Raw genomic sequence first — 326,162 nt, 5'->3', positions numbered from 1 at the left:
AACAACCCAGACCGCCAGCTAAGGTCCCCAAGTGATGATTAAGTGGGAAACGATGTGGGAAGTCACAGACAGCCAGGAGGTTGGCTTAGAAGCAGCCACCCTTTAAAGAAAGCGTAATAGCTCACTGGTCGAGTCGGCCTGCGCGGAAGATGTAACGGGGCTCAAATCATCCACCGAAGCTGCGGATGTGCACTTATGTGCACGTGGTAGGGGAGCGTTCTGTAGGCTGATGAAGGTTCACCGAGAGGTGGGCTGGAGGTATCAGAAGTGCGAATGCTGACATGAGTAACGATAAAGAAGGTGAAAACCCTTCTCGCCGGAAGTCTAAGGTTTCCTGCACGACGTTAATCGGAGCAGGGTGAGTCGGCCCCTAAGGCGAGGCTGAAAAGCGTAGTCGATGGGAATAAGGTTAATAGTCCTTAACTTTTGATAAGTGGTGATGTGGGGACGAAGAAAGCTAGGTGAGCCGGGTGATGGTTATCCCGGTCTGTGCTTGTAGGCGGTGTGTTTAGGCAAATCCGGACACATACTAACGCTAAGGGGCAACAGGGTTCTGACCTTTCGAGGTGCAGAGAAGTCATTGACGCTACGCTTCCAGGAAAAGCTGCTAGCCATAACTTATTAAAAACCGTACCGCAAACCGACACAGGTAGACAAGTAGAGCATACTAAGGCGCATGAGAGAACTCGGGTGAAGGAACTAGGCAAAATGGTACCGTAACTTCGGGAGAAGGTACGCCCTGGGTGGTGAGTCATTTTACATGGCAAAGCGACTCGGGGCCGCAGAGACCAGGTGGCTGCGACTGTTTATTAAAAAACACAGCACTCTGCAAATTCGTAAGAAGACGTATAGGGTGTGACGCCTGCCCGGTGCCGGAAGGTTAATTGATGGGGTTATCCGTAAGGAGAAGCTCTTGATCGAAGCCCCGGTAAACGGCGGCCGTAACTATAACGGTCCTAAGGTAGCGAAATTCCTTGTCGGGTAAGTTCCGACCTGCACGAATGGCGTAACGATGGCCACACTGTCTCCACCCGAGACTCAGTGAAATTGAAATCGCTGTGAAGATGCAGTGTACCCGCGGCTAGACGGAAAGACCCCGTGAACCTTTACTATAGTTTTGCACTGGACTTTGATGATAACTGTGTAGGATAGGTGGGAGGCTAAGAAGTGACGACGCTAGTTGTCATGGAGCCGACCTTGAAATACCACCCTGTTATCCTTGAGGTTCTAACTTAAGCCAGTCATCCTGGCTGAGGACCGTGCATGATGGGTAGTTTGACTGGGGCGGTCTCCTCCCAAAGCGTAACGGAGGAGCACAAAGGTACCCTCGGTACGGTCGGACATCGTACCAAGAGTGTAAAGGCAAAAGGGTGCTTGACTGCGAGACCGACGGGTCGAGCAGGTACGAAAGTAGGTCTTAGTGATCCGGTGGTTCTGTATGGAAGGGCCATCGCTCAACGGATAAAAGGTACTCCGGGGATAACAGGCTGATATACCGCCCAAGAGTTCATATCGACGGCGGTGTTTGGCACCTCGATGTCGGCTCATCACATCCTGGGGCTGAAGCAGGTCCCAAGGGTATGGCTGTTCGCCATTTAAAGTGGTACGCGAGCTGGGTTTAGAACGTCGTGAGACAGTTCGGTCCCTATCTGCCGTGGGCGTAGGAAAATTGAGAGGAGCTGCTCCTAGTACGAGAGGACCGGAGTGGACGAACCTCTGGTGTACCGGTTGTCACGCCAGTGGCATTGCCGGGTAGCTAAGTTCGGACGGGATAACCGCTGAAAGCATCTAAGCGGGAAGCCTCCCTCAAGATGAGTTTTCCCATGAAGCCCGTTGAAGACGACGACGTTGATAGGCAAGGTGTGGAAGTACGGTAACGTATGAAGCTAACTTGTACTAATTGGCTGATTGTCTTGACCATATAACCTCAAGCGCTGTGACGTGTGGAAGGTTATAAGGCACCTAAACGCGTGTGTGACGTTAATCTTTACCGGCTTTTTTTAAAGCCAACCGGTTTTCCTGGCGACTATAGCAATTTGGAACCACCTGATTCCATCCCGAACTCAGCAGTGAAACAGATTCGCGCCGATGATAGTGTGGGGTTTCCCCATGTGAAAGTAGGTCATCGCCAGGGTTTTATTCTTAAAGCGGCTTTAAGCCGCTTTTTTTTATCCTATTGATTTATTTTCACTTTTTCTAAGTATAATTTTTCTGACATTCTTAAATGTAAATCATTATTATTTACATTTAAAATCTAATTCTCCTATAAATGAAGATTTTATTGGTTTATAATTTCCAAAAATTTATTTTAGAGTCCTTATTTAATCTGTATTAAATAAATGTGAGATTCAATTTACTATTCGTTATTAATTTAGAATAAGCGAAACGTTTATAACTTATTAAGTAACTAAACAAATTAAAGTATGAGAAGTATTGATTACTTGTAGATAATTTAGCAGAACTTACTGTAATATGAATCAACCAGTTTATGGGATAATGACTTGCAATGTTAGTTCGACGTATTCAGGAATTTATTCAGGTTGTATCTTTAAACGGGGCTAACTTTAACCGCGAAGATCTAGCATTTATAGATTTTTTAAAAGAAAAATTTTCTTCACTAGATCCTGCAAAAGAGCTCTCTAATGAGGAAGTAGACCTAATTGAGTCTGCTTTAGCCCACCGTTGGGATAATACTATTGATGCTTCTTATGATTATACTAGTTTCTCATCAGCTCAATATAAAGAATGGATTTCGCTGGCCAAATCATTAGGTAAAAGATTAAATAAGCCATTCTTAGCTATATTAATTCCTGGTCTACAGCCCTATTCTCCTGACTTAGATTTAAATTCGGTCGAAAATTTAAATGACCTATATCTAGGCCATGATGATAAAACAGTTTATTCTGTTCCTGATCTGATGGAAAAACTCGAACATTCTGTAAAAACGTTTAGTACTTCTGGGAAGCTAAATAGCTATAAGACAATTACTATTAAAGAGTTACACCGTATTCGCAATAAAGAGCCGTATGAGGAGAATCAAAAATCAGAGTCAGATTTTTGGTATTATTTTATTAATGAATTAGTTCCTCTATGGCGTACAGATCAACTAAAGATAGAATTAACTTCTGCGCTTTGTGAGGTAATTCATACTTATTTTGATTGTGATGAGAATAAAGATTTTAATAAATTTAAAGAGTCATTTAAAAACTTTTGTAATTATTTAAATACATTTTCGGCCGAAGATATAAATGCTTTTTATAGTATTACGCTTGAATACGAGCAACAAAAAATCTATTTAGTAGAAATTTTAGTTGATTGTTTAGCCATGCCCGAAACAGAAGATCTAACTAAAAAATTAAATATAGTCTTAGACAGTATTTATACTTTGTCCTCTTCTTCTCTTTTAAAACATAGGTTGTTAGATTGCCCTCAAGCAAAACATTACTTTGAGTTTTATAATTTACAAGAATTATTAAATGCTTTGTCCCTAACAACTCTACCTTCCTTTAATTCAAAAGCAGCTTTATTTAAACACAAATTTATTAGTCAAAATAATTTTAACTCAAGCCAGTTAGATGAATTAACTGATTTGTTATCAATGCACTGGCGAAAAGTTATTGATAATTCTGATAATTTATTAATTCAAGATGATAAAAGTACCTTAACTATTTGGCATTGTTTAGTAAGACAATTTGCACCACTTTGGAAAAAAAATGGCGAGCTACCACGCCATGTACTGCCAGAATTATTAAATGTAATTGATGCTTATTATCAAAGTTTGGAAGTAGATAATAATAAATATCAATTAAAAAGAGCAGTTATTGATTTAATTAATACTCTTAAGCTAAGTAAAGTTGAAGATTCCAATTATCTTTATAGTACGTTATTTAAAGTAAGAGGTAAGCAATTTTACCTATTAGAATTATTAATTGAAATATTGCAACATGCCGAGAATTTAGCGCCAAAGCTAAAGGCTGTTGCTCAATGGATATATGAACTTGATCATTCTTTGATTGCAAGTCACAATCAGCTTGCTTCTGTCTATCGCAATCTTCAAGCAGGTCCCTATTATAATCTAAATAAATTAGAAAATTTACTCAATGCATTATCTCTTGAATCTGCATCAACCAAATTGAAAGAGAAACTTGCTAAAATTAAGCAATACATAAGACGTATTGATCAACTTAATGCCTATTTAGTGCAAGAAATAGTAGAGCTTTTTACCTTAAGATGGCAAGAAATTATCGATACACCTCTTGACTATACTCGTTTAATAGATGGAGCAAATGAATCATGGATATCACTTGCTCAATACCTAGAGGGAGCTCAATTACTTAATTTTTTAAGCCCTCCAAACTATTATAAATTATTAATTCCGACTCTAACGCATGAAACCGATTTTATATCGGGAGAAAAACTTACTGTTTATCCATTAACGCATTATATCCTTGCAGAACAGGGCGATGAACTAATATTTTTACCCAACTGCGTTAGCAATTTTACTTATCGCAAAACATTTTATAATTGTAATCACTTCAAGCCATTCACCGCTGTAGAAAAAGAACGTATTAAACATTCGCTACCTCATTTTGTACGTTGTTTTAATGAGGCTGAAGAGGAAAATCATGACATACCAGTTAGCCGTAAAACTGTATTAGAAGTAAAAAAATTGGTAGAAGGCACCTTATATCCTGAAGGATTATATTTAGGTAATGATATTACCGCATCGCAATTAGATTATGCAGAAAATAGTTATAAAGAATTTTTAAAGTACTTAAATAATTTACCCGAAGAAGAAAAGTTAAATTTATTAAGTCAGACAATCCTATTTGAAGGTAGAAAAATAACTTTTTTAGAAGTTCTAGAGCAAGTGTTAGATAAAGGTGAATGCTTAGTTGTTTATGCACAATACCTTTTAAAGTTTGTCCTTGATTACGATCCTTTTGTTCGTTTTCCGGTTGAGTGGGAACATAAGGTTAGAATAGACACTATGAGACCACAATCAGAACAAAAAGTGTTTAGTGATTATGATCATATTAGCGATGAAGAGGCAATAAAGAGGATTCTAATTCTAGGCGTGTCTTTAATGACTCACACCTTTAAATATCTGCCTTTAACTGGCGTTTCTTTCTCGCTTTGGGACTGTTCAAATACTATTACCAAAACGGGTAATGATATAATGAATTTAATTAAAAAGCCTATATTTAGTGGCGATTTTACTCAGGCTCGTTTTATTTATGCCTCTCTTATGGAATCTGTTATTAAACCGGCTTTTATTAGTGATGGTTACCGTGTGACATTTTTACGCTACCCAGATACTATTGCTTGGCTAAGTACTATTATTGATGGATCGCTCTTTAGACAGTCTTCGATTACTTGTTTTGAACCAGATACATTATTAAGCGTCCTTTGGTCTTATAAGGATAAAAGCAGCAAAATTATGCCACAAATTGAGAATTTCTTAGAGGAAATAATCTCTACTTTGCTGCAAACTCAAAATGATTATCTTAAATGGATCCGAATTAATATAAAGTTTTCAGAATTTGTAAAAGAAATTCCTAAAGAGGAAAGTGAAGAACTTTTGAGTCAATTAAGGGCAAAAATTGAACCAGTGCCGTCAGATACTCTAGTGAAAATCATAAGGGATTTTTTAGTTCATCGAATCGCATGGCAAATAGCTCGTGCTCCTAAAGGTTTTGGCCTCTTTAAAGAATCTGCAATAAACACAACGATGTACCAAGAAGCTGCTAAACGCTTTCATCAAGAGTTAGAAGCCTTTAATTCACAGAACCAAGCATGGTATGAGTTGCCAAGTATGTTAGCAAAAATTGCAAGAACTATTTTGATTAATTTTGAGATTAGCTCATTACCAAAATATTTTAGTAAATTTGAAACTAATATTTCTACTTTAGAGTATACTGAGTCTCCAGAAGAGATTTATTCTAATAGTCCTGTATTGTCAGCTGTGTCTTAATTTTAAGTAAGTTTTCATAACGGTTTGTTGAAGCATTTCCTTTTTTAACCGCTTCAATTAAAGCACAACCAGGATTATCACGGTGATTACAATTACGAAATTTACATTTTGTTGCTAATTCTCTAAATTCACGAAACCCATAAATAGCATCAGTAGGGGTCAGATTACTTAAGCTAAAATCACGTATGCCAGGGGAATCGATTAGGGCTCCACCGCTAGGTAAGTGATAAAATCGCGAGTTACTCGTTGTATGACAGCCAAGCTCAGATAACTCTGAAATTGCTGCAACAGTAATTTTTTCATTTGGTAATAAGGTAGCTATTAAAGATGATTTACCTACACCAGATTGACCAACAAAAACACTGATATGCTCACAGAGAGCTTGCTTAAGTAAAAGGTAACTATGGTCATCTTCTTTAGAGGTAAATAAGAGCTTATAACCTAAGGGCTGATAAGAATTGATTAATTCTTGTTGTAAAGATAAACAGGGCAAATCTGTTTTATTTAATACAATCTGAACTTTCAATTGCAAGATTTCTGCCATCACTAGATAGCTATCGAGTAAGAGCCAGCTAATAATTGGCTTTGGAGCAACGACAATAAAAATTTGTGAAATATTTGCAGCAATAGGTTTGTGTTCTTCCCGTTTATCTGTACGGGTTAGTACAGATTTACGTGGATAACGACTTAAAACGACTCCTTGATTTATACCCGTGGGCTGCCAAACGACTTGATCGCCTGCAACCAAAGAATCAATATTAGGCCGAATAGAACAATGAATCCGGTTACCATTTTGAGCTTCAATCTCAGCATGGCGGCTAAAGCGTGAAATAACAAGTCCATCTATACAATCCGTAGAATCACTACTTAATTGTTGGAAATTAGCTTGTATCTTTTTAACGCGGGCAGATTGCTGTTTACTAAGTCGTCTTTTACTCATGATTAAAAAATAGTCTATAATTGCAAACATTTTAATTATTTAAACTTTTGTACAGTATGAGGCCAAAATGCTATAAAGTACAAGTTAGATAGCTATTTTAATTAAATTAAGCCAATTGGCTATAAAGGTTTTGTAATGAAAATTTATTTAGTAGGTGGCGCAGTTCGTGATCAACTGCTTAATTACCCAGTAAAAGAGCGTGACTGGGTTGTTGTAGGCGCTACCCCTTCTTTAATGCAAACACAAGGTTTTCAACAAGTAGGTCGGGATTTTCCAGTATTTTTACATCCTACCACACGTGAAGAATATGCTTTAGCACGTAAAGAGCGCAAAACCTCTCCCGGTTATTATGGCTTTGCTTGTGATTTTACCGAGGATGTAACTTTAGAAGACGATTTAAGTCGTAGAGATTTAACAATAAATGCCATAGCAATGGATGATAAAGGCAATATTATTGACCCATTTAATGGCGTTAAGGATATTAAAGCTAGAAAACTTCGGCATGTCTCTGATGCTTTTATTGAAGATCCTGTGCGAGTTTTACGAGTTGCTCGTTTCGCAGCTCGCTATCATCATTTAGGATTTAAGTTAGCTGAAGAAACGCGCTTACTAATGTATAAAATGGTGAAGAAAGGTGAACTAAATTATTTAGTTCCTGAACGAGTATGGCAAGAATGGCAACGTAGTCTCGTAGAAAAAGATCCCCATTTATTTATTAAAACATTACGTCAATGCGGTGCTCTAGCTGTTATACTACCGGAGTTAGAGAATTTATTTGGAATTCCAAATCCACCTCAATATCATCCTGAAATTGATAGTGGAGTGCATACTTTAATGGTTTTGCAAGCGGCTGCCGCAGCCTCAAGTGATCCTATCGTGCGCTTTGCGGCACTGCTGCATGATTTAGGTAAAGCAATAAGTCCAATGGTTAAGTGGCCAAGTCATCACGGTCATGAGGAAAAAGGTATAACAATAATCGAATCGTTATGCCAACGTCTACGTATTCCAAATGATTATCGAAAATTGGCAGTTATGGGCTCTCAATTTCATTTACTTATTCATCGTTTAGCAGAGCTTAAAGCGCAGACTATTATTAAAGTTTTGGAGCAAGCTGATGCCTTTCGTAGGCCACATTTATTTAAACAACTGCTTATTGTATGTAAGGCAGACTTACAAGGCCGTGGTAAAATAGTAGATTATCCTCAAGAAGAAAGGTGGCTGTATTTATTAGCTGAATGTTTGAAAATATCGGCACAATCTATAATGGCTGAAGGTTATCAAGGGGTAGCTATTAAAGAGGAGTTGCACAAGCGTCGGGTTGCTTGCGCTAAGTTAATTAAAAATTCCTGGATATAAAGCATGAAAAGTAATAATAATTTAATTTGGCTAGACTTAGAAATGACAGGACTTGATCCTGAACAAGATAAGATTATTGAAATAGCAACGGTTGTGACAGATTTACATTTAAATATTTTAGCAGAAGGGCCTGTTTTTGCTATTTGCCAATCTGAAAAAATAATGACTAGTATGGATGAATGGAATACAAGGCAGCATAATCAATCGGGCTTGGTAAAAAGGGTGCTGGAATCAAGTATTACTGAGGCACAAGCAGAACAACAAACTATTGAATTTTTAAAACAATATATTGATAAAGGTAAATCGCCAATGTGTGGCAATAGTATTTGTCAGGATAGGCGATTTTTATATAAATATATGCCACAACTGGCTGCTTTTTTTCATTATCGTAATTTAGATGTTAGTACGTTAAAAGAATTGGTTAAACGCTGGCAACCTAAATTAATGGATGGTGCTACTAAAGAATCTAAGCATCTCGCTTTGGATGATATTAAAGATTCAATCGCCGAATTAGCTTATTATCGTCAACATTTTATTAATTTACCGAGTGATAATCATGGTCAACCGTGAACAATTAACCCTTCCTAATGATGCCAATAAATTATTGTTGCACTCTTGTTGTGCGCCATGTTCAGGCGAAGTAATGGAAGCTTTACTCTTTTCTAAAATTAATTTTGCAATTTTTTTCTATAATCCTAATATTCACCCTGTGCAAGAATATGAGATTAGAAAAGAAGAGAATATTGCCTTTGCTAAAAAGCATAATATTCCTTTTATCGATGCAGATTATGACAAAGATAACTGGTTTGCACGGATAAAGGGCCTAGAATGGGAGCCTGAACGTGGTAAGCGCTGTAGTGCTTGTTTTGATATGCGCTTTGAACGTACAGCTCTTTATGCTTATGAGCATGGGTTTCCCGTTATTAGTAGCTCATTAGGTATTTCACGTTGGAAAGATATGAATCAAATTAATGATTCAGGAGTAAGAGCTGCAAGTCGTTATCCTGGGATGGTCTATTGGACTTATAATTGGCGAAAAAATGATGGTGCGGCTCGTATGTATGAAATTGCTAAGCGAGAGAATTTTTATAAACAGGAGTATTGCGGTTGTGTTTACTCCTTACGTGATACCAACACTTGGCGCAAAAAAAATAACCGAGAACGAGTAAAAATTGGGATCAATTATTATACCAATGAGCAAGATAAATAATAAAAGGAGTGTACACAAAAGTACAGGACTGAGTCGGAAGAACTTGTAACGAAGTATAAGGCTTGTGGGCGACGCTATAATACAGTTATAGCAAGGTTTAGAGCAAATTAAACACTAGGAGTACCTATGGGTAGAGAGCATGATCATCAGCATAAACACCAAGGGCAACATGGTCACCATCATGGTACTCCTGCATTTAATAAAGCATTTATTATTGCAATTAGTGCTAATGGGGCTTTTGTTATTTTTCAAATTATTTTTTCTTTTCTTGCCAATTCTACCAGTTTACTTGCTGATGCTGTTCATAATCTTGGGGATGTATTAGGGTTAATATTTGCTTGGATCGCTAATGGTTTATTAAAGAAAAGGCCTACGCAAAATACAACTTATGGAATGAAAAAAACTTCTATTTTAGCAGCTCTAGCCAATGGGATTATGTTGGTATTTACGTGTGGTATCATTGCAACAGAGGCTGTGTATAAATTATTTACACCTTCTGAAGTCCATGCCACTTCAGTGATGATTGTTGCAGCTATAGGTATTTTAATTAACGGTTCAACAGCAATATTATTTCTACGTGGTTCTGAAGATTTAAATATTCGCGCGGCCTTTTTACATCTACTTTACGATGCTTTTATCTCGGTAGGGGTTGTTATTTCAGCAGCTATTTTGTATTTAACAAATTGGATGTGGATTGATCCCGTAGTGGGCTTAATTATTGCCTTAATGATTATTAAGGGAACTTGGTCATTATTTAGCGATAGCTTCCGCTTAATTATTGACGGTGTCCCTCGGGGTATCTCTTGGCTTTCTGTACTGGAAGTATTAAAGAGTGAAGAGGGGGTTGAGCAAGTACATGATTTGCATATATGGGCATTAAGTACGCAGGAAAATGCGCTCTCTGCTCATCTTTATATGCCAAATAAACCTTTAACCGATGTTGCTCGTCAGCGCTTAATTCAAGTGCTTAAAGATAAACATAATATTCATCATACAACAATTCAAGTAGAGCAAAATTTAACTTTTTGTGATGATGCCTGCACAGCAAATAAATTACAGCAATAGATAGCGTAATTTAATAGTATGCTAATACTATATAAAATAACCTTCTTTTACCGATTGTTGTAGAGAGCTATTATCTTTTACAAAACTGAAGGTAATTTAAATATATCATGGTTGATATGAATAATTTCGTTAGTATTTTTTTGCGCTAAATTTAAACCATCGCGGTATGCTTGACACGCTTTTTGCTGCTCTCCCAACCGTTCATATAGCCTACCAATTTCAATATAGGCATCGGGACTTGGTGTTAAAGATAAGCTTTTCTCTGTATAAGTCTTAGCTTTTCCCCATAAATGGCTAGCTGAGCTAAGGCGGCTTAAGCATAAATATAAAGCAGCTGAATTAGGATGTTTCTTCAATAAAGATTCTGCGAATTTTAGCTGTTCTTCGTTTATATAGAATTGACCATATAAAGCTACTAATTTTTCATCATATTGTTTACGTAAACAGCGTTTTAGAACGAATTCCGCTAAATCATATTGTTCTGTTTCTAATAAATATTCGCAATAACTGCTCATCAGGTCAGGATCATTTTTTAACGATTTTGGTAACTGGCTCACGAAGTTTTCTAAGGCGTCAGTTTGAGAGAATTTGATTAAATCAGACATTGCTTGTAAATAGGCATATTTTCGTAAGTGCTCAAACGCTTCTGCCGTAACTATTTGATTACGTTTTAACTCCGGTAAAAGATTAATTAACTGTGGCCAATCGCGTACCTCTTTATAGAGATACATTAATAGTTTTAATACATAAGGGTGATGAGGTGTTAGACTTTGTAAGTGTCTTAAAGTAGCTAGCGCTTGTTCCCATTGTTGATTTGCTAATTGTAGTTGTGCTTGGGTTAATTCAACAGCAACTTTAGCTTCAGGCATTGATTGTTGTGCTTCACGTAAATATTTATCTCTCAGCTGATAATCACCTAATTCTTGTGCAGCCCGAGCCGCAGTCAAATAATTTAATAAAGGCGCATCTGTATCGGGAAGTGCTTTAATTAAATGATTTTTTGCAGACTGCCAATAACCTTCACTAAATTCAATTAATCCTTGCCGAGTTTTAGCTTGTGCTTTTTGCGCGCGGCGTTTGGTTCTCCAGTAATGATAGCGCTCAGGAAAATGGGCAAGTCGATTTAATAAAAGTAAGATAAAGTGAAATACAATAAAGCTAAGAACTAAACTTATAATAGCAATACTTAGCGTCGTTTCAATAGTCCAATGGTTAAGTGCAATTAGTAAATAACCAGGATCATGACTGAGCTGCAGGCCTAGCCAAATAGCTAATAGAAAGATAATAAAAACTGATAAAATACGAAAAATCATGACTGATCTCCTGTGGACGATGCAGCAGGGATTTGCGGTTTAATCCTGGAGTCAATATATTGATTAAGTAATGATAAAGGTTGGTCAACTACAGGTTTTGCATAATTAAGCTTTTGTTGTTGTAGTTCTTGTAAATCTTTAAGCATAGCCTGAGTATTTGTTGCCTGCATGTTAAAAGTATTTTTTATTGCTGTTATAGCTTGCGTTAACGCTTGTTGGTAAACTTGCGTATTTTTTTGTAATACAGCCCACTGTGCTTCTTGCAAATTCATGCGAATCGTTTCACGTAATAGTGCTTGATGTAGCGGTGAGTAAATGGGTTGAACCTCACCTTCATGGTGGCGAATAATAACCAGTTTTTTTAAATAGCTTAAACTAGTATTTAATTGCTCATGCCAGTTAGGGTTACTTGTTTTAGGTGAAGGAGTATCTGCTAAATTACTACTTAAACTTTGTTGTAGTGGTAATTGCGTTACCATAGTTTGCGCTGCATCCAATCGGCTTAATAGACCTGCGACATCAACAGAGGGTAGCGCTTTTAATTTCGCAATTTCTGTGGCAATAGCTTGTCTGACTGGAAACAATTGTTGTTCTGGTACTTCTTGTAAAATTTGATCAGCTTGTTGTAATAAAGCGGTAGTGATGCGCTGGTCTTCTCCCCAATGAGCATTTAACTGAACTAACTCTAAGTAATAGCGTGCTTTTAATAGTAGCCAATCCTGATTTTGAAAAAAACGCTGTTTTAGTGCGGTTTGTAAATTTTTATCTAACTGCTCAAAGTGATTAGTTAGATTAGCTTGCGCGCTTTTTAAATCATTAGTGCGCATATTAATTGCTGCAGTAGATTTATGTACTTGTTTTTGCAGTAAACTGATTTGTTGATTTAGCGCATATTGCTGCTGTTGCTGAATTTTTTTTAACTCTTGACTTTGATAAAAGGCAAATGCTGTTAACAATAAAGAAATCAAAACTAAAATTAATAAACCAACATGCCAACCGTTAATATTATTAAGTGCAAAGTTTTTTTTAGGCGATAAAACCTCATTTACGTCCGGCTGTGTAGATTCAACTACAGGCTCTTTTATTGATTTAGACGATTCATTTAATTGTTGTTCCTCATTATCATTCATGAGTAAATCCTTTGTTAAATTGATCGAGTGCTTCTAATATGGTTTCAGGACTACAAAGTATAATGTTTTGTATACCTAATAAAGTTGCAGCTTGAGCTAAACGTTTACTAATCACTAAACAAGGTAAACTGCGAAGCCAAGAATGGGCAGGCTCTCCAAACATTGCAAAGATGTTTTGCATAGCCTCCTGACTTGTAAACAGTATAATATCCACTGCTTTATTATACCACCATGCCTGTAATTGTTCTTGATTAATAGCAGGCTTATTGCGCCGGTAAACAGCTAATTCAATTAACCTAGCTCCTCTTGCTTTTAAGGTCTGAGGTATAAGTAGCCGACCGCCTTGACCTTTAAACAGTAAAATAATGTCTTGATTAACTTGTTTTAGTGAAGGTATAGCTAGGAGATGCTCACTATCAGCGGTAAGAGGAATATGTTGAACAGTAATGCCATATTGCTCTAACTGCCAAGCGGTGCCTTTTCCTACAGCAATAACTTCAATGTTTCCAGGCCATAAAATCTTTTGTTGAGTAAACAATTTAAAAGCGTAATTAACAGCATTACGACTGGTAAAGATAGCCTGCTTAACTTGATTTAAATCAGGCAGTAAACTAAGCCATCCCATTTCGGTAGGCATAATAGTTAAAGCAGGGCAATCCAATGCTATCCCACCAGCCTGCTGGATAGCAATACTTAAAGCACGACCTTGTTCTGCAGGTCGCGTGTTTAGAACACGTAAACTCTTTAGTGAAAACTTTGTTAATTTATCCTTCATGACATGGCAAGTAGTTCACGAGCTCCTTTTGATAATAATTTATCGACAACTTGTTTTGCTAAAGATGGTGCTTCATCTTTTGTACCTTCTTGCGCTTCATAAATAGTGGTTTTACCATCTAATGTTAAAACCTTAGCTTGTAATAATAAGCTTTCTTCATTTTTTTCTTGACAAAAAACAGCAAGGGGAACGTGGCAATTACCACCTAACAACGCATTAACTTGACGTTCAGTATTAACACAAATTGCTGTTAAGGGGTCATTTAATTCATTTAAAATTACTTTTAATTCTTCATCATCTGATCGTGCTTCAATACCTAATGCGCCTTGACCACATGCTGGTAGCATCCAAGATTCGGCTAATGGCTCGGTAATGATATGTTGCATATCCATACGAATTAAACCAGCGGCTGCCAAAATAGCACCATCATATTCGCCATTATGTAATTTACTTAAACGTGTGTTGACATTTCCTCGTAAAACTTTAACTGTTAAATCGGGCCGAAAAGCTAGCAATTGTGATTGGCGTCTTAGGCTTGCTGTACCAATAATACTTCCTGCTGGAAGTTCGGCTAATTTACATCCTGTACGACTAATAAATACATCATACGGATTTTCACGTTTGCAAATTGCCATTAATTCTAAACCGTCTGGTAGTTCAGCGGGTACATCTTTCATAGAATGAACAGCTAAATCAGCGCGTTTATCTAATAAGGCTTCTTCAAGCTCTTTAACAAATAAACCTTTTCCTCCTATAGCTTGTAATTTACCTTTACTAAATTTATCCCCTGAGGTCACCATGGGTAATAATTCAACAGAAATATCAGGTCTTTTAGCCTTAATTAAGTCTGCAATGAAATTAGCTTGCCAAAGAGCAAGCGGGCTTTGCCGTGTTGCGATATGTAATATCTTTTTAGTCATTGTCATTAAAGAATCAGAGGTTACAAAAAAATATCATTTTAATAGGCTAGGACGGAACAATAAAGAAATTATTTAAAAAAAACGAGTAAAAGGCTTATTTAATAACCTTAATAAAATAATTTTTTAACTAATTTATGAAAATTAGCGAATTATGGTTGAAATATTAGCTATATGTGGTATTTTTATAAACAAGTTGTAAAAATGATTTATTATTTTTATAAGGCTTTGCTAATAGTTAATTAAATAGCAGTACTTGGCGGCGTTATATGTCTTTAAATTAACTCCACTAGGTTGCAATTAACTTAATGCTTTACTAAATAAAAGCAGAGGATGCGTGTTTTAGTATAATTAGAACGCTTTGCTCAGGAGGAGCTATGCAACATTCCTTAATACCAGCTTGCTATTTTCCCACTACTGCTTTATTTGTCGATGATAGCCGGGACTTTCTACTTAATTTCGTACTACAGCTTGATGAGTGGCTAGCTTATCGAGTTTTTGACGCTCCTTTTGATGCCCTAAATTATATTCAAAAAAAATATATTGAGCTTGCAACCCTTAAGAATCGATATATAGAAGGTTATACTAAATTAAATAACGATATAAATAAGAAAGGGATTCATACTGTCATTCATTCAGAAATTTATAATCCACAACGCTTTAATGAAATTTCAGTTATAGTGGTTGATTATGATATGTCTGACATGAATGGCTTAGAATTTTGTGAAACAATCAAAGAGACAGCCATTAAAAAATTGTTATTAATTGGTAAAAAAGATGAGCAATTGGCAGTAGAAGCTTTTCATGCTGGATTAATTGATGGCTATATTTATAAAAGCGATCCCAATATAGCTGATTTAATTACTAAGCGGATTAACGATTTACAATGGCAATATTTTCAAGCGATGTCAAAGACTATATACCAAGATTCGCCATTACAGATACCAGCTTGCTTACAAGATAATGAATTTGTAACTTTCTTTAAAGAGCTATGCCAGGATAAAGGCATCGTAGAGTTTTATTTAGTTGATAGTACAGGCAGTTTTTTACTGCTAGATCACGATGCTCAAATTAGTTTTTTAGTGGTGAAAAGTGAAGCGGATCGTATGTTTTACTTAAACATTGCTCGTGACTACGGAGCCAGTGATGAATTAATCCAATTATTAAGCAGCGGTGAAAAAATTCCTTATATTACGTTACCTAAAGATAAACAAAATCAAGAATGGTTAACTAGTCTATTACCAGCAAATCAGCTTATAGCAGATAAAACTTATTGGTATTCTTACAGTAAAGAATCATTGCTAAACATTTGCAAAGAAAAATTATTCTCTTTCTACCATCATCTTGAAGAAATTGATGCTGAAGAGTTACTGCTTTTATAATTATAAAAGCAGTGCTCTAAGTCATTTAATCCTATTAAATACTGTCATAAATAGCATAGTGCTGCTTAGTCATGTAAGCCCAATAGCGATCACCGTAGGACCAATGCCAATATTCGGTAGGGTAATTAATAAAGCCCGCTTCATGTAAAACGCTGCTCATTAAATTTCGATTTGCTTGCGCTTTTTTACTGATTAGCGGACAACTCGTAGCAGAATATAAAGCATCTGTATCCTCTACCCAATCTTTTGGGTGAATCCCCATGTCAATTGGGCTGCCTTGTTCATCAACTAAATAAACGTCAATAGCCGCGCCTGTAGTATGAGGAGGAATATTTAAGCTGCCATCAAGATTAATTACAGGTGAGACAAGTTTCATCGTTTCATTAAAAATTTGTTCATGCGACCACGAAAGATGTTGTTTGGTAATTTTCTTATAGCGTTCTTCAAATAATAGTTTTTGTAATGCTAAGCTGCGATAACCTTCATACAGACAAAAACGTAAGCCTTGGGGTAATAAGGATTGCGCTTTTAATAAGCGTCGATAAACTTCTTTCCTCATTTTAGTGTAATCAGTGTTATTTGGTATTTCTGGTGAAGGACCAATCACAATATTTGCATTATCTTTTATATCAATAAGCTCTTCATGATTTTCTTTTACAGGTATTGCTAATATTTCAGGTGCTGCAATTAAAACAATTGGTTTTTTATCGCTCATCATTCTAACTTCACTAATTAAGCGTAAGAATAAATAATTATACCTTAATTTAATTTTCAATGAGCAATGAATTATAAATTCCAAAGAAGAATCCACCTAGAAAATGCGATGGATGATGTTTTGACTGGAAATTAGCGGTAGTTGTAGTTATTATTTTATAATTGATTATTAAGGATCCATATGCGCATCGCTCTGCTACTTTTAATTCTAGTAATGAAATGGTGCTTTGCTGATAATGTTAATGATTTCGATCGTCAGCAAATTATAGAGCGTATTAAGCCTATTGGTCAGGTTAAAATAGAAGAGTCACCAGCTGATATGCAAAAAGCAAAGCAATCTTCTACCCAGACCCAAGTTGCTACAAAAAAAGAGGAGCCTGGACAAGCAACTTATGAAAAATATTGTATAACGTGTCACCAAAATGGTCTGGCGGGGGCTCCAAAATTTCGCCAAGCTGATTGGAAGCCACGTATGGAAAAAAAGATAGATGGTTTAACTGCTTCAGCAATTAAGGGCCTTAATGCTATGCCACCAAAGGGAACTTGTGTAGAATGTAGCGAAGAGGATATTAAAAATGCTATTTTATATATGTTACCTCGATCATGACTATTTATAATTATCGCTACTGGCAGAGTTTACTCCTTTTAATTAGTTTAGGCGTATTGCTTGCTTCAATTTATTTCCAATACATAGAAGGTATGCAGCCTTGTCCTCTATGTTTAATGCAAAGATTATGCGTTCTTTTGGAATTATTTTTCTGCTTTATAGCTATTTTTACTAGCCGGTTATTTATACAACGCTTTATTACAAGCTTGCAAATTATTATTGCCTTAGCTGGTTTATATTTTGCTGGTCGTCAACTTTGGTTACAATCATTGCCTCATGATCAAATGCCTGCTTGTTTACCAGGCTTAGATGTATTGATGCGTTATTTTCCTTGGCGCGATATTTTACATGCTTTATTTTGGGGAGCTGCTGATTGTGCTGAAATAAATTGGCAACTGCTCGGTTTATCGATGCCAGCCTGGGCTGCTTTATATTTTATTTGTATACTTAGCACAGCAGTATTTCTTTATATAAATGCAAAGCGAAATAAACAAACCTAGCACGTTAATTTTTACTGTAGCATTCAGTCTTTAGTGGTTTAAATCAATGACAAGCTTTACCTGCAAAGTAATTCATAAACATCGATACACACATGCTCGTATTACAACAATAACTACAGCTCATGGTGACTTTATGACACCCACTTTTATGCCTGTAGGAACGCGGGCTGGTGTCAATAATATGACTGTAAGCGAATTAAAAGCTGCTGGCAGCCAGATTATTTTAGGTGGTAACACCTATCATATGCTTTGTGCGCCTGGCATGGATATTATTAAACAAGCCGGTGGTATGCATCCTTTTATGGGCTGGCATGGCCCTATGTTAACTGATAGTGGTGGATTTCAAGTTTTTAGCTTATCTAAAAATAAAGAGATTTGCTCTATTGATGAAGAAGGCGCTCATTTTAAATTACCTTCTACAGACCGTATTATCCATATGACGCCAGAAATGTCGTTGGCTACCCAAAAGATTATTGGCGCCGATATCATTATGGCCTTTGATCAATGCACGCCTGATGATTGCTCGCGTGAGGAAGTACAACATATTATGGCGCGTACGCATCGCTGGCTAAAGCAGTCAATCAATTATCACGCTGAGTATCCAAATTCTATTTATGGTTTTTCCCAAGCTTTATTTGGCATAATACAGGGTGGAATCCATGCTGATTTACGGCGAGAAAGTGCTCAGTATGTAGCTTCTATGAATACTGATGGTATTGCTATAGGTGGTGAGACAGTTGGTTTTGATATGAATAAAACCGTCGAAGTAATCCGCTGGGTGAGAGAGTTCCTTCCGGAAAATAAGCCACGTTATACTATGGGCGTAGGTATGTCGCCACAAGATTTACTAGATGTTGTTGCAGAAGGGATTGATATGTTTGATTGTGTTGCCCCAACTCGCAATGCGCGTCATGGAGCTTTGTATTGTGGTGAAATTATTAAAGAAAAAAATTGGTTGCGTTTCGCTAGCGAATTTAGTAACCATCGTTTACAAATTAAAAAGGCCATCTATGCTGATGATCTATCGCCTGTTATGACAACCTGCACTTGTTATACATGTAAAAATTATTCTAAAGCAGCCCTTCACCATTTATTTAAACAAAAAACAAATCTTTTTACTGCATTGGCAAGTATTCATAATATTCACGTAATGCATGACGTTTGTGCTAAGATGCGCGATTTAATTGCGACTAACGTTTAGGAGTTTTTAATGATCATTATTTCTACTTCAAAAGGTGATATTCAGCTACAGCTTCATGATGATACAGCACCTAGTACTGTGCAAAATTTTCTTAGCTATGTTCGTTCAGGTTTTTACAATGATACAATTTTCCATCGTGTCATCCCAGGCTTTATGATTCAGGGCGGTGGATTAACCGAAGATATGTCTGCAAAAGCCACGCAAACGCCTATTAAAAATGAAGCTAAAAATGCTAAACCAAACAAACGCGGCACTATTTCTATGGCAAGAACTTCTGATCCGCACTCAGCTACAGCACAGTTTTTTATTAACCTAGTTGATAATAGTTTTCTAAACTTTCAAAACGAACTTGCTCAAGGCTATGGTTACTGTGTATTTGGTGAAGTAGTACAAGGGATGGATGTTGTTGATGAAATTGCTAAAGTACAGACTGGTAATCGCTTAGGTCACGCTGACGTACCTTCCGAAGTCATTACCATTAATGAAATTAAAGAAGTTTAATTAAATTAAGGCGACATAACTAGAGTTATGTCGCAACGCAATTTTCATAATAGGTAATTTAAAATAAAGACTTTAATTTTTGATCAATTAAAAACATTTCTTCTGTTGTTTTAATACTAAATTCTATTGCAGCGTTGATAGTTTTGGTAATAATCTCTTCTGCCTCAGAAAAAGCGGTAACATCACCTACAACAGCTAAAATACAACCAGTTAAAATAGCATGTGAATCTAACTTATTTAATTTGGCATTCATTAAAGAGCTTAATATAAATAGTTGAGCACATTCCATTTCAGAGGCTAATACACCTGCTAGGCGCAAGCTATGCATATACTGATCGTTATCTTGTAACATTGACAAGCTAAACTCGCGCGCATATAAAGAGCTTTTTGAATGAACAATACCAAAATGAATAGGATGTGTGTCTATTACAGAGCTACTAGCTTGTCTAGCTGCAATGAGGTATTCAAAGGAGGCAACAGCTGGATATTCGGGATAGATATAGTCCCAAGACGCTTTATCATCTCTAACCGCGCCAGTTGCAACAACTAAATGACCTACTTTAATTTTATCGGGCTGTAGTGAGCCTGCAGTTCCAACACGAAGTAGTCTACGTGCGCCTAAACTAATTAATTCATTAATAATAATATCTGCACTAGGACCGCCCATTCCGGTTGATATCGCACCCACTTCAATTGTTCCGTATGAGCTTAATAATTTTCCTAAATATAAATTATGCTGCCTTGGGTGCGCCCGTATAACTGGTTCAGCAAAGCGTTCGCTAAATTGTTTTGCTCTTTCTTCTGAACCAGTTAAAAAAATATAACGCCCTAAGCCATTATTACCAGCTAAATCTGTAGGTGATGCATTAATATGCATTGGCTTAATTAAGCTCATAGTAAAATCCTTTTTTAAAATTTAATAAATTAAACTTCTATTAAATTAATAATTACTTTCCAAAAACATGATACTTATTACAAATTGTTTAGCTTTTTGAGTATAGGTAGTACTCTAATTAAAATTTAAATAATATTAAGCAGTTACTGTTTAATTCAATAAATCCAGTCTAGGATAGTTAAAGTATAAAAACTAGTAGTTTAATGAGGGTTTAAAAATTAAGGAAAAGATATGAAAAGGATTTTTACGTTAGGTTTTATTAGTTTGACTCTTATTTTCTCAACTTATCAAACAACTCTAGCTAGCGCTGTTACAAAATTAGAACCTAATATACAACAATTACTTAATAACTATTTAGTAACAACTGGCAAAAAAGAGCAGGTCACCGGGGTTGCTGTTTCGGTATTTATGCCTAGTGAGACTGGTAGTTTAAAAGGAAGCATTAATAGTTATTTTTCAGGAACTATTGGTCGGCCACCTTACACTGCTTCCATAACTAAAAATAATCTTTTTGAAATTGGAAGTATAACTAAATCGTTTACTTCCGCAATTATTTTACAACTTGAAGCAGAAGGCAAATTATCAGTTAATGATAATTTAGGAAAATGGTTGCCCCAATATCCAAATTGGAAAAGTGTTACTATTAAACAATTATTAAATATGACTAGTGGGATTCCCAATTATTCAACTAATGAAGCATTTTATAAAGCTGCAGCTAGCGCAAATTTTAAGAAACAATGGTCAAATGAAGAGTTATTAAAATGGGCTTATCCTGATAAACCACTTGCTGCGGGAAAACATTTTAACTACTCAAATTCAAATTATATTTTAGCAAGTTTAATTATTGAAAAGGTTACTAACATGCCATTTGCAGAAGTATTAAAGGAACGTATTTTAATACCTTTTCAATTAAAAAATACTTTTTATGCAGCTGGTAAAAACGCTGATGCAATTTATCAGCAGCTGATGCCACGCATGGTCCATGGTTATTTTTATGACAAAGATAAGAAAGAAATAATGGATGCAACTGGTAATAATTTAACCTGGGCTGGCGCGGCAGGGGCTATCATTTCGGACACAATAGATGTCGTTCGTTGGGTACAAATATTGTATCATGGTGAACTTTTTAATAATAATCAGCGAAAGCTCGCTTTAACTGAATTAATGGAAGTGATCTCTACCCAGTCTGGGCAAGCGATCCCAACCGTCAGTCAAGAAGAACCTAATGGTTTTGGTTTAGGTGCTGTCTATATTTTTGATAAAGAAACTAAGAATCGCTACTGGAGTTATAAGGGAAGTACACTAGGCTATAGAGTTATGTATCTTTTTAGTCCTTGCAATAATATAACTGTAGCTGTTGCTTTAAATAATAAAGCAGGTGAGGGTGAGGTAAACTCGCCTATGGGTGATGCAATTAAACCACTTAGTCTTGCTATTTATAAAGCTATTATCAATGCTTACCCTAGTTACTCTTGTAAAAACTAGATAACAGACTTTACTAGGGGATTAATTTTAAAAATTTTAAGTATGTTACTTGTGAAATTTTGAGAATAGTTGGGTCGATTGACCCAACATAAAATTTATTTTGTACTGCAATGAAGGTTAACTAATTGATCACTTTGGTTAGTTAAATAAGCTTGAGCATGTGCATCAGCTTCAATTTCTATTTTTTCATTAGGAGAAACAACTATTTTTAATGTTTCACCTTCAGTTAAAATAAAGCCATTAACAATAACTTTCTTTTGTAAGGCTTCAATATAAATTGCGCTTTTCGCATTTTTTTCTGTTCTAACTTTACAAGTTGCAGTAACTGTCCAAGGAAGATAGTTAGAAAGTGTTTGTACTTGGCCAGGTGGCAAATCATATTCTTTTGATATACCTTTTGATAATTCAAAATTAGTTGCAAAAGAGCTTGTACTAAGTAAAGCGCTTGTACAAAGCAAAAGGGCTTGTATTTTTTTTACCATTTTAATACCTCTACTTTGAAAAAATGTCTAATTATTAGTCACAACGAATGTTCATTAAGTGATCAGAGTCGTTTGTAATAGCTAATTTGGCACGAGTGTCTAATTCAAATTCCATTTTATCACCAACATTAACTAATACGGTCATTACATTACCTTCTGGTAAAATAACGCCATTAACTACAGCACGATTTTTTGTTGCTTCGATTATAAGAGGATTCTGATCGTATTTTTCTGCTCTAACTGAACATTGAAAAGCACGCGTTTTAAACCAGCTCCCATTCAGGGTTACTGCTTGATGCGGTGGCAAATCGTAACCCTTTAAAGTATTTAAAGTAAGTTCTTGATTTTGAGCGAAAGAACTACCTGTAAAAAGAACGGTAGCTGAGCATAATAAAGCAGCACTTATTTTTTTTATTTTCATTTTTATTCCTTATTTTCTGCTGGTTTATGTGAGACAAATACAGTAGTTTCCTAAGAGAAGGAACGGATAAAAACTGCGTTTTACTTATCCTTAAAAAACGCCTCAAATTTAAAGCACTGTGCTTCTATTGTCAAACAAATTAAGTCAAATTTTATTTTATTGGGTCTGTTTTTTAACATGCTTTACTACTTAAATAGTAAATGTTACGGCAGCAAAAAACATAAAAATTTTAAATTCAATAACTTAGCTTCTAAGCATTTTTTTCTCTTTAAAAACAAAAATATTTAAATACTTAAAAACTGTCAAAATTTATTTTATAAAAATGTCACACAAAAAAATGATTTTTTATAATTAGAAAATTCTTATTAATAGCCAGGCTTTTAACAAAACTATTTTTTTGTTTGACTCAAGTTAAATATAATTAACGTCTAAAAGGTGTTGACATAAAATGCAATTATGTTAACTTAGTAAGTGAGGCAAATAAATTAAATAAATTTGTCAAATTAATTTTGACAATAATAAGTGGTTGTTTTATTTAATTAGAATTGAGTCAGAAATTTTCTGACCTTTATGAAAAAATAAATATTTTATAATAAGAATAGAGGTGTAATTATGAATAAAATTAAATCTATATGTCTTCCTGCTCTTTTAGCTGCTGGTTTATCAGCTAATGCTTTTGCACTTCCTTGTGATGGTTTTGAAATTAAAGTAAAAAATAATCTTCCTGATAATTTATTAGTAACTCAAATTCGTCTAAATGGTGCTGAAGTTCAACCAGGCGGCATTCAGCAAATAGAAGGTAAATCTGAGCAAGCCTTTACAATCAATAAAAGTGCAGAAAAAGGTATTATGTCTGGCGAGTTTGTTTTTCATACAGTGAGTTTACCAAGCAAAGTTGTTAAAGTTAAATTTGACCTTGCTAATGAAGCACTTATTTGTAATCACACTGATAAAACACCAGCTAATGATTACCCTGTAGATAAAACACGTTTACCTAACCAAGTATTATATACGATTGGTAAATAATACAGCTAAATGAAAAGCAGCCTTTAGGCTGCTTTTTAACACAAATTAAAAATTAAATAGTAATGTTTAAGAATTTCCAAGGGGAAAATCGGGTGTTGAATTAAGCGATTCTTCGTTCTTTGTAATTCTTTGGAAAAAAGTTCCTTGTATATCTTGAAAGCTTAACGGTGGAGATTCAAAAACTGGAGCATCGAGGTTATTCCCCATCCCAATAACACTAGCTTTTGCTAGTTCGTTTAATAATTCGGAACAATTGGCGCAAAATATATTTAATTTTTCTTTAATAATAACACTCATGGTACTTAGGTAGCTTTCTAGATTATTAGGATCTTCAACTCTACGTTTGTTTTCTCTTAAATGACGAATCATTGTGAAAGATAAGGCACAATACTCTCTAATTAATTCTGATAATTTTGCTGAAGTAAGTGAGGTGGGGTAATTAAGGCGCTGATCAGCTTGTATCATATTTAGAATAGGCTCAATTTCTCCATAACATCTTTCCATTTCTCGCTTAAGATTATCAAAGTGAGCTTCTAGGCGGGCAAATTTCATTGCAGCTACCTCCAAATACCAATCCTGTATATATTTTAACCAAGTAATGCTTAAGGAAATATTAAATAAATTATTAGGAGTAGGAAGATAATAGTATCTTGAAATTGTAGGGCACTGTATAATAAAACAATTATGTTGATATTCTTACATGTAAAAATATATCGTTTAAAACGTTATAGATTTATTAAAAGTTTAATTATACTTTACATGCTCAAATAAAGTTCCTGACACATCCTCTACACTTTCTTTGAAAGGTTCATAGTTATCGGCTTGATTAAAGCTATAGATTTGACGATTTTCTAGTTTATAAGAAAAATCATTTTGGAGCATCTCTATTCGTTCATTTACTGCAGCTATAACCTCTTGCGATTTATTGTCCAAATTATATTGACTAAATTCTACAAAATCTTGTTTTATTTGAGCGATAGTGTCAGTAAAGTAATCTTTAGCTAAATTATGATCTTCAATAGCTAAAATATTTTTGTTTAAATCATTAAGGATTTTTAAAGCCCAGCTGGAGTAATGTTTGAGAGCTATACTTATGGCTGAGATATTATTTTGGTTAAAAAAATTTAATCCACCATTTTTCAATTGCTTAGTAATAAATTCATAGGAAGGTACAACATGAGTATCCCAATCTTTATTATAAGCAGCTTGTCTTTCAGAAAACTTCATATATTCCTCTACTAAATAAAACACAGCAAATATTGTATAAATTTTAAACTATTTTTATTAAGGGAATATTAATTTGTTTAAGGAATGTGTATTTAATTTGCGCAGAGGCAAAATAAAAAATATCCTTTTCACTTCCTGCGACTTGTTTGCCCATCCTGCACGCCAGTTAAATTACTGGATCCCGGGGACATGCCACGAAACGTTAGTTTGAGGCAAGACAGTTTTTAAACTATTTTCCATTTTTTCTTATACAAAGTTATTTAAAATCAATTTAGTTTTTAGATGTTGTAATTCTAGCTAAGCGGTATTGACTAAACTCTTTTTGACGAAAGAGTGTTAATTAATTTAGGTTATCAGTTAAAATGATTTGCTTTGTAAAATTAGCCTATATATAATAAGCGCCTCGTCCTTGAGGGCGAAATATAGGCACGTAGCTCAGTGGTAGAGCACCACCTTGACATGGTGGTGGTCGGTGGTTCGATCCCACTCGTGCCTACCATCTCAGCCCTTTTGCAGGGTATCTTTTAGCAATTTTGGGTAAGTTACTTTAATTGCTCTACTATCCTGGTTATGCTGCTGGGAAATGACTATTTTTTAACTAAATACATAACTTATAATCTTAATTTAACTGGCAGTTGGTTAGAGGGAGTACAAGATGCCAAATATTAAATTACCTGATGGTCAGGTAAAGCATTATGACTATCCCATTACTGTAAAAGATGTAGCTTCGGATATAAGCTCAAGCTTAGCTAAGGCAGCATTGGCAGGACGTATTGATGGCAAATTAGTTGATACCAGTTTTCAAATTAATAGTGATTGTGAACTGACCATTATAACGGATAAACAAGATGAAGGCTTAGAGGTAATAAGGCATTCTGCAGCCCATTTGTTAGCTCAAGCGGTAAAACAATTATTTCCGAGCGCCCAAGTCACAATTGGGCCTGTCATTGAAGATGGCTTTTATTATGATTTCGCCTTTGAACGTCCCTTTACGCCTGAAGATTTGCAACGTATTGAAGCGAAAATGTATGAGCTTGCAAAAGAAGATTTACCTGTGTCCAGAAGAGAATTACCACGAGATGAGGCAATTGATTATTTTCGAAGTCTAGGGGAAGAATATAAAGCAAAAATTATTGCTGATATCCCAGCTGATGAGGTTTTATCTCTATATAAACAAGGTGATTTTGAAGATTTATGTCGTGGCCCTCATATTCCTTCTACTGGTTTTTTAAAAGCGTTTAAATTAACAAAGGTTGCTGGTGCTTATTGGCGAGGCGATGCTCGCAATGAAATGTTACAACGAATTTATGGTACAGCTTGGCCCAATAAGAAAGCGCTAGAAACTTATTTGCATCGACTTGAGGAAGCAGAGAAACGTGACCATCGCAAGCTCGGTAAAGCATTAGAGTTGTTTCATTTTCAAGATATTGCACCTGGCATGGTCTTTTGGCACCCTAAAGGGTGGGCCATCTATCAAATACTTGAACAATATATGCGGCACCGATTACGGGATTTTGGTTATCAAGAAATTAAAACCCCCCAACTAGTCGATAGATCGCTGTGGGAAAAATCAGGTCATTGGCAAAATTTCCGCGATGAAATGTTTGTCACTGAAACTGAAAACAGACATTATGCGGTTAAGCCTATGAATTGTCCTTGTCATGTTCAAGTTTATAATCAAGGGCTTAAAAGTTATCGTGACTTACCACTTCGTTTCTCAGAATTTGGTAACTGCCACCGCTGTGAACCTTCAGGCTCTTTACATGGTCTCATGCGAGTGCGGAATATGGTGCAAGATGATGCGCATATTTTTTGCACAGAAGATCAAATTCAGTCTGAAGTAGCGATGATGCTTGAGTTAGTAGAATCAGTTTATGCTGATTTTGGTTTTTCTGAAATTAAGTATCGTCTAGCACTGCGGCCTGAAAAAAGAGTAGGTGAGGATAGCGTTTGGGATAAAGCGGAGCACGCTTTAAAACAAGCAATGCAAGATAGAAATATAAGTTGGATAGATGCGCCAGGTGAAGGTGCATTTTATGGGCCTAAAATCGAATGCTCTTTATCAGATTGCCTAGGTCGTATTTGGCAATGCGGCACTATTCAAGTCGACTTTTCTATGCCGGAGCGGCTAGGTGCTTCCTATATTGCAGAGGATGGAAGCAAGCAAATTCCTGTCATGTTACATCGGGCAATTTTAGGTTCATTTGAGCGTTTTATGGGCATTTTAATAGAGCACTATGCTGGCCGATTCCCCTTGTGGCTTGCTCCTGTACAAGCTATAGTACTTACAATTAGCGAAAAACAGCATGAATTTGCCCAGAAGGTAACAAAAATTTTACAAAAACAGGGTATTCGGGCTAATTTTGACTTGAGAAATGAGAAAATAGGTTTTAAAATTCGCGAACATACTTTGCAAAAAATTCCTTATTTATTAATTATTGGTGATAAAGAGGTTGAAAATAACTTAGTTGCTGTGCGATCTAGAGAAGGCCAGGATCTGGGCACAATGACTTTGGAAAAATTAATTGACGTTTTGCAAAAGGAAATAAGTACTAAAGGCCAGCGTACGCCAGCATTAGCTACTAATAATGTTGTCGTTTAGCAAAGTTGCCTTAAAATTATATTTTAACGTTATAATTAAATTTTGTATAACGTTATTATTTAACTAACTGGAGGATTTAACTATTAGTGTATCGAACAAGCAGCGTGAAAGTGATCGCGCACGTGTTAATGAGCAAATCAATGTACCAGAAGTTCGCTTAATTGATGAAGAAGGCAATCAGATGGGCATTGTATCAACGCGCGAAGCATTGCGCGCAGCAGAAGAAGGTGGTTTAGATTTAGTAGAAATTTCGCCTTCTGCGCGACCTCCAGTATGTAAGATAATGGATTATGGTAAATTTCTCTTTGAATTGAGTAAAAAGCAAGCTGAAGCAAAGAAAAAGCAGAAGCAAATTCAAGTCAAAGAGATAAAATTCCGTCCAACGACGGAAGTAGGGGATTATCAGGTCAAGCTACGCAACCTGATACGTTTCCTAAAGAACGGTGATAAAGTTAAAGTAACACTACGTTTTCGTGGTCGAGAAATGGCTCATCAAGATATTGGTATGAAACTTATGGAGCGCTTGCAGATAGATACAGCTGAATATGCTGTTATTGAACAACAAGCAAAACGTGAAGGGCGCCAATTGTTGATGGTTTTATCACCCAAGAAAAAAGGTTGAATTTAAGAGTCAGTAAAGTAGAGGTTTTATATTTGCGTTAGTTGAGAAAATGATTCAATGTAGTGTATTTAACGAATAGAGCGTAATATTTTTTATTAAATATTGAAAGCGAGAGCTTTATATCAAATCGATAAGTAAATCGGCGAATCACCTTAAAAATAGATCCTTTACCTGATTAATTAAATTTTTCCACATTATTTATTGTAAAATAAATGCGGAGTATAAATTATGCCTAAATTAAAGTCGCATCGTGGCGCCCAAAAGCGCTTTCGTAAGACAGCAAGTGGCGCTGTTAAGCGGCGTCGTGCTTATCGGAATCATATCCTTACTAAAAAGACGAGCAAGCAAAAACGCCAGCTACGTGTAGAAGCAGGTACATTAAAACAATGTGATGCGCGTTTAGCTGAACGCATGTTGCACGGTAGTTAAGGGGGATTAGATATGCCAAGAGTAAAAAGAGGTGTGACAGCTAAAGCACGTCATAAGAAAATTTTAGATCAAGCTAAAGGTTATTATGGTGCTCGCAGCCGTACTTATCGCGTGGCAAAGCAGGCGGTAATTAAGGCTGGCCAGTATGCTTATCGTGATCGACGTCAAAGAAAACGTCAGTTTCGTGCTTTGTGGATTACTCGTATTAATGCGCAAGCAAGAGAATGCGGTTTATCTTATAGCCGTTTAATTGATGGGTTGAAAAAAGCTGCTATTGAACTTGATCGTAAAGTACTCGCTGATATGGCTGTATATGATAAAGTTGCTTTTGCAGCCATTGCTGAGCAAGCAAAAGCAGCACTACAATAAATTAAACTTAAGTTATTATACTTAAGATAGGTAACCGTTCACAGGTATGCTTAAATCTTGTGTAAGGTTAGATTTGAGCGTAGCTTGAACTAAACCATGCTGAAAAAGTAAAGTGTAGCTTTCTACATAAATGTTTTTAAGCATAATTTTTGTTCAAGAACCTATTAAATACAGCTTTTTAATAGGGTGTGGACGCTTATGAATTTATTGTGTTGGTATCGTGATAAATAACGAGGAGGCTTTTGCCTCCTTTTTTATATGTAGGTAATGTCATGCAACATATCAGCGACTTACAGCAACAAGCTATTGAAGCTATCAATCAAGCCCAAGATATTAATACGTTAGAGACTATACGGGTAGATTATTTAGGGAAGAAGGGTAAGCTAACTGAAATTTTAAAATCACTTGCTAACTTAAGTGTCGAAGAAAGACCACGAGTAGGCCAGTTAATAAATCAAGCTAAACAACAGGTCAATAGTTATCTTGAAAATAAAATAGCGCAACTAAAAGAATTACAATTAAAAGAGAAACTATCTGCCGAACGTATAGATGTAACTTTAGCAGGGCGCCAAAACAAATATGGTGCTTCTCATCCTATTACTCAGGTAAAACAGCGCATTAATGAGTATTTTAGTCGTTTAGGTTTTGATATTGTCAGCGGTCCTGAGATTGAAACAGATTATTATAATTTTGAAGCATTAAATATTCCTGGTCATCATCCAGCTCGTGCTATGCACGATACTTTTTATTTCGGTGATGGTCACTTATTGAGAACTCATACTTCTCCTGTGCAAATTCGCACAATGGAGCAACGACAACCACCATTTCGGTTGATTGCGCCAGGGCGCGTTTATCGTTGTGATTCAGATTTAACACATACGCCGATGTTTCACCAAGTAGAAGGTTTATTAATTGATAAGCAAACAACTTTGACGCATTTACGAGGCTTATTACAGGATTTCTTTGCTTTTTTCTTTGAAAAAGAACTAGCTTTACGCTTTAGACCTTCTTATTTCCCCTTTACCGAACCTTCTGCTGAAGTGGATATTGCATGTACGCAATGTTTTGGTAAGGGTTGTCGTTCTTGTAAATTTACGGGTTGGTTAGAAGTATTAGGTTGTGGCATGGTTCACCCTAATGTCTTAAAGGCAGTTAATATTTCTCCCGATCAATATCAAGGTTGGGCCTTTGGTATGGGTATCGATAGGTTAGCAATGTTATATTTCGGTATTGATGATTTAAGGATGATGTTTGAAAATGAATTAGCTTTTCTGAAACAATTTTAAATAACTATAAGAACCTGTTTTTAGTGCCGCTAGGGAGAGACAAAAGGCTTGATTGCCGAGGACCGTAGCAGAGCATAGATAAGAGTATGTGAGCAACGGACTATAGAAAGCCATCTCTTTTAGCCGTCTTAGTAGACTTTGAAGACAAGTTCTAAGTATTAATACAACTAGAAATAACTAGGTAAGTTGTTAGTAGGCGGATAAATCGATGAAAGTAAGTGAAAGTTGGTTACGAGAGTGGGTCAATCCCAAATTACAAATAGAGCAACTAGCTGCTTTATTAACCATGGCAGGGTTGGAAGTCGACGCAATTAATCCAGTTGCTGGTAATTTTAACAAGGTGATTGTTGCACAAGTTATTCAAACAAAACCTCATCCACAAGCCGATAGACTGACCGTCTGCGAAGTTGATATAGGTGCAAAGCAGCCTTTACAAATAGTTTGTGGCGCTACTAATGTTCGTACAGGACTTAAAGTTGCTTTAGCTCAAGTAGGTGCTATATTACCTAATGATTTGGTAATTAAAGAAACCAAAATTCGTGGTGAACTTTCGCAAGGAATGCTGTGCTCAGCAACTGAATTAGGTTTATTGGCTACTTCAGAAGGTATTATTGAACTCGCTAGTGATGCACCTATAGGTACCGATTTACGTGAGTATTTGGTATTAAATGATAGTGTTTTAGATATTGATCTAACGCCTAATCGAGCTGACTGTTTAAGTATTCTTGGTATTGCCAGAGAAGTTGCCGCGCTAACTCAATCAACGTTAACTGCAAATCTTACAGCCAACAAAGTCAAACCTGAAATTGATGAAGTCAAAGCAATTCATTTAGCTGCAGAAGATGCTTGTCCTCAATATTATGGGCGAGTTATCCGTGGTATTAACCTCCAAGCGGTAACACCATTATGGATGCAAGAACGCTTAAGACGTTCGGGCCTGCGCATTATTCATCCTATAGTTGATATTACCAATTATGTCATGTTAGAGCTTGGGCAACCTATGCATGCTTTTGATTTTAATTATTTAGAGGGTGATATAGTTGTTCGCTACAGTAATGAGAATGAGTCTATTGAATTATTAGATGGTCAACAAATATCACTGCCTAAAGGCGTACTATTAATTGCTGATAATAAGAGACCTCTTGCAATTGCTGGTGTAATGGGCGGAGCTCAAAGTGCAGTTAATGATACAACTACTGACATTTTCTTAGAAAGTGCATTTTTCAGTCCACCGGTTATTGCAAAAGTAGCACGTCGTTTTGGTATATTTACGGATTCTGCACAGCGTTATGAGCGTGGTGTTGATCCAAATCTCCAGCTTGTGGCTATGGAAAGGGCTAGTGCTTTAATTTTAGAGATTGTTGGCGGTCATGCAGGACCAATTATAGTCAATAATAAGCAGGAATTTCTGCCTACTAATTTACCCATCAAATTTAATCCAGCAAAAGTTAAACAGCTAAGTGGCTTAGAAATTCCTATGCTTGAAATTCAGCAAATATTAACGCATTTAGGGATGGCTGTCGTAGATGAAGAAGAGGCATGGTATGTTACGGCGCCCTCGTATCGATTTGATATACATCTTGATGTTGACCTTGTTGAAGAAGTCATAAGGCTTTATGGTTATGATCGTATATCTGGAAATAAGATGGTGGTGCCTGTTACAGCAGGTATAATCAATCCCATAGAGGTTCTATTAACAAAGTTTAGCCAGTTTTTTACAGCAAGAAATTACTACGAAACAATAAGTTATAGTTTCGTTGATCCAGAGTTACAAAAAATCATTTGTCCTGATATAGAGGCTTTAACCTTACTTAATCCTATTTCTTCTGAGCTTTCTGAGATGCGTCTTAGTATGTGGCCTGGCTTAATTGCTTCTATGATTCATAATATTCATCGCCAACAAACTACGATTAAATTTTATGAAAGTGGCGTTATTTTTAATTTAAATGCTGGTAAAATTCAGGAAGAAAATTGTCTGGCAGGCCTATTAACCGGTGATTTTGCATCTGTAAGTTGGCTTGAGGAGAAGCGGAAACTAGATTTTTATGACGCTAAAGGTGATTTAGAAGCATTGTTTCAATTACTAAAATTAGATGATGTTTCCTTTAAGCAAAGTGAGCACCCAGCCTTACATCCGGGAAAAACAGCTGAGATTATGTGGCAAAACCAATCTATTGGTTGGTGTGGTGTTCTGCATCCACGTTTGGCAGACGCACTGGATCTAAGTGATGAAGTTATTCTTTTTGAATTAAAACTTCAATCTTTTGTTACGAGCAAAGAAATACGTTATCGTAAAATTTCTAAATATCCGCAAATTCGTCGTGATTTATCATTTTTAATTAATAAAGATATTGCGGTAGATGAAATTAAAAAAGTTGTTATGCAAACAGTTGACCCAACTCTGCTAAAGTCCTTTGATATATTTGATGTTTATACAGGTAAACATATTCCTGCAGACAAAAAGAGCTTAGCTGTTGCTATTACGCTACAAAATAATAATCGAACATTGATTGATCAAGAGATCAATGAAATAATTAGTGCTATAATCAAGACACTAACTGAAGAATTTGCAATTACATTGAGGGACTAACCGTGAATGCTCTAAGTAAAGCGATGATTGCTGAGAAGTTGTTTTCGGAGTTAAACTTAAGTAAACAAGATGCAAAAGAAATGGTGGAGCAATTTTTTGAGACAATAAGATATGCGCTTGAAAATGGCCAACATGTAAAATTATCTGGTTTTGGTAATTTTAATCTTAGAGATAAACCACAGCGGCCGGGACGTAATCCTAAAACAGGTCAAGAAATTCCGGTAGTAGCTCGCCGGGTAGTTACCTTTAAGCCTGGCCTTAAGCTTAAAACAAGAATAGAAGAACGAGGAAAGCAATAATTTTGAGTCATTATCTTAAACATATATTTGTTTGCACCAATCAAAAGGCTGCCGGTAAAAATTGTTGTGCCAATACAGGAGGTGAGGAGTTTTTTGAATACCTTCGAGGGCGGCTATTAGAATTGGAATTATTTGGGCCTGGAAAAATTCGTGTTAGCAAATCTGGCTGTCTAGGCCGATGTAGTTTAGGCCCTTGTATTGTAGTTTACCCAGAAGGTGTATGGTATCGTTATTCTTCTACAGAAGATATTGATAGTATTATTAATACTCATCTAATTGATAATAAAATCGTTTCGCAATTATTGATTGATGGTTAAATTTACTCCTTCTGCTATAAAAAATTTTAGCTCTATAAATTTAGGTTATTATTTAGCGTTATGTGCAGATAATAATTATTCTAGAGCTAATAAAACCTAAAAAATTTAAAACCAATCAAAAATAGACTTCTTTCTAAATTTGCTGCCGAGCTAAGTAGTAAGTTGAGTTAGCATAAAGCTGTTAAATACACTAGGATTTAAGCGCTGCTCGAACTTAAGATTTGGCTATGGTAGGAAGGTTTGGAAAGAAGTTTATTATTTAATTGAGAAGCTTAGACTAGCTAAATAATCAAATTAAACCATTTTTATTGAAAAAAGGGATATTTTCATAGACTTTGTCTTAAAATCTATACAGTTTTACTGTATTCCACTTGTAGAATATTGCAGTTTTAGTATAAAATCGCCCCTTCATATTTAGAAGATTACCAATTCTCATGAAGCGGTATGGAGTTATTTGATGAAAACATTTAGCGCCAAAGCTCACGAAGTGAAGCGTGACTGGTATATAATTGACGCGACTAATAAAGTTTTAGGTCGTGTCGCCACTGAAATTGCACGTCGCTTACGCGGTAAACATAAAGCAGAATATACTCCTCATGTTGATACAGGGGATTATGTTGTAGTGATTAATGCTGATAAAGTTGCTGTGACCGGAAAGAAATTTAAAGATAAAATTTATTATCGTCATTCTGGTTATCCTGGCGGTATTAAAGGTGTTTCTTTTGATAAAATGCAGGGGAGCCACCCAGAGCGTGTAATAGAGTTAGCAGTAAAAGGTATGCTACCTAAAAATGTCTTAGGTAGACAAATGTATCGGAAACTGAAAGTTTATGCTGGTAGTGAACATCCACATACCGCGCAGCAACCTAAAGAACTTGAGATTGAGGAATAAGTATTATGGCTGAAAAACAGCAATACTATGGTACTGGCCGCCGAAAAAGCTCAACAGCGAGAGTTTTCTTACGCCCTGGAAAAGGTGATATCATAGTCAATAATCGACCTTTAGAAGATTATTTTGGTCGTGAAACATCTTGTATGATTGTTCGCCAGCCTCTAGAAACAGTTGATGTAGTAGATAAATTTGATATCTATGCAACTGTTATTGGTGGTGGTATCTCTGGGCAGGCAGGTGCTGTGCGTTTAGGCATAGCTAGAGCACTTGTAGCTTACGATGAGTATGACTTACCTGAAGATGCAGAAGCTCACGAAGATTCTTATCGTAGGAAATTACGTACTCGCGGCTTATTAACTCGTGATTCACGTCGAGTTGAGCGTAAGAAAGTTGGTTTACATAAAGCTCGCCGTGCAACTCAGTACTCAAAACGTTAATATTTAATTTATATTTGTTAATCATTGTAAATTAAATTTTTATACCTTTAAAAAATCTGCCTTTCATTTAAATTAATTTAAATGAAGGTGGATTTTGCCTTATTTAAGAGAAATTATTACTTAAGTTAAAACTAACAAGTAAACCTATTCTCTTCCACCTTACTAAATTCTCTGATATAACTTTACATATAAAAAGCATCCTTCACGAGAGCTTAGTAAATAATCATCATCAAAAAAGTATTTTAAATGCTCGCGTTAATTAGAGCAGGTCATTTATTAGTTTTGTATGGAGAAAATGGAAATAATTTGCTCCAATTATTAACTTGAGCAAAGCAAGTAGTTGATGCTATTTAACAAGCTTCAATTAATACTGGAGCGCATTAGTTCGATTCGCAACTGAGAATATTAATGGATAGCCTGCCAGAAAATAGCTAAAGGATAATAGATAGTGACAGATGATATTGAGCATACTCCTAATCTGTCTCCTTCTCAGGAGGAGATTGATGAACAACGACGTAAATTTTTGCTAACAGCTACTGGTGTCTTAGGGGGCATAGGCGCTGCTTGTGCTTTAACTCCTTTTGTAGCATCTTGGTTGCCAAGCGCTAAAGCACAAGCAGCAGGTGCGCCTGTTGAAGTTGACTTAAGTAAGCTTGAACCTGGTCAGCAAGCTACAGTTGAATGGCGAGGCCGGCCGGTATGGATAATACGTCGTACGAAAGCGATGCTTGAACAATTGGCGGGTAGTGAGAATCAGCTTCGGGATCCTGAATCTTTGGTAGAACAACAGCCAAATTATGCTAAAAATAGGTATCGTTCTATTAAGCCTGAATATTTAGTTTTGGTAGGTATCTGTACTCATTTAGGCTGCTCGCCTAAATATACACCGCAGGTAAATGAACTTGGCCCTCACTGGCGAGGTGGATTTTATTGCCCCTGTCATGGCTCTACTTTTGATCTTGCCGGTAGGGTATTTAAAGGCGTTCCTGCACCTATTAACTTAGAAGTCCCGCCATATCGTTTTGTTAATGATCATGTCATTATAATCGGTGAAGATGAAAAACAAGGATAAGTAAGCTATGCGTGGTTTGATAAATTGGGTCGATGAGCGCTTCCCACTGCTTAGTACTTGGAAGAATCATATCAGTGAATATCCAGCGCCCAAAAACTTAAATTTCTTCTATTTTTTCGGCTCCCTTGCAACTATTGTACTGATAAACCAGATTATTACCGGTTTATGGTTAACTATGTTTTATACCCCTACCGCTAAAGAAGCTTTTTCTTCTGTTGAATATATTATGCGAGATGTTAACTTTGGTTGGTTATTACGTTATATGCATTCGACTGGGGCATCTGCTTTTTTTATTGTCATATATATACATATGTTTAGAGGCATTTTATATGGCTCTTATCAAAAACCTCGAGAATTGATCTGGCTATTAGGTATGGCATTATTTTTTTTATTACTAGCAGAGGCTTTTTTTGGTTATTTGCTACCTTGGGGGCAGATGTCTTACTGGGGGGCACAGGTAATTACTTCATTATTTGGTGCAATTCCTTATATAGGTGATAGCTTAGTTGTTTGGCTACGTGGCGATTATACGGTAGCTAATGCTACATTGCAGCGCTTCTTTGCTCTACATGTCATTGGTATACCTATTTTGCTTTTAGTACTCGTGTTTCTCCATATAGTGGCACTTCATAAAGTCGGTTCAAACAATCCGGACGGAATTGAAATTAAGAAGACAGTAGATAAAAACGGTAAGCCATTAGATAGTGTGCCATTTCATCCCTATTATACTGTGAAAGATTCAGTTGGCTTGCTTGTTTTTTTAATTTTATTTTTTGCTGTTATTTGCTTTGTACCTGAGATGCATGGTTATTTTTTAGAGTATGCCAATTTTACTCCAGCTGATCCTATGGTTACCCCAACCCATATTGCTCCGGTTTGGTATATGACGCCATTTTATACAATATTACGCGCTATTCCTGATAAATTGACAGGCGTTATTGCTATGGGTGCTGCTATTTTAATCCTTGCTTTTTTGCCGTGGTTAGATAGAAGTACCGTTCGTTCTATGCGTTATAAAGGTTATTACTCCCGTATTGCATTAATTTTATTTGTTATTAGTTTTATTGCTTTAGGGTACTTAGGGACAGTCTCTGTAACTACTACAAGACAATATTTAGCCCGCTTATTTACTTTTATTTATTTTGCTTATTTTTTCTTAATGCCTTTTTATACGCGACTAGAGCGATGTAAAACCGTGCCTTTAAGGATTAAGTGATGAAATTTATGAAACAAGTTATTGTCTTAGTCATTGGTTTAATTATTACGATTAATTCTTATGCGCTTGAGGATGAGGATGTAGCTCTGTTACCTGTAGAAATAGATTTACAAGATCAGGCTAGTTTACAGCGCGGAGCTAAGTTTTTTATGAATTATTGCTCAGGTTGCCACTCATTAAAATATATGCGCTATAACCAAATGGCTACTGATTTAGGTTTAACAACCTTTGATGGTGAAGTAGATAAGGACTTATTATTTAATAATTTAGTTTTCACTCAGGCTAAACTTCATGATCCTATAAAAATAGCAATGCCAGCTGCAGATGCTAAACAATGGTTTGGTAAAGTTCCCCCAGACCTTTCTCTCAGTGCACGCGTACATGGGGCATCTTGGCTTTATACATTCTTAAAAAGTTTCTATGCTGACCCCAAGCGTCCTTTTGGTAGCAATAACTTATTAATTCCTGGTGTAGCAATGCCTAATATCTTAGCGCCTTTGGCAGGGAAAATCATTGCAGTTAGAGAAAACAATCAAAAAGAAGGAGCTATTAATCATCTTTTAAAAATTGAAGATGGTGAGATGACTACGCAAGAGTTTGATAATGCTATTGATGATTTAGTAAATTTTTTAGTGTATGTCGGTGAGCCAGTACAATTAACGCGTTATCGTGTAGGTATTTTTATTATTGCTTTTTTAAGCGTTTTCTTAATTGTGGTTTATCTACTTAAACGAAGTTACTGGCAAAAGTTATGACTTTAAAGATACGTTTTGCATTAGACCTCTTGCCTAACCTATTTATTTTGCGGCATTGTAAGCTTCAATAAAGTGCTCATTTACTTTATATACACTTTGTTTAGAGAAACGCTTATATTTTGCCTTAAAGAAAATTAGCAGGTTATACAAATGCTCTATTTAAGATAAATTATTAAAGTAAAATTAGTTTCTAAGTGCAAAAAAAGTAAAAAATTCATTCTTAATAAACATCATAATAAAATTTGTGTTAAAATATCGCCTTTTGCAAGCTTTAAGCAAACTTAACGATTGACGAGGAGTCCGTAATGGCTATTGTAGCAAAGCGCACTATTATGTCTCTTTATTCAGATAATGATGACGTTTATAGTCATCAAGTTCGAATAGTCTTAGCCGAGAAAGGGGTAAATGTAGAAATCCTTCCTGCCAGGCATGGCGAGGCCAATACGCATCTATTAAGCGTTAATCCCTATGGTACTGTACCTACCTTAATTGATCGCGAGTTGGTGCTGTACGAAGCTAGAATAATTATGGAATATCTAGATGAGCGTTTTCCTCATCCACCTTTATTACCAGTTTATCCTGTTGCCCGTGCTGAAGCACGTAAGATGATGCACCGCATTGAACAAGATTGGTATAATTTAATGCAGCAAATTAAGCAAAACGAAGAGCCTGAGGTGGCCCGGGAGCATTTACTTGAGAGCTTAGTAAGCCTTGAGCCTGTTTTTGCTGATAAACCTTATTTTCTTAGTGAGGAATTTTCTTTATTAGACTGCGCCCTTGCTCCTTTATTGTGGAGACTGCCACAATTAGGTATTATGATTCCTGAACAAACTAAAGGCCTGCATGCTTATATGCAGCGATTATTTAAGCGTGATTCGTTTCAAGCTAGTTTAACGGAAACTGAGCGACAATTACGGGCAGCGTAACATGACAATGACCTCAAATAGACCTTATCTAATTCGAGCAATATATGATTGGATTGTCGATAATAATCTAACTCCTCATATTCTTGTGAATGCTGAATATCCAGGCGTACAAGTACCACAAGAATATGTAAATGGTGGTAAAATTGTTTTAAATATGTCACCGCAAGCATGTCGAGGATTACATCTAGAGAATGATCGGGTTGTTTTTACCGCTCGTTTCGCTGGCGTTACTCATCAAATTTTCATTATTCCTAGCGCTATTTTAGCAATTTATGCTAAGGAGAATGGCCGTGGTATGGAATTTGGTGAGGAATATAATGAGCCAACCGCACCACAAACGGCTGCTTCTGATAATAAAAGTCGTAGTCGGCCATCCTTAAAATTAGTTAAAAAAGATGAAACTTAGCAAAAAAATTTGCTAGTAAAAGCTTAAAACAGCCTGCATTAAATAACTATGCAGGCATCAAGGTGATAGTATTAAGTTAACTATTTAATTAGTTATCACCCTAAAGCCTTCATGCAATGGATCCATAAAACTGCGGAGTCATAATGACATCTGATACTGCGCTGTTTCATACTAAGTTAATTCGAGATTGTGAGCGAGCTGCAACAGTAGAATATCAAATTACTGAAATGGAGCTTATGAATTTGGCAGGGATGGCAGCTTTTAAAGCATTAAAGCGGCTATTTCCTACAGTAGGAAAAATTATTGTCTATTGTGGTAGTGGCAATAATGCTGGCGATGGCTATGTTATTGCCCGCCTTGCTTATCAAGCTGGTTATTCTGTAATAATTAATCAATATAAATCTATCGATCAACTACCTTCTACCGCACAAAAAGCGGCCCTTGAGGCTATAAATAGTGGCATTCCTTGCCATTATATGGATGATATGGTTGATAATGATGCTGATTTAATCATAGATGCGTTACTCGGCATAGGCTTAAAAGGTTCTGTAAAAGAGCCAATTTTAAGCGCAATTAATCAGATTAATGAAAGTGGCTTGCCTGTTTTATCAATTGATATTCCATCAGGTTTAGATGCTGATACAGGTATTATTATGGGAGCTTGTGTTCGAGCAACTGCAACTATTACCTTTATTGGTTATAAGTTAGGCTTAATGACTTTAGATGGCCCTGATTATTGCGGTACAGTTATTTTAAATAATTTAAAGTTAGAAAACTGTTTAAATCATATTTCGCCTACCGGTTATATTTTAGAAAAATCACAATTTTCATCGCTATTACCTAAAAGACCTAAAAATTGTCATAAAGCAGATTTCGGCCATATATTAATTATTGGTGGGGGCTATGGTATGCCGGGATCTGTTTGTTTAGCTGCCCATGCTGCTTTACGGATTGGAGCAGGATTAGTTACGCTAGCAACTCACCCAAATTATGCTAATCAAGCTATAGCTAATTTACCAGAAGTAATGGTTTATGGCATAGAGCAAACAAAAGATATCTTACCTTTGCTCAACAAAGCGACTATGTGTGTAATTGGTCCGGGATTAGGAACTGATTTATGGGCGCAAGATCTATTTAATCAAGTGATCACCTCTCAACTACCTATGCTTATTGATGCCTCAGGTCTGCGTTTACTTGCCCAAGCACCACAGTATGATGATAATTGGATTTTAACTCCTCATCCAGGTGAAGCAGCAGGCCTATTACAATGGTCAACAGAAGAAGTGCAAGCAGATCGTTATGAAGCAGTTAATCATTTACAAGCTAAATTTGGCGGTAATGTAGTTTTAAAAGGGGTTGGTTCTTTAATTCGTACAGATGAGCCAGAAACTTATTTATGTCGTGCCGGTAATCCAGGCATGGCTACTGCTGGTATGGGTGATGTATTAAGCGGGGTTATTGCAGGATTATGTGCCCAAGGGCTAGCGCTAGCTGATGCAACTAAATTAGGTGTTTGGTTGCATGCGAGTGCTGCTGATAAAGCGGTGCAAGATAAAGGAGAGCGAGGTTTAATAGCCAGTGATTTAATGCCTTACTTACGCACTTTAGTTAATACATTAACTGTATGAATAAAGAAATTATCAATTTAGCTAATCAAGAAAAAGCTGAAGAGCAGGCAAGACGCCTAGCGCATTGCCTTACAGCGCCACTAACTTGTACATTCAGTGGAGATATAGGAGCGGGTAAAACTACCTTTATTCGAGCAATGTTGCGTGAACTAGGTATTCAGTCGGCCATTAAAAGCCCAACTTTTTCTCTTGTTGAAAGTTATGAGTGCAAGGGCTTGCAAATTCACCATTTTGATCTGTATCGTATAGTAGAGGAAGCTGAACTCGATTATATCGGTTTTAATGAGTACTTTGGAGAAAATACAGTTTGTTGCATAGAATGGCCAGAAAGAGCGCCTTATAAGCTAGCAGCAGCTGATCTTCGTTTTACCTTAGAAATTGTAAATGATAGTGGTACTCGGCAACTGATTATTGAAGCAAACAGTCAGCTTGGAAAACAAGTTTTATCTTGCCTTATAGGTAGACCATGAAAATACGAATACTGGTGTTTTCTTTATGCATGTGTTTTAGCTTAAATCTGATTGCTGCTAAATTAAAGGCTATCGAAATAAAGCAAGAATCGGGTAGAGCCTCCTTATTATTTAATTTAGATAAAGCGATTAACCATAAAATATTTACCTTAACAAATCCCGATCGTATAGTGGTTGACTTAGAAAATACAGAGCTTGCTTTTGATTTACGTAAGCTTAAATTAAATAGTAATTTAATTACGCGTATTCGCAGCGGCTACCAAAATAAACATACACTGCGCCTAGTCTTTGAAGTAGCTGATAAAGTCATGTTAGATGCCAAACCTTGGAGCGTTTTATCAAAGATGCGAAATGTATTTTCATTAAATATTTCTGCAAATCATGTACAGATTGTAGCGAAACCAGGAAAATCCTTAGCCTCCCTTTCTCCTTTGCCTATTAAACAAGTGAAAAAGCCACTTAGAGACGTTATTGTCGTTCTTGATCCAGGTCATGGGGGTAAAGACCCTGGAGCTATAGGGCCAAAACATACCGCTGAGAAGAATGTAACTTTAGCGATTGCCACTAAGTTAAAGCAAACTATTGATAAGCAGCCTGGTATGCATGCCGTGTTAACAAGAACTGGGGATTATTATGTAGGTTTGCGCGAGCGTTTAGCGATTGCCAGAAAACACAATGGCGATGTTTTTGTTTCCATTCATGCGGATGCATTTATTAATCGCGACTCCAGTGGCGCGTCTGTTTTTGCTTTATCACAACGAGGCGCGACCAGTGAAGCAGCTCGCTGGCTTGCGGAGAAAGAAAATTATTCTGAGTTAGGCGGGGTTAATTTAGCTGATTTAGATGATCAAAGCGGCCTGGTACGCACTGTTCTTATCGATTTATCTCAGACTGCAACCATTGGAGCAAGCTTACATATGGGTGAAAAGGTCTTACGTAATTTAAATACATTAACAAAACTGCATAATAATAAAGTTGAGCAGGCACGATTTATGGTTTTAAAGTCGCCTGATATTCCTTCCATTTTAATTGAAACGGGTTTCATTACTAATCCGCGTGAGGAAGGTAATTTAACCAGTGCGCGCTATCAAGCAAGGTTAACGCAATCAATATTTCAAGGTCTTAGAGGATATTTCTGGGAATATCCTCCGCATGGAACTCATATTGAAGCGTTAGTAAATAGCAAAAGACGGTTTACACTTAATGACAATAAATTAACAAAAAGTATTGCTAATCAGCATGCCGCAACAGTAGCATTAAGTTCTAAGTAATTTAAGTCAGGATTAGTTTACATTTTTATTTCTACTTTGCATCAAATTGGTTTTATTGGCGAATATATGAGGCAAGCACAACAATTTTACTAATAGAATAGAGATGTGGATAGGTCCTAATAATAAGGTGTAGTTTTATCTGTTATGCGAATCCGTCAATTATCTGCTGAAGTTGCTAATCAAATTGCTGCAGGAGAAGTTATTGAAAGACCTGCTTCTGTAGTTAAAGAATTATTAGAAAATGCCTTAGATGCTAAGGCTGATATAATTCATATCGATATAGGCTTTGGTGGCTTAAATCAAATTAAGATAAGTGATAATGGTGTAGGTATTATTGCTGAGGACTTGCCTTTAGCTGTTGCTGCCCATGCAACAAGCAAAATAGTGAAGCTTGAAGATTTAGCAGCTATAGAAAGTTTAGGTTTTCGAGGTGAGGCGCTTGCAAGTATTGCATCAGTTTCTAAGCTTACTATTAGTTCTAAACCGGCTATGCAAGAACATGGCATGATATTAGAGTATCAAAATCAAGAAGCTAAGCTGCGCTTATTTCCACGTGCTAAAGGCACGACAGTAGATATTTGTGACTTATTCTATAATGCTCCTGTACGAAAAAAATTTCTTAAAACCGAGCAGACTGAATTTCAGGCAATAGATACTTTAGTAAGACGTTTTGCTTTAAGTGCGCCACAAGTTGCGCTTAAACTCAATCATAATGGTAAACCAACTTTATCTTTACCAGCAGCTACCGAGGATGCCTCAAAACAGGCACGAATTAGTCGATTATTAGGTAAGCAATTTATTGAGCATTCACATTATATCGATGTAGAGCATAATGGTTTGAAATTTTGTGGCTGGGTAAGTGATAGTCATTATCAACGTAGTCAAAATGATAAAATGTGGTTTTATATTAATGGTCGTATGGTAAAAGATAAATTAATAACTCATGCTATTAAGCAGGTTTATGAAGCCATTTTACATCCAGGACGTCATCCAGCTTGCGTTTTATATCTAGTAATAGATCCGCAAGAAATAGATGTTAATGTGCATCCTACTAAACATGAGGTACGTTTTCAACAGCCTCGGTTAATACATGATTTTATTACGAGCCAGCTCCGTCAAACTTTAAATTTATCACAAGCAGTTTCTATTTTTACTAAAGATTGGCCTACTGATTTAAAGGGTAAGGCACCTTTACAATTAAAGGAGCCCGTAGATGAATTCAATTGGCATATAATACAATTAAGTCAAACCCAAGAGCATCTTAAATGGCTGCAACTTAATAAGCGATTTATCTTAATTTACTTATTACAAAGGCCTTATCTAGTTGACTTAGCGAAATTGCATGAATATTGGTTACAACATAAGCTGCATACTAGTATTTTGCCCTTAGCTTCTCGAGCCTTGCTTGTGCCTATTTATATTGATATTCCTGAGCTAGCCTTTACAGATTTGCGCTTAGCAAGCGATTTATTAATTAAAGTAGGAATAAATATTGAGCTTATCAGTAATAAAAAAATAATTATTCGCTCTTTACCTAAACTAATACCAGATTTAAATATTAAACTCTTTTTAACTCTCTTTTTTGCTCTACCTACTTTCAATTTAGATAGGCTTTTTACGTTGCTAAGTGAAAGCTCTAAACGAGAGAATATAGCTATAACTGAAGAGCAATATATAAGCTATATTTCATACTTAGAACAAAATCAATGTATGTTAGAAAAACATCGGGTTATTCGCTATTTATCAGAGGCAATTTGTCAGAGTTTATTAGATGTCAAATAATATTTTTTGTATATTAGGTCCTACTGCTGCTGGTAAAACAGCACTTGCCCTTGAATTAGTTAAGCAATTTCCTTTTGAAATTATCAGTGTTGACTCAGCGATGATTTATCGCGACATGAATATTGGTACGGCAAAGCCAACGCCAGAAGAGTTAGTTTTAAGTCCTCATCATCTCATTGATATCTTAGATCCCCCACAGTCTTTTTCTGCGGCTGAATTTTGTAAAGAAACTCATTATTGGTGTGAACAGATTTTTAACGCAGGAAAAATTCCTTTGTTAGTTGGTGGAACCATGATGTATTTTAATGCCTTGCAACAGGGTTTATCGGAATTACCAGAAGCAAATATGGCTGTTCGCAGTGAGTTAATTAATCAGGCAATAAATTTAGGTTGGGACAAATTACATAATCAGTTAGCAACTATTGACCCAATCTCAGCAGCCAAGATTCATCAGCATGATACCCAGCGTATTCAACGTGCACTTGAAGTTTTTTATTTAACGGGTAAGCCTTTATCTTCTTTTCTAACAGAAAAGGAGCGGTCGCCTTATTCTTTTACAAATTTGATTTTATTTCCAACTGAACGAGCTTGGCTTCATCAACGTATTGCTAAACGCTTTGATATCATGTTGGACTTAGGATTTCTAGAAGAAGTAGAGTTTTTATTAGCTAAATGGGAGCTTTCTATTGATTGTCCTGCTTTACGTTGTGTTGGTTATCGGCAGGCTTACGATTATTTTTTAGGTAATGTCGATTTCAAGCAGTTTCGTGAAAAAGGGATTGCGGCAACAAGGCAATTAGCCAAGCGGCAATTAACCTGGTTGCGTCATTGGCCAGCCGGTCATGTTTTTGCCTGTGATAAATCTGAGAGTACTCTTAAAATAATGGCATTGATTTCTAAAATATTAGATAATCGCCAAACTTAATAAATAGTTTATATTAGTAGTTATAAACAGTCTCATTAATCATTGAAATTTATAGGCCAGGAGAATCTTATGTCTCATAAACAGCCGCCAAGTGCAAAGCGAGAATATATAGTCCATCCAAAAGACTTGCCATTAAGTTGCCCAACAGAGGAGATGGAAATATGGAATGCACACCCTAAAGTTTATCTGCCTATAGAAAAGACAGGTGAGTTCATTTGTCCTTATTGTAGTGCTCGCTACATATTGCAGAATGATTAAATCAATTTGTATTGTGCGTTTGTCAGCATTAGGCGACGTGTTAATGACCGTTCCACTTATTCGCACGTTACAAACGCATTTACCACAAGCAAAAATTACCTGGGTTATTTCTCGCCCTGCTTATGATTTAGTTGAAGGTATGCCGGGGATTGAATTTATTGTTATTCCCAAGCCTAACTCCTTAAAAGACTATTGGTATTTTAAAAAGAAGCTAAAAGGGCGTCATTTTGATGTGCTATTAGCTGCTCAGTCTAGTTTTCGGGCTAATCTATTATATGCTTTTATTAAAGCTAAGCGAAAAATAGGCTATGATACGCTTCGCGCTAAAGATGGTCATAAATGGTTTATTCACGAAACAATTACGCCAGGAGATGACCATACCTTAGAAGCTTTTTTAAAATTTGCACAAGTATTAGGTATAGATAAGAAAGAAGTTTATTGGGACTTGCCAATTACCCATCAAGATTATCAATGGGCAAAACCATATTTTACCACAGACAAACAGGTATTATTGGTTAACCCTGCAGCAAGTAAACCAGAACGTAGTTGGCCGGTTGATCGTTATATTGACGTTATTCGTTATGCGCAAGATAAATGGCAAATGCAGGTAATATTGACTGGTGGCCCAGGCCCTTATGATCGATTTTTAGCAGATACAATTCAAAAACAGGTTAAGTGTATTGATTTAGTAGGTAAAACAAAGCCTAAGCAATTACTAGCTTTAATCAGTCAGGCAACGGCTTTATTATGTCCAGATACAGGCCCCTCCCATATGGCTGCCGCGGTAAGTACGCCAGTGGTAGCTTTACATGCTGTAACTAGTTCACGTGTTTCAGGTCCCTATATTTATCAACATTTAGCTGTTGACTGCTATCCACAAGCCGTAGAAAAAATTCTTAAGAAAACCGCTAATGAAAATAAATGGGGCACCCATGCGCATGGTGATGAAACAATGAGCTTAATAGATGTAGATGCTGTATTAAAAAAATTAGAGATTGCTATAAGTATTAAGCAGAATCAATTGAAGCAGACAGCGCGTCCTAGTTCCCTCTGAGCTTTTAATAGCAGATTTTTGTGATTGAAATTAGTCGTCAATAGCAGTTTCAAAAAGGTCGTATTGTAGAATTTAATAGTTTTGTAAATTAACTAAGGTTAGTGAGCGTTTAACAATGCTATTAAACGCTCATTAACTATTTTATTTATTTAAGTTAGTTGGTGCAGTGTTATTTGTAGAGTTTGTAGCAGGGTATGACGCTATAGTGGCACCATCAGGTCGAACTTGCAGTGAAGATTCGAGTAAAAGCATTGAATTGGTTAATAATAATCGTTCTTGTTGTTGTCGCATTAAATAAAGCTGATAATTCATTTCAGCTAGTAAAATAGCGATTTCTTTTTGTACAGAAGCGTTAGAAGCATGATTAATTTGCATTAACCATTGTTGTTGGCCTGGATTATTACTAGAACTTTGAGCTTGTGGATTATAAAGGCGCCAACTCGCCATAATATATTCATTTAAAGCCTGGCTCGTTTGACTACCTTGGTTACCGCCAATACTTTGTGGGAGCCGTTTAGACATAATATAGTAAAGATTACTAATTCCAACCGATGTTTGCGCAGCATAACTTCTTAGTTGAGCTAAATAAGTTGTTAATTGGGCCTGCGCTTGCTGTTGTTGAGCAATAGGTGTTTGTTTACTAAAATTTAAAGCTTGACTGATTAAATTATTATAAGTGCTCCAGTCTGGTAAAGAAACAGGAAGAACGGCCCCTGTTGCATAACGAATGAAGTTTTCTGCTTGCTGTGCCTGCGTACTGGCAGTTAAGCCAGCAGATTGTCCTTGTTTATTATTAAAATTGGAACTAGAAGAGGTAGCACTATTATTACTAGTTGTTGTATAAAGTAGTGGTGAAATTAGCGTATTAGTATTTAATTGTGGAATTAAAGGCTCATTAAAGTCAGCTGTGAACACTTTCTGTGTGCCTGGTATAGTACCAATAACATTCTTAATAACATTTTCACGATATAAATAAGGGCAATTTTCGGAAATAAGATTACTGCCACTTTCTTGGCAAAAGGTATAATTTGGTGTTGCCAATATATTTAAAATAGCCTGGCTGACCGGATCGGATTGATAAGTTTGTTGATCAATAAGAGGTGATACGGAAACACCTTGGCTAGAAGTGCTAGAATAGGGTGGATTTGTAAAAGTTTGTCCTGCTAGGGTATTTATTATTGAATAGGCAGATAAATTACTATTATTAGCAATAGTGGTAGGTACAATAGGATTAGATGTTTGTGTATTGTTATTACCGCCACCAGTACCGCCAATCAATGAGCCTAGAAATGTATTATATAAATTAAGCTGAGCAGAGTATGCCGTATTTTGGTCAACAAGCGTATTACTAAAGGTACTTGAGCCTGAAGTGTTGTTACCACCACCAGCAGCATTATTGTTACCACCAGTATTATTGTTTCCGCCACTTGTATTATTAGGAGAACAAGGGCCACCTGTTGTACAATATTGTGTTAAATCATAACCAAAATACTCTCCTAAATTTTGTAAATATTTAGCAATATTACTAACATCATTGTTGGTGTTATTATTCGGATTATTACCGTTATTGCCACCCGAGCTGGCTTGTGTAGTTGCAGCTGAAAGAGTTAGTATCATCCCTAATACTAAATAGTTTTGTTTTAATTTCATTATTCTTCCCCTTCGAGAGCTCTAGCTACTAACCTTAACCGATATTCAGAAAATACGCGAGCAAGTAAACGTAATCGCTCAAAAGTAATATTGCGCTTTAGAAAAAAACCAGCAGGATCGTGACTACCTGTAGTCGTTTCTTCAGCATGGATAAGGACGCGAGATGCACTACCGGGGTGAACAGTGTCAATCGCTTGTAATAATCTTAAGCCACGCCCTGATTTGATATTGCCTACTAACCTTATAAAGGTATCTTCTTGATTTAAATTACCCATATCAACTTTTTCAATATCATCAAGCTCTTGGCCTAGTCTTTTTATTGCTTCTTCAAGCGCAGGATTATTGTCAAGCGTCCAATCTTCAACGCTTTCCATAAAAGTAATAACTCGATAAATCATCGGGTCAACATACTCAAACCAATATTGAGCGGAGGCTTCATGACTAAGATCAGGCATTTTTTACTCTTTTTTTACGGAGTTAGATACATATAAAGTGCACGCACTCTTACTAATATAGTATTATAGTAAGAGTAGGAAAATGTCTATTATTTTAGAATGTAAAATTTATGCAAAAAAAATCAGGTTCGCGAGTAGGAACACTATTAAAAACAGTTTTTAATGTCCGAGCTTGGACTGATTTTGATCGCCTTAGTGTATTTACGCAATACTTATCTAATGGATTTAAATTTTTATTTATTCCTCAAAAGAATGAGACCTCTGCTAATGAAGCTTCAGCCAGTTTTCGAGAGGCTATGTCTGCAATGAATTTAACAGAGGCAGATATAGCTGCACGTCAAAGAGGTTTATATAGACTAAGCTTAATAATGTGCTTAGCAGCATTTGGTTTTTTTTGTTATGCCATTTATCACTTTATTTATGGTGGTTTTTATGGAGGGTTAATCAGCTTGGCGCTAACGTTTGTAGCTCTTGCTTTAGCATTTCGCTATCATTTTTGGTACTTCCAAATTAGGGAACGGAAATTAGGGTGCTCTTTTAGAGAATGGTACAGGAGAGGTCTTTTAGGTGAGAAAAAATGAAAAGGCTGTTTTTTAGTTTTTTATTTATATTATTTCCTGCCCTAGTGTTAGCTAGCTCTAATCCTTCGTTTAATAATCCCACAGGTATAACTTTTGCTCCTCCTCCAGGAGATGTTTCAGTCGTTTTTCTAGGTGACTTATTTGGGATCGTTGATGGTGTAATCCATGGCAGTGGTAGCCAAATTTTAGGTAGCATATTTGCTGTATTTAATACAGCAGTATTAGCTTTAGGTGGCATGATTATTATGTACACTTTGCTAGTATCTACCATCAATACGGCCAATGAAGGTAAAATGCTGGGGCAAAAGTGGTCATCAGTTTGGGTGCCTACTCGAACAACTTTAGGGTTAGCTTTATTAATACCTAAAGCTTCGGGATATTGTTTGATGCAAATTTTTGTAATGTGGATTGTAGTACAGGGAGTCGGTGCTGCTGATAAAATTTGGTCTGCTGCTTTAAGTTATATTAGTCGAGGTGGTGTTATTGTACAACCACAAGTTAATCCTATGCAGCAAGCGCCAACATTAGGTCCGTCAAGTAGTACAATATTGCCTACAGGTGCTGCCAAAATTTTAACTGGTCAAGTATGTATGTATGGCCTACAAACTGCTTTAGAAGGTTTAAGAACAAAGTATCTTAATGAAAAGCAGCATGATTCTGGCCCGTGTTTTGTGGTAAAAAATGATTTTGAATCACCTATGGGTATTTTTTGTAATAATCCTGTTCCAGACTTTATTAGCACAGTAAGTCCTCTTTCATTCCAAAAAGCTGGTGCTATAAATCAAACCGTTTTTAACCTTCCGATGCCTTATTTTCCTATAGGTTCAAATTATGCGTCTTTAAATGGAATTTGCGGAACTATTTCATGGAATGCTTTTGATGTTAATGCTTTGTATGCTAATAATGACCCTAAGTATGTTAATGGGGTTGCTACTGGTACTCTTAATGTTTCTCTTACACCGAGTGAAGTGCAAACCATAACTATGTCCCGCGCTGTAGCCATTCAGCAGCTTTATTCGGATTTAGCGCTTATAGCTCAGCTTATGGTAAATAATGATCCGCAGTTAAATGTGTCTAACACGACGAGTAACAATAATACACCACCACCTACTCCGGCTTGGGCTACACAACAGTTCGGTGTACCTTATTCGTCAGGTAATAACTTGTGTACCAGTTCTGCCGATAATTGCATAAGTTGGGGCCCTGTTTCTACCACCTCTAATTCAAGCTCACCTCTTTTCACAGGAAGCGAGTTCCAAAACGCGCTTGCAGATTATATAGGTATCATGACGCCAAGTCTTAATATTTTGAATAGTACCGTTCAGTCAAATATTCAAAAGGCTCAGGGCCAATTTATAAATCAAGCAAATGCCCAAGGTTGGATGATGGCAGGCAGCTATTTTATTAATTTAGCTCAATTAAATTCAAAAGATCTTAACACTTCTGCTATCGATACCGATTCAGGTCTAGATAAGAGTAGCCTTTTTGATACATCTAATTTTTTAAAGATTATTCCTACCGATAATAGTGATTGTCGGTCAAGCCCAAATCCTAACTTATGTACTTGGTTAAATGGTGATCCAAAACCTACAAAGCCTCTGATAAATATAGTAAATTTAATTAATAATAATAATTCAGTAGCCTTCCCAACTTTTAGCCAACCTATTACACCAATCAGTGATAATAATGCTAGTACGACCTATGGCTATATAACTAATTCTGCGATGTTAAATCTAGGCCAACCAGGTTTGACACCACCTACATTCAAAATGAATATTCTTCATGGCATGAACCCAACAAATCTAGGTTTACCCGCTATTAACTTTCCTTGCGGCAGGATGAAGTATGTTGACGTTTGCATGGAGCAAATATTAGGCGATGTTATCTATAATATTTTAATTAAAGGCTTATTTAATTTCTTCTTAAATATGCTTGCAGCTATTATTAATACGGTAGTCCTTGCTTTCTTATACTTGCCCCTACAGGGAATGACTCAAATTTTTCAAGCAGGTGTTGCATGGTTGCAGCAGCCCTCTATGAATCCTGTATTAGCATTAGCCAATATGGGTATCAATTTTATTAACTTTGCTAATGAATTATGGATTTATTTACTTGAACTTGCAGTAATAAGCTCAATTATTCCTTGGTTTGGAATTTTTATCATGCCTATGCTTGCGCTCGCTATGCCCTTATTAGTAGCATGGCTAGGAACTATGCTAGCGATTGGCTTTGTAACGGCTTATTATATACCTTTTTTACCCTATATGATTTTTACTTTTGGCTCAATTGGTTGGCTGATGGCAGTTATTGAGGCTATGGTTGCAGCACCCATCGTAGCTCTGGGCGTGACGCATCCTGAAGGCGAGGGGCCTTTTGGTAAAGGGGAACAGGCAATCATGATTTTAATGAATGTCTTTCTAAGACCTGCCATGATGATTATAGGCTACATTACCGCTATTGCACTTTCTTATGTAGCAGTCTGGGTTATTAATGCAGGTTTTGCAAATGTATTAGCTTATTTGCAAGATCCAAATAGTAACAATACGTTTAGTCTTAATTTTTCTATGAGTGGTCAGAGTCCACCAATTAAACCTGATTCAAATTTAGGGTATTCCGGTTGGGCTGGTATTTACGCTTATTTCTTCTCAATATTGATCTATACCAGTATGTATCTTACGGTAGTACAAAAATCATTTACCTTAATCGTCGTTTTACCTGATAAAGTTTTACGTTGGATTGGCGGTCAAGCTGAATCAGCAGGGCAAGAAACAGCGCAATGGGCTGAAGATAGCAAAGGTAAAGTCGAGCAGGGCGGTGGTAAAACGATGAATGCTCAACAACAAATTGATAAGAAGTTAAGTGGTACCGCTATGCAAGGAGTTAGTAAAGTACAAGATAAACTTAGTGGTCCGGGTCCAGGGGTATCTGGCCAAGGTGGTATACAAGGTGGCCCACCGAGTACGCCCAGCGGGGATGATAGTTAGTCATTATTAATTCGTGTTTAAGCAAAGAATAGATTTGCTCTTAGCGCTGATATTCCTTAGTCCCTGCAATAATTAATTTATAAACTCGTTCGGAAATTAGCCCTTGCTCTAATTTTTGTCTGGCGTCTTCAGTCATTAACTGACCATGCTGCCGAACCAATCTTCTTGTTGCTGACGTTACGTCATTAGGATCACCTGTTAATAGAATATCACGTACTTCCTCGTTAAAAACTAAGTATTCTCGCAGAGCAACTCGTTTGCCATCAACAGTAGGCACTAACTTTTGCCAAATACAAAGCCTAATAGTTTCTAAAATATCAATTGTTCGACCTACGCGTTCTTCGCCAGCAAAGGAGGTGACCAAACGTCGCATAGTCTCGGCAACACCTGAGGTATGTAGCGTGGTATAGACAGGATGCCCTGTTAACGCTGCTTCTAGAGCTGCACTAATAGTTTCAGCATCTCGACATTCACCAACCATAATTAATCTAGGTTTACGACGCAAGGCATTACGTACGCCCTCAGCAAAACTAGGTAAGTGTCGAGGAATTTCAGATTGACTGACAATAGCAGAAATGGTTTCAATTTCATCGTAAACAAATTCAATCGGTGACTCATAGGTTAAAACCTTACGATTAGAATCTTCACTTTCAATTAAATTACGAATAATTGAAGCAAGTAAGGTTGATTTCCCGGAACCTGTAGCACCTGTAATAAAGACAATACCTTCTTGCGGTGCAATGGCTTCAATAATATTATCTGGTAAGCCCATAGTTTCTAAACGAGGCGGCGTTGTTGGAATAGTTCGCAAGGTAATTTGAATAGCATCATGCCCTTCAACTAGACAAGAGGTACCATTAACGCGATAGCGATAGCGAACACCACGATTAGGGCGAAATTCGTAATGCGTATCAATGTCTTTTCCAGATAGTAGCTGCGTTGTTGCATTTGGACCATAAATAGCGTTAATCAAGTCACCTAATTCTGTATTTGATAAAGTACGATTAGTTATTCGTATTAAGCGGCCATATACCTCAGCATACACAGGTGAGCCTGTTTGAATTGTAATATCAGAAGCACTTAACATTTCAGCATGCTGTAACATTTTATCCATAAACATAGGCGTAAAACGTGAGGGTTCATCAGGCATCAAATTGACATTACTCATAATATTTCCAGAGCTTTTTAAGCATATTAATTAGTTATTTATTATTTAAACACTAGATTTCTTTCGAAACAGTCATTAATGTCTAATCTTAAGCGAAAAGTTGTTTTAAAGTGTGCATATACTTCATGCACATCGTACTTTATAAGCACTTTTTCGTTTGACCTTGATTCATTAATCACAGTTTCGAAAGAAGTCTATGACTAGTTAAGTTCTGTAAAATAACGCCTTGCTTAATTTTGCTTAAATTTTATTATTAAGTAATAACACTTTAGAAAAAATACAAGGATGATATTAACTGTTACGTTTAATTTCTAAACGTTAATGGTAATTAATAATTATAGTGTTAATTTTTGATTTTATTAAATTTAAATAAGGCTGTTTGTTAAATTTAGCAACATTCTCATAAATTATAGAAAACTTTAATGGGAAATGTTGCTATAGAAGTTTGTAATTAATATTTTTTTTCATTAATTGGTGCAATAACTGGCTGCCATGCTTTGCTGGTAATATCGATTTTGGCATTTTTGGCTAGTTTTTCCATATTTTTAAATTGTTCTAAAGCATTTTCATCTTTAGCTACTGCAGCTCGCCATTCATTGCTATTAACATTTAGGCCAGGAAGAGCCGTAATTCGTAATACTCGATCATCAATATGTATTTCAGATGCATCACCCGTAACGCCTAATTCGGTACTAGCGACGAATGGCGCTGAAACCATATTCATTGCCAATAATTTTCTATATAAAATCATACCAGTATAATCTTCTTTTATCCGGGCAATGCCTTCTTCTAAGATAATATTGGCTTGCTCTATACCATTTCTCCAACCACGTGCTACGCAAGTTTTCCAAACTTTCCGCTCCGCTTTTGTTTTAGGTAACATGTTTAAATTAGGTGGTTCTGGTTGTTTATAATCCATCCATAAATATTCTCGCCAATTAGGCGGTGTTGTTACAAAGCGAGCTTGTTTGGCAATTTTATAGGTTCTATCTGATATGCGGATAGTTTGAGTATCAGCTAAATTCAAAGTATTACGTCCTTCAAGTAGAACTGGTGGTAAAATATTATGATCAAGTATTAAGGAGTTGAAATCAAAAACTGCATCTAGTGTTCTTGCTTCTCTAGCTAGCCGCTTATTAATAGTATTAGCTCGGCAAGCTAACCCTGCTTGGGCCCCTAAACTTAGGGCAATTTCACTTAGTGCCATAGCACGCATGCCATTACCCATGGCGCGACGATTTTTGTTACTTTTGCTTTTTACATTACCAAGTGCTTCTAAACCAGATAACGATCCCATATCAGCCACATGAACTGAGCGATTACAAGCGACTAAAAAAACTAAAGTAATAATTAATAAGCTACGAATAAATTTTTGCATAACGCAATTCAACAACCTGACTATTTGGATAAACATGTAAATAAGCTTTTTGCCCAGCTTGGTAATCAATATTACGTAAAATTTCAGCTAGACTCTGATCTTTAACATTAACACTGACTAAAATAGGTACGGCAGGCTCTTTCCCTAAAACACGTATTCGATAATGTGCCGCAAGGGCTAAACGTGCAATTAACTCTTCAATAGGGCCTGACCAATCTACAGATGCTTTGGCTTGTAAATTATAAGTGCTAGGAATGGTTAAAGTATTATCTTTTTTGGTTGGCAGAATCACCTTTTCCACTCTAGCCATTTCAAGCATAGAATCACTAATTGATGAAGCTGCTTCAGCTAGCTTAATCGTTGCATCATCACTAGGTTCATTAATAGGCGGCTTCATCAGTGCAACTCCACCACGACATCCACTAAGTAAAGAAAGGCAGCCAAGTAGAAGTACAATAGACATCTTTCGCAACTGCCATTGGCGGCCAATCTCAAAGAAAAAAAGCGTTTTAAGATGCTCATGTACTGCGATTACATTGCACTTTTTCTGCACTTTTTTCATTTGACTTTGACTCGTCACTAATAGTTTCGAAAGAAGTCTAATAAGTGTCTTATTCATCTTATGCTTTAAGGTCAATAGATAGTAGATGATTGAAACAGGACCAGAGCCCTCTTGTCAAGCTTACTTTAGTAACTTAGAGACGTTTTTCATAAAGTGCATAATATACCTGTCCTGCTTTGCTAGATTTCCGTTGTGACCAATACATTTGATCAAGTTTTATTTCTTGATCTGATTCAATATAAATTAGGCCGCCAGGCAGTAAGCATTGTCCTTTAATTATAATTTGCAAGCATTCAAAAAGATAATTACTGGCAAAGGGTGGATCTAAAAAAATGACATCTACTGGCTCTTGTAGATTTTGCAAATAAATGAGTGCATCGGCATGAATGACTGTTAAAGTAGTGGTATTAAAGGCTTTTGCTATATGTTGTAAATTTTTAAATGCACTTGGCGTTGCTTCAACCAAAGTCACTTCTGCAGCCCCACGTGACAAGGCTTCAAATCCAAGCGCGCCACTGCCAGCAAAGGCATCAATACAGCGCGCGTTTTGTATATCATTCATTAACCAATTAAATAGTGTTTCTCTTACTCGATCAGGAGTTGGTCTAAGTCCGTCAACTACAGGAAAGTCAAGTTTTTTACGGCGGTATTTTCCACCTATAATTCTTATGCTTTGTTTCATGTAATAGATTACCTCCTTATCACTGAGGCTACAGTGGGCGCACCTTGATCTAAAAGCAAATCTCAAGATGCTTATATAGAATGCCACGCCCTGTTTAAAGCCTAAATCTGGCTCAATTTAAATTTAAGCCTGATTGTTGGCTAAGTTTAACTTAGCTCACCTACGATTATTATCTCAAGTCTGTCCTACCGAAACTAATAACATTTTATTTGGTTTAATTGTTTCAGCAAAAGCTTGTTTAATTTCACTGCTAGTAACTGCGTTTATATGAGCTATGTAGGTGTCTAAATAATTATCAGGTAATTTATAAAAGGCTACTCGCAGTAGCATATCTGCAATATTTCCATTACTTGCTAAAGATAACGGAAAGCTACCGGTTATATATTGTTTAGCAGCGGCTAATTCCTCTTCAGTGGGGCCTGTAGATAAGAAATTAGTTAACGTCTCTTTAGTTATTTTTAAAGCAGTAGCAGCTTGATTATTAACAGTAGATAAGTTAATTACAAACGGCCCTAAACCGGACATAGGTAAAAATTGGCTGACTACACCGTAAGTAAGCCCGCGCTTCTCTCTAACTTCATTTGATAAGCGAGAGACTAACACGCCACCACCTAAAATATAATTGCCTACCATTAAAGGGAAATAGTTAGGATCATTGTGATTTATACCGACTTGGCCTAATCTGAGGATGGTTTGTGAGGAGGGATAGTTAATAGCAATCTTTTCTTCATTGCTCAGAGGAGATGCTTTAGGAATTAGGGGTGCAGAGGAGCCTTGTGGAAGGCCAGATGTTAATTGATCAGCCAATTTGTGTGCGGTTTCTCTATCAATTGCGCCCACTAAAACAATAGTAGCATTTTGATTGGTAAAATAACGCTTATAAAAATCACGTACTTGATTTAAGGTAAGTGCTTTAACAGTTTGTTCAGTCCCTAAAACAGGATGGGCATAAGGGTGGCTGCCATAAAGTTTACTATAAAAGGTATTGTTTGCAACATCGTTAGGTGATTCTTGTCGTTGTGTGATTGCAATTAGCTGTTGGTTCTTTTTACGATTAAAAGCTTCTTGCTTAAAAGTTGGCTTGCTAATAATGGCCGTTAGCGCCTCAATAGCAGGCATTAAGGCATCTTTTTTAGTTAACGTTTTAAATTGTAAAACAACCATATCTCGCGTTGCATCTGCATTATATTGAGCGCCTGTATCAGCAATTTTTTCAGCAAGTTGCGTGACATCGTAATTACCAGCCCCTTGATCTAACAATTCAGTTGTTAAGGTACTTAAGCCAAAATATGGGCCGTCATAAGCGGAGCCTGCAGCAAAAGCAATATTTATATTAAGCATAGGTACTTCCATTGCTTGATAAAAAATAACTTCTGCACCTTTAGCTGTTTTCCAACGCTCAAATTCAAAGGATTGAGCATTTAAGACAGTGGAGTGAAAAAAAAGTAATAGCAAAAATAAACTAAATTTTGTTTTCATTTTGAACCTTAGGCTGCGATATAGGAAATAATTGTGCTTCTGTTTGAGAGTTATCGTTAAAATAGCGCTTCGCTACTTCTTGTATTTGTTCAGGAGTAATGGCATTAATCTCATCCGTAAATTTTTCTGCAATTTGCCAGCCTAACCCTACAGTTTCTAATAGACCAAGCTCCATTGCTTGTCCAAATATTGAATCTTTTTCAAATGTTTTTTGCGCGATTATTTGCGTTTTAATTCGCTTTAACTCAGCTTCACTGATGCGCTCCGTTTGTAATTTTTTAATTTCTTTCACCATAGCTGCTTTAAGCTCTGGTAAAGTGTGTGATTGTGACGGCATTCCAAAAACAATAAATTGAGTTGGGTAGCGTGTATAAAGATTGTAATACGCACTAGCGCTGCTGGCTATATGATTGCCGCGTACAAGATTTTTAGCAAAACGAGCATTTTCACCTGCGTCTAATATTCCATCGATAACTTCAAGCGCATACGCTTCCCATGGTGCTTTGGCTGTCTTTAGGCTTGGAACATTATAACCAAACATTAGCATAGGTAATTGTGCGGGTGTGTGGATTTCAACTGATTTGGGCCCAAAAGTAGGTGGCTCAGTTTGAGCTTTACGCACAAAGGTAGGTTTTTTAGGCAGCTGACCAAAATATACTTTAGCAAGATCATAAATCTTTTTAGCATCAATATCACCTACGACAACTAAAGTAGCATTATTAGGAGCATAAAAACTCTGATACCATGCTTTTACATCGCCTATTTTAAGATTTTTTAAATCATCCATCCAGCCGATAATAGGGTGATGATAGGGATCTGAAAGATGGGCTGTTGCTAAAAAGCGCTCTAAGGCTAGTGCTTGTGGGTTATCGTCAGTACGTTGCCGTCTTTCTTCTTGGATAACTTTCATTTCTTTTGCAAATTCTTCTTTATTTAACAAAAGATTTTGCATTCTATCTGCTTCAAGTTCAAAGCTAATTGGTAACTGTGAGGCTGCGAGTTTTTCAAAATACGCAGTATAATCATAGTTGGTAAAAGCATTTTCTTGCCCACCAACGGCGGCAATAGTTTTAGAAAATACGCCTAAGGGATATTTAGTTGTACCCTTAAACATAATATGCTCTAGAGCATGTGATACACCGCTAATACCGCCAGGCTCATCGGCTGAACCGACATTATACCATATCATTGATACGGCTACAGGCGACCGATGATCTTCTTTAACGATGATTTTTAGGCCGTTATCTAAAGTAAATTTCTGGACATCAGCCTTAGCTGACCAAGAAAATAATAAAAAAGCAACCATTAATACTATACGCATAGATTAACTCTTCGGTAAAAAAGGTGATAGAATTCCATATTTCCTTTAATTTGTATACCTATGATTAAATGGTTTAAAAGAAATCAGGATGCATCCTCTAAAACGGCAGAGCCACTTAAAGAGCCAGTAGAACCTTTAATAGAGCCTGAACTAGTTAACGAAGAGCTAAATACTCAAACTGAACCACAGCTGTCTACTGAGGTCGAGACTACAGTTAAACCTAGCTTTTATGCACGCTTTAAGCAGGGGTTAAGTAAGACGAGATTACAGCTAGGTGAGGGCATGGGTCGTTTATTACTTGGTAAAAAAGTAATTGATGACTCTATTTTTGAAGATTTAGAAACATTATTGTTACGTGCTGATTTAGGAATCAATACCACCCAAACCATATTAGATCAATTAAGCACGGGCATGCTAAGAAAACAATTGGTTGACGGCGATGCAGTATTTAAAGCGCTTAAGGATAGATTAGAAACCATACTTGTTAATAATACAGCGCCATTAACCTTACAAACTACTGATAGTTCACCCTTTGTCATTTTAATGGTTGGTGTAAATGGTGCTGGTAAAACAACGACAATCGGTAAATTAGCTAAGCAATATCAGCAGCAAGGTAAAAAAGTGATGTTGGCTGCTGGCGATACATTTAGGGCAGCTGCAGTGCAGCAATTGCAGGTTTGGGGTGAACGAAATCAAATACCTGTTATTGCTCAACACTCGGGCGCAGATAGTGCTTCAGTTGTTTATGATGCCTTGCAAGCGGCTAAAGCGCGTGGTATTGATATTTTAATTGCAGATACAGCAGGTCGTCTACATACCCAAAATAATTTAATGGAAGAATTGAAAAAGGTTAAGCGTGTAATGCAAAAAATCAACCCTAATGCGCCTCACGAAACTATGTTAGTTTTAGATGCGAGTATTGGGCAAAATGCGTTGAATCAGGCACGTGAGTTTCATCAGGCTATTGGCTTAACTGGTATTACCATGACAAAATTAGATGGTACGGCGAAAGGTGGTATTTTATTTGCTATCGCTAATGAGTTAGCTATTCCTTTTCGCTATATAGGTATAGGCGAAGGTATTGACGATCTGCGGCCTTTTGAAGCTACCCAATTTGTTAAGGCAATTTTTAATGATGATTAAATTTGATCAAGTTACTAAGCGTTATCCGGGTGGTTATGAGGCATTAAGTCAAATTAATTTTTCTTTAGAAAAAGGTGAGATGGCTTTTATTACAGGTCACTCAGGCGCTGGAAAAAGTACTTTGTTAAAATTAATTGCCAAACTTGATTCACCTTCTTCAGGTCAATTAATTGTAAATGGTGTTCATCTTAATCAGCTTAAAAAACATGAAATTGCGCTATATCGCAGCAGCTTAGGTATTACATTTCAATCACCCCATTTACTTTATACTCGCTCAGTGTTTGATAATGTGGCTCTACCATTGCAAATTCAAGGAATGTCTCCTGCTATGCTAACTAAGCGAGTACATGCTGCTTTAGATATGGTAGGACTATTAAATAAAGAAAAAATGTTAGCTATTTACTTGTCGGCTGGTGAGCAACAGCGTATTGGTATTGCGCGTGCGGTTGTTCATAAGCCTGCTTTATTAATTGCTGATGAACCTACTGGAAACCTTGATCCTAGTTTATCTAGCGAAATTATGAAAATTTTTGCTCAATTTAACCAGGTAGGCGTTAGTATTTTAGTTGCTACTCATGATCTAGCGTTAATAGCTGGCTTAAAGCATCGGATTGTTATGTTAAAACAAGGGCGAATATGTTAAAAAGAATACAATCGCTATTTTCTTATCATATGCAGGCAGCTGCTTTAAGCTTTAATTCGTTGTGCCGTACCCCTTTAACAACTATGTTAACAGCTATTGTTATTGCCATCACTTTAACGCTGCCGGCGATATTTTGGGTAATAACGGATAATTTAAAACAATTAACAAGTGAGTGGCAGGGAAGTGGTCATATTTCTCTCTATCTTAAATCCGCTTTATCTAGTCAAGATGAAAATACTTTTTTAGGGCAAGTGCGTGCTCTAGAGGGAGTTGGCCAAGCAACTTTAAAAACAAAAGCACAGGGTTTCGCTGAGCTTGAAAAGCAAGAAGGATTGCGCGAAATTTTGCGTTCTTTACCTGAAAATCCACTTCCTGCGGTTATTGAAGTAATTCCTGCTACGTCTGTCAATGATCCATTAAAAATCAAGCAGCTTTTTGAACGCTTAAAAGGGTTGCCGCAAGTCGATCAAGCAAAACTTGATATGGAATGGTTAATTAGATTGCATGCTATTTTGCGATTTGTTAGTAGTGTCGCACATGCTATAATAATATTATTAGCCTTGGCAGTAGTTTTAATTATTGGTAATACTTTACGCTTAGCGCTACATAAACGTCAGGAAGAAGTTCAAATTTTAAAACTTATTGGTGCTACAGATACCTTTATCCTTAGACCCTTTCTTTATACGGGTATTTGGTATGGTATGTTAGGTGCCATTTTCGCTATCTTTTTTGTAAATATTTTTATGTTAAGTGTAGCAGTTGCGGTTCGAGAACTGTCATCTGCTTATTATATGCAATACCCATTATTAGGGTTATCAGTAAGGCAAGCATATCTTATTGTGCTAGCGGCTGTTATTTTAGGTTGGTTAGGAGCTAGAATAGCGGTTAAGAAACAACTCTCTTCCATTGAGCCCTATCCTTAGTTTATAATTAGTAGCCATTTTATAGACTCTATAGAAGTCACGGCTTAAAATGTTATACTTTAACTAGCCGGTTAATGTAGCATAAGCGAGCTTATAATTATTTTTACAAAGCCAAGCGAAGGTAGTGTATTTATCATTATAGCCTGTTATGAGGTAAATAACTGGAGGAAGTTATGAATAAGCAGCTGCAGTTGGCATCATTAACTTTACCTATAGGCAGTTTAGATGCTTATATTCATCGTGTTAATCAAATTCCAATGCTTTCTGCTGAAGAAGAATATTCTTATGCTGAGCGTTTTCAGACTGAAGGGGATCTCGAGAGTGCCCGTAATTTAGTCCTAGCTCACCTGCGTTATGTTGTGCGGGTAGCTCGCGGCTATCTTGGTTACGGCTTACCACTTAGTGATTTAATTCAGGAAGGAAATGTTGGCCTTATGAAAGCGGTTAAGCGTTTTGATCCAAAATTAGGCGTTCGCTTAGTTTCGTTTGCTGTTCATTGGATTAAAGCTGAGATTCATGAGTATGTGCTTCGTAATTGGCGTATTGTTAAAATCGCCACTACAAAAGCCCAACGGAAGCTATTTTTTAACCTAAGACAAATGAAAACACGTTTAGGCTGGTTTAATAGTGAAGAAGTAGATGCTGTGGCTAATGATTTAGGTGTAAGTCGTGACGAAGTTATGCTAATGGAACAGCGTTTAAATGCAATGGATACTTCTTATGATACACCCATGTCAGAAGATGAGGACGAAGCTTATAAAATGCCTGCGCACTTTCTACATGATAGTGGTAGTGATCCGGCTTATTTAATTGAAGTTGAGCGAAGTGGAGAGCAAGGAAAAGATAATTTATTTGCAGCCCTTGAGCGTCTTGATGAGCGTAGCCAAGATATTTTACAAAGACGATGGTTAGCTGAGAACAAATCTACTTTACATGATTTAGCTGCAAAATATGGTGTGTCAGCCGAAAGAGTTCGGCAACTTGAAAAAAATGCAATGAAGAAGCTTAAACAATATATAGAGGAAACAGCTTAATCTTTTTAAGAGTTCCTCCTATCAAACAACTGTATTTGGCGCAGTTTTATGATTAAGTGTGCATTCAAAATGCTATCTAAAATGCTACACTGCGCTTTACAGTATAATTAGTTATTAAACTGAATCACAAATAAAACTTTCACTAGCATTTAAAGCGCCTATCTTATCCATTACAATCTTTAATATTAAGCGCTTTAAGGCTACAAAAGTTAAGTAATTAATTATTTTTTAACAATGATCATCCGCGGCTAATTGCCGCGGTTAACCGTTCAATTAAGCGATTAATTGTAGTAATTGTGTTTTTTTCTCTTTATCAAGAAATGCAGCTTCAATTGCCATATGTGTAAAGTTGTGCATTTTTTCTGGTGTAAATTGATATAACTGTTGAACCTTTTCATATTCATTAGCTAAATTGGTACCAAAAAAAGGTGGATCATCGGAATTTAAGCTCACCGTGATACCTGATTCCATTAAAGGAAGTAAGGGGTGACTTTTTAAATCTTTAAAAAGTTTTAACTCAATATTGCTTGTTGGGCAGATTTCTAAAGCAATATTTTTATCTTTAAGTCTTGCAATAGTCTCTGGGGAATGAATAGCCATAACACCATGCCCAATACGTTGAATGGGTAAGTAATCCATTGCTTCAATCATACCGCTTGCAGAGGCAAATTCGCCAGCATGGACCGTACAAGCTAAGCCGCCATCAGCAGCAATGTTATAAGCTTTTTGAAACAATTTGGGTGGAAAATTAAATTCATCTCCGCCTAAGCCAAATCCTACAATACAAGGTACCGTTTCTTTTAAAGCCTGCTTAGCTACCTTCTCAACGGACTCTGCCCCAAAATGACGAACGCCTGTAATAATAATACGGCCAATAATATTAAATTTTTCTTCAGCATCATTAATTGCTTGCTGAATAGCTTGTAAATGTTCACTGGAAGGGATGCCACTTGCTTGTTCAGCATGATCAGGTGAATACATCATTTCAACATAGATACCGCCTGTTTTGGCAGTAGACTTTAAATAATCAAAGGTAATATCATAATAATCTTTGGGATGTTTAATGAGGGCAGCGATAGCATCGTAAGCCTTTAAAAAGTCTAAAAAATCATTATATATGTAGCGTTCTCCGCGCTTATCAATACGTTCTTTAGGTAAAGGCATGTGATTGCGTGCTGCTAATTCTTGTGCTAAATAAGGTGGAATTGTTCCTTCTAGATGGACGTGGAGCTCAGCTTTTTTAATAGACATGAAAACCTCATAAGAATTTTAACGGTAAAATGGTAAGTTACAGCAAAAAACGATAAAATTATAAATAGACTTCTTATTTAGGATAACCTATGAGTTCAGATATCGATAAAGCCTATGTAAGCCCTTATGATAAATTCTTTTATCAATTTGATGAAGAGCATCAGAAATCATTTTCTCAGCAAGTAGAAATTAAAAAGCATAAGCGTATTGCAAAATTAAGAGATGATGCCAATGTTGATTTATCTGAAGATGAAATTTGGCGAGGTTTTTAATTTATAAGCTGTCACCTAAAGGTGACAAGGTAAAGTTCTATCATTTTGTGCGGAGAGAAATCTATTTTAGATATCTCCTATGCAATTTATATCTAACGCAAAGCAACAACATAAGCTGGTTTAGCCAATTAAAGCATGCAGTAGCTTATAAGATAGAATAGTCAATAGTGATGCCATGGGTAAAGTTAAAATCCAAGACATAAAAATATTGCGGATAACAATTAAATTAAGTGCGCCAATACCGCGAGCTAATCCTACACCTAAAACAGCGCCAACTAGCGTTTGAGTAGCCGATACCGGAATACCTAAGCTAGTTGCAACTACAACAGTGGTTGCAGCAGCTAAGGTAGCTGCAAAGGCGCGACTTGGGGTAAGCGCTGTAATTGAGCTTCCTACTGTTTCAATCACTTTACGGCCATACATTAATAAGCCTGACACAACACCTAAACAACCTAAAAAAATGATCCATGCTGGATAATTATCTAAACCTATAGATTGATAAGGTGTGGTCACTAAACTATAAATAATAGTTAAAGGACCAACCGCTAAGGCTACATCATTAGAGCCATGTGCAAAAACCATAGCGCAGGCAGTAAGTGCCATAAGTACAGCAAAGTATTTTTCAACTTGAATAAAACGCTCACGCCGTCTAATTTTTGCTACTTCAGGAATACGTTTAATAATAATCATACCTATGATAGTTAATGTAATACTTGTTGCTAAAGTAACAGCTAAATCTTGTTTGAAATTAAGGTGTATACTAAAGTGGTTTAAGCCTTTAAAGACTGTAATAAATGATAAAATAGAGCCAACTAAAAAAAGGTAAATAGGAATATACATTTTAGCTTTTTCTAGCGGATCAGGTTTAATAAAAATAACTTGTTGAATACTGGTAAATAAAGCATAGGCTGTAATACCTGCTATGAAAGGCGAGGTTACCCAGCTAATAGCAATCCGATAAACTTGCTCCCAATGAATAGCATTACTGCCTAAGACAGCTGCTCCAAACCCGACCATAGAGCCAACTAAGGCATTGGTAATAGATACCGGTACGCCTAAGTAGCTTGCTAAGTTCATCCAGATAGTACAAGCTAATAAAACGCCAAGCATCCCTTCAATAAGTACTAAAGGCTGGTCTAATAGTTGGCTGGTATTAATAATGCCATCGCGCATGGTTTCTGTAACACCACTGCCGCCAAAGAAAGCACCAGCAAACTCGAAAATAATGGCAATGATCATAGCCTGACGAACAGTCACTGCTTTTGAGCCCATAGTGGTACTCATTACATTAGCTAAATCATTTGCACCTACGCCCCAGGTCATGAGAAAACAAAGTGCTATAGCAATTAAAAGTAAAATTAATGAAGAATCCATGGAATTAACTACCGGGCAATAAGAATTTGAAGACGCGCTCCTACCGTTTGAGCATGATCTGCAAGATCACCAATCCATTGGACCAATTTATAAAGAAAAATAACCTCAATGACTGACATTTCACTTTCAAGTTCAAAGATTGAATGTCTAATATCCCATAATTTTTTATCACTATCATGTTCAATTTCATCTAGCATCATGATCATTTCTTCAACAATATTAACCTCGCTACCTCGAAAACCACTTTCTAGTAATTCATCAAGCTCATTAATTGCTTTACAAGCTTGCTTAGAAGCATCTAAGCACTTGTTAAGAAAAGTCATAAAGGCGGTAGAAATTGCTGCAGGAATTTGCATTTGGCGACTAATAATTAAGCCGGCAATGTCTTCTGCTTTATTAGCAATGCGATCTTGCGCGCTTAATAATTCAAGAAGATCAGTTCGAGACACAGGAAGAAAAAGGCCTGTAGGTAGGTGTAATCGTAAATCTCTTTTAATACCGTCAGCTTCTTTCTCAAGGTCAATAATCTTTTGTTTGATGATATCAGCAGTTTGCCAATCATTATTAAGCACGGCTGTAAAAAAAGGATAAAGCTGTTTAGCACACTGATGCACTTTACGCATATGTTGTTCAATTGGCCTAATAGGTGAAGGCCCAAACATATTAAAGATGCTTCCCATAGTGGTTTAACCTAAGTCGCGTTTGGATGATTATAGCTAGTCAAGGTGGGTAATGCTACTGTTTTAAGAAGGTTTATGTTATCAAGCTACTTAAATAAGATTTCGCTGAAAAAAGTGCTATTAACCGCTAAACTCAGCTAAAAAAGTATTTCAAAATGATTATATATAGTATGTACTCTGTGTTTTTTCACTCCTTTTTGCAATTGACTTTATCTTGATACTAGCAATTTCTAAAGAAGTCTATTATTAACCGCTTGACAATCCTAGTTTAGAACCAAACAATATGGCCTGTTATCTACTAATTTAGGCTAATTATTTTTAAAATTTTTGTAGCCTGCTAGTAGTTTGCCAGGCTTTGCTTAGCATACTTCTTAGGTATTGGTTTAAAGATAAACTGTTAAATTTCATAATGAAAGGTTAAAACATGCAAATTGTAAATGTTAGAGCACGTGAAATTTTAGACTCTCGTGGTAATCCTACTGTTGAAGCAGACGTATTATTAGCAAGTGGATTAATAGGAAGAGCAAGTGTACCGTCTGGCGCATCAACAGGAACAAGAGAAGCATGTGAATTGCGAGATGGCAACCCTGATCGATATGACGGTAAAGGGGTCTCTAAAGCGGTTAACCATATTAATACTGAAATTAACCAAGCTTTAAAAGGGTATATAGTTAAACACCAAGAAGAAATCGATGCTAAATTGTGTGAGTTAGATGGTACTGAAAATAAATCTCGCTTAGGGGCTAATGCTATTTTAGCTGTTTCTTTAGCTGTAGCGCGCGCTTATTCTTGCGTAACTCAACAGCCACTTTACCAAGCCTTGCATCAGGGCGAAACAATGAGAATGCCTGTACCTATGATGAATGTATTAAATGGTGGAGCGCATGCAGATAATAATGTAGATATTCAAGAATTCATGTTAATCCCAGCTAGTGCTCATGATTTTTCTACGGCTTTGCGAATGGGTACGGAAATATTTCATGTTTTAAAATCTGTTTTAAAACAATATAGCTTAAATACTGCGGTAGGTGATGAGGGCGGTTTTGCACCTAATTTAAAGTCAAATCGACAGGCTTTAGATATATTAGCACGTGCTGTAGAGCAGGCAGGTTTTAAACTGGGTGAAGACATTTTATTTGCTCTAGATGTTGCTGCTTCTGAATTATATCGCGATAATTATTACTATCTTTCTTCAGATAATAAAAGATTAGATAGTACTGGCATGGTGGCTTATTATCAAGATTTAATTTCTAGCTACCCTATTGTTAGTATTGAAGACGGCCTAAGTGAGAGTGATTGGGATGGCTGGCGTCTACTAACTACTGAATTAGGTAAAAGAGTACAATTAGTTGGCGATGATTTGTTCGTAACTAACGCAAAAATTTTACAAGAAGGTATAAATCAGCAAGTTGCTAATGCTATTTTAATTAAACCAAATCAAATTGGCACGCTAACTGAAACAAGGCAAACTATTCAATTGGCCCAAAAAAATAATTATCGATGTGTAATTTCACATCGCTCTGGAGAAACAGAAGATACCTTTATTGCCGATCTTGCTGTTGCGACAGGTTGCGGTCAAATTAAAACAGGCTCATTATGTAGGACAGATAGAGTTGCGAAATATAATCAACTTTTAAGAATCCAAGAGCTAGTTTCTACGCTTACTTATCCGGGAAAAGCTATATTTTCCTAAATTAAGATTAACCTTATAATCGTTGGAACGATTATAAGGATTTATAATCAATTACAATTGCATTTAAGGTGACTCATCATGCGCCCAATCGTAATTATTTTAATTTTAGCTTTTTTAGGCTTACAGTATAAGTTATGGTTAGGCGATGGTAGTATTTTGCACTGGTATAATTTAGAAAATCAGATTACTCAGCAAAAAAAGGAGAATGAACGCTTAATTGCTCGTAATCATGCCCTAGAAGCAGATATTTTAGAATTAAAAAGTGGTGATCAAGCTTTAGAAGAGCAAGCGCGTTATGAGTTGGGTATGGTAAAAAATGATGAAATTTTTTACCAATTTGTAGAGTAATTTTAAGTAATCAAAGTACTTTACTTAATAACTTTATATCGGGCAAAAATGAAAACTATCCTTTTCACCTCCGCTTTACCGCGACTTGTTATCTACGTCCTGCGACTCGCTATCACGTCCTGCGACTCGTTCGCAGGATCCAGTGCGCCAGTTTTAAATCACTGGATCCTGTGGACAAGCCACAGGACGTAGGCTGAGTGAGAGTCTTTGCATAAAATACAAAGTGAAAAACATTTTTTAATCACGACCTACATCCTGTGCCTTGCTACCTACATCCTCCGACTTGCTACTTACATCTTGCGACTCGCTATCTAACATCCTGCGACTCCCTACCTACGTCCTGCGACTCGTTCGCAGGATCCAGTGTGCCAGTTAAATCACTGGATCCTGTGGACAAGCCACAGGACGTGGGCTGAGAGTCTTTGCATAAAATACAAAGTGAAAAACATTTTTAACCACGACCTACATCCTGTGCCTTGTTACCTACATTCCCGACTTGCTACCTACATTTTCTGACTTGCTATCTATATCTTGCGACTCGCTCTGTGCCTTGTTACCTATATCCTCCGACTTGCTACCTACGTCCTGCGACTCGTTCGCAGGATCCAGTGCGCTAGTTAAATCACTGGATCCTGTGAACAAGCCACAGGACGTAGGTTAGGTGGGAATCTTTGTATAAAATAAAAGCCAAAAACATTTTTTAAGCACGGCCTACATCCTGTGACCTGCTACATTCTGCTACCTACGTCCTGCGACTTGTTCGCAGGATCCAGTGTGCCAGTCAAATCGCTGGCTTCCATATGTAGAAAGAAAGAGAGTTTTTCAACTATTTTTGTTTTTACCCAGCACAAAAATTTAATAAATATTAGTGTAATTTTTAAGCTAAGTTTCATTAAATCTTTCTATAATATTTATAGGCAAAAGTTTAATAGATACAACTTAATAGACTTTCTTAATGCCTATTTCATAGACCTTACAATTTCTGAAAATAAAATTTTTTAGTTAAAATAAGTTACATAGTTAACAAAAATTGCACATAAATTGAACTATAATGAGATCATATTTACTCTAATAAAATCGCTTCATGATTAAGTCCATGATTGTTAAAAATAATTTGCTGCTTAAAATTTTTAGAGATAAATATGCCTCTTTAGCAAAAAATAATGTTGATTTAGATTATTTTAAAAATACTAAAGTACGGATATTTTTTCTAGATTCAGCTGAAAATATGATAGCAGGATATTGTATTTGCTCAGGTCCTAATTATCGAACATTTCTTCCTTTATCTCCCATTAAATTAAAAGAAATTAATGAACTTTATAATTTTAATGCTAAGCCGCCCCATGAAATCACCTGCTTATGGATTGAAAAAAAATCTCGTCAAGGTACGTGGATAATTTATTTTTTTTTAGTTTTATGTTTCGACATCCTCACTTTACGTTCAGGCCCTATGATTTTTGGTACACATGGGAAAAATATTAATAATTACTTCTGTCTTGCATTTCCCACAGTAATTTTCTTTGATCGATTATACGTAGCTACAAAGGGAGAAGAATGTAATTTTTGGCTTAGAAAGGGATCTAAATTACAGTTTTTAAAAGCTTTTATTACGCTTTCAACTATTAGATTATTTTTTGGTAGTAAATCATTGGCTCGTTTTAGATTATGGCTTGATAAGAAAGATAAAGCTAAAACAGATAAGGCTAAAGCAGACAGTCTAAGGAGCTAATTAGCAGTGGAGATGAGTTGTATGAAGGCAAAACATTTGTTTCTAGAACAATTAGCACTTTATGGTGGTCAACCTGTTAGTTCTAAACCGTGGCCTACTTATGATAAAGGTAATGTTATTATTGACGATGATGATCTTGATGGCATAGCAGAAGTTATTAAAAGTAAACGGTTATTTCGTTATGATAATCGTGAACTACATGAAACTATGGTAGGTCAATTCGAAAGTGAGCTAAAAGATTTTTTTAAGTCTGAATATGTTTTAGCAGTCAGCTCAGGTACAGCTGCGCTATCCTTGCCACTAATGGCTTTAGGGTTGCCTGCTAATGCTTTGGTTGGGTGCCCAGCTTATTCCTTTACAGCAACCCCAAGCGCTATAATTCAAGCGGGCTTAAAGCCAATACTTATTGAGGTTGATAGAAATCTTAATATGGATTTAGCTCACCTTAAAGAAAAAATTGCAGTCCTTGATGCTTTAGTTGTCGTTCATATGCGTGGATTTCCAGCCCCACTTCCTCAAATTATGGAAATTGCCGCCCAATATAATGTTCCTATTATTGAAGACGCGGTACCCTGCCTTGGGCATAAATTAAAAGATAAATTTTTAGGTACCTATGGAATAGCTGGCGCCTTTAGTACTCAATCGGATAAATCATTAAATACGGGTGAAGGTGGTTTTATTGTAACTAATGATAAAAATTTATATCTTAAGTGTATTATCTTATCAGGAGCTTACGAACGATTATACGAGAAACACTTTCCTAATCAAGATTGCTCAATTAATTGTTTATCCATGCCAGTATTTAATTTCCGTTTAGATGAAATTCGAGGCGCTATTGGTTTATCACAATTAAAAAAACTAAAAACCCGTTTAAATGTATTAGCACAAAATTATTCTTACATGATAGAAGGCGTTACTGACTTAGTTTATCTTAGGCCTAGGAAGACTTGGAGCGCAGAAATATTTCCTATGGGCGATAATTTACTGTTAGAGTTAGATGGAACTGTTGAGGATTGCTGCTGGTTCGCCGAAGCCTTAGCTGCTGAAGGAATAGATACCAAAGCGTTAGGAGATCCTAACAAAATTAATGTTCGTAGGTTTTGGGACTGGGCTTATTTATTTGAAAATAAATCGAAACCTGAGATTATGGAGCTTTATGCTAAAAGTTCTAAGCATATCAGTTCTTATCTAGATATTCCTTTATCTCCAACGTTAGAAAAAAACGATCTTGAGAATTGTTTAACTGCAATTAGAAAGGTACATTCTTATTATGCACGGCGAAAAAATTTTAAATAATCAAGTTGCCTTAGTTACAGGCGGTAATGGTGGCCTTGGTTTAGCAATGGCTTTAGCTTTACAACAAGCTGGTGCGACAGTCATTGTCTGGGGGCGAGATCAAGAAAAACTTAGTCAGGTAAAAGACTATGAACTACTTCCTATGGCTATAGATTTAAATTCAGAAAGCAATATTAAAAAAGGTTTTAAAGCGATAGCAAATCAGTTTGGCCGTCTTGACATATTAATTAATAATGCTGGAGTTTATGAAGATCAGCATCTTCTAAACCTTACACGTGAACAGTGGGATAATCATATTAGTAATAATCTCACCTCAATCTTTCTATGTTCACAGAATGCAGTGCAACTGATGAGGATTCATCAATACGGAAAAATTATTAATGTAGGCTCGATGTATTCCCTTTTTGGACATCCTAACTCAATAGGGTATGCAACAACTAAAACAGCAATCTTGGGCCTAACGCGCTCGCTTGCGGCTGAACTAGGTATTTGGAATATTCAGGTCAACGCTATTTTACCAGGTTGGTTTGCAACAGCCATTAATGGCGATCTTCCTGAAACTAGTAGAGGAGAAGATATTAGAAGAAAAACACCACTGGGCAGATGGGGTGAGCCCAAGGATATAGGGCCTTTGGCAGTATTTCTGTCTTCAAGTGGATCTAATTTTATAACCGGAGCAATTATGACGATTGATGGCGGTTATTCTATTTCCGATCGCTTCTGCCATTAACTTATGCAGTGCATAAAGGGTATTCTTAATTTAAGTAATAATTAGTAAGGAAATGATAAGTGCTTAGTATAGCTTGTTTTAGTGCTGCGCCAAAAATTCTACGGATTTGAAAGAGCTTAATAGGGATGTCCATGCCCGGTAAAAGCTTGCTTGATTACACAGCTATTAATTCAAAAGGCATACTAGGTGGCGTTGTTTCCCATAAACTAATTACATAACCACCGCCACCAGATCCAGTAGGCTTAGTAGCTAGTGCACCTTGTGTTAATAGCAAGTGCATATGCTGAGATAAATTTTCACTTACAAGGCCCCAAGATTTAAAGCAATGGGCGCTTTCATTAATAGCCTCTTTCAGTAAGGAAAGAGAGTTGGTTGAGCGTGATTCTAAAGACGCTTTAGCCTTATTAACCGCCTGCTGCATAGCGATATCAATAGCTCTAGCCTCATCCTCATTTGCTTCCCAAAGGATATTAACTTGATTAATGCAGTGTGAGGTAATACCTACTTGGCCACAGGAAGATAGATACCATTTTGGCTGCCAAGTTTGTGTAATAAAAGAGGCTTGGCTTTGTTGAAAATAAAGTCCAGTAGTTGCTGCAACACCTATGATATCTAAACCGCTACTTTGTCCATGAAATAAATTTTCAAGATCTTGAGCAAATAAAGAAATGGAATGTGTAGGGATTAGGTTTTGCGCGGCAAACCATCTTGCCATGGCAACACAAAGGGCTGCTGAAGCTCCCATACCAACACCAATAGGAATATTGGATTCAATATGAAAATGGCCAGTCAATTGATTGAGTGAATGACCTAAAAGATGTTGTCCATGCTCTAATACACTCCAGAATAATAAATGCATATCATTACCACTTTCACCTGAAAAATCAGCACTTAATTCCGTATCCGCAGGACGATAGCTTAAAGTAAGTTTTCTACTTTTAATAGGAAAAACCAACGCGCCATGGCCGCGTAAAACAGCATGCTCACCGGCAAGTATCCACTTGCCATGAGTTGTCGTTACAAAATCACAAAACATCATAATTACCAACTAAATAATCACGTTTAAATTGCAGCGCCATATCAGTTTGCTCAGGTCGATACAGCAAATGAATATTTGGTCCAGCATCCATAGTGACAATAGGTCCATCGCCTTGTCGTTCCCATAAATCTTGTAAATTTTTTAACACAATTTTTGTATTATCAGTTATATAAGTAAAAGGTTTATCGCAGGTTATAAATAATTGATGCATATCTTGAAATTCTCGCCAACACACGTTAAAAGCTTTCTCCCAGGCTTGAGCTTTAAAAGCTACTAGTAGCTCGTCTAAATTTTGTGTGGCGCGGTTAGCACGTTCGGAGTAAAGTGGGCTTGTCTTAATAAGTTGGTGTGCTTGGCTTGAAAGAACTTGTTTTTCCTCATGGCTAATAATAATTACTTGATGATAAAGTTTACTATAAGGTAATTCAATAGAGCTTACTTGTTTGTCATCCCAAAGCGCCCAGGGTGCAAAAAAAGAGCGGCAAGATGAACCTGATCCTAAACGACTTAGTTGGGCTTGCTCTTGTATGGGAGGTAGAGGTAGCTCTAGGCATTCACATAGGGCGCGAATAGCACAAATTGTTAAGGCAGCAAAACTAGATGCAGAGCTTGCTAGGCCACTACCTTGCGGGAAATTATTAGAAGAACGTACGGTAAAAGAGCCTGAATAGCCAAAATGTTGTTTTAAAAAGTTTAGATGTTTTAAAAAGCGCTCTTGAGCAGCTTGTGAAAGTGAGAAGGGTAACCCGCCAGGAATATATAAAGGCTCCCAAAAATCTTTTCGCCCTGGCTGTGTTTCTAAACTAACACTAGTTAGTAGATTATTAAGAGTATAAGATAGAGATGGATTAGCTGGTATATTAAGGGCATCATCTTTTTTACCCATATATTTAATTAGCGCAATATTAGCTGGTGCTTGAGCAAACCACTGCATATCTTTTCCCCATGTTTAGTAATCTTTTACATCCTATGCACCGAAAGGTTATATTTGGCACATTTTTGAGCTAAAATCATGCTGCAAATATTCATATAAAAGGCTATATTGTGCACTTCATGCATAGCTTTAGTCCAGACTATATTTAAATCTAACCTTTCACCACGTTGCAAATATCCTATCTGCTTTATTAATGATGTTAACTTAAGAAAATTTTCATGTAGGCTAGACTTTAGCCTATAACCACTAGGTTAAGGCTCTTCCTTCTTTATTACTTAAAGAAGCTGCAGGCGGATGAAGGTAGATAATAAAGGCAAATCTTATTTAAATTACCCTCATACAGCGCTTTGCGCCACCTTTCTCCTAATGGAGAAGGGAGATTCTTAACTGGCGGCTATATAGGCCTAGCCTGTCCTTCATTAAGGCTTAAGTTGACGCTATTATTACCTGCTTTATTACAGTTAGACTAATGTCCTGGAGCATCATTCCAAAGGATTTTATGTAATTGTAATTGAAAGCGCACAGGTAGCCTATCCCTAATTATCCAATCAGCGAGCATAGTTGCGTCTAATTCTTGCCAACTTGGCGAAAAAAGAATTTGTGCTTTTTGTGCAAGTTGATATTCCTTTAGCATATTGCAAGCCCAGTCATAATCTGCTTGGCTACATAAAACAAATTTAATTTGATCAGTTTTTTTTAAATGGATTAAATTAGTTAATAGATTCTTACTGCACTCTCCTGAATCTGGAGTTTTTAAATCCATAACAATAATAACGCGTTCATCAACCTGACTTATATCGCGTGCGCCACTAGTTTCTAGGGAAACATAAAATCCTTTATCGCACAAAGCCTTAAGTAAAGGATAACAATCTGGTTGAGCAAGTGGCTCGCCACCTGTAACACAAACATGAGTACACTGAAATGAAGCTACTTTAGTTAAAATATCCTCAAGCTCAAGTAACTGACCGCCACTAAACGCGTAAGCTGTATCGCAATATTGACAGCGTAAAGGGCAGCCTGTTAAACGAACAAACACAGTGGGTAAGCCAACTGTGTTTGATTCGCCTTGAAGAGAATGAAAGATTTCTGTAATACGTAATTTGGTACTTCTTAAATTCATAAAGCGCTAATAGATTTTAATTTTGCAGAAGCTAGCTCAGCAGTGGGAGTATCAGGATAGTTTTTCACAACTTCTAATAAACGTTGACGTGCTTCTATTTCTTGTCCAGACGCTGCTAGAGCATAACCAATTTTTAGTAGGCAGGCGGCAGTTTTACTGGAGGTTGGAAATTGATTTAAAACAATTTCAAAATGCTTAATAGCACTTGCATAATTTTTCTTAACCATGTAAAGCTCGCCAAGCCAATAATGCGCATTAGCTGTATAGCCACCTTGTGGGTATCTTGCTACAAAACTTTGCATAGCAGATAATGCTTCATCAAATTGTTTGTTCTTTACTAAGTCATAGGCAGCAAGATAACTTATTTGTTCATCTGCCGGATTTTTTGATGTTGACGGAAGTACTCTGTTAGAAGAGTATTTTGTGTTAACTCGCCCTTCGTTGAGAGTAGGATTTTTACTGCCTACATTCTTTACTTGTTCTATTTCAGCCTTAGGTTCGTTAATAGACAATTCAGTGGTAGGTTTGAGGTTATTTAAAGCTTGAGTAACTGCTGAATTAGCTGGGTTAGTTGATTTTAGCCGCGTATTAATATCTTTATAAAAACTTAACTGCTGGTCTTGTAAAGATTTAAGATTATGTGCTTGAACCTCTAATTGACCCCGCAACTCTTGTAATTCTTGTTGTAAATTTTTTAATTTATCAAGTAAGTCAACGTTACTAGTGCTACTACTTGTATCATTATCCTGGGCTAGCGCAATTTCTTCAGCATCATTATAGTTTAACTGAGCCTTAGCAACAGGCTGCTCAATAGCAGCCTGTCCATCATCAAGAATTGCAAAATTCTCACTATCATCTACTACAGGTACCTCGGCTGATACCCAAAGAGGTATAAGAAAAGTTAAAATAATTAAAAAGCCCTTAGGCACATTTATCATCGGGTTGCCTCATAAATAAATTCTACACGACGGTTTTGTGCGTGGGATGCTGCGTCGTGACCAAAATTTGCAGGCCGTTCTTTTCCATAACTTACAATACGGAGTTGCTGACGATTTACGCCTGCCATACGCATTAATTCCGCAACAGTATTTGCTCGTCGCTCGCCTAATGCAACATTATATTCACGGCTACCTCGTTCATCCGTGTGTCCTGCTAATAGTACGTGTGCACGTGGATGAGATTTTAAATATTCAGATTGGGCATTTAAAGAAGCCATATATTTTGGATTGAAAGTACTATCATCATAAGAGAAAAGATAAAGTTGATTATGAGGGGCTTGCGTTGTATAGGACTCACCTGGCGCTTGACCTGGAAAACGAGTAAATTGTCCTAAACCATGAGAAGCCATATCCCCGTCATCATATGCCATCCCAGCACCATTAGGATTTTTTGAGCAGGATGCCAGCAGGACGATGCTTGCGGCCACTAGCCCCAATTTTGAAAACGATTTAGCTTTCATCCTTTTTCTCCTTTATCAAATTTATTGTAAATATTAAATGTAAAATCTGAATAATAATTCTTGCTGACTTACCGCAGAAACTTCTAAATAAGTTTGCTATTCTTAAGCCTGCATTGATGTGCCAAATGGCGGCTCATTGTACAATTGTTTTAACAATTTCGCCATGCCTTGTCATGATCTATTTCTATCATTTTTTGTATGTTTTACAACAAAATCAGTCAATTGTGCTGTAAAAAGCTTAGTCGCTTGATTTGCTGCAACAACACCGCCGTAAGGAGTATCAGATAGACAGCTCACATGCTCATTAATTATTTCTGATGCAACAATCCGATTATCGGGCAAATGAGTTAATACTACTTTAACTGTTAAGTCAAGGCGACTCGGCTTGACTAGAAAATTTTGTTGTAATTCAATAAGCTGCGTATCTAGACGGTAATCGGTATTTTCAGTAACTGGTGCTGATGTAACTACATAAAAATAACCACTGCGCTGAAGACTTTGTAGAATTAAAGGCAGTAGCATGTCCGCTGGTGTACCAATCCAAGCGTTATGGGCATAAGTGCTAAGCTCAAAAGGCTTACTTACATAACGCATATCTTGCGTATCATAGCCAGATACAGCTTCTGGTTGAGCTACTAAGATAGATAAATTTGTATAGTGATTAGCTAATTTTTTTTCGCTGAAGGTAGCTAGTTTATATTCGTCAGTTATTGTTGGTTTAACAGGTGAGCAGCCAGCTAGGAAAAAACAGCAGGCACTCAAAATTAAAACTATTATTCTTTCCACATTTACTCTCCGGGGCCCGGTTTTGGCCCAGTTGTACCTCGAATAATAACGGCTGGATTTTGTTTTAGTTGGTTACTGACCTTTTCAAGGTTTGCAGCAATAGCATTCAGACGACGTAGCAATGCAAGCGCAGGCGGTATCGTTTGCTGTGAAATTTTATCAATAGCCGTTTTTCCAGACTTCATAGTGCTACTTACACTCTCACTTGCCTGACTAACTTCGTCAGTTAATTTATTCATGCTTTGTTTTAAATCTTTGATGACACTTGGTAGTTGCTTACTTGCTTCAGCCATATTTTTTAAAAAGATATCTGAGTTTTTTAAACTACTAGAAATATGTTGATTTTGCTTTGCAAGTGTCTCGGTAAATGACTCAATATTAGCTAATGATTTTTTTAGATTTGCCGCATTTTCAGTATCTAAAATTTCTTTTATACGGACACTAACACTATTGATATTTTCAGATACATCTTTAATCACGCTATCTAATTGCTTAAATAATGAAGGTTTAGTTGGAATAATAGGATAGGGCTCTTGTGGTAATTTTTCTAAAGGTGTTAAATCAGAAGAATTTGCTGCTAAACCAACATAGGTTGTTCCAGTAATGCCTTGAGAAATTAAGGTTGCTGTAGTGCTTGTGGTAATGGGTGTCCCTTCAACAATATTTAATAATAATTTAACTTCTTGTGGGTCTAGTTTGCTTAGTTCGATTTTAGAAACATTACCTACTTGGACACCATTATATTTAACAGGCGAATCTAAGCTTAAACCATTTACAGCTTCATGAATATAGACCGCATAAATGTTATATCTTTTTTTATCGAGGCCAACTGAAAGCCAGACAGCTGCAATAGCTAATGCACTTGCTAAGATAATAACAGCTAAGCCCACCATGGTGTAATTGGTTTTTGCTTCCAAAAGTTACTCCAATACTAAATTTATAGACTTAAAGTCATTTATCTTTATACAGAACAAACATCAAAAATCAGGTGAAAGGCTCTTTTTAACAGGCCTATGTCTCGTGTTTGTTCACGGGATCCTACAAGAAATCGCAGGACATAGGCTTAAGGTTAAAGGATGTTTACATATTTTGTTCTATACAAAGGTCATTTTATATTAATAAACTAAAATTTAATTTGTTTAAAGATTATTAAAATAATCAGCTATCAATGGATGTTGATTTTCTCTTAATTCCTCAATAGGTGCAACAGATAGCACTTGTCCATCACCGACGAAGGCTACTCTATCAGTTATACGCTTTAATGATTCCAAATCATGACTAATCATAACGACAGTTAAATTTAATACATTACGTAGAAATAAAATCAAATCATCGAATAATCGAGCGCTATGGGGGTCTAACCCCGTAGTAGGCTCATCAAGAAATAAAAGTTCAGGATCCATTGCAATGGCGCGCGCTGCCGCAGCACGTCTTTGCATACCGCCACTTAATTCAGCTGGGAATTTACCGGCTGCTTCTTTAGGCAATCCTACTAAAGCGATTTTAAGCATAGCTAATTCTTCCATAAAATTTACATCTAAAGAAGTAAATTCTTTCATAGGAAACATTACGTTTTCTAAAACAGTTATGGCTGAGAAAAGAGCACTATGTTGAAATAACATTCCCCAACGTTGACGAATTTTAAAGGCTTCATAAGCTGAAAGCGTCGCGAGGTCTTGACCAAATATTTTTAAGGAGCCTGCTGTAGGCTTAAGTAGCATAAGTAAACTTCTTAAAATAGTTGTTTTACCACTACCACTTCCACCAATAATAGCTAAGATTTCCCCTTGTTGTACCGTTAGATTGACATCTGAGTGTACCCATTGGCCACCTAAATAATTTTTAAGACCCTCTATTTCAATAACTGGTTGATTCATTAAACATCCACCCAGCTGTAAAGGACAGAGTATATAGCGTCTGCAACAATAATTAAGAACAAAGCTTGGACAACACTTTTTGTTGTTTGTGTACCAATACTATCAGCATTAGCTTGTACTAAAAACCCCTGATAGCATCCTACCAATGCTGTAATTAAAGCAAATGCTGGTGCTTTATATAAACCTAATAAAAGTTGTTTTACGCCAACCGATTCTTTAAGACGCATTAAAAAATCATAATAGCCAATATTAAGCATCCATTTAGACATAAACATAGAGCCTAGAATACTAAAAAAATCAGACCAAAAAATTAATAAAGGAAATACGATAAGTAAAGCCATGACTTTAGGCATTACCAGTAGCTCCGTAGGTGATAAACCCATAGTTAAAACAGCATCTATTTCTTCATTAATTTTCATACTACCAATTTGAGCGGTAAATGCAGAGCTTGTGCGTCCTGCTACAATAATGGCTGTAATTAAGGGAGCAAATTCGCGGAAAATAGCCATACCTGATAAATAAGCGATAAAAATATTGGCACCATAAGTTTGTAACTGTAAACCCATTTGGTAAGCTAAAACAACGCCAATTAAAAAAGATAAAAGTGCAACAATAGGTAAAGCTTGAATACCACTAGAATCAATATTAGAGACAATACTTGCTAGTCTAAATCGGCGCCATTGCTTTAATGCTTCACCTAATTTGAGCGTGAGATCACCAACAAGTGCAATAAATCCTGTAGCTTGATGTACCTTTTGTATGGCCTCATAACCAGTACGATAAAGAAAATTATGACGTTGGTAAGAGGGAATTTTATAATCTAGTGTGTCTTTTTTATCACTTATTAATTTTAGTAACGCTTCCTGTTGCTCAGAAAAATCAGTTAAAGTTACTGTTTTATTTTTATCTTCTACTTTTTTAATAAACTCATGAAGTGCTAAAGCGCCAGCACTATCAAAAGCTGTAAGGTCGGCGCCACTAATAACAATATTATCGGACTTAAGACTTACCTCTGATGTACTACTACCTAGTTCGTGCAAAGAATTAATTGTCCATGCTCCTTGACATTGATAGCAGTTCTTTTCATCATCAAAGACAAGCTTAGCAGCTGGTTTTACCTTATTCATAATTAAGTTGGCTATGTAAAATAGCCTAGGATAATACGAAATACCTTTTTGCAGCAAAAATATTAATAAAAAGTAGCTAAAAGATTTCTTTCGAAACTGTCAAGCATAAGTTAAGGTCAATAAAAAATGTGAGTATAAAAGTGTAAAAAGCCTTTTAAACCGCTTCATTGACGTCTTTTATTAGCAGATGGTAGTTTCGAAAGAAATCTAATGAGTTAAACGGTGCTTTACTGGAGGTGGCTTTATCATGCAGGAATTTTCCCGTTTTAACCAAATATCTATGTTTTTATGGAATATTGACCCTGGCTACTTTTCTTTAAAGCATGCAGCACGAACAGTTTTTGCAATTTTAATTACTCTACTACTTCTTAATCAGGAAAGTTTTTTAACTAAAGTAATTGGTGGCTTAGTGTGTGGGTTTGCTATGCAGGGAATCGCTGCAAAAACATACTTAGAACGTATTATACAGGTAATTTTATTTAATCTAGTTTATTTTAGTTTGTTTCTTTTAGGTCTATACATACGTGATTTTTATAATTTAAAAAGCCTTACATTAGTTATTTTAGCTTTTAGTGTAAATTATATCCGCCGGTTTGATTTACAAACTAGTTTAGCACCAATGATGATGTGGATGCTTTGTTTTTCAGCCACTATTCTTCCTGTGGATACAAGTAATGCAATAGAGCTTCATTTGCATGGTCTTATTATTGGGTTGCTGGTTTCGGCACTAACGTTATTATTCATTTTTCCCGAAAATCACTCGCAATTATTTATTTATAATTCCAATCGTTTCTTTCATCTATTAGCTTTAGGTATGTTGGATATCGAGCGTTATCTCCTATCTAGAAGTTCTATTCGACCTGTAGAAGAAAAAACATTTAATCAGCTTAAAGATCATTTAAATCAACTTTTAGATATTAATCAGGCGCTTGAACAATATTTATCGGGAAATGAACAAGAAAATAAAGTTAATAATATTTTAATGCATCAATATGCTTTAACGCATGCCTATATGTTAATGATTGAGGCCTATCGTATCCTGAAAATCCATGGTTATCATTTACCTAATACTGTACGCTCAACGTTAGGTTCAATTAATAAAGAGTTCAGTCAATTACTAGACTCTTTAACTATGAGTAAGAACTATTCTATTTCTGGAAATATAAAGCCAGTTTCACTGCAAATTTTAAATGAGTCGTTAAGAGAACAATACTTAACAGAGCCAACGACTATTATGGCTATTTTAAACCTTCAATTAAGCTTTAATCTATTTAATCAACATATTACTCATTTAGGGTGAGCTGGCAATGGAAATTAGGAATACAACTAAGCGAGGATATCAGGCAGCTATTGCTGTTGCGATCGCTGAATTACTTACTTACTGCTTGCAGTTAGAAAGAGGTTATTGGGTAGCAATGACCGCGATGGCTTTAACCGTACAGACTTGGGGCGATAGTTTAAGGCGCTCTTTAGAACGAGTTAGTATGACTATTTTAGGAGGGGGGGTTGGTACAGCATTGTACTGGATAATTCCACCAGACCATACGCTTATTTTATTAATCCTATTAGTGTTTGTTTTCTTTGCTGTTTATTTATTTTCTATCTACCATTTAATAGGTATCTTTGCTTTAACTGGTGTTGTTGTTTTTTTATTCGCCATACTTGGGGAGTGGGACTTAAATCTACTTCGCGATAGAATTTTAGATACGGCCATAGGTGCTGGTATTGCTATTTTAGTAAGTCGATTTTGCTTACCTGTAAAAACAAATATACCAAAAATATTTATTAAGAATATTGAACAAATTCAGATGATTTTAAATTTAACTTTTGAAGAGGAAAAGCATCATCCTATTATAGAAAGTCAACGTTTGTATGCTGATTTTCAGGCATTGCGTAATAATTCACTAACTATTAGTTATGAATTTTTATTTCATCGCATGAATAGAAAAGATTTTTATTTACTTATGACAGAATCTGCTTTTTGTATTAAATATGTCGTAGGGTTAATTGAAGCTTATCGCTGGATTGAACCTTATTTAACACAGGAAGAGCGCAATCACATCAAGTTTTCTCTTGAGGTAACCCAAGCTAATTTAACAACATTAAAGAAGCGCTTAAAGAATGAGGATTATGGTTCTATGTTGCCACCAAATAATTTAATGGAGCAATTTAATAAAGCAATTCGTGATGACCCTAAACGTTTTGCTACTTTAGATCATAAAGCCTTAGGATTCTTTAATTTAATCTATTTTTTTACTCGATTAAACACTCGATTAAATGATATTTATTACTTATTAAGTAAGATAAGATAAACTTAAAGGTATTTCTTAAGTTAACTCAATTATCTAACTTTTTTTAAAAGACAAATAATTATGCTAAAATCTAAACCATTTTTAGAGTTATTAGTACGCTATGCAAGATAATTTCAGTCAATTTGAAAAACGTAAAGAAGATCATATTGAATTAGCATTATTATCCTCTAATCAGGCTTCAGAATTTAATATCTTTGATCAAGTCTCTCTGCAGCATGAAGCACTACCTGATCTTAATTTTAATGATTTATCTATTACAAGCCAGCGATTTGGTCAAGTTGTCAGTAAACCTTTTTTAGTAAGTTCTATGACGGCTGGGCATCGTAGAGCTAAAGCTATTAATCAAACTTTACTTGCAGCCTGTGCTCAAAGCGGCTGGGCAATGGGCGTTGGTTCGCAGCGTCGAGAGTTATTTGATAATGACGCTGCTAATGAATGGCATTCCTTGCGGATTGATTTTCCAGAGGTAGATTTATTTAGTAATTTAGGTATCGCGCAGCTTCTAGAGACCTCTTTAACACAAATAATGAAATTAACTGATGTTTTGCAAGCAAAAGGATTAATTATTCATTGCAATCCATTACAAGAAGTAATTCAACCTGAAGGGACTCCCTTTTTTAAGGGCTGTTGGCAAAAATTAGAGAGGTTAGTTAAGGATTTACCTTTGCCTGTTATTGTCAAAGAAACAGGCTGTGGTTTTTCAATACCTACCTTAAAACGATTAAATGATATTGGTGTGGCCGCGGTTGATGTAAGTGGATTAGGAGGAACTCATTGGGGCCGAATTGAAGGCTGTCGCTCTAGTGGAATGCTACAGGAAAAAGTCGCTACAACCTTTAAAAATTGGGGCATAACCACAGTCAATAGTGTACTAAATGCTACGGCAGTTAGTCCATGCTTTGAAATTTGGGGCTCTGGTGGTGTTCGACATGGCTTAGACGCTGCTAAATTATTTGCATTAGGTGCAACCACCATTGGTTTTGCAAAGCCTATGCTAGAAGCGGCTTTAATTAATACAGACGAAGTTTTTAACCTAATGACTACAATAGAATATGAATTGCAAGTTGCTATGTTTTGTACAGGTAGTTGCGTGATTGCTGATTTAAAGGGGAAGGCATGCCTATAAGCAAACAAGCGGGAAAATTATTCCAGGGTTTTTCGCGTTTAACGCGTGAAGAAAGATTCCAACGACTTATACAGCTAGGCGTTTTAACGGTCGAAGACTTAAATTACTTAAATTGTGGTGGTGTACAAGATACAGTACTTGCCGATAAACTCATTGAAAATGTCATTGGCTATTTTCAACTCCCATTAGGCGTTGCTACTAATTTTTGTATTGATGGTGAAGATTACGTTATTCCGCTTGCTGTTGAAGAAACTTCAATTATTGCCGCGCTCTCTAAAACTGCAAAATGGATTAGACAACAAGGTCAGATTGTTACATGGGTAGAGGGTGAAAATATCTTAGGTCAAATTCAGCTTGCTAAAGTCAAAGATTTTACACGCTTTGCTGCAATGTTCGCTGAAAACAAACAATTTCTAATTGAAAAAGCTAATGAAGATGTCGCTAGCAGTATGGTAAAGCGCGGCGGTGGTGTAACTGATCTTAAGCTTCGCCATTTGATACGTGAGGATGGCGGCGATATGGCTATTATTCATTTAATGATGAATAGCTGTGATGCTATGGGCGCTAATATTATTAATCAAGTTTTAGAATATCTCAAAACACCTATTGAAAATATCACGGGTGAACAAGTCACCATGTGTATTTTATCTAATTTAAATGATCAAAAGCTTACCACGGCGCAAGTTATTATTAATGACGTTGAACCTGAATTAGGTCTGCGTTTACAGGAAGCTTCTTATTTTGCGGAAAAAGATCCTTATCGCGCCACAACTCATAATAAAGGGGTAATGAATGGTATTGATCCTGTCTTAATTGCAACAGGGAATGACTGGCGCGCGGTTGAAGCTGGCGTACATGCGTATGCCGCACGTCATGGCCATTATCAAGCAATTACTCGTTGGCGTTTTAATCAAGGCCAGCTTATCGGTCAGCTAACTGCACCCATCATCGTTGGGACAGTAGGCGGGGTAACGGCGCTACATCCTACAGCTAAATTATGTTTAAAAATGATGGGTATTCAATCAGCTAATCACTTATCAAGAATTATTGCTGCCGTAGGTCTTGTACAGAATTTAGGAGCGTTAAAAGCGTTATGCACTGACGGTATTATTAAAGGCCACATGAAGTTGCATATTGATAATTTATTACTTGTTGCAGGTGCCACTGATCAAGAGATACCTGTTTTAAAAGAGCGGTTACAGCATTTACTATTAGTCAATAAACGAATTAGCTTAGCTAACGCAAATGAACTATTATCTTCTTTACGTCAGGCAAAAGTCGCACAATGAAGTGGCAGATTCCAGCAAAAACCTTTTTAGTTGGTGAGTATGCAGCACTTGTAGAAGGGCCAGCTATTCTTTTAACTACTGAGCCTAATTTTGAATTTTCGCTTAGAAAAAGTAATTCCCTAATTCATCCTAACTCACCAGCAGGAAGGCTTTGGGAACAGTATGGCCGAGCATTAACTGAGATAAGTTGGACTGATCCTTACCAGGGATTAGGTGGCTTAGGCGCTTCAAGTGCGCAATTTATCGGAAGTTATTTAGCTGCTCGTTATTTAAATGAAGAAACTTTAAGCCTTGATGATTTATTAGAAACTTATTATAAGTACGCTTGGAGTGGACAAGGAGTTAGGCCTAGCGGTTATGATGTGTTGGCTCAAGTGCATCATGGTTGTGTCTATATAGATAAGTTAACTCGAGAAGTGCATTGCTATGATTGGATTTTTCAAGATATCTCTTTTATTTTGTTGCATACTGGTAACAAATTAGCTACCCATAGTCATCTACAAGCGGTAGCACTTCCTGATGACCTTAGTATTCTCATAACTATTATAGAACAAGCGAAAGCAGCATTTAGCGACGGTAATAGTAATCAATTAATTATGGCTATTGATGCTTATCAAGAAGCACTTACCCATTTAAATTTTGTTGCACCAACGACTTTAGATTTTATTAAGGGTTTTAAGACAAATCCTGATGTGTTAACCATAAAAGGTTGTGGTGCGTTAGGTATGGATGTTTTACTTCTAATTGTTCCACACGCTAGATTAAATGCTGTAGTTAATTTATTAGTAAAAGAAAAGTGGTCAGTACTTGCCACCAGTGAAAACCTTTATCGTGGTAAAAGTTTATTAGCTAGGAATCAGCTTACGACAACAGCTACTTGTCCATGAATGCAAATTATCCATAATTTACGTTCTTAAATAACTATTTAACATTAGAAATAGGAAATAATTCAGCAAACTACTTGAATTTTTAGCTTAATCCGGTATCATCACATCCTTCTTTGGGCCGTTAGCTCAGGTGGTAGAGCAGAAGGCTTTTAACCTTTGTGTCATAGGTTCGAATCCTATACGGCCCACCATTTTTATGGTTATAAACTCAAAGAAATTAAGATTACCCTTTTTGGGCCGTTAGCTCAGGTGGTAGAGCAGAAGGCTTTTAACCTTTGTGTCATAGGTTCGAATCCTATACGGCCCACCATTTTGATACTAAATTTATCCTATCATTGCGCTCGTAGCTCAGCTGGATAGAGTACTTGGCTTCGAACCAAGGTGTCGGGGGTTCGAGTCCCTCCGAGCGCGCCATTTTTATGTTTTAAATCAATAAGTTATAATTAAACTTGAAAGCTAGAGCACTTGGTTTTTACTTAAATTGTGGCATAAATGTGTCATAAATAGTTTTATCAATAATTTATTAGTTTAAATTTAAGACAGAATATCTTGATTTTTTAGATGGAGTACTTGGTTTTATTTAAGAGATTTGTAGCTAGTATCCTAGATTTTTTTAATGTGTGGACAATCTTATTTTACAAAAGTTCTCATCAAGTCGAGTTTTACTATAAAATTAGATAAGCGTGGTGAGGGCTTAGAAAAGTAATTGAGGGGAAAGGTAAACCTGGGATACAGGCTGCGCCTTCCTCCCAGGCTACACCGGTTTTTTTAGGCGGTTAGGAAAGTTAATCGTTCTAATAAGATTTATCAATTAGTAAATTAACAACTAATCGAATGAGAATATCCTTCTGACTTGGATTACTTTCTGCGACTAATAGAGCAAGTGCTACTAACCCATTTTCATTGAATTTAATCGGCAAATTTTGTGATTTAAGATATAGCAAAAACATAAAGCTGCCAATTCGTTTATTTCCATCAGTAAATGGGTGATCTTTTATGATAAAATATAACAAATGAGCTGCTTTTTCTTCTGGTGTGCTATATAAAGATTCGCCATCAAAGGTTTGTTCGATGTTATTTAATATACTATCTAGTCCGCCATCACGTTCTTTACCAAACAATTCTGTTGCTTCATTACGTGTACCTAACTCCTGCTTTAAAGACTCAATTGCTGATAAAGCTGCTTGATAAGTTAACTTGGATGTCGTTTGTTTGCCTTTTGTTGGTAACTTAAGTTTCCCTTCATCATAAGCTAAAAGTAAATCCCAAGCTTTGGTATAGGCTAAAATTATTTGAATGGCTTCCTGGCCCAGGTCATTAACCAATTCATGGTTGATTAGTGTTTTCTGCAATAATTCAACTGATTGTTGTAACTCGTGAATGCCTTGCTGATTTAAACGTTTCTTATTGTTTGTATAACCGCGAATTAAATGTTCTTTCAATATGTTGCTAGCCCACTTTCTAAATTGAACGCCTTCTTTAGAATTTACCCGGTAGCCAACAGAAATAATGGCATCAAGATTATAGTAATCAACTTGGTATGTTTTACCATCTGAGGCAGTTGTTGCAAATTTTGCAACAACTGAAGTTTTATCTAATTCATTTATTTTAAATATATTACTCAAGTGTCGTGAGATAACTGATTTATCACGTCCAAATAGTTGTACCATTTGATTCAAAGTAAGCCACACAGTTTCGTTAGCCAGGTTAACATCTAATTCAATATGTCCATCTTTAGCTGTATATATTACGACATCCGACACATGCACCTCTTTAGTGTTGATTATTATTGTGCTTAAAATAGGATTCTATCGATAACTTGCCAGAATAGAAAACATAAAAGAGTATATGTGCAAAATTAAACATCTTACCTGCTATAGAGTCTTGTACTGACTGTATGTCCTTGGGCTCGAAGCAGTATCTATCCTTACTATATTGGCATTCTCTTTGCCAATTTTTTCACGAAGTTTTAAAAAAGGTGCTTCTATAAAAGTATAGAGTAACCAACCCGCGACAATGTTAGCAAAAGTTATAATTAGTATCAGGGCGAGACTAGACGCGTCAACTCCAGTATTTGAAAATGCACGGTAGATGAGCACACTGATGGGTTTATGAATCAAATAGATAGCATAAGACCAAGCAGCTAGAGTGGCAGCGCCAGGTATTCTAATTTTATATAAATAAGAGTTTTGGCTAAGCGCTGCAAGGGTTAGCGCAGCAAAGCTAATCCCCAGTAAGGGGTAACCAAGGGCTGTTACAAATAGACTATATTGGAATTTAAGAAACAAGTAAAAAACTGTTCCGCTGCCAATGATCCCAAATAGTAAAATTAAATTACCTTTTTCTGTGATTTTTGCCCATACATCTTTATGAAAATTTCTTTTTTCATTTAAGTCATTCTCAATGAAAAATAAAAGATCTAATTGGCTACGAATTTCTGGTGGATATTTTAAGATACGCTTTTTATTTATTTTTGTTGTCCCATAAAACGCATTATTTATTATAAGTTCTTTTAAAAATTCTGGGGAATGCCATCCTGGATGCTCAAGAGCCTCTTCAACAGTAGCATTAATGTATTCTTCATTTGTATGGGATTGAGTAATTTTTTCTTTTAAATCTTTATCTTTAGCTTTATAAGTATCAGGATATAAAATTTTCTTCACCTGAAAGTTAATATTCTTAAAAAGAATATCCGTTTTACTATCCTGTATTTCTTTTCTAAGCTCATTTTCTTTAAAAAGTATTGCATGCTTTTTCAGAAATTCTTTTACAATCCATAGCTCCTCATTAGAGGAGTCTTTGTTAAGTCTAGCATTTAGATTATCAATCATTAATTTTTTATTTTACTAAATTTTTCGTCCATTGTTTATCCAACGAGCAAATTTTCTTAAGTATAGACAGAATTTTTTGGATAAATTTATTCTATATAGCAATCTTAAAATAATTATTAAGGAGGCTTTTCATTTGGTAATAATCTTTTTCAAGTTTGCTGGATCAGTTAAACTTGAACACACAAGAAACTTGATAAGCCAAAGATGAGTTCTAAAAAGCTATTAACAGATGAGCAGCATTTTTTTTCTGAGATTAGTGAGTTATTGCAAGCTGGGCGTGAGGTAGCTTACTGTTCAGTAAATTCCATCATGGTTAAAACCTATTGGCAAATTGGTAAGCGTATTGTTGAGCAAGAACAAAAGGGTAAAATACGTGCAAATTATGGTGAATTTCTGATTGTAAATTTATCTCGATACTTAACAGATTCTTTTGGAAAAGGCTTTACAGAGGCGAATATACGAAATATTAGGCAGTTCTACTTACGTTTTTCTAATTTTGACCAATTTGCTACGCAGTGCGTAGCGAATCTAAGTTGGACTCATATACGGCTGATTATGCGCTTAGATGATGAAAAAGAAAGATATTACTATCTGCAAGAAGCAAATTCCCAAAATTGGAGTACGCGCTTATTAGAACGTAACATCAAAAGTGGTTATTACCGGTGTTTATTATCTACGCAAGAGCAAGAAAATCCAAGCGCTCAAGATAATAAACAGCATCTTGATTTTATCAAAGATCCCTATGTTTTAGAATTTTTAAATCTTCCTCAAGATTTAAAAGGCCAAGAAAGTTTTTTAGCGTCAAACATTATAGAGCATCTACAAAAATTTCTTTTAGAGCTAGGGAAAGGTTTTTCATTTGTTGCTCGTCAAATGCGAGTGAGTACAGAGACATCTCATTTTTATGTTGATCTGGTCTTTATAATTACCTTTTAAAATGTTTTATTGTTATTGATCTGAAAACTGAAAAACTAACGCATCAGGACATTGGTCAGATGGATATGTATGTGCGTATGTTTGATGATTTAAAACGCGGTGAAGATGATAACCCTACCATTGGTATTATTCTTTGTGCCGATAAAGATGAAACCATGGTTAAATATTCAGTACTTAAAGAGAGTAAACAAATTTTTGCTTCCAAATATAAAACTGTATTACCAACAGAAAAAGAGTTAATCAGCTTTATAGAGCAGGAAAGCTATAAGAATTTATTGTAGCAGATTTGTAACAAAGTGTAGTATATCTGTAGTTGTTTCATGCAGTTCTAAGCAATAATTACCAGAGTTGTTACATCGCAATTTACTGATTTTATTAATATTTGTTATTGTTAACATTGGCTTCGAACCAAGGTGTCGGGGGTTCGAGTCCCTTCGAGTGCGCCATTTTTATCTTTTAAAATTAATGGCTTAATATCAAATCATTCTAAAGTACTTGGCCACCCAGTCTGAGGGATCTTCATCTTTTGCTTCTTTATAGGAAGATCCAACAGGCCGAGTGGCCTAACCTACGCTTGCTATCCATTCTTTATTAGGGGATCTCATTTTTGAATTTATTAACAAATAATGAACAATTTGATTATTTATTAATAAATCCTTAATTTTTATTTGTTAAAATTCCTCTATATTTGATTTTTTATAGATAGTATTCATTTATAGGTAACAGTATGCCAGTAATTAACCTTCCTCCCTTTGATTTTAAATTAAGCCCAGATGAAAATGAAGCCGTACCTAGATGGAAGCGTATCGCACAGAAAACAGGTGGAGCTAATAAGGCAGGTAAATATGGTGGCTTATATACGTTAGCTCCTGCTCCTGAACAAGAAGGTGAGAAGCCTAGCAAATTTTACGTAAAGCAAGATCCTGAAGAGGATAAAAACATTTGTGAAGTATTTGCTAGTCAATTTATGCGTTTTATTGCTGAAGAAATTGGCGAATCTCCTGATTTAATTGCTGATGTCAACTACATTCAAACCCCTGATGATGGAGTTTATATTGCCTCTTATGTATTTGAAGGATATCGCGATTTGTTTAAGGATGCTTATTTAGCTTATCAAACTCCACCTTATGAGGAATTACGTCAAGGTAATACATGGAAGAATGTACCAGATAGTCGCCCTAAATATCTAAATAAAGATCCTAATATTAATAACATAGTAAGAGCAGGGCGATACCAGGGCTTAATTCCTGGACTTGCATTACGTGCCATTGTAGATGATCCAGATGTTCATTATGAAAATATCGGAGCTATAGAAATAAATCCTTCCGTTACAGATGACCTGATTCCTATTTATGAAAATGATACTTTTTCTGGTAAGTGCTATAAAAAAGTTGATGCACCAATTGAAGGCAGCGAAGAAATTGACGGTAAGCATTATATTACTGAAGATAAATCTCAAGAATGGCTTGAGGAGAATGCTGAACATATCAAAGAATTCTATATTAAAAAGGATAATAAATCTTACTTTATTCCAAGTAGTAAGAATACCAGAGCTGTTGGTATTGATTTTGGCGGAGCCTTAGGAGACTTTAGACCGCGAACATTAGACGGAAAAATCCATTATGCTGATAATTTTTTAACTTTAGTGCGCTACCGTCCATCAAGAAACGGTCCGCCAGCCTACCATACAGAGCTCCCCGAGGGCATTAAAGATGGCGATGAGTTCTTCAAAACATTGGCACGTTACGCTATGGTTGACAGGGGTAAAATTAAAGTAAAAATTGACGAGCAGGTCGATAATGCAATTAAATATTATAAGGATAGGCCAGAAGTATTGTCAAGATTTGCTCGAAGAGTTGGCGCAACAGTCCCGCCAAGCTCAAGTGCAAATCCGGATCACATAGCAGAATATCTTAAGAGTCATTTATATGGCTGCTTTATTGCACGTCAAGAGCATGCTAAGAAACTTTTTTTAGATTATTTGTGCAATCTAAACAGTACATCCCGAAACACCTTACTTCGAAGCTATGGGCCAGACAACAATATACCTAAAGATATAGCAATAAAAAATTTAATTAGTGAGTTAAAATCAAAAAATACGGACCTATTTGCTACGCTTGAAGGTATCGAGGCGCTTGATAGTAAAGTTGAGACCAAATATAAACAACACTTTACTGATTTGAAAGATATATTGTATGAACGCATTTTGGATGCTCAATCTAATGACACGATTGCAAAGGAAACACATGAAATCAGAAATATTCTACTTCATACAAAAGATTTCATTAAGGCTCACCAAGACGCCATGGTCATAGTTAAAAATCCAAATAATGACGATAATACTAAATTACGTGCTGCAGAAACATTTGTAGACGCTGCTAAAAAATATGAACGAGCCTGCATTACTCTATCAGGAAAGCAAAAATTTGCTATAGCTGCCTGTTGTGTAGTAGGAACCTTAATTGGTATCTGCTTAGGTGCTTTAGCTGGTTTAGCAATTGGTGCTGTTGCAGGAGGCACTGCAGGTTCAGTTGCACCTGTTATTGGCAATATAATTGGTGCAATTGGTGCAGGTTCTGTTGGTGGAGTTATTGGTGCTATAAAAGGAGCTGGACTTGGCGCAATGATTGGTACTGCTGTAGGTGGCTTTTTATTCGGAAGTAGCTTTGGCTATGGTGCTGCCAAAGTTACACGCTTTGGTATGTTTAATAAAACTGACAAGGAAATAAGTAACTTAACAAAGTCATTAAATGATCAATTAAAAGAAGCGCAAAAACCGCAAAACGATCCAGTAAATGAGATCCTACAATTTTAAAGATATATATTATTTAGATGGGTTAGGGAAGATGAAAGGTGAGAGTAAATGTTGGCCAATAGCCTCAATCTACTTACTTGAGCTTGCAATAAAAAAATTGAGAGGATCTCTGTGAATCACACAATTAATTGAACTTAAAAATTACTATTGTGATATTTTGAACAATTATCTTCTCTCAAAATTTATAAATTGAAAAGAGTAAGTATGTCGAAAAAATTAAAATTCATCGACATATTATGGTATATGTTGACAATATAATAATTTTTAAACATGAGCTAGCCTTGATGAAGCAACATAGCGCAATCAAGTAAATTATTTAATTCAAAACCGAATATAACCAGCCAAGATAATATTTATTTAAAAGTACTAGGTATATTTTAGCTGATTAAAACCTTGATTACGCAACGCTTCATCAAGCCTACGCTTGCTACGTTTGTCATTTCACTTAGGTAGAAGAACTATAAAAGTGATAAAATAAAGTTAAAATTAAACTTAGTATATTGAATGCCGCGTTGCTATTTCAAATGGAATACTTGCTAAATTTTTATTTTTGGCCTCTATCATAATATCAAAATTCCTCCTAAATGTTCCTGCCCAGGCATTGCATGCTTCATTCCACATCATGTCACTATGCTGTCTGAGCTGACTTTTATTGTATCCTTTAGACAGTAGGTCATTTAAATCAGGAAGAACATCGATTGCATGAGAAGTTAATACATGCTCTGGCGACACCGAATAATGGATGACTGGTCGAACACCGCGCCAACTATCTATAACGCGAAGTATCCGATCATCATTGATCTGGATATATTCACCTGTTTTTATCCAGTGGTGATGAATATCTAAAACTAGTGCTAAATCTTTTTCAAGCTCTAAGCTTGCGTCAAGACCCCATGACATTTCATCATTTTCAATGGTAATAGAATTTCTTGCTTCTGGTGATAACCGACCCAAAATTAATTTAATGCCTTCCGGGCCTCGCTTACCAGAAATATGTACATTGCATTTAAAATCCTGAAATGTTTTACCGTATCCCATCCACCTGATTATATTGGCATGGTATTCAAATTCAGCAATGCTGCGCTCAACGACATCGGGTGTAGTACTAGCAAGGACCACAAATTGCCCTGGATGCATACTTAGGCGGACATCTAATTGGCGAGCCAAGTCACCGGCAATACGAAATTTTTCCTCCAGAAAAGTTAAGACATCTACTTGTTGCCAAAAGTATTTAAATTTCGGATGAGTAAATCCAGGTAATTGATCACTACCAATTCGAACCATTCGTTGCTCTGGAACTAAATTCCCCACGTAATTAATAAGATTGTAAAGAGAGCGTGTATTATGAGTGATAATTTCCCATAATTTTTTTTCCACTTCATCTTTGCTTCTCGACTCAAGCCATTTAATAGTAGTCGTTTTTTCCGAAAAATTTTGTTGTATTTTTTTTAAAGTTTTGGCGCTTTGATTTTGATTAAATTCCATGTATTTGCATGCAAATCCTACTCGCTTAAAAACCATTATTCGACACCTTGTGGAATACATTTAATTATGTTTTTCTTGTTCAACATTCTTATCTTTAAAAAACATGAGTAATAAGCCAAGATAAGAGGATACATAACCATGAGAGCACTGTGTACTATATTAAGCTTTTAATTCTATTGAGGGTAGTTTTTTTCGCTAGACACAGCACTTAGGATAATTTACAAAAGATATATATTTTAAGCATTATTGAAATCGACATAACCACCGTGCGATCCATTAATGAGACTGGCCATATCCAAGTTTGCATTAGAGTAAATGTTAGGTCGAGTGGCCCAACCTTAACTTGCGAGGTTTGAGTCTCTCTGAGATAGAGCTTAAGAAAATTTATTGACCAGATTTCGAGAAAGTAGTGGTCTTATCTTATGTTCAAGACGCTTAAATAAGTGGTGATAAATGGTAGGAAAAGACTTCAAATTCTTTAAAGCGATGAAAACCGAAAGCAGTATAGTCATTAACTTATTAAATAGCATAAAAGAAGTTTCATTTAGATTTACAATGTAGCGGGTTTGTAACAAACTAAATATATCTATAGTTGTTTCATGCAGTTACCAGTTACAGGCAGAAGTTCGCAGAATCGTTACATCGCAATCTTATGATTTTATTAATATTTTATTTTCAACATATTGGCTTCGAACCAAGGTATCAGGATTCGAACTCTTTTGGACGAGTTATTTAAACTTTAAAATCAATAAGTTATAATTAAATGATTACTTTAGAGCTTTTGGGTTTATTTAGTATAAAATTGTAGCATCTGTCATGAATTAAAATTTAAGACTGTTGCTGAGTTGGCTATACTTCGGTACAAATGATGTTAAATTGCTAACTAAATTTTGCACGTGTAGATTGTAAATGGCAAAATTTAAGAAATTTTTTATCGATTTTATTGAAGTAAGCTAGCATGCGTTAGTAAAATTTTATTTTATGGAAATAAAAAATGGATTATAAGTTTTTACTAGCGATTGTATTCGCCAGTTTATTATCAGTAGCCTATGCAATTGATAAACAAAAAGTTCCTTCTCCATTCCCTTTGAGTACTGTTGAACAAACAATAAAACTTGTCGAACCTTTCTCGGATATTCCCTCTAAATTATTAAATACATTTGATCTTTAATAAATATTATTTTCAAAACTTAACTTGGATGGTGCCCCCACAAACATTGCTTATGTATCTTTTACAGAATTAAATTTGATGCATCATAGTTTTCTAAAAAATAAGAATTTTTAAATTAAACAGCAGGCTTCAAACTAAGGTGTCGAGATTTAGTCTTGACGAGCATGTCATTTTTTAAAATCAAATTAAGGTAATTTATATTATTTATTTTTGTTAGATTGATAAAGTAAAGGCGCCTCAAGTATTTTTAAAATTTGATATTTCAATTTTATTAATTCTATCTTTTCAAGTACTTAAAATTGAGTTATCTTCGTGACTCTTAAATTAGTCGGCTTATTAAGATGAAAGGATTCCACCAATTACTTGCTATTATTTGCATACAAAGTGTTCATTGCTTTAGTTTTGCTGGAGGGATGGGTGAAGTACAACCTGTTGAGGCACCGGTCTTTATTCCAATGTTAAAAACGGGGTTTGAGTTCACTATTAGCGCATTAGTTTTACAACCAGAGGCTGGTAATTTAGGGTGGTCAGCTACTACGACCGTTCTTCCGATTCCTACACCACAGTGGCAAATCAACGCAATTAATCCTGATTTCAATACTGGTTTTCATCTAGGTGGTGGCTATATTTTTAATCCTGGTAATGATGTTCAACTTAATTGGTACTCTTTAAATACTACAGATAAAGATAGAGTTAATGTTAATCCGATAACGCAGTGGGTTTCCCCTTTTTCACAAACTGGTACGCCACCTGAGGCTGGCGCTATTACTGGCATCGCCGATTTAAAACGTGCAAGAGCAAAATTAAATTTTGGCTATAATGCCGTTAATTTGGATATTGGTAAATTTATTAATTTTGGAACTGATTTACGTACACGTGTTTTCACTGGTCTAAGTGGAGTTTGGATAAAAGAAAAATTAATCTCTCATTTCTATGGTGAGCCAAAAATAACTTTCTCATTAAACAATACATCAACATTTAGTGGAGCAGGTGCGCGTCTAGGTTTATTAAATAATTATCATTTTTATCACAATTTTAACTTGGTTGGACAAATTGCGGGCTCTTTTTTAATGGGAAAGGTTAAACCTGCTGAGTATAAGTTTCAAGGTAGTTCAATTTATTTGAAATTAATAAATATACAACTAAATAAAGAAAAAGTAGGTAGTGATAGTGTAACCCAAATAGTACCTGCAATTGATGGTAAAGTTGGCATAAGCTATACACACCATATGATGTTAGATCGAGAGCTAAATATTGAATTAGGATATATGGGAACAATTTATTTTAATCCATTGACATCCTATGAAACCAATACAAATGTGATTGCTTTGGATTCCGGATCGTTATCTACATCAAGTGTAAAACATGTTCAGAGCAACTTTGCAATAGGTGGATTTTATTTAAGTCTTAATTTCCATTGTTAAAAAATATAAATGTTAAGTACTCAGAAACAATAAAAAAATTTTGCTGCTAAAAGGAAACTGTATTAGCAACAGAAAATGAATGGGCCAGCTTTATGGATTTTGGCAGATTTGTAACAAAGCGTAGGAGTTTGCTTATTTGTTTCATGCGGTTCTAGGCAGCAATTAATAGAATTACTACATTACAAGCTACTAATTTTATTAACATTTATTATAAATTAAAATTGGCTTTGAACTAAGAAGTGGGGGGGGTTAAGTCTCTCTTAGCGCGCTATCTTAGAGTAGAGCTTAGAATATAGCTTTAAGTAGATAAATACTGCCTAAAATAGGTGTGAATATTGTAATAATTGATATGCTTGATCGGTTCTTTAGGATCATTGGTTGTTACAATATTTACCTTAGTTCCTAGATTTACTAAGGTTTGTGCCATGCGCAATGTACGGCTATTATTACTTAGATCGTATTTACCAATAAAAGTTACGGTTTTTGGATAACCAATAAACCTTAAAAACTTATCCTCTTGTGCTTCCCAAGTAAGTGAGCTTGCTGCATTTTCAAGGTTATTTCGATATATTGCTAACTTACTGGCAAATTGTTTAATTATATTGGGAACTTGAGCAGGTTGTTCCTCTAGAGAAAAGACTTCTCCAATTTTGTATTGCTCAATATAAAATTTATGTGTAGGCACGTCATAAGAAAGTATAGGCAGTCTGGCATTAATACAATCAAAAATGGTATTAGATAATGCAAGATAATTAGGAGGATTCTCCGGATTAAGACAAATAAAGCTAAAATCAGCGCCACTATACAGCTCGGTTATGGAACTATGTTCACATTCACCTAAAAAGGTGATCCTATCTCTTATCCCAGTCTTTTCAACATAGCTGTTTAATTCCTGAAGATAATTAGATGGAATAAAACCAACAAAAACCATCTTAAAGTGCAAAGGCAATTGAGCTAACCAATCTAATATTATAATTTCAAATTGAGAGGTTGAGTCAATACTATTGGGGTAAAGAATTAATATATCTGAGTCAGTGGCACTACATAGCTTACGAATAGATGCTTGGTTGTTTACTCTTAGTTTATGGTAATAGGGATAATTGGCTATAGAGATAATATCTTTAAAAGAGTATTCTTCTTGTATAAGATTTTGTAATGGTTCATCGGTAGTTATGATTTTATCGACTTTTTTAAGCATAGCCTTTGCAGTGAAATGATTATAAATATCAAGAAAATTCATATTTGAGTCGAGGCTATCACTTTGCTTGTATAGACTAGGTATCTCTACTTGATCAAGGTATGTAAGCCCGGTAGCAAACTTTTGTTTTAACGTATAAGCTGCCCATACAGCCTCTACAAGATAAGCAACATATGCATCAGCTTTAAGCACATCCCCTATATGATCGACAATATTAGTAAGCATACAGTTTTCATAAGGTATAGATGTCGCTGCTACTTGATTTAAATAAGGTATTATAAAAGCATCATTCATTATAATTCCTTAACTGTTGTGGGAAATAAAAGTGATATTTGGATGCGACATAATATTATTTATTAGATTAGTTGAAGAGACACTCTTATCTTCTGGGCTTAATACTTTAATTTTTAAATTATTTTCTAATAAATAAGTTAAAAAGGGCGGTAATTCTACTACCTTTCGCCAATCCACTTGGCTAATAAGACTAATAGTTTTAATTTTAGAGAAAATTGTTTTAAATATAGAGTCATACATTTGTATATCAAAGTATTTGCGTAAATCTCGTATGGCTATACGGGATTGATCTAATTGATTAATCATGGTTAAGGTTGCATTTTTCATGCTTTCTAAACAAGTCCAGTCATAAATAATAACAGCTAATTTATTTTCTAATAAGAAAGACAAGCTTTCGTTTTCCGTCGCAATAAAGGGTAAACCTGCTGCTATTAGATCAGCATAGCGATTATGTAGACTAAGCCGATTACTTTCTACAGAAGCTGCTTGATGAACAATACCTAAATGGCACCCCTTAAGAATTTGAAGCATCTCGGACTTTTCATAATGGCCACAAAATTTTACTCTGTCTTTTAACCCCATTATATCTCGATAATATTCTGATTCTGATTGAAGCTCTTTACTTGCAAATCTACCTATGTGAAGCAAAATATAATTTTTAGGCAAGCTCAACATATATTTAAGAATACTTATAAAATCCGAAGTAGGGTATATAGTACAAGGGTAAGCTAAAATAATTTGCTTAGTTGGATCTAAAAATAACTTGTCGCGAATGATATTATCGTCAAGATTATCGATAACATTAATATCAACATCAATATAGCGATTGATATTGTATGCTTGAACTCCAGTACGGCTTAAAATATCAGCATAACCTTGGCCAGTACAAATACACAGATCAATAACAGATAACATCTCTTGGTGTATAGTATCTAGATAATTTATAAATTGTCGGTCAACCTTATTATATAACTTTGATGAAAAGTAACGTTGTAAATCGGATAAAGGGTGCTCATTTACATACCAAATTATTTTTCCTCCAAAGCGCGCTTTCAAGGTCGCTATGGCTAATAAATCTAGCTTGCCTATAAAGATATAAGAATCAGATTGCAGGTTATCAATATAACGACTAGTAAATTGCGCAAAATTAAACATGCTATCAAAAAATTTGGTAACTCTTAGGCTTGGCGTTACAGATGTAGCAAAAGGCTTTAAATCTGCTTTAGCCTTCGCTGTATAATGTCTTATTTTCTTTTTAAAGACTTCGTTATGCTTAAGTAGTATGTTTCTACCTTTTATAAGTTTGCTTATTTGATTACGATAATATTCAATTTGAGAAAGTAGCGCTTCTATGCGTTTTAAATGTTTTTCATTTAATTCTTTTTTCTGTTGTTGAGTATTTTCTTGTAATTTTTTAATTTTAGAAAATTGCGTTTTTTTCTGCTCAACTAGGGTTTGATTGCGCTCTGTAAGTTTGCTTATTTGATTACGATAATATTCAATTTTTGAAAGTAAAATCTCTATGCGTTTTAAATGTTTTTTATTTAGTTCTTTTTCATGTTGTTGAGTATTTTCTTGTTGCTTTGAAATTTGAACAGATTGATCAACTGCTTTTACTTTTCTATTAAAATAATTCTTTATAAAGTTAATTTTTTTTTTAGGCATTTACAATCCTAGTAATTCATCCTTAGGGAACAGAAAGCTACTTTAAATTATGTTAAATGATAAATTTATCTACCAATCTCTAAATTTACTTGCTGGTTTAGGCAATATCAATGTTATGACCATACTATTCTTTCAATATAAAATATGCTTACTCACTTTTTGTATCCTACAGCCTCTTTTTTTAAAATAGTTAGATAAAAATCTGCAATATACCTGCTTTATTTATAGATTATAAGGGGGAGGGCTTTGTCAAGCTGCAGTGGGCCCAATTATTTTAGAAAAAATCAACAGATTATCAGGCTTAATCTGAAACAACTCATAGTCACTTAGTACGTATATTAAAATTTTTTAAAAAAATAAAGTTAATTTTTATCAAATTGATTGTTGTTTTTATTTGATTTTATTTTTTCAAATCGCATGAATTTATAGGTTACAACTGAGATAAGCCAACTAACCATAAAAATACCCAAAATAATATATCCTAAAATGTCGAAATGATTATTTATGCCTTTAATTAGACTCCACATATAACCATTTGCCTCAATTTTATTAGCAATTATTCCTAATACTTCAACAGCTCCTAGACAAAAAGCAACTAAAACGGAAACAAAAGTAATGGTTAAATTATAATAGAGTTTTCTAATAGGTTTCATGAAAGCCCATCCATATGCGCCTACCATAAGGACACTATCGGTCGTATCAATGAGGGTCATTCCTGCCGTAAACAATGCAGGAAAAATTAATACTGACCAGAAAGATAGACCATGAACAATTTCTGAAGCTGCGATCCCAAGTAAGATTATTTCAGTTGCGGTATCAAACCCAAGTCCAAATAAAAATCCCACAGGATACATTTGCCAACTACTAGTAATAACTTGAAAAAAGCGGCGGAACTTTCTAGCAAGAAATCCTTGCGAATTTAGTAGTTTATCAATATCTTCAACAGCATAAGTATTGCTTCGCCGTGCTTGCCGAAAGACTTTGAAAGTAGAAATAAGAATAAGCGTATTAATGAATGCAATCAATATTAAAAAAAGAGCTGAAATTGAAGTACAAACGAGACTGCCAAACTCATGCCAGCGAGTTAAGTTACTATGCGTTAGTACGGAAGTAGTCAAAGCAACCAACACCGTAGCAATCATTACGACGGAAGAATGACCTAGGGAGAAAAATAAGCCAGCTGATATTGGCCGCTTTCCTTCTTGCATTAATTTACGGGTAACATTATCTATTGCAGCAATGTGATCGGCATCTACGGCATGGCGTAAACCAAAAGTATAGGCTAATACTGCGGTGCTAAATAAAACTGGATTATCATGAAAGGAATAAAAAGCCCACAACCATACAACTAAATGATAAAAAATTAGCAATCCGTAAATACCGATTAATTTTTTGCGTAGATTACTGCCATAATCACTAAAAATATTGTCCAAGAATTTTTGCATCAATGCACCATTCAAGAGAGATAGTTATTGTCACTCTTACTAGTAGCTAACTTAGGCCAACTACTAGTAAAAGGTATTTTCAGAGTTACCAGTTTTCTAAATCTTTTCCATGTGGCGTACCTAAATACGGAAACTCGCCAAGCAAGTCCGTATGGGGTTTAAGGCCGGTAGGAGGGCACTCATTTTTAGTGAGAAAGGCCAGCCGAAAATTAATAACATCATCAGTAAAAACTCGCCCGTTTGGATACTTCGCTGGCTTGGATGGATCATAACATAGCATATCAGGAAGAATGCGATGTTCTTCAATCGCTGTAATGGCTTCTTCTCGGGTATAATTGCCAGTATGCCCCATTAAGTGAACGAATTGATCCGTCCAGCGTTTGCGATCATTAACTGGCTCACTAGCATTATATTCTAGTTTAGTGTCATCAGTATTAAAAAAACTGCTAACACTTGGATGGCCTGCCCGATCAGCATGAACCAACTTGCCATCTTGCCGTACACTACATCGGCCCCAAATGTAAATCTCAGGATTGGCATGAAGTTCTTCGGTTGGTAATTCCATGACCATAGAAAAGATATTGGCTTCTGTATTAGAATCTTTCCCAGTCCACGGCGATTTACCGCCCAAATGAGGTGCTGTGAAATTTCTTCCGCCAGAAGTATCAAACAAAGCCTTAATACCATCATAATCAAAGAAAAAAGCATCACTTCGAGCGCCAGCAAAAAAGGTATAGTTATTATCGGCCTTAACAATGTTAGGTTTTGTCCCGAAAGACACCTTTGCTGCAGAAATAATCTTTTTGCCAACAACTTCGGCTGATTGCGCTTCCTGACCTTGTGCTAAAAAGACATCAAAAGTTTGCTCACCGTTATTTGGTTTAGAAAAAACAAAAGTTAGCGCAATGTCTGTCAAATAGTCCCCATTATTGTCGATATTAAGTCTATAAATAGCATCAGGATGGAGTGCATCTGCATTTGGATTGGCATTTAAGATAATAACAGTTCTTGATGGGTCGGTTGGTGATTGAAAGGCATAAAGATCACAAAGATCAAGTCGTTGGTCACCAAGTGGTGGACCTAGGCTAAGGCCTGTAAAATGGTTAGACATATTCCCTCCTTAGAGCAAATAGTAGCAGGCTCATATGTGGTTTGTTTTAGTAAAATTCTACTCCTTAATACTTTCTACTAATTTATAAGTGCTACAGCCTACTTATATTTCACCAGTTCTAAATATAATAAAAAAGATTATATAGTAAGCATTTTTTATTTTTTTAAATATCAAATTAATTTTAGTTATCGCAAGAATAATTCGCAAATTTTATAATTAGAGGCTAAATAAACTTTTTGCAGGAACTATTTTGCTTTTTTTAAGAATCAAAATAGCTAAGTTTTTGAGATAATTTTTTAGGCATATTAATTTGTTTTTATTCAAAAGCTTAGCTTATATTAGAGCGATTAAAGTGCTTTTTATTGAATAGTAGGTCCAAAATCTCAAAAAATTACAATGAAGTTGTTACTCTAATACTTGGATAATATCTACTACAACCTCGTAGGTTGAGCCACCCGGCCTAACAAACTCTTGTCAATACAACCCAATTCTATAAATTTAAAACTCAACGGAATGGAAAGAGTTCAGCAATGCGATACAAACGAACCTACGAATGCGGCCTGCTATATTTAAGTGGGTTTTTCATTATTTCACCTTAATCTATTGTATTGACAGAAAAACACTTGTTGATTAATAATTGCGCACTATCTTGATAACAAAATTAAGTTTAAAAAAATAGTTTTTATTTGCCTTTGCTCAATAACATTAGGAAGTATTACTCGTGAAACATATTCAGTTGCCAGCATTAAGTAATAGATTTGCTCACCTTTGGAATACCAAATGGATAGTATCAGAAACTTACTTAGATAAAAATAATATCGATTCCCAATTATGTTTTTTAGAATGTGATTCCGAACTAACTGCAAAAAGTATTGCAGAACATACGCCTTTAGGACGAAGCTTGCCTGGAAGAGAGGACGTCATGCCTTTATATGTATCAGGCAAGTATGTGTTTGCTTCAAGAGGTTTATTAGAAAATTTTTTTGCTGGTAATTATGTTTCTACTCCTGATAAGGAGGAAATATCATATTATATTTCTCCTAATAATAAAGTCATAAAGCTTATACTTAAAAATAAACCTATAGCAATAGAAGATGAAGAAGAAAATTATTTAGATTCTTTTTGGGGAGCGAAAAAAGCTAAGGTAAAAACAGAAAATCCAATAATTTCAGGTTATTTTTATAATAATCTGTTTTTAACTGATTACAGTCAAATTTTGTGGCTAGAAAGTCCTACTTATCAAGGCAAGAAAATGCTCTCTGCCTATGGACTTACTGACTCACAAGAAGTTGGCAAGCTTAAAAAAATAATTTTACAAGATGCAGCTAAAAAAGCTATTACTGTTGAGCCTAATGCTTTAGGTAGCAAACAAAATATTTTAGTTGTCCCGGTAACACTGATGAATAAAATTTATGGCAAAATCGAGTTGGTTAATTTATGTAATAGCTATAGTAAATATGGTTTTGAGGATAAGAGTGCGGACACAAGAGCATCATATATTCAACATATTTTTTTAAAGTGGGATCAGTCTAAGTCAACTGAGCAAATTCTGAATTTACCTAATCGAGCCCATATAACTTCAAAAAATTATTCTCCGGCCTTTTTTAATTCTGAATCATTAAATGACTTCCTAGATGAAAAGACATCTGAGACCTTATCTAGCCAGTTTCCACAATGATATTGTTTAATATTTAAGCTAATTTACTTGCCTATTATAGTTGCATAGATACTATCTTTAAAGACCAATAGCCTTTAATCAACATTTCGCTTGATTTTAAGATGGTATCTATAATTGCCAAAAATATTTCTTTTAAAAACTAAATTTAGATCATATTAATAATTACTTGATATCCATCTGAAATATAGGTTCATCGTCATTATTATCATTATTAGAGGTATTTTTTAGATAATTATTACTAGTCATCTCTTGAGTTCTATTGGTAGTCCTTAAAGCCATTTCTAATTCGCTTTTCTTATCATCCTCCGTAGCGTCTAATAAAGTATTTAAATTTATTTTTAATCGGTTAGCGGACTCTGTAAGAAGAATTATTTCTGTTTTAAGAATTATTTTACAGTTTTTATAATGCTTTAAATCGGTGCTTATGCTCCCATTTTCTGGAGTAAGCACGGTATCTTTAAAGTGCAATGCTTGGGTTCGTTTTCTTGTTTGAACATTTATATCGTGAGTTAAGTTTTGAATTTTCTTTTCCTGCTCATCATATTTTCTACAGATTCTTTTACTTTCTTCTATAGTAGAATTTGGGATGATTAATTTAAAAAGAGATTTAAAAAAACCAGGGTTTTCATCAGCTAAAAACTTATCAAAGGTGCTGGGAGCTTGGTTTTTACTTTGCCTGATTTTTTCAAGCTCCTGCTCATTAGTTGTTATAACTTGCTTTAAGCGCTTGTCTTGGCTGTTAATATCTTGCATAATTTTTTCATTTGTAGATAAAGTAGACTCAAGAGAGGCAATTTTTTTCTCAGTCTTTTGTAATTCAGCTTGCGCTACTTCTTTTTCTTTAAGTAGGTCTTGGTATAATTGAGCCAACTCTGCTAAAGGCATCTCCCAAATATACTTATTCGCCCTACGCTCTAACTCATCTTCACGTTCTTCCGGCTCCATTTCGTCAAACGCTTTTATTTCCTTCCTATTGATAAGATGGCTTGTTTTCTTATCTACAATTATTGTTGCTATAGCTGCTAGAGCAGCTCTTTTTGCCTTGACCTCTTTAGTCTCAATATCTAATAAACTTCTATATGGATTAGGAAAGCAGTTTTCCACATCCCAATGCTGAACTTTATGTTTATAGTCTGACATATATAATTATTTCACGCTTAAATATTTGCCATTATGTATAATATTAGAACATAAAATAATTACCAAATTATTAAGATAGGTTAAAAAGTATTAAAATAGTATGATAAAAAAATAAAGGAAAGGAAATAAGTAGCCTTTTAATTAACATTTTGCTTAATTTTAAAGACGATATCCACGCATACGAAGTACGATAATAGAAATTAATACTTTACCAACTCTCTTAAAACTGTAGTAGCATAGGCGCCCGCAGGTAAAGTAAAGGTTAATTCAGCGTCATTATCTAATAAAGTATATTCAAGCTGTTTGGGATAAAGAATATTGGCGCGCCAAGCTTCTTCTAATCCATACTGTAGTAGGCCTAACAACCAAGGCTGCCAAGCTTTATAGGCTTCATCGATAACGGGTAAAGTTTCTTTGATAACATTATCTTTTCGTTTCCCAGGTAGCGGGCTTGCTGGTGAGATATCTCTTTCTTGCACTCGACTTATTATAGTTTCATCGACGTCTGTAATAGTAAAAATACTGTTAGAGCCACTTAATTGCATGACATCGCCGCTTAGCGGTGTATTCCAAGTATTTTGCAGAACACGTTTAGAAAGAATTAGATTATAAAGCCAGGCACGAGCAGCTGAAAAATACATGCTTTTCAAAAATTTATCTTTAACTTTGCGCTTTTCTACTAGCATTGCTTGTGCTTTTAACAGGTTTTGTGCTTCGCGACCAAAACGTTGTTCACCGAAATAATTAGGAACGCCAGTTAATTTAATTTGTTCGAGACGATGGATAAAATCTTCTTTATTAGTGAGATTTCTTAATTTAATTTTAAAATAATTGCCTGCTAAAACGCCGGGTTTTAGTTTTTTATGATGTCTTGTAGTAGTTAAAACTTGCCATCCAGGCGCTTTTAGGGAATCAACTTCAGGAATTATCTCACCAGGGGCATGGATACTTAACCATTGTGTAGTTAATGCTTGCCTGTCTTTTAAACCGGCGTAACTAATTAATTTTATCGGTTTATTAATTAATCGAGCTAACGATTTAACTACTTCTTCAGTAGTAAGCCCACATTTTTCAATTTTAAGTAAAATATGCTCACCTTCGCCGCTAAATGTATGATTGAAAAATTCAGTGACTTGAAAATCTTCTGGCTTAAGCTTAAAAATAGCGGTAGATTTAGGTTGACCATAAGCGTAAGCCCAGTTTAAATCGTACATAAAAATCTTTTGTTTAAAGTAAAATCAAAGTATATCGTTATTGATTTAATTCATACAGTAAATAGATAAGTTAGTTTGAGTTATCTTTTACTATTTTATTAAAAAAAGATGATAAATTAGGTTGTTGTAATATGGTTCAGGTATTGCAAGGATAAATACAAAGCTTTAAATAAGCTAATATTTATTAAGCATAATAAAGGAGGAGTTCATGGTAGACTATGACGCTATAGAAAGATTAAAAGAGTGGTTAAAGGCTTCCTGCTCAGCTGAACCGCCAGATAGTAGAACATTTGAATTTAAAAAAGGAAAAATAGAGTTTGACCCAATTAGAGCGGTTTTCATTGTAACAGGTACTGAGGAAGTTTATTTTCAGGAAGAAGTCATGCAAGCTTTAAATAATGAAGAAAGCTTAACAAATTTAGCTTGTAGAATGCTACAAATCTAAAAGTTAGATGAAATTCAGGAAATGAAACTTATAATAATTTATAAAGATTAACTAAAGCTATTTATAGGTTTAAATACTGTGGATTTATCAGAACATACCCAATTATGGTTGCAGGTTCCAGGGTTTGCTGCCATGAAGAATTTACAAAGGGAATATATAATTTGTAATAATAATTTAGCTGAAGTAATGCAGCTAAAATCACCTCATCACATACAAGGACTCACCGATTTTAAGCTACTTGACTATTCAGAAGAAAATTACGCTTTTCATTACCAGAATGATGTTCGCGCGTTAAAGGGAGAAACTATAAATTGCCTACATTATTCTTCTTGGCCTTATAATGGTACTTATTATTATTTTATTAAAAAGCCACTTATAAATTCGGAACAAGCAATCATTGGGCTTTTGTATCAATGTATACCGTTGACGCAATCTAATTTTATAAAAAAAATTATTGCTGAGGATGAAAAAACGTATACGAAAGGCAAGAAACTGCGAGCTTATTATATAGGTACTGTAACTAATCCTTTTGGGCTTACACCGAGAGAATTAGAATGTTTATTTTTCACGCTAAGAGCATTGACTGCCAAACAAATTGCAATGCAACTTAGTTTATCAAAACGCAGTGTCGAATTTTATTTAGAAAATATTAAAAATAAAATGGGATGCTCATCAAAATCAGAATTGATCTGTCTTGGAATAAGTCATGGTTACCTAAACTATATTCCGCCATCTTTGCTGCATCAACAAAATTTTCAAATAATTTAAATAAAGCACTACCGTATTTATACGGTAATGAGCCTGCTTTCTTCCTGTTACTCTCTAGCTCTTAAGTTAAATTTCAAGCTATAGGGAACAGGCTAAGGAACATGCAGTGAGAGCTTTTTTAATAATCTTAAGTTTTCTTGTTGGACGGTTCGCCTTCACAGCGTCAGTTGATAATCCATTTACAATAATTAGTAAAACTAAAAAAACAGTCCTATCTCGAGAAGCATTAGTTACTATGGGCACAAAGCATATTAAGATGAATTATAGCCGAGCTTATCCTAGGCAATTAATGAATTATCAAGTAATTCGTATGTGTGATTTATTAAAGCGTTATGCCATAAATCCTGAGAGTATTCTTGAATTTATTGCTGAGGATGATTTTTCAGTATTAATTCCCGCTCATTATTTATTAAATTGCAACAAAAATGCTTCGGTTGCTTATCTAGCTATTGAGCCTGAAAGTAAATGGCCAATTCTATTTAATCATACTAATACTACCGCAGGTCCCTATGCTCTTATCTGGACCCATCCTAAGCGTTCTTATATTTCTGATGAATACTGGGCATGGAGTACTACTAAAATTATTGAACATGCTACATTAAATGAAACACAAGTTATAGCTGCACCAAAGAATCTACCCACACTTAAGAAAAAACAAATTTTGAATGGCTATCAAGTTTATGTGAGCCACTGCTCCTCTTGCCATACCATAAATAATATAGGAAAAGGGCATATAGGTCCTAATTTAACCTCACCTAAAAATGTATTTGCTTATTATCCTGATGTAAGAAAGCTCAAACAATTTATACGTAATCCTGCTTCAGTAAGACAAATTCCTAATGGCCGTATGAGTGGCTCCAGTTATGCTGGCTTAAATGATAATGACTTAGATGACTTAATCAGTTATTTTAAATTTATTAACTAGAGCGATTAGGGTTATATCAGAATATTGTTAAAGCTAGAATGCGCCTAGCTACTGAACTTTAGTAGATAGGGAGTTAATTCACGCGCAGCGCCTTAAGGTCGATACTGTGTTTGATTCTGAGTATCGGCCAGTTTATGCTAAATCATTTAGTGATTTATTTTATAAGCATTCTTTAAAATTGCTTTGCATGAAGATTTAAAGCATGTCTTCATTTTTATAAGTTAAGTGTTTTGCTTTAAAAGTCATTAAAACTTATTTAGCATATAAACAATGTTCATCTCTAAAGCCTTTATCAAAAAATTAAAAAATAACTTTAATATTGATTTTACCTGTGAATAGATACAAGGAAAAACGGCATGTCTGCTGCAGTCTTTATTCTTCTGATTGTACTCATTGCAATTGCATTGCGCAGAATAATAAGTGTTGTTATTCCTATATGGGCGATTATGGCTGCAGGTGCTATTGCCACTATGTTGTTGCAGCAAATTACTCCATTAAACGCACTTAAGTCTATTGAACCGGAAGTGATGTTTTATTTGCTTGGTATTTTTTTTATTTCACAGGCTGCAGAAGAAAGTGGTTATTTGGAACACTTAACTGATCAGATTTTTTATTATTCCAATACTGGAAAACAAGCGTTATTGATAATTGTTTTTATACTTGGGCTGGGTGCAGCATTGATAATGAATGATACGATAGCCATTATTGGTACGCCTATTATATTACAACTCTGTAAATTACATAAAAATTTAATTAAGCCATTACTCTTTGCTTTAGCCTTTTCAATAACGATTGGAAGTGCTTTGAGCCCAATAGGCAATCCACAGAATTTATTGATCGCGATAAAAGGAGAAATGATTTCCCCCTTTATTGTTTTTATTAAATACCTGACCATTCCAACGTTATTAAATCTGGCTGTAACGTACCTATTTATTTATTTGATTTACCGAGACCAATTAAATACAACCATTGAAAAACCTCTCCCAACACCAATCACCGATTTTCATACTGTTAGGCTAGTTAAAATAAGTTTGACAATGATGTTTATGCTAGTGAGTATCAAAATTGTAATGGACTTTCTTCACTCAAAATTACAAATAAATTTTAGCTATATTGCTCTTCTATCGGCTATACCTATTTTATTAAGTAATCAACGATGGATTTTTATAAAAAAATTGGATTGGGGGACATTAGTTTTTTTCGCGAGTACTTTCATTCTCATGCAAAGTGTATGGGATAGTGGTTTTTTCCAAACGAACATAAATCATTTTCACATTTCAGTGACTCATATTGCGGTTATTTTGCTAATTAGCGTTATTCTTAGCCAGTTTATTTCAAATGTGCCATTGGTTGCGTTGTACTTGCCTCTAATAATGCAGCATTCACCTTCTAATTTAAGCTTATTATCTCTAGCAGTGGGTAGCACCATTGCTGGTAATGTATCTATTTTAGGTGCTGCTTCTAATATCATTATTATTCAAAATAGTGAAAAGCGTGGAATTGAGGGATTTGGATTTTTTGATTTTATAAAAATAGGAATCCCGCTTACATTAATCAATCTTGTAATTTATGCCTATTTTCTTCAAGGAGACTGAAAAGGGAGAGAAGACCAAGTAAAAGCAAAAAAGAGCTTACAAGTAGCAAAAAGCTACTTACTTAACTTAATGGTATAGAGTTGCGCAAGGAAACTATTAGGACTTAACTGCACAACAATTTAGCTAAGTAAAATAATTAAACCGGATGGTTATCCATTACCACGCAATTTCTTCCTTGATTTTTTGCTTTATATAACTGGATATCTGCTAAATTTATCAATTTTTCTACGGTAATGGGCGGGCTCGCTGGTGTCCAATAGCCGATACCACAGCTACAAGTTATCTTTCTTTTTATACCACTATGGCTAGAAGTTTCTTCTAACTCAGTACGTATTCGATGAGCAATGCGGGGTACATCTTGCAGCTCTACTTGCGAGCTAATTAATATGAACTCTTCGCCTCCATAGCGAAAAAAAGTATCATTAGGCCTTAAAAGTGATTGAGTTAATTTAGAAAAAGAAATTAATACTTCATCACCGGCATTATGACCCAATTCATCATTTATTTTTTTAAAAAAATCAATATCAAAAAGATAGCAAATTATATTATAATTTTGCCGTTTTGCGGTACTTAATTCTGCTTCTAAATATTTAAATAAAAATCGTCTATTATAACAGCCAGTTAGCATATCAACAAAACTGCTTGTTTCAAATTTTGCAGCCATACTCAATAAAGTATTTTTTAAATGAACTTTAGCCGAAACATCTTTAATAATCACTAGCGCCATATCTTGTTGTTTATAATTTATAGGTAGGATTTCAATATCTTGTGGCATTTGATCTAAATTACTAAATGAGCTTTTATTTATTGAAACTGGAAAAAGAAATTTGTTAAGTAATGAGGAAATAATTTGTGGGTGACCATATTTTAAGACTTGTTCTAATGCCCACTCAAAACGGGTACTTAAAGGAAATATCATATCCAAAGACTTACCGATGGCATTGTCAGGTGAAATGTTGGTGATATTTTCTAGCCATTTATTCCAAGCATAAATAGTATTATCTTTTTTAACAAGAATGATGCCTAATGACAAGCTATTAAAAATAAGTTCAAATAATGTCTCATCCTTAATCATTAAGAAGTCCCTGAATTGCTGTTAATATCGTATGAGTAGCATGTTGGGTTAGTATTAAAAACAAGTTCCCAAATAATTTATCATTGCCTGTATTTAATATAGTAGATATAACTAAAACTTCTTGTGGTGGGTCGGAAAAGGAAGCGCATAATTTTTTCATTAAATTAACTACATTATTTTCATCATAAAAAGGTAGAGACAAACCTATTTTTTTAGCAAGTAAATCTACAATGGCAGTTATGCAGGAGCTAATAATAATATTACCAATCTCTAATAAAGCTTCTTGTTCGCAAGCTCTAGCTTCTTCTTGCGTAAGTTGTGGAATTTGCCCCAGTACTGACATAGTTAAAAGGTTCGTTTGCTCTCTCTTAAACGCTAAAGCAGCATAGCCTTGTAAGTCATTGGAAAGCATTTGATACACAAAAGAGAGCGTATCATGCTTATAGACTTCAGGAATATCTATTTGATCGGGCTTAATTACAGAGATGTTTGGGATTGAAATTTTAATAGGCGAATCTAATAAAATAGATAATTGTTTCGCTGCTTTACTAACACCGATATTACCTATTTCTTTAAGAGCGTCTTCTTGGTTTGACGTTAAAATCATTGCAGTCTCGCTAAGCAGGTGCAAATAATTTCTGAAGAAATAGGTTTTTCAAGAACCTCTAAAAAGCCTACTTTTTTAGCTTCATCAATAACCGATTGCTGAGTATTAGCAGTCAGTAGTATAAAATTAGCTTTTATACCCTGTTTTTTCATTATCTGGGCCACCTCAGTGCCAGTGAGGTCTGGCATATTATAGTCAAGAACTATTAACTCTGGTTGATTTTTTTTTGCCTTTTCTAAAGCTTCTTCAATGTGTTTCGCTTCAATGACCTCATATTCTGGTTGATCTCTTAGACAATTTTTAAATAAAGCGCGTGAGGTGGCACTATCGTCCATAATTAAAATTTTTTTCATCGAGCCCCTCCTTTACATGTTTTCAGCAAAAACGTTGCTATTTGTTCTAGGTCAAGAATTTCATCTACAGCCTGCATTTTTATTGCCGTGCTTGGCATCCCAAAAATAACTGATGTCGCTTCAGATTGAGCAAAAGTATAACATCCTGCTTTTTTCATTTGCAGCAAGCCCTCTGCACCATCATGGCCCATTCCCGTCAGTAATCCGCCAATGGCTGAATCTGGATAACTTTTCGCAATAGAGCTAAATAACATATTAGCTGAAGGTTTAAAATGATCAATGGCTGTACCATCCATTAAGATAGCAATAGGTTTTAAACTGTTGCCGACAGTAAGGTGGGTATTATCGGGAGCAAAATAAACATGGCCAGGTTCTAGAAACTGATTATGTTTAGCAATTTCTATTTTTAAGGGGGTATTATGCTGCAGCCAATTTATTAGCCCATCTAAAAAACCTTTGGTAATATGCTGAGTAATTACGATAGGAATATTAAAGTTTGCTGGTAGATGCTTTAAAATACAATTTAGCGCACTAGGGCCTCCAGTTGAGCACCCTAACGCTAAAATCTTAAAGGATTGTCTTAGTTTTGGTGGGGATACTATTTTTTTTAAAGATGTATTAGGTCTTCTGGTGACAACGGGTACTTCTGCCAAGGTAAGTATAGAGTTAATAATAAATTGTTTGGCCTCTTTAAAATTTTTATCTAAGATACTCTGCGGCTTTTCAATAATAGATAAGGCTCCCGCTTGCAGGGCATTAAAGCTATTCTCAGCTATATGGTTGTTAGAGTGTGAACTAATAATAATGATAGGAGTTGGGCACTCTTCCATAATAATGCGTGTTGCCTCTATTCCATCCATATTAGGCATGTTGATATCCATTGTTATTAAATCAGGTTTAAGCTGTTTGGTTAATCTGACCGCCTCAACCCCGTCTATTGCTTGGCCAATTACCTTAATATTCGTTGATTCTTCTAAAATTGATGTAAGTAATTGAGTAGATACTTTCGAGTCATCAGCGATAAGCACCCTAATTGGTTTTATCATAATAGTGACTCCATTATTTCAATTAGAGAATGAGTATCAAATTCACTTTTTGCTACGAATGCATTTGCTCCAGCTGCTAACCCTTGCTCTTTGTATTCTCTGGAGTTTAATAAAGAGATAATAATGACAGGAGTATGCGCTAATTTATTATCGCCTTTAATTAATTTGGTCAACTCAAAACCATTAATTTTAGGCATAATAATATCAGTAATAATGCAGTCAAAAGGCTCTTTTTGTAAAAGTTGCCAAGCTTGCTCACCATCAGTTGCAGTCAAGACCTCAAACCCTGCTGCTGCTAATGAATTAGCACATAGGCTTCTAGTTGTTAAGGAGTCATCTACTACAAGCACTTTTTTCTGAATTTTAGCTGGTGTAGGTTGTATTGCGCTGAATTTTGTTGCGGGTATTTTTTGTTCTAGCGCCATCTCAACTATTTTATTAGGTTCTAGCACTAAAACTAAATGATTATCACCAGTGAGTGTTACCCCTATATATTGTGTTAACTGATTAAAGGGCGGTGGAAGAGGTTTAATGACACAGTCATGTTCATTAACAATAGCATCAAGCCATAAGATAAGATCAATGCCTGGATAATCAATGTATAAGCCAAAACAATCTTGCTTAGTGTTTAAGGCTTGTTCTTGGTTATTTAAAATATAATATAAACTAATTAATGGAATAGGCTTATTATCTATAACATAACTCAACTGATTATTTACCAATTTTATTTCATCTGTTTTTATTTCATAAAGTGCCTTTAAGGAAATTGTAGGTAGCATAAAGATTTGTTCTTTGAGCCTAAAAAATACACCGCGCATGGTAGCTAAGGTAAGTGGAAGAATGAAGGTAAAGCAACTGCCTTGATTGACAGCGGTAGCTATCTTAATGGTGCCTCTAATTTTTTCTATATTTGCTTTAACAATATCAAGGCCAACGCCACGGCCAGAAATCTCAGTTACTTTTTTATTCAAAGAAAAGCCAGAAACAAAAAGAAAATCTAAAATTTGTTCTTCACTTAAATTTTCAATTTCTTCTTCATTGCAAAGCCCACGCTCTAATGCACTTTTTTTTATTTGGAAGAGGTCAATTCCTCTTCCATCATCACTAATTTTAATAAGAATTTTCCCAGAACATTGAGTAACTTCGATACGGATTGTTGCAGGGATTGGTTTATTTTTCTGCTCACGTTCTTGGTTGCTTTCAATTCCATGATCAATTGCATTTCTTATAACATGTTGTAAGGGATCACTAATGGTATCTAAAATGACTTTATCTAACTCAATATCGCCACCGTAAATTACTAATTCAACTTCTTTACCTAGCTTAATGGAAAGATCGCGTACTGTTCTGAATAATGGTGTTAGCAATATAGAGATAGGTATCATTCTCATTGCTTTTATTTCTTCTTGTAAACTTTGAATGGCGCGTGAAAAATCGCCTAAAAATTGGATGCCGTTTGATGAAATATTGTTTATTTTTTTTATAAACGGGAGGGCGTTTAATTCGGGTAAGTGATTAATTTCTTTAAGACAAAATTCCAGCTCTCTAAACCATTCTGTTAGTTTTAAGCGATAGATAATAAATTCATTCGCTTTTGCGTTTGCTCGCTCAATGCGAGTTAATGGAAGTTTTATAAATTCATTAATATTAGTTTGGGCTACTTCTCTTATTGTTTTTTCGCCTCGCAACGGAGCTAAAAAATTTTCTACATCTATAGTCTGCCCATCATCAAATAATTTTAATGCCAATAGTAAGTTATCAGCAACTTCAAGACAGGCGTTAATTTCTTCACGGTTAGGAAAATAATTTTTTTCTCGCCACTCTTGAAATAAATTTTCTAAGCCATGAGCTATAGAAGAAATAGCTGGAATGGAGGCTGAAGCTGCTGCGCCTTTGATATTATGGGAGTAACGGAATAACTCTTTTAATTTAGCAGCCAGCGTTGCTGAGTCAGTTGTTTTTTCAAGAGAAAGTAGGGCGGTAATAAGAGATTGATGGGTCTCTTGCAGTTCAGCCCTAAAGGTTTCTAGGAGCATTTGCTGAAGTTTTTGGTCAATAGACATCCCTTCAATCCTCTTTTTGTAGCTCCGTTAATTCATATTGACTTGCTGTATCTCTTAATGAATCTGCGACCTGTCTTAAGCCTGTAGTCGCTTTTCTCGTTTGTTCAGTTGCAGAAATAAATAAGTTTGTTACCTTATTAATTTCTTTAATACTTAAATCCACTTGGTCAATAGCAACTGACTCTTCGCGAACGGCTGAGACAATTTGCATAGAGGCAAGGGATGTTTCTTCAATTACATTACCTAAAGAATTAATAATTCCTTCAGTTAGCTCAACTTGTCTTGAGTTTTCTTCAACACTCTTATTCCCATCTTCTGTTACCATAACGGCACGTTCAGCTGTTTGACGTATATCTTGAAGAATTTTTTGAACGCGTTGAGTTGATTGTTGAGAACGCTCAGCTAAATCCTTTACCTCTCCTGCAACAACAGCAAATCCTTTTCCTGATTCTCCAGCTTTAGCTGCTTCAATGGAAGCATTTAAAGCTAACATTTTTGATTGCTTAGCAATATCGGCTACAGCTTCAGTAATCTCACTTATTTGTTGTGTTTTATCATTTAAACTTAAAATTGTGGTTGAAATTTGCTGCATTTTATTGCGTAAATTAGTGATAAATGTAGCCATCGTTGCAACAGCTTCTCGGCCCTTTTCACTTTCTTTGGTGGTTAAATCTGCTGATTCACCTAGTTCCTTAGCTTTTTTTTGGGTTTGGTTAGTGGTTGCTTTTATTTCTTCAATGGTTGTACTTATTTGGGTTACTGCTGCTGCTTGTTCTGAAGCACTTGTAACCTGTTCGGAAACCGTGGATTCAAGCTGTTTCACGCCAATTGCAATTTCATTGCTTTCTTTGCTAATTCTTAAACCAATATCTTTTAATTTTTTAGATAATGCCTCTAAATGGGTCGTTTGCTCTTTTCTTTGTGTAATATCAGCAGCAACTTTAATGACCTTAATAGGCTTTCCTTTATTATCCTTAATAGGATTGTAAGATGCTAGAAGCCATACTACGTTGTTATCCTTAGTTAGGCGTTTAAATTCAGCTTGGATATGCTCACCGCGTTTCAATGTTGCCCAAAAATCTTTATATTCATTTGACTGACTATCTGCTTTTTCTAAAAATATACTGTGATGTTTGCCCTTAATTTCATCTAGTGTATACCCTAATATATTCAAAAAGTTTTCATTAGCAGTGATAATAGTGCCATCCATTGCCAGCTCAATAATTGCTTGTGATTTAGAGATAGCGTCGAGTGTGTTATACAAATCTTGTAGATGTTCCCTACTTGCTTTTTCATATTGTAGTGAGGAAATAATACTAAATCCTGCTGTAAAAATGGCAAAGCATAAAAGCAGTATATTAACTACTTGTAGGGTAGAATAGTTATATGTAAGGTCAGAGAGCATTAAAATCAATATGATTATTAAAATAGCAAGCAGCGCTACATTCTTTTTGATAAATTTAAATACATCAAGATTTAGGTTCCTTCCTAACATAATTAATCCTATTTATTTGTTATTATAACAATTTAGGCGTCAATATATTAAATATAGCGTCTAGATCGATTAACGCTATATCTATTTGATATATTCCTTGAACATAAGAATTTTTATTCACTTTTTCATTAACCAAAGGAAAGAGCTCTTCATTCTCTTTTAGTGAAAGTTGGCCTACAATTTTATTGACTGATAAAGCCAAACGCTGCATATCTTTTCTACATAAAATAAAAAAAGAAACAGTTTCTTGATCTTGCATCTTAAAAAGACGATGGCAACTTATTACCGGCCATACTTCATTATTATAATAGATTACACCTGAAAAAATAGGGTCAGCACCGGGTACGGCAGTAGTTTGCTGATAAGGTATGACGTATTCAATTTGGGTGTAGGAAAGAGCATATTTTTGTAACTCATCCACTTTAAATACCAAAATAAAATTATTTTTTTGGCTGATATAATCTAACTTTTCTTCTGCAACAACTGCTTTTCGGCGTGCTAAAATAGCTTTGGCGTCTGGTGAATTTAATTGATCATTATTCATCTTTTAATCGCTCATAGTAAGAGATACTTTTAGTAACGGCATTAATAAAATGGTCTCGTTTAGCTAAAGTATATAAAATTGAATTTTCATTTAGTTTAGTTGCAAAATGGAGAGATTTTTTTAACCAATGTACTCCTTGACGAGATTGTCCTATTTGTAAGTATATTAAACCTAAATAATAAGCAGCTTCTGGAAAAGTATTTTTTAAGTATAAAGCACGTTGCATAGAGATTTTTGCAGCTTGTGGTTGTTGATAGTCAATTTCAATTAAGCCTTTTAAAAAATAACTAATTGGGTCTAGAGGATCTAATTTAGTCGATTCAATTAAGGCTGTAAGGGCTGCGGCTAAATTATTTTTTTCTAATAAACACTCTCCTTTATAGCGAAGAATCAAGCCATTTTTAGGCCACTTAGTTAAGTATAAATTAATTTTTTCTAGTGCTTGATTGTAATTTTTATTCTCTAGATGGCTTTTAATAAGCGCAAGCATAGTTTGTGAAGTTGATTCTGAGGTTAGCTTTTTTGGTTTAGTGGTAGTTAGCTGAGATACTTGAGCTCTCTTTTCTATAGGTTTTTTCTTAAGAAAAAAGACATTATCTGCTACACAAGTAATAAATTTTTCTTGTTGATAAGGATTAGAATCTAAAAGTCCTAAAAATAATAAACCATCTTCATTTAGGCTTTGATAAAAGGTGTCAAGTGCAGAGTCAATGACTTCTTTAGTTAGATACATTAAAACATTGCGACAAAATATTAAGTCATAATTATTAAAAGCCAGGTAAGGTTTAGCGAGATTAAAATAAGAAAAATCGACCATCTGTCGAATAAGGTGAACTAAGCCATATAAGTTACCCTGTTTAAAAAAATATTTTTCTTTAAATTCTTCTTTTAAAGTATGGATACTTCTTTTAGTAAAAAGTGCTTCTTTTGCTTGAGTAAGCGTTATCTCATTGATATCAGTCCCAATGAGATTAAGTTTCCAGTGCGGTAAATCTGGTAGAAGACTAGCTAATAAAATTGCAATAGAATAAATCTCTTCGCCTCTGGCGCAACCGGCGCTCCAAATATTAATTTCAAAACTTCCAGTAAGTCTTTTCTCGGCTATAAGTTTGGGTAGATAGATTTTTTCTAGATAGTTATAAACTGCTTGGTCGCGAAAGAAATAGCTTTCTGGCACAGTTAAGATACTCAAAATTGGCTTAATAAGTGCTAAATCTCCTGCGTATAAACCTTGAAAAAGACTATTTTCCGTAAGATTTTTTGCAATCAAAAAGTCTTCCAACTTATTTTTAATCTGCTCATAAGTATGGTTATAGATAAGTAGGCCATATTGTTGGTTTGCCCATTTTTCAAGTTTTAACATGAGTGTGTTCATTAGCGTCAAATGTTAATTGATGAAAATTTAATAATTTCTCTAAATTAAGCAACCAGCAGGCTATATGATTATCTTCTACGACTCCATCTACATACGAGTAAATATAAGACGAATGAGGATTTTGCAAATCTTTACTAGTTAAGGTAGATACTTCTAATACTTCTGAAACTAATAGCCCAATTAATTTAGTTGCTAGTAAGCAAATAATGATAGGTGTATCTAAATCATAACTTGGTTTAGGCATATTAAGGAGTGTCGCTAGATGGTAAATTGGAATAAATGTTGTATGAAAATTAAGTAATCCAGCTATAGCAGCATCTTGATTTGGTAGCGCCTCTAATTCAGCAATTGGTAAAACAATTTGAATTTGATTTAGATCTAGTAATATATGCTCTTCATTTAATCTAAATTTTAAATAATGGACATAGGCCTCTTCCATAGTAATTTACTATCCTTTAAATGATGAAATTATATATATTGACTATAGCAGCTATTAGTATGCTTAATTTGGCTTTAACAGCTAAAGTCATGATTTTGGTTAATTATTGACAAGCTTAAGCTACTGATTTTATTAATATAATAGTTTTTAAATTAGATTTATGTTAGCGCAAGCTAAAGAAGGAAAAGCAGAAAAATACAGTAAAAAATAAATCTCTATACTAGATAAAACTAAAAACAGCTGAAAAACTTTGTTTCTGCGGTCCACGTCCCGTGGTTTGTCCACGAGATCCAGGCATTTCACTGCCACGCTGGATCCCGCGAACGAGTCGCGGGACGTAGGTAGGTGGTGAAAAGGATAGTTTAATTTTTATCCGATACAAAGCCTATTGAATGCTATACTGGACAAAAACTAAAAACAGTTGAAAATTTTGTTTCTGCGGCCTATGCCCCGTGTCTTGTCTACGGGATCCGGGCATTTCACTGCCACGCTGGATCCCGCTAACGAGTCGCGGGACGTAGGCAGGTGGTGAAAAGGATAGTTTAATTTTTATCCGATACAAAGCCTATTAAACGCTATAATGGGCAAAAATTAAAAACAGTTGAAAAACTTTGGTTCTGAAGCCTACGTCCCGTGGCTTGTCCACGGGATCCAGGCATTTCACTGGCGATTTAATAAATTAAACGCCCATAAGCTCAAAAGTAATGCTTGTATAATTATCTTTAAAGTGACTACTGCGGTTCAAATAGGAATACATAGGAACAATACGCAACCACTTGTAAGTAAGATTAAAGCCTGCGCCAACTCGATACCCTGTTCTACCAATAAGTAGTTGTGGTAGTGGCGAGCTAAAAACGGCGTTAGCATCAACTAAAGGTCTACTAAAATTACGACTAGCTAATTGAATAAGGCCTGCACTTAAAAAAGGTGAGAAGTATTCATTTACTGCATAATATAAGCGTGCATTTTCTAAAAAAGTACCTATTCGTGATGTTAATGCGGGTACAGCAAGGTTTTGAATACTATTTTGATTGGGATAAATTATCGTATAAGGGCGTTGATGGAAATTACTATAAAAATAAGTTACATCACCTTGTAGGTAAAAATTCCCATAGCCATAACCAAAAAAAGTACGTCCGCCAACAAGGCTATTTTGACCGCCATATTGGGAAGAGCCTTGGATAGGGTAGAAGCTATTATTGTAAATGGTATTTGCTAACTTAAATTTACTTTGACCATAACTTGCAAAAACATCAACAAAAACGGGAATAGGCGAAAATACTTGTCTCATGACATGAAAATAAAGGCCATTATTTTCTATATCAAGCGAACTATTACTTAAATTAATATTTAAACGGGACCAAATATTATCGTCAGTTTTAATATTATAAACATTAAAACCAGCAAAATAGTTGCCAAAATTAAAATTATCACCACCTAGAGCAAGGTAATCGGTGTGGCCAGAATACTTGTTAAAAAGAAATCCCTTATGTGAGGAAAACTTAAAATCTTCGTAAGCGGCATTAACCACAGCTTGTGGCTGTAAGTATTGTGGGACAAGTTGCTCAAGAGGCTTTGGTCCCACTACAAATTTAGTCGCTCCAGTATTATTTTCTGCATAGCTAAGAGCAGAGAAAAGTAGAGTAGATAAAAAAATAAAACGCTTCATAACATTCCTTTTTCAACTAATTCCAGCAATTAATTACGTTAGCAAAATTTATTTGTTTTCGTAATCTCACAGATTTCCACAACCACTAATAGCGATAGTTGCCGTACTTGGTGGTGGCGGCGGAGGTGGAGGTGGTGGCGGTGGAGGTGGCGGCACCAACTGAATATTATTAACTGCTATAACTTCTGCAGCAGTAGTGGTGTTAACATCATTTTGAGTAGTTGTAGTTTGTGGCAAATCATTATTTGCTTGGGTTTTAGGATCTACAGCGGTCTTTCCCGTTGTGGGAGCTCCTTGGAAACGAGGATCAAATTCTTTCCCGCATCCTACTGAACTTATAATTAAAATGAAGCCGATAATTTTAATAAACCAACGACAAAACATTAAACAATTCCCTGTTATAATAAAGCGTTTTAATATATAGCAATATAAAATTTAACACAATTGCTTTGTGAGCTCCTCAACAGCTGCATTATTTAACAAGACTACGAGGAAAACTCAAAATCTTCGTAAGCGGCATTAACCACAGCCTGAGGCTGTAAGTATAGTGGGACAAGTTGCTCAAGGGGCTTTGGCTCTACTACAAATTTAGTAGCTCCAATATTATTTTCTGCATAGACAAGAGCAGAGAAAAGCAGAGTAGATAAAAAAATAAAACGCTTCATAACATTCCTTTTTCAACTAATTCCAGCCATTAACTACGTTAACAAAATTTATTTGTTCCCGTAATCTCACAAATTTCCACAACCACTAATAGCGATAGTTGCCGTAGTTGGTGGCGGCGGAGGAAGTGGTGGCACTAGCTGAACATTATTCACTGCTATAACCGCTGCAGTAGTAGTGGTGTTAACATCATTTTGAGTGCTAGTAACTTGGGGCAATCCTATATCCGCGGCACTGCTGAAGTATTGCCACAATTTGAAATCTGGGTCGGCATCATAGTTGATGTATCTCCACTCATTCGTTTTTGGATTATAATAAAGACACCCCATCATGCTTAAGAATGAAATTAAACATATTATTTTGATAATCCAACGATAATACATTAAACGTTCCATGTTTATAAAAAGGTTTGTAATATAGCAGAGTAGATAAAAAAATAAAACGCTTCATAACATTCCTTTTTCAACTAATTCCAGCAATTAATTACGTTAGCAAAATTTATTTGTTTTCGTAATCTCACAGATTTCCACAACCACTAATAGCGATAGTTGCCGTACTTGGTGGTGGCGGTGGAGGTGGCGGCACTAACTGAATATTATTAACTGCTATAACTGCTGCAGCAGTAGTAGTGTTAACATCATTTTGAGTGTTGTAACTTGAGGTAGGCAGGGTGTATGGCGTATAATCACGGATTAACCAGGCGGCAATTATGTCAGGGTTATCATTTGGGTCCAGTTTGACAAATTTCAACTCACCGGTGATTGGGTCACGAGCACAACCTATCACGCTTAATAATGAAATTAAACACATTATTTTAATAATCCAACGACGATAAAGCATTAACGTTCCATGTTTATAGAGAGGTTTGTAATATAAAAGAATATTTAATTTAAGACAATTGTTTACTAATCCTTTTACAATATTGACTAACCTGTTATTTCTCAGTAATGTTGGCGGCCGCAGTATGATATTTTTAGTTTAAGGATAAATTATGAGTAAGGCTTATTTGATACTTAAAGCTTTTTTTCTTGTATTAATTGCAGTGCAAGCAAATGCTAGTTTGCCAACAGCTCAGCTAGCTACCATTCAACTTGTTAAAAAACCAACTAATGCTCCTCATTTTCAAGCCTGTGTGCCGGCTGTAAGTTGCCATATCATTTTGGATACAGCTCTTGAAACTCAAGGCTTTGTAGATGTTGTAAATACCTCTACGGTTACAGCTACCAATGTTAGAGCCAATATACCTTTCAGTGATGTAACTAATAACTCTGTCTGTACAACTATTTTACCAGGTGCCACTTGCCGGCTAGTGTTTGGCCCAGCTATTATGGACCATCCAACTACCTGTATTCCTATTGTTGGCGATAATACTAATACTATCTATTTTGAATTAGAAGTGCTCACATCTGCGCTACGTAAACTTATTTAGGCGTATTGATAGACTTTATCCCTATAGCTGTTTTGACTACAAATCGAACTAAGTTACTTCAATGTTAGTAGCCGGCTTAACTAAGGTTAAGCCGGTGTTAATGGCACAAAAGAATAGCATTATAAAAAACGTTAGCCCGATAAATTTAATCTTAGTTAAATCTTACCTAAAGGGCGCTAGTGAGTTTGTTGATTCAAGATTCACCTGTTGCTTTTTCTCATCAATAACAGCATTGATAATTTTTAATTCCCTAACGTTTCTACCTACTTCTGCATTTAAACTAATAAGACTTTGATTTAAATTTTCTTTAAGTTTATTAAGTTTTGCAATTTCCGCTGCTAATATGGATGTACTGTCATAAATAGGTAAAATACTTTGCATTATTAGATGACGTTCTGCCCCATTATGAGGTAAATTCTCTAACACACTTTGCCGGTATTCATTGTTCCTTTTAGATTCTAACTGAGCGTCTTTTATTTTACCTTCCAACAAAATAATTTCCTGATTAATTGAATCGAAATGCTGTTGAATTTCAAGTTGTCTGTCACTTATTTTCTCAAAGCGCTCACCATATTGATGATTAAGCTCAGTTAAATCAGTTAAAGTTTGCCTTCGGCAATGTTGCCTAAATTGGTCTGCATTTTGATAAGGGAAAAATGGCATAAGATTTCCTATTTGCTGCAATAAATGTACATTATGATACTATTTGCGCATTTAAAAGCAATAAACTATTTCTCTAAACAAGTTACGCTTTTGCACATTGCATCTCAATATAACTTTCTATATAGTTCCCACCTATTTTTAAGCCAAGTTAATGCTTAAGTAAAAAGGGATATTTATGAGCAAAATCAATTTAGACATTAAGGATTATATTCACAAACTTTCCCAGCAAGGCTTAACAGTTAAATTTTGCCATGGTTTTAAGCCATTAAAGCAAAGGGGACAGACTTGTAAGCTTGTGGGCGGCGCTGCGGTTCAACATTATTTAGTCCATGTTGGTAGACATTCTAGTGTTAGTTTGCCACTTTATAAAAATCGTCTTTATAGTGAGTCCTTGCGCCAGCGCGCTAAGCAAGTAATAAATTCGCAAGCAGGAGAGGTATATGGCCCAGAACAAGTAGCGAAAGTCTTTAATTATAATGATTTTAAAACTACATCTTATTATATTTCTGAACAACAACATTATAAAAATTTAATTCTAGCAGCACTTAACCAAGAACAGCCTGTGCTTGTTTATTTTGATGTTAATCCGCGGAAGAAAAAAGCGACTCTTGGTGAGCCTTCTAAAGTTAATGGCGAATTTGAACATTGTGCAGTAATCACAGGCTATTATCAGCAAAATGACCAGCTACGATTAATTGCCGCACAGTGGGGGGAGCTTTTTGATATTTCTTTTGCTGCCTTATTTGCTTCAACATCACAATTAAAATCAGTTAAAGAGCCAGAACACTATCAAAAATACTATCCAATTCCTGGGTTTTTTAAACAAAAAACCTGGCTTGAAAAAGAGCAAATGAATTTAGCTATTAAACATATGGCTACTGGAAAGCCTTGGCTTGAAAAAATTTTGGTTTGGCTTAATCATTTTTGGCCTAAAAATAAAGAGGAGCGAGTAAGTAGTCCTCCTAAGGGTAATCAAGCTTGCCTAGCAAACGTATTAACTATTATTCAAGGCAATTTGAAGGAAGTTAATTTAAGTGATTTTTCTGACTTTGAAATTCATAGCTCTAATTCTAGCCAATTAGAAGAAATAAATGATAATTCTTTAACAATATCGTAACGGTTAATTTAAGTACAACATAATAGATCAGACAAGGGCGCTAACTTAAGAACAGCCCTGTCATACTCGCGCAGGCGGGATTTTAGTTTTTATGTAGGCTCAGTGCCACTATGAAGATGGATTTCCGCCTACGCGGAAATGACAGAGTTTTTAAGCTGGGTTGTTATAATTTATGTGCATACTTAATCGCATCAGCGGCATCAACTTAAGAAAAACCTCGTCATTCCCGCGTAGGCGGGAATCTATTTCTAGGTAGGCACAGTGCCCTTATGGGGATGGATTTCCGCCTGCGCGGAAATGACAAGGTTTTTTAAGTTAGCGCTATTTAGAACAGCGCTGTTATTCCCGCTTAGGCGAGAATCTAATTTTAGGTAGGCACGGTGCCCGTATGGGGATGGATTTCCGCCTGCACGGAAATGACAAAGTTTTTTAAGTTAGCGCTATTAGAACAGCGCTGTCATTCCCGCGTAGGCGGGAATCTAATTTTATGTAGGCACGGTGCCCGTATGGGGATGGATTTCCGCCTGCACGGAAATGACAAGGTTTTTAAGTTAGCGCTATTTAGAACAGCGCTGTCATTCCCGCGTAGGCGGGAATCTATTTCTAGGTAGGCACAGTGCAAATATTACAATAGATTTTCGCTTACGCAGAAATGATAGGGTTATTAACTTAATACTCTTAGGTGATCTATTACAGAGTAGCTGTAGGTTAAGCTTTGATTTGCCAAGGTCTCTTTATAATTTTAATTAAAAACAAATTATTTATTGTTTGAAAATTTAGAAAATAAATTTTATATACTTAGCTATTACTATTTATTTAAAATAAACGTTTTAAAAGAGGTTATAAATATCATTTTACTTCAGTCATTTTCAACGCTAACATGATTAATTCACAGGTAATAGCAGGTAAGGCGTTAACTTAATGAGCTTGCCCTTTCCGCGCAGGCGAAAATCTAACTTAACATTTGCACTGTACCTATCTAGAAATGGATTCCTGCCTATATAGGAATGACAGGGCTATTATCTTTACATCAATAAATATTATAGGTAATCAAGGGATAGATTCATGCAAGGTGCCTTAAGGATAGGTGTTTACTTTCTGTTTTGGCTGCTTTTATCCTGTCAAATTTCTTTATCACCTTATCAACAAGTTCAGCACCTTAAATCAACGCCAAATATAGAAGGTGAAATTACTACGCAAAGAAAAAATAAAGTAATAGTATCAGGTAAATGGCCTAATAAATACTGGTGGCTAGCTTACAATTCCTCAGAGCTCAATAGTCTAATGTTAGAGGCGCTCTGTAATAATCCTTCTATTCATGAGATAAAAAGTAAGCTCAAAGTCGCTCAACAGGAGGCCGTAGTTACGCGCTCAAAATTATTTCCGCTTGTTTTTTTTGATTTTAAAGAAAATCTACAGTATGTAAGTAAAAACGGTTTATTGCGCGCCCTTAATCACCACTTTCCACGCCATAGTGATTTAATAGATTTATCACTTTCTTTTCATTATGATTTTGATTTTTGGGGACAAAATCATAATTTATTGGCTGCTGCCATTGGCCAGGCAAAGGTTAAGCGTGCAGAAGTTGCCGAAGTACAGCTAGTAATAACTACAGCACTTGCCCAAGCTTATTTCGCTTATAAAGTAAATTTAGTTAAGCAAGCGCTTTATCGACAGTTAGTGGGTGTACGCCAGAACATAGTATCCTTGCAAAATAAACTTCTGCATCATGCTCTAGCTGGTGACCTACCAACCTATACTATTACGGAAAATTTATTTGAAGCAAAACAATTATTGGCTGAAATTGACCATGAAGTTGCTGCTAACCGCTACCTTATTAATGTATTAGTGGGCAGAAATCCAGAAACAAAATTAGCAAGCACGGTTAAACTTCCAAGTTTACCAAAACAACTCATTATTCCTAAAAAACTTTCTCTTGATTTAATAGCTAGACGCCCTGATTTAATGGCCCAGATTTGGCGGGCTAAAGCCTTAGCCTATAAGACTGGTGCGGCAATGGCTGATTACTATCCGGATGTTAATCTTGTTGGTTTAATTGGGTTAGAAAGTAGCGGTTGGGAGAAACTTCTTCGTGCTTCTAGTATTACAGCAGCACTTAGACCAGCTATTCATTTACCTATTTTTACCGCAGGCGCAATAAGGGCTAATATTGGAGCGAATAAAGCTGCATTTGATGCCGCTATTTTTGCTTATAACAATTTATTATTACGAAGTACTCAGGAAATTCTTGATATTTTACAATTTGCTAAATCTATCTATCAACAACAAGAAGAGCAAAATAAGATACTGCGTCTAGCAGAAGAGCGTTTTAGAATAGTTAAAAAACGAGAAATAAATGGCTTAGATAATGGCATGGAAGTTTATAGGCAGCAAGAAGAAATTATTCAAAAAAAATTAGTTAAATTAACCCTTCTTTATAATCAATATTTAGCCTCAGTTAAATTAACGAAGGCGCTTGGCGGAGGTTATTGTCAAGCTAATATTCCATTGGTGCGACAATCATGATGAATAAGCAGCAGTCTTTTAAGCACCCAAACTATAAAATGCTTATTCTAATGATTTTAATTTTATTAATCATAATCTTTTTCTTTTGGTTATTCATTTGGGCTGGTGATGAATATACCAATGATGCTTATGTCCAAGGAAATCAAATTTATATTAAACCGCTACGAAGTGGTTTCGTGACACATATCTACACTGATGATACTTATTTAGTTAAAAAAGGGCAGTTAATTGTTCAACTCAATCAAACTGATTCCTTAATCGCTTTAGAAAGAGCAAAAGCCAATCTAGCTTATGCTGTGCGGGAAGTATGCCAAGCTTTTCATGAAGTATTTCGTGTGCAAGCAGAAATTAATATTCGTAAAGCCGAGCTTTTAAAAGCACAGCAGAATTTTAAGCATCGAGCTGGAGTAGTACAAGATAAAGGCGTTTCTCTAGAAGAGTATCAAAATGCTGCAGATGATTTAAAGGCAAGTGTCGCGGCTTTAAAAAGTACTGAAAATAATTATCAAAAGGTTGTTGCTTTCATTCAAAGTAGCTCAATTATTCAGCATCCTTTAGTTCAGAAAGCAGCACAAGATGTACGAGATACGTGGGTACAATGGTATCGTTCTAATATTTATGCCCCGGCAGAAGGACTAGTAGCACAAAGAACAATACAAGTAGGGATGGCAGTCAACCCAACAGATGTTTTAATGGCTATTATTCCTCTTAATGAACTCTGGGTAAATGCTAATTTTAAAGAAACGCAATTAAGACATATGCGCATTGGACAGCCTGTAACTATTACCTCTGACTTATATGGGCGTAACATTATTTTTCATGGTCAAATTGTAGGTTTACCAGGTGGTGCTGGTAATGCTTTTTCCCTTTTGCCACCAGAAAATTTATCTGGAAATTGGCTAAAAATCGTGCAAAGAGTGCCCGTTCGCATTGCATTAGATGTAAATGAACTAAAGAAATACCCGCTTCGCATAGGATTATCATTGGAGGTTAGGGTAGATTTAACGAAACAAGGCCACCTTCTTCCGCGTTCCTACGCTGGCCCACGTTATAAAACTGATATTTTTACTAAAGAGGAAATAGGCAATGAAGCATTAATTAAAAAAATTATTTTTGCTAATTTAGACCCTAATTTAAAGCAATATGCTTATCAAGCGCTTGATCTCAAAGTGCTAAAAGAAGAGGTTTAGATGGCTTTATTTATTCTTATTTTCACGTTAGCACTAGTTATTTTTAATTTAACCTTACCAATTATGGCAGGTATTTATATTGTTAGTGATTTAGGCGGAAGTACTTTTCTTAGCTCTTATGGGGTTAGTTTCTTTTGTATCGGTAATGCATTAACTACTCCGTTAGGTAAACTAGATGTTGTAAAATTAAGCCCTTTTAAACTGTATCTTTTATGCTTAAGCTTAATGCTTGTTTTTTCCTGGCTATGCGCCACAACAACTACTTATTTTAATTTTAATTTATTTCGCTTTTTACAAGGTATAGCTTCTGGTCCGTTATATTTATTAATTACCATTGGCCTTCTGCCAAAAATGTTTACCCCGCAAGCGCAAGCCAAATTATTGCCCTATCTTTTTATCTGCTTTTCATTTACCCCGGTACTTGGCGCTAGTTGGGGAGCATGGATTTCATACGCTTATCATTGGCGGGGGTTGTTTTTTACTAATATACCTATTTGTTTAATCCTTATAATACTTGTTGCAATTAATTTTAAAAATTTTAATCAAGTACCACGCCAAACCTATTTAGATAAGTATAATTTTCTTCTCTACAGTATAAGTCTTATTTGTATTGGTAGTGCGTTAATAATGGGTCAAGAATTAGATTGGTTTCGGTCAAATGTAATTAATAGTCTATTTCTTATAGGCGGTGTAAGTAGCGTAATTTTTATTTTTCATAGTTTAAGTATTGCGCACCCACTGATTCATTTACGGCTTTTCAAACATTTCTTTTTTACGTTTGCCATGATAAATATTGGCCTTCTCTTCGGCATTTATTATGGTATGGTAATCTTGTTCGGCCTATGGTTAAAATTGTATGTTAATTATACTCCTAATTGGATTGCCTTAATTACACTCACTATGGCTTTTGGTGCTTGGATACCTCTTTTACTTCACTATAAGCAGGTTGACCCGCGCCTACCTTTAGCTATTGCCTTACTTTTTTTTATTATTTCAAGTTATTATACAACCGCATTTAATAGTGATATTAATTTTAATCGTATTGCTTTGTCACGTATTTTAGCAGGCATAGGATTAGCTTTATTTTTACCTCCTTTATTTCGGCTCACAGTACAAATTTTTGCTGCAGAAAAAGCACAAGAAGCGGTTAATTGTTTTCATATAATACGTTTATGTAGTAGTGGATTAGGTGCTGCATTATTTGTAACTCTCTGGCAACACCGCCAGGTATTTTATTACGAACGTTTAGGAAATAAGGTGACTATTTTATCGCAACAGGTAACTAATTATTTAATGCAAGCCGCTCAATTTAATCTTCATGGTAAAGTTGCTCTAGCGCAATTAAATAGTTCCTTGCTTAGACGAGCAACGGCTTTAGCACTAGATGATTGCTTTTATTTAATGATGTGGCTTAGTATGGGGTTACTGTTACTTTTAATAGCTACCTATTATCCATTACAGTTTAAACCTACTTTAACTTATCAGAAGAATAACTTACCTATTTAAAGCAAGGGATTAGTATGCAAAAAGCGTCAGAAGACAGAGTATCTATTAGCCTATCAGAAATTTTATTAATCAGTTAATGTTGCCTTTACTACTACTTCTTGTCTCTGCAATTGCTATTTATTTTTCCTGTGAATATTTTGTTAACGGGATTGAATGGTTTGGTAGACGATTTAATGTCACTAAGAATGCTACAGGCACTATTTTAGCAGCCTTTGGTACAGCTCTGCCAGAAAGTATCGTTACTTTTGTGGCAGTCGTTTTAGGTAGTAATTCAACCACAAAAGAAATTGGTATCGGTACAGCAATTGGTGGCCCGTTAGTTTTAGCGACCATTGCTTATAGCGTTGTTGGATTAACCTTTGTATTAGTCAAAAAATATCATAATAAACTTTTAAACTCAGTTGGTGAGCGCCGCTTAAGCCATGATCAGCTTTGGTTTATGATTATTTTTATCGTTAAAATCGTTTTAGGAATGCTTGTTTTTAGTTGGAAACCATGGTTAGGATTAGCTTTTTTTATTGCTTATGGACTCTATGTTCGCCAAGAAATGACAGGTGAAGATGACCCTGAACACCTAGATTTTTTAGAAGCATTAAAAATAAAGCCTAATGAAACTAATCCCGCAACTTATTGGATAATTTTGCAAACGGTTTTAGCCTTAGTCGTTGTTTTTATTAGTTCACAAATTTTCGTTTATCAATTAGAAACAATTGGCCCCTGGTTAGGTTTATCTTCGCAGCTTGTTGCTTTACTGTTAAGCCCGATAGCTACTGAACTGCCTGAAATTATGAATGCATTTATTTGGGTGCGCCAAGGCAAACACCTATTAGCTTTAGCCAATATAAGTGGGGCTATGATGATTCAAGCTACCATTCCTAGTGGACTTGGATTATTGTTTACACCCTGGTTATTAAATGGCGAATCACTTTGGGGCGCATTCCTTACACTGTTAGCTATTTTAATAATCTACTTAATGCTTAAAAGAGGTGGTTTAACAGCTTCTAGGCTGGCATCAATTGGTTTATTTTATATTCTATTTTTAATAGGTTTGTTTTTTATAACGCCATTTGCTTCATAATTTTTTAAATTTTAGAAAAGTATATTTTGCCACAGCCTAAGCTATAGCAGGGCATAAAAAGCAATCTTGAATATGATCATTAACCATGCCAATAGCCTGCATATAAGCATAAATAATAGTAGAGCCTACAAAGCTCATACCTCGTTTTTTTAAATTTTTAGATAAAGCATCTGATTCTGCCGTAAATGCTGGAACATCCTGCATAGTTTTAGGGCGGTTAATCTTAGGTTCGCCACCAACAAACTGCCATACATAGGTATCAAAGCTTTGAAATTCTTTTTGAATGTTTATAAATACCGATGCATTCTTACGCACGGAGAATACTTTTAGCCGATTCCGAATAATATTTCCTGTTGCTAAAATCGCAGCAAGCTCAGCATCAGTCATTTGTGCTACTTGAACTGGATCAAAATTTTTAAAGGTTTGGCGATAAGCTTCACGTCGCTTAAGAATGGTATACCAGTTTAAGCCGGCTTGTGCTCCTTCTAATACTAGCATTTCAAAGTGCTTGTAGTCGTTATGTACCGGGATACCCCACTCCTCATCATGATAGAGCTGGTAGTCAGGTTTATTTTCGAGCGGCCATGGGCAACGTTTGATCATAATTACCTTAAATAAATAGCTAAGTTTATGATTTTAAACAGAAGTAGACTAAATTTATAGAGAAATAATTTTTATAGGTGCTGGATGGCTAAGATAATCAATAATAAACGTTAATAACGAGCTACAATCCTTAGTTTTTGCTTGCCAAAAAGTATAAAGTGCCTGGTTATCAAGCTTCTCACTAGGCAATACGTAAGAAAAAAATGAAAATAAGATAGGGTTAGTCGTGCTATATTTAGTAGCTAACGATAACTGCGCTGTTACTAAGTCAGGTGGTGCACTTACAAATACATTTTGTTTACTGTCTTCTATGAAAAGCTCAATAATAACTGCAAATTGGCGCTGACTCGCTTGTAATGTTTTAGCAACAATTGCCAAATAATCTTTAAGTTCAGTTAAAGTTAATTTCTTTGTACCAATACTATCTTGGAGTAAAAATTTATCTACGGCCGTATCATGAAAAAGAAAATGATAAAAACTTTCTATCTGCGTTTGGTTTACCTGGCCTGAAGCAAAGATAGAAATAGCAATGGGCCAGTTTGGTTTTTGTTGTTTAAGTAGGCGGATTAAATTATCTAGATAGGCTTTTAAAAGGTTACGTCGATTAGCAGTTTGCCAATTTAAATCATCAAGTTCATCCGTGATATACCAGCTTGTTACGGTGTCTCCTGTACTATCAACACTTGCAATAAAATCAACTAGCGAAGGTAGGGAGGTTTGTTGCATTTGATAGTGTTTATCTAGGTAATTTTTAAGTTCTTGATCCGTGCTGTTAAGCGCTTGCCAAAACGTTTGATCATAATTTAGTCCTATGGCAAGGGTTAAATGCTCTTGTTTAGCAGCGCGAATAATTTTCGCTAAAACATCATTACTCTGGTAGTTATTTAGTGGATAAAAAGCTAAATCATTATATGTACTCCATTGAATAATAATATGGTTTATACCTAGCTTGTGTGCGCGTTTAAACAATGACTGCCAGTCCGCTATAGAGAGCTTTTGCTGATCTTGATAGAGTTGGAGAAAACTACTGTCAGCTCGCTTGATAAGACAAGCCGATTGAAACGTGTCTTCAATTTCTAACCAAACTGCTTTGTATATTAGAAAAAATAATAGGAAAATTTTCAAGGCGTCCTCTGCATACTATTTGCTACCTTAATCCGTAAAGAGTCTTTTAATTTCTAAGTATAACAAATTCCTTATTGCTTTAACTCACTATCAACATGTTCTTTTTTTTTACAAATATCTAAAAATGTAGTCTATTCTAATGGAGGAGGGCGTATTTAATTAAGTTAAATTTAAAACTCTTTAATGTTCCACTGCTCTCTTGCACCTAATTGCCTAGCATCTATTAGCACGCTAGGGCTAGGAAACGAACTACAGGACGCTATCAATATGAAGTAAGAAGCTAGATATAGCGTTGTTGCTTTTACTTTATTTTGCGCAAAGTAAATAATTAGTTAGCAAATTTATTTAATAGAAGGAACTATAAAATGGACAGTGCTCGTATACATCATATTAACTGTGGTTGTATGTGCCCACTAGGGGGTAAGGTATTTGACGGCAATAGTTCGGGGTTATACGCACATCTAACTTGTCATTGCTTATTAATTGAAACTAATCAAGGGCTTATATTGATTGACACCGGTTTTGGTGAAAGAGATATAGCAAATCCTAAACAACGAATAAGTCCATTTTTTATTTATTTAAATCGTATTCAATTTAATGTTAATGATACAGCGATTAACCAAATTAAAAAGCTAGGCTTTTCTCCTACTGATGTAGAGCACATTATTTTAACGCATCTTGATTTTGATCACGCAGGTGGTATTGAAGATTTTCCCAACGCGACCATACATGTTATGCAAGCTGAAAAAGAGGCAACTCAACATAAAAAACGATTTATTGATAGAAAGCGTTACCAAAATCAACAATGGGATGAAGTTAAAAAGTGGCAATTTTATCCCGAAGGAGGCGAGCAGTGGTTTGAATTTAGTGGCGTTCACTCTTTATTAAATTTACCTGATTTATTATATATTCCTTTAGCAGGACACACGCTAGGACATGCTGGTATTGCCATAAATACTGATAAAGGTTGGTTACTTCATGCAGGAGATGCTTATTTTTATCATCAAGAAATAAAAAATCAACAACGTATTTGTCCGCTAGGAGTTCGCTTTTATCAGTGGATGATGGAAGCCGATAGAGAATTAAGATTTAAGAATCAGGATAAATTACGAGCGCTTTATTTAAATAATAAAGCGCAGATAGAAATTTTTTGTAGTCATGATGCTAGCGAATTAAAGTTTTATCAATAAAATAGACCTCTCGGATAACCTGTTTATTGCACACGATTGCTGTGTTGCAAGGGTTTCTCCGGTGCTCATTTACGCCATGTAAATTCTGCTTCTCAAAACCTTTGCGCTTTGCACTCACACAAAATAAACAGAGTATGCAAGAGGTCTAATATCATTAATGGAAATTAAATAGTTAATTATAGTTTAACAGCCTAGGTTATTTGTCATACTAAGCTGTATACTGACCAATAAAGTTAATTTACAAGCAAAGGCTTAGCTAATAGATTAACCTGAATTTCATATTTACCGTTTATCTTTAATACAAGATTCAAATAAACCAAGCATTGCTTCATTGAATTTTGGAATATCATCAGGCTTTCGGCTAGTAACCAATTCTTTATCGACTACCACTGTTTCATTTACCCATTGAGCACCAGCATTCTTTAGATCCGCTTCTAATGAAGGCCAAGAAGTTAATTTATGTTTAGGCGCAACATCAGCATTAATTAGCAACCATGGACCATGACATATAGCTGCAATTGGCTTTTTTTGACCAGCTATTTCTTTAACAAAAGAAACAGCCTTATCTAAAGTACGTAAGTGATCTGGATTTTGAACACCGCCAGGTAAAAGTAGGGCATCAAAATCGTCTGCTTTAGCATCATCTAGACTAAGATCGACATCAAAATAATCACCTTTCTCGTCATGATTCCAGCCTTGAACTTTTTCTTTTTCTGGTGAAACTAAGACGGTTTGCGCACCTGCTTTTTCTAAAGCTTGCCGTGGTTTCTCTAATTCAATTTGCTCAAATCCATTAGCTACAAGAATAGCAACCTTCATATTATGTAATTGGTTCATATCAATCCTTCCCTAGTTTTAGTTTTAATTTAGTATAGTAAAAATTAAAACTAAAACTAGTTATGATAGATTGTTATTGTCTGTATCTAATATAATCTCTAGTATGGTAATAGGGCGTTGCAGTAGTCTCTAACCTCTGTTTTCTATTAGGAGGAGTTAGATTTTACCGCCAAATCTTCTCAGCCATAAGTTTTTTACTTTTAGGGTTATAGACCCCATTTTTAAAATGGCTAATGCTTTGTTTATCCTTTAAGGTGCCTTCCCCAAATATAATGAATTCGTGAATAGCTTTGCTTTTATTATCGAAAAATTTAATTAAAACCTTATCGGCTGAAAGTTGCATAAACTGATTGATATTAATATTTACCTTTCCTTTTAAGAGAGTTCCTTGATTATCAGGCAAATTAACAATGGAGTCTGCTTTGTAATTTATAGTTAACTTAGCTGAGTTTGTTGCCTTCTTTACATTAGGGGCAGCAAAAATAGGGCCTAAGGCAACACTAAATAGAGTAATACCTAAAAAATAATTTTTAAACTTATTAAATCTTAACATAAACAACTCTTATAATAATTTCTTTCAGATAGTAAAGATTAAAATTCTTTATGACAATAGATTTTGCTTAATAAATAGTTTTTTTGAATTAAAAGCGGGCATGGCGGGAAAGTTGTTAACTACACGATTGATGTTAAATTAGAGCTCTATTAAAAGGAGATTAAGGATGTCTAAGTTTAAGCGTTATCATTTTAAACTATTAACATGGCCACAAAAACTGCAAGCAATTAGAGATATACCAGCTGATTTAACTGTAATTGATTTAGATTTAGATGATTTTGGCGCAATTTCTGGTACTGATTTGGCAGAACTATTTGCAGTCATTCCAGCTACAGTTACGAGGCTTGATTTACAGTTAAATAATACTATTAAACATTCAGGCGATGAGTTAGCGCAAGCTTTTGTAGCTCTTCCAAAAACTGTAAATGACTTAGGATTATTTTTTAAAAGCTTTTGTGAAAGTATGGGCTGCGATTTATCCCAGGCTCTGCCAGCCATTCCTCCTACTGTTCTTTCACTTAATTTAAGTCAGAATAGCCTTGGCAGTGGCGATTTTTTGGAGCTATTACAAGCTCTTAAAGTGCTACCCGCCCACTTAAACTCATTAAATTTAAGTAATAATAATTTTTATTTAAAAACAACTACTGAGTTAAGCGCGCTTATAGAAGTTATTCCAAGTACAATAAAGTCAATTGATTTAACTTCTAATCAACTATTTAATTTTAAATCGTTACAACAACGTGATGAATTATTAAATGCTTTATTACCTTATGAACAAAATGGTCGCCTTGATTTAGCTCATAATGGCGAAGCATCTTTTTTAAGGGCTTTATTGCCTATATGCTCTATACATCTTCAATATAAACTACCTCTAGATATTACTTATGCTATTTTGGCGCAATTATTGCCCTCACAAAATAACTTAACCAATCAACAGTTAGTTGATAAGCAAATAGGCAAAATTTTTCCTGACCAAACTATAGCAAAATTAGTAAGTCTTCATCAGTTAAATTTACAGAAAGGTCTAATTATTAACGCTGCTAAACAAGGCATTGAAAATTATTTGCTTTGGGCACAGGATAAAACAAATATTAAAAAAGCCCGTGGTTATGAGAGTTTTTTTATGAGTTTCGGTCATGGGCAATTTGGTTACGAGACGGCAAAAAAATTACGCCAAGATTTAGATGATTGTGTAACGCTTGATAACACAGTTACCACTATCAATAATTTTTTAGACCAACCAAGTACGCGATTTTATACTAATTCATTAGCTTGTTTTCTTTTAGATGAATTAAGTCAATTGTCCAATTCGCCTTGGGAAGATATAAAGCGTTACCCACAATACACACCTCTTAAAAGGATAACTAGTACTAAAGAGCTAAGCTTTAATCTCTAGATTACTTAATAGACCTCTTTCCAAACTAGCATTAATGGCCAATTTTAGCCGAAAAAAGTCTTCAAAATGCTCATGTACTTCATGTACACTGCGCTTTTTCAGCTTTTTTTCAACTGACCTTGTCTCATTACTGCCAGTTTGGAAAGGGGTCTAATCTAAAAAATTAGGTTATTTATTAGTAAGGATAATAAGATGGATAACTTTCATGCAGTGCTCGTTTTCATTCAACATAGTATTTCGGTATGTGGCGTTATGGTTATTTTAATAGGAGTTTTAATAGCATTGAGCCGTTATATTTATTATGCTGTGACCTCTTTGATAAGGCCAACTACATTTGATATTAACCACATTCGCTTAAGCTTAGGACGCGTGCTTACATTAGGCTTAGAATTTATTGTTGCTGCTGACTTAATTAGCACAACAACAGCACCTGATTACTATACAATAGGCATTGTAGCAATTATCGTTCTAATTCGAACCGTTTTAAGTTATACCTTAAATCGTGAAATAAATTCTATTAGTGCAATGGAAGAAAAACCCATTAGACCTGTCTAACCTATTTATTTTACGCGATTGCTGTGTTGCAAAGGTTTCTCCGGTGCTCATTTACTCTATGTAAACTCCGCTCCTCAAAACCCTTGCGCCTTGCACTCAGGCAAAATAAATAGATTATGTAAAGGGTCTAGAGTTAGCAAAATTAATTGCTATGTGTTGGCTGGGTAGGATTGGCCTTTATCTTCGAGTTAGGCTTCTAAATCAAACAAAAGTAACTCAGCCTCTTCTAGGCAGGTAATAGTTATTGAATCTTCTTTGAAGATTGCAGCTCCATCTCCTAAATTTAACAATTCATTATTTAAGGTAATTTTACCCTTTATAAGTTGCAGCCATCCTATTCTATTAGAGCTAAAATTATGCTTGATAGTATGGTTGGCGTTAAGATAAGCAGCAAAGAAGTTAATATTTTGATTAATTTTAATAGCGTGTTTAGTTTCCTCTGGAGAGCCAATCAAAAGAAGTTTATTTGCTTCTTTGTTAATCACTTTTTGGCTATAATCAGGCGGTAATTGTTGTTTAGCGGGAATAATCCAAATTTGCAGGAAATGTAGCGGTTCTGTTGTGGATGGATTATATTCGCTATGTTCTATACCCGTACCGGCTGACATTTTCTGAATCTCGCCAGGTTTTATGACAGAGCCATTACCCATACTGTCTTTATGCTCTAAAGCACCTGATACAACATAGGAAATAATTTCCATGTTATGATGTGGATGCTTACCAAAACCGTAGCCTGGTGCCACTGTATCTTCATTAATAACACGCAAATGGCCAAATCCCATAAATTGTGGGTCATAATAATTAGCAAAAGAAAAAGTATGATAGCTATTGAGCCAACTAAATTGACTACGCCCTCTATCTTGGCTTTTACGTATTGTAATCATAGTTTTTTTTAACAAAGGGAATAGCTATTATTTTAGCAGAGGTCCAGATAAAAGTTATATTTTTTACCTTCAATTCCAATGGAGAGGACATTATTAATTGCATCAGCTGAATGATTCTATCATTTTCGTCGTAGGTGGATATTTTAAAGTATCATTAGCAAAAATAATGATTTTTTCAAATTGATTACTATATTTCGCAAATTGAAAAATGACCATAAAAGTTGATGAAACAGGCTCACCTGATACCTTAACCCCCGTTGAACCAATTTCTACAGCATAAAGATCGTTGTTTTCACTTACAAAAAACATTAATTCTTTCATTTCTAATTGATTAAATTTCTGTACAAAAGCAGGCAGAAAATCCATTGCTTTTACTTGACCTTGATGTCGCGATATCACTATACCGTCTGGTACAAATAATGAAATTGCACTATCTGCGTCTAAGTGGCTAAGGCTTTTTAAATAGCTTTGGATAATTTGATGTCGGTCGTTATTATGAAATGCAGTAGCATGCCCTGTTAAATTAAAAGTTATTATCGAAATGATAACTATAACTAGTTTATACATAAGTATTTAACCTTCCTTGTTAACTTTAAAATTACAGCCAATTTTAAATAAATTAATAATGCCATTATAAAATGAAAAAGAGTATAGAGATCTAATATTTCAAAACCTTATCGCCATCTAGGCGTATAAAAAGCTCAGTTAGAAGCGGCATTTATTTTTTAATTATTTACAAATAATAACCTAGTCTCTACACTAATTTAATAATATCTAAATTATAAAAAGTGGTTATGGCTACTTTAACAACAATAAAAAATACTATGGAGCTAGTAACGGCTGTGACCATTCTAGCAAAATTAGATACTTTAGGAGCTAAATCTTACGCACCACAATTTGCACTTTATAGTAGTAAAGTGGCTGCTGGTTTTCCCTCACCGGCTGATGACTATTTAGAATCAACATTAGATTTAAATGAATATTTAATTAAACATCCTGCTGCAACATTTATGGTTAGGGCACAAGGTGATTCAATGCAAGGAGCAGGGATTTATAATGGCGATTTACTTATTGTTGATAGAAGTATTGAAGCAGCAGATGGCAAGATTGTAATTGCTGCCTTAAATGGTGAGCTTACGGTTAAGCGTTTGTCTTGCCGTAATAGCCGAGTACGTTTAGTTCCTGCCAATCCCAATTATTCTCCTATTGATATCACGGAAGAAGTAGATTTAGTCATTTGGGGAGTTGTGACCCATATTATTCATCAAGCGTTATAATCATGTTTGCTTTGATTGATTGTAATAATTTCTATGCCTCTTGCGAGCGACTTTTCCGTCCTGATTTACGTAATAAACCAGTTATTATTTTATCTAATAATGACGGTTGTGTGATTGCGCGTTCAAATGAAGCTAAAGCATTGGGCATCAAAATGGGGGAGCCTTATTTCAAGGTAAAAGATTTATGTAGAGTCAATCAAGTTACTTTATTCTCATCAAATTTTACTTTATATGGTGATTTATCGGCACGCGTAATGCGTATCATTGAAGAAGCTTGGGATAGGGTTGAAATCTATTCGATTGATGAAGCTTTCCTCGATTTAACAGCAATGCCTAAAAATAAACTTAATGATTTTTGCGCCACTTTACAAAAACAAATTTTAAAATACACGGGCATTCCAACTTCAATTGGTATAGGGCAGACTAAAACATTAGCTAAATTAGCTAATGCTGTTGCAAAAAAATTAATGATTCCAGTTTTTAACATTACGGATGAAGCGGCCTATTGGCTAACCCAAGTTCCAATAACCGATGTATGGGGTATCGGTAAACAGTGGCAAAGAAAGTTAAAAAGTCTAGGTATTTTAACAGCAAGTAACTTAGCAAATTACGGTTTACCAAACCTTAAACCTTTATTTAATGTTGTTCTCCAGCGTACAGCTATGGAGCTTAACGGTATTAGCTGTTTACCTCTAGAGGCAATAGCCCCTAATAAAAGTATTATTGCTTCACGCTCATTTGGTCAGCCTCAAACAAATGTTATGCAGATTGCAAACGCAATCAGTCATCATTGTGCAACAGCCTGGATGAAACTGCGTAAACAAGAACTGACTACTCAGTATTTAACAATTTTTCTGAAAACTAATCGCTTTGATGAAAGTTTAAAAGTTTATTCTAAGTCAGTTGGTTTTCAGTTATTGAGTCCTACAGATGATTTACGTACGCTAACAGCAGCTGCTAAACATGCTCTAAAAAAGATTTATAAACCAAATATCCCTTATACAAAAGTAGGGTTACAGTTAACGGATTTGTCACCTAAAAACTCGCTTCAGCTAAATTTTTTTCATCCTTTAAAAGAAGAAAATATAACCAAGACAGAAAAATTGATGGCTATTATAGAAAATATTAATGAAAAGTATGGTGATAGAACAATTCGCTTGGCGGCAGAAGGTTTTCAGAAAAATTGGACTATGAAATCTGGAATGAAAAGCCCATGTTATACAACATGTTGGTCAGAATTAGCTACAGTAAAAGCATAGCTAACGTTATGTGACAAACTAGTTTACTTAGTAAATCTTCTTAATTTCAATTAATTGCTTGCCTCTAAAATATAATAAAAGTAATGGGCATTGGTTGTCACAAAATAATTGACATATTTTTTTGATATGTTATTTTTAATTTAGGCACAAACAAAATGACAGTAGTTGTCATTTATATGTTGTAAATTAAAATTTTTAAGGTGGAGATTCTTATGTCTAATATTAATAAAGAAGTACAAGATAGTATGCAAAAAGGTTTAAATGAAATAAAGCAATCTGGTTGCGATTGGTTAGCTTATGTTCAAAAGCACCCTCTACAAACTATGCTGTTTGGTTTAATAGGTTATTTTGCCCTTAAAGGCGCTATTAAGGATTAATTATAAAGCTTACCCTACAGAGTTGGCGGGGTTTAATAAATTTTTGAATCATAATCATTTATTAAGCTCTGCTACTCTTTACTACCTAAGAATTATAATAATAAAAAGGAGAGTAACATGACGACTAGTGTTGGGATGCAGGCGGAATTTCATGACGCTCTTTATGCACTTTGTGAGTTGGATTTTGATGCAGTTGAGGCTTATAAGACCGCTATTGATCGCCTTGAAAGTGTAATATATCAGCAACATTTAAGTGAATTTATGGCGGATCATAAAAGGCATATTGAAAATATAACTAGTATATTAAGAGAGCATCAAAAAGAAAGTCCAACTAGTCCAGATATAAAACAATATCTAACTAAAGGTAAAATAATTTTAGCTAATATATTTTGTGATAAAGCTATTCTTAAAGCCATGCTAACTAATGAAATAGATACTACTAAAGCTTATGAAACGGTTAGCAATCATGCTAATAAATGGCCAGAAGCAACCGCACTTATTATGCAGGGTTTAAAAGATGAGAAACGGCATAAAGAATGGCTAGAAGCTGTTATTGAGGAACAATAAATAACCACTGTTAGGTCAAGTAGACCTAACAATTACTGTTACCAAACTAGTTTATTTTCTGCTGTCTACCTTCTGTCAATTTTATTTTTTAAATTTTTTGTTACAAAGTTAACTGTTTGATCAAATTTAATACTATCTTAAGATAATTATATTAATATTATCTTAATTAGGTATAAAATTAGCTACACATTATGCCAGCAACACCTACAAAAGCTTTTATCAATTACGCCTTGTTGCGATCACATATTTTATTAATCTGTTGTTATCATGAACAAAGTACTTCTAAATTAATTTATCTTAAAAATGTAAAAGATTTTGAGAAGGATAAAGAAATTGTCAAAAAGTCATTAAAATTACGTACAGTAGATATTGCAGATAGCTCAGACAAAAGCTTAATTGAAAAAAATATCTTAACTGCTTTAGGAGAAATTAAAAGTGAGGTGGACCCTTCGGGGAAAATAGTGAAGAAAGTGGTTTTTCATGCGGATGTAAATATTTGTTTTTCAAATAAGTATAAAGTAGCTGATTTTTTAATGGATAATAAATTACCTAATTTGTTTGATTCTAATGTTATAATAGAACGGTTTTTGGAAACTACTCTATATGACGTTGCAGAGAAGGCTGATAAAGTTTATAAAAAACTAGCTAATCCTTATCCTAATTACCCTGTTACGATTAGAACTAAGGCCTTTGGCGCCGATAGACAGTTCCCTCCCCCAACACTAAAGCAAACTAATCAAGAACCTAATTTTAATACAGTCACTCTAGTTGATATGCAAGTGACACCAGAAATGGTTAATGCTACTGCTGAAGTCAAGCCAAATCCGCACATAAAGAAATCAGTTTCAGACGACTCAAGTTTTTCATGTCATAAAACAAGTGAGAGCTTAGAAAATTCTACCTTGACTGTTAAAAAATCTACAAGTTCTGGGACGTTACCTTTGCACAGCGATTGGATTAAATATGAAGATTTTAAACCAGGTAAACAAGATATTTCTGGTATAGTTACTGGACCATATAGTGAGAGCAGTTTTAGTCAGCAGGAATTTACAGATGTCATAGCATTTGATACCTATTCTGAGATAAATGATGGAGAATTTCCTGAGCTTATCACTATGAATTTTGTGGGTATGATTGACGAGATAAATGAGCTTTCTACCATACTTCCTGAAATTGAAGAAAAACTAAAGCGTTGTGAATTGGATTCTGAGAATAAACACACAAAAACCATTAATAATTTTGATAAAAGTGTTAAAAGATAATTGGTTATTGCAAGTTAATTAGGAAATGCATAAATGATATTTTTTAATAATCGTATGAAGCCTATAGATAATGTTAAGCTATCTTTAGAGCGCTTTAAAAAAGATATTGATAATCGCCGTGAAAAATTAGCTTCAGTGTATAATTATTTAAACGAATTAAAAGAAAAACAACAGTTACTACTTAGTAAAAAACAGAAAAAAAATGATGAAAGTATCAATAAAGAATTAGAAATTATAAATAATGACATTATATACTTAAATAATAAATTAGCAAAAAATAAACCAGAAGAAAAAATTAATGAATTAAAGCTTAAATATGAAGATTTAAAAGCGCGATTTGAAAATATAAAAAAGAATTTATAAGCTAAGGTATTTTGCTACTCTCGCTTCTTTAAATTTAAAAAGTGCTAATTGCTGCTCATCTTAATTAAAATCACATAAATTATTACCAATCTTTCTTATATTTTAATTACTTATAACCAGGATTTTTTAACAATTTATTTATAAAATTTTTATATATTATTTAATAAAAATATTTATATTTAATACTTTGTTAATTTGCATATATTAAAATATACCATTAAAGAGAGCAAAGAGAAAAATATGCGAAATCCGGTATTTTTTAACTATGGCCGCAATGATGCAGGTGTCTTAATAGTTAGCTGTTATCATGCAAAAGATATATCTTCTGTCAATTATAAATCTAAAGCTGTTAAGTATAGAAGAATAACTCCAGATGCTCCATTTTCAGAAAGTCAAAAAAAAGAGATTACAGTAGCTCAAAGCGTAGAGCTAGAAATAGCTAGAGAAAATTTAAAAACAACAATTATGCGTGAATTAGAAAATATATTAGAGCAATCTGGCGGCGCCCAGAATGTTGCTAAATTAATTTTTTTAGCTGATGTAAATCTATGTATTGATAATGATATTGCTGAATTTTTAGTTGATAATACACTGCCTAATACTTTTGCTGGAAAAGGTATTGTAGTAGAGCGAATCTTAGAATCAGGTACGCCTGAGGTAGTACAAAAAGGCATAAATTTATATGATAGCCTTCCTAGCGAAAGCAAAGATAAATTTCTTTTAACTATAAAAGTAAAGGGAAAAGCAGCAGACCCCATTAGTAGTGTTAATACTGTTTTAGAACAAAAAATTCTAGCTAAAAGGGATGCTTTCCTAAACCCTCCCCATCCTGATCCAGGTGATGAAGATATCAGCGCAGAGAGTAATTTCAACGATAACACTACGGATGGTGATAGTAGTAATCAAGATACAAACGATATGGCTTCTGTCAGTGAGCCAACAAAGTCTCAAGGCCAACTAATTGATAGCATTTCTGATGTATCTGATGAAACAATGAATAATATCAGCAGTCAACTTAATAGACTTGAAGTAGCGACGCAACCCATATCAGCAAATAATAAGCCTAAAGCAATGACTTAATGAAGCCACTCTTTAGGATAAAATTTTTATGTCATTTATAAGTTGCTAATTGTCGTTAGCGGTCTTCGCTTTTTAAATGAAAGGTGTTTATCGTTCTATCACGGCTGAACTTTAGGTGATAAAGCGTCTAAGTTTTTTTCGGTTAATGCTTGAATTGATAAAATAACATGATCCCAGGAATTAGTATCTGTTGTATCAAGTGAGGCAAGAAGTTGATAAAAATTTTCTGTTTCAGGCGCTCTGTGGCGTATTTTATGATGGAAAAACCGCGCTAAATTAGAATCGGATTTTTTCCATTTAGCAAATATTATAAGCTGTGTGACTACTTCATTTGGTGATGATTCTTTATCTGCGGCAGCCTGATTAAGCATGTTTTTTATAAAATCTAATCCAGCTATATGCCCGCCGCTTGACGAGTTACAGAAGGATTTAATGGTTTGTAAAAGCGTTTCTGATTTTAAATCACCTGGAAACAATCGTTTAATAATAGCTTTTTTTTCTTCTCCTAATAAACCTGCTAGGGCATGCTTTTTAATAAGCATTAAAGAGACTTTGGCAGTTTCTATTTGATCAGGAGCTGTTTTTTTAAGTGATTTAGATTGTTCACGCTTAGCTAATATTTTTACTAATTCTTCAAAAGCTTTGTCTCCCATAAGAGTTAAAGTTTCTAGCTTACATTCAGCAAGCTTAGTAGATGATAAATTATTATATGAATCTTCTATGCACTCAAACACCCCCGATTTAAAGTGATTAAAGGCGTTGCCTTCATATCCTAATCGCTTTAAATAAACGCTAGGTGACTCTAAATTAATTTGTTGTTTTAAAGCACCAGTTTCATTATTAATTGTTTTACGAGTGGCTAGCATAAAAGGAATTGCAGGAGATAGCTCGTTCCAATTACCACGCAGATTGGCAGTATCTATTCCAGCAACTAAGATATATAATGTGGGTTCAATATTAGCACTTCGACTACGTTCTATTTCTGCACGCTGTAAATATTCTAACATTTCCCAAGATTCAATATATCCCCTTTGCGGTAAGCTATTAGGCGTTTTATGGTGATAGAGTTCATAAGCGTTTATATCTATTTGGAAAGGCAGCGCTTCCTCCTCCCCATTTGCTCTTTTTTGTAAAAGCTGCATATCCTCTATAGTTGCTTTAGCTAGTTCTAAACGCTCTTTAGCATTAAAAAGTGAACGATGATAGGTTTTACCGTTTAGCTCTACTTTAGGATATATTCGTTGCTTAATATAAGCATCATTGACCAGTGAAATCATTGGCCTTTGGACATCAAAACCAAAGTCATTTGTTAAAATTGCTTTAGCTTGAGATAAAATATTTATTTGTGCGGCTGTTAAAGGATTGGCAGTAGTAAATAAGATGGGTATTACTTTTGGCATAATATCTTTATCCATTAAACAAATCGCGTTAAAGCTTTAAATTTAAACAATAAGCAATATTAAAGCAATAATAATGATTTAAAAAGGGGTAATTTGGTCGCATATGAACCAAATCATATGAGTTAAATGATTTAAATTAAAATAGCTTATTCATTCTTAATTTTTATAGCATACTCTGCTCTCTTAATTACAAGCAATGCGTTACTAACTAATTAGTAACGCATAATAGGCTCAATTTTTAATTAGGCCCCATTGCTGAAGGAGAAAGGGCTGGAGCTAGAGATTTAGCTTCATTTTTAGGACCTTCAATAAAGAAACGTGTACCTTTAGAGTAATTAGAAAGATCTTTATCCTGCGCCTGGGTTTTTGGTTGCGCAGAGCTCCTAGAGCCAAACATTGTACTGTAACTATTTAAATTCTCATCATTAGCTGCAGATGGCTTATTGTTATGAGTGGGCTTATTCGTCTCTTTAGAAAATTTATTACCTATTATTCGTGCGGTATCGAGTAAGTATAATGGTGCATTTAATATGATAAGGGTAGCGACCTTAAGGCCTGCTAAAGCAACTATTCCCCCTAAGACGAAAATAGCATTTAAATTCTTTGCTACTTCAATAGCAGCAGTAGCTGCTAACACTATAGGTGCTAATAGAGCTACAATAGGACGTGCGATGAAAATTGAAAACAGTTTATTAATTACGCCTGCAGGCAAAGGCCCAAAGACTTTATTTTTAAATACGGTAGCAATCGTAGTGAGTTTATTAAAACCTGTAAGATGTTGTTTATAACTTGCTTTCTCAATATTAATTCGTTGCTCTTCTTCGATAGCTTTTGGTGATTTACCTAACTTTTTAGCTAATTCATTAATATAATAGCGTTTGTAATCTTCAACCGACATCTGTTTAATTTCTTGTAATTGTTTTTTATAAACTTCGGCTTGTGCTGGCTCTTTGGCATGATTTATCGATTTTTCCAAATTTTTAATAAATTCATCTTTAAGTTTTGTATAATAATTTTCTTCAGCAATTTTAAATCTAATAGGCTCACGTACCAAATGCGCTGTTAAATTTTTAAGGTCTCCGCCTAGAACAATGTCTCTTAATACTTCTTGAATTTTATCTAACGTAGAAATGGCATTAGCAACTATAACAGCCATAGCCAATAAACCAATAACAGCAACTGCTAAAGTAATATTGATAAGCCAGGAAGCTATAAAAACTAAAGCCTTAATTGGTTGATAGTAACGTCTGTAAAGCTTTAAATGATAACTAGCTTGATCTAGTAATTTAACAATAAGATTTAGCGTGTTATCAACAGGATCGTCTGCAATTTCATTAACAATATTTTTCTTATTGTAATGTGTATTTAAAATCTTAAAAGGCTCATCAACAATTTTTTTAGCATTTAAAAGTGAGTAAAGTTCTTTTTCATTGGTTTCAATTTTATCTGGGTGTAGGCTAATGGATAGCCTTTTGTAGAACTGTTTCTTTTCATCACCTTGAAGCTGATTAAGAGCAGAGACAATAATAGTTTCTATTTCTTTAATTATCTGTACTGAGTTGGTATTTTGATTATTTTTTAAATAATTTATTATATTTTGCACCGTCTCTTTAGCAATTTGATCAGCTAAACTCATAAGCAAAACCTCATGGTGTCATAAAAAATGCCACATTGTTTCACAATTATGGTATGAGATCAATTGTTGACAATAGAAAGAAAGCTAAGGTAGCGTTTAAGCTGTCATGTTTTAAAAAATTACCCTAAGCTTTAAATCAACTTAGGGCAATGTTTTATGAGTTATGAAGTTTTTGAAAGTAAATCTATAAGGTAGCTTCTTCTAAGTCTAAGCCAACAGGGTCATGTTCAGCGGTGTTTAATAAAATTTGTGATAGAGTCAGTACCATTATGCTTAATGGTAAAATAAAAATTAAATCAAGAGGAAAACTTAAGACCCCAATACCACCAAATGAACCTAAATAAGAAATAGTAAGTAAGGCAATCATATAAAAGACAAACCAAAATAGGCGTAAATCACAATGAAAGATGCTTTTACGATGATAAGCGAGACAAATCACTAAGCCGATAATTAGCGCTAAATCAAGTTTCCATAAGATAGAAAAGCCACACCAATATAACATTAAATTACAAAAATAAAAGGCCATATGGCAACAGATTAAAGCACATTTTAAACGAAATGGTCGTTGAGTAGTTGGTTGTAACTTACGCATCGCTAATAGACAAATAGGGCCGATGCTATAAGAAAGAATGCTAGCTGAGGATAAAAATGCAACTAATTTTTGCCAGCCAGGAAAGGGCAAAAACGATAATATACCTACTAAAAGATTGGCATACAAAGTGACATAGGGAATCTTATGACGATTAACTTTTAAGAAAATTTTAGGTAAATGATTATTAAGTGCCATACCATATAAAATACGTGAAGTGGCTGCAGTATAGACAAGCGTGGTACCAAATGGTGAAAAAGCGGCATCAAAGAGTAATAAACTGGCTACCACTGTAAGGCCAAGGATTAACGTTAAGCCTACCAAAGGTCCACTATCACCAGGGTAATTTAAATGCTCCCAGCCATGAGTTAAATATTTCGCTGGCACCGCAGCAAGAAAGCTAAGCTGTAACATAAAATAGAGTAAAAATCCGATAAGAACTGCACCTAAAATAGCAATAGGAATATTGCGTTGAGGATTTTTAACCTCACCTGCTAAAACCAGTCCATTTTGAAATCCAGTAAAAGCAAAGGCTACGCCACCGGCTGAAAGGGCGGTAAAGATAGAAACCCAATCTGAGGCGCTTGACAAATGAATAGAGATATTATTTAAATTAGGCGCATAATACAAAAAAGAAACAATAGCGATGCTAGGTAAGACAAACTTAATAATGCTTGCATACTTATTACATTCAGCCAGCATTTTTATTCCATAAGAATTTAAAAATACCACAAACAGCATAATCACCATAGCTGCTATATAGCCATAACCAGATAATTTAAGTGTTGCTGCATCATTAACAGTTAAGATAGGAAAAAAATGACTGCCATATTGTAATATCGCTTGTATCTCGATAGGTGTCATAACAACATAAGAAAGCCATGAAGTCCAAGCAAAAAGAAAGCCTACCTCTCGGCCATGCGTATAGGTTGGATAATTGGACATACCGCCTGAGATAGGAAACATACTTCCTAATTCGCAAAGTGGAAGGGCGATAAAAAACATACAAAAGGTAGCTATAATCCAACTAACCAAGGAATTGCTGCCAGCCATTTGCGCACTAATATAAGGGCTAAATAACCAACCTGAACCAATCATACCTCCTGCAGCTGCAATTAAAACATTAGTTGTAGAAATATCGCGTTTCAGCATGATTTCATCCTTTCTAAATTAAAGTGGCTGCCAGTTTATAAAGCTTACTTTAATTCTACAGCTAGCTAATTGGATTAAACGGCTTTTATCTAGGTATAAACATTATATCCAAGTTTTTTGGAGATCCTATAGACTAGGTAGCGTAATCAATAATTAAGCTTCGTACTGATAAAAAATGAAAAAGCTCTTTTAAATTTTCTGCCGACGTCCCGCGACTTGTTCGCGGGATCCAGGACATCAGTTAAAGCACTGGATCTTTAAACAAGCCACAGGACATTAATCTTAAGAAAAATTAACTTACAATAGGCCTTCATTTTTCTCAGTACAAAGATAATTAAGAAAATTATAATTATAAACTTACTCTTATTCTTGAAAGGAGGGAAGAGTTGTTAGTAATTTTTATAGTTTTAATGAGTAAAAATACATTTTAACTTATTAACTTTAAGCTAAATAACCTAAATTATATCCACTTGTCTCTGATATCTATCAGGTAATAAATGAAGTACTAGAAAGCTAACTATTTCAAATGTTAACCACCTTAAGTGGACGGCCTCAAATTTATAAAAAATAAGTAATTCCTCGCTTAATAAAAAACTAGCCCAAAGACCCATACTAAGCATAAAAGCCAAGTGGATAGTGAACCAGGTTTGATAGCCTAATAAAAAACGAAAGAAACTAAGACTAAATAAGAGCGCTGATGTAAATTCAATAACAAGAATAGCTATAAATATTATATTTAGTAAACTTTTAGAGATAGAGTAAACAGCTAAGGCTGCTTGCACTTCTGTGTAATTATTGGAGCGAAATGTTATGTCATTAATAAAGTGATTAGCAACGAGAAAATCACCTAAATTCGACAATGCAGCTAAGAAAAACCAGCAGGCTAAAAAAAATAGTAAGCTTAATTTAATATAATGAAGATTAGAAATATAACTATTTAGTTTCAATGTTTATCTCTTTATAAATAGAAATTGTAGTTATTTGTATGTATTTAAGTAACTACTGAAGCGTAATTCATTATTTTAGTTTTAAAACGCTGAAATAATAATAGAACACTTAAGCTTGAGCCAATAATCATTCCGTACCAAAGTCCCTGTCCAGACAGCTTAAAATAAGTAGCTAAAAAATAACCTAAAGGTAATGAGATAACCCAAAAACTGATTACAGAGATAAGTAAAGTAAAATGGGTATCTCTCAAGCTTCGCAAGGCGCCAAATAAAGCAATTCTTACAGCTTCCATTAGTTGAAATACTGCACATAAACTTAAGAATTGGGTTGCATAGTGTATAATAGTAAAATTTTTAGCTGCATAGAGATTAAAGTCGAGCCCAATAAGTAAAGTAGGGACAAACCAATACACTAAGCCAATAAAAAACATGAAAATGAAAGAAACGAAAATACCAGCATAAGCAGCGTATTCAGCTGCTTTTCTTTTGCCAGCTCCTAATAAATGTCCCATCCTTACTGTAATAGCTTGCGCTATTGAAAAAATAATACTTATTAAGGCACCTAAATATTGTAAGGCAACCTGATTGGCAGCTAATATCTGACTGCTAAACAAACCCATAATTAAAGTTAATACAAAGAAAAAGCCTACTTCAACGCAATACATAAAACCCATCGGCGCACCAATACGAATTAGCTCCAATAAATAAACCGGCTTTGAAAAGGTAAATATTTTTTGAAAGTAGGGCTTATTTTCTTGATTAATTAAAAGATAGCTAACTAAAATTACCAACGTTAACCAATTACTAAGCGCAATACTCCAACCAGCACCAGCAATACCTAAGGCAGGCAGACCAAATTTGCCAAAAATTAATGCAAAGCTTAAAAATATTGTTGAGGTTACCGATACTAAACTGAGTTTAAAAACAAGCTTAGTTTGTCCTAAACCTGTAATAGTTTCTAGTAATGCGGTGACAATAAAATTTGGTAAGATACCAAAAGTTAGACCATGTAAATATGATTTTGCCAAGAAAACAATATTAGGTTTTTGCCCAAGCCACAAAAAGATAGTAGCCATATTCCAAAATAAAAGAACACTAGGTAGAACTAAGATAAGTGCTAGCCAAAGTCCATCACGAATAACTTTAGTAATACCAGGATAATCTTTAGCACCAAATTTGTGGGATACGAGTACATTAATAGAACTTAAAAGACCAAAAACAATAACCGCAAAAGTACCCGATAACCAGCTTACTAATGCACCAGCAGCTAAAATATCCGAACCTAAATGTGCTAAAAATAGTGTTTCAAAAAAAAAGATACCAGATTGTACTAAGCCGGTAGCAGCCAGTGGCAATCCTAGTTTAAGGAGAGGATATAAATTACCCTGAAAAAAATTCATAAACCATGCTCTTTAGTAAGTTGCTGCATAAAATAAATTATTAGCTCATAAATATCGGCTTGTTGATTAGGGCGCTTAGCTGAACTTCTACTTAAACAATCTAAGAGAGATAATAAATTGAGCAGGTAAATCGTTGTTTGCCAATGTGGGGGTAAAGTATAGCTTAAAGTTAAACCCTTTAAAAAAGCATCTTGAAAATGAGAAGGAAGATGATGCGCATAACGCAACATATTGGCTACATCAAAAAGTGGCGAGCCAGAAAAAGCAAATTCCCAATCTAAAACGCCTGAAATCTGCCAGCGGCCTTCTTGATAATTTACTAAAATATTTGCTGGATCAAAATCGCCATGTACAAGTTGCTTTTCGTCTAAAGAAGGAAAAAAGGATTCTAGTTGTTGAAAGTAATAAGTTAATCTAGCTGTGTTGCTCTGCCCTAAGAGAGTAATAATATAATCCTTATTTAAACAATTTAAGGCGTATTCTAAATAGGTAGTGGTTAGGGGCAGCGGTTGTAGTTTATTATCAAAAAAGCCCCCTTGCCTAAAAGTATAAGTATGAATTTGGTTGGCTAAAACACCTGTATCAAACATTAATTGTTTAATATCAAAGGCTTGATCGCTCAATAATAAGTCACGTAAGGTAATACCTGAAAGATATTGATTAAAAGCAAATTGATAATTTTGATAGTGGCCAATAAAATAAACTTCGGGGATAGGTATAGTTTTTTTATCTTTAAGCAAAAGGCTTAACTGTTGTTCTCGGTAAGCTGCTTTAAAATCACGTAAATATAGGCGCAGAATATAGGGATTTTCATCAATATCCACATAAATTTTATAATTTAAATTGGCACAGCCGCCAACAATACACTCACATGAATACATTGTTTTAGTTGGTAAAAATTGTTTAAGCATTGCCTCGATAGTTTCATAAGGAAGCTTTAATGCAAGATCAGTTTTTTCCCAGTTTTGTTTGAAAGTCACTTATTATTTACTCTTTATCTATTACTTTGACCTAACTGCTGAGAGTAATTTAATTTATTTATTTTAACATAGTAGATAAATTAAATGCAGCCTAAATACATCTCTTTAGATAAGCGATAAAGTACATGATGTCTTAATGGGCTAGCTAGGCTAATATTCGGATGTTCAAAGTCATCATTTGCATTGTGGTGGAGACCTATTCGTTCCATCACTCGGCGCGAAGGCCAGTTATCGGCCGCTGTAAACGAAACAAGTTCCTTTAAGTTCAACTGAGTAAAAGCATATTGTAATACAGCTTTTGCTCCTTCCGTTGCGTAGCCTTTGTGCCATTGTGTAGAAGCCAGACGCCAGCCAATCTCAATAGCAGGCGTAAAATGTGCTACAAAGGAAGGCGTAAGTAAGCCAATAAAACCAATCATGTCAGTAGTTTCTTTAAGCTCAACAGCATAGAGAGAAAACCCATAAGTATTAAAATGCTCTATACAGCGTTTAATTAATTGTTTTGTACTATGGCAATTACCTAAGCTTGGCAAGTATCGGCAAACTTTAGGATCCTGATTAATACAAGTTAAGGGAGCTAAATCGGTATCTTTCCAAGTACGAAGTAATAGCCTTTGCGTTTCTAAAACAATCATGTTATCTCACAGTGCAAAATTAAGGATTAGAAAGCTAGTAATCACTATTGAGCTTTATAAAAAATATATTAATTAATCATAAATTTAGTGATTAAAATACTTAAAATATAAGAGCTTAAATTAGAGCATTATGAGCTTTAGCAATATCGACAGTATACTCCTGGTACTAGCTACTATATAAAAATTATTAATAATTTAATTCACTATAAACTCATTTTTTAAGTTTACTACTTATAACTGGATATTATTTCTTAAAACATTATCTTCTAATGAAATTAATTCATTTAGGCAAACAAAAAATCTTGCTAATTTGCTTAACTTTGTTTTATCGTTACTGTTAAGTTAATTTCAGTGGAATAAATCTTCATTTATTAGCAATTCTTTATAGTTAATTTTATTAAAAGGGCATTATCTTTAATTGTTTATATCGTTGGAATCAGTTATATGATTCAGGAATGTCTTTATGCGACTTAATAAATTAGTATTACATTGTTATAATCTCCAAAAAGAAAAAGGTGTGCGCAACCCACTAGATGATTTTATTCGTGATGTTAATCCAATAATTCTTTCAACATGTATGCGCCATATTTATGTATTTGATCCCTCACAAATCGAAGCGTCTTCATTAGAAGATCTATTGTCTTTTTTAGATAAACCACGTTTACACCAAGCTAAAATACAATATGATTGCTTAGAAGGAATAGAAGGCTATTCTTTCTTATTAATGTGGGCAATTGGTGCATTAAATAAAAATAAATTTTTAGAAGATCACCGTGTATTAGAGGCACTTCGAAAAACTTGCCGAGATTATGAAGGAAAGCATTCAGGAAAGAAAAAAGAATCTTATCAAATAAATAAAAAATTTTTAAATGCTCTTTTATTAGATGCTAATCGATTACACAAGGTTTTGCTTACTGATTTTACTATTAAAGATAAATCAATTCAGGAGAAACTAGCAATTAGTGAGCAATTTAAAGCTGCTTGTGATCAATGTGCTGAAATGAGAGATAAGAACTTTTTAGATAATCTACCTTTATTTGATTATCGGCATTTTTTCTCCAAAAGATTTGATTTACTTCTGGCTATTAAGCAGGCTTTAGAAGGAGCTAAAGAGAACTTAAATCATAAATTAATGCAAAAAAATGCAAAAAAAGATAAACAATCGTTAAGGTTTTTTTCTAAAGATTTAGACAACCCACATAGTCAGCAAGAACAAATAGAGCTTAAAATTTCTAATTTAGAAAAATTACTTTTAAATCTAGATTCACTTATTCAAGAGTCAGCAGAGTATGATAATGAATCTATAACTCCTGAAGTATCTAATGCTGATGAATCCAAGCATTCTTTACTGAGATGCGCAGTATAATTTAAAATATAATTTTTTCTAAGAGTTATAATACTTGCTTTATCATACTAAATGAAGCTGTTTTAGTGTGAATAGTCTTCATTTTATTGAGATTTACTTTGTAAGCTATTTTTAGCTATAAAGTAAATCTTTCTAATACCTAATAGATTTATTAAATTACTGTAATTTAACTCTTTATTCTTTATAAAAAATTATTAATCTTAAAATTTTTACAATTAATTAATACTTTTAATAAAAAAATTTTCAATTATAAAGCTAAAAACATCTGTTTTAAAATTCATTAAAATGCTATAATTTTAAACAATACTAACATTGTTTAGGCTTTTATTATGCAGAATAAACAGGACTTTGACATTATTGTTATCGGTGCAGGGATAGCAGGTCTACTTACCGTAAGAAAGCTAGCTAAATTAAAAATCAATGGTGAACCCGCAAGAATTGCTTTAATTGAAGCAGGCTCGGATGTGTTACCTATAATTAGCACAAGTCAAAATGGATGTAATAAATTACATACGGGTATGCATTATCTTAATGCAGAGAATAGTGACACTGCGAAGCACTGTCTAATAAATGCTATTGAATTTGCCAAGGAGTATAAAGACTTCATTGCTGGAGGAGAAAATTCGGAAAATCCATGTCGTGGTCGGCATTATATTCTTGATAAATCAATAGTGTCACCTCAAGAGGCAGAAAAAATAGCTGAAGAATTAAGACAGCTCTATCGGGAAAAAATAGGTGATTCTAGCAATAAAGTTTTTGGTGAACCTGAAAATTTTATCAAAAAACTTGAAGAAGAAGAGTATGATTTCTTTTCAAAAACTATACCTGTTTATGATTCATCAGGTAAAGAAACTACTGCATCGATTGCTATAGGCTATCAAACAGCCGAAGCACAACTTGATATTAATAAATTACAAGAGTACCTACGAACAGAAATTACTAAGACTCCTAATATTAAATTTATACCTAATACGTTTGTAACTAACATAGATTTAACACCAGATAGATTTGGCTATTATGTAGTAGCTAATCAAAAAAATACTCAAGTCGAATTAAGCAGTAGATGTGTTATTAATTGTGCTTGGCAAAATGCTCAATGGTTGGATAGAGGCATAGATCCTTATTCTGCAAACAATACTAAAACCGATACACCAGGCGTTAATCGCGTTAAAGTAAGCGTTGATGTAAAATTGCCGCCTAAGTATGAAAATATTAATACTTCTCTCTTTTCTGTGGGTCCTTATTTTTCAATTACTAATCTAGAAAATGGAATGGCACGTCTTACCAGTGAGCGAATTACAAATATAGCTCATTATCCAACTGGAACGAAAATGCCACTCGAGTTACAGGAGCAGATTGAACAATTACAACATGTGCCTTTGACTGAGAAAGGCAAAGAAATTGCCGAACAAATTATTAATGATGTGGCCAATTGCTTTGCAAGTGATGAGGATAAAGAAACCTTTCGGCAGGTAGAGATAGCAAAAGTTTGCGTTGGTATTGTTAACACTCCTACGAAAGGTCAACAATATAGTTATGAAAGTCTTTTTTCAGCAAATGGCAGTCATCATTCGCGCGAGTCAGATGGCGTTATTCATAGATTAACAGGTTATGTAACTAATTTAGGTATGAAGTTGACCTATGCACATTGCAATTCTGAAAAAGTAGAAAAACTTTTAACTGAGGATTTAGAAATAATAGAGCTATATGAAGAGGTTGTTAATATCATTAAAAAGAAGCTTAGTGAATCAAGTGAAACTGCTTATACAACTTATCAAGAAAGAATTGATAATTTATTATATGTTGAGTATCGTCAACAACTTGAAAAGATAATTCGCTTTAAGTTATCTGCTACCCCACTAAACAGTGCTTCTATCAAAGATGCTACTCTAGCTCCAAGTCCTGCTAAAATTTCAGAAGAAGCTGAAGGTATGATTGAGGATTTGATTCAGAAAATTTGTGATGAGCTTCCAAGAGATGGAGTTGAGCTTGAACTTGAGCTTAAGCTTCAAAGGAGCAAGTTAGCAGGTGGCCTTCGATTATTAAGTGAAGCTGAAGAAGAGGAAGAAGAGGAAAAAGAGGACCATTACTTAGATGGTCTTAAAAAACAAAAAACGGTTACAGGCTCGTTTAGCGGAGTACCTTTAAGAGGAACGATGTTTGCACGTTCAGCTCTATCAGGTAGTGAGGAAGAGGAGAGTAGTAAAATCAATCAAAGTACCCCTACCAAACCTCCCGTAATGGGACCTACCGTAATAGGCAGAAATCACGCTCATTCTACTAAATCAAATCATCTTTTTGGTCATTCTAAAGATGAGCCTTTAAATGTAAAAGACAAAAATGCAAAGGGAGCAAGTCAGGATTCGAATAATACATACCCATAAGGATAAGTGACAGCTGAATGGATAAATATATATTACTAAATCTTATTAACCATCTGCCTCATGCCATTTTTTGGAAAGATTGTAATTTAGTTTTTAAAGGTTGTAATAAGATTTTTGCTGAAAAATTAGGTTTTTCTGATCCAAAAGATATTATTGGCAAGACAGACTTTGATTTATTACCCATTGAAGCTGCAACTAAATATCGTCGCGATGATAAAATCGTTATAGAATCTGGCAAGGCAAAATTAGACTATGAGGAAACGTTTATTCGTCCAAATGGAGCTAAACGAACAGTTTTAGTCAGTAAAGTTCCTTTTTATAACGATAAACAGGAGATTGTCGGTATCTTAGGTATTTATACCGATATTACTCAACGTAAAAAACAAGAAGAACAACTTAGGAAAGCGAAAAAAAATTCTGAAGCGGCTAATCGAGCTAAAGATGAATTTATTCGTAATATGAGTCATGACATTCGTACCCCTTTAAGTGGAATCATTGGCATGTCATGCTTGATAGAAAAAGAAGCGCACACTCCAGAAGAGAAAGAAAATGCTCATATGGTTAATATGAGTTCAGAGCAATTATTATTATTATTAAATAGTGTACTTGATATTGTTGCGACCGGCAGTGCAAGTGAAACTAATGTTAAAGTTTCGACCTTTAATCTTTATGAATTTATTCAATATTTAGGCGATTTGGAATTGCCTGCAATTAGAGTTAAAAATCTTAATTTACAAATTAATATTGATAATAATGTACCTAAATTCATTCAGACCGATCAAACAAAATTGCATCGTATTTTACTAAATTTGATTGGCAACGCTGTAAAATTCACAAATAAAGGCATAATTGAAATTAAAGTTCGCTTGAAGAAACAATGCGGCAATAAAATTAATTTAGAATTTATAATTCGTGATACAGGTATTGGTATTAAACCTGAAGATAAGCAGAAAATTTTTAACCGATTTTATCGTGCTAATCCTTCACCACAAGGCATCTATTCAGGATATGGAGTAGGTTTACACATTGTTAAGAAGTACACGAGGCTTCTTAAAGGACATATTGAAGTAGAAAGTAATGTAGGCACTGGGACTAGCTTTAGTATTACTATCCCAGCTTATATAGCCACTGTTAAATCTAATTTAATTGAAGATAATTCTGTGCTTGAAGAAGTTGGAGTAGATTTAGTAAATTACCAGGAAAACAAGAAACCTTATATCCTTATTGTAGAGGATAATGCAATTGCTTTAAAAACTGCAGAGACTATTTTAAATCAGGCTTACTGCCAATTTCAATCAGCCTGTAATGGTGCTAATGCGATAGAGCTTTTTAGAAACCAAAAATTTGATTTAATCTTGCTGGATATAGGTTTACCAGATATTTATGGTAATGAGTTAACAAAAATTTTTAGACGTATTGAACACGAAGAAAATAGAGAACCAACTCCTATCGTAGGTTTAACAGCCTATTCACCAGCGAATACGGAATCGGTGTTAATTAAAGCTGGTATGAATAAAGTAATTACCAAACCCTTTAGATTAGTAGCATTAAACGAATTATTAGCTATATTTGTTAACAATAAGTTAATAGCTAACGAAAATGATTCTACAGCTGATACTTTAGCTAAAGTCAATCAATATGCGCTAATAGATATAGAACAAGGCATGAATACAATTGGTTCAATGACAGGTTTAGTAGAGTTATTACAAATGCTGCTCGATGAAACGCCTTCCCATCTCAATGAGTTAGAGCAAGCTTGGCTTGAAAAAAATTTTTTACAGATGAATAAAATTATTCATAAAATGAAAGGTAGTGCGTTATGCTGTGGTGCTATCCAGATGCAAGTCGCCTGCCAAATATTAGAAGAAAAACTAAGCAAGTTAACTCTAACTGGAATTAATAACTTATATAGCCAATTTATTTTAATTGCTAAACGTACTCTTGTTGAAGTTAAAGCATGGCTAGCTAAAAATAATTCTTCATTGCAATCCTCTAATTAATAACTATTACTATAGTTTATATTTAAAAAATCATTGAAGCAGAAAAGGCTGGATACCGCGAACAAGTCGCGGTACGTAGGCGTAAAAGTCATAAGGGAAGTAAGTTGTGGTACATAGAAGAATAAGGGCAGTACGTTAGAAGGGTAGCTAAGGTTTTTATTTTATGTATTAATCAAGCTGAGATGAAGTAAATTACATTCTAGAACATAAAAGCGCTAGTCGAATATGAGTTGATAAAATTAATAAAGGGCTGTTTTCGACAAGCAGCCAAAAATTTAGAGATTCAATTTTCAATTGAGATTAAAGAAGTAAGTTCGTATTATTTTAAAAGTTAAGTTAAATTCACGATATAATAAAAATTGTTTATCAAATTGCTTCATATCTTAAAACCTTAAGGTGAGAAAATAGTAAGAGTATACCCATGACTAAACGTATTATAGTTGGTATTTCTGGGGCTTCAGGAATTATATATGGCATTCGCCTTTTAGAAATATTAGCTAAAACAGACTATGAAACACATTTAATCATTTCTAAAGCTGCTCAACAGGCCAGAGGCTATGAAGTGACTTTGTCTAGTCAAAAACTTATTAATCTAGCTGATAAATATTATCCTATTGATGATATTGCCGCAGCCGTTGCCAGTGGTTCATTTAAAACACTAGGTATGATTATTGCCCCATGTTCTATGAAAACACTAGCAAGTATTGCCTGCGGTGTTACTTCTAATTTATTAACTCGCGCAGCAGATGTAGTATTAAAAGAACGCCGCAAATTAGTATTAATGGTGCGCGAGTCACCCTTGCATTTAGGACACTTAGAGAATATGCAAAAAGTGACTCAACTAGGTGCTATTGTGGCACCACCTATTCCTGCTTTTTACAATCAACCCCAAACGCTTGATGATATTGTTAATCACAGTTTAGGGCGGGTACTCGATTTATTTGATATCGATGTAGGTATCGTTAAGCGTTGGAAAGAATAATGTAAATCCAACCTTTCGCCTAGATTCAAGATATTTGCTTAATCTATTAATAATGTCACTTAAAAGAATGTTTATGTAGATTGAATTTTACCCCATAGCCATTAAGCTAATTTCCCTTCTCCCCACCGGGGAGAAGGTGGTGCAAAGCGCCGGATGAGGGGTAATCTAATCAAGACTTTTTCTTTTTATCTATCCGCGCCCTAAGGGCGTACGGAAGAAAAGGAATCTTAATCTAATGGCTAGAGCCGAGCTCCAGGCTACATACTCAATAGATTGTTAGAAACTGTATTAGTGGGTAAAGATATTGTTTGATTTGGGGCAAAAAACCTCGGTGTAAAGAGAAGTTGGCGGCAATAGCGCTGATAACCAGGTGATTCACTAACCTCTTTTTGTAAAGAGTCTAGCTTTGGAAGTTTGATATTAGCGGTACTTTCAACTAGTTCAATAAACTTTAAGTCACTTTTATCAGTAAATAAAAAACCTAAATCTGTCCAGATTTTCTTAGCTAGCTGCTCTTTAATAGCTGGCCAAATAGGTTTGATGTTTTCATTAAGCGAACCAAATAAGCGCATTAATTTTAAATAGTCAGTAGGCGTTTTAGGATTAGCTTGTAATTTTAAATACTGCATTGCAATGTTTTGGGTAAGGTTGATTATCTTTTCATCTATGTTTTGTGTAAATACTTTTTCGAATGGCAAAAACTTTTGATAATGCGGTTCATAGATAAATATTTTTCCTGTTGGAATCTCATAATACCAACCAGAGATAGTAATTTCATGACGATTAACTTTTTCTTTAACTGATTGATAGGTTTTTAAATGTTCTATCTGCGTTAAAATATTAAATTCAATAGCTGCTTTTAATTTTACATCCGGCTCAACGTTTGTAGATGTAATAAGTTTTTCTTCTAGCTGATTAAGCACAGGCTCAGCATAGGTAAGCCACCTAGCTACTGCAGGTAGCTTGTGCTTAAGGTTTTCATCTAAAAGACCGTTCATTGCACCACATCCTGAATGGCCACAAACAACAATGTCTCTAACACGAAGTACATCAACAGCATATTCAATAGCCGCTGCTTCGCTACATGGCATAGGGTAAGGCGGAATAATATTACCCACGTTACGAATAACAAACAAATTACCCGGATTTGTTTGGGTAATAAGGCTTGGAACAATACGAGAATCAGAGCAGGTAATAAAAAGTGTATCAGGATTTTGCCCTTTACCTAGCTCACTAAATATATCCTCTAACTCTTTAAAAGTTTTACCCTGAAATCGCTGAATACCATGCATGAGCTCTAATCTCATAATCTCTCCTTTATTAGTCGCTTTGGCCTAAGATGTGTCTACTTTCAAGTAATAGGTAAATTGTTATGGACTATGTCTTATTGCTGCATGGTAAATTTATTTTTCAAATCTGTAAAGAAAACCAATTATTCTTAACTTAAGTTAACATCTTTAGTAATACCAATATTGCTTAAAAAATGACTATCGTGCGATACCAATATTAATGTTCCCTGATAAATTGACAGCATTTCTTCAATTGATTCAATACTTTGAATATCTAAATGATTAGTAGGTTCATCTAAAATAAGAAGTTCAGGTTGTTTGGCTGCGGATAAAGAAATAGCAAGCCCTGCTCGCATGTATTCTCCGCCACTTAACTCACTTGCTTTCTTCTCGGCAAATCGATTACGAAAATTAAAGGCTGCTAAACGCGTATAAGCTTCTTCGATAGAGAAAAAGGCATTCTTTAAACATAAATTTTCGACTAGCGTTAAAGAGGAATTAAGATAACTAAGGGTTTGATCTAGGTAACAAGCATGAGAAAACCCGCGATAAATAGAGCCTTGATGTGGTTTTAGATTACCTAAAATAAGTTGAATTAGGGTTGATTTTCCTGAGCCATTTTTCCCTTGTATTGCTAAACGCTCTTGCCCTAGCAACGTTAAATTAAAGTTATTAAATAGGGGCTGATTTTTATTAAAACTAAAAGATAATTGCTCAATATTTAGAATAATCTTGCTAGTAGGTATTTTAGCTGTAGAAAAATTTGCAGAAATTTTTTCTTTTATTTCTATGTTTAATTTAATGTCTTGAATTTTTTCTTTTGCCTTTTGTATCTGGTTAAAAGCTTTTATTTTATCTTTTGACTGTGTTTTTTCACTGCGACCTTGTTTCGAGTTGGCAGCTAATTTATCAATTTTTTTTGCTTTTCTAAGTGCGCGTCCTTTTTTTTGACGCCGTTCATGTTTCTCTAGTGTTTGCTGAATACTGTTTTGTGTATTTTTAAGCGTAATTTTTGCTGCTGTTAGCTGGTGATTAAGTGCTTCTTGTTTAACTAATTTTTGTTCGCGATAAAAAGTATAATTACCGCCAAAATGATTAATGCCAAGAGAAGTTAATTCTATAATTTCATCCACTTGCTTAAGTAATTGTCGGTCATGGCTTGCAATTAAAATCCCTCGGTTAGTTTGCTCTAACCAGTTATAAAAGTATTCTTTAGTTTGCCAGTCAAGATTATTAGTTGGTTCATCAAATAAGAGAAAATCAGCTTGACTAAGCATGGCTTTCGCCAGCCAGCATTTAGTTTTTTGACCACCACTTAAAGAAGTTAACGGCGTTGTCAAAGTAATAGAATTTAAATCTAAATCCGTAAGAATTAAATGCACTTTTTCTTTTATATCCCAATCATTACCAATTAAATCATAATCAGTTTCATAAACGCTTCCTTGGGCAATACGTTCCAAAGCATTTAACTTGTCACTAATTCCTAATAAATCGGCTACTATTTCTTTGCCTAAATAATCTGTATTAATCTGCGGGAAATAGTCAACGGAACCAAAAATTTCTATAAAACCTTGCTCAGGCTTAAGTTGATGAGCAAGTAATTTTAATAGCGTTGTTTTACCAACACCATTATCACCAACAATACCATAGCGCGTTTGCGTAAATGTCAGAAAAGCATCATCAATAGGGGATTTAGCAGTTGTAAATGAATACGATAAATGATGAGCAATAATAGCAGGAACACGATACATAAATAATCTCCACAAGTTCGTTAAAAACCAAGTTGGAAAATTATTTACGCATTGGAGGAGTACCTAAAATAAAATAGATAATATATCGTATAATAAAAATACAAAAAATACAAGGCTCGCTAATGTTAAGGATCATTTAAGTATAATCTTATATAATTAGCACTAATTTAATTCTATTGAAAAATACCAATTACTTTTTAAAGTAACCAAATGACTTATATCTTATATTAAATTACTTAAATTAAACCATTATTAACAGGAGGTTATCTTAGCGGTTAGGAGAGTAGGAAAGTGCCTATAATTCTGCAAAAAATTAATGAAACGTCTATTCAGCGTAATCATCGCGCTTGGTTTGATTATTATTTACCACAGCTCCCAGCTAACCTCGGTGATTTTAAAGATAAGTTTACCACTTTTTTGCAAACCTTAAATGATGAGCAGTTTAGTATTTTAAATTATCCTGAATTCTGGTCCGGAGAACGTCTTTTTCAAACAAAAATTCAAATTAGTTTAGCTAACAATGTTCCTGCAGCTTTTCAAGAAATTAATAAATGGATAGACGCCCAAAAAAAGCGTTATTCTAATGAGCCAGATAAATTAGCGGCTTTAGAAAATTTAATCAAAAATTATAGGAAATATTTTACTATTTTAAAAAGAAAGGTTTTAATTGCATCGATAAAAGATTTAGTTGCTAGTTTAAATTTTCCTGCAGATATTGGTGATGAAAGCTTAAATAGTGAGGAATTAGCGTTTCAAAAATCAATTAATCAATTATTAAGCGATAGTAGCCTTTTAAGCATGCAAACCCGCTATGATTGCTTGCAGTCACATCTTAAGCTTACTATTGTTTGTCAACAAACACGTGATCGGTTAATTAAGCAAGCGGAAAGCGATTTAAGTTGGTTCTGGAACTATTTTAATAAAGTTAGAAATATACTCACGCAAATTGTTTGGCCTACCAAAATTTTAATACAGCAAGATAAATCTGCGGCTGGATTTAGCAATTTAGCGTGTGAAGACGAAGAGAAAGCAGGCGATTTATTGCCAGAAAGTTTAAAGTTAGTTAAAAAAGAGAAGGAAGAAAATTTAGCTAAAAGAAGAGAGTTTCTTATTAAAGAAGCTGAAAAAATTAAAATAATTGAGGTTTTAGCTAAGCGGCTTGTAGATGATTATTATCGGGACGCAAAAAAAGTAACTTTTTCAGACGCTGTACAAAAAGATGTTGCAACTATAGCATCAACATTTAGCATTATAATAGGGTTAACCGCTGCTGTTTTAGGTATCGCAGCTTTCTTTTTTCCTCCTTTAGCTATTCCTGCATTGATTTTAGGCTCAATTGGCTTTATATCTTACCTTGCTACAATTTTATCTACAATTAAAATAGCTGAAGAAGGTCTTATTTATAAGCGTCCACCTAAATTATCAGAATTACTTTGGCTTGCGCTTGATATTGTTCTTTTTCCATTAAATTTTGTTTCTGGCCAACTTTTTTCGTTAATAGGAAAAGGATTTAATTGGAGCAGCTCAATTATCAAAATACTAACTGATGTATGGGATAATGTCTTAAGTAATATCCTTCCAGATATTTTCTCTGCGAAAGAAACATTTAAAGATACAGCAACTATTGGTACAAGATATACAAAAACAGGTGAGTTAAGAAATACCAAAGCGACCTCTTTTAGTTTACTACGTAGTATGCTTGTGACAACTAATGAGCAGGGAAATGACAATATAGAATTATTTGAAAAAGTTGCTAATACTAAAAAATATCTTGCAGGACAGCTAGGTTATCGACCTATTGAAACAATAGAAGAAAGAGAAAATACTGAAAGACGCTTAAAAGATTTAGCAACATCCCAGATAGAAAGTTATTTAAATTTAAATAAAATAGCTGCAATTAAGCAAAGGATAGACAGTTATATTACTTTTCGAACAATATTAAGTGCAAAAATAGAAGGTAATCAACTAATAGACATTAGTCAATACACAAAAGAAATAACCCAAACCAATTATTATTTATATAGTATTTCAAAGTTATGTGAAGACTATCTTATTAAAAATTTCGATAGGCAGTTTTTAAGTAAAAGTAATAAACCTAAACAAATAGAAATTGATCGCATACTAGAAATTCACCAACTTACACGTAAACTAATTCAATTAAATTACCAAGATTTAAAAAGCTTTCAAACTGAATTAGCTTTACCTAAAACACTGCAACGCCATCAACGAGGCTTTGTTTATACAAGCCTTGAGCCTGTTGCAGGTGATGAGGCAGGTCAGAAAAATAAGACTTTACCTATCTTCTTAAGTCATCATGCTGATATTTTATTTTGGGCACAAGGTTTTAGAGGACTTAGAACTTCTGCTGAAGCAAAAGCAATTATAGAGACATTCGAAGAGTATAAATTATTATCGCCTGACGCAAAAACCCGCTTTGCAAAACTTAAAAATCTAGAAAAGAAGTGTCAAACTTACTTAAGCAACTATGGTAGTGAAGAAAGTAAACAAAAAAAAGGCCGTTACCAATACGTGCAGAAACTATATGATTTAGTAATAGAAGAAATAAAGATTTTAGAAAGGCCTAATTTAAATCATCCAATTTTAGTCGGTTACAAAGCAAGGTAATTTAGCTAACTACTTTATAAGTCTTCAGAAAATATAATAGATTAAGTGGTTATCTTAAATCTTGGTGAAATTTTTTATTTGGATATAATTTGGCGGGGACTAATACTTAAAAAGCAGAATATAGTCTCCTACATGCACATATTGAAAGGTGGTTTTGGTTCGAAATAGGCCAAATGCAGCTCTGCAGAGGAGAGGTAATCTATTATCAGTTAGGAGCTAATCATGGCAAATACAATTAGAGCATTTTTTGCTATTAGTTTATCGCCCGAAGTAAGCCAGACTATAGCATTAATAATAGAGCAACTTAAACAACAGATCCCACCACGGAAAGTGCGTTGGGTTAATGCTAAGCATTTGCACATAACACTGCGTTTTATACAAGCTGTTAAACTCGCGGATTTGCCTATAATTTGTGAACAGGTGGCTCTACATTTAAAAACTATCAAAGCATTCAAACTTGAATTAAATGAGATTGAATTATTTCCTAAGCCTAAATGTCCACGACTTATCACTGTAAAAGTTGGGCCAGAAGAGCCTCTTGCTTTTATCTCCTATCAACTTGCCCAAATCCTTGATGCTCTCAATTATCCTACTGAAAAAAGAGCTTTCCGCGGTCATATTACGCTTGGACGTTTGCAAAACTATTTGCCTTCGACTGATATTTTTCAAGAAATACAGCAACCTGTTTTTCCACAGCAAGTCGCTCAGTGTATTAATTTACTGCAAAGTAAATTAGAAAAAAATCAGCGAGAATATTTATTAATCAAACAATTTTGCTTACAAAGTTAATTTAATATAGTTATTAACTAGTCAAAAACAAAAGGTAAATAAATTTATCTCAGTTTAAAACTGTAGTAATCTTGCTTCAATTAAAGAACCCAATACTTTATCATTTTCTAAGTCTAATTTAATTAATTTTGCATCGCCGTCAGGTTGCTCTTGTTTAATAAAATAAGTATTTTTTTCAATAAAAAGTCGATTTAAAATAACCTTATTATATTTAGAAGAGTAAATCATAATATATTCTCGGTCTTTTAGTGCTTTGTCATTATCAAATATTAAAATTGAATTTTCGGGGAATAAAGGTTCAATGGCGTCATTGTTCATAATTAAAGCAAATGAATGATCCCCTATTTTTTGAGTTAGTACAACCTCACCTAATTGGCCTACTTCTTGATAGTTGTGAGGCCACTCTTTAAGCATATCCCAACTTATAATAGGAATAGTATAAATTTTAAAGCTCTGTTTTATTTCCTCAGGAATACATTCATATAAGGGTACTTGGCCTGTGAGTTGCGCTACAGAAATCTTAAAGTAACTAGCTAAGCTCTCTAATACCTGTTTTCGTGGACGCTTAGTTGTCCCATTTAACAAGTGATGTAAAGTGGGTTGCGGAATATTAGTTTGCCTTGCTAGCTCACTTAACGACAGTTGATTATGTATTTGCAATAGCTTGCGCAAATTTTCATTAATAGATGGGTTATTCATAAATCTCCAAAAAAATGAATATTTTATTCATAAATTATTGACTATTCAGTCAAAATACGCTTTAATGCCGGCATGTAAACAATTATAAAAGAAAAAAATAATAAAATGAATAAATTATAATAACATGTTAAAGCTACGAAATTAAAGAAGAATATTTGTGAGCTGGAAAATAGTTGGAAATGTTCTTCTTTAATTTGATGGAACACATAACAACCAACCTCGTATTAGGAGAAAATATGAAAAATAGCAGTGAGCGTGCTTTAGCTTATCAATTAGCTAAAGAAATAAATTATGAAGATTTAGAAAAGGTAACTGGCGGCAATGGCTATCAAATGACCACAAAAGCGACCCTCCAACCTTCAGGTAGTACAGGCCAATGGGATACAGTAGTCGATATTAGTATAGATTTTTAGCGTAAAATATAACTTTAATTTTTAGATAGACTTAATACTTCTGCTCTAACATTAGACTTCTTCGAAAACTGTTAGTGTCGAGACGAGATCAAGCGAAAAAGGCGCTGAAAAAGCGCAGCTTACATGGAGTAAATGAGCATTTTGAAGCGCTTTTTTCATTTGAGATTGGCTAGCAATAGCAGTTTTCGAAGAAGTCTAATGAAAGCTTATTAACAAGTTTAATTGCTTACCAGTTTTTAAACTTTAGATTTCAATTGGGCAGAAGTAAGTTTATGAAGTTAATAAAAAGAAGTGGATTTTTTACAATGAAGTATTTGATATTAACTGAACCTGACGATATGCATGCGGCCTTGGTTAAAATAGCCTTAGAAGAAGTAGGCCATCAAGTAAGATTATTATTTACCGCTGATCAACCAACTAAACAAAAAAACTCTATTTTAATTGATAAAAACCTTTGCCAATGGAGAAACTCTTATAACCAACAAACTTATAGTGATCATACCTATGATGTGGTTTGGTCGCGCAGAGTACGAAAACCTTTTTTACCAGAGCATAGTATTCATCCAGATGATTTATCTTTCATTAGAAGAGAAAATACCTTGTTTCATGAGTGCTTAACGCAACATATTGCACCTAATGCTTGGTGGGTGAATCCTAAGGAATCCTCGGTGCGAGCAAATTGGAAATTATTACAATTAAAATTAGCAACTAAAAGTGGATTTACTATCCCTAAAAGTTTATTTTCTAACGATCCGAAAACAATACGTAATTTCATAGCAAAATATGAAGAAGAGGGGGTTATCTATAAACCCTTATGTTCTAATTTTTGGTTTGAAGAAAATCAGCTTAAGATAGCTTATACAGCTAAAATAAACCAAACAAATCTTCCTTCAGATAATGCCTTACAGTTTACCCCAGGAATTTTTCAAAAAGAAATTAAGAAAAAATATGAGCTACGTATAACTTGTTTCGGCAATTATATTGTTGCCGCAAAATTAGACTCACAAAAGCATCCTGAAGGTAAAGTAGATTGGCGTGCTATTACGCCTAATGAAATGGATGTAGAGCCCTATCGTTTACCAGCTATTATTGAGAAGAATTTACGACAATTTATGCAGGAAATGAAGATTGTGTTCGGCACTTTCGATTTTATTGTTACACCTGATGATGAGTATATTTTTCTTGAAGTAAATGAACAGGGCCAGTTTTTATGGATAGAAGAATATAATGCAAATTTCAAAATGCTTGATATTTTTGTTAATTTTCTTATAGAGCGAACTATAAATTTTCAATGGAATGAAAAGCGCGTTAGGCATTCGATTGATAAATATCGTGAAGAAATGCAAGGTTTAATTAATAAAAATCTAGCAAATCATGTGGATTTAAATAAAGTTAAAATTATTAATAAGGAACAGGTATGTTAAAAAAAGCTGTATTTACTTCAATTTTACTTTTTTCAGGGCAGATAAGTGCTGAAACTTATATAGATCTATATGGTGATAGTGCACAAAATGCTGAGCGTATATTGAAAAAATACTCTTATGAAATAAAACAATTAGTCGAGGATGTTGATAAAGTCGTATCGATGGCTAATGAGCAAAAACAAGAAAAAGAATTTATAAAGGTCACTGCAAAGAAAAAATCATTAGTAGAGAAAATTAAAAAAAATGAACACTATTCGTTTGTTGATTTTCAAACTATCTACTACCCAACTACAAAAAATTATTATTTAACAGTTGAGGTAGTACGTAATGATGAAAAACAAAGGCTACATTATGTATCGCCTAAGATTAACATCCAGACCAATAAAACTACTAAAAAGGACTTAATTGCTAAACGTATTAAATTTGATGAATTAGAAATGCGTTTAATGTATGAACATAAAGTAGATCCAAATAATTCAGTCTGTCCAGTTTATCATTGTGTCACAAATTTTAACCATCCTAATTTAAAACCCTATTTAGCGGTATTTAATAAGGGTGCTATGCTGCAAAAAGATTTAATCAAAAAAACATTAAAAGAAGATCCAAGTCCAGAAAGACGTGCCTCAGCTGCTTTCTTAGTTGGCCATTTTAAAGATCCTAGAGAAATAATATCAACGTTATCAGCCAGCATTAATGATAGAAGTGAGGTAGTACGTAATAATGTCATGCGTGTAATTGGATCAACTATGTTAAAAGCAAATATCTCTGACATTGAGCTTAACCCCGTACTTTCATTAATAGATTCTCCCTATACTACTGATCGAAATAAAGCATTAGTAATTTTATCAGAAGCCGTTAAATCAGATAAAAATAAAAAAATTATCTTAAAAAGCGGTGGGGAAAAATTAATTAATCTTTTACGTTTAAAGCAACCTAATAATCATGATATGGCTTATTTAACTTTAAAGCGAATTAGTGGCAAAAATTATAGTGATAAAGATATTGATTCTTGGCAAGCCTGGTTAAAAACACAAAACGTATAAAATATAGTATTGATAACTAATAATTTTTTCTAATTCAGGATGAATATAGAAGTCCAACCCCGCTTATTTAATGAAAAGGATAACATTAAATAAGTTATTTATAGGAAATAAAAATGGAAAAAAGTGCAATGTTCAATCGTGTTTTAGCATTTAATTTGGCAACTGAAATTAGCCATGAAGAGTTACAAAATGTAACCGGTGGTGCTACAAAATATACACAGCAACTTACACATTATTTTACTAATAAACATGGATCTTATGATGTTGAGACAGATATGGATTTTGATTAAAGCATAACTGACTTTTGGGTTTTTAGAGTATTTTTATATAGTATTAACCACATTACCTTACATAAGGTATTTACTTATCTCTATTAGGTGGATTTTTCTATAGTTTACTCAGTAGACTTCTTCAGAAACTGTTAGTCCCGAAACAAAAGCAAGCGAAAAAGGCGCTGAAAAGCGCAGGTTACACAGAGTAAATGAGCATTAATTGAAACGCTTTTTTCGTTTGAGATTAGCCGGTAAGGGCAATTTCCGAAGAGGTCTATTAAAACCCAAAGCTGGCCATAAATAAGTTAAGGAAATGTAGTGAATATTTTAATCTCAACTGAACCAGATGACGCACACGCTGCTATAGTAAAATTAGCTTTAGAGAGCAAATCTCATCAATGTTTACTATGGTTTACTGCTGACCTACCTACAAAGCAAACTAATAGTATTTATCTTTCTATTAAAAAACAATGGTGGTTTTTAGAGAATGAATCTGAGCGTCCCATTACCAATAGCAACGATATTGATATAATATGGTGGCGGAGAGCCAGGCAACCCTTTGTTAAGGATAAGCTTGTTAAAGCCGATTATGATTTTGTTAAAAAAGAAAATACCCTTTTTCATAATAGTGTGCCTTTGATACTGGCTAAAGATGCTTTTTGGATTAATCCTTATGAAGCAATCAGCCAGGCTAATTCTAAGTTACTACAGTTAAAACTCGCATTACAGTGTGGCTTTAAAATTCCGCCAAGTTTAGTATCTAATTCACCAACCAAAATTAAAGAATTTATTAGTTCTTATAAAAATAAAAAAGTCATTTATAAGCCTTTCTCAGCGCATTATTGGTATGAAGAAGATAAATTAAAGTTATTTTATACAAAAACGGTTGGCGTTGAACAATTGCCTCCCGATAAAGTATTGCAATTAACACCAGGTATTTTTCAACAATATATTAAAAAAAAGTATGAGCTGCGCATTACCTGTTTTGGGACACATATTATAGCAGCAAAAATTTATTCTCAAGAACATCCTAAAGGGTTAACTGATTGGCGTTACATTCCTCCTAATGAACTGAAAGTTGAACCTTATTGTCTACCTTATTTACTAGAAAAAAAGATTCGTAACTATATGGACGCTTTAGGTATTGTTTTTGGTTGTTTTGATTTTATTGTGACGCCAGATGAAGAATATTATTTTCTAGAAGTCAATCAACAAGGTCAATTTCTTTGGATTGAAGATAGATGCCCAAGCATAAATCTATTAGATAGATTCGTGAAATTTATTCTAAACAAAAATAGTAATTTTAGATACAACGAACGAGATATTATTTCTTTAGCAGATTATGAAAAAAGGGCAAGTATAATCATACAAGAAAACATAAAAAATCATATTATGCTTAACAATTTAAAAGCAGCTGATGTTGCCTAATCTTACTTTGAAAAACTCTGTAATTATAACAGTTAATTTACAGAGTTATTTTTAATTTATATGAAAAAAGAATTATTTAGATCAGAAGTATTCAAGCAAAAAAGACTAAGTCATTTGGGCAGTATATCAATTAATACGCCATTGTCCTTTAGATTTATTACTTACAGTTGTTTATTTATTTTAATCATAATAATTTTATTCATTACGACTGCTGAATTCTCACAAAAATTTGTTGTTATGGGTTACCTAAACGAATCACAAGGTGTTATTAGTTTATACCCAAGTAAAAATGGAGTAATTATTCATAGCTATAAAAATCAAGGAGACCGTGTTAAAAAAGGTGAAGCTATTTTTTTAGTTCACTCTTTAACAGAAAGCCAACTTATTGATAGAAATGATGTCTTAAAAAAATTAATTACTCGAAAAAAGTCAATAAATTATGAAATTGAAATTAAAGATAATCAATTACAGGAGTTAAAAAAATTATTATTAAAAAAATACATTACCTTAGATTTTTTTAATAATAAACAACAGGAGATAATAGAACTTAAACGCAGTCTTAACTTAGTAGAAACGGAAATTATTAAGTATAAGCAAGATGAATCTTACCTCGTGTATTCCCCAATAGATGGTTTCATCGCTAGTAGCATTTTTAAAGAAGGACAATTTGTTAATTTGACTAAACCCCTAGTAAAGATTTTACCGAATAAATCTAAGCTAATTGCTAATTTATTTATTCCAGTAGCTCAAGCTGGTTTTATAAATAAAGGTAACAAAATTATTATTCGTTATGATGCTTACCCTTACAAGCGATTTGGTAACTATCAAGCAATAATTGACACTATTGATGAAACTATTTTAACGGATGCTGAGGATGAAAAATCTATTCAAATAGGATATCCCTACTATAAAGTCAATGCAAAATTATCAAGCCAGTATGCAAAGATATATGGGAAGAAAAAAAAATTACACCAGGGAATGACTATAACTGCGATTATTACAGGGCCTAAGCAAAAATTATGGCAATGGATTTTAGATCCCATTTTTAGCATGTATGGAGAGCTTACGTTATGAAGGATAGATTAGACTTTAGCTTAAAAAAGAACCATAAATTACCTATGATATTGCAAAATGAAATGGCTGAATGTGGCTATGCTTGTATAGTGATGCTTAGTAATTATTGGGGCCATCAAATTAGTCTAACTAGCCTAAGAGCTATGAGTAAGCCTTCTTTAATAGGTATTTCAATGCTTGATATGAATAAGCAGCTACAGCGCTTAGGCTTTAAAACACGAGCTTTACGTGTTGACCTAAAAGATTTGAAATTTATTCGTTGCCCTGCAATTTTACATTGGAATATGAATCACTTCGTAGTTTTAAAAAAAGTGAAAAAAAATTATATTATCATTCACGATCCAGCCCTTGGCATTAGGCGTTGTACTATCACAGAAATATCAAATTCCTTCACTGGAATTGTTTTAGAAGCAGAAAAAGAGCCTGGTTTTCAAAAAATTATTAATGATAATAAACTAACTCTTCTTCATTTTTTAAAAATGACTACTGGAATTAATAAATTTATTATTTTTTTAATTCTTTTATCATTAACTATTGAAATATTGGCATTAATAAATCCTCTTCTAACACAGTATATTATGGACGATGTTATTGATACCAATAATCTAAATAATTTATATATTATTGCGGCTGCCTTTTTAATTCTTATACTTTTGCAAAGCGCAATTGAATATAGCCGAAATTATTTAGTAACTTATCTAACTACTAACTTAACAGAGCAGTTTTCTGCAAATTTAATTAAGCATCTTTTAAAATTACCATTAGAATTTTTTTTTCATCGTTATAAAGGCGATATCCAAGCAAAATTTCAAACAGTTGATCAGATACAACGAAAAATTAGTACAGAATTTATTAATACCATTCTTGATGGCTTAATGATTATTATTAATTTAGCGGTAATGATAATTTATAGTATTAAACTAACCTTAATCATTAGTATAAGTCTTTTAATTTACTTAATAATACGTTATGTATCTTATCAAAATTTAAAGCGTCAAACGGAAAATTCTGTTGTTCAACATGCAAAAACGGCTTCTATCTTTCTAGAAACATTACAGGCTATTATGCCACTTAAAACGTTCGGTAGAGAAGAAGTCCGTTTTAATCGCTGGTATAATAGCTATATTCAAGCCCTGAATGCTGACATTACTATTTCTAGATTAAATACATTTTATAATGTGATTAATCAACTTTTGTTTCAAGTTGATCATATTGTCATTTTATGTGTTGGCGTTATGCTCATTTTATCTAATCAATTTTCAACAGGTATGTTAATAGCCTTTTTGTCTTATCGGCTTTTACTTATTAATAAAGCCTCTTCTTTTATCCGCTATGTTTTTGACTATAAACTTATTGCTATACAATTAGCCCGCTTAAGTGATCTCATCTTCCAGGAGCCGGAAGTAATTACTGAAGGACTTGGCCGCATTGAGTATATGGCTGGTGAGCTAGAAATTAAAAATATCCATTTTCGTTATTGTCCAAATGACTCCTTTATTTTTAAAAATCTTAATCTAAAGATTAATGCCGGTGAAAAAGTAGCAATCATTGGTTCTTCAGGTTGTGGCAAATCTACTTTATTAAAAATAATGATGGGGCTATTAAATTCAGAAAAGGGTGAAATCTATATTGATAATATACCGCTTATTAACTTTGGTTTAAAAAACTATCGTGAGTTAACAGCTTCTGTTATGCAAGAGGATTGTTTATTAACTGGCTCAATATTAGAAAATATTGCTTTTTTTGCTGAAGAAATTGATCTTGACTATGTTTACCATGTTGCCAAGCTTGCTTGTATTCACGAGACTATTTTAGCACTACCTATGCGCTATGAAACGCAAGTCGGTGAAATGGGTTCTATTTTATCAGGTGGGCAAAAGCAGCGTATTTTATTAGCACGAGCACTGTATAAAAAACCAAAAATATTATTTTTAGATGAAGCGACAAGTCATTTAGATGTTAAAAATGAAATAATGATTAATCAAGCTTTAAAAGAACTGGCAATAACGCAAATCATTATTGCTCACCGTCAAGAAACTATTGCTATGGCAGACAGAGTAATTAATTTGAGAGATTTAATTACCGCGTGTTGATAATTTAGAGCGTGACAATAGACCTTAAATATCTTTAGGCCATATTCTATAAATTAAAATATATAATTATTTGACACAATTTATTTTCCGACAACTTAGCATGTTTCCTCACGTTCCGCGACTTTTTCTAAGGATTTATTACTTGTAGGCGAGACTTTACTGGATCCCGTGGACAAGCCACGGGACGTAGGTCTTGAAAAATAATGTTGTTAAATCCTCTGCCTACGTACCGCGACTTGTTCGCGGTATCCAGGGGATGTTGTCGTTAAATCAAACCTATCATACAAGTCTTCTTTTATTCAAATAAAATACAATTTGCAAGTAAATGAGCCATAATTAAATAATAAATTAGCTTAATTAATCAGCATGAAAATTAAAGTAGAAATCTTTGATGAGGTCAAGAAAAGATTAGTTGAAGCCGAGATTCAAGAAATAGCGAAGCCTAATAATTTTTTTATTGTAAAGTTAAAAGTGGATGGACAAACCAATCCTAGTGGCCAATTACTTTTTGCTCTATTTAAAGACCATTTGTATATAGCGAATCTTACTAACTTCAATAGAAATTATAGTGGAGTAGGGACCGTATTAACTAGATATGCCTTTACGCAAAGTCTTAATTTTAATAAACAAGGTAGAATTACTCTAGAGGCTGTAAATAATTCAAGTCTTTTTTGGGAAAAAATGGGGTTTGAATTTAGAGATAATAGTAAAAGTAACATGTATTTATCTGAAAATACTATTAAAAATAAATTAGTAACCAATTTTGCTATTGAAGCAGCTTTAACTGATCGTACTAGTGAGTTAAAAGTACCTAATGTTAGCGCAGGACTTGTGGAGTTACCTAGGCAATTAAAACAAGATTCTTCATCCTCTCCTAGCGGGGTGCCAATTACGTCTTTATACCAGCCCCAAACTTTTTTTGGAAGTGAAAGCCGATATGAAAAAAATCTAGTTAGTCCCGAAGTAAAATTAGATGAAATAAAAAAAGCTTCTGAAGAAGAAGCTGATAAACCTTGCATGTCTCCAGAGCAATTAGGTGCAGGAGTAGAAGAAGTGGCTGCAAACAATGATAACATAAGTAACTGCGAAGAAAATGCAGGTGGTTCTAACGAAGGTGAAGAAGCTGACAAAAAATTAGCTGAAGCACAAAAAGAAGCTGAATCAGCTGGTTTTACTTGGAGAAGTTTTTAGTATAGCGTGGCCTGCAAAGCCGATAGCCCAATTCACACATGCCTGGATTTTATTTATATCAAATTCAAAGTTAGATGGATGTTATAGTGAGCATAGATTGGGCCATTGCATCGGCACAATATTTACTCACCATTTATACTTTAAACCAACAACAGCTTTTATACTTGGCATTCACAAGATTTAATCTAATCAAACTCTATAAGAAAACTGATTCCATGTTGCTTAAAGCCTAGTGATTGATAAAAATAATGAGCCGATTGACGCTTTAAATTTGCTGATAAAGCTAGTTTATAGCATTGCTTTTCTTTACAAATTTCAATGGCATGTTGCAACATTTGCTTACCAATACTTTTACCCTGCAAACTAGGCTTAACCACCACATCTTCGATAATACCGGATGGCGCTCCCAGATGGCCTAAATTGTCCATAATTAAAAGAGCAAATGAACCTACAATAAACTCATTTTTATCCACTGCAGCATAAATTTTGTAATCTGGATAAGCGTTAATCCTTTCAAATAGATGCTCTGCTTTAGTTAAAGGTAGAATTTTTCCATCATCAATCTCAGGTTGAGCATATAGCTCTAATATTGCCGATAAATCATTTTTTTGGGCAGTACGAATAATAACCTCTACCATTTTACTAATCCTGATTATTTAATGAGGTAGGAAGAACATTTCTTTAACAGCTTGATTCCATTGTTCTGGTTGTTCAAAGCTAGATAGGTGACCTGCATTTGCTAAAATGACTAGCTTACTATTTTTAGCTAATTGATGCATGGCTTCACTTTGTTGTGGTGAAATAACTTTGTCTTCTTCACTGGTAATAATTAAAATAGGTAGAGTGCTATGCGCTAATAAATCTTCAGTTGAGGCGCGAAGTGACATGCCTCTTAGGGCGGAAGCAAGGGCTGTAGGCTTTTGCGATTGTAAAATATCGAGAAGTTGTGCCCGCATGTCATTAGAAGCGTTAGGGGAAAGAGCGTTCTCTATAAAGCCGTTAATGAGTTTCTCTGTACCATGTTCTAATACCTCTTGGGCTATTTTCTCTCGATTTATTTTAGCTTCATCACTATCGGCAATAGCTTGTGTATTAGATAAAACTAGGCCTTCTACTGCTTGTGGATAGAGCTTTAAAAAAGCAAGCGCAATATAGCCACCCATTGATTCACCACCAATAATCGCTTTTTTAATTTGTAAATGATCAAGCAACGTTTTAACTTCGGCTGCGTAATCAGCCATACTAATAGCATTGCCATCGGCAGGAGATGACTGCCCAAAACCCCATAAATCCAAACTGATCACACGAAATGACTGTTTTAATTCTGTTTGTGGTTTCCACAGTTGTTTGTCTGTTGGGAAAGCATGAATTAAGATTAGTGGCGTGCCTTGGCCTTCATCGGTATAAGCAATAAACTTTTTATTATCAAGAGGGAGGATAGATGCTGATGTAGCAATGTTTAAAAAAGCAATAAATAGAAAGCTTAATAAGCTCTTTTGTCTCCTCATTTTCATCCTTAAAAATCTTCTTGAAAAAAGTATCTTAGCAAGCTAAATCAATTAACGAAAGTTAATAAAATTATTAAATAAGCTATCTTGCGTTTAAGCCATTATAGCGCCACCTACTAAATTTTAGACAAGGTGCAAAGTAGTGAGACGACGAGCGTCTAAATAGTCATATGACTATTCCTTGCGAGCTAGCTTTTTACCAGATAAAGCTTAGTAAGTGGTGCTATAAATTATTTTAATGCAATTTGTAATGCTGCTTTTGCTTTCAACGCAAACTATGCAAGCCCTTATTAAAATTACGCTAGTTCATTTTTTTTAAAAAATTAACAGGTAGGCTTTTTACTAGGCTCTGCAGACTGCGCCTCATTAAGCTTATCATTCACATAATCAAAAAATGTCTGTCCAACAGTCATTCCTACTGCAACTCTAGCTGTGCCCCAACCTACTTTAATACGATCTTGAAAAAAGCGTGCTTTATTTAAAGGTGTTTCATACGTTTTAGCTTCACGCCATAAAGACCGTAATACTGCAAATGTTGTTGGTGGTTTTTGATTAGGTGGTGTTGCATACTGAATATTACGGGCGAAATTAAGAGGCCCAGAAATAACGGTTGCAGCACCTGCAGATGCCATATTACATAGAAATTTTAATGATGAATTATCTTTTGAATTTGTGGTGCTATTTTCTTTTGCAAAACTATCATAGAGCATTTTACGCATCACTTCATAGGTTCCACCAAAAGCAATATCACGAGCCATTGTAGCGCCTGTGCCTTTAACAAAGGGTTTAAAGCCACCTGCTTTTGCCATTTCACGAGCACTTGAAAAAAATGATCGATTTTCCTGGCCCCAAGTATGAAATTTAACAGCAGAAATACTATTGGTTAGACAAGCGCTAATACTGCCAGCCACAGCTCCAACAGCAAACTGGGCAACAGGTTCGCTTACTTCTAATTGGTTTCGTAAATAAGGATATATACTTTGGTTTAATTGACTTTGTGCAATATAATATATACCTCCCAAAAAAGCGCGCTGTAGTAGCGCTTGAGAAAAGCCCTGATAGGGTGCCGTAAAGTTTTCTTTGGATAAAAAAGGTCTAATTTCTTTTATAGCTAAATATAATGCTCTATCCCACGGATTAAAGACTCCAGCCAACAGAGAGCCTGTTGCGAGGCCACTGACAAAACTAACATTAAAAGATTTTTGAGTTTCCTGTTTTACAGGTGGATGATTCTCTAAAGCGACTGACTCGGAAGGCTTTGCTGTATTTGTAGATGAAGTATTTTCTGTGTGTTGCTTCATTTTATATTAAACAAAAATTACAAACGTGCAATATTTAATCATATTTAATAAAAAATTGCAAATGTGTGGTTTTATGAACAAAAATAGTCATATTTTTGTCAATTGCAGTGAGTGTTAACAAGGCTTTTTAAAAGAAAAAAAGAGACAAGTAACTTTACAGGAGAAGCAACAATTAAGAAGCCAAATAATTCACTAGATTTTGACTTAATAATACTTTATTGCCCATTAGAGTCTAAATTCCAAACAATAATTATCGCCCATATAAAGGTTTGCTAAATAACCAAGTAATAGAGGATTATTAATAGGGCCATGGCCGATATTACTTATTTGCAGTACAGGCAAGGTACATTGGGCAGCAAACTCCTGAATTACCTCTTTAACAAGAAATTGGCCATTAGGTTCACCCTTATCAATCATATCGCCAAATAAAATGGCTTTTGCATGTCTGAATAATCCTGCTTGCTCTAATTGGGCTAATACTCTATCGATACGATAAGCACGCTCATTAAATTCTTCTATAAATAAGATTTTATTAGCTATAGCAGGTTGCCAAAATGTACCAAGACTGGCTTGAATTAAATGTAAGTTCCCACCAATAATAGGTGCTGTTATGATTTGCTTATCTTGAGCTAAATTATTTAAGGGTATAAGTTTCTCATAGCGAAGTAGGGTTGTGTTACCGAAAAGAATATCTTTTAATAATTTAACTGAGTTTTCAGAAACGCGATTTAAAGAAACTTGATAGGCCGAGGGACCACTTAAAGTAGGCCAACCCCATTGTCCCTGAAAAAAAATATGAAGCGCGGTAATATCACTAAAGCCAATTAAAAGTTTAAGCGTAGTTGGCTTAATTTGCTTAAGCATAGGTAGCAGTTTAGTAGCACCAAAGCCACCAAGTAAACACCAAATAACTTGAGAGTGAGGGTTTAGTAAGGCATTTTTTAAATGAAAAAAACGTTTTTCGTCGGAATTAGCATAAAGTAAATTCTCGCCAAGCAAATCAGGAGGCACATGAGCATAAAGGCCCCAAGAAAGAAGTAGCACTTTAACTTTCTCTATGACGCTGGGATGACACCTTGATGAGGGTGCCACAATATCAACCGTATCGCCCGGCGTTAAATGACCTATTTCAAACAAGGACATTAAAATTTATTACCTAAATTAGATTTTTAATTTATAGATTAATAGACTTTTTTCGAAACTGCCATTATTGCTGAAAATAATCAAATCTATTCATTGCCTAGATTGGACCTTCCTAACTATTTAGCGTTAATTTTAAGAACAAATGAAAATTGTCTATTTGTAACAAAATTAGTCAATTAATTAAATTTTTTGCCAGAAAAAATGGCGATTAATAGGAGTTCTTATTATAATTTAAAAGAGTTGCTTATTTTAACGTAGTTTCTTATCAAGCTAAATATAGGATTCACTGCATTACTGGGGTGTGAATGGTTACCATATCTGGGTATGCATTACAAGAAAGAATGCGAACTAAACATAGTATCGATACCTACTATGCCTTAAGACACAAAGATAGCTGCAGAGTTTTGTTAAAAACTCCTAATAACCATGGTTCGCCATCTGAAAATTTAGCTATTTTACAGCATGAATATAATTTGCTACAAAAAATTAAAGCTTCAACTATTATTAAACCTTATGATTTTATTCCAAATATTTCCGAACCTATATTAATTTTAGAAGGAGTTGAAGGGCAAACTTTAAGTTTGTTTCTTCGCAGTCATCAGTTAACTATAGGCGATTTTCTTAATTTAGCACTACAGCTAGTAGGTTCTATTGAAGAGTTACATCAATTAAACATTATTCATAAAGAGATACGCTCTGCAAATATCATTATAGAACCTAATAAATTAACGCTAAAATTAATTGATCTTAGTGCCTCTACCAAATTGTCTGAAACATTCGATTATCTCAATTTAGGTGGATTTGACGAAGGCCTAGCTTATATTTCACCTGAGCAAACAGGAAGAATTAATCGCCCCGTAGATTATCGAACCGATTTTTATTCTTTAGGCGTGACGCTCTATGAAATGTTAACAAATCAATTACCTTTTCTAACTAATGATCCTTTAGAGCTAGTCCATTGTCATATTGCTAAAAAGCCAATAGATGTTCTTGAAATTAGACCTGAAGCGCCAAAGGTACTAGCTTCTATTATTGCCAAATTATTACAAAAAATGCCGGAAGAGCGATATGCAAGTATCATTGGCTTAAAAAATGACCTACAAGAATGTAAAAGACAATGGTTGGCTAAGGGTAGTATTAGTAATTTTACCTTAGGATTGAAAGATAAGAGAGATCGTTTAAGTATTTCCCGTAATTTATATGGCAGGGAAGAACAAGTGCAGCAGCTGTTAGAAGCATTTGAGCGCATAAGCCAAGGTAGAAAAGAATTAGTATTGATTGCAGGTTATTCAGGGGTAGGTAAAACATCTTTAGTTAAAGAAGTACACAAGCCCATTATGCAACATAGGGGTTATTATACTCAAGGTAAATTTGACCAAATACAACAAAGTGTGCCTTATAGTGCCATTGTAGGTGCTTTTCGCAATCTAGTTAAACAAGTATTATTAGAAAATGAAATTAGAATTCAAGAATTGAAAGCACACCTTATTCAAGCCTTGGGCGGCGTTGGGCAAGTAGTCATAGATGTCATTCCTGAAGTTGAATTGATTATAGGTAAGCAACCACCAGTTCATAAACTTAGCCCAAGTGATGCACAAGCTCGTTTTAATTTAGTATTTCAAAACTTTGTGCGCGTCTTTGCGCAAGCCAGCCATCCATTAGTGATATTTTTAGATGATTTACAATGGGCTGACAATTCTTCCCTTAATTTTATTGAAAATTTATTACAAGATAGCGAAACTAATTATTTGCTCATCATTGGTGCTTATCGTGATAATGAAGTATATGCTAATCATCCTTTACAGCTTACAATTCATGACTTAAAAAAGACAAAAATACCCTTTAGCACGCTTACACTACAACCTTTACAATTAAGTAACGTTAAACAGCTCTTAACAGATACCTTATTTGGTAATAGAAGAGAAACACAATGGCTTGCCAGTTGTATATATGATAAAACTCATGGTAATCCTTTCTTCATAAATGAATTTATTAGAATTATCTATCAGAAAAAAATATTAGTTTTTTCTTATGATAAAGGAGGTTGGGAGTGGGACTTAGAAAAAATTAAACAGCAAAGTGCTACAGAAAATGTTGTTGATTTACTTACAACAAAAATTCATCTACTTTCAGAACCAACTCAAGAAAACCTAAAATTAGCTTCCTGCCTCGGTCATCAATTTAATTTCAAAACGTTGCTTACCGTAACTGGCCAAACTACGCAGAAAACAGCAGAGCAACTATGTGACGCTATTAAAGCGAATTTAATCTATCCTCTTGATGAACCTTACAAAACGGTGGGTTTAATTGGCCTTGAGGGAATTATTACTGAGCATAATATTAGTTCTCTACGTTATCGCTTTGCTCATGACAGAATTCAACAAGCCAGTTACGAACTTATTAATAAAAAAGACAGGCCCATTATCCATCTTAAAATAGCACGTTTACTTTTAAAGGAAAATACGCTTGAGCCGCATAGTGAAAATCTATTTGATGTAATGAACCACTTTAATCAAAGCTTAACTTTAATTAATGATTACCAAGAAAAATTATTATTAGCTAAATATAATCTATGGGCTGGGCAAAAAGCAAAGCAAGCAGCAGCGTACTACACTGCAGATGAATATTTATCTGCTGGGATTTCATTATTAAATAAAGATTGTTGGGTTGAAAATTACGACTTAACTTTTCAACTTTATAAAGAATTTGCTGCCTGCAAGTATTTAATTAGTGATTTTACAGTAGCTGACCAGTCTTTCTCGGAAATACTCAATCATATTACCGATAAATTACACATTTTAGAAATTTATCGCTTAAGAATTGAAATGTTTTCAACTCTTGGAAAGCATAACGAATCTTTAGATCTAGGCATTAATATTTTACGAAAATTTGGGATAAAAATATCTAAAAATCCCAATAAATTACAAATCTTAAACGCTATTTTTAATATTAAAATGCAATTAAGAAAAACAAACATTGAAGATATTGAACTACAACCTATGGTAGAGCCTATGCAGAAAGCAATTGCTGATCTTATAACGCAATTGTTTAATAGTTCTTTTATTGTTAACCAGCAGCTATTCGTAGTCCTTATTTGCAAGAGTATTAGTCTAAGTTTACGCTATGGTTATACTGAAAGTAGTTCTATGGCTATGCCTGTCTATGCATTTGTTATTATGCATTCACTTAATCTTTATGATGAGGCCATCTCTTTTGTCAAACTTTACAATAATTTAAAATTAAAATACGGAGCCTCAAATTTTGAAGGTAAAAATCAATTTGTACTCGGTTCTTTTATAGAGCCTTATCAGATGCCACTTGGCCTTTGTAATCAAACAATTACTAAGGCATTTAAACTATGTTGTGAAGTAGGCGATCTTGTATATAGTAATTACTGCAATTTATTATTAGTTTTACATGCTTTCTCAGCTGGAAAAGATATAAATGAGCTTAAGAAAAGTTTGCTTTCTTTTTCATCTTTCATAGCCAGAGTTAACATATCTGACTTTGTTACCATGGGCCAATTTTTGGAGTATTCCGTAAAGTGTTTAGAGAAGCTTGGATTTGCTGAGTTTGAACGTTTTGATTATTTTGAAGAGACTATCATTAAGGGAAAAAATATTACTGAATTAAGTTTTTTCTATAGCAATTTAACTCGATTACATTTTTTACTAGGAAATTATGAAGCGGCAGTTAAAGCAGGTTTGCAACATGAGCGTTTAGCAGATTATGACAAAGGTTTAATTAGCAATATAGACGGTAAGTTTTTTCTGGCATTGTCTTTATTTTACCATTATCCCCATGCTTCTAAACAAGAGAAGCGAACCTATCTAAAACAATTGCAAGGGCTTAATAAATTTATAAACAAATATGCGAAATGGTGTCCTAATAACTTTAAAGCTTACGCTTTACTTATTGACGCTGAAATGGCACGTTTGCGCAATCAAACTACTATTAAATTTTATGAAAAAGCTATTGAGGCTGCACTTTCCAGTGGGCTTATGCTGGTGGCAGCTATAGCCAGTGAGGGCGCAAGTCGTTATTGTCTAGATAATAAAATGGACAGGTTCGCGAAGCTTTATCTGCAAAATGCTCACCGGTATTTTAAAGATTGGGGAATTATTACTAAGACGCAATTATTAGAAGACACTTTCGCTAGTTCGAAATTCTTAACTCATAACAATACCTTACAAAAAGCAGTAGCACCTCAAACGAATGCGCCAAATCTAGATATGCTGGCTATGTTGAAATTTACTCAACTCATATCCAGTGAAATTCGCCTAGATAAGTTATTACAAAAATTTATGGTGATAGTTTTAGAAAATTCAGGTGCCCAACGTAGTATTATTCTAGTAAAAGTGAATGACGCCTGGGTAGTTGAGGCAGAAGGAGACTTTGAACAACAAACTATCTATTTAAATAGTTTATCTTTAGAAGAAGCCAAACCTAAATATCCAGTCTCTATTTTAAATTGCGTCCAAAGAACACAAAAACCGCTTATCTTAAATGACGCTACTCAATCTGAGCTAAGCTTTCATGATTCTTATATAAAACAGGAGCGCCCACGTTCCATCTTAATGATGCCTCTTTTTTATAAAGGGCAATTATGTCGAATACTTTATTTGGAAAACAAAAGTAGCACTCATACTTTTACACCTAGTCATCTAGATAGTTTAAATTTACTATCATCACAAGCGATGACCTCCCTTGAAAATGCAAAACTTTATTATCAAGCAACCCATGATCCTCTAACAGGATTAGCTAATCGCAATATGCTTTATGAAATATTTCAACAAACGGTAAAACAAATAACACGGTCGCAAGACAAATTAGCGCTATTATTTCTAGATTTAGATTATTTTAAAGCTATAAACGATACTTTAGGCCATGATAATGGTGATAAATTATTAATGTATGTTGCGCAAATATTCCTTAAGACGCTGCGTGAGGGAGATATGGCAGCTCGTATAGGGGGTGATGAATTTGCTATTATGCTTGCTAATATTACCTCTCAAGAGCAAATCACGTTTATTGTTGAGCGCATTTTTAAAGAATTAGTAAAGCCTATTCAAATAGAAGAACATTTAGTCCAAATTACTTTTAGTATGGGTATAAGTATTTTTCCTGATCATGGCAATGATATCGAAAAACTACTTAAGCTTGCTGATACAGCTTTATATCAGGCAAAAGGAAAAGGTCGAAATCAATTTCATTATTATTCAACTCAATTACATGAAGAATATCAAAAGAATTATGGTCTAGATAAAGATTTACAGCGTGCTTATGATAATCAAGAATTTTTCTTAATGTATCAGCCTTTTTATGATATCAATTCTGGAGAAATTATTGGACTTGAAACCTTACTGCGTTGGAATCATCCTGAAAAAGGAATTTTAGATGCAGGGGATTTTATTCAAACATTAGAAAAAAGCCCACTTATGGTTTTAGTTAGTGAGTGGATTATTAAAACCGCTTGTAGGCAGATAAAATTATGGCAAACAGCAAACTTACTTCCGGGTCCCGTAGCTATTAATATTTCTCCAGTGCAGTTTTTACGTCAATCACTTAGTGAACTTATTTATAAGGTCTTGCTTGAAACGCAACTAGATTCTTCTTGCCTTGAATTAGAAATTACCGAAACAGTATTCATTGAGTATAGCGATAAATTATTTAAAGAGCTTAAAGCATTACAGGAATTAGGTGTTAAGTTGGTTATGGACGATTTTGGTACGGGGTATTCAGGTTTATCTTATTTAAAAAATTTACCTGTTAATAAAATAAAGATCGATAAAGTTTTTGTGCAGAATTGTGCTACCGATCATCTAGATCAAACTATAATTAGTGGAATCACGATGATGGCTCATAAGCTTAATCTCCAGGTAATAGCCGAAGGAGTAGAAAATGAAACCCAACTTAAAATGCTGCAATTAAATGGAGTAGACGGTATTCAAGGCTACTATTATTCACGGCCATTCACCACGGAGGGCTGTGAAACCTATTTAAACAAAAAAGCTACCCAGCTTAAATAGCTCATATTTATAGCTGTAGAGCTTACCTAGATTAGAACCCTTACTGATCGATTAAAGTTATTTGAGAAGTATAAGAAGCATAATTAAAAAATAATTCTTTTACAGTAGGCTTTACTATCTTTTGATTAAGATTATAAATTTTTACCTTAACTTTATCTTGACATAAGATAGAGTGGCGTTTAATAAACAAGTTTCCACCGGTTTCTTCTTGCGTAATATTATAATTATTTGCTTGTAAAGCTTCGCGTAATTTTTTTAAAAAAGCTTTGCTTTCGGGCTTATTGTTGCCACCAACTAAAATTGTCTCACTATCTGCTTTTTGCTCGTTAAGTAGGTTATCTAAGCATTTAATAAATTTAGCAATTGTTATTTCTGTATCTAGATGAGTTAATGTGCCAAAATTTTTATTATTAGTTATTACAGTGATACATCCCATAGCAGGATATGCATCGCTTAGCTCTATTGATGCGTTATTCTTAAAGTTTGCATATTGGATAGGACCATGCGCTGATTGCCAAGTAAAATTAGCTATTTCTGGCGGTTTAAAAAACATAAAAATTTAATTAAATACGTAAGATGGTCTGATTTTAAGCTAAATGAGGATGTTTTTTCAATTATTATAATAGTAAGTGCTAACCTTTAATAACTCATCAAATTATATTAAAAAAGTATTACAACCTTGTCTAAAGCCATTTAAACTATCTTCATTTAATGGATTAAATGTGAATGGATATGCATGATAGAAAAATTAATTTCGATTTAACAGGTGTGCCGCAAACATTATTACTTCCCTTACTTGCTCGAGCTAAATTTAGCCAATTACCTAACCCGCCTTTATATGATAAGCAAGCCATTAAATTAATTGAAGAAATTAATTATGATTTCAAAAGCTTATTTAGAAATATTGGTCACTCAACAGCCATCTGGATGATAGCTCGTGCTTATCAATTTGATGAAGCTATTAAAGTTTACTTACATAAATACCCAAAAGCTACGATTGTAAATTTAGGAGCAGGCTTAGATACTACCTTTTATCGAGTTGATAATAAGCAATTAACCTGGATTGATATTGATTTACCTTCAGTAATGGCAATACGCCAGGAATTATTGCCTCTGCCAAATCAAAGAGTTCTTTACCTTGCGAAATCAATACTTGATTTAGATTGGATCGATACAGTCAAGCAAACAAATAAAAATATTTTTTTCATAGCTGGTGGCTTGTTTATGTATTTTCAAGAAATCGAAGTACAAGCTGTGCTTACGGCTATGGCTGATGAATTTCCACAAAATGAATTGATTTTCGATACAATTCCCAAGGCAGGCCTAGCTTATGTAAATGAAATTTTAGCGCAAGCCAACATGCAAGGTGCTAAATTACAGTGGGGATTGGATTATGGTTATGAACTGGAGCGGTGGTCAAGTAATATCAAACTTGTTGCGCAAACCACTTATTTTCAACCAATAAAATTTAAATATTATTTTCCATTTTTTATACGTTTAAGAATGTTATTTTTTGATTTATTTAAACGTGGCGGGATTATTCATCTTAAATTTTTAGAGTAATTTTATACTAGTCAGCTTGCAAAACAAGTATTAATGAACAATCTCAAACACAAAAGTACGTGATTACCTAATAGTGTTAATTTAAAAACAGCGCTGTCATTTCCATAGGCGGGAATCTATTGCTATTAGGTATTGTGCCAGTATGAAGATAGATTTCCGCCTACGCGGAAATGACAAGGTTCTTCGAAAATGACAAGATTCTTCGGAAATGATAGGGTTCTTTGGAAATGACAGAGTTTTTAAAGCGTCCCCTATTAAGGCATTTTTCTATGTTGTCATTCCCGCGCAGGCGGGAATCTATGGCTATTAGGCACTGTGCCAGTATGAAGATAGATTTCCGCCTACGCGGAAATGACAGGATTTTTCGAAGATAATAGGATTCTTCAGAAATGATAGGGTTCTTTGGAAATGATAGAGTTTTTAAAGCGTACCCATATTAAGGCATTTTTCCATGTTGTCATTCCCGCGCAGGCGGGAATCTATTGCTATTTAGGCACTGTGCCAGTATGAAGATAGATTTCCACCTACGCGGAAATGACAGGATGCTTCGAAAATGACAAGATTCTTCGAAGATGATAGGGTTCTTTGGAAATGATAGAGTTCTTTCTTAAAGCGTACCCATATTAAGGCAGTTTTTCATGCTGTCATTCCCGCGCAGGCGGGAATCTATGGCTATTTAGGCACCATGCAAGTATGAAGATAGATTTCCACTTACGCGGAAATGACAAGGTTCTCAAGTTAACAGTATTAAGAGATCATCTCGCCCGTATCGAAAGACTATATTTGTTGTAACGTACGAAAATCCTGCAAAATGCTTATGTATACTAAGCTTTTTCAGTATTCTTTTCGTTTGATTTTGCCTCAACACTAGCTATTTTAAAAAATTCTGACGACAAATCTAGCGAATTCTCTGGGAAAAGGAGTTTAACTTGGTTGCTTAAGTATTTTACTATAGGCTCTAAGCGTTGCTTGTCGTAAGGCGTTGCTTCAGCTGCTTGCCATACGGAATGAGGCCATAATTTATCATGGCTAAAACGAGCCACAAGGTGAATATGTAATTGAGAAACGATATTTCCTAAAGTGCCGATGTTAAGTTTATTGGGTTTGAAATAATTTTGCATGACATTTGAAAGTAAACTAATTTCATCGATTAACAGATACCTTGCTGTACTTGGTAATTGCTCAAGCTCTTGGACATTCTCTATTCTTGGCACCAGTATTAGCCAGGGATAATCAGCATTATTTTTTAATAAAATTGTTGATACAGGCCCATTTCCTAATGAAAAGCAGGTCGAGCTAATGCGTTCATCAAGAAGAAAAGACATTTTTAATCCTAAAATATTTATTATTTGAGCTAGAATTCTACCGCATTTATATTGTTATCTCTAAATTTTAGACACAAGTAAGTGCAGCTATAACGTTATAAATTTATTAAAACAGTTTAAATTATTTACTTAGAGAAGTAAAAATTAATTCGCATAATCAGAAACTGTCTATACTAATCTTAAAGAAAGTACTTTATGTAAAAAATTCTAGTGAATTGAGGTAAGGGTAATTATTTAAATTGTTAATTTGGTTCTACTAAAAGTAAGTAACATGATTAATAAGGTAAAAGTATTAGTTATTGAAAGTAAAAGAGGGGATTCCACACTAACACAATATTTATTGTCAAGTATCGAAAACTTTGACTTTCAAGTTATTACTTATAATAAATTTAATAATATAATAGATAAAATCGACAAATTTACAGTAATTTTAGTCAATTTAACACCTAATACTCCACGTAAATTAGCTAATTTTAAGCAAATAAAAGCCGCTATTTGTGACATTCCTATTCTTCTGATTAGTGACGCTATTGACCATGATTTGGCCTTAAAACTTATTAAAGAAGGCGTACAAGATTTATTGTTTAAATCAGAACTAACTAGTCATTTGCTATCTCGAGCTATTTATTATGCAATTGAACGCGAAAAAGTGAAACAATCAGCGTCTAGATTAAATGCTATTGTTGAGCAGGCATCTGATGCTATTTTAAGTGTTAGTGTCCAAGGGATTATACTTAGTTGGAATAAAGCAGCGGAGAAGATTTATTTCTATCGAGCACAGGAAATGATTGGTCAATCAATTACAGTGCTATTTCCAAAAGACAGGCAAGAAGAAGGAGAAAAGTTAATTCAGCAAATTGCAGTGGATGCTGATATTAATCAATATGAAACCGTCTTAAAGGGTAAACATAATCGGTTATTAGATGTAGCTCTCACGATTTCCCCTTTGAATGTTAAAGCTAATAAAGTATTAAGTGCATCTATTATTATTCGTGATATTACCAAAACCAAACTATATGAACAGCAATTAGCTATTCAATATAAAATAACCTTAGCGTTAGCTAAAGCATCTAATTTACACGGTTCCTCTCATAGTCTTTTAAAAACTATTTGTGAAATATTTGATTGGCAACTAGGTGAATTATGGGTACTTGATCAGTGTAAAGCCCGATTATATAGCCTTTCTTTTTGGTCTTCCAAAGAATATTACCAGGAATTAGAAAAAGTAAATCATAACCAACATTACAATAAAGGAGAAGGCTTGCCGGGCCTAATTTGGCAATTAAAAAAACCGTATTGGATCCTTGATTTAAAAACCAATTCTCTTGCCAAAGATTTAGCTCCATTTGTTAAAAAAGGACTACAAAGTTTTTTTGGCTTCCCTATAACTTATAATCAAGAAGTAATAGGGGCTGTTATCTTTTTTAGTAAATTTTTAAAAGTGCCTAACGTTAATTTGACTGCCATTTTTAGCAAAATTGGCGATCATATAGGTGTTTTTATTAAGCGTAAACGTGCGCAAAATGAGCTACTATATTTAGCTAGACATGATGTATTAACCGGTTTAGGAAATCGTGTTTCTTTAGAAAATAATTTAAATCAGGCTATTTTAAATGCTCAGACCGAGCAAACTATATTGAGTTTATTTTATTTAGATTTAGATAATTTCAAAAGAATAAATGATACATTGGGTCATGACTACGGTGATCTTTTGTTAAAAGAGGTAGCGGCTCGTATTCGTAATAATGTCCGTAATCTAGATTTTATTGCTCGCGTTGGTGGTGATGAGTTTATTATTATTTTACCTAATATTAATAATAAAAAAGATCTTACAGTCATTGCGCAAAATCTTTTAACTGTCCTAGCAAAACCTTTTTCTCTAAATAATAAAAAAACTTATATAACGGTAAGCATTGGTATCGCGATTTATCCTAAAAATAGTAACAATGCTAAAAAACTTATAAAAAATGCTGATACAGCTATGTATTATGCCAAAATACATGGTCGTAATCGTTATCAATTTTATGTATCTACCATTTCTGCTTTTAAGCAACAAAAATTAACTTTAGAAAGTAATCTACATCGGGCTATAGAAAAACAAGAGTTTATTCTCTATTATCAACCTCAAGTAGCGGTAAAGACTGGAAAATTAAGCGGTTTAGAAGCTTTAATCCGTTGGCATCATAATCATAATAAAATTGTTTATCCTAAAGAATTTCTTTCATTAGCTGAAGAAAGCAGTCTTATGATTCCCATAGGTGAATGGGTTTTACATACAGCCTGTTATCAGATTAAAAGCTGGCAAGAAGATGGACTGTATAAAGCACTTAACGTTGCTGTAAATGTATCTATGCAACAACTTAATTTTCATTTTATTGAGCGTTTAAAAGCTATCCTTACATCAACTAAACTTAATCCTGCGTATTTAGAAATAGAAATTACAGAAAATACTTTAATGTCTGTGTATGAGGATAATTTAAGTATTTTAAAAAAATTAAAAGAGTTAGGCGTTAAATTGTCTATTGATGATTTTGGCACAGGTTCTTTATCTTTATCATCTTTAAAAGATTTAATGGTAGATATTATTAAAATTGATCAGATATTTATTAATCAATTAACCTCAGATAAAAATTGTCAAGCAATTGTAAAAGCCATTATTGCTATGTCTAAATCATTAAATGTTAAAGCTATAGCTAAAGGGGTGGAAACCAAAGAGCAATTAAACTTATTAAAGAAGTTTGGTTGTAATTATTATCAAGGCTACTTATTTAGTAAGCCTGTTTCAGTTGAAAAAATTTATACTATGTTGCAGGAAGATTGCTAATTTTTATACAAGTAGGCGAATGAAAATAACTATCTATGTGTTTCATGGCAAGTATATAGGGCCTAAGGCTTTTGTGTTAAGTACCTTACATGGTAATGAATTAAACGGCATAGAAATTATAAATCGTCTTCATAATCATCAAGCTTTAAAAACATTACAAGGAACACTTTGGCGTTACTATTATTGATAGCCCCGTAAAGGAAAAATCATTACGAGGGTTAACCATGTCTCTTGATATTCCTTTATTGGTATTTGAAGCGGGAGAGGCGCTAAGAATTGAGGATGCATGTATTAAAATTGGCTTGCAGGGCGTGTTAAATGTTCTATCATACCTTAATATGATTGATGATAAATGGGCTAAAAAACATAAAAAACCGATTTGTTATCGCGAATTAATCTGGATTAGAGCCCCGGCTGGGGGCTTATTACTAAGCCATAAAGAAGTTAGCCATCATATTAAAAAAAATCAAATACTTGCTGAAATACTAGATCCCTTTGACTTAGAATTAGCTCAGCAAGTACGAGCCCCTTGTACCGGAACTATTATTGGTAAATCGACCTCACCACTGGTTAATGAAGGTGATCCCCTATTTCATTTCGCACCAGAAAATAAAAAACACTAGCTTTAAAAAACAGCGAGCGGCATTGATGTTAATGGGTTTGCTTTTTCTACTTCATCCTGTTCTCTACAGCCAATTGTTTTTAATGTTTTTGATAAAAAGGCTTCTTTATTAAACCGACTAGTTGTGGCATGTGCTCTATTAAAAAATAAAAAGTTATTATGGGTTATTGGGTTATTTTCTCGCTTAGGGTGATTAATAAAATGAGCATGCACATTGTTTATAGAGGTAAATAAATTAGTTAATAAAGTAGTAACCTCTTTATATTTGGAAAAGCGAACTTCACAAGAAGTTATCTTTTTTAAAGCTTCTTTTAAGTAATTATCAACTTTGTCACTAAATGCATGGCAATTACTGGCTTGTAACTTTATTAATTTAGCTTTAACTTTTTCATGTAACTTATTTAACTGATTTGCCTCGCTAACTTGGCCACTTGCGCTTAATGTTTGACTATATAAAATTAATTTATCAAGATCCCTAGTAAGACTTGCAAGTTGATTTTTCGCTAGTTGAACTTTTGTCTCTACTGCAAGCTGCTCTTTCGTTGGCAAAATAGCATATTGGTTGTAAATGGGTTTAAATGAACTAATGGCAGTGTCAATGGTAATACGCTCTTGGCTTTCTGCTTTCAGCATGTTAGTTAATAAAGTAGTAATAATCTGTTTGCTCTGTGCATCCAGTCCGTCAATATCTGCAAATATGCCGTCTAGCTTTATATTTTTTGCTTTATAATATAAATCACAAGGCTTGGCAAATATTCCTGTGTCTGCATGCCATATTAAGGTAAGTACCTGTCCCATGGAAAAAATATCTAACGCTGGTGTTTGTTTACCATGCTCATATATTTCTGGTGCGGCATAGCCAGGTGTCCCTACTGCTTTATTATCTGGATTATTAATTGACGTACTTAATCCATAATCAAAAATAGTTATTTTGATTGGATAAGTTAAATCAACAAAAATATTTTCAAGCTTAATATCGCGATGAAGAATATTTTTATCGGTAACTTGTGTTTTTAAAGCATTTAAAAGAGCATAAGTAAGTTCAACACGTTCATTTAGAGTTAACACGCGCTTTTGATGTATATCATCAAAAATGAGATTATAGAGTTCACTGCCTTTTAATTTTTCCATAACAGTGTAACTTATATTGTCATTAAAGACAGGTTCTTTGATAGCTAAGTGATTAGCTTGCTGCGATAATCGATATTCTGTAATGGCTGTAAGAAGTGGACGTTTATAATTATGATGTTGTATTTTAACAACGCGACTTTTTCCATTATAGCCATACTGCTTAAAATGAAGTTTATCTTTTTTAATAGCCAAAGTGGCTTGAATATCAAAAACGCTACCCATACTCCCTTCACCAACTAGGTGCGGGCTAATAAATTCATACCGCACATCACGCCCATTTTTAGTTTTGTGACGCACGACATTATAATTAAACAAAATAGAAGTCTTATCATTAAGTGTATAAAGTTTTCCCTTCTCCCAGACATTCGTTTTTGTTTGACTTTTAAAGAAGTTTATTAAATTTTTTGTTTCTAGAGCTGTTAAATTTTTCATAGTACTCCTTACTAATTTTTCTTCTTTAAATGATTTTTTATCATCTCCTAAAACATACCAATAAATAGCTAAAAAAGTGAAGAAAAATTTTAAGGCTTAGTTAAAATATTGCTTGTGTGAGATAAAATTAATCAACTAAGCCTGGGGAGATGAGTTAACCTTTGGGGGGATAAGAATCATGGCCGTGGCTGTCTTTTATTTCAATCTTACCTTCTTTATTGTGAATAAATAGTTCGGTGTTTTGGTTGCGGCTAATTTCTCTTGCGGCCTTAACCGCTTCATTCTTCGTAGTAAAACGGCGGAAAGCGCGTTTTGAACCTGCGCGTTTAACAAGCCAACCACCATCTTCACTAGGTACAACATGATGTGAGCCATTATATTTTACCATAGTTTATCCTTGTAATGATGTTTCTTACCGCTAAGTTTAGTACATAAAAGAAGTCACATTACTTGTTGATTTTCAAATTCTATTTCATACTGGCTACTTTGCTGTTTACCAATTATAAGTCAGCGTAAATGATAACTAAGGAGTGGAAATGGTAAAGTATAAAAAAACTTTAATGGCGTTGACGTTGCTGTCAATTGGACAGGCAGGCAGTGCAGGGAACCAGGAAGATGTCATTAGAATTATTGTGAAATATAAACAGGGTGCAATGCAGACTGCCACAAAAGAAATGGCTAGTAAATTTTTTAATTTACCGATTAATTCAATGCAGCCAATTGCAGGCGGTGCTTATACGCTTACGATAAAACAAGATGCTATTACAACTTTTAAAACTGATAAAGCTGAAGCTATTGATAATTTTATTCAGTCAATTAGAAAAAACCCAGCTGTATTGTATGCGGTTAAAGACCGAATTGGCTACTTTAAGCCACTAGCTACCGTCACCACAGAAACCCAAGCTAGTTTGTCTCATGAACTACAATGGGATGAATTTAAAGCGCCAGGCGGTATTATGTTAGAGTCTGCTGCAGGTTTACGCGATGGCGCTTGGTCGCAGACTACAGGTAGCGCTACACCACCTATAGTAGTTGCTGTTTTAGATACAGGGATTGCGCTTAATCCTCATTTAAGCAACAGTTTAATTAAAGATAAAAAAGGTAAAGTTTGGGGTTGGAATTTTGCTGGCAATAATCAAAATTTAGCTGATGAAACAAAATCCTATCATGGAACTCATGTAGCAGGAACAATTGCTGCATCAGGTAATGTTATTCAAGGTGTTGGTGAGCATTTAAAGATATTACCCGTAAAAATTCCTAATGAGTCAGGTATGTTTTATGAAAGTCAGGTGATTAATGCAATTTATTGGGCAGTTGGTGGTGATGTACCTGGTGCACCAGTTAATCCTTATCCTGCTAAAGTGTTAAATATGAGTTTTGGCGTAGATGAACGTCCGGGTAAGGAGATTGATCATTGTGATGAGGCTTTGCAAGAGGCATTAACTTTTGCCAGAAGCAAGGGCGCGGTACTTACTGTGGCTGCTGGAAATGATAATCAGTGGGAGCATTATAATGCACCAGCAGTATGTAATAGTGCTATTAAAGTGGCTTCAGTTGGTCCTGAAGGTTTAAGAGCCTACTATTCTAACTATGGACCAGGGATAAGCTTTGCAGCACCTGGTGGCGATGTTCGTTATGGCAAAACGAGTGGTGGAATATTATCAACTGTAAATCCTGGTGGCGGCTACCAAGGGTCTGGATTTGACTTTTATCAAGGAACAAGTATGGCAGCACCACATGCAGCTGGGGTAGCTGGTTTACTTTATGCAGTAAATAATAATATTTCGCCAGAGCAGGTAGAAACAATTTTATATACAACGACTCATAATTTTGGTCAATCCAGTGATGCTAATAAATCGTGTATAGGCGCAAAGCCTTGTGGCCATGGTATTTTAGATGCCTTTAACGCTGTTAAAGCTGCGCAAGCTCATTATGATATTATGTTTACAGCTCCTTCTAATGGCAAAAACATTTCATTGAAAGCCTGTCAAGGTGGATATCAATTTGCTAGCATAACGTTAGAAAATGACTTAACTCGCTGGCAGCTCACTAAATCTGCTTGCCAAGTTAAAGAAATTTATCAACAAGTAAGCTTAGAAAAGAAAAATGATGTAATTATTGCGCACTATGGTACAGCTGAACTTACTTTAGATACTTCTAAGTTTAAACAATGCGATATTATTGGCGCTACCGGAATAGGTTGTTATCTGTAAACTAGTAGGCTTCTTAAGAGATGGTCACAAAATAAGGCCATCTCAGCGTTGGGCCTTTCTAAACCTCCCCGTAAATGACTTGTAGGTTGGGCTACTCAGCCCAACAACCACATATCATTCAACTGAGATTTTATAAATTTAAAATCTAACAGAAAGGGGCGCGTGAAAATTTTCCCTGGTTTAAGGTATGAAAGGTTGAGCTAGGTGACTCCTACACTCGCTAGAAAAAGTCTTTTGAATCCACATACTTGAACATACTAATAAGAAATAGGCCTTAATAAAAATTTAAGAATAATTAAGGGCTTGCAACAGTAATGGGCGTACTTTCGGAATTAACCACCTCTTTTCCTTTAGGTGATTCAGTAGATATAACATTAGTATAAGCAGTTCTTCTTCCAGAAATTTTACGATTCTGTACGTCATCGACTGGTATTTTCTCTAAAATACTTTCCCATTCCTCTCGAATAGTATTTTCTGTAAAATCAGCGTTCTCCCATACACCTAACCCTACCGCTAAAAATTCAAATACAGCACTAGTATCATCTTGTTCTTTTCCTGGTTGTAAGCCAGCAGCATTATAGAAAGCGTGGATCAATTCATGCGCAAGGCCAATAGCAGGCGGGCGTTCATTATTTCTAGAATAGTCGTCAAAAGCATTCCAACGTATTGTAGTGCCTGATCCTAAACCAGGTGTGGTGTAAGGATAAAGCACTGTAATAGTGGCACAAAGTATCTGAGCAATTGTAACTGAATCAAAGTTCTTAACCAAATTATCATAGCCCCCTGCTAGCCATGCACTAATATCATCAGATGATAATGGTTTGCTAAAATAAGATTTATTTTCAGGCGTGCCTTTAAGCGTTATATGGGGCATATCACTTATACACTTAGCTAACCATTCACACTGTTTAAGTTTGTTATCTGTGCCTGATGCTTTTGCAAGGGCTTGTTGAGTTACTTTTCCTAATCGGCCCATTGATACCTCATCTGCAACATAATCCATCGCTGAGCTACTATGGGGTATTGCACGATTTCCCTGATTCCAAGGAGTAGGATAGATTTCAATCTTATAATTTTCGCTATAACTAACTAAATGATTAAGTAATTTGTTACCTGATTTAGTTAAGGCAATATAATTTAAGTTATTAATTGTTTTTATACTAAAATCTAAGGGAAAGTCACCTTGATGATTTGATTTTTTTCTTGGATCATTGCATAAGATAGCAATTCCTGGCGGCTTATTAGAAACTTTGTCTATTCCCTGCCAGTATATATAACGAGGCGTTGGCGAATAATAGATAATGTTTTCTTGAAGAATATCTCTAATTTCAGCAAATACCTTTGCTGCTTCAGGATCATTTATTTTCTTGCTTAACCTAGTTTGCAGCTCCTTAAAGATCTTATCGCGTATTATATCCTCTTTTTCTTCAGGCGAATATTTATTTGCCTCAAATTTAAGTAATAAAACTCGAATTTTATCGATACTTTTAGCCGAATTATTGCTAAAGAAAAGGAATTGTTTACCTTTTTGGCTCTTATTAATCTTATCAAGTAACAAGATAGCATCACTAATTGGTCTAGTTTTCACGTCTTTTAACCTAAATGTCATATATCTTTTATTATAACTCCTCAATCATTAAGTTAAGCTGAGCTTGCTATATTTTAAAAATTTAGTACTTTGTACCCGACAAAAAATAAAAACTATCCTTTTCACCTCCTGTTTACCATTTTAGAAAGCAGCTTAATTTTCCAAAATAGAAATAAATTTTTTCCAAATTACTATCTTACATAAAATAATCATTTAGTATAAAATTAATACAAATTAACTATTGAGGTTACTATTATGTGTCCTGCTCTACTAGATGAACAATCAAATGAACCAATTGAACTCTCAAAGGAGAGTTTATTAAACATTCCAGATCTTTTGGTACCACTATTGGTTACTGAAAATACAAATATATTTTTTGACCCAGAATTAGCCTCTGTACCTGATACTCAAAGTACAAATGTAGTTCTTGACCCAGAATTAACTTCTGTAATTAATATTGAAAATATTAATACAGTTCTTGATCCTGAAATAGCTTCAATGAAGGATAACGATATAAAAGCGTTTCTATCGTCTAGCAAAGAAAAAAAGTTAATAACTTTAAGTAAGACTCTTTACCTCAATGGGAAGGAAGTTGATAATTATTACTTCAAAGGCTATTTCATTATAAGAAATTTAAATGATCATTATGTAGCATTGGAAGGTCGTAATTTAAATTTCCATACTAATTTACGCGCTAAGTTTAAGGGATTAGTCCGAGAAGGAAAAATTATACAAAAAAGAACATTTACGCTTGATACTGATAAAAATAATGACACTCCATTCTACCTTTTAACTTTACCTAAAGATTATAAAAATATTGAGACTTATATTGCTTCGATAATACTTAATCTAGGCGATACAAGGGAATTAAAAAAACAAAAGAAAGATAAAGAGAGAGAGGAATTAATTGCTATAAATAGCCGTATTTCAAATACCCAAGTCTCACTGCATGAGCATCTTTCAACTAATCCTTTAGGGATGTGGAACCAACCTCAAAAAAAGCGCAAATATAATGATGATAATGCGGAAATAAACGAGCAACCCATGCCATAAGTAAAAGATGCCTTGCTTCATAAACATAAACTTTCTGAGTTAGTATAAGCTGCAACTTAATAAAATTTCGTTTGTTTACGCTATAAAAAATAATAAGGTGTTCAGCCAAATATCCGTCTAACTAAAGACGAATTATATACTAAAATTTTTAGTGACATTAGACCTCTTGCATAACCTATTTATTTTGGGTGAGTGCAAGGTACCAGGGTTTTGAAGAGCGGAGTTTACATGGCGTAAATGAGCACCGGAGAAACCCTTGCAACACAGCTATCGTGTATAAACAGTTCATTAAAGAAGTTAAACAAAATAGGGCTAATTACTTAAGCAGACTGCTTGGTTATCTCTTTTTTAATTACTTTAGCAGCGGTGATTGAATATTTTTTTGTTGCCATGGTTCGCCTAGAAAGTTTTAAGTAGGCATAAGGAACAACATACAGTGAAAATAAGGTTCCAATTAACATACCGCCTAGAATAACAATACCTAATTGTCTTCTGCTTTCAGCACCAGCACCAGTAGCTAAAGCTAAAGGAAGAGCACCTAAGAGCATAGCCAGTGTAGTCATTAAGATTGGACGCAGGCGAACACGCGCACTACTTAAAAGTGCTGTGATTTTATCTACACCTTGAGCTACTTGTTGATTGGCAAATTCAGTAATCATAATGCCATGCTTAGTCACTAACCCAACTAAAGTTATCATGCCAATGTGACTATAAATAGATAAGCTTTGCCCTGTTATGTAAAGCGCAAAGAGCGCGCCGACTAAGCATAGAGGAACACTAAATAAAACAATTAGTGGGTCGGTAAAACTCTCAAATTGAGCCGCTAAAACAAGATAAATAAATAGTAAAGCTAATAAAAAAGCATATAAACTATCATGAGCTGACTCTAAGTAATCTTTTATCTGGCCTGTAAACCGATATTGAATATCATTAGGTAAATTATTTTCTAATATTCTTTGTGTTTTTTTGATAAGCGTCGGTAAATGAATAGTTGGATTTAGTTCAGCACTAATGGTTGCAGCGCGAAAACGATTTAAATGAGGAAGATTATCAGGACCAATAGCATTTTTAATTTTTACAAGGCTAGATAGAGGAATCATTTGTCCTCTCTCACTTTGAACATATAATTTATTAATAATGGAGATATCTTTTAAAGAAGATTGTTTTAATTGTAAAATAACTGGATAAGTCTGCGCATCAAAATTAAAATTAATTGGATTATTACCACCTAGCATTGTTGATAATAACTCAGCGATATCTGCAAGGCTTACATCTAAATCAGCAGCAAGATGGCGATTAATTTCAATATTAATCTGCTCACTATCTAATGCTAAATTATTCTTAATTTGTCTTAACTCAGGTAAATCCGCTAATAATTTAATAATTTCATTACTTACTTCATTTAAACGCAGATAGGTAGTATTACTAAGTAAAGTAATATTAAATTGATTATTACTACCATTACGTCGCCCAAAAGGGCTTGGACTAATAGGGAAGACATTAACACCGACAATATTTTGCATTTTTTCATTAAGTTCTTCAGCGATGTTTTTTTGTAAGCGTGTGCGTTTATCCCAATGTGTTAACTGCAATAAGGTAAAGGCAGAAGCAGGTTTGATAGAGGAGAGATAAATTTTTTTCTCAGGAATGGTTTCATAAATAGCTTCTAGTTCACGGGTATAATGATCAGTATAAGCTGTACTAGCATTCGTGGGTGAGGTAAGTGGACTTATAATATAGGATTGATCCTCCGGAGGTGCTAATTGGGCAGGTAAATAATGATAACAAAATAGACCCAATAAAATGCTTAAAAAAATGCCAATAATTAAATAATAGGGTTTGGAAATGACGTTTTTTAAGCTAGAAATATAAAGTTGCGTGAGTATTACAAATCGTCTATCTAGCCATCGACTATAACGATTTTCCTGAGGCTGCATTAATTGTGAGCACATCATAGGTGACAAAGTTAAAGCAATGACGCCTGATAAGATAACGCATACTGCTAAAGTTGCACCAAATTGAAAAAATAGTTTTCCCGTAAAGCCATTAACAAAACCAATAGGAGCATAGACTGCAGCTAAAGTAATGGTCATCGCAATAATAGCAAAAATAATTTCTCTGCTTCCGTTAATCGCGGCAGCAAGAGGCGTGAGACCTAATTTTAAATGACGATGGCAATTTTCCAAAACAACGATAGCATCATCCACTACAAGCCCAATGGCTAAAACCATAGCTAATAAGGTTAAGGTATTTATTTCAAAACCAAGCCAAGACATTGGCCAAAAAGCACTAATTAAGCAAATTGGAATAGTAATAATAGGAATGAAAGCAGCCTTTAAATTACCTAAAAATAAAATAACGACTAAGCCTACAAAGAGGGCTGCTTCAAAAAACGTATGATAAACTTTGTTAATTGATTCTTGAATGAATTGAGTTGCATCAAAAACAATATTTGCTTTTAAGGTAGGTGGAAAAGTAGGCTGTAATTGTTTTAATGATTTTTTTAAGGCCTTAGCAACTTCTAATGGATTGGCGGTTGATTGCGCTAAAATAGCTAAACCAACCGCAGGTTTACCATTAATACGTAATAAATTGTCATTATTCTGACTATCTACTGTAATTTTTGCTACATCTAGCAGGCGAATAAATTGATGCTCTCGTTCAGCAATGATTAATTCGCCAAAGCTTTGCGCATTTTTTAATTTAGCGTGCGTAACAACCGTATAATAGCGATTTTTACTTTTAATCTGACCGCTGGGAATATCAATATTTTGCTGTATTAATGCCTTTTTTATTTGAGCAACAGTAATTTTTCGAGCGGCCATTTCCACTGGATCTAGCGCAATTTTAACTGCATAATTACGGCCACCTTGAAAAAGGACTTCACCTACACCCTGCGTTTCTTGTAAGGTAGGCTTTATATAACGTTCTAAATAGTCAGTAGTTTCCAGTGCATTTTTCTCTTCATCATGAAAACCAATAATCATTAAAGGGCTTGCATCAGAATCATTTTTGGTAACGGTAGGTGCGAAACTAGCTGATGGTAGTTTATTTTGCAATGCTGACAATTTATTACGTATATCATTAATTGCTTCATTAACATCAACACCTAATTGAAAGTCAATGTTTATTCGACTTTTACCTAAAAAGCTTAAAGAACGTATGCTATCTACTCCAGGAATACTTGCTAGCGTATTTTCAATAGGTATAGTAATTTCTTTTTCAATTAAATCAGGACTTGCACCTTCAAAATTAGTTGTAATGGTTATAGTTGGTTTATCAATATTAGGAAGATGACGTATTGGCAATTTATTAAAATAAATTAAACCAATTATGATTAATAATACTGATAAAACAATAGTAAAAACGGGGCGTTTTATGCAAAATTCAGATAAATTCACGCCTGTTTTCCTTCATTTTTAGCAAAAACACTAACACCTTCTTTTAATTTATGCTGACCACGAATAATAACGATATCAGTAGGTTTTAGCCCACGACGGACTTCAATCATTGGCCCGTAATGAGCGCCTACTTTTATTTGTTTTGTGAGAGCTCTACCCTCATCCACAATAAAAACTTTTTGGCCATTTATAGTTGGAATAATGCTTTCTTCCGGTATTAAGAAATGTTTTTTAACATCGCCTAACTGATGATGAACTCGAACAAAAAGGCCTGAAAATAATAAATTTTGTTTATTATCAATTAAGGCTTCTATAGCAATAGTGCGTGTTCCTTTATCTATATTAGGGGCGATATAATTAACTAAACCTTGATAAATTTCATGTGGAAAGGCATCAGAAATTATCTGTACTTTTTGGTCTTTTTTAACCCGTGAAACTAAATGTTCAGGCAAATTATATTCAACTTTAAGTTGCTGATTAGCAATTAAGCTAACTAAGGGCTGACCTACTTTAACATATTGACCAATACTAACTTTTCGCGCACCTAATGTCCCTGTAAAAGGTGCTCGTAGGCTTAATTTTGATAATTGCGCTTCTTTTACTTTAACAATATTTTGTTTTTCTTTAAGCTCAGCTAAGGCTTTATCTAGAGCTTGCTCGGGGGCTAATTTGCGCTTTGCAAGTTCTTGATTTCGTTGATACATTGATTCACTAAGAAGAAGATTAGCTTTAGCACTTGCAAGTTCGCTTTTTAAAATAGTGTCATCAAGTTGAATTAATAAAGTTCCTTTTGGCACTAAACTTCCAGGTTTAAAATAAATAGATGCAATTTGTCCTGCTAACTCTGAACTAATTTCGATACTATCTAAGCTACTTAAACTACCAATAGTTTCAAACTGATCGGCAAAAAAAGCTTCCTTTATTGTTGCTGTTTCAACTAGTATGGGTTGAGTTTTATTAGTTAATTTAGAAGGGTTATGAGGTAAAACTAAACGATATAAAATCGTTGCTAAAATACTTAAGAAGAGTAGTAAGCTAATAATTCGAGCTTTCAATCAGCGCCTCCTTCAGGGAAGCGGTGGATTATAAGCTACTTTATATAAATATTCAAAATATAGACCTGACCAAAGTTACTAAGAAATAACCAATGTATTTCTGTTACTTAAAAGTAAAATAATAATAATTTACTAACCTTAGAGAATAAATTTTTATAATCAATTATGATCCACCAAAGTTAAAGCTATCAGTATCATCTTTGACGTCACTATCATTTTTGATGTCACTATCATTTTTGACGTCACTACTAATAGTAGGATTAGAAGAAACGTCACTATTTAAAGGGGTGTGCGCAAAAAAGGCATTTGGATTTATTACAGAGCTTGATGCAGACTGACTTGCCGCTGCTCGTTCCTCTGGCCCCTCATATTGTGGTTCTAATAATTTATCGAACTCTGGGCTAAACACAATTAATGATTTAGGAATATAGCTAATTAATTTTACATTAGGTTGTCTGAATTTATTGCTTTCTTGGCCTTTTAAATTAAACCTTATACCTGTTAATTGATAGCCAAGCATATCTCGCATGTTACCCATCACAAGGTTAGAAGAACATTCGCCAGAGAAAATATAGTTTTTATCTACTTCAATATTATATTTTTTTAAAACATCCGAACGAATACGTGGTCTATTAATAATCATTGCCAGACCAAAATGACCGCTGTCTGTCCCAACGAAGCCACGCATAACAATAACTTGTACCGGTTCAGGGTTATTTCCTAATTTACTAAGTTTTTGATAGCCTCCAAACACCGCAAAAGCATGGCTAAAGCCATCCTCACTAGGGATAGTATCCGGCGCTAGTTGCAGAAAATCATCGCCTGGGTCGGGTTTTTTACCAACTCCCTTGCTCATATTTATACCAGTAATGATACCATTTACATTTAATACAATTAAGCTATAACCGTTTACACCATCTACGAAATTATAAAAAAGTGGGTCTTTGTATAAAATAAGTGGTATTTCATTCTTATCAACTTTAGTAATAGTGCTCTCAGTTTCATGAGGTTGTTCTTCCTTTCCTTTACCTTCATTGGAAGAAAGGTCTCCTTTAGCTGGTTTTTCCTTGCCCTTAGGTAATGCAAATTCGCTTTTACTTCTTTTTTGACTATCTAATAGTGATATTTCTTCAATCTGATTGACACCTTCATTTTCACCTTCATCTGCATTTTCTTGCTCTTTTAGATGTGTTTTTCTTTTCTGCGAAGGTGTAATACGTGGTTCATTGAGTTCTGACTCTTCAATAGACTTTGTTGGCCGCTCAAGTTTCTCTTGCATGGTAAAAACTACTCAATAGTTATATCTAATAGATAATTAAATATTAACACTTAAATATTAATAAATTATTAACACTATTTTTAAATAATATATTTAAAATTTTTTCTAATATTTCTTTATTTTATTCTAATAAAATCAATAACTGTTTTGAGTTTATTCTATTTTAAAATTATTTATTTTTTAAAAATTGCTCCCGCTTAAAATTTTGTGAAAGCCCTATTTATTAATTTAATTAGGTTAAGTAATTGTCTAACTTAAAACTTGCATAAAAAATATTATTAATTTTTATTTAATATTTACTTAATTTTTATTGATTATAATCGCCTTTCTAAAAGTTGTGACAGATAGATGAGTAAGACTTATGAAGCAATATATTTGGTATCATCCTTTCTATGTAGCCGAAACTTCATCATTGATGGTGAATGGTCAAATGGAAAATGCCAGGAAACATGGCTATATCGTATTAGAAACTAATCAATTAGGTAAAGTTAAAAGTAATGATCATTTAACTATAGTTGGCCATTCAACGCCGCCAAAAGCACTGGCTAATAAAAATAGTAAGAAAAGCTCTGCCTTAGAAGATGCCGGTTATTTTATTCAAGGAGAAACAGCTGAAGAATGTATAAACAGGTTATTTCAAAATGGGCTTAAAAAAGCGCCCCGTGTATTATCATTAGAATGTTGTAAGGCGGCTATCATACCTAATGGCATTGCTGAGCAATTATCAAAACATCCCTTTTTAGTAAATGTAATTATTGAAGCAAATACGAGTGCGGTAGGTAGAAATACAGGTAATATCCTCTGGACTTACACCCCTGATAGTTTTGGTCGTGTTGTAATGAAAGAAGCCAATAACCCTTGGGTTTTTCTACTTGCGGGTAAGCAAGTGTTTCAAGCTCTTCATGGAACCTATAAATTAAATGAGGTAATAGAAGAAATTTCAAAGCCTAAGGAAGATATTGCTTACTCGCGGATATTGTCTCCTAGACTGGGTATATTTAAACTTGCAAACCAAGCTAATGAGAAGGTTTCAGATGTACCCAAAATGCGCCCAGTACAGCCTTTCGATAATCGGGGATAATTCATTATATTGCTAATTAACTTAAAAAGAAATAATAGTGATAAATACCACATTAAATTGTGGTATTTATTCTAATTTTCTACAATGTTATCTTCTGCCAGCCACATGCTTAATACTTCGATAATTTTGCGTGCTTGCTCTTCGCTAGAAATATTAAATTTAGATTTCATCCAATACTGGTTATTACGCTTTTGATAGCGTCTAATAGAATATTTTACCGCGCCATAGGCTTGTTTAGCTTTTTCCCATTCTTGATAGCGATATAAAATAGTGGTCCACGCGCCTTTCGATAAAATATATTTATCTAATTCACGAACAGTTTCAACACCATCTTCTGAAAAGGAAATAGTTAAATCATCTATTGTTTCGCTCACTTAATATCCTTAATTAGAATTATTCGATGGATTGTAGTTTGCCATCAACAATTGTCAAGCTCATTGGCTTTTGATACTGATCAGCTTGATAAATCCAGATTTCAGGTTTCGTAGCACTGGGTACAATTTGATTAATGTAGGTGTGGTTTACTAAGGAAGGTGTTCCGCAAGCATTATAAACTAGGCTTAAGGGATCACCTACTTCAATACTTCGTCCGCCACAAATACTAAACGCATTAGTATTAGAGCCATTAAGGGTAACAGAGTCTACTTTATTATTAATAATATTAACCTGCAATTGAGCACCGCCACCACTGTTGCCACCGAAGGGTGTTGCGCCACCATAATTGGTATTACCAATAGGTAGTGCCCAAACACCATAAAAAGCAGTTCTTGCGCCTTGATGATTGTAGATAAGCTGTTGTTCTGGGACTTTTTGCGTAAAAGGTTGATTAGATTGTTGTTTGCTTAAGGGCTGGCCACAGGCTGCAATCACTTGATCTTGAGTCATTCCTATATTAATAAAACCATGGTTTTGTGGACAATATACCGACTGTTGGCTAAACGCTAAAAGCGGAAAAAAAAGCGCTGTAACAACCCCATAACGTAGATACATAGTATAGCCCTCCACATTTTTGTAATAGATCAATGCTATTTACCTAATCTATTAATACCGTCAACTTAAGAAGCCTGTCATTTCCGCGCAGGCGAAAATCTATCCTAACACTGACACAGTGCTTACTTAGAAATAGATTCCCGCCTACGCGGGAATGACAGAGATACTTTTAAGAAGTTGACAACACTACCTGATCTATTATCCCTTGTATCAATTATAGTGCGTTTACTACTTTTTAGTTGAGAGTTACAAGTGAATTGGTACAGATGCACTAATAAAAAGTGTAATTACTTTAATAAAAACCATCATAATAAAAGGTGCAAAATCAAAACCTGAAATGTTAGGAATAATGCGGTGTCCTATTTTGATTAATGGATCAGTGATTAAATTAATAATCATGGCAGCTGGATGCATTTGCCATTGAGGGTTAATCCAGCTCATAATGACTCTGAGTAAAAGCGCATAAAATAATAAATCGCCTAGCTGAATAATTAAATCAGCAGCAACTAGCAGTAGTAAATAAGTAACCGGTAATACCATGCGGTAAGCAATTAAGCCTAATAAGAGAAATTTTACTATTTCAAGTACGACAATATAAATAAAACTAATACTATCAAATCGTTGTGGATAGCGTTTACCACGAAAAACTCTCGATTCTATAGGAAGAATAAATTGATCAGTTAAGCGATAAATAGCTTGACCCATAGGATGTAGTGGGCTAACTCCATAGTAACGTAAGAAAATTCGCAACCAAAAAATAAAAATAATTAAATTGAAAAATACACTAATTAAAAAATAACTTACTGCAATTAATCCAGCCATAACGTTCTCTCTTATTCATGTTTAGGACTTAAACTACCTAATTTTATTAGATTTCTTTCAAATTGCTGCAAAATACTCCTGTATTTTATAGACACAGCGTTTTTTTAATTGACCGTAACTCAGCAATAATAGTTTTGAAAGAAGTTTTTATTAAAAATTTTCAAGCTAATATTGCAAATTTAAATTAAAGTTCGTTGTCTTTTTCGATTTCTTCAGCTCTATTATAAGCGGCTTTTAGAGCTTGAAAAATGACTTCTGAAAAATCATTTTGCTCAAACACTGCAAGTGCTGCAGCAGTAGTGCCGCCTTTAGAAGTGACTTGCTGGCGCAAATTTGGTAGGGATAGCGTACTATTTTCTACTAAACTTAATGCTCCTTTTATAGTCTGGTTAGCAAATGATTGGGCTACTGTTTTGGATAAACCAAGTTTTTCACCAGCATTAATTAAAGCTTCTAAAAAAAGAAACACATAAGCAGGGCCACTACCAGATAATGCTGTAATAGCATTGATATCTTTTTCATGATGCAGCCAAGTAGTTAGACTTAACGGTTTAAATAACTTTTCAACCTGTTTTTGCTGCTCGCTACTTACGTAATTATTGGCAATAAAAGCGGTTGCCCCTTTACCGATTGCAATAGGTGTATTGGGCATACAACGCACAATAGCTTGTTTAGATCGACAAAATGAAGCTAGCTTACTTAAACTTATACCAGCAGCAAGCGAGATAAGTAGGCAATTTACGGGTAAAAGAGAGCCAATTTCACTTAATACCGCTTTAATTTGGAACGGTTTAACAGCAAGAATAACCATATCCGCTATAGCGATAAAAGCTGTATTATCATAATGAGTGGTAATACCGTTAACATTAGTTTCTACTGGTAAAGAAGGCGAGCTAACAAAAAACTCTAAATTTTTGTCTTGGTTTAAGCCGGCAAACAATGCTTTTCCTAAACTACCATAACCGATAATACAAATTTTCATCTTCTATCCATTGCGTTGACCAAAAATAGCTCTACCAATGCGAACACAGGTACTACCTGCCCGAATGGCTGCTGTTAAATCATCACTCATACCCATAGACAACGTATCCATAGTTAAGTTTAATTGCTGGTTTGTTTGTTTAAGTAGAATAGTTAGCCGCTCTAAGCTCTTAAATTGTTCTTCTTCAGTTAAGCGGGGCTTAGGAATTGCCATAAGCCCTCGTAAACGTAATTGTGGTAATTGTTTAATGTAATTTATTAATGCGGGTAATTCATGCGGTAACAAGCCTGCTTTAGTTTCTTCATGGTCTAAGTTAACTTGAATACATATATTTAAAGGTGGTAGGTGATTTAAGCGATGCAAAGATAGAAGGTAGGCTATTTTTTTGCGATCAACACTATGTACCCAATTAAAATGGTGAGCAATTTCTTTAGCCTTGTTACTTTGTAAAGCTCCAATAAAGTGCCAGGTAATCGACAGGTCTTGCAATTGCAATAGTTTAGCATGCGCTTCTTGCCAATAGTTTTCAGCAAAATCATAAAGGCCTGCCATATAAGCTTCTCTAATAGCCAAAGCGGGCTGACCCTTACTAACGCCAAGTATTGCAACACTATTTAAAGGCTTATGCATAGTTTGCAATGTTGTTTGAACTAATTGTTTAATACAATGTATGTTATCTGCGATAATAGCCATTAGTTTACTTCGATAATTATAGCGTCTCTACTAAGCTTTATATGGTAAAACAAGCTCACTTAGGCTTTCGTTATGTATAAACACGCCTGTGCCTTTTTTCACTCATACCTTCTAAAATTTAGCGAAGAATATTATAGCAGATTACTTTTAAGCTAAAAAAGCGCAGTGTACATGAAGTACATTGTCATTTTGAAGACTTTTTTCCGGATATAATTATTGATTATTTCAAAAGAAGATGAATAATCCTATACTAACTTATAAACTTGCCAATTTGAAATGGATTTTCTATGAATATTACTGAATTGTTGGCTTTTTCAGTGAAAAACAAATCATCAGATCTACATTTATCGGCAGGCCTTCCTCCCTTAATTCGTGTCGATGGTGACTTACGACGGATTAATATTCCACCCTTAGAGCATAGAGAAGTTATTGACGTCGTATATGATATTATGAATGATAAACAGCGTAAGGATTTTGAACAGCACTTAGAAACAGACTTTTCATTTGAGATACCGAATCTTGCTCGCTTTCGTGTCAATATATTTAATCAAGTTCGCGGTGCTGGTGCTGTGTTTAGAACTATTCCCAGCCATATATTGGGTATTGAGGAGTTAGGTTTACCTCCTATTTTCCAAACGATTGCTTCTTACCCCCATGGGTTAGTATTAATTACAGGCCCCACAGGCTCCGGAAAAAGTACAACCCTTGCGGCGTTAATTGATTATATTAATTCCACTCGCTATGAACATATCTTAACTATTGAAGATCCAGTCGAGTTTTTACATGAAAGTAAAAAATGTTTGCTTAATCAAAGAGAAGTACATCGAGATACGGAAAGTTTTAACGCAGCACTTCGCTCGGCCCTACGCGAAGATCCAGATGTAATTTTAGTTGGCGAATTACGTGATTTAGAAACCATTCGTCTTGCCCTAACTGCCGCAGAAACAGGCCACTTAGTATTTGGTACCTTACATACAAATTCTGCTACTAAAACAATTAATCGTATTATTGATGTCTTTCCAGGCGACGAGAAAGCCATGGTGCGTACTATGCTTTCTGAGTCCCTACAAGCTGTCGTTTCACAAGTTTTACTTAAAAAATATGGTGGTGGGCGAGTTGCTGCATTAGAAATTATGATTTGTAATGCTGCCATTCGCAATTTAATTCGCGAAGATAAGGTTGCGCAAATGTATTCAACCATTCAAACAGGTCAATCACAAGGCATGCAGACGCTTGACCAACATTTAACACAATTAGTGCAGAATAAAATCATTGCCAAGAGTGCCGCGCAAGAGATAGCTGTTAATAAGGCAGTGTTTGATTAAAAGAAATAAATATTGAAATAAATAGTATTAATTAGGCGATAGAGGCGTTAATTGAGAATTTACCTGTGCATCTAACGCTTTTATAAAATCGCTAACGGTTCGTACTTCTTTATCAACAATCGTGTCTGCATATCCTGCTTTTATAAATTTTCTCAGTTCTGTACCTAGCGTACCATTACGTAGAGTAGGTAGGTGCTCTAAAAGATCAACTTTTTCATTCCTTAAAGCTGACTGCAAAGCCTTAACAGCCTTCTCTTTTTGATCGTAACTTTTTTGAAAAAAGACCAACTGAAAACAGCCAAAATGACCATGTTGATATTGCCTAACCTTATTATTCCTCTGATCCTTTGCCCTATTGTCAAGATAAGTTGTTAACTTTTCGGAAAGAGAGTTAACCGGCTTATCCAATTGAGCAAATATTTTGCGATTAAATTGTTCAATTTTAGTTGGGGTAAATTCGATTTCTTTTACCTGGTTTAAATTATCACGATGAGCTTCTATAATCTGTTCTAATTGTCCTAATTTTCTATATATAGCGCGCTTGTTGGATGAAGCGTATTTCATTTGCTCATTCTGAATTTGCCACAAAAAATTTTTTAATATATTAATTTGCTCTATATCAGGTTGGTTTTTTTTAGGATCTAAACTGTCTAGTACTTGTTTATATTCTGCTATCTTTACTCCATCTGCCTCTAATTCTTTAACTATTTTAGTTATAGCCTCCTCAAAAGCCTCGAATAAATTGCTTTTTATCTTCTCCAATGGCGTAAGCTGATCTAACTTTGTCAATGCCTGGTTTGTTTGATTAGGAGTTGTTTTTAAGCTCAACTCAAGTGCTTGTATAGGATTACTATGGACGTTATTTATTGCAAAATAATCACTGTGTATTTGTGAAAGTGTGTCGATTAAATCATTTTTTGCCGTTTTTTCCTTTTCCGTTTTTATAACCGAGTCTTTCGTTTTTCCTATACCTACCTCTTCTTCCGTTTTTATAACCGAGTCTTTCGTTTTTCCTATACCTACCTCTTCAGGTCGTATAAAGAAAATTTTATTTATTAAATCCCATAAGCTAATTTCAAGATTAGTTAAGTCAGGATTTTCTGCGTTTACCCACTTATTTAAACGCTCATAAAAGGTTTTTACTTCTGTTTTAATACTTTCAGGTAATTGTATCCAGTTAACGTCCCTTTGATATACTCTTTCACTATCTTTTAGCTTTTTTGGGTCTAGCGTTTTTGTTTTTAGGTCCATTGTTTCTTTTACTTTAGCCTTATTTCTTACTTCAATATTAAAGTTAAGTTGTTCTGCTAATTTTTTGATAGCTGGATGGCATAAAACAAATTCAACATAAGGATTAACACTTTTAATAATGTCTTTTTGTATTTCAGCACCGTGATCTAATTTCTGAGCTGCGCTTAGAGCTTGCTTATATCGCTCATAATCACGCCGACAATAGGGTCGAGGACTATAGTAGGGTGCTGAAATCAAGTTAAGAGTCATTTAATTTAAAAGATATAAAGAAATGTATTTATATATAATACACTTTTCTTAAGTTTTGGTCAACATTAAAACAATTGGTTAAAATTTTTTATACTATGGTGCTGAATTTTACTGTAGAATACTTATCATTTATTAGATACTTGAAGTATAACACTAGGATTTACTTGTTTATGCAGCTCATTAATAAACTCTGTAACTGTGTGAACGTCTTTGCCAACTATGACATTTGCTTGGCCATTTTTAATAAACGCTCTAAGCGCCTTACCTAAGTTGTCCTCACGCAATGTCTCTAAGTGACTTAATAAATCAACTGGTATTCCATTTAAAGCCTCAGTTAGCGCATTGAAAGCTTGCTCTTTTTGCTGATAACTCTTTTGGAAAAAAGGTAGGTAGCTATTTTTATATTCGTTAATCTTATTTTCTGTGACATTTTTTTTTCGACTAGGCAGATAAGTATCTACTATCTTTTTAAGAGACTGTGCTGCTTGATAGGCATCTAGATTACTAAATAAAATTAGATGCTGTTTAGACACAAGCTCCGTAGTGGCTTCTTTTAGACGTTTGAGCTCAATAGCAAAATGTTCTCTTTCAACGACTGGCTCTAAGTAATTGTCGTTAAGCAGTAGGTTAAATAGGGCAGGAGGAATGGCTACTTGGTTATTATTATCTTTAAGCCAATTTAGGGTGTTTTCTAAGAAGAGTTGCCTCCTATAATCGTTATTAGGAAGCGCTTTTTGCTCCAAAACCATTGTCGTAAGGTGATTTGCAAACCACTCTAAAGTGATAGGGGACCTATGTGAATCATCAATTAGTTCAAGACAGAACTCAAATAAGGGATTGCTGCCATCAATCTGTGGGAAGGTAGTTATAATTTCTCTTATCCATTGACGATATATCCCTGACATAAATAAATTCCAGCTTCTACTTATAATGGTAGGTTGGGCCTAGGCCCAACAATAATTTTTAAGCTATGATGCTTTTTGTATCGCAATAAGCTCTTGAATACCCGCCTCAGCTAAATCTAATAAACTATTTAATTGGGCGCGGCTAAAGCTTTTATCTTCGGCAGTACCTTGAACTTCAATAAATTCACCAGCTTCATTCATAACAATATTCATATCAGTTTCAGCCAGTACATCTTCAGCATAATCTAAATCTAAAACAGCTTGTCCCCGATAAATGCCCACTGAAATAGCAGCAATATAGTTAAAACTAGGTAATTTGCGGAGTTTCTCTCGACTTGCCATCCAATTAAGTGCGTCTTTCATGGCCACACAAGCACCAGTAATTGCGGCTGTACGAGTCCCGCCATCTGCTTGAATAACATCACAATCAATCATAATAGTATTTTCACCAATTGTTTTTAAGTCAATACAAGCTCGTAATGAACGACCAATTAAACGTTGAATTTCTAAGGTTCTCCCGCCTTGTTTACCCTTGCTCGCCTCACGATCACAGCGGCTATGCGTTGCACGTGGTAACATACCATATTCAGCAGTAATCCAACCTTGATTTTTCCCTTTTAAAAAACGAGGTACACCTTCAATAACTGAGGCATTACATAAAACGCGTGTCTGTCCAAATTCTACTAAGACTGATCCTTCCGCATGATTAGTATATTGACGAGTTAACTTGATTGGACGGAGTTGATTTGGTTCACGATTGCTGGGACGCATAGTTATTCCTCACTTAAACAAGAGGAGGAAGTATAACGTCTAAATTTCAAACATGCATCATGTATAACGTGTCTAGTCTCGCTTTAAATTACCGTTACAAGTTTATTACAATACTTGCTTTTCTTTGTTTTATAATTTAACTGCAGACGTGTAAAAATTAGGCTTTGACTTGCATTTGCATAAATTTCAGTTATAGTCACCCAACTTTTGCACAATATACTATCACTTATGACGTACAGTATGACTGCCTTTGCTAGGGCACAATCCCAGTTTGATGAGATAGGATTTTGTTGGGAAATAAAATCTGTCAACCATCGTTACCTTGATGTTTCTTTTCGCCTTCCTGAAGCTTGGCGTTTTTTAGAAACTGAATTAAGGACAATCATTCGTGATTATGTAAGTCGCGGTAAATTGGAATGTCAGTTAAAAATTATTAAGCAAAATCTTACTGAGCCTGGGTTAATGGTTAATGAAAACTTATTAGATAAATTAGTTAATATTACACAATCATTAGCTGCATCAAAACTTCTACCTAATGACCTTACCCTTTCAACCTTACTAGCTTGGCCTGGGATTATTCAGACTGCAGAGCTTGATGTTGAGCCATTTAAACAATCAGTAACACAATTATTTTGTGATAGCTTAACAATATTACAGCAACAAAGGGCTACTGAAGGCACAGCTCTTAAGCAACATATACAAGATCGCCTACAAAGGCTACAAGAAGAACTTAATAAAGCTACAATAGTTATTAAAGAAAATATACCGCAAACCCGAGATAAACTTTTAACAAGACTTAAGTCATTGCAATTAGAAGTTGACAATTCGCGTATTGAACAGGAACTCGCTATTATTTTAACTAAACTAGATGTTAGTGAAGAGCTAGATAGGCTTAAACTGCATTGCCAAGAGGTAAATAAAGTTTTAAATAAAGATGATGCAGCAGGTCGACGGCTAGATTTTTTAATGCAGGAATTAAATCGGGAAGCCAATACCTTAAGTGCAAAATCAGACAATATTGATTTAACTAAAAGTGCGGTAGAAATGAAGGTATTGATTGAACAAATGCGTGAACAAATTCAAAATATCGAGTAAAACATGGTTGATTCCTTTACCGGCAATGTATTTATTGTGGCAGCGCCCTCTGGTGGTGGTAAGACAACTTTGGTTAAAAATCTAATTACCCATCTGCCTAATATTGAGGTATCTATTTCCCATACTACGCGTAAATCCAGGCCAAGCGAGCGGGAAGGGGTTGATTACTTTTTTGTCTCTGAGAGCCAGTTTCTTGATATGATCAATAAAAATGCTTTTATTGAACATGCTTGTGTCTTTAATCATTATTATGGAACTTCAGTTGTCGAGATTATGACGAGGCTTAAGCAAGGCATTGATGTAGTACTTGATATTGATTGGCAAGGCGCCCAACAAATTAAGAAAATTTTTCCAGCAGCAATTGGTATATTTATTATACCCCCGTCTCTGGAGGTTTTAGAGCAGCGTCTACAGGCCAGACGTCAGGATGAAAGTGATGTTATTTGTTCAAGGATGCAACAAGCTAAAGAAGAAATGAGCCATTATAAAGAATTTGATTATCTTATTGTTAACGATGATTTTGAACAAGCTGCATTACAGTTACAAGCAATTGTCCTAGCGAATCGAGCAAGTTTTGCCAGACAAGCAGAAAAAATTAAAACATTGCTATCAATGTTCACATTAGAGCAGTAAAATAGTTATAGAGTATAACTTCAGCAGCTGCAGCCTGGGTGTAGGCCTGCGGGCCGAAACCCGGGTTTCACGTCGTTTCACCCAGGCTACTTGTTGGATTCCGCGGATAAACCGCGTAACGTAGGGTATGTAGATGAAATGTGTTCCGTAATTTGCAGCTCTAGGACTTATGACTTGCTACTTTAGGTCTTGCAGCTTAGCCATTTAAGATCTGCAATTTGGCTACTTTAGATCTTATGGCTTAGCTATTTTAGGTCTTAGTGCTTGGCTATTTTAGGTTTTGATGCTTGGTCACCTTGTCACCTTAGAGCTTGTGACTTAGCTACTACTCTACGTCTCGCGACTTGTTCGCGGGATCCAGTAATTTAGTAGCTCGTTGGGCTCGAACTATGAGTTACTAAAGATAGGAGTTAAAGATTTTTATACCTAGACTTTAAAAATAACTCGGATTTGGCTTAAAATTCGTAGTTTTTATTGTAGAATATAATGTCTAACTGTAATTAATTTAGTAAGTATTCTAAAGTAGTTTGGAAAAAATTTTCCAAGCTACTGTTAATTAGGCGTTTTCTTTTAAAATAGCCTATAAAAAATAATGGAGGCATAATTTATGGCACGTGTAACTGTAGAAGATTGTTTAGAACATGTTAATAATCGTTTTGAATTAGTGATGGTCGCTACCAAACGCGCTCGTGAAATTGCAGTGCGCGGTGAGCAGCCACTAGTTGAATGGGAAAACGATAAGCCTACGGTAGTTGCTTTGCGTGAAATTGCCGAAGGATTAATTAAAGCAGATATTTTAGATAAAGATTAATTAAAGCAAAATAACCTTAAAGCGATTACCAGAATTTATATATAGAAAATCAATGCCTTTTACATTCTCTAGTTTAGCTACAGCATTCAATAGCGTTAGTAGCTTTGCTGGAGCTTGCGGCTAAGCTGCGAAAATGAAGATATTATACTTATTAAATAAGGCATACTATTTAAAATGAAACTAAAGTGATTGAAGTGTTACCTGTATGCGCAATTTTAAACTTTTATTCATTAGTTTTATAACATTAAGAGAAATTAAGTACGGCTAGAATAAATTCTGTAAAGATTAGACTTCTTTCTAAACTCTCTGCCGGGAGCTAAGTGGCAAGGTTTTACCAGTGCGCAGAACTGAATACTTATCTAATTCATGAGGATTTAAGCACTGCAACAACTTGACAATGGGCCACTGCAGTAGGGTCTCTAAAGAAGTTCTATTGCCGAAATCTATATTAATAATGGCTTACATATGCATGCCTTCGCCACAATTAAAGCTATTAATTTAAATAGCTGGCACAAAGAGGTTTAATATGAGTTGGTTATGGGTATTTATCTGAAAAAAGGAACTCCTAAATGCTTAATGAGCAAGGCAGAGGGTGTATTGCATGAGCCATTTTGATGATCTACACAAAGAGCTTACAAGTTATCTTGAACAGTCTCAAGTTGAAAAATGCTATCAAGCATATTTAGTTGCTGAAAATGCTCATCACGGACAAATGCGTCGATCAGGTGAAGATTATATCACTCATCCGGTTGCAGCGGCCCTCATTTTAGCTAAAATGCGCCTTGACTATCAAACCATTATGGCGACTCTACTGCATGATGTGGTTGAAGATACCTCTATTAGTAAAGAAGATTTAACCCAACAGTTTGGTGAAGATGTTACCGCTTTGGTTGATGGAGTAACTAAACTAACTAAAATTAAATTCGAATCACGCGCAGAAGCACAAGCTGAGAACTTTCGCAAAATGGTTTTAGCCATGGTGAAAGATATTCGTGTCATTATTGTAAAATTAGCTGACCGTTTCCATAATATGCATACTCTAGGTGCTATGCCTGCTGCTAAAAGACGTCGAATTTCTATTGAAACATTAGAAATTTATGCACCAATTGCAAATCGACTCGGTATGCATGCTATTTATACCGGCCTTGAGGATCTAGGCTTTAAAGCGCTTTATCCTATGCGCTATAGGGCAATTCGAGCCGCTGTTGAAAAATCACGCGGTAATCGCCGTGAATTAACGCAAAAAATTGAACATGATTTAGAAAATGCCTTACAACAGCTCAATATTCCTTATGAGCATGTGTTTGGTCGCCAAAAGCATTTATATAGTATCTATCGGAAAATGAAACAAAAGAAAGCATCTTTTACCGAAATCACAGATGTCTTTGCTTTTCGTGTCATTACCGAAGATATAGATTCTTGTTATCGCGTTTTAGGTGCGCTGCATCGTACTTATAAACCAGTTCCACAACGGTTTAAAGATTATATAGGTATTCCTAAGGCTAACGGCTATCAATCACTGCATACAACTTTATTTGGGCCTTATGGTGTCCCCTTAGAGGTACAAATTCGTACACGTGAAATGGATAAAGTAGCTGATAATGGGGTAGCTGCTCATTGGATTTATAAATCGTCTGGCTTAGAAGTGAACGAGGCACAGTTGCGTGCTCGTGAATGGGTACAAGGATTACTTGAAATGCAGCGTAGCACCGGTAGTTCTTTAGAATTTATTGAAAACGTAAAAATTGATTTATTTCCTGATGAAGTTTATGTTTTTACCCCTAAAGGGCATATTATGGAGCTGCCAAAGGGAGCAACACCCGTCGACTTTGCTTATACTGTACATTCTGATGTCGGAAATAGCTGTGTAGCGGCGAAAGTTAACCGCCGCCTTGTACCACTTAGTATTCCATTAACTAATGGTCAGACTGTAGAAATTATAACAGCTCCGGGCGCTCGTCCAAATCCAGCTTGGCTTAATTTCGTGGTTACCGGTAAAGCGCGCAGTAACATCCGCCATTTCTTAAAAAGTCAGCAACATGCCGAATCTATTAGTTTAGGTAAGCGCCTATTAGAGCAAGCCTTAACAAGCCTTGCTAGCGATTATGCTAAAGTGCCACCAGAAACCTTACAGGCGCTATTACATGATTTAAATTATAAGTCAGCTGATGAGTTGCTTTATGCCATTGGCGTAGGTAACCAAATGCCTATGGTTATCGCTAAGCGGTTAGTAGTTAGCCAAGAAAACCCAGAAAACTTGGATAAAAGTAGTCGAAGTGGACCATTAGTGATTAAAGGCACAGAAGGTATGGTGGTTAATTTCGCCGATTGTTGTCAACCTATTCCAGGTGATAAAATTGTTGGTCGCTTCCAGCAGGGACGTGGTATTTTAGTTCATGCCAGTGATTGTGCCCAAATAAAGCATGTTCGCAGCCCCGATCAATTCATTGCTCTTCGCTGGGATGAACAAGTAGAAGGCGAATTTTGGGTAGATATTACTGTTGATGTGGCTAACCAACGTGGTGTACTAGCAGCACTAGCGACAGCGATTTCTGAAGCTGAATCAAATATCGGCAATATTAATGTTGATCCACGTGATGGGCGACATAATGCGGTAACCTTTTCTATTAGTGTTCGTAATAGGAATCATTTAGCGCGGGTTATGCGTCGCTTACGTGCTAACAAAGTAGTTTTACGTCTTTATAGAAAAAGGCAGGGAGAATAATATTATGCAACCTATTCATGCATCATCAGCACCTGCTGCTATTGGCACCTATAGTCAAGCAGTTCAATGTGGCAATGTGGTTTACTTATCCGGTCAGATTCCCCTTAACCCGGAAACCATGGAATTATGCAGTGATGATATTCAAGCACAGATTAAACAAGTCTTTGATAATTTATCTGCTGTTTGTCAGGCAGCTGGAGGTAGTTTAGCTGATTTAGTCAAACTAACCGTTTACTTGACTGATTTAAGCCATTTTGCATTAATTAATGAAGCCATGATGCAATATTTCAGTAAACCATTTCCTGCTCGGGCTGCCATCGGTGTTGCCGCTCTGCCTAAGGGTTCCCAAGTTGAAGTCGATGGCATTATGGTTTTAGAGCACCGAAAATAGGATTTAATCCAGTTATCATTCCCGTAGAGCTAGAATTTATCTTTATGTGGGCATAGTCAATAGTGTTATCATTCCAGCACAAGCGGGAAGCTATTTCGATGTAGGTACAGTTAATAGTGTTGTCATTGCGCGTAGGCGGGAATCTATTTCTATGTAGGTACAGTGAACAACATTGTCATTCCCGCGTAGGCGGGAATCTATTTTCATGTAAGTACAGTGCCAGTACCAAGATGGATTTCCGCCTGCGCGGAAATGACAGAGGTTTTTAAATTGACACAATCAACAACGCTGTTATTCCCACACAGATGGAAATTTATTTTCATGTAGATACAGTTAATAGCGTTGTCATTCCCACGCTTTAGGGCATTTATTTTTATGTAGGTACAGTGAACAACATTGTCATTCCTACGAAGGTGAGAATTTCTTTCTATGTAGGTACAGTGAACAACATTGTCATTCCTGCGAAGGTGGGAATTTATTTCTATGTAGTACAGTGAACATTGTCATTCCCGCGTAGGCGGGAATCTATTTTCATGTAAGTACAGTGCCAGTATCGAGATGGATTTCCGCCTGCGCGGAAATGACAGGCTCCTTAAACAGTGCCAGTAGTAGGGTAGATTTCCGCCTACGCGGGAATAACAGAATTTTTAGTTGACACTATCAATGCTGTTATTCCTACACAGCTGGGAATTTATTTTCATGTAAGTACAGTGAACAACATTGTCCTTCCTACGAAGGTAAGAATTTCTTTCTATGTAGGTACAGTGAACAACATTGTCATTCCCGCGTAGGCGGGAATCTATTTTCATGTAAGTACAGTGCCAGTATCGAGATGGATTTCCGCCTGCGCGGAAATGACAGGCTCCTTAAACAGTGCCAGTAGTAGGGTAGATTCCCGCCTGTGCGGAAATGACAGAATTCTTAAATTGATACTATTAAACGATCCAGTACATAAGGATAATACCTATGGATAATAATCAGTATGCCTATAGCGGGCGTATTATGTTTATTATAATGTGGCTATTTTTATTTTTTTTATTATTTACCTTTTTTTATTATTCTTCTTCCTCTAAAAATAGTGACTATCAAATTCGGGGTGGTACGTTAACTATTAACCGCAATAGTAATGGCCATTACCAGGTAGCGGGTACTATTAATGACTTTAAAGTCGATTTTATTATTGATACAGGCGCAACGTTAGTTGCTATACCAAAATCAATTGCCGATCGCTTAAAGCTAACTGGTCATTACCCTATATTATTACAGACTGCAAATGGTAATGTATCTGGCTTATTAACCCGCATTGAGAAAATCACCTTTGCTAATTTTAAGCTCTATAACGTTAAAGCTGTCATTATGCCCAGCAATGATGATAGTTTGGTCTTGTTAGGAATGAATGTATTATCGCAATTTAATATAGCTCAGCAAGATAATCAGCTGACAATTAAAAAATGACATAGTAAAATTAATATAGGTCGGCCAAGATCTAATGGTGCTGCTTTAAGACTCTAGCCTACGTCCCGGGCTTGTCCACGGGATCCAGAGCTCTAATCCTCGGCCGAGATTCCTGCATCCCTCGAACAAGCCCAGCGACGTAGAGTAAATCAAAAAGACTTAAAGCAGTGCCATTAGACCTCGACCCAAGAAAATAAAAATTAATAGTTTTGTATTCAACACTTTCCTGAAGCCAATATTAATAAATAAGCATTAAGAAGCAATAATACAATAGACTTCTTTCGAAGCTTTCTCAGTGCTTTTTTCATTTGATTTTATCTCGTTACTAACAGTTTTGAAAGAAGTCTATTAAAACAATCAATCAAGGCAGGTTATGTACGCGCCTTAATTATGCTATTTTACCCAGCATATTAAATAGGTTTAAAAATTAAAAACAAACAGGCTTTAGTATTATGAGTCTTATCACTTTAAATCAAGTTACCTTAAAGGTAGCTGGTAATACATTATTAGATGCAGTGAATTGGCAAATTCAGCCTAAAGAGCGTATTGCCTTAGTTGGTCGCAATGGTGCTGGTAAATCATCGCTACTTAAATTACTTCAAGGCGATTTAGTGCCTGACGCCGGTCAGATTCATCGTTTAAGTGGCATGCGGGTGGCTGGCTTAACTCAAGAAGTACCGCATACCGATGACGAAACTGTTTATCATTTTCTGGTGAAAAGTCTAGGCGCTATTGGTGAAGTACTTAATGATTTTAGATATTTATCTGCTAGTAATGAGGCAGCTAAATTAGCTGCATGCCAAGTAGAAATGGACCGCTTACAAGCCTGGGATATTTTACCGCGGGTCGATATGATGGCCACCCGTTTAGGTGTAAATCCTAATGCTTGCATGCGTGAGTTATCAGGCGGTATGAAACGCCGAGCGCTACTTGCTGCAGCTTTAATTGCAGCTCCTGATTTGTTGCTTCTAGATGAACCTACTAACCACTTAGATATTAATTCTATTGAATGGTTAGAATCTTATTTAAAAACCTACACTGGCAGTCTTTTAGTCGTTACCCACGATAGAGAATTCTTAAACCAAGTGGCTAATCAAATTGTGGAAATTGATAGAGGTAAGCTCTATACCCACCATTGTGATTATGAAACCTATTTAAACCGGCGTGAAGCCATGCGTGTTACCGAAGAACGACACAATGAATTATTTGATAAACGCTTGGAAGAGGAAGAAGCTTGGATTAGAACCGGCATTAAAGCTAGGCGTACGCGTAATGAAGGTCGGGTACGCGCGTTAAAAGCGATGCGTGAAGAGTATAAAGCTCGCCGTGAGCAACTAGGTAAAGTCAAAGGATTAAACTTAGAAGTATCTCGCTCAGGTAATGTCGTTATTGAAGCAGAAAATGTCAATTATGCTATTGATAATAAAGAATTGGTACGCAATTTTTCTCTTTTACTCACACGAGGCGATAAATTAGGAATTCTTGGTCCTAATGGCTGTGGTAAAACGACCCTTGTTCGTCTATTACTGGGTGAACTAACCCCACAAACTGGTAAAATTCGGCGTGGTGTAAACTTAGAAGTGGCCTATTTTGATCAATTACGGCAACAATTAGATGAAAATCTAACAGTGATGGCCAATGTTAGTGATGGCTCAGATTATGTCACCATCAATGGCAAACAAAAGCATGTGGCAACTTACCTGCGTGAATTTTTATTTCCATCAGAACGTTTTAATCAGGCGGTGCATACTCTCTCAGGCGGTGAGCGCAATCGATTGCTTTTGGCTAAACTTTTTGCAAAGCCCGTTAATCTTTTAGTTTTAGATGAACCAACCAATGATTTAGATATTGAAACCCTAGAATTATTAGAGCAAATGCTGATTGACTATACAGGCACACTCATCCTAATTAGCCATGATCGCGAGTTTATTAATCAAGTAGTGACTAGCGTGTTAGTCTATGAAGGGGAGTGCCAATTTAATGAATATGTGGGCAGTTATGAAGATTACCGTATTCAGCAAAAAAAACAGCAACGCATACAACCTCAAGCTCCTAAAGTACCACTAAAAGATACAGCGCCTAAAATAAAAAAGCTAAGTTTTAATGAACAACGCGAGTTAACTCAATTACCACAGAAAATTGAACAGTTAGAAGAAAAGATTGCAACCTTACAAACACAAATGGCCTCACCAGATTTTTATCAAAAAGACTCCGAAGCCATAACGGAATACAGTCAGCAATTAAAAGAAGATGAAACCTTATTAAAAGCTTTATACGAGCGTTGGGAAGAATTAGAAGGGAAAGAATAGTTTTATGTTAGCCATAGTCGGTATTATTGTTTTAGCGGCAATTTTTGTCTTCTTTTCAGCTGAGTTCGGCCGCATGATTAAAAAGATCATGGCTATCCGCGGGGTAGCGCTCTTTTTACCGTTAACGTTGGTATCATGGATTGTGGCAAGCTATGAACCCTGGATTTTATGGACTTTATTATACGTAAAAATTGGTTTTCATATGGCGGTTTTTGGAATTGTAAGCATCATTCCTTTTCCCATTGGCAGAGAAAGCCTAGCTACTTTTATTTTAATCTATAGCTTAACCTTAATTCCGTTGGCAATAATTTATTGGCGCAAAAAAAAGTATCCCGTTTATTATAAATCCAATCAATGGATTATCACTGCAGCTATCTGGCTTTTCTTATTAATTACTCTGACCGTGGGATTTTATTAAAATTCTTACTTAAAATTGCCTACAAATTAATCATTTTAAGCTATAGTTAAAAGAGCAAATTAATAATGATTTGATGAGTTTATAGTAAACAAATTAAACAATTATTAAAGATAATTAAGTGCTTTATTCTCAAAAATACAGCAAAAATTAATAAAAGCAGGATGCCTGAGCCAATTGCTCAATACAAAAAAACCAACGTCCTGCGACTTGTTCGCAGGGTCCAGTCCGGATGTGCTTTGCTTCCATAGGCAAACCATTGTAAATGGGAAAGAGATAGAATTTTGTTTCAGACAAAGGATTTATTTGAGTTTTTTGTCTAATACAAAACTTTTAAATTAAACGTAAGACGCCTTATGTTAAGAAAAGCTTAAGAAATAAGGTTTAAAATATATAGAATATAGTTTGTGGAGTATGGTCTATGCCTGAAATAAATGCAGCTCTTTTAAATAAACTTCGACATGAAGACTTTTTGAAGGATTTAACTGATAAAGCCGCACCTTTAGATGCTATTCTAGCTAAAGGTCATCCACTAGATCAGACAAAATTGGCACAGGCTATTGATGAGCACAAAGCATTCTGGGAGAGAATATTAGGTGTCACTGCTCCTCTAACAGTTAATAACACTGACCTTGCTACAATAATTAAATTAGTGGGAGAAAAGCGGGCCATAATTGCTTTACGAATGGATGCTCATCAGTCTAGCCATGAAGTTCTCCTTAAGGAAATAATTGAGGTAAATACTCCAGACAATGTAAGGCAAAAAATTTCTCAGGGAGGTAATGCGAGTCTTGTGTTTGGTGCGTATTTAATTAGTCTAGTAGGTAGAAATACAGCTGACCAAACATATGTTAACAATACTGCAGCAGATGAAATTCAACTTGAAGCTCAATATCAACTGCTTAGTCTTAAAATTAACCAAGCATTGCAACCGCTTTCAAATCCAAGTTTAGACGCTACCACAAGAGCCGATCTAGTTGGAAAATTACATACATTATTAACTCATATAAATACTCCTAATAATGGACAATTTCAAGCCGCTATTCGTGCTTTAGTTCCTAGTACTACCTCTTTGTCGGATGCAGTTTTAAATAAAATGGTGGTAAATAACGGAGTCGGAGCACGGATTAAAAGTGATGTGGCTTTAAAAGCTTTTAATGCTAATATAAAGCAAATTTATGAAACTAATTTTTCAAGGAATGCTAATACTACCTATGCTACCTTACAAAAGGCTGACAATGCCTTTATTAATGATCTCCCCCTAGAGTATCAAAGCATAGCTATAAACAAATTTAAAGAAGCTAGAGCAGCCCTTGGTAATCAATATTTAATAAATCATTATATACCTTCTATACCTCAAAATGATTTATTACTAAAAATTGCTAATGCAAAAACTAAAGATGACCTTAAACCTTTGCTAAAAGGTACATCTCACAGTGATTACTTAGATGATTTGCTGAATTCAGCAAAAAATATTAAAGAGTATCGGGAACTAGCCGCAGCAGAGTTATTAATTCGCAATATTAATAATATAACCGATGAAGCAGCTTTAAAATCCTTAGCTGATATGAGAAAAGGGGACGCTTTACCAAATATTTTAGAAAATCATACTAATTTAGGATTTACCGGGCCAGCAAACATTGCCGCCCGTGAAGCGCTTGGTAATGTAACTATGGCTACACTTGGAGCCGTTGTCGCGGCTGCACATGTACGTTTATCCATAGTAGCAACTAAAAATAGTCCTACTGAGCTTACTAGGTTAAAATCTATATTAACTGATAATAATAATTTCAATCAGCCAAATCACCTTGTTACTTTCCCTTTTACAAGTTCATCCATTAATACTAATGCAGCTAGCGATATTTTAACTCAGCACTTTTCTAAAGCCGAGAATAGAACGCGAGCCAAAGAACAAGCGCTTATTAAGTTTCTGCAATTAAAATTGGCTGATCCTGCAATAGGAATAAATAGAATAAAGCAAATTACTGATGAAAATAGCAGCGAAAATATTAAAAAAGAGATGCTGGGCCTATTAAGTTTAACTGAGGACTCAACAGCCCTAGATGATGTTTTTACTGCAGATGATCTAGGAAATCCTAAAGGAATTAGTAGACAATTATTAGCACAGGCTTATGTTGCCCATATAACTAAAGCAGCTGAGAATGAATTAGATTTTAGTGATGAAGATAATGAAACTGACTATGATACGTTAATTTCACATATTAATTTAGCTGCAGAAAACGAAGACTATGGAAATACAGCATATGCTTTGGAAACTCTCTCTGACATAGAAAAAAAAGATTTAAGTACTAAACTTACGGAAATTTTAGTAAGAAAGCGCCCGGCAAATAAATTAAATGAATTAGTAGAACTTAGTAATGCGACCTCCTTAGCTGATTTTAAACGAATTTTAAATACCAAATTTGGTATTACATCTCAGGATTGGGTTAATGATAAAACTATGGAGTCAGTACAAAAAGCTGCTATTGAAGGTGCAATTACCCACCAAATAGAAACATTAACTGGTGTTAAAGAGACAGCATATCCTGCATTAAAAAATGTTATTAAAGACTTATCACTAAAACAACAACGAGAAATGCTAAATGTTCATTTCCTAAGCCAATTAGTAGATAGTAGAGATGCTAAAGATATTAGTGAGAGACTTCATTGTAAAGCAGATCAAGCACAAGCAATCTTGCAGGATTTCAAGCGTATCGATTCAATAAAGCGTATTTATAATGCCGAGATTGTTAAGCGATTACTAGAGATTGATCCTCCTATCGAGGAATTGGATAGTGCTAAAGTTGATATACTAAATAATGAAATTAAAAAGTCACGCGGTGGTCTGAGTTTTGCGGACGACAGTTATGACATAGAGGATAATAGTGATATTTCAAGAATTATCGCAATTCTTAATACAGCAGTTGATGATGAGAAAATTCGCCAGGCACTTCAGGGTGGTCAAGAAGAGGTAGAGGCTCAAAGTGGATATAACCGTAATTTGTTACCTAGAGTACGAAACGCTTTTGATCCAGCAACTGCAACTAAATTAGCTATAGCTGAACGTGAAACGGTTAATTTTTTATTACCTTTAACGAAAGATTCGGAATTGTCTGCACATCAAATATCGAAAATTGTTAATGCTTTTAAAGATCCTGGTGTAAATACTAAGCAGGAGTTTATTACTGCCATTACAACTGGTACAAATGCTATTAGCGGAACTATACTTACTGAACTTAAACGAGAATTAACACCTAAACGTTATGCGGAATTAAAAAATCAGTTCATTCAAGCTAATTTTTTAGACAAGATACAAGCTGGGCCTTTACCTCTTGTTAATCCAAAATTAAAAGACATAAAAACCTTAAATAAAAAAATTAGCAGTGGCACATCAGGTTTGATTGGTGGTATAGAAAAAGATTTAGAAGGCATGGTTAATGGCTTTCCAGGCATGCATTGGTTAAACCCTATTTTTCAAGCAGCAGCAGCGCAAGACGCTCATAATATCTCAAAAAAAATGCAATTAATAGCGAATGGATGTGACATCTTAGTAACCCAATTAGAATATCAGAAAAAAATTATTGCAAAAGAACTAGCCCAATTGCCTAGTCAAGCAGATATAAATAAACAATACCCGGCTCCAACAGATGCCCAAAAGGCTCGTATAAAAGAAATTAATGAACGCCGAAAAGAATTAGAAGATTTAAAAGCAGAAACTGATAGGTTACTTGAAAAATATAAAAAAGTGCAAAAAGTAATTTATGGTGATCCCGATGGCGATAACATTTATATGAAAAAAGGTGCTTTAAAAGTTATACAAGAAGCAAAAGAAGCTAAGAGTAGCGTAAAATTAAATGGTCAGGGTTATAATTATTCTGTACAAAATTACCCTATGTCTGAATTGAAGAATCAATTACAGTCACGTGGTGCTGCTGCACCTACTACAGGCAATACCGGCAGATCCCAATTAACGGGGCCTGGAAGTAAAAGCTATGATCCAATATTAGATATTCCTAAGGACCATTTTCGTAAATATGAAGTAATAGCTGAGGATGGAAGTACAAGCTCTTTTGTTAAAGTACCTGGTAAGCAGGATTTAGTAACATCAACAAACAATGGTAAAGTTTCTACTAACCCTAGTGCAGATTTTTTATGTGAGGATTTTCCAGGTGGTGAAATTCCACCGTTGGATCCAGCAGAAACTCCGGAAATACAAAAAAAACGTATCGCTTATAGTTTCATAGTCGCATCTGAATACCTTAGAGATTTTAATGGTCCACCTGAAGAGGGAGCTATAAAACTCGGTGGTACTGGTAAACTTGGTGCTGCAATGACACCTTATCTTTGGACAGCACTAATGATTTTAGGTGAAAAAAATCCACACATGAAATTTGATCATAAAGCGATAGCTGTTGATTGTTCATCTTTTGATCCAAAGACACAATTTAGAGGTGGAAAACCACTATTGGGTATTTCTGGTGATTCAGTTTATAAGAAAGTATTTAATAAACATCAAGCAACTTGTAATCAATTTGTAAACCAACATGTTAATTTTGATAAGGATAAGTTTGAAAAGCCTAAACATAATAAGGAAAAATTTGGACAACATGTGAAGGAAGTAGCTGCAGGATTTGAAGATAAAAGTAATAGCTCAGCTGTTACCCGCTTGTTTAGAAAAATAGTAAAATCTGAATATACTGAGGATGTAGTCAAAGAAGTTGAAACTGCCAATAAAACTATTGATCAAAGCGAGCAACAGATGAAATTAAAATAGCCTTACCTAATTAATTAAGGACAACATGAACAACAATAACAAACCAATAGGAGTTTTTGATTCAGGCATGGGTGGTTTAACGGTACTTAAGTCTTTAAAGCGTAAACTGCCCAACGAATCTTTTATTTATCTAGGTGATACAGCCCGCCTTCCTTATGGAACCAAAAGCCCCGATACCGTACAACAATATGCCCTGCAAATGGCTCGTATTTTAATTGAGCGAGAAATTAAAGCCTTAGTCATTGCTTGTAATACAGCCACGACTGCGGCTTTAACTCATTTACAAGCCTTATTACCAGAAACACCAGTGATTGGAGTAGTAAAGCCAGGTGCAAGTGCCGTGGTCACAGCTACCAAAAATCAAGCAGTAGCGGTATTTGCCACCGAAACGACTATTGCTTCCAATGCTTATCAACGCTTAATTAGTGAACAATTGCCTAATGCCGCAATTAGTGTGCGTGCTTGTAGTGTGTTAGTTGCGTTGGCTGAAGAGGGTATGATTGCTAATGGGGTTGCCCGCGAAGCATTACATCATTATCTTTCTGAATTCCAAAATGAAGATACCTTGCTCTTAGGTTGTACCCATTTTCCGGTATTTAAACCATTATTAACCACTATGTTACCGGAGACGGTGAGTATTGTTGATTCTGCAGATGCAACCGCGTCTGCGGTCTATGAAGCACTAGCTCAAGAACAATTATTTAGAATACCTGACGACAAAACGCCTACCATTCAATATCTAGTCACAGACTCAGTTAGCCGCTTTCAACGGGTAGGTGAAATCTTTTTGGGCGAAACGTTGGCTGCTGAGCAAATTGAATTAGTTGATGTTTATACCTACGCCAGTGTGTAGGTTAAAAGATTTCCCTTCTCCCTATAAGGGGAGAAGGTGGCGCAAAGCGCCGGATGAGGGGTGATCAAAATAAAGGGGTAGGTTAGGCTAAGCTAGCGCAGCCTAACAATTTCAGTGGTAAAGTACCTTGCATCCTAATTTGTTGGGCTGCACTTTGTTTAGCCCAACCTACGATTCAGTCTCGGTTAGAATTTTCTTATTACGTGCTGATTGATGACGTGCTCGCATTTCTACATCGATGTAGCGATCGGTGGTTGCACTGGTACTGTGGCCAGCATCATCGCGAACATGCTCACGGGGTCTGAATTTAACATCTTCAGAGATTCCGGTATGCCTTAACCAGTGTACGGTGGCTGCGTTAAGATTATCCGCTTCTTCAATATGACCTTTCTGCCTTAGCGTATCTGCAGCTAAATCAAAACAGCGTTGAATAAGTCGCCTAATGGGCGCGGTATCACTCATAGGGCCTGAGCCACGCAATTTAGGCAAAAGGAGCGAAGTATCACCTGGTGAGGGCAGCGGTGTTAGGCCTAAAAATAAACGCCAGCGGGTAAGGTTGGCAAGCATATCATCACTTACCGCAACTTGCCGCTCTTTGTTCCCTTTACCTACAGTTGTAAACCACCAAGCTCCACTACTATCTTTAGCAAAATTATTCATGGTTGGTGTCCAGCGTTCATGCGCCACTAACTCAGAAATTCGCAGATACATACCAAAAAGCATACTCAAGATAAAACGGGTACGCTCATGTAAGGCTGGATCATGTTCAGCTAAGGTTTCCGATGCTTTTAAAACAGCTTCCCATTGCAGCATACTTAAGCGGCGAACTGGTGGGCTTTGTTGGCGTTTACGAATAAATTTACTTTTTTGCCGAATTAAAGCCACCGGATTGGTTAAGAGATATTCTTCCGCAATTAGAAAATTAAAGTAAGTACTTAATATAGCAAAAATTTCCTGAGTCGCTCCTTGGGATAAATTAAACTGATCTAGCGTGGGTTCATTACCTTGTTTACGTGAGGATTTACTGATAGTTACGACAAAGGGCCGCCACTTTTCATTAGGAATTCGCAAGCCCTCTTTTTCAATATAACGAGGTACTTTTTTTAAGCTAATCCACTGTTCGGGTGGATTTTGGCAAAAGCGAATAAATTGTTCTATATCATCACGTCTTAGCTCACTTAAAGTCGTTTTTTTAATAAGCCAACACCATTGTAAGAGTCGCTCTACTTCACGCCGATAACTATTAAAGGTACCAAGACTACCAGAGTAGCTTTTAAGGAAATCTAGCGTACGTAGAAAGTCATCTTGAAATTTTTTATCAGGCAAAATAGCATTTTGCTGATTTTTATGCAGATGATTTAAGTTATCAAATAAGGGTAAGAGCTGGAATTTCATTGAATTTATTATTATTTATTATGTGCTTTAATTTGAGCACCAATGGGTGTTTTGGTCAAGCAGAGGTGATAATTAAGTTTGTTAAACCAGGCTCTGCAATTTGATAAAGCAAATGAAATTCTATAATAATTGCGCTTTATCATTAACAGGCAAGCCTTGTATTACTTAAAGCAAAGTTTCTCCTGTAATTATTGGTCAAAGCTTTTAACAAATTTGCGTTAATTTTCACCATTTTCTGGATACCGCGAACAAGTCGCGGTACGTAGGCGTTAAGGTATGTATAAGCAAAATAAGCGAATAACAACAATGTTTTATGTTTAGATTATTCTTTCTGCGATTATATTACTGCAACTCCATCACATCGATTACCTCTCTTTATCTACGTACCGCAACTCGTTCGCGGTATCCAGACGATAGTGAAATTGGAAAGATAGTACAGATAAATTATTGCAACGCTATCTTCCCTTATAACTTTGGCGCTTAGGTACCTTAACGCCTACGTACCGCGACTGGTTCGCGGTATCCAGACGGTAATGAAATTGGAAAGATAGTACAGATAAATTATTGCAACGCTATCTTCCCTTATAACTTTGACGCTTAGGTACCTTAACGCCTACGTACCGCGACTGGTTCGCGGTATCCAGACGGTAGTGAAATTGGAAAGATAGTGCAGGAAATTATTGCAACGCTATCTTCCCTTATAATTTTGACGCTTAGGTACCTTAACGCCTACGTACCGCGACTGGTTCGCGGTATCCAGACGATAGTGAAATTGGAAAGATAGTGCAGGAAATTATTGCAACGCTATCTTCCCTTATAATTTTGACGCTTAGGTACCTTAACGCCTACGTACCGCGACTGGTTCGCGGTATCCAGACGATAGTGAAATTGGAAAGATAGTGCAGATAAATTATTGCAGTTCTAAAGCAATTATATGCTTATATATTACTTCTTATGTAATCAAGCTTAAGTAAATGATAATATTAATTTGAGTCCAACACTCGATAACAAGGAAGAAAATGCCCTCATTTTATGTCTATATTATGGCAAGTAAACGCAATGGCACTCTGTATATTGGCTCAACGTCTGATTTAATTAAAAGAGTTTGGGAACATAAAAACAAAGTGATCTTAAGCTTTACTGCCCAATACAATGTTTTTCTATTAGTTTACTATGAAGAACATACAACTTATCTAGAAGCTGGCCGTCGTGAGAAGTGTTTAAAAAACTGGCCCCGGAAATGGAAATTGAATTTGATTGAAGCGTTAAATCCTAAATGGTGTGATCTCTATGAGGATATTTGCCGCTAATTAAATATGATATCTGGATACCGCGAACGAGTCGCGGTACGTAGGCGGTGTAAAGGTCATAAGGGAAAGATAGCGTTGTAATAATTTATCTGCACTATCTTTCCAATTTTACTATCGTCTGGATACCGCGAACGAGTCGCGGTACGTAGGCGGTGTAAAGGTCATAAGGGAAAGATAGAGCTGTAATAATTTATCTGCACTATCTTTCCAATTTTACTATCGTCTGGATACCGTGAACCAGTCGCGGTACGTAGGGGCTTTTGGTCGCTCATCTATTGTCATTAAAAGCCTGCAGGACATAGGGATAAAGAAGATAATTATTTTGTTTTCGCTATCAATTGGATGTTGCAAATAAGTCGCAGCAAGTATGAGGCGAGGTTTCTCTAAGAATAGTTAATTTATTTCTAATTAGGAGTTGTTGCACATAGACGTAAACAAACCTACTAACTAACCTTAATACAAAATAAGGCTGTAGTAAGTCAAAGCAAAAAGAGCCATTATTAATATAAATGTATAAAATACCTTTATAATAAATTATTTAGAAAAATTAATTTGCATAAGTTATTGACCTCTAGGAGCGCACCGAGTATTATTTGCGCTCTGTCCTAGGACGGGTCTTCGGGGTATAGCGCAGTCTGGTAGCGCGCCTGGTTTGGGACCAGGATGTCGGGGGTTCGAATCCCTCTACCCCGACCAATAGACTTCTTGCATAACTAGCAGATTTTGCTTTAATGCAAGGCGTAAGTGTTGCGATGAGCTGAGTTAAGAGTAAATGAGCATCCACATAAACACTTATAACATGGTAATCAAGCACAATATGTGGTTATGCAAGAAGTCTGATATTTGCGCCCGTAGCTCATTTGGATAGAGCATCGGCCTTCTAAGCCGAGGGTAGCAGGTTCGAGTCCTGCCGGGCGTGCCAGCCTTTGTGCAGTATTCTAAATATAATTATTTTGAATTTTTAAGTTATAATTATGGTGAGCGTAGCTCAGTTGGTAGAGCCCCGGGTTGTGATCCCGGTTGTCGTGGGTTCGAGTCCCATCGTTCACCCCATGTTGCAAATTATCAATTTTCTGTGCTTTGCATTCTGCATAAGACTTTACAAAGCCACTATACTGTTTGATAATTCCACCCTGCTTGCGAAAGTGGCGGAACTGGTAGACGCGCTGGATTTAGGTTCCAGTGGGGTAACCCGTGAGAGTTCGAGTCTCTCCTTTCGCACCATTCATGACATGACACAATTTCCAAGAGGTGACTAGATGCAAGTTTCTGTTGAGACCTTGAAAGGTTTGGAACGTAAGGTAACAGTTTCGGTACCTACCGAGAAAGTTGAAGAAGAAGTTAACCTTCGCCTTCGCTCATTAGCCCGCAAAGTTAAAATAGCTGGTTTTCGGCCTGGTAAAGTCCCCATGAATGTTGTGCAAAGTCGCTATTCAGATAGCGTGCGTGAAGAAGTTGCGCGCGACATGGTTCAATCAACACTATATGAAGCGCTTAAAGAGAAAGAATTAACGCCAGCTGCCGCACCTGCTGTTGAGCCTGAACAGCTAGAGTCAGGGAAAGATTTCCGTTACAGTGCTACGTTTGAAGTATTTCCTGTTATTGAAATTAAAGAATTAGATCAACCTAAAATTGAATTAGTTCAAGCTGAAGTTAAGGAAGCAGATATAGATGCAATGCTTGAAAAACTTCGCGAACAAAACAAAGAGTGGCAAGAAGTATCAAGGGAAGCCACGCAAGGTGATAAAGTTATTATTGACTTTGAAGGTTTCCTGGATGATAAACCATTTGAAGGTGGTAAGGCAGAGTATTACGAGTTAGTTCTAGGCTCTAATTCAATGATTCCTGGTTTTGAAGAAAAAATTGTTGGACACAAACCTAATAAACCTTTTGAAATCAAAATTACCTTCCCAGAAAGCTATGGTCACAAGGACTTAGCTGGCAAAGAAACAGTATTTAAAATCACTATTAGAAGTGTTATGGAAGGCAAATTACCTGAATTAAATGATGAATTTGCTGAAAAGTTTAATATTAAAGAAGGTGGCTTAGAAGCGTTAAAGAAAGATATTAAAGAAAATATGTCTCGTGAGCTTGAGCGTCGTGTCAGTGCTATGAATCGTGAACGTATTTTTGATAAGCTCTTAGAAATTAATTCATTTGATCTACCAAATTCTTTAATTGATCAAGAAATAGAGCATTTAAAACATGATATGTATCATCGTGTCTTTGGCAATGAACATTCAGATGATGAAAAAATTCCAGATTTCCCAAGAAATCTTTTCGACAAACAAGCTACTCGTCGCGTTCACTTAGGTTTATTGTTATCAGAATATATCAAAAAACATCAATTAGCAGCTACTAAAGAACGAGTTGATGCAATGATTGAGAAATTAGCCAAAGCTTATGAAAAGCCTGAAGAATTGCGTAACTGGTACTATAGTAAGAAGGAAAATTTAGCTGAAATTGAAGCCTTAGTTACGGAAGAAATGGTTGCCGAAAAAATTAGCGAGCATGCAACCATTGTTAACAAAGAGCAAAGCTATGATGAAATCATGAACCCTAAAGCTAATCAGGATGAAGAAAATCAACCAGAAGCTGTTAAAGAAGAACAAGAAGGTGAATAAAAATGGATAATTTCAATACACCAATTAAAAATGCCAGTGGCCTTGTGCCTATGGTTATTGAACAAACTTCTCGGGGCGAGCGGTCTTATGATATTTATTCTCGCCTGCTAAAAGAGCGAATTATCTTCTTACTGGGTGAAGTAGAAGATCATATGGCAAATTTAGTTGTTGCTCAGTTACTGTTTTTAGAATCAGAAAATCCTGAAAAAGATATATTTTTATATATTAATTCACCAGGTGGAGTGGTCACAGCCGGGCTTGCTATTTACGATACAATGCAATTTATAAAACCGGATGTAAGTACTTTATGTATTGGTCAAGCAGCAAGTGCTGCTGCTTTATTACTGTGTGCTGGTGCTGATGGCAAGCGTTTTTGTCTACCAAATTCACGGGTTATGATTCACCAACCGTTAGGTGGATATCGTGGTCAAGCTACTGATATTGAAATTCATGCTCGGGAAACATTAGCAATACGAGAACGCTTAAACAGTATTATGGCTAAACACTGTAAGAAGACACCAGATCAAATTATGCGCGATACGGAACGTGATAATTTTATGAATGCTTCGCAAGCGCAAGAATATGGTCTAATAGATAAAGTTCTGCATGATCGAGAAAGTTTAGCCTAAGTGGTCAATTCTTGCTATAATGCATAAGTGCCAGAAATAAATTAGACTTTACTAAACCTTAGCATTTACTAATTTTAAAACGTAAGACTTAGGTTTAAAAGCAGTTTATAATAGTTTCTGGCGTAATTGTAATCGTTCAGTAGTGATGTCAACTTAAGCCTAAAAGTAGAGGTTGGGCCTTTTGCCTAACATTTACATGGCTATTGTTGGGCTAAAAGCCTAAGCTATATAATATTCTCTTAAGTTGATGCCATTATTTGAATGCTTGCTCTTTTAACTTACTGATTAATCAAATTAGTGTTATGCTAAATCTATAACTATATTTCAACGTTAACATTAAATAAAATCAAAATAATAAATGAAAAGAAATACAAAAAAACACTATTTATTAAATTATTACAGTCAGTTTACTATACTAATGGATGTACAAAAGTAGGCTATAAAACGAAGATAAACAGTCTGCTTACAGAAAGATATACTTAAATAATGAGAGATAAAATTTATTTTTTACATTGCTTATGTTGGCAGTAAGAAAGGGGTTAATAGATGAGTAAAACAGGCAGAGGCGATGGTGACAAAGTTTTGTATTGTTCGTTCTGTGGTAAGAGCCAGCATGAAGTAAAAAAACTTATAGCTGGTCCTTCAGTATTTGTTTGTGACGAATGTGTTGAACTTTGTAATGATATCATTCGCGAAGAAAATCAAGAAACAACTGAAAATACTCAAACTCGTTTACCTACACCTCGAGAAATAGCAAGTTTTCTTGATGAGTATGTGATTGGCCAACCGCACGCTAAAAAAGTATTATCTGTTGCAGTATATAACCACTACAAGCGCTTACAGCATAAAACAGAAGATGGTATTGAGTTAGGAAAGAGTAATATATTATTGATAGGTCCAACCGGTAGTGGTAAAACTTTATTAGCACAAACCTTGGCACGCTTACTTAATGTACCCTTTACGATGGCTGATGCAACGACTTTAACGGAAGCAGGTTACGTAGGGGAAGACGTAGAAAATATTATTCAAAAATTATTGCAAAAATGTGATTATGATGTAGATAGAGCTCAACAAGGTATTGTTTATATTGATGAAATAGATAAGATTTCACGTAAATCAGATAATCCATCAATTACCAGAGATGTTTCAGGTGAGGGAGTACAGCAAGCCTTATTAAAATTAATAGAAGGTACTATTGCATCCGTTCCACCACAAGGCGGTAGAAAACATCCGCAGCAAGAATTTTTACAAGTAGATACATCTAATATTCTATTTATCTGTGGTGGTGCTTTCGCAGGGCTTGAGAAAGTTATTCGCGAGCGTAGTGATAAGTCAGGTATTGGCTTTGCTGCTCAACTTAAAAATCAAAAAGACACGAAAGAAAATGAAAAAGTGTTAGAGATGTTAGAGTCAGATGATTTAGTTAAATATGGCCTAATTCCAGAGTTTGTTGGCCGATTACCGGTTATTACTACTTTAAAAGAGCTTGATGAAGCAGCTTTAATTGATATTCTGACCAGACCAAAGAATGCATTAACTAAACAATTCCATGCACTCTTTAAGATGGAAAATGTTGAGTTAGAGTTCCGTGAAGAAGCTTTACGTCAAATTGCGCAAAAAGCTCTAGCACGAAAAATAGGTGCGCGAGGATTGCGTGCCATACTTGAAAATATTCTTTTAGACACCATGTATGATCTACCCTCTTTAGAAGGTATTAGAAAAGTAGTTATAGATGAAAATGTAATTACCAATTCTGGAAAGCCTTTATTAATTTTTGATGGTGATGAAGCAAAGCAATCTGCTGCTGGTGGTGAGTAGCCTTGTATAGTTTGGAGTGACAGGTGTGTTACTCCAAACTATTTACCATACAGGCTTTCCCCATTAATCCAATTAAGCTGTAATATAAATAAATGTTGGTATTCTAGATAAGCAATTGGTATTTCAATATCATGGTTTTGGGGGTATGTATAAATAGATTATCCCAAATTAAGAATGCCTTATGGGATCATCGTATGTGATTAAGGACTCATTATGTCTAGCAAAAATGAATTAATGACAAATGAAGGTGGCATTGAATCACCTTTACCCGTTTTACCTTTAAGAGATGTTGTTGTTTATCCGCATATGGTTATCCCTCTTTTCGTTGGCCGCGAAAAGTCTATTAAGGCTTTAGAAGCTTCCATGGTGGAAAATAAACAAATTTTCTTAGTGGCTCAACGTAAATCATCTAATGACGACCCGTCTGCTGATGATGTGTATGAAGTTGGAACCGTTTCAAGTGTATTACAGTTACTAAAGCTACCTGATGGAACTGTTAAAGTATTAGTTGAAGGTGAAAGGCGAGCGCGCGTAACCCAATATATACAAGATAAAGGTTATCTTGAAGCTATGCTTGAACCAATTGAAGACGTTGATACTGCCCTGACCCGACAAGAAATTGAAATATTAATGCGCTCTTTAATGTCGCAATTCGAGCAGTATATCAAATTAAACAAAAAAATACCGCCCGAAGTATTAAGTTCATTAACAAGCATTGAAGAGCCTGGACGTTTAGCAGATAACATTGCGGCACACTTAAGTCTTAAAGTTGAAGACAAACAAGAAGTTTTAGAAATAGAAGACGTTGGCTCAAGGCTTGAGCGTTTAATGGCTGCCTTAGAAGGTGAAATTGATTTATTGCATGTTGAAAAGCGTGTACGTGGCCGAGTTAAGCGCCAAATGGAAAAAAGCCAGCGCGAGTATTATCTCAATGAGCAAATGAAAGCTATTCAAAAGGAATTAGGCGAGCTTGGCGGTGAAGAAGGCAATGAAGTTGAGCAGATGGAAAGTGCCATTAATAAAGCTGGTATGCCTAAGGAAGCCAAAGAAAAAGCTTTATCAGAGTTGCAAAAACTTAAAATGATGTCGCCTATGTCAGCGGAAGCAACGGTTATTCGTAATTATTTAGATTGGATGCTAGCTGTTCCCTGGCGGAAAAAGAATAAAATTCAATTTGATTTAGAGAAAGCAGATAAATTGCTTGATAAAGAGCACTATGGCCTTGAAAAGGTTAAAGAGCGTATTACTGAATATTTAGCTGTTCAGCAGCGTGTTAAGCGTATTAAAGGCCCTATATTATGTTTAGTGGGCCCTCCTGGGGTAGGTAAAACCTCACTAGGTCAATCTATTGCTAATGCCACAGGCCGGACCTTTATTCGCATTGCCTTAGGAGGCGTACGTGACGAAGCTGAAATACGTGGCCATCGCCGTACCTATATTGGCTCTATGCCGGGCAAAATTATTCAAAAATTGTGTAAAGCTGGGGTAAAAAATCCTTTAATTATGCTTGATGAAGTAGACAAAATGGCAATGGATTTCAGAGGCGATCCTGCTTCTGCTTTACTTGAAGTGCTAGACCCTGAACAAAACCATACGTTTAGCGATCACTATCTGGAAGTAGATTATGATTTAAGTGATGTTATGTTTATTGCTACAGCAAATTCACTGGAAATTCCAGCACCACTATTAGATAGAATGGAAGTTATTCGTCTGGCTGGGTATACCGAGGATGAAAAAGTCAATATTGCTCTAACCTATTTGATACCAAAACAAATTGTCTTAAATGGGTTAAAAGATGATGAAATCAATATCAGTGAGAAAGCAATTCACGAAATTATTCGTCACTATACTCGAGAGGCAGGCGTACGAAATCTAGAACGAGATATTGCAAGTATTTGTCGTAAAGTGGTTAAAGAAATTCTAACGAGCAAACGTACTAAAAAAGTACTGGTTACGCGTAATAATATTGAGAAGTATCTTGGAGTAAAAAAATACCGCTATGGTCTTGCTGAGCAATATGATCAAGTTGGTCAAGTAACAGGTTTAGCATGGACAAGCGTTGGTGGCGAGTTATTAATCATTGAAGCTGCCATGATGTCTGGTAAGGGTAAAGTCACGCATACTGGTCAATTAGGCGAGGTCATGCAAGAGTCTATTCAAGCGGCTATGACAGTGGTTAGAAATCGCTCTAAATCTTTACATATACCCGAAGAGTTTTATGATAAGAAGGATTTTCATATCCATGTTCCAGAAGGTGCTACGCCGAAAGATGGGCCTAGTGCAGGTATTGGTATGTGTACGGCTTTAGTCTCTGTTCTTACCCAAATTCCGGTGCGTGCTGATGTAGCAATGACAGGCGAAATTACATTACGAGGTCAAGTATTGCCGATAGGCGGGTTGAAGGAAAAATTACTAGCTGCGCATCGTGGTGGGATTAAGCATGTTATTATTCCTGAAGAGAATAAAAAAGACGTAGATGAAATTCCAGATAATGTTTTACGCAAGCTAAAAATTCATCCGGTAAAAACGATTGATGAAGTCTTAAAAATCGCTTTAAGAGAGGATCCTTTTCAAAGAGAAGATAATTTGGATGAAAATAGACCAACAGAAGTAAAATCTCTTGAAAAAAGTGAAAATAATGATTTACAGGCTCATTAATACCGGGTATATTTCACTGCGTTGCCGCTGATATGACTAGCGTATTAGCGGAGGTTCCAAGGATGTGACTGCTTGACTGAAGGTAATGATTTTGATTAAATCAACCTTCTGGAAAAGGATGAATAACTGGATAGGGGAAACGATGAATAAGAGTGAATTAGTAGATGCAATTGCAAGCGGAACAGGCTTAACAAAAGCTGATACAGGTCGAGTTCTTGAAATGTTTATGGTAACTGTTACGGATGCTCTAAAGAGCGGTGATCAAGTTGTCTTACCAGGATTTGGCTCTTTCTCAACTGGTAATCGTTCCGAAAGAGAAGGTAGAAACCCACAGACGGGTGAAAAAATTAAGATTAAAGCATCTCGAGTAGCCAGGTTTAAAGCTGGTAAATCTCTCAAAGAAGCTGTACAGGAAGCGTGATTTTATCGGGTGCTTAGCTCAGCTGGGAGAGCATCGCCCTTACAAGGCGAGGGTCGTAGGTTCGATCCCTACAGCACCCACCAAGATTGGAGTGGTAGTTCAGTTGGTCAGAATACCGGCCTGTCACGCCGGGGGTCGCGGGTTCGAGCCCCGTCCACTCCGCCAAATTAACGCGCCTTAGGGCGCGTTTTTTTTAGCTGCAGCGCTTACTTTTATTAACTTAATAATTTACTATTGTTGTTGAGCGTTAACGGTGTATATTAGCTCAGTAATAGGTAGAAAAGGAATTCATCAAGATAAGTGATTATCTAATGAATTATTTTAATAATTAGGAGTTTATTTATATTCTGCTAGCTTAAGTCAAACTGACTCACATATACGAAATATGTAAATAGCAGCACCAAAAGCTTAAGATTAATTTTGGTCATTATAGTAGAAATATAAATAGTCCCTAAAGGTGGGCATAAAAGCAGACACCCAATTTTTGTATCAATTATGGAACTTTAGAATATGTTGCAGAAGCTAAACGAACGCATACAAGGTGTTATAGCTTGGGTAGTTATTATTCTGATAGCGGTAACCTTCACTCTTTTTGGAATTGATTACTATATGCAGTCGCGCCATGTTTCGGATGCGGAAGTTACAGTAAACAATCAACCTATCAGTAAACAAGCTTTTGAAATAAATTATCGACGAGCACGTCAACAGCGGGATCCTGCTCAAATAACAGCAGCAAGCGAAGCGGCTTTAAAAAAGAAAGTTCTAGACGATATGGTTGTTAATGAGGTAAGTGTGCAAGCAGCCAATGCAAATGGCTTTGCGGTGAATCTTGCACAAGCTAACGCAGCAATTGTTAGTATTCCTCAATTTCAACAAGACGGACATTTTTCAGCAGAACGATATCAGCTAGCTTTAAGCGGTGCTATGTTTACGCCTGAATCTTTTCAAACGGAAGTTAGACAAGGCATGCTATTAAATCAACAACGTTTTGCATTTATTGGCAGTTCTTTCGCTACTCCTACAGAAATTAAGCGATTTATTAAGCTATATATGCAAACCAGAGATTATGACTATTTAAAGATTTCAGCGGGCTCATTTGTTAATAAAAAAGAGATTACCGAAGAGCAAATTAAAAGTTATTATCAAAGTCATCCTCAGCAATTTATAGCGCCTGAAAAGGTTACTATTGACTTTGTTCGCTTATCAATGCAAAAACTGCGTGAAGCTACTCCCGTAAGTGATGCAGATATTCAACGCTACTACGATGATAATCGAAACAACTTCTTAAGCCCGGCTCAATGGAAAGTTGCGCATATTCTCTTTGCTTTTCCAAAAGACGCAGATGATGAAGCACAAGCAGAAGTTAAGCAAAAAGCGGAAGAAGCTTATCAAGCTTTACAAAATAATCCTGCTCAGTTTGCACAATGGGTTAAAACTATGTCTGCTGATAAGTTGTCGGCGCTTAACAATGGCGAATTACCCTGGATTATTGCCGGAAAAACTGAATTTGATAAAGCATTATCTAATTTAAAGCAACCAGGGCAATTATCAGAGCCTTTTAAAACAGCGCATGGTTATGAAATTTTTAAGCTTGTTGCTTTTATGCCAGCTAAACTCAAGCCATTAAGTGAAGTTAAAAATGACATTGCTGAACAACTTAAAACGGAGATGGCGCAGTCGAAATATGCTCAGCTCGTCGAACAACTCACTGATTTGAGCTATCAAACGCCAGATTCTTTAACACCCGTTGCTGAAGAACTTAAGTTAACAATTGAAAAATCAGAACCATTCTCACGAAATGGTGGAAAAACTGATCTTACTAAAAATAAGCATATTATTAATGCTGCATTTAGCCACGATGTTTTAGCTCTAGGTAATAATAGTGAGCCTATCCAACTAGATAATGACAATGTGGTTGTGTTACGAGTAGCAGATCATATTCCAGCAGAAAAACAGCCACTTACTGCAGTTAGAGAGACTATTATCGATAAGCTTGCACTACAAAAGGCAGAAGATAAGGCAAAAGAATTAGGCTCTAGCATATTGGCTGAAAAGAAAAACAATAATCCCAATTCCGAATCTCTTCTAGAGGCTAATAAATTAGTATGGCATGAGGTTGCGCAAGCAACACGTGATACTGATAAAGCTGATGCTGTGATTAACGATTTAGCTTTCAGCTTACCGAAGCCTAATAGTCTAGAAGGCCGCCGTTTAATGAATGGTGATTATGTAATTGTAAGGCTGAAAAAAATTAATGATGGTCAAGATAGCTCACTTGATAAAGAAAATCGAGCAAGTATAGCGCAACAGATTGAAGCGAGTTATGGTTTAATGGATTACGATTTATACATAAATAGCTTAGTCAAGAGTGCTAAGATTGCCAGAAATCATTAAGTACAGTGCTTATTATTGCCATTAATTATAGTTTTATTGTAAGTCGGGCCTTGGCCCGACAATGATATTAACTCTTTCATTCGCAAAATTTACTTTTTAAACTAATTATCGATTTTCATTAACTCTATATATACCTATCTTTATATTCCTAATTTTGTTAACTCATATAGATAAAAAGCGATTAAGGCTAAAATACTGAAAGCTAATCAGTCTTAATAAAGATATACTTTATCAAGCCTATTTATTTAGCCTGCCTAAAAAAGACACCAGCCCTACTGTAGCGAAAGCATCATCAGATTTTTTGTCGATTGATGATTATTGTACTTTTTAATAGCGGATTGAAACTTAAGTTGACGCAAGCAAAAGGCACTGGTATAAAGGTCGTTCAAAACTTGTTGCTACTGACCGAAATATAGCAAAGGAGTAAAGAATGACAAATAGATTTACCGATAATCAATTAGCAGAAATTTATTTAAGTATGTATAATGACTATACAAATAACTTGAATAACGGACTTACTCTTTCGGAAACCCATCAGTTTATTTATTCTAAATTATTTCATTCTTTTAATGAGCCTAAGAGTTCTTTATATAATTTACCTACAGAAGAAAGACAGCGTGTATGGGGTGTTTATTATGCATTTCTTAATAGTACGCCTAGTTTTAGACATCAATATCAAACTGAGAGACAACAGCAGCAATTCTGGAATACGTTTAATACGCAAAAACCACAAGTAATAATTATTAATAACCGTGATCGTCATTATTGTGCCCATAATACAGTTTTTGATTGGTTATTACTTAACTCACTTATTAATTATAATCGTCCTTATGTAAATTATAATCGTCCTAGTAATTATCATCGTCATGATGATAATAATAAAAATGGTAACTTTTTACTCTTTTTACTTTTGTTAGTGTTAACCACACTTGCTGTAGCTGCTACGTTAATAGCGCTTTATTATATTTTAAGAGAATTTGTAAATAGTGCAGAGCGATTAATTTTTAATGAAGGACAACTACAGGCTGCAATTACTATGGCATCCATTGCAGGCGGTGCTGCAGCTGGAGCACTCTTTGGAACATTTATTGCCTCTATGCCAATTATCATGTTCGGTATAGCAGCGGGGGTAAGTAACCCTATCGGCCTGGCTATTACGGGAATTGTTTGTATAACTATTCTAAGTGCAGCGGCTGCTTGTGGCTTGACTAATTGGATCCAAAACAAAGTTATCCAACATAACAATAAAGATGCGCTTGATCCTAAGGATCCATACCGTTATACGCTAACTGCCAGTGAAGAGGCTAACTTAGTTAAAAAAGGTTATGATATTTATGCTGTTAAAATAGCAATCGTAGCGTTGCGTGAGAAGATTGGTGCAAAAGAAGTTCCATCACTTCTAAATCGGTTGTTTACGACTAGTGGACAAGAAAAACAAAAATATCTTGATTCAATTCGTTCAATTAAAAAAGGTGAATTAGATTTTGTAGAAGTAGACAAGATGAAATTTGATTTTCGACTACCTAACCCTTATAGCTTAAATAGCAACTATAGCAATATACATCGGCATAATGATGCTAATTATCCAACTCAGCAAACAAATTCTTTCTTTACTCAACCGCAAACTAATTATCCGCCTACTTATAAGTCAGAATACAATAACTCTCCCGAGCCATCTGCGCCTCCACTAGATGATATTACTCCAACAAGTGGCGGTTTATATCCCACACTTCAGGAGTATCAATTTTAAGAACGATAACAGAGCCTTTTTTTGTAGGCTCTGCGTTTATAGAATCTAAATAGTACGTAACTTTTTCGCGGGGTCCATCTAGTGAAAATATGAGACAAATTAGCTGGAGCCTGCGAATTAATCGCGGGACATCAGTGGCATTATTGGTTGAAAGAGACCTTATATTTAGAATAAGGTCTTATCTTGAATAAAACGCTATAGGCAAAATCTCTTGTTGGCCACCTACGTTCCGCGGTTTATCCGGCGTCGTTGCATAACTCAAGCTTCGCTAGCCTCAAGGCGGAGGCTGGTTAAGCAAGTAGCCCGGATGAAACGACGTGAAACCCGGGTTTCGGCCCGCAGGCCTTCACCCAGGCTACATCTGCTAATCGCAGGACGTCAGCAATATTATTTAGTTGAAAGAAACGCTCTATTTGAAATAAAGCGTTATTTTGAAATAAGACGCTATAGGCAAATCTCTCTGACGCCTACGTTCCGCGGTTTATCCGCGGAATCCAGTAACGAATGGGAATTTACTATCTAATCTTATTCTAAATTAGACATAGCTACGGCATGATAACCGGCATCGACATGAATCACTTCTGCTGTAATGCCTGATGCCAAATCAGAACATAGGAAAGCAGCCGTATTGCCGACTTCATCAGCAGTTACATTACGCTTAAGCGGTGTTGTTTCTGCATAAGCACTTTGCATTTTGCGAAAATCTTTAATACCCGCTGCAGCTAAAGTTTTAATAGGGCCTGCAGAGATAGCATTGACTCGTAAACCATGCGCGCCTAAGCTTGCTGCAAGGTACCGTACGGAAGCCTCAAGGCTGGCTTTAGCAATACCCATAACATTGTAGTTAGGTACCGCTTTTTCTGCGCCATAGTAGCTTAAAGTTAAAATAGAGCCATTGGAATCTTGCATTAAAGGAAAGGCCGCTTTAGCCAATCCAATTAAACTATATGCACTAATATCATGTGCAATATGGAATCCCTCACGATTTACGCACTCAATAAAATCACCACTAATTTGATCAGCAGGTGCAAAGGCAACTGAATGAATTAAGATATCAAGTTGGGGCCAATGATTTTTTAGCTCATCCATTAATGCTGTAATTTCTTGGTCATGGACTACATCGCAAGGAAAAGTGAGATTAGAATTAAATTCTGCTGCCATATTTTCGACTCGGGTACGCAACTTTTCATTTTGATAAGTAAAGGCAAGTTCAGCACCTTGGGCATGAAAGGCTTTAGCAATTCCATAAGCAATAGAACGATTGCTTGCTAAGCCAACGATCAATGCTCTTTTTCCACTTAAAAAACTCATAAATAAAGTCCCCTTAGCATTATTAGAAATCTATTAAGGTTTGACAGGCGCTCATATAATGGTGTCTAAGCCCGTAGCATTGTAGGTTGGGCCTTGGCCCAACATTCACGTGGCCATTGTTGGGCCAAGGCCCAACCTACATGAAAATTATCTTAAGTTAACACCATTATCTGAATGATTAAAATTTTAATCAGCCTGATGGGCAGCGAGTAACTCGCGCATTTTTGCTTGAATCATATCAATAGCAATACGATTTTCGCCACCTCGCGGAACAATGATATCAGCATAACGGCTTGAAGGCTCAATAAATTGCAAATACATAGGTCGAACAGTTGTCTCATACTGATGAACAACGGATTCAAAGGAGCGATGTCGTTCTACAACATCACGTTTTAATCGACGAGTTAAACAAATATCTAGCGGAGTAGACATAAAAATACGTATATCCATAGTTTCTCGTAGATCTTTATCGGTAAATAATAAGATTCCTTCTAAAACAATAATGGCATGACGACCTATACGACGTGTTTCCGCTAAACGAATATGCTTTGAATGGGAATAAATAGGTATTTCTACTGTTTCACCTTTCTGTAAGCGCTTAAGATGGGCACATAGCAAGGCATGATCAAAAGCATTAGGATGGTCGTAGTTAATCTTTTCTCGCTCTGTTAAAGGTAAGTGGCTATTATCTTTATAATAAGCGTCTTCTGAGATAACTACTACTTGATCTGAACCGAGCTCATTTACAATTGTATTGGCTAAAAGACTTTTGCCAGAAGCTGAAGGGCCAGAAATGCCAATAATAATAGGTAATTTACTCATATTAAATGGACTCAAAACTTTGGTCTGATGGTAAACTTTTATAATTAAAAATTCAATCTAAACCCGTCATTTTAAATAAAAAATGTACGCTGTGTAAGTAAAATAAAATAAATTTATTAAACTACTTATGAAAGAAAAATAAAGTTATAGCGATAACAGAAATGTTAGGTCTTTTAACGATTACGCTTTAATAAAACGTATAGTGCTCCCGCTCCCCCCTCCCTAGGTAAGGCGCTATGGAAGGCGAGTACTGATGAAATTTGTTTTAACCAGTGATTAACTAAATTTTTAAGAATAGGTGGTTCACCACGATGACTGCCTTTACCATGAATAATTAATAAGCAGCGATGATCTTGAGCAAGTTCTTGCAAAATAAAATCTACTAAGATTTGTGCTGCTGTTTCAGCCTTATAACCATGTAAATCTAATTTAGCTTGCCAAGGTATTTTTCCTTGCCTAAGTTCTTGTAAACGTTTAATAGGGATATCGGGGCGGCAAAAAGAGAGAATCGATTGTGTTTGTACTTCTTCAGTATAATAATTAGATAAGTAAATGGAATCTTGGGTTAAACTAGCTTTAAGTGGCGATTTTTGTCCTACAGATTTAGAACTAGGTGGCGATTTTCGCTGAGTAATTTTTGGCTCAGGCTCAATTGTATTGCTCTTTTTTAGAGGCCTTGTTGTTTTAACAGCCGCCCGAAATAAGGCTTTATCTTCATCAGACACATCGTTAGGCATGAGCAAACTTATAAATAGTAAATTAATTAAATTATATCTTATTTAGAGTGTAATTTCTGGCTAACTATTGTCTAAACGCCTTTAAAACCAAGGCTTTATTAAATTAACTTTATTTCTATTTAAGTTTATTTTACAAAGACTTTTTGAATAATTAAGTTCTATCGTAAAAAGTCTGTGATAAAATTTATAAATAACTTACAATTTGCCGTAAATATGCTCATTAGAAGGAATAGAGATAAAAATGCTTGCAACTTTAGATGATGTTATGCAGCTAGATACCATTGCTGATTTTTTAAGATTTGGCCTTACTCAGGCAAATAGCCATGAACTTTATTATGGACATGGAACAGATAACGCTTGGGATGATATTCGAGCATTAATTTTAGGCAGCTTATCATTACCTTTTAAAATTGATCCCTTTTTATTACAAACACGTTTAACCAATAGTGAGAAACAATTTCTAGCTAAACAGTTAGAAAAAAGAATTAAGGCGCGTATTCCTGTAGCTTATCTTACCAAACAAGCTTATTTTTGTGAGCTACCTTTTTATGTCGATGAGCGAGTATTAATTCCACGTTCGCCGCTGGCTGAGTTGATTGAGCGCCAATTTTCTCCATGGGTTAATCCTGAGCGGGTTGAACAGATTTTAGATTTATGTACTGGAAGTGGCTGTATTGCCATTGCTTGTAGTTATGCCTTCCCAGACGCTATAGTTGATGCTGTGGATATTTCAGGCGATGCTTTAGACGTTGCGGCTATTAATCGCCAACGTCATCAGCTAGAAAATGTTGTTAACTTAATAAAGTCAGATTGTTGGCAAAATGTAGAGCACAAAAATTATGATATTATCGTTTCTAACCCGCCTTATGTAGGTGATACAGAAATGCTTTCACTGCCAAAAGAATATTTACATGAACCTGATATAGCTTTACGTACTAGTCAGAATGGTCTAACTATTGTGCAGCAAATATTGACACAAGCTCACCACTACTTAGCTAAAGATGGTATTTTAATTGTTGAAGTTGGCAATAGTGAAGAAGAGCTTGTTAATACTTATCCAGATTTATCCTTTACGTGGCTTGAGTTTGAACATGGTGGTCAGGGCGTGTTTTTATTAACTGCCCAGCAATTAAAAGATTATTTTGCATCTTAAGGTAAGTTATGAGCGGAAATACATTCGGTAAGCTATTTACGGTAACCACATTTGGTGAAAGTCATGGTAAGGCACTGGGTTGTATTGTAGATGGTTGCCCGCCAGGCCTTGCACTAACGGAAGAAAAAATTCAACCCTTTCTTGATAAACGAAAGCCCGGGCAGTCTAAATATACAACCCAACGACGTGAGGAAGATAGCGTTGAAATATTGTCTGGTATTTTTGAAGGCTTAACAACTGGAACACCCATTGCTCTTATTATCCATAATACCGATCAACGTTCAAAAGATTATAATGAAATTAAGGACTTATTTCGTCCTGGTCATGCAGACTTTACCTATCATCATAAATATAAACACCGTGATTATCGCGGCGGTGGTCGCTCTTCAGCGAGAGAAACAGTTGCCCGTGTTGCGGCAGGTGCCATTGCTAGACTCTATTTACAAGAAACGTTGGGCGTAACTATCACAGGCTATTTAAAGCAAATGGGCACGCTTTGTTTAGATTTTGAGGATGTAAAGGAAATTAATAATAACCCCTTTTTCTGCCCTAATAAGCGGCAAATACAAGCATTGGCAGATTATATAGACCAATTACGCCGGCAAGGGGATTCAGTTGGTGCACGCGTTAATATTTATGCGGCAGGGGTTCCGGTTGGCTTAGGTGATCCCGTTTTTGATAAGCTTGATGCAACACTTGCACAGGCTATGATGTCAATTAATGCGGTAAAAGGAGTAGAGATTGGTAGTGGATTTGCCGCAGTAACTCAACTAGGTAGTGAGCACCGCGATGAAATAGATAAACAAGGATTTTTAAGCAACCATGCGGGTGGTATTTTAGGAGGCATTTCTACCGGACAGCCGCTAGAAGTTAGTATTGCGTTAAAACCAACTTCAAGTATCGTAAAGCCTGGTAAAACTATTAATCGTTATAATGAAGAGGTAACAGTCATTACTAAAGGTCGTCATGACCCTTGTGTTGGTATTCGTGCTGTGCCCATTGCTGAAGCTATGATGGCTTTAGTTTTAATGGATCATTATTTACAGCATAAAGCCCAAAATATGGAAGTAAAAAATATTTAGCTCTGCACTTAAATTATAAGGAAATAAAAGTTTTTAGTTAGAAGTTGAAAATTTAAATTCAGCTTCAAATGAATTAGCTAAATCATCAAATTCATTTGATGGCGTTTCAATAATTGTCTGCTCTGCTGCTGAAAGCCTTTCAGTAATTTTGCAATTAAATAAGCTTTGGCTCGCTAAAGGTGATTTGGATTGATTAATACCAACTTTTTGTGACTTGCTAGAGTAGCTAGGAGGCATTTCAACATGTTCAAAACGGGCAGCGTCATTTTCATCTGTTGATTCTATTGAATTGACTGAGCTAACAGAATGGATAGGGATGGCTTTTTCACTATTTAGTATATTATCTAAATCCTCTAAATTAATGAGAGTAAAATTGTCAATTATTTGTGTGTCAGTAGATTCGCTAGGTTGAAGGGTAGATGAGTCAAAAAAGGTAAAATCATTTGCATTTATTGATTCTATTGAGCTTGCTGCGCTAATAGCATGGCTAACATCTTCGCTATCTAGCTCGTGTAAAGAAGCAACATTATCATTTTCAATTCCTTGAGATTCCGAAGAGTAATTAGGCAAAAGCTCTGTTGAGTTGTCAAAAAAGTTATCGTTATCTATGGGTAGATCAACTAAAGAATTATCAGGACTAACTAAGTCTATAGGTGTTGTAGCCAATGCCTCATTAGGTTTAGATTTCTTTAATTTTACGTTTTGACTTACAACCTCCTCACTTTCACCTATTGGCACTTTAGGCTTTTGCCTTTCCTTTATCATAGCGTCTAACTTGCCATGGGCTGTATACCAACTATAAGAAACAGCATTTGGTGCATTACTAGGTTCACCTGTCTTAGGATCTACAGGCCTACGGTTCCAATAAACGCTATAAGTAATAGCATTTGGTTCATTACTAGGTTTACCTGTCTTAGGATCTACAAGCCTGCGGCGATAATAAGTAGAACGAGGAATAGCATCTTGATCATTAGAAGACTCTCCTGTATGAGAATTTACCCTCGTTTGCTTTGATTTTTTAGATTTTTGCTTAGAAGAACTTTTAGTGCTATTAGCTATTTTTGTTTTTTGATAAATTTGACTTTCATGATTACTGGGCTCTGAGTAGCTCATTGGAAAATGGGGATTTCTAGATGAGATTGGCGGATAAGCAAAACTAGAATGATAAGTTTCTCTTGCTAAACCTAAATGCGCTTGATTATAGGCTTCTAGATTATTGTTATTGACTACACTAGTTTGGTAAGTAGATGGTAGATATACAGCATTTAATGATACTTTTCCATTGCTGAAATTACTATAAATAGTAGAGGGCGGTAAGTTGTAATTAGCTGATAAAAATTGGCTTTCTTGTAAAGGTTGGTTAAAAAAATTGTCTGCATCCTGACTTCCTGTGTTTTGTTGCAGAGATTCACCTAAAAAACTATCTGCAATACTGACAGGATCTTTGTTAACTAAACTAACCTTTTTGGGCTGAGCTTGACGCTGAAAAAATTGATTTGTATAGCTTTCCTTCTTTTTTTTGCTGTTTAGATTATTGTTATTGGAAGATGGATAATTATTACCTGCCATAAATTATACCTAGTAATTTTTGGTTAAATTTAGTACATTATAACTAAAAAATATTAACTAAATATGAAATTAAAGGGAGTACAGCTAATATTTTCTTTGTACTGGATAAAAATCAAAAACAGTTGAAAACTCTCTTTCTCCAATTAAAATTTCTTATTCTAGCAGTAGCAATAACAATAATTTTATGCATCAGTACTGTAAGAGCGACCATTTTTTCTTTCCAGAAGCAACTAATTGATTGTAGAAAGATTTTAACTGAGGATTTAATTTCGTGCTGTGTCCATTGCTGAAGCTATGATGGCTTTGGTTTTAATGGAAATAAAAGTTTTTAGTTAGAAGTTGAAAATTTAAATTCAGCTTCAAATGAATTAGCTAAATCATCAAATTCATTTGATGGCGTTTCAATACTATTCTTCTCTTCTGAAAGTTGTTTGGTACTTTTGCAATTAAATAAACTTTGGTTCGCTAAAGCTGACTCGGATTGATTATTACCTACTTTCTGTGGCCCGCTAGAGTAGCTAGGAGGAGGCATTTCAACATGTTTAAAAAGGGTAAAATCATTTTCATTTACTGATTCTATTGAGCTTGCTGCGCTAATAGAATGGCTCACATCTTCGCTATTTAGCTCATATAAAGAAGCAACATTATCATTTTCAATTCCTTGAGACTCCGTAGAGTAATTAGGCAAAAGCTCTGTTGAAGAGTTGTCAAAAAAGGTATCGTTATCTATGGGTAGGTCAACTAAAGAATTATCAGGATTAATTGAGTCTATAGTTGTTATAGTCGATGTATCATTAACTTTAAGTTTTTTTAAGTTTACGTTTTGACTTGCTACTTCCTCACTTTCCCCTATTTGATCAGAAGCAGCAGAGGAAGAAGTAGCATCTAACTTTTTAAGCTGCTGATTTTTCATTTGTATTTTAGCTTCTAATTCCTTATGTGTTATATATCGCCTATAAGGAACAGCATTTGATGCATTACTAAGATTACCTGTATTAGGATCTACCAGCCTGTATTGGTAATAAGTAGAGCGAGGAACAGCATTTGATGCATTACTAAGATTACCTGTATTAGGATCTACCAGCCTGCTGTTGTAATAAGTAGAATAAGTAACAGCATCTGGTGCATTGCTAGGATTACCTGTATTAGGATCTACCATTTTTGGCTTTGATCTTTTAGATTTTTGCTTAGGAGATTTTATAGGGCTGTTAGACACTTCTGCCCTTTGATAAACCTGACTTTCACGATTATTAAGCTGAGAGTAGCTCCTTGGAAAATGGAGATTTCCAGTGAAGATTTGTGGATAAGTAGAACTAGAACTAGAAGGATAAATCCCACTGGATAAGTTTATATACGGTTGACGGTAAGGTTGTAGATTATTGTTATTTACTATACTAGCTTGGTAGTCAGATTGTAAATATACAGGTGCATTTGATGATCTTATTACATGGCTAAAATTTTTAGAAATAGTCGAGGGCGGTAAATTATAATTAACTGTTAAAAACTGGCCCTCTTGTAGAGGTAGATCAAAAAAATTGTCTGTGCTTTGACTTTCTGTATCTTCTTGCAGAGGTTGAGTGCCTAAAAAACTATCTACAATACTGACTGAGTCTTTGCCAACTAAACTAGCTTTTTTGGGCTTAGGTGCAAAAAAACTATCTATATAGCTTTCTTTCTCTCCTTTACGGCTTAAATTATTTTTGTTTGCAGATGGATAATTATTACCTGGCATAAATTATACCTATTGGTTTTTGACTAAATTTAGTACATTATAATTAAAAAATATTAAGTAAATATGAAATTACGTTGGGTGCTTTTAATATTTTCTTTGTACTAGACAAAAATCAAAAACAGTTGAAAAACGCTCTTTCTCCCTGTCTACGTTCCGTAGCCTGCCAACAGGCTCCAGTAATTAAACAAGTGCACTGGATCCAGCGAACAAGTCGCGGGAAGTAGGCGGGAAATAAATGTACAAAGTAATAGTTGATGGTTAAAACCTAATTAAGGGCTATAGAGGTCTGTAATAGCATTTTTAAATCTTATAACTAAGAGTATAAGAAGCAAAATTAGCATTATTATTTTAAATTAGTGCTTTTTGTAATAAAAAATTTTGCTAGCTTTCAAAGACAGTACTACTATAGCCATTAAATACTTAAATAAAAATTGATAATAGAGGCTAATATATGACTAAATTACTAAATGTTGCTGTAGTTGGTGCAACAGGCGCTGTTGGTGAAACAATATTAACTGTTTTAGCAGAGCGAAATTTTCCAGTTGGTAATCTTTATCCTCTAGCTAGTGAGCGTTCCTTAGATAAGACAGTTACTTTCAAAGATACGGAATATGATGTTCTAAATCTCGCCACCTTTGATTTTAATCAAGCGGATGTTGCTTTATTTTCAGCAGGAGCTTCTGTATCAAAAATATATGCACCGATTGCGGTTGATGCTGGCTGTATTGTCATAGATAATACATCTTGCTTTCGTTATGATGACGATATTCCTTTAGTTGTACCTGAAGTTAATGCACACCGTATTGCAGATTATCAGCAAAGAGGAATTATTGCTAATCCAAATTGTTCAACTATTCAGATGGTTGTTGCCTTAAAACCTATTTATGATGCAGTAGGAATAACACGAATTAACGTGGCAACTTATCAATCTGTCTCTGGAACTGGAAAAAAAGCCATTTCTGAGCTAGTATCACAAGTGGGCGAATTGCTTAATGGTCGCCCAGTTAAAGCGTCAGTATATCCACAACAAATTGCTTTTAATGCGCTTCCCCATATCGATGAATTCTTAGAAAACGGTTATAGCAAAGAAGAAATGAAGATGGTATGGGAGACAAAAAAAATCCTAGAAGACGATACAATTAGAATAAACCCAACTACAGTGAGAATACCTGTATTATATGGACATTCTGAAGCGGTGCATCTGGAGCTAAAAGAACCGTTAAGTGCTAATGATGCTCGTAATATATTGCGTAATGCGCCAGGGATACAAGTAGTCGATAATCTAGCAAAGCTAGAGTATCCAACAGTAATTACGCATGGAATTGGCCATGATGATGTTTTTGTCGGCAGAATTAGAGAGGATATTTCTCATCCCTGTGGTCTAGATATGTGGATAGTAGCTGATAATATCCGTAAAGGCGCAGCAACAAATGCTGTACAAATTGCAGAAATTCTGCAACTTGAGTATTTATAAAGTATAATGTGAGTATGAACGAAATAGATGAAAAAATTAATTCCTCGTTAAGGCTGAAGCCTAAGAGAAAATTGATTAATTTAAAGAAAAGCAATAAGATTAAAAATGAATCAGAAGTTAATCAAGCTGGGATATTAGGTAAGCTTTCTAAAGGGTTATCTTTAGGAAAAGCTAAGATTTCTGCGCTTGTTAGAGAGGCATCTATGGCTGAACGTAAACTAAACCTCAGTAGGCAGAAATCTCCAGAAAGGTTAGCTGAAGGAGAGCAGGTTGAATTATCAGGCCGTTTTGCAAATAAGCTACCAACTGTCAGTAATATTACTCCAGCTAGTGGTCCCTTAGCAGGCTCACGTGATGTCGTAATTAACGGCGCAGGTTTTAGTACCGAAAAAGATACGATAGTAGTATTTAACGGTAATGCAATTACGCCTAAAGCAGTAACACCAACACGCATTATTTTTGATGTGCCTTCCTATTCACGAGCGGGATTAGTACAGGTTTCAGTGATTACCTCCCGAGGTAGGACTGGTAATATACTTGGTGGATTTACTTATTCTGCGATACCTATACGTAAAAGGGGATCATCCATTCTTAGTGATGATACTCAAACAATGGATAGAAAAAGACGTTTGCTTGAACAGGAAGGTCATCGATATTGGGCCAAAGTTCATGCGAGAGAGCACCGAGCTGACGAGGATAAGCCAGCTCCTGAAGGCGAATTACAAAACTCAATTAGACAACACCCCTGGTTAGATGCTCAGCGTTTTGATGGTATCGATCCTAATTTAAATCCAGAGCCACCATTAAATACTGCTGCTCGTCGGGAATTTGATAATGAGCGGCGCGAGCAGGAAATGGAAAAACAACTTCGTTTAGGCAATATGCCGAAGTTCTCTACAGCACCCAAACCTGAATTTAAGTAGAGGCTAGCTTTAAATGACTATTGCTAATGATATCATCTCATGTCGCATGCCTGATTTTGACCTTTATATACGTGAAGGTGAAACGCTTGACGATATCGATGAATATGGTTTTACGCCATTAATAGAATGTGCAATTACTCGACAATTGCCTATTGCTAAAGAACTACTAGAGCGGAAGGTCGAAGTTAACAAGCCCGATGTGACAGGTAGGACGCCATTACACTGGGCTGTTGATAATAATGATGTGGAACTTGTCAAACTTTTACTAGAGCATGGCGCAAATCCAAATGCCTATACCAGTTCTGGTATGGCAATATTGGTTTATCCTGTTTTAAGGGGGCAAGATGCGATGAAGCATTTGCTCTATCAGCATGGTGCTAAGCTTGATTTTGCTCTTGACTTTATTAATGCTAAGTTAATAGGGCATCGATATGAATTACAGGGTGATATTGATATTGTTACGGCTAATAATGAATTTATTGAATTAGATTTTGAAGGTTTTATTTTAGAGTTTACGGTAGCAATGATTAAAGACTCATTACGCCGCTTTGTTAGTAGTTATTCAACCAGGCATCTGCGCGAACATTTTCCCTATTTGCAATATACGATGGATGGGTTTGAAATTGCAGGAGAATTACTTAAATTACAACATCAATTCAATATTAATCAGCAAGGTACTCATTTAGAACAATTAATTAGCTCTCCTTTACTTATTTTACCCGCAGCAAGCCGAGGTCATGCACTGTGCTTTGTGAAATATGACCAGTGGTGGGCCAAAATTGACCGAGGCGAAAATAGTTTAAAAGAGGGCAGTGTTAATATCTATAAAATTGGTCGGCCGGAAGCATTTAATATTAATTTTTTAAGAGAATTCTTATATAAAAAGCAACCACGTAATTATTTTCATCAAACTATTAATCGCCAGTTAGGTTTAACTCAGGTAGCACAAATACCCATTAGCTCACAAATTAGTGGTAATTGTTCTTGGGCAAATGTGCAGGCTGTAATTCCTGTATCTTACGCGCTACAAGCTTTAGTTCATGCTAATGAATTTGCGGTTGAAAAGGCACTAATGGTATATGAAAACTGGGTTGAGTGGGATAAGGATAGGGCGCTTGACGAGGCGATACAGCGTTTTTATCAGGCAAATAGATTACGTCAGGCAAGTATTGCAGCTATGCTTGGCGCCGTCCTCTTCCAAGCATGTAATTATGATAACACTCATCATATAGAAAGAGCGGAGAAAATCTTAACTATTTTAATGTTACCTGACTATTATTATGTTTTAAAAAGCTATTTAGAAATTTACTGTATCCAACGTTTAACTCGGCGTGGTAATAATCTTTTAAAAATCTTAGATGATTGCGGGGTAAATCCTAATATTGGCGTAACGCCTATAGCCACAGGCTTAAAGGATTAATTTATTTATCGTACGAATTTTAGCATTGATATTAAGATTTCCTGGATACCGCGAACAAGTTGCGGTAGGTAGGTGTTAAAATTTTCTTTACATACGCCTTAAAATAAGATTCACCATCATCGCTATTGCTTTTATCCGAGCTGCAGCGCATTTCATCCTATCTTTGCGATTACTTTTGCCTGATACGCAGAGTATTCTATCTTATCCTTGCTATTGCTTTTACCTGATCCATAACGTATGCCATCTTTGCTGTTGGTTTTATCAGATAGGCAACGTACTCCAGCCTACGTGCCGCGACTTGTTCGCGGCATCCAGTTAAAGTCTTGCAGATTAAAAGATATTTAAATTGAGCGAAGTGGGTGTTTAGGAAATAAAATAACAAGCCTTGCTTCTAACTAATATGTAATTAGCCATACATTTTATCAACATATGGCTAATTTAAATTTAGTTTTCCGATTCTTTATTCACCATTGATTCTTTTTTTTTAACTAAATCTGGTTTAAGAGGGATGACACGGCTATTAGTATTTTGTTGGTTAGAGCCTCTCCTGCGCTGATTGTTACCGGTATGGCGATGTTGGTGGCTGGAATGACTACTATTACTATTATTAGTAGGGCGTCGACGTTTTGAATTTTGATTTCTTCTGTCTTGTCCCTTATTCTGGTTAGTTTTTGCAGAATGGCGATGATTGACTCTATGTTCTGCAGTTGGTGTTTCTGCTGCTTCTTCACTCTGGCCAAAAAGACTGCTCCATAAACGTTTAATAAAACCTGTAGTTGGCGCTTTGTGAGTTGTAGTAGGAGCAAGGTTTTTTACCGCAGGCTCATCTGGTTTGATAGAATCAGCGCTTGAACGTACTATATCTAATTCAGGTTGCTGGATTAAGGTATAACTTGGTTTTTTATTTTTACCAACATTATCTTCTTTTAACCGCGTAATACTATACTGTGGGCGGTGCATATAGGGATTGGCAATAATTAGTACGCAAGCTTTATGTCTTTTTTCAATATTTAAAATAAAGTCGCGCTTTTCATTCATAATGAAAGTTGCCATCTCTACAGGTAATTGAACATGCACTTCTGCCGTTTTATCTTTTAAGGCTTCTTCTTCAATTAAACGAATAATAGACAGGCTATGCGATTGAATATTTCTTACCGTACCTCGGCCTTCACATCTTGGGCAAACTTCTTGTGCTGCTTCTCCTAAAGATAGACGCAGGCGTTGACGAGACATTTCTAAGAGACCAAAGCGTGAAATACGTCCTATTTGAATACGGGCACGATCAGCTTTTAATGCTTCTTTAAGTCGGTTCTCAACATCACGCTGATTCTTGCCAGACCCCATGTCGATAAAATCAATAACAATTAAGCCACCTAAGTCTCGTAAGCGTAATTGACGAGCAATTTCATCAGCTGCTTCAAGATTGGTATTTAAAGCAGTTGCTTCAATATCAGCGCCCCCTGTGGCTTTCGCTGAATTAATATCAATTGATACCAAAGCTTCAGTACGATCAATAACTAAAGAACCACCAGAGGGTAAAAGAACTTCACGTTGATAAGCTGTTTCAATTTGACTTTCTATTTGAAAATAATTAAATAAAGGTACAGCGTTGTTATATAACTTTACATTAGCTAGAAAATCAGGCTTAACTTGCTCAATATATTGCTTAGCTTTAACGTAAGAAATTTGATCATCAATAATAATTTCAGAAATAGATTTACGTAAATTATCTCGAATCGAACGAATAATTACGTCTCCTTCTTGATGAATAAGGCAGGGAGCCATTTGATTATGGTATGCATGCCGAATAGCTTGCCACTGATTACATAACATATCTAAATCAGCTTGCAATTCATCTTGACCTTTTCCAACGCCCGCTGTACGGATAATTAATCCCATTCCATCTGGCAATTGTAAAGCATTTAGAGTTTCACGTAATTCATCGCGCTCGTCCCCTTCGATCCGACGTGATATTCCACCTGAGTTTGGATTATTAGGCATTAAAACCAGATAACATCCAGCCAGTGTAATAAAAGTAGTTAAGGCAGCTCCCTTATTACCCCTTTCTTCTTTATCTACTTGGACTAATAACTCTTGACCTTCGCGAATTAGGCTAGTGATAGGAGGTTTCTCATCGCCGAAATCTTGTGGATTTTTAGTTAAATATTCAGGTGCTATCTCTTTAAGAGGTAAAAAGCCTTGTCTTTTTGCACCATATTCAACAAATACCGCATCAAGGCTGGGCTCACGCCTAGTAACAACTGCTTTATAAATATTTCCTTTCTTTTTAACTTCTGAAGGACAGTCAATGTCTAAGTCATATAGGTGATTTTCTTTCACTAATGCAACTCTAATTTCCTCCGATTGAGTTGCATTTATTAACATTTTTTCCATTACAAACCCCAATAAGGGCACAACTCTTAAGTAAGACAGTAGAAGGCTACTTATTACTGTATGCTAAACCTATTAATCTCTGATGTACACATTACTTAAGATTTGGCTAATATGATTAATAGTTTCTGCTATTTATATGAAATTAATCATTTTTATCTATCGCCTTTAAACCTTAAAAATGCTCTAGCAGTGTTTAACTAGATTGGTTTTGCTATTTTAAGCGTAACCAATAAGTCTTAATGGTAAGGCTAGATAAATAGTTATTATAGTCTGTTATTCTACATCCTGCTTTTATTCTTACTTACAGCAGCTTAATTATTAATACTTTACTTTGCAGTAAGTCATTAATTTAAATCAAATTTACTAGAGTAGGAAAGCATTAGTGCAGATGTCAGTACAAAGCTATTCATTTTTTCACTTAACTTAGGAAGCCTTAACCATTCAACATATTCTAAGTATACAAATAAGTAATCTTTACGCAGTCCAATAGTATTATAAAAGTACAGACCATACGCATGTCACCACAGCTAGTATGGTGCATAATTTTATACTCTATTAAGCTTTGATGGCATCATTTATGCTCAAGGTAAAGATGTCTATTATCTTAACACTTTACAAAGCTTAATTCGTAAGTAACTTGTCTAACATGCGCAGGTATCTGAGAACCATGATAATCTTTAAATGGGCTCTAAATACTGGCTGCTTCCTTATATCATTTACCCGAGAGAAGCGCGTTTTTTATATTAGTTATACCAATTAATATTGGTAGCTAAACATTTTTAATTAATAGACCTCTTGCATAACCGCCTATTTTGCTTGCTTACTGCATTATGTATATTTTGCGGTTATTTAAACTCCGCTATTTAAAAATACTGATGTCTTACGCTCACGCAAAATATGCTAGTTATGCAAGAGGCCTATTTATGCGTTATAATTCGGTCACAAGAACTTATTCTTGCACCCCTTTATGGTATCAAAAAAAAAAGCAACAGCAAATAGGTTTATTTAGAATGAGCGATGTAAAGTATTACACGATTAGTATTAGTGATGAAGGCCAGCGATTAGATAATTACTTGGTAAAGACTTTAAAAGGTGTTCCTAGAAGCCATATTTATCGTATTATTCGTGGTGGCGAGGTTCGCGTTAATAAAAAAAGGGCCAATCCTTCAATCAAATTAACACAGGGTGATTCTATTCGTGTTCCGCCTGTTCGAGTTAGTCAGCAAGGTTCTATTTTTGTTAGTAGTAAACTTGAGCAGCAATTAAAAGATGCTGTTATTTTTGAAGATAATGGGTTGTTAGTTATTAATAAGCCAGCAGGTCTTGCTGTTCATGGCGGAAGTGGTTTAAATCTTGGCGTAATTGAAGCTTTAAGGAAAATGCGTAGTGATTTGACTTATCTTGAATTAGTGCATCGCCTAGACAGAGATACCTCAGGTTGCTTGTTAATTGCTAAGAAAAGAAGTGTTTTACGCGCAATTCAGGCAGCTTTGGCTAACCACGAAGTAACTAAAACTTACTGGGCTTTGCTTAATAATCCTTGGCAAGGTAACAAAATACAAGTGGTTAATAAAAGTTTGCAAAAAAATAATTTAAAGTCAGGTGAGCGCTTAGTGGTTATAGACGAGATGGGCAAACCTTCACAGACGTCATTTAAGTTGCTTGAAAACTTTCTAGAAGCCTGCTGGGCTGAGGTAACGCCTAAAACCGGACGTACCCATCAAATTAGAGTACATAGCGCTTTTTTAGGGCATCCAATTATTGGTGATGATAAGTATGGTAAATCTTCTACAAAAGCAAGTATGATTGAGAGTAAACTAAGGCTTTATTTGCATGCTAGAGCAATTCAATTTACTCTAAATGGCAAAATACATCGCTTTGAAGCAGATTTAGATGATCGTTTTACGCTAACTATAGAACAATTGCGTATTCGGAGTTTAACAAGTTATGAGTAAACAATACCGCTTAGTGGTATTTGACTGGGAAGGCACTTTAAGTGATACCTTGGGTCAAGTAATTAATTGTGTTGTAAGTGAAGCTAAGCGCTTAAATTATGGTGAAGTAGATGAGAAATTAGCTCGTCAGTATGCTGAATTGGGATTAGGAAATGTAATAAGGAAATTATTTCCACAATTAAATTCAATGGAACAAGAATATTTATTAAAAGCTGTACAACATTCCTTGATTAACCGCCCTTCTGAAATTTATCTAACACCAGGTGCTAGAGAATTTGTAGAGTCGTTATACCAAAATGATATTTATTTGGGAATAGCAAGTAATAAAGGTCAAAATAGCCTAAATCGTGCATTACAGAATTCAGGCTTAGCTTCATTTTTTAAAGTCGTTCGTTGTGCAGGACAACTACCGCCTAAGCCTTGTCCGCAGATGCTTGAAGAAATTTTGTTTGAATTTAATGTAGACGTTAATGAAGCATTAATGATTGGTGATTCTACTTGCGATATAGAAATGGCAAAAGCAATAAACATGGACGCAATTGGTATAAATTTTTATCATCAGCAGCATTCTAATTTATTGTTGGCAAAGGGAGCAGTTGCTGTATTTAGTAGCTATAGTCAATTAGCTAGTTATCTTAATATAAAGCTCATCAACGATTGATAAAGAAGTATTGTGAAGAGTAAAGGATTATTAGATTTAGTTAGGGTAGTATTAAAGCTTAAAATTTATATAAGCCTAAAGGTTTTATAATTAAAGTTAATTAACATTCTAGCTTAGTAATAACCCGTTTAACTTGTTTGCAAATAAATGCTTAAGATCCAAAGATCGTAAAAAGGAGATGTGTGCCGTGAATCCTCTGACCAGTTTACCTAATGTTTTAACTTTAATACGTATTATTTTAATTCCTATTTTTATTTTGGTTTTTTATCTACCTTTTGAATGGTCGCATGGCTTAGCTGCTTTTATCTTTGCGTTAGCTAGCTTTACAGATTGGCTAGATGGCTATTTTGCTCGTAAATTAAAAATGATTTCTCCATTTGGCGCTTTTCTTGACCCTGTTGCAGATAAATTATTGATTGCTTGCACTCTTTTACTTTTAGTGGGTGCTAAGGATATAAACTATATTACTTTACCTGCCATCATCATTGTAGGCCGCGAAATTGTTATTTCAGCATTACGTGAATGGATGGCTGAAGTAGGTAGACGAGCTAGTGTAACAGTCAGCTATATCGGTAAAATAAAAACTACCGTACAGATGGTTGCTTTAGTCTTACTAGTTGCCTTTGATCCAGCATCTTCTTGGTGGGGGGTAGTTGGGTTTATTTCGCTTTATGTAGCTGCAATTTTAACAATTTGGTCAATGGTAATTTACCTAATGATTGCCTGGCCTGAATTAACAAAAAAAAATGAAGTTACTTATTGACAGTGTTGAGGATTTCGGTAGAATGCAACCCGTAGTGACGCGGGAATAGCTCAGTTGGTAGAGCACAACCTTGCCAAGGTTGGGGTCGCGAGTTCGAGTCTCGTTTCCCGCTCCAAATTAAGCGACAACTACAGTCGCTTTTTTTTCGGCCTTGATATTTGGCTGTGTGGCAGAGTGGTTATGCAGCGGCCTGCAAAGCCGTGTACGCCGGTTCGATTCCGGCCTCAGCCTTCAAATTAGCCCAGGTGGCGAAACAGGTAGACGCAAGGGACTTAAAATCCCTCGGAGGTTAAACTCCGTGCCGGTTCGACTCCGGCCCTGGGCACCATAGTAAACACTTAATATTCCTGATTAAAGTTATCATAAAGTCAGTTTTTTACTATTTTTAATAAATATTGTAAAAAATTTAAGATTAAATTTTTATTTATTAAACAAGTTAATCTAAAATAGAACAATAAGCGTGTTAAGTTTTCAACCTTATTTTATAACTTTTTTGTAAAAATTGAATAATTTTTGAACATTTACCTGTTTTTTACTGCATTACAGCCTAATCTTTAAGTAATAGAGGTAAATTTTTCAATTTCAGCTAAGTAAAAAAAATTATGATAAAGATAATATGTAATAAAATGCTTAAAAGAGGAATGTTAAGATGGCCTACCGCATAGCAAGCGATAACTTTAAAGATGTTTCTCAACTGCTAAAAACAGTTGAGCAAGTGCCACTTACGGAGACCGAATTAGATTTAAGCTATATTTTTTCTGATGAGAATTTAACTACGGATGAGATTGTACAAATCCTTAAAGCGATTCCAAAACATATTACGTCATTAAATCTAAGTCATAATGAATTAGGTCGTTATGCCTCCAAACCGGAAGAGTTAGATATTATTCTTAAAGCAATTCCTATGCATGTAAAAACAATTGAGCTTAGCCATAATTTTGTAAACCTTAGAGCACGCGAGCAGATAATTGATTTGTTGAGTATTATGTCTCATCTTACAAAAGATAATCGCTTGAAATTAGAAGGTGCAGACCCCTCTACCGTTGCTTTGTTTAATACAATATTACCTAAAGAAGTTTCTACACAAGAGCAAGCACAGGCTATTATTAAAGCGGCTGAAGCAGCTATTCAAAATTTTTATGACAAACATCGTTCATGGTTTTCAGTTCTGCAGCCAAGTCCTGCGGTTAGAAGAGCCAGTTTACTGGAAAAAGAGTTACACGCAAGCTTAGTAGATTATAAAGAACCACAAGTTATTATTAATGAATGTCTAAATGATCCTTCTAATAGATTTGAACCCGATAGTTTAGAAAGTTTGCTTTTAGATGAGTTAGTAAAAATTCCTAACTCGCCTTGGAAAGATACCTCTTGTTATACAAAATATGTGCCTAATCAAACTCAACCTTTAAATACTACTGAACAGCTTAAGCTTAATGCAAGATAATAGTTAAAGAGTAATTTAAGAGTACACTATAATTGAATCTTTAAATCCATAGATAAGCTACGAACGTAGGTCATTCAAAAAGAGTTTTTTAAAAGTTCTTAATCTTTTTCTTGAAGGCTATTCATCCCGCGCTGAGCGAGTCATAAGATTATTTACAGCTTGTAAGGGAGTTAATTCATTATTGAGTAGTGCTTCTACATGCATACAGATTGGCATTTCAACAGCTAATCGTCGTGCTAAATTACACACTTGAGTAGCATTATGTTTTCCTTCAACGACTTGATTGATTGCTTTTTCTGCTTCCTGCGAGTTTATCCCTTCGCCAAGTTTAAGGCCAAAACGACGATTTCTTGATTGATTATCTGTACAAGTTAAAACTAAATCGCCTACGCCTGCTAAGCCAAGAAAGGTCTCTTCACGTGCACCTAAATACCTACCTAAACGACTCATTTCAGCAAGCCCACGAGTAATGAGGGCGGCTTTAGCATTAGAACCAAATCCTAAACCATCACTAATTCCACAAGCGATAGCTAAAACATTTTTGACCGCGCCACAAAGCTGGACGCCAATTATATCTGTACTAAGATAAACACGTAAATTTTGTTGGTGAAGTAAACGTTGTAACTGTTTTTGAAAAACTAAATTATTACCAGCTAAAGTTAAGGCAGTAGGGAGAAAGTGAGCGACTTCTTTTGCAAAAGAGGGTCCTGAAATAATAGCAATAGGATAACTATCACCGAAGCGCTTAGCTATTAAATCACTTAATAAGTAATTACTGACAGGATCTAAACCTTTAGTGAGCCATGCAAGGCCATTAGCTGGCGGCTTATTGAAGCGGTCTAAAAGATCAGCAAAAGCATGCGAGGGTACGGCAATGATAATTACAGAGGCGGTTTCCATACATGCTTCTAAGTTAGAAGTGGGTAGAACTAAATCGGGCAGAGAAACACCTGGGAGGTAGCGTTTATTTTGCCTAAGGTGCTGCATTTCTATGATATGCTCGGGGTTGTGCCCCCACAGCATAATACGATTACCATAATGAGCTAGATGAATTGCTACTGCAGTTCCCCAAGAGCCTGCTCCTAGAATGGCAATCGTATTTTCTTTCATAGTTTAAATTTATTATAATTTTTTAGTGAGCTGTTTCTGCCTCTTTGCGTTTTTGCTCAAGCTGTTGAGCATAAAGCGCATCAAAGTTGATGGGTGCTAAGACTAACTGCGGGAAACTACCGCGAATTACTTCAGAAGTAATAGCTTCACGCGCATAAGGAAAAAGTATATTAGGGCAAAAGCTACCTAATAGGTGATCAAGTTGTGCGCCAGCTGCACCTTGAATAGTAAAAATCCCTGCTTGTTTAACTTCTGCTAAAAAAGCAACAGCATTTTGATTTTTCACTGTGGCGGTAAGGGTTAACACAACTTCATAAACATCTTTCTCTAAAACGCTATTTGCTGTATTTATATCAAGAGTGAGTTCCGGCTCCCATTTTTGTTGGAATACGCCAGGTGTGCCTGGTGCTTCAAATGAAGAATCTTTAATGTAAATACGTTGAATCATAAACTGTGCTTCTGGATTTTGTTCAGCTGGTTTAGCTTGGTCATTCATAATAATTTTCCTAGTCTTTTAAAAGTTGATCTAATCGGCCTTGGCTCTCAAGAGCATGTAAATCATCACAGCCACCTATCGCTTGATCGTTGATAAAGATTTGCGGTACAGTTCTTCTGCCACTTTTAGCCATCATCTCTTCTCGTTTTCCTGGCTCCTCATCAACACGAATTTCTTTATAAGAAACATTTTTACTATCAAGTAGTTGTTTAGCACGCCTACAATAAGGACAGTATTCCGTTGTATATATAATTACATTTGCCATTTTATTTTCCTTTTACTAAGGGTAAATCTGCACTTTGCCAGGCATTAATACCACCAGAGAGTACTATAGGTTGGGTAAAACCTTGCTGGCGTAATTTTGCAGCTAACGTTTTAGCTTCTACACCGCGGGTACAAACTAAAATGATTGGTTTTGTTTTATACTTATCCATTTGTTTATTATTAAAACTTTCTGCTGTGGCACGGATGGCATTAATAATGTGCCCATTACGGTAATTTTCTTCATCACGTAAGTCAATAACGACAGCATTGCTATCATTTATAAGTTTTACTGCGCTTTGAGGATCAATTTCTTCGCCTTGTTTCCGTCGCTCTGCTACTTCATTAATAAAAATAGCAATAAGCACCACTATTAAAAGAGCCCAAAGTAACCAATGATTAATAATGAAATGACCTAATTGCCCCATAGTAAACTCAATTCAGTAAAGATAGTGGCAAATTATGCTTAGAATAGTAGTGCAACGCAAGCTTCAAATGTCATAGATTCTATTTTAAGTTGTATAATGGGTACAGATTAAAGATAGGATTACTAAGTTATAGATGGTGTTAGAAGCAATAGTAACTCAATCTTTATTAAAAGATAATTAAGAAGAATAATGATTAAAAATTAAAAGTTACTTAGATTGATATTAATTAACTTTAGTATTGTGCGAAGTGTCAGCTTGATTAGTATTAAAATCTGTTAACGGATATAAGACTCTAAAATTTAAGCTAAGCTGTTTAGCAATTTAGTAGTTACTAGTACGCGCCATCTCTTGTAAGCGTTTTATTCGTTCAGCGGTAACGGGATGTGTTGAAAATAACTCTGCAATCCGTTGGCTACTTAAAGGATTTACAATAAACATATGCGCAGCGTTAGGATGTTGTTCAGCTTCGCTAAATTGGCCTTGCTGATTGGCAATTTCAAGTTTAGCTAGCGCGCTAGCTAGCCAGAGTGGATGGCCACATAGTTTGGCACCTGCCGCATCTGCTTCATACTCACGTGAGCGAGAAACAGCCATTTGGATTAAACCGGCAGCCATTGGCGCAAGTATCATCATAGCTAAACTTGCAATCGGATTTGGGCGGTCTTCATTTGAACGATTAAACATCGACGTCCACATAAACATATTAGCAATACTACTAATAGCACCCGCAATAGTTGCTGCAATCACGTTAATTAATGTATCGTGATTAAGTACGTGTGACATTTCATGAGCAAGAACTCCAGTAATTTCTTCATTTGTCATTCGGCTTAATAAACCTGAAGTAACCGCAATACTAGCATGTTCTGGGTTGCGCCCAGTTGCAAATGCATTGGGTGTAGAATTATCAATATAAAACACTTTAGGCATAGGTGTGTTGGCTTTTTTTGCAAGCTCAGCCACTATGCTATAAACTGGATGGCTCTCAGTTAAAGGCTGGGCATTAAACATACGTAATACCAGCTTATCTGAATACCAATAAGCACCGAAATTCATGATGAAAGCAAAAACAAGCGCGATTATGAGGCCACTTTTGCCGCCTAATAGGAGGCCTATAATTAATAACAAGGCTGTTAAGCTTGCAAGTAAAACAAATGTTCTAACATTATTCATATTTATATTTCAATTAATAATTTTTTATTAAGTATAGGCTTATTACATAAATTTCAAGCATTTGTTTCATAAAAGTTCGTAATTTCTGGTAAAGGTTTACCCACAGCGCCAGATGGAAATTTTATTTTTAAAATAGCTGCCAGTGTAGGGGCAATATCCGTAGTAGAAGCTGGCCTTGAAGTTTGTCGCGCTTTAAATCCTGGGCTAGTAAACACTAAGGGCACATAACTATCATATTGCCAAGGAGTACCATGATTAACACGCACAACATGAGGTAAAGACTGATAGGGAGGTGGAACTATATAGATATCCCCAGCACGATATGATGCCATTTTGTCGACTTTTGCACTTAACCAATTTTTTTCTATATTTGACATTGGCAAAGGGTAGGCTTGAAAAATACCAGGCTTATGTCTAAGCATTTCAGCAAGCGCTGTGCTTACTCTACGCAATGAAAGTTGATGGTCAGTAATTATTTGCTGGTCAAGATAGAGATAAGGTGGAGTAAGAGCTTGTAATGTTGCTGCTGGTAAATTAAATTGTTTTGCGAGCAGACTCACAATAGCGTTACGTATATCGTTTTTATTTAAGGGTGGTACTTGCTGGAAATGATGAGCTGTAAGGTAGGCTGGTGAATCAGTAACACCATGATCTGCAGTTAAAATAATAAGTGTATTGCGAAGTCCCACTTGCCTATCAATCGCTTTTAATAGCTTAGCTAACGTATTATCTAGACGTAAAAGATTATCTTCTGATTCTAAACTGTTTGGACCAAATTGATGCCCTATTGCATCTGTTGCTGAAAAGCTAATGCCCAAATAATCTGTTTGATTAACTGATTGGCCTAAGTTTTCGTAGCTAAGCAGTTGCATAGCAAAATTAGCAGTTAATTCGTCAGCATAAGGTGTCATAGATAAATACTTATAATAAAACTTATCATTAGCAGAACCTAAATAGTGAGGAAAGGTTTGCCCAAAACCGGTAAAGCGATTTTTAAAGAGAGGGGCAGTAGCAAACCTGTAATTTTTAAGCTCTCTACTTAATGTCCACGGCTGATTGTTATCGGTATAAGTATGGTTCCAATTTTCTACCCACTTAGGATAACTAGCGTAATAATAATTACTGGTAACAAAACCACCATTTTTTTTATCAAACCAAAATGCTTTACCTGCATGCCCGGCAAGCATTATTGCTGCGCGATCTTTTAAAGAGATACCAAAAGCCTGGCCTTTTTTTGCAAGAACTATTTCATCGCTAATAGTTGAGGTTTGTAAATTTTTTGGAGAGCGGCCAGCTAAATTAATTTTTGTTCTGCTAGTAGGAAGTATTTCGGTGGTTAAATCTTCTACGCAGTAAGTGCCCTTTTGCATTTGCCTATCAAACCAGCCATTAGCAATAATACCGTGTAACGATGGATAGCTTCCGGTAGCAATTGTCGCATGGCCGACACAAGTGACTGTATTAGCATGAGGATGATGCGTATTGCTAAAATCTATTCCGTTTCGCAAAAGATAATTAAAACCATCTGGGCCAAATTTATTTTGATATTGATGAATTAAATCGCCTCTAAATTGATCAATTACTATCTGAACAATTAATTTTGGTGGTGGTATCTGAGCAAAAACTGCATTACTACAATAGATTAAAACAATAAAAAACAGTTTTTTCATTACCTACCTCTAATTTAAGCAAAAGTAATTTAGTAGGGCTCTTGCAGATTTTATTTTAGGGCGAGTTATGCAAGCGCTCTCGTGGTTGACATGCTAAGGGAGATTACTAATTAGGTAAATAGTTAAAGTTAGAAAAAAGTCATTAAAATATTCTATTGGATTAAAGTTGGCGCAATTTTTTATCTTTAAGTGAAAATATTTAAATTAAATCATTAGCTTACAATTTGATAAAATAGTATAAGCAAAATGCATGACGAAAGCATTTAATTAGTTTAAACTGGTTGGGTGAGATGACTCACAAGATTTTTTACGGAGTTTAAGGAGAACGGAAATGAGTTTCCATGTAAAGCCTCTCAAGGATATAAAAAGAATATTTTTAAATGAAACTATCCATTTATTACAATACCATAATCTTATTTCTAAAGATTACAATAAAAAATTAGAGAAGCCAGATGAGGAGTTGTTAGCAGCGGTAAGAAAATTAAGTAGCCCGCGGAGTAGCCAAGTAGAATTTTTATGGAAAGTACTTGAGGTACTTGATAGCTCTCCTAAGATAGGTTTTTCTGATGGTGAAGTAGTTTTAGATAATCACAAAAGAGCTCGATGTTTTACAGGGGTAGCTTTTGCTGTTTTAGATCAAATTTATAAAACTTATCCTGTTCGTGATCCAAGAGCCAGTACTTTGTATAGTGGTTTAGAGCGAGCAGTTGGGCTTACGCCAGAAAGTGAAACCGATGAAGTTAATGAATTAGATTTAGCTAGTAAGCTAACTCTACTAAGCTTTGCGAATAAATTTCTATCGACGCATATTTATTTAGATCCTAGTTTAAATTATGTTCGTGAAACTACTCCCTTTTCTGACATAAAGAAATTAGATTTACATGAAGTATTTAATAATATAAATGCGCTTCACTATGCAACTTTCCTAGAAGTACATGCTAATGCTCAAAAAAATACTTTAGCGAAAATTGAGCAAAGAGCTCAGCAGGCTAAGGAAAAAGAAAAAGCTACTAAAGTTGATCAGCACTCTAAAGGTTATTTTGGGAGAATGTTTAGTGCAACAGCACCAACTACACCTAACGCTGACAATTCAAAGCATGATGAAAAAAATGCTACAAAGCATGATGAAAAAAGTACTACACCGTCATCTATGATACCTAATTAAGCTTAAACACTACCTGCGGGTAGTGTTTGATTACTATCTTGGTAAAAACTCATTACTTTACCCAATTAAGGCTTTTAAAAGATTAAATATAACGCTACTTGATTATTTATTTTTACTATTTAATAGGGTAGTTATGCTTTATCCATTCAATAATACCACCGTTTACTGAATAAACATGTTTATAACCCATCTCTAATAGTTTTTGTGCAGCATATAAAGAACGTACGCCACCTTTACAGTAAAGATAAATAGATTGCTCTAAGTCAGGTACTGTAGTTGCGATATCATTAATAAGCTTATCTTTAGGAAGATGAATGGCGTTTGGAATATGTACTTCTTCCCACTCACTAGGTTCTCTAACATCAATAAGGCACAAATTAGCATTTTCATCCAATAATCGTTTTAAATCATCGACTTCAATTGTTGCAATATTAGTATTTAACATTATAAAAATTCTCTTAAAGTTGGTCTGGTAAGGGTAGAGTGATGGATAAACCAATAAATAGCGGCTGTAATAACGCCACCGATTAAGGTTGCAAAAGCCCAACTTGGTGCTGAAACTAAGGCAAGCCTTTGCCCTGTTTTATTTAAACTACCAGCATCACGTGCTACAGCGCCAGCAAATAAAACATGCAGTAGGGCATTAATGAGTAATAAAAGATAATTAAAATTAGTAATTTGATTACTAAATTGCTGTGCTAATTCATTTAACATGCCTGCATTACCTCAATTGATTATAGCAAAACTCAGTTTGCAAGAGCGTTTTCTATTAAATAGTGTTTTTGCTTTGCTTGCCGCCATGATAACAGAAAAATAGCGGTAATTATGCAGCAAATAGCGATGCCTTGTAGTTGAGTTGGGACCTCATGGAAGATAATAAATCCCCAAAATAATCCTGTTAAAGCAACTACACCGCCCGTTAAACTATAAAAGACCGGACCGGCGAGCTTTATTAATTTAAAGAATAAAATGTAGCCTAAGGTCGATAATAAAATTTCAAGTAAAATAGCTTGTTTGGGTAAAGTTAATGGTGGCATAAGCGAATAAAAAGCATGTTGTTGATAAATGACAGGAAGAAGCATCAAAGATGAGCTTATTAACATTCCACAGGCAGCACTTAAGGCATCTACTGTCTGTGGCTGATAAATACTTACATAAATCGAACACAAAGCAAAAGCGAGAGGACTTATTAAAGCAATTAAAGACCAATAGGAAGTAAGCCCTGTGCTTGTCGGAGCTAAAATAAGCAAAATACCAAGTACGCCAAGTGTTACTGCTATAATACGTCCTAAATCAAATTGTTCTTTTTTGAAAATTAAAGCTAGAGGGTAAACAAGTAAAGGTACAATATTAACTAAAACTGCAAGTAAACCTGCTGGAAGATGTTTAGCTATAAAATACATATTGGTATTAGGGATGCTAATACCTAATAAGCCACAAATAAAATAGTAAGGCCAAAAGGAAGAATGAAGCAGTGCTCTTTTATTTTTCCAAAGGCACAATAAACTCAATAAAAAAGCAGGGCCTATAGATTGCCAGAAAGCATAACCCAGTGGTGAAACAAGGTTTAACATCGCATAGCGAGCTAAGCTATAACCTGACCCCCAAATAAAACCTAATAAAATTAAGAGCAATAGGGCCTTTTTAGTTGGTAATGCATTTACTTGCTTATTCAATTTTTACATCCTCCCGACGTCCTGCGACTTGTTCGCGAGCTCCAGTGGTCTGATTACAGCGCTGGATCCTTTAGACAAGCGAGGGAACGTTAATCTGGCGAAAATAGCTTTTAATCAATTTTCGATTTTTGTTCTGTGCAAAGAATAGTTTTAAATTTTATTTAATTATTAATCTAATATGAAGTCTATATAAAATTATCTTACAATAAATAAGCAAACCCTTTTCTAATACATTTTTCATAGCTATCCTATAGCTCTTTATAAGGCTGTTGTTAATCAACTGTTCTATCTCAATGACAAGTGGGAGAATTATGCTTTCTGAAACTATGCCAGTTCCACATTTAACTACAGTAAATTTTGGCCCGCTTTATCATGTAGAAGAAGTTATTTTAAGCCAAGTAGCTACTATTGAATCATGGTTTAGGCAGAAGTGGTTAGAAACACCGCCACCACTTACTTCATCTGTAGATTTACGGCAGGCGGGTTTTAAACTAGCGCCAGTAGATACTAATTTATTTCCTGCAGGCTTTAATAATCTTAATTCAGATTTTCTACCGCTGTGTATTCAGGCTATGCAATCAGTTTTATTTGATTATTTGCCTAATTGTAAGCGGATATTGTTGTTACCTGAAAGCCATACTCGCAACCGATTTTACCTGCAAAGTTTAAATGTATTAAAAGATATTTTAGCTAAAGCAGGTTTTATAGTGCGGATTGGTAGTCTTGATTCTGAAGTAACCAGCCCGCAAAGAATGCCTATCGACGAGAAGGAGTCATTATTAATTGAACCTTTAATCCGAGAGGGCAATAAAATAAAGTTAGCTGATTTTGAGCCTTGCATTATTGTGCTTAATAATGATTTATCCACCGGCATCCCGCCAATTTTGCAAGGTATACAGCAACGAATTCGTCCTACAGCACAATTAGGATGGTTTAGTCGCCTAAAATCAACCCATTTTTGTCTCTTTGACCAAGTCGCTACTGAATTTGCTAACCTGGTGGACTTAGATCCTTGGCTAATTAATCCTTATTTTAAAGCAGTTGATAATATTGATTTTATGGCTCAAGAAGGACTTAATGAATTAGCTAATGAAGCAAACAGTTTATTATTGAATATTAAAAATAAATATGAACATTATGGTATTAAAGAGCGCCCTTTTTTAGCAATTAAAGCGGACAATGGAACCTATGGTATGAGTGTCATGATGATTTATGATGCTGAAGAGCTACAGCAATTAAATCGTAAGCAACGAACTCGTATGGCAGCTAGTAAAGGTAGTCAAAAAGTTAGTAGAGTAATTATTCAGGAAGGAGTGTACTCTTTTGAGACGATGGCAGATGGCGCGGTAGCTGAGCCTGTTGTTTATATGATAGGTCCTTATGTAGTAGGAGGCTTTTATCGTGTTCATCAAGGCCGAGGTGTTGCTGAAAATTTAAATGCTCCTGGAATGCATTTTGAACCATTAGCATTTAAACAACCTTGCAATATGCCTCGCTATGATCGTGAGCCGGTCGATTCTTGTCCTAATCGGTTTTATTCCTATGGTGTAATTGCGCGTTTAGCAGCGCTGGCGGCGGCAAGAGAAATTGCTGCTATTGGGGGGGAGTAATGAAGTTAGCAGTATTGATGGATCCGCTGCACTTATTAAAGCCTTACAAAGATACAACCATAGCAATGTTAAAGCGTGCACAGCAACTAGGCTGGTCCTGCTTTTATTTTACACCCATAGATATTACTTGCCGGGCAGGGCAAGCTTTTGCAGAGGTAAGTAATATTTCTATCGTTGATGAAAATCAAACACGTTGGGCTGAAACTACGGCATTAGGTGAGCGTCCTTTAAGTGATTTTGATATTATCTTAATGCGTAAAGACCCACCATTTGACTTAGAGTATATTTATAATACGTATGCATTAGAGTTAGCTGAACGTGCAGGCGTTTTAGTTGCTAATAAACCACAAAGTTTACGTGATGCTAATGAAAAATTTTTTACGCTTAATTTTTCTACTTGTTGTCCTCGCACCTTAGTAACAAAAGATATCAAGCAGTTACGTGCTTTTTGGCAAGAGCATCAAAATGTTATTTATAAGCCATTGGCAGGAATGGGTGGGCAAGCTATTTTTCATGTAGATGAGCGAGGTGAGAATTTATCTGTTATTTTGGAGGTTTTAACCAATCAGCAGTCTGTTAGTATTATGGCCCAGCAATATATTCCTGAGATAAAAAGTTCAGGCGATAAAAGGATTATCCTTATTAATGGCACACCTGTTTCTCATGCCCTAGCACGTATTCCAACACCAGGAGAGCTACGTGGTAACCTTGCCGCTGGTGGTAGTGGAAAAGTTGTTCCGATTACAGAAAGAGATCGCTTTATATGTCAACAGATTGCCCCAACTTTACAAAAAATGGGGCTTTATTTTGTTGGTATTGATGTCATTGGTGATTATTTAACCGAAATAAATGTGACTAGCCCTACTTGCGCTAAAGAAATCATGGCTGAAACAAATATAGATATTACGGGTGATTATTTAAAATTCTTAGCTAGTTTAAGGTAGATATTCACCTAATGGTGCCCATTTAAGAATCCTATCATTTCCGCGTAGGCGGAAATCCATCTTAATATTGGTACTGTGCCTAGCTAGGAGTAGATTCCCGCCTACGCGGGAATGACAGCTAATTTTTCGCAGTGAAAATACCCAATGTGAGCGTAAGTGGGGCATCTAGTTGATACGTAAAAGATCACCATAACATCAACTAAGAATCCTGTCATTTCCGCGCAGGTGGAAATCTATCCTAATATTGGCACGATGCCTACCTAGAACTAGATTCTATCTACGCGGGAATGACAAAACAAAAATCTATCTTAAATATTTGTACTCTTCAGAATCCTGTCATTTCCGCGTAGGCGGAAATCCATCCTAATATTGGCACGATGCCTATCTAGAACTAGAGTCTATCTATGCAGGAATGACAAAATAAAAATCTATCTTAAATATTTGTACTCTTTAGAATCCTGTCATTTCCGCGCAGGCGGAAATCCATCTTAATATTGGCACTGTGCCTAGCCAGAAGTAGATTCCCGCCTACGCGGGAATGACAGCTAATTTTTCGCAGTGAAAATACCCAATGTGAGCGTAAGTGGGGCATCTAGTTGATACGTAAAAAGATCACCATAACATCAACTAAGAATCCTGTCATTTCCGCGCAGGCGGAAATCCATCTTAATACTGGCACTGTGTCTAGCTAGAACTAGATTCTATCTACGCAGGAATGACAAAATAAAAATCTATCTTAAATATTTGTACTCTTCAGAATCCTGTCATTTCCGCGCAGGCGGAAATCTATTTTGATATGGGCACTATACTTACTTAGGAATAGATTCCCGCCTGCGCGGGAATGACAGTTTTGCTCTTAATTTGACACCATCTGTTCTCAAAATGAACCTTTCACCAAAATTTAAGCATATTCTGGGAGAGTTCTTAAGCTAGCGTTAAATATATTTATATTTAATAAACATTTTCAAATAAATTCTAGTTGCCGCCAGGCTTCAAACAAAATAATAGCTACTGCATTAGATAAATTTAAGCTGCGACTATTTTTATGCATAGGGATACGAATGGCTGTATAACGTTCTAATATGGGGCTGGGTAAACCTCTTGTTTCTGGACCAAACAGTAATAAATCTTCATCCTGATAATTAATGGTGTGATAATTTTGTTTTGCTTTTGTTGAACATGCAAAAATTCGTCTATTTTTATTTTGTTCTATAAAAGCTTCTTCATTATCATGATAAATGACATTTGCCCACTCATGATAATCGAGACCGGCACGGCGCATACGTTTATCATCTAAAGCAAAGCCTAAAGGATGAATTAAATGTAGTTGGGCACCGCTATTTGCGCATAGGCGAATAATATTTCCTGTATTAGGAGGAATCTCAGGTTGATATAAAGCGATATGTAACATGGGATAAATCTTATAAATATAATTATGACCAAGAGAATAGATTTCTTTCAAAGCTGACATTGATAGTTAATTTCAAACGAAAATAGCCTTTCAATGGCAATTCTGAAAGAAGCTTAATAGTATTTTAACGTAAATTAATTAAGAAAAAATAGCGTTATTATCTTTTAACCTATTAATAGCGATTTATTAAGCTCTATAGTCGAGTGCGATATTAAAATTACTAGTCTAAATTTATTTAGCTTGGTATTTTTTTAGAACTATCTATTTCTTTATTATTAAGCTTACTACTCGCTTGTTCATTTTCATGATTTATAGTTTTATCAATAATAACATTTTTAGCTGATTTAGCTGCTGCTTGATTTGCTAAATGGCTAGATGTTTTATCAAGTTCCTGATTTTCTGTAGCACTTGAAGTTTCTACATCGTCTTCGTCAACGTAATCAGCGCCTGCTTCTTCATTATTATCTTCATCATCGCCATCAACATACAATTCGTCGGTATCAGAATCGTTATTAGGCTGCTCACCGGTAATGAGGTAATTACGATTTTGTAAGTAAGCGTCTCTTAAAAAAGTATATTTATCCAGTGCCTCATCTAATACTTTTTCCTTATCAAGATATTGTGAGCGCAAATCAATATAACGTAGGCCTAACAAGCCATATAATACAGCCTCATTATCATAGCTAATATAAGGATAAGGTGTTAAAAGAAAGTATTCGCCTAACATACCTGCGCCATCTCGTATAGTACTTGGGCCTAAGAGAGGGATCACAAAATAAGCTGATTTTTTATATCCCCATTTAGCGAAAGTAAGTCCTAAGTCATTAGTATGTGCAGGGAGTCCAAACCGATTTGCTACATCAAATAGACCGCCAACCCCTAAAGTTGAATTAATGAAAAAACGCCAGGTGTCTTTAAGTGCATAGCTAAAGTCAGCTTGTAATAAATCATTAGCGACAGTAGGAATTAGATTAATATTATTATAAGCATTATTTACACTAGCTCTAACCGGCGCAGGGACAACAGCTTTATAAAATTTTGCTGGTGGTTTTAACATCGTAGCATCAAAAGCCATATTGAAATTGTGAACTTTACGGTTAAATGGTTCGTAAGGATCATCAGGGTTAGGACCTTTATGAATGCAGCTACACAGAAGCAGAGCGCTTAGCATAGTCCATTTTGCCTTATTATTCTTATTGAAGCGCATGATGTTTTTCTTTAATAAAAGAATTACTCTGATGTTACACCACTTTAATAGACTTGCAAACTGATCTGCTTAAACAATAGGTGCTTGTCAAAACCGCTGCAAAATATGTACATACGTTATGTATTGCGCTGTTGCTGATTTTGAGTTAGCGCTCACAATTTTCGCAGAAGTCTAATATGAAAGTAGCCATAATTAATTAAATGGCATCATAAAAGTAACAGGGCCATCATTACATAAATGAACTTGCATATTGGCGCCGAATTCACCAAAAGCTACCGGACTATAAGCTTCTTTTGCTAAAGTAATTAATTGTGTAAATAATTCTTTGCCTTGGGCTGGAGGAGCCGCTTTAGAAAAACTGGGGCGTAAACCTGAATTCGTTTCTGCCAATAAGGTAAATTGTGGTACTAGCAATAATCCGCCTTCTACCTCTGAAAGATTTAAATTCATCTTTCCTTGTTTATCATCAAAAATGCGATAATTTAAACATTTTTTAAGCATGACTTTTAAGGTATTTACTGAATCAGTAGGTGCAAAGCCACATAAAATTAATAAACCATGATCTATTTTAGCAATAGTTGTTTGATTGACTTCAACAAAAGCATATTGAACACGTTGAATAACAGTTAACATACATTATTACTTATAAGCAATGTGCTTGGTAACATTAATTAGTGCATCTACAATACCAGGTTCTTGGTAGGAATGACCTGCTTCTCTAACAATAATTAGTTCTGATAAAGATAGTGCTTGATGTAGGTCCCAAGCATTAATTAAAGGGCATACCATATCATATCGTCCATGAATAAGATAAGTAGAAATATGCTTGATTTTATCAATATTTTTTAAAACCTGATTTTCTTCAATAAAAAGATAATGATTTAAATAATGCGTTTGTAGGGTGGCAAGTGCTAAGGCAAAATGAGGCTCGGTGTATTCTTCAATAACACTTTGGTGAGCTTGCAAGCAATTGCACCGAGCGTACCAAAGTGCCCAATTTTTAGCAGCCGCCATACGAGCGACTTCATTGTTACCTTGTAAGCAGCGTATATAATATTGAATAACTTGCTCAGGTTTAGTGTGCGTAGTAAATTCAATAAACTCTTGCCAATAATCTGGATAAATATTATTAGCTCCATTTCTATAAAACCAATTAATTTCTTGTTTTCTTCCTAAAAAAGCTCTTTGTAATACTAAATCTCGCACCTCAGAGGGATATTTTTGTGCATATAAGAGGGCAAGTAAAGCGCCCCAGCCAATACCAAATAAAATAATTTGGTTTAATTCTAAATAGTTACGTATTGTTTCGATATCGGCAATTAACTGACTGGTAGTGTTATTTTCAATATTGGCATGCGGTGTTGAGCGGCCACAACCTCGTTGATCAAAAATAATTATGCGATAAAACTCGGGATCAAGAAAACGTCTTAGTGTTGTATCACCACCAGCACCTGGACCCGGATGTAGCACTAATACAGGTATCCCTTGCGGATTTCCCGTTTCTTCAATATAGAGAACATGGGGTTTATCTACCGGTAATTCGTAGTGCTTATAAGGCTTAATCGCAGGGTAGAGATTTTGCATAATTCTCTCGTTTTAATGTTAATTAAATAATCTCTGCAAGATAAAAGTTAAAGCTATTTAAAATCATAGCTTTAGAGAAGAGTTTTTTAACTTATATTCATTTTCTCTACGCTCTATAACTTTTTCTCGCGGCTTTTATCCTTAGCTCCTTGTAAATTATTCCCCTACGACTTGTCTTAAGACTTGTTCGTAGAATCTAGTTTTGTCTGTGCAAAGCAATTAACTATTACTTAATAAATTGCATTAATATTCGTGGCCTATTTTTATAACTATACTCTAATATTAGATAGTTAGTATTTAGAAGCTTTTATTTCTTATTGTCTTGGCGGTATTTCAAATTTTAATTATAACTAAACAAACCAAATGTCAGTTTTAATAATTATGTACCCTATATTTACTAGGTATTGAGTTTGTTTTTAACAATTTGAATATAAAGCTATAGATATTATTTTTTAAATAATTGCTGCAAAGCTTTGTCTTTAGCAAATAAATTAAAGATAATGCGCAATTTAGTATTAATAATGAGTAGCACATGACAGCATTACTTGATGGATTAAATGAGCAACAGCGCCAGGCAGTAATAGCACCTTTAGGTAATATTTTAGTTTTAGCTGGAGCCGGTAGTGGTAAAACTCGTGTATTAATTAGTCGTATTGCTTGGCTAATTGAACATCATCTAATGTCTCCGCATGCTATTTTAGCAGTAACTTTCACCAATAAGGCCGCAGGCGAAATGAAGGCTCGTCTTAGCCAATTATTAAATACGCCTTTAATGGGTTTATGGGTAGGTACATTTCATAGTCTTTGTCATCGCCTTTTACGAAGACACTATGAAACGGCTAATTTACCTGCGCATTTTCATATTCTAGATAGTGAAGACCAAATCAGAATAATTAAACGAGTTATTGCGGCTTTAAAACTTGACCCTGAACAATGGCCATTTAAGCAAGCTCAAGCCTTTATCAATAGTAAGAAGGATGAAGGGTTGCGTCCAGGGCAAATTCAGCCTTTATCTTATGGCCCAACCCGCACCCTAATTCATATCTATAAACATTATGAAGAAGCTTGCGCACAGGCCGGGGTGATTGATTTTGCTGAATTATTATTACGTACTCATGAATTATTACGTAACAATCCAGATATCTTAGCACATTACCAAAATCGTTTTCAGGCTATTTTAGTGGATGAATTTCAAGACACTAATGCTATTCAGTACGCTTGGATTCGCCTACTTGCTGGGGACCATGCTTCAGTGATGGCAGTAGGTGATGATGATCAATCTATCTACAGCTGGCGTGGCGCACGAGTTGAGAATATTCAACAATTTTCACGAGATTTTAACCATACCCAAGTCATACGCTTAGAACAAAATTACCGCTCTACTTCTACGATACTCAATGCAGCTAATGCTTTGATTGAAAATAATAATGCTCGTATGGGTAAAGAATTATGGACTCAAGGCAAAGCAGGCGAAAAAATTGTGGTTTATAGTGCTTTTAACGAGTTAGATGAAGCCCGCTTTGTTAGTGAACGTGTTAATATTGCTATGCAAAATGGGCAAAATGCTAATGAAATTGCTGTATTGTACCGCTCTAATGCTCAATCCCGTGTTATAGAAGAAGCTTTACTACGGGCAGGCATTGCTTATCGCATTCACGGCGGTGTGCGCTTTTTTGAGCGAGCCGAAATTAAAGATACTCTTGCCTACTTAAGATTAATCATTAATACCCAGGATGACGCGGCTTTTGAACGAGTGGTTAATTTTCCGGCACGCGGAATTGGTGAAAAGACACTAGATGAGATACGAGAGGCGGCTAAAGCTCAACAATTATCTTTATGGCAAGCGGCCAATAAAATGTTGCAAGAAAAAATGCTACCTTCACGTGCAGCACTTGCTTTAATGAAGTTTCTAACTTTAATAGTTACTTTACGCGATAAAATAAAAAGCCAAGAGTTAGATGAACAAATTAGTATCGTTATTAAAGACAGTGGTTTATATGATCACTTTGCTAAAGTGAGAGGCGATAAAGCGGAGTCGCGACTAGATAACTTACAAGAGTTAATTAACGCGGCTAAACAGTTTCGTTATGAACAAGATAACGCTGAACCTGTCCCACTTTTAACGGCTTTTTTATCGCATGCTTCCTTAGAAGCGGGTGAAATGCAGGCTCAAGCTCATGAGCGTTATGTCCATTTAATGACCTTGCATGCTGCCAAGGGACTGGAGTTTCCTTTAGTATTTTTAGTTGGTTTAGAAGAAGGGTTATTTCCAAGTAGGCAATCGGTTGAAGAGCCCGGCCGCTTAGAAGAAGAGCGCCGTTTATGTTACGTTGGTATGACTCGCGCTATGAAAAAGTTAGTTATAACCTATGCAGAAATTCGACGCCAATATGGCCGAGAAGAATATCATAAGCCATCAAGATTCTTAAGAGAGATACCGGTTGAGCTGTTAGAAGAAATTCGTGTAGGCGGACGTTTTCAAGCTCCGGTCATTAAAGCCACTGCAGCCCTTAATGCGATGACTGCAAAAGAAGCTGGGGTAAAAATAGGCCAAAGTGTTTCACATGCTAAATTTGGTCAAGGTAAAATTTTATCAGTTGAAGGTAGTGGTGCTCATACTCGAGTGCAAGTAAAGTTTAAACTTCATGGTGTTAAATGGTTAGTATTAGCTTATGCTAATTTAACTTTTTTAGAGGGCTGTTCTTAGCAGATATAAAATAGGGTATGCAAGAGGTCTAATCTAATTTGCTATTGAAATTGGCATAGTATTCATAATTTGATCTATTAAAACAAAAAGGATTGCTTCAAAGATTCTTTTCATTAAACTTAGCCTTGAATTTAAATGATGCTGATGCTACGTTTCGCATAGCAAATAAAACTAAGGGGAAAAAGTTGTGAAATTAAAAACATTTGTAACAGCAAGTGCGCTGATGGCAACAATGGTTTCACCAACATTGATGGCTGCTAGTAATAGTAGTGATACTAATTCTACTACGATGAATAGCAGTTTCACGGACGCGCAAAAGAAAGATATTCAAAAAATTGTTCATGATTATTTAGTGAGCAATCCAGACGTGCTTATTGAAGTTTCACAAGCGCTACAACAAAAGCAGCAACAAAATATGCAGCAAGAAGCCCAACAAGCTATTTCGCAAAATACGCAACAATTATTCAATGATCCATTAACTGTAGTAGGTAACCCTAAAGGGGACGTTACTTTAGTTGAGTTTTTTGATTATCAATGTATTCATTGCAAAAAAATGTCACCGGTCATTGATGAGTTAATTAAAAAGAATAGCAATTTAAGAGTGATTTACAAAGAATTCCCAATTTTTGGTAAAAGCTCAGATAATGCTTCGCGTGCAGCACTAGCCGCTGCCATGCAGGGTAAGTATTTACAAATGCATGAAGCATTATTTAAGCAAGATCAGCGCTTAAACGATCAACTCATTGATAGTGCTGCTAAGTCAATCGGTTTAGATATGAACAAATTTAAAACTGACATGAATAGCAAAACTGTTACTGACGCGCTTGATGCTAATCGTCAGCTTGCTGATAAATTACGTTTAATGGGTACACCTGCTTTTGTTATTGGTTCAACCCCAAGCGGTCAATTTAAGCAAGGTACACAGCCTACCTTTATTCCTGGCGCTGCAAGTCCTGAAACCTTACAGGATTTAATTAGCAAAGCAGGTTCTAATAACTCTTAATAATATTTAAATCATCTCTAGTGCAGGTCGCTATACATTTAAACGCGACCTGCATTTTCTTACTTATTTGTCTAAGTTAAGCAGAAAGCTAACGTATAGTTAAAAATACTTCAAAAACCTTTCTTTTCGTGTACACTTCATTGCTAAATGGTAATAGTTGTTTAATGCCAGTTTGGAAAGAGGTCTATTAGAATTTTTAGATAGCTTGGACCGTAGCCGACATTCAGATAGCTATTGTTGGGCCACGGCCCAACCTATATTAAGACTTAAATTAATACCATTATGTGAACGCTTACAAGCTAAGTTAATGATTTCATTTGCGAGGTATTAAAAGTAAATGACGCAAATTAAGACTTTTCAAGATATTATTTTAACACTACAAAATTACTGGGCTAAACACGGGTGTGTTATTTTACAGCCGCTAGATATGGAAGTAGGCGCAGGTACATTTCATCCAGCCACTTTTTTACGGGCTATTGGCCCTGAGCCATGGGCCTGTGCTTATGTTCAACCCTCCAGAAGACCTACTGATGGTCGTTATGGTGAAAACCCTAACCGTGTACAGCACTATTATCAATTTCAAGTGATTTTAAAGCCCTCTCCACTAGATATTCAAGAAAAGTACTTAGATTCTTTGCGTGCATTAGGGGTTAATCCTTTAGCAGATGATATTCGCTTTGTGGAAGATAATTGGGAATCACCAACTTTAGGTGCTTGGGGACTTGGCTGGGAGGTTTGGCAAAATGGTATGGAAGTATCGCAATTCACTTATTTCCAGCAAATAGGCGGTCTACCTTGTAAACCTGTAACTGGTGAATTAACTTATGGTTTAGAGCGGTTAGCCATGTTTATTCTAGGCGTTGATAATTTGTTTGAATTACCTTGGAGTATAACCAAGCAAGGTGTCATTACCTACGGTGATGTTTTTCATCAAAATGAAGTTGAAATGTCAGCTTATAATTTTGAGCACGCTAATATAGATATTCTCTTACAACATTTCGATTATTATGAGCAAGAAGCAGAAAAATTAATTAAATTAAATTTACCCCTTCCTGCTTATGAAATGGTGATTAAAGCTTCGCATGCTTTTAACCTATTAGATGCAAGGCGTGCTATTTCAGTAACTGAAAGACAACGTTATATTCTGCGTGTCAGACAACTTTCAAGAGCTGTAGCTCAAGCTTATTTAGATGCGCGTGAAGCGTTAAATTTTCCTATGTTAAAGGTGTGTAATGGTCAATGATTTTTTATTTGAACTAGGTTGTGAAGAACTTCCTTCAGGCGCTGTCTTACCATTAAGTGAAGCACTAGTTGAAAATATAACAGCAGCGCTAGCTAAATTAGAACTTAAATTTAATACCATTACCGCCTATGCAACACCGCGCCGTTTAGCTGTTTTAATTAATGATTTAATAGATGAACAACCGACTCAAAAATTAACTAAGCGAGGCCCTGCCAAGAAGGCAGCCTATAATGATAAAAATGAGCCTACACCTGCACTTTTAGGCTTTGCCAAGTCATGTGGTGTTAGTGTTGAAGCTTTAACACTTAGCCATACGGATAAAGGTGAATGGATTGTTTACGAAAATGAAATGGCTGGCGCAAAAGCAAGTACATTGCTACCGACAGTTATTAAAGAAGCATTAGCTAAGCTTCCCATTGCAAAACCTATGCGCTGGGGTAATAACGATGATGAGTTTGTACGTCCTGTGCATTGGGCCGTGATGCTTTTGGGGCAAGATAGTTTAACTTGCCAAATTTTAGGCGTGCAAACAGGGCGATATACTTATGGCCATCGTTTTCATGCACCGCAAGCCATTATAATTGATAATCCTCGTGATTATGAGGCGCTTCTGCAAGAGGCCTATGTTATTGCTAATTTTGCTAAGCGTCGCGAAAGTATCTTAAAACAAATTGAAGAAAAAGCTAAAGCATATAATGCAGAAGCAGTAGTGACTAATGACTTATTAGATGAAGTAACCTCTATTGTTGAGTGGCCAGAAGCTTTAGTTGCTCATTTTGATAAAACCTTTTTATCAGTACCTGCCGAAACCTTAATTGCTGCTATGCAGACCCATCAAAAGTGTTTTGCACTTAAAGATCAAAAGGGTCAATTGTTACCTATTTTTTTAACAATTTCTAATATTCACAGTACTAATCCTAACCAAGTCATTGCAGGTAATGAAAAGGTTATGCGTGCGCGCTTAAGCGATGCAGCATTCTTTTTTGCGCAAGACAAGAAACTACCATTGAGCCACCATCTAGCAGCAACTGCTAAAGTTATTTTTCAAGCTAAACTAGGTAGTTTATTGGATAAGTCAACCCGGATCCAAACACTGATAAGTGATTTAGCTGATACGTTGCACTTAAATAAGCAAAATGCGTTGCGTGCAGCTGAGCTATCCAAATGTGATTTACTGACCGGGATGGTTGGCGAATTTCCAGAACTACAAGGCTTAATGGGATATTATTATGCTTTAAATGATGGTGAGAATGATGAAGTTGCACAAGCACTCTATGAGCAATATCTACCACGCTTCGCTAATGACGCCTTGCCTAAATCTGTATTGGGGCTTGCTTTATCTTTAGTTGATCGCCTAGATACTCTAGTTGGTATTTTTGCTATTGGCCAAAGGCCAACAGGCGTCAAAGATCCTTTTAAACTACGCCGTCATGCGTTAGCCATTGTTCGTCTATTAACTACCAGCCCTTATTCGCTTAATTTAACAACATTATTAAGTAATACATTAGCAATTTACAGTAGCCAATTTGATAATAGTGAAAATTTACTTACAGAGATAAAAGCATTTATTCTTGAACGTCAGCAATCTTATTATCTAGCTAAAGGTATTACCTCTGATTTTGTCCAAGCTGTTCGTGCTCGTCAAACTGATTATTTAGATGATTTTGATAAACGGATTGAAGCGTTAAGAGTGTTTGCAAGCCTACCAGAAGCAATAAGCTTATCAGCAGCTTGTAAACGCGTTAATAATCTACTACAGCAGGAAGAAACCTCTACTTATCAACATTGCGCAATTGACGAAAATTTATTGCAAGAGGCGGCTGAAAAGACACTCTTTTCTAAACTTAAAGAGATTAAAGAAGAAATTGACTGTTTATATCAAGAACGAGACTACATTGCTATTTTAACTTTATTAGCTTCTTTAAAGACTAGTGTGGATGAATTTTTTGAAAATGTAATGGTAATGGTAGATAATATAAATATTAAAAAGAATCGTTTAATTTTATTATCACATTTACAAAATACGTTACAGGGAGTTGCTGATATATCGCAGTTATTTGCTTAGAAATACTTAATAAAAGTAGGTTAAGATGTCAAAATCCACTAAAATTGTTCTATTAGATCGTGATGGCATCATAAACTATGATTCATTACATTATATTAAATCCGCCGATGAATTTATCCCTATTTTAGAAAATATTGCTGCCGTAGCTCGTTTGACTATGGCAGGTTTCCGTATCGGTATTGCGACTAATCAATCTGGCATTGCTCGTGGACTTTATACCGAAGAAGATTTAGCTTCAATTCATGCCAAGATGCGTAATGTTATCGAATCAGCTGGTGGCAGAATCGACGCTATTGAATATTGCCCCCACCTACCTGATGCAGGTTGTCTGTGTCGCAAACCAATGCCAGGTATGTTATATGCGCTTGCAGAAAAATTAGGTTGTTCTGATTTAACTGATATCCCTTTTGTAGGTGATAGAGTTTCTGATATTCAGGCAGCGCAAGCTGTAGGTGCCAAACCTGTTATTATTTTATCATCTATGACTGATAGAGTTGGTTTACTAAATTATTTGGATGTACCAATCTTTAATACTCTTACAGAATGGGTGGATTCCTTAATGGCTGAGACATGTGTAGTGAGCTAGCGGTAGGCTATGAGGGAGAGATACAAAAAGAAGAGGCGAGCTTATTAGCCAAGCAGCTTAATTTACCCCTTAATAATAAAGCGTTAAAAAGATTAGTTTTAACGTCTGATAAACTAGTATTGCATATTCAACCCTTTCTACCTATATATAGTAACTTTACGCGAGAATTTTGGCAAAAAAGGCGCCAAGAAGGTAAAACTCAAGGATTAGTTCGTGCTTGTAAACCTAAAACCGGAATGCGTATTGTCGATGCTACTGCTGGATGGGGAAAGGATGCTGCAATTTTAGCAAGCTTTGGTGCTGAGGTAGTGATGGTAGAGCGAAATCCTATTATGGCTACTTTAATTAACGATGCTTTAAGCCGACGAGAAGGAGAAGAACATCCTCTTTTATTGCATTTAATCAATCAAGATGCGATTAGTTATTTAACTAATTTAACTAAAGCGCAATATCCTGATGTCATTTATCTAGATCCAATGCATCCGGCACGGCAAAAGGCTGCTTTAGTTAAAAAAGAATTACAGGTTCTACAGCAATTAATAGCACCAGATATAGATGCTTTAGAATTATTGAATATTGCAAGAAAACGATGTTTACAGAAAGTTGTAGTTAAATGGCCTGCACAAGCTTCGCCGCTTCTTAATCCTTCATCTAGCATTGTAGGAAAAACTGTGCGTTTTGATAGCTACCTTCCCTAACCGTATAAAGAACTATTAGAAGATACTACCTAATTATTGGTATATATGGCATTTTTTTATACTCTACTGCTAATATTTTGAAAAGAAAGCTTTTTATAAGACTTCTTTCTTAAAAATAATCTACAATTAATTATTATTGTTTTTTAAAAGATCAAGTTGATTATTGTTTTTTCTAAAAACAGGAGGGAAAATTATTTTTTTTTCTTCAGCAGGAGGGAGAGCATGCCTTATGATTTTATTAGAAAAATTAGCAGTACTTCGCAGCGTAGATATTTTTAAGAATTTAAATGATGAGCTATTGATTGAGGTGGCTGGACGTATGTCAGAAGAATATGTCAGAGCAGGAACTTTAATCGTTAAGAAGGGCGAGCTGGGTGATGTACTTTATATCATTATTTCTGGTAAAGTCGCTATTAAAGATGGTAGTAAGGTGCTGGCTACCTTAGGTGATCAAGAAATATTTGGTGAACTATCAGTTCTATCGCCCGAACCACGTACAGAATCTGTGGTTGCTGTAGAAAATTGCTTTCTTTTAAAGTTAAAGCGTTATCATTTATTTGAATACATGGATATTAATCTAACCATCAGTATTATTGAGGCGCTATGTCAACGTATACGCTGCATGGCCAAGCAAATTGACAAATTATCGAAAAAAAATAATCAAATTGCATAATTGTTAATTAATTTTTAATGATAAAATGTTATAATTACTAGTAATTGGCATTAAGGTAGAAGTTTAAGATTATGGCTAATAACATAGATAATATAAACAAAAAAGCAAACAGATGGCAGGCACTAAATAGCTTACCTATCAGTGGATTACCTTTTATTGGTAAAACTAAAAAAAGACTTGAGATTTTTAACGCGGAAAATGCAGCGGCTTATGCGGCTCATTATAGAGGTAGTTTTGGTATCGATGCAGCCAGTTTCGGTAAAGACGGTAAATTAAACAGTACTGGAGTATTAAAAACATACCAAGATGAACGTATAGTCGATATTTCCGGTTTCAGTACTAAGTTTAAAGACAAAGATGGTAAACCAATTAGCTTAGTTAATGCGCCTGACGGTAAATCAATCAGCGAAAAACTAGCTGATAATTCCCCTGAAACGATCCAGATTCGCTCCCAAATAAGCAGCGCTTTAAAATTAAATGCTAACACTAAAAAAGCCATTGAAACATTCGAAAAGGAAATGGCTGTTCTTAATGAGTCAGTTCGTAAAGATCCGCCACTGTTTCGACCTAAAGAAATTGCTAGTTATATTCAAGAGTTACGTACTAGCACTAGAAAAGCGCTAGAAGATCAACAGAAAGAAGAAATCACTAATCTTGAGAATTTGCTGAATCATGATGCGGGATTTTTAAATAATTTAACCGCTAAAATGGGTATTGATAGTAATAACAGTGTCCAAGTTGATAAACTTAAAAAGGATATGATTGATGGCTTAAAAAAATCACATCAAGAAGAACTTGGAGAATCTGATGATCCGAAGAAATTTGGAAAGTTTGAGAAAGCGTTAGACGCTCAAGTTAAAGATTTGCATGAGTTAGAACGTAAAGAAAACGACCGAATTGCTTATTTTGCAGCTATGTACAATAACAAGCAATCTGCAAAGATGAAAAAAGCTATTGATGACTGGTATGAAGCCAATAAAGGGCCTAATGCGCCTAATGGTGCTAGTTTATCTATTAATTTTGATAAAAATTTGGCGAAGTTTAAGGGATTAAAACCTAGTAATTTAGATCTCATAGAAACGATTACTGGTCGAAAAATAACCTATACAAAAGAAAAAAATAAAGATGGTAAGGAGGAAGGTGTATTTACTATGCAGCTTCCACGATTCGATCCTACCTATTATTACTCTCGTAGCCAACAAATAGAGTATGATTTAGTCAGCATGGCTCAAGCTATTCGCGCAGATGGGAATGATAAAATCACCTTAAATATTGACTATCGTGATGAGAAATATGCTTTGGAACTTGCTAGAAAAGCTTATGAAGCTGCTTTAAAGGCCGGTTTCGCACCTGAAGATATCGCTATTACAGTTAATAATAAACATTTCTTTGTTCCACAAGGAAGTGTTCAGGCGTTTAAAGAAAAATATAAAGGTGAGGGGCAAGTTGTAAATACAGTAGCTGACGGGCTTTTTGGCTCAAAATATAAAGTACGTCGCACTGTTGCTGAAAATGAGGCAGAAAGAGATAAAAAGGAACGTGAAGGAGCAATGAAGAAATATGGTTTAAGTTCAACTGAGGTTTCAGCAGCACGGCAGCAAGAAATAAAAAATACTATAAAACAAATGACTCAACCGAACACAACTTCATCTGGAAATACATCCACTTTAAAAACTACTTAACTTATTTCTTATCTTCTATAAGTTTTTTTGACACTTTATTTAATATTTATTAAATAAAGTGTGCCTGATCTATTATTTACTTGCTTAAACTTTAGATAGCATGGAAATAAGGACTATAAATTCTCCTAAATTTCTGGTATTTTTGGGTATTGGGTCCAATTAGCATGGAATCAAGTAAACCCAGCAAAGGAGAGTGCGATGAACAATCGGCGTTTTAATGATTTTGAGACCGGGGTTGATGAATTATTAGAAGTTCAAGAGGGTGCAGAAGTCAATTTAAGTAAAAAACTAGAGCGCCGACGTCGTATAGAGGATTTATTTGAGGAGAGGCGGTTGAGAGAAGAGTTAAGTGAATTTGATTTATTATAAAAAGTAAATGTTTCTAATACTCATAATTATTACCCACCTTTCGCGCATTTTGAACTAATAAATAATAATAATTCAAAATGCGCTGTTATAAAATATATTAAACAACATTTCAGTTTTACCTCCATCCCATTCATCTGTTCTACATAATGCAAATCACCGGAAAACTACAATAGAGCCACAAAACTACCTGGATCCCGCGAACAAGTCGCGGGACGTAGTAGGGTAGGTAAGTTGCGGGATATAGGGTTGGCAAGTTGCGGGACGTAGGGTTGGCAAGTCGCAGAATGTAAGGTTGAGATAAAGAGGTAAGTAGAAATAAATACAGATTTTATCCACCGCCTACGTTCTGCCATTTATCCGCAGAATCCAGTAAGAGGGGTTAAAAACTTAGTCCTACAGGTTGCAGGACTTAAGTTAATAAAAAATGTAAATCAATACCTTAAAAATAATTACCAAGCAGCAATAGCGGCATCGCCAAATAGAGTTTTTGCCTTATCTCGAACTTCAGGTGAGTTAAACGCTTTCACAAATTCTTCTAGCTGCGGCTTTTTCTTACTATCACTACGAATAACAATTAAATTGGCATACGGTGAATCTTTATTTTCCGTAAATAATGCGTCACGTGAAGGACTTAATCCTGCAGGAATAGCGAAGGTTGTATTAATAACTGCTGCATCTACATCTGATAAAACACGCGGAAGTTGTGCTGCATCTAATTCTTTAAATTGTAATTGCTTAGGATTCGTTGCAATATCATTTAATGATGCTGTTTGATCTTGTTTTAACGTAATTAGTTTAGCTTTTTGTAATAATAAAAGAGCTCGTGCTTCATTGCTTGGATCATTAGGAATAGCTATAACGGCTTTAGCTGGTAAATTACTTAATGATTTATATTTTTTAGAGTAAATGCCAGTCGGGTAAATAAACGTTTTACCAATTACTTCAAATTGATAACCATGCGCTTTTGAAGCAGCTTGCAGATAGGGAAGGTGTTGATAAATATTGGCGTCTAAACTGCCATCTTGTAAGGCTTCGTTAGGCAGATTATAGTCATTAAATTCAACTATTTTGACATTTAAGCCGTATTTTTTTAACGCAACATCGCGTGCAACGTCAACTAAATCAGTTTCAGGGCCGGCAATAGTACCAATAATTAAAGTATTTGGAGATGGCTTATTACAAGCAACCAGAGTAACTACAAATAATAATAATACAACAATACGCACGAATTTCTCCTTTTAATAATTGGTTGATGTAACTAAATTAGGTATGTAGGTAATGTTTAGCAAGGCGATCCCCACCTACTTGAATCAACTGCACAATAACTACTAATATAAGTACCGTAACAATCATAACAAAAAGATTAAAGCGTTGATAACCGTATCGAATAGCGAGATCTCCTAAACCACCACCTCCTACTGTACCTGCCATGGCTGAGTAATTCACTAAAGTGATAGCTGTGACTGTAATCGATTGAATAAGTGCCGGTAGAGCTTCCGGCAAAAGAATAAGACGAATCATTTGCCAGCTGGTTGCACCCATAGCAAATCCTGTTTCAATTAAGCCTGTAGGTAAATTGCGATAAACGTTATCAACTAAACGGGCAAAGAAAGGCGTTGCGCCTAAAGTTAAAGGGACTATAGCTGCATTAATTCCAATAGAAGTCCCAACAAGTAGCCGAGTCACAGGAATTAGTGCTACTAATAAAATAATAAAGGGGATAGAGCGGCTAAAGTTTATTACGCCTGAAATAAAGCGATTTAGCATAGGATGCGGCTTTACCTCTGCACTACTAAAGAGTAACGTCCCAAGTGGTAAACCTAAAATAACAGCAAATAGGGTGCTTAATACAACCATATAAAGAGTTTGCCCACTGGCAAGCATTAAATCATAAAATAACGTCAGCGACATATCCTAAAATCTCCACAGTTAAATTAGCTTCTCTACAACGCGTGATAAAAGCATTTAACAAAGAATAATTGGCATTTAACTCAACAATCAAAACACCACAAGTAACAGTATCAATACGGTCAATATTAGCTAGTAAGATATTAATATCAATATTAAGATTGCGACTTGTTTGGCTAATAAAAGGTAGCGTTGCGGCCTCGCCTTGAAAAAATAAACGCAATACTGGCTTATCAGTTGGTTCTGTAAGAAGATGGCTGACTAGCGAGGGTGGTAATTCAGGGCTTAGTTGTGCATAGAGCATCTTACGCGCTAGGCTATCTGGATCATTAAAGACATCATTTAAAGCAACGAGCTCAATAATTTCGCCATTCTCCATGACTGCTAGTCTATGGCAAATGCGTTTTACTACATCCATTTCATGAGTAATTAAAACAATAGTAATACCGTATAGTTGGTTGATTTTTTTTAATAATTGTAAGATAGATTCAGTCGTTTTTGGGTCAAGCGCTGAGGTTGCTTCGTCACATAATAAAATAGTAGGTGACGTACTAAGTGCGCGAGCTATAGCTACACGTTGCTTTTGACCCCCACTAAGTTCCGCAGGATAGGCCTCTTTTTTTTCTTGTAACTCAACTAAAGGTAGTAGTTCTTCTACTTTCGTAGCGATTGCGTTTTCATCATAACCTTGAATTCGCATGGGTAGGGCAATGTTTTCATAAACTGTTTTTGAGTTTAATAAGTTAAATTGCTGGAAAATCATGGCTATTTTATGGCGGGCAAGGCGTAATTCTTTGCGATTTAAATTTGAAATAGTTTGATTATTAATAACTATTTCACCTAAATCAGGCCGCTCTAATAGATTAATTGTACGTAATAAAGTTGATTTACCAGCGCCGCTTTTACCAATAACCCCAAAAATCTCGCCTTCTTGAATAAATAAATTAATATCTTTTAATGCACTAATTTGTGCAAATGATTTATTTAAACCAATCAATTCAATCATTTCATTTATACCTAACCAGTGTAGGTTGGGCCTTGGCCCAACAATAGCCATATGCAGGTTGAGCTAAGGCCTAACATGCATTGAGACTTAAATTAACGCCATTAAATAAATAGTAGTGCGGGAGCTAAGGAGGAAACCTGCTTTAGCCGTATTTACAAGAACATTAATCTTGAGCGCCCGCAAGCTAAGTAGTCAAATCAGCGCAATTTAATATAATACAATAAATATGCCCTAAAAAAAACCAAATAAAATAGTTAGCTAACTTTAAATTTATTAAGTATAAATTTTGTGAATGATACCTAACTTACTTGAGCTTAAGCCAGACTTTTATTCATCTTTAATCTCATACAAGATGTCGCAGCTAAATCATAAAATATAGCGTGAAGATTTTGAGTAAAGACGTGGACTTAAGTTATTATTGCAATTGACAAATTCAATTTACTTTGGCAGTCTCCCTTTTTTTATAAGGAGATGTAGATATGAAAAAATTAGTAGTAGCTGCCTTAAGTTTAGCCTTATATACTACAGCCCAAGCAGCTGAATTAAAAACTTTTGACCAAATCAGCCAAGCGGTAAGTACAGGTAAGCAATTAACTTTTGTACTTAAGGTCAAGGAATGTGAGTCAAGTTTACCTAAGCAAGATCTTATTACTTCTATTAAGCCAAGTGCTTTTATGATTGTTAATAATCAACGGGTCACTGCAGCTTATCAACACTTTTCTTTAAATCAACCAGGAGCTGTTGGTGAGCCTACGCTTACGAATGGTAAATATGATATTAACGCTGATGGAAAAGTAGTTATTAAGTTAACCTTAATGAAGGCGAGCGATTATAGCCGCATTCAAGACTATAACTTACAGTGTGAATTAGGAAGTGGTTTAACTGTATTTGAATAAAGTAATTAGGCAAAAGTAGCCAGGGCCAAACAAAGTTAAACCTGGATTTCGGCCCTATGGCTTACACTTTAGAGGTATTTTTACGTTGGGCCAAGGCCCAACCTACTTGACACCATTACGTAAATGCTTACTGTAGCTCTGGTCTATCTTTAAAATAATCAAGCGCCTCTGGATTTGCTAGAGATTGAATATTATTAATCGCTTGACCATGAACCACTTGGCGCACTGCCACTTCTACAATTTTCCCACTGATAGTTCTAGGAATATCTAAAACTTGTAAAATTTTAGCTGGAACATGACGTGGAGAGGCATGTTGCCTTATCGTTTGTCTAATTACATCTTCTAGGGCTTTATCTAGCGTTAATCCTTCCCGCAGCTTAACAAATAAAATAACACGAATATCATCCTGCCAGTTTTGCCCAATGACAATACTGTCAATAACTTGGGGGATTTTCTCAACTTGACGATAAATTTCGGCTGTACCTATTCTTACCCCTCCTGGATTTAAAATAGCATCGGAACGTCCATAAATAATCAAACCATTGTGCTTGGTAATTTCGGCAAAGTCACCATGGGCCCAAACATTATCATAACGCTCAAAATAAGCATGGTGATAAGCTTTTTTGTCTACATCATTCCAGAAGTAGATTGGCATAGATGGAAAAGGTTGAGTACAAACTAACTCTCCACGTTCCTCACAAATAGGATGACCCTGTTCATCGAAAACATTCACAGCCATTCCTAAACCAAGACATTGTAGCTCGCCTTTATAAATAGGCAAAATAGGATTGCCAAGCGCAAAGCACGAAACAATATCTGTTCCGCCAGAGATAGAGCTTAATTGCACATCAGATTTAACATCTTGATAAATAAAATCATAGTTTTTTGGCAGCAACGGTGAACCAGTAGAGAGTATAGTACGTAGTGATTTTAATTGATAGCGAGTATTAGGTTTGGCTAAGGCTTTATCTACTGCTGAAATAAATTTAGCGCTTGTACCAAAGACTGTAATTTTTTCGTCTTCAATTAATTGAAAGAGGCGATAGGCATCTGGATAAGTTGGTGCGCCATCATAAAGCGTAAGCGTTGCGCCTAAGGCTAAGGTAGATACCATCCAATTCCACATCATCCAGCCACATGTAGTATAGTAAAATAAATTATCGTTTTGCCTAACGTCTGTATGTAAGCCTAATTCTTTAATATGTTGTAAAAGTGTACCGCCCGCACCATGGACAATACACTTTGGTTTTCCAGTTGTACCCGATGAATAGAGAATATACACTGGGTGGGCAAAGGGTAAATCCTGAAAATCACAAGTGGTTGCTGGTTGAATAAAACTTTCCCACCAACAAGCTTTAGGAATAGTAATTTCTGTATTATTTAGAATAGGGCAAATAACAATTTTTTGTATTGAAGGTATCGCTTGGCCAATTTCCTTAATTTTATCAATTTCTAAATGTTTTTTACCTAAATAGTAGTGTCCGTTACAGGCAAAAAGTATTTTAGGCTCAATCTGACTGAAGCGATCAATAGCCGCTTGAGCACCAAAATCAGGCGAGCATGAAGACCAAATAGCACCTAGTGAAGTGGTGGCAAGCATAGCGATAATAGTTTCAGCCACATTAGGCATCATAGCTGCCACTCGATCACCTACCTCAACACCGGCATCTTTTAAGCCTTGTGCGCACATTGCTACTTGTTGATAAAGTTCTTGGTAAGTTAATACATTACGCTCACCATTTTCTTTAATACTTATAAGTGCAAGATGATCATCTCGCCTTTGTAATAATTTAGCTGCAAAATTAAAAGTCGCCCCTTCAAACCAAGTAGCATCAAGCAAATGCTCTTTATGAGTTAAAATTTCCTTAGGTTTATTTGTAAAGTCAATGGCAAAAAAATCACATAAATATTTCCAAAAACGATCACTATGCGTAATAGACCATTGATGTAGCGCTTGATAATCAGCAAAAGTTGTATGTTCAATTTGGGCAACAAATTGCATAAATTGCCACATTTGGGACGCTTCAGGATGTTTAGGCCGCCAAACTATACTCATAATAAATTCCTGTTACATAGCGCTATCTACAAGCTTTATACAGCGTACAAGCTCGCGCAGTTTAAGTCAGGTAGTTCTTAGTAGACTCTTTCTGCATTTACTTGCGCCTAGTTAAACACTTATCAGATAACGCTAAAGTTTTAAATTTAATTAATTACCTTTTCTTACTTAAAGGTTGTTGTTGGGTAATACAATGTATCCCACCACCACCAGCAAACACATCTAAAGCTTCAATTTGTTTAATGGCATGATTTGGAAAGCAGTTTTGCATAATTTGGCGTGCTGCTAAATCATATTTTTCATAACCAAAAGCTGGCATTACTATCCCTTGATTTGCCAGATAGAAATTAATATAAGATAGCGTTAATCGTTCATTGTTAATATAAGTAGCTGGTGGTTGTTCAACAGTAATCACTTCTAAATATCTTCCAGCAGCATCTACAGTTGTTTTTAAAATTTCATAATTTTCCTGTAGTCGTTCATAATTTTCATCATGCTTATCTGTAATGAGGCACAGCACTTTTCCGGGAGCTATAAAGCAAGCTATCTCATCAATATGACCGTCTGTTTCATCCCCAATTAATCCCTTATTAAGCCAAATAACTTTTTGGGTTCCTAAATAATCATGCAGATAATTTTCAATTTGTTCTTGGGATAAATTTGGATTGCGATTGGGGTTAAGTAAACATTCCTTAGTAGTAAGCACCGTGCCTTCGCCGTCAACATGAAAAGAACCGCCTTCCATAACTAGTGGTGCTTTGAAATACTTAGCTTCAACCGCTGTAATAATGGCGCTAGCAATTTTATCGTCAAGAGAACAATCAGCGTAATTGTTCCCCCACGCATTATGAATCCAATCGACACCTGCTAAATCTCTTGTGTCATTGAGAAGAAAAGTGGGTCCAGTATCTCGCGTCCAGGAATCATTTAAATCTAAGGTGCGAATTTGAACATTATTACCGCATAGTTGCTCTGCATTTGCTTTATCGTTTGGATTAACTAGCATAATGACCGGTTCAAACTCAGCAATTGCGTTTGCCACACGACTATAAGCTAGGCGTGCTTTATCAAGATTAATATTAGTCCAAGTTTCTATATGACAAGGCCATGCCATCCAACAGGCAGTATGAGGATACCATTCTGGCGGCATTTTAAAGCCTAGCTGTTTAGGTGTAAGCATCGTTATCCTTAAAAGCATTTCAAAATAAAGTCTAGAACTTACCTTTAAGTCTATTGCGGTAGCCAAAAGGGTTAATTTTTGTAGACTGCTATGAGCCTCAAAACTCGTTCCCCTGGTAACTCTAAAGACAAATTCTAAATAATAAATAAAAAGTTATTATTAACTTAATTGCCTAATTTTATTACCATTTAAATAAGTAAATTGTGAAAATATACTGCGTAGCTCATCTAGGTAAATTTGAATAGTCTCATGCGGTAACTCTGAGCTAATAAGTTGCTTCTCATAAGAGAGTATTAGCTTTTTAGTATCATAATGAGCGTAATTTAAAACATTAGTAACGGTATCACCACTTACTAAGTCGTTAATTTCAAATTCGCCATTATCTTTTAAATTAACATCAAGGGAATTAGTATCGCCAAATAAATTATGTAAATTGCCTAAAATTTCTTGATAAGCACCTACTAAAAAAAAGGCAATTGCATAAGGGTTATCAGGGTTAAAAGGCGGTAGCATAAGTGTTGATTCTACTTTAGCTTGCCCAGGATAATGTTTAATAGTTCCGTCAGAATCACAAGTTAAATCTTGTAAAATACTAGGTATTTTTTCTACAGTATTTAATTGAGAAATAGGTGTGACCGGAAAAATTTGATCAATTGCCCAAGCGTCAGGTAAAGATTGAAAAAAAGAAAGATTGCAGAAAATCTTAGCAGCTAAGCGTTCATTAATCATGCTCATTAATTCTTGATCTGCAGGCGTTTTATTATTTAGCTTGCGTTGTATTTCACAGCAAATTGCTGTAAAGAGTTGTTCAACTTTTGCTTTTTCTTCTAATGAAATGACGCCATGTTTAAACATAGAATGAGCTTCTTCTAAGGAATGAATAGCGTAGTGATAAATTTCACGAGGTAGGTGATCGGATATAGATTGATAAGTATCCCAAATATCACGAATAACATGAGATTCGTCTGCAGAAATTATTGGCAGTCTATCGGTTTTTTGAACATCTTCAGCATCAGTGATATTGGTAATTAACACTGCATGGTGTGCAGTTAATGATCGACCTGATTCAGAAATTAAATTTGGTTCCGGGATGTCAGCTTTTTCACAAACATGACGGATTGCTAAAATAATATTAGTAGCATATTCATTTAAACTGTAATTCATTGAACAATCTGTGCTTGTTCGCGTACCTTCATAATCAACACCTAAGCCACCGCCGACATCAATCGTTTCAATTGGCGCCTGCAGGCGACGTAATTCAACATAGTAGCGCGCCACTTCTTGCATACAAAAGCGAATATCGTGAATACTGGCTACCTGTGAACCTAAATGACAATGCATTAATTTTAAACAGTCCAGCGCATTATTTTCTTTAAGACGGTCTACTAAATCTAAAACTTGTTCTGCATTTAAACCAAATTTTGATTTAGCACCGCCTGTATTTTCCCATTTTCCAGCGCTTTTAGTAGCTAAGCGAACTCGTACACCTAGGTTAGGCCTAATATTTAACCGAGCTGATTCTTTAAGAATAGTTTCTAGCTCAGATCTTTTCTCAATAACGATAAATACTTTATGACCCATTTGTTGTGCTATAAGTGCAGTGCGGATATAAGAACTGTCTTTATAGCCATTACAAACGATGGTAGAAGTAGTTCGGCCCAACATACCAATTACTGCCATAAGCTCAGGCTTGCTACCTGCCTCAAGTCCAATTGAATGAGCAGGCGCTTTTAATAATTCACGCACAACACATTGCTCTTGATTTACTTTAATAGGATAAACTAATTGATAGCTCCCCTGATAATTATTATCTGCAATGACTTGCGTAAACGCATCATAAATTTTTAAGACACGATGGTGAAGAATATCACTAAAGCGAATAAGCAGTGGTAGCTGTAAGCCAGCACGGTTGGCTGCTTTTACAATAGTCTGTAACTCTATGCCTTGTGCAATAGGGTTTTTATGAATTTCAATATTACCTTGTTGATTAATTGAAAAATAACCTTCTCCCCAATGCGCAATGTTATAAGCATTAAATTCAGTTGAAGTCATTAGTATTCCTACTTAATTTTAATTAATTCTTGATAAGTTTGTGGTTGGCGTTGGCTTGCAAAAGGAAATAATCTACCCCAAAGTGCGCGTATGCTAAAATCAAGCTCAGCAACTAAGACAGCTGGTTCATGACGTGGTGCTTGAATTAAAACTTCGCCTAGTGGACTACTAATAAAGCTGCTACCGTAAAATTTCAAACCATCTTCCTCACCTATGCGATTGACAGCAACTATAAAACAATTTGCCATGATCCCTTGTGCTAGCATAACTTGTTGCCACATAGGCTGACTATCAAAATTTGGTGCCGTTGGTTCTGAACCAATCGCAGTTGGATAAACTAAAATTTCCGTATTTTTTAAACTATAGATTCGAGATAATTCCGGAAACCATTGATCATAACAAGTTGGTAGACCAAATGTATGTCCTGCAAGTTCATGAACAGGATAGTTAGAATCACCAGGTTTAAAATAATGGTCTTCGTGATATTTTTCGCCAGAAGGAATATGCTGTTTGCGAGTAATAGCTGCAATTTTACCCTGCTTATCAAACGCTACAGCTGTATTAAAGCCATCCTTTTCAAATAAAGAAGCGGTAATGATGACATTAGCTTTGTTTGCCATTTTACCTAAGAATTGAGCAGTAGGGCCTGTGTAAATATCTTCCATAAATGGAGCGTAATCTACATCTGGCCGGGTACAAAAATAGGGCGAGAGGGTTAACTCTTGTAAACACACAATTTGTGCGCCTTGTTTAGCTGCAGTCATAATACCTGCTGCTAATTTTTCTTGATGAAGTTGCGGGTCAGGATACCAGCGCTCCTGTACTAATCCGATAACTAATTTATTGCTCATAAGTGTTTACTTCTCGTTAAACTAATTAAAAATTATTTTTAAGAAATTTTATTAGACTTCTAGTGTTGATTTGCTAGAAGTGCATTAGCTACTTTAGATTGATTTTTGCGATTTAATGCTTTACAAATCATGTCGCCAGCAGCAACTACTTTAAAAATATCAACCCCTGTATTAATCCCTAAGCCATGCATCAAATAAAGTACATCTTCAGTAGCTACATTACCCGTAGCACCGCGAGCATAAGGACACCCTCCTAAACCCGCAACTGAACTGTCGAAATGATAAACCCCACAGTCTAGCGAGGCAACAATATTGGCAATAGCCTGCCCGTATGTATCATGAAAATGCATTCCTAATTGCTCTGCTGGTAGAAATTCAAATAAGGTTTTTATAGCTGCCTTTGTCTGCTTAGGGGTGCCTACGCCAATCGTGTCACCAAGACAAATTTCGCTCGCACCAAGTTTAAGTAACTGCGAAGCTACATCCGCAACTTGTGCTGGCTTAATTTCACCTTCATAAGGACAGCCTAGAGCGCAGGAAATATAAGCTCGAACAGGAATATTATTTGTTTTAGCTAATTCAAATACCGGCTTAAAACGAGCAATACTTTGTGCTATTGTACAATTAATATTACGTTGATTAAAAGTTTCACTAGCAGCAGTAAATACAGCTATTTCTTTTACCCCTAAACTTAGTGCTTTAAGCATACCACGCTCATTTGGTACAAGTGCGGAAAAATGAATATCAGCTGGTTGGTTAATGGATTTAAAAACAATCTCACTATCAACAAATTGCGGAATAGCTTTTGCTGAAACAAAGCTGGTGACTTCAATATTTTTTAAACCAGTCTGACTTAATTGATTAATTAGAGCAATTTTAGTTTCCGTTGTAACAAACAATAATTCATTTTGTAATCCATCGCGTGGACCTACTTCAACGATTGTAACGTGCCCCGGGTGGTTCATAGTAGTTTCCTAAATGCTGTCTGTAATAGTCAGTAGTTCTGCTCCCTCACTGACTTGCGAGCCTACTTCATAAAATAGCTCAGCGACAATACCATTTTTGGGTGCATGAATGGTGTGTTCCATTTTCATTGCCTCAAGGACAATTAACTGTTCGCCTTTCTTAATTATATCGCCTGGTTTCTTTAAAATAGCAACTACAGTTGCTGGCATAGGCGCTGTTAAGTGACTAGCTTCATGATTTTGATTATTAGCTTGTTTCCAACTAAAGCGTTCAAACTGGATAGGGCCTTCTTTTAAATAAATAATCAATTGGTCAGCATGATTCTCAATCCAAGCAGATTGCTTTTGTTTATTATATTCAATAGATAAGCGGTCGTTAACTAGGTTAAATTGTAAGTTTATTGTTTCTGCATTATCCAATTGTAATAAAAATTGCTTTTTATTAATGGGTTTTATAAGCACTTCAATGGGCTGCTCTTCCTGTAGATAATGCCAATACCAATGACTAGCTAAATGCATTTGCCAAGCGAAAGTTTGCTCAACTAAGTCATCTTGTTGCTTAACTAAGGCGGCATAGTCATAACAAACAGCCATTAACAGTCCTAAATGAGTATCAGGTTTAACAATATTAATTGTTTGTTCAGTTAAAAAATGAGTGTTAATCTCAGCGGCAATGAATTTTGAATGTTTACAAATAGCCTGTAGAAAAGGAATATTTGACTTAACACCACCAATGGCAAAATGGTCTAGGGCATATTGAGTACGAGCTAATGCTTGGCTACGGTTCTCGCCCCATACAATTAATTTAGCAATCATTGGGTCATAGAATTGGCTAATAGTTGATTGACTATTAACACCACTATCAATACGTATGCCGCTACCCTTAGGTTCTTTTAAGAAATGTAATTTTCCTATTGAGGGAATAAAGTTTTGCAAGGGATCTTCTGCATAAATGCGACACTCAATAGCATGACCTAAAACTTTAATTTCTTCTTGCTTACAAGGAAGCGGTTCATTAGCAGCTATTTTTAATTGCCAGGCTACTAAATCAAGACCTGTAATCATTTCAGTAACTGGATGCTCAACTTGTAAGCGGGTATTCATTTCCATAAAATAAAAACTCTCGTCTTCATCGACTAAAAACTCAATGGTACCCGCGCCTCGGTATTGAATAGTTTGCGCAACTTGGCAGGCTGCTTTAGCTAACTTTTGGCGTAATTCAGGGCTTAAGTTAATAGCAGGTGCCTCTTCAATAATTTTTTGATGTCGCCGTTGAATGGAGCAATCTCTTTCAAACAGATGCACTACTTCGCCAAAATTATCGGCCATAATTTGAATTTCAATATGGCGAGGATTGACAATAAGTTTTTCTATAATAATGGTATCATCGGCAAAACTTGCCTGAGATTCGCGTCTTGCTCCAGCTAGTGCATGGGAGAATTCAGTTTCTTTATAGACAGCCCGCATACCTTTTCCACCACCACCATTGGCGGCTTTAAGCAGAACTGGGAAGCCAATTTTTCTTGCTTCACCTAATAAAACCTCATCATTTTGGTCGTTACCATGATAACCTGGTGTGAGAGGAACATCAGATTTTTCTAACAACTGTTTAGCAAGTTGTTTTGATCCCATTGCCTCAATCGCTTCAACAGATGGGCCAATAAAAACAATATTAGCTGCAGCACAAGCTCTAGCAAAGGCAGAGTTTTCCGATAAAAAACCATAACCAGGATGAATTGCTTCCGCATTACTAGCTAGGCAGGCGGCAATGATAGCATCGATATTTAAATAGCTTGTTTTAGCAGGCGCCTCACCAATCCAATAAGCTTCATCAGCTTCAGTCACATGAGGACTATTTCTGTCAATAGTTGAATAAACAGCAACGGTTTCAATACCCATTTCTTTCGCTGTTCTAATAATCCGGCAAGCAATCTCGCCACGGTTAGCTATTAGAATTTTTTTAAACATGAAAATCCTAAATATTTTGTACAGCACGTTTAATTAAGACTATTAGCCGCTTACAATTTTGTAATTTGCTTAAATTTAAGAAAACGCGCCATAAGCTAGGTTAATTAAATAAATCCCTCTATTAGGCTTGTTTACATCACTACTAATGAAATGTAAATAGCCTTTAATCAATGCTTAATTCCACTGAGGTTGCTCTTTTTTAAGAAAAGCTTTTAAGCCTTTTTGCCCTTCAGTTGATACTCTTTTTTTAGCAATCAATACAGCTGTTTCATGCACTAACTCATCCGTTACAGGTTTATTACAAACTTTATGAATTAAAGCCTTACAATCTGTGACGGCTTGTGGTGCAAGTTCAGCAATTTGCCTTGCATAGGTTAAAGCAAAATTAGCAAGGGCTCCGTCTTTTACGCAAAATTGAATGAGGTTTAATTGCTTAGCTTGCTCAGCGTCAAAGGGCTGAGCGCTCATAAATAGCCATTTTGCTGCACGCTCTCCAATCGCTTTAACTACATAAGGACTAATAACAGCAGGAATTAAGCCTAATTTCACCTCAGAAAAGCAAAATTTCGCCTCCGTTGAGGCAATCGCAATGTCACAAGCAGCAACTAGGCCCGCGCCACCACCATAAGCGCCACCTTGAACTGCCGCAATAGTGGGCTTGGGGCATTGGTATAATGTTTTCATGACCTTCGCTAAGATAAGCGCGTCGACTAAATTTTCCTCTTCATTAAATTGTGCCATACGCTGCATCCAACTTAAATCAGCACCTGCTGAAAAGTGAGGGCCATTTGCTTTTAAAAGAATTACTCTTACTTCCGCATTATCAATAGCTTCACTTAATTTTTCTTGTAATTGTTTTAATAATTTATCATCAAACGCATTATGTTTATTAACACGATTTAAAGTGAGAATAAAAACTTTGTCTTGTAATTGGGTTAATAATTCAGTCATTTTATTTCCTTACATTCGAAATACACCAAAACGAGTTGCTTTAATTGGCGCATTTAAAGCAGCTGATAGGCTTAAACCTAAGATGCTTCGCGTATCCTCTGGTGCAATCACGCCATCGTCCCATAGCCTTGCACTTGCATGATAGGGATTCCCTTGTTTTTCATACTGATTACGTAAGTTTTCTTTAAAAGCTTCTTCATCTTTCTCAGACCACGCTGTGCCAGCTTTTATATATTTATCTCGGTTAACTTGCGCTAAAACATTAGCTGCCTGTTCTCCACCCATAACAGAAATACGAGCGTTAGGCCAAGACCATAAGAAGCGCGGGTCGTAAGCACGGCCACACATCGCATAGTTACCTGCACCATAACTGCCGCCAATGATGACTGTAAATTTGGGTACATTGGCATTAGCGACAGCAGTTACCATTTTAGCTCCATGTTTAGCGATACCGGCTGCCTCATATTTGCTACCAACCATAAATCCGGTAATATTTTGGAGAAATAACAGGGGAATTTGTCGCTGTACGCATAATTCAATAAAGTGCGCTCCCTTTAATGCGCTCTCTCCAAAAAGAATACCATTATTAGCAATAATACCAATTGGATAACCAAATAGATGCGCAAAGCCACAAACAAGCGTACTACCAAATAATGCTTTAAATTCATCAAATTCAGAGCCATCAACAAGGCGGGCGATGACTTCATGTATATCGAAAGGTTTGCGGGGATCAACAGGAATAATCCCATTTAATTCTTTAACATCATAAAGGGGCTCTCGACTGGCAATACGATTTAAATTATTTGGTTTTCGACGATTTAAATGCTTAATAGCCGTGCGAGCTAAATGAAGGGCATGTGCTTCATTTTCCGCATAGTGATCAGCAACACCCGATTGACGGCAATGAACATCAGCACCTCCTAATTCTTCCGCGCTGATAACCTCTCCTGTAGCCGCTTTTACAAGTGGAGGGCCTCCTAAGAAAATGGTTGCTTGATTGCGAACCATGATTGATTCATCAGCCATAGCAGGTACATAAGCGCCTCCCGCAGTGCAAGAACCCATAACAACAGCAATTTGGGGAATATTATTAGCAGACAAATTAGCTTGATTAAAAAAAATACGGCCAAAATGATCTTTATCTGGAAAAACTTCATCTTGCATAGGTAGGTAAGCGCCACCAGAATCAACTAAATAAATACAAGGCAGATGATTAGCTCTAGCAATTTCTTGCGCACGTAAATGCTTTTTTACTGTTAGTGGATAATAGGTACCACCTTTTACAGTAGCATCATTAATGACTATCATACATTCGGTGTCCATAACACGCCCAATGCCGGTAATTAAACCAGCGGCAGGAACCGTATCTTCATAAACTTGATAAGCTGCCAGTTGTGATAATTCAAGAAATGGACTGCCTGGATCAAGTAAACGTTGCAAACGTTCTCTTGGTAAAAGTTTGCCATGTTTTAAATGGCGTTGTCTGGCTTTCTCACCACCACCTTGAGCGATTTCTTCTATGGTTGTCTTTAAGGTTGTGACTAAACCATCCATGGCAGCAGTATTTTGTTTAAATTCATTGCTAGCAGGATTTAGTTGACTGGTAAGCTTTGGCATAAGTATCCTCAATGAATAAAAATATTACTAAGCATAATCACTAACCAAAATAGCCAGGTTAGCTCAAGAAAGTAACGCATTTCTTTTTTTGATATTAAACGATAAACCAAGGCAAGAGCGCCGGCAATGACAACTGGAATAGCTACTAAAATAATAACTTTACAAATTACCATAGTCAGCGGCGTAGGCTTAAATAGTAGAAATAGTTTGGCATACAAATAGGTATAAAGAATGTCAGTATAGACAATTAAGGTATGAACATAACGATTAAGAAGAATAGCTAAGATACTTAATACTAAATAAATTAAACTCTGTTTAAGCATTTCAATCTCAAGTTATTATTATTGCTAATTATTTATAAACTAAAGTAGGTCGGGCCTTAGCCTAATGGTACTTCCTTAAGGCTTTTTGACTCAATCTACGTTCCTCGGCTCGTCCGAGGGATCCAGGCATCTCAATCGAAGACTAGAACTCTGGATCCCGTGGACAAGCCACGGGACGTAGGCTAGAACTTTAAGGCAGCGCCATTAAACTTTGCTCAACCTACTTTTAAACCTGTCACTTAATCTGCAATTAATCAATAAGCTCTATCGCCATTGCAGTTGCTTCGCCGCCACCAATACACAATGCAGCTACACCACGCTTTTTATGTTTTTGTTTTAACGCATGGATTAAGGTTACCAGTATACGTGCACCTGAAGCACCAATAGGATGACCTAATGCACATGCACCACCATGAATATTCACTACATCTGAATTTAATTCTAAGTCTTGCATGGCTGCCATAGCAACTACAGCAAACGCTTCATTGATTTCATATAAATCAACGTCATTTTGTTTCCAGCCAGCTTTATTCATTACTTTGCGAATCGCTTCAACTGGTGCTGTAGTAAACCATTGTGGTGCTTGGGCATGACTACTGTGGGCGACGATACGAGCGAGTGGCTTTATACCAAGCTCCTGTGCTTTAGCACTAGACATTACAATTAAACTTGCAGCACCGTCTGAAATGGAGCTTGAGTTGGCTGCAGTTACTGTTCCATCGGCTTGAAACGCAGGTTTAAGTTGCGCAATTTTAGCAAGTTTACTTGAATCAGGGCTTTCATCTACTGCAATAGTAGTATCGCCTTTTTTACTCTTAATGGTAACAGGTACAATTTCTTCAGCAAAACTGCCATCCTCATTAGCCTGTATTGCGCGAGTCATAGAACGAATAGCAAATTCATCTTGTTGACTGCGACTAAATTGATAATGTTTTGCCGTTTCTTCAGCAAAATAACCCATCAATCTTCCTTTATCATAAGCATCTTCTAAACCATCAAGAAACATATGATCTTTGATTTCGCCATGTCCTAAGCGATAGCCTGCTCGTGCTTTGCTTAATAGGTAAGGCGCATTAGTCATACTTTCCATACCGCCTGCAAGTATAGTGTTTGCTGAGCCACTTTTAATTAAATCATGGGCTAACATTACAGCTTTCATTCCTGAGCCACACATTTTATTAATGGTAGTTGCACCAATCGCTTCAGGAATACCAGCTTTAATGGCCGCTTGTCTTGCTGGTGCTTGACCTATCCCAGCTTGTAGTACACAGCCTGTAATTACCTCATCAATTTCCTCGGGAGTAAGTTTTGCATATTCAAGTGCTGCGCGATGAGCTATAGCACCTAAGTCAGGAGCCGATAAACTGGATAATGCCCCTAACATATTACCCATTGGAGTTCGTTTTGCCGCAACAATAACTACATCGTTTTGTTCCATTGTAGCCTTCCTTATACAGTTTCTTTAAAAAGTTCACGCCCAATTAGCATGCGCCTAATTTCTGAAGTGCCTGCCCCAATTTCATAAAGCTTAGCATCGCGTAATAAACGACCAGTAGGATATTCATTAATATAACCGTTGCCGCCTAATATTTGAATGGCTTGTAAAGCCATTTGTGTAGCTCTTTCAGCGGTATATAAAATAACACTGGCTGCATCTTTTCGACTTACCAACCCTGCATCACAAGCACGCGCAACACTATATAAATAAGCTCTTGAAGCATTTAATTCTGTATACATATCAGCTAATTTCCCTTGAATAAATTGAAACTCACCGATTGGTTGATTAAATTGCTTACGCTCATGAATATAGGGAAGGACAGTATCTAAACAAGCTTGCATGATACCTATAGGTCCTGCAGCAAGTATAGTTCGTTCATAATCAAGCCCACTCATTAATACACGTACACCTTGATTGATTTCTCCTAAGATATTCTCAGCAGGAACTTCACAATCCTCAAAGACCAGCTCACAGGTATTTGACCCACGCATACCCAATTTATCTAGTTTTTGTGCCGTGCTAAATCCTTTAAAACCTTTCTCAATGATAAAGGCCGTAATTCCTTTGCTTGCTGCCTCTTTACTGGTTTTTGCATAAACGACTAAAACATCGGCATCAGGCCCATTAGTGATCCACATTTTGGTGCCATTGAGAATAAATTTTTTATCGTAAGCTTTTGCAGACAATTGCATGCTGACAACATCAGAACCTGAGTTAGATTCACTCATGGCTAAGGCGCCTATATATTCTCCACTTATAAGTTTAGGCAAATAACGCTGTTTTTGCAGAGAAGTTCCATTAAGATAGAGTTGATTTACGCATAAATTAGAATGGGCGCCATAACTTAAACCTACTGAAGCTGAAGCGCGCGAAATCTCTTCCATAGCAATAACATGAGCTAGATAGCCCATATTAGCACCGCCATATTCTTCACTGACGGTGACACCTAATAGACCCATCTCGCCAAGTTTCCGCCACAAATGGTTTGGAAAAGCATTATCGGTATCAATTTTAGCCGCTAACGGGGCTATTTCTTGGCTGGCAAATTGATAAACACTTTCCCTTAACAGATCTAGAGTTTCACCTAATTGATAATTTAAACCGATGTACATGGTATCTTCCTGTTACTTTAGACTTTAAGTTGCCTAGCCTTAAGCTTATACCATTTTAAAATGACTATACATTAAAATAATAAAACTTTAATTTACACTTATACTTAGAAAAAGATTGAATTTTAAATACCACTTTCTTTAAACAAGCTTTGTTCTTTTATCAGGCTATTATTAATTTATAGAGGTATTTAAGTGGTTTTTGGTTAAAATTATCCTTGCAAAGGATAAAAATAAAGAACCTTTTGAAAGGCTCTTTCACTAGCCAACGTCCCCTGACTTGTCCACGGGATCCAGTGTTGTAACGGAATTCCTAGATCCCGCGAACAAGTCGCGGGACGTTGGCATAAGGCTAAAATAAAGATACTTTTCATTTTTTGTCCTGTGTAAAGTAAAATTTGCTATAACTAAAATTAATTAACAATTAAGTGATTGAGCGATGATGGAGAATAATTCATGAGTAATTTGGTTTTATGGGGCCATCATGTAGATGAATACACAGAAATGTTTAATTTATCTAACAAGGATTTAGCTGGCAGACTACTTGAATATGGAAGTGGTCCTAGTGCATTTAATACTGAATTAACTAATGATAAAAAAAATTGCACTAGTTATGATCCTTTATTTGCCTTAGATAAAACCACTTTAATGGCAAAAACAAAATTAGTTTTTGCCGATATGATAGAAAAACTGACGCTTGATCAAGATAAGTTTAATTTCAGTGCTTATGGCGGGTTAGAGAAATTAATTCAGAAAAGACAGTTAGGTATGGAGCTTTTTTTTGCTGATTACTTAAAAGGTAAAAAAGAAAAACGTTATTGCTCGTTGGCAAAGATTGAACTGCCTTTTAACGATTTTTCTTTTGATCTTGCTCTAAGTTCCCACTATTTATTTGCCAATCTTGAAGAACAAGATATAGAATTTCATATCAAAGCAATTAAAGAATTAGCTCGAGTTGCTAAAGAAGTACGTATTTTTCCCTTAATTAATCGTTTTAATCAGCCATCACCTTTTTTAGGACCTGTCATGTTGCAGTTACAACAGGAGAATTATGGCATAGAAGTTAAAAGTGCTGACTATAATTTGCAACCTAAAGGTAACGCTATGTTACGTGTTTGGGCCCAGCAGTGTGCTCTAGATTAGCTATTAACGTGCTTACGTGATTATTTAACGCGGTCAACTTAAGAGTTTTGTCATTTTTGTATAGCAGAAATCTATCTTAATAGTCGTATTGAGCCTACATAAAATAGATTCCCACCTACATAGGAATAATGACCGCATTGATCTTCCAACAGTGTCGACTTAAAATTCGGTCATTTCTGCGCAGGCGGAAATCCATCTTCATACTTACATAAGATTTACGTAAAAATACATTTTTGCCTAGGCGGAGAGGACTGCGCTCTTGCCGTCATAACCTGAGAGATTACAAAGGCTAGGAGCATTTATAAGGCCCTACAAAGCTTTAATTGAATTGAATGAAGAATAATGCTTGATTTTTTAATAAATTAAGCTAATTTGTGCATATTTTTACAACGAGCCGTTTTATGTATCCACTTATTCGTCCATTTCTTTTTAAGTTTGAAGCAGAAACAGCGCATGAATTAACTTTAAAAGGCCTTCATTATATCCCTGCCTGTCTATTTGAAAAGGTCCAAAGCACCAACCCGATTTCAGCCATGGGTTTAACGTTTGAACATCCAATAGGACTTGCAGCTGGTTTAGATAAGAATGGAGCACATCTTGATGCATTAAGTAAATTAGGTTTTTCATTTATTGAAGTAGGAACGGTTACTCCTAAACCACAAGTTGGAAACCCTAAACCACGTTTGTTTAGATTGCCAAGCAAAGAAGCAATTATTAATAGAATGGGTTTTAATAATGATGGCGTAGATGCATTAATTAAAAATGTTCAGCAAAGCCAATACAAGGGCATATTAGGAATAAATATTGGTAAAAATAAAGATACTTCTCTTAATGAAGCGGCTCGCGATTACCTAATTTGTCTTGAAAAGGTTTATCGCTATGCTTCTTACATCACAATTAATATTTCCTCACCCAATACACCAGACCTGCGCCAATTACAGCAAAATGAATATTTAGCGAATTTATTAAAGCAATTAACTGAGAAACAAAAAGAACTTAGTGATACTTATCAGCGCGCTGTTCCTCTAGTAGTTAAAATTTCTCCTGATGAAGATGATGAAGTATTAAAGCAAATTGCTGATACCATTTTACAAAATAATATTGCCGGCATTATTGCCACTAATACGACTTGCACCCGACCTGGTGTTGAACACGTTGCGCTAAGTCAAGAGCAAGGTGGCTTAAGTGGTAAACCTTTATTAAATCGCTCTACTGCTTGCCTAAAATTAATAAAAGAAGTGGTTGGTTCGGCGGTAACTTTAATTGGAGTTGGCGGTATTTCTGATCCAAAGTCAGCGCAGCAAAAATTAACTGCTGGCGCTGATTTACTCCAAGTCTACACCGGCCTAATTTACCAAGGCCCAAAATTAATACCAACTTTAATTAAAGGCATATTGTAGGTCGGGCCTTGGACCGACAATCAATACCTGAATAAAACCTTAATTAAACTCGCCTAACATTATTTAACTATCAACCTTATGGAAAGTTGAGTCCAAGCTAATACAACATCGGTGTGCTCATGTGGCTAGTGCTACCCATTTTTTACAATTAATCTTGCTGATAGAACAAGTGGCTATTTAATTAAAGAAATTAACGCACTAATATAAGCTATCTACCTTACTAAAAAGAGATTCCCTTTTAAGTTTACTGCTTATGTCATTCTGCCTGACCGTCTATATCTTTTAATGGCTTTACCTACAGAAGACCGTAATAATTATTTTATGCTTTAAACATGATTAAAGCTTTATTTTCAAAACAACTTCTACAGGAAGAATTTATTATTTCAGCAACCCAAAAAAGACGTGAAGGAGGCATTTGGCAAAAACATTTCTGAGAATATTTGATTCGCAATAACTTTGATTTAGAGCAGTATGTTAAAAAAGCCTCTGCTTGGCCATATTCTAGTATTCATCGTTATATTCAAACAGGGGTTGTTCCTGAAAATTGGGTATGATGTGAATCTATGCAAGGTTTAACTACCTTTGGAGAGTGAAGGCGCGAGAATTGTCGGGCCAAGGCCCGACCTACACTCGCTAACTTATATGATCTAATCAATCAATTATTGATTGTTAAACAGAAGGGGGTTTATAAGATACTATATTATCGTCTCTATAATCAGCAAGTTTTTTTGACGTGATATCAATTGGAAGTGATGAGGATAGTGCTCTTCTTTCTTTTGGCTCTTTTTCTGAAGATTTAGGTTGAACTCCAAGTCCCTCAACTAGAAAATTTACAGAATCATTTTCAATTTCATCAACACCTAATGGTTTCTTTGGTTCATTACTTCCTGCCTCTTTACGAGAATGTTCTTGATATTTATTATAAAGATGCTTAATTCCAGCAGCTATTAAAGGAACAAGAGCACCGACTAGCGCACCGGCGGCTGCACCAACTGCAGTACCTACAATAGGTATTGGGATTAAAAAAGTTCCTAAAAATGCACCACCAACAGCGCCTGCGCTTGCGAAACCTAGGGTTGTAAATGCTAAGCCATTGTTCGGGTTGCCAGTTGCAAAGTTAAATATACCAGCTCCAGCAGAACCTGCGGTGGCTACGCCACCTCCTACAACCAGCCCACCTAAAATAGCACCAACAGTAGTACCAACACCGGGAATAGGAATTATAACCGTACCTAATAAGGCGCCTATCGCTGCACCTAGACCAACCGAAGCTGTAAAACCAAAGCCAAAACCTATTTTTCCGCCTAGGGACATGTTTTGTAGAGCAGCATTGTCTTTTTTAAGTTTGTCATTTTCTTCTCTAAGTTGGTTTATTTCTCTTTCATCATCTTTGCTCTGCAAATTTAATATTAAATGACGCCAGGTAGTTTGTATTAATTCGCTTTCCAGCCACCATCGGTCATTCTTTTGATTTCCCTTTATTTTAAATAAGTTTATAGGTTCTTTAGGGAGATTATCTGAAAGTGGGAGCAAATGGTTAAACAGAGGTTTAAAAAGAAAAGTTTCTAAATATTCAGTAACAATAACTCCCCCCCAAAAGGCTCCAAATGCATCTAAATTTGCATCATCTATAGTCGATTTACTTATTTTACCTGAGATTAAAGGGCTCCAAGTTTTTTTACACTGTGCTAACCTTTTGTTTTGCTCATCCTTATCTGGTATGTTTCTAATGTCCTCTATCTCACGCATAACTTGGCCTACCAAGCGCTCTGTATAATCGGTGGACAGATGAAAATGAATCATGTCCAGTAGAAAACGATCCCGATCACATAGAAGTTGATCGCGTGGATCATCTTGTTGCGCGCTATTATTACTTGCAGGGTTACCATAAAAATTACTGAAACGAGCACTATCCAGATCATGGGGATCCTTCTCGTTACCCTCTTTACCACGATATTTACCATTTTCATCAAAGCTTTCTTGACAAAATTTAATAACATTTATATTTACAAGTTCAGATGAACCTTGATTACGACTTCTATAACACTCGTTTAATCTTTTAATATTAGTAAAACAATCTAAAAATGATTGTAAATAGTCAATTTGTAAGTGACGTACCTCTTTTTGAGGTAAGCCTATTTCTGAAACTTCATAATTTTTTTTCATAAATATAACTTTATCACATAGTTTATTAGATAAATTATATTACAAATTTGTTAACAATTTATTAAGTAGTTAATTTTTTATTCATAAAATTATCTTTTTATGCTTCTAATAAATAAATTTTGTCTAACTGGACTATTACCCGTTATCATATGAATGAAAAATTCTTATGAAATATTATATTTTTAAAATGCAATTACTTTAGTAGAAACGAATCTTTTGTATTAGACAAAGTTTGTAAAATAATCTTTGGTTGAAGGGTTAAGCAAAGATATGCCAAGTATTTTTAATAAAAAACAAATACTTTCATTAAATTTGCTATTATTACTAATTCAGTATTTTTATCTTAAATTATTTTACTTGAAGTAGCTTAAGTGATTTTTTAAGTGATCCTTATAAATCATTAGATTAAATTAATTGGGCCAAAACTAGCCTCACCTTTAGGAGTTAAATAAGGTGGAAGGAGGATATTGGTTAGGGCTGCTGCGATATTTCTAATTTTGCTTAAGAAAAAAAGTACTATTTCAAATACAAAGCCTATTATTCATGTACTCTTCCAGCGGGAATTCTAATAGTGTAGTTTAATGAGAGTTAGGGAATGGAACTATTCCCACTTTTAGTAGGAATAGTTACCATTGAGAAGGGATGATTATTTTCTTAACAAAGCCCCAGTTTGACAAGTAGCATTAATAGGTGAATTAAAGGGATCATAGCTACCATAATTGGGGCCAAAAAATGCCATATAACCGGGATTGGTTTTGGTTACCCAAGCGGGTTTTGTGCCGATTAAAAGTCTATCTTTATCAAGCACTTTAATGTTATTGAAGACACCTTTATCGACAATAATCTTAGTTAAGTCAATACCTGTTGCGCTAAAGTTTAATAAAATAGGCGTGGTATCAGCATAAATATCATAACCTAACCAGTAGCTACCCGAACCTTGTTTCCGTTGAGAAACACAAGCTTGAACAGGGTCAGTTGTTTTATCAACTTGGATATAGCCATTAGTTACTGTACTGCTAATGGGCACATAAATCATATTATCAGTAGCAGATTTAATAGGCTCAATGGTTTTATTATCTGAGCTTAAAATACCAATTTTAGCTGAAAATTGATTACCTGGGTTAACAGCCTGCGCTAGAGTATAGGCCCAGTTTTCAGGTTTAGCTGTATCGGCAGTTAATACTAATGGCGTACTTGGAAAGAGATAATCTTTTCCGGTATTGTCAATTAAGCGTAACTGAATTTTATCCCCTGCTTTAAGGGTTGAATCTAGTGTTGCTCGTCCAACCATTTTCCAGGTCGCACTAATAGTAGGTACATGAGTAAATTGAGTGCTGACTCGATTAGAAGTTTGGCCTTGTTGCACAGTTAAATTAACTGTAACACGTTGTTGGGCATTAATATTAGCAATTAACAAGCGTGCTTTAGCACTTTGACTATTTTGCAGTTGATAGGGAGTTAAGTTATCCGCATCAATTGACCAATTATAAGTTAAATTAGTTCCTACGGAGCGGCTACCATCTAGTTGTAGTTCAGTAGGCCCTGTAACTTGAGTGGGAAGCGGGGTTATGACCGCTTTAATATTTGCAGGTGGATTATCAGTTGAATAGACGACGTCTATACAGGAATGAAAACGTTCGTAAGTATAGCTATTACGCCCCCATTCACCATAAATTACCGCGCGGCTAGTACGGGCAGGAACGGTACAAATTGTAGTAAATCTATTAGTCGCTTTATCAGGAATAACATTAGGATTGGCATTAGGGGTTTGATCATTATACTTAAGATGGCAGAAAGGCGTAGTTTCAAAGTCATTCCATGTGAGTTCTTTGGTTGGGTCAAATTTAAAATCTGGTTTAGTAATCCAATAAACGAACTCTTCAGTATCACCAAAGTGATTACCCCAAGATATATTCCAAACAAATTTTTGCTGCCCGCCAGCGATAAGTGTGGTTGGCCAGTTATTAGCTCTATCCCAGGGTGTTTTACCGCCACTCCACATCTCTGAGGCAAAGCCACAAACATATTTTGGTAATTGGTCGATAGGTTTAGAAGAGCGGCCAATCGTATGGGTTAAAACTGCCATAAAATTGTAGACACTATTATCTAAACTGCCATCTTCTTTAGTCATAATAGGCCGACATTCTTCATGGGTCATTTTATCTTTAAAAATTTCATCAGGCTTACTCTCAACACCGCAAAATTGCTCGCGTGAGGGAGGGCTTTCAATTACACCATGAGCGAAGGTTGGTAGAGATAATAGCGATAAGGTTAAATAAGTAAAAAAGGTTAAGGTAATTCGTTTAAAGGTATGCATCGTTTTAAGTCCCTATAAAAAACCTGACTTTTCTTTATAAACGAAATTTTCCTTTACTTCAAATATGCTCTTATTTAAATCAAAGTTAGCTGTTTTCTGGAGCAACGTTTTATTACTTATCCTAATGAGGCACTAAAAAGTAGCTTTAATAATGTACTTTCCCTTTGCTTTAGTTTCTTTTTAGTCTATTTTAAATAACCGCCATGATTTATCGGGATTATATTTTCTCTCCATCTTGTATTTTATTTAACTCAATTCATAAGGAAAATGATTATGAGATATCGTTTAAGGGGTTTAGGCCCACTAATTTTATTAACTCAAAGTGCGCTTGCTGCAACCAATCCAGCGATACCGGTGCCAACCATTGTAGCGCAGCCTACTACCTGTATTAATTCACAATTTGTAGTGACAGGAGACCAATATTGGAAGTCTGTAGTTTTAAAATTAACTAACAATTGTGCCACTGCTGTTGATTTTGAAAATACCACGGTTACTTTTAAAAGTAGCGCGCCTTTAAATACAACTTTTTGGGGCGATTTTGCGCCATTGCCGTACCCTGATAGCCCGCTAAATATTACCTCGCAACCTCAAGCAGATGGGACTTACTTAGCGACCCTTAATATGCATTTTACCGCTTATCAAGGAACAACGACAAAATTGCCTGTAGGGAAATCAATCCAAATTAAATACGGCGTTAATGCGGATGCTCATGTAGATGGTACTGTTAATGTTTATGTAGGTGGGACTCCAGTTGAGACAGGTAGTCTTCAATTGAAAAACGCCTCTGCTAAGCCAACTAATGTTGCTCAAACTTATGCTTTAGTTCATTTAACAATGAATGGCCAAAACATTAGTGATGTTCAATTGCCATGGAATACCACAGTAACGCTGCCTAACTTAGCGCCTGGTGCTTATACTATATCACCGCAAGCGGTTACCGATAGTGCTGGTAATACTTATCAAGGTAATGCTGTACCAAGTTCGGTGACAATTAATGCTAATCAACAAGCCTTATCGACTATTACTTATAGCCAAGCACAGCAAACGGGCAAAATTGCTATTAAAGTGCAAGCGCTACCTACACAGATTTCCAATTACACTGGAAAGCCTACTGTTTTATTAAGAGACAATCAATCAGGAGGCTCGCTAGCTCAACCCTTAAGCTGGAATGCCACAACTACAGTTAGTCAATTAAAAGCAGGTAGTGTCTATTCGTTCTCGACAGATACTATTAATTTCAACGGCTATATCTGTACACCAAGTTTTAGCCCGACAAGTGCAACAGCGGGTACCACAGCACCTACCACTACTTTATCTTATAAGTGTGTTCAAGTCGCACAAGATTCCGTCACCTTAAACGTTACCAATGCTCCACCGGCTGTGACTTCATTGAAAGTTACGTTGACACCCAATAATAATACTACGCCTATCACAACTACGATTACTATGCCTATGGGTAATGGTTCAGCAACAGTAATGCTAACTGATGGCGTGATTTATACTTTGTCAGCGGCACCCATAAGTGGCTATTCTGTTAAATTTTCGCCACAACCTTTAACTGCCACTCCGAATGCGACTGTTGCTATTACCATAACACAACAAGGTACCGGTACGCCTTTAGCGATTAATGGCCAGCTAACGGTATGCGGCACTAAGTTATGTAATGAACATGGTGATGCAATTCAATTAAGAGGTATGAGCTCGCATGGACTACAATGGTTTAGCCAGTGTATGACTCCGGCTGCTTTTGATGTCTTAGCAAATGGGTTTAAATCAAGCGTTATTCGTCTTGCTATGTATGTGCAAGAGGGAGGATATGAGACTAATCCTGCCCAATTTACCCAATTAGTTAGCCAGTTAATTGATCAAGCTTATAACCGCGGTATGTATGTGATTGTAGATTGGCACATATTAAATCCTGGTGATCCTAATTATAATTTAGATCGTGCTAAAAAATTCTTTACAGATATTGCTACAGCGCATAAAAATAAAAACAATATTCTGTATGAAATAGCTAATGAACCTAACGGTGTTAGTTGGGCTGCGATTAAAAATTATGCTGATCAAATTATTCCAGTAATTAGAGCAATTGATTCTAAAGCACCTATCATTGTTGGTACGCGTGGTTGGAGTTCTTTAGGCGTATCGGAAGGCAGTAGCTATCAGGAAATTGTTAATAATCCTGTTAATTTCCCTAATATCATGTATACCTTCCATTTTTATGCGGCCTCACATAGGGATAACTATTTAAATGCTCTAGATAGTGCTTCTAATGTCTTACCCATTTTCGTAACTGAATTTGGCACCCAGACTTATAGTGGTGACGGTGCAAATGATTTTGCTATGTCTGATAGATACCTACAGCTTATGGCAACTAAAAAAATAAGCTGGACAAATTGGAACCATTCAGATGATTTCCGTTCCGGAGCAATTTGGGTACCAGGTACCTGCTCTAGTAATGTCTGGACCGATGATCGCTTAAAAGAAGCTGGTGTTTATATCAAGAATAAAATTCAAAATCCTTAAGTAATCTCTAGCACAATGGGTTTTCTCATTGTGCTATTTTGTTTTAATTCCAATCATCTTAATTGCAGTTTTTACCTAAAAAAACGTCTGTTTAATGCCCCCAACTTAATTTACAGCCTAGTTCTTTCCAATAAGTCTTACATTATATTTGTTACATAATTAATCAATTAGATATTTTTTAATAATTCCTTAATAAATTTTGTATAAAATATATACAATTCAACCTATATTCAGATATTATTATGCCTCATGTAGTAATTATTGGTGCAGGTCCTAGTGGATTATATCTAGCAAGTAAACTCAGACGAAAAGGTATAAAAGATATAGTGATTTATGATCCTCGAGCTGGTGATTATGTAAGACCAGGCTTTCTTAATCCTGGAATCTTTCGGCAAGCAGAGGAGGGTATAAAGACAAAACTTCCTTTTAATAAAAAAACAAGTCATATCCGAGATATTGAAAAAACTTTGCATAAACATACTCTCACTCAAAATGTCACTATTGAGAAAAAAGAATTTGTCCGTTTTTCTGAAGATAAAAAAGGTATTTTTGTTGCTTCCAAAGATGAGCAAGGTAATTTGACAGAAGAATTTGTTGCCTGTGATTATGTGTTTGACTGTACAGGAGGTAAACGTGCTGTTGTGGATGCAATTAATAAAAGAAATATAGCAAAAGGAAAAGCTAAGCCATTTGAAGTTTCTGCTGTTTCTAAGGATGTAGTTATACAAAAACATCTTATAGCTTATATGAAAATAGATAATAGTATTGCTACTCAGGCAGATAATATTACAAAGCCTAAAATGTTAGGTAAAACACCTTTAGAATTTGTCAGGGCAATCGAGGATTTAAGAAAATTTGGTTGGACAGAGTTTACTTTTCCAGATTGTCATAGCACTTTTTTTAAAGACAACAAAAACTGCCTATATATAGAGTGTCCAAATAATTTGCTACCAATTGAAAAAAAAGCGTGGTTAGATACAGTTCTTAAGGTAGTGACTGGTAAAACAGGGATTCAATATGAAATGATGACGCCAAAGAATGGCCGTTCGAAACCTAATTTTAGTATTTTTTCTCTTAATCCTCAGCAATTAAATTCCTTTACTTATTATCAAGCTGATATACCCCATACAATTGCTTTAGGTGACGCTCAAATTGATCCTAATTTTGTATTAGGTCATGGAGTTAAAGGTTCATTTGAACGCATTGATACGCTAGTTAGTGGTATGGTTTTGATTAACGGGAAAATTACTTATTATGATAATGAAGAATATAATAGCAGCGTTAGAAGCGCTATAAAGGACCATCAACAGGCTATTATTGATTATTATAAAACCCATAAGTTAAATTTTCGCAAAGGAGTTTATGAAGCGAAAAGTATTTATGAACAAGCTATTTCAGCGACTCAAGATAGTCAAGAAAAATTAGTCTTAAAAGAACGGCTTGAAGAAATAAATGCTCGCATTGCTTATTATGATGCCTTAAAAATCTTAGAAGAAAAAATTGTAAATGGTAAATTTCAAGCAAAAGATGACAATTTACCTTCTGCAGCTAAACTTGTAGCTGCAAAAAATGCAATAATACAATCTCTAAGTAAATTAACTCAATTTGAACAAGAAGAAGCAGTAGAAGAATTAAAAAGTTTAATTTTAGCTTTTAAAGAATTAGGTAACCGTTTCTTTAAACAAGCTAATTTCCCCTTGGCAATCAAGTATTATAAGGAAGCTTTAAGTCTATATTCTATACAGGCTATAGAATCTGCTTCGGAAAAACTAACTTTATATTCAAATCTTATCCTTAGTTATCGAAAAATAGGGCAATTAGAGGCTGCTTTTGAAAAATCAGAAGAAGCGCTTAGTTTACTAGAATATGCAAATGATACTATTAAGGAAAAAATACTATTTCATTTTATTAAATTAACGTACGAAAGTTTATTAGACCCAACAAATGACTCTTCAGATAAGCTAGCTCTATTAGATACTGCGCTCAAGACGCATCATGTTTTTATTGAGGACCATCTTGCTAGTCAACTTAAAACAGAATTAAAGTTATTAAATAGGGTTTTACATAACTATACAAATGATTTAGCAAGCGGTGCAGAAGTAGTGGAAGCAGCTCTTGGTGTTAGCTTTTAATCATTGGGTACTAGTTTATAAATCCTTTAGTTAAGTCTAATTAACGGAGTAGTTAATTAGGCTTAACTACTTACTCCAATTAGTTATCATAGTTTATTCATCTTTTTTTTAGTAGAAGAAATATTTAGCTTTAGCAAAATAAGTTTGACAATAAGTTAAATTTAAAGAATATTACTGCCGGTATATTGTAAATTTATACCCTCAATATGTATGGAAAGAATATTTGTTAATAAAATGGAGTAGGATTTAATGATTAGTATCAAAAAAATAGCTATTACCGTAGCAATTTTAGGAAATAGTGCTTTATTTGCAGGAACTATGGGGCCAGTTTGTGTGCCAGGCAGTGTAACGGTACCTTGCCCTGCTATAGGTTGGGATATTGGAATACAAGCACTTTATTTACAGCCTTTATACAGTAATACCAACTTAAGTGTAATTAATGTTAATAGAAATGATGGTTTACCAGACTACGACGATCGGGATAATGATTTTGAGTGGGGATTTAGATTAGAAGGGTCTTATCATTTCGGGCCAGGTAATGATATTAATGTAAACTGGATACGTTGGCACGATGATTCATTGCCTACAAGGCAAGTAGTTCTTGCGCCAGCAACTATAGTTAATCTTGGAAGTGTAATTTCTAGCAGTACGGATCTTGATGCTGTTAACTTTGAATTTGGACAGCATGTTGATTTTGGTGAGTTTAAAGATATTCGTTTCCACGCTGGGGCGCAATATCTTCATCTCGATACTCAATTCCGCGGTGATCAAATTATTGGTACAACTCCTACAGAATTTGCGACCTTAAATAGATTTGCAACTGGCCATTTCAAATTTAATGGCGGCGGCCCTCGTCTTGGCGTTGATATGATTTACAATTGGGGGATGGGCTTTGCTATCTATGGTAAAGGTGCTATAGCTGCGATCGTTGGTGAAGATAAATACAGCAATAATTCACTTTTTAACGGTAATCCACTTGTTTTAAGCCGCCCAATCCACTCTTCTTTTGTATCCTTAGTTCCTGAGCTAGATGCAAAACTAGGTGTTGCTTATACGTTTGGTACACCACAAGGTAACTTTACAGTAGATGCAGGTTACATGGTTGTAAATTATTTTCATGCCTTACATTTCAGTGATTTAGATTTTACTGCAGCGCATGAGTCTAGAATACAAAGCGATTTTGGTCTACATGGTGCTTTCGTTGGTCTCAAATGGGTTAGCCTTGTTTAGAGTTAGATAATATTAACAGTTAGTAGGACCTCCACTTCCTATTAACTGTTAAATTATTAATCGATGTTATTTGTGCTATTCGCTTATTGTCTGACTTTGCTAAATTTTAAATTAATTAGTTTTTCATAGAAGTACGTATACTACCAGCAGTGTTCTTATCTGCGATAGTTTCATCTGGATTATATAGATAGTAACTATGAATTGCTAAAGATTGATAATTCTTATTAAGAAACTCAGAAACATAAGTTTTAATGGTATCCTTATTACAATTTACTTCTAAGACTTGAAAAGCAGGTTCCTCTTGACATTTGTTTGAACCACTATAAAACGAGCTAGTTGTGTTATTCTTTTTTAAGTTAGTTACTAATTCATTGCCTGCCTTAATGGCAGCAGGTAAGTTATTAAAAAATAATTTTTTTGGCTCTTCTAGAAATTTTTTTAGCGCAAGTCTAATTTGAAAATTTATAATTCCATCAAAAATATTAGAAGCATCCATCTTATAAAGGATATTGTCACTATCTACTGCTACAAGTAAAATAAACATAGATGCTTGAGAAGATTTGCCAGCAACTTGTGATTTATTATATTTTTTAAACATGAGTACTCCAAATAAATTAGTTCTATTTAAAGTTTAGTATAGAGAATATTTTGCAATCTCTTATTTGTGGATACGTAGTGTTTTAGGTAATGCCGTATAATTATCTTTATGTTTAATAGAAGAGTTTACTGTGGACCTTTGAATAAACTTGGCACTCAACAGCATTTGCAGCTACAATTTCTCTTTTTGTATACCTAGTTAGGCATGACTCAATCAATCTCTAGCAAAACTCGATTTCTCTACTGGCGGCTTCTACGTTATGTTAAACCTTATTGGCCTGTGTTGCTTTTAGGAATTTTGGCTAATATTGTTTACTCATTAATAGATGCTTCATTCACCTATATGATGCGTCCTTTTTTAGACAAAAGTTTTATTAATATTGATATGAGCTTTGTGCGCAAAATCCCTTTGATTGTTTTAATTGGGATTACAGTCCGCGGCTTGGTGAGCTCAGTGGGTAGCTATTGCATGACATGGGTGGCACGTTCGGTCGTTAAGGTATTAAGGCAACATGTTTTTGCCCATATTATTAAATTGCCATCTAGTTATTATGATCAAGCAACTTCAGGACAGTTATTATCTAAAATTCTTTATGACGTTGAGCAAGTTGCTCAGGTTAGTGCTGATGCTTTAACAGATGTAGTTCAAAATTTCTGTTTAGTTATTGGGCTTTTAACTGTGATGATGGTTATTAGTTGGCAATTATCCCTAATGTTTTTAATTACCATTCCCTTTGTAGGTATTATGGTTAATTTTACTAATAAGCGCGTAAGACGTATTAGTCATAAAGTACAAAAGACTATGGGTCAGGTTACAGAAATTGCGGCTGAAGCCATTGAAGGTTATCGTGTTGTACGAGTTTTTGGTGGTGAAAATTACGAAATACAAAAATTTAATCAAGCAACAGAATCTTCTCGTATCAATGATATGAAAGTAGCTGTAAGTAAAGCGATTAATGTTTTTGGCGTGCAATTTATTATTGCCTCCGGTATTACGCTTATTATTTTTGCCGCCATTGAGTTGACTGCTGTAATTACAATTACTGCAGGTTCTTTTCTCGCAATTATTGCTGCAATGCTGCAATTAATTAAACCAATTAAAACCCTAACTACTATAAATGCTACTATTCAGAAAGGTTTGGCAGGAGCTGAAAGTGTATTTACTTTGCTTGATAAGCCTATTGAACAAAGCCGCGGTATGCATCTTACCGAGCGTGCAGTAGGAAATATTGAATTTAAGAATGTTACTTATGCTTATCGAGAAGGGTTTCCAGTTTTACATGATGTAAGTTTTTTTATGGAGCCTGGCCAAACAGTTGCATTAGTAGGACATTCTGGTAGCGGTAAAACGACGCTTGCCAGTCTACTACCTCGTTTTTATGAATTAGATTGTGGCCAAATTCTTCTCGATGGCATCTCCATTAAAGACATTGCTTTAACCAGTTTAAGGCAGCAAATTGCCTTAGTTAGTCAACATGTTACTTTATTTAATGATACTATGGCTAGCAACATTGCTTACGGGCGTTTTAATGTCAGTAGAGAGGAGATTATCGCTGCTGCTAAGCTTGCACATGCTGATGAATTTATTTCACGTTTGCCGGAAGGTTATGATACCAAAATCGGTGAAAATGGTATTTTGCTTTCTGGTGGACAGCGGCAGCGCTTGGCCATTGCCAGAGCGATTTTAAAAGATGCGCCAATTTTAATACTCGATGAAGCTACTTCAGCCTTAGATAGTGAATCTGAATATTATATTCAATCGGCCTTACAGAAAGTTATGCAAAATAGAACGACACTGGTAATTGCTCATCGTTTATCAACAATCAAAAATGCCCACAATATTATCGTGATGAACCAAGGAAAAATAGTTGAGCAAGGTAATCATCAGCAATTAATTACCAAAGGTAGCCATTATGCCCAGCTTTACCGTACGCAAAGTCTATTGATTGAAACTAAAAAGGAATTACTAGTTAATGCAACCTAGTTTTTTAGAAAAATTATGGTATGGCCAGCATCCATTGCGCTGGTTACTTTGGCCTTTTTCTTACGTTTTTCAAAAAATCTCATTTTGTCGTCGTGTTTATTTACAGCACTTTAAACAACAACAATTCTCTGTACCCGTTATTGTTGTTGGTAATTTAACAGTCGGGGGTGTTGGCAAAACACCTTTAGTAATCACTCTAGCTAAGGCATTACAAAGCAGAGGTTTAAGTGTGGGTATTGTCAGTCGAGGTTATCGTGCAACTATCAAACAATTTCCCTATGCGGTAAACATTCATGATAAAGCAAATTTAGTAGGTGATGAGCCACTGCTATTGGCAAAAAAAACAGGCTGCCCCGTTGTAATCGCACCTAAGCGCACAGAAGCCGTAGAGTATTTAATAGCCCATTATCACAGTCAGGTGATTATTAGCGATGATGGATTACAACATTATGCTATGGGACGAGATATCGAAATTATTGTTATTGATGGGCTACGTGGTCTTGGTAATAAATTATGCTTACCAGCAGGGCCGCTAAGAGAATATCCTAAGCGCTTAGACAAAGTTGATTTTTTAATAGTTAATAGTGGCGAGTGGCCACAGGCTTATAAAATGACTACAGAGCCTGAAAAGTTAATCAATTTAGTGACAGGTCAGGAAATTAATATACAAGAACTAAAAGGTCCGCTTGCCGCTGTTGCGGCAATTGGTAACCCACAGCGTTTTTATATGACGCTTGCTGGTATGGGTCTAAATTTTACTTGTTACACTTTCCCTGATCACCATGTTTTTTCTAAAAAAGACTTAAATTTTGTAGAAAATAATGTGATTATGACAGAAAAAGATGCGGTTAAGTGTCAAGCTTTTGCAACTAAAAACTGGTACTTTTTACCAATAGAAGCTAAATTAAGTGACAGTTTTTGGAATGCTTTATGGTCACATGACCAGATTAAAAGGTTGTTGGCAACATGAAACAGAAAACAGCATGCATTAGATTTTTTTCCAAACTGGCGGTGAGAAGACAGAGTCAGTTAAATAAGATGCTGAAAGAGCAAAGTGTTCATGAGGGGTTTAGGGTACATGATTTAACTGAAATTAGCTGTCGATGGCGATTTGCAAAGAAATCTATTTTATTTCTTTTGTCGGTATTAATGCTTAATTATTCTTTAGCCAGTGCTAAACTTGGTGAATCTGCTGATGCAGAGCCTACTATCATTCAAGCCATTCCCTCTTTACATGCGCTGCAAGCTGATTGGACTTTTTCTGGCACAGCTACTAATGAAAGTGGTGAACAATATCTTTATTTTTTTGAAATTCAACGTAACTATAATCATTTTCATGGTTTAGCAACGGTTATTGATGCGCAATCAAAACTTGTCTTAGTTTATGAGGAAAGTAATACACTAATAGATAAGCCTGAGCTTACACACTGGCAAGTCGGAAATCTTTTTTTACGTTTTAATCCTATTAGTAATAGCTGGGTTTTTGGTGTTAAAGATAAAAAGAAAAAAGGGTTTAATTTTAAAGTGGATATGCTAGGTTCAACCCAAACGGTATCTAAGAAGCAGGAGTTAAGAACAGGTATAGATTTTTTTATTAATCAAACTGGTCGTTTAAATGGTCATATTCAACCTAACGATAATAAAGAACAATTTGTAACCGCTAAAAAAGCTTGGTTTAAGCAAATTTGGGTAAATAAGCCACAACCGATGAGGCATTTAGTAAAATCTATTTTATGTAATTTTAATGATGGTAGTGGTTTATATTCTGTAAGCCTGCAGGAGACTGATACTATCCGAGGTTCTATTTCAGGTTGGCGAAATGATCAAGGAATGCCTGTGGCTATGTCTCAGTTTATTACTACACAAGATAAAGATAACTTTTGGCATATTCTTATCTCTTCACCTAAGCTAAATTTAGTCTTTGAAAATTTACTTACGAAAATTAATGAGAGCCAGCAATTGATCATGGGTATGACCGGTAGTGTTATGCCTGGTTTTTGTAGTATTCATTATAATGATATTAATGAACATATTATTGAGCAAGTAGCTGATGTGAAAGAAAAAGGGAATAGATGAATTTACGCGATCTACACTATTTTGTAGTTTTAGCAAAAGTAAAGCATTTTGGTGAAGCAGCTAAATTATGTTATGTTAGCCAGCCAACGCTTAGCATGCAAATTAAAAAGTTGGAAGAAGAATTAAATTTAATTCTCTTTGAACGAAATAATAAACAAGTGATGTTAACAGAGCAGGGAAGCATGCTAGTTAAACATGCACAAGCTATTTTAAACCAAGTTGCTGAAATGAAAGAATTAGCCCTAACAAGCGCTGATCCTTTTTCTGGTGAGATACGTTTAGGTGTTATACCAACTTTAGCCCCCTATCTATTACCTCTGGTGATGCCTGCCATTCAACAGCAATTTCCAAAGTTACGTATTTGGTTAATTGAAGAGAAAACAGATGTATTAACTACTATGTTAAGTCAAGGGCAATTAGATGCCGCTTTAATGGCAACTCCTGTGTCTAGCGAGTTAGTCCAACATAATTTATTCGATGAACCTTTCTATTTTATTTGTTCAACTCAATCAAAAATGCAACATTATAAAAGTGTTCATCTTGAACAACTAAAAGGACAGCCGGTCATGTTATTAGCGGAAGGACATTGTCTGCGTGAGCAAGCAATGGCGATTTGTCAATCAGCAGAAATAGAAACCAAAGTTGATTTTACAGCGACAAGCTTAGAGACATTACGACTAATGGTACAAGCAGGCGCAGGTGTAACGTTAATACCAGGTTTGGCCACACAAAATACTCTTAATCATTCTTTAATAGTTATTCCTTTTGCCAAACCTGTTCCCAGACGCACTGTTGCCTTATATTGGCGTCCTACCTCTATTAAAATTATTTGCTTACAGCAATTAGCAGTATTAATAAGTAAAAAGGCTCAAATCCATCTAGAGGAAATAGAAACTAAATTTAGTAGGTAAATTAAAATTTATCATGAGTGAACTAGCTAGTGTTGAGCACCTTAAAATTGCTTTCCAAACTGAGAAAGGTTTTCTTGTCACAGTTGATAATATTTCTCTTATTTTAAAACCTGGTGAGACCTTGGCTCTGTTAGGTGAGTCCGGCTGTGGCAAGTCATTAACTGCCTTGGCTATGATGC

General features: G+C 35.3%; 274 protein-coding genes, 13 tRNA genes, 2 rRNA genes and 3 pseudogenes (2 of these 292 only partly in view). 164 read left to right on the top strand and 128 right to left on the bottom strand.

Going from position 1 to position 326,162, the window contains the following annotated elements:
• The 3 genes from ACNVED_RS12540 to ACNVED_RS12530 all read left to right on the top strand — a co-directional run.
• A 23S ribosomal RNA gene (locus ACNVED_RS12540) occupies positions 1 to 1,921 on the top strand (it extends 980 nt beyond the left edge of the window).
• Between the two features lie 97 nt (positions 1,922 to 2,018).
• Positions 2,019 to 2,134 (top strand): 5S ribosomal RNA (rrf, locus tag ACNVED_RS12535).
• A 372-nt stretch (positions 2,135 to 2,506) separates the two neighbouring features.
• Positions 2,507 to 5,974, top strand: a complete 3,468-nt coding sequence (locus ACNVED_RS12530) for a hypothetical protein (protein WP_419419343.1) — start codon at positions 2,507 to 2,509, stop codon at positions 5,972 to 5,974.
• On the opposite strand, the gene rsgA is transcribed toward ACNVED_RS12530, so the two are convergent.
• Entirely contained in the window at positions 5,943 to 6,914 is a 972-nt protein-coding gene (rsgA, locus tag ACNVED_RS12525; RefSeq protein ID WP_419421192.1) for a ribosome small subunit-dependent GTPase A, read from the bottom strand. The two genes, ACNVED_RS12530 and rsgA, sit on opposite strands and share 32 nt — an antisense overlap.
• 135 nt (positions 6,915 to 7,049) lie before the next feature.
• Between rsgA and ACNVED_RS12520 the strand changes: the two genes are divergently transcribed.
• The 4 genes from ACNVED_RS12520 to ACNVED_RS12505 all read left to right on the top strand — a co-directional run bounded on the left by ACNVED_RS12520 (position 7,050) and on the right by ACNVED_RS12505 (position 10,545).
• The gene (locus tag ACNVED_RS12520; protein WP_419419342.1) at positions 7,050 to 8,270 is read left to right on the top strand and encodes a multifunctional CCA addition/repair protein; all 1,221 of its coding nucleotides are present in this window, start codon (positions 7,050 to 7,052) and stop codon (positions 8,268 to 8,270) included.
• Positions 8,271 to 8,273: 3 nt separating this feature from the next.
• Positions 8,274 to 8,840 carry an oligoribonuclease gene (gene orn, locus ACNVED_RS12515; RefSeq protein ID WP_419419341.1) on the top strand — a complete coding sequence of 189 codons (567 nt, stop codon included), beginning with the start codon at positions 8,274 to 8,276 and terminating at the stop codon, positions 8,838 to 8,840.
• A complete protein-coding gene (locus ACNVED_RS12510) occupies positions 8,827 to 9,480 on the top strand; it encodes an epoxyqueuosine reductase QueH (protein ID WP_419419340.1) in 654 nt (217 codons plus the stop codon). The genes orn and ACNVED_RS12510 overlap by 14 nt, the downstream gene beginning before the upstream one ends.
• Before the next feature lie 126 nt (positions 9,481 to 9,606).
• Complete coding sequence (locus ACNVED_RS12505; protein WP_419419339.1) at positions 9,607 to 10,545, top strand: cation diffusion facilitator family transporter; 939 nt, start codon at positions 9,607 to 9,609, stop codon at positions 10,543 to 10,545.
• 77 nt (positions 10,546 to 10,622) lie between these two features.
• Here ACNVED_RS12505 and ACNVED_RS12500 read toward each other — a convergent pair whose 3' ends face one another.
• From ACNVED_RS12500 to hemC, 4 genes are read right to left on the bottom strand one after another with little or no spacing between them, the layout of a single operon-like run.
• Positions 10,623 to 11,855, bottom strand: coding sequence for a heme biosynthesis HemY N-terminal domain-containing protein (locus ACNVED_RS12500; RefSeq protein WP_419421191.1), 1,233 nt, complete (start codon positions 11,853 to 11,855; stop codon positions 10,623 to 10,625).
• Positions 11,855 to 12,988 carry a uroporphyrinogen-III C-methyltransferase gene (locus ACNVED_RS12495; RefSeq protein WP_419419338.1) on the bottom strand — a complete coding sequence of 378 codons (1,134 nt, stop codon included), beginning with the start codon at positions 12,986 to 12,988 and terminating at the stop codon, positions 11,855 to 11,857. The genes ACNVED_RS12500 and ACNVED_RS12495 overlap by 1 nt, the downstream gene beginning before the upstream one ends.
• Positions 12,981 to 13,763 (bottom strand): uroporphyrinogen-III synthase, encoded by a 783-nt coding sequence (locus ACNVED_RS12490; protein WP_419419337.1) that lies wholly within the window; start codon positions 13,761 to 13,763, stop codon positions 12,981 to 12,983. The genes ACNVED_RS12495 and ACNVED_RS12490 overlap by 8 nt, the downstream gene beginning before the upstream one ends.
• Positions 13,760 to 14,683: a hydroxymethylbilane synthase gene (hemC, locus tag ACNVED_RS12485; protein ID WP_419419336.1), complete on the bottom strand. Its 924-nt coding sequence runs from the start codon at positions 14,681 to 14,683 to the stop codon at positions 13,760 to 13,762. Before hemC ends, ACNVED_RS12490 begins: the two co-directional genes overlap by 4 nt.
• Before the next feature lie 374 nt (positions 14,684 to 15,057).
• Here hemC and ACNVED_RS12480 point away from each other — a divergent pair, with 374 nt between their 5' ends.
• Entirely contained in the window at positions 15,058 to 16,062 is a 1,005-nt protein-coding gene (locus ACNVED_RS12480; protein ID WP_419419335.1) for a response regulator, read from the top strand.
• A 34-nt stretch (positions 16,063 to 16,096) separates the two neighbouring features.
• On the opposite strand, the gene ACNVED_RS12475 is transcribed toward ACNVED_RS12480, so the two are convergent.
• On the bottom strand, positions 16,097 to 16,780 hold the full coding sequence (locus tag ACNVED_RS12475; protein ID WP_419419334.1) for a M15 family metallopeptidase: 684 nt from the start codon (positions 16,778 to 16,780) through the stop codon (positions 16,097 to 16,099).
• 177 nt (positions 16,781 to 16,957) lie between these two features.
• On the opposite strand from ACNVED_RS12475, the gene ACNVED_RS12470 reads away from it, so the two are divergent.
• The 4 genes from ACNVED_RS12470 to ACNVED_RS12455 are packed head-to-tail and all read left to right on the top strand — an operon-like array spanning position 16,958 to position 19,585.
• Entirely contained in the window at positions 16,958 to 17,383 is a 426-nt protein-coding gene (locus tag ACNVED_RS12470) for a c-type cytochrome (RefSeq protein WP_419419333.1), read from the top strand.
• On the top strand, positions 17,380 to 17,883 hold the full coding sequence (locus tag ACNVED_RS12465) for a disulfide bond formation protein B (RefSeq protein ID WP_419419332.1): 504 nt from the start codon (positions 17,380 to 17,382) through the stop codon (positions 17,881 to 17,883). The genes ACNVED_RS12470 and ACNVED_RS12465 overlap by 4 nt, the downstream gene beginning before the upstream one ends.
• Positions 17,884 to 17,929: 46 nt before the next feature.
• Positions 17,930 to 19,084 (top strand): tRNA guanosine(34) transglycosylase Tgt, encoded by a 1,155-nt coding sequence (gene tgt, locus ACNVED_RS12460; RefSeq protein WP_419419331.1) that lies wholly within the window; start codon positions 17,930 to 17,932, stop codon positions 19,082 to 19,084.
• 9 nt (positions 19,085 to 19,093) lie between these two features.
• Positions 19,094 to 19,585 carry a peptidylprolyl isomerase gene (locus ACNVED_RS12455; protein ID WP_419419330.1) on the top strand — a complete coding sequence of 164 codons (492 nt, stop codon included), beginning with the start codon at positions 19,094 to 19,096 and terminating at the stop codon, positions 19,583 to 19,585.
• Positions 19,586 to 19,643: 58 nt separating this feature from the next.
• On the opposite strand, the gene ACNVED_RS12450 is transcribed toward ACNVED_RS12455, so the two are convergent.
• Positions 19,644 to 20,480 (bottom strand): nucleoside phosphorylase, encoded by an 837-nt coding sequence (locus ACNVED_RS12450; protein WP_419419329.1) that lies wholly within the window; start codon positions 20,478 to 20,480, stop codon positions 19,644 to 19,646.
• Between the two features lie 231 nt (positions 20,481 to 20,711).
• Between ACNVED_RS12450 and ACNVED_RS12445 the strand changes: the two genes are divergently transcribed.
• Positions 20,712 to 21,965 carry a serine hydrolase domain-containing protein gene (locus tag ACNVED_RS12445; RefSeq protein ID WP_419419328.1) on the top strand — a complete coding sequence of 418 codons (1,254 nt, stop codon included), beginning with the start codon at positions 20,712 to 20,714 and terminating at the stop codon, positions 21,963 to 21,965.
• 95 nt (positions 21,966 to 22,060) lie between these two features.
• Here ACNVED_RS12445 and ACNVED_RS12440 read toward each other — a convergent pair whose 3' ends face one another.
• Together ACNVED_RS12440 and ACNVED_RS12435 are read right to left on the bottom strand one after the other, a co-directional pair.
• Positions 22,061 to 22,447, bottom strand: a complete 387-nt coding sequence (locus tag ACNVED_RS12440; RefSeq protein WP_419419327.1) for a hypothetical protein — start codon at positions 22,445 to 22,447, stop codon at positions 22,061 to 22,063.
• Between the two features lie 34 nt (positions 22,448 to 22,481).
• Positions 22,482 to 22,868, bottom strand: coding sequence for a hypothetical protein (locus ACNVED_RS12435; protein WP_419419326.1), 387 nt, complete (start codon positions 22,866 to 22,868; stop codon positions 22,482 to 22,484).
• Between the two features lie 612 nt (positions 22,869 to 23,480).
• Here ACNVED_RS12435 and ACNVED_RS12430 point away from each other — a divergent pair.
• The gene (locus ACNVED_RS12430; RefSeq protein WP_419419325.1) at positions 23,481 to 23,894 is read left to right on the top strand and encodes a hypothetical protein; all 414 of its coding nucleotides are present in this window, start codon (positions 23,481 to 23,483) and stop codon (positions 23,892 to 23,894) included.
• A 66-nt stretch (positions 23,895 to 23,960) separates the two neighbouring features.
• Here the strand turns inward: ACNVED_RS12430 and ACNVED_RS12425 are convergent, their stop codons facing one another.
• Entirely contained in the window at positions 23,961 to 24,446 is a 486-nt protein-coding gene (locus tag ACNVED_RS12425; protein ID WP_419419324.1) for a hypothetical protein, read from the bottom strand.
• Positions 24,447 to 24,638: 192 nt separating this feature from the next.
• On the bottom strand, positions 24,639 to 25,121 hold the full coding sequence (locus tag ACNVED_RS12420; protein WP_419419323.1) for a hypothetical protein: 483 nt from the start codon (positions 25,119 to 25,121) through the stop codon (positions 24,639 to 24,641).
• Between the two features lie 424 nt (positions 25,122 to 25,545).
• Here ACNVED_RS12420 and ACNVED_RS12415 point away from each other — a divergent pair.
• The 23 genes from ACNVED_RS12415 to ACNVED_RS12305 all read left to right on the top strand — a co-directional run bounded on the left by ACNVED_RS12415 (position 25,546) and on the right by ACNVED_RS12305 (position 46,727).
• Positions 25,546 to 25,620: transfer RNA gene (locus tag ACNVED_RS12415), tRNA-Val, on the top strand.
• 156 nt (positions 25,621 to 25,776) lie between these two features.
• A complete protein-coding gene (thrS, locus tag ACNVED_RS12410) occupies positions 25,777 to 27,723 on the top strand; it encodes a threonine--tRNA ligase (protein WP_419419322.1) in 1,947 nt (648 codons plus the stop codon).
• Between the two features lie 82 nt (positions 27,724 to 27,805).
• Positions 27,806 to 28,345, top strand: a complete 540-nt coding sequence (gene infC / locus ACNVED_RS12405) for a translation initiation factor IF-3 (RefSeq protein ID WP_419421190.1) — start codon at positions 27,806 to 27,808, stop codon at positions 28,343 to 28,345.
• Between the two features lie 228 nt (positions 28,346 to 28,573).
• Positions 28,574 to 28,774, top strand: a complete 201-nt coding sequence (rpmI, locus tag ACNVED_RS12400; RefSeq protein WP_419419321.1) for a 50S ribosomal protein L35 — start codon at positions 28,574 to 28,576, stop codon at positions 28,772 to 28,774.
• A 12-nt stretch (positions 28,775 to 28,786) separates the two neighbouring features.
• On the top strand, positions 28,787 to 29,143 hold the full coding sequence (gene rplT, locus ACNVED_RS12395) for a 50S ribosomal protein L20 (protein WP_419419320.1): 357 nt from the start codon (positions 28,787 to 28,789) through the stop codon (positions 29,141 to 29,143).
• A 272-nt stretch (positions 29,144 to 29,415) separates the two neighbouring features.
• Complete coding sequence (pheS, locus tag ACNVED_RS12390; RefSeq protein ID WP_419421189.1) at positions 29,416 to 30,429, top strand: phenylalanine--tRNA ligase subunit alpha; 1,014 nt, start codon at positions 29,416 to 29,418, stop codon at positions 30,427 to 30,429.
• A gap of 208 nt (positions 30,430 to 30,637) precedes the next feature.
• On the top strand, positions 30,638 to 33,019 hold the full coding sequence (gene pheT, locus ACNVED_RS12385) for a phenylalanine--tRNA ligase subunit beta (protein WP_419419319.1): 2,382 nt from the start codon (positions 30,638 to 30,640) through the stop codon (positions 33,017 to 33,019).
• Positions 33,020 to 33,021: 2 nt separating this feature from the next.
• Entirely contained in the window at positions 33,022 to 33,318 is a 297-nt protein-coding gene (locus ACNVED_RS12380; protein WP_419419318.1) for an integration host factor subunit alpha, read from the top strand.
• Positions 33,318 to 33,635 (top strand): (2Fe-2S) ferredoxin domain-containing protein, encoded by a 318-nt coding sequence (locus ACNVED_RS12375; RefSeq protein WP_419421188.1) that lies wholly within the window; start codon positions 33,318 to 33,320, stop codon positions 33,633 to 33,635. The genes ACNVED_RS12380 and ACNVED_RS12375 overlap by 1 nt, the downstream gene beginning before the upstream one ends.
• Before the next feature lie 457 nt (positions 33,636 to 34,092).
• Positions 34,093 to 34,527 (top strand): 50S ribosomal protein L13, encoded by a 435-nt coding sequence (gene rplM, locus ACNVED_RS12370; protein ID WP_419419317.1) that lies wholly within the window; start codon positions 34,093 to 34,095, stop codon positions 34,525 to 34,527.
• A 5-nt stretch (positions 34,528 to 34,532) separates the two neighbouring features.
• Positions 34,533 to 34,964, top strand: a complete 432-nt coding sequence (rpsI, locus tag ACNVED_RS12365; protein WP_419419316.1) for a 30S ribosomal protein S9 — start codon at positions 34,533 to 34,535, stop codon at positions 34,962 to 34,964.
• 448 nt (positions 34,965 to 35,412) lie between these two features.
• The gene (petA, locus tag ACNVED_RS12360; protein ID WP_419419315.1) at positions 35,413 to 36,036 is read left to right on the top strand and encodes a ubiquinol-cytochrome c reductase iron-sulfur subunit; all 624 of its coding nucleotides are present in this window, start codon (positions 35,413 to 35,415) and stop codon (positions 36,034 to 36,036) included.
• 7 nt (positions 36,037 to 36,043) lie between these two features.
• Complete coding sequence (locus ACNVED_RS12355; protein ID WP_419419314.1) at positions 36,044 to 37,252, top strand: cytochrome b; 1,209 nt, start codon at positions 36,044 to 36,046, stop codon at positions 37,250 to 37,252.
• A gap of 8 nt (positions 37,253 to 37,260) precedes the next feature.
• Entirely contained in the window at positions 37,261 to 38,007 is a 747-nt protein-coding gene (locus ACNVED_RS12350) for a cytochrome c1 (RefSeq protein ID WP_419421187.1), read from the top strand.
• A gap of 305 nt (positions 38,008 to 38,312) precedes the next feature.
• Complete coding sequence (gene sspA / locus ACNVED_RS12345) at positions 38,313 to 38,933, top strand: stringent starvation protein SspA (RefSeq protein ID WP_419419313.1); 621 nt, start codon at positions 38,313 to 38,315, stop codon at positions 38,931 to 38,933.
• Between the two features lies 1 nt (position 38,934).
• Positions 38,935 to 39,339 (top strand): ClpXP protease specificity-enhancing factor, encoded by a 405-nt coding sequence (locus ACNVED_RS12340; protein ID WP_419419312.1) that lies wholly within the window; start codon positions 38,935 to 38,937, stop codon positions 39,337 to 39,339.
• A 143-nt stretch (positions 39,340 to 39,482) separates the two neighbouring features.
• On the top strand, positions 39,483 to 40,967 hold the full coding sequence (locus tag ACNVED_RS12335; protein ID WP_419419311.1) for an NAD(P)H-hydrate dehydratase: 1,485 nt from the start codon (positions 39,483 to 39,485) through the stop codon (positions 40,965 to 40,967).
• The gene (gene tsaE / locus ACNVED_RS12330) at positions 40,964 to 41,437 is read left to right on the top strand and encodes a tRNA (adenosine(37)-N6)-threonylcarbamoyltransferase complex ATPase subunit type 1 TsaE (protein ID WP_419419310.1); all 474 of its coding nucleotides are present in this window, start codon (positions 40,964 to 40,966) and stop codon (positions 41,435 to 41,437) included. Before ACNVED_RS12335 ends, tsaE begins: the two co-directional genes overlap by 4 nt.
• Positions 41,434 to 42,708 (top strand): N-acetylmuramoyl-L-alanine amidase, encoded by a 1,275-nt coding sequence (locus tag ACNVED_RS12325; RefSeq protein ID WP_419419309.1) that lies wholly within the window; start codon positions 41,434 to 41,436, stop codon positions 42,706 to 42,708. The genes tsaE and ACNVED_RS12325 overlap by 4 nt, the downstream gene beginning before the upstream one ends.
• Before the next feature lie 144 nt (positions 42,709 to 42,852).
• Positions 42,853 to 44,490 carry a DNA mismatch repair endonuclease MutL gene (gene mutL, locus ACNVED_RS12320; protein WP_419419308.1) on the top strand — a complete coding sequence of 546 codons (1,638 nt, stop codon included), beginning with the start codon at positions 42,853 to 42,855 and terminating at the stop codon, positions 44,488 to 44,490.
• Complete coding sequence (miaA, locus tag ACNVED_RS12315; RefSeq protein ID WP_419419307.1) at positions 44,480 to 45,415, top strand: tRNA (adenosine(37)-N6)-dimethylallyltransferase MiaA; 936 nt, start codon at positions 44,480 to 44,482, stop codon at positions 45,413 to 45,415. Before mutL ends, miaA begins: the two co-directional genes overlap by 11 nt.
• Positions 45,416 to 45,484: 69 nt before the next feature.
• Entirely contained in the window at positions 45,485 to 45,673 is a 189-nt protein-coding gene (locus ACNVED_RS12310) for a zinc-finger domain-containing protein (protein WP_419419306.1), read from the top strand.
• A 43-nt stretch (positions 45,674 to 45,716) separates the two neighbouring features.
• Positions 45,717 to 46,727, top strand: a complete 1,011-nt coding sequence (locus ACNVED_RS12305) for a glycosyltransferase family 9 protein (protein ID WP_419419305.1) — start codon at positions 45,717 to 45,719, stop codon at positions 46,725 to 46,727.
• 141 nt (positions 46,728 to 46,868) lie between these two features.
• Here ACNVED_RS12305 and icmX read toward each other — a convergent pair whose 3' ends face one another.
• Both icmX and icmW read right to left on the bottom strand, forming a co-directional pair.
• A complete protein-coding gene (gene icmX / locus ACNVED_RS12300; RefSeq protein WP_419419304.1) occupies positions 46,869 to 48,377 on the bottom strand; it encodes a type IVB secretion system protein IcmX in 1,509 nt (502 codons plus the stop codon).
• Complete coding sequence (icmW, locus tag ACNVED_RS12295) at positions 48,377 to 48,832, bottom strand: type IVB secretion system protein IcmW (protein WP_419419303.1); 456 nt, start codon at positions 48,830 to 48,832, stop codon at positions 48,377 to 48,379. The genes icmX and icmW overlap by 1 nt, the downstream gene beginning before the upstream one ends.
• A 110-nt stretch (positions 48,833 to 48,942) precedes the next feature.
• Between icmW and icmV the strand changes: the two genes are divergently transcribed.
• Together icmV and dotA are read left to right on the top strand one after the other, a co-directional pair.
• Entirely contained in the window at positions 48,943 to 49,413 is a 471-nt protein-coding gene (icmV, locus tag ACNVED_RS12290; RefSeq protein WP_419419302.1) for a type IVB secretion system protein IcmV, read from the top strand.
• On the top strand, positions 49,410 to 52,397 hold the full coding sequence (gene dotA, locus ACNVED_RS12285; RefSeq protein ID WP_419419301.1) for a type IVB secretion system protein DotA: 2,988 nt from the start codon (positions 49,410 to 49,412) through the stop codon (positions 52,395 to 52,397). The genes icmV and dotA overlap by 4 nt, the downstream gene beginning before the upstream one ends.
• A gap of 40 nt (positions 52,398 to 52,437) precedes the next feature.
• Here dotA and dotB read toward each other — a convergent pair whose 3' ends face one another.
• From dotB to ACNVED_RS12255, 6 genes are all read right to left on the bottom strand, one after another.
• Complete coding sequence (gene dotB, locus ACNVED_RS12280; protein ID WP_419421186.1) at positions 52,438 to 53,547, bottom strand: Dot/Icm type IV secretion system ATPase DotB; 1,110 nt, start codon at positions 53,545 to 53,547, stop codon at positions 52,438 to 52,440.
• Between the two features lie 469 nt (positions 53,548 to 54,016).
• A complete protein-coding gene (locus ACNVED_RS12275; RefSeq protein ID WP_419419300.1) occupies positions 54,017 to 54,943 on the bottom strand; it encodes a type IV secretion system DotC family protein in 927 nt (308 codons plus the stop codon).
• Positions 54,924 to 55,505: a type IVB secretion system lipoprotein DotD gene (dotD, locus tag ACNVED_RS12270; protein ID WP_419419299.1), complete on the bottom strand. Its 582-nt coding sequence runs from the start codon at positions 55,503 to 55,505 to the stop codon at positions 54,924 to 54,926. The genes ACNVED_RS12275 and dotD overlap by 20 nt, the downstream gene beginning before the upstream one ends.
• 133 nt (positions 55,506 to 55,638) lie before the next feature.
• Complete coding sequence (gene rsmD / locus ACNVED_RS12265) at positions 55,639 to 56,187, bottom strand: 16S rRNA (guanine(966)-N(2))-methyltransferase RsmD (RefSeq protein WP_419419298.1); 549 nt, start codon at positions 56,185 to 56,187, stop codon at positions 55,639 to 55,641.
• Between the two features lie 174 nt (positions 56,188 to 56,361).
• Positions 56,362 to 57,666, bottom strand: a complete 1,305-nt coding sequence (locus ACNVED_RS12260; protein ID WP_419419297.1) for a M16 family metallopeptidase — start codon at positions 57,664 to 57,666, stop codon at positions 56,362 to 56,364.
• Positions 57,650 to 58,987, bottom strand: a complete 1,338-nt coding sequence (locus tag ACNVED_RS12255) for a M16 family metallopeptidase (protein WP_419419296.1) — start codon at positions 58,985 to 58,987, stop codon at positions 57,650 to 57,652. The genes ACNVED_RS12260 and ACNVED_RS12255 overlap by 17 nt, the downstream gene beginning before the upstream one ends.
• A 60-nt stretch (positions 58,988 to 59,047) precedes the next feature.
• On the opposite strand from ACNVED_RS12255, the gene ftsY reads away from it, so the two are divergent.
• From ftsY to rpoH, 4 genes are all read left to right on the top strand, one after another.
• Positions 59,048 to 60,130, top strand: coding sequence for a signal recognition particle-docking protein FtsY (ftsY, locus tag ACNVED_RS12250; RefSeq protein ID WP_419419295.1), 1,083 nt, complete (start codon positions 59,048 to 59,050; stop codon positions 60,128 to 60,130).
• Positions 60,123 to 60,773, top strand: coding sequence for a cell division ATP-binding protein FtsE (ftsE, locus tag ACNVED_RS12245; RefSeq protein WP_419421185.1), 651 nt, complete (start codon positions 60,123 to 60,125; stop codon positions 60,771 to 60,773). Before ftsY ends, ftsE begins: the two co-directional genes overlap by 8 nt.
• Positions 60,767 to 61,696, top strand: a complete 930-nt coding sequence (gene ftsX, locus ACNVED_RS12240; RefSeq protein ID WP_419419294.1) for a permease-like cell division protein FtsX — start codon at positions 60,767 to 60,769, stop codon at positions 61,694 to 61,696. Before ftsE ends, ftsX begins: the two co-directional genes overlap by 7 nt.
• A gap of 173 nt (positions 61,697 to 61,869) precedes the next feature.
• Complete coding sequence (gene rpoH / locus ACNVED_RS12235) at positions 61,870 to 62,730, top strand: RNA polymerase sigma factor RpoH (protein WP_419419293.1); 861 nt, start codon at positions 61,870 to 61,872, stop codon at positions 62,728 to 62,730.
• A 273-nt stretch (positions 62,731 to 63,003) separates the two neighbouring features.
• Here the strand turns inward: rpoH and ACNVED_RS12230 are convergent, their stop codons facing one another.
• Positions 63,004 to 63,981 carry an adenosine deaminase gene (locus tag ACNVED_RS12230; protein ID WP_419419292.1) on the bottom strand — a complete coding sequence of 326 codons (978 nt, stop codon included), beginning with the start codon at positions 63,979 to 63,981 and terminating at the stop codon, positions 63,004 to 63,006.
• Between the two features lie 89 nt (positions 63,982 to 64,070).
• On the opposite strand from ACNVED_RS12230, the gene ACNVED_RS12225 reads away from it, so the two are divergent.
• Complete coding sequence (locus ACNVED_RS12225) at positions 64,071 to 64,253, top strand: CBU_0585 family protein (protein WP_419419291.1); 183 nt, start codon at positions 64,071 to 64,073, stop codon at positions 64,251 to 64,253.
• A 120-nt stretch (positions 64,254 to 64,373) separates the two neighbouring features.
• On the opposite strand, the gene ACNVED_RS12220 is transcribed toward ACNVED_RS12225, so the two are convergent.
• Together ACNVED_RS12220 and ACNVED_RS12215 are read right to left on the bottom strand one after the other, a co-directional pair.
• Positions 64,374 to 65,627 (bottom strand): inorganic phosphate transporter, encoded by a 1,254-nt coding sequence (locus tag ACNVED_RS12220; protein WP_419419290.1) that lies wholly within the window; start codon positions 65,625 to 65,627, stop codon positions 64,374 to 64,376.
• 8 nt (positions 65,628 to 65,635) lie between these two features.
• Positions 65,636 to 66,307 carry a TIGR00153 family protein gene (locus tag ACNVED_RS12215; RefSeq protein ID WP_419419289.1) on the bottom strand — a complete coding sequence of 224 codons (672 nt, stop codon included), beginning with the start codon at positions 66,305 to 66,307 and terminating at the stop codon, positions 65,636 to 65,638.
• A 424-nt stretch (positions 66,308 to 66,731) separates the two neighbouring features.
• Between ACNVED_RS12215 and eno the strand changes: the two genes are divergently transcribed.
• The 5 genes from eno (at position 66,732) to ACNVED_RS12190 (ending at position 72,103) form a co-directional block, all read left to right on the top strand.
• On the top strand, positions 66,732 to 68,000 hold the full coding sequence (gene eno, locus ACNVED_RS12210) for a phosphopyruvate hydratase (protein ID WP_419419288.1): 1,269 nt from the start codon (positions 66,732 to 66,734) through the stop codon (positions 67,998 to 68,000).
• Between the two features lie 78 nt (positions 68,001 to 68,078).
• Positions 68,079 to 68,348, top strand: coding sequence for a cell division protein FtsB (gene ftsB / locus ACNVED_RS12205; RefSeq protein WP_419419287.1), 270 nt, complete (start codon positions 68,079 to 68,081; stop codon positions 68,346 to 68,348).
• A gap of 1,096 nt (positions 68,349 to 69,444) precedes the next feature.
• On the top strand, positions 69,445 to 70,077 hold the full coding sequence (locus tag ACNVED_RS12200) for a hypothetical protein (RefSeq protein WP_419419286.1): 633 nt from the start codon (positions 69,445 to 69,447) through the stop codon (positions 70,075 to 70,077).
• 21 nt (positions 70,078 to 70,098) lie between these two features.
• Complete coding sequence (locus ACNVED_RS12195) at positions 70,099 to 71,373, top strand: DegT/DnrJ/EryC1/StrS family aminotransferase (RefSeq protein ID WP_419419285.1); 1,275 nt, start codon at positions 70,099 to 70,101, stop codon at positions 71,371 to 71,373.
• Entirely contained in the window at positions 71,348 to 72,103 is a 756-nt protein-coding gene (locus ACNVED_RS12190) for an SDR family NAD(P)-dependent oxidoreductase (RefSeq protein WP_419419284.1), read from the top strand. Before ACNVED_RS12195 ends, ACNVED_RS12190 begins: the two co-directional genes overlap by 26 nt.
• A 154-nt stretch (positions 72,104 to 72,257) precedes the next feature.
• Here ACNVED_RS12190 and ACNVED_RS12185 read toward each other — a convergent pair whose 3' ends face one another.
• The 9 genes from ACNVED_RS12185 to ACNVED_RS12145 form a co-directional block, all read right to left on the bottom strand.
• A complete protein-coding gene (locus ACNVED_RS12185; protein ID WP_419421184.1) occupies positions 72,258 to 73,139 on the bottom strand; it encodes a mevalonate kinase in 882 nt (293 codons plus the stop codon).
• The gene (locus tag ACNVED_RS12180) at positions 73,129 to 74,076 is read right to left on the bottom strand and encodes a diphosphomevalonate/mevalonate 3,5-bisphosphate decarboxylase family protein (RefSeq protein WP_419419283.1); all 948 of its coding nucleotides are present in this window, start codon (positions 74,074 to 74,076) and stop codon (positions 73,129 to 73,131) included. The genes ACNVED_RS12185 and ACNVED_RS12180 overlap by 11 nt, the downstream gene beginning before the upstream one ends.
• 466 nt (positions 74,077 to 74,542) lie before the next feature.
• Positions 74,543 to 75,196, bottom strand: coding sequence for a 7-carboxy-7-deazaguanine synthase QueE (queE, locus tag ACNVED_RS12175; protein ID WP_419419282.1), 654 nt, complete (start codon positions 75,194 to 75,196; stop codon positions 74,543 to 74,545).
• Entirely contained in the window at positions 75,193 to 76,134 is a 942-nt protein-coding gene (gene ybgF, locus ACNVED_RS12170; RefSeq protein ID WP_419419281.1) for a tol-pal system protein YbgF, read from the bottom strand. Before ybgF ends, queE begins: the two co-directional genes overlap by 4 nt.
• Positions 76,131 to 76,655, bottom strand: a complete 525-nt coding sequence (gene pal / locus ACNVED_RS12165; RefSeq protein ID WP_419419280.1) for a peptidoglycan-associated lipoprotein Pal — start codon at positions 76,653 to 76,655, stop codon at positions 76,131 to 76,133. Before pal ends, ybgF begins: the two co-directional genes overlap by 4 nt.
• Positions 76,656 to 76,826: 171 nt before the next feature.
• Positions 76,827 to 77,441 (bottom strand): ABC-type transport auxiliary lipoprotein family protein, encoded by a 615-nt coding sequence (locus ACNVED_RS12160; RefSeq protein WP_419419279.1) that lies wholly within the window; start codon positions 77,439 to 77,441, stop codon positions 76,827 to 76,829.
• 2 nt (positions 77,442 to 77,443) lie between these two features.
• Positions 77,444 to 78,358 carry an MlaD family protein gene (locus ACNVED_RS12155; protein WP_419419278.1) on the bottom strand — a complete coding sequence of 305 codons (915 nt, stop codon included), beginning with the start codon at positions 78,356 to 78,358 and terminating at the stop codon, positions 77,444 to 77,446.
• 222 nt (positions 78,359 to 78,580) lie between these two features.
• The gene (locus tag ACNVED_RS12150; protein WP_419419277.1) at positions 78,581 to 79,318 is read right to left on the bottom strand and encodes an ABC transporter ATP-binding protein; all 738 of its coding nucleotides are present in this window, start codon (positions 79,316 to 79,318) and stop codon (positions 78,581 to 78,583) included.
• Positions 79,318 to 80,445, bottom strand: coding sequence for an MlaE family ABC transporter permease (locus tag ACNVED_RS12145; protein ID WP_419419276.1), 1,128 nt, complete (start codon positions 80,443 to 80,445; stop codon positions 79,318 to 79,320). The genes ACNVED_RS12150 and ACNVED_RS12145 overlap by 1 nt, the downstream gene beginning before the upstream one ends.
• A 247-nt stretch (positions 80,446 to 80,692) precedes the next feature.
• Here ACNVED_RS12145 and ACNVED_RS12140 point away from each other — a divergent pair, with 247 nt between their 5' ends.
• The 8 genes from ACNVED_RS12140 to ACNVED_RS12105 all read left to right on the top strand — a co-directional run bounded on the left by ACNVED_RS12140 (position 80,693) and on the right by ACNVED_RS12105 (position 86,473).
• Positions 80,693 to 81,745 carry a hypothetical protein gene (locus ACNVED_RS12140; RefSeq protein ID WP_419419275.1) on the top strand — a complete coding sequence of 351 codons (1,053 nt, stop codon included), beginning with the start codon at positions 80,693 to 80,695 and terminating at the stop codon, positions 81,743 to 81,745.
• A 7-nt stretch (positions 81,746 to 81,752) separates the two neighbouring features.
• Positions 81,753 to 82,757, top strand: a complete 1,005-nt coding sequence (locus ACNVED_RS12135; protein WP_419419274.1) for an FUSC family protein — start codon at positions 81,753 to 81,755, stop codon at positions 82,755 to 82,757.
• Between the two features lie 100 nt (positions 82,758 to 82,857).
• Complete coding sequence (fni, locus tag ACNVED_RS12130; protein ID WP_419419273.1) at positions 82,858 to 83,883, top strand: type 2 isopentenyl-diphosphate Delta-isomerase; 1,026 nt, start codon at positions 82,858 to 82,860, stop codon at positions 83,881 to 83,883.
• Positions 83,874 to 85,172 carry a hydroxymethylglutaryl-CoA reductase, degradative gene (locus ACNVED_RS12125; protein WP_419419272.1) on the top strand — a complete coding sequence of 433 codons (1,299 nt, stop codon included), beginning with the start codon at positions 83,874 to 83,876 and terminating at the stop codon, positions 85,170 to 85,172. Before fni ends, ACNVED_RS12125 begins: the two co-directional genes overlap by 10 nt.
• Complete coding sequence (locus tag ACNVED_RS12120) at positions 85,169 to 86,059, top strand: hypothetical protein (RefSeq protein ID WP_419419271.1); 891 nt, start codon at positions 85,169 to 85,171, stop codon at positions 86,057 to 86,059. The genes ACNVED_RS12125 and ACNVED_RS12120 overlap by 4 nt, the downstream gene beginning before the upstream one ends.
• A gap of 115 nt (positions 86,060 to 86,174) precedes the next feature.
• Positions 86,175 to 86,250, top strand: a tRNA-Lys gene (locus tag ACNVED_RS12115).
• A 43-nt stretch (positions 86,251 to 86,293) separates the two neighbouring features.
• Positions 86,294 to 86,369 (top strand) — tRNA-Lys (locus ACNVED_RS12110).
• A 27-nt stretch (positions 86,370 to 86,396) separates the two neighbouring features.
• A tRNA-Arg gene (locus ACNVED_RS12105) sits at positions 86,397 to 86,473 on the top strand.
• Positions 86,474 to 86,853: 380 nt separating this feature from the next.
• Here ACNVED_RS12105 and rhuM read toward each other — a convergent pair.
• On the bottom strand, positions 86,854 to 87,822 hold the full coding sequence (gene rhuM / locus ACNVED_RS12100; RefSeq protein WP_419419270.1) for a RhuM family protein: 969 nt from the start codon (positions 87,820 to 87,822) through the stop codon (positions 86,854 to 86,856).
• A 111-nt stretch (positions 87,823 to 87,933) separates the two neighbouring features.
• Positions 87,934 to 88,890, bottom strand: a complete 957-nt coding sequence (locus tag ACNVED_RS12095; protein ID WP_419419269.1) for a hypothetical protein — start codon at positions 88,888 to 88,890, stop codon at positions 87,934 to 87,936.
• A gap of 204 nt (positions 88,891 to 89,094) precedes the next feature.
• Between ACNVED_RS12095 and ACNVED_RS12090 the strand changes: the two are divergent.
• Both ACNVED_RS12090 and ACNVED_RS12085 read left to right on the top strand, forming a co-directional pair.
• Positions 89,095 to 90,107 (top strand): annotated as a pseudogene (locus tag ACNVED_RS12090) (PDDEXK nuclease domain-containing protein).
• Positions 90,108 to 90,553: 446 nt separating this feature from the next.
• A complete protein-coding gene (locus ACNVED_RS12085) occupies positions 90,554 to 92,641 on the top strand; it encodes a hypothetical protein (protein WP_419419268.1) in 2,088 nt (695 codons plus the stop codon).
• Between the two features lie 492 nt (positions 92,642 to 93,133).
• Here ACNVED_RS12085 and ACNVED_RS12080 read toward each other — a convergent pair whose 3' ends face one another.
• Positions 93,134 to 94,162, bottom strand: a complete 1,029-nt coding sequence (locus ACNVED_RS12080; protein ID WP_419419267.1) for a hypothetical protein — start codon at positions 94,160 to 94,162, stop codon at positions 93,134 to 93,136.
• 958 nt (positions 94,163 to 95,120) lie between these two features.
• Here ACNVED_RS12080 and ACNVED_RS12075 point away from each other — a divergent pair.
• Positions 95,121 to 95,297 (top strand): hypothetical protein, encoded by a 177-nt coding sequence (locus ACNVED_RS12075; protein ID WP_419419266.1) that lies wholly within the window; start codon positions 95,121 to 95,123, stop codon positions 95,295 to 95,297.
• 341 nt (positions 95,298 to 95,638) lie between these two features.
• A complete protein-coding gene (locus ACNVED_RS12070) occupies positions 95,639 to 96,721 on the top strand; it encodes an Lpg1974 family pore-forming outer membrane protein (RefSeq protein WP_419419265.1) in 1,083 nt (360 codons plus the stop codon).
• A gap of 298 nt (positions 96,722 to 97,019) precedes the next feature.
• On the opposite strand, the gene ACNVED_RS12065 is transcribed toward ACNVED_RS12070, so the two are convergent.
• The 4 genes from ACNVED_RS12065 to ACNVED_RS12050 form a co-directional block, all read right to left on the bottom strand.
• Positions 97,020 to 98,213 carry a hypothetical protein gene (locus ACNVED_RS12065; protein WP_419419264.1) on the bottom strand — a complete coding sequence of 398 codons (1,194 nt, stop codon included), beginning with the start codon at positions 98,211 to 98,213 and terminating at the stop codon, positions 97,020 to 97,022.
• 9 nt (positions 98,214 to 98,222) lie between these two features.
• Positions 98,223 to 99,878, bottom strand: a complete 1,656-nt coding sequence (locus ACNVED_RS12060) for a hypothetical protein (RefSeq protein ID WP_419419263.1) — start codon at positions 99,876 to 99,878, stop codon at positions 98,223 to 98,225.
• Between the two features lie 362 nt (positions 99,879 to 100,240).
• Positions 100,241 to 101,323 (bottom strand): HoxN/HupN/NixA family nickel/cobalt transporter, encoded by a 1,083-nt coding sequence (locus tag ACNVED_RS12055; RefSeq protein ID WP_419419262.1) that lies wholly within the window; start codon positions 101,321 to 101,323, stop codon positions 100,241 to 100,243.
• Positions 101,324 to 101,408: 85 nt separating this feature from the next.
• Positions 101,409 to 102,434: a DUF4331 family protein gene (locus tag ACNVED_RS12050; RefSeq protein ID WP_419419261.1), complete on the bottom strand. Its 1,026-nt coding sequence runs from the start codon at positions 102,432 to 102,434 to the stop codon at positions 101,409 to 101,411.
• A gap of 721 nt (positions 102,435 to 103,155) precedes the next feature.
• Between ACNVED_RS12050 and ACNVED_RS12045 the strand changes: the two genes are divergently transcribed.
• Positions 103,156 to 104,112 carry a hypothetical protein gene (locus tag ACNVED_RS12045; RefSeq protein ID WP_419419260.1) on the top strand — a complete coding sequence of 319 codons (957 nt, stop codon included), beginning with the start codon at positions 103,156 to 103,158 and terminating at the stop codon, positions 104,110 to 104,112.
• Positions 104,113 to 104,274: 162 nt separating this feature from the next.
• Here the strand turns inward: ACNVED_RS12045 and ACNVED_RS12040 are convergent, their stop codons facing one another.
• Complete coding sequence (locus ACNVED_RS12040) at positions 104,275 to 105,252, bottom strand: hypothetical protein (protein WP_419419259.1); 978 nt, start codon at positions 105,250 to 105,252, stop codon at positions 104,275 to 104,277.
• Between the two features lie 200 nt (positions 105,253 to 105,452).
• The gene (gene truD, locus ACNVED_RS12035) at positions 105,453 to 106,466 is read right to left on the bottom strand and encodes a tRNA pseudouridine(13) synthase TruD (RefSeq protein ID WP_419419258.1); all 1,014 of its coding nucleotides are present in this window, start codon (positions 106,464 to 106,466) and stop codon (positions 105,453 to 105,455) included.
• Between the two features lie 208 nt (positions 106,467 to 106,674).
• Between truD and ACNVED_RS12030 the strand changes: the two genes are divergently transcribed.
• From ACNVED_RS12030 to ACNVED_RS12015, 4 genes are all read left to right on the top strand, one after another.
• Complete coding sequence (locus ACNVED_RS12030) at positions 106,675 to 106,911, top strand: hypothetical protein (RefSeq protein ID WP_419419257.1); 237 nt, start codon at positions 106,675 to 106,677, stop codon at positions 106,909 to 106,911.
• A 78-nt stretch (positions 106,912 to 106,989) separates the two neighbouring features.
• A complete protein-coding gene (locus ACNVED_RS12025; protein ID WP_419419256.1) occupies positions 106,990 to 107,679 on the top strand; it encodes a helix-turn-helix transcriptional regulator in 690 nt (229 codons plus the stop codon).
• A 106-nt stretch (positions 107,680 to 107,785) separates the two neighbouring features.
• A complete protein-coding gene (locus ACNVED_RS12020; RefSeq protein ID WP_419419255.1) occupies positions 107,786 to 108,604 on the top strand; it encodes a c-type cytochrome in 819 nt (272 codons plus the stop codon).
• 356 nt (positions 108,605 to 108,960) lie between these two features.
• Positions 108,961 to 110,199: an SLC13 family permease gene (locus tag ACNVED_RS12015; protein WP_419419254.1), complete on the top strand. Its 1,239-nt coding sequence runs from the start codon at positions 108,961 to 108,963 to the stop codon at positions 110,197 to 110,199.
• A gap of 136 nt (positions 110,200 to 110,335) precedes the next feature.
• Here ACNVED_RS12015 and ACNVED_RS12010 read toward each other — a convergent pair whose 3' ends face one another.
• The 14 genes from ACNVED_RS12010 to ACNVED_RS11945 form a co-directional block, all read right to left on the bottom strand.
• Positions 110,336 to 111,274, bottom strand: coding sequence for a diguanylate cyclase domain-containing protein (locus ACNVED_RS12010; protein WP_419419253.1), 939 nt, complete (start codon positions 111,272 to 111,274; stop codon positions 110,336 to 110,338).
• Entirely contained in the window at positions 111,267 to 111,881 is a 615-nt protein-coding gene (locus ACNVED_RS12005) for a chemotaxis protein CheC (RefSeq protein ID WP_419419252.1), read from the bottom strand. The genes ACNVED_RS12010 and ACNVED_RS12005 overlap by 8 nt, the downstream gene beginning before the upstream one ends.
• On the bottom strand, positions 111,878 to 112,234 hold the full coding sequence (locus ACNVED_RS12000; RefSeq protein ID WP_419419251.1) for a response regulator: 357 nt from the start codon (positions 112,232 to 112,234) through the stop codon (positions 111,878 to 111,880). Before ACNVED_RS12000 ends, ACNVED_RS12005 begins: the two co-directional genes overlap by 4 nt.
• Entirely contained in the window at positions 112,231 to 113,280 is a 1,050-nt protein-coding gene (gene cheB / locus ACNVED_RS11995) for a chemotaxis-specific protein-glutamate methyltransferase CheB (protein WP_419419250.1), read from the bottom strand. The genes ACNVED_RS12000 and cheB overlap by 4 nt, the downstream gene beginning before the upstream one ends.
• On the bottom strand, positions 113,277 to 115,343 hold the full coding sequence (locus tag ACNVED_RS11990; protein WP_419419249.1) for a hybrid sensor histidine kinase/response regulator: 2,067 nt from the start codon (positions 115,341 to 115,343) through the stop codon (positions 113,277 to 113,279). The genes cheB and ACNVED_RS11990 overlap by 4 nt, the downstream gene beginning before the upstream one ends.
• Positions 115,344 to 115,347: 4 nt before the next feature.
• Positions 115,348 to 116,838 (bottom strand): methyl-accepting chemotaxis protein, encoded by a 1,491-nt coding sequence (locus ACNVED_RS11985; protein ID WP_419419248.1) that lies wholly within the window; start codon positions 116,836 to 116,838, stop codon positions 115,348 to 115,350.
• 22 nt (positions 116,839 to 116,860) lie between these two features.
• On the bottom strand, positions 116,861 to 117,382 hold the full coding sequence (locus ACNVED_RS11980; RefSeq protein WP_419419247.1) for a chemotaxis protein CheW: 522 nt from the start codon (positions 117,380 to 117,382) through the stop codon (positions 116,861 to 116,863).
• Positions 117,375 to 118,745 carry a CheR family methyltransferase gene (locus tag ACNVED_RS11975; RefSeq protein ID WP_419419246.1) on the bottom strand — a complete coding sequence of 457 codons (1,371 nt, stop codon included), beginning with the start codon at positions 118,743 to 118,745 and terminating at the stop codon, positions 117,375 to 117,377. Before ACNVED_RS11975 ends, ACNVED_RS11980 begins: the two co-directional genes overlap by 8 nt.
• Positions 118,732 to 119,196: a chemotaxis protein CheW gene (locus ACNVED_RS11970; protein ID WP_419419245.1), complete on the bottom strand. Its 465-nt coding sequence runs from the start codon at positions 119,194 to 119,196 to the stop codon at positions 118,732 to 118,734. The genes ACNVED_RS11975 and ACNVED_RS11970 overlap by 14 nt, the downstream gene beginning before the upstream one ends.
• Before the next feature lie 679 nt (positions 119,197 to 119,875).
• Positions 119,876 to 120,865, bottom strand: coding sequence for a hypothetical protein (locus ACNVED_RS11965; protein WP_419419244.1), 990 nt, complete (start codon positions 120,863 to 120,865; stop codon positions 119,876 to 119,878).
• A 66-nt stretch (positions 120,866 to 120,931) separates the two neighbouring features.
• On the bottom strand, positions 120,932 to 121,249 hold the full coding sequence (locus ACNVED_RS11960; RefSeq protein ID WP_419419243.1) for a hypothetical protein: 318 nt from the start codon (positions 121,247 to 121,249) through the stop codon (positions 120,932 to 120,934).
• A 101-nt stretch (positions 121,250 to 121,350) separates the two neighbouring features.
• Complete coding sequence (locus ACNVED_RS11955) at positions 121,351 to 121,530, bottom strand: hypothetical protein (RefSeq protein WP_419419242.1); 180 nt, start codon at positions 121,528 to 121,530, stop codon at positions 121,351 to 121,353.
• Positions 121,531 to 121,596: 66 nt separating this feature from the next.
• Positions 121,597 to 121,746 carry a hypothetical protein gene (locus tag ACNVED_RS11950; RefSeq protein ID WP_419419241.1) on the bottom strand — a complete coding sequence of 50 codons (150 nt, stop codon included), beginning with the start codon at positions 121,744 to 121,746 and terminating at the stop codon, positions 121,597 to 121,599.
• Between the two features lie 298 nt (positions 121,747 to 122,044).
• Positions 122,045 to 122,368: a hypothetical protein gene (locus tag ACNVED_RS11945; RefSeq protein WP_419419240.1), complete on the bottom strand. Its 324-nt coding sequence runs from the start codon at positions 122,366 to 122,368 to the stop codon at positions 122,045 to 122,047.
• A gap of 151 nt (positions 122,369 to 122,519) precedes the next feature.
• Between ACNVED_RS11945 and ACNVED_RS11940 the strand changes: the two genes are divergently transcribed.
• Positions 122,520 to 122,957, top strand: a complete 438-nt coding sequence (locus tag ACNVED_RS11940; RefSeq protein WP_419419239.1) for a hypothetical protein — start codon at positions 122,520 to 122,522, stop codon at positions 122,955 to 122,957.
• Between the two features lie 162 nt (positions 122,958 to 123,119).
• Here the strand turns inward: ACNVED_RS11940 and ACNVED_RS11935 are convergent, their stop codons facing one another.
• Positions 123,120 to 123,620 carry a hypothetical protein gene (locus ACNVED_RS11935; RefSeq protein WP_419419238.1) on the bottom strand — a complete coding sequence of 167 codons (501 nt, stop codon included), beginning with the start codon at positions 123,618 to 123,620 and terminating at the stop codon, positions 123,120 to 123,122.
• A gap of 175 nt (positions 123,621 to 123,795) precedes the next feature.
• Here ACNVED_RS11935 and ACNVED_RS11930 point away from each other — a divergent pair, with 175 nt between their 5' ends.
• From ACNVED_RS11930 to ACNVED_RS11910, 5 genes are all read left to right on the top strand, one after another.
• Positions 123,796 to 124,737, top strand: a complete 942-nt coding sequence (locus tag ACNVED_RS11930) for a hypothetical protein (RefSeq protein ID WP_419419237.1) — start codon at positions 123,796 to 123,798, stop codon at positions 124,735 to 124,737.
• Between the two features lie 1,065 nt (positions 124,738 to 125,802).
• Positions 125,803 to 127,263, top strand: coding sequence for an efflux transporter outer membrane subunit (locus ACNVED_RS11925; protein ID WP_419419236.1), 1,461 nt, complete (start codon positions 125,803 to 125,805; stop codon positions 127,261 to 127,263).
• A complete protein-coding gene (locus ACNVED_RS11920) occupies positions 127,260 to 128,453 on the top strand; it encodes an efflux RND transporter periplasmic adaptor subunit (protein WP_419419235.1) in 1,194 nt (397 codons plus the stop codon). Before ACNVED_RS11925 ends, ACNVED_RS11920 begins: the two co-directional genes overlap by 4 nt.
• Entirely contained in the window at positions 128,454 to 129,959 is a 1,506-nt protein-coding gene (locus ACNVED_RS11915) for an MFS transporter (protein WP_419419234.1), read from the top strand.
• A 76-nt stretch (positions 129,960 to 130,035) separates the two neighbouring features.
• Positions 130,036 to 131,037 (top strand): sodium:calcium antiporter, encoded by a 1,002-nt coding sequence (locus tag ACNVED_RS11910; RefSeq protein ID WP_419419233.1) that lies wholly within the window; start codon positions 130,036 to 130,038, stop codon positions 131,035 to 131,037.
• Between the two features lie 36 nt (positions 131,038 to 131,073).
• Here ACNVED_RS11910 and ACNVED_RS11905 read toward each other — a convergent pair whose 3' ends face one another.
• Both ACNVED_RS11905 and ACNVED_RS11900 read right to left on the bottom strand, forming a co-directional pair.
• On the bottom strand, positions 131,074 to 131,640 hold the full coding sequence (locus ACNVED_RS11905; RefSeq protein WP_419419232.1) for a DNA-3-methyladenine glycosylase I: 567 nt from the start codon (positions 131,638 to 131,640) through the stop codon (positions 131,074 to 131,076).
• Positions 131,641 to 131,694: 54 nt separating this feature from the next.
• On the bottom strand, positions 131,695 to 132,765 hold the full coding sequence (locus ACNVED_RS11900) for a DUF4434 domain-containing protein (protein WP_419419231.1): 1,071 nt from the start codon (positions 132,763 to 132,765) through the stop codon (positions 131,695 to 131,697).
• Positions 132,766 to 133,130: 365 nt separating this feature from the next.
• Between ACNVED_RS11900 and ACNVED_RS11895 the strand changes: the two genes are divergently transcribed.
• Positions 133,131 to 133,955 carry an MBL fold metallo-hydrolase gene (locus tag ACNVED_RS11895; RefSeq protein WP_419419230.1) on the top strand — a complete coding sequence of 275 codons (825 nt, stop codon included), beginning with the start codon at positions 133,131 to 133,133 and terminating at the stop codon, positions 133,953 to 133,955.
• A 282-nt stretch (positions 133,956 to 134,237) separates the two neighbouring features.
• Here ACNVED_RS11895 and ACNVED_RS11890 read toward each other — a convergent pair whose 3' ends face one another.
• Positions 134,238 to 134,792, bottom strand: coding sequence for a type 1 glutamine amidotransferase domain-containing protein (locus tag ACNVED_RS11890; protein ID WP_419419229.1), 555 nt, complete (start codon positions 134,790 to 134,792; stop codon positions 134,238 to 134,240).
• A 163-nt stretch (positions 134,793 to 134,955) separates the two neighbouring features.
• A complete protein-coding gene (locus ACNVED_RS11885) occupies positions 134,956 to 135,345 on the bottom strand; it encodes a hypothetical protein (protein ID WP_419419228.1) in 390 nt (129 codons plus the stop codon).
• A gap of 166 nt (positions 135,346 to 135,511) precedes the next feature.
• Here ACNVED_RS11885 and ACNVED_RS11880 point away from each other — a divergent pair, with 166 nt between their 5' ends.
• Both ACNVED_RS11880 and ACNVED_RS11875 read left to right on the top strand, forming a co-directional pair.
• Positions 135,512 to 136,741, top strand: a complete 1,230-nt coding sequence (locus ACNVED_RS11880) for a hypothetical protein (protein ID WP_419419227.1) — start codon at positions 135,512 to 135,514, stop codon at positions 136,739 to 136,741.
• Positions 136,742 to 136,933: 192 nt separating this feature from the next.
• A complete protein-coding gene (locus tag ACNVED_RS11875; protein ID WP_419419226.1) occupies positions 136,934 to 137,296 on the top strand; it encodes a DUF1622 domain-containing protein in 363 nt (120 codons plus the stop codon).
• 188 nt (positions 137,297 to 137,484) lie between these two features.
• Here ACNVED_RS11875 and ACNVED_RS11870 read toward each other — a convergent pair whose 3' ends face one another.
• Both ACNVED_RS11870 and ACNVED_RS11865 read right to left on the bottom strand, forming a co-directional pair.
• On the bottom strand, positions 137,485 to 138,180 hold the full coding sequence (locus ACNVED_RS11870) for a pirin family protein (RefSeq protein WP_419419225.1): 696 nt from the start codon (positions 138,178 to 138,180) through the stop codon (positions 137,485 to 137,487).
• Positions 138,181 to 138,282: 102 nt separating this feature from the next.
• Positions 138,283 to 138,747 (bottom strand): hypothetical protein, encoded by a 465-nt coding sequence (locus ACNVED_RS11865; RefSeq protein ID WP_419419224.1) that lies wholly within the window; start codon positions 138,745 to 138,747, stop codon positions 138,283 to 138,285.
• 257 nt (positions 138,748 to 139,004) lie between these two features.
• On the opposite strand from ACNVED_RS11865, the gene ACNVED_RS11860 reads away from it, so the two are divergent.
• From ACNVED_RS11860 to ACNVED_RS11830, 7 genes are all read left to right on the top strand, one after another.
• Positions 139,005 to 139,457, top strand: a complete 453-nt coding sequence (locus ACNVED_RS11860) for a LexA family protein (RefSeq protein WP_419421183.1) — start codon at positions 139,005 to 139,007, stop codon at positions 139,455 to 139,457.
• Between the two features lie 2 nt (positions 139,458 to 139,459).
• The gene (locus ACNVED_RS11855; protein WP_419419223.1) at positions 139,460 to 140,716 is read left to right on the top strand and encodes a Y-family DNA polymerase; all 1,257 of its coding nucleotides are present in this window, start codon (positions 139,460 to 139,462) and stop codon (positions 140,714 to 140,716) included.
• 212 nt (positions 140,717 to 140,928) lie between these two features.
• The gene (locus tag ACNVED_RS11850; RefSeq protein WP_419419222.1) at positions 140,929 to 141,093 is read left to right on the top strand and encodes a hypothetical protein; all 165 of its coding nucleotides are present in this window, start codon (positions 140,929 to 140,931) and stop codon (positions 141,091 to 141,093) included.
• A 117-nt stretch (positions 141,094 to 141,210) separates the two neighbouring features.
• Positions 141,211 to 141,660: a DUF2383 domain-containing protein gene (locus ACNVED_RS11845; RefSeq protein WP_419419221.1), complete on the top strand. Its 450-nt coding sequence runs from the start codon at positions 141,211 to 141,213 to the stop codon at positions 141,658 to 141,660.
• 191 nt (positions 141,661 to 141,851) lie between these two features.
• Entirely contained in the window at positions 141,852 to 142,922 is a 1,071-nt protein-coding gene (locus tag ACNVED_RS11840) for a hypothetical protein (RefSeq protein ID WP_419419220.1), read from the top strand.
• Positions 142,923 to 142,955: 33 nt separating this feature from the next.
• On the top strand, positions 142,956 to 143,285 hold the full coding sequence (locus ACNVED_RS11835) for a hypothetical protein (protein WP_419419219.1): 330 nt from the start codon (positions 142,956 to 142,958) through the stop codon (positions 143,283 to 143,285).
• A 240-nt stretch (positions 143,286 to 143,525) separates the two neighbouring features.
• Positions 143,526 to 144,365 carry a hypothetical protein gene (locus ACNVED_RS11830; RefSeq protein ID WP_419419218.1) on the top strand — a complete coding sequence of 280 codons (840 nt, stop codon included), beginning with the start codon at positions 143,526 to 143,528 and terminating at the stop codon, positions 144,363 to 144,365.
• 98 nt (positions 144,366 to 144,463) lie between these two features.
• On the opposite strand, the gene ACNVED_RS11825 is transcribed toward ACNVED_RS11830, so the two are convergent.
• The 7 genes from ACNVED_RS11825 to ACNVED_RS11795 form a co-directional block, all read right to left on the bottom strand.
• Positions 144,464 to 145,765 (bottom strand): hypothetical protein, encoded by a 1,302-nt coding sequence (locus ACNVED_RS11825; protein WP_419419217.1) that lies wholly within the window; start codon positions 145,763 to 145,765, stop codon positions 144,464 to 144,466.
• A 238-nt stretch (positions 145,766 to 146,003) separates the two neighbouring features.
• Positions 146,004 to 147,401, bottom strand: coding sequence for a hypothetical protein (locus tag ACNVED_RS11820; protein ID WP_419419216.1), 1,398 nt, complete (start codon positions 147,399 to 147,401; stop codon positions 146,004 to 146,006).
• 184 nt (positions 147,402 to 147,585) lie between these two features.
• Positions 147,586 to 149,142, bottom strand: coding sequence for an APC family permease (locus ACNVED_RS11815; RefSeq protein WP_419419215.1), 1,557 nt, complete (start codon positions 149,140 to 149,142; stop codon positions 147,586 to 147,588).
• 455 nt (positions 149,143 to 149,597) lie between these two features.
• Positions 149,598 to 150,089, bottom strand: a complete 492-nt coding sequence (locus tag ACNVED_RS11810; protein WP_419419214.1) for a hypothetical protein — start codon at positions 150,087 to 150,089, stop codon at positions 149,598 to 149,600.
• 44 nt (positions 150,090 to 150,133) lie between these two features.
• Positions 150,134 to 151,489 carry an MATE family efflux transporter gene (locus ACNVED_RS11805; protein WP_419419213.1) on the bottom strand — a complete coding sequence of 452 codons (1,356 nt, stop codon included), beginning with the start codon at positions 151,487 to 151,489 and terminating at the stop codon, positions 150,134 to 150,136.
• On the bottom strand, positions 151,486 to 152,469 hold the full coding sequence (locus tag ACNVED_RS11800; protein ID WP_419419212.1) for a phosphotransferase family protein: 984 nt from the start codon (positions 152,467 to 152,469) through the stop codon (positions 151,486 to 151,488). The genes ACNVED_RS11805 and ACNVED_RS11800 overlap by 4 nt, the downstream gene beginning before the upstream one ends.
• A gap of 80 nt (positions 152,470 to 152,549) precedes the next feature.
• Positions 152,550 to 153,104 carry a GNAT family N-acetyltransferase gene (locus tag ACNVED_RS11795; protein WP_419419211.1) on the bottom strand — a complete coding sequence of 185 codons (555 nt, stop codon included), beginning with the start codon at positions 153,102 to 153,104 and terminating at the stop codon, positions 152,550 to 152,552.
• 463 nt (positions 153,105 to 153,567) lie between these two features.
• Between ACNVED_RS11795 and ACNVED_RS11790 the strand changes: the two genes are divergently transcribed.
• The 4 genes from ACNVED_RS11790 (at position 153,568) to ACNVED_RS11775 (ending at position 159,836) form a co-directional block, all read left to right on the top strand.
• On the top strand, positions 153,568 to 154,470 hold the full coding sequence (locus ACNVED_RS11790; protein WP_419419210.1) for a hypothetical protein: 903 nt from the start codon (positions 153,568 to 153,570) through the stop codon (positions 154,468 to 154,470).
• Between the two features lie 329 nt (positions 154,471 to 154,799).
• A complete protein-coding gene (locus ACNVED_RS11785; RefSeq protein ID WP_419419209.1) occupies positions 154,800 to 156,854 on the top strand; it encodes an FAD-dependent oxidoreductase in 2,055 nt (684 codons plus the stop codon).
• Between the two features lie 17 nt (positions 156,855 to 156,871).
• On the top strand, positions 156,872 to 158,854 hold the full coding sequence (locus ACNVED_RS11780) for an ATP-binding protein (RefSeq protein ID WP_419419208.1): 1,983 nt from the start codon (positions 156,872 to 156,874) through the stop codon (positions 158,852 to 158,854).
• 415 nt (positions 158,855 to 159,269) lie between these two features.
• Positions 159,270 to 159,836 (top strand): UbiX family flavin prenyltransferase, encoded by a 567-nt coding sequence (locus tag ACNVED_RS11775; protein ID WP_419421182.1) that lies wholly within the window; start codon positions 159,270 to 159,272, stop codon positions 159,834 to 159,836.
• 257 nt (positions 159,837 to 160,093) lie between these two features.
• Here ACNVED_RS11775 and ACNVED_RS11770 read toward each other — a convergent pair whose 3' ends face one another.
• Both ACNVED_RS11770 and ACNVED_RS11765 read right to left on the bottom strand, forming a co-directional pair.
• Positions 160,094 to 161,143, bottom strand: coding sequence for a carbonic anhydrase (locus tag ACNVED_RS11770; protein ID WP_419419207.1), 1,050 nt, complete (start codon positions 161,141 to 161,143; stop codon positions 160,094 to 160,096).
• Between the two features lie 131 nt (positions 161,144 to 161,274).
• Complete coding sequence (locus tag ACNVED_RS11765; protein ID WP_419419206.1) at positions 161,275 to 162,876, bottom strand: ABC-F family ATP-binding cassette domain-containing protein; 1,602 nt, start codon at positions 162,874 to 162,876, stop codon at positions 161,275 to 161,277.
• 291 nt (positions 162,877 to 163,167) lie between these two features.
• Between ACNVED_RS11765 and ACNVED_RS11760 the strand changes: the two genes are divergently transcribed.
• Both ACNVED_RS11760 and thpR read left to right on the top strand, forming a co-directional pair.
• Entirely contained in the window at positions 163,168 to 165,501 is a 2,334-nt protein-coding gene (locus ACNVED_RS11760) for a hypothetical protein (protein ID WP_419419205.1), read from the top strand.
• Positions 165,502 to 165,723: 222 nt separating this feature from the next.
• A complete protein-coding gene (gene thpR / locus ACNVED_RS11755; protein ID WP_419419204.1) occupies positions 165,724 to 166,290 on the top strand; it encodes an RNA 2',3'-cyclic phosphodiesterase in 567 nt (188 codons plus the stop codon).
• A gap of 54 nt (positions 166,291 to 166,344) precedes the next feature.
• Here the strand turns inward: thpR and ACNVED_RS11750 are convergent, their stop codons facing one another.
• Positions 166,345 to 166,989: a helix-turn-helix domain-containing protein gene (locus tag ACNVED_RS11750; RefSeq protein ID WP_419419203.1), complete on the bottom strand. Its 645-nt coding sequence runs from the start codon at positions 166,987 to 166,989 to the stop codon at positions 166,345 to 166,347.
• Between the two features lie 236 nt (positions 166,990 to 167,225).
• Between ACNVED_RS11750 and ACNVED_RS11745 the strand changes: the two genes are divergently transcribed.
• The 8 genes from ACNVED_RS11745 to ACNVED_RS11710 all read left to right on the top strand — a co-directional run bounded on the left by ACNVED_RS11745 (position 167,226) and on the right by ACNVED_RS11710 (position 175,927).
• On the top strand, positions 167,226 to 167,402 hold the full coding sequence (locus tag ACNVED_RS11745; protein WP_419419202.1) for a hypothetical protein: 177 nt from the start codon (positions 167,226 to 167,228) through the stop codon (positions 167,400 to 167,402).
• A gap of 305 nt (positions 167,403 to 167,707) precedes the next feature.
• The gene (locus ACNVED_RS11740; protein WP_419419201.1) at positions 167,708 to 168,826 is read left to right on the top strand and encodes a hypothetical protein; all 1,119 of its coding nucleotides are present in this window, start codon (positions 167,708 to 167,710) and stop codon (positions 168,824 to 168,826) included.
• Entirely contained in the window at positions 168,820 to 169,869 is a 1,050-nt protein-coding gene (locus ACNVED_RS11735; RefSeq protein WP_419419200.1) for a HEAT repeat domain-containing protein, read from the top strand. The genes ACNVED_RS11740 and ACNVED_RS11735 overlap by 7 nt, the downstream gene beginning before the upstream one ends.
• A 128-nt stretch (positions 169,870 to 169,997) precedes the next feature.
• On the top strand, positions 169,998 to 170,159 hold the full coding sequence (locus tag ACNVED_RS11730; RefSeq protein ID WP_419419199.1) for a bacteriocin: 162 nt from the start codon (positions 169,998 to 170,000) through the stop codon (positions 170,157 to 170,159).
• A 300-nt stretch (positions 170,160 to 170,459) separates the two neighbouring features.
• Positions 170,460 to 171,569: a hypothetical protein gene (locus ACNVED_RS11725; RefSeq protein ID WP_419419198.1), complete on the top strand. Its 1,110-nt coding sequence runs from the start codon at positions 170,460 to 170,462 to the stop codon at positions 171,567 to 171,569.
• A gap of 237 nt (positions 171,570 to 171,806) precedes the next feature.
• The gene (locus ACNVED_RS11720; protein ID WP_419419197.1) at positions 171,807 to 172,643 is read left to right on the top strand and encodes an HlyD family efflux transporter periplasmic adaptor subunit; all 837 of its coding nucleotides are present in this window, start codon (positions 171,807 to 171,809) and stop codon (positions 172,641 to 172,643) included.
• The gene (locus tag ACNVED_RS11715; protein ID WP_419419196.1) at positions 172,640 to 174,736 is read left to right on the top strand and encodes a peptidase domain-containing ABC transporter; all 2,097 of its coding nucleotides are present in this window, start codon (positions 172,640 to 172,642) and stop codon (positions 174,734 to 174,736) included. Before ACNVED_RS11720 ends, ACNVED_RS11715 begins: the two co-directional genes overlap by 4 nt.
• A 366-nt stretch (positions 174,737 to 175,102) precedes the next feature.
• Positions 175,103 to 175,927: a hypothetical protein gene (locus ACNVED_RS11710; RefSeq protein WP_419419195.1), complete on the top strand. Its 825-nt coding sequence runs from the start codon at positions 175,103 to 175,105 to the stop codon at positions 175,925 to 175,927.
• Positions 175,928 to 176,112: 185 nt separating this feature from the next.
• Here ACNVED_RS11710 and ACNVED_RS11705 read toward each other — a convergent pair whose 3' ends face one another.
• The 4 genes from ACNVED_RS11705 to ACNVED_RS11690 all read right to left on the bottom strand — a co-directional run bounded on the left by ACNVED_RS11705 (position 176,113) and on the right by ACNVED_RS11690 (position 179,879).
• A complete protein-coding gene (locus ACNVED_RS11705; protein ID WP_419419194.1) occupies positions 176,113 to 176,565 on the bottom strand; it encodes an N-acetyltransferase family protein in 453 nt (150 codons plus the stop codon).
• An 18-nt stretch (positions 176,566 to 176,583) separates the two neighbouring features.
• A complete protein-coding gene (locus tag ACNVED_RS11700) occupies positions 176,584 to 177,435 on the bottom strand; it encodes an alpha/beta fold hydrolase (protein ID WP_419419193.1) in 852 nt (283 codons plus the stop codon).
• A gap of 323 nt (positions 177,436 to 177,758) precedes the next feature.
• Complete coding sequence (locus ACNVED_RS11695) at positions 177,759 to 178,736, bottom strand: MC/SLC25 family protein (protein WP_419419192.1); 978 nt, start codon at positions 178,734 to 178,736, stop codon at positions 177,759 to 177,761.
• Between the two features lie 225 nt (positions 178,737 to 178,961).
• Complete coding sequence (locus ACNVED_RS11690; RefSeq protein WP_419419191.1) at positions 178,962 to 179,879, bottom strand: S66 peptidase family protein; 918 nt, start codon at positions 179,877 to 179,879, stop codon at positions 178,962 to 178,964.
• A gap of 305 nt (positions 179,880 to 180,184) precedes the next feature.
• Here ACNVED_RS11690 and ACNVED_RS11685 point away from each other — a divergent pair, with 305 nt between their 5' ends.
• Entirely contained in the window at positions 180,185 to 185,908 is a 5,724-nt protein-coding gene (locus tag ACNVED_RS11685; protein ID WP_419419190.1) for an EAL domain-containing protein, read from the top strand.
• Between the two features lie 40 nt (positions 185,909 to 185,948).
• Here the strand turns inward: ACNVED_RS11685 and ACNVED_RS11680 are convergent, their stop codons facing one another.
• A complete protein-coding gene (locus tag ACNVED_RS11680; protein ID WP_419419189.1) occupies positions 185,949 to 186,461 on the bottom strand; it encodes a hypothetical protein in 513 nt (170 codons plus the stop codon).
• A gap of 173 nt (positions 186,462 to 186,634) precedes the next feature.
• Between ACNVED_RS11680 and ACNVED_RS11675 the strand changes: the two genes are divergently transcribed.
• On the top strand, positions 186,635 to 187,471 hold the full coding sequence (locus ACNVED_RS11675; protein WP_419419188.1) for a class I SAM-dependent methyltransferase: 837 nt from the start codon (positions 186,635 to 186,637) through the stop codon (positions 187,469 to 187,471).
• Between the two features lie 824 nt (positions 187,472 to 188,295).
• Here the strand turns inward: ACNVED_RS11675 and ACNVED_RS11670 are convergent.
• Complete coding sequence (locus ACNVED_RS11670; RefSeq protein ID WP_419419187.1) at positions 188,296 to 188,796, bottom strand: HIT domain-containing protein; 501 nt, start codon at positions 188,794 to 188,796, stop codon at positions 188,296 to 188,298.
• Positions 188,797 to 189,067: 271 nt separating this feature from the next.
• Between ACNVED_RS11670 and ACNVED_RS11665 the strand changes: the two genes are divergently transcribed.
• The 3 genes from ACNVED_RS11665 to ACNVED_RS11655 are packed head-to-tail and all read left to right on the top strand — an operon-like array spanning position 189,068 to position 192,243.
• A complete protein-coding gene (locus tag ACNVED_RS11665; RefSeq protein ID WP_419419186.1) occupies positions 189,068 to 191,620 on the top strand; it encodes an EAL domain-containing protein in 2,553 nt (850 codons plus the stop codon).
• Between the two features lie 19 nt (positions 191,621 to 191,639).
• Complete coding sequence (locus ACNVED_RS11660) at positions 191,640 to 191,807, top strand: hypothetical protein (RefSeq protein WP_419419185.1); 168 nt, start codon at positions 191,640 to 191,642, stop codon at positions 191,805 to 191,807.
• A gap of 37 nt (positions 191,808 to 191,844) precedes the next feature.
• A complete protein-coding gene (locus ACNVED_RS11655; RefSeq protein WP_419419184.1) occupies positions 191,845 to 192,243 on the top strand; it encodes a succinylglutamate desuccinylase/aspartoacylase family protein in 399 nt (132 codons plus the stop codon).
• 2 nt (positions 192,244 to 192,245) lie between these two features.
• On the opposite strand, the gene ACNVED_RS11650 is transcribed toward ACNVED_RS11655, so the two are convergent.
• Together ACNVED_RS11650 and ACNVED_RS11645 are read right to left on the bottom strand one after the other, a co-directional pair.
• Positions 192,246 to 193,805 carry a protein kinase domain-containing protein gene (locus tag ACNVED_RS11650; RefSeq protein WP_419419183.1) on the bottom strand — a complete coding sequence of 520 codons (1,560 nt, stop codon included), beginning with the start codon at positions 193,803 to 193,805 and terminating at the stop codon, positions 192,246 to 192,248.
• A gap of 154 nt (positions 193,806 to 193,959) precedes the next feature.
• The gene (locus ACNVED_RS11645) at positions 193,960 to 194,193 is read right to left on the bottom strand and encodes a DUF2188 domain-containing protein (RefSeq protein ID WP_419419182.1); all 234 of its coding nucleotides are present in this window, start codon (positions 194,191 to 194,193) and stop codon (positions 193,960 to 193,962) included.
• A gap of 148 nt (positions 194,194 to 194,341) precedes the next feature.
• On the opposite strand from ACNVED_RS11645, the gene ACNVED_RS11640 reads away from it, so the two are divergent.
• Complete coding sequence (locus ACNVED_RS11640; protein WP_419419181.1) at positions 194,342 to 196,018, top strand: S8 family serine peptidase; 1,677 nt, start codon at positions 194,342 to 194,344, stop codon at positions 196,016 to 196,018.
• Positions 196,019 to 196,313: 295 nt separating this feature from the next.
• On the opposite strand, the gene ACNVED_RS11635 is transcribed toward ACNVED_RS11640, so the two are convergent.
• Positions 196,314 to 197,606: a M91 family zinc metallopeptidase gene (locus tag ACNVED_RS11635; protein ID WP_419419180.1), complete on the bottom strand. Its 1,293-nt coding sequence runs from the start codon at positions 197,604 to 197,606 to the stop codon at positions 196,314 to 196,316.
• Between the two features lie 255 nt (positions 197,607 to 197,861).
• Here ACNVED_RS11635 and ACNVED_RS11630 point away from each other — a divergent pair, with 255 nt between their 5' ends.
• Positions 197,862 to 198,659 carry a hypothetical protein gene (locus tag ACNVED_RS11630; RefSeq protein WP_419419179.1) on the top strand — a complete coding sequence of 266 codons (798 nt, stop codon included), beginning with the start codon at positions 197,862 to 197,864 and terminating at the stop codon, positions 198,657 to 198,659.
• A gap of 320 nt (positions 198,660 to 198,979) precedes the next feature.
• On the opposite strand, the gene ACNVED_RS11625 is transcribed toward ACNVED_RS11630, so the two are convergent.
• The 3 genes from ACNVED_RS11625 to ACNVED_RS11615 form a co-directional block, all read right to left on the bottom strand.
• Entirely contained in the window at positions 198,980 to 202,060 is a 3,081-nt protein-coding gene (locus tag ACNVED_RS11625) for an efflux RND transporter permease subunit (RefSeq protein ID WP_419419178.1), read from the bottom strand.
• Positions 202,057 to 203,115, bottom strand: a complete 1,059-nt coding sequence (locus ACNVED_RS11620) for an efflux RND transporter periplasmic adaptor subunit (protein WP_419419177.1) — start codon at positions 203,113 to 203,115, stop codon at positions 202,057 to 202,059. Before ACNVED_RS11620 ends, ACNVED_RS11625 begins: the two co-directional genes overlap by 4 nt.
• 163 nt (positions 203,116 to 203,278) lie before the next feature.
• The gene (locus ACNVED_RS11615) at positions 203,279 to 204,394 is read right to left on the bottom strand and encodes a hypothetical protein (RefSeq protein WP_419419176.1); all 1,116 of its coding nucleotides are present in this window, start codon (positions 204,392 to 204,394) and stop codon (positions 203,279 to 203,281) included.
• Positions 204,395 to 204,755: 361 nt separating this feature from the next.
• On the opposite strand from ACNVED_RS11615, the gene ACNVED_RS11610 reads away from it, so the two are divergent.
• Positions 204,756 to 205,475 (top strand): hypothetical protein, encoded by a 720-nt coding sequence (locus ACNVED_RS11610; RefSeq protein WP_419419175.1) that lies wholly within the window; start codon positions 204,756 to 204,758, stop codon positions 205,473 to 205,475.
• A 71-nt stretch (positions 205,476 to 205,546) separates the two neighbouring features.
• On the opposite strand, the gene ACNVED_RS11605 is transcribed toward ACNVED_RS11610, so the two are convergent.
• The 5 genes from ACNVED_RS11605 to ACNVED_RS11585 form a co-directional block, all read right to left on the bottom strand.
• Complete coding sequence (locus ACNVED_RS11605; RefSeq protein WP_419419174.1) at positions 205,547 to 205,849, bottom strand: hypothetical protein; 303 nt, start codon at positions 205,847 to 205,849, stop codon at positions 205,547 to 205,549.
• A 19-nt stretch (positions 205,850 to 205,868) separates the two neighbouring features.
• Positions 205,869 to 206,465: a DUF2845 domain-containing protein gene (locus ACNVED_RS11600; protein WP_419419173.1), complete on the bottom strand. Its 597-nt coding sequence runs from the start codon at positions 206,463 to 206,465 to the stop codon at positions 205,869 to 205,871.
• A 246-nt stretch (positions 206,466 to 206,711) separates the two neighbouring features.
• Positions 206,712 to 207,287 (bottom strand): YggT family protein, encoded by a 576-nt coding sequence (locus tag ACNVED_RS11595; protein WP_419419172.1) that lies wholly within the window; start codon positions 207,285 to 207,287, stop codon positions 206,712 to 206,714.
• A gap of 184 nt (positions 207,288 to 207,471) precedes the next feature.
• Positions 207,472 to 208,269: a pyrroline-5-carboxylate reductase gene (gene proC / locus ACNVED_RS11590; protein ID WP_419419171.1), complete on the bottom strand. Its 798-nt coding sequence runs from the start codon at positions 208,267 to 208,269 to the stop codon at positions 207,472 to 207,474.
• Between the two features lie 3 nt (positions 208,270 to 208,272).
• Complete coding sequence (locus tag ACNVED_RS11585; protein WP_419419170.1) at positions 208,273 to 208,962, bottom strand: YggS family pyridoxal phosphate-dependent enzyme; 690 nt, start codon at positions 208,960 to 208,962, stop codon at positions 208,273 to 208,275.
• Positions 208,963 to 209,249: 287 nt separating this feature from the next.
• Here ACNVED_RS11585 and ACNVED_RS11580 point away from each other — a divergent pair, with 287 nt between their 5' ends.
• A complete protein-coding gene (locus ACNVED_RS11580) occupies positions 209,250 to 210,287 on the top strand; it encodes a type IV pilus twitching motility protein PilT (protein ID WP_419419169.1) in 1,038 nt (345 codons plus the stop codon).
• A 27-nt stretch (positions 210,288 to 210,314) separates the two neighbouring features.
• Here ACNVED_RS11580 and ACNVED_RS11575 read toward each other — a convergent pair whose 3' ends face one another.
• The 3 genes from ACNVED_RS11575 to rph all read right to left on the bottom strand — a co-directional run bounded on the left by ACNVED_RS11575 (position 210,315) and on the right by rph (position 213,463).
• Complete coding sequence (locus ACNVED_RS11575) at positions 210,315 to 211,787, bottom strand: hypothetical protein (RefSeq protein ID WP_419419168.1); 1,473 nt, start codon at positions 211,785 to 211,787, stop codon at positions 210,315 to 210,317.
• Positions 211,788 to 211,912: 125 nt separating this feature from the next.
• On the bottom strand, positions 211,913 to 212,692 hold the full coding sequence (locus ACNVED_RS11570) for a hypothetical protein (protein WP_419419167.1): 780 nt from the start codon (positions 212,690 to 212,692) through the stop codon (positions 211,913 to 211,915).
• A gap of 63 nt (positions 212,693 to 212,755) precedes the next feature.
• Positions 212,756 to 213,463, bottom strand: a complete 708-nt coding sequence (gene rph / locus ACNVED_RS11565) for a ribonuclease PH (RefSeq protein ID WP_419419166.1) — start codon at positions 213,461 to 213,463, stop codon at positions 212,756 to 212,758.
• Between the two features lie 228 nt (positions 213,464 to 213,691).
• Here rph and ACNVED_RS11560 point away from each other — a divergent pair, with 228 nt between their 5' ends.
• From ACNVED_RS11560 to murI, 10 genes and pseudogenes are all read left to right on the top strand, one after another.
• Positions 213,692 to 214,558, top strand: a complete 867-nt coding sequence (locus ACNVED_RS11560; RefSeq protein ID WP_419419165.1) for a YicC/YloC family endoribonuclease — start codon at positions 213,692 to 213,694, stop codon at positions 214,556 to 214,558.
• Between the two features lie 3 nt (positions 214,559 to 214,561).
• On the top strand, positions 214,562 to 215,191 hold the full coding sequence (gene gmk, locus ACNVED_RS11555) for a guanylate kinase (protein ID WP_419419164.1): 630 nt from the start codon (positions 214,562 to 214,564) through the stop codon (positions 215,189 to 215,191).
• Positions 215,192 to 215,798: 607 nt separating this feature from the next.
• Positions 215,799 to 215,996: pseudogene (gene rpoZ, locus ACNVED_RS11550) on the top strand (DNA-directed RNA polymerase subunit omega); the annotation flags it as partial.
• 607 nt (positions 215,997 to 216,603) lie between these two features.
• Positions 216,604 to 218,727 (top strand): bifunctional GTP diphosphokinase/guanosine-3',5'-bis pyrophosphate 3'-pyrophosphohydrolase, encoded by a 2,124-nt coding sequence (spoT, locus tag ACNVED_RS11545; RefSeq protein WP_419419163.1) that lies wholly within the window; start codon positions 216,604 to 216,606, stop codon positions 218,725 to 218,727.
• A 4-nt stretch (positions 218,728 to 218,731) separates the two neighbouring features.
• Positions 218,732 to 219,118 (top strand): RidA family protein, encoded by a 387-nt coding sequence (locus tag ACNVED_RS11540; protein WP_419419162.1) that lies wholly within the window; start codon positions 218,732 to 218,734, stop codon positions 219,116 to 219,118.
• A 966-nt stretch (positions 219,119 to 220,084) separates the two neighbouring features.
• Positions 220,085 to 220,573, top strand: a complete 489-nt coding sequence (locus ACNVED_RS11535) for a retropepsin-like aspartic protease family protein (protein ID WP_419419161.1) — start codon at positions 220,085 to 220,087, stop codon at positions 220,571 to 220,573.
• 452 nt (positions 220,574 to 221,025) lie between these two features.
• Positions 221,026 to 222,882 carry an ATP-binding cassette domain-containing protein gene (locus tag ACNVED_RS11530; protein ID WP_419419160.1) on the top strand — a complete coding sequence of 619 codons (1,857 nt, stop codon included), beginning with the start codon at positions 221,026 to 221,028 and terminating at the stop codon, positions 222,880 to 222,882.
• 4 nt (positions 222,883 to 222,886) lie between these two features.
• Positions 222,887 to 223,300 carry a hypothetical protein gene (locus ACNVED_RS11525; protein ID WP_419419159.1) on the top strand — a complete coding sequence of 138 codons (414 nt, stop codon included), beginning with the start codon at positions 222,887 to 222,889 and terminating at the stop codon, positions 223,298 to 223,300.
• A gap of 418 nt (positions 223,301 to 223,718) precedes the next feature.
• A complete protein-coding gene (locus tag ACNVED_RS11520) occupies positions 223,719 to 228,071 on the top strand; it encodes a hypothetical protein (RefSeq protein WP_419419158.1) in 4,353 nt (1,450 codons plus the stop codon).
• A 25-nt stretch (positions 228,072 to 228,096) separates the two neighbouring features.
• A complete protein-coding gene (gene murI, locus ACNVED_RS11515) occupies positions 228,097 to 228,924 on the top strand; it encodes a glutamate racemase (protein ID WP_419419157.1) in 828 nt (275 codons plus the stop codon).
• Between the two features lie 168 nt (positions 228,925 to 229,092).
• On the opposite strand, the gene ACNVED_RS11510 is transcribed toward murI, so the two are convergent.
• Positions 229,093 to 230,319, bottom strand: a complete 1,227-nt coding sequence (locus tag ACNVED_RS11510) for a tyrosine-type recombinase/integrase (RefSeq protein WP_419419156.1) — start codon at positions 230,317 to 230,319, stop codon at positions 229,093 to 229,095.
• Positions 230,320 to 231,338: 1,019 nt separating this feature from the next.
• On the opposite strand from ACNVED_RS11510, the gene ACNVED_RS11505 reads away from it, so the two are divergent.
• The 14 genes from ACNVED_RS11505 to ACNVED_RS11440 all read left to right on the top strand — a co-directional run bounded on the left by ACNVED_RS11505 (position 231,339) and on the right by ACNVED_RS11440 (position 243,923).
• Positions 231,339 to 231,629, top strand: coding sequence for a GIY-YIG nuclease family protein (locus ACNVED_RS11505; protein WP_419419155.1), 291 nt, complete (start codon positions 231,339 to 231,341; stop codon positions 231,627 to 231,629).
• A 619-nt stretch (positions 231,630 to 232,248) separates the two neighbouring features.
• Positions 232,249 to 232,325 (top strand) — tRNA-Pro (locus tag ACNVED_RS11500).
• A 149-nt stretch (positions 232,326 to 232,474) separates the two neighbouring features.
• Positions 232,475 to 232,551 (top strand) — tRNA-Arg (locus ACNVED_RS11495).
• Positions 232,552 to 232,606: 55 nt separating this feature from the next.
• Positions 232,607 to 232,682, top strand: a tRNA-His gene (locus ACNVED_RS11490).
• Positions 232,683 to 232,768: 86 nt separating this feature from the next.
• Positions 232,769 to 232,853, top strand: a tRNA-Leu gene (locus tag ACNVED_RS11485).
• A gap of 35 nt (positions 232,854 to 232,888) precedes the next feature.
• On the top strand, positions 232,889 to 234,253 hold the full coding sequence (gene tig, locus ACNVED_RS11480; RefSeq protein WP_419419154.1) for a trigger factor: 1,365 nt from the start codon (positions 232,889 to 232,891) through the stop codon (positions 234,251 to 234,253).
• A gap of 2 nt (positions 234,254 to 234,255) precedes the next feature.
• On the top strand, positions 234,256 to 234,882 hold the full coding sequence (clpP, locus tag ACNVED_RS11475) for an ATP-dependent Clp endopeptidase proteolytic subunit ClpP (RefSeq protein ID WP_419419153.1): 627 nt from the start codon (positions 234,256 to 234,258) through the stop codon (positions 234,880 to 234,882).
• Positions 234,883 to 235,428: 546 nt separating this feature from the next.
• The gene (gene clpX / locus ACNVED_RS11470; RefSeq protein WP_419419152.1) at positions 235,429 to 236,700 is read left to right on the top strand and encodes an ATP-dependent Clp protease ATP-binding subunit ClpX; all 1,272 of its coding nucleotides are present in this window, start codon (positions 235,429 to 235,431) and stop codon (positions 236,698 to 236,700) included.
• A gap of 234 nt (positions 236,701 to 236,934) precedes the next feature.
• On the top strand, positions 236,935 to 239,358 hold the full coding sequence (lon, locus tag ACNVED_RS11465; RefSeq protein ID WP_419421181.1) for an endopeptidase La: 2,424 nt from the start codon (positions 236,935 to 236,937) through the stop codon (positions 239,356 to 239,358).
• Positions 239,359 to 239,500: 142 nt separating this feature from the next.
• Positions 239,501 to 239,779, top strand: a complete 279-nt coding sequence (locus ACNVED_RS11460; protein ID WP_419419151.1) for an HU family DNA-binding protein — start codon at positions 239,501 to 239,503, stop codon at positions 239,777 to 239,779.
• A 7-nt stretch (positions 239,780 to 239,786) separates the two neighbouring features.
• Positions 239,787 to 239,862, top strand: a tRNA-Val gene (locus ACNVED_RS11455).
• A 5-nt stretch (positions 239,863 to 239,867) separates the two neighbouring features.
• Positions 239,868 to 239,944 (top strand) — tRNA-Asp (locus tag ACNVED_RS11450).
• A 345-nt stretch (positions 239,945 to 240,289) separates the two neighbouring features.
• Positions 240,290 to 242,173 (top strand): SurA N-terminal domain-containing protein, encoded by a 1,884-nt coding sequence (locus ACNVED_RS11445; RefSeq protein WP_419419150.1) that lies wholly within the window; start codon positions 240,290 to 240,292, stop codon positions 242,171 to 242,173.
• A 430-nt stretch (positions 242,174 to 242,603) separates the two neighbouring features.
• A complete protein-coding gene (locus ACNVED_RS11440; protein WP_419419149.1) occupies positions 242,604 to 243,923 on the top strand; it encodes a hypothetical protein in 1,320 nt (439 codons plus the stop codon).
• A gap of 525 nt (positions 243,924 to 244,448) precedes the next feature.
• Here the strand turns inward: ACNVED_RS11440 and ACNVED_RS11435 are convergent.
• The 3 genes from ACNVED_RS11435 to ACNVED_RS11425 all read right to left on the bottom strand — a co-directional run bounded on the left by ACNVED_RS11435 (position 244,449) and on the right by ACNVED_RS11425 (position 246,793).
• On the bottom strand, positions 244,449 to 245,234 hold the full coding sequence (locus tag ACNVED_RS11435) for an enoyl-ACP reductase FabI (protein ID WP_419419148.1): 786 nt from the start codon (positions 245,232 to 245,234) through the stop codon (positions 244,449 to 244,451).
• A gap of 186 nt (positions 245,235 to 245,420) precedes the next feature.
• Complete coding sequence (gene udk, locus ACNVED_RS11430; protein WP_419419147.1) at positions 245,421 to 246,056, bottom strand: uridine kinase; 636 nt, start codon at positions 246,054 to 246,056, stop codon at positions 245,421 to 245,423.
• Between the two features lie 173 nt (positions 246,057 to 246,229).
• Entirely contained in the window at positions 246,230 to 246,793 is a 564-nt protein-coding gene (locus ACNVED_RS11425; RefSeq protein ID WP_419419146.1) for a Smr/MutS family protein, read from the bottom strand.
• Between the two features lie 241 nt (positions 246,794 to 247,034).
• Between ACNVED_RS11425 and prmB the strand changes: the two genes are divergently transcribed.
• Both prmB and aroC read left to right on the top strand, forming a co-directional pair.
• Positions 247,035 to 247,946, top strand: coding sequence for a 50S ribosomal protein L3 N(5)-glutamine methyltransferase (prmB, locus tag ACNVED_RS11420; protein ID WP_419419145.1), 912 nt, complete (start codon positions 247,035 to 247,037; stop codon positions 247,944 to 247,946).
• 8 nt (positions 247,947 to 247,954) lie between these two features.
• Positions 247,955 to 249,028 (top strand): chorismate synthase, encoded by a 1,074-nt coding sequence (gene aroC / locus ACNVED_RS11415; protein WP_419419144.1) that lies wholly within the window; start codon positions 247,955 to 247,957, stop codon positions 249,026 to 249,028.
• 33 nt (positions 249,029 to 249,061) lie between these two features.
• Here aroC and ACNVED_RS11410 read toward each other — a convergent pair whose 3' ends face one another.
• The gene (locus tag ACNVED_RS11410; RefSeq protein ID WP_419419143.1) at positions 249,062 to 250,597 is read right to left on the bottom strand and encodes a hypothetical protein; all 1,536 of its coding nucleotides are present in this window, start codon (positions 250,595 to 250,597) and stop codon (positions 249,062 to 249,064) included.
• Positions 250,598 to 250,925: 328 nt separating this feature from the next.
• Entirely contained in the window at positions 250,926 to 252,329 is a 1,404-nt protein-coding gene (locus tag ACNVED_RS11405; protein ID WP_419419142.1) for a hypothetical protein, read from the bottom strand.
• Positions 252,330 to 252,780: 451 nt separating this feature from the next.
• Between ACNVED_RS11405 and ACNVED_RS11400 the strand changes: the two genes are divergently transcribed.
• From ACNVED_RS11400 to ankH, 3 genes are read left to right on the top strand one after another with little or no spacing between them, the layout of a single operon-like run.
• Positions 252,781 to 253,803, top strand: a complete 1,023-nt coding sequence (locus tag ACNVED_RS11400) for an aspartate-semialdehyde dehydrogenase (RefSeq protein ID WP_419419141.1) — start codon at positions 252,781 to 252,783, stop codon at positions 253,801 to 253,803.
• 14 nt (positions 253,804 to 253,817) lie between these two features.
• Complete coding sequence (locus ACNVED_RS11395; RefSeq protein WP_419419140.1) at positions 253,818 to 254,726, top strand: IPT/TIG domain-containing protein; 909 nt, start codon at positions 253,818 to 253,820, stop codon at positions 254,724 to 254,726.
• A gap of 13 nt (positions 254,727 to 254,739) precedes the next feature.
• A complete protein-coding gene (ankH, locus tag ACNVED_RS11390) occupies positions 254,740 to 256,146 on the top strand; it encodes a Dot/Icm T4SS effector AnkH/LegA3 (protein ID WP_419419139.1) in 1,407 nt (468 codons plus the stop codon).
• Between the two features lie 444 nt (positions 256,147 to 256,590).
• Here the strand turns inward: ankH and ACNVED_RS11385 are convergent, their stop codons facing one another.
• Positions 256,591 to 258,540, bottom strand: a complete 1,950-nt coding sequence (locus ACNVED_RS11385; RefSeq protein WP_419419138.1) for an Rne/Rng family ribonuclease — start codon at positions 258,538 to 258,540, stop codon at positions 256,591 to 256,593.
• 1,010 nt (positions 258,541 to 259,550) lie between these two features.
• Here ACNVED_RS11385 and ACNVED_RS11380 point away from each other — a divergent pair.
• The 7 genes from ACNVED_RS11380 (at position 259,551) to ACNVED_RS11350 (ending at position 263,363) form a co-directional block, all read left to right on the top strand.
• Positions 259,551 to 260,495, top strand: coding sequence for an RluA family pseudouridine synthase (locus tag ACNVED_RS11380; RefSeq protein WP_419421180.1), 945 nt, complete (start codon positions 259,551 to 259,553; stop codon positions 260,493 to 260,495).
• Entirely contained in the window at positions 260,488 to 261,156 is a 669-nt protein-coding gene (locus ACNVED_RS11375; protein ID WP_419419137.1) for an HAD family hydrolase, read from the top strand. Before ACNVED_RS11380 ends, ACNVED_RS11375 begins: the two co-directional genes overlap by 8 nt.
• 187 nt (positions 261,157 to 261,343) lie before the next feature.
• Positions 261,344 to 261,919, top strand: a complete 576-nt coding sequence (gene pgsA, locus ACNVED_RS11370) for a CDP-diacylglycerol--glycerol-3-phosphate 3-phosphatidyltransferase (protein ID WP_419419136.1) — start codon at positions 261,344 to 261,346, stop codon at positions 261,917 to 261,919.
• Between the two features lie 39 nt (positions 261,920 to 261,958).
• A tRNA-Gly gene (locus tag ACNVED_RS11365) sits at positions 261,959 to 262,034 on the top strand.
• A 45-nt stretch (positions 262,035 to 262,079) separates the two neighbouring features.
• Positions 262,080 to 262,150: transfer RNA gene (locus tag ACNVED_RS11360), tRNA-Cys, on the top strand.
• 8 nt (positions 262,151 to 262,158) lie between these two features.
• Positions 262,159 to 262,247: transfer RNA gene (locus ACNVED_RS11355), tRNA-Leu, on the top strand.
• Between the two features lie 321 nt (positions 262,248 to 262,568).
• Entirely contained in the window at positions 262,569 to 263,363 is a 795-nt protein-coding gene (locus ACNVED_RS11350; RefSeq protein ID WP_419419135.1) for a hypothetical protein, read from the top strand.
• A 117-nt stretch (positions 263,364 to 263,480) separates the two neighbouring features.
• Here ACNVED_RS11350 and ACNVED_RS11345 read toward each other — a convergent pair whose 3' ends face one another.
• The 6 genes from ACNVED_RS11345 to ACNVED_RS11320 form a co-directional block, all read right to left on the bottom strand.
• A complete protein-coding gene (locus ACNVED_RS11345) occupies positions 263,481 to 264,473 on the bottom strand; it encodes an NAD(P)H-dependent glycerol-3-phosphate dehydrogenase (RefSeq protein ID WP_419419134.1) in 993 nt (330 codons plus the stop codon).
• 22 nt (positions 264,474 to 264,495) lie between these two features.
• The gene (secB, locus tag ACNVED_RS11340) at positions 264,496 to 264,969 is read right to left on the bottom strand and encodes a protein-export chaperone SecB (protein WP_419419133.1); all 474 of its coding nucleotides are present in this window, start codon (positions 264,967 to 264,969) and stop codon (positions 264,496 to 264,498) included.
• Between the two features lie 10 nt (positions 264,970 to 264,979).
• The gene (gene grxC, locus ACNVED_RS11335) at positions 264,980 to 265,234 is read right to left on the bottom strand and encodes a glutaredoxin 3 (protein ID WP_419419132.1); all 255 of its coding nucleotides are present in this window, start codon (positions 265,232 to 265,234) and stop codon (positions 264,980 to 264,982) included.
• Between the two features lies 1 nt (position 265,235).
• Positions 265,236 to 265,658: a rhodanese-like domain-containing protein gene (locus ACNVED_RS11330; protein ID WP_419419131.1), complete on the bottom strand. Its 423-nt coding sequence runs from the start codon at positions 265,656 to 265,658 to the stop codon at positions 265,236 to 265,238.
• Between the two features lie 321 nt (positions 265,659 to 265,979).
• Complete coding sequence (htpX, locus tag ACNVED_RS11325; protein ID WP_419419130.1) at positions 265,980 to 266,828, bottom strand: zinc metalloprotease HtpX; 849 nt, start codon at positions 266,826 to 266,828, stop codon at positions 265,980 to 265,982.
• 53 nt (positions 266,829 to 266,881) lie between these two features.
• Entirely contained in the window at positions 266,882 to 268,498 is a 1,617-nt protein-coding gene (locus ACNVED_RS11320) for an alkaline phosphatase family protein (RefSeq protein WP_419419129.1), read from the bottom strand.
• 331 nt (positions 268,499 to 268,829) lie between these two features.
• Here ACNVED_RS11320 and ACNVED_RS11315 point away from each other — a divergent pair, with 331 nt between their 5' ends.
• Complete coding sequence (locus ACNVED_RS11315; RefSeq protein WP_419419128.1) at positions 268,830 to 269,663, top strand: hypothetical protein; 834 nt, start codon at positions 268,830 to 268,832, stop codon at positions 269,661 to 269,663.
• Between the two features lie 115 nt (positions 269,664 to 269,778).
• Here the strand turns inward: ACNVED_RS11315 and ACNVED_RS11310 are convergent, their stop codons facing one another.
• From ACNVED_RS11310 to ACNVED_RS11300, 3 genes are read right to left on the bottom strand one after another with little or no spacing between them, the layout of a single operon-like run.
• Positions 269,779 to 270,108, bottom strand: coding sequence for a rhodanese-like domain-containing protein (locus ACNVED_RS11310; RefSeq protein WP_419419127.1), 330 nt, complete (start codon positions 270,106 to 270,108; stop codon positions 269,779 to 269,781).
• Entirely contained in the window at positions 270,108 to 270,377 is a 270-nt protein-coding gene (locus ACNVED_RS11305; protein WP_419419126.1) for a hypothetical protein, read from the bottom strand. Before ACNVED_RS11305 ends, ACNVED_RS11310 begins: the two co-directional genes overlap by 1 nt.
• Before the next feature lie 32 nt (positions 270,378 to 270,409).
• Positions 270,410 to 271,339: a DMT family transporter gene (locus tag ACNVED_RS11300; protein ID WP_419419125.1), complete on the bottom strand. Its 930-nt coding sequence runs from the start codon at positions 271,337 to 271,339 to the stop codon at positions 270,410 to 270,412.
• A gap of 311 nt (positions 271,340 to 271,650) precedes the next feature.
• Here ACNVED_RS11300 and gshA point away from each other — a divergent pair, with 311 nt between their 5' ends.
• Positions 271,651 to 272,949: a glutamate--cysteine ligase gene (gene gshA, locus ACNVED_RS11295; protein WP_419419124.1), complete on the top strand. Its 1,299-nt coding sequence runs from the start codon at positions 271,651 to 271,653 to the stop codon at positions 272,947 to 272,949.
• Positions 272,949 to 273,893 (top strand): glutathione synthase, encoded by a 945-nt coding sequence (gene gshB / locus ACNVED_RS11290; protein ID WP_419419123.1) that lies wholly within the window; start codon positions 272,949 to 272,951, stop codon positions 273,891 to 273,893. Before gshA ends, gshB begins: the two co-directional genes overlap by 1 nt.
• Positions 273,894 to 274,857: 964 nt before the next feature.
• On the opposite strand, the gene trmL is transcribed toward gshB, so the two are convergent.
• The 4 genes and pseudogenes from trmL to pip all read right to left on the bottom strand — a co-directional run bounded on the left by trmL (position 274,858) and on the right by pip (position 278,095).
• Complete coding sequence (gene trmL / locus ACNVED_RS11285; RefSeq protein ID WP_419421179.1) at positions 274,858 to 275,304, bottom strand: tRNA (uridine(34)/cytosine(34)/5-carboxymethylaminomethyluridine(34)-2'-O)-methyltransferase TrmL; 447 nt, start codon at positions 275,302 to 275,304, stop codon at positions 274,858 to 274,860.
• Positions 275,305 to 275,820: 516 nt separating this feature from the next.
• Positions 275,821 to 276,475, bottom strand: a pseudogene (locus tag ACNVED_RS11280) (VacJ family lipoprotein); the annotation flags it as partial.
• 228 nt (positions 276,476 to 276,703) lie between these two features.
• On the bottom strand, positions 276,704 to 277,144 hold the full coding sequence (gene dtd, locus ACNVED_RS11275; RefSeq protein WP_419419122.1) for a D-aminoacyl-tRNA deacylase: 441 nt from the start codon (positions 277,142 to 277,144) through the stop codon (positions 276,704 to 276,706).
• 6 nt (positions 277,145 to 277,150) lie between these two features.
• Complete coding sequence (gene pip, locus ACNVED_RS11270; RefSeq protein WP_419419121.1) at positions 277,151 to 278,095, bottom strand: prolyl aminopeptidase; 945 nt, start codon at positions 278,093 to 278,095, stop codon at positions 277,151 to 277,153.
• Between the two features lie 532 nt (positions 278,096 to 278,627).
• Here pip and uvrD point away from each other — a divergent pair.
• The 9 genes from uvrD (at position 278,628) to ACNVED_RS11225 (ending at position 289,121) form a co-directional block, all read left to right on the top strand.
• Complete coding sequence (uvrD, locus tag ACNVED_RS11265; RefSeq protein WP_419419120.1) at positions 278,628 to 280,802, top strand: DNA helicase II; 2,175 nt, start codon at positions 278,628 to 278,630, stop codon at positions 280,800 to 280,802.
• A 187-nt stretch (positions 280,803 to 280,989) separates the two neighbouring features.
• Positions 280,990 to 281,805, top strand: a complete 816-nt coding sequence (locus tag ACNVED_RS11260) for a DsbA family protein (RefSeq protein ID WP_419419119.1) — start codon at positions 280,990 to 280,992, stop codon at positions 281,803 to 281,805.
• Between the two features lie 337 nt (positions 281,806 to 282,142).
• Positions 282,143 to 283,048: a glycine--tRNA ligase subunit alpha gene (gene glyQ / locus ACNVED_RS11255; protein ID WP_419419118.1), complete on the top strand. Its 906-nt coding sequence runs from the start codon at positions 282,143 to 282,145 to the stop codon at positions 283,046 to 283,048.
• Positions 283,038 to 285,113 carry a glycine--tRNA ligase subunit beta gene (gene glyS, locus ACNVED_RS11250; protein ID WP_419419117.1) on the top strand — a complete coding sequence of 692 codons (2,076 nt, stop codon included), beginning with the start codon at positions 283,038 to 283,040 and terminating at the stop codon, positions 285,111 to 285,113. Before glyQ ends, glyS begins: the two co-directional genes overlap by 11 nt.
• 25 nt (positions 285,114 to 285,138) lie before the next feature.
• Positions 285,139 to 285,699: a D-glycero-beta-D-manno-heptose 1,7-bisphosphate 7-phosphatase gene (gene gmhB / locus ACNVED_RS11245; protein ID WP_419419116.1), complete on the top strand. Its 561-nt coding sequence runs from the start codon at positions 285,139 to 285,141 to the stop codon at positions 285,697 to 285,699.
• Positions 285,684 to 286,397 carry a class I SAM-dependent methyltransferase gene (locus tag ACNVED_RS11240; protein WP_419419115.1) on the top strand — a complete coding sequence of 238 codons (714 nt, stop codon included), beginning with the start codon at positions 285,684 to 285,686 and terminating at the stop codon, positions 286,395 to 286,397. The genes gmhB and ACNVED_RS11240 overlap by 16 nt, the downstream gene beginning before the upstream one ends.
• A gap of 229 nt (positions 286,398 to 286,626) precedes the next feature.
• Positions 286,627 to 287,070: a cyclic nucleotide-binding domain-containing protein gene (locus ACNVED_RS11235; RefSeq protein WP_419419114.1), complete on the top strand. Its 444-nt coding sequence runs from the start codon at positions 286,627 to 286,629 to the stop codon at positions 287,068 to 287,070.
• Between the two features lie 71 nt (positions 287,071 to 287,141).
• Complete coding sequence (locus ACNVED_RS11230; protein WP_419419113.1) at positions 287,142 to 288,752, top strand: hypothetical protein; 1,611 nt, start codon at positions 287,142 to 287,144, stop codon at positions 288,750 to 288,752.
• A 198-nt stretch (positions 288,753 to 288,950) separates the two neighbouring features.
• Complete coding sequence (locus ACNVED_RS11225) at positions 288,951 to 289,121, top strand: PA3496 family putative envelope integrity protein (protein ID WP_419419112.1); 171 nt, start codon at positions 288,951 to 288,953, stop codon at positions 289,119 to 289,121.
• 449 nt (positions 289,122 to 289,570) lie between these two features.
• On the opposite strand, the gene ACNVED_RS11220 is transcribed toward ACNVED_RS11225, so the two are convergent.
• The 3 genes from ACNVED_RS11220 to ACNVED_RS11210 are packed head-to-tail and all read right to left on the bottom strand — an operon-like array spanning position 289,571 to position 292,035.
• Positions 289,571 to 290,347 (bottom strand): MetQ/NlpA family ABC transporter substrate-binding protein, encoded by a 777-nt coding sequence (locus ACNVED_RS11220; RefSeq protein ID WP_419419111.1) that lies wholly within the window; start codon positions 290,345 to 290,347, stop codon positions 289,571 to 289,573.
• A gap of 37 nt (positions 290,348 to 290,384) precedes the next feature.
• On the bottom strand, positions 290,385 to 291,032 hold the full coding sequence (locus ACNVED_RS11215) for a methionine ABC transporter permease (protein ID WP_419419110.1): 648 nt from the start codon (positions 291,030 to 291,032) through the stop codon (positions 290,385 to 290,387).
• Complete coding sequence (locus tag ACNVED_RS11210) at positions 291,010 to 292,035, bottom strand: methionine ABC transporter ATP-binding protein (RefSeq protein WP_419419109.1); 1,026 nt, start codon at positions 292,033 to 292,035, stop codon at positions 291,010 to 291,012. The genes ACNVED_RS11215 and ACNVED_RS11210 overlap by 23 nt, the downstream gene beginning before the upstream one ends.
• Positions 292,036 to 292,514: 479 nt before the next feature.
• On the opposite strand from ACNVED_RS11210, the gene ACNVED_RS11205 reads away from it, so the two are divergent.
• On the top strand, positions 292,515 to 292,931 hold the full coding sequence (locus ACNVED_RS11205; protein ID WP_419419108.1) for a VirK family protein: 417 nt from the start codon (positions 292,515 to 292,517) through the stop codon (positions 292,929 to 292,931).
• A gap of 127 nt (positions 292,932 to 293,058) precedes the next feature.
• Here ACNVED_RS11205 and ACNVED_RS11200 read toward each other — a convergent pair whose 3' ends face one another.
• The 11 genes from ACNVED_RS11200 to ACNVED_RS11150 form a co-directional block, all read right to left on the bottom strand.
• The gene (locus tag ACNVED_RS11200; protein ID WP_419419107.1) at positions 293,059 to 294,987 is read right to left on the bottom strand and encodes an acetoacetate--CoA ligase; all 1,929 of its coding nucleotides are present in this window, start codon (positions 294,985 to 294,987) and stop codon (positions 293,059 to 293,061) included.
• 154 nt (positions 294,988 to 295,141) lie between these two features.
• The gene (locus tag ACNVED_RS11195) at positions 295,142 to 296,173 is read right to left on the bottom strand and encodes an agmatine deiminase family protein (RefSeq protein ID WP_419421178.1); all 1,032 of its coding nucleotides are present in this window, start codon (positions 296,171 to 296,173) and stop codon (positions 295,142 to 295,144) included.
• 153 nt (positions 296,174 to 296,326) lie between these two features.
• On the bottom strand, positions 296,327 to 298,219 hold the full coding sequence (speA, locus tag ACNVED_RS11190; protein WP_419419106.1) for a biosynthetic arginine decarboxylase: 1,893 nt from the start codon (positions 298,217 to 298,219) through the stop codon (positions 296,327 to 296,329).
• Between the two features lie 8 nt (positions 298,220 to 298,227).
• A complete protein-coding gene (locus ACNVED_RS11185) occupies positions 298,228 to 299,070 on the bottom strand; it encodes a nitrilase-related carbon-nitrogen hydrolase (protein ID WP_419419105.1) in 843 nt (280 codons plus the stop codon).
• A 59-nt stretch (positions 299,071 to 299,129) separates the two neighbouring features.
• The gene (locus ACNVED_RS11180) at positions 299,130 to 300,035 is read right to left on the bottom strand and encodes a hydroxymethylglutaryl-CoA lyase (RefSeq protein WP_419419104.1); all 906 of its coding nucleotides are present in this window, start codon (positions 300,033 to 300,035) and stop codon (positions 299,130 to 299,132) included.
• 9 nt (positions 300,036 to 300,044) lie between these two features.
• Positions 300,045 to 302,003, bottom strand: a complete 1,959-nt coding sequence (locus ACNVED_RS11175; protein WP_419419103.1) for an acetyl/propionyl/methylcrotonyl-CoA carboxylase subunit alpha — start codon at positions 302,001 to 302,003, stop codon at positions 300,045 to 300,047.
• Positions 302,004 to 302,177: 174 nt separating this feature from the next.
• Positions 302,178 to 302,954 (bottom strand): enoyl-CoA hydratase-related protein, encoded by a 777-nt coding sequence (locus ACNVED_RS11170; protein ID WP_419419102.1) that lies wholly within the window; start codon positions 302,952 to 302,954, stop codon positions 302,178 to 302,180.
• Between the two features lie 9 nt (positions 302,955 to 302,963).
• Complete coding sequence (locus ACNVED_RS11165) at positions 302,964 to 304,571, bottom strand: carboxyl transferase domain-containing protein (protein ID WP_419419101.1); 1,608 nt, start codon at positions 304,569 to 304,571, stop codon at positions 302,964 to 302,966.
• Between the two features lie 8 nt (positions 304,572 to 304,579).
• Positions 304,580 to 304,894 carry a hypothetical protein gene (locus tag ACNVED_RS11160; RefSeq protein ID WP_419419100.1) on the bottom strand — a complete coding sequence of 105 codons (315 nt, stop codon included), beginning with the start codon at positions 304,892 to 304,894 and terminating at the stop codon, positions 304,580 to 304,582.
• 250 nt (positions 304,895 to 305,144) lie between these two features.
• Positions 305,145 to 306,332: an acetyl-CoA C-acyltransferase gene (locus ACNVED_RS11155; RefSeq protein WP_419419099.1), complete on the bottom strand. Its 1,188-nt coding sequence runs from the start codon at positions 306,330 to 306,332 to the stop codon at positions 305,145 to 305,147.
• An 11-nt stretch (positions 306,333 to 306,343) separates the two neighbouring features.
• Entirely contained in the window at positions 306,344 to 307,504 is a 1,161-nt protein-coding gene (locus ACNVED_RS11150) for an isovaleryl-CoA dehydrogenase (protein WP_419419098.1), read from the bottom strand.
• 453 nt (positions 307,505 to 307,957) lie between these two features.
• Here ACNVED_RS11150 and ACNVED_RS11145 point away from each other — a divergent pair, with 453 nt between their 5' ends.
• Both ACNVED_RS11145 and ACNVED_RS11140 read left to right on the top strand, forming a co-directional pair.
• The gene (locus ACNVED_RS11145) at positions 307,958 to 308,644 is read left to right on the top strand and encodes a hypothetical protein (RefSeq protein ID WP_419419097.1); all 687 of its coding nucleotides are present in this window, start codon (positions 307,958 to 307,960) and stop codon (positions 308,642 to 308,644) included.
• Positions 308,645 to 309,045: 401 nt separating this feature from the next.
• Positions 309,046 to 310,044 (top strand): quinone-dependent dihydroorotate dehydrogenase, encoded by a 999-nt coding sequence (locus ACNVED_RS11140; protein WP_419419096.1) that lies wholly within the window; start codon positions 309,046 to 309,048, stop codon positions 310,042 to 310,044.
• 669 nt (positions 310,045 to 310,713) lie between these two features.
• Here ACNVED_RS11140 and ACNVED_RS11135 read toward each other — a convergent pair.
• Both ACNVED_RS11135 and ACNVED_RS11130 read right to left on the bottom strand, forming a co-directional pair.
• Complete coding sequence (locus ACNVED_RS11135) at positions 310,714 to 312,210, bottom strand: hypothetical protein (protein ID WP_419419095.1); 1,497 nt, start codon at positions 312,208 to 312,210, stop codon at positions 310,714 to 310,716.
• 646 nt (positions 312,211 to 312,856) lie between these two features.
• Positions 312,857 to 314,527 (bottom strand): lytic polysaccharide monooxygenase, encoded by a 1,671-nt coding sequence (locus ACNVED_RS11130; RefSeq protein WP_419419094.1) that lies wholly within the window; start codon positions 314,525 to 314,527, stop codon positions 312,857 to 312,859.
• Between the two features lie 273 nt (positions 314,528 to 314,800).
• Between ACNVED_RS11130 and ACNVED_RS11125 the strand changes: the two genes are divergently transcribed.
• From ACNVED_RS11125 to ACNVED_RS11115, 3 genes are all read left to right on the top strand, one after another.
• Complete coding sequence (locus ACNVED_RS11125) at positions 314,801 to 317,053, top strand: glycoside hydrolase family 5 protein (RefSeq protein ID WP_419419093.1); 2,253 nt, start codon at positions 314,801 to 314,803, stop codon at positions 317,051 to 317,053.
• A gap of 242 nt (positions 317,054 to 317,295) precedes the next feature.
• Positions 317,296 to 319,185 (top strand): hypothetical protein, encoded by a 1,890-nt coding sequence (locus ACNVED_RS11120; RefSeq protein ID WP_419419092.1) that lies wholly within the window; start codon positions 317,296 to 317,298, stop codon positions 319,183 to 319,185.
• A gap of 249 nt (positions 319,186 to 319,434) precedes the next feature.
• On the top strand, positions 319,435 to 320,415 hold the full coding sequence (locus tag ACNVED_RS11115) for an Lpg1974 family pore-forming outer membrane protein (RefSeq protein WP_419419091.1): 981 nt from the start codon (positions 319,435 to 319,437) through the stop codon (positions 320,413 to 320,415).
• A 115-nt stretch (positions 320,416 to 320,530) separates the two neighbouring features.
• Here ACNVED_RS11115 and ACNVED_RS11110 read toward each other — a convergent pair whose 3' ends face one another.
• Entirely contained in the window at positions 320,531 to 321,013 is a 483-nt protein-coding gene (locus ACNVED_RS11110; protein ID WP_419419090.1) for a hypothetical protein, read from the bottom strand.
• Between the two features lie 204 nt (positions 321,014 to 321,217).
• Between ACNVED_RS11110 and msbA the strand changes: the two genes are divergently transcribed.
• The 5 genes in view from msbA to ACNVED_RS11085 are tightly spaced (at most 13 nt apart) and all read left to right on the top strand, a layout consistent with a single transcriptional unit that may run on beyond the window.
• On the top strand, positions 321,218 to 322,996 hold the full coding sequence (gene msbA / locus ACNVED_RS11105; protein ID WP_419419089.1) for a lipid A export permease/ATP-binding protein MsbA: 1,779 nt from the start codon (positions 321,218 to 321,220) through the stop codon (positions 322,994 to 322,996).
• Entirely contained in the window at positions 322,986 to 323,966 is a 981-nt protein-coding gene (gene lpxK / locus ACNVED_RS11100) for a tetraacyldisaccharide 4'-kinase (protein ID WP_419419088.1), read from the top strand. The genes msbA and lpxK overlap by 11 nt, the downstream gene beginning before the upstream one ends.
• Positions 323,963 to 325,072 (top strand): hypothetical protein, encoded by a 1,110-nt coding sequence (locus ACNVED_RS11095; protein WP_419419087.1) that lies wholly within the window; start codon positions 323,963 to 323,965, stop codon positions 325,070 to 325,072. The genes lpxK and ACNVED_RS11095 overlap by 4 nt, the downstream gene beginning before the upstream one ends.
• The gene (locus tag ACNVED_RS11090; RefSeq protein WP_419419086.1) at positions 325,069 to 325,983 is read left to right on the top strand and encodes a LysR substrate-binding domain-containing protein; all 915 of its coding nucleotides are present in this window, start codon (positions 325,069 to 325,071) and stop codon (positions 325,981 to 325,983) included. The genes ACNVED_RS11095 and ACNVED_RS11090 overlap by 4 nt, the downstream gene beginning before the upstream one ends.
• A 13-nt stretch (positions 325,984 to 325,996) precedes the next feature.
• Positions 325,997 to 326,162: the 5' portion of a dipeptide ABC transporter ATP-binding protein gene (locus ACNVED_RS11085; protein WP_419419085.1), read on the top strand. Its footprint extends 1,646 nt past the window's final position; 166 of the gene's 1,812 nt are visible here — the first part of the coding sequence; the start codon lies at positions 325,997 to 325,999; its stop codon lies off the right edge, out of view.

Origin of the sequence: Legionella sp. D16C41 (genome assembly GCF_048541585.1) — a bacterium.
Taxonomy (GTDB): domain Bacteria; phylum Pseudomonadota; class Gammaproteobacteria; order Legionellales; family Legionellaceae; genus Legionella_C.
The sequence above is the reverse complement of the archived record's forward strand: the minus strand, read 5'-3'. Positions and strand labels throughout refer to the sequence as shown.

Excerpts from the sequence above, each read along its gene's own strand:
- ACNVED_RS11165 (WP_419419101.1), bottom strand. The coding sequence starts at position 304,571 with ATGCCAAAGCTTACCAGTCAACTAAATCCTGCTAGCAATGAATTTAAA.
- ACNVED_RS12225 (WP_419419291.1), top strand. The coding sequence starts at position 64,071 with ATGAGTTCAGATATCGATAAAGCCTATGTAAGCCCTTATGATAAATTC.
- ACNVED_RS12030 (WP_419419257.1), top strand. The coding sequence starts at position 106,675 with ATGGTAGACTATGACGCTATAGAAAGATTAAAAGAGTGGTTAAAGGCT.
- ACNVED_RS12520 (WP_419419342.1), top strand. The coding sequence starts at position 7,050 with ATGAAAATTTATTTAGTAGGTGGCGCAGTTCGTGATCAACTGCTTAAT.
- ACNVED_RS11330 (WP_419419131.1), bottom strand. The coding sequence starts at position 265,658 with ATGGGGCAATTAGGTCATTTCATTATTAATCATTGGTTACTTTGGGCT.
- ACNVED_RS11715 (WP_419419196.1), top strand. The coding sequence starts at position 172,640 with ATGAAGGATAGATTAGACTTTAGCTTAAAAAAGAACCATAAATTACCT.
- ACNVED_RS11880 (WP_419419227.1), top strand. The coding sequence starts at position 135,512 with ATGTCTAAGTTTAAGCGTTATCATTTTAAACTATTAACATGGCCACAA.
- ACNVED_RS11890 (WP_419419229.1), bottom strand. The coding sequence starts at position 134,792 with ATGAACCAATTACATAATATGAAGGTTGCTATTCTTGTAGCTAATGGA.
- ACNVED_RS11640 (WP_419419181.1), top strand. The coding sequence starts at position 194,342 with ATGGTAAAGTATAAAAAAACTTTAATGGCGTTGACGTTGCTGTCAATT.
- ACNVED_RS11930 (WP_419419237.1), top strand. The coding sequence starts at position 123,796 with ATGAGCAAAATCAATTTAGACATTAAGGATTATATTCACAAACTTTCC.
- ACNVED_RS12435 (WP_419419326.1), bottom strand. The coding sequence starts at position 22,868 with ATGAAAATAAAAAAAATAAGTGCTGCTTTATTATGCTCAGCTACCGTT.
- ACNVED_RS11560 (WP_419419165.1), top strand. The coding sequence starts at position 213,692 with ATGACGTACAGTATGACTGCCTTTGCTAGGGCACAATCCCAGTTTGAT.
- ftsY (WP_419419295.1), top strand. The coding sequence starts at position 59,048 with ATGATTAAATGGTTTAAAAGAAATCAGGATGCATCCTCTAAAACGGCA.
- ACNVED_RS11425 (WP_419419146.1), bottom strand. The coding sequence starts at position 246,793 with ATGCCTAACGATGTGTCTGATGAAGATAAAGCCTTATTTCGGGCGGCT.
- ACNVED_RS11540 (WP_419419162.1), top strand. The coding sequence starts at position 218,732 with ATGCAACCTATTCATGCATCATCAGCACCTGCTGCTATTGGCACCTAT.
- ACNVED_RS12440 (WP_419419327.1), bottom strand. The coding sequence starts at position 22,447 with ATGGTAAAAAAAATACAAGCCCTTTTGCTTTGTACAAGCGCTTTACTT.
- ACNVED_RS12325 (WP_419419309.1), top strand. The coding sequence starts at position 41,434 with ATGAAAATACGAATACTGGTGTTTTCTTTATGCATGTGTTTTAGCTTA.
- ACNVED_RS11525 (WP_419419159.1), top strand. The coding sequence starts at position 222,887 with ATGTTAGCCATAGTCGGTATTATTGTTTTAGCGGCAATTTTTGTCTTC.
- ACNVED_RS12095 (WP_419419269.1), bottom strand. The coding sequence starts at position 88,890 with ATGATTGATAATCTAAATGCTAGACTTAACAAAGACTCCTCTAATGAG.
- ACNVED_RS12070 (WP_419419265.1), top strand. The coding sequence starts at position 95,639 with ATGAAAGGATTCCACCAATTACTTGCTATTATTTGCATACAAAGTGTT.
- lon (WP_419421181.1), top strand. The coding sequence starts at position 236,935 with ATGACAAATGAAGGTGGCATTGAATCACCTTTACCCGTTTTACCTTTA.
- ACNVED_RS11520 (WP_419419158.1), top strand. The coding sequence starts at position 223,719 with ATGCCTGAAATAAATGCAGCTCTTTTAAATAAACTTCGACATGAAGAC.
- icmX (WP_419419304.1), bottom strand. The coding sequence starts at position 48,377 with ATGAAATTAAAACAAAACTATTTAGTATTAGGGATGATACTAACTCTT.
- ACNVED_RS11970 (WP_419419245.1), bottom strand. The coding sequence starts at position 119,196 with ATGGAAGAGGCCTATGTCCATTATTTAAAATTTAGATTAAATGAAGAG.
- udk (WP_419419147.1), bottom strand. The coding sequence starts at position 246,056 with ATGAGTAAATTACCTATTATTATTGGCATTTCTGGCCCTTCAGCTTCT.
- ACNVED_RS12255 (WP_419419296.1), bottom strand. The coding sequence starts at position 58,987 with ATGCGTATAGTATTAATGGTTGCTTTTTTATTATTTTCTTGGTCAGCT.
- ybgF (WP_419419281.1), bottom strand. The coding sequence starts at position 76,134 with ATGATAAATGTGCCTAAGGGCTTTTTAATTATTTTAACTTTTCTTATA.
- ACNVED_RS11510 (WP_419419156.1), bottom strand. The coding sequence starts at position 230,319 with ATGAAATTCCAGCTCTTACCCTTATTTGATAACTTAAATCATCTGCAT.
- ACNVED_RS12200 (WP_419419286.1), top strand. The coding sequence starts at position 69,445 with ATGATTGTTAAAAATAATTTGCTGCTTAAAATTTTTAGAGATAAATAT.
- ACNVED_RS11985 (WP_419419248.1), bottom strand. The coding sequence starts at position 116,838 with ATGTTAGGAAGGAACCTAAATCTTGATGTATTTAAATTTATCAAAAAG.
- ACNVED_RS11535 (WP_419419161.1), top strand. The coding sequence starts at position 220,085 with ATGGATAATAATCAGTATGCCTATAGCGGGCGTATTATGTTTATTATA.
- ankH (WP_419419139.1), top strand. The coding sequence starts at position 254,740 with ATGACTATTGCTAATGATATCATCTCATGTCGCATGCCTGATTTTGAC.
- ACNVED_RS11855 (WP_419419223.1), top strand. The coding sequence starts at position 139,460 with ATGTTTGCTTTGATTGATTGTAATAATTTCTATGCCTCTTGCGAGCGA.
- ACNVED_RS11795 (WP_419419211.1), bottom strand. The coding sequence starts at position 153,104 with ATGATTGTTTTAGAAACGCAAAGGCTATTACTTCGTACTTGGAAAGAT.
- ACNVED_RS11405 (WP_419419142.1), bottom strand. The coding sequence starts at position 252,329 with ATGCCAGGTAATAATTATCCATCTGCAAACAAAAATAATTTAAGCCGT.
- ACNVED_RS12465 (WP_419419332.1), top strand. The coding sequence starts at position 17,380 with ATGACTATTTATAATTATCGCTACTGGCAGAGTTTACTCCTTTTAATT.
- ACNVED_RS12135 (WP_419419274.1), top strand. The coding sequence starts at position 81,753 with ATGGAAATTAGGAATACAACTAAGCGAGGATATCAGGCAGCTATTGCT.
- ACNVED_RS11965 (WP_419419244.1), bottom strand. The coding sequence starts at position 120,865 with ATGAAGCGTTTTATTTTTTTATCTACTCTACTTTTCTCTGCTCTTAGC.
- ACNVED_RS11945 (WP_419419240.1), bottom strand. The coding sequence starts at position 122,368 with ATGCTTTATCGTCGTTGGATTATTAAAATAATGTGTTTAATTTCATTA.
- ACNVED_RS11445 (WP_419419150.1), top strand. The coding sequence starts at position 240,290 with ATGTTGCAGAAGCTAAACGAACGCATACAAGGTGTTATAGCTTGGGTA.
- ACNVED_RS11115 (WP_419419091.1), top strand. The coding sequence starts at position 319,435 with ATGATTAGTATCAAAAAAATAGCTATTACCGTAGCAATTTTAGGAAAT.
- spoT (WP_419419163.1), top strand. The coding sequence starts at position 216,604 with ATGAGCCATTTTGATGATCTACACAAAGAGCTTACAAGTTATCTTGAA.
- ACNVED_RS11710 (WP_419419195.1), top strand. The coding sequence starts at position 175,103 with ATGAAAATTAAAGTAGAAATCTTTGATGAGGTCAAGAAAAGATTAGTT.
- speA (WP_419419106.1), bottom strand. The coding sequence starts at position 298,219 with ATGACTTCAACTGAATTTAATGCTTATAACATTGCGCATTGGGGAGAA.
- ACNVED_RS11700 (WP_419419193.1), bottom strand. The coding sequence starts at position 177,435 with ATGAGGAGACAAAAGAGCTTATTAAGCTTTCTATTTATTGCTTTTTTA.
- ACNVED_RS12430 (WP_419419325.1), top strand. The coding sequence starts at position 23,481 with ATGAATAAAATTAAATCTATATGTCTTCCTGCTCTTTTAGCTGCTGGT.
- rph (WP_419419166.1), bottom strand. The coding sequence starts at position 213,463 with ATGCGTCCCAGCAATCGTGAACCAAATCAACTCCGTCCAATCAAGTTA.
- ACNVED_RS12350 (WP_419421187.1), top strand. The coding sequence starts at position 37,261 with ATGAAACAAGTTATTGTCTTAGTCATTGGTTTAATTATTACGATTAAT.
- fni (WP_419419273.1), top strand. The coding sequence starts at position 82,858 with ATGCAAGATAATTTCAGTCAATTTGAAAAACGTAAAGAAGATCATATT.
- ACNVED_RS11630 (WP_419419179.1), top strand. The coding sequence starts at position 197,862 with ATGTGTCCTGCTCTACTAGATGAACAATCAAATGAACCAATTGAACTC.
- ACNVED_RS11460 (WP_419419151.1), top strand. The coding sequence starts at position 239,501 with ATGAATAAGAGTGAATTAGTAGATGCAATTGCAAGCGGAACAGGCTTA.
- ACNVED_RS11915 (WP_419419234.1), top strand. The coding sequence starts at position 128,454 with ATGGCTTTATTTATTCTTATTTTCACGTTAGCACTAGTTATTTTTAAT.
- ACNVED_RS11385 (WP_419419138.1), bottom strand. The coding sequence starts at position 258,540 with ATGGAAAAAATGTTAATAAATGCAACTCAATCGGAGGAAATTAGAGTT.
- ACNVED_RS11375 (WP_419419137.1), top strand. The coding sequence starts at position 260,488 with ATGAGTAAACAATACCGCTTAGTGGTATTTGACTGGGAAGGCACTTTA.
- ACNVED_RS11305 (WP_419419126.1), bottom strand. The coding sequence starts at position 270,377 with ATGTTAAATGAATTAGCACAGCAATTTAGTAATCAAATTACTAATTTT.
- dtd (WP_419419122.1), bottom strand. The coding sequence starts at position 277,144 with ATGTTAACTGTTATTCAACGTGTTCAATATGCTTTTGTTGAAGTCAAT.
- ACNVED_RS11850 (WP_419419222.1), top strand. The coding sequence starts at position 140,929 with ATGTCTAATATTAATAAAGAAGTACAAGATAGTATGCAAAAAGGTTTA.
- ACNVED_RS11440 (WP_419419149.1), top strand. The coding sequence starts at position 242,604 with ATGACAAATAGATTTACCGATAATCAATTAGCAGAAATTTATTTAAGT.
- ACNVED_RS12335 (WP_419419311.1), top strand. The coding sequence starts at position 39,483 with ATGACATCTGATACTGCGCTGTTTCATACTAAGTTAATTCGAGATTGT.
- ACNVED_RS11675 (WP_419419188.1), top strand. The coding sequence starts at position 186,635 with ATGGATATGCATGATAGAAAAATTAATTTCGATTTAACAGGTGTGCCG.
- ACNVED_RS11925 (WP_419419236.1), top strand. The coding sequence starts at position 125,803 with ATGCAAGGTGCCTTAAGGATAGGTGTTTACTTTCTGTTTTGGCTGCTT.
- ACNVED_RS12450 (WP_419419329.1), bottom strand. The coding sequence starts at position 20,480 with ATGAGCTTAATTAAGCCAATGCATATTAATGCATCACCTACAGATTTA.
- ACNVED_RS11650 (WP_419419183.1), bottom strand. The coding sequence starts at position 193,805 with ATGAAAAATTTAACAGCTCTAGAAACAAAAAATTTAATAAACTTCTTT.
- ACNVED_RS12145 (WP_419419276.1), bottom strand. The coding sequence starts at position 80,445 with ATGAATAAGGTAAAACCAGCTGCTAAGCTTGTCTTTGATGATGAAAAG.
- ACNVED_RS11585 (WP_419419170.1), bottom strand. The coding sequence starts at position 208,962 with ATGGCTATTATCGCAGATAACATACATTGTATTAAACAATTAGTTCAA.
- ACNVED_RS12490 (WP_419419337.1), bottom strand. The coding sequence starts at position 13,763 with ATGAAGGATAAATTAACAAAGTTTTCACTAAAGAGTTTACGTGTTCTA.
- ACNVED_RS11940 (WP_419419239.1), top strand. The coding sequence starts at position 122,520 with ATGAGTAAGGCTTATTTGATACTTAAAGCTTTTTTTCTTGTATTAATT.
- ACNVED_RS11240 (WP_419419115.1), top strand. The coding sequence starts at position 285,684 with ATGTGTAGTGAGCTAGCGGTAGGCTATGAGGGAGAGATACAAAAAGAA.
- ACNVED_RS11735 (WP_419419200.1), top strand. The coding sequence starts at position 168,820 with ATGTTAAAAAAAGCTGTATTTACTTCAATTTTACTTTTTTCAGGGCAG.
- ACNVED_RS12260 (WP_419419297.1), bottom strand. The coding sequence starts at position 57,666 with ATGAAAACAAAATTTAGTTTATTTTTGCTATTACTTTTTTTTCACTCC.
- ACNVED_RS11315 (WP_419419128.1), top strand. The coding sequence starts at position 268,830 with ATGAGTTTCCATGTAAAGCCTCTCAAGGATATAAAAAGAATATTTTTA.
- ACNVED_RS11225 (WP_419419112.1), top strand. The coding sequence starts at position 288,951 with ATGAACAATCGGCGTTTTAATGATTTTGAGACCGGGGTTGATGAATTA.
- clpX (WP_419419152.1), top strand. The coding sequence starts at position 235,429 with ATGAGTAAAACAGGCAGAGGCGATGGTGACAAAGTTTTGTATTGTTCG.
- prmB (WP_419419145.1), top strand. The coding sequence starts at position 247,035 with ATGCTTGCAACTTTAGATGATGTTATGCAGCTAGATACCATTGCTGAT.
- htpX (WP_419419130.1), bottom strand. The coding sequence starts at position 266,828 with ATGAATAATGTTAGAACATTTGTTTTACTTGCAAGCTTAACAGCCTTG.
- ACNVED_RS11870 (WP_419419225.1), bottom strand. The coding sequence starts at position 138,180 with ATGATTACAATACGTAAAAGCCAAGATAGAGGGCGTAGTCAATTTAGT.
- ACNVED_RS11600 (WP_419419173.1), bottom strand. The coding sequence starts at position 206,465 with ATGTATCTACGTTATGGGGTTGTTACAGCGCTTTTTTTTCCGCTTTTA.
- ACNVED_RS11140 (WP_419419096.1), top strand. The coding sequence starts at position 309,046 with ATGTATCCACTTATTCGTCCATTTCTTTTTAAGTTTGAAGCAGAAACA.
- msbA (WP_419419089.1), top strand. The coding sequence starts at position 321,218 with ATGACTCAATCAATCTCTAGCAAAACTCGATTTCTCTACTGGCGGCTT.
- ACNVED_RS12125 (WP_419419272.1), top strand. The coding sequence starts at position 83,874 with ATGCCTATAAGCAAACAAGCGGGAAAATTATTCCAGGGTTTTTCGCGT.
- aroC (WP_419419144.1), top strand. The coding sequence starts at position 247,955 with ATGAGCGGAAATACATTCGGTAAGCTATTTACGGTAACCACATTTGGT.
- murI (WP_419419157.1), top strand. The coding sequence starts at position 228,097 with ATGAACAACAATAACAAACCAATAGGAGTTTTTGATTCAGGCATGGGT.
- ACNVED_RS12455 (WP_419419330.1), top strand. The coding sequence starts at position 19,094 with ATGATCATTATTTCTACTTCAAAAGGTGATATTCAGCTACAGCTTCAT.
- ACNVED_RS11095 (WP_419419087.1), top strand. The coding sequence starts at position 323,963 with ATGAAACAGAAAACAGCATGCATTAGATTTTTTTCCAAACTGGCGGTG.
- ACNVED_RS12305 (WP_419419305.1), top strand. The coding sequence starts at position 45,717 with ATGACCGTTCCACTTATTCGCACGTTACAAACGCATTTACCACAAGCA.
- ACNVED_RS12050 (WP_419419261.1), bottom strand. The coding sequence starts at position 102,434 with ATGTCTAACCATTTTACAGGCCTTAGCCTAGGTCCACCACTTGGTGAC.
- lpxK (WP_419419088.1), top strand. The coding sequence starts at position 322,986 with ATGCAACCTAGTTTTTTAGAAAAATTATGGTATGGCCAGCATCCATTG.
- ACNVED_RS11350 (WP_419419135.1), top strand. The coding sequence starts at position 262,569 with ATGGCCTACCGCATAGCAAGCGATAACTTTAAAGATGTTTCTCAACTG.
- ACNVED_RS11955 (WP_419419242.1), bottom strand. The coding sequence starts at position 121,530 with ATGAAGCGTTTTATTTTTTTATCTACTCTGCTTTTCTCTGCTCTTGTC.
- ACNVED_RS11200 (WP_419419107.1), bottom strand. The coding sequence starts at position 294,987 with ATGAGTATAGTTTGGCGGCCTAAACATCCTGAAGCGTCCCAAATGTGG.
- uvrD (WP_419419120.1), top strand. The coding sequence starts at position 278,628 with ATGACAGCATTACTTGATGGATTAAATGAGCAACAGCGCCAGGCAGTA.
- ACNVED_RS12445 (WP_419419328.1), top strand. The coding sequence starts at position 20,712 with ATGAAAAGGATTTTTACGTTAGGTTTTATTAGTTTGACTCTTATTTTC.
- miaA (WP_419419307.1), top strand. The coding sequence starts at position 44,480 with ATGTCAAATAATATTTTTTGTATATTAGGTCCTACTGCTGCTGGTAAA.
- dotD (WP_419419299.1), bottom strand. The coding sequence starts at position 55,505 with ATGAAAAAAGTGCAGAAAAAGTGCAATGTAATCGCAGTACATGAGCAT.
- ACNVED_RS12120 (WP_419419271.1), top strand. The coding sequence starts at position 85,169 with ATGAAGTGGCAGATTCCAGCAAAAACCTTTTTAGTTGGTGAGTATGCA.
- ACNVED_RS11505 (WP_419419155.1), top strand. The coding sequence starts at position 231,339 with ATGCCCTCATTTTATGTCTATATTATGGCAAGTAAACGCAATGGCACT.
- ACNVED_RS12510 (WP_419419340.1), top strand. The coding sequence starts at position 8,827 with ATGGTCAACCGTGAACAATTAACCCTTCCTAATGATGCCAATAAATTA.
- ACNVED_RS11395 (WP_419419140.1), top strand. The coding sequence starts at position 253,818 with ATGAACGAAATAGATGAAAAAATTAATTCCTCGTTAAGGCTGAAGCCT.
- rpoH (WP_419419293.1), top strand. The coding sequence starts at position 61,870 with ATGAATAAGCAGCTGCAGTTGGCATCATTAACTTTACCTATAGGCAGT.
- ACNVED_RS11740 (WP_419419201.1), top strand. The coding sequence starts at position 167,708 with ATGAAGTATTTGATATTAACTGAACCTGACGATATGCATGCGGCCTTG.
- ACNVED_RS11185 (WP_419419105.1), bottom strand. The coding sequence starts at position 299,070 with ATGAGCAATAAATTAGTTATCGGATTAGTACAGGAGCGCTGGTATCCT.
- ACNVED_RS11860 (WP_419421183.1), top strand. The coding sequence starts at position 139,005 with ATGGAGCTAGTAACGGCTGTGACCATTCTAGCAAAATTAGATACTTTA.
- ACNVED_RS11110 (WP_419419090.1), bottom strand. The coding sequence starts at position 321,013 with ATGTTTAAAAAATATAATAAATCACAAGTTGCTGGCAAATCTTCTCAA.
- rpsI (WP_419419316.1), top strand. The coding sequence starts at position 34,533 with ATGGCTGAAAAACAGCAATACTATGGTACTGGCCGCCGAAAAAGCTCA.
- ACNVED_RS12425 (WP_419419324.1), bottom strand. The coding sequence starts at position 24,446 with ATGAAATTTGCCCGCCTAGAAGCTCACTTTGATAATCTTAAGCGAGAA.
- tig (WP_419419154.1), top strand. The coding sequence starts at position 232,889 with ATGCAAGTTTCTGTTGAGACCTTGAAAGGTTTGGAACGTAAGGTAACA.
- ACNVED_RS11210 (WP_419419109.1), bottom strand. The coding sequence starts at position 292,035 with ATGATTGAATTGATTGGTTTAAATAAATCATTTGCACAAATTAGTGCA.
- ACNVED_RS11130 (WP_419419094.1), bottom strand. The coding sequence starts at position 314,527 with ATGCATACCTTTAAACGAATTACCTTAACCTTTTTTACTTATTTAACC.
- sspA (WP_419419313.1), top strand. The coding sequence starts at position 38,313 with ATGGCTATTGTAGCAAAGCGCACTATTATGTCTCTTTATTCAGATAAT.
- ACNVED_RS12310 (WP_419419306.1), top strand. The coding sequence starts at position 45,485 with ATGTCTCATAAACAGCCGCCAAGTGCAAAGCGAGAATATATAGTCCAT.
- ACNVED_RS11765 (WP_419419206.1), bottom strand. The coding sequence starts at position 162,876 with ATGTATCGTGTTCCTGCTATTATTGCTCATCATTTATCGTATTCATTT.
- ACNVED_RS11815 (WP_419419215.1), bottom strand. The coding sequence starts at position 149,142 with ATGCTGAAACGCGATATTTCTACAACTAATGTTTTAATTGCAGCTGCA.
- orn (WP_419419341.1), top strand. The coding sequence starts at position 8,274 with ATGAAAAGTAATAATAATTTAATTTGGCTAGACTTAGAAATGACAGGA.
- ACNVED_RS12055 (WP_419419262.1), bottom strand. The coding sequence starts at position 101,323 with ATGCAAAAATTCTTGGACAATATTTTTAGTGATTATGGCAGTAATCTA.
- ACNVED_RS11745 (WP_419419202.1), top strand. The coding sequence starts at position 167,226 with ATGAAAAATAGCAGTGAGCGTGCTTTAGCTTATCAATTAGCTAAAGAA.
- ACNVED_RS12075 (WP_419419266.1), top strand. The coding sequence starts at position 95,121 with ATGGATTATAAGTTTTTACTAGCGATTGTATTCGCCAGTTTATTATCA.
- ACNVED_RS12010 (WP_419419253.1), bottom strand. The coding sequence starts at position 111,274 with ATGATTAAGGATGAGACATTATTTGAACTTATTTTTAATAGCTTGTCA.
- ACNVED_RS11150 (WP_419419098.1), bottom strand. The coding sequence starts at position 307,504 with ATGTACATCGGTTTAAATTATCAATTAGGTGAAACTCTAGATCTGTTA.
- icmW (WP_419419303.1), bottom strand. The coding sequence starts at position 48,832 with ATGCCTGATCTTAGTCATGAAGCCTCCGCTCAATATTGGTTTGAGTAT.
- ACNVED_RS11975 (WP_419419246.1), bottom strand. The coding sequence starts at position 118,745 with ATGTTAAAACTTGAAAAATGGGCAAACCAACAATATGGCCTACTTATC.
- ACNVED_RS11160 (WP_419419100.1), bottom strand. The coding sequence starts at position 304,894 with ATGCTTAAACAGAGTTTAATTTATTTAGTATTAAGTATCTTAGCTATT.
- ACNVED_RS11730 (WP_419419199.1), top strand. The coding sequence starts at position 169,998 with ATGTTCAATCGTGTTTTAGCATTTAATTTGGCAACTGAAATTAGCCAT.
- ACNVED_RS12065 (WP_419419264.1), bottom strand. The coding sequence starts at position 98,213 with ATGAATGATGCTTTTATAATACCTTATTTAAATCAAGTAGCAGCGACA.
- tsaE (WP_419419310.1), top strand. The coding sequence starts at position 40,964 with ATGAATAAAGAAATTATCAATTTAGCTAATCAAGAAAAAGCTGAAGAG.
- proC (WP_419419171.1), bottom strand. The coding sequence starts at position 208,269 with ATGAAAATTTGTATTATCGGTTATGGTAGTTTAGGAAAAGCATTGTTT.
- pheT (WP_419419319.1), top strand. The coding sequence starts at position 30,638 with ATGAAAGTAAGTGAAAGTTGGTTACGAGAGTGGGTCAATCCCAAATTA.
- ACNVED_RS11410 (WP_419419143.1), bottom strand. The coding sequence starts at position 250,597 with ATGGCAGGTAATAATTATCCATCTTCCAATAACAATAATCTAAACAGC.
- thrS (WP_419419322.1), top strand. The coding sequence starts at position 25,777 with ATGCCAAATATTAAATTACCTGATGGTCAGGTAAAGCATTATGACTAT.
- truD (WP_419419258.1), bottom strand. The coding sequence starts at position 106,466 with ATGTACGATTTAAACTGGGCTTACGCTTATGGTCAACCTAAATCTACC.
- gshB (WP_419419123.1), top strand. The coding sequence starts at position 272,949 with ATGAAGTTAGCAGTATTGATGGATCCGCTGCACTTATTAAAGCCTTAC.
- ACNVED_RS11660 (WP_419419185.1), top strand. The coding sequence starts at position 191,640 with ATGAAAATAACTATCTATGTGTTTCATGGCAAGTATATAGGGCCTAAG.
- ACNVED_RS11805 (WP_419419213.1), bottom strand. The coding sequence starts at position 151,489 with ATGAATTTTTTTCAGGGTAATTTATATCCTCTCCTTAAACTAGGATTG.
- rsmD (WP_419419298.1), bottom strand. The coding sequence starts at position 56,187 with ATGAAACAAAGCATAAGAATTATAGGTGGAAAATACCGCCGTAAAAAA.
- ACNVED_RS11895 (WP_419419230.1), top strand. The coding sequence starts at position 133,131 with ATGGACAGTGCTCGTATACATCATATTAACTGTGGTTGTATGTGCCCA.
- ACNVED_RS11610 (WP_419419175.1), top strand. The coding sequence starts at position 204,756 with ATGAAGCAATATATTTGGTATCATCCTTTCTATGTAGCCGAAACTTCA.
- ACNVED_RS11750 (WP_419419203.1), bottom strand. The coding sequence starts at position 166,989 with ATGAATAACCCATCTATTAATGAAAATTTGCGCAAGCTATTGCAAATA.
- icmV (WP_419419302.1), top strand. The coding sequence starts at position 48,943 with ATGCAAAAAAAATCAGGTTCGCGAGTAGGAACACTATTAAAAACAGTT.
- ACNVED_RS11780 (WP_419419208.1), top strand. The coding sequence starts at position 156,872 with ATGGATAAATATATATTACTAAATCTTATTAACCATCTGCCTCATGCC.
- ACNVED_RS11575 (WP_419419168.1), bottom strand. The coding sequence starts at position 211,787 with ATGACTCTTAACTTGATTTCAGCACCCTACTATAGTCCTCGACCCTAT.
- ACNVED_RS11790 (WP_419419210.1), top strand. The coding sequence starts at position 153,568 with ATGCGACTTAATAAATTAGTATTACATTGTTATAATCTCCAAAAAGAA.
- ACNVED_RS12530 (WP_419419343.1), top strand. The coding sequence starts at position 2,507 with ATGTTAGTTCGACGTATTCAGGAATTTATTCAGGTTGTATCTTTAAAC.
- ACNVED_RS11920 (WP_419419235.1), top strand. The coding sequence starts at position 127,260 with ATGATGAATAAGCAGCAGTCTTTTAAGCACCCAAACTATAAAATGCTT.
- ACNVED_RS11230 (WP_419419113.1), top strand. The coding sequence starts at position 287,142 with ATGGCTAATAACATAGATAATATAAACAAAAAAGCAAACAGATGGCAG.
- ACNVED_RS12230 (WP_419419292.1), bottom strand. The coding sequence starts at position 63,981 with ATGTCTATTAAAAAAGCTGAGCTCCACGTCCATCTAGAAGGAACAATT.
- ACNVED_RS11695 (WP_419419192.1), bottom strand. The coding sequence starts at position 178,736 with ATGAAGCAACACACAGAAAATACTTCATCTACAAATACAGCAAAGCCT.
- clpP (WP_419419153.1), top strand. The coding sequence starts at position 234,256 with ATGGATAATTTCAATACACCAATTAAAAATGCCAGTGGCCTTGTGCCT.
- ACNVED_RS11875 (WP_419419226.1), top strand. The coding sequence starts at position 136,934 with ATGGATAACTTTCATGCAGTGCTCGTTTTCATTCAACATAGTATTTCG.
- ACNVED_RS12015 (WP_419419254.1), top strand. The coding sequence starts at position 108,961 with ATGTCTGCTGCAGTCTTTATTCTTCTGATTGTACTCATTGCAATTGCA.
- ACNVED_RS11980 (WP_419419247.1), bottom strand. The coding sequence starts at position 117,382 with ATGAATAATGATCAATTAAATTCACCAGACGCCAAAGCTATTTTAGCA.
- ACNVED_RS11090 (WP_419419086.1), top strand. The coding sequence starts at position 325,069 with ATGAATTTACGCGATCTACACTATTTTGTAGTTTTAGCAAAAGTAAAG.
- ACNVED_RS11825 (WP_419419217.1), bottom strand. The coding sequence starts at position 145,765 with ATGCCAAAAGTAATACCCATCTTATTTACTACTGCCAATCCTTTAACA.
- gmhB (WP_419419116.1), top strand. The coding sequence starts at position 285,139 with ATGTCAAAATCCACTAAAATTGTTCTATTAGATCGTGATGGCATCATA.
- ACNVED_RS11835 (WP_419419219.1), top strand. The coding sequence starts at position 142,956 with ATGATATTTTTTAATAATCGTATGAAGCCTATAGATAATGTTAAGCTA.
- ACNVED_RS11705 (WP_419419194.1), bottom strand. The coding sequence starts at position 176,565 with ATGGTAGAGGTTATTATTCGTACTGCCCAAAAAAATGATTTATCGGCA.
- mutL (WP_419419308.1), top strand. The coding sequence starts at position 42,853 with ATGCGAATCCGTCAATTATCTGCTGAAGTTGCTAATCAAATTGCTGCA.
- ACNVED_RS12480 (WP_419419335.1), top strand. The coding sequence starts at position 15,058 with ATGCAACATTCCTTAATACCAGCTTGCTATTTTCCCACTACTGCTTTA.
- dotA (WP_419419301.1), top strand. The coding sequence starts at position 49,410 with ATGAAAAGGCTGTTTTTTAGTTTTTTATTTATATTATTTCCTGCCCTA.
- ACNVED_RS11580 (WP_419419169.1), top strand. The coding sequence starts at position 209,250 with ATGAATATTACTGAATTGTTGGCTTTTTCAGTGAAAAACAAATCATCA.
- ACNVED_RS12505 (WP_419419339.1), top strand. The coding sequence starts at position 9,607 with ATGGGTAGAGAGCATGATCATCAGCATAAACACCAAGGGCAACATGGT.
- ACNVED_RS11235 (WP_419419114.1), top strand. The coding sequence starts at position 286,627 with ATGATTTTATTAGAAAAATTAGCAGTACTTCGCAGCGTAGATATTTTT.
- ACNVED_RS11830 (WP_419419218.1), top strand. The coding sequence starts at position 143,526 with ATGCGAAATCCGGTATTTTTTAACTATGGCCGCAATGATGCAGGTGTC.
- pheS (WP_419421189.1), top strand. The coding sequence starts at position 29,416 with ATGCAACATATCAGCGACTTACAGCAACAAGCTATTGAAGCTATCAAT.
- ACNVED_RS12185 (WP_419421184.1), bottom strand. The coding sequence starts at position 73,139 with ATGTTTTGTGATTTTGTAACGACAACTCATGGCAAGTGGATACTTGCC.
- grxC (WP_419419132.1), bottom strand. The coding sequence starts at position 265,234 with ATGGCAAATGTAATTATATATACAACGGAATACTGTCCTTATTGTAGG.
- ACNVED_RS11820 (WP_419419216.1), bottom strand. The coding sequence starts at position 147,401 with ATGAGTTTAGCTGATCAAATTGCTAAAGAGACGGTGCAAAATATAATA.
- secB (WP_419419133.1), bottom strand. The coding sequence starts at position 264,969 with ATGAATGACCAAGCTAAACCAGCTGAACAAAATCCAGAAGCACAGTTT.
- glyQ (WP_419419118.1), top strand. The coding sequence starts at position 282,143 with ATGACGCAAATTAAGACTTTTCAAGATATTATTTTAACACTACAAAAT.
- ACNVED_RS11690 (WP_419419191.1), bottom strand. The coding sequence starts at position 179,879 with ATGTCCTTGTTTGAAATAGGTCATTTAACGCCGGGCGATACGGTTGAT.
- ACNVED_RS11435 (WP_419419148.1), bottom strand. The coding sequence starts at position 245,234 with ATGAGTTTTTTAAGTGGAAAAAGAGCATTGATCGTTGGCTTAGCAAGC.
- ACNVED_RS12190 (WP_419419284.1), top strand. The coding sequence starts at position 71,348 with ATGCACGGCGAAAAAATTTTAAATAATCAAGTTGCCTTAGTTACAGGC.
- ACNVED_RS11345 (WP_419419134.1), bottom strand. The coding sequence starts at position 264,473 with ATGAAAGAAAATACGATTGCCATTCTAGGAGCAGGCTCTTGGGGAACT.
- ACNVED_RS12195 (WP_419419285.1), top strand. The coding sequence starts at position 70,099 with ATGAAGGCAAAACATTTGTTTCTAGAACAATTAGCACTTTATGGTGGT.
- ACNVED_RS11135 (WP_419419095.1), bottom strand. The coding sequence starts at position 312,210 with ATGAAAAAAAATTATGAAGTTTCAGAAATAGGCTTACCTCAAAAAGAG.
- ACNVED_RS12080 (WP_419419267.1), bottom strand. The coding sequence starts at position 94,162 with ATGGTTTTTAAGCGAGTAGGATTTGCATGCAAATACATGGAATTTAAT.
- ACNVED_RS11845 (WP_419419221.1), top strand. The coding sequence starts at position 141,211 with ATGACGACTAGTGTTGGGATGCAGGCGGAATTTCATGACGCTCTTTAT.
- ACNVED_RS11655 (WP_419419184.1), top strand. The coding sequence starts at position 191,845 with ATGTCTCTTGATATTCCTTTATTGGTATTTGAAGCGGGAGAGGCGCTA.
- ACNVED_RS11570 (WP_419419167.1), bottom strand. The coding sequence starts at position 212,692 with ATGTCAGGGATATATCGTCAATGGATAAGAGAAATTATAACTACCTTC.
- ACNVED_RS11595 (WP_419419172.1), bottom strand. The coding sequence starts at position 207,287 with ATGGCTGGATTAATTGCAGTAAGTTATTTTTTAATTAGTGTATTTTTC.
- ftsE (WP_419421185.1), top strand. The coding sequence starts at position 60,123 with ATGATTAAATTTGATCAAGTTACTAAGCGTTATCCGGGTGGTTATGAG.
- trmL (WP_419421179.1), bottom strand. The coding sequence starts at position 275,304 with ATGTTACATATCGCTTTATATCAACCTGAGATTCCTCCTAATACAGGA.
- ACNVED_RS11910 (WP_419419233.1), top strand. The coding sequence starts at position 130,036 with ATGTTGCCTTTACTACTACTTCTTGTCTCTGCAATTGCTATTTATTTT.
- rsgA (WP_419421192.1), bottom strand. The coding sequence starts at position 6,914 with ATGAGTAAAAGACGACTTAGTAAACAGCAATCTGCCCGCGTTAAAAAG.
- gmk (WP_419419164.1), top strand. The coding sequence starts at position 214,562 with ATGGTTGATTCCTTTACCGGCAATGTATTTATTGTGGCAGCGCCCTCT.
- ACNVED_RS11935 (WP_419419238.1), bottom strand. The coding sequence starts at position 123,620 with ATGCCATTTTTCCCTTATCAAAATGCAGACCAATTTAGGCAACATTGC.
- eno (WP_419419288.1), top strand. The coding sequence starts at position 66,732 with ATGCAAATTGTAAATGTTAGAGCACGTGAAATTTTAGACTCTCGTGGT.
- pip (WP_419419121.1), bottom strand. The coding sequence starts at position 278,095 with ATGCAAAATCTCTACCCTGCGATTAAGCCTTATAAGCACTACGAATTA.
- ACNVED_RS11770 (WP_419419207.1), bottom strand. The coding sequence starts at position 161,143 with ATGAGATTAGAGCTCATGCATGGTATTCAGCGATTTCAGGGTAAAACT.
- rplM (WP_419419317.1), top strand. The coding sequence starts at position 34,093 with ATGAAAACATTTAGCGCCAAAGCTCACGAAGTGAAGCGTGACTGGTAT.
- ACNVED_RS12140 (WP_419419275.1), top strand. The coding sequence starts at position 80,693 with ATGCAGGAATTTTCCCGTTTTAACCAAATATCTATGTTTTTATGGAAT.
- ACNVED_RS12005 (WP_419419252.1), bottom strand. The coding sequence starts at position 111,881 with ATGATTTTAACGTCAAACCAAGAAGACGCTCTTAAAGAAATAGGTAAT.
- ACNVED_RS12275 (WP_419419300.1), bottom strand. The coding sequence starts at position 54,943 with ATGCAAAAATTTATTCGTAGCTTATTAATTATTACTTTAGTTTTTTTA.
- ACNVED_RS11120 (WP_419419092.1), top strand. The coding sequence starts at position 317,296 with ATGCCTCATGTAGTAATTATTGGTGCAGGTCCTAGTGGATTATATCTA.
- ACNVED_RS11685 (WP_419419190.1), top strand. The coding sequence starts at position 180,185 with ATGGTTACCATATCTGGGTATGCATTACAAGAAAGAATGCGAACTAAA.
- ACNVED_RS11145 (WP_419419097.1), top strand. The coding sequence starts at position 307,958 with ATGAGTAATTTGGTTTTATGGGGCCATCATGTAGATGAATACACAGAA.
- ftsB (WP_419419287.1), top strand. The coding sequence starts at position 68,079 with ATGCGCCCAATCGTAATTATTTTAATTTTAGCTTTTTTAGGCTTACAG.
- ACNVED_RS11400 (WP_419419141.1), top strand. The coding sequence starts at position 252,781 with ATGACTAAATTACTAAATGTTGCTGTAGTTGGTGCAACAGGCGCTGTT.
- ACNVED_RS11865 (WP_419419224.1), bottom strand. The coding sequence starts at position 138,747 with ATGTATAAACTAGTTATAGTTATCATTTCGATAATAACTTTTAATTTA.
- ACNVED_RS12340 (WP_419419312.1), top strand. The coding sequence starts at position 38,935 with ATGACAATGACCTCAAATAGACCTTATCTAATTCGAGCAATATATGAT.
- ACNVED_RS12495 (WP_419419338.1), bottom strand. The coding sequence starts at position 12,988 with ATGAATGATAATGAGGAACAACAATTAAATGAATCGTCTAAATCAATA.
- ACNVED_RS11175 (WP_419419103.1), bottom strand. The coding sequence starts at position 302,003 with ATGTTTAAAAAAATTCTAATAGCTAACCGTGGCGAGATTGCTTGCCGG.
- hemC (WP_419419336.1), bottom strand. The coding sequence starts at position 14,683 with ATGACTAAAAAGATATTACATATCGCAACACGGCAAAGCCCGCTTGCT.
- ACNVED_RS11155 (WP_419419099.1), bottom strand. The coding sequence starts at position 306,332 with ATGGAACAAAACGATGTAGTTATTGTTGCGGCAAAACGAACTCCAATG.
- ACNVED_RS11615 (WP_419419176.1), bottom strand. The coding sequence starts at position 204,394 with ATGCAAGAGAAACTTGAGCGGCCAACAAAGTCTATTGAAGAGTCAGAA.
- ftsX (WP_419419294.1), top strand. The coding sequence starts at position 60,767 with ATGTTAAAAAGAATACAATCGCTATTTTCTTATCATATGCAGGCAGCT.
- ACNVED_RS11720 (WP_419419197.1), top strand. The coding sequence starts at position 171,807 with ATGGGTTACCTAAACGAATCACAAGGTGTTATTAGTTTATACCCAAGT.
- ACNVED_RS11990 (WP_419419249.1), bottom strand. The coding sequence starts at position 115,343 with ATGTCTATTGACCAAAAACTTCAGCAAATGCTCCTAGAAACCTTTAGG.
- ACNVED_RS12475 (WP_419419334.1), bottom strand. The coding sequence starts at position 16,780 with ATGATGAGCGATAAAAAACCAATTGTTTTAATTGCAGCACCTGAAATA.
- ACNVED_RS11905 (WP_419419232.1), bottom strand. The coding sequence starts at position 131,640 with ATGATCAAACGTTGCCCATGGCCGCTCGAAAATAAACCTGACTACCAG.
- ACNVED_RS11380 (WP_419421180.1), top strand. The coding sequence starts at position 259,551 with ATGAGCGATGTAAAGTATTACACGATTAGTATTAGTGATGAAGGCCAG.
- ACNVED_RS12470 (WP_419419333.1), top strand. The coding sequence starts at position 16,958 with ATGCGCATCGCTCTGCTACTTTTAATTCTAGTAATGAAATGGTGCTTT.
- ACNVED_RS11645 (WP_419419182.1), bottom strand. The coding sequence starts at position 194,193 with ATGGTAAAATATAATGGCTCACATCATGTTGTACCTAGTGAAGATGGT.
- ACNVED_RS12215 (WP_419419289.1), bottom strand. The coding sequence starts at position 66,307 with ATGGGAAGCATCTTTAATATGTTTGGGCCTTCACCTATTAGGCCAATT.
- ACNVED_RS12000 (WP_419419251.1), bottom strand. The coding sequence starts at position 112,234 with ATGAAAAAAATTTTAATTATGGACGATAGTGCCACCTCACGCGCTTTA.
- ACNVED_RS11310 (WP_419419127.1), bottom strand. The coding sequence starts at position 270,108 with ATGTTAAATACTAATATTGCAACAATTGAAGTCGATGATTTAAAACGA.
- ACNVED_RS11665 (WP_419419186.1), top strand. The coding sequence starts at position 189,068 with ATGATTAATAAGGTAAAAGTATTAGTTATTGAAAGTAAAAGAGGGGAT.
- ACNVED_RS12040 (WP_419419259.1), bottom strand. The coding sequence starts at position 105,252 with ATGTCAGACTATAAACATAAAGTTCAGCATTGGGATGTGGAAAACTGC.
- cheB (WP_419419250.1), bottom strand. The coding sequence starts at position 113,280 with ATGATAAAACCAATTAGGGTGCTTATCGCTGATGACTCGAAAGTATCT.
- ACNVED_RS11670 (WP_419419187.1), bottom strand. The coding sequence starts at position 188,796 with ATGTCTTTTCTTCTTGATGAACGCATTAGCTCGACCTGCTTTTCATTA.
- ACNVED_RS11180 (WP_419419104.1), bottom strand. The coding sequence starts at position 300,035 with ATGAACCACCCGGGGCACGTTACAATCGTTGAAGTAGGTCCACGCGAT.
- glyS (WP_419419117.1), top strand. The coding sequence starts at position 283,038 with ATGGTCAATGATTTTTTATTTGAACTAGGTTGTGAAGAACTTCCTTCA.
- rpmI (WP_419419321.1), top strand. The coding sequence starts at position 28,574 with ATGCCTAAATTAAAGTCGCATCGTGGCGCCCAAAAGCGCTTTCGTAAG.
- ACNVED_RS11885 (WP_419419228.1), bottom strand. The coding sequence starts at position 135,345 with ATGTTAAGATTTAATAAGTTTAAAAATTATTTTTTAGGTATTACTCTA.
- ACNVED_RS11680 (WP_419419189.1), bottom strand. The coding sequence starts at position 186,461 with ATGTTTTTTAAACCGCCAGAAATAGCTAATTTTACTTGGCAATCAGCG.
- ACNVED_RS12180 (WP_419419283.1), bottom strand. The coding sequence starts at position 74,076 with ATGCAGTGGTTTGCTCAAGCACCAGCTAATATTGCGCTAATTAAATAT.
- queE (WP_419419282.1), bottom strand. The coding sequence starts at position 75,196 with ATGAATTTAAGAAGTACCAAATTACGTATTACAGAAATCTTTCATTCT.
- ACNVED_RS12085 (WP_419419268.1), top strand. The coding sequence starts at position 90,554 with ATGCCAGTAATTAACCTTCCTCCCTTTGATTTTAAATTAAGCCCAGAT.
- ACNVED_RS11320 (WP_419419129.1), bottom strand. The coding sequence starts at position 268,498 with ATGAAAAAACTGTTTTTTATTGTTTTAATCTATTGTAGTAATGCAGTT.
- ACNVED_RS11170 (WP_419419102.1), bottom strand. The coding sequence starts at position 302,954 with ATGACTGAATTATTAACCCAATTACAAGACAAAGTTTTTATTCTCACT.
- ACNVED_RS12420 (WP_419419323.1), bottom strand. The coding sequence starts at position 25,121 with ATGAAGTTTTCTGAAAGACAAGCTGCTTATAATAAAGATTGGGATACT.
- ACNVED_RS11125 (WP_419419093.1), top strand. The coding sequence starts at position 314,801 with ATGAGATATCGTTTAAGGGGTTTAGGCCCACTAATTTTATTAACTCAA.
- ACNVED_RS12220 (WP_419419290.1), bottom strand. The coding sequence starts at position 65,627 with ATGGATTCTTCATTAATTTTACTTTTAATTGCTATAGCACTTTGTTTT.
- gshA (WP_419419124.1), top strand. The coding sequence starts at position 271,651 with ATGCTTTCTGAAACTATGCCAGTTCCACATTTAACTACAGTAAATTTT.
- ACNVED_RS11205 (WP_419419108.1), top strand. The coding sequence starts at position 292,515 with ATGAAAAAATTAGTAGTAGCTGCCTTAAGTTTAGCCTTATATACTACA.
- ACNVED_RS12355 (WP_419419314.1), top strand. The coding sequence starts at position 36,044 with ATGCGTGGTTTGATAAATTGGGTCGATGAGCGCTTCCCACTGCTTAGT.
- pal (WP_419419280.1), bottom strand. The coding sequence starts at position 76,655 with ATGAAAGCTAAATCGTTTTCAAAATTGGGGCTAGTGGCCGCAAGCATC.
- ACNVED_RS11215 (WP_419419110.1), bottom strand. The coding sequence starts at position 291,032 with ATGTCGCTGACGTTATTTTATGATTTAATGCTTGCCAGTGGGCAAACT.
- ACNVED_RS11960 (WP_419419243.1), bottom strand. The coding sequence starts at position 121,249 with ATGTTTTGTCGTTGGTTTATTAAAATTATCGGCTTCATTTTAATTATA.
- tgt (WP_419419331.1), top strand. The coding sequence starts at position 17,930 with ATGACAAGCTTTACCTGCAAAGTAATTCATAAACATCGATACACACAT.
- ACNVED_RS11530 (WP_419419160.1), top strand. The coding sequence starts at position 221,026 with ATGAGTCTTATCACTTTAAATCAAGTTACCTTAAAGGTAGCTGGTAAT.
- dotB (WP_419421186.1), bottom strand. The coding sequence starts at position 53,547 with ATGCCTGATGAACCCTCACGTTTTACGCCTATGTTTATGGATAAAATG.
- thpR (WP_419419204.1), top strand. The coding sequence starts at position 165,724 with ATGGCAAATACAATTAGAGCATTTTTTGCTATTAGTTTATCGCCCGAA.
- ACNVED_RS12060 (WP_419419263.1), bottom strand. The coding sequence starts at position 99,878 with ATGCCTAAAAAAAAAATTAACTTTATAAAGAATTATTTTAATAGAAAA.
- ACNVED_RS12150 (WP_419419277.1), bottom strand. The coding sequence starts at position 79,318 with ATGAATCAACCAGTTATTGAAATAGAGGGTCTTAAAAATTATTTAGGT.
- rplT (WP_419419320.1), top strand. The coding sequence starts at position 28,787 with ATGCCAAGAGTAAAAAGAGGTGTGACAGCTAAAGCACGTCATAAGAAA.
- ACNVED_RS11785 (WP_419419209.1), top strand. The coding sequence starts at position 154,800 with ATGCAGAATAAACAGGACTTTGACATTATTGTTATCGGTGCAGGGATA.
- ACNVED_RS11840 (WP_419419220.1), top strand. The coding sequence starts at position 141,852 with ATGCCAGCAACACCTACAAAAGCTTTTATCAATTACGCCTTGTTGCGA.